At 61.9% G+C, this 461373-nt stretch carries 414 protein-coding genes, 4 tRNA genes, 1 pseudogene and 1 riboswitch (1 of these 420 cut by a window edge); of the genes and pseudogenes, 201 read left to right on the forward strand and 218 right to left on the reverse strand.

Annotation, left to right across the window (positions count from 1 at the left end):
* The 4 genes in view from ARUE_RS10625 to ARUE_RS10640 are tightly spaced (at most 30 nt apart) and all read left to right on the forward strand, a layout consistent with a single transcriptional unit that may run on beyond the window.
* A protein-coding gene (locus ARUE_RS10625) for an ABC transporter substrate-binding protein (protein ID WP_014921784.1) crosses the window boundary here: on the forward strand, positions 1-312 show its 3' portion. The gene continues 1278 nt to the left of window position 1, outside the view; the window shows 312 of its 1590 coding nt (coding positions 1279-1590); its start codon lies beyond the left edge, outside the window; the stop codon is at positions 310-312.
* Between the two features lie 30 nt (positions 313-342).
* On the forward strand, positions 343-1284 hold the full coding sequence (locus ARUE_RS10630) for an ABC transporter permease (protein ID WP_014921785.1): 942 nt from the start codon (positions 343-345) through the stop codon (positions 1282-1284).
* Positions 1268-2113: an ABC transporter permease gene (locus tag ARUE_RS10635; protein ID WP_014921786.1), complete on the forward strand. Its 846-nt coding sequence runs from the start codon at positions 1268-1270 to the stop codon at positions 2111-2113. The genes ARUE_RS10630 and ARUE_RS10635 overlap by 17 nt, the downstream gene beginning before the upstream one ends.
* Complete coding sequence (locus ARUE_RS10640) at positions 2106-3689, forward strand: ATP-binding cassette domain-containing protein (protein WP_014921787.1); 1584 nt, start codon at positions 2106-2108, stop codon at positions 3687-3689. The genes ARUE_RS10635 and ARUE_RS10640 overlap by 8 nt, the downstream gene beginning before the upstream one ends.
* Positions 3690-3728: 39 nt before the next feature.
* Here the strand turns inward: ARUE_RS10640 and ARUE_RS10645 are convergent, their stop codons facing one another.
* The 3 genes from ARUE_RS10645 to ARUE_RS10655 all read right to left on the reverse strand — a co-directional run bounded on the left by ARUE_RS10645 (position 3729) and on the right by ARUE_RS10655 (position 6392).
* Entirely contained in the window at positions 3729-4922 is a 1194-nt protein-coding gene (locus ARUE_RS10645; protein ID WP_014921788.1) for a fatty acid desaturase family protein, read from the reverse strand.
* A 63-nt stretch (positions 4923-4985) separates the two neighbouring features.
* Positions 4986-5699: a GAF and ANTAR domain-containing protein gene (locus ARUE_RS10650; RefSeq protein WP_014921789.1), complete on the reverse strand. Its 714-nt coding sequence runs from the start codon at positions 5697-5699 to the stop codon at positions 4986-4988.
* Between the two features lie 9 nt (positions 5700-5708).
* Positions 5709-6392, reverse strand: a complete 684-nt coding sequence (locus ARUE_RS10655; protein WP_014921790.1) for a GAF and ANTAR domain-containing protein — start codon at positions 6390-6392, stop codon at positions 5709-5711.
* 210 nt (positions 6393-6602) lie between these two features.
* Here ARUE_RS10655 and ARUE_RS10660 point away from each other — a divergent pair, with 210 nt between their 5' ends.
* The 8 genes from ARUE_RS10660 to ARUE_RS10695 all read left to right on the forward strand — a co-directional run bounded on the left by ARUE_RS10660 (position 6603) and on the right by ARUE_RS10695 (position 15615).
* Positions 6603-7007: a tautomerase family protein gene (locus ARUE_RS10660; protein WP_011774665.1), complete on the forward strand. Its 405-nt coding sequence runs from the start codon at positions 6603-6605 to the stop codon at positions 7005-7007.
* Positions 7008-7169: 162 nt separating this feature from the next.
* On the forward strand, positions 7170-8192 hold the full coding sequence (gene iolC / locus ARUE_RS10665; RefSeq protein ID WP_043470213.1) for a 5-dehydro-2-deoxygluconokinase: 1023 nt from the start codon (positions 7170-7172) through the stop codon (positions 8190-8192).
* A complete protein-coding gene (locus ARUE_RS10670) occupies positions 8189-9163 on the forward strand; it encodes a Cgl0159 family (beta/alpha)8-fold protein (protein WP_011774667.1) in 975 nt (324 codons plus the stop codon). Before iolC ends, ARUE_RS10670 begins: the two co-directional genes overlap by 4 nt.
* 6 nt (positions 9164-9169) lie before the next feature.
* The gene (iolD, locus tag ARUE_RS10675) at positions 9170-11116 is read left to right on the forward strand and encodes a 3D-(3,5/4)-trihydroxycyclohexane-1,2-dione acylhydrolase (decyclizing) (RefSeq protein WP_014921792.1); all 1947 of its coding nucleotides are present in this window, start codon (positions 9170-9172) and stop codon (positions 11114-11116) included.
* Positions 11117-11161: 45 nt separating this feature from the next.
* Positions 11162-12673, forward strand: a complete 1512-nt coding sequence (locus tag ARUE_RS10680; protein WP_014921793.1) for a CoA-acylating methylmalonate-semialdehyde dehydrogenase — start codon at positions 11162-11164, stop codon at positions 12671-12673.
* Between the two features lie 83 nt (positions 12674-12756).
* On the forward strand, positions 12757-13674 hold the full coding sequence (locus tag ARUE_RS10685) for a sugar phosphate isomerase/epimerase family protein (RefSeq protein ID WP_014921794.1): 918 nt from the start codon (positions 12757-12759) through the stop codon (positions 13672-13674).
* A 42-nt stretch (positions 13675-13716) separates the two neighbouring features.
* Positions 13717-14730 (forward strand): Gfo/Idh/MocA family protein, encoded by a 1014-nt coding sequence (locus tag ARUE_RS10690; RefSeq protein ID WP_011774671.1) that lies wholly within the window; start codon positions 13717-13719, stop codon positions 14728-14730.
* 12 nt (positions 14731-14742) lie between these two features.
* Positions 14743-15615: a sugar phosphate isomerase/epimerase family protein gene (locus ARUE_RS10695; RefSeq protein ID WP_014921795.1), complete on the forward strand. Its 873-nt coding sequence runs from the start codon at positions 14743-14745 to the stop codon at positions 15613-15615.
* A gap of 101 nt (positions 15616-15716) precedes the next feature.
* Here ARUE_RS10695 and ARUE_RS10700 read toward each other — a convergent pair whose 3' ends face one another.
* The 3 genes from ARUE_RS10700 to ARUE_RS10710 form a co-directional block, all read right to left on the reverse strand.
* Positions 15717-16739, reverse strand: a complete 1023-nt coding sequence (locus ARUE_RS10700) for a Gfo/Idh/MocA family oxidoreductase (protein ID WP_014921796.1) — start codon at positions 16737-16739, stop codon at positions 15717-15719.
* Between the two features lie 110 nt (positions 16740-16849).
* The gene (locus tag ARUE_RS10705) at positions 16850-17869 is read right to left on the reverse strand and encodes a sugar phosphate isomerase/epimerase family protein (RefSeq protein WP_014921797.1); all 1020 of its coding nucleotides are present in this window, start codon (positions 17867-17869) and stop codon (positions 16850-16852) included.
* On the reverse strand, positions 17866-19044 hold the full coding sequence (locus tag ARUE_RS10710) for a Gfo/Idh/MocA family protein (RefSeq protein WP_187329938.1): 1179 nt from the start codon (positions 19042-19044) through the stop codon (positions 17866-17868). The genes ARUE_RS10705 and ARUE_RS10710 overlap by 4 nt, the downstream gene beginning before the upstream one ends.
* 150 nt (positions 19045-19194) lie before the next feature.
* Here ARUE_RS10710 and ARUE_RS10715 point away from each other — a divergent pair, with 150 nt between their 5' ends.
* From ARUE_RS10715 to ARUE_RS10750, 8 genes are all read left to right on the forward strand, one after another.
* Positions 19195-20208 (forward strand): LacI family DNA-binding transcriptional regulator, encoded by a 1014-nt coding sequence (locus ARUE_RS10715; RefSeq protein WP_187329939.1) that lies wholly within the window; start codon positions 19195-19197, stop codon positions 20206-20208.
* A gap of 144 nt (positions 20209-20352) precedes the next feature.
* Entirely contained in the window at positions 20353-21348 is a 996-nt protein-coding gene (locus ARUE_RS10720) for a substrate-binding domain-containing protein (RefSeq protein WP_187329957.1), read from the forward strand.
* Between the two features lie 52 nt (positions 21349-21400).
* Positions 21401-22450 carry an ABC transporter permease gene (locus ARUE_RS10725; RefSeq protein WP_043470222.1) on the forward strand — a complete coding sequence of 350 codons (1050 nt, stop codon included), beginning with the start codon at positions 21401-21403 and terminating at the stop codon, positions 22448-22450.
* 11 nt (positions 22451-22461) lie between these two features.
* Complete coding sequence (locus ARUE_RS10730) at positions 22462-23385, forward strand: ATP-binding cassette domain-containing protein (protein WP_011774679.1); 924 nt, start codon at positions 22462-22464, stop codon at positions 23383-23385.
* A gap of 112 nt (positions 23386-23497) precedes the next feature.
* Positions 23498-24496: a Gfo/Idh/MocA family oxidoreductase gene (locus ARUE_RS10735; RefSeq protein WP_014921802.1), complete on the forward strand. Its 999-nt coding sequence runs from the start codon at positions 23498-23500 to the stop codon at positions 24494-24496.
* Positions 24493-25551, forward strand: a complete 1059-nt coding sequence (locus tag ARUE_RS10740; RefSeq protein ID WP_014921803.1) for a Gfo/Idh/MocA family protein — start codon at positions 24493-24495, stop codon at positions 25549-25551. The genes ARUE_RS10735 and ARUE_RS10740 overlap by 4 nt, the downstream gene beginning before the upstream one ends.
* A 33-nt stretch (positions 25552-25584) precedes the next feature.
* On the forward strand, positions 25585-26691 hold the full coding sequence (locus ARUE_RS10745) for a Gfo/Idh/MocA family oxidoreductase (RefSeq protein WP_014921804.1): 1107 nt from the start codon (positions 25585-25587) through the stop codon (positions 26689-26691).
* A gap of 23 nt (positions 26692-26714) precedes the next feature.
* On the forward strand, positions 26715-27749 hold the full coding sequence (locus tag ARUE_RS10750; protein ID WP_043470225.1) for a Gfo/Idh/MocA family oxidoreductase: 1035 nt from the start codon (positions 26715-26717) through the stop codon (positions 27747-27749).
* 81 nt (positions 27750-27830) lie between these two features.
* Here the strand turns inward: ARUE_RS10750 and iolB are convergent, their stop codons facing one another.
* Both iolB and ARUE_RS10760 read right to left on the reverse strand, forming a co-directional pair.
* The gene (gene iolB, locus ARUE_RS10755; RefSeq protein WP_014921806.1) at positions 27831-28724 is read right to left on the reverse strand and encodes a 5-deoxy-glucuronate isomerase; all 894 of its coding nucleotides are present in this window, start codon (positions 28722-28724) and stop codon (positions 27831-27833) included.
* Positions 28725-28743: 19 nt separating this feature from the next.
* The gene (locus tag ARUE_RS10760; protein ID WP_043470228.1) at positions 28744-29484 is read right to left on the reverse strand and encodes a GntR family transcriptional regulator; all 741 of its coding nucleotides are present in this window, start codon (positions 29482-29484) and stop codon (positions 28744-28746) included.
* A gap of 253 nt (positions 29485-29737) precedes the next feature.
* Here ARUE_RS10760 and ARUE_RS10765 point away from each other — a divergent pair, with 253 nt between their 5' ends.
* The 5 genes from ARUE_RS10765 to ARUE_RS10785 all read left to right on the forward strand — a co-directional run bounded on the left by ARUE_RS10765 (position 29738) and on the right by ARUE_RS10785 (position 36647).
* Complete coding sequence (locus tag ARUE_RS10765) at positions 29738-30163, forward strand: ChaB family protein (protein ID WP_043470231.1); 426 nt, start codon at positions 29738-29740, stop codon at positions 30161-30163.
* 151 nt (positions 30164-30314) lie between these two features.
* Positions 30315-31337, forward strand: coding sequence for a 3-oxoacyl-ACP synthase III (locus ARUE_RS10770; protein ID WP_011774687.1), 1023 nt, complete (start codon positions 30315-30317; stop codon positions 31335-31337).
* Positions 31331-34048 (forward strand): alpha/beta fold hydrolase, encoded by a 2718-nt coding sequence (locus tag ARUE_RS10775; protein ID WP_043470233.1) that lies wholly within the window; start codon positions 31331-31333, stop codon positions 34046-34048. Before ARUE_RS10770 ends, ARUE_RS10775 begins: the two co-directional genes overlap by 7 nt.
* Positions 34045-35034 (forward strand): NAD-dependent epimerase/dehydratase family protein, encoded by a 990-nt coding sequence (locus ARUE_RS10780; protein ID WP_014921810.1) that lies wholly within the window; start codon positions 34045-34047, stop codon positions 35032-35034. Before ARUE_RS10775 ends, ARUE_RS10780 begins: the two co-directional genes overlap by 4 nt.
* A 119-nt stretch (positions 35035-35153) precedes the next feature.
* A complete protein-coding gene (locus ARUE_RS10785) occupies positions 35154-36647 on the forward strand; it encodes an APC family permease (protein WP_014921811.1) in 1494 nt (497 codons plus the stop codon).
* Positions 36648-36653: 6 nt separating this feature from the next.
* Here the strand turns inward: ARUE_RS10785 and ARUE_RS10790 are convergent, their stop codons facing one another.
* Entirely contained in the window at positions 36654-37466 is an 813-nt protein-coding gene (locus ARUE_RS10790; RefSeq protein WP_014921812.1) for an MBL fold metallo-hydrolase, read from the reverse strand.
* 120 nt (positions 37467-37586) lie between these two features.
* On the opposite strand from ARUE_RS10790, the gene ARUE_RS10795 reads away from it, so the two are divergent.
* Positions 37587-37793, forward strand: a complete 207-nt coding sequence (locus tag ARUE_RS10795) for a hypervirulence associated TUDOR domain-containing protein (RefSeq protein WP_043470236.1) — start codon at positions 37587-37589, stop codon at positions 37791-37793.
* Between the two features lie 4 nt (positions 37794-37797).
* Positions 37798-38994 carry an NAD(P)/FAD-dependent oxidoreductase gene (locus ARUE_RS10800; RefSeq protein WP_014921814.1) on the forward strand — a complete coding sequence of 399 codons (1197 nt, stop codon included), beginning with the start codon at positions 37798-37800 and terminating at the stop codon, positions 38992-38994.
* A gap of 68 nt (positions 38995-39062) precedes the next feature.
* Here ARUE_RS10800 and ARUE_RS10805 read toward each other — a convergent pair whose 3' ends face one another.
* Together ARUE_RS10805 and ARUE_RS10810 are read right to left on the reverse strand one after the other, a co-directional pair.
* Complete coding sequence (locus tag ARUE_RS10805) at positions 39063-39266, reverse strand: cold-shock protein (protein ID WP_014921815.1); 204 nt, start codon at positions 39264-39266, stop codon at positions 39063-39065.
* Between the two features lie 212 nt (positions 39267-39478).
* Positions 39479-40876, reverse strand: coding sequence for a cation:proton antiporter (locus ARUE_RS10810; RefSeq protein ID WP_014921816.1), 1398 nt, complete (start codon positions 40874-40876; stop codon positions 39479-39481).
* A 1-nt stretch (position 40877) separates the two neighbouring features.
* Between ARUE_RS10810 and ARUE_RS10815 the strand changes: the two genes are divergently transcribed.
* Complete coding sequence (locus ARUE_RS10815; RefSeq protein WP_014921817.1) at positions 40878-41486, forward strand: dihydrofolate reductase family protein; 609 nt, start codon at positions 40878-40880, stop codon at positions 41484-41486.
* Between the two features lie 34 nt (positions 41487-41520).
* Here ARUE_RS10815 and ligD (ARUE_RS10820) read toward each other — a convergent pair whose 3' ends face one another.
* Positions 41521-42765 (reverse strand): non-homologous end-joining DNA ligase, encoded by a 1245-nt coding sequence (gene ligD / locus ARUE_RS10820; RefSeq protein ID WP_014921818.1) that lies wholly within the window; start codon positions 42763-42765, stop codon positions 41521-41523.
* A 422-nt stretch (positions 42766-43187) separates the two neighbouring features.
* On the opposite strand from ligD (ARUE_RS10820), the gene ARUE_RS10825 reads away from it, so the two are divergent.
* Positions 43188-43526 carry a DUF3846 domain-containing protein gene (locus ARUE_RS10825; RefSeq protein WP_502691374.1) on the forward strand — a complete coding sequence of 113 codons (339 nt, stop codon included), beginning with the start codon at positions 43188-43190 and terminating at the stop codon, positions 43524-43526.
* An 87-nt stretch (positions 43527-43613) separates the two neighbouring features.
* Positions 43614-45362 carry a pyruvate dehydrogenase gene (locus tag ARUE_RS10830; protein ID WP_014921820.1) on the forward strand — a complete coding sequence of 583 codons (1749 nt, stop codon included), beginning with the start codon at positions 43614-43616 and terminating at the stop codon, positions 45360-45362.
* 1 nt (position 45363) lies between these two features.
* On the opposite strand, the gene ARUE_RS10835 is transcribed toward ARUE_RS10830, so the two are convergent.
* Entirely contained in the window at positions 45364-47952 is a 2589-nt protein-coding gene (locus ARUE_RS10835) for an ATP-binding cassette domain-containing protein (protein ID WP_286139602.1), read from the reverse strand.
* Positions 47953-48108: 156 nt separating this feature from the next.
* Here ARUE_RS10835 and ARUE_RS10840 point away from each other — a divergent pair, with 156 nt between their 5' ends.
* Entirely contained in the window at positions 48109-48525 is a 417-nt protein-coding gene (locus tag ARUE_RS10840; protein WP_238324598.1) for a nuclear transport factor 2 family protein, read from the forward strand.
* Here ARUE_RS10840 and ARUE_RS10845 read toward each other — a convergent pair.
* Positions 48522-48926: a RidA family protein gene (locus ARUE_RS10845; RefSeq protein ID WP_011774702.1), complete on the reverse strand. Its 405-nt coding sequence runs from the start codon at positions 48924-48926 to the stop codon at positions 48522-48524. The two genes, ARUE_RS10840 and ARUE_RS10845, sit on opposite strands and share 4 nt — an antisense overlap.
* A 46-nt stretch (positions 48927-48972) precedes the next feature.
* A complete protein-coding gene (gene arfB / locus ARUE_RS10850) occupies positions 48973-49392 on the reverse strand; it encodes an alternative ribosome rescue aminoacyl-tRNA hydrolase ArfB (protein ID WP_011774703.1) in 420 nt (139 codons plus the stop codon).
* A gap of 103 nt (positions 49393-49495) precedes the next feature.
* Between arfB and ARUE_RS10855 the strand changes: the two genes are divergently transcribed.
* The 5 genes from ARUE_RS10855 to ARUE_RS10875 all read left to right on the forward strand — a co-directional run bounded on the left by ARUE_RS10855 (position 49496) and on the right by ARUE_RS10875 (position 54691).
* On the forward strand, positions 49496-50320 hold the full coding sequence (locus tag ARUE_RS10855) for an ABC transporter ATP-binding protein (protein WP_014921822.1): 825 nt from the start codon (positions 49496-49498) through the stop codon (positions 50318-50320).
* Positions 50321-50364: 44 nt separating this feature from the next.
* Entirely contained in the window at positions 50365-51345 is a 981-nt protein-coding gene (locus ARUE_RS10860; protein WP_014921823.1) for an ABC transporter substrate-binding protein, read from the forward strand.
* 9 nt (positions 51346-51354) lie between these two features.
* Positions 51355-53493, forward strand: coding sequence for an iron ABC transporter permease (locus tag ARUE_RS10865; RefSeq protein ID WP_014921824.1), 2139 nt, complete (start codon positions 51355-51357; stop codon positions 53491-53493).
* A gap of 103 nt (positions 53494-53596) precedes the next feature.
* Positions 53597-53992, forward strand: a complete 396-nt coding sequence (locus ARUE_RS10870; protein WP_014921825.1) for a hypothetical protein — start codon at positions 53597-53599, stop codon at positions 53990-53992.
* Between the two features lie 84 nt (positions 53993-54076).
* Entirely contained in the window at positions 54077-54691 is a 615-nt protein-coding gene (locus ARUE_RS10875; RefSeq protein WP_014921826.1) for a dihydrofolate reductase family protein, read from the forward strand.
* A gap of 25 nt (positions 54692-54716) precedes the next feature.
* Here ARUE_RS10875 and ARUE_RS10880 read toward each other — a convergent pair whose 3' ends face one another.
* Positions 54717-55136, reverse strand: coding sequence for a hypothetical protein (locus tag ARUE_RS10880; RefSeq protein WP_286139604.1), 420 nt, complete (start codon positions 55134-55136; stop codon positions 54717-54719).
* Positions 55137-55367: 231 nt separating this feature from the next.
* Here ARUE_RS10880 and ARUE_RS10885 point away from each other — a divergent pair, with 231 nt between their 5' ends.
* Together ARUE_RS10885 and ARUE_RS10890 are read left to right on the forward strand one after the other, a co-directional pair.
* Positions 55368-55799 carry a pyridoxamine 5'-phosphate oxidase family protein gene (locus ARUE_RS10885; protein WP_014921828.1) on the forward strand — a complete coding sequence of 144 codons (432 nt, stop codon included), beginning with the start codon at positions 55368-55370 and terminating at the stop codon, positions 55797-55799.
* Between the two features lie 57 nt (positions 55800-55856).
* Positions 55857-56213 (forward strand): TraR/DksA family transcriptional regulator, encoded by a 357-nt coding sequence (locus ARUE_RS10890; protein ID WP_014921829.1) that lies wholly within the window; start codon positions 55857-55859, stop codon positions 56211-56213.
* 17 nt (positions 56214-56230) lie between these two features.
* On the opposite strand, the gene ARUE_RS10895 is transcribed toward ARUE_RS10890, so the two are convergent.
* A complete protein-coding gene (locus ARUE_RS10895; protein ID WP_011774712.1) occupies positions 56231-56491 on the reverse strand; it encodes a hypothetical protein in 261 nt (86 codons plus the stop codon).
* Between the two features lie 82 nt (positions 56492-56573).
* On the opposite strand from ARUE_RS10895, the gene ARUE_RS10900 reads away from it, so the two are divergent.
* Entirely contained in the window at positions 56574-57167 is a 594-nt protein-coding gene (locus tag ARUE_RS10900; RefSeq protein ID WP_011774713.1) for a carboxymuconolactone decarboxylase family protein, read from the forward strand.
* Here ARUE_RS10900 and ARUE_RS10905 read toward each other — a convergent pair.
* The 8 genes from ARUE_RS10905 to ARUE_RS10940 form a co-directional block, all read right to left on the reverse strand.
* Entirely contained in the window at positions 57164-57715 is a 552-nt protein-coding gene (locus ARUE_RS10905; RefSeq protein WP_014921830.1) for a dihydrofolate reductase family protein, read from the reverse strand. The two genes, ARUE_RS10900 and ARUE_RS10905, sit on opposite strands and share 4 nt — an antisense overlap.
* Positions 57712-59019, reverse strand: a complete 1308-nt coding sequence (locus ARUE_RS10910) for an MFS transporter (protein ID WP_014921831.1) — start codon at positions 59017-59019, stop codon at positions 57712-57714. The genes ARUE_RS10905 and ARUE_RS10910 overlap by 4 nt, the downstream gene beginning before the upstream one ends.
* 71 nt (positions 59020-59090) lie before the next feature.
* Complete coding sequence (locus ARUE_RS10915) at positions 59091-60299, reverse strand: VWA domain-containing protein (RefSeq protein WP_286139605.1); 1209 nt, start codon at positions 60297-60299, stop codon at positions 59091-59093.
* Entirely contained in the window at positions 60296-62599 is a 2304-nt protein-coding gene (locus tag ARUE_RS10920) for a DUF5682 family protein (protein WP_014921833.1), read from the reverse strand. The genes ARUE_RS10915 and ARUE_RS10920 overlap by 4 nt, the downstream gene beginning before the upstream one ends.
* A gap of 3 nt (positions 62600-62602) precedes the next feature.
* Entirely contained in the window at positions 62603-63709 is a 1107-nt protein-coding gene (locus ARUE_RS10925) for an ATP-binding protein (RefSeq protein ID WP_011774718.1), read from the reverse strand.
* Positions 63706-65148 (reverse strand): DUF5691 domain-containing protein, encoded by a 1443-nt coding sequence (locus ARUE_RS10930; RefSeq protein ID WP_014921834.1) that lies wholly within the window; start codon positions 65146-65148, stop codon positions 63706-63708. Before ARUE_RS10930 ends, ARUE_RS10925 begins: the two co-directional genes overlap by 4 nt.
* Entirely contained in the window at positions 65145-66443 is a 1299-nt protein-coding gene (locus ARUE_RS10935; protein WP_014921835.1) for an SWIM zinc finger family protein, read from the reverse strand. The genes ARUE_RS10930 and ARUE_RS10935 overlap by 4 nt, the downstream gene beginning before the upstream one ends.
* Positions 66444-66550: 107 nt before the next feature.
* Positions 66551-68485: an FAD-binding monooxygenase gene (locus tag ARUE_RS10940; protein ID WP_014921836.1), complete on the reverse strand. Its 1935-nt coding sequence runs from the start codon at positions 68483-68485 to the stop codon at positions 66551-66553.
* A gap of 168 nt (positions 68486-68653) precedes the next feature.
* Between ARUE_RS10940 and ARUE_RS10945 the strand changes: the two genes are divergently transcribed.
* From ARUE_RS10945 to ARUE_RS10960, 4 genes are all read left to right on the forward strand, one after another.
* On the forward strand, positions 68654-69604 hold the full coding sequence (locus tag ARUE_RS10945) for a 5'-3' exonuclease (RefSeq protein ID WP_011774722.1): 951 nt from the start codon (positions 68654-68656) through the stop codon (positions 69602-69604).
* Positions 69605-69758: 154 nt separating this feature from the next.
* Positions 69759-70316 (forward strand): Clp protease N-terminal domain-containing protein, encoded by a 558-nt coding sequence (locus tag ARUE_RS10950; RefSeq protein WP_014921837.1) that lies wholly within the window; start codon positions 69759-69761, stop codon positions 70314-70316.
* A 175-nt stretch (positions 70317-70491) separates the two neighbouring features.
* Positions 70492-70911, forward strand: coding sequence for a YciI family protein (locus tag ARUE_RS10955; RefSeq protein ID WP_014921839.1), 420 nt, complete (start codon positions 70492-70494; stop codon positions 70909-70911).
* Between the two features lie 36 nt (positions 70912-70947).
* Positions 70948-72207 (forward strand): RNA polymerase sigma factor, encoded by a 1260-nt coding sequence (locus tag ARUE_RS10960; protein WP_014921840.1) that lies wholly within the window; start codon positions 70948-70950, stop codon positions 72205-72207.
* A gap of 329 nt (positions 72208-72536) precedes the next feature.
* Here ARUE_RS10960 and ARUE_RS10965 read toward each other — a convergent pair whose 3' ends face one another.
* The 3 genes from ARUE_RS10965 to ARUE_RS10975 all read right to left on the reverse strand — a co-directional run bounded on the left by ARUE_RS10965 (position 72537) and on the right by ARUE_RS10975 (position 76470).
* Positions 72537-74603 (reverse strand): HNH endonuclease signature motif containing protein, encoded by a 2067-nt coding sequence (locus ARUE_RS10965; RefSeq protein ID WP_014921841.1) that lies wholly within the window; start codon positions 74601-74603, stop codon positions 72537-72539.
* Between the two features lie 347 nt (positions 74604-74950).
* Positions 74951-75463 carry a hypothetical protein gene (locus ARUE_RS23765; protein WP_051024976.1) on the reverse strand — a complete coding sequence of 171 codons (513 nt, stop codon included), beginning with the start codon at positions 75461-75463 and terminating at the stop codon, positions 74951-74953.
* 89 nt (positions 75464-75552) lie between these two features.
* Entirely contained in the window at positions 75553-76470 is a 918-nt protein-coding gene (locus ARUE_RS10975) for a helix-turn-helix transcriptional regulator (RefSeq protein ID WP_011774728.1), read from the reverse strand.
* Between the two features lie 130 nt (positions 76471-76600).
* Between ARUE_RS10975 and ARUE_RS10980 the strand changes: the two genes are divergently transcribed.
* Complete coding sequence (locus ARUE_RS10980) at positions 76601-77644, forward strand: NAD(P)-dependent alcohol dehydrogenase (RefSeq protein WP_014921842.1); 1044 nt, start codon at positions 76601-76603, stop codon at positions 77642-77644.
* A complete protein-coding gene (gene hrpB / locus ARUE_RS10985) occupies positions 77580-80351 on the forward strand; it encodes an ATP-dependent helicase HrpB (RefSeq protein WP_014921843.1) in 2772 nt (923 codons plus the stop codon). Before ARUE_RS10980 ends, hrpB begins: the two co-directional genes overlap by 65 nt.
* Positions 80352-80379: 28 nt before the next feature.
* Here the strand turns inward: hrpB and ARUE_RS10990 are convergent, their stop codons facing one another.
* Both ARUE_RS10990 and ARUE_RS10995 read right to left on the reverse strand, forming a co-directional pair.
* Entirely contained in the window at positions 80380-82011 is a 1632-nt protein-coding gene (locus ARUE_RS10990; protein WP_014921844.1) for an amidohydrolase, read from the reverse strand.
* Positions 82001-83458: an APC family permease gene (locus ARUE_RS10995; protein ID WP_014921845.1), complete on the reverse strand. Its 1458-nt coding sequence runs from the start codon at positions 83456-83458 to the stop codon at positions 82001-82003. The genes ARUE_RS10990 and ARUE_RS10995 overlap by 11 nt, the downstream gene beginning before the upstream one ends.
* 159 nt (positions 83459-83617) lie before the next feature.
* Here ARUE_RS10995 and ARUE_RS11000 point away from each other — a divergent pair, with 159 nt between their 5' ends.
* The 3 genes from ARUE_RS11000 (at position 83618) to ARUE_RS11010 (ending at position 87266) form a co-directional block, all read left to right on the forward strand.
* Positions 83618-84235 (forward strand): TetR/AcrR family transcriptional regulator C-terminal domain-containing protein, encoded by a 618-nt coding sequence (locus ARUE_RS11000; RefSeq protein WP_014921846.1) that lies wholly within the window; start codon positions 83618-83620, stop codon positions 84233-84235.
* A gap of 31 nt (positions 84236-84266) precedes the next feature.
* Positions 84267-85001, forward strand: coding sequence for a M50 family metallopeptidase (locus ARUE_RS11005; protein ID WP_238324604.1), 735 nt, complete (start codon positions 84267-84269; stop codon positions 84999-85001).
* A 159-nt stretch (positions 85002-85160) separates the two neighbouring features.
* Positions 85161-87266, forward strand: coding sequence for an elongation factor G-like protein EF-G2 (locus ARUE_RS11010; RefSeq protein ID WP_081589137.1), 2106 nt, complete (start codon positions 85161-85163; stop codon positions 87264-87266).
* Between the two features lie 2 nt (positions 87267-87268).
* Here ARUE_RS11010 and ARUE_RS11015 read toward each other — a convergent pair whose 3' ends face one another.
* On the reverse strand, positions 87269-87934 hold the full coding sequence (locus ARUE_RS11015; RefSeq protein WP_043471310.1) for an alpha/beta hydrolase family protein: 666 nt from the start codon (positions 87932-87934) through the stop codon (positions 87269-87271).
* A 76-nt stretch (positions 87935-88010) separates the two neighbouring features.
* Between ARUE_RS11015 and ligD (ARUE_RS11020) the strand changes: the two genes are divergently transcribed.
* Both ligD (ARUE_RS11020) and ARUE_RS11025 read left to right on the forward strand, forming a co-directional pair.
* Positions 88011-89036, forward strand: coding sequence for a non-homologous end-joining DNA ligase (ligD, locus tag ARUE_RS11020; RefSeq protein ID WP_043470242.1), 1026 nt, complete (start codon positions 88011-88013; stop codon positions 89034-89036).
* 312 nt (positions 89037-89348) lie between these two features.
* Positions 89349-90269 (forward strand): serine hydrolase domain-containing protein, encoded by a 921-nt coding sequence (locus tag ARUE_RS11025; RefSeq protein WP_286139615.1) that lies wholly within the window; start codon positions 89349-89351, stop codon positions 90267-90269.
* Between the two features lie 25 nt (positions 90270-90294).
* On the opposite strand, the gene ARUE_RS11030 is transcribed toward ARUE_RS11025, so the two are convergent.
* From ARUE_RS11030 to ARUE_RS11050, 5 genes are all read right to left on the reverse strand, one after another.
* Complete coding sequence (locus ARUE_RS11030; protein ID WP_011774738.1) at positions 90295-90915, reverse strand: L-threonylcarbamoyladenylate synthase; 621 nt, start codon at positions 90913-90915, stop codon at positions 90295-90297.
* A gap of 20 nt (positions 90916-90935) precedes the next feature.
* A complete protein-coding gene (locus ARUE_RS11035; protein WP_011774739.1) occupies positions 90936-91796 on the reverse strand; it encodes an ABC transporter permease in 861 nt (286 codons plus the stop codon).
* Positions 91780-92784: an ABC transporter ATP-binding protein gene (locus ARUE_RS11040; RefSeq protein WP_014921851.1), complete on the reverse strand. Its 1005-nt coding sequence runs from the start codon at positions 92782-92784 to the stop codon at positions 91780-91782. The genes ARUE_RS11035 and ARUE_RS11040 overlap by 17 nt, the downstream gene beginning before the upstream one ends.
* Positions 92781-93893: a LolA family protein gene (locus ARUE_RS11045; RefSeq protein ID WP_014921852.1), complete on the reverse strand. Its 1113-nt coding sequence runs from the start codon at positions 93891-93893 to the stop codon at positions 92781-92783. The genes ARUE_RS11040 and ARUE_RS11045 overlap by 4 nt, the downstream gene beginning before the upstream one ends.
* A gap of 153 nt (positions 93894-94046) precedes the next feature.
* Positions 94047-94955 carry an N-acetylglucosamine kinase gene (locus ARUE_RS11050; protein WP_014921853.1) on the reverse strand — a complete coding sequence of 303 codons (909 nt, stop codon included), beginning with the start codon at positions 94953-94955 and terminating at the stop codon, positions 94047-94049.
* Between the two features lie 300 nt (positions 94956-95255).
* On the opposite strand from ARUE_RS11050, the gene ARUE_RS11060 reads away from it, so the two are divergent.
* Complete coding sequence (locus ARUE_RS11060; RefSeq protein WP_014921855.1) at positions 95256-95987, forward strand: GntR family transcriptional regulator; 732 nt, start codon at positions 95256-95258, stop codon at positions 95985-95987.
* Between the two features lie 173 nt (positions 95988-96160).
* On the opposite strand, the gene ARUE_RS11065 is transcribed toward ARUE_RS11060, so the two are convergent.
* Genes ARUE_RS11065 through kynA form a run of 3 tightly spaced genes read right to left on the reverse strand, consistent with a single transcriptional unit; the run spans position 96161 to position 99204 of the window.
* Positions 96161-97042, reverse strand: a complete 882-nt coding sequence (locus ARUE_RS11065) for a PaaX family transcriptional regulator (protein ID WP_014921856.1) — start codon at positions 97040-97042, stop codon at positions 96161-96163.
* 7 nt (positions 97043-97049) lie between these two features.
* Positions 97050-98288 (reverse strand): kynureninase, encoded by a 1239-nt coding sequence (locus tag ARUE_RS11070; protein ID WP_014921857.1) that lies wholly within the window; start codon positions 98286-98288, stop codon positions 97050-97052.
* A gap of 46 nt (positions 98289-98334) precedes the next feature.
* The gene (kynA, locus tag ARUE_RS11075) at positions 98335-99204 is read right to left on the reverse strand and encodes a tryptophan 2,3-dioxygenase (RefSeq protein WP_014921858.1); all 870 of its coding nucleotides are present in this window, start codon (positions 99202-99204) and stop codon (positions 98335-98337) included.
* A gap of 108 nt (positions 99205-99312) precedes the next feature.
* Here kynA and ARUE_RS11080 point away from each other — a divergent pair, with 108 nt between their 5' ends.
* The 5 genes from ARUE_RS11080 to ARUE_RS11100 all read left to right on the forward strand — a co-directional run bounded on the left by ARUE_RS11080 (position 99313) and on the right by ARUE_RS11100 (position 103290).
* The gene (locus tag ARUE_RS11080) at positions 99313-99831 is read left to right on the forward strand and encodes an HAD domain-containing protein (protein ID WP_014921859.1); all 519 of its coding nucleotides are present in this window, start codon (positions 99313-99315) and stop codon (positions 99829-99831) included.
* A gap of 181 nt (positions 99832-100012) precedes the next feature.
* The gene (locus tag ARUE_RS11085) at positions 100013-101221 is read left to right on the forward strand and encodes an inorganic phosphate transporter (protein ID WP_011774748.1); all 1209 of its coding nucleotides are present in this window, start codon (positions 100013-100015) and stop codon (positions 101219-101221) included.
* The gene (locus tag ARUE_RS11090; RefSeq protein WP_011774749.1) at positions 101218-101439 is read left to right on the forward strand and encodes a hypothetical protein; all 222 of its coding nucleotides are present in this window, start codon (positions 101218-101220) and stop codon (positions 101437-101439) included. The genes ARUE_RS11085 and ARUE_RS11090 overlap by 4 nt, the downstream gene beginning before the upstream one ends.
* Positions 101440-101535: 96 nt before the next feature.
* The gene (locus ARUE_RS11095; RefSeq protein WP_014921860.1) at positions 101536-102720 is read left to right on the forward strand and encodes a hypothetical protein; all 1185 of its coding nucleotides are present in this window, start codon (positions 101536-101538) and stop codon (positions 102718-102720) included.
* Positions 102721-102747: 27 nt separating this feature from the next.
* The gene (locus tag ARUE_RS11100) at positions 102748-103290 is read left to right on the forward strand and encodes a dihydrofolate reductase family protein (protein WP_011774751.1); all 543 of its coding nucleotides are present in this window, start codon (positions 102748-102750) and stop codon (positions 103288-103290) included.
* A 19-nt stretch (positions 103291-103309) separates the two neighbouring features.
* On the opposite strand, the gene ARUE_RS11105 is transcribed toward ARUE_RS11100, so the two are convergent.
* The gene (locus tag ARUE_RS11105) at positions 103310-103774 is read right to left on the reverse strand and encodes a hotdog fold thioesterase (RefSeq protein ID WP_081589172.1); all 465 of its coding nucleotides are present in this window, start codon (positions 103772-103774) and stop codon (positions 103310-103312) included.
* Between the two features lie 160 nt (positions 103775-103934).
* On the opposite strand from ARUE_RS11105, the gene polA reads away from it, so the two are divergent.
* From polA to rpsA, 4 genes are all read left to right on the forward strand, one after another.
* Positions 103935-106577 carry a DNA polymerase I gene (gene polA / locus ARUE_RS11110; protein ID WP_014921861.1) on the forward strand — a complete coding sequence of 881 codons (2643 nt, stop codon included), beginning with the start codon at positions 103935-103937 and terminating at the stop codon, positions 106575-106577.
* A gap of 84 nt (positions 106578-106661) precedes the next feature.
* The gene (locus ARUE_RS11115) at positions 106662-107975 is read left to right on the forward strand and encodes a GNAT family N-acetyltransferase (RefSeq protein ID WP_011774754.1); all 1314 of its coding nucleotides are present in this window, start codon (positions 106662-106664) and stop codon (positions 107973-107975) included.
* A 50-nt stretch (positions 107976-108025) separates the two neighbouring features.
* Entirely contained in the window at positions 108026-108979 is a 954-nt protein-coding gene (locus ARUE_RS11120; RefSeq protein ID WP_011774755.1) for a polysaccharide deacetylase family protein, read from the forward strand.
* A gap of 184 nt (positions 108980-109163) precedes the next feature.
* Entirely contained in the window at positions 109164-110639 is a 1476-nt protein-coding gene (gene rpsA / locus ARUE_RS11125; RefSeq protein ID WP_011774756.1) for a 30S ribosomal protein S1, read from the forward strand.
* Between the two features lie 95 nt (positions 110640-110734).
* On the opposite strand, the gene ARUE_RS11130 is transcribed toward rpsA, so the two are convergent.
* Positions 110735-111424: an IMPACT family protein gene (locus ARUE_RS11130; protein WP_011774757.1), complete on the reverse strand. Its 690-nt coding sequence runs from the start codon at positions 111422-111424 to the stop codon at positions 110735-110737.
* Between the two features lie 22 nt (positions 111425-111446).
* Here ARUE_RS11130 and coaE point away from each other — a divergent pair, with 22 nt between their 5' ends.
* From coaE to ARUE_RS11150, 4 genes are all read left to right on the forward strand, one after another.
* Positions 111447-112685 (forward strand): dephospho-CoA kinase, encoded by a 1239-nt coding sequence (gene coaE / locus ARUE_RS11135; protein WP_011774758.1) that lies wholly within the window; start codon positions 111447-111449, stop codon positions 112683-112685.
* Positions 112686-112714: 29 nt separating this feature from the next.
* Positions 112715-114814, forward strand: coding sequence for an excinuclease ABC subunit UvrB (gene uvrB, locus ARUE_RS11140; RefSeq protein WP_011774759.1), 2100 nt, complete (start codon positions 112715-112717; stop codon positions 114812-114814).
* 168 nt (positions 114815-114982) lie between these two features.
* Complete coding sequence (locus tag ARUE_RS11145; protein WP_011774760.1) at positions 114983-116008, forward strand: TerC family protein; 1026 nt, start codon at positions 114983-114985, stop codon at positions 116006-116008.
* 29 nt (positions 116009-116037) lie between these two features.
* Positions 116038-117390, forward strand: coding sequence for an MFS transporter (locus ARUE_RS11150; RefSeq protein WP_014921863.1), 1353 nt, complete (start codon positions 116038-116040; stop codon positions 117388-117390).
* Here ARUE_RS11150 and ARUE_RS11155 read toward each other — a convergent pair.
* Genes ARUE_RS11155 through ARUE_RS11175 form a run of 5 tightly spaced genes read right to left on the reverse strand, consistent with a single transcriptional unit; the run spans position 117387 to position 123200 of the window.
* The gene (locus ARUE_RS11155) at positions 117387-118730 is read right to left on the reverse strand and encodes an alpha/beta fold hydrolase (protein ID WP_014921864.1); all 1344 of its coding nucleotides are present in this window, start codon (positions 118728-118730) and stop codon (positions 117387-117389) included. The two genes, ARUE_RS11150 and ARUE_RS11155, sit on opposite strands and share 4 nt — an antisense overlap.
* Positions 118723-119235, reverse strand: coding sequence for a GNAT family N-acetyltransferase (locus tag ARUE_RS11160; RefSeq protein ID WP_014921865.1), 513 nt, complete (start codon positions 119233-119235; stop codon positions 118723-118725). The genes ARUE_RS11155 and ARUE_RS11160 overlap by 8 nt, the downstream gene beginning before the upstream one ends.
* A 32-nt stretch (positions 119236-119267) precedes the next feature.
* The gene (locus ARUE_RS24975; RefSeq protein ID WP_353580049.1) at positions 119268-120086 is read right to left on the reverse strand and encodes a CoA transferase; all 819 of its coding nucleotides are present in this window, start codon (positions 120084-120086) and stop codon (positions 119268-119270) included.
* A gap of 10 nt (positions 120087-120096) precedes the next feature.
* The gene (locus ARUE_RS24980; RefSeq protein ID WP_353580051.1) at positions 120097-120654 is read right to left on the reverse strand and encodes a hypothetical protein; all 558 of its coding nucleotides are present in this window, start codon (positions 120652-120654) and stop codon (positions 120097-120099) included.
* Between the two features lie 11 nt (positions 120655-120665).
* A complete protein-coding gene (locus tag ARUE_RS11175) occupies positions 120666-123200 on the reverse strand; it encodes a DEAD/DEAH box helicase (RefSeq protein WP_014921866.1) in 2535 nt (844 codons plus the stop codon).
* Positions 123201-123271: 71 nt separating this feature from the next.
* On the opposite strand from ARUE_RS11175, the gene ARUE_RS11180 reads away from it, so the two are divergent.
* The 16 genes from ARUE_RS11180 to ARUE_RS23770 all read left to right on the forward strand — a co-directional run bounded on the left by ARUE_RS11180 (position 123272) and on the right by ARUE_RS23770 (position 139257).
* Complete coding sequence (locus ARUE_RS11180) at positions 123272-124051, forward strand: trans-aconitate 2-methyltransferase (protein WP_043470253.1); 780 nt, start codon at positions 123272-123274, stop codon at positions 124049-124051.
* On the forward strand, positions 124048-124212 hold the full coding sequence (locus ARUE_RS24130; RefSeq protein ID WP_014921868.1) for a hypothetical protein: 165 nt from the start codon (positions 124048-124050) through the stop codon (positions 124210-124212). Before ARUE_RS11180 ends, ARUE_RS24130 begins: the two co-directional genes overlap by 4 nt.
* Positions 124209-124589 carry a GntR family transcriptional regulator gene (locus tag ARUE_RS11185; protein WP_011774767.1) on the forward strand — a complete coding sequence of 127 codons (381 nt, stop codon included), beginning with the start codon at positions 124209-124211 and terminating at the stop codon, positions 124587-124589. The genes ARUE_RS24130 and ARUE_RS11185 overlap by 4 nt, the downstream gene beginning before the upstream one ends.
* A 65-nt stretch (positions 124590-124654) precedes the next feature.
* Positions 124655-127582: an excinuclease ABC subunit UvrA gene (gene uvrA, locus ARUE_RS11190; RefSeq protein WP_011774768.1), complete on the forward strand. Its 2928-nt coding sequence runs from the start codon at positions 124655-124657 to the stop codon at positions 127580-127582.
* A 113-nt stretch (positions 127583-127695) separates the two neighbouring features.
* Positions 127696-128412, forward strand: coding sequence for an HAD hydrolase-like protein (locus ARUE_RS11195; RefSeq protein WP_011774769.1), 717 nt, complete (start codon positions 127696-127698; stop codon positions 128410-128412).
* Positions 128399-129067, forward strand: coding sequence for a lysophospholipid acyltransferase family protein (locus tag ARUE_RS11200; protein ID WP_011774770.1), 669 nt, complete (start codon positions 128399-128401; stop codon positions 129065-129067). The genes ARUE_RS11195 and ARUE_RS11200 overlap by 14 nt, the downstream gene beginning before the upstream one ends.
* 57 nt (positions 129068-129124) lie before the next feature.
* Positions 129125-131140 (forward strand): excinuclease ABC subunit UvrC, encoded by a 2016-nt coding sequence (gene uvrC / locus ARUE_RS11205; protein ID WP_014921870.1) that lies wholly within the window; start codon positions 129125-129127, stop codon positions 131138-131140.
* A 131-nt stretch (positions 131141-131271) separates the two neighbouring features.
* Positions 131272-132195, forward strand: a complete 924-nt coding sequence (gene rapZ / locus ARUE_RS11210; protein WP_011774772.1) for an RNase adapter RapZ — start codon at positions 131272-131274, stop codon at positions 132193-132195.
* Positions 132195-133211, forward strand: coding sequence for a gluconeogenesis factor YvcK family protein (locus ARUE_RS11215; RefSeq protein ID WP_011774773.1), 1017 nt, complete (start codon positions 132195-132197; stop codon positions 133209-133211). The genes rapZ and ARUE_RS11215 overlap by 1 nt, the downstream gene beginning before the upstream one ends.
* Before the next feature lie 9 nt (positions 133212-133220).
* A complete protein-coding gene (whiA, locus tag ARUE_RS11220; protein WP_011774774.1) occupies positions 133221-134201 on the forward strand; it encodes a DNA-binding protein WhiA in 981 nt (326 codons plus the stop codon).
* Between the two features lie 173 nt (positions 134202-134374).
* The gene (locus ARUE_RS11225; RefSeq protein ID WP_043470256.1) at positions 134375-134998 is read left to right on the forward strand and encodes a superoxide dismutase; all 624 of its coding nucleotides are present in this window, start codon (positions 134375-134377) and stop codon (positions 134996-134998) included.
* 271 nt (positions 134999-135269) lie between these two features.
* On the forward strand, positions 135270-136280 hold the full coding sequence (gene gap, locus ARUE_RS11230) for a type I glyceraldehyde-3-phosphate dehydrogenase (RefSeq protein ID WP_014921872.1): 1011 nt from the start codon (positions 135270-135272) through the stop codon (positions 136278-136280).
* Positions 136281-136289: 9 nt separating this feature from the next.
* Positions 136290-137516: a phosphoglycerate kinase gene (locus ARUE_RS11235; protein ID WP_011774777.1), complete on the forward strand. Its 1227-nt coding sequence runs from the start codon at positions 136290-136292 to the stop codon at positions 137514-137516.
* Positions 137517-137590: 74 nt separating this feature from the next.
* Positions 137591-138406, forward strand: a complete 816-nt coding sequence (gene tpiA, locus ARUE_RS11240) for a triose-phosphate isomerase (RefSeq protein ID WP_011774778.1) — start codon at positions 137591-137593, stop codon at positions 138404-138406.
* A 36-nt stretch (positions 138407-138442) separates the two neighbouring features.
* On the forward strand, positions 138443-138700 hold the full coding sequence (gene secG, locus ARUE_RS11245; RefSeq protein WP_011774779.1) for a preprotein translocase subunit SecG: 258 nt from the start codon (positions 138443-138445) through the stop codon (positions 138698-138700).
* Between the two features lie 161 nt (positions 138701-138861).
* Positions 138862-139257 (forward strand): RNA polymerase-binding protein RbpA, encoded by a 396-nt coding sequence (locus ARUE_RS23770; RefSeq protein ID WP_081589140.1) that lies wholly within the window; start codon positions 138862-138864, stop codon positions 139255-139257.
* Here the strand turns inward: ARUE_RS23770 and pgl are convergent.
* The 6 genes from pgl to tkt are packed head-to-tail and all read right to left on the reverse strand — an operon-like array spanning position 139210 to position 147443.
* Entirely contained in the window at positions 139210-140028 is an 819-nt protein-coding gene (gene pgl / locus ARUE_RS11250) for a 6-phosphogluconolactonase (protein ID WP_011774780.1), read from the reverse strand. The genes ARUE_RS23770 and pgl overlap by 48 nt on opposite strands.
* Positions 140018-140959, reverse strand: a complete 942-nt coding sequence (locus tag ARUE_RS11255; protein WP_011774781.1) for a glucose-6-phosphate dehydrogenase assembly protein OpcA — start codon at positions 140957-140959, stop codon at positions 140018-140020. Before ARUE_RS11255 ends, pgl begins: the two co-directional genes overlap by 11 nt.
* A complete protein-coding gene (gene zwf, locus ARUE_RS11260) occupies positions 140956-142512 on the reverse strand; it encodes a glucose-6-phosphate dehydrogenase (RefSeq protein WP_014921874.1) in 1557 nt (518 codons plus the stop codon). Before zwf ends, ARUE_RS11255 begins: the two co-directional genes overlap by 4 nt.
* 15 nt (positions 142513-142527) lie before the next feature.
* Positions 142528-144159 carry a phosphoglucose isomerase-related protein gene (locus ARUE_RS11265; RefSeq protein WP_011774783.1) on the reverse strand — a complete coding sequence of 544 codons (1632 nt, stop codon included), beginning with the start codon at positions 144157-144159 and terminating at the stop codon, positions 142528-142530.
* 6 nt (positions 144160-144165) lie between these two features.
* Positions 144166-145284 carry a transaldolase gene (gene tal, locus ARUE_RS11270; RefSeq protein WP_014921875.1) on the reverse strand — a complete coding sequence of 373 codons (1119 nt, stop codon included), beginning with the start codon at positions 145282-145284 and terminating at the stop codon, positions 144166-144168.
* Between the two features lie 32 nt (positions 145285-145316).
* Positions 145317-147443 (reverse strand): transketolase, encoded by a 2127-nt coding sequence (gene tkt, locus ARUE_RS11275; protein WP_238324302.1) that lies wholly within the window; start codon positions 147441-147443, stop codon positions 145317-145319.
* A gap of 428 nt (positions 147444-147871) precedes the next feature.
* Here tkt and ARUE_RS11280 point away from each other — a divergent pair, with 428 nt between their 5' ends.
* Positions 147872-148834 carry a heme o synthase gene (locus ARUE_RS11280; protein ID WP_014921876.1) on the forward strand — a complete coding sequence of 321 codons (963 nt, stop codon included), beginning with the start codon at positions 147872-147874 and terminating at the stop codon, positions 148832-148834.
* A 218-nt stretch (positions 148835-149052) separates the two neighbouring features.
* Here ARUE_RS11280 and ARUE_RS11285 read toward each other — a convergent pair whose 3' ends face one another.
* The 4 genes from ARUE_RS11285 to ARUE_RS11300 all read right to left on the reverse strand — a co-directional run bounded on the left by ARUE_RS11285 (position 149053) and on the right by ARUE_RS11300 (position 152401).
* Positions 149053-149601 (reverse strand): TOPRIM nucleotidyl transferase/hydrolase domain-containing protein, encoded by a 549-nt coding sequence (locus tag ARUE_RS11285; RefSeq protein ID WP_014921877.1) that lies wholly within the window; start codon positions 149599-149601, stop codon positions 149053-149055.
* An 82-nt stretch (positions 149602-149683) separates the two neighbouring features.
* Entirely contained in the window at positions 149684-150628 is a 945-nt protein-coding gene (locus tag ARUE_RS11290) for a COX15/CtaA family protein (RefSeq protein WP_014921878.1), read from the reverse strand.
* Between the two features lie 46 nt (positions 150629-150674).
* Complete coding sequence (locus tag ARUE_RS11295; protein ID WP_014921879.1) at positions 150675-151439, reverse strand: ABC transporter permease; 765 nt, start codon at positions 151437-151439, stop codon at positions 150675-150677.
* Positions 151436-152401: an ABC transporter ATP-binding protein gene (locus tag ARUE_RS11300; RefSeq protein WP_011774790.1), complete on the reverse strand. Its 966-nt coding sequence runs from the start codon at positions 152399-152401 to the stop codon at positions 151436-151438. The genes ARUE_RS11295 and ARUE_RS11300 overlap by 4 nt, the downstream gene beginning before the upstream one ends.
* A gap of 109 nt (positions 152402-152510) precedes the next feature.
* Here ARUE_RS11300 and ARUE_RS11305 point away from each other — a divergent pair, with 109 nt between their 5' ends.
* Genes ARUE_RS11305 through ARUE_RS11330 form a run of 6 tightly spaced genes read left to right on the forward strand, consistent with a single transcriptional unit; the run spans position 152511 to position 157664 of the window.
* Complete coding sequence (locus tag ARUE_RS11305) at positions 152511-153332, forward strand: helix-turn-helix transcriptional regulator (RefSeq protein WP_014921880.1); 822 nt, start codon at positions 152511-152513, stop codon at positions 153330-153332.
* Positions 153332-154795 carry a Fe-S cluster assembly protein SufB gene (sufB, locus tag ARUE_RS11310; RefSeq protein ID WP_011774792.1) on the forward strand — a complete coding sequence of 488 codons (1464 nt, stop codon included), beginning with the start codon at positions 153332-153334 and terminating at the stop codon, positions 154793-154795. The genes ARUE_RS11305 and sufB overlap by 1 nt, the downstream gene beginning before the upstream one ends.
* A gap of 2 nt (positions 154796-154797) precedes the next feature.
* On the forward strand, positions 154798-156111 hold the full coding sequence (gene sufD, locus ARUE_RS11315) for a Fe-S cluster assembly protein SufD (protein ID WP_014921881.1): 1314 nt from the start codon (positions 154798-154800) through the stop codon (positions 156109-156111).
* A 21-nt stretch (positions 156112-156132) separates the two neighbouring features.
* Positions 156133-156489, forward strand: coding sequence for a non-heme iron oxygenase ferredoxin subunit (locus ARUE_RS11320; protein ID WP_011774794.1), 357 nt, complete (start codon positions 156133-156135; stop codon positions 156487-156489).
* Between the two features lie 43 nt (positions 156490-156532).
* Positions 156533-157318 (forward strand): Fe-S cluster assembly ATPase SufC, encoded by a 786-nt coding sequence (gene sufC, locus ARUE_RS11325; RefSeq protein WP_014921882.1) that lies wholly within the window; start codon positions 156533-156535, stop codon positions 157316-157318.
* 13 nt (positions 157319-157331) lie between these two features.
* Positions 157332-157664, forward strand: coding sequence for a metal-sulfur cluster assembly factor (locus ARUE_RS11330; protein WP_011774796.1), 333 nt, complete (start codon positions 157332-157334; stop codon positions 157662-157664).
* Between the two features lie 115 nt (positions 157665-157779).
* Here ARUE_RS11330 and ypfJ read toward each other — a convergent pair whose 3' ends face one another.
* Positions 157780-158682, reverse strand: a complete 903-nt coding sequence (gene ypfJ, locus ARUE_RS11335) for a KPN_02809 family neutral zinc metallopeptidase (RefSeq protein ID WP_014921883.1) — start codon at positions 158680-158682, stop codon at positions 157780-157782.
* Positions 158683-158743: 61 nt separating this feature from the next.
* On the opposite strand from ypfJ, the gene ARUE_RS11340 reads away from it, so the two are divergent.
* Both ARUE_RS11340 and ARUE_RS11345 read left to right on the forward strand, forming a co-directional pair.
* The gene (locus ARUE_RS11340) at positions 158744-160135 is read left to right on the forward strand and encodes a class I adenylate-forming enzyme family protein (protein WP_014921884.1); all 1392 of its coding nucleotides are present in this window, start codon (positions 158744-158746) and stop codon (positions 160133-160135) included.
* Entirely contained in the window at positions 160107-161348 is a 1242-nt protein-coding gene (locus ARUE_RS11345; RefSeq protein WP_162486155.1) for a thiolase family protein, read from the forward strand. The genes ARUE_RS11340 and ARUE_RS11345 overlap by 29 nt, the downstream gene beginning before the upstream one ends.
* Here the strand turns inward: ARUE_RS11345 and ARUE_RS11350 are convergent.
* Genes ARUE_RS11350 through ARUE_RS11360 form a run of 3 tightly spaced genes read right to left on the reverse strand, consistent with a single transcriptional unit; the run spans position 161345 to position 163367 of the window.
* Complete coding sequence (locus ARUE_RS11350; RefSeq protein ID WP_011774800.1) at positions 161345-161974, reverse strand: energy-coupling factor transporter transmembrane component T family protein; 630 nt, start codon at positions 161972-161974, stop codon at positions 161345-161347. The two genes, ARUE_RS11345 and ARUE_RS11350, sit on opposite strands and share 4 nt — an antisense overlap.
* Positions 161971-162720 (reverse strand): energy-coupling factor ABC transporter ATP-binding protein, encoded by a 750-nt coding sequence (locus tag ARUE_RS11355; protein ID WP_014921886.1) that lies wholly within the window; start codon positions 162718-162720, stop codon positions 161971-161973. The genes ARUE_RS11350 and ARUE_RS11355 overlap by 4 nt, the downstream gene beginning before the upstream one ends.
* A gap of 17 nt (positions 162721-162737) precedes the next feature.
* On the reverse strand, positions 162738-163367 hold the full coding sequence (locus tag ARUE_RS11360) for a biotin transporter BioY (RefSeq protein WP_043470260.1): 630 nt from the start codon (positions 163365-163367) through the stop codon (positions 162738-162740).
* A gap of 275 nt (positions 163368-163642) precedes the next feature.
* Between ARUE_RS11360 and ARUE_RS11365 the strand changes: the two genes are divergently transcribed.
* Entirely contained in the window at positions 163643-165241 is a 1599-nt protein-coding gene (locus ARUE_RS11365; RefSeq protein WP_011774803.1) for an ABC-F family ATP-binding cassette domain-containing protein, read from the forward strand.
* 8 nt (positions 165242-165249) lie between these two features.
* On the opposite strand, the gene ARUE_RS11370 is transcribed toward ARUE_RS11365, so the two are convergent.
* From ARUE_RS11370 to ARUE_RS11385, 4 genes are read right to left on the reverse strand one after another with little or no spacing between them, the layout of a single operon-like run.
* Entirely contained in the window at positions 165250-165735 is a 486-nt protein-coding gene (locus ARUE_RS11370) for a YbaK/EbsC family protein (RefSeq protein WP_014921888.1), read from the reverse strand.
* Positions 165719-166585, reverse strand: coding sequence for an SURF1 family cytochrome oxidase biogenesis protein (locus tag ARUE_RS11375; RefSeq protein WP_011774805.1), 867 nt, complete (start codon positions 166583-166585; stop codon positions 165719-165721). The genes ARUE_RS11370 and ARUE_RS11375 overlap by 17 nt, the downstream gene beginning before the upstream one ends.
* Positions 166586-166861, reverse strand: coding sequence for a hypothetical protein (locus tag ARUE_RS11380; protein WP_014921889.1), 276 nt, complete (start codon positions 166859-166861; stop codon positions 166586-166588).
* A complete protein-coding gene (locus tag ARUE_RS11385; RefSeq protein WP_011774807.1) occupies positions 166858-167355 on the reverse strand; it encodes a DUF3099 domain-containing protein in 498 nt (165 codons plus the stop codon). Before ARUE_RS11385 ends, ARUE_RS11380 begins: the two co-directional genes overlap by 4 nt.
* Before the next feature lie 153 nt (positions 167356-167508).
* Here ARUE_RS11385 and fabG (ARUE_RS11390) point away from each other — a divergent pair, with 153 nt between their 5' ends.
* From fabG (ARUE_RS11390) to ARUE_RS11400, 3 genes are all read left to right on the forward strand, one after another.
* A complete protein-coding gene (gene fabG, locus ARUE_RS11390) occupies positions 167509-168234 on the forward strand; it encodes a 3-oxoacyl-ACP reductase FabG (RefSeq protein ID WP_043470263.1) in 726 nt (241 codons plus the stop codon).
* Positions 168235-168350: 116 nt separating this feature from the next.
* The gene (locus ARUE_RS11395) at positions 168351-169103 is read left to right on the forward strand and encodes an SDR family oxidoreductase (protein WP_014921891.1); all 753 of its coding nucleotides are present in this window, start codon (positions 168351-168353) and stop codon (positions 169101-169103) included.
* Between the two features lie 341 nt (positions 169104-169444).
* The gene (locus ARUE_RS11400; protein ID WP_011774810.1) at positions 169445-170947 is read left to right on the forward strand and encodes a sugar ABC transporter ATP-binding protein; all 1503 of its coding nucleotides are present in this window, start codon (positions 169445-169447) and stop codon (positions 170945-170947) included.
* An 80-nt stretch (positions 170948-171027) separates the two neighbouring features.
* On the opposite strand, the gene ARUE_RS11405 is transcribed toward ARUE_RS11400, so the two are convergent.
* Both ARUE_RS11405 and serB read right to left on the reverse strand, forming a co-directional pair.
* Positions 171028-171555: a hypothetical protein gene (locus ARUE_RS11405; RefSeq protein WP_238324304.1), complete on the reverse strand. Its 528-nt coding sequence runs from the start codon at positions 171553-171555 to the stop codon at positions 171028-171030.
* 360 nt (positions 171556-171915) lie between these two features.
* Positions 171916-172809 (reverse strand): phosphoserine phosphatase SerB, encoded by an 894-nt coding sequence (gene serB / locus ARUE_RS11410; RefSeq protein WP_014921893.1) that lies wholly within the window; start codon positions 172807-172809, stop codon positions 171916-171918.
* 110 nt (positions 172810-172919) lie between these two features.
* Between serB and ARUE_RS11415 the strand changes: the two genes are divergently transcribed.
* The 5 genes from ARUE_RS11415 to lplAB all read left to right on the forward strand — a co-directional run bounded on the left by ARUE_RS11415 (position 172920) and on the right by lplAB (position 176912).
* A complete protein-coding gene (locus ARUE_RS11415) occupies positions 172920-173705 on the forward strand; it encodes an ABC transporter ATP-binding protein (RefSeq protein WP_043471319.1) in 786 nt (261 codons plus the stop codon).
* A gap of 19 nt (positions 173706-173724) precedes the next feature.
* Positions 173725-174510: a sulfite exporter TauE/SafE family protein gene (locus ARUE_RS11420; protein ID WP_011774814.1), complete on the forward strand. Its 786-nt coding sequence runs from the start codon at positions 173725-173727 to the stop codon at positions 174508-174510.
* A gap of 7 nt (positions 174511-174517) precedes the next feature.
* Positions 174518-175327, forward strand: a complete 810-nt coding sequence (locus ARUE_RS11425) for a TrmH family RNA methyltransferase (protein WP_011774815.1) — start codon at positions 174518-174520, stop codon at positions 175325-175327.
* Between the two features lie 141 nt (positions 175328-175468).
* Complete coding sequence (locus tag ARUE_RS11430; RefSeq protein WP_017200906.1) at positions 175469-175726, forward strand: type B 50S ribosomal protein L31; 258 nt, start codon at positions 175469-175471, stop codon at positions 175724-175726.
* Between the two features lie 76 nt (positions 175727-175802).
* Entirely contained in the window at positions 175803-176912 is a 1110-nt protein-coding gene (gene lplAB / locus ARUE_RS11435; protein WP_187329959.1) for a lipoate-protein ligase LplAB, read from the forward strand.
* Between the two features lie 10 nt (positions 176913-176922).
* Here the strand turns inward: lplAB and pepN are convergent, their stop codons facing one another.
* Together pepN and ARUE_RS11445 are read right to left on the reverse strand one after the other, a co-directional pair.
* The gene (gene pepN, locus ARUE_RS11440) at positions 176923-179526 is read right to left on the reverse strand and encodes an aminopeptidase N (RefSeq protein ID WP_014921896.1); all 2604 of its coding nucleotides are present in this window, start codon (positions 179524-179526) and stop codon (positions 176923-176925) included.
* A 4-nt stretch (positions 179527-179530) separates the two neighbouring features.
* Positions 179531-180580, reverse strand: coding sequence for a YeiH family protein (locus ARUE_RS11445; RefSeq protein ID WP_011774819.1), 1050 nt, complete (start codon positions 180578-180580; stop codon positions 179531-179533).
* Positions 180581-180690: 110 nt separating this feature from the next.
* On the opposite strand from ARUE_RS11445, the gene ARUE_RS11450 reads away from it, so the two are divergent.
* From ARUE_RS11450 to ARUE_RS11460, 3 genes are read left to right on the forward strand one after another with little or no spacing between them, the layout of a single operon-like run.
* A complete protein-coding gene (locus tag ARUE_RS11450; protein ID WP_014921897.1) occupies positions 180691-182247 on the forward strand; it encodes a circularly permuted type 2 ATP-grasp protein in 1557 nt (518 codons plus the stop codon).
* A 55-nt stretch (positions 182248-182302) separates the two neighbouring features.
* Positions 182303-183229, forward strand: coding sequence for an alpha-E domain-containing protein (locus tag ARUE_RS11455; protein WP_014921898.1), 927 nt, complete (start codon positions 182303-182305; stop codon positions 183227-183229).
* On the forward strand, positions 183226-184077 hold the full coding sequence (locus ARUE_RS11460) for a transglutaminase family protein (protein WP_014921899.1): 852 nt from the start codon (positions 183226-183228) through the stop codon (positions 184075-184077). Before ARUE_RS11455 ends, ARUE_RS11460 begins: the two co-directional genes overlap by 4 nt.
* 72 nt (positions 184078-184149) lie before the next feature.
* Here the strand turns inward: ARUE_RS11460 and ARUE_RS11465 are convergent, their stop codons facing one another.
* Together ARUE_RS11465 and glgC are read right to left on the reverse strand one after the other, a co-directional pair.
* Positions 184150-185601, reverse strand: a complete 1452-nt coding sequence (locus ARUE_RS11465; protein ID WP_014921900.1) for an SDR family NAD(P)-dependent oxidoreductase — start codon at positions 185599-185601, stop codon at positions 184150-184152.
* A 64-nt stretch (positions 185602-185665) separates the two neighbouring features.
* Positions 185666-187078 carry a glucose-1-phosphate adenylyltransferase gene (gene glgC / locus ARUE_RS11470; protein WP_011774824.1) on the reverse strand — a complete coding sequence of 471 codons (1413 nt, stop codon included), beginning with the start codon at positions 187076-187078 and terminating at the stop codon, positions 185666-185668.
* Positions 187079-187171: 93 nt separating this feature from the next.
* Here glgC and glgA point away from each other — a divergent pair, with 93 nt between their 5' ends.
* Positions 187172-188368 carry a glycogen synthase gene (gene glgA / locus ARUE_RS11475; RefSeq protein WP_014921901.1) on the forward strand — a complete coding sequence of 399 codons (1197 nt, stop codon included), beginning with the start codon at positions 187172-187174 and terminating at the stop codon, positions 188366-188368.
* A gap of 143 nt (positions 188369-188511) precedes the next feature.
* Here glgA and ARUE_RS11480 read toward each other — a convergent pair whose 3' ends face one another.
* Both ARUE_RS11480 and ARUE_RS11485 read right to left on the reverse strand, forming a co-directional pair.
* The gene (locus tag ARUE_RS11480) at positions 188512-190617 is read right to left on the reverse strand and encodes an acyl-CoA dehydrogenase family protein (protein WP_014921902.1); all 2106 of its coding nucleotides are present in this window, start codon (positions 190615-190617) and stop codon (positions 188512-188514) included.
* A 46-nt stretch (positions 190618-190663) separates the two neighbouring features.
* The gene (locus tag ARUE_RS11485) at positions 190664-191452 is read right to left on the reverse strand and encodes a TetR/AcrR family transcriptional regulator (RefSeq protein WP_014921903.1); all 789 of its coding nucleotides are present in this window, start codon (positions 191450-191452) and stop codon (positions 190664-190666) included.
* Between ARUE_RS11485 and ARUE_RS11490 the strand changes: the two genes are divergently transcribed.
* Genes ARUE_RS11490 through ARUE_RS11500 form a run of 3 tightly spaced genes read left to right on the forward strand, consistent with a single transcriptional unit; the run spans position 191451 to position 195077 of the window.
* Positions 191451-192803, forward strand: coding sequence for an acetyl-CoA C-acetyltransferase (locus tag ARUE_RS11490; RefSeq protein WP_014921904.1), 1353 nt, complete (start codon positions 191451-191453; stop codon positions 192801-192803). The genes ARUE_RS11485 and ARUE_RS11490 overlap by 2 nt on opposite strands.
* Before the next feature lie 10 nt (positions 192804-192813).
* Positions 192814-194154: a 3-oxoacyl-ACP reductase gene (locus ARUE_RS11495; protein WP_014921905.1), complete on the forward strand. Its 1341-nt coding sequence runs from the start codon at positions 192814-192816 to the stop codon at positions 194152-194154.
* Positions 194151-195077, forward strand: coding sequence for a MaoC/PaaZ C-terminal domain-containing protein (locus ARUE_RS11500; protein ID WP_014921906.1), 927 nt, complete (start codon positions 194151-194153; stop codon positions 195075-195077). Before ARUE_RS11495 ends, ARUE_RS11500 begins: the two co-directional genes overlap by 4 nt.
* A 152-nt stretch (positions 195078-195229) precedes the next feature.
* Here the strand turns inward: ARUE_RS11500 and ARUE_RS11505 are convergent.
* Positions 195230-195312: transfer RNA gene (locus ARUE_RS11505), tRNA-Leu, on the reverse strand.
* Between the two features lie 269 nt (positions 195313-195581).
* On the opposite strand from ARUE_RS11505, the gene ARUE_RS11510 reads away from it, so the two are divergent.
* Both ARUE_RS11510 and ARUE_RS11515 read left to right on the forward strand, forming a co-directional pair.
* Positions 195582-196886: a M20/M25/M40 family metallo-hydrolase gene (locus ARUE_RS11510; protein WP_043470269.1), complete on the forward strand. Its 1305-nt coding sequence runs from the start codon at positions 195582-195584 to the stop codon at positions 196884-196886.
* A gap of 28 nt (positions 196887-196914) precedes the next feature.
* Entirely contained in the window at positions 196915-198072 is a 1158-nt protein-coding gene (locus ARUE_RS11515) for an acyl-CoA dehydrogenase family protein (RefSeq protein WP_011774831.1), read from the forward strand.
* Positions 198073-198082: 10 nt separating this feature from the next.
* Here the strand turns inward: ARUE_RS11515 and ARUE_RS11520 are convergent, their stop codons facing one another.
* Positions 198083-198316: a DUF5703 family protein gene (locus tag ARUE_RS11520; RefSeq protein ID WP_011774832.1), complete on the reverse strand. Its 234-nt coding sequence runs from the start codon at positions 198314-198316 to the stop codon at positions 198083-198085.
* A 39-nt stretch (positions 198317-198355) separates the two neighbouring features.
* Here ARUE_RS11520 and ARUE_RS11525 point away from each other — a divergent pair, with 39 nt between their 5' ends.
* The 14 genes from ARUE_RS11525 to ARUE_RS11590 all read left to right on the forward strand — a co-directional run bounded on the left by ARUE_RS11525 (position 198356) and on the right by ARUE_RS11590 (position 215432).
* Entirely contained in the window at positions 198356-198613 is a 258-nt protein-coding gene (locus ARUE_RS11525) for a hypothetical protein (protein WP_011774833.1), read from the forward strand.
* A 267-nt stretch (positions 198614-198880) separates the two neighbouring features.
* Positions 198881-200560, forward strand: coding sequence for a sugar transferase (locus tag ARUE_RS11530; RefSeq protein WP_011774835.1), 1680 nt, complete (start codon positions 198881-198883; stop codon positions 200558-200560).
* A 57-nt stretch (positions 200561-200617) separates the two neighbouring features.
* Entirely contained in the window at positions 200618-201727 is a 1110-nt protein-coding gene (locus ARUE_RS11535; protein ID WP_014921907.1) for a Gfo/Idh/MocA family protein, read from the forward strand.
* On the forward strand, positions 201724-202743 hold the full coding sequence (locus ARUE_RS11540; protein WP_014921908.1) for an NAD-dependent epimerase/dehydratase family protein: 1020 nt from the start codon (positions 201724-201726) through the stop codon (positions 202741-202743). Before ARUE_RS11535 ends, ARUE_RS11540 begins: the two co-directional genes overlap by 4 nt.
* Positions 202740-203903: a DegT/DnrJ/EryC1/StrS family aminotransferase gene (locus ARUE_RS11545; RefSeq protein ID WP_014921909.1), complete on the forward strand. Its 1164-nt coding sequence runs from the start codon at positions 202740-202742 to the stop codon at positions 203901-203903. Before ARUE_RS11540 ends, ARUE_RS11545 begins: the two co-directional genes overlap by 4 nt.
* Complete coding sequence (locus tag ARUE_RS11550) at positions 203900-204562, forward strand: acetyltransferase (protein ID WP_011774839.1); 663 nt, start codon at positions 203900-203902, stop codon at positions 204560-204562. The genes ARUE_RS11545 and ARUE_RS11550 overlap by 4 nt, the downstream gene beginning before the upstream one ends.
* Positions 204559-205749, forward strand: coding sequence for a glycosyltransferase family 4 protein (locus ARUE_RS11555; RefSeq protein WP_014921910.1), 1191 nt, complete (start codon positions 204559-204561; stop codon positions 205747-205749). Before ARUE_RS11550 ends, ARUE_RS11555 begins: the two co-directional genes overlap by 4 nt.
* 1 nt (position 205750) lies before the next feature.
* On the forward strand, positions 205751-208306 hold the full coding sequence (locus ARUE_RS11560; RefSeq protein ID WP_011774841.1) for an oligosaccharide flippase family protein: 2556 nt from the start codon (positions 205751-205753) through the stop codon (positions 208304-208306).
* Complete coding sequence (locus ARUE_RS11565) at positions 208299-209222, forward strand: DUF6492 family protein (protein WP_286139639.1); 924 nt, start codon at positions 208299-208301, stop codon at positions 209220-209222. Before ARUE_RS11560 ends, ARUE_RS11565 begins: the two co-directional genes overlap by 8 nt.
* Positions 209219-210466, forward strand: coding sequence for a rhamnosyltransferase WsaF family glycosyltransferase (locus ARUE_RS11570; protein WP_014921912.1), 1248 nt, complete (start codon positions 209219-209221; stop codon positions 210464-210466). The genes ARUE_RS11565 and ARUE_RS11570 overlap by 4 nt, the downstream gene beginning before the upstream one ends.
* Positions 210463-211911 (forward strand): O-antigen ligase family protein, encoded by a 1449-nt coding sequence (locus tag ARUE_RS11575; protein ID WP_014921913.1) that lies wholly within the window; start codon positions 210463-210465, stop codon positions 211909-211911. Before ARUE_RS11570 ends, ARUE_RS11575 begins: the two co-directional genes overlap by 4 nt.
* A complete protein-coding gene (locus ARUE_RS11580; RefSeq protein WP_011774845.1) occupies positions 211899-212777 on the forward strand; it encodes a hypothetical protein in 879 nt (292 codons plus the stop codon). The genes ARUE_RS11575 and ARUE_RS11580 overlap by 13 nt, the downstream gene beginning before the upstream one ends.
* 58 nt (positions 212778-212835) lie before the next feature.
* Entirely contained in the window at positions 212836-214101 is a 1266-nt protein-coding gene (gene epsE, locus ARUE_RS11585) for an exopolysaccharide biosynthesis GT4 family glycosyltransferase EpsE (RefSeq protein WP_014921914.1), read from the forward strand.
* Positions 214098-215432 carry a hypothetical protein gene (locus ARUE_RS11590; protein ID WP_014921915.1) on the forward strand — a complete coding sequence of 445 codons (1335 nt, stop codon included), beginning with the start codon at positions 214098-214100 and terminating at the stop codon, positions 215430-215432. Before epsE ends, ARUE_RS11590 begins: the two co-directional genes overlap by 4 nt.
* Here ARUE_RS11590 and ARUE_RS11595 read toward each other — a convergent pair whose 3' ends face one another.
* The 4 genes from ARUE_RS11595 to rfbB form a co-directional block, all read right to left on the reverse strand.
* The gene (locus ARUE_RS11595; RefSeq protein ID WP_014921916.1) at positions 215433-216269 is read right to left on the reverse strand and encodes a glycosyltransferase; all 837 of its coding nucleotides are present in this window, start codon (positions 216267-216269) and stop codon (positions 215433-215435) included.
* Positions 216266-218182, reverse strand: a complete 1917-nt coding sequence (locus ARUE_RS11600; protein ID WP_014921917.1) for a WecB/TagA/CpsF family glycosyltransferase — start codon at positions 218180-218182, stop codon at positions 216266-216268. Before ARUE_RS11600 ends, ARUE_RS11595 begins: the two co-directional genes overlap by 4 nt.
* Before the next feature lie 173 nt (positions 218183-218355).
* Positions 218356-219765 (reverse strand): sugar nucleotide-binding protein, encoded by a 1410-nt coding sequence (locus ARUE_RS11605; RefSeq protein ID WP_014921918.1) that lies wholly within the window; start codon positions 219763-219765, stop codon positions 218356-218358.
* A gap of 3 nt (positions 219766-219768) precedes the next feature.
* Complete coding sequence (rfbB, locus tag ARUE_RS11610; RefSeq protein WP_043471321.1) at positions 219769-220767, reverse strand: dTDP-glucose 4,6-dehydratase; 999 nt, start codon at positions 220765-220767, stop codon at positions 219769-219771.
* Between the two features lie 53 nt (positions 220768-220820).
* Here rfbB and rfbA point away from each other — a divergent pair, with 53 nt between their 5' ends.
* Positions 220821-221687 carry a glucose-1-phosphate thymidylyltransferase RfbA gene (gene rfbA / locus ARUE_RS11615; RefSeq protein WP_011774852.1) on the forward strand — a complete coding sequence of 289 codons (867 nt, stop codon included), beginning with the start codon at positions 220821-220823 and terminating at the stop codon, positions 221685-221687.
* A gap of 6 nt (positions 221688-221693) precedes the next feature.
* Here the strand turns inward: rfbA and ARUE_RS11620 are convergent, their stop codons facing one another.
* Positions 221694-222626 carry an aldo/keto reductase gene (locus tag ARUE_RS11620; protein ID WP_011774853.1) on the reverse strand — a complete coding sequence of 311 codons (933 nt, stop codon included), beginning with the start codon at positions 222624-222626 and terminating at the stop codon, positions 221694-221696.
* Between the two features lie 52 nt (positions 222627-222678).
* Between ARUE_RS11620 and ARUE_RS11625 the strand changes: the two genes are divergently transcribed.
* Both ARUE_RS11625 and mshC read left to right on the forward strand, forming a co-directional pair.
* The gene (locus tag ARUE_RS11625) at positions 222679-223512 is read left to right on the forward strand and encodes an undecaprenyl-diphosphate phosphatase (RefSeq protein WP_011774854.1); all 834 of its coding nucleotides are present in this window, start codon (positions 222679-222681) and stop codon (positions 223510-223512) included.
* Positions 223513-223527: 15 nt separating this feature from the next.
* Positions 223528-224805 (forward strand): cysteine--1-D-myo-inosityl 2-amino-2-deoxy-alpha-D-glucopyranoside ligase, encoded by a 1278-nt coding sequence (mshC, locus tag ARUE_RS11630; protein WP_014921920.1) that lies wholly within the window; start codon positions 223528-223530, stop codon positions 224803-224805.
* A 71-nt stretch (positions 224806-224876) separates the two neighbouring features.
* Here the strand turns inward: mshC and ARUE_RS11635 are convergent, their stop codons facing one another.
* Entirely contained in the window at positions 224877-225782 is a 906-nt protein-coding gene (locus ARUE_RS11635; protein WP_014921921.1) for a PAC2 family protein, read from the reverse strand.
* 30 nt (positions 225783-225812) lie between these two features.
* On the opposite strand from ARUE_RS11635, the gene ARUE_RS11640 reads away from it, so the two are divergent.
* The 18 genes from ARUE_RS11640 (at position 225813) to ARUE_RS11725 (ending at position 246866) form a co-directional block, all read left to right on the forward strand.
* Positions 225813-226625, forward strand: a complete 813-nt coding sequence (locus ARUE_RS11640) for an HAD family hydrolase (RefSeq protein ID WP_014921922.1) — start codon at positions 225813-225815, stop codon at positions 226623-226625.
* On the forward strand, positions 226626-227792 hold the full coding sequence (locus ARUE_RS11645; protein WP_014921923.1) for a site-2 protease family protein: 1167 nt from the start codon (positions 226626-226628) through the stop codon (positions 227790-227792).
* Between the two features lie 117 nt (positions 227793-227909).
* Positions 227910-228974, forward strand: a complete 1065-nt coding sequence (locus ARUE_RS11650; protein ID WP_043470271.1) for a tRNA (adenine-N1)-methyltransferase — start codon at positions 227910-227912, stop codon at positions 228972-228974.
* 97 nt (positions 228975-229071) lie between these two features.
* Positions 229072-230880, forward strand: coding sequence for a proteasome ATPase (gene arc, locus ARUE_RS11655; RefSeq protein WP_011774860.1), 1809 nt, complete (start codon positions 229072-229074; stop codon positions 230878-230880).
* A gap of 50 nt (positions 230881-230930) precedes the next feature.
* Positions 230931-232550 carry a depupylase/deamidase Dop gene (dop, locus tag ARUE_RS11660; RefSeq protein ID WP_051024978.1) on the forward strand — a complete coding sequence of 540 codons (1620 nt, stop codon included), beginning with the start codon at positions 230931-230933 and terminating at the stop codon, positions 232548-232550.
* A gap of 119 nt (positions 232551-232669) precedes the next feature.
* On the forward strand, positions 232670-232873 hold the full coding sequence (locus ARUE_RS11665; protein ID WP_043470273.1) for a ubiquitin-like protein Pup: 204 nt from the start codon (positions 232670-232672) through the stop codon (positions 232871-232873).
* An 82-nt stretch (positions 232874-232955) separates the two neighbouring features.
* Positions 232956-233765: a proteasome subunit beta gene (gene prcB / locus ARUE_RS11670; RefSeq protein ID WP_014921927.1), complete on the forward strand. Its 810-nt coding sequence runs from the start codon at positions 232956-232958 to the stop codon at positions 233763-233765.
* Between the two features lies 1 nt (position 233766).
* Positions 233767-234474 carry a proteasome subunit alpha gene (prcA, locus tag ARUE_RS11675; protein ID WP_014921928.1) on the forward strand — a complete coding sequence of 236 codons (708 nt, stop codon included), beginning with the start codon at positions 233767-233769 and terminating at the stop codon, positions 234472-234474.
* A gap of 1 nt (position 234475) precedes the next feature.
* Positions 234476-235840, forward strand: a complete 1365-nt coding sequence (gene pafA, locus ARUE_RS11680) for a Pup--protein ligase (protein WP_011774865.1) — start codon at positions 234476-234478, stop codon at positions 235838-235840.
* Positions 235841-235969: 129 nt separating this feature from the next.
* Complete coding sequence (locus ARUE_RS11685; protein ID WP_043470276.1) at positions 235970-236896, forward strand: FKBP-type peptidyl-prolyl cis-trans isomerase; 927 nt, start codon at positions 235970-235972, stop codon at positions 236894-236896.
* 73 nt (positions 236897-236969) lie between these two features.
* Positions 236970-237365: an FKBP-type peptidyl-prolyl cis-trans isomerase gene (locus ARUE_RS11690; protein ID WP_011774867.1), complete on the forward strand. Its 396-nt coding sequence runs from the start codon at positions 236970-236972 to the stop codon at positions 237363-237365.
* 95 nt (positions 237366-237460) lie between these two features.
* A complete protein-coding gene (locus ARUE_RS11695; protein WP_014921929.1) occupies positions 237461-239479 on the forward strand; it encodes a helix-turn-helix transcriptional regulator in 2019 nt (672 codons plus the stop codon).
* Positions 239480-239488: 9 nt separating this feature from the next.
* Positions 239489-239839, forward strand: a complete 351-nt coding sequence (locus ARUE_RS11700; RefSeq protein WP_011774869.1) for a hypothetical protein — start codon at positions 239489-239491, stop codon at positions 239837-239839.
* Between the two features lie 36 nt (positions 239840-239875).
* Positions 239876-240145 carry a Sec-independent protein translocase subunit TatA gene (tatA, locus tag ARUE_RS11705; protein WP_014921930.1) on the forward strand — a complete coding sequence of 90 codons (270 nt, stop codon included), beginning with the start codon at positions 239876-239878 and terminating at the stop codon, positions 240143-240145.
* Between the two features lie 6 nt (positions 240146-240151).
* On the forward strand, positions 240152-240988 hold the full coding sequence (gene tatC / locus ARUE_RS11710; protein ID WP_011774871.1) for a twin-arginine translocase subunit TatC: 837 nt from the start codon (positions 240152-240154) through the stop codon (positions 240986-240988).
* 24 nt (positions 240989-241012) lie between these two features.
* Positions 241013-243988 (forward strand): DEAD/DEAH box helicase, encoded by a 2976-nt coding sequence (locus ARUE_RS11715; protein WP_014921931.1) that lies wholly within the window; start codon positions 241013-241015, stop codon positions 243986-243988.
* Between the two features lie 49 nt (positions 243989-244037).
* A complete protein-coding gene (locus ARUE_RS11720) occupies positions 244038-245696 on the forward strand; it encodes an amidohydrolase (RefSeq protein ID WP_014921932.1) in 1659 nt (552 codons plus the stop codon).
* Positions 245697-246122: 426 nt separating this feature from the next.
* On the forward strand, positions 246123-246866 hold the full coding sequence (locus tag ARUE_RS11725) for a polyprenol monophosphomannose synthase (protein ID WP_011774874.1): 744 nt from the start codon (positions 246123-246125) through the stop codon (positions 246864-246866).
* 82 nt (positions 246867-246948) lie between these two features.
* On the opposite strand, the gene ARUE_RS11730 is transcribed toward ARUE_RS11725, so the two are convergent.
* From ARUE_RS11730 to ARUE_RS11745, 4 genes are all read right to left on the reverse strand, one after another.
* Positions 246949-247296: an RNA polymerase-binding protein RbpA gene (locus ARUE_RS11730; RefSeq protein WP_014921933.1), complete on the reverse strand. Its 348-nt coding sequence runs from the start codon at positions 247294-247296 to the stop codon at positions 246949-246951.
* 257 nt (positions 247297-247553) lie between these two features.
* Entirely contained in the window at positions 247554-248531 is a 978-nt protein-coding gene (locus ARUE_RS11735) for an SPFH domain-containing protein (RefSeq protein ID WP_011774876.1), read from the reverse strand.
* 92 nt (positions 248532-248623) lie between these two features.
* Complete coding sequence (locus tag ARUE_RS11740) at positions 248624-249085, reverse strand: NfeD family protein (protein ID WP_043471323.1); 462 nt, start codon at positions 249083-249085, stop codon at positions 248624-248626.
* 80 nt (positions 249086-249165) lie between these two features.
* Positions 249166-250008: a methyltransferase domain-containing protein gene (locus ARUE_RS11745; RefSeq protein WP_014921935.1), complete on the reverse strand. Its 843-nt coding sequence runs from the start codon at positions 250006-250008 to the stop codon at positions 249166-249168.
* Between the two features lie 69 nt (positions 250009-250077).
* Here ARUE_RS11745 and ARUE_RS11750 point away from each other — a divergent pair, with 69 nt between their 5' ends.
* A complete protein-coding gene (locus tag ARUE_RS11750; protein WP_014921936.1) occupies positions 250078-252093 on the forward strand; it encodes a S9 family peptidase in 2016 nt (671 codons plus the stop codon).
* Between the two features lie 21 nt (positions 252094-252114).
* On the opposite strand, the gene ARUE_RS11755 is transcribed toward ARUE_RS11750, so the two are convergent.
* Entirely contained in the window at positions 252115-252789 is a 675-nt protein-coding gene (locus ARUE_RS11755; RefSeq protein ID WP_014921937.1) for a peptide deformylase, read from the reverse strand.
* A gap of 53 nt (positions 252790-252842) precedes the next feature.
* Between ARUE_RS11755 and ARUE_RS11760 the strand changes: the two genes are divergently transcribed.
* Positions 252843-253250, forward strand: coding sequence for a nuclear transport factor 2 family protein (locus ARUE_RS11760; RefSeq protein WP_011774881.1), 408 nt, complete (start codon positions 252843-252845; stop codon positions 253248-253250).
* An 18-nt stretch (positions 253251-253268) separates the two neighbouring features.
* Here the strand turns inward: ARUE_RS11760 and ARUE_RS11765 are convergent, their stop codons facing one another.
* From ARUE_RS11765 to ARUE_RS11775, 3 genes are read right to left on the reverse strand one after another with little or no spacing between them, the layout of a single operon-like run.
* Positions 253269-254399, reverse strand: a complete 1131-nt coding sequence (locus ARUE_RS11765) for an FAD-dependent oxidoreductase (protein ID WP_014921938.1) — start codon at positions 254397-254399, stop codon at positions 253269-253271.
* Positions 254392-255129: a class I SAM-dependent methyltransferase gene (locus ARUE_RS11770; protein ID WP_011774883.1), complete on the reverse strand. Its 738-nt coding sequence runs from the start codon at positions 255127-255129 to the stop codon at positions 254392-254394. Before ARUE_RS11770 ends, ARUE_RS11765 begins: the two co-directional genes overlap by 8 nt.
* Positions 255126-256262 carry a type III polyketide synthase gene (locus ARUE_RS11775; RefSeq protein WP_011774884.1) on the reverse strand — a complete coding sequence of 379 codons (1137 nt, stop codon included), beginning with the start codon at positions 256260-256262 and terminating at the stop codon, positions 255126-255128. The genes ARUE_RS11770 and ARUE_RS11775 overlap by 4 nt, the downstream gene beginning before the upstream one ends.
* A gap of 131 nt (positions 256263-256393) precedes the next feature.
* On the opposite strand from ARUE_RS11775, the gene ARUE_RS11780 reads away from it, so the two are divergent.
* Entirely contained in the window at positions 256394-258787 is a 2394-nt protein-coding gene (locus ARUE_RS11780) for an ATP-binding cassette domain-containing protein (RefSeq protein ID WP_498602295.1), read from the forward strand.
* 368 nt (positions 258788-259155) lie between these two features.
* On the opposite strand, the gene ARUE_RS11785 is transcribed toward ARUE_RS11780, so the two are convergent.
* The 4 genes from ARUE_RS11785 to ARUE_RS11800 form a co-directional block, all read right to left on the reverse strand.
* Entirely contained in the window at positions 259156-259752 is a 597-nt protein-coding gene (locus ARUE_RS11785; protein ID WP_014921940.1) for a hypothetical protein, read from the reverse strand.
* 362 nt (positions 259753-260114) lie between these two features.
* On the reverse strand, positions 260115-260543 hold the full coding sequence (locus ARUE_RS11790) for a VOC family protein (RefSeq protein ID WP_014921941.1): 429 nt from the start codon (positions 260541-260543) through the stop codon (positions 260115-260117).
* Between the two features lie 91 nt (positions 260544-260634).
* Positions 260635-261090: a VOC family protein gene (locus tag ARUE_RS11795; RefSeq protein WP_014921942.1), complete on the reverse strand. Its 456-nt coding sequence runs from the start codon at positions 261088-261090 to the stop codon at positions 260635-260637.
* A 145-nt stretch (positions 261091-261235) separates the two neighbouring features.
* Positions 261236-261613 carry a VOC family protein gene (locus ARUE_RS11800; RefSeq protein WP_043470283.1) on the reverse strand — a complete coding sequence of 126 codons (378 nt, stop codon included), beginning with the start codon at positions 261611-261613 and terminating at the stop codon, positions 261236-261238.
* Positions 261614-261741: 128 nt separating this feature from the next.
* Between ARUE_RS11800 and ARUE_RS11805 the strand changes: the two genes are divergently transcribed.
* Together ARUE_RS11805 and ARUE_RS11810 are read left to right on the forward strand one after the other, a co-directional pair.
* Positions 261742-262131, forward strand: coding sequence for a DUF3054 domain-containing protein (locus ARUE_RS11805; RefSeq protein ID WP_011774889.1), 390 nt, complete (start codon positions 261742-261744; stop codon positions 262129-262131).
* Between the two features lie 73 nt (positions 262132-262204).
* Positions 262205-262483, forward strand: coding sequence for an Lrp/AsnC family transcriptional regulator (locus ARUE_RS11810; RefSeq protein WP_014921945.1), 279 nt, complete (start codon positions 262205-262207; stop codon positions 262481-262483).
* A gap of 18 nt (positions 262484-262501) precedes the next feature.
* On the opposite strand, the gene trpD is transcribed toward ARUE_RS11810, so the two are convergent.
* On the reverse strand, positions 262502-263560 hold the full coding sequence (gene trpD / locus ARUE_RS11815) for an anthranilate phosphoribosyltransferase (RefSeq protein ID WP_014921946.1): 1059 nt from the start codon (positions 263558-263560) through the stop codon (positions 262502-262504).
* Between the two features lie 148 nt (positions 263561-263708).
* Between trpD and ctaE the strand changes: the two genes are divergently transcribed.
* The 4 genes from ctaE (at position 263709) to qcrB (ending at position 268041) form a co-directional block, all read left to right on the forward strand.
* On the forward strand, positions 263709-264347 hold the full coding sequence (gene ctaE, locus ARUE_RS11820; protein ID WP_081589141.1) for an aa3-type cytochrome oxidase subunit III: 639 nt from the start codon (positions 263709-263711) through the stop codon (positions 264345-264347).
* An 88-nt stretch (positions 264348-264435) separates the two neighbouring features.
* Positions 264436-265224: a cytochrome bc1 complex diheme cytochrome c subunit gene (qcrC, locus tag ARUE_RS11825; RefSeq protein ID WP_011774893.1), complete on the forward strand. Its 789-nt coding sequence runs from the start codon at positions 264436-264438 to the stop codon at positions 265222-265224.
* A gap of 95 nt (positions 265225-265319) precedes the next feature.
* A complete protein-coding gene (gene qcrA, locus ARUE_RS11830; protein WP_043470287.1) occupies positions 265320-266390 on the forward strand; it encodes a cytochrome bc1 complex Rieske iron-sulfur subunit in 1071 nt (356 codons plus the stop codon).
* Positions 266368-268041 (forward strand): cytochrome bc1 complex cytochrome b subunit, encoded by a 1674-nt coding sequence (gene qcrB / locus ARUE_RS11835; RefSeq protein ID WP_014921947.1) that lies wholly within the window; start codon positions 266368-266370, stop codon positions 268039-268041. The genes qcrA and qcrB overlap by 23 nt, the downstream gene beginning before the upstream one ends.
* A 110-nt stretch (positions 268042-268151) precedes the next feature.
* Here the strand turns inward: qcrB and ARUE_RS11840 are convergent, their stop codons facing one another.
* Positions 268152-268940, reverse strand: coding sequence for a GntR family transcriptional regulator (locus tag ARUE_RS11840; protein WP_011774896.1), 789 nt, complete (start codon positions 268938-268940; stop codon positions 268152-268154).
* A gap of 156 nt (positions 268941-269096) precedes the next feature.
* Between ARUE_RS11840 and ARUE_RS11845 the strand changes: the two genes are divergently transcribed.
* A complete protein-coding gene (locus ARUE_RS11845; RefSeq protein ID WP_187329876.1) occupies positions 269097-269390 on the forward strand; it encodes an HPr family phosphocarrier protein in 294 nt (97 codons plus the stop codon).
* Between the two features lie 117 nt (positions 269391-269507).
* Here ARUE_RS11845 and ARUE_RS11850 read toward each other — a convergent pair whose 3' ends face one another.
* The 5 genes from ARUE_RS11850 to ARUE_RS11870 all read right to left on the reverse strand — a co-directional run bounded on the left by ARUE_RS11850 (position 269508) and on the right by ARUE_RS11870 (position 274687).
* Positions 269508-269909: a cytochrome c oxidase subunit 4 gene (locus ARUE_RS11850; RefSeq protein WP_011774898.1), complete on the reverse strand. Its 402-nt coding sequence runs from the start codon at positions 269907-269909 to the stop codon at positions 269508-269510.
* The gene (gene ctaD / locus ARUE_RS11855) at positions 269906-271630 is read right to left on the reverse strand and encodes an aa3-type cytochrome oxidase subunit I (protein ID WP_011774899.1); all 1725 of its coding nucleotides are present in this window, start codon (positions 271628-271630) and stop codon (positions 269906-269908) included. Before ctaD ends, ARUE_RS11850 begins: the two co-directional genes overlap by 4 nt.
* A gap of 10 nt (positions 271631-271640) precedes the next feature.
* The gene (gene ctaC / locus ARUE_RS11860; RefSeq protein WP_026005322.1) at positions 271641-272513 is read right to left on the reverse strand and encodes an aa3-type cytochrome oxidase subunit II; all 873 of its coding nucleotides are present in this window, start codon (positions 272511-272513) and stop codon (positions 271641-271643) included.
* 183 nt (positions 272514-272696) lie between these two features.
* Positions 272697-273089 (reverse strand): HesB/IscA family protein, encoded by a 393-nt coding sequence (locus ARUE_RS11865; protein WP_011774901.1) that lies wholly within the window; start codon positions 273087-273089, stop codon positions 272697-272699.
* Between the two features lie 164 nt (positions 273090-273253).
* Positions 273254-274687 carry a dipeptidase gene (locus ARUE_RS11870; protein WP_014921948.1) on the reverse strand — a complete coding sequence of 478 codons (1434 nt, stop codon included), beginning with the start codon at positions 274685-274687 and terminating at the stop codon, positions 273254-273256.
* Positions 274688-274821: 134 nt separating this feature from the next.
* On the opposite strand from ARUE_RS11870, the gene ARUE_RS11875 reads away from it, so the two are divergent.
* Positions 274822-275415 (forward strand): DUF3043 domain-containing protein, encoded by a 594-nt coding sequence (locus tag ARUE_RS11875; RefSeq protein ID WP_017197596.1) that lies wholly within the window; start codon positions 274822-274824, stop codon positions 275413-275415.
* 97 nt (positions 275416-275512) lie between these two features.
* Here ARUE_RS11875 and ARUE_RS11880 read toward each other — a convergent pair whose 3' ends face one another.
* Positions 275513-276592: a quinone-dependent dihydroorotate dehydrogenase gene (locus ARUE_RS11880; protein WP_014921949.1), complete on the reverse strand. Its 1080-nt coding sequence runs from the start codon at positions 276590-276592 to the stop codon at positions 275513-275515.
* A gap of 68 nt (positions 276593-276660) precedes the next feature.
* Between ARUE_RS11880 and ARUE_RS11885 the strand changes: the two genes are divergently transcribed.
* The 3 genes from ARUE_RS11885 to ARUE_RS11895 are packed head-to-tail and all read left to right on the forward strand — an operon-like array spanning position 276661 to position 280442.
* Positions 276661-278343, forward strand: a complete 1683-nt coding sequence (locus tag ARUE_RS11885; RefSeq protein ID WP_014921950.1) for an FAD-binding dehydrogenase — start codon at positions 276661-276663, stop codon at positions 278341-278343.
* Positions 278344-278352: 9 nt separating this feature from the next.
* Positions 278353-279372, forward strand: coding sequence for an alpha/beta hydrolase (locus ARUE_RS11890; protein ID WP_014921951.1), 1020 nt, complete (start codon positions 278353-278355; stop codon positions 279370-279372).
* Complete coding sequence (locus ARUE_RS11895) at positions 279369-280442, forward strand: alpha/beta hydrolase (RefSeq protein ID WP_011774907.1); 1074 nt, start codon at positions 279369-279371, stop codon at positions 280440-280442. Before ARUE_RS11890 ends, ARUE_RS11895 begins: the two co-directional genes overlap by 4 nt.
* Before the next feature lie 15 nt (positions 280443-280457).
* On the opposite strand, the gene ARUE_RS11900 is transcribed toward ARUE_RS11895, so the two are convergent.
* The 3 genes from ARUE_RS11900 to leuA form a co-directional block, all read right to left on the reverse strand.
* On the reverse strand, positions 280458-281282 hold the full coding sequence (locus tag ARUE_RS11900) for an isoprenyl transferase (RefSeq protein WP_014921952.1): 825 nt from the start codon (positions 281280-281282) through the stop codon (positions 280458-280460).
* Between the two features lie 2 nt (positions 281283-281284).
* Positions 281285-282037, reverse strand: a complete 753-nt coding sequence (recO, locus tag ARUE_RS11905) for a DNA repair protein RecO (protein ID WP_043470293.1) — start codon at positions 282035-282037, stop codon at positions 281285-281287.
* Positions 282038-282122: 85 nt separating this feature from the next.
* Entirely contained in the window at positions 282123-283862 is a 1740-nt protein-coding gene (leuA, locus tag ARUE_RS11910) for a 2-isopropylmalate synthase (RefSeq protein ID WP_011774910.1), read from the reverse strand.
* A gap of 249 nt (positions 283863-284111) precedes the next feature.
* Here leuA and ARUE_RS11915 point away from each other — a divergent pair, with 249 nt between their 5' ends.
* The gene (locus tag ARUE_RS11915; RefSeq protein ID WP_043470296.1) at positions 284112-286064 is read left to right on the forward strand and encodes a M13 family metallopeptidase; all 1953 of its coding nucleotides are present in this window, start codon (positions 284112-284114) and stop codon (positions 286062-286064) included.
* 72 nt (positions 286065-286136) lie between these two features.
* Here the strand turns inward: ARUE_RS11915 and ARUE_RS11920 are convergent, their stop codons facing one another.
* The 5 genes from ARUE_RS11920 to ARUE_RS11940 form a co-directional block, all read right to left on the reverse strand.
* Positions 286137-287699 carry an LCP family protein gene (locus tag ARUE_RS11920; protein WP_011774912.1) on the reverse strand — a complete coding sequence of 521 codons (1563 nt, stop codon included), beginning with the start codon at positions 287697-287699 and terminating at the stop codon, positions 286137-286139.
* A gap of 106 nt (positions 287700-287805) precedes the next feature.
* Complete coding sequence (gene era, locus ARUE_RS11925) at positions 287806-288768, reverse strand: GTPase Era (protein WP_017197589.1); 963 nt, start codon at positions 288766-288768, stop codon at positions 287806-287808.
* The gene (locus ARUE_RS11930) at positions 288752-290083 is read right to left on the reverse strand and encodes a hemolysin family protein (protein WP_011774914.1); all 1332 of its coding nucleotides are present in this window, start codon (positions 290081-290083) and stop codon (positions 288752-288754) included. Before ARUE_RS11930 ends, era begins: the two co-directional genes overlap by 17 nt.
* Positions 290080-290553 (reverse strand): rRNA maturation RNase YbeY, encoded by a 474-nt coding sequence (gene ybeY / locus ARUE_RS11935; protein ID WP_011774915.1) that lies wholly within the window; start codon positions 290551-290553, stop codon positions 290080-290082. Before ybeY ends, ARUE_RS11930 begins: the two co-directional genes overlap by 4 nt.
* A complete protein-coding gene (locus ARUE_RS11940; RefSeq protein WP_043470299.1) occupies positions 290550-291659 on the reverse strand; it encodes a PhoH family protein in 1110 nt (369 codons plus the stop codon). Before ARUE_RS11940 ends, ybeY begins: the two co-directional genes overlap by 4 nt.
* Positions 291660-292088: 429 nt before the next feature.
* Here ARUE_RS11940 and ARUE_RS11945 point away from each other — a divergent pair, with 429 nt between their 5' ends.
* Positions 292089-292961: a GerMN domain-containing protein gene (locus ARUE_RS11945; protein ID WP_043470302.1), complete on the forward strand. Its 873-nt coding sequence runs from the start codon at positions 292089-292091 to the stop codon at positions 292959-292961.
* Between the two features lie 12 nt (positions 292962-292973).
* On the opposite strand, the gene ARUE_RS11950 is transcribed toward ARUE_RS11945, so the two are convergent.
* Genes ARUE_RS11950 through hrcA form a run of 3 tightly spaced genes read right to left on the reverse strand, consistent with a single transcriptional unit; the run spans position 292974 to position 295929 of the window.
* Entirely contained in the window at positions 292974-293741 is a 768-nt protein-coding gene (locus ARUE_RS11950; protein ID WP_014921956.1) for a 16S rRNA (uracil(1498)-N(3))-methyltransferase, read from the reverse strand.
* A 2-nt stretch (positions 293742-293743) separates the two neighbouring features.
* Positions 293744-294871, reverse strand: coding sequence for a molecular chaperone DnaJ (gene dnaJ, locus ARUE_RS11955; RefSeq protein WP_011774919.1), 1128 nt, complete (start codon positions 294869-294871; stop codon positions 293744-293746).
* Positions 294872-294921: 50 nt separating this feature from the next.
* Positions 294922-295929 (reverse strand): heat-inducible transcriptional repressor HrcA, encoded by a 1008-nt coding sequence (gene hrcA, locus ARUE_RS11960; protein WP_014921957.1) that lies wholly within the window; start codon positions 295927-295929, stop codon positions 294922-294924.
* 191 nt (positions 295930-296120) lie between these two features.
* On the opposite strand from hrcA, the gene ARUE_RS11965 reads away from it, so the two are divergent.
* Together ARUE_RS11965 and ARUE_RS11970 are read left to right on the forward strand one after the other, a co-directional pair.
* Positions 296121-296972, forward strand: a complete 852-nt coding sequence (locus ARUE_RS11965) for a DUF3097 domain-containing protein (protein WP_014921958.1) — start codon at positions 296121-296123, stop codon at positions 296970-296972.
* Between the two features lie 122 nt (positions 296973-297094).
* Positions 297095-297508 (forward strand): DUF4870 domain-containing protein, encoded by a 414-nt coding sequence (locus ARUE_RS11970; RefSeq protein WP_026005318.1) that lies wholly within the window; start codon positions 297095-297097, stop codon positions 297506-297508.
* Positions 297509-297543: 35 nt separating this feature from the next.
* Here ARUE_RS11970 and hemW read toward each other — a convergent pair whose 3' ends face one another.
* Both hemW and lepA read right to left on the reverse strand, forming a co-directional pair.
* Positions 297544-298773, reverse strand: coding sequence for a radical SAM family heme chaperone HemW (hemW, locus tag ARUE_RS11975; protein ID WP_011774923.1), 1230 nt, complete (start codon positions 298771-298773; stop codon positions 297544-297546).
* Positions 298774-300627 (reverse strand): translation elongation factor 4, encoded by a 1854-nt coding sequence (gene lepA, locus ARUE_RS11980; protein ID WP_011774924.1) that lies wholly within the window; start codon positions 300625-300627, stop codon positions 298774-298776. It lies immediately after the preceding gene.
* Between the two features lie 158 nt (positions 300628-300785).
* Between lepA and ARUE_RS11985 the strand changes: the two genes are divergently transcribed.
* A complete protein-coding gene (locus ARUE_RS11985; RefSeq protein ID WP_011774925.1) occupies positions 300786-301334 on the forward strand; it encodes a type II toxin-antitoxin system PemK/MazF family toxin in 549 nt (182 codons plus the stop codon).
* A 184-nt stretch (positions 301335-301518) separates the two neighbouring features.
* Positions 301519-301779 carry a 30S ribosomal protein S20 gene (gene rpsT, locus ARUE_RS11990; RefSeq protein WP_011774926.1) on the forward strand — a complete coding sequence of 87 codons (261 nt, stop codon included), beginning with the start codon at positions 301519-301521 and terminating at the stop codon, positions 301777-301779.
* 108 nt (positions 301780-301887) lie between these two features.
* On the opposite strand, the gene holA is transcribed toward rpsT, so the two are convergent.
* From holA to ARUE_RS12030, 8 genes and pseudogenes are all read right to left on the reverse strand, one after another.
* Positions 301888-302904 carry a DNA polymerase III subunit delta gene (gene holA / locus ARUE_RS11995; RefSeq protein ID WP_043470307.1) on the reverse strand — a complete coding sequence of 339 codons (1017 nt, stop codon included), beginning with the start codon at positions 302902-302904 and terminating at the stop codon, positions 301888-301890.
* Positions 302823-304562 carry a ComEC/Rec2 family competence protein gene (locus ARUE_RS12000; RefSeq protein ID WP_043470310.1) on the reverse strand — a complete coding sequence of 580 codons (1740 nt, stop codon included), beginning with the start codon at positions 304560-304562 and terminating at the stop codon, positions 302823-302825. Before ARUE_RS12000 ends, holA begins: the two co-directional genes overlap by 82 nt.
* On the reverse strand, positions 304555-305010 hold the full coding sequence (locus ARUE_RS24695) for a helix-hairpin-helix domain-containing protein (RefSeq protein ID WP_286139663.1): 456 nt from the start codon (positions 305008-305010) through the stop codon (positions 304555-304557). Before ARUE_RS24695 ends, ARUE_RS12000 begins: the two co-directional genes overlap by 8 nt.
* Before the next feature lie 448 nt (positions 305011-305458).
* Positions 305459-306442, reverse strand: coding sequence for a DegV family protein (locus tag ARUE_RS12010; protein WP_498602253.1), 984 nt, complete (start codon positions 306440-306442; stop codon positions 305459-305461).
* A gap of 59 nt (positions 306443-306501) precedes the next feature.
* Entirely contained in the window at positions 306502-309030 is a 2529-nt protein-coding gene (gene leuS, locus ARUE_RS12015) for a leucine--tRNA ligase (RefSeq protein ID WP_014921963.1), read from the reverse strand.
* 361 nt (positions 309031-309391) lie between these two features.
* Positions 309392-310905 (reverse strand): annotated as a pseudogene (glpK, locus tag ARUE_RS12020) (glycerol kinase GlpK).
* Positions 310906-310980: 75 nt separating this feature from the next.
* Positions 310981-311733 carry an MIP/aquaporin family protein gene (locus tag ARUE_RS12025; protein WP_011774933.1) on the reverse strand — a complete coding sequence of 251 codons (753 nt, stop codon included), beginning with the start codon at positions 311731-311733 and terminating at the stop codon, positions 310981-310983.
* A 170-nt stretch (positions 311734-311903) separates the two neighbouring features.
* Entirely contained in the window at positions 311904-313685 is a 1782-nt protein-coding gene (locus tag ARUE_RS12030; protein WP_014921965.1) for a glycerol-3-phosphate dehydrogenase/oxidase, read from the reverse strand.
* A 122-nt stretch (positions 313686-313807) separates the two neighbouring features.
* Here ARUE_RS12030 and ARUE_RS12035 point away from each other — a divergent pair, with 122 nt between their 5' ends.
* Genes ARUE_RS12035 through ARUE_RS12050 form a run of 4 tightly spaced genes read left to right on the forward strand, consistent with a single transcriptional unit; the run spans position 313808 to position 317747 of the window.
* The gene (locus ARUE_RS12035; RefSeq protein ID WP_011774935.1) at positions 313808-314770 is read left to right on the forward strand and encodes a sugar-binding transcriptional regulator; all 963 of its coding nucleotides are present in this window, start codon (positions 313808-313810) and stop codon (positions 314768-314770) included.
* A 34-nt stretch (positions 314771-314804) separates the two neighbouring features.
* Entirely contained in the window at positions 314805-315701 is an 897-nt protein-coding gene (locus ARUE_RS12040) for an aldo/keto reductase (RefSeq protein ID WP_043470314.1), read from the forward strand.
* Between the two features lie 10 nt (positions 315702-315711).
* The gene (locus tag ARUE_RS12045) at positions 315712-316656 is read left to right on the forward strand and encodes an alpha/beta fold hydrolase (RefSeq protein WP_011774937.1); all 945 of its coding nucleotides are present in this window, start codon (positions 315712-315714) and stop codon (positions 316654-316656) included.
* Positions 316653-317747, forward strand: a complete 1095-nt coding sequence (locus tag ARUE_RS12050) for a glycosyltransferase family 4 protein (protein WP_014921967.1) — start codon at positions 316653-316655, stop codon at positions 317745-317747. The genes ARUE_RS12045 and ARUE_RS12050 overlap by 4 nt, the downstream gene beginning before the upstream one ends.
* A gap of 30 nt (positions 317748-317777) precedes the next feature.
* Here ARUE_RS12050 and ARUE_RS12055 read toward each other — a convergent pair whose 3' ends face one another.
* From ARUE_RS12055 to ARUE_RS12065, 3 genes are read right to left on the reverse strand one after another with little or no spacing between them, the layout of a single operon-like run.
* Positions 317778-319124 carry an MFS transporter gene (locus tag ARUE_RS12055; RefSeq protein WP_014921968.1) on the reverse strand — a complete coding sequence of 449 codons (1347 nt, stop codon included), beginning with the start codon at positions 319122-319124 and terminating at the stop codon, positions 317778-317780.
* Between the two features lie 14 nt (positions 319125-319138).
* The gene (locus tag ARUE_RS12060) at positions 319139-320140 is read right to left on the reverse strand and encodes a PDR/VanB family oxidoreductase (RefSeq protein ID WP_011774940.1); all 1002 of its coding nucleotides are present in this window, start codon (positions 320138-320140) and stop codon (positions 319139-319141) included.
* Positions 320141-320155: 15 nt separating this feature from the next.
* A complete protein-coding gene (locus ARUE_RS12065) occupies positions 320156-321259 on the reverse strand; it encodes an aromatic ring-hydroxylating oxygenase subunit alpha (protein WP_014921969.1) in 1104 nt (367 codons plus the stop codon).
* Between the two features lie 151 nt (positions 321260-321410).
* Here ARUE_RS12065 and ARUE_RS12070 point away from each other — a divergent pair, with 151 nt between their 5' ends.
* The gene (locus ARUE_RS12070; RefSeq protein ID WP_011774941.1) at positions 321411-322031 is read left to right on the forward strand and encodes a PadR family transcriptional regulator; all 621 of its coding nucleotides are present in this window, start codon (positions 321411-321413) and stop codon (positions 322029-322031) included.
* On the opposite strand, the gene ARUE_RS12075 is transcribed toward ARUE_RS12070, so the two are convergent.
* The 13 genes from ARUE_RS12075 to pyrR form a co-directional block, all read right to left on the reverse strand.
* A complete protein-coding gene (locus ARUE_RS12075) occupies positions 322028-324124 on the reverse strand; it encodes a primosomal protein N' (protein ID WP_014921970.1) in 2097 nt (698 codons plus the stop codon). The two genes, ARUE_RS12070 and ARUE_RS12075, sit on opposite strands and share 4 nt — an antisense overlap.
* A 159-nt stretch (positions 324125-324283) precedes the next feature.
* Positions 324284-325513, reverse strand: coding sequence for a methionine adenosyltransferase (gene metK, locus ARUE_RS12080; protein WP_014921971.1), 1230 nt, complete (start codon positions 325511-325513; stop codon positions 324284-324286).
* Between the two features lie 76 nt (positions 325514-325589).
* On the reverse strand, positions 325590-326846 hold the full coding sequence (gene coaBC, locus ARUE_RS12085; protein ID WP_011774944.1) for a bifunctional phosphopantothenoylcysteine decarboxylase/phosphopantothenate--cysteine ligase CoaBC: 1257 nt from the start codon (positions 326844-326846) through the stop codon (positions 325590-325592).
* 27 nt (positions 326847-326873) lie between these two features.
* Positions 326874-327134: a DNA-directed RNA polymerase subunit omega gene (gene rpoZ / locus ARUE_RS12090; RefSeq protein ID WP_011774945.1), complete on the reverse strand. Its 261-nt coding sequence runs from the start codon at positions 327132-327134 to the stop codon at positions 326874-326876.
* 39 nt (positions 327135-327173) lie between these two features.
* Entirely contained in the window at positions 327174-327746 is a 573-nt protein-coding gene (gene gmk / locus ARUE_RS12095) for a guanylate kinase (RefSeq protein ID WP_011774946.1), read from the reverse strand.
* Positions 327747-327767: 21 nt separating this feature from the next.
* On the reverse strand, positions 327768-328094 hold the full coding sequence (gene mihF, locus ARUE_RS12100) for an integration host factor, actinobacterial type (protein WP_014921972.1): 327 nt from the start codon (positions 328092-328094) through the stop codon (positions 327768-327770).
* A gap of 97 nt (positions 328095-328191) precedes the next feature.
* Positions 328192-329067, reverse strand: coding sequence for an orotidine-5'-phosphate decarboxylase (pyrF, locus tag ARUE_RS12105; RefSeq protein ID WP_011774948.1), 876 nt, complete (start codon positions 329065-329067; stop codon positions 328192-328194).
* Positions 329060-332368 (reverse strand): carbamoyl-phosphate synthase large subunit, encoded by a 3309-nt coding sequence (gene carB / locus ARUE_RS12110; RefSeq protein WP_011774949.1) that lies wholly within the window; start codon positions 332366-332368, stop codon positions 329060-329062. The genes pyrF and carB overlap by 8 nt, the downstream gene beginning before the upstream one ends.
* Entirely contained in the window at positions 332368-333615 is a 1248-nt protein-coding gene (carA, locus tag ARUE_RS12115) for a glutamine-hydrolyzing carbamoyl-phosphate synthase small subunit (protein ID WP_014921973.1), read from the reverse strand. The genes carB and carA overlap by 1 nt, the downstream gene beginning before the upstream one ends.
* A complete protein-coding gene (locus ARUE_RS12120; RefSeq protein WP_011774951.1) occupies positions 333596-334117 on the reverse strand; it encodes a PH-like domain-containing protein in 522 nt (173 codons plus the stop codon). Before ARUE_RS12120 ends, carA begins: the two co-directional genes overlap by 20 nt.
* Positions 334117-335442 carry a dihydroorotase gene (locus ARUE_RS12125; protein ID WP_011774952.1) on the reverse strand — a complete coding sequence of 442 codons (1326 nt, stop codon included), beginning with the start codon at positions 335440-335442 and terminating at the stop codon, positions 334117-334119. The genes ARUE_RS12120 and ARUE_RS12125 overlap by 1 nt, the downstream gene beginning before the upstream one ends.
* Positions 335442-336449 (reverse strand): aspartate carbamoyltransferase catalytic subunit, encoded by a 1008-nt coding sequence (locus ARUE_RS12130; RefSeq protein WP_011774953.1) that lies wholly within the window; start codon positions 336447-336449, stop codon positions 335442-335444. The genes ARUE_RS12125 and ARUE_RS12130 overlap by 1 nt, the downstream gene beginning before the upstream one ends.
* Complete coding sequence (gene pyrR / locus ARUE_RS12135; protein WP_014921974.1) at positions 336446-337030, reverse strand: bifunctional pyr operon transcriptional regulator/uracil phosphoribosyltransferase PyrR; 585 nt, start codon at positions 337028-337030, stop codon at positions 336446-336448. Before pyrR ends, ARUE_RS12130 begins: the two co-directional genes overlap by 4 nt.
* A 110-nt stretch (positions 337031-337140) precedes the next feature.
* Between pyrR and ARUE_RS12140 the strand changes: the two genes are divergently transcribed.
* Complete coding sequence (locus ARUE_RS12140) at positions 337141-338424, forward strand: PrsW family intramembrane metalloprotease (RefSeq protein WP_014921975.1); 1284 nt, start codon at positions 337141-337143, stop codon at positions 338422-338424.
* A gap of 112 nt (positions 338425-338536) precedes the next feature.
* On the opposite strand, the gene nusB is transcribed toward ARUE_RS12140, so the two are convergent.
* From nusB to ARUE_RS12210, 14 genes are all read right to left on the reverse strand, one after another.
* On the reverse strand, positions 338537-338947 hold the full coding sequence (gene nusB, locus ARUE_RS12145; protein WP_011774956.1) for a transcription antitermination factor NusB: 411 nt from the start codon (positions 338945-338947) through the stop codon (positions 338537-338539).
* Positions 338947-339510 (reverse strand): elongation factor P, encoded by a 564-nt coding sequence (gene efp / locus ARUE_RS12150; protein ID WP_011774957.1) that lies wholly within the window; start codon positions 339508-339510, stop codon positions 338947-338949. The genes nusB and efp overlap by 1 nt, the downstream gene beginning before the upstream one ends.
* A gap of 155 nt (positions 339511-339665) precedes the next feature.
* Positions 339666-340187, reverse strand: a complete 522-nt coding sequence (locus ARUE_RS12155; RefSeq protein ID WP_011774958.1) for a tetratricopeptide repeat protein — start codon at positions 340185-340187, stop codon at positions 339666-339668.
* Positions 340184-341275, reverse strand: coding sequence for a 3-dehydroquinate synthase (gene aroB / locus ARUE_RS12160; RefSeq protein WP_011774959.1), 1092 nt, complete (start codon positions 341273-341275; stop codon positions 340184-340186). Before aroB ends, ARUE_RS12155 begins: the two co-directional genes overlap by 4 nt.
* The gene (locus ARUE_RS12165; RefSeq protein WP_011774960.1) at positions 341272-341829 is read right to left on the reverse strand and encodes a shikimate kinase; all 558 of its coding nucleotides are present in this window, start codon (positions 341827-341829) and stop codon (positions 341272-341274) included. The genes aroB and ARUE_RS12165 overlap by 4 nt, the downstream gene beginning before the upstream one ends.
* Complete coding sequence (gene aroC, locus ARUE_RS12170) at positions 341829-343028, reverse strand: chorismate synthase (protein WP_014921976.1); 1200 nt, start codon at positions 343026-343028, stop codon at positions 341829-341831. Before aroC ends, ARUE_RS12165 begins: the two co-directional genes overlap by 1 nt.
* A 26-nt stretch (positions 343029-343054) precedes the next feature.
* Positions 343055-343909 carry a shikimate dehydrogenase gene (locus ARUE_RS12175; RefSeq protein ID WP_014921977.1) on the reverse strand — a complete coding sequence of 285 codons (855 nt, stop codon included), beginning with the start codon at positions 343907-343909 and terminating at the stop codon, positions 343055-343057.
* The gene (mltG, locus tag ARUE_RS12180) at positions 343906-345696 is read right to left on the reverse strand and encodes an endolytic transglycosylase MltG (RefSeq protein WP_014921978.1); all 1791 of its coding nucleotides are present in this window, start codon (positions 345694-345696) and stop codon (positions 343906-343908) included. The genes ARUE_RS12175 and mltG overlap by 4 nt, the downstream gene beginning before the upstream one ends.
* Positions 345693-346283 carry a Holliday junction resolvase RuvX gene (gene ruvX, locus ARUE_RS12185; protein WP_011774964.1) on the reverse strand — a complete coding sequence of 197 codons (591 nt, stop codon included), beginning with the start codon at positions 346281-346283 and terminating at the stop codon, positions 345693-345695. Before ruvX ends, mltG begins: the two co-directional genes overlap by 4 nt.
* Positions 346284-346285: 2 nt before the next feature.
* A complete protein-coding gene (gene alaS / locus ARUE_RS12190; RefSeq protein WP_043470321.1) occupies positions 346286-348964 on the reverse strand; it encodes an alanine--tRNA ligase in 2679 nt (892 codons plus the stop codon).
* Positions 348965-349079: 115 nt separating this feature from the next.
* Positions 349080-349310: a hypothetical protein gene (locus ARUE_RS12195; protein WP_011774966.1), complete on the reverse strand. Its 231-nt coding sequence runs from the start codon at positions 349308-349310 to the stop codon at positions 349080-349082.
* 68 nt (positions 349311-349378) lie between these two features.
* Positions 349379-349753 (reverse strand): DUF948 domain-containing protein, encoded by a 375-nt coding sequence (locus ARUE_RS12200; protein WP_011774967.1) that lies wholly within the window; start codon positions 349751-349753, stop codon positions 349379-349381.
* Positions 349754-349911: 158 nt separating this feature from the next.
* On the reverse strand, positions 349912-350532 hold the full coding sequence (rpsD, locus tag ARUE_RS12205; RefSeq protein ID WP_011774968.1) for a 30S ribosomal protein S4: 621 nt from the start codon (positions 350530-350532) through the stop codon (positions 349912-349914).
* Positions 350533-350736: 204 nt separating this feature from the next.
* Positions 350737-352230: a replication-associated recombination protein A gene (locus ARUE_RS12210; RefSeq protein ID WP_011774969.1), complete on the reverse strand. Its 1494-nt coding sequence runs from the start codon at positions 352228-352230 to the stop codon at positions 350737-350739.
* A 41-nt stretch (positions 352231-352271) separates the two neighbouring features.
* Here ARUE_RS12210 and ARUE_RS12215 point away from each other — a divergent pair, with 41 nt between their 5' ends.
* Complete coding sequence (locus tag ARUE_RS12215) at positions 352272-352871, forward strand: Vms1/Ankzf1 family peptidyl-tRNA hydrolase (RefSeq protein ID WP_011774970.1); 600 nt, start codon at positions 352272-352274, stop codon at positions 352869-352871.
* Here the strand turns inward: ARUE_RS12215 and ARUE_RS12220 are convergent.
* The 3 genes from ARUE_RS12220 to hisS form a co-directional block, all read right to left on the reverse strand.
* Positions 352868-353680: a GNAT family N-acetyltransferase gene (locus ARUE_RS12220; RefSeq protein ID WP_014921980.1), complete on the reverse strand. Its 813-nt coding sequence runs from the start codon at positions 353678-353680 to the stop codon at positions 352868-352870. The two genes, ARUE_RS12215 and ARUE_RS12220, sit on opposite strands and share 4 nt — an antisense overlap.
* Positions 353681-353775: 95 nt before the next feature.
* Complete coding sequence (gene aspS / locus ARUE_RS12225) at positions 353776-355569, reverse strand: aspartate--tRNA ligase (RefSeq protein ID WP_187329877.1); 1794 nt, start codon at positions 355567-355569, stop codon at positions 353776-353778.
* 110 nt (positions 355570-355679) lie between these two features.
* Positions 355680-357029 (reverse strand): histidine--tRNA ligase, encoded by a 1350-nt coding sequence (gene hisS, locus ARUE_RS12230; RefSeq protein ID WP_014921982.1) that lies wholly within the window; start codon positions 357027-357029, stop codon positions 355680-355682.
* A gap of 208 nt (positions 357030-357237) precedes the next feature.
* Here hisS and ARUE_RS12235 point away from each other — a divergent pair, with 208 nt between their 5' ends.
* From ARUE_RS12235 to ARUE_RS12245, 3 genes are all read left to right on the forward strand, one after another.
* Positions 357238-358032: a peptidylprolyl isomerase gene (locus ARUE_RS12235; protein ID WP_187329878.1), complete on the forward strand. Its 795-nt coding sequence runs from the start codon at positions 357238-357240 to the stop codon at positions 358030-358032.
* A 66-nt stretch (positions 358033-358098) separates the two neighbouring features.
* Positions 358099-359640, forward strand: coding sequence for a DUF349 domain-containing protein (locus ARUE_RS12240; RefSeq protein ID WP_011774975.1), 1542 nt, complete (start codon positions 358099-358101; stop codon positions 359638-359640).
* Between the two features lie 103 nt (positions 359641-359743).
* Complete coding sequence (locus ARUE_RS12245; RefSeq protein WP_014921984.1) at positions 359744-360322, forward strand: hypothetical protein; 579 nt, start codon at positions 359744-359746, stop codon at positions 360320-360322.
* A 65-nt stretch (positions 360323-360387) separates the two neighbouring features.
* Here the strand turns inward: ARUE_RS12245 and ARUE_RS12250 are convergent, their stop codons facing one another.
* The 9 genes from ARUE_RS12250 to pdxT form a co-directional block, all read right to left on the reverse strand.
* Entirely contained in the window at positions 360388-362781 is a 2394-nt protein-coding gene (locus tag ARUE_RS12250) for a RelA/SpoT family protein (RefSeq protein WP_014921985.1), read from the reverse strand.
* 162 nt (positions 362782-362943) lie between these two features.
* Positions 362944-363933: a protein translocase subunit SecF gene (secF, locus tag ARUE_RS12255; RefSeq protein WP_014921986.1), complete on the reverse strand. Its 990-nt coding sequence runs from the start codon at positions 363931-363933 to the stop codon at positions 362944-362946.
* The gene (gene secD, locus ARUE_RS12260) at positions 363933-365684 is read right to left on the reverse strand and encodes a protein translocase subunit SecD (protein ID WP_011774978.1); all 1752 of its coding nucleotides are present in this window, start codon (positions 365682-365684) and stop codon (positions 363933-363935) included. The genes secF and secD overlap by 1 nt, the downstream gene beginning before the upstream one ends.
* A gap of 114 nt (positions 365685-365798) precedes the next feature.
* Positions 365799-366182, reverse strand: a complete 384-nt coding sequence (gene yajC / locus ARUE_RS12265; protein ID WP_024816850.1) for a preprotein translocase subunit YajC — start codon at positions 366180-366182, stop codon at positions 365799-365801.
* Between the two features lie 143 nt (positions 366183-366325).
* On the reverse strand, positions 366326-367402 hold the full coding sequence (gene ruvB / locus ARUE_RS12270; protein ID WP_014921987.1) for a Holliday junction branch migration DNA helicase RuvB: 1077 nt from the start codon (positions 367400-367402) through the stop codon (positions 366326-366328).
* Entirely contained in the window at positions 367395-368039 is a 645-nt protein-coding gene (gene ruvA, locus ARUE_RS12275; protein WP_014921988.1) for a Holliday junction branch migration protein RuvA, read from the reverse strand. Before ruvA ends, ruvB begins: the two co-directional genes overlap by 8 nt.
* 102 nt (positions 368040-368141) lie before the next feature.
* Positions 368142-368711: a crossover junction endodeoxyribonuclease RuvC gene (gene ruvC, locus ARUE_RS12280; RefSeq protein WP_011774982.1), complete on the reverse strand. Its 570-nt coding sequence runs from the start codon at positions 368709-368711 to the stop codon at positions 368142-368144.
* Positions 368712-368757: 46 nt separating this feature from the next.
* Positions 368758-369513: a YebC/PmpR family DNA-binding transcriptional regulator gene (locus ARUE_RS12285; protein WP_011774983.1), complete on the reverse strand. Its 756-nt coding sequence runs from the start codon at positions 369511-369513 to the stop codon at positions 368758-368760.
* Positions 369514-369516: 3 nt separating this feature from the next.
* Positions 369517-370218 (reverse strand): pyridoxal 5'-phosphate synthase glutaminase subunit PdxT, encoded by a 702-nt coding sequence (pdxT, locus tag ARUE_RS12290; RefSeq protein ID WP_014921990.1) that lies wholly within the window; start codon positions 370216-370218, stop codon positions 369517-369519.
* A 102-nt stretch (positions 370219-370320) separates the two neighbouring features.
* On the opposite strand from pdxT, the gene ARUE_RS12295 reads away from it, so the two are divergent.
* Positions 370321-371652, forward strand: a complete 1332-nt coding sequence (locus ARUE_RS12295) for a Mur ligase family protein (protein ID WP_043470329.1) — start codon at positions 370321-370323, stop codon at positions 371650-371652.
* The gene (locus ARUE_RS12300) at positions 371649-372407 is read left to right on the forward strand and encodes a type 1 glutamine amidotransferase (RefSeq protein ID WP_011774986.1); all 759 of its coding nucleotides are present in this window, start codon (positions 371649-371651) and stop codon (positions 372405-372407) included. Before ARUE_RS12295 ends, ARUE_RS12300 begins: the two co-directional genes overlap by 4 nt.
* Before the next feature lie 3 nt (positions 372408-372410).
* On the opposite strand, the gene ARUE_RS12305 is transcribed toward ARUE_RS12300, so the two are convergent.
* Complete coding sequence (locus tag ARUE_RS12305) at positions 372411-373676, reverse strand: CapA family protein (protein ID WP_014921991.1); 1266 nt, start codon at positions 373674-373676, stop codon at positions 372411-372413.
* Between the two features lie 73 nt (positions 373677-373749).
* On the opposite strand from ARUE_RS12305, the gene ARUE_RS12310 reads away from it, so the two are divergent.
* Entirely contained in the window at positions 373750-375762 is a 2013-nt protein-coding gene (locus ARUE_RS12310; RefSeq protein ID WP_014921992.1) for a M3 family metallopeptidase, read from the forward strand.
* A 198-nt stretch (positions 375763-375960) separates the two neighbouring features.
* Here the strand turns inward: ARUE_RS12310 and pdxS are convergent, their stop codons facing one another.
* From pdxS to ARUE_RS12345, 7 genes are all read right to left on the reverse strand, one after another.
* Complete coding sequence (gene pdxS, locus ARUE_RS12315; protein WP_014921993.1) at positions 375961-376887, reverse strand: pyridoxal 5'-phosphate synthase lyase subunit PdxS; 927 nt, start codon at positions 376885-376887, stop codon at positions 375961-375963.
* A 255-nt stretch (positions 376888-377142) separates the two neighbouring features.
* On the reverse strand, positions 377143-377772 hold the full coding sequence (gene pgsA, locus ARUE_RS12320) for a phosphatidylinositol phosphate synthase (RefSeq protein WP_043470332.1): 630 nt from the start codon (positions 377770-377772) through the stop codon (positions 377143-377145).
* Positions 377762-378355 (reverse strand): HIT family protein, encoded by a 594-nt coding sequence (locus ARUE_RS12325; protein WP_011774990.1) that lies wholly within the window; start codon positions 378353-378355, stop codon positions 377762-377764. The genes pgsA and ARUE_RS12325 overlap by 11 nt, the downstream gene beginning before the upstream one ends.
* 19 nt (positions 378356-378374) lie before the next feature.
* Positions 378375-380384, reverse strand: a complete 2010-nt coding sequence (thrS, locus tag ARUE_RS12330; protein ID WP_011774991.1) for a threonine--tRNA ligase — start codon at positions 380382-380384, stop codon at positions 378375-378377.
* 151 nt (positions 380385-380535) lie between these two features.
* Positions 380536-384054: a DNA polymerase III subunit alpha gene (locus tag ARUE_RS12335; RefSeq protein WP_014921995.1), complete on the reverse strand. Its 3519-nt coding sequence runs from the start codon at positions 384052-384054 to the stop codon at positions 380536-380538.
* Positions 384055-384057: 3 nt separating this feature from the next.
* A complete protein-coding gene (locus ARUE_RS12340) occupies positions 384058-384402 on the reverse strand; it encodes a DUF6504 family protein (protein WP_014921996.1) in 345 nt (114 codons plus the stop codon).
* An 80-nt stretch (positions 384403-384482) separates the two neighbouring features.
* On the reverse strand, positions 384483-385544 hold the full coding sequence (locus ARUE_RS12345) for an FAD-dependent monooxygenase (RefSeq protein WP_014921997.1): 1062 nt from the start codon (positions 385542-385544) through the stop codon (positions 384483-384485).
* 52 nt (positions 385545-385596) lie between these two features.
* On the opposite strand from ARUE_RS12345, the gene ARUE_RS12350 reads away from it, so the two are divergent.
* Both ARUE_RS12350 and ARUE_RS12355 read left to right on the forward strand, forming a co-directional pair.
* A complete protein-coding gene (locus ARUE_RS12350) occupies positions 385597-386133 on the forward strand; it encodes a TetR/AcrR family transcriptional regulator (RefSeq protein WP_014921998.1) in 537 nt (178 codons plus the stop codon).
* A gap of 58 nt (positions 386134-386191) precedes the next feature.
* Entirely contained in the window at positions 386192-386581 is a 390-nt protein-coding gene (locus ARUE_RS12355; RefSeq protein WP_014921999.1) for a hypothetical protein, read from the forward strand.
* 3 nt (positions 386582-386584) lie between these two features.
* On the opposite strand, the gene ARUE_RS12360 is transcribed toward ARUE_RS12355, so the two are convergent.
* Positions 386585-387349 carry an SOS response-associated peptidase gene (locus tag ARUE_RS12360; protein ID WP_187329879.1) on the reverse strand — a complete coding sequence of 255 codons (765 nt, stop codon included), beginning with the start codon at positions 387347-387349 and terminating at the stop codon, positions 386585-386587.
* Positions 387350-387498: 149 nt separating this feature from the next.
* On the opposite strand from ARUE_RS12360, the gene ARUE_RS12365 reads away from it, so the two are divergent.
* The 3 genes from ARUE_RS12365 (at position 387499) to ARUE_RS12375 (ending at position 389616) form a co-directional block, all read left to right on the forward strand.
* On the forward strand, positions 387499-387756 hold the full coding sequence (locus ARUE_RS12365; RefSeq protein ID WP_014922000.1) for a mycoredoxin: 258 nt from the start codon (positions 387499-387501) through the stop codon (positions 387754-387756).
* A 139-nt stretch (positions 387757-387895) separates the two neighbouring features.
* Complete coding sequence (locus tag ARUE_RS12370; protein WP_043470339.1) at positions 387896-388981, forward strand: S-(hydroxymethyl)mycothiol dehydrogenase; 1086 nt, start codon at positions 387896-387898, stop codon at positions 388979-388981.
* Complete coding sequence (locus ARUE_RS12375; RefSeq protein WP_011774999.1) at positions 388978-389616, forward strand: MBL fold metallo-hydrolase; 639 nt, start codon at positions 388978-388980, stop codon at positions 389614-389616. Before ARUE_RS12370 ends, ARUE_RS12375 begins: the two co-directional genes overlap by 4 nt.
* Positions 389617-389643: 27 nt before the next feature.
* Here the strand turns inward: ARUE_RS12375 and ARUE_RS12380 are convergent, their stop codons facing one another.
* The 4 genes from ARUE_RS12380 to ARUE_RS12395 form a co-directional block, all read right to left on the reverse strand.
* Positions 389644-391971 (reverse strand): FdhF/YdeP family oxidoreductase, encoded by a 2328-nt coding sequence (locus ARUE_RS12380; protein WP_014922001.1) that lies wholly within the window; start codon positions 391969-391971, stop codon positions 389644-389646.
* A gap of 85 nt (positions 391972-392056) precedes the next feature.
* Positions 392057-392806, reverse strand: coding sequence for a lipoate--protein ligase family protein (locus ARUE_RS12385; protein WP_014922002.1), 750 nt, complete (start codon positions 392804-392806; stop codon positions 392057-392059).
* Complete coding sequence (locus ARUE_RS12390; protein WP_014922003.1) at positions 392806-393609, reverse strand: thioesterase family protein; 804 nt, start codon at positions 393607-393609, stop codon at positions 392806-392808. The genes ARUE_RS12385 and ARUE_RS12390 overlap by 1 nt, the downstream gene beginning before the upstream one ends.
* A 31-nt stretch (positions 393610-393640) precedes the next feature.
* Complete coding sequence (locus ARUE_RS12395; protein WP_011775003.1) at positions 393641-394129, reverse strand: DedA family protein; 489 nt, start codon at positions 394127-394129, stop codon at positions 393641-393643.
* A gap of 96 nt (positions 394130-394225) precedes the next feature.
* Between ARUE_RS12395 and ARUE_RS12400 the strand changes: the two genes are divergently transcribed.
* Complete coding sequence (locus ARUE_RS12400; protein ID WP_014922004.1) at positions 394226-395209, forward strand: hypothetical protein; 984 nt, start codon at positions 394226-394228, stop codon at positions 395207-395209.
* On the opposite strand, the gene ARUE_RS12405 is transcribed toward ARUE_RS12400, so the two are convergent.
* On the reverse strand, positions 395206-396708 hold the full coding sequence (locus ARUE_RS12405) for an FAD-dependent oxidoreductase (RefSeq protein ID WP_014922005.1): 1503 nt from the start codon (positions 396706-396708) through the stop codon (positions 395206-395208). The genes ARUE_RS12400 and ARUE_RS12405 overlap by 4 nt on opposite strands.
* 152 nt (positions 396709-396860) lie before the next feature.
* Positions 396861-397268 carry a DNA alkylation repair protein gene (locus ARUE_RS12410; RefSeq protein ID WP_014922006.1) on the reverse strand — a complete coding sequence of 136 codons (408 nt, stop codon included), beginning with the start codon at positions 397266-397268 and terminating at the stop codon, positions 396861-396863.
* A gap of 60 nt (positions 397269-397328) precedes the next feature.
* Here ARUE_RS12410 and ARUE_RS12415 point away from each other — a divergent pair, with 60 nt between their 5' ends.
* Positions 397329-398417 carry a PDDEXK nuclease domain-containing protein gene (locus ARUE_RS12415; RefSeq protein WP_043470341.1) on the forward strand — a complete coding sequence of 363 codons (1089 nt, stop codon included), beginning with the start codon at positions 397329-397331 and terminating at the stop codon, positions 398415-398417.
* Between the two features lie 5 nt (positions 398418-398422).
* Here the strand turns inward: ARUE_RS12415 and ARUE_RS12420 are convergent, their stop codons facing one another.
* Entirely contained in the window at positions 398423-399397 is a 975-nt protein-coding gene (locus ARUE_RS12420; protein ID WP_043470344.1) for a dienelactone hydrolase family protein, read from the reverse strand.
* Between the two features lie 1163 nt (positions 399398-400560).
* Here ARUE_RS12420 and ARUE_RS12425 point away from each other — a divergent pair.
* The 10 genes from ARUE_RS12425 to ARUE_RS24700 all read left to right on the forward strand — a co-directional run bounded on the left by ARUE_RS12425 (position 400561) and on the right by ARUE_RS24700 (position 410795).
* The gene (locus ARUE_RS12425; RefSeq protein ID WP_238324311.1) at positions 400561-401412 is read left to right on the forward strand and encodes an ABC transporter ATP-binding protein; all 852 of its coding nucleotides are present in this window, start codon (positions 400561-400563) and stop codon (positions 401410-401412) included.
* Positions 401409-402287: an ABC transporter permease gene (locus ARUE_RS12430; RefSeq protein ID WP_011775010.1), complete on the forward strand. Its 879-nt coding sequence runs from the start codon at positions 401409-401411 to the stop codon at positions 402285-402287. The genes ARUE_RS12425 and ARUE_RS12430 overlap by 4 nt, the downstream gene beginning before the upstream one ends.
* Positions 402288-402331: 44 nt before the next feature.
* The gene (locus ARUE_RS12435) at positions 402332-403201 is read left to right on the forward strand and encodes an ACP S-malonyltransferase (RefSeq protein ID WP_286140379.1); all 870 of its coding nucleotides are present in this window, start codon (positions 402332-402334) and stop codon (positions 403199-403201) included.
* Complete coding sequence (gene fabG, locus ARUE_RS12440) at positions 403182-403928, forward strand: 3-oxoacyl-ACP reductase FabG (protein ID WP_014922011.1); 747 nt, start codon at positions 403182-403184, stop codon at positions 403926-403928. The genes ARUE_RS12435 and fabG (ARUE_RS12440) overlap by 20 nt, the downstream gene beginning before the upstream one ends.
* 13 nt (positions 403929-403941) lie before the next feature.
* A complete protein-coding gene (locus ARUE_RS12445) occupies positions 403942-404235 on the forward strand; it encodes an acyl carrier protein (RefSeq protein WP_011775013.1) in 294 nt (97 codons plus the stop codon).
* A gap of 10 nt (positions 404236-404245) precedes the next feature.
* The gene (fabZ, locus tag ARUE_RS12450; RefSeq protein ID WP_014922012.1) at positions 404246-404698 is read left to right on the forward strand and encodes a 3-hydroxyacyl-ACP dehydratase FabZ; all 453 of its coding nucleotides are present in this window, start codon (positions 404246-404248) and stop codon (positions 404696-404698) included.
* Complete coding sequence (locus ARUE_RS12455; protein ID WP_014922013.1) at positions 404695-406854, forward strand: GNAT family N-acetyltransferase; 2160 nt, start codon at positions 404695-404697, stop codon at positions 406852-406854. Before fabZ ends, ARUE_RS12455 begins: the two co-directional genes overlap by 4 nt.
* A complete protein-coding gene (locus ARUE_RS12460; RefSeq protein WP_011775016.1) occupies positions 406851-407843 on the forward strand; it encodes an aminomethyltransferase family protein in 993 nt (330 codons plus the stop codon). The genes ARUE_RS12455 and ARUE_RS12460 overlap by 4 nt, the downstream gene beginning before the upstream one ends.
* 3 nt (positions 407844-407846) lie before the next feature.
* Positions 407847-410234, forward strand: a complete 2388-nt coding sequence (locus ARUE_RS12465; RefSeq protein ID WP_014922014.1) for a beta-ketoacyl-[acyl-carrier-protein] synthase family protein — start codon at positions 407847-407849, stop codon at positions 410232-410234.
* Positions 410235-410489: 255 nt separating this feature from the next.
* Positions 410490-410795 (forward strand): hypothetical protein, encoded by a 306-nt coding sequence (locus ARUE_RS24700; protein ID WP_238324312.1) that lies wholly within the window; start codon positions 410490-410492, stop codon positions 410793-410795.
* A 69-nt stretch (positions 410796-410864) separates the two neighbouring features.
* On the opposite strand, the gene nrdF is transcribed toward ARUE_RS24700, so the two are convergent.
* From nrdF to nrdH, 4 genes are all read right to left on the reverse strand, one after another.
* A complete protein-coding gene (nrdF, locus tag ARUE_RS12475) occupies positions 410865-411839 on the reverse strand; it encodes a class 1b ribonucleoside-diphosphate reductase subunit beta (protein WP_011775019.1) in 975 nt (324 codons plus the stop codon).
* Between the two features lie 122 nt (positions 411840-411961).
* Positions 411962-414103, reverse strand: a complete 2142-nt coding sequence (gene nrdE / locus ARUE_RS12480; RefSeq protein ID WP_014922016.1) for a class 1b ribonucleoside-diphosphate reductase subunit alpha — start codon at positions 414101-414103, stop codon at positions 411962-411964.
* A gap of 11 nt (positions 414104-414114) precedes the next feature.
* The gene (nrdI, locus tag ARUE_RS12485; protein WP_014922017.1) at positions 414115-414585 is read right to left on the reverse strand and encodes a class Ib ribonucleoside-diphosphate reductase assembly flavoprotein NrdI; all 471 of its coding nucleotides are present in this window, start codon (positions 414583-414585) and stop codon (positions 414115-414117) included.
* A gap of 63 nt (positions 414586-414648) precedes the next feature.
* Positions 414649-414891, reverse strand: coding sequence for a glutaredoxin-like protein NrdH (gene nrdH, locus ARUE_RS12490; RefSeq protein WP_011775022.1), 243 nt, complete (start codon positions 414889-414891; stop codon positions 414649-414651).
* Between the two features lie 394 nt (positions 414892-415285).
* Between nrdH and ARUE_RS12495 the strand changes: the two genes are divergently transcribed.
* Both ARUE_RS12495 and ARUE_RS12500 read left to right on the forward strand, forming a co-directional pair.
* Positions 415286-416251 (forward strand): LysR family transcriptional regulator, encoded by a 966-nt coding sequence (locus tag ARUE_RS12495; RefSeq protein WP_014922018.1) that lies wholly within the window; start codon positions 415286-415288, stop codon positions 416249-416251.
* Between the two features lie 50 nt (positions 416252-416301).
* Entirely contained in the window at positions 416302-416808 is a 507-nt protein-coding gene (locus tag ARUE_RS12500) for a DUF2004 domain-containing protein (RefSeq protein ID WP_011775024.1), read from the forward strand.
* A gap of 130 nt (positions 416809-416938) precedes the next feature.
* On the opposite strand, the gene ARUE_RS12505 is transcribed toward ARUE_RS12500, so the two are convergent.
* The 6 genes from ARUE_RS12505 to ARUE_RS12530 are packed head-to-tail and all read right to left on the reverse strand — an operon-like array spanning position 416939 to position 422026.
* Entirely contained in the window at positions 416939-417643 is a 705-nt protein-coding gene (locus ARUE_RS12505; protein WP_014922019.1) for a hypothetical protein, read from the reverse strand.
* A complete protein-coding gene (locus tag ARUE_RS12510; RefSeq protein WP_014922020.1) occupies positions 417640-418656 on the reverse strand; it encodes a vWA domain-containing protein in 1017 nt (338 codons plus the stop codon). The genes ARUE_RS12505 and ARUE_RS12510 overlap by 4 nt, the downstream gene beginning before the upstream one ends.
* On the reverse strand, positions 418638-419618 hold the full coding sequence (locus tag ARUE_RS12515) for a vWA domain-containing protein (RefSeq protein ID WP_043470349.1): 981 nt from the start codon (positions 419616-419618) through the stop codon (positions 418638-418640). Before ARUE_RS12515 ends, ARUE_RS12510 begins: the two co-directional genes overlap by 19 nt.
* The gene (locus tag ARUE_RS12520; protein ID WP_014922022.1) at positions 419609-420088 is read right to left on the reverse strand and encodes a hypothetical protein; all 480 of its coding nucleotides are present in this window, start codon (positions 420086-420088) and stop codon (positions 419609-419611) included. The genes ARUE_RS12515 and ARUE_RS12520 overlap by 10 nt, the downstream gene beginning before the upstream one ends.
* Entirely contained in the window at positions 420078-421007 is a 930-nt protein-coding gene (locus tag ARUE_RS12525; protein ID WP_014922023.1) for a DUF58 domain-containing protein, read from the reverse strand. Before ARUE_RS12525 ends, ARUE_RS12520 begins: the two co-directional genes overlap by 11 nt.
* A gap of 11 nt (positions 421008-421018) precedes the next feature.
* Entirely contained in the window at positions 421019-422026 is a 1008-nt protein-coding gene (locus ARUE_RS12530; RefSeq protein WP_014922024.1) for an AAA family ATPase, read from the reverse strand.
* Positions 422027-422111: 85 nt separating this feature from the next.
* Here ARUE_RS12530 and ARUE_RS12535 point away from each other — a divergent pair, with 85 nt between their 5' ends.
* Complete coding sequence (locus tag ARUE_RS12535) at positions 422112-422345, forward strand: hypothetical protein (protein ID WP_043470352.1); 234 nt, start codon at positions 422112-422114, stop codon at positions 422343-422345.
* A 51-nt stretch (positions 422346-422396) separates the two neighbouring features.
* Here ARUE_RS12535 and ARUE_RS12540 read toward each other — a convergent pair whose 3' ends face one another.
* The 5 genes from ARUE_RS12540 to ARUE_RS12560 form a co-directional block, all read right to left on the reverse strand.
* Positions 422397-423275, reverse strand: coding sequence for a carbohydrate ABC transporter permease (locus tag ARUE_RS12540; protein WP_011775031.1), 879 nt, complete (start codon positions 423273-423275; stop codon positions 422397-422399).
* Complete coding sequence (locus ARUE_RS12545; protein WP_014922025.1) at positions 423272-424141, reverse strand: carbohydrate ABC transporter permease; 870 nt, start codon at positions 424139-424141, stop codon at positions 423272-423274. Before ARUE_RS12545 ends, ARUE_RS12540 begins: the two co-directional genes overlap by 4 nt.
* Positions 424138-425526 (reverse strand): extracellular solute-binding protein, encoded by a 1389-nt coding sequence (locus ARUE_RS12550; protein WP_011775033.1) that lies wholly within the window; start codon positions 425524-425526, stop codon positions 424138-424140. The genes ARUE_RS12545 and ARUE_RS12550 overlap by 4 nt, the downstream gene beginning before the upstream one ends.
* 102 nt (positions 425527-425628) lie before the next feature.
* Positions 425629-426828: an ROK family transcriptional regulator gene (locus ARUE_RS12555; protein WP_043470355.1), complete on the reverse strand. Its 1200-nt coding sequence runs from the start codon at positions 426826-426828 to the stop codon at positions 425629-425631.
* Between the two features lie 222 nt (positions 426829-427050).
* On the reverse strand, positions 427051-428307 hold the full coding sequence (locus ARUE_RS12560; RefSeq protein ID WP_011775035.1) for a class I SAM-dependent methyltransferase: 1257 nt from the start codon (positions 428305-428307) through the stop codon (positions 427051-427053).
* 73 nt (positions 428308-428380) lie between these two features.
* Between ARUE_RS12560 and ARUE_RS12565 the strand changes: the two genes are divergently transcribed.
* Positions 428381-428764 carry a cupin domain-containing protein gene (locus ARUE_RS12565; RefSeq protein ID WP_011775036.1) on the forward strand — a complete coding sequence of 128 codons (384 nt, stop codon included), beginning with the start codon at positions 428381-428383 and terminating at the stop codon, positions 428762-428764.
* 60 nt (positions 428765-428824) lie between these two features.
* Here ARUE_RS12565 and ARUE_RS12570 read toward each other — a convergent pair.
* Positions 428825-428897, reverse strand: a tRNA-Ala gene (locus ARUE_RS12570).
* A gap of 363 nt (positions 428898-429260) precedes the next feature.
* Here ARUE_RS12570 and ARUE_RS12575 point away from each other — a divergent pair.
* Positions 429261-429851 carry a ScbR family autoregulator-binding transcription factor gene (locus ARUE_RS12575; protein ID WP_014922027.1) on the forward strand — a complete coding sequence of 197 codons (591 nt, stop codon included), beginning with the start codon at positions 429261-429263 and terminating at the stop codon, positions 429849-429851.
* An 89-nt stretch (positions 429852-429940) separates the two neighbouring features.
* Here ARUE_RS12575 and ARUE_RS12580 read toward each other — a convergent pair.
* From ARUE_RS12580 to ARUE_RS12635, 12 genes are all read right to left on the reverse strand, one after another.
* Positions 429941-430016, reverse strand: a tRNA-Ala gene (locus ARUE_RS12580).
* 116 nt (positions 430017-430132) lie between these two features.
* A complete protein-coding gene (gene rsfS, locus ARUE_RS12585; protein ID WP_011775037.1) occupies positions 430133-430537 on the reverse strand; it encodes a ribosome silencing factor in 405 nt (134 codons plus the stop codon).
* Positions 430538-430613: 76 nt separating this feature from the next.
* Positions 430614-431816, reverse strand: a complete 1203-nt coding sequence (locus ARUE_RS12590; protein ID WP_014922028.1) for a hypothetical protein — start codon at positions 431814-431816, stop codon at positions 430614-430616.
* A 7-nt stretch (positions 431817-431823) separates the two neighbouring features.
* Positions 431824-432444 (reverse strand): nicotinate-nucleotide adenylyltransferase, encoded by a 621-nt coding sequence (nadD, locus tag ARUE_RS12595; protein WP_011775039.1) that lies wholly within the window; start codon positions 432442-432444, stop codon positions 431824-431826.
* A gap of 55 nt (positions 432445-432499) precedes the next feature.
* Positions 432500-432739 carry a hypothetical protein gene (locus tag ARUE_RS12600; RefSeq protein WP_011775040.1) on the reverse strand — a complete coding sequence of 80 codons (240 nt, stop codon included), beginning with the start codon at positions 432737-432739 and terminating at the stop codon, positions 432500-432502.
* 83 nt (positions 432740-432822) lie between these two features.
* Positions 432823-434187 (reverse strand): glutamate-5-semialdehyde dehydrogenase, encoded by a 1365-nt coding sequence (locus tag ARUE_RS12605; RefSeq protein WP_011775041.1) that lies wholly within the window; start codon positions 434185-434187, stop codon positions 432823-432825.
* On the reverse strand, positions 434184-435365 hold the full coding sequence (proB, locus tag ARUE_RS12610) for a glutamate 5-kinase (RefSeq protein ID WP_014922030.1): 1182 nt from the start codon (positions 435363-435365) through the stop codon (positions 434184-434186). Before proB ends, ARUE_RS12605 begins: the two co-directional genes overlap by 4 nt.
* Positions 435355-436941 (reverse strand): GTPase ObgE, encoded by a 1587-nt coding sequence (obgE, locus tag ARUE_RS12615; protein WP_011775043.1) that lies wholly within the window; start codon positions 436939-436941, stop codon positions 435355-435357. Before obgE ends, proB begins: the two co-directional genes overlap by 11 nt.
* A gap of 155 nt (positions 436942-437096) precedes the next feature.
* Positions 437097-437360 carry a 50S ribosomal protein L27 gene (gene rpmA, locus ARUE_RS12620; RefSeq protein ID WP_003803426.1) on the reverse strand — a complete coding sequence of 88 codons (264 nt, stop codon included), beginning with the start codon at positions 437358-437360 and terminating at the stop codon, positions 437097-437099.
* 62 nt (positions 437361-437422) lie between these two features.
* Positions 437423-437731 carry a 50S ribosomal protein L21 gene (gene rplU, locus ARUE_RS12625; protein WP_024816904.1) on the reverse strand — a complete coding sequence of 103 codons (309 nt, stop codon included), beginning with the start codon at positions 437729-437731 and terminating at the stop codon, positions 437423-437425.
* Positions 437732-438107: 376 nt separating this feature from the next.
* Entirely contained in the window at positions 438108-439655 is a 1548-nt protein-coding gene (gene thiD / locus ARUE_RS12630; RefSeq protein WP_014922031.1) for a bifunctional hydroxymethylpyrimidine kinase/phosphomethylpyrimidine kinase, read from the reverse strand.
* A riboswitch (TPP riboswitch) is annotated at positions 439646-439744 on the reverse strand. It overlaps the preceding gene by 10 nt.
* A 162-nt stretch (positions 439745-439906) precedes the next feature.
* Positions 439907-443101, reverse strand: a complete 3195-nt coding sequence (locus tag ARUE_RS12635) for an Rne/Rng family ribonuclease (RefSeq protein WP_043470358.1) — start codon at positions 443099-443101, stop codon at positions 439907-439909.
* A 470-nt stretch (positions 443102-443571) separates the two neighbouring features.
* On the opposite strand from ARUE_RS12635, the gene ARUE_RS12640 reads away from it, so the two are divergent.
* Complete coding sequence (locus ARUE_RS12640) at positions 443572-444240, forward strand: vitamin K epoxide reductase family protein (protein WP_043470361.1); 669 nt, start codon at positions 443572-443574, stop codon at positions 444238-444240.
* Positions 444241-444320: 80 nt separating this feature from the next.
* Here the strand turns inward: ARUE_RS12640 and ndk are convergent, their stop codons facing one another.
* From ndk to ileS, 4 genes are read right to left on the reverse strand one after another with little or no spacing between them, the layout of a single operon-like run.
* On the reverse strand, positions 444321-444740 hold the full coding sequence (gene ndk / locus ARUE_RS12645) for a nucleoside-diphosphate kinase (RefSeq protein ID WP_014922034.1): 420 nt from the start codon (positions 444738-444740) through the stop codon (positions 444321-444323).
* 41 nt (positions 444741-444781) lie between these two features.
* Entirely contained in the window at positions 444782-445234 is a 453-nt protein-coding gene (locus tag ARUE_RS12650; protein WP_014922035.1) for a DUF4233 domain-containing protein, read from the reverse strand.
* Between the two features lies 1 nt (position 445235).
* The gene (locus tag ARUE_RS12655) at positions 445236-446597 is read right to left on the reverse strand and encodes a bifunctional folylpolyglutamate synthase/dihydrofolate synthase (protein ID WP_043471329.1); all 1362 of its coding nucleotides are present in this window, start codon (positions 446595-446597) and stop codon (positions 445236-445238) included.
* A 2-nt stretch (positions 446598-446599) separates the two neighbouring features.
* A complete protein-coding gene (gene ileS, locus ARUE_RS12660; protein WP_014922036.1) occupies positions 446600-449911 on the reverse strand; it encodes an isoleucine--tRNA ligase in 3312 nt (1103 codons plus the stop codon).
* Positions 449912-450264: 353 nt separating this feature from the next.
* Here ileS and ARUE_RS12665 point away from each other — a divergent pair, with 353 nt between their 5' ends.
* Entirely contained in the window at positions 450265-451299 is a 1035-nt protein-coding gene (locus tag ARUE_RS12665) for an endonuclease/exonuclease/phosphatase family protein (protein ID WP_014922037.1), read from the forward strand.
* 6 nt (positions 451300-451305) lie between these two features.
* Here ARUE_RS12665 and ARUE_RS12670 read toward each other — a convergent pair whose 3' ends face one another.
* Positions 451306-452097, reverse strand: a complete 792-nt coding sequence (locus ARUE_RS12670; protein WP_011775053.1) for an SDR family oxidoreductase — start codon at positions 452095-452097, stop codon at positions 451306-451308.
* A 72-nt stretch (positions 452098-452169) separates the two neighbouring features.
* Here ARUE_RS12670 and valS point away from each other — a divergent pair, with 72 nt between their 5' ends.
* Positions 452170-454791: a valine--tRNA ligase gene (gene valS / locus ARUE_RS12675; RefSeq protein WP_014922038.1), complete on the forward strand. Its 2622-nt coding sequence runs from the start codon at positions 452170-452172 to the stop codon at positions 454789-454791.
* Between the two features lie 342 nt (positions 454792-455133).
* Entirely contained in the window at positions 455134-456009 is an 876-nt protein-coding gene (locus ARUE_RS12680) for an Fpg/Nei family DNA glycosylase (RefSeq protein ID WP_043470365.1), read from the forward strand.
* A 10-nt stretch (positions 456010-456019) separates the two neighbouring features.
* Here ARUE_RS12680 and ARUE_RS12685 read toward each other — a convergent pair whose 3' ends face one another.
* The 6 genes from ARUE_RS12685 to ARUE_RS12710 all read right to left on the reverse strand — a co-directional run bounded on the left by ARUE_RS12685 (position 456020) and on the right by ARUE_RS12710 (position 461285).
* Entirely contained in the window at positions 456020-456664 is a 645-nt protein-coding gene (locus ARUE_RS12685) for a mycothiol-dependent nitroreductase Rv2466c family protein (protein ID WP_014922039.1), read from the reverse strand.
* Positions 456665-456756: 92 nt separating this feature from the next.
* Entirely contained in the window at positions 456757-458046 is a 1290-nt protein-coding gene (clpX, locus tag ARUE_RS12690; protein ID WP_026005788.1) for an ATP-dependent Clp protease ATP-binding subunit ClpX, read from the reverse strand.
* A gap of 182 nt (positions 458047-458228) precedes the next feature.
* On the reverse strand, positions 458229-458888 hold the full coding sequence (locus ARUE_RS12695) for an ATP-dependent Clp protease proteolytic subunit (RefSeq protein WP_011775058.1): 660 nt from the start codon (positions 458886-458888) through the stop codon (positions 458229-458231).
* A 39-nt stretch (positions 458889-458927) separates the two neighbouring features.
* A complete protein-coding gene (locus ARUE_RS12700; protein WP_014922040.1) occupies positions 458928-459539 on the reverse strand; it encodes an ATP-dependent Clp protease proteolytic subunit in 612 nt (203 codons plus the stop codon).
* A 219-nt stretch (positions 459540-459758) separates the two neighbouring features.
* Complete coding sequence (tig, locus tag ARUE_RS12705; RefSeq protein WP_011775060.1) at positions 459759-461141, reverse strand: trigger factor; 1383 nt, start codon at positions 461139-461141, stop codon at positions 459759-459761.
* Between the two features lie 69 nt (positions 461142-461210).
* Positions 461211-461285: transfer RNA gene (locus ARUE_RS12710), tRNA-Pro, on the reverse strand.
* Between the last annotated feature and the right edge of the window lie 88 nt (positions 461286-461373).

The raw sequence follows: 461373 nt of genomic DNA on the forward strand, positions 1-461373 counted from the left end.
CGGCTCATCGACATTGCCGATCCCATCGGATTCCTGACGGCAGACTATACGTGCAAGGGCACGTACAACCTCAGCCACTTCTGCGACGAAGAGTACGACTCGATCATCACCCAAGCAGCCCGCACCTCCAACAGTGAGGAACGCTACAAGCTGTATGCCAAAGCCGGTCAGCTCCTGAATGACCAGGCAGTCAACCTCTGGCTCGTCAATGAACAGGCCACCGATGCCATTCGCAGCAACGTCATGTCCTACGTCCAGGATCCGCTGTCCCGTTACGTCCTGACCGCACAAACGGCCAAGTCCGGCTCCTAGCAACGAACTGAGACCACCAGACAAACCCGCATGATCACTTTCCTTGCGAAGCGGACGGCGACCCTCGTGGCCGCCGTCCTGCTGTCGTCTTTCGCTGTCTTCCTGATTCCCTACGTCACCCCGGGCGATCCTGTCCGGAAGATCATCCGCTCCCGCGTCGCCGGGGACATAGTGGACGACGCCACCGTTCGGGCCTTGGGCGAGAGTCTGGGACTCAACGATCCTCTTCCCGTCCAGTACCTGCGCTGGCTGGGGGACTTCTTCACCGGGGATATGGGCTTGTCCCATATCAGCAGGACGCCGGTAGTTGACCAGGTACTACCCGCTTTGGGCATCACCCTGAGCCTGGTGTTCGTGGCCTTGGGCACCGCAGTGCTGGTGTCGCTGCCCTTGGGGATTGTTGCGGCGCTGAAACAAGGAAGTAAGACGGACAAGTTGATCACCACGGTCACGCAGTCCTTCATCGCCATGCCTGAATACTGGTTGGCCCCGCTGTTGGTGCTCGTGTTCGCCCTCAAGTTGTCCTTGCTGCCTTCCGCAGGGTGGAACACGGCATCGTCCATCGTCCTCCCTGCGGCAACACTGGCATTGCGGCCCATTAGCTTCTTCACGTCTGCCGTGCGGTCAGGAATGATCGATGCCCTCGAAGCCGAACACATTTCCGCCGCGCGAGCCCGGGGACTGAGCCACGTCCAGACAATCCTGCGGCACGTTGTGCCCAACGGCCTGGTCCCGTTGTCCACTCTGTTCGCGGTGTGGTTCGCGGGCCTGCTGGGGGGCTCGGTCATTGTGGAGGTGATCTTCGCCATTCCCGGCATGGGAAGGCTTCTCTACGACGCCGTTATCAACAGCGACATACCGTTGGCCCAGGGCGGCGTGGTGGTTGTAGTGGCACTGGCTGTCGCCATCACCACTCTCGCCGATTTCCTGCACCGGATCCTTAGCCCGAAGGTGAGTGGAGCCCTTGCGTAACCGTTCAGCGATCGACGCTGCCGCCGTCGTAATACTCGTTCTGATTGTCGCTGCCGTGGCCGCTGCGCCTTGGTTGGCGCCGTTTCCTCCGGACGATCAGAACCTCGCCGCACGACTTCAGCCACCCGGCGCTGCGCATTGGCTGGGAACGGACCACCTCGGGCGGGACACGCTGAGCCGCTTGCTCGACGGCGGTCGCTTCTCCCTGGTGGTTGCCGCACTGGCCACAGTGCTGACCGGAGTCATCGGTTTGGTTGTCGGTGTTCTTAGCGCCCGCCGCAAGGGCTGGCTGGATGAGTTTTTCACCCGCACCAACGACGTCCTGCTGGCACTTCCGGAGATGGTGGTGGCGCTTTTCATCGTCGCTGCCATGGGCACTGGCTTCACCTCGCTGCTGGTGGCACTGACCGTAACAGGCTGGACGCCATTTGCACGGCTTGCCCGAACGCTGGCCTATGACGTTTCGGCACGAGGTTTTGTTGAAGCGGCGCGGGTGGTGGGCTGTTCGCCGTGGTTCATTATTTTCCGCCACATCCTCCCGCATTTGGCCGCACCTATGGTGGGTCAGGCAACGCTGCGCTTCGGTCAGCTCCTGATCGCGGTCGGAGCACTGTCATACCTTGGACTCGGCGTTCAACCGCCGCAATCGGACTGGGGTTCCATGCTGGCAGCGGCGCAACCGTACGCAGAAAGAGCGCCGTGGGGGATTGTCGCCCCCGGACTCGCCGTTTTTGTGGTGGCCCTCTGCGTGACGCTGATCGGCCAACGCGCATCCCGCCGGGCCTCTGACCCTGTGGACGTCCTTGTGGAGGAGGGCCAGCATGCCTGAGCTGGTTGTTGAGGATCTGACAGTCCACGGCGAAGGCACAGGGCATCCGATCCTCGCCGGTGTCAGCTTGACGGTGAAGCCCGGCGAGTTTGTGGCGCTCGTGGGCGGCTCCGGTTCGGGGAAGACCATCACCGCACGGTCGGTCCTGCGGTTACTGCCTCAGCAGCTGAGGATTGAGTCTGGCTCCATCCGGCTCGGCTCGTTGGACATAACCCGAGCCTCGGAAACAGAGCTGAACCGCATCCGTGGCGGGCAGCTGGGGATGCTGTTCCAGCAGCCAAAAAAGATGTTCAATCCCAGCAAAACAATCGGCGCCCATCTCAGGGAACCACTTAAACTGCACTCCGGGCTACGCGGCCAGGCAGCAAAAGCCAAGGTGCTCGAATTGCTGGCCGACGTGGGCTTCGAGGATCCGCAGCGGGGTATGCGCTCATACCCGCACCAGCTTTCCGGTGGCATGGCGCAGCGGGCGATGACTGCCATGGCCTTGGCAGCCGAGCCCGGGATCCTTCTGGCCGACGAGCCGACGTCCGCCCTGGACAAGGTGCTGGAGCAACAAATCCTGGAGCTGCTGGACAGGCAACGGATCCAGCGCGGCCTCGGAATCCTCTACATCACACATAACCTAGCCTCGGTGGCCGCATTTGCGGACAGGGTGCTGGTGATGGATTCCGGCGTGATCGTTGAATCCGGCACCACCGAAGCGGTCCTGGGCAGTCCCAAGACCGCCTACACGCGCAAGCTCCTTGAAGCGTCCAACCTGGCGCCCACCGGAATCGCGGGTGCCCCCACCCGCCAGCGCAACGCCCTGACACTGAACACTGTGGTCAAGCATTTCGGATCCGGCAAACGCCGCGGGCGGCCCGCCTTGGACTCGATCTCGCTGAACGTACACCACGGCGAAATCCTTGGTGTCCTGGGTCAATCGGGATCGGGTAAGAGTACCCTCGCTCGTGCCATTGTTGGGCTGGAAGGCATCAGCAGCGGAAGCATCACCAGGACTCTCGACGCGGATGGTGCAGGCCCAACAGCTGTGCAGCTGGTGTTCCAGGAGCCCCACGATTCCTTCGACCCCCGCATGACCCTCCGGGCCAGCCTTGCGGCGCCGCTCAGGTCGCGGAATGATCTCACCGCAGTTGAACGGTCCCGTAAGCTCACGGCAGCGATGGAGGAAGTCGAGCTTGATCCCGATATTCTGGATCGGCGTCCGGGGCAATGCTCCGGAGGTCAGTTGCAGCGGATGACCATAGCCCGGGCGTTGCTGTTGGAACCCGAGGTCCTGATCTGTGACGAAGCGACGTCAGCTTTGGACGCGGTGACCCAGCGGACCATCCTTGAACTGTTGCAGCGCCTGCACAGGGACCGCGGGCTGACTTTGATGATCATCACCCATGACATGGACGTGGTGAGGCACATGTGCCAGCGGGTTGCGGTCCTGTACCAAGGGTGCCTTGTGGAGCTCACGGACACGGACAAGTTCTTTGCAGATCCGCAGCACCAGCACAGCCAAGATCTGGTTTCGGCGGCCATCCCGTGCCGGGGGCTGCACTTGAAAAAGATCAGGGCGGCGCTTTAGCAAGCAGCCAGGGTGGAACTCTCTCCCGGTTGGCTTCCCTTACGGCCGGTGTTGACCGGCGAGGGGGCAGGTGAACGGGTCTGCCGCCGCGAGGCCGACGGTGTTGAGGTAGCGGATCACGATGGAATAGGAGCGCAACAGTGAGGTCTCGGTGTAGGGGATGCCGGTGCGAACACAGTGGGCTTTGACCAGCTGGCTGGCTTCGCGAAGATGCCGGCGGGGCATGTCCGGAAATAGGTGGTGTTCAATCTGGTAGTTGAGCCCTCCCATGAGGAACGTTACGAACCCGCCACCGGTGATATTGCGGGAGGTGAGCACCTGCCGGGATAAGAAGTCGGCACGACTGTCTGCGGGCAGTATCGGCATGCCTTTGTGATTCGGCGCAAAGGTTCCGCCCATGTACAGCCCGAAGACGGCGACCTGAACCCCGATGAAGGCCACGGCGATGCCAGGGGACAACACCAGGAACAGCAGACCGATGTAGGTCCCGAAGCGCACCCCAAGCAGGCCAAGCTCGAGCCAGCGGAACTTCACGGGCCCGCGCTTCAGCAAGTACTTCAGCGAGTCGATGTGTAGCGTCCATCCGAGGAACAACAGCAGCGGGAAAAGGAGATACCCCTGCCGTTTCCCATATGCACGTGAGAATCGTCCACGGTTGGTTGGCACCTCGTTGTGGAAGACAATGGCGCCGGGGGCGATGTCCGGATCCCGGTTGACTACATTCGGCCGGGCATGATGCCTTGAGTGTTTGTCGGTCCAGTAGGCGTAGCTCATGCCCACCATCAGTGTGGCGATTAGCCGTGCAGCCCACTCGTTGGCGGCCCGGGAGGTGAATACCTGTTGGTGTGCTGCTTCGTGGCCGAACAAAGCGAACTGCGTGAACACAATACCGAGTGCGGCAGCGACCACAAGCTGGAGCCAAGAATCGCCCACAAAGAAGAACGCCACCAAGACACCCGCGCCGGCGAGGACCAGGAGTGTCAAGAGCAGGAGGTAATCTCGTCGGCACCGCTCAAGCAGTCCAGCTTCCTTGACTGACGTCAAAAGGCCTGCGTAGCTGCTGGTAACTTTGTTGATCCGGATTCCGGAACGTGCCTGTTGGGGTGGCGGCGTGAGCGTGGGCACCACTGGTGGGGGCTGGTCGATGAGCGACAAGATGTTGCCTCCTCGTATGCGCTGAACATGCGCTGCCGAGGTCTGGGGCAACAACACCAGCGTAGGCACGAAGGGCACCGCGAGTCCATAGGAAAAGGACTCTGCCAGGCAATCCCTTGCAGGCGGGCGCCCGGAAAAGCACTAGATCATCAAGGTGCGTTTGACGATGCTTTCGGCGACGTCGCGGAGATTTTGCCGGGAGGAGCGGGCGTGTGCGCGCAGCACGTTGAAGGCACTGTCCATGTCGAGGTTTTTGGTTTGCGCGATGACACCTTTGGCTTGCTCGATGAGCACTCGGGTGGTCAAGGCGCGCTGGAGCTGTTCGTTGAGGACGCCTGCTTCCCTGATGGTGCGTTCTTGGAGGAGGCTGATGGTCGCAACATCGGCCATGGCCTGGGCGATCGAGGCGTCTTCGGGTGTCAGGGCGCCGGGTTGCGAGCCGAACAGACCCATCGCGCCTATAACCCGCGTGTGGACACGCATGGGCACAGCGTGCACTGACCTGAAGCCCATGTCCAAGGCAATCCGCTGGAATGCCGGCCAGCGCTCTCCCAAAGCGCTGATGTCATCCACAGTGATAACCGAGCCGGTGTGGTAGCACTCCACGCACGGGCCGGCTCCGGCTTCGAGCTGCAGCAGTTCCACGAGTTGGCTTTGCTCGCTGGTGGAGGCAAGTAGTTGTAGGATCCCGTCGGCGTCGGAGAGCAGCAGGCCGGCTTGGGCTGCGTCGAGTAAATCAACGGCGTCCTCCACGAGGGTGTGCAATAGGTCCAGGACGTCGTAATCGGCAACGAGGGTGTCGGTAAGCTTCACGAACGTATCGCTGAGACGCTCGGCCCTGCTCTTCATGACCATCTCTGCATTTTACTGTGAATCGGTACCGGCGGCGCCCGTCGTCGGGGTGAAATCCAGCCGTCGGCTGACGACGTCTGAGGCAGTGTCCTGCAGCGAGCGTCCGCTGGCGAAGGCATGGCCGCGCAGCAACTGCAACGCTTCTGCAGCGGTGCTATCGGTCTGGACCAGCACCATACCGGTTGCCTGGTGGATTTCCCGCCGGGCCAGCGGGACGCCCGCCGAGTCGGATTCGCTGCCGGGCATCAATCCGCGCAGTAGAGTCCAGGCCGTTCGGCTGGCAAGCCGGGTGGCCCCGTTGACCTGGGCGGGGCTGAGGACGCGCGGCGCATTGCAGTAGAGTTCTGCCACGCCTAGGACCAGCCCACCGGCAAGCAACGGGAAAACAAGGAAGGCTTGCGCATTCGTCATGGCTGCAGCTTCGGCGAATGCGGGCCATGAGCGGACTCCTGGGGCACCGAGGTCAGGGATCATCACGGGCAGGTGCGTGCGGAATACATCCCACCGCGGTCCGTCCCCGAGATCGTACTGAAGCTCATCGAGCCGTGCAGCCGTAGCGTCCGAGGCACACATCAAGGTTTCGGCCGCAGAACCGCCGAAGACGGAAATGGCTGCACCATCAAGGGGAAGTTCCTGGAGGAAAGCGGCACAGAGATCGCCGTGGGTACCGTACCTCGCCGCCATCTGCTCAAACATGGTTCTTCAGAGCTCTTTTGTGATGGCTCGGCTGCACCAACGACCACCACTCGTTTGTTTTGCAAGACAGCCGCACAGTAGCTGCTTCCTCAACCATAGACCCGCGCAGTGCTGTGTACCGGTTGCCCCTGCCCGTCCGCGCGGCCGGGCGGTCTTGAGTTCCTAGGATTTGCTTTGTTAGTATGACAGGACAAACTTAGGAGAGTAGATATGCCGCTTATTCGTATCGACGTTAACCAGGGCCGCTCGCCAGAGGAGCTGGCCGCCCTTAGCCGCACGATCCACGATGCCATCCTCGCGGAGTATGGAATCCCGGAGCGGGACTACTTCCATATCCTCACCGAACACCCACAGGGTCAGATTGTCGCCCAGGATGCAGGTTTAGGTTTTGAGCGCAGTTCCGCCGTTGTCATGATCCAGATTTTCACTCAGGGTGGCCGCAGCCAAGAGGCCAAGAGCTCCCTTTTCGAAGCTATTGCAGGCCGACTCGCGGACGTGGGGATCGCGGGCGAGGACGTCTTTGTGGGCTACGTGGAGAACTCGCCAGGTGACTGGTCATTTGGTTTTGGGCGAAGCCAATATGTCACGGGAGAACTGGCCGTGCCCCGCAAGTAATTGCGCTCTGTGTCATGTTGTAAATATGTCAGTACAAACCTTTGACAGGACATTAAATCTGGTGCAAAGTAGTCATGTGGCCCCGCTCACTGAGGGGTGGCAAGGCATTGGGGCCCAGCGCTCAAAGGTTCAGAGTTCACAAGAGAAAGGTCAACGATCACCGTGACCCACGAACTGCTTACGATCGGGCGCATCAGCGTTGATATCTACCCGAATGACATCGGAGTGGACCTGGAGGACGTGACGTCCTTCGGCAAGTACCTGGGAGGTTCCCCTTCCAACGTGGCCGTCGCCGCTGCGCGCCACGGCCGCCGCACCGGTGTCATCACCCGCACCGGCGACGACGCCTTCGGGAAGTACCTGCACCGCGAACTTCACAAGTTCAACGTTGACGATTCGTTCGTTTCCCCGGTGGCTCAGTACCCCACGGCAGTGACGTTTTGCGCGATCAAGCCTGCAACGGACGAGTTCCCGCTCTACTTCTACGGCCGCTTCCCCACGGCGCCCGACCTGCAGATCAAAGCCGAAGAGCTGGACCTGGAGGCCATTGGGAACGCCGGTATTTTCTGGTCCACCGTCACCGGTCTGTGCCAGGAGCCCAGCCGCAGCGCGCACATCGCTGCCCATGAAGCCCGTCCCCGGACCGGCTTGAAGCCAGGCCAGTTCACCATCCTGGACCTGGATTACCGCCCTATGTTCTGGTCGTCCGAAGAAGAAGCCCGCACCGAGGTCGCCAAGATCCTCCCGCACGTCACTGTCGCGATCGGCAACGACAAGGAATGCGCTGTTGCCGTGGGTGAGGGAACGCCCGATGAGCAGGCAGACCGCTTGCTGGCCGCCGGCGCCGAAATCGCCGTCGTGAAGCTTGGCGCTGAAGGCGTGATGGCCAAGACCCGCACGGAACGCGTGGTCTCGGCGCCTGTCCCGGTGGAAACCGTCAATGGCCTGGGCGCCGGCGACTCCTTCGGCGGCGCTTTCTGTCACGGACTGCTGTCCGGTTGGCCGTTGTCCGAAGTCCTCGACTACGCCAACGCTTCGGGAGCGATCGTCGCCTCCCGCCTTTCCTGCGCGGACGCGATGCCGACGCCGGACGAGGTCACCTCGCTGCTCGCCGAACGCGGCCGCCCCATACCCGGCGCCACCCTTGCAGCCTCCTCCACACTTGCAGAAGGAGCAGTTCGTTGAGCCTCAATGATGACCCACGCCGTTACGAGCATTTGAGTCGAATCCGGTTGGAGGACCCTGAGGCCGTCGCCCGTGCCGCGGCCACGCGCCGCCGCCACCCGGGATTGAAACATGATGCCCAGAATTTCATTGTCGCCGCGGATCACCCGGCACGGGGCGCTTTGTCGGTGGGCACGCGGCCGATGGCGATGGCTGACCGCCGCGACCTTTTGGACCGCCTGCAGATCGCGTTGGCGAACCCAGCCGTTGATGGCATCCTGGCTTCGCCTGACATTATGGATGACCTCCTGTTGCTGGGAGCTTTGGAGGGCAAGCTCGTCTTCGGTTCAATGAACCGTGGCGGCTTGGCCGGTTTGGTCAATGAGTTCGATGACCGTTTCACCGGGCACACTGCAGCTGCGTTGGAGGCACTCGGCGCTGATGGCGGCAAGATGTTGACGCGCATCTGCCTAGGTGACCCGGACACCGTGGCCACTCTCGAAGCCACCGCCAAAGCCATTGATTCGCTGGCCGAGCGCAAGCTCATAGCCATGGTGGAACCATTCCTGTCGGTCCGTGACGCTCACGGCAAAGTCCGCAACGACCTCCGCGCTGACGCGGTGATCAAGTCCGTTGGCATCGCCGAGGGCCTTGGCTCTACCAGCGCCTACACCTGGATGAAACTGCCGGTGGTGGCTGAGATGGAACGCGTCATGGCGTCCACCACCATGCCTACCGTGCTGTTGGGTGGTGATCCTGACGGCAGTCCGGACGAGGTTTTCGCCAGCTGGCAGGCAGCCCTGGCCTTGCCCGGCGTTCGCGGCCTCACTGTCGGGCGGACCCTTTTGTACCCGCACGACGGCGATGTTGCAGGGGCCGTGGCGACGGCCGCCTCGCTGCTGAACAACAGCGGGCCCGTCCCGGCAATCGTCGAACCGGCTACCGCAGAGCGCCCATCGTCCAACCGCATCCCCGTGAAAGTATCGGAGTAAGAAACCATGGGAACAGCAACCCGTCGGATGACCGTGGCCCAAGCCGTGGTCGAGTTCCTTTCCAAGCAATACACGGTGGATTCCATCAATGGTGTGGAGTACCGTGAGCGGTTGATTCCGGGCACGTTCGGTATTTTCGGGCACGGCAATGTGGCTGGTGTGGGCCAGGCGTTGAAGCAGTACCAGGCTGCGGATCCTGCGATCATGCCGTATTACCAGGGCCGCAATGAGCAGGCCCAGGTGCATCAGGCTGTGGGCTATGCACGTCATACCCGCCGCCGCCAGACCTTCGCGATCAGCACCTCGATTGGCCCGGGTTCTTCGAACCTGCTGACAGGTGCCGCTTTGGCCACCACCAACCGCCTGCCCGTCCTGCTGCTGCCGAGTGACACGTTCGCCACACGCGCGGCGGACCCTGTACTCCAGCAGCTGGAACTCCCGTACGCCTACGACATCACGGTCAACGATGCTTTCCGTCCTCTGTCCAAGTTCTTCGACCGGGTTTCGCGTCCGGAGCAGTTGTTCTCCGCGTTCCACCACGGACTTCGTGTCTTGACGGACCCGGCTGAGACCGGCGCGGTGACCATTTCGCTGCCACAGGATGTCCAGGCTGAGGCCTTCGATGTCCCGGAAGAGTTCCTGACCGAGCGTGAATGGCGGATCCGCCGTCCCGAGGCCGAGGATGACGACATCCGCCGCGCCGTGGAGGCTATCCGCGCCGCGAAGCGCCCGCTGATCATTGCCGGCGGCGGCGTCCTCTACGCCTACGCCAACGACGAACTTGCCACGTTCGCTGAGCTGACGGGCATTCCGGTTGGCAACACACAGGCCGGCGTGGGCGTCCTGCCGTGGGACCACAAGCACTCCCTCGGTGCCATCGGTTCAACCGGCACGACGGCGGCCAACGCCATCGCAGCCGAAGCGGACCTCATCATCGGGATCGGTACGCGGTACGAGGACTTCACCACCGCGTCCCGTACGGCGTTCCAGAACCCGGACGTGAAGTTCGTGAACATCAACGTCGCCCCGATCGACGCGTACAAGCACGGAACCACGTTGCCGATCGTCGCTGACGCCCGCAAGGCCCTGGTAAAGCTGAACCAGGCCTTGGGTCGTTACCGGGTGGGTGCCGACCTGGAAGAGAAGGTCGCAGCGGAGAAGAAGCGCTGGAACACCATCGTGGACGAGGCCTTCGAGACCCGCTTCACGCCGTTGCCGGCCCAGAACGAGATCATCGGAGCCACCAACAAGGCAATGGATGACCAGGACGTCGTCATCTGCGCCGCCGGTTCGCTGCCCGGCGACCTGCACAAGATGTGGCGCGTACGCGACCCGTTCGGCTACCACGTGGAGTACGCGTACTCCTGCATGGGCTACGAAATCCCCGGAGGCTTGGGCGTCAAGCGTGCAGCGCTGGCCGAAGCCGCAGCAGGCGGACCGGATCGGGACGTAGTTGTCATGGTGGGGGACGGCTCCTACCTGATGATGCACACCGAACTGGTCACCGCCGTCGCCGAACGCATCAAGCTGATCGTGGTCCTCATCCAGAACCACGGCTATGCCTCCATCGGCTCGCTCTCCGAGTCCCTCGGTTCCCAGCGCTTCGGCACGCAGTACCGCGTCCTAAATAAGGAACAGCACAGCTTCGACGCCGGCGAGAACCTTCCCATCGACCTCGCCACCAACGCAGAATCCTTGGGCGCGAAGGTCATCCGGATCGAACCTGGCGAGAACGTCATTGATTCGCTGGGCGCCGCCATCAAGGAAGCCAAGGCCGCCCCGGAAACCGGACCGATCGTCATCCACGTCGAATCCGATCCGCTGCTGGACGCCCCGAGCTCCGAGTCCTGGTGGGACGTTCCCGTCTCACAGGTCTCAGACCTCGAATCCACCCAGCAGGCCTACAAGACGTACACCGACCACAAGAACCGCCAGCGCAAGCTGCTCGGCTAGTCACAGCCCCGCCCTAAAAGCCACAGACTAAAAGGAAGTCCGCACATGTCGACGACGACCACACTGACCACCATTCACCACTTCATCAACGGCGCCGAGACCACAGGCGAAGGGGACCGCACCCAGCCCGTGTTCAACCCGGCCACCGGTCAGGTTGCGGCTGAGCTGCGCCTGGCCAACGAGGCTGACCTGAACACCACCGTTTCCGCGGCCCGCAAGGCGGCGGATTCGTGGGGTGACATTTCCCTGGCCAAGCGCTCTGCGGTGTTGTTCAAGTTCCGTGAGCTCGTCGCCGCTCACGTGGACGAACTGGCTGAGTTGATTACCGCCGAGCACGGCAAGGTCCTTTCCGATGCGAAGGGTGAGATCGGCCGTGGCCTGGAGGTCATCGAGTTCGCTTGTGGCATTCCGCAGCTGCTCAAGGGCGACTACTCGGACCAGGTCTCCACCGGCATCGATGTTTTCTCCTTCCGCGAACCCTTGGGCGTTGTTGCGGGCATCACCCCGTTCAACTTCCCGGTCATGGTGCCGTTGTGGATGGCTCCGATGGCCATTGCCACCGGCAACGCGTTCATCCTCAAGCCCTCCGAACGTGACCCCTCCGCCCCGATGCTCCTGGCAAAGCTCTGGAAGCAGGCCGGCCTGCCCGACGGCGTGTTCCAGGTCCTCCACGGCGGCAAGGAAACCGTTGACGGCCTGCTGACCCACCCGGACGTGGACGGCATCTCCTTCGTCGGCTCCACCCCGATCGCCCAGTACGTCCACGAGACCGCCACCAAGCACGGCAAGCGCGTCCAGGCCCTGGGCGGTGCGAAGAACCACGCCATCGTGATGCCCGACGCCGACCTCGACAACGCCGCCGACCACCTCGCAGCTGCCGCGTTCGGCTCAGCGGGGGAGCGCTGCATGGCCATCTCCGTCGCCGTGGCGGTCGGAGATGCCGCTGACCTGATCGTGAAGAAGGTCGAAGAACGCGCCCTGGCCATCAAGGTCAAGAACGGCACCGAACCCGACGCCGACATGGGTCCGGTCATCACCCCGGCTTCCAAGGAACGCATCGTCAAAATCGTCACCGAGGCCGAAACCGCCGGCGCAGCAATGGTCGTTGACGGCCGCGACCTGGTGGTCCCCGGCCACGAAGAGGGCTTCTGGGTTGGCCCCACCGTGATCGACCACGTCAGCACCGAAATGACCGCCTACACCGAGGAAATCTTCGGACCTGTCCTGGTAGTGGTCCGCGTCGAAGACCTCGAGGCCGGCATAAAGCTGATCAACTCCAACCCCTACGGCAACGGCACCGCGATCTTCACCTCCTCCGGTGCGAACGCACGGAAGTTCCAGCGCTCGGTGACCGTGGGCATGGTGGGCATCAACGTCCCCCTTCCCGTCCCGGTGGCCTACCACTCCTTCGGCGGGTGGAAGAACTCCCTCTTCGGCGACAAGCACATCTACGGCCCCGAAGGCGTGTCCTTCTACACCCGCGGCAAGGTCATCACCTCCCGCTGGCCCGAACCCACCCACGCCTCCGGCGCCTCCTACAACTTCCCCTCCAACTAGAATCCCCACCGCCGCCCTCGCCTCGCAAGCTCGGCCAGGTAACCCTGGCGGCGTGGGCCCTGCTAGAGAAAGACACCGTTGTCATGACTGACGTCGAGAACAAGCTCATCATTGGTACCGCCCCGGACTCCTGGGGTGTGTGGTTCGCCGATGACCCCCAGCAAACTCCGTGGGAGCGTTTCCTGGATGAAGTTGCAGAGTCCGGCTACAAATGGATTGAACTGGGTCCGTACGGCTACCTGCCGAACGATCCCACGCGGTTGGCCGAGGAACTCAAGCAGCGCGACTTGAAGGTTACAGCCGGAACGGTCTTCACGGCCTTCCACCGGGGCGCCGAGCAGTACGACGAAGCCTGGGAGCCCGCCCGTAAAGTTGCCGAACTGACCGCGGCCATGGGCGGTGAACACATCGTGGTCATCCCCGCGATGTGGCGCGATGATGTCACCGGTGAGGCAGTGGAGAACGGTGAACTTTCCGACGAACAGTGGGCAGACCTCTTCGCCGGCCACAACCGCATGGGCAAGGTGCTCCTCGAAGACTTCGGTTTGCACCAGCAGTTCCACTCACACGCGGACTCCCATGTTGGTGCACAGAGCGACATCGAAACCCTGCTGGCTGCAACGGATCCGCAGTACATGAACCTCTGCCTGGATACGGGGCACGCTGAATACTGCGGGGCGTCCAGCCTGGAACTCATCAAAAACTACCCGGACCGCATTGGCTACTTGCACCTCAAACAGATCAACCCGGACATCCTTGCCGAGGTCAATGAGAAGAACATGACCTGGGCAGCTGCCAACCTGGCCGGCGTCATGACCGAACCGCCGAACGGCCTTCCGGACCTGCGCGCGGTCATCGAAGCCGTAGAGGGACTCAACAGGCCCATCTTCGGCATCGTGGAACAGGACATGTACCCGGTAGCGTTCGATGTTCCGATGCCCATCGCCAAGCGGACCCGCAATTACCTGCTTTCCTGCGGATCCCGCACCCGGATTCAGTAACGCCGTCCACTAGCAAACCAACTTTCACGAAGGACAGATACAGTGACAAAGACTCTCCGCGTTGCCGTCATCGGCGCAGGCCGCATGGGTGCGGACCACATCAAGCGCCTCAGCACGCGCATCCACGGCGCTGAAGTAGCCGCCGTCGTCGACGTTGACCTGGCCCGCGCGCAAGCCGCAATTGAAGGCATCGACCGCGCCGTTGCGCTTGCCAGTGCCGACGAAGCGCTCAACAACGGCGACGTGAATGCCGTCTTGATCGCCACCCCGGGCTTCCTCCATGAGGAAATCCTGTACAAGGCACTGGAGAAGGACTTCCCGATTCTTTGCGAGAAGCCGCTGACGCCGGACGCCGGGAGTGCCTGGAAGGTTGTCCAGGCTGAGCAGGCGCTGGGCCATAAGCGCATCCAGGTGGGCTTCATGCGCCGCTTCGATGCCGAATACTCGGCGTTGGGTGCGATTATCCGCAACAGCGAATTGGGGGAGCTGTTGATGTTGCACCACCAGCATCGCAACCCGAGCACGCCCGAGGGCTTCACCAACGAGATGCTGATCAACGACTCCGTAGTCCACGAATTCGACGCGATCCGTTTCTTCACCGGTGAAGAAATCACCTCCGTCCAGGTCCGGTTGGGCAAGCCCACCCGCAGTGCGCCCAGCGGCCAGCATGACCCCCAGCACGTGCTGCTGGAAACCGAGTCCGGTGTTCTGGCCGACGTCGAAATCTACGTCAACGCCAAGTTCGGCTACCAGGTGGCCACGCAAGCGTCTTTCGAAGAGGGCATTGTGAGCATCGGGAGTGACAACGGCCCGTACGTCCAGACCGCGGGCAAGTGGGGCGGCAACGTCACCCCCGGTTTTGAAGAGCGTTTCGGAGCGGCGTACGACGTCGAGGTGCAGGCTTGGGTGGACGCCGCCCTTCGCGGCGAAATCGGCGGTCCAACCGCTTGGGACGGTTACGCCACCGCAGCCTGCTGCGAGGCCGGGGTCGAGGCCCAGAAGTCGGGCGAGAAGGTCAAGGTCCAGCTGAACACCAAGCCGGATCTCTACAAGTAGGGGATAGCCGCCATGAAAATTGCACTGGATCCCACACCGTTCCACCACAGCCACACCCTGTTGGAGTTTCCCCGCGTTGCTGCAGATCTTGGCTACAAGTACCTGCAGATGACCCCGCATGCGGACCTCATCCCGTTCTTCAACCACCCCAAGGCCGATGACGAACTCGTGGGCAAACTTAAGGCAGCCTGCAAGGACGCCAGCGTCGAAATCGCCTCGGTCCTACCCGTCCTGCGCTGGTCGGGTCCGGACGAGGACGCCCGCGAGGCCGCAGTCCGGTATTGGAAGCGAGCCATCCAGATTGCCGTGGATCTCGGCGTCCAGACGATGAACACAGAGTTCAGCGGCCGTCCGGAGAAAGCCGAGGAGTCCGAGCGCGCGTTCTACCGCTCCATGGAGGAGCTGCTCCCGATCATCGAACGCGAGGGTCTGGACGTCCTGATTGATCCGCACCCGGACGACTTCGTGGAGGATGGCCTGGCCGCACTCCGCGTTATCAGGGGCGTCAACTCAACGAACATCGGCATGGTCTACGTCGCTTCACACAGCTTCCACATGGGCAACAAGCCGTTGGAGATCATGCGGGCCGCGGGGGACAAGCTTCGTCTGGTGCACGTCTCGGACACCATGAACCACCACGCCTCCCACGGCCTCCGCTACATCACCAACCCTCCCGGCAACGCCGTCCGCGTTCACCAGCACCTGAAGATCGGCGACGGCGACGTGAACTGGGACGAGTTCTTTGGGGGCTTGAAGGAGATCGGCTTCCTGGACAAGGAGAACACCGTGATGGTCTCTTCGGTTTTCGCCGAGGACGAGAACGCGGAAGACGTCTCCCGCTACCAGCTCAAGACGATGGTGGACTACGTCGCCCGCACAAAGTAAGGGCCGGTAGCAACCCCTCCTCTACTCCCGCGGTCACCACAAAGAAAACGCCCGACGCCGGCAGGCATCGGGCGTTTTCTGCGCCATGGAGCAGTGAAACTTCAGAGTGCGATCACAACATTTTCCAGCGCGCTGCGGCGTGCCGCGTCCAGGACTTCCAACGTACGGATGCCTTCGGACGCCGGCACAGGTTCAGGGCCGTCGCCGCGGACGGCCCGCGCGAACTCGGTGTAAAAGCCGGTGTAGTTTCCTTGCTCCGACGGAACGGTCCCGCGGCGGTCTTTGAGGGACAACGTACCCCAATGTTCGGCTGCATCGATTCCCCAGGTTTCGGGCTCGGATATCGGTCGGCGTCCCGCCAGGAGGGCGTCCGCCTGGACGTCCGAACCTGACGCGACGTAGCTTCCCCGGCTGCCATAAGCACGTAGTTCCCTGGTGGTGGAGTGGTTGAGTTTGCTGGCGGATACTGTGGAGACCGCTCCGGAAGTGTGGGTCATGGTGACGAAGAAACCGCAATCCGTACGCTCTCCAAACCGGTCCGTCCAATCGAGGGTGGCGTGGACGTGGCTCACCGGACCAAGGAGCCACAACATCTGGTCAACAAGGTGGCTGCCGAGGTCACGCAGCAACCCTCCGGCCGCACCGAGCTCCAAGCTGTCGGCGTTGTCCTGGTCCATGATCGAGTGAACCCGCCATATCTCGCCCAGCTCTCCTGATTCCAGGACCTTTGCAAGTGTCAGGATGTCTGCATCACGGCGACGATTGTGGAAAACGTTCAGGGTCACTCCTGCTCGCTCCGCAGCCTCCGCCAGCGAACGCGCCGACTCTGCGGTAGGGGCGAAGGGTTTGTCGGCCACAACATGGACGCCGGAGTTGATGGCGTCCATGACCAAGTCGTGCCGGGTGTGCGGCGGGGTGGTGATGGTGACGGCATCCACTCCGGCGGCGAACAATTCGCTGAGGCTCGCGTAGGTGGGCAGCCCCGGGAAGTCCGACTCCACTGAGGCTTTTGTTGCGTCCGAGCGGGCTACAATCCCCACCAGTTCGATGTCTTCAGCTGCTTCAATGAACGGTGCATGGAAGTACTTCCCGCCTGCTCCGTATCCAACTATGCCAAGACGCATTTTCTATCCTTCCATTTGTGATCCGGGAGGTAAAAAGATGGGGACGGCGCATGAGCGCCGTCCCCATCCAGGCCCGGCGGTTAACCCCTGGGGTTCCGGGCAATGAAGTCTCAGGCCGTTGGGTTCAAGGAGGCCGAGAGTGCTGCGTCGGCGTCGAGCAGGACCTTCGCGGCTACCTGGAGGCCTTCGATGCGGCCCAAGGAGACGTCTTCGTGTTCGATGTTGACCAGCATGTCCGGGTCCACTTCATGCAGCGCGCGAAGGAACTCTGTCCAGAACGCGGTGTCGTGTCCACGGCCGAGGGCCACAAAGTCCCACGCGGAGTTCTTGGGCCATTCGTTGGCCCACTCGTCCCCGCCAAGGTTTGTCCGGTTCTCATCCGGCGAGAGCCGGCGGAAGCTGTTGTCCAGCACTCCGTAGAGAGCCGCGTTCTCTGTGTTCACACGGACATCCTTGGCGGCGGCCTGCAATACCAGGGGACCGAGTTCCCGGACGACGGCAACCGGATCCATCTGCTGCCAGAAGAGGTGCGAGGCATCCAGTTCCACGCCAACATGCGTGGCGCCGGTGAGCTCGATGAGCTTGTGGACATCAGCGGTATTGAACACGATGTTCTGCGGGTGGAGTTCAAGGGCAACCTTGACGTCGTGATCGGCAGCGAGGCGGTCGGTTTCCTTCCAGAAGTCCGCAGCGACGCCCCATTGGTAGTCCAGCACGTCCAGTGCCGCTGAGTTCCAGGCGTTGACTACCCAGTTGACAGTGGTGGCCCCTGGTTCGCCCCCGGGCAGGCCTGACATGGTGACTACCCGGTTCTGTCCCAGTCGATGTGCCAGCCGGATGGAGCTCCGGATGTCTTCAGCATGCTTTTCGCCGATTTCACGTTTCGGGTGCAGGGGATTGCCATTGCAGTTCAGGCCAGCGATGGAAACGCCGGTCCCTTCGAAGAGCCCCAGGAAATCGTCGCGGGCAGCGTCGCTTTCCAGGACCTGGTCCATGGTGGGTACGTGGACGGCGGGGAGGAATCCACCGGTATTGATCTCTATGCCGGTCAGTCCAAGGTCAGCAATGACCTTCAGGGCATCGGGGAGCGGGCGGTCGTGCAGGATTGCGTTGTAGACACCGAGTTTCATAGCGTGATTTTCTTTCCGTTGTCAAGGGCCGACTCGGTGACGGCACTGAGCAGTTCCATATTGCGCACACCGTCGTCGAAGGTGGCGCAGCGCGGCAGTGACGTACTCTCGCTGAGGCCTGAAACTTCCTCGAGGAACGCCCGGGCCTGGTAACCGAAGGCGTCGTTCTGGCCGAAGCCGACCTCGGGAGCGTCCATGGCAAGGCCCCCGGAAATGTACGGGTGGCCCGGGCCGAGGATGACCTGACGGTAGCCGTTCTCGTTGCCTGAACCATCATTGAGGAACAGCTGGATTTCCGAGGGACGGCGCTGGTCGAACTTGGCCGCACCCTTTTCGCAGAAGACCTCGAACTGGAGGCTGTTGGCATGTCCTGCCGCGACGCGTGACACCTCGAAGCTGCCGGCACCGTTTACGAACTCCGCGTTGAATGCAGCGTAGTCATCGTTCTCGACGACTTCGAAAGTGTCGCTGACGGCCACGTGGTCGTGGCCCATGACGGCGCTGAGCGGCAACGGTCGTTTGTCGATCGCAGTGGTGAGTCGCCCACCGCTGATTGAGGTGATGTCACCGCAGAGGAATTCGGAGACGTACGTCAGGTGGCTTCCGACGTCGGCCAGCGCACCTGAGCCGGGGCCGCCTTTGTAGCGCCAGCTCATCGGAGCTTCGGGGCTGAAGCCGTAGTCGGTCCAGTAACGGCCGCTGAAGTGCAGGACATTTCCCAGGGTGCCGTTCTGGATGAGCTCCCGGATGTAGGCAATGCCCGGGGTTCGGCGGAAGGTGAAGCCGATGCGCGCGATAGAGCTTGCGTTGCGGGCAGCTTCGGCCATGGAACGGGCGTCTTCCAGCGAATCGCTCAACGGTTTCTCGCACAACACGTGCTTGCCGGCGGACAGTAAGCCTTCCACCACCTCGCGGTGCAGGGAGTTTGCGATGACCACGCTCACAACATCGATATCATCCGCTTCTGCGATGGCCTGCCATGAGGTGTCATTTCGCTCGTACCCAAAGCGACGGGCTGCCAGCGAGCCGAATTCGGCGTTCACGTCACCAATGGAGACCAGCCGGATCTGCGGGAGCACCGGGCTGTAGAGGGTAGACGCTGCCCGGTAGGCCGCTGCATGGGCTTTTCCGGCCATACCTGCGCCGATGACCGCGACGCCAAGGCTTTCAGCCATGATTTCTCCTTTGAAATACTGCCGCGGCGGGGACACTCGACGGCATTTTGTAGCGCTACAATTTTGTATGCTGAACTCGAGCCTAGCCATGTCCATATGTCCTGTCAATCATTCGTGCCAGGGTGACGCTCCCTCTTGGAAGCTGGTCCCATGAGCGCGAGTAAGCCGCAGGCCCGGCGCCCAACAATTTACGATGTCGCAAAGCTGGCCGGCGTCTCGCCGTCGTTGGTTTCACTGGTGCTTCAGAACCCCGGGAAGGTCAGCGACAAGCGCCGTGACGCGGTAAGAACCGCGATCACCGAGCTGGGATACCGTCCCAGCCGGGCGGCCACAACCCTCGCGAGCAGTCGGACCAAGAGCATCGGGCTCGTCATTGACGACTATCGGAACTTGTGGTTCGTCGATCTGCTGCGGGGCTTGGAGTCAGTCCTGGCAGAACATGGCTACCAGGTCACGCTCGCCGATTCCCGCCCCGGGGAGAACCGCATCAAGGAGGCCGCCGACGGGTTGCTTGCCATGCATGTGGACGGACTCGTGATCGCAGCGGAACCGGGCGCCACGGTGCTCAGCGGCACGGAAGTTCCCACCGTGGTGGCTGGGTGGCGGAACGGGGTGCCGGATGACGCTGATCTCATCACCAACGACGACGACGGTGGCGGTGCGATGGCAGCGGTCCACCTTCTGGACCTCGGCCACAGAAGGATCGGCCACCTTTCGGGTTCCGGTGGTGCCGCAGCCCACCGGCGGGCCGGCTTCGACGCGCGACTCCGGCAATCAGGTGTCAAACCATTGATTGTGGGGGAAGAGGGGGGTACCACGGAAGAAGACGGTTACGCATCCGCCTGCTGGCTCCTGGATCACCATCCGGACATTACTGCGATTTTCGCCGCCAACGACACCATGGCGCTTGGCGCCTTCGGTGCGATCAAGGCGCGCGGCCTGGTGGCGCCGTCGGATATCTCGGTCATGGGGTATGACAATTCAGCACTGGCGAAATCCCGATATCTCGAGCTGACGTCCGTGGATAACCGCAGCGATGTGGTGGGGATGGGCGTCGCACAGTCGCTGCTGGCGCGCATCCAAGGCTCCACTGTAGGAGCGCAGCGCAAGCTGATCCAACCCGCACTGGTGGTTCGGCGCACTACTGCGGCGCCCCGATCCTGAGCTTTGGCAAGGCTATTACGTACGAACATACTAATGTCAGGACAAACTATTGACATTCGTGAGGTAGGTCACCATGATCGAGGTAGGCGGTGCATCCGGGGCTGCAAAGTGGCAGTCCGGACTTGGGAATCAAAGGAGATTATGGTGACTGTATTTTCGTGGCGTAAGGCGGCGCTTGTTGCGGCGGTTGTGCCCTTGGTGGCTCTGAGCGCCTGTTCAAGCACTGGCGGCAGGGAGCCGGAGGCAGGCTCCGGCGGTGGAGGAGGTCAGGTGGCCTCCACCGAAAGGATGAAGATTGCGTTGATCGCCCACGCCCCTGCAGGTGACACCTTCTGGGACACGGTACGCAAGGGTGCCGAAGAAGCAGCAGCGAAGGACAATGTAGAGCTGCTGTACACCTCTGACCCGGAGGCCGGCCGGCAGGCGCAATTGATCGAGCAGGCCGTGGACCAGAAAGTGGATGGCATCGCCGTGACACTGGCTACGCCGGATGCGCTGAAAGACGCACTGAAGAAGGCAACGGACGCGGGCATCCCGATCGTCAGCTTCAATGCCGGCGAAGCAGCGTCGGCCCAGCTCGGAGCTTTCACGCACTTCGGGTCGAATGAAAAGTTGGCCGGCGAGGCCGTGGGCTCAAGGCTCGCAGAAGGTGGCTACAAGCACCCGGTTTGCGTGATCCAGGCCCAAGGACACGTGGGCCTCGAGGCCCGTTGCGCCGGTGTGAAGGCGAAAGTACCCGGTACGGAAATCCTGTACGTCAACGGGGCGGACATGACGTCGGTAGAGTCCACCGCCACCGCAAAGCTCCAGGCTTCGAAGGACGCTGATGTGATCATCGGCCTCGGCGCTCCTATCACCCTGACGCTCCTGAAGTCTGTGACCACCGCCGGCAGTTCGGCCAAGGTAGCCAGCTTCGACCTCAACAAGGAACTTGCCCAGAAGGTCTCCGATGGCAGCGTGCTGTTCACCGTGGACCAGCAGCCGTGGCTCCAGGGCTACGGTGCCGTGGATGCCCTGTGGCAGAACAAGCGGGGCGGATTCAAGGTTGGCGGCGGACAGTCGGTCCTCACTGGTCCGGCCGTCGTTGACCAGTCCAATGCCGCCGAAGTCCTGACGTTTGCTGAACAGGGTATCCGCTAACAGCCCGCTTGCCGGGTTGGTGGAAGCCAGCCCGGCAGCAAGGAGAAACATCATGACTATTACCCAAAACAAATTCACCAAAGCTGCGATTGATGAGCGGGTTGCCCGGCGCAGTCCATTGCAGAAGCTCCTTGGCCGGCCCGAGGTGGGTGCCCTGGTGGGCGCAATCGTTCTGTTTGTCTTCTTTGCGTTGGTATCGCCGACGTTCACCCAGCCCAACGCCCTGGCCACGGTGCTGTACGGAAGCTCCACCATTGGAATTATGGCGGTGGGAGTGTCACTGCTGATGATCGGCGGAGAGTTCGATCTCTCCACGGGCGTCGCTGTGATCTCGTCGGCGCTGACAGCTTCAATGTTCAGCTGGTACTTCAGCACGAACGTCTGGGTGGGTGTCATTCTGGCTTTGCTGGTGTCCCTGGCCATTGGTTTCATCAACGGCTGGATCCTGATGAAGACCAAGCTCCCCAGCTTCATTGTCACCTTGGCCACGTTCCTGATGCTGACCGGCCTGAACCTGGGTTTGACGCGATTGATCGGCGGCTCTGTTTCGTCTCCGTCCATCTCCACCATGGACGGCTTCGACACCGCCCGCGGTGTCTTCGCATCCTCGGTCACCATCGCTGGCATCGATGTCAAGATCACGGTGTTCATCTGGATTGCCCTCGTGGCAGTGGCAACGTGGGTCCTCATGCGGACCCGTGTGGGTAACTGGATCTTCGCAGTCGGGGGCGACGCAAACGCCGCCCGAGCGGTCGGAGTTCCGGTCAAAGCCACAAAGATCGGGCTGTTCATGGGTGTGGGCTTCTGCGGTTGGATCCTGGGCATGCACAACTTGTTTGCCTTCGACACTGTGCAGTCCGGCGAGGGCGTGGGCAATGAATTCCTGTACATCATCGCCGCAGTGATCGGTGGTTGCCTTTTGACGGGTGGTTACGGTTCAGCAGTGGGTGGCGCGATCGGCGCGTTCATCTTCGGCATGGCCAACAAGGGCATTGTGTACGCGCAGTGGAACCCCGACTGGTTCAAGTTCTTCCTGGGCCTGATGCTGCTGCTCGCCACCATCGTCAACCTCATCGTCAAGCGCCGCGCGGAACTCAAGTAAGGGGCCCGGAAATGAATGCCAAAGCGATCGACCAGGAAACGCTGCTCCAGAATGAGCGTGATCCCCTCACCCACACACCCGTACATCTCCTTTCCTTGGAAGGAGTGGGCAAGCACTACGGCAACATCATCGCGTTGAGTGACGTCACCATGGCCGTGGACAACGGCCGCGTTACCTGTGTGCTGGGCGACAACGGTGCGGGCAAGTCCACGCTGATCAAGATCATCGCCGGTCTCCACCAGCACGACGACGGCGTCTTGAACATCATGGGTGAGGAACGAAAGTTCGGTTCCCCCCGCGATGCCCTGGACGCCGGCATCGCCACGGTGTACCAGGACCTTGCGGTGGTACCGCTGATGCCGATCTGGCGGAACTTCTTCCTCGGATCCGAGCTCACCAAAGGCTTCGGCCCGTTCAAGTACATGGACGTCGAACAGATGAAGGCCATCACGCTCAAGGAACTGGCCGAGATGGGCATCGACCTGCGCGATGTAGAGCAACCCATCGGACAGCTTTCCGGCGGTGAACGCCAGTGCGTCGCGATTGCCCGCGCCGTGTACTTCGGGGCCAAGGTCCTCATTCTGGACGAACCCACGGCGGCCCTGGGCGTCAAGCAGTCAGGCGTGGTCCTGCGCTACATCCTCCAGGCTCGCGACCGCGGACTCGGCGTCATCTTCATCACCCACAACCCGCACCATGCCTTCCCCGTAGGCGATCGGTTCCTTCTGCTCAAGCGCGGCAAATCCATTGGTTACTACGACAAGAAGGACATCACACTGGACGAACTCACGGCCCAAATGGCTGGTGGTGCTGAGCTTGCTGAACTTGCCCATGAGCTGGAACAGCTGGGCGGCCATGGCGACGTCGTGAAAGAGGTCAAAGCCGAGGTCGCGGACGTTGACAGCGTGAACGCCGGCGGCCCGAAACACGCCTAGAAGCAGCACGCGGCGGTGTCCTCCGGAGATCTCTTCGAAAGACCCCGTCCGCTGTGCGTACGGCCCGCTTACCTCGTCAACAGAACGCACATCGTCAATAGAAGGGAACACCATGCCGATCCGGGTAGGTGTCATCGGCGCCGGAGTCATGGGCGCTGACCACATCAGGAACCTCTCCACCACCATCGGCGGCGCGGAAGTCACCTTCGTGGCAGATCTCGACGCCGGCCGGGCAGCGGCTGCTGCGCCACCGTCGGCACGCATCACCACGGACCCGACGGAATTGATCAACTCCAGTGACGTTGACGCGGTAGTTGTTGCCTCGCACGACTCCACACACGCGGGCCTGGTCCTGGAGTGCTTTGAGGCCATGACCCCGGTCCTGTGCGAAAAGCCCCTGGCGCCCACGCTCCTGGAAAGCCTCGAAGTGGTAGCGGCCGACGCCGACATTGTGGCGGCAACGGGCGCATCCCTGCTCTCCCTCGGCTTCATGCGGCGCTTCGACCCGGGCTATGTGGCACTTCGGCAGGCCGTGCAAGGCCGGGTGCAGGGCGAGCCCCTCATGGTCCACTGCGTCAGCCGGAATGCCGCGGCAGGACCCGGAACCACGTCAGAATCAGCCATCACCAACTCGGCCATACATGAGTTGGACATCATTCCCTGGCTTCTGGACTCTCCTGTCACGGAAGTGTCGTGGCAGGCCGGGAAGAAGACAAGCCGTGCCGAGCCGGGCCTGCAGGACCCGTCGTTCATGACCCTCCGCACTGCAGATGGAACCCTCACGACACTTGAGCTTTATCTCAATGCCCAGTATGGATACACCACTCGCTGCGAAGTGGTCTCTGAACAGGGCACCACGTCCCTGCAGGAGTCTTCACTGCTGGGCATTGAACAGGACGGAACCCGGCAGGCGGTGATCCCCGCGGACTGGCGCCCCCGCTTCGCCGACGCGTACCGGCTGCAGTTGCAGGCCTGGATTTCTGCACTCGCTGGTGGCGAAGCGCCATCCCTTGCAGGCGCACAGGACGGACTCAACGCATCGCTCGTTGCACAAGCCATGATCCAGTCGCTGCACAGCGACGGGACAACTACGAAAGTCAGCTACTCATGACCCTTCAAGCACTCCCTCACTCCCGCGTTCCGGGGTCCCGTGATGCTCCCACCCTCAGATGGGGCATCATGGGCCCGGGATGGATCGCCGAACGGTTCACCGAATCCATCCAGGCGCATACCGGGCAGGTGATAGCCGCCGTCGGATCCCGATCCGTGAACCGGTCCAAGGCCTTCGCGGAGGCGTACAACGTCCCCGCCGCCTACGGGAGCTACGAGGAACTCGCTGCTGCCCCGGACATAGACATCGTCTACGTGTGCACCCCCCACACCGGCCACCACGCAGCCGCGGTCCTGGCCATTGACGCCGGCAAGCACGTCCTGATCGAAAAGCCCATCGGCCTCAACGCGGATCAGGCGCGGGACATCGCCGCGCGGGCGGGGGCTGCCGGCGTTTTTGCCGCCGAAGCCATGTGGACGTTTTTCCTGCCGAAATTCGATGTGATCCGGCAGATCCTTGAGGCAGGAACGCTGGGCAGCATCACCACGGTGGTCGCAGAGTATGGCGAGCATTTTGATCCTTCGCACCGCATCTTCGATCCGCAATTGGCTGGTGGTCCGCTGCTTGACCTGGGTACGTACCCGCTTGCCCTGGTCACGGAAGTTTTGGGTAGTCCACACAAGCTGCATGCAATCGGCCAGCCGCACGAGTCGGGAGTGAACGCCCAGCTGTCCGCCGTGATGCAATTCGACGGCGGCGCGCAGGCGGTGGTCAATACCCACTTGCATAACTTCACTCCCACTGCCGCCACCATAGTTGGTTCCAAAGCCACGTTGACCATCGAGGGTTCCTTCACCATGCCCGGCGCCTTCGAGGTCAGGTTCCCTGACGGGACGCGGCTGCGCTACGACGAGCCGGCTGGCGGACACTTCGAAGGCCTGCACTTCGAGGCCGCGGCCGTGGCCCGGGCGGTTGCCGGAGGTAGCACGGAAGCCAGCCAGCGGACGCTGGCAGCCTCCATCCGCACACTGGAAGCAGCCGATGAGATCCGGCGCCAACTGGGCGTGGTGTTCCCCGGTGAAAGTGGCGTCCCGGGCATATCCGCCCGGCCCTGAAGACACAAAACCCACACTCCGAAAGGACGGCCCATGGCCTACCTCGCTCCACATTCTGTCCCCTTGCCGGCTCCTGTACGGATCGGCCTCATCGGATCCGGCTGGATGGGCGCGTTCCACGCCGAGAGCATTGCCCATCGTGTCCCGGGCGCGGTGCTGGCGGCTATCGCAGATCCCAACCTCGAATCTGCTGAGGCCCTCGCAGCATTGCTCGGCACGGCCCACATCACGGCAAACCCGGACGACATACTGGCCGATCCCACCATCCATGCCGTGATCATCGCCAGCCCCGCCCGCTTTCATGCCGGTCTGATCACCAAGGCCGCTGCAGCCGGAAAGCACGTTTTTTGCGAGAAACCCGCAGCCCAGGACCTTGCCGAACTCGATGCTGCCCTGACCGCCGTGGAGGCCGCCGGAGTTCATTTCCAGATTGGCTTCAACCGCCGGTATGCGGCGGACTTCCAAGCGGCAAAGCAGGATCTGGCCGCCGGGATTGTGGGTAGGCCGCAGCTCCTTCGCTCGCTGACGCGCGATCCAGGCAGCGGCAGCATCGCTCACGCAGCCAAGGTCCCGGCGTGGACAATCTTCCTGGAAACCCTCATCCACGACTTTGACACCCTGAACTGGTTCAACGAAGGGGCCGAGCCGGTGGAAATCCATGCCGTAGCCGATGCACTGGTGGAACCCGGTCTGCGGGACCAAGGGTTCCTGGATACCGCAGTGGTGACCGTGCGTTACAGCAACGGAGCCATCGCTGTGGCAGAAGCGAACTTCAGTGCCCTGTACGGTTACGACGTCCGGGGGGAAGTCTTTGGTTCCAAGGGGATGGTCCAGGCCGGTCGTGCGACGGAAACCGCAGCACGCCGCTATACGGCCGACGGACTGGGAGCAGACACCCCTCGGCTGAACGTGGAGCTCTTCCGGCAGGCCTACACGGATGAACTCGCCGATTTCACCGCGGTGGTGAGTTCACGGCGCGATGGTACGCCGCCGCCGTCGAGCGCTTTTACGCTCACACCCGGCGCGCCTGACGCCCGCAGAGCACTTGCCTGCGCGCTGGCGTGCATCGACTCCGTCAAACAGGGCAAGTCTGTGCGCGTGCCCCAGGTTGCGACACTGCAGCCCACGCAGATCCGCTAACGCATCTACCCACGAAGGAAATGATGAAAGAAGTCACTCTTGGCCTGGTTGGCGTGGGGCGCATCGGCGTCATGCACGCCAACAACATGGTGGCCCTCAATGAAACGCTCCGAGACAGGGGCGTCAACGTTCGCCTGAAGCTCACAGACGTGGCCACGGAACATGCCCGGTCGGTCGCTGCCGGAATGGGCGCGGACTTCGTGCCATCCGTGGCCGAACTGCTGTCCTCCGGTGTGGACGGTCTAGTCATTGCTACGGGTACGGCGACCCACCCGGAGCTGATCCGTGCCGGAGTGGACGCCGGAATCCCTGTCTTCTGCGAAAAGCCGGTGGCCATGAATGTTTCCGACGCGCTGCCGGTGCTGGATTACATCAGTGAGCACGACGGCGTGGTGCAAATCGGACACCAACGACGCTTCGATGCCGGTTATCTGGAAGCCAAGCGCGCGTACCAGGCCGGCGAGTTGGGTTGGATCCACTCGCTGCGCGCCGTCACGTGCGACATGACGCCGCCCCCCGTGGAGTTCCTGGCGACGTCCGGGGGCCTGTTCCGGGACTGCTCGGTTCATGATTTTGATATCCTGCGCTGGCTGACGGGACGCGAAATCGTGGAGGTCTATGCCAAGGGATCCAACAATGGCGATCCAGCCATTGGGGAAGTAGGCGACGTGGACACGGCATTGGCGCTCATTACTTTCGACGACGGCACGGTGGGAACGGTTTCTGCCAGCCGGTACAACGGGGCCGGCCACGATGTGCGGTTGGAGATCCAAGGCTCACGCAAGACGGTCATGGTGGGTTTGGACGAGAAGTCTGCTGTGGCTTCGGTCGAAGCTGCAGTCGCTTTCCCTGACGGTGACCCGCACCAGACCTTCGCAGAGCGCTTTGACCAGGCATACCGTTCCGAGATGGTCGCCTTCGTGGAATTGGTGCTGCAGGAGCGCGGGAATCCATGTACCCCAGAGGACGCAGTAGCAGCATCCCGAGTGGCAGATGCGGCCCAGGAATCGCTGGCTACCGGTGTTCCCGTGAGGGTTGCTCTCAAAGTGTCCAGCTGAGTCTCCCACACCGCAAAGTGCCCCTCTCCGAATCTCAGGGATTCCGGGAGGGGCACTTTTGTGTGTTCGGAAGTTGACGATCTAAGCGCTGAACGGCAGCCGGGGGTCGATGTTCTGCCCTTCCCAGCTTTGCCGTACCCAACCGTGGTGGGGGTCGTCGCTGATGAGCCATTCACGGACAGGACCCGGGCCTGCCATGACGTTGAGGTAGTACAGGTCGTAGCCCGGTGCGGCCATGGCCGGACCATGCCAACCATAGGGGACCAGGACGACGTCGCCGGTGCGCACCTCAGCGGACACGTCGATGGGGCGTTCGTCCGAGGCGTAGACCCGTTGATAGCCGATTGCGTCGGCGTCCGCCGGAGCGCCGGAACCTGCGGCCACTTGGGTCTCGAAGTAGTAGATCTCCTCGAGGTGGGTCTCCCCGTCTTTTTCCTCATCGTGTTTGTGAGGCGGATAGGAGGACCAATTCCCGGCCGGTGTAATGACCTCGCAGACGATGAAGCGGTCTGCCTCCAGTGCCGCCGGCGTGCCGAAATTGTGCACCTGACGCGAGCAATTGCCGGCGCCCCTCAATTCCACGGGTGTCTCAGCGGCCAGGACCAGCCGGGTGGGGTAGGAGGTGCGCGCCGGGGCGGTGGCGACGGCCACGCGGCCGCCGTCGGCCGAGCTGATGGTGACGGCTTTTCCGGTGCCCGAGTACAGGACGTCGCTGGGTCCGTGAAACACAGAGGACCGGCCCGCGAGGGGGTGGTTGACGCCATCGACGGTTACGGTAAAGGCGCCGTTGAGGGGCACCACAATGCGTTCTTCAGCAACGGCAGGAAGTTCGACGGCGGCGCCCGCCGCGACGGTGGCGACCTTGAGGCCGGTGTGTGCCCAGCCGTCGATGGCTATGGCGGAATCAGAAGTGCCGAGTGAGATGTCCCAAACGCCGTCGGTGGCGGAACCCAAGGGGTAAACCCAGTTGGTCATGGCAGGGGAGTCCTTTGTTTTAGCGCTGTACGAGTGTCATTTCGAAACTGTAGGAATCGGCGCGGTAGACGTGGTGGCCCGTCTCCACATGACGGCCGGTATCGTCCACAGCTGTGCGTTCCATGGTGACCAAAGCGGAATTCACTTCGGTCTCAAGGAGGGGTGCCTGGTAGTCATTGGCGATCATTGCGCCGATGCGTTGTGTGGCAAGACGGAAGTTGACGCCGCCGCGGCGCAGGATTGAGTAGAGGCCCTCTGCTGCAAGCATGGCTTCGTCCATGGTTGCGATGTCATCGCGCACCCAGTTCTCCATCAGGGCCAGTGGTTTGCCCCCCACTTTGCGGAGTCGGGTGAAGTGGTACACCTTGGAGCCGGCCGGGAGCTCGAGCGCCGCGAGGGTGGCGGGGTCGGCTTCCTCGTGGGAAAAGCTCAGCACGGTGGTGGTGGGCTTTTTGCCGTTGTTGGTGAGGTCGTCAAAGAGGCTGGAGAGCTCCAGGGGGCGGCGGACCTGACTGGATACCACTTGGGTTCCTACGCCGCGTTTCCGAACCAAGAGACCGGAACGGACCAGTTCATCCATGGCCTTACGCATGGTTGGCCTGGATAGGTTGAGCTGGGCCGCGAGGTCGATTTCGTTCTCGAGGCGGCTGCCGGGCTCCAGTACTCCGCTGTGGATGGCGGCCTCGATCCCCTGAACCACCTGGTGGTACAGGGGCACGGGAGAGGATCGGTCGATGTTAAGACCAAGTTTAGTAACCACTGGATACCCCGAATTCAGGCTCAAACCCTTGCCTCCCTGTCAGGACGATCCAGGTTTGTAGCCATTTGTTCTCTTGATAGGACATAGTTCTCTCTTGATGGTAGCAGCCAACTTTCGATGGTCAAACGGTCGAGCCACCGTGTTCGCTCCGGTTCTTGATCCAGGGCGCGGGTTCACCCCAGACTTGACGTGTTGACGCCCATCCGGAGCGCCGGGCGGAAACTGTGCCTTCCACGACAGGAGCTTGAGTGCCATGCCAAAGACTGGAAAGAACCATCACGCCCGCAAGGACGAGTTGCCGTCCACCTTGCAGCGCTCGGAGCAGAAGGCGCAGGACACCTTTGCCAAGACCTACGATTCGGCGATGGAGTCCTATGACAACGATTCGAGCCGGGCGGCCCGCACGGCCTTCGCGGCACTGAAGCACAGTTATGAGAAGGTGGGCGACCACTGGGAGGCCAAGGAGGAACGCGGACCTTCGGATGAGCACGCGGAGGAAGGGGCGGACTCCAGGAAGCCGACGGCCGGGGGAGTAGATGCCAATGCGTCCAAGGAGCACCTCTACCGGCGTGCGCGGGAACTGGAAATAAAGGGACGCTCAAGAATGGACAAGGACGAGCTGGTGAAAGCGCTTCAGAAGGCCAACGACGCCGCCACACGGAAGGCTCGGGCGGGCTGACGTCCCACAGTCCCGCTTCGGTCCCGAGACCGCTCCAAGGACGCCAAATATGCAGGAAGCGGTTTACACCGGCATAGTTAACGTCTTGGGGTTGCACTTTATGGGTACAGTCACCGCATGAAGGCAGGACAGAAACGAACAGGGGCTTAACTTGGCAGGGAATGCGACCTTCCGGCACAGCAACACCGCGCTGCTCTCGGTGAGCAGCGTCGAGGCTCCGAGGATAGTGAGCTCCACGGATTTCGACCGGAGATTGGCTTCGACCCTGCAGCGGCTGAAGTTTCCACCGCGATTGCTTGAACGTGTTGCAGGGATCACACACCGGCGCTGGTGGGCCGCCGGGACATCGTTCGATGACGCTGCCGTGGAAGCGGGCGCAAAAGCCTTGGCTGAAGCCGGAGTCGAAGCCTCGGAAGTCGGCTTGCTGATCAACACCTCGGTTACCAGGCGCAACCTGGAACCGTCCGTAGCGGTCAAGATACACCACGAACTTGGCCTGCCGTCCTCGGCCATGAACTTTGACCTGGCCAACGCCTGTCTTGGATTTGTGAACGGCTTGATCCTCGCAGCCAACATGATCGATTCGGGCCAGATCAGGTATGCGGTCATCGTTAACGGAGAGGACGCGCAAGGCACTCAGGAAGCCACGCTGGCGCGACTCCAAAGGCCTGAGACCACGCGTGAAGACTTTAATCGGGAATTTGCCACCCTGACCCTGGGATCCGGAGCTGCCGCGGCCGTTCTGGGCCCCCGTGATGAGTACCCCGGGGCGCACCGGCTTGTGGGTGGGGTCATGCGTGCCGGCACCGAGCATCACGAACTGTGTGTTGGTGGAATCGACGGCATGTCCACCGACACGAAAGGCTTGCTGGACGGCGGCCTGCAGCTTGTGGTGGACGCCTGGCATGAAGCCCAGCCTGAGTGGGACTGGGCCAGCATGGACCGCTACGTCACACATCAAGTCAGCAATGCCTATACCCAGGCGATCATCAATGCCATCGACCTGGACCCGGATAAGGTTCCCATCACTTTCCCGCACTGGGGCAATGTGGGTCCTGCATCGCTTCCCATGACGCTCGCAGCCCAGGCGCAGTCATTGACCTCGGGAGACCGGGTCCTGTGCATGGGCGTGGGCTCAGGCCTGAACGCTGGAATGGTGGAAATCGTTTGGTAGCCGCCAACTGGCCCGGAGTGGACCCGGAATGGTCCCGGACACTCCGGGTAAGGTCCACGTCGGAGGTGGACGCGCCGGGCGTACTTCGTCGCTGGCATGTGCTGGATAACGGCGCGCAACTCTCTCGCCGCGGCCTGACTCCGATCGGGACCTTGCTCTGCGTGCATGGCAACCCCACCTGGTCCTATCTGTGGCGGACGCTGGTGAGGGCGGGATCCGATCCGGCTCATCCATGGCGTGTTGTTGCTGTGGACCAGCTGGACATGGGCTACTCGGAGCGCACCGGGACATTCCGGCGCCTGGCTGATCGAATCAACGACCTCGGAGACCTCACGGATGCGTTGGGCCTGGAGGGGCCGGTTGTTACTGTGGGCCATGACTGGGGCGGCGTGATCAGTTCGGGCTGGGCGCTGGAGCACCCACAGCAGGTAACAGCTGTTGTGTTGACCAACACCGCCGTCCACCACCCTTCCGATTCGCCACTCCCGGCGGCCCTTCGGCTCGCCTTGCACCCTGCCGTGCACCGCTGGGGCACCACGACGTCGGACGCCTTCCTGCGTGTGACGCACTCGCTGGCGAACCCGCCGCTGCCGGCCGACGTCCGCCGGGCCTTCATGGCCCCCTATCGCGGAGCCGCCCGCCGAACCGGAGTGGGGAACTTTGTTGCGGACATCCCCGCAGACCCCTCCCATCCCAGTTTTCCTGCGCTGACACGCGTAGCGGAAGGTTTGCGTGGGCTAAAGGTTCCCGCCCTGATGCTCTGGGGTCCCACGGATCCAATATTTTCAGACCGGTACCTCAAAGATCTCATCGCCCGGCTACCTCACGCGGACGTGCATCGCTTCGAAGGTGCCGGACACCTCGTGGGAGAAGACCGGGACATTGCCACGCCCGTTTTTGACTGGCTTGCTGTGCACGGTGCCAAGATCGGTGGGGATGATTCCCCGGTGGCTGCGGCTCCTGCCAGCCGCCACCTGATCCAGGACACCGAAGAAGAGAAGCCGGCATTCAGACCCCTGTGGGACTCGCTCAGCGAACTGGCTGCGGGTCCGGCAAAGGAAGACATCGCTGTTGCGGAAATGGCGAGCGACGGAAGCGTGAGTCACTCGCTCAGCTGGCAACAGCTGGACCGGAACATCCTGGATATGGCGGAGGGCTTACGGGAATCCGGTGTGGGGCACGGTACTCGTGTGAGCCTGATGGTTCCGCCCGGAACCGACCTCACCGTTGCCCTTTACGCCTGCCTTAAGCTGGGGGCGGTTGTGGTCGTGGCCGACGCCGGACTGGGAACCAAAGGCATGAGCCGTGCGGTGAAGGGCGCTACTGCCGATTTCCTCATTGGCATCGACAAAGCACTCGCGGCTGCCTCGGTACTGGGCTGGCCGGGACAGCGCATTAGCGTGAAGGACCTCCCGGCTGCCCGCCGTCGGATCCTGGGGGTTGAGACCTCGCTTGCGGCCCTGGCAAGGAACGGCGCAACGATCAGGGACGCTCGCAGGCTCCGGAATGGGGACGAGCTGCCGATGGACAGCGTGGATCCGTCTGCGCCGGCCGCGGTCCTCTTCACGTCGGGCTCCACGGGCCCCGCAAAGGGCGTGCTGTACACGCACCGGCAGCTTGCGGCGATGCGTGACACAGTGGCCGCGACTTTCGGGATCCATTCCGGTTCCCGGCTCGTAGCGGGCTTCGCCCCCTTTGCCTTGCTGGGCCCGGCACTGGGAGCGGTTTCGGTGACGCCCGCAATGGATGTTACTGCGCCGCGCACCCTAACGGCCGGTGCCCTGGCGGACGCCGTCGCAGCCATCGAGGCCTCAGTGGTCTTTGCTTCGCCCGCGGCCTTGCGCAACGTCATAGACACCCGGGGTGACTTGAGCAGGACAGGGCTAATCGCTCTTGAAAACGTTGAGTTGCTCTTGTCCGCAGGCGCCCCCGTGCCCGAGCCGCTCCTGGCGCAGGTACAGCAGCTGATGCCCGGGGCGTCCCTCCATACGCCCTACGGAATGACGGAAGCGCTGCCGGTCACCGACATCAGCCTGGAAGACATCCGGGCCGCCGATGCTGACGCGGATGCCGGGACCATAGCCGGAGCCGGCAACGGGGTTTGCGTGGGGAAGCCTGTGCACGGAGCCCGCGTGGCGGTTATCCCGCTGGCGGCGAATGGAACCGCGCCCGGACCGAACCGTGTGACCGACGCCGGCGTCACCGGCGAGATCCTGATCAGCGCTCCTCACGTCAAGGAAGCCTATGACAGGCTCTGGTTGACTCAACGCGAGAGTGCCAGCCTGGCCGGATGGCACCGAACGGGGGACGTGGGCCACTTCGACGCCGCCGGCCGGCTTTGGGTGGAAGGACGCCTTTCTCATGTGGTGACGGCGCCGGGGGCTGTGGTGACGCCTGTCGGGGCCGAGCAATCCATCGAACGCCTGGACCGCGTGCGCATGGCCGCCATCACCGGCGTTGGACCCTCAGGAACCCAGGCGGTGGTTGCGGTGGTCGAGACCGTGCCTCCCGTCCCGAAGGCCGGCCCCGCTGACCCGCAACTCGCCGGGCACGTCCGACGAGCGGCCTCCCAGGCCGGCGTCGAGGTCAACGCAGTGCTCGTGGTCCCCACCCAGCCCACCGACATCAGGCACAACGCCAAGATCGACAGGACCCGGCTGGCCCGCTGGGCTTCGCAGGTGCTGGCCGGCGGCCGTCCAGGTAAGCCATGAGGGTCCTGGTCACCGGCGCCAGCGGGCTTCTGGGAGGAGAAGTGGCCCGGCAACTGGTCCATCAAGGCCATGACGTGGCTACATTTCAGCGCCGCCCGTCGGGCATCGACGGTGCGGAGGACTTCCGCGGGTCCTTGAACGACGATGGGGCGCTCCGCAGCGCAATTGACAGGGCGGAAGGCATCATCCACCTTGCTGCCAAAGTGTCCATCACGGGCCGCGCGGCCGAGTTTGACGGCGTGAATATTGAAGGAACGCGCCGGTTGCTCCAGATGGCCCGTATGGCGGGGGTCCGGGACGTTGTGTATGTCTCGTCACCATCTGTGGCGCACTCCGGTTCCGCGATTGTGGGATTGGGCGCGGAGCAGGCTGACCCACGCCATGCACACGGCGACTACGCCCGCACCAAGGCCGAGGCTGAGTTGTTGGCCCTCGCGGCGAACGGACCTGACATCCGGGTGGCAGCGGTGCGCCCCCACATTGTGTGGGGGCCCGGAGACACCCAGCTGGTTGAACGCGTTCTGGCCCGCGCAAGCCACCGTCGGCTGCCGTTGCTGGACGCCGGTGCCGCACTGATCGACACAACGTACGTGGACAACGCAGCGTCGGCCATCGTCGCCGCCCTGCACCGTATGGAACACGTCCATGGCAGAGCGGTGGTGGTGAGCAACGGTGAACCACGGCCGATCGGCGAGCTACTGGCGGGCATTTGCGATGCAGGTGGCGTGGCCCCGCCGTCGTGGTCTGTGCCGGGTGGCCTGGCAAGGGCAACTGGTGCGGTGGTTGAAAGGTTCTGGACCATGGCAGGGCGCAAAGAGGAGCCGCCAATGACCAGGTTCCTCGCTGAACAGCTCTCCACCGCCCACTGGTTCGACCAGCGCGTCACGCGTGAACTCCTCGACTGGACACCTGCTGTTTCGCTTGATGAAGGACTGGCCAGGCTGGCCGAGTACTACGGCTCCGGAACAACAGGCCCACTTGCCTAAAAGCCGTTTCGCCTTTTCACCGGATCAGTGTTGCCAAACCTGGACGTCAGGATCAAAGTGAGATAGATCAGATCACTTACACGATTCCGGGGATCGTGTAATGGCCGGGGGTCGACACCATGAGCACCAAGTCAGACAACGCCTTGGAAGCAACGCCCGAAGGTGAGGAACCACAGCTCAAACGCGTGCTGGGACCCAAACTGCTCCTCCTCTTTATTGTGGGAGACATTCTGGGGGCCGGCGTCTATGCGGTCACCGGGACCATGGCCGGGACGGTTGGTGGCATCGTCTGGTTGCCGTTCCTTCTCGCCTTCGTTGTGGCCACCCTCACCGCGTTTTCCTACCTCGAACTCGTCACGCAGTATCCCCAGGCAGCTGGCGCTGCGCTTTATACGCACAAGGCCTTTGGGATCCACTTCGTCACCTTCCTTGTGGCGTTCGCCGTTGTTTGCTCCGGCATCACCAGCGCCTCAACATCGGCGAATGTCCTTGCCCAGAACTTCTTTGGTGGCTTGGAGGTTAACGGCTGGATGGACGTACCCGACCGCGGCGTGATCACTGCGGTGGCGCTGGGCTTCATGTTGCTGCTGGCGGTGATCAACCTCCGCGGCGTGGGGGAGAGCGTGAAGTTCAACGTGGTGCTCACTGCGGTGGAGGTGATCGCGTTGTGTGTGGTGATCGGGGTGGGTTTCTTCGTGATGGCCCAGGGAACCGGCAATGTCCAGGAAGTTTTCGTCTTCACCGACTACCAGGACAAAGGGTTGTTCCTGGCTGTTACCGCCGCCACGTCCATCGCCTTTTTTGCCATGGTGGGCTTCGAGGACTCCGTCAACATGGTGGAGGAAACCAGGAATCCGGAGCGGATCTTCCCCCGCACCATGTTGACTGGCCTCGGCATCGCGGTGATCCTCTACATGCTGGTCGCAGTGTCTGTGGTCAGTGTGCTGACTCCCGGAGAGCTGGGCGAGATCAGGGAAGCCGAAGGTGCGGCGCTTCTTGAAGTGGTGCACAAAGGCTCACCGGATTTTCCCATCGACAGGATCTTTCCTTTCCTCGCCGTCTTCGCAGTGGCCAACACAGCGTTGATCAACATGTTGATGGCCAGCCGGCTGATTTACGGCATGGCCCGCCAGCACGTCCTGCCGCGCTCCTTGGGGCGGGTCTTGCCGGGGCGCCGGTCGCCATGGGCCGGAATCGCGTTCTCCACCGTCCTTGCCCTGGGACTGATCTGGTACGTCAGCAGCGACCCATCAAGCAACATCGTGGCCAACCTGTCCGGAACCACAGCGTTCCTCCTGCTGTGCGTGTTCACCTTGGTCAACGTGGCTTGCGTCGTCCTCCGCCGCAAGCGGGATCCCCACCGGAAGGTGTTCTTCACCTCGCCCGGTCAGCTGCCTTTGGTGGCGGCCGTCTTGTGTGCCTTCCTCGCAGGGCCATGGGTGGGCAGGAACCCCGTCCAGTACCAAGTGGCCGGCGGGCTGATGGCCATAGGCGTGGTGCTGTGGTTCATCACCTGGCTGATCACCAGGAAGAGCAACACCGGATCCGGAGAACCAGCCAGCGCGCAGGCGGACACGGATGGCCAGGGCCCGCCGGTGCCACCGCGGGAATGAGCCGGATCAGGTCAGATGGTCAAAGTCCCCCCGCGTCCAAGCGGCGTGCCGTTGAGCCGATCGGTGCAGGACGTCTTTCGCTCCGGAGTGGATGGCGTTGTTGAAATTGCCGTAGATCCGATCGAACTCAAGCTCTTCCAGCTGAGCGGCGATACGTAGCGCCACCGCGCCGGAGAGGGGCAGGCGATTCGGATAGCTGCGCATGAACGCTACCGTCCGACGATCAGGATTGGGAAATACGCTGTCTCCCGTCAACAGCACGCCTTTCCCGTTGGATCCCGCAGCCCAGTGCACCACCGCGCTGCCTGGGAAGTGCCCGCCAACCTGATGCAGGACCAACCCGTCAGCGATTGCTGCGGTGCCGGACCAGTAGTCAACGTTCGGGCCACTGCGCCCCAGCCATTGGCGATCAGCCTCGGCGACCAGGACCGGGACGTTTCCAAGACGGCGCGACCATTCCACCTGTACGCCAAACATGTGTGGATGGCTGGCGGCAATAGCTATTACAGAGCCATGGTCAAGGACCGATTCCACACCGCTGTCGTCGACATAACCCACTGGATCCCACAGCAGCGAGCCTGCGGGCGTTACCACGAGCTGGGCGGTCTGGCCGATCCCGACTTTTGGCTCCGTTCTGACCGCGAAGAGTCCGGGCTCGTTCTGTTCCAGCACCGTTTGCCGTCCAGTCCGGGCCAACTCGTCCAGAGTGAGCCATTGTTGTCCGTCCTCGGGCACGTACTGGCGTTCATCGGCGCAGATGGGGCATATGTCGGGCACAGGTTGGTCACGTTCGACGGCGCATGTTGCGCAGATCAGCATTGGGAGTCCTTTCCACAGCACTTCGTCTAAGGCTGTCCCGCCGGGTACCGCGAGATGATCACCATGCTTACTATTGTGGAGCAGCCGAAGTCGGAGAGGGACACCACACTAGGAGCGGACATGGCACTGAGCAAGGGAACACGCGTGGAGTGGAACACCCCGCAGGGCAAGACGCACGGAAAGATCGTGGAGAAGAAGACCAGCGACTTTGTACTGGACGGCAACAAGCACGTGGCCAGCGAAGACGAGCCGCAGTATGTGGTGGAGTCAGCGAAAACCGGTGCCAGGGCAGCGCACAAGGGCTCCGCATTGACCGAGAAGAGCTAGCGGAATGGCGCGCCAGCACGACGTCGTCATCATCGGCGGCGGCAATGGAGGCGTGTCGCTGGCTGCCCGTTTGCAGCGATACGGCGTCCAGGACATCGCCCTGATTGAACCAAAGGAGCACCATCTATACCAGCCCTTGTTCTCCCATATCGCCGGTGGCCGCGCGCGGGTCAAGGAAGCCGTCCGCAGCCAGGAATCCGTGACGCCAAAAGGCGTCGCATGGATCAAGGACAAAGCAGTAGGCGTGGAGGCGAAAGCCAACTCGGTGACGTTGGCGTCCGGTGCCACTGTGAGCTTCGGGCACCTGGTTGTATGCCCGGGGCTGCAGTACAACTGGGACGCGGTGCCGGGGCTGGGCGAGGCGGTGAACTCGCCGTACGGCTCCTCTCATTACGAGTTCGAGCTTGCGCCAAAACTGTGGACCCTCTTGAGCACCATGAAGTCCGGCACCGCCATCTTCACCATGCCGTCAGGGCCTGTTAAATGTGCCGGGGCCAGCCAAAAACCTATGTACTTGGCCTGTGACTACTGGAAGGAACACGGCGTCCTGGACAATATCCGGGTTGTCATGGTCCAGCCTTATCCCACAGTGTTCGGCATTCCCGAGGTTGACCGGGAGTTGGACCGCAAGATCGCCGAGTACGGAATCGAACTGCGGACAAACAGCGAGCTGGTGGCGGTGAACCCTGGCGGTCGCACGGCAACCATCCGAAACAACGCGGACAACACCTCAGAGGACCTCCTCTACGACGTCCTCAACGCCGTCCCGCCCCAGTCCGCGCCGGATTGGCTCAAAGCCACGGACTTGCCGGCAGCAGGGGACGAGTACGGCTTCGTGGAGGTGGACACGCAGACGTTGCGGCACTCCAGGTACCCAAATGTCTGGTCGCTGGGCGACGCTGCGGGAACCGCCAATTCGAAGGCCGGCGGTGCGCTGCGCAAGCAGACCAAGGTCCTGGCTAAAAATCTGATCTCGGCGCGCAAGGGCGAACCTCTGAGCCAAAAGTACAACGGATACTCCGTATGCCCTTTCACCGTTTCACGGAACACGGTGGTCTTTGCCGAGTTTGACCATCACTACAACCCCATGCCGACCATCCCGAAGGTACCCACATGGAAGGAAAGCCGGATTTCCTGGTGGGTGGACCGCGACATGTTCCCGCAGGTGTACTGGAACCTGATCCTCAAAGGCCGGGCCTAGCAGGCGCCAAGAGACCGGTCAGGCATTAGGCCGGACCGGTCTCTTGTGGTGAATCCAGTGTTGTGAACCTAGGCGGGCTGGATATTCTCCGCCTGCGGACCCTTAGGCCCCTGCGTGATGTCGAACTGGACCTTCTGGTTCTCCTCCAGCGAGCGGTAACCGCTCGACGTAATCGCTGAGTAGTGAGCAAACACGTCCGGGCCTCCATCGTCCGGGGCGATGAATCCGAAACCCTTTTCAGCGTTAAACCACTTGACTGTTCCTGTTGCCATGCCTTTATTTCCTTCACCCGGTCGCTGGTCGGTCCCGCTGGTCGGTTTGCCGTCCCTGCCACTCACGATATGAGCCTATGGGCCGCTTCGGCTGGGGGCAACACATTTGGCGGAGTCGCGTACGCGTAGGCAATAGGAGCGCACGACGGCGGGAGGCCGCCGTCGTGCGCTTGTTGCCTTTGCCGGGTCTGCTTCAGGGCAGCCGGGAAACGTCACGCTTTTGGCGTGCGTTGCTTGGGGTCTGCCGCTTCTGTGCGGCGCAGCAGGCGGAGTGCGAGCAACGGAAACAGGAGTACCGAGAGCATCCCCGCACCTATGAGGGCTGAGGAGATTCCGCTGGTGATGTATCCGTGCTCCCGGCCGATGGTTGTCACAGCCACGATGATGGGCAAAGCCGTGGCTCCGAACAGCAAAAGGGCCTGTTTGTCCGCCCGCGAGGAGCCCGGGGGCGTGGCGAGCAATGACGGCACGCCACGGATGAGCAGCAGCAGCGACAGGAACAGCGGGACCATGGCCAAGGTCAGGGGGCTGGAGGTCAGGGCGCCCAGGTCGAAATCGATGCCCGTATCGATGAAGAAGATGGGCACCAGGAAACCAAAGGCGACGGCGTCAATTTTGGTCTCGATGACTTTCCGGTCTGCAACAGGAGCGCGTGCGATGGTGACCTTCCAGAGGACGCCTGCGGCGAATGCACCCAGCAGCATATCGAGTCCCAGGACCATGCTGAGCACCACCAGCGAGCTGAGAATCAGCAGGATGGACCGCATGGCGAACTGGCTGCTGGTGTGCAACGTGGCAGTGACTTGGGCATGAAACAGCGTGTGCCGTGCTTGCGAGGCAAGGTAGATGGCCACGCCGGTTAGGAGGACGAACCCCAGAAGCACTCCTGATGCCACGCCGAGTTGCTTCCCGCTGAAGAACAATGAAATGGCTATGAGGGGACCAAATTCGCCGGCCGCGCCCAGGGCGGTCGCGGCGACACCGATCGGCGACTTGGAGGCACCGGCGTCCCGGAGGATCGGGAGCAACGCGCCCAAAGCGGTGGAGCACAAAGCAACACCGATGATCACGGCGGCTTCAGGTGAAGGCCCCAGGACAAAACCTGCCCCGATGCCGGCGGCCAAGGAGATGACCCACCCCGCAGAGGCACGGTAAATGGGACGGCCGCGGATTGCCGCGAAGTCAATCTCGTTGCCGGCAACGAAGAAGAGCATGGCAAGCCCGAAATCAGCCAACGTGTCCGTGAAGGGAGTGGACTGGACCCATCCCAGAACGCTTGGGCCGAACAGGATGCCAAGAACAATTTCAAAGACCACAATGGGCACTTTGACCCAACGATCCAAAAGCCGTGTAGCAACGGGTGCCAGCACAGCCAACACGGCGATGAGGACCAGTGACGCGGACAAGCCTTGCATCGGCAGTGCCTCCGGTACCTCGGCTGCTTCAAGGAAAAGTACTCCAAAGCTACCGCCACCAACCCTCGTGCGCCATAAGTCCGGCGCCCGAACTGCAGGTTCCGGGTTCCGCGGGAAACCCTGAAGCAGCATACTGATTCGAAGAAGACGCCACCGGCTCGCAGCATCCGCCGCGGTCCATGCGAAGGAGTGCATCGTGGGAATTCTTACCGCCAACCTGTTCATCACCCTTGACGGGGTCTACCAGGCACCCGGCGGCCCTGAGGAGGACAGGGGCGGGGGCTTCGAGTTTGGTGGCTGGCAGGCAGCATATTTTGACGATGAGACGGGCGAAGCCATTGGGGCAGGCATCGACCGCATGGATGCCCTGTTGCTGGGACGGAAAACCTACGACATATTCGCGGGATTTTGGCCTCAGCAGAAAGACCACATTGGCGAGACCTTCAATGCCCGGCCCAAGTTTGTGGTGTCTCGAACCCTGACTCGGCCTGAATGGGACGGGACCACGGCCTTGTCAGAGGTTTCTGAACTGGCCGAACTGAAGGAACAATTCGACGACATCCAAATGTTCGGCAGCGGCCACCTCATCCGCTCGCTGCTGGAGGCCGATCTCCTCGATCGACTGAACCTTTTCCTCTACCCGCTCACCTTCGGCTCGGGAAAGCGACTGTTTGACGACGGCTCCGGCGTCCCCGCTGCTTTCAGGTTCGCCCAACCACCCGTGGCGTTCCCGAAAGGTGCGGTCCTGCTGTCCTACGAGCGTTCCGGAGAGCCGATTACGGGCATCACCATCGGGCAAGGCTAGCCACTCACCGAAATGTCGCAGATCCTGGCCCTCTTCAGGATCCTGGCCGGCCTGGCCACTCCTTGCCCGCCCACGGGTCATAGTCTGCGATCAACTCCTCCTGAGCCGGTCGTCGGTCTTCCGGGATGTGTTGGAGATTCACCCGCACCCGGTACCAAAGCGAACTCGATCCCCGCATCCCGTCCACCAGGACGTCGGCGGGGTGCAGGAAGGAGACAACGCCTGCGTGCCGGGACTTCCACTCCTCAAGTGCTGCCCCGGCCTCGGGCTTGGTCTTGGTCCGGGCCACCTCGATGAGGGGCATCATTGGCACCCGGCGACCCGAGCCATCGCCTGCTCTGGGGGCTTTCTCGGCCGGGCCGAGCTCGGCAGCCAAGGCCAAGAGTCCATCGAGCGAACCGGGAGCTTCATCGATTCCTGCGTGAGGGTCGCCCAGATCCGAGAAACGCGCAGGTACTGTGCGGACCGTGAACTGCTCCGGCCGGGCGGAGCGCACCTCGTCCCACGTGAGCGGCGTCGAGACTCGGGCGTCGGGCCTGGAACGGACCGAGTACGCGGAAGCTACGGTGCGGTCCTTGGCGTTCTGGTTAAAGTCGACGAAGACGCTCTCACCCCGCTCCTCCTTCCACCATTTGGCCGTTGCCAGCCCCGGAGCACGGTTCTCCACTTCGCGGGCAAGGGTCTCCGCGGCGAGGCGCACATCCCGGTAAGACCACTGCGGCGTGATGCGAACCAGAATGTGAAGACCGCGGGAGCCACTCGTCTTTGGCCAGCCCACCAGCCCGACGTCGTCCAGCACTTCTTGTGCCACATACGCGGTGTCCACGATCCGGGACCAGTCGACGCCGGGCATCGGGTCCAGGTCCACCCGAAGTTCGTCCGGATGGTCGAGGTCCTCCGCGCGTACGGGGTGCGGGTTGAGATCCAGGCACCCCAGATTCACCACCCACGCGAGGCCTGCCGCATCGCGGATGACTGTTTCCTCGGCGGAGGTACCGGACGAGTAGTGGAGAGTTGCCGTGTCAATGAAGTCGGGGTGGTTTTCGGGCACGCGTTTCTGGAAGAACGGTTCAGCATCGATGCCCTTGGGGAAGCGTTTGAGCACCATGGGGCGGCCGCCCGCGCCGCGCAGCGCACCGTCCGCGACTGCGAGGTAGTAGTTCACAAGATCCAGCTTGGTCAGCCCGGGCTCGGGAAACACCACTTTGTCCGGGTTGGAGATGCGGACCTCGTTGCCGGCGATGTCGAGGATCTCAGCCGGGGACTTCGACGGGTTCATGCGGCCACGCTAGCAATGAACAGCCCTCCCAGCCAGAGTCGCGGCGGGGAAAAGCATGGAAAGCCCATTGGCGTGAAGCACTGAATTCCGCAACTGGCTTTAAAAATATAAGTGGGTATGGTGTTGTCATATCCAAAATACTGAAGGAGCCTAAAATGTCTGGGAAGTCACCCAACAGTGCCAAGTCGAAGAAGTCCGGAAAAACCATTCTGGAAAAGAGGGCCGAAAAGAGGGCAAAGGCTGAGGGCAATGAGAATCTCTTCTCGAAACCCAGAAAAAACCAGCGCTAGCGTCCGGAAGCGTCGGCCCGCTGAAGTCGTTCGGTGCATTCGCCCACGTAGTGCCGCCAGCCGGCACCATGTGTTGCGGAAAAGGAAAGCCGACAGTGTAAAGAAACGGAAATTCAAGCTATGCGTTATCTAATGAGCGCTCTCATTATCCCGGCACGCCTTCATGAGTGTATTCGCGTGGAGGAGATTGAGCCGGTTATGGAAGTTCACCAATCCCTGGTGGAAGGGAACGTTGAAGCAATAACGGGCCATGGATGGCACGTTCTTCTAAATGACGAAGCGATACACATTCCTTTGCCACCGAACCCTCGGGCTGAGGTCTTGATTCGTGAAGCAGGCACTCCTGTCGAAGACACCGTCTGCGGCACTGCGGTTTTCCTCGGTCACGGAACCAGCGGTGATGACCAAGATGTCCCGAGCCATCTGTTGAGCCTGGCGGAGCGCCTGTTCGAGACTCGGCTGGCAGCTTAAGCAGCAGCCGTTCCCAGCCGGGGCCGGGGCGGGCCGACTATATTGGCCCTGTCAGCCCACCACCACCACTGAGGGAGCCTGCACACTATGGCCAAGGAACTTGCCACCCAACTTATCGAACAACTCCAGGCTGCCGGTGTGCAGCGGATCTACGGAATCGTTGGCGACAGCCTTAATCCGATCGTGGATGCTGTCCGGCAAACAGGAGGGTCAAAGAAGGGCGGCATCGACTGGATCCATGTCCGCCACGAGGAAGCTGCCGCATTTGCTGCCGCTGCAGAGGCCCAATTGACGGGAAAGTTGGCTGTTTGCGCGGGCTCATGCGGGCCCGGCAATCTGCACCTGATCAATGGACTGTACGACGCCAACCGTACCGGGGCCCCGGTGCTCGCCATCGCTTCCCACATTCCCAGCAAGCAGATTGGCAGCGGCTTCTTCCAGGAAACCCATCCGGACCGCCTCTTCAACGAATGCTCGGTGTATTCGGAGATGATCAGTACCGCCGAGCAAGCGCCGCGGGTCATGCACAGCGCCATCCAGAGCGCGATTGCACTGAGGGGAGTGGCAGTCGTGACGCTTCCGGGCGACATTGCCGGGCTTGAGGCAACCGCGCCAACCCCGCTGCCGGCAACGTTCAGGCCCGCCACAGTGGTTCCGGATTCGGCCAGCGTCCGCGAACTGGCCGACGCCATTAACGACGCAGGTAAGGTGGCCATTTTCGCCGGCGCCGGCGTCGAAGGCGCCCATGACGAGTTGATCGCACTGGCAGAACGGGTCAACGCACCCATCGGCCACTCCCTGAGAGGGAAGGACTTCGTCCAATACGACAACCCCTTCGACATCGGCATGACCGGGCTCCTCGGCTATGGAGCGGCCGCCGAGGGCATCGAAGACGCAGACCTGTTGATCCTGCTCGGCACCGACTTTCCCTATGACCAGTTCCTGCCGGACACCCGGACGGCCCAGGTTGACCGTGCGGCACAGCGGCTGGGGAGGCGGACCGACGTCGACATTGCAGTCCATGGTGACGTACTGCCAACCTTGAGGTCCCTACTGCCGTTGGTGACGCCGAAGAAGAACCGACGGTTCCTTGACCAGATGCTGAAGAAGCATGACCGCCTGATGAACAAAGCCGTGGGCGCCTACACGCGGAAAGTGGAGAAGAAGCAGCCCATCCACCCCGAGTACGCCGCCTCCCTGCTGGACCAGGTGGCAGCCGAAGACGCCATCTTCACAGCCGATACCGGCATGTGCAACGTTTGGACTGCGCGCTACATCAACCCGTTGGGAACCCGTCGTCTTATTGGTTCCTACCTCCACGGTTCCATGGCCAACGCCCTTCCGCACGCCATCGGAGCGCAGGTGGCTTATCCGGGGCGACAAGTAGTGTCTGTATCCGGCGACGGCGGCCTGTCCATGTTGCTGGGGGAACTCATCACGGTGGCCGCGCACCAACTACCCGTGAATGTGGTGGTCTTCAACAACTCCACGCTGGGCATGGTGAAGCTCGAAATGCTGGTGGACGGGCTACCCGACTTCGGCGTGGACGTCCCTGACGCCAACTACGCTGCGGTGGCCAAGGCCCTGGGTTTCCATGCCGTTCGGGTCACGGATCCGGCGGACATCGAGGCAGCGTACCGGGCGGCATTCGCGCATCCCGGCCCGTCCTTGGTGGAGCTCATCACTGACCCCAACGCCCTGTCCATTCCGCCAAAGATTTCGGGTTCGCAGGTCATTGGATTCGCAACGGCCATGTCCAAAGTGGTCCTGAACCGCGGTGCCGGGGAGGCTGTCAGCATGGCACGAAGCAACCTGCGCAACATTCCCCGGCGGTAGGCTACCGCCCGCAGGCGGCGGCGAGGTACGGTGCTGTCCGGCTTGTTCGGGAACCCGCGACGACGGCCGGCGGGCCGGCGACGATGATCTCACCGCCGGCGTCGCCGCCGTCGGGACCCAGATCGATCACCCAGTCGGCCCCTGCCACGACGTCCATCTCATGTTCCACCACGATGACGGTGTTACCGGCATCCACCAGCCTGTGCAACTGGGCCATCAGGAGTTGGACGTCGGCAGGATGCAACCCTGTGGTGGGCTCGTCCAGCAGATAGAGGGTGTGGCCGCGCTGGACGCGCTGCAGTTCCGTGGCGAGTTTGATGCGTTGTGCTTCGCCGCCGGAAAGCTCCGTGGCAGGCTGGCCCAGGCGGAGGTAGCCCAAGCCCACTTCGCGAAGCGTTTGGAGGCTGCGGGCAACGCCGGGAAGATCAGCCAGGAACTCGGACGCTGCATTCACGGTCATGCCCAGGACGTCGGCAATGGTCCGTCCGCGGTAGGTGACCTCCAAGGTTTCGGGATTGAACCGAGAGCCGTTGCATTCGGGGCAGGGGCCGTAACTCCCCGGCAGGAACAGCAGTTCCACCGCAACAAACCCTTCTCCCTGACAGGCTTCGCAGCGGCCTCCGGCCACGTTGAAGGAGAACCGGCCAGCGCCGAAGCCCCGGGAACGGGCGCCTTCAGTGGCGGCAAACTCTTTCCGGACACCGTCGAAGAGCCCTGTGTAGGTGGCCAGGTTGGAGCGAGGGGTCCGGCCGATGGGCTTTTGGTCCACCTTGACCAGGCGATCGAGCTGGTGGAGCCCGGATACCAATCCCACAGCGGCTGGCGTGTGAGGAGTGTCTGTGCGTGCGATGTCCGGGTCGAGAGTTTCCGGATGCAGTTCGGCCCCCACCACCTCGGCCAGAACGTGGCTGACCAGAGTGGACTTGCCAGAGCCCGACACACCTGTCACGGCTGTCAGCACGCCCAGCGGGAACTCGGCCTGTAGCTCGCGAAGATTGTGTCTGTTGATGTTCTGGAGCTTGAGCCACTCTTTCGGGGGCCGGGGAGATGCAGGGCCCTTCCCGGCGGTGACCAAATCGTCGTCGTGCGTTTTCTCTGAACCAGCGGATCGCGAGCGGTTATCGGGGAACAGGAAGGGTCGCGTGATGGAATCCTGCACATCCGCCAGCCCGCCCACGGGACCGCTGTAGAGCACCTGTCCGCCGCCCTCACCCGCGTGCGGTCCAACATCCACCAACCAATCGGCAGCCCTGACGAAATCCATATTGTGTTCCACCACGAACACTGAGTTGCCGGACCGCTTCAGCTGGTCCAGCACCGCGAGGAGAGGCTCGGCATCGGCCGGGTGTAGTCCGGCAGATGGCTCATCAAGGACGTAGATGACGCCGAAAAGCCCTGAACGGAGCTGCGTGGCGATACGAAGCCTCTGCATCTCGCCGGGGGAGAGAGTAGGGGTGGGGCGCCCCAACGCGAGGTAACCCAAGCCCAGATCCAGGAGTACCGTGACCCTGCTCAGCAGGTCCCGGGTGATGGCGACGGCTACCTCGTTGCCTTCACCGGAGGTCTGGGTGCGCGAGGCGGTGCCGGCCGCAGTCAATTCCGTGGTGGGGCGGATGATGTTGGCAAGCTCGGTCATCGGCATCGCATTGAGTTCGGCTATCGTTTTGCCGGCGAACGTGACGGCGAGTGCTTCCGGCCGCAGCCCACTGCCACCGCACTGCGGGCACCGGCCCGTTTCCATGAATCGCAGCACCCTGTCACGCATGGTGGTGCTCTTGGAGTCGGCCAGAGTGTGGAGGACGTAGCTCTTGGCACTCCAAAACCGGCCCTTGTAAGGCTTGGCCACGCGATCCCGTTGGGGCGTCACTTCCACTACAGGCTGCTCGTCCGTGAAGAGGATCCAGTCGCGATCCTTCCTGGGCAGCTTTCGCCATGGTGTGTCCACGTCGTAGCCCAGGTGAGTGAGGATGTCGCGGAGATTCTTTCCTTGCCACGCTCCGGGCCATGCAGCGATCGCACCATCGCGGATACTGAGGGACGGATCGGGAACCAAGGATTCTTCGGTGACAGTGTGAGCGACACCCAGTCCATGGCACTCCGGGCAAGCACCGGCGGCTGTGTTGGGAGAGAAAGCGTCGGAGTCCAGCTGCCGGGCGCCTTCCGGATAGCTGCCCGCACGCGAGAAGAGCATCCGCAGCGAGTTGGACAGCGTCGTCAACGTGCCAACGCTGGAACGGGCGGTGGCTGTGCCCCGACGTTGTTGGAGTGCGACGGCGGGCGGCAGCCCGGTGATTGACTCCACCTTGGGGTTGTGGCCCTGTTGGATGAGGCGTCGGGCGTAGGGGGCCACGGATTCGAAGTAGCGGCGCTGGGCTTCGGCAAAAATGGTGCCGAACGCCAGGGACGATTTTCCGGAGCCCGAGACTCCGGTGAACGCGACGATTGCATCGCGGGGTACGTCCACGTCCACGTTGCAGAGGTTGTTCTCGCGGGCACCACGGACCCTGACGAAGCCATCCTCGGCCTCGGCAAACTGTGGTGTTGGCTGGTCGGAATCGGGCTGCCGGGCAATTGTCAGTTTACTGTCCATTGATACGACTCTATCGTTCCGGACCCGGCGCGCTCTACGACGAATCGGTGGACATGGGCGAGCATCTTCAGGCATTCATGAACCTGATCAAGAAGGCCTGATCCAAGAATGATAAAGCCGTGGTGTTATCCGGTCCCCGAGAGGACAATGCGGTTCATGGCTGAACAAATCCTCGGGGACCAGGGCGTTCAAGAACAAGGCGGCAATGAGAACGTGGTCAAGCGGTTAATCGACTGCATCAACGATCGCCGGATCGAGGTTATGGATGAGCTCTTCCATGACGACGCCGTGATGCACTGGCCTCAGTCCGGCGAGCTTGTTCGCGGCGCAGAGAACCGGCGGGGCATCTACAACGCCTTTCCGCAGCTCCCCACCATCACGCCGCGTCGCCTGCTCAGCGACGGCAATCTGGTGGTCGCTGAGGCACGGCTGGACTACGGTGGACCCACCTTTGAGACGGTCTTCATCTTTGAATTTCGCGACGGCAAGATCGCCAAGGAGACAGCATACTGGAGTGAGGCCTTTCCGGCTCCGGAATGGCGTTCGCAGTGGGTTGAGATCAGCAGTTCTTAGGGGCGCTCGACGGCGGCCACCGCACTGATCTCCACCAAGGCCCCTGGTACGCCTAGTCCCGCCACAAACGCTGCGGTCACCAAGGGCGGTTCGTCGGATGCGAGCTTGGCAGCAATGGCTCCGTACCCGGCTGAGAGGTCGGCGCCGTCGACGAAGAGTACGGTCCACTGAATGACATCTCCGAGTGTTGCTCCTACGGCCTCCAATGCTGTCTTGGCGTTGTCCAGGGCGCGTGCAGACTGAACAGCCGCATCGCCTTCCCCGATGAGTGCACCCTGTGCGTCCACGGCGTTCTGCCCGCCGACGTAAATGGTGGTGGCGCCGGGAGGAACAACGGCGACGTGGCTGAAGGCAGGACTGGTCACGAGCCCGTCCGGACGGATGCGTTGAATGGGTGACATGACTGTATGGTCTCACCAGCGGCCGTCAGCTAACAGGGGATGAAGCCTACTCCGCGGCTGGTCGGCGTCGTTGCTGCTTGGTCGCTGATCTGAGTTCTTTTGCTGCACGGTGGCGTCGGGCGGAACCGCGCGTCGGCTTGGAGGCGCGGCGGACGGTCTCCGGAACGAGGCCTGCCCTGATGAGTTCGGCGAGCTTGGCCACAGCGATGTCGCGATTCCGTAGTTGGGATCGCTCCTCCGACGCGGTCACGGTAATCACCCCAGCGACGAGCCGGCGTCCGAGGCGTGTGAGCAGCAACTGCCGCTGCTCATCTGTCAGACTCGCCGATCCGGCGACACTCCACATCAACTCCGCACGACTGTCGGTGGTATTCACGTGCTGACCGCCGGGTCCGGACGAACGGGAGAATCGCCAGCTGAGTTCCGCGGCGGGGATCGTCAGCGAGGGCGAGATTTCCAGGTCCATGAATCAAGCGTCGCACGTCATGGGCGCTCCCGCGGGCAGGTCCTGAGTGACATTTACTGACACGTTTCGGGAATTAGGTAAGGCTAAGCTAATCTTTCATTTTGTGATTGAACTGAGTGAACTCTCCGGGCTCGAGGCTACTGACCTGGTCCTCCGTTATGGGGACAAGGATGTGGTCCATGGAGCAGGACTTCGCCTTGAGCCGGGTCGTATCGTTGCGCTGGTGGGTCCGAATGGCAGCGGAAAGTCCACCCTGCTCCGCGCGCTTGCGCGATTGCACGAGGCATCTTCCGGAACCGTGAAGGTCAAGCCCGCCGACGGTGAGGCAACGGATGCGCTGATGATGAAGCGCAGCGACTTCGCCCGGCATGTGACACTGCTCTCCCAGAGCCGTCCCGTGCCGCACGGGCTGAGTGTCCGCGACGTCGTCGAGTTCGGACGCCATCCGTACCGGGGACGGTGGCGCGCGGCCGATCCTGAAGGTCCTGCCGCCGTCCACCGTGCCATGGAGCTGACTGGCGTAGCCGGGCTTGCTTCCCGGGGCGTCCACGAACTGTCGGGCGGACAACTGCAGCGTGTATGGCTGGCAAGCTGCCTGGCGCAAGACACCTCGGTTCTGCTGCTCGATGAACCAACCAACCACCTGGACCTCCGCTACAAAGTGGAGATTTTCGATCTGGTGTACGACCTCGCCCGCGTCCATGGAGTGGCAATCGGCGTTGTCCTGCACGACCTCGATGAGGCAGCCGCACTTGCCGATCACGTGGTGGTTCTGTCCGAGGGTCGCATAGCGGCCGCCGGACCCGCCCACGAGGCTCTCGATGCTGCGCTTCTCAGTGATGTCTATTCAATCCCCATCGTTACTCACACAGATCCGCTGACCGGCAGGCTGCGCACCCGCGCCGTCGGACGGCACAACGACAACTAAACCCCTGTAATACGTCATAACTCCCCAATACGAAAGGGACCACCGTGTCCATGAAAATCCACAAGGCCCTCGCGGCTACCGCTGCCTTGGCGGTCCTGCTCACCGGTTGCGGCACCACCGAAGGCCCCGCGAGCTCGGCGTCGAACAGCGCCGGCGCCGGTGAAGCCATCACTGTTACCGACGCCCGCGGCACCGAGGTTAAACTCGACGGCCCCGCCAAGCGCGTGGTCGGAACCGAATGGAACGTAGTGGAGAACCTGACCACCCTCGGCGTCATGCCGGTAGGCGTCGCGGACGTCAAGGGCTACAGCGCCTGGGTCACCGCCGGCAAGCTGGACAGCACTCCCACGGACATCGGAACGCGCAACGAGCCCAGCTTCGACACCATTGCTTCCCTCGACCCTGACCTGATCGTCGCCACCACCGACCTCGCCGAGCCAGTGATCAAGCAGCTCGAAGAGCTGGCTCCCGTCGTTGTGGTGAAGTCAGCCGATGGCAGCCGCCAAATCGCGCAGGCCGAGGACAACCTGAAGCTCGTCGCCAAGGCAACCGGCACCGAGACGAAAGCCGACGAGGCCATCGCGGCATTCGACGCAGCCGTGACAAAGGGCAAGGCCGAGCTTGAGAAGGCCGGCGTGGGCGGTTCCCGCGTGGCATTCGCCGACGGCTGGGTCGCAGACGGCAAGGTCTCCATCCGCCCCTTCACCAAGGGATCCCTGCTGGCAGACATCAACACCGAACTTGGCCTGGTGAACCCGTGGACCGTTGAAGGCGACCCTGCCTACGGCCTGGGTTCCACGGACGTGGAAGGCTTGACGGCCGTCAACGCCGATCACTTCGTGTACATAACCAACAGCGCGGACGGCGATTTCACTGAACAGCTGACCGACAACGCAGTATGGAAGTCGCTTCCGTTCGTGGCGGCCGGCAATGTGCACCGCCTTTCGGACGGTATCTGGATGTTCGGTGGCCCCGCTTCGATGACCCAGTACGTCGACGCAATCGTCGCCTCCCTCACCAAGTAGTCCCCACGCATGACCGACACTGTGAAAAGGCCCGCCATGACCGTTCCCGCGGCCGTGGCAGGTACTCCCGTGCCCCCGCCGGCGACTGGACCGGGTGCCCGCCGTCGTTCCGGACCAGCCCTGGTGGCTGGCACGGGGGTGGTACTCCTGGCATTGTTCTCGTTGATCCACCTCACACAAGGAACAGCCGACGTCGGCCCTCTCCAGTTGCTGGGGTTGCTTACCGGCAGCGGTTCGGACCAGGAAACCGCAGTGTTGGTCGCCTCGCGGGTACCGCGACTTTTCGCCGGCCTGCTGGTCGGCGCCGCCTTGGGGGTGGCCGGCGCGGCTTTGCAGTCGGCCACCCGCAACGTCCTTGCTTCCCCTGACACTCTGGCTGTGAACGCCGGCGCGCATTTCGCCATAGTGGCTGTGGCGGCGTTCGGCCTGTCCCTTCCGGCACTCTTGTCCGGTGGCATCGCGTTCATCGGCGGCCTCGCCGCGGCGGTGCTCGTCCTGGCGTTGTCAGGCGGAGGTGCCAATGGCAACGGCGGTCCTATCCGCCTGGTCCTCGCAGGCACAGCATTGGCGTTGGGGCTGCATTCTGCCACCAGCGCCTTCCTTCTCTTGTTCAGTCAGGAAACTACCGGCCTCTATGCCTGGGGGCAGGGCAGCCTCTCGCAGTCCCGCACCGATGAGCTGATCCAGTTCACCCCTGTAGTTCTCCTGGCCATAGCAGGGCTTTTCCTCCTCGCCCGCAGGATGGATCTCCTCGGACTGGGTGACGACGCGTCCCGGCTGGCAGGTGCAGGTCCGCGCCTTGCCCGGGTTGGCGCCGTCGTACTTGCCGTCGTCCTGTCCGCCGCAGCGGTGACCATCGCTGGTCCGATCGGATTTGTTGGGCTCTGTGCCCCGGCGATTGTGCGCCTCCTGGCCTCCCGCCTCCGCGGCCTGGGCCGGCATCGTGCTCTGCTGCCTATCTCGGGCCTGGCCGGTGCCGTGGTGGTCATCGGCGCTGATGTCCTGGTCCGAGGGCTTTTCGGTGCGCAGGCAGGCGTTGAAGTTCCCACCGGTGCTGTTACAACGGTCTTCGGCGCCGTCTTCCTGGTAATCCTGGCCATGCGGATGTCCGATGCCGGATTGAGCGTTGCCGGTGATGCCCTGGCGCGGCTTCGATCCCGCAGGTTCTTCCTCACCGTCTTGATCGGACTCCTGGTCCTGCTCACTGCTTTGCTGGTGGCCGGAGCATTGCTGGGTGATGCCAAACTCCTGCTCGGTGATCTCATCAATTGGCTCACCGGACAGTCGGGAAACCGTGTCAGCGCGGTTCTGGGTACCCGAATGCCGCGTGTTCTGGCGGCCGTTCTTGCCGGAGCTGCCTTGGCCCTCGCCGGCGCGCTGATCCAAGCAGTGTCCCGGAACTCGCTGGCCGAACCCGGCATCCTTGGCGTCTCCGGCGGTGGTGGCTTGGCCGCAATCATCGTCATCACCACCGTTCCGACGGCCGGTTCGTGGGTCATCACCGGATCAGCGCTCGGGGGAGCGGCCCTGTCTGCGCTTCTGGTCTTCGGGCTGGCCTTCAGCGGTGGGCTTCAACAGAACAAACTAGTTTTGATCGGCATCGGCATTTCCGCGGGGCTGGCAGCTGCCATCACAGTCCTCCTGGTGACAACGGACCCATTCAATCAGACCAAAGCCCTGACCTGGCTCTCCGGCTCCACCTATGGCCGCAACTTTGCCTCCGTCCTGCCCCCGTTGCTTGCCCTGGTGCTGGCGCTACCGGTTCTGGCGGGCATGCGGCGCGATCTTGACTTGATCGCCGTGGACGACGATTCGCCCCGGGTGCTTGGAATCAGGCTGTCCGGATCCCGGCTGATCCTGCTCTCCATCGCAGTGCTGCTGACTGCTGGGGCTGTCTCATCAGTTGGCGTCATTGCCTTCGTGGGCCTGGTTGCACCGCACGCGGCCCGCACACTGGTGGGTGCACGACACTCGCGTGTCCTGCCCGTGGCGGCGCTGATTGGCGCCTGCACGGTGGTCCTGGCGGATGTCATCGGCCGCACGGTCATAGCGCCGGCCCAGATTCCCGCCGGAATTATGACGGCACTGGTGGGCGCCCCGTATTTCGTTTACCTGCTCTGGCGTTCAAGAGTTGACCGGACGGTCTGACGCTCACACCTCCTGCGCTGACTTCACCTCCTGCGCGGTGTTCATGTTCTGCGCGATGTTCATGTCCTGCGCGGTGTTCACCTCCTACGCATAGGATCGACTCATGGCCGATTCCCTGGATTTCCTTGGCCCCATCCTGGAAATGATGACGTGGGTGGGGTTCGTTCCGGGCGTGCCTCTTCTGATCAGCGCCTGGGTCCTGGCCAAGCGTCGGTGTGTTTGGGGGACTGCGGCCGGAGAACAGTTCGCTGCCGGGGGATTTCTGGGCGTGCAATGGCTGGATCAGTCGAACGAGGAACAAAAGGTCCTGTTGGACATCCCTGCCCACGACGGCAGCATCGATTCCCGCTCAGTGGTGGTCCATTACGACCTCTGCCACCCCTCCCGATGTTCACTGCAGCCACCGCGTCACGACAACACTGTGTTGATTCTGGGCTGGATCCTCACTGGTGTCGGGATTCTCAGCACCCTTGGGGGATTCTTCCTCCTTCTCCTCTAGTGCGGACCTCTTGAACGCCCGAGCGCACCGGAGCTAGCATTTCCGCGCACCGTCAACGCGCACGGTTAAACCGAGGAGACTGCTATGAGTGAGACGACCGCAACCCTGATGGTGGACCTGATCATTTCCCTGGACGGCTACGCTTCCGCCGAAGGGTGGCCCGGCTGGTGGGGTTTGGAAGGTCCGGAATACTTGGCCTGGCTCGACGAAGAGGGAAAGAAGGACTTCACCACCCTCATGGGGGCCACCACGTATCGAGTGATGTCCAGCATGTCGGAGGAAGCGTCTGGGGACAGTTCAGGGTTCTCCGAGGAAGAGGGCGCCAGCTTGACCGGGCTGGCTGCCATGCCCAAAATCATCTTCTCCTCCACGCTGAAGGAGCCCCTGGTGTGGCCCAACTCGGAGCTTATTTCCGGTGACGCTGTGGAGGCCGTGCGGGAACTGAAGCGGACCCGATCAGGAACGTTCAGCACGCTGGGCAGCTTGAGCCTTTGCCGCTCCCTGCTGGCAGCCGGACTGGTGGACAGGTACCGTTTGGTCGTCTTTCCCGTGATAACCGGGAAGACAGGGCGTGAGCGCATTTACGACGGATACCCGGATGTCGCTCTGGACATGGTGGACAGCCGGACGTTTGACGGCCGGCTCCAGCTGCTTGAGTACGTTCCCCGCGTCATCGACGCCCCGCTGACCAGAGGATGACTTCCGCTGCTCCGGTAGTATCCGGTTAAGCGCGCTGCTTGGCGAAGAGGGGCTCCAAGCACTCTGCGTAGTGGGTCATCATTTCCGAGAATGTCAGCAGACGGCGTCCCGTCAAGTTGGCCGTGCCGGCGTCCTGCGGCTCCGGTGTCGTCACCACGCAAAGAAGAGGTTCTGTACTGCTCCCGCCCGAGGTGAGGACTGCGATTCCCCATGGATCCACGGGCTCGGTGACTGAGATGCCCGCATGGTCGAAGGTGTCGCGGAGCACGTACCGGGTAACCGTCCGCCACGACTGGAGAAACGGCGGCTGCAACTGCTCTATGAGGTCATCGTCAGTGGCGTCATAGGCCTCTGTGAGGGCGGCCGACAGTCCGTCCCACTCGTTGGCGTCCCGAACCATGAGGTGTGCGGTCCTCAGGCGATCAATGGTTTCAATCAACGTCATGGCAGTCCCCAAACTTCCCGTTGCTACGCCTGCCCCGAACCGGGCAAGCCTGACCGCCGTCGGCATGTCACATCAAGAGAACGGTTGGAGCGGCAGCATGATTCCCGGAGCAGTTTGCACCTTTGCTTCCGGCTGCTCCCGCACTCCTTGGGCGCCTAGTAAATCAGTAGTCTTACTAATAGGCTGGTCGCTTGGGGAAAGTCCCCGAGCTGAAGGGAAACGAGGCGAGGCATGACCGAAGAGCAGGGAATCAGCAAGGTTGTTGACATCATCAACGACTCCAGGATCGGAATGTTGACCACTATCAACGAATCGGGGGCCCTGGTCAGCCGGCCACTGGCCGTTCAGGAAGTCAAGGACGACGGCGACATGTGGTTCTTTACGGGACTGGGCACCTCGCAGGTTGCCCATGTGCGTCAAGAGCCGCGGGTCAATGTTTCATTCGGTAAAAACACCGAATGGGTTTCCATAGCCGGGACTGCCGAGGTTGTCACGGACCGGGAGAAGATCCGCGAAATGTGGAACCAGGTGGTGGAGGCATGGTTCCCCGACGGCCCGGACACCCCTGAAGTGTGTCTCCTGCGCGTTGACTCGGAATCCGCCGAGTACTGGACCAGCCCCGGCGGAACAGCCGCGACGGTACTCCAATGGGTTAAGTCGTAGGTCACGCATTCCCGGTTCAGCGTGGGCGAAAGCGGCACTGTAGAACTATGACCTGCCGTGGTTGATGTGGAGCGGTTTCGGCTTCTCCTTGAGGAGGAACGTGACCGCAAACTCTCCCTGCTGAAGTCGCTGCGAAGCGACATCAGTTCGGTAAGCCTTGCCCGGCAGGACTCCAATGTGGACGACGAGCACGACCCTGAGGGCAGCACCATAGCGTTCGAGCTCTCTCAGGCTTCCGCACTGCTGGAGCAGAGCCGGGTTGGCCTGGATCAGATCAACGCAGCCCTGGAGCGGATTGCCGCCGGGAACTATGGTCGATGCGAAATCTGTGCAGTAGCTATTCCGGAGGGACGGCTTGAGGCTCGGCCCTGGACGCCATTTTGCGTGGAGCACGCCTCGGGCAAGCCAAGATAGCCTGCGGAGAAGCTGAGCTAGGTGGACATTCCCGGCGAGACCGGCACGAAGTCAATGCCCTGCTGGACCTTCTTTTGGGGCCCCCGGTTGAACCCCTTGGCGTCCAGGTGATTGCCCGCCCTGTAGGCTGCGAGCGCTTCGTCGTAGATCTCGTTGAGCCGCCACCCGGTGAATACTTCCTGGCTTCCATCGGAAAAGACGACGGCCACGGAAACGCTGGCGGGAAAATGCCTGTTCATCCGGATAAAGCCTTGGGGGTCCTGCTGCAGGGAGATCACGTGCCAACCGCGCTTTCAGTAGTGGGTGCTCCCAGTCTTCCGTACTTGGGCTGCATTTACATCCAGGTGACGCAGGGCCACAATGGCCCCCATGTCCATTCTAAAAGTGCCGTCCGAATCCGGGGCCACCGGGCTGACGGCCGAAATCTATGAAGCCGATATCCGTTCCATGGGTTACGTTCCCAGCCACACCAAAGCCATGAGCCTGAACCCCGAGGCGCACCAGATCTGGGAGTCACTCACGCAAGCCATCAGTTCGTCTTTGGGCCTCCGGCGCTATGAGCTGGTGACCCTCGCCGCAGCCCAGGCGATTGGGTCGTCGCACTGCAGGTTGGCTCACGGCAAGAAGACCCTGACCATCATCGACGAGGAGCAACTGCGCGCCATCGCCCATGATTATCGCGAAGCCGGGCTGCCTCCCGAGGAAGTAGCCATGATGGACTATGCCGTGAAACTCAGCACTGATGCCGCCGCAATGAACGACGACGATACGCAGCGGCTTCGCGACGCAGGCTTCAGCGACCGCGAGATCGCGGATATCACCCTGGCGGCTGCGGCGCGGAACTACTTCAGCCGTGCGCTCCTTGCCCTGGCTGTGGAGTTGGATGTCCCTCCAGGGGTCAGTCCTGAACTGCAGGAGGCGCTGCTGGCGCCGCTGCCCGCCTCAGGTGACTAGCCGCCATCGGGAGCTTTTCCTTTGTTCTTCAACCGGTAATTGAGCAGCACGATTCCGGAGGGATAGTGCCGGCACTCCAGGAGTTCCAGTGTGGTCCACTGGCTGACCCGGCCGAAGAAGGGGACGCCGCCGCCCAGAACCACCGGGATGATGGACAAACCGAGTTCGTCAATCAAGCCCAGCTCGACGAACTCCGTGACCAACTCGCCTCCTCCGAAGAGACAAATGTCCTTGTCCTGGGGGATGGATTCCTTGATCCGGGTGACGAGCTCGCGCAGGTCTCCGGAGAACAGTTCCGTCCTGCCCTTGGTAGCTAGCGTTTGATCGTGCGTGACAACATACGTTGGGACCTTGGATCCTCCTCCAATCTTCGACACCTCGCGGAAAGTGTTGGCTCCGATGATGTAGGCGCCGGTCCTCCGCTCGGTCGATTCAAAACCGTAGTCTTCGTTTTTTCCCATGGAGTTGTTCAACCACGAGAGGTCGCCGCTTTCGGAGGCGATAAAGCCGTCCAGGCTTGCGGCCATTCCGCCGAACACGATGCTCATTGCCGGGGCTCCTGGTCGGCTTCGGTCTCGGACGTCGAGGCCCGGTCCGCCGTCGCGCCGTGCTTCCGGCTGGCCAGCAGGAAAGGCAATGCGATGAGCTCGATGACACCGGCCATGGCCAATGATGCCGGGTAGCCGTAGAGGTCGGCTCCCCGGCCCAGGGCGGGCTGGATGACGACGCCGCCGCTGGAACCCATCAGTGAATCGAAGCTCAGGACGGTGGCCCGTTGCTTGGACGGGATCATGTCGTTTACATAGGCCTGCCGGACGGGCGTGGCCGCAGAACCTACAACGGCCCACAGCGCGAGCAACACCAGCGCCACCCAGAAGATCCGAGTCAAGCCCAGGACCAGCAGAATCAGGCCGCCAACCAAGGCGCCGAGGATGAGCACGGACGTGCGTCTGTGGAACAACCTCCGGGCGTGGGGGGCGAGCCAGCCGCCCAGGATCTGCGATCCCGCCACGATCGCAGCGGCCAAGCCCGCTATTGAATAGGCCTCCGGGTCGCCGAACAGGTCCAAAAGGTACGGCTGCAGTGCGTAGAAGACGTAAATACCGACGCCGGCACTGAACGGCGCTGCCAACATCACGTACCGGACGGGCGGGTTCTTCAAACCGTTCTGGATCGACGCGGACAGCACCGCGCGGGTGGCGCGGAGGGGGTGGGTGGAACGCTCAGGCGTGAAGCCGACGTCGTGCATGAGTCCAAAGGCCACCGCGAACATGGCGAGCAGTACCAGCACGCGGAGGAGGAACGGCACGCCAAGGTTGGTGGCCTGGGCAATCACCCCGCCGGCCACTGAGCCCACCAGCATCGCTACGCCCTGAACCATTTGGCCGCGCCCCAGCACGGATTCCAGCCCTCCTTCGTAGCCGGAGAAGCGAAGGGCATCAACCAGCCATGCCTCAACGGCGCCGGAGAAGAACGTGAAGCCGAGGCCCAGGAGGACGGATACGACCGCCCACATCCAGAAGGGGGCGGAGATCTGCCACATCACGTAGTACAGGTAAGTGGATACGGCCAGTGTCACCGTGCCCAGCAGGAACGAGACACGCCGCCCCCACCCATCAGCAACCACCCCTGTGGGGATCTCGAAAAGAACCATTCCGGCTGTGAAGAAGGCGTTGGCGGCGAAAGCCTCCAGGTTGCTCAGGCCGGCATCCAGCAGGAACAGGGTGTTGATTCCCCAGATGAAAGACGCCGCGACGGTATTACCCAGCGTCAAGGTGAGGTAGACGCGCTGGATCTTGCGGGCGGCGTCATTCAGGGTGTCGCCGCCCCCGCCGTTGCGAGGAGGGACCACCAGCTAATTCTCGCCCTGTTGGTCTTCCGCCGCCAGATCCCCAAGGCCGCCAAGTCCCCAGGGATCTGCCGCTACGTTTCGTGACTTGTGGGGATGTCCTGGGAAGCTGCCCATTCGCTGACATCCCGGCGTTCAATGGCGGCAGCCATCATGTCCGGAAAGAGATCCGGCGTGCACGCGAATGCAGGCACACCGATGCCGGCCAGCGCTGCGGCATGGCTGGAATCGAAGGATGGATGGCCGCTGTCGCTCAAGGCCAGCAACGCAATCATGGTGGTGCCGCCGCCCACAATTGAGGCGGCACGACGCAGCATTTCCTCGGCTATGCCGCCTTCATAGAGGTCGCTGATCAGTACGAGGATGGTTTCGGTGGGTTTGGTGATTTGGTCCTGGCAGTAGGCCAGTGCTCGGTTGATATCGGTACCGCCGCCCAACTGCACGCCGAACAGCACGTCCACGGGATCATCCAGATCGTCGGTCAGATCCACAACTTCGGTATCAAAGACCACCAACTTGGTGCTCACGGACCGCAGTGAACTGAGGACTGCGCCGAAGACACTGGAGTACACCACGGATTCAGCCATGGACCCCGACTGGTCGATGCACAGGATGATCTCCCGCTGAATCTCGGAGCTGCGTCTGGCATGGCCATGGAGCCTCTCGGGCACTACCGTCCTGTACTCGGGTTGGTAATGCTTGAGGTTGGCGGCAATGGTCCTGTTCCAGTCGATATCCCGGTGCCGTGGCCGGCGGGTCCGAGCGGATCGGTTGAGTGCGCCGGAGACTGCTTGGATGGTCCTGGCACGTAGACGTTCTTCAAGTTCCTTGGTGACCTGCCGGATGACGGACCTTGCTGTCTCCCGGGAAGCCTCGGGGATCACCCGGCCCAGGCCCACGAGGGTACTCACCAATCCAATATCCGGTTGGACAGTGCGGAGCATCTCCGGTTCCAGGAGCAGCTGCCTCAGGCCTAGCCGGTCCATGGCATCGGCCTGCATCACTTGGACCACTGACGATGGGAAATATCCGCGAATATCACCGAGCCATCGGGCCACGCGCGGGCTGGACGAACCGAGCCCTCCACGTTGCTTGGACCCGTCACCGTAGAGCTCCTCCAGCGCCTGATCACGGCGAACGTCGTCGTCGGACAGCTGAACCGGCATGTCCTCCGCCGTCGTGATGCCATCAGCGTCGTGCCCGCCGAGGACCAGACGCCACCGGCTCAACCGGTCACGGTTGTCTCCGTTGGAAACATTGGCATCGGCAGAAACATCGCTCATGAAATTGCCTCCCATCCAAGGATCTTTGCCATCGCTCGTAGTGCCGGGCCGGCTGCGGCCAGGTCCGCGCTGGTGGACTCTGCGGTAAGGGCGGTGGACCCGACGCGGCTCAACTGCTCGCCAATTTCGCGCCGCTCGGGCCTGCTGAAGGCCGAGAATGTCCTGCGGACCAGGGGCAGAACGTCCTCGAACACGTCATCGTCCACGCCATCCACCCAGTCATCGACAATCTGCAGGAGCCGCCGATCGTGGATCAGCAGCGTCGCATCGCCGGACAGCAGCCCATCCAACCAGGCGGCGGCTTCCGGAGCGGGGGTGGCGATGGTCAGGCGTCGGCTAAGCCGTGCGGCGATGTCGTCTCCATCCACCAAGCCCGCATCCAGGAGGAGCCGTGTGGCCCTGCCGGCCACCGCGCCGTGGATCTGATCGGAATGGGCCACGGCGCCCAAAGCAGTGTGCCAATCGTCCATGGGCAGTTCCGGAAGCAAGGTAAGGCCGTCTTGAGCTGAGTCGATGGCGCGCCGCATAGCTCCCGCGGCGTCGTCATCGAGCCCGGCGCAAGCAGTAGGCAAAGCCACGCAGGACCGCACCACCGTGGTTTCCAGGATCTTCCGGACATCGCTCACGTCCACCCCGCGGACATTTCCGTATCTGCAGGTGCGGGCAAGAGGGGCGATGGTTTCCAAGAGAGGCGCGGCGTCCTGCTGCAGGGCGGTGCGTTCAGCCAGGGCAGATACGACTCCGGCAATACCGTCGGGCAGTTCGGCCAACAGACAGCTTTCCAACAGTTTGCTCAAAACAGGCAGGCTTTCGGCTGCCTGCGCCTGCTCGGAGACGAAGGCGCCGGCGGCGGAGGCAACGGTGGTGCCGTAGCGGCTTGCTTCTACCACTGAAACAGCCAGCTCAGGCTTCCATTCAAGGATCCAAGCCTCCTTGAACGTGCCGGTAGTCCGACCGGTGTCCGTTGGCTGACCCCAATCCACACCCAGCAGGGCCAGACGATGGAGGAGCACCGAACGCGCCAGCTGGTTCGGCTTGCGCAGGTCCAGGACCATGACCTCCTGCATCGCGCCGGGCTTCATGCGCAAGCTACGCTGGGTGGCGGCGAGGTCGGCGGCCAAGGGCAGGGTGGGTACGGTATCCGGTACTTTTCCGAGCTCGTGTCCGACGGTGAGCTCCCTGTGTACCAAAGCCAGTGGCAGGGGAGAACCATCGCAGAGAACAGTCTGCGCTGCATCGTCCAGTTCAGGTAGGCCAGGGCTGGGCCGTCCGCGAACGGCAGCCAAGGCAGCAGCCATCCTGCTGGCCTCCACCACGGAGGCCGTGGAAGCATCCAGGTTCTCTTTCCGCAGGGCGTGGGCTACCCGAACCAACCATGTAGTGGCAACGTCCCTCGTGGGGTCCTGGGCCATCCAATGTGCGAACAGGTGTTGATACCAGCCGGGCGCGGTGACGCCTGCACCGTATCCGCTGCCCAGGCTGAGCCGGCTCGAGGTCCAAGGGACCCAGGTGACGGCCACCTTGGTTTTGGGCAAGCCTGCGAGCACTTTGTTGTCGGCAGAAAGTGAAGGGAAACCGGCGGGCACCAGCGCCGGTGCGTGGTACGCGCCGCACACCACTGCGATGCGTTCATGCCCTTCGCGTATGGCGGCGCGCAAAAGGCGTCGCATGGCAGCTTCCCTGCGGTTGTTCTCCACCACGTCAGGATGGTCAGCGGGACGTTGGTCCAAGGCCCTGATTTCGGAGATCGCATCGATGAGGGCTTCGAACCGTTCAACAGGGTCTGCCTTCCGGTGCTCTACCGCGTCCTCCCACCAGCGTTCAGCATCGCTGTAACCGGCAGCTTCGGCCAGCATCCCGATGGCGTCTGGCCGGTAGGCCTGCTGCGGGACGGCGGGAGGTTCCAAGCCGTCGTCGGGAGTAGAAGCGGCAGGCTCTTCCTCCTCAGTAGCCGACAGGGCACGTTCCTCCGCGGCCCGCAGCGCAAACGTGTGCGCCGCGGGTAAATCGATGGCTCGCACCAACTTGCCCGTGGACAGGGCCCAACGAATCGCCACCCACTCGGGCGAGAAGCTGGCCATCGGGTAGAAGGAAGCTAAACGGGGCTCGCCCACCGCGTAGATCAGGCCGGCGACGGGCGGAACCATGTCCGGATCCGTGACCAGCGGGATGACTTGGTCCAGTTCCGGCGGCCCTTCCACCATCACCAGATCGGGCCGAAGGGTGGCCAAGGCCTCAGCGACGGAATGGGCAGAACCCGGACCGTGGTGCCGGATCCCCAGAATATGGACGTCTGTCATGTTTCAGTTGGACGATTCGAGGTCGCGGCAGGCCCGGTACAGGTCTTTCCATTCAGGCCGGTTCCGGACGACTGTCTCCAAGTATTCCTGCCAAATCACGCGGTCCTGCACCGGATCCTTGATCACTGCGCCCACCAAGCTGGCGGCCACGTCCTCCGCCCGTACGGTGCCATCGCCAAAGTGCGCTGCCAGGGAGAGCCCGTTGGTCATCACGGAGATGGCTTCTGCCGTGGATAGCGTGGCGGATGGCGATTTGATGGTGGTGCGTTGGTCCTGGGTCACGCCTGAACGCAGTTCGCGCATGACGGTAACCACTCGGCGGATCTCGGACAGTGCAGCCAAATCGGCTGGCAGCTCCAAGGACTCTCCCAGGCTGCGAACGCGTGTGGTCACGATTTCCACCTCTTGGTCGATGCTGTCAGGGAGCGGCAGGACCACGGTGTTGAAGCGGCGGCGAAGGGCGGACGAGAGGTCGTTGACGCCTTTGTCGCGGTTGTTCGCTGTGGCGATGACGTTGAAGCCCTTCCGCGCCTGAACTTCCTCATTGAGCTCAGGGATGGGCAGGGTCTTCTCGCTGAGGATGGTGATGAGGGAGTCCTGCACATCGGAGGGTATTCGAGTGAGCTCCTCTACCCGCACCAGGCTTCCTGTTTCCATGGCCCGCATGACAGGACCCGGAACCATGGCGGCGCGGGAGGGGCCATCGGCCAGCAAGCGGGCATAATTCCATCCATACCGCAGAGCCTCTTCGGGCGTGCCGGCAGTACCCTGCACCACCAACGTGGACGAGCCTGAGATGGCTGCCGCCAGATGCTCACCAAGCCACGTTTTGGCGGTTCCCGGGACACCCAGCAACAGCAGGGCGCGGTCTGTGGCCAGTGATGCCACGGCGATTTCCACCAGGCGTTCAGATCCGAGATACTTCGGGGTGATCCGCGCGCCATTGGCCAGGGTTCCTCCCAGGATGTACGTGGTGACAGCCCAGGGAGACAGCCGCCAGCTGGGGGGACGGGGGCGGTCGTCAACTGCAGCCAAAGCGCTGAGTTCATCGGCGTACGCATTCTCGGCGTGGGCGCGAAGGACCTCTGTTGCGTTCTGGGCATCGGTCATCGGAAAGCCTCCGTCAGGGATTGTCTGAATGATTGGTATTGGACTGCGTCGCGCAACACTCGGCGCCGGGCGACGTCGTCGTCTGTTCGTTCCAGAAGCTGCCGGCAACGTTGGTTGGCCTCAGGTGGAAGCGCGGTAGGCAAAACTGCGGCCAGGGATGCTGCCAACTGGCCCCCGTCCTTGCCGGAGATCACTGTGAGCACAGCTTCAGCCAAGGGCACGGACCACGGCTGCGGCAGGTCTTGCAGAAGCGGAGCCAGCGTCAAGGGGTCGTCGCCGCTTTCCCGGACATGCCGCTCCAGCCAATGTTCCCGTTCTTCGGCAGGCAGGCAGACCAGCAGTCTTCTGTCCGTCCTGACGGTGAGCAGCGCGCGCGCCCACTCGGTATCTTTGCGGGCGGCAGCGGTGGCGATCAATACGTCCAGGATGCGCGGTTCGCCCTGCACCAATGCAGCGGTGGCCGCCCGGTTCCGGCCCGAAACCGACGTCCATACATCCAGCGGGGCTCCACTGATGATGGCGTCCAACCGCGCCAGTCGGTCTGGTTCGCCCCTGCGCGGGTCGGCCGGAACCCCGTCGCGTAGTGCCGCCCCGTCAGGGTCCGGAGGGAGATCGATGTCCAGCCGTTTGTTCAAGAGCCCTTTGACGTGCAGCAGGGGTACCAGCCGGGCGGCCATGCGGGCCGCCCGGGCACTCCCCGGAAGCTGGTCCAGGAGCCGGAGTGCCACGTCGCGAACACTCTTGGCTTTGTCGTCCAAGGCCTGCTCCAGCAGTGCTTCGTCGTCATCATGCACGTTGCCGGCGAACAATGCCAGGTTGCCGGCGCGTTCCCTTGCGCTGAGAGACGTCCAGTGCGCCAGGAGTTGCTCGCGCGCAGCTGCCGGATCAAGGCCTCTTAGCCGCTCAAGCTCTACCGCGGCGTCGGCGCTCCCAAGTTCAGACCACTCTGCCGCAGCCTCCTGTGAAGATGGGCTCTTGAATTCCTTCAGCCAGCGGCCGCGGGTTCCAATGGCAGGTTCAAGGCGCCTGAAAACGGCGGATTTGGTCTCGGCCACAAGGAGCAACGCGGGCAGCAGGCGGTGGGGGACCCGCCGTCGTGTTTCTTCCGCGAACCGTAGCCAGTCCACTACCAGCTGGGTTCTCAGTTCGAGCCCCACGGGTGGCTGGGTCAGCAAGAGTTCCAGGAGCCGGGCGGCCTCGCCACTGGCTTGGGGCTCCGTGTCAGCCGGGGCCGGCGAAACAAGCCCGCTGCTTGGGGCTGCGGCTGCTGTCCGGGATGCACGGGTTGCGACGTCGGCCATGGCGGCTTGATCAAGCAGGGATTCCTCGCGGGGAAGGCCTTCAGGCGCACGAAATCCCAGTTCGTCGGGCGGCTTGGGTGCGTCGTGTCGTCCTGTCCCCACCAGCGCTGCTGTTCGGAGTTCAGCCAACCACATCATGGAGTTACCACCATTCCGTCGACGACGACGGTCAGCGGGCGAAAACGGCCGTCATCCAGTTCGCCGAAAATGTCCACAGCATGGCCACCGGTCAGTGCCAGCAGGGAGTCAAGGGGAGCATCCACCAGAGGAAGGGCGTGGCCTTTTGGATCATGCAACCACCCCCTCTCCTCGGGGTTGACGGTGACGCCGCCCAACAGCACGGGGTGCCGGGTCCGCCATGGTGAGCGCGCAACTGCAGCTGACTCCTGTTCGAGCGCTTGCATGATGCTGTTGCCGTTCCCGAGGCTTTTGACAACCCCCTGCGGGACGATGGCGCTGGTGAACATGGCACGCTGCGGTGCTGAGCCGGGGTAGCGGGCAACCGTGGCTTCAAGCTGTGCGCCCGCAAGTTGCGGCGCCGCCAGCCCCTGGCCTTGCGCGGCGAAGTCAAGGACCACCACCATGGTTCCGTCGGGGGCGCGAAGCCAGGTCCGTTGTTGCTGGAGGCGTCCGTCGTCGCTCCGATGGGCTCCAAGTACCAGCCACGGGCCCGCCAAGGACTCGGTATCCTGTACGTCGGCAGACGCCGTGGCCCATCCGAGGGCAGCCTTGACGTCAGCGAATTCTTCCGGCGAGAGTGTGTCCCGTGCTTTCCATGCTTTGGCCAGCGCCCACCAGCGGCCGGCGTGAAGGAGGAGATGGTCTGCCCAGTCCGTCCTGCCGTGGATTTGGGAAGCCATGTCCCGCACTTGGTCGGCCAAACCAGGAAGCTGCGAGTCCACCAAACGGGCAGCCACACCGTCCCACCACGAATAAGGCTGCTTGCGTGCAGCGGCAAGTCCTGTCCGGACAAGGTCCGTCAGCCAGCGCGAGAAGTCGTCTATCCCGGCGTCCATGAGGGCCAGCCTGGCGGCGAGACGTTTTGCCTGGGCTTCCGGATCTGCGGGTTGTTCGGCTTGTCGACGTTCTTTGGCCGAGGCACGATCAGCCCTTTGACCGGCCCATTCCTTTGCGAAATCGGCGGCGTCGGCACCGGCCTCGGCCGCCTCACCCCGGGACCAAAGAAGCAGCAAGGCCAGAGCATGCTTGCAGGGGAACTTCCGGCTGGGACACGAGCACCGGTAGGCGGGTGCGACGATGTCCACGCTCACTTGGTACGGCGTTTTTCCGCTGCCTTGGCACTTTCCCCAAACAAGGACATCGTTGCTGCCCGATTCAGACCACGGGCCGGGGTGTGCAAGTTTCCGTGCTGCTGCGAGCGAGGAAGAGTCCGGAGCGGCCTTCATCACTGTATCTTCGCTCCACCGCCCCATGAATCACATTCTGCCTGACCGCTCCGACACTATAGAACAACGTCACGGTGTGGCGCCGGAACAGCCGGGGAGTTGACGGTCGGCTCCCCGGCTGATTCCGGTTCTGTTCAGGCTTGGTTGCTGACCAAGCCCGGCTCTGCGGCGCCCGCTTCAGTACGTCCCGCAGACAACAGCGGCGCGAAGAATCCGCCAAGTTCCGCCGTGGCCGTCAGGGGCAGCACGTTGGCGACATACTGGTCAGGGCGGACGACAACAACGACGCCGTCGCGGCTGAGGCCTCGTGTATCGAAGATGTCAGCGTTCGGGTCGGCGCCGAAGACCTTCTCGAGGTACGTGAGCTTGAATGGTCCGACCGTCGGCTTGAAAGCTGCAGGTACTGCGTTGATATCGATGGTGGTGTGGTCTTGCTGGTAGATCACCTTCACATCGAACCAGGCGTCGCGGTCAGCGCTCGACGGCGTCGCGGCCAGCGGCGATTCCGGCGAGTTCGCGATCCACTCGGCGAAGTCCGCCACCGGACCAGCGGCGCCAGCCTGGGCGGCGTCAGCGAAAACGTAAATGCGCCAGCGCCCATCAGCTTTGGCGTGGTGACCCAGGTGCATGGGATTGGTGTCGCAGACGCGGACAACCGACGCGGACTTGAAGCGTTTACCCACCGGGAAGCCGGTGGCGAGTTCCTGGTGCTGTGCTTCGGCTACAAGCATCGATGGGGCGTATTGGGTCATGAAGCCGGCCGGGAATTCGGCGGTGCTGGTGTAAAAGGTCTCCAGTTCCGCGGGATCTTCGAACTCTTCGGGTTTCTTGGCCATCAACGTCGACCACTGCTTGTCGAAGTCGATGAGGTTCTTCGCCACTACCTGGCGTTCGGCCGAGTAGGTGTCCAGCAGGCTTTCCGGGCTGCGGCCTTCGAGGACGTGGCCGAGTTTCCAGCCGATGTTGAAGCCGTCTTGCATGGAGACGTTCATGCCTTGGCCGGCCTTGGCGGAGTGGGTGTGGCAGGCGTCGCCGGTGATGAACACCCGTGGGGTGCGCGTTCCGCGCTCCTCCGGCAGAACGTCGTCGAACCTGTCCGTGAGCCGGTGGCCTACCTCGTAGACGCTGTGCCAAGCAACGTTGCGGACGTCCAATGTGTACGGGTGGAGGATGTCGTTGGCCTTTTGGATGATCTGCTCAATGGTCGTCTTGCGCACAGCGCCTTTGTCATTGGGATTAACTTCGCCCAGGTCCACGTACATGCGGAACAGGTGGCCGCCCTCGCGGGGGATCAGCAGGATGCTGCCGCCCTCGCCGGACTGGATGGCGCACTTGGTGCGGATGTCAGGGAAGTCGGTGACGGCGAGGACGTCCATGACGCCCCACGCATGGTTGGCTTGGTCGCCGGCAAGGTGGCAGCCAATGGATTCGCGAACCTTGCTGCGGGCGCCGTCTGCTCCCACGACGTACTTGGCCCGGATGATCCGCTCGTGGCCTTCGTTGGGCCCGGACGTGTGGGCAAGCGTTACGGCCACAGGATATTCGCCCTCGCCGGTGACCTGGAGACCGTGGAACTCATAGCCGTAGTCCGGCGTCATGCGTGTGGGGGAGTTGGCCATGAACTCCGCGAAGTAGTCCAGGACGCGGGCCTGGTTGACGATCAGGTGCGGGAATTCGCTGATACCGGCCGGATCATCCACGGCGCGGGCGGCGCGGACGATGCGGGAGTGGTCAGCCGGGTCCGGCTTCCAGAAGGCCATCTCCGTGATGCGGTAGGCCTCGGCGGTGATGCGCTCCGCAAACCCGAAGGCTTGAAAGGTCTCCACGCTGCGTGCTTGGATGCCGTCTGCCTGGCCGATGGCCAAACGACCGGGACGTCGCTCAATAATGCGGGTGGTGACATCCGGAAACTGGGAAAGCTGTGCCGCGGTCAGCATCCCAGCAGGACCCGTGCCCACGATAAGGACGTCAACTTCGTCGGGAAGCTCGGCTGGGCGGTTGATTCCGACGCCGGCCGCAGGCTCGACTCGCGGGTCACCGGATACGTAACCGTGGTGGTGGAACTGCACGGGCTTTCCTCACTTCTTTGTGGGCAATGATCTAGGTTTGTTCGATAATAGAACAGCGTGTTCTATTATCGCTCCAATAATCGTAATGCGGCTCACACCCGCGTTCAAGTACCTCACGCGTCTTATGACAGAACCTGGTGTTCGCCTCCTTCGGATTGGCCTACGGGCATGTCAGGATCAGGTATGCCGCGACTGATGCTCCTGGACACTGCCTCCCTGTACTTCCGTGCCTTCTACGGTGTGCCCGATTCCATCCGCCGACCCGACGGAACACCCGTGAACGCAGTGCGGGGACTCATGGACATGATCGCCCGCCTCACCACCGACTACGAAGCCACGCACCTCGTCGCCTGCTGGGACAACGACTGGCGCCCTCAATGGCGCGTGGATCTGATCCCCAGCTACAAGTCCCACCGCGTCGCTGAAATCGTTCCAAACGGCCCGGACGTTGAGGTTGTCCCGGACCCCCTTGAAGCGCAGATACCCATGATCCGCCGTGTACTGGACCTTGCCGGGATCGCCGTGGTGGGCGTTGACGACCATGAGGCCGACGATGTCGTGGGGACCTATGCGAGCCAAGCGCACATCCCGACCGACGTGGTCACCGGCGACCGCGACCTTTTCCAGCTCGTCGACGATGACCGTGAGGTCCGTATCATCTACACCGCCCGGGGCATGAAAAACCTGGAAGTTGTCACGGACGTCGTAGTGGTGGGCAAATACCGTGTCCTGCCCCAGCAATATGCCGACTTCGCAACACTCCGGGGCGATGCCTCCGACGGGCTCCCCGGCGTTGCCGGCATAGGAGAAAAGACGGCAGCATCATTGCTTGGCGAGCACGGATCATTGGAAGGACTGCTTGAAGCGGCAGAAGACCCCGACGGCGGTCTGTCGGCTTCCATACGGGCGAAGCTGTCCGCGGCTGCTGACTACCTCAAGGTGGCACCCGCCGTCGTGAACGTTGTGCGCGACTTGAAGGTGCCGACGCTTGAACAAGCGGGTGCTGAACTGCGCCCGGTCACCGGCGACGCGCGCACCGAACTTGAGCAGCTGGCCTCTGACTGGAACCTGGGTGGATCAGTCAAGCGGCTGCTGGACGCGCTGGACCGGGTCCGCTAACGACACGTCCCACAGACTCGGCTTTACTTTCACAGCCTAATGACAGGTTCGAAACAGCCTGGGCTGTGGTGGGCCTCTCATGGTGTTAAGAGGACGGCACCATTGACCGTCCCTCAGACACCAGCCGTACGGACGGCTCATTGAGGAGAGGTACATGTCGAGAACCAAGAGAATCACCTTGACCGTCGCAGCAGGAGCGCTCGCATTGGGCGCCGGATTGGGCGCGACCAGCATCGCCACTGCTGCCACCACACCGTCGCCTAGCGCCACGTCATCCGCGGACGCCACCACGCCGTCAGATCGCGGCGGTAGGCCCGGCGGCCACGGACACGGCCGGGACGGCGGCCAGATCGCCGCGGAACTGGCCACCAAGCTGGGAGTGGACGAAGCCAAGGTCACCGAAGCCTTAAAGGCGTTCCGCGAGGCAAACAAACCCGCCACACCGCCCGCACAAGGAACGGAAGGAACCAAGCCGGACCGCACAGCACAGGATGCAGCCCTGGCGAAGTCTCTCGCCGAAGCCCTCGGTGTAGACGAAGCCAAGGTCACCACGGCACTGGAAGAAATCCGTGCCGCCGCCCAGGAAGAGCGTTCCGCTGCGCTGAAGACCAAGCTCGACAAAGCGGTAACGGACGGCAAGCTCACACAAGCCGAAGCTGACGCCGTGACCAAAGCTGTTGAAGCGGGGGTCATCGGAGGAGGCGGACGCTAACTGAACCAACTACGACGATGATCGGTTGATCAAGGATCCCCTGGAGCATTCCGGGGGATCCTTTCCGTCGCATCAAAAACTCTTCCAAGGTGTTGTCGATTTTTACTCGCACTGTTCGACCTATGGATGAGAAAGTCGAAAAGGCGGCTTTCCACGACACAGGAGATTGAGTGAAATGGCGAAATACATGTTGATCATGCGGGCAGACGACGCTTCCTACGCCAAATTCGAGAACATCGACTTCAACGAGATCCTCGAAGCCATGGGCAAATTCAACGACGAACTTATCCGTGCCGGAGTCCTCTTGGCCGCTGAAGGCCTTGACGATGCGAAAGATGGCGTCGTGGTGGACTTCACCGGTGAAACCCCGGTTGTCACCGACGGCCCCTACGGAGAGACAAAAGAACTGTTCGGCGGCTACTACATCCTGGACGTCGCATCCCAGCAGGAAGCCGTCGAATGGGCCAAGCGTGCGCCCATGACAGCCGGTACCAAGACCGAAATCCGCCGCGTCACCAGCATCGATGAGTTCCCGCAAGACAACGAATGGATCCAAAAGGAGCGCGCATGGCGCGAGCAGACCGGCCAGCTCTGATTCCCACCACGGAAACTCCGGACAACACCCACCCGCGTGAGCAGCAATGAGGCAAGGGCCGCCGTCGAAGCTGTGTGGCGGAGCGAATCCGCCCGCATCGTCGGCGCCCTTGCCCGCTACACCGGCGACTTCACATTGGCAGAGGACCTTGCGCAGGAAGCGCTCGCAAAAGCCCTCGTGTCCTGGTCGGTCAGCGGCATCCCCGCAGAGCCGGCAGGTTGGCTCCTGACGGCGGGCCGGCGTCGGGCGATCGATTCGTTCCGGCGACGTGCCGTGCGGGACGAAAAGTACGCCTTGCTGGCCCGCGGCCTGTCCGAGGAGGAACCGGGCGTGGACACTCTGTTCAACCCCGATTCGATCAACGATGACGTGCTCGCGCTGATGTTCATCTCCTGCCATCCGGTGTTGTCCAAGGAAGCGCGGATTGCCTTGGCGCTGCGGGTAGTGGGCGGCATGGGCACGGAGGAGATCGCCAAGGCGTTCCTGATGCCCGTTCCAACTATCCAAGCCCGCATCACACGGGCAAAGAAGACACTTGCTGCGGCCCACATCCCGTTCGCCGTGCCGGAGCCATCTGAAATTCCCGAGCGGCTGGGCTCGGTGCTGCAGGTTGTCTATCTGATTTTCACGGAAGGTTCCTTCGCTTCCGGAGGGGATTCGTGGATGCGGACAGAACTAGCCAGTGACGCACGCCGCCTCGCCCGTGTGTTGGTACGGCTGGCCCCCGAGCCCGAAGTGTTTGGCCTTTTGGCCCTGATGGAACTGACGGCCGCTCGCTTTCCTGCCAGGCTCGACGCCGCCGGACGGCCTGTCCTTCTTGAAGACCAGGACCGACGGCGATCGGATCAGTCCGCCATACGCCGGGGCAGGGCGGCACTTTCGACGGCGGTCTCTGCGGGCCGGGGGCTGGGCGCCTACGGGCTGCAGGCGTCCATCGCGGAATGCCATGCAGTGGCCCGGACTGCGGCAGAGACTGACTGGCAACGGATCGTCATTCTGTACGAGGCCCTCGGGCGGCTGTCTCCATCGCCCGTTATTGAACTCAATCGCGCCGTTGCCGTGGCCATGGCTTCAGGTCCCGCTGCCGGTCTGGACCTCGTGGACGCACTCAAGGGCAGGGGTGAGCTTGAAGGCTCCCACCTCCTGCCGACAGTTCGAGGTGAACTCCTCACCAGACTGGGTCGCCACACGGAGGCAAGGAATGCCCTGCTGGAAGCCCTGAACCTGTGCGGGAACGCCGCCGAACGGAGTGCACTGGAACGGAAGATCGCTGACCTTGCAGACCGGCTGAGCTGAAAGACAAACTGAACTGAAGGTCACGAAGAATGTGGCAAGGCGAGTGTCTGACAGAGTCGCCCACGTTAGGGCTGGGCCCGAGGACGGCCCAGATCCCAGTGCGGCCGTGACCAATGGCACGGTGGCCGGTAGCGAGGTGGCACGTAGGGCCCTGACCAAGGCGGCCGTGACGGGTTCCGCACTAACCCAGCCGTGGCTGCACTCCAGGACGGCGCTGCAAGTGGCGCTGTGACCTATAACGGGCGCGCTCCTGCAATGGCCGCACCTTTTTGGGGCCGCGCCTGAGACAGCGGTGACTCAACAGGTTTTCGGTCGCGAATGGCCAGGCCTCACTTCACCGCGTACCCACCACCACCACTCCTGGGCTGACTTGTTGATGTTTTGAGGGGTGTGTGGTGGTGGTTGCGTCGGGGTTTTTGGTGGGGGTCGATGGGGGGTGGGGGTATGAACCAGGGGATGCCTGTTGTCATGTCGATGCGCCATTGCTCCTTGTGGATGAGGTGGTGGTGGTGGCTGCAGAGCAGGGTGCCGTTGTTTGTGCCTGTGGTGCCGCCGTGGGACCAGTAGGTGGTGTGGTGGGCTTCGCACCAGGGTGCGGGCATGGTGCAGTCGGGGAAGGCGCAGCCTTGGTCGCGGGCGGTGATGGCTTTGCGGATGTGGGGTGGGAAGATCCGGGTGGTGCGGCCGATGTCCAGGACGCGGGAGTCGCTGCCGAGCAGGACGGGGACGATGTCGGCGTCGCAGGCGATTTTGCGGATGGTGTTCGGGTGGATCGGGCCCAGGAATGTGGTGGTCCCGGTGCTGAGCCGGTTCCCGGAGCCGGGCTGGGTGGGGCTGAGTTGGAGTTGGTTGAAGAGGTCGCGGCGGTCGATGGTGACGGTGACCTGGGGTCGGAGGCCGCCGTTCGACGGGAGTTTCCCGGTGCTCATCGCGACGCTGCACGCACCGACGAGGCCGTCGAGAAGTTTCTGGGCCCTCGAGCGCCGGTCCAAGTCGGGGCCGGCTAATCCAGGTCCTGTTCCATGCGCCGCTCGGCCGTCGGCGCCTGATCCGTCGGGGTCTGTTCCGTCTGTGGCTGCTCCGGCCGGGGCTCCCGTGCCAGGTTCGTCGTCCGGGCCGCCCTCGGCTGTGGTGGTGAGTCGGGGGTTGGTGGCGGCGTTCATGGCGGTGGTGAGGGTTTCGTATTGTTCTGCGGTGGCGAAGATTTCGAGGTGGTGGAGTCCGTGGCGGCGTCGGCGGCGGAGGAACGCGCCTTGGAGTTGCCGGAGTGCTTCTTCAGTGGGTTCGGGACCGTCCTGATCGATGAGGTCGGTCCAGCGTCGGGCCATCTTGGCCACGAAGTCGGGATCGGATTCGATGGCGGTGGTGGTGAGGGCGTGTTCCATGTCGGTGATGGTCCCGGGTTCTGCGAGGTGCCGGACTTTGTCCAGGGCGGTACTGATGATCGTCGCGGACCGGGAGGGCACCAAAGCCGATCCGATGGCGTCGGCGAGGATTTCACGCCGGGCGGGGACGTCCTGCCCGGTTATGCCGGCCTGGGGGAGGACCTCGGCGGCGAGGGCAAGCCTGCGCCGGGCCTCGCCGATGCCGATCCGCAACCGTGCCCGAAGGAACTCCGCCGCGTTCCGGTACCCGTCATCCAAGACACTGGCCCTGGCGGCGGAAGACCTACGTGCTGATTCGGTCCCCGCCACGAAACCATCTCCACCGGCGGAAGGTGTGGAACGTGCTTCACCAAAGGTCGCCCCAGCTGTGGCGGCGGTTCCCGTCCTACTCTGAGAAGTCGCGCTCTGGGAAGCTGCCGCAGTCTCGGGTCCTGGCACCGGCTCAGTCCACCCCGTCCGCCACTCCGGCGCTGCCGCCGACACCCCCGGCCGGGCTTGCTGAGCTTCCTTCCGGGTCCGTTCCACCGCCCGCGCAGCAACCAGCTGCAAGTACTCCACCGACCGGGAGATCTCCTCGACCCTGCCAGCAAAATCCGCGGCCTCAACAAACCCGAACAACCGCACCTCATCGGCCGCCACTGATCGCAACGCGTCCGCTGCGGCAGCACCTTCAAGGAGCGCCGCTTCCATAGCGTGCAAACCAGACAACGAGGACTCCGCGGGCAACTGTTCTGGCGGGGGTTCCTCGGGCCACGCGCGCGCCTCTTCGGGCACGGACTCTCCGGGCGTGGGCACCGACTCGAATCCAACAAGCGGCCCTGCGCAACGGGCTCTATCGGCAACGGTGGCTGCCGTCTCAGAGCCAGCGTACGCAATGTCCTTGTGCGCGGAGCCCTCGTACTCTGCCAGCCGGGCAGGCACAGCTAAAGAACGACGGGCGCGCTGGCGAAGCAACTCATAGGCGCGCGGCGACCCTGCCCGCCTTGCCACGACCTGCCCGATGATTCCCATACAAAAACCATGTCATGGGGGTCTGACATTTTTTGGTTGCCGGTGCTCAGCCCGCTGCGAGACGGCAAGAAGAGTCCAGATCGGTGGAGAAGTACTGGCGTTTGATGCCTAGAGTGTCGGAAGCAAATACGCCGGTTCAGGCCGATGGACGCCCTGATGCCTGTATCCCAGGGCTTCGGCGCTTCCGAGTAGGTCGGCCAGGTACCAGACAATGGCCAGCCACATTTCGGTTCCCTGCAGGGTTGGAAGGTGCTGGTTCCCACTCTCTGGTGCTGCGCTGAAGGCCATTCCCTCGCCGGAATGCCACCGACCCAGTGCGTGCTTCAGTTGAGTCCGTGCCCACGCGTTCATTTGCAGCGTCGGTGCTTCGTCTGCTTGGACGCGAGCCACAGGGGATGGACGACGTCCAGGACATTGCAGGCGTTCTGCCGGTAAGGGGCGAAATAGCGTGGGTCCGCGGAGTGCTCCAGAACTGTGTCAACGAGCCGCTCAACGTAGGGCACTGGCAATCCGAACTGGGCGAACGTGCCACGCGTCAAGCGGTAATAGCCGTTGACCATCTTGAGCCTGTTGTCATCCGTGGGTTTTCCCCAGATTCCTGCCGCGGGATTGACGTGGGTCAGCAACCAGCCGAACAGCGCGTCAAGGGAACCGGGGGAGTTCGGGTGCGCCCGGGCCAGGTTCCAGTACGCCGCGGTTCCCCAAGCATCCACCCACGCGCCGGACCCCCACGCTTCCTTCCGCCAGGGGAGGGCATCCAGTGAAGCTGTCAGCGCTGCCGGATCCGTGTCAGCGACGGCGTGAATCGGATGTAAGAACCGGGCACCGACCAGGTCCAGCGCGTACCCCACGGAGAGCACGTGGTAAGTCGAGGGGCCGGTACCGAAGGCAAGGTCGGCAAGCCCTATTCGCGTCCCTCAACCACGGTCAATAAGTGGTCAGCAAACGATCAACCTCGATCACTCCTGGATGACGTGTTGGATATGTCCCTGTAAGCTCCGGAATCCTCGGGAATGGTGAGGGCGGTCGCAGCCCAACTTGCGAGCAGTTGCAGGGCGTCCGCCGTGCCGGTGCCGGGCTCAGCGTTGTAAACCGTCAAGGTCAAACCGGCATCGGCGGACAGCTCGAGGGCTTCGTACAACAAATGCAGGTCGCCCACTATCCGGTGGCGGAAATGTTTCTTTCCGGTGTAGTGCTGGCGGACATTGTGCGACGCCCAACGGACCCGGAATTCCTCGCTGCGGGTGGACAGCTCACCCACCAGGTCACTTAGCCCCCGGTCGTAGGGATCCCTGCCGGCTTCGGTCCTCATGATGGCCACGGTGTCGTTGGCGGCGCGTTCCCAGTCCGTGTAGAAATCGTGGCTGCGAGGGTCGAGGAACAGGAATCGCGCATGGTTGGGTGGTCCGGCGGGACTGTCGTATATGTCGGCATATAAAGCCCGGCCCAGGGCGTTGGTTGCCAGTAGGTCCAAGCGACCGTTGCGAATGAAAGCGGGGGAGCCGCTAATCGCATCCAAAGTGAGTTGAACGCCAGGCCGGATGGCCTGCTTCCGGACTGGTCGACGCCGGGACTTGCCGCCGTCGCTTGCCGCCCGGGCGAGGTCGTAAAGATGGGCGCGTTCAGCGTCGTCAAGCTGCAGTGCACCGGCCAAGGACTCCAGCACGCTTTCAGAGACGCCGGAGAGGTTTCCGCGCTCCAAGCGGGTGTAATACTCCACACTCACTCCGGCGAGCATGGCCACCTCGCCGCGACGAAGTCCCGGGACACGCCGGTTTCCGCCGTAGGCCGCCAGTCCGGCCTGCTCGGGGGTAATTTTCGCCCGCCGAGTGGCAAGAAAGTCGCGTGTCTCAGTCCGATTGTCCATGCTTCCTACAGTATGACTTTTGAGCAGCTCAGGGAGTCCCTGTCATTACCCCTAACAACAGTGACTCCTTGCGTCCAGGGAAACAGGGTTAGATGGAGACATCCACCAACGTTCACCACGCAGGAGAAACATGCCTACCGCTAATGCTTACGCTGCCCCCTCGGCTACGGGCGACCTGACCCTGACCACCATCGAACGTCGTGAGGTCGGCCCCAACGACGTCCACATCGATATCAAGTTCGCCGGCATTTGCCACTCTGATATCCATACTGTCCGCGGTGATTGGGGCCCGCAGCAGTACCCGTTGGCCCCTGGCCACGAAATTGCAGGCATCGTCACCGAGGTTGGCTCGGACGTCACCAAACACAAGGTGGGCGACCGCGTGGGCGTCGGCTGCATGGTCAACTCCTGCAAGGAGTGCAAGAACTGCCTGGCCGGAGAAGAGCAGTATTGCCTCAAGGGAAACGTAGGGACCTATGGCTCCGTTGACCGCGACGACACCATCACCCAGGGTGGCTACTCCAGCCACGTGGTGGTGAACGAAGACTTCGTCGTCACCATCCCGGAAGGCCTGGACCTCGACGTCGCAGCGCCGCTGCTGTGCGCCGGCATCACCACCTACTCGCCGCTGCATCACTGGGGCGCCGGCCCCGGCAAGAAGGTTGCCGTCGTCGGTCTCGGCGGTCTCGGCCATATGGCCGTCAAGATCGCGCACGCCATGGGCGCTGAGGTCACAGTCCTTTCGCAGTCACTTAAGAAGATGGAAGACGGGCTCAAGCTGGGTGCGGACCACTACTACGCCACCAGCGATCCCACCACGTTCGAGCAGCTCGGCGGCACCTTCGACCTCATCGTCAACACGGTCAGTGCTTCCATCGACATCAGCGCGTACCTTCAGTTGCTGACACTCGATGGCACGTTGGTCAACGTTGGCGCACCGGCCGAACCACTGCCGGTTAACGTGTTCTCACTGATCACGGGTCGTCGCCGGTTCGCTGGTTCGGCCATTGGCGGCATCCGCGAAACGCAGGAAATGCTGAACTTCTGCGCAGAGCACGGCCTGGGCGCCGAGATCGAGGTCATCCCGGCCAGCAAGATCAACGACGCCTATGAGCGCGTCCTTGCCTCGGACGTCCGCTACCGCTTTGTCATCGACGTCTCCACTATCGGCTAGAGACGCAGCACCACCGAAACGGCCACGCTTCCTTCGAGGGGGTGTGGCCTTTTCCCTGTCACCCAACAGGGACAATGGTCTGGTGACTTTCAGACTGGACACCATAGGTACGGGGCTGGTGTTTGCTGATTCCCTCTCGAACCTGACCGCCGCCCTGGCAACTCAGGGCGGCGGCGGCGCGGCAGTGGTACAGGCGCCGCCCGGGACAGGTAAGACCACCCTCGTGCCTCCGCTGCTCGCCAACCTAGTGTCCGAACAGAGTCCAGGCCGGCCGCGCGTCGTCGTCACGCAGCCCCGCCGTGTAGCGGCCCGCTCAGCCGCGCGCCGCCTCGCGTCGCTGGACGGCAGTCAGCTGGGCCGCCGGGTTGGCTACACCGTCCGTGGGGAAAGCAAAGTCAGCCAGGACACGGTGGTTGAGTTCGTCACGCCAGGTATTCTCCTGCGGCGTCTCCTTGCCGACCCCGGTCTTGAGGACGTCAGCGCTGTGGTCCTGGATGAGGTCCACGAACGTGGACTCGAAACGGATCTCCTGGTGGGCATGCTTGCGGAGGTCCGGGAACTTCGCGGCGACATTACCGTGGTGGCGATGTCGGCAACCCTCGACGCCGCGCGTTTTGCCACACTGCTGGGGACAGGGCTCGACGGCGGCGACCCGGCTCCCGTCGTCGACTGCCCTTCCGCGCTGTATCCGCTGAAGGTCCAGTGGGTTCCTGCCCGCGAGCACCGCTTGGACGCTCGAGGCGTTTCCCGGCTTTTCCTCGACCACGTGGCCCACACGGCGGCGACAACCCACGCAGCAGCCTTGGCCCCGGACGCCGACGTAGACGCCTTGGTTTTCCTTCCGGGAGCCCGTGAAGTGTCCGACGTCGCCACTCGTCTTCGTGGTCTGGTGTCGGGGAACGTGGAGGTGCTGGAGTTGCACGGCCAGATCGGTCCGGAAGCCCAGGACCGCGCGGTATCCGGCCGTGAACCTGGCGGCCTGCCGCGCATCATCGTGTCTACTTCCTTGGCTGAATCGTCGCTCACGGTTCCCGGCGTGTGTGTGGTCATCGACTCGGGGCTTTCAAGGGAACCGCGCCGGGACGCCGGCCGCGGCATGTCCGGACTCGTGACCGTTTCCTGCTCCAGGGCCTCGGCTGATCAGCGTGCCGGCCGTGCAGCACGGCAGGGTCCGGGTACGGTGGTCCGCTGCTACGACCAGCAGGCCTATGCTGCAGCTCCGGCACATCAGACACCCGAAATCTCCGTTGCAGACCTCACCAGCGCTGCTTTGGTCCTTGCATGTTGGGGTGCGCCGGGCGGCGTAGACCTGAAACTTCCCGATGCACCGCCGGCTGCGGCCATGAACGATGCCGTGGAGGTCCTCCGGGAGCTGGGTGCCGTGACAGCGGAAGGAACAGTCACCGCCGTGGGCAAGACCTTGGCCCGGATCCCCGCCGACCCCCGGCTTGCCCGCGCCTTGCTGGACGGATCGGCGGTGGCGGGTCGACGCGCAGCGGCTGAAACAGTGGCCCTCGTTGCCGGCGGGCAGAGGGCACCGGGGGCGGACCTCAACAAGCTGCTGTCGGCCCTGCGCTCAGGTTCGGACCCGGGCGCGCGTCGTTTCGCGGAAGACGTCCAGCGGATGGAGACGTTGGTACGGAAGGAAGCTGCCGCCGTCGTGCGTCCCAAGGCGGCCGCCGATGTCACGGCAGGGGAAGCGACGGGCCTTGTGGTGGCGCTGGCTTTCCCGGACCGCGTGGCAAGGCGTGTTCCCGGCGACGGCTCCACCACGTACTTGTTATCGTCCGGAACGCGCGCCGGACTTCCCTCCGGTAGTTCACTGTCCGGGCATGACTGGCTTGCAGTTGCCGAGGTGTCCCGCGCGCAGGGGCGCGATGCCGCAGGAACGGGCGCCGTCATCCGTTCGGCCGCGCCGTTGTCGGCCGAATTGGCGGAAGCGGCCGCACCGGACCTCCTCACGGAGAAGGTGGAGGCGAAGTTCGATCAAGGCCGCGTGATGGCCAGGCTGGAGCGGCGCTTGGGTGCCATCGTGTTGTCCTCCACGCCTGTCCGCCCCACCGCCGAATCCGGCCGTCGTGCCGTGTCCGAGGCGCTGGAGAAGTCGGGATTGTCCCTGATCGGCTGGTCACCCGCAGCCGATGCCCTGCGGAGGCGTCTTGCCTTGCTGCACCGTGAACTCGGAAGCCCGTGGCCCGACGTCCGCGAAGCAGCCCTTCTGTCCAGGCTGGAGGATTGGCTGGGCCCGGAGCTCGAGGCGATGGCCACCGGCGCCGCCGTGAGTTCCATCAACCTTGTTGATCCTTTGAGGCGCCTGCTTCCGTGGCCGGACGCCGCGCGGCTCGAAGACCTCGTGCCGGAGCGTCTGGAGGTGCCGAGTGGCTCGCGTGTGCGCATCGACTATCCCGAGGTTTCGGATCGCAGCAGCGGGGATCACGACGACGGCCGTCCGGTGGTGGCGGTCAAGCTTCAGGAATGCTTCGGTTGGGACAGCACGCCGCGGCTCCTAGCTGGCAGGGTCCCTGTTCTGTTTCATTTGTTGTCCCCGGCAGGAAGGCCGTTGGCTGTCACGGACGATCTCGCGTCGTTCTGGTCCGGTCCCTACTCCCAGGTTCGGGCCGAGATGCGTGGGCGCTACCCCAGGCATCCCTGGCCCGAAGACCCGTGGACAGCGCAGGCTACGGCCAAGACCAAAAACCGCATGTAGCCGCGCTCTTGTGCTCGGGACGCGGCAGTTACGCGAGCCGCTCCAGGAGGAACTGGAGCTCGCCGTCCACGATCGTCCCCAGGACATTGCTGGCGGCGAACTCGTCCGGAGCCGTGGTCAGGGGATCGAGTTCGAACGCCGTGAAGTCTGCCCGCTTGCCCACCGTGATCGATCCCGAAACTTCCCACAGCCCCGCAGCTTTCGCCGCATGCGAGGTGTAACCCTCAAGGGCTTGGAGTGCCGTGAGGGCCTGGGATGGGGCGATGGGTTCCTGCTCCGGCGCTCCGGATCGGCGCCGCAGCTGTGCGTCCGCCATGATCGGAAGCGGCTCGTAGGGTGCGATCGGCCAGTCAGAGCCGATACCCAAGGTCACCCCGGCCTCGCGAAGGTCCCGGCACCGCCAGGCCCGGTCGGCGCGCTCATTCCCCAAGCGCATGGACCAGTTGTCACTGTGGTCCGCCAGGGAGTAGTGCGTGCAGTGGGTCGGCTGCATGCTGGCTACGACGCCCGTGCCCTTGAATCGGGCTACCAGCTCGTCCGGCACTGTTTCGATGTGCTCGATCCTGTGGACGGTCCGGCGCAGGACATCTGCCGGAACAACGGTGGCCAGGGACTCCAGAGCGTCCAACACATGTTCAACGCCGGCATCGCCGATTGCATGCGTCGCCGTCGGGATGCCCCGGGAGGCAAAGTAGCTGACAGCAGCGGAGTATTCTTCGGGTCGCGGCCAGAACGATGCCGTGGATTGACCGTAGAGGTCCGGTTCGTAGAGCCAGGCAGTCCCGTTGTCTACGGTTCCATCGACGAAGAGCTTGATGGCTTCAATGGACCACCTGCGGCCGCCCTTCCCCAAGGTTCGGGCCAGCGACTTCCAGTCGTTCTCATCGCTGCCCGGCATGCACCACGGAGCGGTTCGAAGCCGCAGCGGCAGCTCCCCATCGGCCTCCAGGGCCTGGAAGAGGGCCGACGATTCCTCGCTATGGTCCATGACATGGCCGCCGGTAAGCCCTGCGCGGGCGAAGTCCCTGAGGAGCGCGGCAAGCCTCGACTTGCGCTCCTCGAAGGTCTCCCGGGGAATGTGGCTTTGGATGAGTTCCATCGCCGCCGCCTCAACAAGGAAACCAGTGGGCCGTCCGTCGGCGTCGCACACCACCTCGGAGGCCTGGTCAAACTGGTACCGTCCATGGACACCGGCCACTTCAAGCGCCCGGCTGTTCACCAGCGCTGAGTGCCCGTCGAACAACCGGATCATGGCGGGCTTGCCGTTGCTGACGTCGTCCAGGACGCTGCGGTGCAGCGGCACCGTACCGAAAGCGTTCGGGTTCAGTCCCCAGCCACGCAACCAGCCGTCGTCGTGGCTTGCTTCTGTCAGCAGGAGTGACCGGACTTCATTCAGCGTCGAAGCCCCGGAGAGATCCACGCCGATAGTGAGGTCCAAACCGAACACGGGGTGGATATGGCAGTCCACCAGGCCCGGTGTCAGCGTTGCGCTGCCGAGGTCCACCATGCGGGTGCCGGCCTGGCGCCATGCTTGGGCGTCCTGACGGCTTCCGACGGCGGCAATCAACCCGCCGCTGACTGCGACGGTCTGGATGGGCTCGGCATGTCGGTTGTCCAGGGTGTGGATGGTGTCCGCAAGGACGATGAGGTCAGGAGTCATGGGTTTCAAAGCTTCCAATCCGGGCGAAGACGTCAGGGCGGGTGGTGCGCAGTCTGCGGGCAATCAGCAGGCCCGCAAGGAAAACAAGAGGGGCGACCAGGAGCAGGATGGTGTTGGTTAGAGCATCCGCAAAGGTGAGTAGTTCGATGTTGATGGCGATCAGTGCCACCACACCGAAGAGCAGGATGGCCGAGGCCACGCTCAGGGGAATGAGGAAACGGTTGGTGGCTGCGGCGCGGTTGCGTCGCAGGTAGATGAACGCTGCAACGGACACCAGACCCTGCAGGGCCACAATGCCAACGATGCCGGGGGTGTTGACCCAAATCAGCAGTTGCTTGTACGGGTCCGCGCCGGCGATGGCGCACATGATGATGACGACGGCGGCCAAGATAGTCTGGATCTGCCCGGCACGATGTGGGGACTTGTACTTGGGGTGGGTCCTGCCGAGGAAAGCGGGGAGCACGCCGTCCTTGGCCAGCATGTACACGTAGCGGTTGATGGCGTTGTGGAAGGCCAGTTGCGAGGCATAAACACTGGTCACGATCAGCACATACATGACCACCTCGGCCCAGGGGCCCACGTATTGGTTGATGGTGGCGAAGAACATCCCATCGGCCAGTTCGCCGGCAGCTGCAACCACGTTTCCGTCACCGTAGGCCTGGATGACGGTCCAGACAATGAAGGCATAGAACACGGACATGAAACCCACTGCGATGTAAGTTGCCCGGGGGACGGACTTGTCCGGATTACGCGCTTCACGGCGGTACAGCACGGTTGATTCGAAGCCCATGAAGGCAGCGAAACAGATAGCCAGGATGGCAAGGACTCCAGGGGTGAAGGCATGCTCCGGGGAGAACGAGGTGAAACTGATGCCTTCCGCACCGCCGCGGGCAAGGATGCCGACGCCCATGATTGCCAGGATGGCGGTCTCGGCAATAAGCAGGACGCCGAGTACCTTGGCGCCGACGTCGATGCCCCGGTATCCGAGAAACCAGACGGCCGCGATGGCCACCAGGGCAACGGCGGGCCATGGCACATCCATACCAAAGAGTGCGAGGAGCATGGCTTGTGTTTGGACGGCGAACAATCCATAGACGCCGATTTGCAGGCAGTTGTAGGACACGATCGCCAGGATGGCTGAGGCCAGGCCCACGGTTTTGCCCATGGCCAAGGTGATGTAGGTGTAGAAGCCACCGGCGGCTTTAACGTGTTTGGTCAGGGCCATGAAGGAGACAGCGAAGACCAGCAGGACTGCGCCGGCAATGACGTAGCCCATGGGGGCGCCTATGCCCCCAACTCCGATGGCCACGGGCGCCACGCCGGCCATCACGGTCAGGGGAGCTGCTGCGGAGATCACCAGGAAGGCGATACCGCCGGTGCCTATGGCATTTCGTTTGAGCCCATTCCCGGCATCAGCTGCCGGGGGTCGGGTTTCGAGGTCAGACATGGGGATCCTCTGGGGTGTTCGGGGAGGGAAGATTCTCGGGGAGCCATCAATAAAGCGAAAGGCTTTCGTTTATGGTAGATCCTTGTGACCCGCCGCACAACACTCCGACGCAAAGTTCTGGCTAGAGTCGTAACAACAACCTTGAATGGAGACACCCGTATGGCACGCCCGCTGGTCCCGCTGATATCCATCGACGCACTCGTCACCGCTGCCTTGGAGCTGGTGGACGAGGCAGGGGACTTCAGCCTGCCGAAACTGGCCAAACGGATCGGGGTCAGCCAGTCCTCCATCTACAACCACGTCAGCGGCCGGGAGGAGATCCTTGAGCTCATGCGTGGCCGGATCATCGCGGAAAGCCCGTACGTCTTGGAGGATGAGCAGGATTGGGAGGCTTCGCTTCGTGCCATCGTCCGGAGCTATCGTGATGCCTTCGCCCGCCATCCAAAACTCGCGCCGCTGCTGGTACTCCAGACGGTGCAGGATGACCAGGTCATGGCCCTGTACGAGAACCTGGCCGTGGCCCTCGAAACCGCGGGGTTCCGGGGCCGGGACGTGATGTCAGCGATTTCCACCATTGACAGTTTCGCGCTGGGCTTCGCTTTGGACTTGGCGGCACCGGACGTCGTCTGGGCACCACCCGCGCAGGGGTACCCCGCCCTCACCAATGCCTTGGCCCAGGCAGGACCCGCGGACGAGCGAGGCGAGGCAGCTTTCGAGTTCGGCCTGGAGATCCTCATCGCCGGACTGCACTCCCGTCTTCAGTCGACGGTGCTGTGAAGCAGACGGCAGAGGGGGCTTGGAAGGCGCAGTGAACCTCCTTCAAACCTGGTGGGACGCCGTGGTCCGCGGGTTCACCGACACCCACACCACCGCGGTGCCATTGCCAGCCCTGCTGGGCATACTCGCGTGCGCCGTCGTCTTGAGCATCCCGCGCGTCACGTGGCGCTGGTTCGGCCTCTACGTCACTTTTGTCCATGAGCTGGGCCACGCCTACGCCGCGCTCATGACGGGCCGTTTCGTCCATGGGCTCCGGATCGGACTCGACCATTCGGGCCGCCTTGTCAGTAGTGGCAGGAGCGCCTTCGGGGCAGCGTGGTCCGGATTCTGGGGCTACCCTGCACCCGCCGTGGTTGGTTTGTGCCTGATTGCCGCCTTCGCCGCCGGCCGCTCCGGCGCCGCTATGTCCATCGGGGCCTTGATCCTGCTGGTCTCGCTGATCTTCCTGAGGAACCTTACCGGGATCCTTGTAGCGGTGTTGAGCGCCACGATCGCCCAACTGCTGATCCTGTTCGCGACACCCACAACGGTCAACTACGTTGTGCTGGCTCTCGGAGTTGCCCTTTCCGTGGGCGGCGTCCGGGATTTGCTCAAGCTGGCCGGCGTGCACACCCGTCGCCGCGACCGGCTGGCGGCATCCGATGCCTTCATCCTCGGCCGCACCACGGGCGTACCCGCATTCGTTTGGCTGACCGGATTCACAACCGTGATCGCCGGATGCGCTGTAGCGTCGGCGTGGTTACTGTGGGGGATGCTCACCGTATAGGCCGTGGTGGATCCGCGGTCAGGGGTCCCGACGGCGATTGGCTGGCTTTCGTCCCCGCCAGCCCTTGCCCTGTGGTCGCTTCAGGGTGTCCAATCCTCTTTAACGTTCGAACTGGATGTGTTCGGACTCCGTGCCGGGATACAACACCAGGAGGTGCCCATGTCCGCGAAGGGCACGCGCGAAACGGCAAGAGGAACCGGACCTGGCACCGCGGAGGCCAGGCGCGGTGAGAACGGTGCTGCCCTGGCTGCAAGCGATCCAGCGAAGATCCGGAACGTGGCGCTCGTGGGACATTCGGGTGCAGGAAAATCGATGCTCGTGGAGTCGTTGCTCGCCGCAACCGGAGCCATCACCAGGATGGGCTCCATCAGCGAGGGCACCACGGTCAGTGATTCCGATCCTTCAGCCATCCATCAGCAAAGGTCAGTGACGTTGTCTGTCGCCCCGATTCTGGTGGGCGACGTAAAGGTCAACCTGATCGACACTCCCGGGTACACGGACTTCACCGGCGAACTGCGTGCAGGTTTGAGGGCCGCCGATGCGGCCCTTTTCGTTGTCTCGGCCATTGATGGCATTGACGGTGCCACCGTTGCTTTGTGGGGCGAGTGCGAGAAGATCCGGATGCCGCGTGCCGTGGTGGTCAGCAAACTGGACCATCCGCGCGCTGACTTCAGTGCCGCCGTCGTGCGTTGCCAGGAAGCGTTCGGCGAGTCGGTCCTCCCGCTGTACGTCCCGGCTGTTGGCAACGCCGGACTCATCGGTGTGCTCCATGGCGCCGCGGATGAGGACCAGACACCGGCTTCGGATGTCGAAGAAGCCAGGGGCCCGCTGATTGAGGGCATCATCGCGGAGAGCGAAGACGAAACCCTCATGGACCGGTACCTCGAGGGCGAAGAACTGCCTCTCGCGGACCTGATACAGGATCTTGAAACTGCTGTGGCACGGGCAAGCTTCTTTCCCGTCATGCCCACCTCGGCCGAAACCGGTTTGGGCCTTGCGGAACTTATGGCCCTGCTGACTGATGCCTTGCCATCGCCGTTGGAACGCATCAACCCCGCGGTCATGAAACTCGACGGTTCGTCACTGAAGCCTCTGGAGGGTGAGCCCACCGGGCGCCTTGCCGCGGAAGTTGTCCGAACCACTGTGGATCCCTTCCTTGGCCGTGTCTGCCTGGTCCGGGTCTTTTCGGGAACCCTCCGGGAGGATTCCTCGATCCATATCGGCGGCAGGGGATTGGCTGACAGGGGGCACGAGGATCATGACGCCGATGAACGCATCACGCATCTGTACTCGCCTGTTGGATCCAGCCTGAAGGCGGTTCCACAGTGCATTGCCGGTGACATCTGCGCCATCAGCAAGCTGGCCAGTGCCGAGACCGGGGACACGGTCTCAGACCGTGAGGCGCCGCTGCTGATCGAGACGTGGAACATGCCCGAGCCCCTGATGCCGGTAGCCATAGAGGGGGCATCCCGCAGTGATGAAGACGCGCTGGCCAAGAGCATCGGAAAGGTGGCGGCCGCCGATCCGACGCTGCGGTTGGAACGAAACCAGGACACGCACCAACTGATCCTGTGGTGCATGGGGGAGGCCCATGCAGAGGTGGTCCTGGACAGACTGCGTAGCCAGGGCGTCAAACTCCAGACCGTGGACGTGATCACTCCGCTCCGGGAAACCTTTGCCAGCAAGGCCGCCGGACACGGGCGGCATGTGAAGCAATCCGGTGGCCACGGGCAGTTCGCCATCTGCGACATCGAGGTGGAGCCCCTGGCCCGCGGCGGGGGCTTTGAATTCACCGACAGAATCGTTGGCGGTGCAATCCCCGGTACGTTTGTCACGTCAGTGGAAAAGGGTGTTCGCTCGCAAATGCTCAAGGGTGTGTCAGCGGGATTCCCCGTGGTGGACATCAAGGTGACGCTGGTGGGCGGAAAAACGCACAGCGTGGACTCGTCCGACGCAGCCTTCCAAGCTGCGGGTGCGTTGGCTCTCAGGGAAGCTGCCGCAACCGCCAAAATCCAACTGCTGGAACCCGTATCGTCCGTCGTCATCAGCGTTCCTGATGAATACGTGGGCGCCGTCATGAGCGATTTGTCCGGACGCCGGGGTCGCGTGACAGGCACAACCGCCGCAGACGGTGAGGGCACGGAAATCAGCGCCGAAGTCCCGGACCAAGAACTCCTGCGATACGCCATTGAACTCCGTGCCCTCACAGCAGGCACGGGGCGTTTCAGCCGGTCCTACCTTCGTCACGAACCCCTGCCGAAATAGGCCTAGGTGTTTGCCCGAAGGAAGGTTGCGACTTCCGGGGCGAGGGACGCCCCTACCTCGGCCGCACCACGCTTCACACCTTTGACAGCGAACGAATGGTCCCCGCCCTCGCTCCACTGAAGAGTCGCCGTCGGGCCTATTTTTTCCACCACACGCTCCAACAGTTCCGGCGTCGCGAACGTATCGCGGGTGCCTTGGAGAAAGAGCATCGGCACAGTGACGCCATAGAGGTGTTCGTCCCGGAGCTTCTCAGGCTTTCCGGGGGCGTGGAGTGGGTAGCCGAGGTACACGAGACCCCTTGCGGCCATCCCTTCAGCCACTGCCATGGAGGCCATGCGTCCACCGAACGATTTACCGGCAGCCCAGAGGGGCTCTCCTTGGCTTAGCTCCGCTGCTTTGTCCATCACTGCCCGCCAGGTAGCGATGGCCAGAGGAGGACGATCCGGGAAACGCCGGCCGGCCTCACGGTAGGGAAAGTTGAAGCGCAACGTGGCCACGCCTTCCTCGGCCATCGCCTCAGCGAAACCCTGCAGGAACGGGTGTTCCATTCCTGCTCCCGCGCCATGCGCCACCACCAGGGTGGCGGAGGGCTGCTTGGGCCGGATATGAAGGGCAGAGACTTCGGTTTCTCCCACAGCGACGTTCAAGGATGTTTCAGTGTTTGGCATGCATCCATCATTGCCCATCACGGCAAAACGCACTGGGGTGCTGACGCGCAGGGCATAAACGGGGTAGCTTGTGGCCATGGCGAGCGAAGCAACCACCGTTACTGTCCCTGGTCCCGACGGCCCGCGCGAGGTCAGGATCTCCAGTCCAAGCAGGGTGATGTGGCCCGAGGCGGGACTGACCAAACTGGATCTTGCCACGTACCTCATCGACGTCGGTGAGGCTTTTGTCGAGGCTAACGGGAACCGGCCCATCAGCCTCCAGCGTTACTCGGGCAACATTGAGGGTGAGATGTTCTTTTCCAAGAATCCGCCCAAGGGTGCCCCGGAGTACGTCCGTTCCGTGCCGGTGACCTACCCCAGCGCGCGTTCGCATCCCCAGTTGGTGATCGATGAGCCGGCGGCTGCAGTGTGGGCCGCGCAAATGAACACCGTGGTGTTCCACCCCTGGGCGTCCCGGGCCAACGATCCCGACAATCCCGACCAGCTCAGGATTGACCTTGATCCTCAACCCGGCACGGACTTCGATGACGCCATCCCTGCCGCCTTGGAACTTCGCACCGTGCTGGAAGAAGCCGGACTGACTGCGTTCATCAAGACCTCCGGAAACCGGGGGCTCCACGTCTACGCACCTATCCATCCGAAGCATGAATTCCTGGATGTCCGCCATGCCGTGATCGCCGCTGGACGCGAGTTGGAGCGGCGCATGCCGGAGAAGGTCACTACGGCCTGGTGGAAAGAGGAACGCGGTACGAGGATTTTCGTGGACTTCAACCAGGCCAACAGGGATCGAACCATTGCCGGGGCGTACAGCCCCCGCGCCGTCCCCACGGCCCAGGTGTCCTGCCCGTTGACGTGGGACGAACTGGAGAACGCCGATCCCGCGAAATACACCATCAAAACGGTCCCGGACCGCTTGGCAGAAGTAGGCGACCCCTGGGCGTCCATGCACGATCACCCGGGCGACATTGACGTGCTGTTGAAGTGGTGGGAGCGTGACGTCAAGAACGGTCAGGGGGAAATGCCATTCCCGCCGGAATTTCCCAAGATGCCGGGCGAGCCCATGCGCGTGCAGCCGAGCCGGGCACGCAAGCCCGAAGAGTAGGCCGGAGAAACTGAACCGGGAGAGCGTGTGCCGCGACCACCAGCTGAAAGGATCCAGAGGATTCCCCGGGCGTGCAGCTTGTTCCTCAGCGGTTTGTTCCTGAGCTGTTTGTTTCTGAGCGGGTGCACCGAAACCCCGGAGCCACGTCCGCTCCCGCCCACCACCGCTGCAGCGCTCCCGTCAACGCTCACGCCAACGGCTCAACCGCCGACGACAGGCCCTCCTCCCGGTCCAACCCCCGCGCCTGCTCCGGCGCCCTCGAACAGTGTTGTATTCACCCCAGCGTTCCAGGAGCTCCGTGCCACCCTTGAGTTGTTCTCGCGGGAGAAGCTGGATGAAGGGGCATCAGCCGTCCTCATCAAGGCAAAGGTCGGCCAGCAGGAATGGACGCTCGCAGAAGGAGTGCTCACCCGGGAGGGACGGGTTGCTGTCCAACCGGGTCACCGTTTCCATGTGGGGGAGCAGTTCCGGACGCTACTGGCTGTGTCAGTCATGAAACTCGTGGAAGAGGGCCGGCTGGGTTTGGACGACCCCCTGGCTGCCTACCTTCCCGGGTCAGTCTCGGCGGGCACAGCCGTGACCATACGCCAGCTCCTTGGCGACGTCGCGGACTTGCCTGCCGGCCTGGCTGCCTCAGAGCGCGCGCCTGGCGCTCCGGGACCCGATGCGTTGCTCGGCCTGGTGGTGGAGCAGCTTAGAGGCGTGCCGCTGGGTACCGTCCTGCGAACGGATGTCCTGACACCCTTGAACCTTCGTTCCACGGAGCTGCTGGATGCTAATTCAGCAATCCCGGATGATCTCGTCCACGGATACGTCCAGCTGGAGGGAGAAACCATGGACGTTACCCGCACCGGGCTCCAGGACGGGATCGCCAACGGAGGTCTGGTGTCCACTGTGGAGGATATCTCGGCGTTCCACACTGCGCTGCTGAGGGGTGAGTTGGTGCAGCCGGCGAGCCTTATCGCCATGAAGGGGACAGTGTTTGACGACTATGGCCTTGGCCTGGATCACTGGGATGACCGCTGCACCAACGGCTCCTACTACGGCCATGCCGGCGACGTTCCAGGGTATGGAAGCATTGCCATGAGCAGCGCCGACGGCAACCGCCAACTATCCATTTTCATGGCCTACCCGCCTCAGGCGGTGTCCACACAGCCGTCAGCCTTGGCACTTGAAATGACGGGCGTCGCCCAGGTTGCCCTGAATGCGGGATGCCGCTTCCAATTCCGGTGAACAGTCAAAAATAGTTCGGTGACGCTTATTCGAAGCGCGAAGGATCGCCGGTTCCGTACCGCACAACCTCGGCCACTCCGCTGGAGAAGTCGATCACGGTGGTGGGTTCCGAGCCGGTGTCTCCGGCATCGATGACGCCGTCCACTTGGTTATCCAAACGCTCCTTGATTTCCCAGCCCTGAGTCAACGGTTCTTCCTCATCCGGCAGCAGGAGCGTGCTGGAGAGCAAAGGCTCGCCCAGCTCGGCCAACAGCGCCTGGACCACACGGTGGTCAGGAATGCGCACGCCCACGGTTTTCTTTTTGGGGTGCAGAAGCCTTTTGGGAACTTCCTTGGTGGCCGGGAGGATGAAAGTGTAGCTGCCAGGGGTAACTGCTTTGATGCTCCTGAAGATGTCGTTGTCCAACATGACGAACTGACCCATCTGGGCGAAGTCCTTGCACACCAGCGTGAAATGGTGTTTGTCGTCCAGCTGCCTGATGGTCCTGATGCGGTCCAAAGCTTCCCTGTTTCCGATCTGGGCGCCCAGCGCGTAGCAGGAGTCAGTAGGGTAGGCGATCAAACCGCCGCCCTGGAGCATGTTCACCACTTGGCCGATGGCGCGTGGTTGGGGATCTTCCGGGTGCACGTCAAAGAATCTGGCCATGGAAAGAGCCTACGACAAAGCTATGACAAGACGTCCTTGTTGGAGAATTTTGCGTATGCCAGCGCGCCGCAAACCGCGATATAACCGGTTTGGAGGAGCGCATTCTCACCGAAGGAAGTCCACGAGATCGGCTGTCGCAGCAGATCCGCGAAACCCAGCCAGTGGTGGCTGAACAGCCACGGATGCAGCCACTCGAGCTGGGGCAGATTGTCGAGCACCTGCGATACCACGGAGAGCACGATGGTTGCAGCCATGGCCCCCACCGGAACGTCAGTGAAGGTTGAGATCAGCAGGCCGATCGCGGACAGGCCGAGCAGGGACACCGTAATGTAGGCGGCGATCAGCAGGGATCTCAACACCGACTCGCCAACGCTGATGGTGTTCCCGGACAGCAACGTCACCGGACCCACAGGAAAAAGTACGACGCCGGCCAAGGCGCCCGAGGCTGCTACGGTGGCTGTCGCAGCGAAACAGAAGGCAACGGCCCCGGCGTACTTCACCAGCAGCAAGCGAATGCGCCCGGCGGGAGCAAGGAGCAGGTACCGCAAGGTTCCCAGGTTCGCCTCCCCGGCGATCGTATCCCCGGCCACCACTCCGACAGTGAGTGGCAGGAACAAAGGAACACACACCACCAGGGCAGTGACCGCGACGAAGAGGCCGTTCTGGGTGATGCGGTCCAGAAACAAAGGCCCCCGGCCGGGAGTTGCAGGCCGGGCCGACAACTTGACTGCCACGGCAATCAGAATGGGCACCGCAGCGAGGGCGAGCAGCATGGCCCACGTGCGGAGCCTGCGGAACAGCACGGACAACTCGGAGCCCAATAGCGCCCATCCAACTCCAGCACGCTGAGGTGGTGCAGCAGTTTCAGCCGACAACGTCAAAACCCTCCCCGGTCAAGGACACGAAACGCTCTTCCAGGCTTGCGTTCTCCACGGTGAAGCCGCGGACCCGGACGCCGTCAGCAACCAATGCGGCCACGATCGCCTCGGGTTCATGTCCGTTGATGCCGGTACCCACCACCGCCGCGTTACCCCACGGGCTGCCGGTGCCTGGTGCTTCGCCGGGAACCAGGCCAAGGCGCGTCAACACACGGGACGCCAGTTCGACGTCGGGCGTTTGCACCACAACGTGTGCCTGCCCGGCAGACCGGAGCTCCTCCAGCGGCCCTTGGGCCACAAGTCGACCGGCGCTCATCACGCCCACATGGGTACACATCTGCTCCACCTCGGCGAGCAGGTGGCTGGAGACGAATACAGTGGTCCCGCCCGCAGCGAGGGAGCGAACCAGGCTGCGGACTTCACGGGTACCTTGGGGATCCAGGCCGTTGGTTGGTTCGTCGAGGACCAGCAACTCCCGCGGCCGGAGCATGGCGTTGGCCAGTCCGAGGCGCTGCTTCATGCCCAACGAGTAGGCACGGACCTTCTTGCGGGCTGCATGGCTGAGCCCTACGCGTTCAAGGGCGTCCTGAACGCGCTGCCGCCTGGTGGAAGACGACGCATGACGGTCGGCGGCATCCAGGCGCATCAAGTTACCCGTGCCTGAGAGGAAAGGATAGAAGCCGGGGCCCTCCACTAACGCCCCGACATCAGGGAGTACAGAAGCCAAAGCCAGTGGCATCTCCCGGCCAAGAACGCGGATGTCTCCGCTGTCCGCCGAAGCCAAGCCCAGCAGCAATCGGATGGTGGTGGTCTTCCCCGATCCATTCGGACCCAGGAATCCGAACACGGAGCCGCGGGGAACCGCCAGGTCAATTCCGTCGACGGCGGACCGGTGACCGAAGCGCTTCACCAACGCGCGCGTTTCTATGGCGAGATCAGACGAGCGGACGGGAGTCGCACCATGAGCGGCGGCTGTCCGGGGTTCGTTCACTGGGCGGCAGCGGCTGACTGAAGCCGTTCCAAAGGAACCATACCCGCATAGACGCGGCCGTCATCGAGAATCAGCACGCTCAGCAGCGACGTCGTCAACGCCCGGCCACCGTCAACAGGCTGCAAGGTTTGGGAGAGCTCGGGATTGGACGTGAACTCTGCGGGGGCAGAACCAGCGGGCAACGCGACCACGGAATCCCAACCCATACCCGTGACTGTGGCCCCCCGCGCCGGCGCATCGGGGGAGGGCGCATCGGGGGCAGGCGCATCGGCGGGGGGCTTCACCGGCAGTACCTTCTCATTAGCCGGCAGTACCTTCTCAGTGACCGTTGCTCCCGGTGGCGGGGTGAAGTCAAACAACGCAGTATCCGGCGTGGACAGGTCCAGCTGGGTGTATTCCAGTGAATACGCTGGTTCGGACTGGCCTTTGGCCCGCACCTCGACACCCAGCGGCAGACCGGTTTCGGAGTCGACGTCGATGGTCACCGAATCAACCAGGGTTTCAGTACTGCGGGGGTTAAGAGTCAAAGAGTAAGCGCTGCGGCCAGCCACCGTTGAGGCCTCAGCAACGGTCACCTCCGTGCTGGCATCAATGGCTGCAATGAAACGGCTGGCCATGGCCTCCGGCGTCGGCATGTCCGGACGGGTCGGCTTGGCGGGAAGGGACTTCAGTTCCGCCAGGGACGGAACCGGCACGGTCAGATGCGTGGCGCTGTTGTCCCTTGAGTTGTAGAACCAGGCGTCTCCGCCGTTGACTACCACGTCACGCTCGGCCATCTGGTCCAGGATTTGTACCCGCGCCCGCAGGGGCCCGTCTACATACACCCTGGCCGTGTGGGAGCCCGTCAGGAACTCAAGGGCAGAGGCGGCGCCCGAAGTGATGCCCGGACCTGATGCGGGGACTTCCGGAAGCCCCAACTCCGCGGTCTGCTCCACCGTGCCGGACAACGCCCGCACCTCGGTGCGCGCCACCATGGCCAGAATCTCTTCAGCGGTCTTTAGCGGAAGAGAAACGGCAGCGCCGGCTTGCACCGAACCGAAGAGGACAGCCATTGCCAAGGCAAGGGGAATGAAGAGAGCTGGCAGCCACCGCTGCCTGGCCCGCGCCACTGCTACCAACCACCGCTCGTGAGAGGCATGAATCCAGACTACTCCGGTTGGGTGCGGCGATCACCTGCCCGTATCGGTCCTGAATAAGCCGGCCCAGTCCTGCATTAGCCGGCCCAGTCCTGCATTAGCCGGCCCAGTCCTGCATAAGCCGGCTCAGTCCTGAATCAGGCGACGGGCCAATTCCACCGCTCCATGGACCGGAGGCTGCGCCAGGATGCGGATCGTGGACGGATCCTCCAAGGAAACCTTGCGGGCCACCGCCCCGGCGAGTTGGCTCTGATTCACCAACAATGCACCAGCCATGACCAACGGCAGGTCCAGTCCCAGCTCGCCCATGACCTGCCGGGCAAGCGTGGCCAGCGAATGCGCGGCCTCCGCCTGGATGCGCAATGCCGCGGGATCGCCCTCCGCGGCCAGGTCCAGGACAAGCGGAGCCAAACCGGCCCAATGGTCGGGTTCGGGTTTGGCGTAGAAGGCGTCCATGAGCTGCAAAGCGTCCACGCTCGCCGTCGCTGCCATCACTGCCTTGACCAGGGTGCCGGGTTCCAGCCCGGCATAGTACTCCCGGAGCGCCTCACGGACGGCATCCCGCACCACCGAGTAACCGCCGCCCTCGTCGCCCAGCAGGTACCCGTAGCCTCCGCTGCGGGCCTCCCGTCCGTCACGGCTCCGGCCCCACGCCACCGAGCCGGTGCCCGCAACCAAGACGGCTCCGGCGTCGAGACCTGATGCTGCCAGCACAATGCGGGTGTCATGGACAACGTCGATCCTGGCACCGGGAAAATGCTCCGTGAGCAAGGCGGACAGGACTGCCCGGCTTGCCGGGGTATCCGCTCCGGCGGCTCCTGCACAAACGGCCTCGATTCCGCCGCCCACACTCGCCGCGATCCGGCGCAGCACGGCGTCGGCACCTTGGTGCCCCACGGAGGACAGGTTTGCGCTGGCTTCGGTAATTTCGACGCCGGAGCCTCCTTGGGAGCCCGCATCGCCTCGCGCTGCATCGGAGCGGACGGCGTGCGTCTTGGAGCCACCGATGTGAAGGCCCAGAACGGCGGGCGTCACAGGATTCCCGCCGGTTCAGTGGTCTTTTGCGATGACGCGTGTGTGGTCTCAACTTCAGGCCACTCGCGGCCGTTTCGCCGGAACTGCTGTGTTTTCTCCAACTGGCGTCCCTTCGTTTCGGATGCGAACCTTCGGATAAACATAAACCCGAGGATAGCCAGTACTCCGAACACTGCGTGCAGGATCGGCATCTTTGTCCTTGGTTGTGTGGAAAAGTATGGTCTTCGGGAGTGTTTCCGAGATTGGTTTAGACCAACGTGACAAGATTGGCATAGACCAATGATGTTGTCTAGAAGTAGGATGTCCAATATGTCCAGTGATGTCGCGCATGCAACCCCCAAGTACTACGTCCTCAAGACCGAGGTACTCCGGCTGATGGCGGGTCTTCAGCCAGGCACGCTCATTCCTACCGAGCGTGCCCTGGCCGAAAAGTACGGGACATCCAGGACCACCGTCAGGCAGGCCATCAGCGAGCTGGTGGCTGAGGGGAAACTGGGCCGCATCCAAGGTCACGGCACCTTCGTAGCACCGCCAAAGGTGACGCACGTCCGGCAGCTGACCTCATTTTCTGATGACGCCCGTACCCAAGGCATGCGGCCGGACTCCACCCTGGTTGCCCTCAACGTGGTTGGTTCCGATGCTGAGATTGCCGCCCGCTTAGGGCTCGATCAAGGCGAGCCGGTGACCCGGCTTGAGCGCATCCGTTTGATAGAGGGAGAACCGCTGGCGCATGAGGTCGCCTGGCTTCCCGGCAAGCTGCCGCGGTTCAAGTCCAACCTGGCCAAGGCGGGGTCGCTCTATGCCGTCCTGGCTGACGTCTACGGGGTCCATATAGCCGACGTTGAGGACACGGTGGAGACAGCACTGGCCGGTCCGGAGGATGTCAGGCTGCTGGGAATCGAGATGGGAGCCCCGCTGTTGGTGGTCCACCGCCTGGCCCGGGATGCGGCGGGGGCGCCGGTGGAATGGACTCGCAGCGCATTTCGCGGTGACAGGTTCCGGTTCGTGTCGCGCGTAAAGGCAGGGAGCTAAAGTGGACAACTCATCCTCGGGCGGGTCGGTCATCTACCCCGTGGCCGACTCGGCGGGCGCGTTCGGGAACGTCCCGCAGGTCTTCGCAGCGGCAGTTGGGCTTCAAAACACCCATCGAAGATCTTGGGGAGCCGTATTGGTGGGGCGTCGCAGCCAGAAACGGGGTACAGCCATCAGGAGACGGCCACCCCGGCAGTTTCCTGAAGAACGCTCCGGACAAACTGCCCGCTCGGTTCCGCGTACGCCGCAACTATCCGACTGAACAAGGCTGTACCTTGGGCCCCGGGCCAGTCCGAGGGCAGGAAAGCCGACGGCAACCCGGGGTCGAGGTACGGGATGATCCGCCACCGGTCGATGCACTGGACGTACGCAGCAAAGGCCTCCGGGGAAGGCTCCACCGCTTCACCGCTGCTCGCTGGAATGTCGGCGCCGTTTCCGCTGACCCAGGTGTGCTCGCGGATAAAGTCCCTGTGCAGTTCGGCCACCGCGTCCAAGTCCCACCACTTGGACGCCGCATCCTGAAGGCTGCCGCCCACAAGCGGAGTCTCCGTCACGAAAATGGTGGCCATGGACCGCAGATCGAGATCGGCAAGAATTTCTTCCACCTCAACCCGCAGCGAATCAGGGCAGATCCACAGTCCGGCAGCCACCGTACCGCAACCGATCCAGTGGAGCCTGCGCCGTAATTGATGCCGCTTCTCGCGCTCTGTCTCCGGAATGGAAAAGGAGATCAGGCACCAAGGGTCCGACGCTGACATGCTCCGGGGGTTGTAGATCCGGCGGTCGCCGCGGGCCAGCATAGTCGCCGCGCCCTCGGTGAGCGTGAAGCCGGGGACGCCGTCCCGGGCCTCTTGCAACACCACGTCTTTCTTGCGGAGCCGCCCCAAGGCCGTCCGGGTTACTGTCCCGGACGTGCCTAAGGCTTCCATGAGAGTCACGATGTCCTTGGCGGACATCCACCCCCCGGCGTCACGCAGATAGAGGCCGATGACGGTGCGCAGCAGCGACGTTGTGCTCCCGGGACGGGAGTCCATATCGTCAAGGACGGCACTCATTTCCGGCTCACAGGAGTTCCAAGAGGGCGTCGCGGATGGCTGCGACTCCCACCTCAACCTCGGCAAAGCTTGTGCTCAGCGGTGAAAGGCCAATGCGCAAGCCGTGGGGTGGACGGAAGTCGGGGATGACACCCTTTTCCCACAGCTTGGCCGTGACATCGGCAAAGAGCGTGTGGTCCACCGTAATGTGCGAGCCACGCTGGGCGGGATTGCGAGGACTCACGATTTCGGCACCAAGCGGCACCAGGAGCTCCTCGGAAAGCGCGATTGCATATTCGGTCAGCTTGATCGACTTCTCGCGGACGGCGTCCATTCCCACCGTGGCGATCAGTTCCACCATGTCTTTGAGGGGCTGCATGGCCAGCACCGGAGGCGTTCCCGTGATGAACCTGCGCATGCCCTGTGCGGGTTTGTACGACTCCGTCATTCCGAATGGGTTGTCTGCACCCATCCAACCCCAGATGGGCTGCTGCAAACAGTCCTGCTGCGAGGCGTTGACGTAGGCGAAGGCGGGCGATCCGGGTCCGCCGTTGAGGTACTTGTAGGTGCACCCGACGGCAAGGTCAACACCCCATTCGTCCAGCTGCAAAGGAACGGAGCCAACCGAGTGGCAGAGGTCCCAGAGCATGAGGGCTCCGGCTTGGTGCACCTTGGCGGTAATTCCCTTGGCATCGGCCAGGAACCCGGAGCGGTAGGCCACATGGCTCAGGACAACGACGGCGGTCCGCTCACCCAACAGCCCGTCCAGGTCTTCCGCGCACACGCCGCTGGCAGGGTTCGCAGCAATCCATTTGATGTTCGCCCCGCGCTCCTTGGCGATGCCCTCAATGATGAACCGGTCAGTGGGGAAGTTGTCGCGGTCGATGATGATTTCGTCGCGACCCGGCTGGGCATCCACTGCGGCGCGGATCATTTTGTACAGCATCACCGAAGTGGAGTCACCCACTGTGGTCTGTCCCGGCGCAGCACCCAAGGCCACTTCGCCGATGCGGTCGCCCACCACGGTGGGCTCGTCCATCCATTGCTCGTCCCAGCCACGGATGAGGCGGCTGCCCCAGGCATCGTGAACGAAAGACGCCAGATTCGCGGAGGTGACCTTCAGCGGGCGTCCGAGGGAGTTGCCGTCCAGATATGAGACGAGCTGATCGGCGTCGGGCGTGTAGAAGGCATCACGCTGGGCGGCGAGGGGATCAGCGGCGTCCAATTCGGCCGACGTTGGCCGTTGGGTTTGCTGTGCTGTGGTCATGGTTGCTCCTGCGGAAGTATTGGGCGGCAGCGGCCCGGTGATGTTGTTAGTTGCCGATCTCGGTGCGAACGGCGTAGAGCTCCGGGAAGAACGTGAGGTCCAAGGCGCGCTTCAGGAAGTCCACGCCGGACGATCCGCCGGTACCTACCTTGAAGCCGATGGTGCGCTGGACTGTCCGGAGGTGGCGGAAGCGCCAGGCCTGGAAGTTGTCCTCAATGTCCACCAGGTCCTCGCAGGCTTCATAGAGGCCCCACGGGGTATCGTCCGATTCGTAGATCTTCTGGAAGATGGGAACCAGGTCTTTGCGGAACGTCCACGGCTCGCTCGTGTCCCGGTCCAGAATGTCGGCAGGAATGTCATAACCGGCGCGGGCCAGAACCCTAAGGAAGGCGTCGTACAACGTGGGCTCCTCCAGAAGCGTGCTGAGCAACGCGTGAGCCTCCGGTTCGCTCTCGAAGACGCGCAGCATTGCACGGTTCTTGTTGCCGAGCAGGAATTCAACGCCGCGGTACTGGTAGGACTGGAAGCCGGATGAGCTCCCCAGGAAACCACGGAACTGCGCGTACTCGCGGGGTGTGAGCGTTCCTAGTACGGACCATTGCTCAGTCATGGTGCGTTGGATGGCCTTGACCCTGGCGATGCACTTGAGTGCCTTGCCAAGGTTGTCCGCGTCGAAAAGCCGGCGGGCTTCCAGCAGCTCATGCAGGACAAGCTTCAGCCAAAGCTCGCTGGTCTGGTGCTGGATGATGAACAGCAGTTCATCGTGGTGTTCGGGTTCGCTGAGGGGGTGCTGGGAGCTGAGCAGACGGTCAAGGTCCAGGTACCCGCCGTAGGACATCGCATGCCGGAAATCGGTGCGGACGGTGTCCTCGATGTCACGAACACTTAGGGCGGAATGGACTGTGGGCTTTTCCATGATTTGAGACTATCACTTCCATGACGAACGTCAAGAGTTTGATTTTTCAGGCTGCGCCAAGCTGTTGTCCCGTAGGCTAAGCCACAGTCGTGGGAAAAGGGGAGTGTCATGGATTCCAGCCAAGGCGCTGTCGCGCCGGTGTCTGTTTACCTGGACGTCGACGGCGTGGTGAACCCCTTCAGCCCTCTGGGCACCACCGACTGGGGTGGCGAATGGGCCCTCGCCGATGCCGGGATCCTGGATGTCGCCTTTGCGCCGGAAGCCATAGCCGAACTGAATGAGTTAGCGGCCCATCCTGCTGCACGTTTTGTCTGGCTTACTACCTGGGAACGCCTGGCCCCTGAGTTCTTGTGCCCCGCGATCGGGCTGAACGGACACGATTGGCCCGTGCTTTCCAGCCAAGGTTGGGACGAGGGCCCGGAATGGTGGAAGCTGGTGGCCCTTCAACGGGATCTGGCCGCTGTCGGCAGCGAACGAATCGTCTGGCTCGACGATCAGCTCAGCCAAGAGTCAGATGCCCGATCCTGGGCCGAGTACCAGCAGGATCGTGTGCTTTGCATCTCACCGGATCCCCGCAAAGGTCTGTCCCGTCGCGACCTCGCTGCTGTGAGGGCGTATTTAGGCTGAACCGGAACCCGCGCACGTTTGTCCGCTCACCGGTTGGCACGTAGGATTCTTAAGGTTTCAAGCCCGCCAGAGTGAATCCCGCAAGCCACTTCAGTTGAACAATGGCTGAACTATGCTGTGGATGGCAGGTATGGGGAAGTGAAACTGCTGAACGTCGTCGACTCTGCAGATTGGGCAACAGGTGGATATCACCTTCATGGTCGCGCTGGTAATAGCGTTGGCCCTATTCTTTGACTTCACCAACGGGTTCCACGACACTGCCAATGCGATGGCTACGCCTATCGCTACGGGGGCGATCAAGCCCAAAACGGCCGTCGCCCTGGCTGCCGTGCTCAACCTCGTCGGCGCGTTCCTCTCCACGGAAGTGGCAAAGACCATCTCCGGCGGACTGATCCGCGAAGGCTCGGACGGCATCCACATCACCCCGGACATTATCTTCGCCGGACTCATGGGGGCCGTTCTCTGGAACATGATCACCTGGCTCAAAGGCCTGCCGTCGAGTTCCTCGCACGCCCTCTTCGGCGGCCTCATCGGAGCAGCAGTGGTGGGCATCGGCTTCCACTCCATCAACTTCGAGACCGTGCTGCAGAAGGTGATCCTGCCCGCCATCTTCGCGCCGCTCATCGCAGGCCTTGTAGCGTACATCTGTACCCGCCTGGCCTATGCCCTTACCTCCCGGCACGATCCCGAAACCGGTGACAAGCTCACGCAGAAACGCGGCGGCTTCCGCACCGGACAGATTTTCACCTCCAGCCTGGTGGCCCTCGCGCACGGAACCAACGACGCCCAGAAGACCATGGGCATCATCACCCTGGTCCTCATCGCAGGAGGTACGCAGGCTCCGGGCAGCGGTCCGCAGTTCTGGGTTATCGCTGCCTGTGCTTTCGCCATCGCTATCGGCACCTACGCCGGTGGCTGGCGCATCATCCGCACCATGGGCTCGGGCCTCACTGAAGTCAAGCCGGCCCAGGGATTCTCCGCCGAAACCAGCACGGCCTCGGCCATCCTGGCCTCATCCCACTTGGGCTTCGCCCTTTCCACCACACAGGTTGCCTCGGGCTCTGTCATCGGTTCAGGACTCGGCCGCAAGGGAACCTCTGTCCGCTGGGGCACCGCCGGCAAGATTGCCCTCGGTTGGTTGTTCACCCTCCCGGCCTCTGCCATCGTGGGAGCACTGACGGCCCTCCTGGTCAGCATCGGCGTTGTCGGCGTCGTCATCGCCGCCGTGGTGGGAACCGCGGCAGTCCTGTTCATGTTCGTGGTGTCACGCAAGTCCCATGTGGGCCACCACAACGCCGTCGAGGTCGAAGAAGCCGGCCACGCGGTGCGCTTCCGCAAGAAGAAAAAGTCCCGAAAGACCACCACCCCCAGCGAGGATGTGCAGCGATGAAATGGTTGGAATTGCTGCAGGTGGCCGGAGTCACTCTCTTGGCCGCAGTCACTTTGGTGGTGCTGTATTCCCTGGGCGTACGCCTCACGGCCATCGCCGGTGACGCCCAACAGAAATCGCCGGCTTTGGTGCGTTCACTGGCCTATATCTGCTTTGGTTTCTGCGCGCTGGGCGTCCTGTTCGGCATCTACCTGATCGTGCCCTACTTCGGAAAGTAGCTGCCTTTCTGGTCGTCAGCTCTGTTCGGGAGAATAATCAGCACTGTAGTTATGCACATAGCTGCGTGATTGAGAACCGCCAAAGGTGGGGCTGTCATGAAGAGCCGATCCCGGGAGCATCTCATCGGACTGGTGCTGTGCCCTGTCCTGATGCTGGGACTTTCGGCATGCCTTCCGCCTTCAACTGACGGTCTCTCGCCTGGCTCGAACCCCGCTTCGCCCCCTGCGGCCCCCGAGGCAAATGCCAGCGCATCCCCGAACACCACCACAGCAAATAGCACCTCATCAAACAGCGCGTCCCAGAACACCCCGGCACAGGACACCTCGGCGTCGGCCCCCACAACACAGGAGGCCTCGACGCAAACGCAACCCGCCGGCGTCGACCCCACCGGAAGTTCCAGCATCTCCCAACAACCCGGGGAAAGCACGGGTCCCGTGGCAGCTCCCCAGGAGCCCACCGTGGTGAGCTGGCTACCCACTGGACCCATCGGGTCCGGCGATCCTGTCCCGGGCCAGCGGTACCTCCTGCTCCAGCAACTCCAGTGCGATGCCTTGGCCGAGCACGTGGAAGGCGCATCGGATGCCGCGCTCTGGCTGGCGGGCGCCGCCGTCTGCCGCGCCCTTCAGACCGGAAGCCAAGAGGACTGGCAGCGGGCGTCCATCGCCGTAGCCACCACTCCACGGGTGTCCCAAAGGCAGTGCCTTGAATTCAGGGTGGCTGCCACGTTGACTTCTGTGGTGGCGCAGCACCGCCGCAGTCCCGGCAGTGTTTTCACGGCGGATCCGGCACCGGGAGAAGCGTGCCCCCGGCAATTGCTCGGGCTGACCGTAGTGGACGAGGACTTGCGACCCCTCATCGGCAGGCCCCGCGCCTCGGGTCCCAGGACAGGCGGCACCATTGTGCGCTTGGACGGCTACTACGTACGGGTAGGAGCTGTCCTGTTCGACGGCGTCCCTGCAGCCCCGGACATTGTGGCCGGGGGAGGGGACTACCAGGCGCTGTACCTGCGAATGCCGCCCGCCGATGGCAGGGACACCCTCCGGATTTCCATCACGGACACGGTGGAGGTGGCCGGGACGGTGACATTCTTCTACGACGGTCCCGCCGTTTCCAGCAGCACCCCTCATCCATCGGAAGCCGCGGGCACGCCACCGGATAGTGAGCCGGCCAATGAGCCGGCCAACGGGCCGCCAAGTGAACCGCCCAACAACGGTCTCTCTCGACGGACAGGGCAAGACGCGCCCTCCCTGGGCAAGCGGACCCGTCCGTCCACTGACTAGTCCGGGGTCATGTCCTAGTCTGGGGCCATGTCGATTTTCCAGTACTACGTAGCTTCAACTGTTGATGGCTTCATCGCATCACCGGATGACGACCTTGGCTGGCTCCTGCAGTTCGACCGAGTCGAGGGCGTGAACGAAAGCATCGAGTCCTTCATGGCCGGTGTCGGCTGCATCGCCATGGGGGGCGAAACCTACCGATGGCTTATGGAACATGAACCTGGGAAGTGGCCGTATCCGGGCACCCCATGCTGGGTCTTCACCCACCACGAGTACTCCGCACCGGCCGGCTCGGATATCACTTTCGTCCGCGGTGACGTTCGTGAGTTCGCACCGGACCTGCTCAAGGACGCTGGAGACAAGAACGTTTGGCTCGTGGGTGGGGGCGACCTCGTGGCCCAATTCGCTAATGCCGGTCTGCTGCACGAGATGATTGTCACCATCATTCCCGTGGTGCTGGGCGCAGGAAAGCGGCTGTTGCCGCTCAACGGCCCGACGGCGCCGCTCGAGTTGGTTTCGTCCAAGATCCTTGGCGGGGCGGCGGCCGAACTGCACTACCGGCTTCCCCGGTAGTCACGTCAACTGGCTGGAGTCAGTGGCGATTGTCCCGGATCATATTGGTGATCCGGGCTGTTGAGAGCCTTCGCCCTTTGTCATCCGTAATGACAATCTCGTGGGTGGCCAGGGTGCCGCCCAGGTGGATGGCCGTGCAGGTGCCCGTTACGGTGCCGCTGGCGACGGATCGGTGATGGGTTGCGCCGACTTCAATGCCCACGGCGTGGCGTCCCTTGCCGGCGTGCAGCGAAGCAGCAAACGATCCCAGTGTCTCCGCCAGGACAACGTGCGCCCCGCCGTGCAGGATGCCCGCAACCTGGGTGTTTCCCTCCACGGGCATGGTGGCAACACTGCGTTCGGCGCCCAGTTCCGTGAAGCGGATGCCAAGTTTCACTACAAGGGCACCAACGCCGTGTGCTGAGAGCCAATCGTGGAATTCCTGCGGCACACCTGCCTCGTTGAGCTCGTCGACAAACCTGTTCGGCGTGAAATTGTCCATCATGCCAACTAGGCTGGCACCTGTGAGTGAAACAACCAAACCGGACCAGGTTCCAACGGCCCAAGCTGCTGCCATCGCTACAGCACCCACCCCCTCTGCCACAGCATCCACCAGCATCACGGGGGAGGGCCGGCCAAGGTTGCTGGTCCTGGACGGCCACTCCATGGCGTTCCGGGCTTTCTACGCCCTCCCCGCAGAGAATTTCTCCACAGCCAGGGGGCAATACACCAACGCCGTCCACGGCTTCACGTCAATGCTGATCAACCTGATCAAGGACCAGAAGCCCACCCACGTCGCCGTAGCCTTCGATGTCTCCGATGACACCACGTTCCGTAAGGCGGAATACAGCGAATACAAGGGCGGCCGTAACGCCACGCCAGCGGAATTCGCCGGCCAAATCGGTCTCATAGCCAAGGTCATGGAAGCTTGGGGCATCCGGACCATTGCCATGCCCGGATACGAAGCCGATGACGTCCTGGCCACGCTGGCAGCACAAGGTGACGCTGCAGGCTTTGAGGTGCTGCTTGTTTCCGGTGACAGGGACGCGTTCCAACTCATCAATGACAACGTCTTTGTGCTGTACCCCAAGCAAGGTGTCAGCAACATCCCGAAGATGGACGCAGCGGCCATCGAGGAGAAGTACTTCGTCAAGCCCGGTCTGTACTCGGACCTCGCCGCGCTGGTGGGGGAGACTGCGGACAACCTTCCCGGAGTTCCGGGAGTTGGCCCCAAGACCGCTGCCAAGTGGATCAACCTCTATGGAGGGCTCGAGGGCATCCTGGAAAACCTTGATTCGATCGGCGGAAAGGTGGGTGGCGCACTCAAGGAGAACCTTGAAAACGTCAAGCGAAACCGCCGGCTGAATCAACTCCTGACCGATCTTGACTTGCCTATCACTCTGGCGGATCTACACGAGCCCCGCCCGGACCGCCAAGCGATCGAGGAGCTCTTTGAAGAGCTTGAATTCCGTACCCTACGCACCAGGCTTTTCGATCTCTACGGCGACGACACCGCTGGGGCCGCGCCGGAGACCATCGAGGCACCTGAGTTCGCCAAGCTCACGGATGCTGCAGGACTCGAAGCATTCTTCGCCGCAGGATCCGGTGTCCGCTCAGCCCTCGCCGTGCAGCTGGTACCCGGACGCATCGGGGATGACGCGAGTGCGCTGGCTGTTGTCAGGAACAACGGAGCTGCCTTCATAGAGCTGGCAGGCCTGGACGCGGCTGCAGAATCTGTCCTGGCCCGCTGGCTGCAGGATCCCGAGGAAGCCAAGGTCCTTCACGAATTCAAGTCGGCGCTCAAGGCCCTTCACAACCGTGGCTTGGGACTGGAAGGCGTGGTGGATGACACCTCCATCTCCGGCTACCTGATCCAGCCGGACCGCCGCAGCTACGACCTTGCTGAGCTGGCCCAAGTGCACCTGAAGATCTCCCTTGCCGCTGCTGCGGCCCAGTCCGGACAGTTGGAATTGGACCTTTCCGGTGACACCGACGAAGTTGCCGCAACAGCGCTCGTCCAGCATGCCGCCGTCGTGCACGCCTTGAGCAAGCACTTCGAAAAGGAACTTGCCGAGATCAAGGCCGATGCCCTGTTGACCACGCTGGAACTTCCGGTGGCACGCGTGCTGGCACAGATGGAACTGACCGGCATTTTTGTGTCCACGGACCGAATGGACGAGCAACTGGCTGACCTCACCAAGGTGATCGAGAATGCTCAGGAACAGGCTTTTGCGGCTATCGGGCATGAGGTCAACCTCGGGTCCCCCAAGCAGTTGCAAACGGTGCTGTTCGACGAACTAGGCCTCCCGAAGACCAAAAAGATCAAGTCCGGCTACACCACGGACGCTGCGTCGTTGAAGGGGCTGTTGGAGAAGACCGGCCACGAGTTCCTGGTACAACTCATGGCGCACCGCGAGTCGTCCAAACTGGCCCAGATGGTGGAGACCCTCAAAAAGTCCGTGGCGGATGATGCGCGCATCCACACTACGTACGCCCAGAACATTGCAGCCACGGGCCGCATCTCGTCCAACAACCCCAACCTGCAGAACATCCCGGTCCGCAGCGAAGAGGGTCGTCGGGTTCGCAGCATCTTCATGGTCAGCGAGGGCTATGAATGCTTACTATCGGCCGACTATTCGCAGATCGAGATGCGCATCATGGCCCACCTTTCAGGGGACCAGGCATTGATTCAGGCCTACAAAGACGGGGAGGACCTGCACCGCTTCGTCGGTGCGCGGATCTTCAATGTTGAACCGGCCGAAGTCACCAGTGCCATGCGCTCAAAAGTGAAGGCGATGTCCTATGGCCTGGCTTACGGTCTGACGTCATTCGGCTTGTCAAAGCAGCTGGAGATCTCCGTGGACGAGGCTCGCACGCTGATGAAGGACTACTACGACCGCTTCGGTGCCGTACGCGCCTACCTTGACGGCGTCAGGGACCAAGCCAGGGTAGACGGTTACACAGCCACCATCGAAGGGCGCCGCCGCTACCTGCCGGACCTGACCAGCACCAACCGTCAAGCCCGGGAAGCAGCCGAGCGCATCGCACTGAACTCACCCATCCAGGGTTCGGCCGCGGACATCATCAAGCGCGCCATGCTGGGCGTCTCGGCTGAGCTTGCCAGCCAAGGACTCAAGTCCCGCATGCTGCTGCAGGTCCACGACGAACTTGTCCTGGAGGTTGCCCCGGGAGAACGCGAAGCCGTGGAAAAGCTGGTGATCGAACAGATGGGCTCAGCTGCTGAGTTGTCAGTCCCGCTTGATGTCCAGATTGGCGTCGGTTCCAGCTGGTACGAGGCCGGACACTAATCCGGGCAGAGCATTCACAGGAACGCCGGAGGGCGCGCCGCCGAGATGGTGGCGCGCCCTCCGGCGTCTGGCTAGGCTCGAGGCGTGGCTGATCCCATTGACAACAACTCCGGAAAATACACTGTCCAACGTTTCCCTGCCGTAGCCGATCCGGCTGACCCCGGCTACAGCCGCTGCACCACTTGGGTACAGGCCGTCTCCCACGGCTTCCACCAACAGCGGCGCGACGACGAATACCTGGCCAAGACCCTGACGGCCTATCAAACCGACAAGCGCGAACTGACAGGCGTCTATGTCAACGGCAGCGTGCCTGATCACTCGCTCGGCGCCGACGTTCCGGTGGCAACGTACGCCACCATGCGCAAGGCCTTGAACATTGGCTTCGGCCGCCAGTTGGAAGCCCACCTGGTCACCGCCGTCACAGTCCGCGGTACGCACCGGCGGAACGGGATCCTTCGCGGCATGATCACCGCCGATCTGGAAGCTGCCAAGGATGACGGCCTTGCCATGGCCGCCCTCACAGCGTCCGAGGCCTCCATTTATGGCCGCTTCGGCTTCGGCGTGGCAACTTTTGAACGAAGCATCAAGGTTGATACAGGCCCACGCTTCCGGCTGAGGGGTCTGCCGCAAGGCACTGTGGAAGTCGCCGATCCGTCTGTGCTCCTGGACGTGGCCCCACAGGTCTTTGAACGTCTCCAGCGGCTCTCGCCGGGTTCCATTGACCGGCAGGAGTACTACCGGCTGGTCGCTTCCGGTTCCATCGGCCATGACGGCAAGCCAGACACCTCCGTCCGTTGCGCCCTGCACTATGACCTTTCCGGATCCTTGGATGGCTACGTTTCCTACCGCTTCAAAGGCTGGGACCACAAGCCATACACCATGGAGATCGTGGATCTTGTGGCGGCAAGCAACGCGGCCTACCTTGACCTGTGGCGCTTCCTGGGCAGCATCGACCTCATTGACGAGGTGACGTGGGTTGAAGCGCCTGTCGATGACCCCCTTGCGTGGGCACTGGAGGATCCGAGGTGCATTGAGGCCTCTGAAATCCGCGACATGCTGTGGCTCAGGATCCTGGATACACCAGCCGCCTTGCAAGCCCGCAGCTTCCCCGTTGCCGGCAGGCTGGTGCTGGAGGTGACGGATTCTTTGGGTTTGGCGGGTGGCACCTGGGTTCTGGAGTCCGACGGCGGTGCTGCCGCCGTCGTGAAGGAAGCGGCCGGAGAGACGCCCGACCTCAGCCTCGACGCAGCGGACCTTGGCTCCATCTACCTAGGTGCGGTGTCGCCGGTGACCTTGGCCGCGGCCGGTCGGATCCAGGAGAAGACCCCGGGCGCAGCCTTACTGGCCCAGCAACTCTTTGCAGTCGAACGATCTGCGCACTGCCTCACCCACTTCTAGACGGCATCAGATAGCCACAATCACATAGTCACAACCAGATAGGGACATCCATGGGGGATTCCAAGCGGCGGCCGTTGGCCGGCCGGCGATCAGTGCTGCTTGGAATGGCAGGGCTCGCTTCTGCTGCCTTGGCGGCGTGTGCGGACGGAGGCAGTGCCATCCCACGGGCGGCCTCAAACGCAACTCCTTCAGGGGCCCCGCGTACGGGTCCGGCCATAGCCCCACCTTCCATAGCTGCCAGGTCCAGCGAACAGGCCGCTGCTGCCCTTGCTCCTGCCGCAACGGCCACACCGAAGGCCAGGCCGGACAAGCAGCAGATCGTGGCGGAATTCGCCGGCAGGCATCCCAAGGAATGGGGGCTGCACGTAACGGGAGTCGTGAACAAGTCACAGTCCCACAAGGTGGCACTGACCTTTGATGCGTGCGGCGGACCGGGCGGTACGGCCTGCGACCACAAACTCCTGCAAACCCTTCGGAAGCTCAGTGTTCCCGCAACGCTGTTTATCAACAGTCGCTGGATCCACGCCAACCCCTCTCTGTCCGCAGAACTGGCCGCTGACCCCCTGTTCGAACTCGCCAACCACGGCACCGCCCACCTGCCGTTGTCAGTGAATGGCAAGTCCGCTTATGGAATCCACGGCACCGCCAGCGTTGCCGCGGCCTACGACGAACTCATGGGCAACCAGGCGATCCTGCAGGAGATCGGCGGTAAGGTTCCGCAGTTTTTCCGCCCAGGGACTGCGTTCTACGACGACGTCGCGGTAGAAGTAACGCGAAGGCTCGGTATGATTCCGGTCAACTTCACGGTCAACGGCGACGGCGGAGCCACATATTCTGCAGCCACCGTCGCGGCGGAGGTGGGGCGGGTGGTGCCGGGTGACATCGTCATTTCACACTTCAATAGACCGGCTGCAGGCACTGCGGACGGCTATGCGCGTGCCTTGCCGCGCCTGCTGGACCACGGCGTCTCGTTTGCCCGTCTTGGAGACGTTCTGACGCTGTAACACTCCTTTTGACCCTGCTTTGCCAATGCGACTAGAATAAACGGGCGTGTACTACGTGCATGCATCCATTTTGTATTAATCCACAAATCAGGATGACCCGGTATTTTGCCGTGTTCTGCCGTCCGGACCCGGGCGGCAGCGGTTTGCCTGACCGACTATCTATCCACAACGGAGCCCCTACTACATGACCATCACCTCCACCGAGAAGCCCGGTACCCCCGTAGTCGCCATTAACGACATCGGTACCGCTGAGGACTTCCTCGCAGCTGTCGACGCCACCATCAAGTACTTCAACGACGGAGACCTCGTCGAAGGTACCGTCGTCAAGGTCGACCGCGACGAAGTTCTGCTCGACATCGGTTACAAGACCGAAGGTGTCATCCCTTCCCGCGAGCTTTCCATCAAGCACGATGTTGATCCCGGTGACGTCGTCGCCGTTGGCGATCAGGTCGAAGCTTTGGTTCTCACCAAGGAAGACAAAGAAGGCCGTCTGATCCTCTCCAAGAAGCGTGCTCAGTACGAGCGTGCCTGGGGCGACATCGAGAAGGTCAAGGAAGAAGACGGTGTCGTTACCGGTACCGTCATCGAGGTTGTCAAGGGTGGCCTCATCCTGGACATCGGCCTGCGTGGCTTCCTGCCCGCATCGCTCGTGGAGATGCGTCGTGTCCGCGACCTCGCTCCGTACATCGGTCAGCAGATCGAAGCCAAGATCATCGAGCTGGACAAGAACCGCAACAACGTTGTGTTGTCCCGCCGTGCATGGCTCGAGCAGACCCAGTCCGAGGTTCGCTCCACGTTCCTCAACAAGCTGGAAAAGGGCCAGGTTCGTCCGGGCGTCGTTTCCTCCATCGTCAACTTCGGTGCATTCGTGGACCTGGGCGGCGTAGACGGCCTCGTTCACGTTTCCGAGCTGTCCTGGAAGCACATCGACCACCCGTCCGAGGTTGTCGAGGTTGGCCAGGAAGTCACCGTCGAGGTCCTCGAAGTGGATCTGGACCGCGAGCGTGTCTCCCTGTCGCTCAAGGCTACGCAGGAAGATCCGTGGCAGACCTTCGCCCGCACCCACGCCCTCGGCCAGGTTGTTCCGGGTAAGGTCACCAAGCTGGTTCCGTTCGGTGCGTTCGTTCGCGTCGAAGACGGCATCGAAGGCCTCGTGCACATCTCCGAGCTGGCAGTCCGCCACGTTGAGCTCGCCGAGCAGGTTGTCTCCGTTGGCGACGAACTGTTCGTCAAGGTCATCGACATCGACCTCGAGCGTCGTCGTATCTCCCTCTCCCTCAAGCAGGCTAACGAGGGCGTTGACGCTGACAGCACCGAGTTCGATCCCGCTCTGTACGGCATGGCCGCTGAGTACGACGAAGAGGGCAACTACAAGTACCCTGAGGGCTTCGACCCCGAGTCGAACGAATGGCTCGAAGGCTACGAGACCCAGCGCGCCGCTTGGGAGCAGCAGTACGCTGACGCCCAGACCCGCTGGGAAGCTCACAAGAAGCAGGTTGCCCAGCACGCTGCTGACGACGCTGCTGCTGCAACGTCCGGTGAGAGCGATTCCGGCACCACGAGCTACTCCTCGGAGCCGGCTGCTGCTGAGTCCAACGCTGGTACCCTGGCGTCCGACGAAGCACTCGCCGCACTGCGTGAGAAGCTGACCGGCAACTAATTCCGCCTCCCTCACGGGATGTGCTGAATAGCCAAAGAAGGACCCCTGCCTCCGGGCAGGGGTCCTTCTTGCTTAAGCCGGAACGGGGCGATCGATTAGCAGGGAACGTCCACCCACTCGGTTCCCTGGAGCCGTAGCTCCAAGTTCCCGGACGTCAACGAAGCCAAGCGGGCGTGGGCCTCGGAGATGGCCGCATCATCATCAGGCAAGGCCACCCGAAGTATGGTGTGGCGGGGTTCGTATCCAGTTTCGGCCATCACATAACCGGCGCTGCGCAGGTCATTTTCCAGGCGTCCTGCGTCAGCGTGGGGACTATTTATGGCGCACAGCCGCAGGCGTCGTCGCTGGACGAGCGGAGCGAGGTCCAAAGCAGTGGAGACCGACTCGGAGTACGCACGGACCAGCCCGCCCGCACCCAGCAGGATTCCTCCGAAATAGCGCACGACGACGACGCTGATGTCGCTGAGGTCAGTCACCGTTGCTGCCGTCTCACGTTTGATGAGGGCCTCCAGCATGGGGATGCCCGCAGTACCGGAAGGTTCGCCGTCGTCACTGGAGCGTTGAATCATGCGATCCGGACCAATGACGAAGGCGGAACAGTGATGGCGGGCGTCGTGAAATTCACGCCGCAGGTCTGTGACCAGTGAGCGGGCGGTTTCCTCATCAGGTGAACGTCGAAGAACTGTGATGAAACGGGACCGCCGGATCTCCAGTTCGTGACGGTGATCCGGACCCGCCGCGAGTGTTGTATACCTTGTCGCGCGGCTGTCTTCCTCATTGTCCACCGCTTCAGTCTAGTGTTGGAGGGTGCTGAAGATCGGGCTGACGGGCGGCATCGCCTCGGGGAAATCACTGGTGGCTTCCAGGTTGCAGGAACTGGGTGCGATCCTGGTGGACGCAGATGTCATTGCGCGGGAGGTGGTGGAGCCCGGGACACCTGGCTTGGAGCAGGTTGTTGGGGCCTTCGGTCCTGGCATCCTCGACGCCAGTGGCAGGCTTGATCGGCCCAAGCTCGGTTCCATTGTGTTTCAGGACCCTTCTCAACGCGAAGTTCTCAACAGCATCATCCATCCGTTGGTCCGTGAGGTTGCTGCGTCGATCGTGGCCAGTGCGGGCCCTGGTGACATCGTGGTCCAGGACATTCCGCTTCTTGTCGAAACAAGGCAGGGCAGCAACTTTCACTTGGTAGTGGTGGTGGATGCTCCCGATGAAGTTCGCGTTCAACGCATGGTGGGCTTCCGGCGGATGTCCAAGGAGGACGCGCTGGCCCGTATGGCGTCGCAGGCTACGCGTGCAGAGCGCATGGCCGCTGCCGACGTTGTCCTGGACAACTCCGGAACTCGGCAAGAGTTGCTCGACGCGGTGGATGATTTGTGGGCGCGCCGCTTGATGCCTTTCGCGGAGAACCTCCGCCGAGGCACCAGGGCCCGCCGCGCAGTTTGCCCTGTCATTGGTGCTTCGAAGGGGGAGTGGGCAGCTCAGGCTGAGCGGCTCGCCGAACGAATTCTCGCCGTCGCGCCCCGGGACATTCTTGCGGTGGACCACATAGGTTCCTCGTCGGTGCCCGGGCTGGTGGCAAAAGACGTCATTGACCTCCAAGTCGCTGTCGCAGATCTTGAAACGGCGGATCGGATCTCGCCCCTCCTCGCCGCTTCCGGGTTTCCCGCAGTACCCCAAGCCGATCAAGACACGCCAATGCCCTCGCACCCGAAACCAGCAGAGTGGCAACAACGATTCCACGCCAACGCGGATCCGGGCCGGCCGGTGAACCTGCACGTCCGGGTGGCCGGCTCACCCGAATGGCGTTATGCGCTGCTGTTCCGCGACTGGTTACGGGCAGAACCGTCTGCCGCGGAACTGTATCAAGCACACGAGCACGAACTGGCGGCCTCGCACACGGGGGACCAAGGCGCTGCTGCCTACGCCGACGCCAAGGAGCCGTGGTTGACCGAGGTTGCCTGGCCGCTCATGGATGAGTGGGCCAACCGCACAGGCTGGATGCCGCCGTCGTATATCTCTTCTGCTGAAGGCAAACGCGGACAGTAGCTGTCCTGGGGCGGGGGTAGATTGGTTTCATGAGCCTTGCCCAGGAAATCAACCGTGTCGTCGCGCCTTTCGAAGTGATCAGCGAGTTCAAGCCCGCCGGTGATCAGCCGACAGCCATTGCAGAGCTGACAGAACGAATCAACAATGGCGAAAAGGACGTCGTCCTTCTCGGCGCCACGGGTACGGGTAAGAGCGCCACCACGGCGTGGCTCATCGAACAGGTCCAGCGCCCCACCCTGGTGATGGTCCAGAACAAGACCCTCGCCGCACAGCTGGCCAATGAATTCCGGGAACTGCTGCCCAACAACGCGGTGGAATACTTCGTTTCCTACTACGACTACTACCAGCCGGAGGCCTACGTAGCGCAGACGGACACCTTCATCGAGAAAGACTCCTCCATTAATGAGGAAGTCGAAAGGCTCCGGCACTCGGCCACCAACGCCCTCCTGACCCGCCGCGACGTGATCGTGGTGGCCACGGTGTCTTGCATTTACGGCCTGGGTACGCCGGAAGAGTACATCGCCGGCATGGTCACGCTCCGCAAGGGCGCGGAAATGAACCGCGACCATCTTCTTCGGAAATTCGTCTCCATGCAGTACGCCCGGAATGACATGGACTTCCACCGCGGCACGTTCCGCGTGCGCGGCGACACCGTGGAGATCATTCCGATGTACGAGGAACTCGCCATCCGGATCGAATTCTTCGGTGATGAGATCGAGAACATCCAGACACTCCACCCCCTGACCGGAGAGGTTCTGCGGGACGAGGAAGAGATGTACGTTTTCCCGGCCTCGCACTATGTGGCCGGGCCTGAACGGATGGCCCGTGCCATCAAGCGGATCGAGGATGAACTCGCTGACCGCCTCAAGGTCCTCGAAGGCCAGAACAAGCTCGTGGAAGCCCAGCGGCTTCGCATGCGCACTACGTACGACCTCGAAATGATGCAGCAGATGGGTTTCTGCAACGGCATTGAGAACTACTCCGTCCACATTGACGGCCGTAACCCCGGAACGGCTCCGCACTGCCTCATCGACTACTTCCCTGATGACTTCCTGCTCGTGGTTGACGAATCTCACGTCACCATTCCACAGATCGGTGCCATGTACGAAGGCGATATGTCCCGCAAGCGGAACCTCGTGGACTTCGGATTCCGCCTTCCGTCGGCCATGGACAATCGGCCCCTGAAGTGGGATGAATTCCTGGAACGCATCGGCCAGACTGTGTATCTGTCCGCAACCCCGGGTAAGTACGAGCTAGGCAAAGCCGATGGCTATGTCCAGCAGATCATCCGTCCCACCGGACTCATTGACCCGGAGGTGGTGGTCAAGCCCACCAAGGGACAAATCGACGACCTCCTCGGTGAGATCAGGACCCGTACGGAAAAGAACGAACGCGTTCTGGTCACCACGTTGACCAAGCGCATGGCCGAGGACCTCACCGACTACCTGGTGGGTCATGGCGTCAAAGTGGAGTACTTGCACTCCGACGTCGACACCCTGCGGCGAGTGGAATTGCTCCGGGAGCTCCGGATGGGCGTCTTCGACGTCCTGGTGGGCATCAACCTGCTCCGCGAAGGTTTGGATCTTCCCGAGGTTTCCCTCGTCAGCATTCTGGACGCGGACAAGGAAGGCTTCCTGCGGTCCTCCACCTCCTTGATCCAGACCATCGGCCGTGCTGCCCGTAACGTTTCGGGCCAGGTACATATGTACGCAGACAGGATCACCGACTCCATGGCCCACGCCATTGAGGAGACCAACCGCCGCCGTGCCATCCAGGTGCAGTACAACACCGACCACGGCATAGACCCCCAGCCTCTGCGCAAGAAGATTGCCGACATAACCGATCAGCTGGCAAAGGAAGACGCAGACACCCAGGAACTGCTCAACAACAACCGGCTGGCCAAGGGTGGCAAACGTGGCAAATCAGCCGCCAAGGGCGCCGCCACTGTTCGGCAGGATGGCCTTGCCGCAGCTCCGGCCGAAGATCTTGTAGGTCTCATTGAGCAGCTGACAGAACAGATGCATGGGGCGGCCGCTGAGCTGCAGTTCGAAGTCGCAGCCCGGATCCGCGATGAAGTCAAGGAGTTGAAGCGCGAATTACGCCAGATGCAGTCCGCCGGGCACGCCTAAGGTAAGGTTGAGGTCACGTAGGGGAGTATCCCAAGCGCTACGTCCGTCAGCACGCAAGGCACAGATGCCTCGCCGGATCTAGCGGGCCGCCAACATCTGCATTCACCGCACCCTGGCAGGCCGGAGAGACTTACACCGCTTTCCCGTACCCTGCGAAAGGCACCTTTAATGCAGCTTCCCGTCTGGTTCGAGATCGGCTCTTTTGTCGCCCTCGGAATCATCCTGCTGATCGACCTCCTGTTGGTCGTCAAGCGTCCCCATGAACCTTCCATGAAGGAAGCCGGCCTGTGGGTCGGCTTCTACGTTGCACTCGCCCTGCTGTTTGCAGTGGCCATGTTCATCTTCGCCGGCCCGGAATACGGCGGGCAATTCGTCGCCGGCTGGGTCACTGAGTACAGCCTCAGTATCGATAACCTCTTTGTCTTCATCATCATCATGGCGCGCTTCTCGGTGCCCCGTAAGTACCAGCAGGAAGTGCTAATGGTGGGCATCATCATCGCGCTGATCCTCCGCGGTATCTTCATTGCCCTGGGCGCAGTGGTCATCGAGCAGTTCAGCTGGGTCTTCTACATCTTCGGCGCCTTCCTCCTCTGGACTGCTTGGAAGCAGGCCCGGGACTCCGGTGAGGACGAGGAAGACACTGAGAACCCGCTGATTGCCCGGATCCGCAAGGTCCTCCCGATGTCCGAGAAGTTTGATGGCAACAAGATCCGCACCGTGGTGGACGGCAAGAAGGTCTTTACCCCCATGCTGATCGTTTTCATCACCATCGGCCTCACTGACCTCCTGTTCGCCGTGGACTCCATCCCGGCGATCTTCGGCCTGACCCAAAGCGCCTTCATCGTCTTCACCGCGAACATCTTCGCCTTGATGGGCCTGCGTCAGCTGTACTTCCTCCTCGGCGGACTCATGACACGCCTGGTGTACCTGAAGCACGCCCTGTCCGTAATTCTGGCCTTCATCGGCGTCAAGCTTGTCCTGCACGCCATGCACGTCAATGAGCTTCCGTTCATCAACGGCGGCCACCACATCGAGTGGGCTCCTGAGATCCCCACCTATGTTTCGCTGGCGGTCATCGTGGGCACCATCATCGTTGCTGTCGTAGCAAGCCTGTTGAGCCCTGCAGCACGCCAGGCGAAGCTGGATGCACGCTTGGAAGAAGATGCACGCAAGAGCATGAGCGAAGCAGAGTAACTGACCTCCAAAAGTTGTAGTCTCGTGAAGTGACTACCACTTCAACTACGGCGCTGGACCCACAACGGGTTCAGCGCCGTACTGTTTTCCTGCTCAGTTCCGCACAGCTGCTCAGCGGCGTTGGCAATGGGGCCACACTTTCCATCGGCTCCCTGCTGGCCGTGGACCTATCAGGATCCGAAGCATGGGCGGGATCCATCACCACCGTCCTGACACTCGCTGCCGCAGTTGCAGCACTGCCGCTGGCCAGATTGGCTGAGGCACGCGGCCGGCGCGTAGGTCTTGTCACCGGGTTGGTAGCTGCGATGGTGGGTGCGCTGCTCATCATCGCGTCAGTCATGAGCCAGTCGTTCGTGCTTCTTTTGCTGGGCGCAGCCTTCCTTGGCCTTGGGACCGCCGCGAACCTGCAGGCACGGTTCGCCGCCGTCGACCTCGCTGAACCGGAGCACCGTGGTCGATCATTGTCCACCGTGGTCTGGGCCATCACCATCGGAGCTGTGGCAGGGCCCAACCTGATCCAGCCCGGAGCCGCAGTGGGTGAGGCACTTGGCCTGCCGCCCATCGCCGGCCCCTTCGTCTTCTCCGCTGTGGGACTGTTCCTGGCAGCCGGCCTGTTGTTCGCAGGCTTGAGGCCGGATCCGCTGCTGATGTCCCGTCGACTGGCCGCTCAGGCTGAGGCTGGTGACGAGCCAGGGGCGCAGCCTGTCCGGGGAACCATCCGGTCCGGTCTTCGCGCAGTCCGTTCATCACCGCAGGCGATGCTCGCACTGGCGGCAGTGGTCGCTGCCCACGGAGTCATGGTGGCTGTCATGTCAATGACACCGCTGCATCTTCAACAGCTTGTGGGTGGATCCCATGAAGGACACCATGGAGGAACCACCGACAGCACGGATGCGCTGGTGGTCATCGGGCTCACGATTTCCCTCCACATCGCTGGAATGTTCGCCCTATCGCCCCTGTGGGGTTGGCTGACAGACAAGGCCGGCCGCTTTCAGACCATTGCCATGGGCCACGGGCTTTTGCTGGTTGCGGTGTTCATCGCCGGCTTCGGCCAACATGAACCTGCGTTGGTGACGGTAGGGCTCATTCTCCTGGGCCTGGGATGGTCGGCGGCAACCATTGCCGGATCAACGCTGTTGGCCGAGAGCCTCGCACCTGAGCAACGCGTCACCGTGCAGGGCGTCTCGGACACCCTGATGGGTGCCGCCGGAGCGGTCGGCGGTGCAACCTCCGGCCTCTTGCTTGCCTGGATTGGCTATCAAGGCCTCAACATCGCTTCCAGCGTTCTCGCCGCAGCTGTGCTTGCCCTGACGGTCATTATGGCAGCCGGCCGGCGGACACCGGCTTCGATGGGCGGCCAGCCGGATGGCACGTCTGCTTAGCGGGTGGCGCGCACCATGCCGAAGAGTCTCCCAAAGATGCCCTCACCGTCTTCGCCGATGCCGTCATGGTGGAAGTCCGAGGTGACCCAGGTTTGAAGTCCGCGCACCGCAGCAGCGGTTTCAAGGGAAAGATCATGATCCACGTAGATGTCGTCCTTGTATACGGCGGCAGCAACGGGGACTGTGTTGGACGCCAACCGGGTGGGGTCGTATAACGGTTTCCAATCTTTCCGGGCGGCAAGTTGTTCGGCCACATCGCGCAAGGGAACGAGTGCCGGATCCTGTTCGAAGTACCAGGGGTAGACCATTTCCCCCGTGAGCAGAGGCTCTTCCGCCTCAGGCTTGAACTCCGGGTAGTCCTCAAGAACACGCCAAGCGGCCCAGTTGGTTGCCTCGCCCTGACCATAGATTGATTCGTGCAGGACGGCGTAGAGCGGATTGGCTGCCCGGCTCACGAGCCCCCGTACTTGTTCCAGGAACGTTTCTGACAATCGCTCGCCCGAAGGCGTGTCGATAAAAGCATCCTCCAACAGGTAGTGCAAAGCATCCACCCTGGTGTTGCCGCCCAGGAAGGATCCCACCATTTGGAAACGCTCCGGCGTCAACCGTTCGCCACTGGCCATGAGTTCAGTGTGCTGCTCCAGATGACGGGCAATTCGCGTGACCTTTTCCCGGTCCTCCGGGTACCACGAGAAATACTCCGCATTCCTCGCGGCAACTCGACGGAATGTTGCCTGATACACGCGGTCCGCTGCACCGTGGAGGGGTGCCAAGCCACCGGTGATGAGCACTTCCCGCAGCCCCTCCGGGGCGAATGACAGGTACGTCAAAGCACAGAACCCACCGAAGCTTTGGCCCAGTACTGACCACGGGCCGGATCCCAGGACAGCCCGGATGTGCTCGGCGTCGGCCACGATGGAATCGGCACGGAAGTGGGTCAGGTATTCTGCTTGCGCCGCGGCGTCGCCCTGGAGCTCAAGCGACTGCCGTTCAATCGGCGCGGACAATCCGGTGCCCCGTTGGTCCAGCATCAGGATGCGGAAATCCTTTGCCGCAGCCTTCATCCAGCCGGACAGCGAGGTGACACGGTTGCCTCTGCCACCGGGTCCACCCTGGAGGAACAGCAGCCACGGCAGCTTGGAGGCCTCGACCGCCGAATGGTCGGTGGAGGAGTATTCCCGGGCAAAGATGGTGATCGTCTCGCCGGGGACTTCCGCCTGATGCACCAAGGGAACCGTGAAGTAATGCTCCACTGTCCGGAGTCCACGGAATTCGTGGCGGGCTTGGATGCGGTGCTCGCCGGCGGAGGGCCGCTGGTTAGCCATTGACCAGTCAGCCATGGGTAAGAGCCTCCTTCGCCGCACCGACGTTCGTCCCGTAGGCCTGGAGCGCGTCGCCTGTCAGCCTGAACGTTGACCATTCCTCCATGGGGAACGCACCAAGGTTCTTGTAGAAGTTGATGGAGGGTTCATTCCAGTTCAGGACGCTCCACTCCACCCGGGCGTAACCACGTTCGACGGCGGTGGCGGCCAGATACTGCAAGAGCGCCTTGCCGTGTCCCTCGCCACGGGCATCCGGAACCACGTAGAGGTCCTCAAGGTAGATGCCGTGGACGCCTTCCCATGTGGAGTAGTTCAGGAACCAGAGCGCGAAACCCTGAACTGTGCCTGCGCTGTTTTCCGCAATGGTGGCGTATACCCGCGGATTCTCGCCAAAGAGTACTTCGGCGAGCATGGCCGGGGTGTTCTTAACGGCGTCCGGTTCCTTTTCGTAGATCGCAAGGTCGTGGATCATACGAAGGATGGCAGGGACGTCTTCAATGGTGGCGGGGCGGATTACACTCATGCATTCGAGCTTACTAGGGGCTCGCTGGCTTCCTACCGCCAGGCGAGCGTGGACGTTCCGTAAGGCACAGGTGGCTGCCGGTAACTGAGCGGGACGCCCTCGACCAGAAGGGGCGGCCCCACAAACGTGAGCTGGCCGTAGGGGCTGTCTGCTCCGAGGAGGTTCGGCTCCCGCAGTGAGCTCACGGGGATGCCCTGATAGCCGGAAGGCACGGCGAACAGCTCCTCGGCCGTCCGTGCCAAGGAGAGACTCGCAGATCCACCGGCTCCGGTCCTTGATCGCTCCGCCAGTAAAGCCAGCACCGCCGCCGCGAGCCCGTAACCTGTGGCGTGGTCCAAGGCCTGTACCGGGAGCGCCCCGGGTTTCCACCCGTCGTCGTGCTTCTGTCCATACCGCTCCGCTATCCCGCAGGCTGCCTGAACCAGGCTGTCAAAGCCTCGCCTGCCCGTCCATGGCCCGCTGCTGCCCCAAGCGGTCAGTGTGACCACCACAAGGTCCGGCCTCGCAGCCAGCAGGGCATCCGGAGCTAAACCGAATTTGTCCAAGCCGCCGGCCCGGTACCCGGTGATCACCACATCCGCTGAAGCCACAAGAGCGTGAACAGCTGCCAGGTCGTCGGACTTCCTGAGATCCGCTTCGGCGCTGCGTTTGTCGAACCCGGCGTCGATGAATGCATCGCTCAGTTCCGGAAGGAGGGGCGGGTCGATGCGCAGAACGTCCGCGCCCAGCGCACCCAATAGGCGCGTTGACGTAGGTCCGGCGATGACCCGCGTCAGGTCGAGCACTTTAAGCCCGTCCAACGGCCGGAGTGGGTCCGCAGACGGCGTCCATGACGGGGCCTTCGAATCCAAGGACCCAATATTAGAGGGGGTCAGGCTGATCCAAGGGCCGGAGCTTGCCGCAGAGTGCATGGGTGGAGACCCATGCCTCGCGGCTCCGGACAGCGGCAGCCGCTCCCTTATGTGCCACGATTGCAGTCTCGGCCTCCAAGGAGGTCATAGACAGCAACGCGTTGTCCACGTCCTGCGGGACGGTGGCCGAGAGCGCTTCCATCAACCGGGCCGCATGATGGGGATAGTTGGCGTGAAGGCGGATCCAGCCGTCCGCAGTGCGCCGGAACCCGGATGCGGGTGCGAAGCCTTGGGCCGTCCGGCCCGCAATCCGGAGGTGGCCCAGCGAATCGAAGGATGCTGCCGTCAGCCCTGAGTCAACCGAGTATCTCCCGGGAGAACCTGTCAGTGCGTTGAGCGCTGTGGCGGCGCTTTGAACCGAACCGAGCGCCAAACCCTCGACGTCCAGGCCGCCACCCCACCACCGACGTGAACCGCTGCAGGCCGCCGGCTGTTCTTTGCGCAGGGCTTCCACCTCGCGCAGGCCGGCGGTCAGATCCGGGACGGATTCCATGGCACCGGGTTTCATTGCACGTGGACCTAGAGCCTGTTGACGTCTGTCACCCGGACCACGGCGGTGCCGGTCTCATCGGACGCCGCCAAGTCGATGTCGGCAGAGATTCCCCAGTCGTGGTTGCCCGCGGGATCGTCGAAGATTTGGCGGACCTTCCACGTCCCCGTTTCCTCATTGATGATGAGCAAACCGGGACCCCTCGCGTCAGGGCCCGTGCCAATGTCGTCATGTTCGTCGAAGTAATCGTCCAGGACCTCTTCCCACCTCTCCGCATCCCAGCCGGCATCGGCGTCGAGTTCGCCCAACGCGGCGGAGTCCTCGTCGGCAAAAAGCTCAACCCTGCGGAACATCTCGTTCCGAACCATTACCCGGAAGGCTCGAACGTTGGCGGTCAACAGCGGCGGCGGGGGCGGGGGAGCGTCATGGGGTGTGGGGGCGAGCCCGGACGTCAGCTCCTCCCACTCATCCAGCAGGCTGGAATCCACTTGGCGTACCAGCTCACCCAACCAGGCGATGAGATCTTCAAGGTCCTCACGGAGCGAATCCTGGGGAACCGTCTGCCTCAGCGCGCGGAAGCCGTCCGCCAGATAGCGCAGGACGATGCCCTCCGAGCGGGCCAAGCCATAGAACTGCACAAACTCGCCGAAGTTCATGGCACGCTCGTACATGTCCCGGATAATCGATTTCGGAGCAAGCTCGAAGTCGCCCACCCAGGGGGCTGCCTTGCGATAGACCTCAAAGGCCTCACCAAGAATCTCTGCCAGCGGCATGGGGTAGGTAACTTCGTCCAGCATGGCCATGCGCTGGTCATACTCAATGCCGTCAGCCTTCATGGCCGCAACTGCCTCGCCCCGGGCCTTCTTCTGCTGAGCGGAGAGGATCTGCCGCGGTTTCTCCAGGGTTGACTCAATGACAGAGACAACATCCAATGCGTAGGAGGGAGACTCCGGATCAAGCAGCTCCAGGGCAGCAAGTGCGAAGGGGGAGAGCGGCTGGTTGAGGGCAAAGTTGGCTTGCAGATGGACAGTCAGCCGGACTGAGCGTCCCTCAGCCTCTTGTTCCTCCTCCGGGATGCGTTCCACTACACCCGCGGCAAGAAGTTCCCGGTAGATCCCCAAGGCCTTCTTCATCAGCTTGAGTTGCGCCGGACGGCTCTCATGGTTCTCACTAAGCAGGCGCCGGGTTGCCTGGAAGGGGTCGCCCGGGCGTTCCATGAGGTTCAGCAGCATCGCATGGGTAACGGTGAAGCTGGACGTCAAGGGCTCGGGCACAGACTCGACGAGTCGCTTGAACGTGGGTTCGCCCCAGGACACGAATCCTTCCGGAGGCTTTTTCTTCACCACTTGGCGCAGTTTCTTCTGGTCATCGCCGAACTTGGCTGTGGCCTTGGCCATGGCTTTCGTATTTTCAACCACGTGGTCCGGAGCCTGAACCACCACTGTGCCTGCGGTGTCGTAGCCTGCGCGGCCCGCACGGCCGGCAATCTGGTGGAACTCACGGGAGTTAAGAGACCTGGTGCGTACGCCGTCGTACTTGCTCAGAGCCGTCAACAGCACTGTCCGGATGGGCACGTTGATGCCCACCCCCAAAGTATCGGTTCCGCAGATCACTTTGAGGAGGCCGGCTTGGGCGAGCTGTTCCACGAGTCGGCGGTACTTCGGCAGCATACCGGCGTGGTGGACGCCAATGCCGTGACGGACCAGCCTGTTAAGGGTCTTTCCGAAGCCGGCGGCGAACCTGAATCCCGCGATCAACTCGGCGATGCGGTCCTTCTCTGCCCGGCTGCACATGTTGATGCTCATCAGGTTCTGGGCACGCTCAATGGCTTCCGCCTGGCTGAAGTGAACCACGTACACGGGAACCTGCTTGGTTGAGAGCAGTTCTTCCAGCGTCTCGTGAACAGGGGTCAGGTGGTAGTAGTGGTGCAGCGGAATGGGTCGTTCCGCTGAACTTACAGTCGTGGTAGTCCGGCCCGTCAGCTCAGTCAGACCGGTTTCGAACCGCGAGACGTCGCCCAACGTGGCCGACATCAGGAGGAACTGCGCTTGGGGCAGTTCCAGCAGCGGTACTTGCCACGCCCAACCGCGCTGCGGGTCGGAGTAGAAGTGGAACTCGTCCATGATCACGGAGCCCAGCTCTGCCGCCGAGCCTTCGCGGAGGGCGATGTTGGCCAGGATTTCCGCCGTGCAGCAGATGATGGGTGCATCCTGGTTCACGCCGGAATCACCGGTGATCATGCCGACGTTTTCAGCGCCGAAGATCTCGCAGAGTGCAAAGAACTTTTCGGACACCAGTGCCTTGATGGGAGCCGTGTAATAGCTCCGCTGGCCCCGAGACATAGCCTCGAAGTGCGCCGCGATGGCTACCAGGGACTTTCCGGAACCGGTAGGAGTAGCCAGGATGACGTTCGCGCCGGAGGCGAGCTCCATGATCGCTTCGTCCTGCGCCGGGTACAGCTGCAGCCCGCGGCTCTCAGTCCACTCCACGAACCGTGTGTAGATTTCGTCCGGGTCCAAAGGACCGGTGGCGGTGGAACCGGGGAGCTGCTCAAGAAGTTTCATTGGTTTCCAGCTTAGTGCCCGGACGGTTTAGGCTCGGCCCAGCAGGCATGCCCGATCCGAGGAGGCTTATCGTGAAGTGGGACCCGTCCAAGTATGTGGAATTCGGCAACCATCGGGACCGGCCGTTCCATGACCTCGTGGCGAGGGTCCGGGCCCACGATCCACAGAAGGTTGTTGATCTCGGCTGCGGCCCCGGGAACCTGACCGCAACGCTGGCCGACCGCTGGCCGGAGGCACTCGTGGTGGGTCTGGACTCATCGGAGGAAATGCTCCTCAAAGCGGAGCCCCTCAGACAACGGTCCAATCGCTTGGCCTTCAAGCAGGGTGACATCGCGGAGTGGGTTCCGGATGCTGATACGGACGTCGTGGTGACGAATGCCGCTCTCCAATGGGTTCCCGGTCATCAGGAGATGCTGGCCGGCTGGCTTCGCGCCCTCAAACCGGGCGCGTGGTTTGCCATGCAGGTGCCGGGAAACTTTACGTCCCCGTCCCACACGCTCATGCGGCAACTGGCAGAGTCGGGAACGTGGTCCACACGGCTGGGCGGCGTGCTTCGGCACGATGGCGCAGTGGGCAGTCCTGCGGACTACTTGGGAATCATGCTCGACGCCGGATGCGCGGCGGACGCTTGGGAGACCACCTACCAGCAGGTGCTGCCGGGGGAGGACCCCGTCCTGGAGTGGGTCCGCGGTACGGGCCTGCGTCCGGTGCTGGCGGCCCTGTCTGCGCAGGAGGCAGCTGACTCCGAGGCAGAGTACTCAGCCCTGCTGCGCGAGGCCTACCCCCCGACGAGCCACGGAACGGTCTTCCCGTTCCGTCGCATTTTTGCTGTCGCCCAAAAGGCCGCATGAACCGGCAAGACGCTTCGCCCCTGCGCAGCACGCTCGGTTCCATGCAACGTCACGGCTTGTCCCTTGCCGACGTCGCTGGTCTAATTCTCGGCATGGACCAAGGACGCTTCGAACAGCAGATGCCCCAAGTGGAACCGGCACCAGGCCGGAGTTCCTCGTGACTCCCACAGGCGATTTTCCGGGCAGCTGGCGCCCCAACACCAGCAGTGCCGTTGCGCTCTTTGATCAATTGAGATTGCGGATCATCGAACTCGTGGATGCCGGAGTCCTTGCCGTTGGCGCCAAGCTTCCTCCTGTTCGCAACCTGGCCGGGGTGCTGGACGTCGCTCCGCACACGGTTGCGCGTGCTTACAAGGAATTGGAAGCGGCAGGGGTAGTGGCAACACGGGGCCGCAACGGCACCGTGGTCTGCGCACGGGATGATCGTTGGGGAGCGCTGGCCGGCGTCGCGGCACAATACGCCGCCGCCGCGAAGGCCCAGGGGGCTTCATTCGCCGAGGCAGTGCAGCTTCTTGCTGCGGCTTATGACGCCGACTGATACCGATCAGTAGCATGTGAGGCACGACATGGAAATTCGAAGAAGTTTTCGATTAGCATTGGTAGGTGCCCAAAGCCTTAGCTGAAGATACCGCCATGGATGCCTCTAAAGGCGTCTCCGTCCTTCCCGTTGCCAAACCCGCCAAGCCGGATCTTTCCCGCTTGGTGGTCAAGGGTGCCCGGGAACACAACTTGCGAAACGTGGATCTCGATCTCCCCCGTGACGCCATGATCGTGTTCACGGGACTCTCCGGTTCCGGCAAGTCATCCTTGGCTTTCGACACTATCTTTGCGGAGGGCCAGCGTCGGTATGTGGAGTCATTGTCCGCGTACGCGCGCCAGTTCCTTGGCCAGGTGGACAAGCCTGATGTCGATTTCATCGAGGGCCTGTCTCCGGCAGTGTCTATCGACCAGAAGTCCACCAGCAAGAATCCGCGTTCCACGGTTGGCACCATCACCGAAATTTACGACTATATGCGTTTGCTGTGGGCGCGCGTTGGCCGTCCGCACTGTCCCGTATGTGGCGAGCCCATCGCCCGGCAGACGCCGCAACAGATTGTGGATCAGCTCCTGGAACTGGATCCGGGCACGCGATTCCAGGTCCTGGCTCCTGTTGTTCGAGGGCGCAAGGGTGAATTTGTTGACCTCTTCAAGGAACTGACCGCGAAGGGTTATTCCCGCGCCCGTGTAGACGGCGAACTGGTTCAGCTGAGCGATCCTCCCAAGCTGGGCAAACAGTTCAAGCACACCATCGAGGTTGTGGTGGACCGTTTGGTGGTCAAGGAGGAGATCAGCCAGCGGCTCACCGATTCCGTGGAGACGGCTCTTGGCCTTGCAGAAGGCCGGGTGTTGGTGGAGTTCGTGGACCTCGATGCTGAGGATCCCGAGCGTATCCGCGCCTTCTCGGAGAACCTGGCGTGCCCCAACGAGCACCCTTTGGCCATCGACGAAATTGAACCCCGCTCGTTCTCGTTCAACAACCCCTTCGGCGCCTGCTCCGCTTGTAGCGGCATTGGCACCCGGCTGGAAGTGGATGAAGAGCTGATCGTTCCCAATCCGGAGCTCTCCCTGGGTGAGGGCGCCATTGCCCCTTGGGCCCTCGGCACAGCGACGACGGAGTACTGGAACAGGCTCCTCGAAGGCCTGGCGCACGAGCTGGGCTTCTCCATGAAGACATCATGGGAGAAGCTGCCCAAGGACGTCCGCAATACCGTGCTTCATGGCAAGGACCACAAGGTTGTTGTCCAGTACAAGAACCGTTTTGGTCGTGAGCGTAAGTACAGCACCGGCTTTGAAGGTGCCATTCAGTACGTCCACCGTAAGCACGGGGAAACGGATTCCGACTGGGCCCGCGACCGGTACGAAGAGTACATGCGTCAGATTCCCTGCCCTGAGTGCAACGGTGCGCGCCTCAACCCGGCGTCGTTGTCCGTGCTCATCAACGGGAAGTCCATCGCCGAGGTTGCTGCCCTTCCGATGCGTGAGTGCGCCGAGTTCCTGGGCAGCCTTACCCTGACCAACAGGGAAGCCCAGATTGCCAACCAGGTGTTGAAGGAAATCCAGGCCCGCCTGACCTTCCTCCTGGACGTCGGCTTGGAGTACCTCAACCTTGAGCGCCCCTCCGGGACCTTGTCCGGCGGCGAGGCACAACGCATCCGATTGGCCACCCAAATCGGTTCCGGCCTGGTGGGCGTCTTGTACGTTTTGGATGAGCCATCCATTGGCTTGCACCAACGAGACAACCGGCGGCTGATCGAGACGCTCACACGCCTCCGGGACCTTGGCAACACCCTGATCGTGGTGGAGCATGACGAAGACACCATCCACGAAGCCGACTGGGTGGTAGACATCGGACCTGGCGCCGGCGAACACGGAGGCCAGGTGGTGCACTCCGGAACCTACAAGGAACTCCTGGAGAACACCGATTCGCTGACGGGTGACTACCTCTCCGGACGCCGGAAGATTGATGTCCCCGCCAAGCGCCGCAAGTACGACAAAAAGCGTGAACTCAAGGTTGTGGGCGCCAGGGAGAACAACCTCGACAACGTGGACGCCACGTTCCCCCTGGGACTCTTTACCGCCGTGACCGGCGTTAGTGGTTCCGGCAAGTCCACGTTGGTGAACGAGATCCTCTACAAGGTGCTCGCTAACAAACTCAACGGCGCCAAGCAGGTTGCAGGACGTCACCGCACGGTGGCCGGACTTGAGCACCTGGACAAGGTGGTCCACGTAGATCAAAGCCCCATCGGCCGTACACCCCGATCCAACCCGGCCACCTACACCGGCGTCTTTGACAACATTCGGAAACTCTTCGCTGAGACAACCGAAGCCAAGGTACGTGGATACCAGCCCGGACGGTTCTCGTTCAACGTCAAGGGCGGGCGCTGCGAAGCCTGTTCAGGCGACGGTACGTTGAAGATCGAGATGAACTTCCTGCCGGATGTCTATGTTCCTTGCGAGGTGTGCCACGGCGCCAGGTACAACCGGGAGACCCTTGAAGTTCATTACAAGGGCAAGACCATTGCCGACGTCCTCAACATGCCCATCGAGGAAGGCGCGGAGTTCTTCGCTGCTTTCACTCCGATCGCACGGCATCTGAACACCCTGGTGGATGTCGGCCTTGGCTACGTCAGGCTTGGCCAGCCGGCAACCACTCTGTCCGGCGGCGAGGCCCAGCGTGTGAAGCTGGCTGCCGAGCTCCAGAAGCGTTCCAACGGTCGCAGCATCTATGTCCTGGATGAACCCACCACGGGCCTGCACTTTGAAGACATCCGCAAGCTGCTCATGGTTCTTCAGGGCTTGGTGGACAAGGGCAATACGGTGATCACCATTGAGCACAACCTGGACGTCATTAAATCCGCGGACTGGATTGTAGACCTCGGCCCCAATGGCGGTTCAGGCGGCGGAAAGATCGTGGCCACGGGAACGCCTGAGCAGGTGGCAAAATCCACCGACAGCCACACAGCGACCTTCTTGGCTGAGATTCTGAGTTAGTTACTTACGGGACGGCCTGGAGGCCGTCAGAGGAATATCTCCGAGACCTTGGAAGTATTCCCGTAGCGGCATGCGAGTTTCAGGCATGCCGCTACTCGTGAGAAACTAACCCGGTGACTCAAACAACGGTGCCCGTAATATTCGATCTGGACGGCACCCTTGTCGATCCTGCCGGTGGTATCACGGGAGGCATCTCTGCGGCCCTCCGGGAAATGGACCTTCCTGTTCCGGAACAAGCAGTGCTGAATTCCATGGTGGGTCCTAAACTCAGCGATTCCCTTCTGCATTTGGCCGACGTCCCGGGCGAATTAGTGGATGAAACCATTGAGCGATACCGGCGTCACTACAAAGAAACCGGCATTGGCCAGAGCAAGCTGTACCCAGGCGTCTTCGACCTCCTTGAGTATTTCGCGGAGACCGGCCGGCCTGTCGCGGTAGCCACCCAGAAGCCGCAGTCAATTGCACGGCTAGTGCTTGAGCACCACAAAATTGCAGACTTCTTCGTCTCCATCCGAGGTGCTGCGGACGACGAATCCCTCAAAGCAAATACGGCGTCCGGCAAAGTTGAGATCGTGGGCGCGGCCTTGAAGGATCTTCACTCCCAGCCGGCCGTCATGGTGGGGGACAGGCATCAAGACGTCGCGGGTGCTTTGGCCAACGGATTGGATTGCATCGGGGTCAGTTGGGGTTTCGCCCCGGACGGTGAACTTGAGGAAGCCGGAGCAGTCGCCGTAGTAAGCACTGCCCTGGAGCTTCGCAGCAAAATTGAAGAACTTGACGCTGTCCGCGCGGCAGCCCTGAGCGAGGTACAAAACGATGGCAGTCTTTGATGCGATCCGCTGGACAACCCGTGGCCTGATTTCCTCCACGTGCCGTCCAACGGTCATTGGACTGGAGAACGTTCCCAAGGATGGGCCATTCATCGTAGCGCCGAATCACCTGTCCTTCCTGGACAGTGTCATTGTCCAGGCACTCATGCCCCGGCCTGTTGCCTTTTTTGCCAAGGCTGAATACTTCACCACCAAGGGCGTCAAAGGCGCCGTGATGAAGTCGTTCTTCGAGGCAGTAGGTTCCATTCCCGTTGAGCGCGGTGAACAGGCGGCCAGCGTGCAGGCGCTCAAAACATTGCTGGACATCTTGGAATCCGGGAAGGGCATCGGCATTTACCCTGAAGGCACCCGGTCCCGAGACGGCATTCTCTACCGTGGCAGGACCGGCGTGGGGTGGCTCGCCTTGACCACAGGTGCCCCGGTAATCCCGGTCGGTCTGATCGGGACCGAGAAGTTGCAGCCTGCGGACAAGAATGCGGTTCGCCCGCAGCACTTCACCATGAAGGTGGGAGAACCTCTCTACTTCGACAAGACGGGCCCGGACCATTCGCTGCCGGCCCGCCGCGAAGTCACGGATAAAATCATGGATGCCATTGCGTTGCTCAGCGGGCAGGAACGGTCCACGAGCTACAACCAAAGCAAATCGGTCGACTAAGGCCTGGCAACCCGGCTCCTGGCAAAGACTGTCGCTCCCGTTCACTAGACTGGAACAGTGGCAGATCCAGCAAGTTACCGGCCCCAAACGGGTGAAATTCCCACTACGCCGGGCGTCTATCGTTTCCGCGACCCCCACGGTCGAGTCATCTATGTGGGCAAGGCAAAGAACCTCCGCTCCAGGCTGAATTCTTACTTCGCCAACCCCTCAGGGCTTCTCCCCAAGACCCATGCAATGGTCCACGCGGCCAGCAGTGTTGAGTGGACCGTGGTGGGTAGTGAGCTGGAATCGCTGCAGCTGGAATACACGTGGATCAAGGAATTCAAGCCACGGTTCAACGTGGTGTTCAGGGACGACAAGACCTACCCCTATCTGGCTGTCACCATGGGGGAGAAGTACCCCAGGGTGCAGGTCATGCGTGGTGAAAGAAGGAAGGGCACCAGGTACTTCGGCCCCTACACAGCCGGTGCCATCAGGGAAACCATGGATACGCTCTTGCGGGTTTTCCCTGTCCGGAGTTGCAGCGCGGGCGTCTTCAAGCGGGCTGAGTCCAGCGGCCGGCCCTGCCTTCTGGGATATATCGACAAATGCTCGGCACCCTGTGTGGGACGGGTCACCCCTGATGAGCACCGCGGCCTCGCTGAGGACTTCTGCTCCTTCATGGGCGGCGAAGCCAAACGTTTTATCAGCCGCTTGGAAAAAGACATGGCTGCCGCCGTTGCCGAACTGGACTACGAGCGCGCGGCGGGGCTGAGGGACGACATCATTGCCCTCCGCAAGGTCTTTGAACGGAACGCAGTGGTGCTCGCGGAGGACACGGACGCTGACGTCTTCGCTCTCCACGAGGACGAACTCGAAGCGTCCGTTCAGGTGTTCCACGTGCGCGGCGGCCGTGTCCGTGGGCAGCGCGGCTGGGTGGTGGAAAAGGTGGAGGATGCCACCACTCCCGAACTCATCGAACACTTGCTGCAGCAGGTCTACGGCGAGGACAGTGAAGTCCAAGGCCGCATTCCCCGGGAAGTCCTGGTTCCCGAGAACCCCAGCAACCATGCTGAATTGATGGAATGGCTTGGCGGCTTGCGTGGCGCCAGGGTGGACATCCGTGTCCCTCAGCGCGGCGACAAGGCCGCCCTGATGTCCACTGTGCGCGAGAATGCCGAGCAAGCCCTGAAGCTGCACAAGACCCGGCGCGCAGGAGACATTACGGTCCGCTCGCTTGCCCTTCAGGAACTTCAGGAGGCCCTGGAGATCCCGGTTCCGCTCCTGCGGATCGAGTGCTTCGATATCTCCCATGTCCAAGGCACCAACGTGGTGGCTTCCATGGTGGTGGTGGAAGACGGACTGCCCAAAAAGTCCGACTACCGGAAATTCTCCATTACGGGTGCGGCAGCAACGGACGATACTGCGGCCATGCACGACGTCCTGACCCGTCGGTTCAGGCACTACCTGACGGATAAGGCTGCACAGGTCCCCATCGTTTCCGGCGAGATCGTCAACCCGACGCGTGCAGGCGCCAAGAGCGGCACTGAGCTGCCGCCGTCGGACCTTGACGTACCAGCGCCGAAGGCCAAGTTTGCCTACCCGCCCAACTTGGTTGTGGTGGATGGTGGGCAGCCGCAGGTCAATGCTGCGGCCCGTGCCCTTGCTGAGTTGGGTATTGATGATGTTTACGTGGTGGGTCTCGCCAAGCGGCTCGAGGAAGTTTGGCTGCCTGACAGTGACTTCCCCGTCATCCTGCCCCGAACATCGCAGGGGTTGTATCTCCTGCAACGGATCCGTGACGAAGCCCACCGCTTTGCCATTACTTTCCACCGGCAGAAGCGCGGCAAGGCGATGACAGTTTCCGTCCTGGACGGCGTACCGGGCCTGGGCGAGGCAAAACGCAAGGCTTTGGTAGCCCATTTTGGCTCGCTCAAGAAGATCAAGGCCGCGTCCGTGGAGGAACTCACCTCTGCCAAGGGCATCGGGCCCGCGCTGGCCGCTGCCGTGGTACAGCACCTTGGGTCCACCGAAGACGCAGGTGAAAGGGCGCCGGCGGTTAACATGACCACCGGCGAAATCCTCGAATCTTAGCTAGGGTAAGAACCTGGCCGGTCGGCGCACCATTGATGCCGGACGCCTGAAACGGGCCATATGCGACCTCCTTCCCAGGCGGCTGCCACGAGCTTTTCGAATGACCACTTCCGACGAAACGGGGACAACTGATGGATGAGGCTACGGCAAAGTCCGGCACGGAGCAGGACGGCCTGACGCCCGTCAAGCCACCTGAAGCGGAATTGTTGGTGGTAACCGGCATGTCGGGCGCCGGACGCAGCACCGCCTCCGATGCTTTGGAGGACCACGGCTGGTACGTCGTGGACAACCTTCCTCCGCAAATGCTGGGCACTTTGGCCGAAATTGTGTCACATGCCCCGAAGTCGATTCCCAAACTTGCCGTAGTGGTGGACGTTCGCAGCAAGGACCTCTTCACTGACATCCAGACGGCTTTGGGGGCGCTGAGCGCGAGCGGCATCACCTTCCGGGTACTCTTCCTGGACGCCAACGACGACGTCCTGGTCCGGCGCTTCGAGCAGGGGCGCCGCCCGCATCCGCTGCAGGGCGGGGGAAGGATCCTCGACGGCATCGGCATCGAGCGTGAGGTCCTCCGTGAACTGCGCGAACACGCCGACGTCGTTCTGGACACCTCCGAGTTCAACGTCCACGGCTTGGCTACGGCCATCACGGAACTGTTCAGCGATACCGGGCCGGTGACACTTCGCTTGAACGTCATGAGCTTTGGCTTCAAATACGGGCTGCCCGTGGACGCGAATTTCGTGGCCGACGCCCGCTTCATCCCCAACCCGCACTGGGTTCCCCAATTGCGGCCGCATACGGGCTTGGATGAGGATGTCAGCGATTACGTCCTGGGCGCGGAGGGTGTTCAGGAGTTCGTGGACCGCTATGTGCGGGCTTTGGAGCCTGTCCTGGACGGTTACCGCCAGGAGAACAAGCACTACGCCACGCTGGCAGTTGGATGCACAGGCGGCAAGCACCGTTCGGTGGCAGTCGCCATGGAACTTTCGAAGCGCCTGGCGCAGTACCCGCGCGTCACCGTGACCACCACCCACCGCGACCTGGGACGCGAGTAGTGGGGGTTCTGACGGGCCCGCTGCCACTTATTCCGCCCAAGGGCGTCCCCGGCAGCCAGCAGAAGAAGAGCCCCTCCGTGGTGGCCTTGGGCGGCGGTCATGGCCTCGCGGCGTCTCTGTCTGCCTTGCGTCTGCTCACCTCGGAGCTGACGGCAATCGTCACAGTGGCGGACGACGGCGGCAGTTCCGGGCGTCTCCGCGATGAGTACGGCGTCCTCCCGCCCGGAGACCTGCGGATGGCCCTGAGCGCCCTGTGTGATGACACCGACTGGGGCCGGACCTGGCGCGATGTCATGCAGCACCGCTTTGAAGCGGGTTCGGCGAAGGGCGGCTCGCTGGACAACCACGCCATGGGCAACCTGCTCATCGTTACACTGTGGGAGCTTTTGGGGGACACCGTTGCCGGCCTGAAGTGGGCCGGAGCACTGCTGGGTGCCCGCGGACAAGTACTGCCGATGTCCAGCGTTCCCCTCACCATTGAGGGCAAGGCGCGCATGGAGTTGCCCGATGGTGGCCACGAACTGAGGACGGTTCGGGGGCAGGCGAAGTGTGCCGTGGCGGGAAAGCTGGAAGAAGTCAGGCTCCTGCCCGAATCCGCTCCTGCCTGCACCGAAGCACTCACCGCGATTGAGCTTGCTGATTGGGTCATCCTGGGCCCCGGCTCTTGGTATACCTCGGTTTTGCCGCATTTGCTGTTGCCCGAGCTTCGTCGGGCCTTGGGCGATACCGCTGCCAAACGCTGTCTCACCATGAACCTGGACGTTGAAACCAAAGAAACCTCGGGCATGACCGCAGCGGATCACTTGGATGTCCTGCGCCGCTATGCGCCTGAGTTCACGGTGGACGTCGTCCTGGCGGATCCCGCGGCCGTGCAGGATCGCAAGGCCTTTGAGAAGGCGGCCGCGATGATCGGCGCCGAAGTGGTGTTGGGTAGAGTAGGGGCGTCGAGGCGCCGCCCCGTCCATGATCCACTGCTGCTGGCAGCGGCGTACCACGATATTTTCGGGAACAGTTAGGAATACGCGATGGCACTTACTGCGTCGGTCAAGGACGAACTGTCCCGGCTGGACATCAAGAAATCTTCCGTCCGCAAAGCGGAGGTTTCGGCAATGCTGCGTTTCGCAGGCGGCTTGCACATTATTTCGGGGCGGATCGTCATCGAGGCTGAAGTTGACCTCGCCTCCACCGCCCGTCGTCTCCGGGCAGCGATCGCTGAAGTCTACGGGCATCAGAGCGAAATCATCGTTGTTTCCGGCGGAGGATTGCGCCGGGGGAGCCGCTACGTGGTCCGCGTAGTGCGCGACGGCGAGGCACTTGCCCGCCAAACGGGCTTGTTGGATGGCCGTGGACGTCCTGTCCGGGGCCTTCCCTCCGCAGTGGTCAACGGTTCAGCGGCCGATGCTGAGGCCGTGTGGCGGGGCGCTTTCCTTGCCCATGGCTCACTCACTGAACCAGGGCGATCGTCGTCACTCGAAGTGACGTGCCCGGGCCCTGAGTCCGCGTTGGCGCTAGTCGGTGCTGCCCGCCGGCTTGGGATTCAGGCCAAAGCACGTGAAGTTCGCGGCGTGGACCGTGTGGTCATCCGTGACGGCGACACTATTGCTACCCTCCTGACACGCATGGGCGCCCATGACGCCCTGATGGTCTGGGAAGAACGGCGCATGCGAAAGGAAGTCCGGGCAACGGCCAACAGGCTTGCCAACTTTGATGACGCCAATCTGCGTCGCTCGGCCCAGGCGGCAGTAGCAGCGGGCGCCAGGGTGGACCGTGCGTTGGAGATCCTTGGCGACGACGTTCCGGACCATCTCAAGTACGCCGGGGAGCTTCGCGTGGCCCACAAGCAGGCAAGCCTGGATGAACTCGGCCGCCTTGCCGATCCACCCATGACCAAGGACGCCATAGCTGGCCGTATTCGCCGGCTCCTGGCCATGGCAGACAAACGCGCCCTGGATTTGGGCATTCCGGGCACTGAGGCAAATGTGACTCCGGAAATGATGGACGAGTAGAGCACACCCATAGAATCGAAAAGTGTGAAGGAAATACTGCGAGGCCACCGCCGGTTGTTCCCGGTGGAGGCATGAACAGTCTTCTTCACCAAGGATTTCCGGCCGGCCCGCTGGCCGGATGACATAACGAGAGTTACCAACCCGGACGTGAGTCCATTACATTGGAGGATTTCGTGACAGAGTACGTTCTGCCCGAGCTCGGCTACGACTACGCAGCACTCGAGCCGCACATTTCGGCAAAGATCATGGAGCTGCACCACAGCAAGCACCATGCGGCATACGTTGCAGGCGCCAACAACGCCCTCGCCCAGCTGGCCGAAGCGCGCGAGAAGAATGATTTCGCCAACATCAACCGCCTCTCCAAGGACCTCGCGTTCCACACCGGTGGGCACATCAACCACTCCGTGTTCTGGAACAACATCTCCCCGGACGGCGGCGACAAGCCCGAAGGCGAACTGGCTGCTGCCATTGACGACGCTTTCGGCTCCTTCGATGCTTTCCGTGCCCAGTTCAGCGCGGCTGCACTGGGCCTGCAGGGTTCCGGCTGGGCCTTCCTGGCATACGAGCCCATCGGTGGAAACCTGCTCATCGAGCAGCTCTACGATCAGCAGGGCAACGTGGCAGTGGGCACCACCCCGCTGCTGATGCTGGACATGTGGGAGCACGCCTTCTACCTGGACTACGTCAACGTCAAGGCTGACTACGTCAAGGCCTTCTGGAACATCGTCAACTGGGCCGACGTCGCCAAGCGCTTCGAAGCTGCCCGCGCCAACGCCACGGGCCTCATCGTCCTCTAGTTGGTGAGTCCCGGTTCACGCGAATGTAACAAAAGTCACTTTTGGCGTGAATTGGGGCCAAATGCTGGAAAGCCTGCCTCCGCAGTTGCGGGGGCAGGCTTAGTTAAACGTAAGATGGATCACGGAAGGCGGTTAGCCTTCAGCAACGTGGCTGGTCGCCCTCCGATCTGATAATCACCTCTGCCCAAAGACGTGCGGGGTCTGTTAGTTGGAAATATTTGATCCGACTCACTAGGCGTGCTTGCAAGAGCACCAAGGAGATTGACACATAGTGACCACCCGTATTGGTATCAACGGCTTCGGCCGCATCGGCCGTAACTACTTCCGCGCAGCACTGGCCCAAGGCGCAGACCTTGAGATCGTGGCAGTGAACGACCTCACCAGCCCCGAGACTCTCGCCCACCTCCTGAAGTACGACTCCGTCGGTGGCCGCCTCACGCAGTCCGTGGAGGTTGTTGATGGCAACCTGGTAGTCGATGGCAAGTCCATCACCGTTCTGGCCGAGCGCGATCCCGCCAACCTCCCTTGGGGCGAGCTGGGCGTAGACATCGTCATCGAGTCAACCGGTTTCTTCACCAAGGCAGCAGCCGCGCAGAAGCACATCGATGCCGGCGCCAAGAAGGTCCTCATTTCGGCACCCGCCAGCGACGAAGACATCACCATCGTTATGGGCGTCAACCAGGATCTCTACGATCCCGCAACGCACAACATCATCTCCAACGCATCCTGCACCACCAACTGCCTCGGCCCGCTGGCCAAGGTTGTCAATGACGCTTTCGGCATCGAGCGTGGCCTGATGACCACGGTCCACGCCTACACCGCAGACCAGAACCTGCAGGACGGCCCGCACGGCGATCTCCGCCGCGCCCGTGCTGCCGCCATCAACATGGTTCCCACCTCAACCGGTGCAGCCAAGGCTATCGGCCTGGTCCTGCCGGAACTGAAGGGCAAGCTGGACGGTTACGCCATTCGCGTTCCCGTCCCCACGGGTTCCGCCACGGACCTCACGGTCACCGTTTCCCGCGAAGTCACGGTTGAGGAAGTCAACGCTGCCGTCAAGGCTGCCGCTGAGTCCGAGCAGTTCGCCGGAATCCTCAGCTACACGGATGCCCCTATCGTGTCCTCGGACATCGTCGGAGACCCCGCGTCCTCCATCTTCGATTCCGGCCTCACCAAGGTCATCGGCAACCAGGTCAAGGTTGTTTCCTGGTATGACAACGAGTGGGGTTACTCCAACCGCCTCGTAGACCTCACGGAGCTTGTCGCATCCAAGCTGGGCTAGGGTAGACACATGACATCTCACACCCTCAACGAGCTCATCGCTGAAGGTGTCCGCGGGCGGTACATTTTGGTCAGAAGTGACCTGAATGTGCCGCTCGACGGCTCTGCAGTGACCGATGACGGCCGCATCAAGGCCTCCCTACCGGTCCTCAAGAAGCTCTCGGACGCCGGTGCCCGTGTGCTCGTAACCGCACACCTCGGACGCCCCAAGGGCGCCCCCGAGGACAAGTACTCGCTCAAGCCCGCTGCGGCCCGCTTGGCGGAGCTCGCGGACTTCAAGGTCCAGTTGGCCAACGACACGGTGGGGGACTCCGCGAAGGAGCTCGCGGCCGGTCTCCAGGACGGCGAAGTACTCGTCTTGGAAAACGTTCGCTTCGATGCCCGCGAAACCAGTAAGGACGACGCCGAGCGCGGCGCCTTCGCTGATGAGCTGGTTGCCCTGACGGGGACCAACGGCGCGTATGTTGACGACGCCTTTGGCGCGGTGCACCGCAAGCACGCCAGCGTCTTCGATGTCGCAACCCGGTTGCCGTCATACCTGGGCGATCTTGTGCACACCGAAGTAGAGGTTCTCCGGAAGCTCACAACGGATACGCAACGTCCCTACGTTGTGGTTCTTGGTGGCTCCAAGGTTTCTGACAAGTTGGCAGTCATTGACAACCTGTTGGGCAAGGCTGACACCATCCTTGTTGGCGGCGGCATGCTGTTTACCTTCCTGGCAGCAGCCGGGCATAAGGTGGCGGGCAGCCTCCTCGAGGAAGACCAGATTCCGGTGGTCCAGGACTACCTCAAGCGCGCATCCGATGCCGGAACGTCGTTCGTGATCCCAACCGATGTTGTGGTCGCCAGCCGTTTCGCTGCGGATGCTGAACACGAGGTCGTTAAGGCAGACGCCATAGAGGACAGCACCTTTGGTGCTTCCGGCATCGGCCTGGACATCGGCCCGGAATCCGCAGCGGCATTCGCGGCCCAGATCGAGGGGGCCAAAACCGTGTTCTGGAACGGCCCCATGGGCGTCTTCGAATTCGAAGCCTTCTCCAGCGGCACGCGCGCCATTGCGCAGGCACTTACGGATACGGTTGCGTTCACCGTGGTTGGTGGTGGCGATTCCGCCGCAGCCGTCCGCACCCTCGGCTTCGAGGATTCGCAGTTCGGCCACATTTCCACCGGTGGCGGTGCCAGCTTGGAATACCTTGAAGGCAAGGAACTTCCCGGTCTGAGCGTCCTGGACCGCTAAGCATCAACCGACCGGCAGGGCGCTACCGCGTCCTGCCGGTCGTTCCATATCTCAACGCATTTTTTGGAGTTCATGTGACTACCTCTGCTAACGGCAACTTCATCCGCAAGCCCTTCATCGCCGGCAACTGGAAGATGAACATGGACCACGTCCAGGGCATCACCTTGCTGCAGAAGCTCGCGTGGACACTGTCAGACGCCAAGCACGACTACAACCGTGCGGAGGTTGCAGTATTCCCTCCGTTCACCGACCTCCGCGGTGTCCAGACACTCGTACAGGGTGATGAACTGGAAATTGTCTACGGTGGCCAGGATCTGTCCCAGTTCGACTCCGGCGCTTACACGGGTGATATCTCCGGTCAGTTCCTCAGCAAGTTGGGCTGTGCCTACGTATTGGTGGGCCACAGTGAGCGCCGCACTATCCACAACGAGTCTGACGAGGTTTTGAACGCCAAGGTCAAGGCCGCCTTCCGCCATGGACTTACTCCCGTACTGTGCGTAGGTGAGGGCCTTGAAGTCCGTCAGGCCGGCACACACGTTGAACACACCTTGGCCCAGCTGCGTGCCGGTGTGGAAGGCCTCACGGCTGAGCAAGCTGCTGAACTCGTTGTGGCTTACGAACCCGTCTGGGCCATCGGTACCGGCGAAGTTGCTGGCCCGGAAGACGCACAGGAAATGTGCGCTGCAATCCGCGCCGAGCTTGCCGAACTCTTCGATGAGACTGTCGCAGGGAAGACGCGCCTCCTTTATGGCGGCTCCGTCAAGGCCAATAATGCTGCCGCCATCATGGCCGAAAGCGACGTTGACGGATTGCTCGTGGGTGGCGCCAGCCTGGACCCCGCCGAGTTTGCTAACATTGTCAGGTTCGAGAGCCACCTCGTCACGGACTAGTCCGGCTCCCGTTTTCCGCTTCTTCGAAAGGCCGTCGTGGACGTTCTTCAAGTCATTCTGCAGATCCTGCTGGGCATCACCAGCCTTCTGCTGACGCTGCTCATCCTCTTGCACAAGGGACGTGGCGGCGGTTTGTCCGACATGTTCGGTGGCGGAATGAGCTCCGGATTGAGTTCATCCGGCGTAGCTGAGCGCAACCTGAACCGCTTCACCATCATTCTCGGAATCACGTGGGGTGTTGTGATCATCGGTTTGGGCCTGATCATGCGATTCAGCTCGGGTGGCGACTCCTAGTCATTGCCAAAAGGGAGGCTCCTGGACAGGAGCCTCCCTTTTTCTTGCCCCCGGGCACCCAACCCTAGTGCCGTCGTCGAGCCCCTCGCATTAGACTGTCCCTGTTGGCCGTAAGGCCACAGGCCGTGACGGCCGACCACCGAGTCGCTAGGGGTTCGAAAATGGTTCATGGCACGTCTGGTTATCGGGGCACTCGCGTAGGCGTAACCCAGGGCTCAGAGCCGCGGCAACAAAGCGACCACGGATCCGGCGAACAGTTGCCGCGTATTCGTGTTCCCTATTGGTGCGCCAAGGGACACGAAACGCGGCTTGTTTTCCTTAAGCTGCCGGACGAGCAGATTCCCAGGACGTGGGACTGCCCCAAATGTGGTTCGCCCGCTACGCGGGATCCCGGCCATCCGGCCCCGGAAAGACCTGACGATGAGATCTTCAAATCGCACTTGGATTACGTTAAAGAACGACGCTCCAGCCAGGATGCCGAAGTGGTCCTGGCTGGAGCGCTGGATCGGTTACGCGCCCGCGGGGTCCTTCCGGACCAACTGCTGGGGGACGCGTGACGCCGCATTCTCGTCGATAAGCCATAGGGTCCTCGCCCGCCCCACAGGACCCGCTGCGGGGACCTGGACGGGGTTGGCGCCTGCGAGGGCCAAGCCCACAGCTCCTGCCTTGTCCTCGCCGGCAACAACCATCCAGATTTCCTGTGCGGTGTTGATTGCAGGAAGCGTCAATGAAATGCGCGACGACGGTGGCTTGGGTGAGTTCTCGACGCCCACCACGGGACGGGACTTCTCGCGGATGCCGGCTTGCTCGGGGAAAAGCGATGCCACATGCGCATCGGGTCCCACGCCCAGGAGCAGGATGTCGAACCGGGGCAGAGTCCCGGGCTGCTCGGGCCTGTCATCAGACGTGTCTGCTGCGTGCTCGGCCTCTGCAGCTGCCTTGAGCTCTTCAGCGTAGGCAGCTGCTGCCTCGTCCGCCGTAGCGTACTGATCGGCGGAGCCGGGCTCGTGAACCCGGGCAGGATCTACCGCCAAGTGGGAAAGCAAAGCCTGGTGTGCTTGGCGGGTGTTCCTGTCGTCGCTGTCAGCGGCAACAAATCGCTCATCACCCCACCAGAAGTTGACCCTTGACCAGTCGACAGCGGGCGCCGCGGCAGAGTCTGCGACGGCCTTCAGGGTCCCAATGCCAACGGTTCCGCCGGTCAGGACTACTGTGGCCTCGCCATGCTTGTCCTGGACATCCACAAGCTTGGTGATGAGACGTGCCGCAATGGCGGCCATCAACACCTTTGAATCGGGGTGGATGCTTACTCTTGGCTCAGCGTGCACTGGTCTGGACTCTCCTCTGGCTGGTTAGTGGCAGTCCCATCGTAATCACTTCTCCGAAGACTTCGTCCGGATCGAGCCTGCGGAGTTCCTCGGCGAGGCAATCCTTGAGGCTTCTGCGGGGGAGCGTGATACGCTGCGCCGGCTGTCCGGGCTGTGTCAGCTCGGCCACGGACAGGCCGGGACGGAAGAGCTGCACGTCGCCACTGGCGCGGGTGAGGCGCACACGGCGGATGCCGGTTCCTGCCGGATCGGCAACGATCGTGACGGGAGCCTGCAGGGCCAAGCTCAGCCATGCGGCGAGGAGCAGCGTGCTGGGGGAGTCCGAGGCACCTTCCACGGCGACGGCTGATACCGGGTCACCATCAACCTGGTCGAACACGGCTGCGAGCTGCATGCGCCAATTGGTCAGGCGGGTCCAGGCGAGGTCGGTGTCGCCGGCTTTGTACGTGGCCCGGATGTTTTCCAGGGCGAGCCGGGGATCGGGTTCGTTGGCGGAATCCGTGATGCGTCGGTGGGCGATGCGGCCGATCGATGTCTCGCAGGCACTTTCCGGTGCACCGTGCGGCCACCACGCCACGATCGGTGCGTCCGGGAGCAGCAGCGCAGCGACCAATGATTCGCTCTCGTGCGCCATGTGCCCGTGGCCGCGCAGGACGATGACCTCCGAAGCTCCGGCGTCGCCACCCACGCGGATCTGCGCGTCGAGGCGGTCCGGGCCTTCTACGCCTGCGTCTGCCAGGACAATGATCCGGCACGGGTGTTCCCGGCTGGCTTCATTGGCTGCCTCGATGGCTTCCTCTTCCTGCCCGGACTTGGTCACGACCACCAGGGTGAGGACACGACCCAAGGCGATGACGCCGCCTTGTTCGCGCAGCGACATGATCTTCTTGGAGATCTTGGAGGTGGTGGTATTGGGAAGATCTACGATCATGGCCTTCTCCAGGTTCGTCCGTCGCGAGCCAGCAGGGCGTCGGCCGAGGCCGGGCCCCAGCTGCCGGGTGCGTAGGGTTGCGGTTGTTCGTCCAGGCCGGCCCAGTATTCCTCGAACGGGTCAAGGATCTTCCAGGACAATTCCACTTCCTGGTGGCGCGGGAAGAGCGGCGGTTCGCCCAGGAGCACGTCCAGGATGAGGCGTTCGTAGGCTTCGGGGCTGGACTCGGTAAAGGAGTGGCCGTAGCCGAAGTCCATGGTGACGTCGCGGACTTCCATCTGCGTGCCGGGAACCTTGGAACCGAACCGGATGGTGGCGCCTTCGTCGGGCTGGACACGGATCACTACGGCGTTCTGGCCGAAGTCGTCCTCGCCGTGATCGCGGAAGAGCAGGTTTGGTGCGCGTTTGAAGACCACTGCGATTTCAGTGACGCGGCGGCCGAGGCGTTTGCCGGCGCGCAGGTAAAACGGCACACCGTTCCAGCGGCGGGTGTTGATGTCTACCCGGATCGCAGCGAACGTCTCGGTCTTCGAATCGGCAGGAATACCGTCCTCATCCAGGTATCCGAGGACTTCTTCGCCGCCCTGCCAACCACCGGTGAACTGACCGCGGGCCGAATGGGTGGAGAGGTCCTCTGGCAGCTTGACCGCTGCGAGGACCTTTTCCTTCTCCGCCCGCAGATCGTCGGCGTTGAAGGAGATGGGTTCTTCCATCGCCGTCAACGCCAGCAACTGCAGCAGGTGGTTCTGGATGACGTCGCGGGCCGCGCCCACGCCGTCGTAGTACCCTGCGCGGCCACCTGTTCCGATGTCCTCGGCCATGGTGATCTGCACGTGGTCCACGTAGTTGGCGTTCCAGAGCGGTTCGAACAACTGGTTCGCGAAACGCAGCGCCAGGATGTTCTGTACCGTCTCCTTGCCCAGGTAGTGGTCGATCCTGAACACGGCATCGGCCGGGAACACCGATTCCACGATGTCGTTCAGCTGCCGGGCAGACTCGAGGTCGTGCCCGAACGGCTTCTCGATGACCACTCGGCGCCACTGACCGGGCTTGGCCTGCGCCAGGCCGTGCTTGGACAGCTGACGACACACCTGCTCGAAGGCCTTGGGCGGGATGGACAGGTAGAAGCCGTGATTGCCGCGGGTGCCACGGGTCTCATCCAGCTCATCCAACACATCACCGAGGCGCTCGAAAGCGTCGTCGTCGTCGAACTCGCCCTGGACAAAGCGGATACCGGAAGCAAGCTGCTCCCACACGGCTTCATCGAACTTGGTCCGGGCGTGGGCCTTGACGTTTTCCTTGACCTCGGCCGCGAAGTCGGCGTTGTCCCAGTCGCGGCGGCCGAAACCCACCAGCGCGAAGCTGGGCGGAAGGAGGCCACGGTTGGCGAGGTCATAGACCGCCGGCATGAGCTTTTTACGGGCGAGGTCGCCGGTGACTCCGAAGAACACCAACGACGACGGCCCGGCAATGCGGTTCAGGCGCCGATCCCGCGGATCCCGCAAGGGGTTCCGGAGACCGGCGGCTTTCCTGCCGTTTTCAGTTTCTGGCATGTTTGGTTCTGTGCCTTAGCTTTCGAGTGCGCTGGCTTGGGTGGTCAGCGCAGCGACGACTTCCTGGAGTTGGGCGACGCCCGCAGCGCGCTCAGTGAGGTGCAGACGCAACACCGGCCGTCCATGGCCTTCCAGTACCTGGGCATCACCTGAGGCCTGTGCGGCAATGAGCTGGCCGAAGGTGAAGGGGCGCTCCGGGATGTCGAGGTCGGTGGAGGATGCCGCAGTGATCTGAAGGAACACACCGATTGCCGGTCCACCCTTGTGGAACTGACCCGTGGAATGAAGGAAACGGGGTCCCCAACCGAAAGTCACCGGACGTCCGCTGACAGCTGCGAGTTCGTCGCGGATTCCTTCGAGCGGTGCGTAGGAAATACGGTCAAAGTAGGCCTGAACGCTCAAGTAACCATCCGCGCCGAGCTGGGCCAGAAGTGCCTGAACAGCTTCCGAAACAGTGGACGCAGAACCAAGCCAGTCTCCGCCGCGAACCTCCACAGCACCGTCGGTGAAGACAGCGGGGGTGGGCTCCGGTCGTGCATCCAGCAAGCCGCGCGCAGCCACCTTCGCGGCTTCGACGTCGGGCTGGTCGTAAGGGTTGATGCCCAGAAGGCGACCAGCCACCGCTGTGGCGAATTCCCAGACGAACATCTGCGAAGGCAGGCCACCGGCAATGGCGACCTCGTTTTCGCGAAGTTCGACGTCGGCATCCGCGCCTACCAGCCGAACCACCAGGACGTCGTCGGCGCCGTTGGTGGCCTCGGGGGAATCCGGTCCGGCGACCACCGGCAGAACGCCAGTGCCAAGCTTGCCCGTGGATTCGGCGATGAGCTGCTCGGCCCAGTCGGCGAAACCAACAATGCCCGAGCCGTCTTCGGCAATGACGATCTTGTTGCGCAGCGGGCTGGTACCACCCAAGGCGATGCCCAAGGCAAGGCCAATGTTATCGGCTGAGTCCTCGTTAAGGATCTCCGCCGCCTCTTCTGCCTCGTCCAGGAATGCCTGAATATCGACACCCGCCAAGCCACTCGGGACCAGACCAAAAGCGGTCAGTGCGGAGAAGCGTCCACCCACGTTGGGATCGGCGTTGAACACCGCACGGTAGCCGGCCTCGCGGGACGCCTTGTCCAAAGGCGAACCCGGATCCGTGACAATGATGATCCGGCTCTTGGCATCTATTCCAGCGTCGTTGAACGCCTTCTCAAAGACGCGTCGCTGGGAGTCGGTTTCAACAGTGGAGCCCGACTTGGAGGAAACAACAATAGCCGTCTCCTCCAACCGATCAGCCAAAGCAGCACTGACCTGCTCAGGATCAGTGCTGTCCAGCACAGTCAGCTCGACGCCGGCAGTACCGGCAATGACCTCAGGAGCCAACGAAGACCCACCCATGCCACACAGGACAATGCGTGAGACACCGTCTGCACGGAGGGCATCACGAAGTTCCAGAATGTCCCCGACCAGAGCCTGGGACACGGTGGCAGCCTCCACCCAGCCCAGACGGATCGCAGACTCGGACTCCGCATCAGGACCCCACAACGTGTGGTCCTTCGCGAAAATCCGGGTCGCGATCTTGTCCTCGACCAGGCTGTCAATGTGCTGGGCGATGGCTTCTTGCGCGGCACCGCTGGCGTCGTAGCTGATTGTGCTCATGATGGGTTAGGAAGCCTTCCGTGCGGTGACCAGTGCGCCTTCGACGTCGGCGAGGAGTTCCTTCCAGGAGCCCACGAACTTCTCGAGGCCTTCGGTCTCGAGGAGGGTGACGACGTCGTTGTAGGAAACACCGAGAGCTTCCAGGGCGTTGAGGGTCTCGTTCGCTTCGTCATAGGTGCCGGTAATGGTGTCACCGGTGACTACGCCGTGATCGAAGGTTGCATCGAGCGTCTTCTCCGGCATGGTGTTGACCACGCCGGCCGCAACGAGTTCCGTCACGTAGAGGGTGTCCGGGTAAGCCGGATCCTTCACACCGGTGGAGGCCCACAGCGGACGCTGAGGAAGCGCGCCGGCCTCGGCCAGCACTGCCCAGCGCTCGGTGGAGAACAGCTCTTCGTAGACCTGGTAGGCCAGGCGAGCGTTGGCCACGCCGGCCTTGCCCTTAAGTGCCTTGGCTTCATCGGTGCCGATGGCGTCGAGGCGCTTGTCGATTTCGGAATCAACGCGGGAAACGAAGAAGGAGGCCACGGAGTGGATCTTGGAGAGGTCGTGGCCGTTCTCCTTGGCCTGCTCAAGGCCGGACTGGAAGGCATTGATGACCGCGCGGTAGCGCTCCAGGGAGAAGATCAGGGTCACGTTGACGCTGATGCCCTCGGCCAGTGTTGCCGTGATGGCTTCAAGGCCTTCCAGGGTTGCCGGGATCTTGATGTGGACGTTGTCCTTGTTGACCTTCGCGTAGAGGTGCTTGGCCTCGGCGATGGTGCCGGCGGTGTCCCAGGCGAGGCGGGGATCAACCTCGATGGAGACGCGGCCGTCCACACCGTTGGTGGCGGCGGCGATCGGCGCGAAGAGATCGCAGGCGTCAGCGACGTCCGTGGTGGTGATTTCGAAGATGGTCTCTTCAACGCTGGCGCCGGCGGCAGCCTGTGCCGCGATAGTGGCGTCGTAGTCCGTGCCGGAGGTGATGGCGGCGTGGAAGATGGACGGGTTGGTGGTCACACCAACAACGTTCTTTTCGTCGATGAGCTTCTGCAGGGTGCCAGTGTCCAGGCGGGTGCGGGAGAGGTCATCGAGCCAGATGGAAACGCCGGCATCAGAGAGCTGCTGCGTGGGAGTGCTAGACATGTTTTTTTCTCCTGTGAGAGGGGAGCAGACTGTTATGCGTTGACGTCTGCGAGGGAGTCTTTGGCTGCGGCTGCAACGGCTTCGGCGGTGATGCCGAATTCGTTGAAGAGCCGCTTGTAGTCGGCCGAGGCACCGAAGTGCTCCAGGGAGATGGAGCGGCCGGCGTCGCCGACGAATTCGCGCCAGCCCAGTGCAAGGCCGGCTTCAACAGAAACGCGGGCCGTCACGGAAGCGGGGAGCACCGATTCGCGGTAGGCCTCGTCCTGCTTGTTGAACCACTCAACGCAGGGCATGGAGACGACGCGCGCTGCGATACCTTCGGCCTGGAGGGCTTCGCGGGCCTGGACTGCCAGCTGGACTTCCGAGCCTGTGCCGATCAGGATGACCTGGGCGTCAACGGTTTCGCCGTCCTTGGAGGCTTCAGCCAGAACGTAACCGCCCTTGGCCACACCTGCGGTGGAACCGAAGGTGTCACCAGTGGCTTCACCTTCGCCGCGGGCGTAGGTGGGGATGTTCTGGCGGGTCAGGACAATGCCGGCCGGGTTCTCGTGGTTCTCCAGCATGGCCTTCCAGGCTGCCGAGACCTCGTTCGCGTCACCGGGGCGGACGACGTCCAGGCCCGGGATGGCACGCAGGGACGCGAGCTGCTCCACCGGCTGGTGGGTGGGGCCGTCTTCGCCCAGGCCGATGGAGTCGTGCGTCCATACGTACAGGGACGGGACACCCATCAGCGCGCCGAGTCGGATGGCCGGGCGCTGGTAGTCGCTGAAGATCAAGAACGTGCCGGAGAACGCGCGGGTGCGGCCGTGCAGGGAGATACCGTTCACGATCGAGGCGGCAGCGTGCTCGCGGATACCGAAGTGCAGCACGCGTCCGTACGGGTTGCCCTTCCAGGCGTCCGTGGAGCGCGAGGTCGGGATGAACGACGGCGAGCCTTCGATGGTGGTGTTGTTGGACTCCGCGAGGTCAGCCGAACCGCCCCAGAGCTCCGGAAGGACCGGGCCGATGGCGTTCAGGACCTTGCCCGAGGCCGCACGGGTGGAAACATCCTTGCCGGCTTCAAACACGGGAAGGGCAGCGTCGATGCCCACAGGAAGCTTCTTGGCTTCAACACGCTCCAGCAGGGCAGCAGCATCCGGGTTGGCGGACTGCCATGCTTCGAACGAGGTCTGCCAGGCAGCGCGTGACTCGGCACCGCGGTCCAGGACCTTGCGGGCGTGCGCCAGAACTTCCTCGTCAACGTCGAAGGACTTGGCAGGATCGAAACCGAGCACGGTCTTCAGTGCTGCGACTTCTTCTGCGCCCAGGGCGGAGCCGTGGATCTTGCCGGTGTTCTGCTTCTTCGGGGCCGGGTAGCCGATGATGGTGCGCAGTGAGATGATGGACGGCTTGTTCGTCTCAGCCTTGGCTGCCTGCAGCGCGGAGTACAGCTCCTGCACGTCTTCGACGTAGTCGCCGGTCTTGGTCCAGTCCACGCGCTGGGTGTGCCAGCCGTAGGCCTCGTAACGCTTGAGGACATCTTCGGTGAAGGCGATGTCGGTGTCGTCTTCGATGGAGATGTGGTTCTCGTCGTAGATCACCACGAGGTTGCCCAGTTCCTGGTGCCCGGCAAGCGAGGACGCCTCGGAAGTCACGCCTTCCTGAAGGTCGCCGTCGGAGGCGATAACCCAGATGGTGTGGTCGAACGGCGACTCGCCGGCGGGAGCGTCGGCGTCGAACAGGCCGCGCTGGCGACGCTGGGAGTAGGCGAAACCAACAGCGGAAGCCAGGCCCTGACCCAGCGGGCCGGTGGTGATTTCCACACCGGCGGTGTGCTTGTACTCCGGGTGGCCCGGGGTCAGCGAACCCCAGGTGCGCAGCGCTTCGAGGTCCTTCAGTTCCAGGCCGTAACCGGAGAGGAACAGCTGGATGTAAAGGGTCAGCGAGGTGTGACCGGGGGACAGGACAAACCGGTCACGGCCGATCCAGTCCGGGTTCTTCGGGTCATGACGCATCAGCTTCTGGAACAGCAGGTACGCTGCCGGAGCCAAGCTCATCGCCGTACCAGGGTGGCCGTTGCCGACCTTCTCCACGGCATCAGCGGCCAACACGCGAACGGTGTCAACAGCCTTCTTGTCCAGATCGGTCCATGACAGTTCTTGCTCTTCCAAATGTGGCACGAAAACCGAGCCCCTCTCTGTGCTGACGGCAGGCTTACGGACACGGCACGCAGGAAGCACAGGATGGCGCCCGCTGCAATGTGTCTACCAGCCGTTCACCATTGAAACGTTGATCTCTCATCCAGACGCACGGATATCCGAGAATACGGTTTCCCGGATCGTCAACGTGTGCTGATCTGCTCAACAGCTTAGCCCTAAACGTGTCGCGGAACTCAGGGAATCCCACTAACTGGACAGAAATTCCCTTATATGAATCACGATGGCCCGCCTTGGCAGTGAAGATTCGGAAACATTGACGTATTTTGCGGACATCGGGCCACTTCCGGCCACGGTATGATATTTGGAGGCCACCAGCGGTTCATGCGCCCGTGTTTGCTTTCGACAACAGGGACGGCAGCCGCTGCGAGAACCCCAGAGCATAGAACAGAGTGACTGCCGCCGTGAGCACAACTGATACGCCCCTTAACGCGTCCCCGGCCCGGGGAAGCATCGGTATTTCCCGTAAGTTCAAGGCGTATCTGGCTCTGACCAAACCCCGTGTCATCGAGCTGCTCCTGGTCAGCACACTGCCCACCATGATCTTCGCGCAGCGCGGTTTTCCCTCCATCGGACTGATCCTGGCAACCCTCGTTGGCGGTGCCTTCGCAGCCGGCAGCGCCGGCGTGTTCAACTGCTACATCGACCGTGACATCGACAAATTGATGCACAGGACCGAGAAACGGCCGTTGGTGACCGGTGAAGTGACACCACGCGAGGCCCTGATCTTCGCGTGGATTCTTGGCGCCGCCTCCATTGCGATCCTGTGGTTCGGTGCCAACCCTCTTTCTGCTTGGCTTGGCCTCGGCGCCATCGTCTTCTATGTGGTCATCTACACGATGATCTTGAAGCGCCGCACCGCCCAGAACATCGTGTGGGGCGGCGCTGCGGGATGCTTCCCGGTGCTCATCGCATGGGCAGCTGTCACCAACACTGTAGAGTGGCCCGCCATCGTCCTGTTCATGGTCATCTTCCTCTGGACGCCCCCACACTACTGGCCGCTCTCCATGCGTTACGGAGAGGACTACCGCAACGCGAAGGTGCCCATGCTCGGCGCAATCGCCGGCGCGAAAGTGGTTTCGGTGCAGGTTGTCCTCTACGCCTGGGCCATGGTTGCCTGCTCCTTGCTGATGGTCCCCGTAGGCGGTGCCGGCTGGGTCTACACCATCGCGGCTGTTGCTGCGGGCGCATGGTTCCTCTACGAGAGCCACGCACTGTACAAGCGCGCACAGGGTGGCGACGTCTCCAACAAGGGCGCCATGAAGGTCTTCCACGGCTCCATCAGCTACCTGACGCTACTCTTCATCGCGTTGGCCGTTGACCCCTTCGTCGGCTCGGCGATCGTCGGCAGCTAGCCCCGGTTCCTCAAGTCTTCACGCAAAAGCGCGACGTCGGCACTCACTCCGGGTGCCGACGTCGCGCTTTTCGTTGCCCCCAACCCTCTCTCACATCCCTCGGGCTTGAGCCCAACCCTCTCTCACATCCCTCGGGCTTGAGCCCAACCCTCTCTCACATCCCTCGGGCTTGAGCCCAACCCTCTCTCACATCCCTCGGGCTTGAGCCCAACCCTCTCTCACATATCGAATGATGCAACCAGGCGAGCGAGAGGGGGAGGCGCCTGTCCGTGCGGTAGCGCGGCGACCAGCAGGGGAGCGTATCGAATCTTGTTGCCGCTGCGTCCGCCGAAAAACCGGCGCAATTGCATCGTTATGGGTTGGTCCCGCAATGAAGGCTGGCGTTGAAGGAGCTCGAACGACGCGAGCTCGCCCTGGTCTTCGATGACGCTAAGCACGGCTTCAATGCCAAGGCAACGGATGAGTTCATCCTCCAGATCAGCATCACAGACCTGGAACCCGAGCTCCTCCAATGGGCCGACCCCCAGACCTGCCCTGCTGAGGGCGCGGGCAACTCCCGGAGACTCTGCTGAGTCGCAGAGGCCCAGCAACCTGTGACCGGCGCCTTTCGGACCGTAGAGCTCGAGGAAGTGGACTATGCTCGTGGCGCCGCCCATCGGCACCACCGAGATTCTTCGCGCGCCGATGTCATATCCACTGAGGGCGGCCAGTGCCTCGACCGCCAGGCGGTCACTTTCACCCTCTACCAGTACTGTCGTCGACTCCATGGGGACAGTATGCCGGACGCTATGCCGGCCAATCCGGCTGGACCCCAAACCCAAGTACTGTCAGGGAGCATCGGTGGTGGAGCTAGTTGGCGGGGCTGTGCTTCGCTACATCAGCGGCGTTGGTGGCCGCACTCATCAACACGGCAGCACCGAACATGTGCGCGCCGACCAAGAGAGCCGGAATTCCGTTGTAGTACTGCGTGAAGCCGATGACCGCCTGCAGCAATGTAACGCCGAGCAGAAGGTATGCGGCCGTGCGGAACGGGCCCCCAATCTTGTGACGGACCACCAAGTACACCGCGAACAGTGTTCCTGCCGTGATGAGGTAGGCCGGTACGGCGTGGATATGCGAGAAGAGATCCCAGTCCAGGTCATTCCGCGGAGCGTCTGCATCTCCTGCGTGGGGCCCGGCGCCAGTGACCACAACACCCAGCATCACCGAAAGTGCCGAGAAAGCAGCGACAGCCATCATCAGGGGGCGTGCGATGGAGGGGAGCGCCGGAAGGGTGCGGTTCATGAAGCGGCCGGTCCGCCCATAGGCCCGGTTGACCAGCAGTGTGGCAAAGACCACCAGGGCCATGGAGACAAGGAAGTGCAGCCCGACAACCCACGGGTTGAGGCCGGACAGAACGGTAATACCGCCAATGATGGCCTGGGCCGGGATGCTTGCAAGGAGCCCCAGGGCAAGGATGAAGAGGTCGCGACGTTCCTTGCGGAGGTTCCACAAGTACACGAGCATGAGCGCGGCAACGGCCGCGAGGGCGAATGTGAGCAGGCGGTTGCCGAATTCAATGAACCCGTGGATGCCCATCTCCGGTGTATTGACCAGGGAGTCGTTGGTGCAACGGGGCCACGTGGGGCAACCCAGCCCCGAGGCGGTGAGGCGGACGGCACCACCGGTCACCACAAGAACCGTCTGCCCAATGAGGGACAGCAGGGCCAACCGGCGTACGGCCTTGTTAACCTCGGTGGGCAACTTGGACGTGAATCGCTGGATGGTTTTCGGGAGGCGCGATGCCGTGCTCACAGTTTTCTCAACTCTCAGTTCTGAATGTTGGTGGATACCAGGTTGCTTAGTTCCACTTAAACCAGCGGATGGCTGCAGCGCCGGCCAGCACTGTCCACAGCAGGAGGATCACAACGGCAGGGAACGGGACGGCCCCCGCCAGGAAGGCGTCCCGGAGTGCTTGGCCCAGCGCACCGGAAGGAAGGAATTGGACGATGCCCTGCAGCAAAGAGGGCAGTCGTTCGGCCGGTACCACTATGCCGCCCAACGCTCCGAGGAGAATCCACAGCAGGTTGGTGATCGCAAGGGTAGCTTCGGGCCGTACCGTTCCAGCCACGAGCAAGCCCAATGCGGTGAAGGCAGCAGCACCGAGAACCAGCAGACCGAGCCCCGGAAGCCAGGCCTCCGGCCGCGGCTGCCATCCCAGCAGACCGGCAACGGCCCCTACTACCAGCACTTGGAGGAACAGAACCACCAGCACGGCGAGGATCTTGCCCGCGATGAGCCCGCCCCTGCCAAGGGGAGTGGTGGAAAGAAAGCGGAGAACTCCGTATCGGCGATCAAAACCGGTAGCGATGCCCTGACCGGTGAAAGCCGTGGACATCGCGCACAGTGCGAGAATTCCCGGGGTCGCAACGTCCACACGGGAGCCACCAAGGCCATCCAGCATCGGGGTGACCACCAAGCCAACGAGCGCCATCAGAGGCAGCACGATGGCGAGAATGAGTTGCTCACCATTGCGGAGCATGGTGATGGTCTCGTAGCGCCCCTGCTGCATGATCCGGCGCGGCAAGGATGCCGGCCCGGCGTTGGGGGAGAGAAGCTTGCTCATCGGAGTTCCCTTCCGGAAATGTCCAGGAACACGTCCTCCAGGCTGCGGGCTTCCAATCGCAATGAGGCAGGCATGATGTTCCGTTCAGCCCACCAGGCGGTGAGGGCCGCAAGGTCCTTCGGCGTGAGTTCACCAGTGATGGTGTAGCTGCCCGACCGGGTCTCGGTGACCTGGAGGCCCGCACCAAGCACGTTGGCAAAGTTCAGCCCGGCCGGAGCATCAAAGTACAGTGTCCGGTCCGAAACAGCGGATTCGGCGGAATGGTCATGTCGAAGCAGTTCGGCGACTGTTCCTTCTACAACGTTATGACCGCCGTCGATGATGTAAACATAATCCGCCAGGCGTTCGGCATCATCCATGAGGTGAGTCGTCAGGACGATTCCCATGCCTGCGTCCCGAAGTTCCGCGATGAGATCGAAGACCATCTGGCGTGACTGTGGGTCAAGCCCCGCGCTGGGTTCGTCCAGGAACAGGATCTCCGGGTTTCCTACCAAGGCTGCCGCCAGTGCCAGCCGCTGCTTTTGGCCACCCGAAAGACGCCGCACGCTGGTCCTGCTGAACTGGTTGATGCCCAGCCGCTCCACCAGGGCGTCAACGTCCATGGGCTTTTGGTACATGCCGGCAATGTGCCGCAACAAAGGTATGGGACGGGCCGACGGCGGGAGGCCGCCGTCCTGGAGCATCACACCTACGCGGGACCTCAAGCCCGCTCCTGCCGTGTCCGGGTCCTCGCCAAGGAGGGAGATTTTTCCGTCCGTTCGCTTCTGCAGGCCTTGGGCGCATTCCAGAGTGGTGGTTTTACCTGCGCCGTTAGCCCCCAGCAGGGCGGTTACTTGGCCGCGTTCGGCCACGAGGGACAGCCCGCTGACCACCCTGAGCATTTTGCCGTCAAGGGAGGCCAGGGGGCCTACGTCCTTAATGAGTCCATCTATAGTGAGGACAGGGGAATCGGGGGATCGCACCAGAGTATTCTACGGGAAGTAGTACGGTCACACTTGGCGGGCGGCGCAGGTCAGTCTTGCCTTACTGGATGCATGAAACAAATTACGACATGATTGTGTTGTGTATTCCATGAGCAGTCCAACTTCCATGCCCTCAACACGGCATGCTGCAGCGGCAGAGGCATTCGTTGCCTCGCCTGCGCTGCCGGACGCGGATGACCGCACACGGGACCGCGTCTTGAGCGCCGTCCTGGAGAACGGCCCGGTAAGTGCCGCGGAACTGGGCGACCTTCTAGGATTTACGCCGGCTGCGGTGCGGCGGCACCTTGACCACCTGGAACGCACCGGCGTCATCGAAGTCAAGCGTGTGGCCAAAGCCGGTTCCGGCGCAGGCCGTCCGGCCCGACGATATGTCCTTAGCTCGCAGGGGCAGTCCAAGCTAGGCGACGATTACCTGAATATTGCCAGTTCGGCACTCAGGCGCCTTCAGGAGCTTGCCGGCGAGGACGCAGTCCGTGAGTATGCCGAAGAACGCTTCTCGGACATGGAGCGCCGCTACGCCCCCGAGGTGGAAGCCGCCGGTAGTGACATCACGGCGCGCGCAATGGCGTTGTCGAAGGCCCTCAGCCGTGATGGCTTTGTTGCCTCGGCCCATTCCATTGAAGCCAAGGCCCCTCTGCCGGCCGCGTTGTCCAGCGTTCAGCTGTGCCAGGGCCACTGCCCGATTCAGCGGCTCGCCGCAGAGTTTCCCGTGTTCTGCGACACCGAGACCAAGGTCTTCTCGCGTTTGGTGGGCGTAGATGTCCGGCGCCTTTCCACCCTCGCGCAGGGCGGACACGTCTGCACCACCCACATACCTACCGGGCGCCCGGCTGCCACGGCATCCCCAGATGTCGCAGTGCAGCCCGGGAACCCGTATCAGGAATCAAACAACCAGCAAGAAAGGCCGTGATGACGGACCAAATAGCAGAGAAAGCGGTAGCTGACGGCACTGTGATCTCGGAGATTCTGGAGAAGAATCCCGAACTGCACGGTATCGGAAACTACGAGTACGGCTGGGCCGACAAGAACGACGTAGGCGCCAACGCCCGTCGTGGCCTCAACGAGGAGGTCGTCCGTGACATCTCCTCGAAGAAGAACGAGCCCGAATGGATGCTCGATCTGCGGCTCAAAGGCCTGAAGTACTTCGACCGCAAGCCCATGCCTACCTGGGGTGCAGACCTCTCCGGCATCGACTTCGACAACATCAAATACTTCGTTCGCTCCACTGAGAAGCAAGCGGCAACATGGGAAGACCTTCCGGAGGATATCCGGAACACCTATGAGAAGCTGGGCATTCCCGAAGCTGAGCGCAGCCGCCTTGTCTCGGGCGTCGCTGCCCAGTACGAGTCCGAGGTTGTCTACCACCAGATCCGTGAGGACCTGGAAGCCCAGGGTGTCATCTTCCTGGACACTGACACCGCCCTGCGCGAGCACCCGGAGATCTTCCAGGAGTACTTCGGCACCATCATCCCGGTGGGCGACAACAAGTTCGCTTCGTTGAACACGGCCGTATGGTCCGGCGGATCGTTCGTGTACGTGCCCAAGGGCGTTCACGTGGACATCCCGCTGCAGGCCTACTTCCGCATCAACACGGAGAACATGGGCCAGTTCGAGCGCACGCTGATCATCGCTGATGAGGACTCTTACGTCCACTACATCGAAGGCTGCACGGCTCCGATCTACACCTCGGATTCCCTGCACTCGGCCGTCGTGGAGATCATCGTGAAGAAGGGCGCCCGCGTCCGCTACACCACCATCCAGAACTGGTCCACCAACGTGTACAACCTGGTGACCAAGCGCGCCATCTGCGAGGAGGGCGCCACCATGGAGTGGATCGATGGCAACATCGGATCCAAGGTGACCATGAAGTACCCGGCCGTCTACCTCGTTGGTGAGCACGCCAAGGGTGAGACGCTGTCCATCGCTTTCGCCGGCGAGGGCCAGCACCAGGACACGGGCTCCAAGATGGTGCACATCGCGCCGAATACCAAGAGTTCCATCATTTCCAAGTCCGTGGCCCGCGGCGGCGGACGTGCTGCTTACCGCGGCCTCGTCCAAGTCCGCGAAGGCGCCAAGCACTCGGCCAACACGGTCCGTTGCGATGCCCTCCTGGTGGACACCATTTCCCGTTCGGACACGTACCCGTACATCGACATCCGCGAGGATGACGTTGTCATGGGCCACGAGGCCACCGTTTCACGCGTCAGCGAAGAGCAGCTCTTCTATCTGATGTCCCGCGGCATGCCTGAAGACGAGGCCATGGCCATGATCGTGCGCGGCTTCATCGAGCCGATCGCCCGTGAATTGCCCATGGAATACGCTCTTGAGCTGAACCGCCTGATTGAACTGCAGATGGAAGGGTCCGTCGGTTAACAATGACTGATATCACTACTGAAAAGGCGCGCATCGGCGCGCCCTCGGCCCAGCCGTTTATCAACGGCTTCACCGAGGAAGGCGAGAACCTTTCGCCCGTCAACACCGGAACGAACACCAGCACGACGTCGGAGCAGCCTTCCGCTGGTCCGCTCGCCGGCGCTTCGGCCAAGAGCCACTCGCACGGTGGCGGGGTCGGCATCCCGGACAGTTCCCGCGCCGGCCGCCTCACCTCATACAAGTTGGCAGACTTCAAGCCGCTGAACGGCCTCGAGGAAGACTGGCGCTTCACTCCGCTGAAGCGCCTCCGCGGCCTCCACACCGAGGTCCTCAGCGGCGCAGCTCCGGCTGTCAGCGTTACTGCACCGGCCGGCGTTGTTGTTGAAACCGTTGGACGCGATGACAAGCGCATCGGCAAGGCTGCCATTCCGGAGGACCTCGTGTCCGCCAACGCTTGGGAGAACTTCGCCGAAGCTACAGTCGTCACCGTGCCCGCCGAACTGCAGGCCGACAGTGAAGTTTCGGTCCTGATCACCGGCGCCGGAGAGGCTCCTTCTGCCCAGCACATCGTGATTGTGGCGGAGCGTTTCTCCAAGGCTGTGGTGGTTCTGGACCACCAAGGCAGCGCGGTTGTCTCCGAGAATGTGGAGATCATCGTTGAAGACGGCGCCGAGCTGACCGTCGTCTCGCTGCAGGAATGGGCCGACAACGCCGTTCACGCGTCATCGCAGCAGGCAAAGATCGGCCGCGACGCCAAGTTCAAGCACATCGTTGTCAGCCTTGGCGGCGACCTTGTACGTGTCACCCCGTCCACGCGCTTCACTGCCCCCGGCGCCGACGTCGAAATGTTCGGTCTGTACTTCGCCGATGCCGGTCAGCACCTTGAGCAGCGTCTCTTCGTTGACCATGCAGTGGCCAACTGCAAGTCCCGCGTCCTCTACAAGGGTGCTCTTCAGGGACGCAATGCCCACAGCGTCTGGGTTGGCGACGTCCTGATCCGTAAGGAAGCTGAAGGCACGGACACCTATGAGGCCAACCGCAACCTGGTCCTCACGGACGGTGCCCGCGCTGACTCGGTTCCCAACCTTGAAATCGAAACCGGTTTGATCGAGGGTGCAGGCCACGCCAGCGCCACCGGCCGCTTTGATGACGAGCACCTGTTCTACCTCATGGCCCGCGGCATCCCGGAAAAGGTTGCCCGCCGTCTGGTGGTCCGGGGCTTCCTTAACGAGATCATCCAGCAGATCAAGGTCCCGGCAATCGAAGAGCGCCTGACCGCAGCTGTTGAGCGCGAACTCGCCGCGACCGACAACTAAGACAGGCCAGGCAGAGCAACAATGAGTGAAGAAACCAAGGGCGAACTGGTATGCAACGCCAATGACATCCAGGTCAAGCAGGCGCTGCGTGTCCTGATCGACGACTACCCCGTAGCCATCGTCAAGGACTCGATGGGCGATATCCACGCCATCGCCGATACCTGCTCGCACGCGGACATCTCGTTGTCCGAGGGTGAGGTTGAAGGCTGCGCAATCGAGTGCTGGGGACACGGTTCCCAGTTCGACCTCCGCAGCGGACAGCCCCTCCAGCTGCCTGCTTACGACCCCGTGCCCGTATTTGCCGTCACCATCGATGGCGACGACGTTTACGTGGACGTGACCAACGTTGTGAACGGCGCCTCGGTAGATAACTACTGAGCGCCCAGTACCGCCAGACTTACGAACGGAAAGAAAGAAGAGCATGTCAACTCTTGAAATCAAGGACCTGCACGTCAGCATCGAGACGGAGCAGGGCACCAAGGAGATCCTGAAGGGCGTCAGCCTCACCATCAAGACCGGTGAAACGCACGCCATCATGGGCCCCAACGGCTCGGGCAAGTCCACCCTTGCCTCCACCATCGCCGGTCACCCGCGCTACAACGTCACCAGCGGCACCATTACGCTGGACGGCGAAGACGTTCTTGAGATGAGCGTCGACGAGCGCGCACGTGCAGGCGTCTTCCTGGCCATGCAGTACCCGGTAGAGGTTCCCGGCGTCACCATGACCAACTTCCTGCGCACCGCCAAGACCGCGATCGACGGCGAAGCACCGGCCCTGCGTACGTGGACCAAGGACGTCAAGGCTGCCATGCAGCAGCTCCGTATCGACGCCGACTTCGCACAGCGCAACGTCAACGAAGGCTTCTCCGGTGGTGAGAAGAAGCGCGTTGAGATCCTTCAGCTCGAACTCTTCAAGCCGAAGTTCGCCATCCTTGACGAGACCGACTCCGGCCTGGACGTCGACGCTTTGAAGGTTGTCTCCGAGGGCGTCAACCGCGCCCACGAAGAGGGCAACATGGGCACTCTGCTCATCACCCACTACACCCGCATTCTGCGCTACATCAAGCCGGACTTCGTCCACGTGTTCGTTGACGGCAAGGTTGTTGAAGAAGGCGGACCCGAGCTCGCAGACCGTCTTGAAGACGAGGGCTACGACCGCTACGCCCCAGGCGCCGGCGTTGCCGTTGCTCCTGCTGTGCAGGCCTAGTTAGGATCGTTCCATGACCGAAATCAACACGGCGCGAACCAGCCTCGAGGACGTCGAGGAAGCGCTCAAGGACGTCATCGACCCGGAACTCGGGGTCAATGTGGTGGATCTGGGCCTTCTTTACGGACTCAAGTACTCCGATGAGGACGGCGCGCTTCTGATCGATATGACACTGACCACGGCGGCCTGCCCGCTGACGGACGTGCTTGAAGAGCAGGTGGGCAAGTCCCTCGACGGCGTGGTTGATGATTGGCGCCTGAACTGGGTGTGGATGCCGCCTTGGGGTCCCGAGCGGATCACCGACGACGGCAAGGACCAGATGCGGGCCCTCGGCTTCAACATCTGATCAGCAGTTTTTCGCTCGCTACCAGCGGGCACAAGGAAGGGTTCCGGGCCATTGGCCCGGAACCCTTCTTCGTCTTACCTTCCAGCCCTGTTCTTCCAGCCCTGGCCTTCCAGCTCTAGGGCGCTGCAACTCCGAAGGTGTCGCACTTGTTGATGTCACCTGTGGTGTAGCCCTGATAGAACCACTTCTGCCGCTGTTCACTGGATCCGTGCGTCCACGATTCCGGGGACACGCGCCCCGTAGCCGCCTCCTGGATGCGGTCATCGCCGACGGCGGACGCGGCCGAGAGCGCGTCCTGCAGGTCTTGTTGGGTCAGGGGATCAAGGAAAGGCTTGCCGCTGGCATCCGTCTGTGTCGTAGCGTGGCGAACCCACAGACCGGCAAAGCAGTCGGCTTGGAGTTCCACCCGGACTGCTCCCGACTGCGGACCCTGGGGGTCCTGCTGTGCTTGGTCCAAGGTGCCCAGGATGTTTTGGACATGGTGTCCGAATTCGTGGGCTACTACGTACTCCTGTGCCAGTGGTCCTCCCGACGAGCCGAAGCGGGTGACCAGGTCATCGAAGAACCCGGGGTCAAAGTAGGCGGTGGTGTCCGCAGGGCAGTAGAACGGTCCCACGGCACTCGTGGCTGAACCGCAACCCGTGGTGGTGGCTTGGCTGAAAATGACGGTATTTGGCCGTGGATACTGCACGTTGTAGTCCGCAAGGTAGTCAGGCCAGAACGCATTAAGGCTGTTCACGGTGCCCGTGATCCGGCAATCCAGCCGCTTGTCCGCATCAGCGCCGGTCTGGCACTCCTGGACACCTCCGGCACCACCGCCACTTTCGACGGCGGGTGGCTGGCTACCGCTGCCCGTCAGGTCCCCGAGGATGTTGGGATTGATACCGAAGAGTGCCAGCAGCAGCACCACTATGCCCCCTCCGATGCCTCCGCCGATCTTGGTGCCGCGGCCCATGCCACTGCCACGTCGGTCTTCCACTTGCGAGGGGTCCAGCTGCGCGCCGTCATTGAAACTCATACAGTCAGAATAGACGTCACTATTGGTGCCCGGTGCCGGACACTGCAGTAAAATTGCGTGGATGCCTTTCCTGGACAAACTTCAGCTCTGGGCCGAGGAGCGCCCGCACGACGCCGCCGTCGTTGTGGGCAGCAGCCGGCTCACCTGGGCGGGACTCCGCGACGCTGCAGCAGGGCTGCTCGGTGATGCGACTGCCACAACTGTCCTTGCCGAGCCCAACTCCGTTCGCTTTGTGGAGCGGTACACTGCTGCGGTGGCGGGGGAGCGGCGCTGTGCCGTACTGGACCCCGAATGGCCGTCGCCAATGATCGAAGAAGTCTCGTCGCGGATCATCGAGGCCATCACGCCGGTTGAGACCGGGCTGGTGGATGGAGATCCGTCGAGTACCTTCCTGATCGGGCTTACCTCGGGCACCACCTCTGTCCCCAAAGCCTTCACCAGGTCCCGCCGTTCCTGGCAAGTGTCCTTCGAAGCTTCGATCGAGTTTTTTGGCCTCTCGCAGGACGACCGGACCCTTGCGCCGGGCCCTTTGTCAGCCAGCCTGAACTTGTATGCACTCTCGGAGTGTCTGTACGCCGGAGCTGCATTCCACACCCTTGAATCGTTCGACGTCGGCGACGCCCATGCTGCCATCAGTCACGATGGCATCACCCGCCTGGTCCTGGCACCCACTGCGTTGAGGTTGCTCAGCGAGCGGGGTCTCGCAGGGGACGTTGATGCTTCCGGCATTCGCAGCATTATTTGCGCAGGTTCCAAGTTGGATGCCCGGACGTTGGAAGCGGCCCGGCGTTGGGCGCCCCGCGCCGCCATCTACGAGTATTACGGGGCTTCGGAGTTAAGCTTTGTTTCCGGCACCCGTTTGGCCGCTGGTGAACCCTTGGACTCCGGTGGTACCGGAATCGGCTTGCCGTTCCCGGGCGTGGAGCTGAGTATCCTCGATGATGCCGGCAGCCCCCTCCCGGACGGTGAGCACGGAAATATCAGCGTTCGCAGCGGAATGGTCAGCAACGGCTACCTTTGGGGCGACGATGGACAAGCCTTGCGGTGCCTTGACGGTTGGTACACCGTGGGGGACCAGGGCTTCCTGGACAACGGCACTCTTCACATCCTTGGCCGCCGCTCGGACATGATCATCACCTCGGGAAAGAACGTTTACCCGCACGAGGTAGAGCTTGCCGTCGCATCCGTGCCGGGTGTGGATGTTGCGGTTGCAGCGGGTGCGCCCGACGATATCCGCGGCCAAAAGGTGATCGCCGGCGTCGTACCTGTGTACGGTGCGGTCACTGCCACCCAGCTCCGCACAGGGCTGGATGGTCTGCTGGCACGGGACAAGTGGCCGTTGCAGTACTACTTGTTGGCGGAGCTTCCCATGACCGACCGTGGCAAGGTCAGTAGAAAAGTCCTGCTGGACTGGATCAAGAACCATGACCCCCGGGCACAACTCCTTGGGTAGCGGAAGCCCCGTGGCCAGCGTCGAGGAGCTGCAACGCGAGTCCGACGAATCGCGGCAACCGGTTATCATCGCCGCGCTCCGCTCTCCGATCTGTCGTGCCAACGGGCAGCTGAAGCATCTCCGTGCGCCGGATCTCCTGGCACCCGTGTTGGGTTCCCTCCTGGAGACAGCGGGCGTGGACCCCACGGACGTGGACGATGTCATCATCGGGAACGCCGTGGGCGGAGGCGGTAACGTGGCCAGATTCGCTGCACTCCAGGCAGGGATGCCCATCACAGTGCCCGCCCTCACCGTTGACCGGCAATGCGGCTCGGGTCTTGACGCCATTGCACTGGCGTCACGCCTGGTTGCAGCCGGCGGTGACCCTCTGTATCTGGCCGGTGGGGTGGAAAGCATCAGTACCGCTCCGGCCCGGGCCAACAGAACCGACGACGACGAACTCGACTTCTACTCCAGGGCCAGTTTTGTGCCGCCACAGTTCGGCGACCCTGACATGGGTGTTGCTGCGGAGAACGTGGCCCGCGAGTTTGGCGTGACACGGCAAAGACAAGACGAGTACGCGCTCCGGAGCCATCGCCGTGCGGTCGACGCCGCGACGGCGGGCACATTTGCGGATGAGATCGTTCCGCTCAAGAACAACGAAAAACTGGTGGATTCCGACGACGGCCCCAGGGCTTCCCTGCGGGCGCCGCTGATGGCCAGGTTCCCTGCTGCGTTCGTGGCCGGGGGAACGGTCACGGCAGCGAACTCATGCTTCGACGCAGACGCCGCGTCCGCCGTCGTCATCACGTCGCTCAAGCGGGCCCGCTCCATGGGTGCGACGGACGGGCTGCTGGTGCTGGGATGCGACACCGCCGGCGTTGATCCCACACTCCTTGGCATCGGAGCCGCCCATGCCGCCGAACGGCTCCTTGACCGTCACGCGATGGCCGCGGGAGACATTGATCTGATTGAGTTCAACGAGGCCTTCGCCTCCCAGGCCATCGCTTGCCTGGATCACTTGGGTGTGGATCCTGGCAGTGCCAACCTGGATGGCGGCGCACTGGCCCTGGGTCACGGCTACGGCGCCTCAGGGGCGGTCCTGGTGACGCGGCTGATGGCCCAGGCGCGCAGCCGATATGCCTCCCAAGGACAGAGCCCCATGGCGTTGGCAATGATCAGCATTGCAGGCGGCATGGGAACCGCAGCGCTCCTGCAGTACGCCAGGCTCTAGTCCCTCAGGTCCGGTTCGCCCAACCCGCGGGCTGCCAGAGCGTCACCCGTTTGCCGGGCATACGCCACGGTGGTGATGAACACGGGCAGAACCAGCGCTCGGGGATTGCGTTCAAGCCCTCGGGCCCGCGCTGAGTCCCGGACGTCCGAGAAAGCGCCCGCTATGTAGGGGATGCTCCTCAGCATCACCGCGATGGTCAAGGCGAAGCGCTCCGGGTCGGCACCGAAGCGCCGGAACGGTTTTGCGAGGGCCACCACGCCATCCAACAGGTCCTGTACGGGAGTGGTTGCGGTCAGCACTGAGGCAGCCACCACGCAGACCAGGACGTTCAGGACGATGCGCCCTGCGGTGGGGGCCCCGAGTTGCCACCATTGGAAGAGTCCGATGACCAAGAGGATGGGCGTCACCATCCACACTGCACGCAGGAGGCGGCGGAACCCGGCGCCCGTGAGCAGGAACAGGCCGCACATGATGGCGAAGATCACAAGGGATACGGCCCAGTCCACAATGAGGAAGGATGCCGTTCCGCAAGCCGCCACCACCAGGAATTTCAGCCACAGGGGAGTGCGGTGGATGATCGAGTTCCCTCGCACGTAGTTGGCGATCAGGAAGCCATGCCCCCTCATCTCGGCACATCACCTAAGCGGGCGCCATGCCCGACGTCGTCCAAGGCAGCCGCGCACAGTGCACGGTAACGGGCGACGCCGTCGGCAGCACCGCCGTCGAACACGATGCGTCCGGACTCCACCACCAACACCCGGTCCATATCGAGCGCGAGGTCCAGATCGTGCGTGGACATGATCACCTGCTGGTCCAGTCCGGCGATGGTTCGCCGCAGGAGTTCGCGGTTCCTCAGATCAAGGAGGGTGGACGGCTCGTCGAGAACCAAGACTGTGGGGTCGACGGCAAGGACTGCGGCCAACGCCAACAACTGCCGTTCACCACCGGAGAGTTCGTAGATGCTTTGATCGGCCAGATGAAGCAGGCCGAAGCGATCCAGCACTGCTTCTGCCCGCGCGGCCCGCTCCTTGGAGTTCTTGACGGAACGGCGTAACGAGAGCTCAACGTCTTCCCGCCCGGTAGGCATCACCAACTGTGACAGGGGATCGGTAAAGACGAAACCCACATTGCCGCGGACGCGGCGTACATCGGAAACAGAGTCGACGCCGTGGACCACAACCGTGCCAGCGCTTGGAACAACCAGGCCGTTCAGGAGCCGTAGCAGCGTGGATTTCCCGGATCCGTTGGCTCCGATCACCGCGATCCGGCGCTCGGTCAGTTCCAGGGAAAAGTCGTGCAGCAGGGTCTTGGGCACGTCGCTGCCATCAACCGCGACGTGCACCGAGACCCTGCTGAAACAGATGGAGTTCATGTACTGATTGTTCCCGCTTACTTGACCCGGCGCACCAGGACGTCCGGGAAGGCCTTATGAATCGCCACGGCGATGATCACGGCCAGGACGTTCTTGATGATGTCACCGGGGACGAAAGGGAGGTCGGCGAGGACGGCCTTGGGAAAGTCCAACTTCGCATTGACCATCATGCCCAGGACGCCAAGTGCGTGGATAACCACGATGCTGCTTACCATGGCCGCTGCGAAGAGCCACAAGGCACGGAACTTAACCGTCCTGCGGATGACCACCGCCGCAAGATAGCCGGTTGCCGCTGCCGCCAGTGGAAACGCGATGATGTAACCAGCGGATGGAGTGGCAAGGATACCCAAGCCACTGCGGCCACCACTGAAGATCGGCAGCCCGGCGAAGCCAAGCAACACATAGAGGCCGACGGCGGCGAAACCGCGCCCGGCGCCCAACACCAGTCCGCTGAGCATCACGGTCAGGGTCACCAACGTGATGGGAACGCCAAGGGCGCCTACCGGAATACCGGGGACGATCGCGGAGGCTGCCACGAGGGCAGCGAAAACCGCGATGAGGCCCAGATCGGTGGCGGTCCAGCGTTTGCGGGACGTGGTGGTGCGCTGCCCAGTGGCAGAGGCAGCGGCAGAATCGGTCTGGCTCATGACGGTCCTAACGGGTGTGATGCGATGCGATGAAAATGTTTGTTTCCCCTCTTGTCGAGGGTACGGAGGGATCGAATGCCGGATTTTGGAGCCTTTCCACAATGCTGAGCGGGAATTCTTTGGCCGTTGGCACAGTTTTCCTCTCCGTAGGCCGATGTCAGCCCTCGGCCGGGGTACCGGTAGACTTGAACAGGCTGTTCTCACGGCCGCCCCCGCCGCACTTATCGGACCCACCGGTCCCCGCGAGCGTTCCCCATTGAAAGGCATCACCCGAATTGATTACCGTCCAGGACCTCGAACTCCGCGCTGGCGCACGCCTGCTCATGGACCAGGTCAACTTCAGGGTGGACAAAGGGGACAAGATTGGACTCGTCGGACGTAACGGTGCCGGCAAGACCACCCTCACCCGGGTCCTCGCCGGCGAGGGGCTTCCCGCAGGCGGAAAAGTCACCCGCAGCGGTGAGATTGGTTACCTTCCGCAGGACCCGCGGACACCGGACATGGAACAGCTCGCCCGCGACCGCATCCTTTCCGCTCGCGGCTTGGACGTCGTGGTGGGCAAGCTCAAGAAAGCCCACGAGGATATGGCAAGCGATGATGCAGCCGTCCAGCGCAAGGCCATGAACCGCTATGACCGCCTGGAGGCTGAGTTCCTTTCGGGTGGCGGCTACGCTGCCGAAGCTGAAGCCGCTGCGATCTCCTCCAACCTCGCGCTGCCGGACAGGCTCCTCAACCAGCCGCTGAAAACACTATCGGGTGGCCAGCGGCGCCGTGTGGAGTTGGCGCGCATCCTGTACTCCGATGCGGAGACCTTGCTCCTCGACGAGCCCACCAACCACCTTGACGCCGACTCCATCACTTGGCTGCGGGACTTCCTTAAGAACCACCAGGGTGGATTGATCGTGATCAGTCACGACACCGACCTGCTCGAAGCAACGGTGAACAAGGTCTTCCTCCTGGACGCCAACCGTGCCCAGATCGACTTTTACAACATGGACTGGAAGCGCTACTTGCTCCAGCGTGAAACGGACGAGCGCGCCCGGAAGCGTGAACGCGCCAATGCTGAAAAGAAGGCGCAGGTCCTGATCGATCAGGCCAACAAGATGCGTGCCAAGGCAACCAAGGCCGTGGCTGCCCAGAACATGGCCAAGCGCGCTGAGAGGCTCTTGAGCGGTTTGGAGGCCGTACGCGAAAACGACCGCGTGGCAGCTCTGCGGTTCCCGGATCCGTCTCCTTGCGGCAAGACCCCCTTGACGGCGGAGGGATTGAGCAAGTCTTACGGTTCGTTGGAGATTTTCACGGACGTGGACCTTGCTATCGACCGCGGCTCCAAAGTGGTCATTCTTGGACTCAACGGTGCCGGCAAGACCACTCTTCTGCGCATGCTGGCTGGTGTCGACAAGCCGGACACCGGCGACATCATCCCCGGACACGGCCTCAAGGTGGGCTACTACGCCCAGGAGCATGAGACGCTCGACGTCGACCGCACGGTCCTGGAAAACATGCGGTCTTCAGCTCCGGACATGAAGGATGCCGAAGTCCGAGGCATCCTGGGCTCGTTCCTCTTCTCCGGTGACGACGTTGACAAGCCCGCAGGCGTTCTCTCCGGCGGTGAGAAGACCCGGTTGGCCCTGGCTACAATTGTGGCCTCCAGCGCCAACGTGCTGCTCCTCGATGAGCCCACCAACAACCTGGACCCTGCAAGCCGCGCCGAAATCCTGGGCGCACTGAAGAACTACAGTGGCGCCGTCGTCATGGTCAGCCACGACGAAGGTGCTGTGTCAGCGTTGAACCCGGAGCGCGTTGTGTTGCTCCCGGACGGCGTTGAAGACCACTGGAACGAAGACTACCTGGACCTCATCACGCTGGCGTAGGGCCTGGGCTAGCGGACCTGGAGAGGTTCCGCGGCGGTGATTCGTGCCAGTTCTTCGTAGCTGATGGAGAACATTGAGTTGTGATCTCCTGCGCCGGCCCAGAGGACCGGGTGCGCTTGGAGTGAGATGTCCAGAAGCGTCCTGATCTTCCGGGGGTGGCCCACCGGCGCAACTCCGCCTATTTCCTGGCCAGTGTGTTGCAGCACGAATTCCGGCCTGGCACGGCGGATCTTTCCGATGCCCAGCTGATCGGCCACCATCGTCGTGTCCACCTTCGCCGCACCGCTGGCGAGGATAAGCAGGGGCTCGCCGTCGAAATCGAAAATCAGGCTGTTGGTGATCGCCGCTATATCGCAGCCAAGGGCCGATGCTGCCGCAGCCGCTGTGGGCACCTTTTCCTTGAAAATCCGGACCGTGTCCTCTGCACCAGCCGCTATCAAAGCAGACCGGACGTTCAGGACGGGATCATGAAACAGTTCAGTAGCCTTGTGCATCCAGAATGGCGTCTTCCTCTTCTTCGGACGTGGGCCGTTTGTTTTTGCGGGGAGCAGGCGTGCGCTTCTTGGGCGTGCCACCGGCGGCAAGGATGTGCTCGTCCTCTTCCTCTTCTGCGTCGATGGCCGCGTTCCGGGCCTGTTGCCGCGCTGCGTATCCGAACCCGATAAACATCAAGACGCCAAAGGCGAACCACTGCAGGGAGTAGGAGAGATGCGTGCCCTCTTCCGTGGCTGGCTTAGGGAAGGGCGTGGGCATGGGTTGCACCGCAGGAGTCTCGCTTGCCAATTGCCCATAGGCTCCCGTGGCTATGCCGTAGGGGAGTTCAGTGGCAAAACTGGCCAGGTCAATGGAGGCGAGCTGACCGTCCACGGCGCCGCGGTCCAGCTTGGGCTCTGCCGGCTTGAGGCGGGCGACCACGGTCACCTCACCTGTGGGAGGCGCGGGAACGACGTCGGGACGGCCAGGTGTGTCGTTGCCGATCGGCAGCCAGCCGCGGTCAATCACCACGGCTTCGCCTGTAGTCAGCCGGAAAGGAACTACGACGTCGTAACCTGGCTGGCCGTTCAGCGGCCGGTTTCGCACAACCCGCTGACCATCGAGGTCGTAGCTGCCACGCATCTCAACCTGGGTCCATTCCCTTTCAGGATCCAGATCCTGAAACTGGTCCTTGATCTCCGCGAAGGGGATAGGGGTGGCCGAGTAGTTGCTCACCACACGATTGATTTCCGCCAGCGTTTCAGCCCTGCGGTCCATCTGCCAACGGCCCAGAAAAACGCAGGCCGTGGCGAAGATAACAGCCAGCACGAAATACCCCAGCCACTTGCTGGAGAAAAGGAAACGGTACATTCAGCCGGCCTCATTCGATGTTGCTTCACTCGCCGTGAACGGCACGGTTTCTTTCCACAGGCCGCGCGTCTGCAGGTAGTCCTCCAGCCAGTCCCGGTGGTCTCCGCACGAAAGCCATACCTTGCGGCGATCCGGCGTGTGGATCCGGGGATTGTTCCACAGGAGTTGCCACTCAGCGCCGGCACGGCATCCCTTGCGGGAGCACAACGCAGGAACCGTGGCGCGTTCGGCCTCCTGGCCGGCCGCCCCTAAGCCGCCAAGATTAAAGATATTCATGAAGCCGCCCGTTCGTCGCCGGGATGTCCGGCCTCGCTTGCACGGCCCGCTGCGGGGCCCGCTTGATTGCTTGGTGGTTCTTCATCCACCAGTTCACCTTGGAGCACTGTTGGTGCGTCTGCAGGAGTTTCTTCCGGCTCTGAGGAACGTTCTATTTCCGGGACGGCCACGTAGTCCAGCAAGGACTCGCTATGGTCCTCGGCTTTGTCGTTGCCGTTGGCGATGACCACAGCGATCCATGGCAGGAACACTGCGCCTGCGATGGCGATGATCTTGAACCAGCCGTCCACCACGAAAATCAGGATGATGCAGACCATGCGGATGCCCATGGCCACCGCGTACTTGATCATGCGATCACGCATGTCTTCGGAGTGTGCCGCAGCGGCATCTGTGATGCTGTGGACTTCGGGGTCGCTGGAAACAGCGTCCGGTTCCCCGGGCACTTGCTGCAGGGGACTGTTTTCTCGTGTCACAACTGAATCATCACGCTCCAAAGGCCTCTTCCAATTCTCTCACCAAGGCTGTACCCGCCCAAACCGCGCTGGTTTCCGGTTACCCGCGGGTTGCAACGAGCTGCGGATAGGATCGACACAGGAAAATCCCCCTTCATTGCGGCATACGAATGCCGCGGAACCTGGAGCGAAAGCATGTCTGAAGCAGCATCCACCGGCCGCAGCGTCCTCATTACCGGCGGCAACCGGGGCATCGGCCTCGCCATTGCAGAATCGTTCCTTGCCAACGGTGACAAGGTTGCCGTCACCTACCGCAGTGAAACAGATCTGCCTGAGGGCATCCTGGGCGTCAAGGCCGACGTCACGGACGAGGCATCGATTGACGCTGCGTTCAAGGTTGTTGAAGAGGCGCATGGGCCAGTGGAAGTGCTGGTAGCCAACGCAGGCATCACCAAGGACACGCTGCTGTTGCGGATGAGCGAGAACGATTTCACCTCAGTTCTGGACACCAACCTGACCGGCGCCTTCCGGGTCATCAAGCGGGCCTCCAAGGGCATGATCCGGCTGCGCAAGGGTCGCGTGGTCCTCATATCATCAGTCTCGGGTCTTTACGGCGCCCCCGGCCAAATCAACTACTCCGCTTCCAAGGCCGGAATGGTGGGCATCGCACGGTCACTGACCCGCGAACTCGGCAGCCGCGGTATCACTGCCAACGTAGTTGCTCCGGGTTTCATCAACACGGACATGACCGCAGAACTGCCGGAGGAAACTCAGAAGTCCTACTTGGCCAATGTTCCTGCGGGACGCTTCGCCGAGGCTTCGGAAGTCGCAGACGTTGTTCGCTGGGTTGCCAGTGACGAGGCAGCGTACATCTCCGGCGCCGTGATCCCGGTTGATGGCGGACTGGGGATGGGCCACTAGGCCACTAGGCTGCACAGCAGATTTTGTCCGGGACCAACAACGGATTTCTTTCCTGCCGCTGGCATGATGGAAGTCGAGCCCACGGAATTTGGATGAAGTGAACAAAAGGAGCACGAATGGGAATGCTGGATAACAAGACCGCCATCGTCACGGGATCTTCCCGCGGAATCGGCGCCGAAGTTGCCAAGATCCTCGCAGGTGAGGGTGCCGCCGTCGTGGTTAACTATCGCCAGAAGGCGCCTCGCGCCAACAAGGTAGTAACCGAAATCCAGGCAGCAGGCGGGCGCGCCGCTGCCGTAGGCGCGGACCTGACAACCGATGAAGGTGTTCACGCGCTGGCAAGCACCGCCATGGAGGAGTTCGGGTCCCTGGACGTACTGGTACTCAATGCCTCCGGTGGCATGGAGTCGGGCATGGAAGAAGGGTACGCACTCAAACTGAACCGCGATGCCCAGATCAACATGCTCAATGCAGCCGTTCCCCTCATGCCCGAGGGTTCGCGCGTGGTCTTCGTCACCAGCCACCAGGCGCACTTCGTCGAAACCGTACCCACCATGCCCGAGTACGAGCCCGTGGCAAAGAGCAAGCGTGCCGGCGAGGACGCCCTGCGTGCGCTCCTGCCGAACCTTGCCGACAAGGGCATCTCCCTGGTTGTTGTATCCGGCGACATGATCGAGGGCACCGTGACGGCGACCTTGCTCGATCGCTCCAACCCGGGAGCCATCGAAGCTCGCCGCGCAGAAGCCGGCAAGCTGTACTCCGTGGAGGAATTCGCGGCCGAGGTCGCCAAGATGGTGACCGCGGACGTCGAATCCGGCCACACCGAATACGTGGGCGGCTCCGACTACTTCGGCAAAACCGCCGAGTAGCGCGCACAGCAAACCAGCAGCGGTCCGGGACATACGTCCTGGACCGCTTCTCTTTAACCGGCTTTCCAGCGTTAACCAGCCTTCCGGAGCAGAGGATGACAATCCAATAAAACATTCGGATTTTTGCGTCACGAATTGGTGGTTATTGTCTTGCGTTTTTAGCTTTGCATTAACGGACCTCTTCTGATTGACTTTCCACAGCGCCCTCGTCCCAATCAGCAATCGAATTGCATAAACACGGACGGCGGGATTACGCCCAATCACCCAGCTCAGGCAGCAGGTGGAAACTTCACGGGGTGACTCCAGTGGCGGCTATTGTCCCTTTGCTTTAGGAGCTTTCTTTGGACCTGTTATTGCGCGCCGATGATATCCACGCCTCGTACGATCATCGGCGCATCCTTAAAGGCGTCGGACTTTCGGTACAACGCGGCGAGATACTGGGGTTGATTGGAACCAACGGTGCGGGAAAAACCACCCTTATGGGCGTACTGGCCGGATCTCATAAGCACGATGCCGGATTGATGACGCTGGCCGGAGAAAAGTATGGGCCGGACTCTATGGAGGAAGCGCAGGCCTGCGGCGTCGGGCTCATCCCGCAGAACTTCCGCATCGACCCTCAACTAAGCATTGCGGAGGCCATCTTTCGTGGCACTTTCCAAGCAGGCAAGCCCCATCACGAACTTCGTAACCAGGCATCCGAACTGATCCGGGACATCGGCATCAGCTTGGATCCCGACACGAAGGTCGGAACGCTGATTCGCGCTGAGCAAGCCCTTGTGGAAGTCCTGAGGATGGTTGCCGAGGAAGCCCAGTTGGTCATCATGGACGAGGTTGCCGCCTCGCTGCCGGACCATGATGTAGCTGTACTGCATCAGGTCTTGCGAATGCTGGTCCGGCAGGGACGGGCCATCATCTACATCACGCATCGTCTGGATGAGGTCAGGTCCATTGCGCACCGCATAGCCGTCCTGAGGGAAGGCAGGGTGCACAAAATACTGGAAGCCAGCAGTACTGACATCGATGAACTGGCATTCCTGCTGCTTCAACAAGAACTGGAAGGCAACGCCAGGCCCACTGACCCGGCTGGAGGTGACGAGGCCCTCCGGGTGGTGAACCTCAGCATGGAGGACCGGGTTCGGGAGGTCACCTTCAATGTGGCCAAGGGCGAGATTTTTGGCTTGGCTGGAACACATAGATCGGGCGTCTACGAGTTGGTCGAAGCGCTTGCGGGCGTCCGCCCCAGCACATCGGGCCACATCCATTTGCACGGTGAACCCGTCCAGATTCGAGGGGTCCAAGATGCCTTGCGCCTGAAAATCGGCTACTTGTCCGATGCTGCAGACAATGGTGAGGCAACCGGCAGCATTATGGACGGCCTTCAGGCAAGCGCTAACGGGGGTGCCGCAAATCTACAGGATGAGGTTACCCAGCTTCGTGGAGTAGTTGAAGTTATTCGACGCATGCGCATCAGCACGACGAACATCCATGGCGACATCAGCACCTTGTCGGGGGGCGACCGCCAGAAAGTCCAGCTCGCGCAGTGGATGGCCACAGGCTGTGATGTGCTGATCCTTAGCCATCCAAGCCGTGGCATTGACATCGGCGCCAAAGACGCGGTTTACAAGATGCTCAACGAGCTCAGTCAGACAGGGGTAGCCATTATTCTCCTGTCGTCCGACTTATCCGAACTGGTCAGCTGGTGCCACCGCATCGGCGTGATGCGCGACGGCGAACTTGTCACTATCGAGGCCAATGCCAACACCAATGAGGACGTATTGGTCCACCATATGTTGGGCGTGAAGTTTGAAACCGGCGGAAGCGAGGCCCGTCGCGTGAGAAATTAACGCGCTTCTGATTGCTGAAGTGCAAAGGGGACGGTGGCACAGAAGCACACCGTCCCCTTTGCTTTGCCCTCAGGGGTTTGTCAGATGGTGATGTCCTTGGCGAGGTTCTTGAGCTTGTGCCTGGCCAGCGCCAGATTGGCGTACGTGCGATCGAGTACCAGATAGACGAAGAGGCCTCTGGAACCGCTTGAGTTCAGAACGTTGATGAGGTGGTACTGCGTGCCCAACGTAATAAGAATGTCGTCAATGTCGCTGTCAATGCTGAGATCGGCCATGGTGCGCAGCTTGGCGCTCACTACATTTGAGTTGCCCGCGGCAGCAACGCCCAGGTCGAAGCCCGGGTTTCCGCCTTGGGCCAAGGCCATGCCGCTGGAATAGTCCACCACGGCCGCACCGGTGGCCCCTTCAATGGCCAGTAGTTGCTTGATGGCCTCATCGAGTGTGCTCATATCGGGTTGTTCCTGTTCTGTTGTGTAACCGGAGGTATCCGTGCAGTCGGCAGTTCGGATTGCATCCACTCCGTAGAGATTCGCGTGGAAAATCTCATGGAGGGGCGTAAAGGGCTCGTCTTGCGGGGCGTGGTCATATCCAGCCGATTCGAATCTCACGATGCGTTTCCGCCATTTCCACCCTCGTTCCGAACGGCTCATTTTATGCCCCCGCATTTCCATCATCCCGACCTACCGCCTGCTATGCGGAGTTACTTATAGGACTCTTCACTTTACACAAAAAGTATCAGTTCGATGCAACAGGATTTACGCACCCCCGGCAAATACGCACGTGGTCGGTAATTAGTATCAGTTCGATAAATTACCGCAAATTCTTCGTCACGAAATTGGTTTTGTTGTTTCGCCACAGCCACCATGGCTCGGGTGGGGCATGCGGTCATGCAGAAGCACCGGTGGAAAAATTCCACCGGTGCTTCGGTCATGCGATCGTGAGGCGGCGTCGCGCGGGCGACGCCTGAATCAGACGTTGGCGATATGCCGCACGGCGTCCAGATACGGGATGGTAATAACAGCGTCGGCTACTGCGCGCACGGCCGGTTTGGCGTTGAAGGCAATTCCTATGCCGGCAGCACCGAGCATGTCCAGGTCATTGGCACCGTCGCCCACCGCAATGGTGTGCTCAAGGCCGATGCCTTCCTCAGCCGCCCATTCACGCAAGTACTTTTCCTTCGCGGCCCGATCGATGACCGCGCCAAGTACCTTACCGGTCAAGGCGCCGTCGATGATCTCGAGCTCGTTGGCAATCCAATAGTCCAGGCCGAGTTGCTCGGCGATGGGACCCAGGATCTGGTTAAAGCCGCCGGACACCACCGCCACCACGTGGCCGGCCTCCTTGAACGCGGCTACCAATTCTGCCGCTCCAAGACTTAGGCGCACCTCTTGGCGAACAGAATCGACGACGCCGGCTGGCAGGCCGGCGAGGACGGCAACGCGTGCGTGCAGGCTCTGGGCGAAGTCCAACTCTCCGCGCATGGCAGCCTCCGTGACGGCGGCGACTTCCTCGCGCTTGCCGGCGTGCGCCGCCAACAGCTCGATGACCTCTTGCTGGATCAGGGTTGAATCCACATCCATGATCAGAAGCTTCCGGGGGGCCTGGCGCAGGGCCTCCGGAACAATGGCTGTGTCCACCCCTGCCTTCGCGGCTTCCGCCACGAGCCGCCGCACGGTCAAGAGATCCGCATCCGTGTCAGCGCCGACGATGAGTTCGGCCGTATGCACAGCGAAGCGCTCGTCACCGCCGTGTGATTCCGATGACACCGAGGCACCGGCGTCGGCTAGTACCTTGAGCAGGTTTTCCAGTGATTCGGGGGACAAATTCACGCCGTAGCTGACTGCAGCCAAGTTCGAAGTCATGGCCTCAATCCTACTGAGGCTGCCGCGGGCACCCGAATTCGTTTCGGCTGGTAAAGCAGGAGAAACCCCGGTTATCAGTCATGTGCATTTTTGTCCTAGTGTCTACTGCTATGAGTGATGTTCTGGAATTGGCTTCCGTCAGCGTTGTCCGAGGCAAGAAGACCCTGCTGGACAAGGTCGATTGGCAAGTCAACGAAGGCGAACGCTGGGTCATCCTGGGGCCGAACGGCGCCGGTAAGACCACCCTTCTCCAGATTGCTGCCGCCCGCATGCACCCAAGCAGCGGCAGGGCAGGGATCCTTGACGAGACAATGGGGCGTGTTGACGTCTTTGAACTCCGCCCACGCATCGGCCTTTCATCGGCGGCACTCGCTACACAGATTCCTGAACACGAGAACGTCCTGAACGTCGTTGTCACCGCAGCCTACGGCGTCACCGGACGCTGGCGCGAGGGATATGAACGCGACGACGAACGCCGCGCCTTCGGTCTGCTGAACGACTGGGGGATGGGTCCCTTGTTGAACCGCACCTTTGCCACCCTGTCCGAGGGCGAGCGCAAACGCGTCCAGATCGCCCGTGCGCTCATGACCGACCCTGAATTGCTGCTCCTGGACGAGCCGGCAGCAGGCCTTGACCTCGGCGGACGCGAAGAACTGGTGCACAAGCTTGGCGAGCTCGCCAGCGACGAAGCAGCACCGGCGATGGTCCTTGTCACCCATCACCTTGAGGAAGTGCCGCCGGGATTCACTCACGCCATGCTGCTCCGCGAAGGCGGAGTGGTCGCTGCCGGCCCCATCAAGGAAGTCCTCACCGACGAGCACCTCAGCAACACCTTCGGCCTGGCCTTGGATGTTTCGGAAAACGCCGGCCGTTACACGGCTACTGCCCGGCGCTAGAGGGGTTCTGTAACTTACTGTGGAGATTCTTAGCAGCATTCTGGTCTTTTTCGCGGGCTTGTGGGCCGGCACCATCAATGCCGTAGTCGGCTCCGGCACGCTTGTGACATTCCCCGTGCTGATAGCACTGGGAGTGACACCGGTTGTCGCGTCCATGAGCAACGCCATGGGCCTGGTGGCTGGAACGGCCGCGGGAGCGTGGGGCTATCGGCGAGAGCTGGCGGGCCGGGGAAGGCAGTTGATGAAGCTGCTTCCGGCCTCCCTGCTGGGCGGCATCACCGGCGCATGGCTCTTGCTGCATTTGCCGGAAAAGGTCTTCCATTATGTGGCCCCCGTCCTTTTGGTGCTGGCCCTTCTGATGGTGCTGTTCCAGCCCAAGCTGCAGGCGTGGATTCGTAGCCGGGAACAGAATCCAGAGCATGCCATCCGGGACCGAAGCCACGGGATCCTCCTGGTGGTTCTTGTTTACTTGGCCGGCGTCTACGGCGGCTATTTCGTTGCCGCGCAGGGCATTCTCCTGGTCGGTATCCTTGGGGTGTTCCTTACGGGCACCATGCAAAACGCCAACGCCATGAAGAACATCCTGGTGCTCGGTGTGAACATGGTGGCGGCCATCTCTTACCTGATCTTCGCCTTCGACCGCATCAACTGGCTCGTTGTCCTGCTCATCGCCGTAAGCTCCACCATCGGCGGACTTGTGGGTGCCAAAGTGGGCCGGAAGTTGTCGCCCCGGGTTCTCAGGGCGGTCATCTTCACCCTCGGCATCGTGGCCCTCGGCTTCATGATCGCCAATCTGCTGAAATAATCGCCCGGTGACCTTTCACTACCTTGAGTCCGCAGCTGATCCACGAGTCACGGACTACACCACGCTCACTGACGTACACCTCCGGAAACTTCGCGAGCCGCGGGAAGGCATGTACATCGCCGAATCCTCCAAAGTCCTCCGGAGGGCACTGGCGGCAGGCCACCAGCCACGTTCCTTTTTCCTGGCAGAGAAGTGGCTCGAGGACTTGGACGACGTCTTCAAAGCCCACCCTGATGTTCCGGTCTACATCGGCAAGGCATCCTTGCTGGAGGAAATCACCGGATTCCATCTGCACCGCGGTGCCATGGCTGCCATGCACCGGCCGGCTCCGGTTCCGTTGGCGACCCTCCTGGCGAACGCGCAGCGAATCGCCGTCCTGGAGGACATCGTGGACCACACCAACGTGGGGGCCATCTTCCGTTCCGCCGCCGCACTCGGAGTAGATGCTGTGCTGGTCTCCCCGCGTTGCGGGGACCCGCTCTATAGGCGAAGTGTCCGGGTCAGCATGGGCACTGTTTTCCAGGTTCCCTGGGCGCGGCTGGAAAGCTGGCCGGACCACCTCGCTCAGCTGAAAGAGCAGGGGTTCACAGTGGCGGCTATGGAGCTGACCGATAACGCAGTGGACCTGGACGATCTTGCGGCAAGGAAGATCCCCAAACTGGCCCTGGTGCTTGGAACCGAAGGTGCTGGCATGAGCGAGGAGACGTTGGCCGCCGTCGACCTCGCGGTCAAGATTCCCATGCGTGCCGGCGTCGATTCGCTCAACGTCGCAGCCGCCTCGGCAGTGGCGTTTTGGGAACTCCGTCCGCGCGATTGATTGCAGTTCGTACGGGGTGGCCGTTTCCGCTATGATTGGTTGTTGGCCCAGCCGCTGGAATGTTCACATTGCAGCCAAGGTCCACCTCCATTCATACCTGGCAGCTGGCAAAATCCAGTTGCGCGAACAAAAGGTCCCATTATGAAGTCTGATATCCACCCGAAGTACGAAGCTGTTGTTTTCAACGACCTGGCTTCCGGTACGCAGTTCCTGACCAAGTCCACCGTGTCTTCTTCGAAGACCATCGAGTGGGAAGACGGAAACACCTACCCGGTTATCGACGTCGAAATCTCTTCGGAGTCCCACCCGTTCTACACGGGCAAGCAGCGCATCATGGACTCCGCTGGCCGCGTCGAGCGCTTCAACGCTCGCTTCAAGGGCTTCGGCGGCAAGAAGTAACCACTTCACCCCAAGGCTTTTCAAAGCCCGCATTGCCGGATTTCCGGCAATGCGGGCTTTTGCGTTTTCCGGCAAGATGGACAGCATGACTTCCCACCCGGATCACGAATCGCCCATCCACGACGACGGCACGCGCCTTCACGGTGAATATAAGGTACCGGGCGGCAAACTGGTAGTGGTGGACCTTGAGGTGGACGACGGACGATTTTCCAAGGTCTCGCTGAGCGGCGACTTTTTCCTGGAGCCCGATGAAGCCCTTGAGGACATCAATCGCGCACTGACCGGGCTCCCGGACAACTCAACAGCGGCCGACATTGCCGCAGCCGTTGCTGCCGGCTTGCCTGAAGGTGCAGTCATGTTCGGGTTCTCCGCTGAGGCGGTGGCTGTCACAGTCCGGCGCGCACTTTCCAAGGCCACCGGGTGGGCAGACCACCAGTGGGAGGTCATCCCGCCCTCGGTTCTGCCCACACAGGTCAATGTTGCGCTGGACGAGGTCCTCACGGAGGAAGTGGGAGCAGGGCGGCGCAATCCCACCTTGCGGTTCTGGGACTGGGAAGAACCGTCCGTTGTCATCGGCAGCTTCCAGTCGGTACGGAACGAGGTGGATCCGGACGGCGTTTCCCGGCACGGCATCACGGTGGTGCGCCGCATCAGTGGTGGCGGTGCCATGTTCATGGAAGCCGGCAATTGCATCACTTATTCGCTCTACCTGCCGCAGACGCTGGTGGATGGGATCAGCTTCGCTGACTCATACGCATTCCTGGATGCCTGGGTCATGGCCGCACTGGAGAAACTGGGCATTACCGCCTTCTACGTCCCCCTGAATGACATTGCCACCGATCAGGGCAAGATCGGAGGGGCAGCACAGAAGCGGCTCGCCAACGGCGGCATGCTCCATCACGTCACCATGAGCTACGACATCGACGCCGACAAGATGGTGGACGTCCTGCGCATCGGCAAGGAGAAACTCTCCGACAAGGGAACCCGGAGTGCCAAGAAGCGCGTGGACCCTTTGCGGCGCCAGACAGGACTAGCGCGGTCGGTGATCCTTCAGGCCATGCAGGACGTCTTCACCGCACGCTACGGTGCTGTGGAAACCCGGCTCACCCAAAGCGAACTCGACGAAGCCAGGCAGCGCGTGGACGCTAAGTTCGGCACTGACGAATGGTTGAACCGGGTTCCCTAGATCCGTGCGGTCAGCCTGTAGCCTGGGCCGTCAAGGCGCGCAAGAGGTGGCTCCGTTGCTCGATGATAATGCGACGCAAGGCACGGGGTGCGTCAGCGTGGTCACGAAGCCACTGGTCCGCACGCACCAGCACCGGATGTCGAGCAGGCTGTGTGCTTTCGGACAGGTTCTGGGCTACCGGGAAGAGGCCACGAACAATCCTGCCCGCGATTTCAATGCTGCGTTCGGACCACACGCGCTCAAGGCACTCGAAATAAGGCTCCACGTAGCGTTCCAGAAGGTCTCCGGGAGCAGTAGCGAAGCCCGCTATTGTGGCGCTGAGGAGCTCGTTGGAAAGGCCTGTGCTGTTGACTGCGGAGTCCCAGGCAGCTGCCTTGACTGCTGCGTCCGGCCGGGCTGCGGAGGCCAGGGCATGGCCTTCCCTGCCCGATGCTGTCGTATCCGTGTCAAGCTCCCTGTCCAGCTCGGCCAGGCTTGCTTGCCCATGGGCTGCCAACGCCTGCCACAAGCTCCATCGCAGTTCAGCGTCGACGGCCAAACCCGCCACTACGATGCTTCCCTCCAGGATTCCCCGCACCAGGGTTAGCTGGCTGTCTCCATGCCTGGAAACGTCGGCCAAGGTCCTGGCCCAGGCAAGTTGAGGGTCAGAGCCGGGAGCAGCAGCCATCAACTGGTCACCGGCCACGGCCAGGAAGTCCTTTCGCACACCTTCGCGCGTCGCTGCCGGGACGTAACGTTCGATGGCGCTGGCGGCGTTGCCCAGCACGTTGAGCAGGACACCTATGCCCGCTTCCGTAGGCGCGAACTGCTCGACGGCGGACACGTAACGTGCCGCCGGGGTAACGCCATCCCGGGCCGAATCCCAGAGCGCGGTCCAGCAGAGAGCGCGCGCCATGGGATCCGAAATCTTGTGGAGCGATGTCCGGACTGTGTGTTCGGACTCAGGGTCCAGCCGGACTTTGACGTAGCTCAGGTCGTCATCATTGACCAGGAGCAGCGCGGGCCGACGCTTTCCATTCAACGCAGTCACCAGGGTGCTCGGACCGGCGACGTCCACGTCAATGCTTTCAGTCCTCACCAGGGCACCGGTGGAGTCGGCGTCATACAAGCCCAACCGCATACGGTGCGGACGGAGTTCCTGGTGGCCCGTCAGGGGATCGATGGCCTCCTGCTGGAGTGTCACGGCGCCGAGGACCCCGCCGTCCTCCACGAGCTCGGCGGCAACCGTGGAGATACCGGAAGTCTGCAGCCATTGGCGTGCCCAGTCCGAAAGGTCCCTGCCGGAGGCAGCGCTGAGCGCTTGGAGGAGGTCCTCCAGGGACGTATTGCCGAACTCGTGATCCCGAAAATATTGACGTGACCCCGCGATGAACGCATCAAAACCAACGTAGGCTACCAGTTGCTTCAGAACCGACGCGCCCTTGGCATACGTAATGCCGTCAAAATTCTGTTTAGCCGCCTCAAGGTCCGGGATATCCGCCACGATCGGGTGCGTGGTGGGCAGTTGGTCCTGCACATAAGCCCAGGCTTTCCGCTTGCTGGCGAAATTCACCCAGGCTGTGTCCCAATCCGTAGCCCGGTCCACTCCGAGCGTCCCCATGTAATCGGCGAACGACTCTTTGAGCCAGAGGTCATCCCACCAATTCATGGTGACGAGGTCGCCAAACCACATGTGGGCCATCTCGTGCATCAGGGTGTTGGCGCGGGCCTGGTACTGGGCATCGGTGGCGCGGGAAGCGTAGACGTACTTTTCCGTGAACGTCACCAGCCCGGGGTTCTCCATGGCCCCGAGGTTGTATTCGGGCACAAAGGCTTGATCGTACTTGCCCCAGGGATAGGGGTAGGCGAAGAGGTCGTTGAAAAACGCCAGCCCGTTCTTCGTCAGCCCGAACAACTGATCGGTATCAAAGGAGTCCGCCAAGGAGGCGCGGCAGAAAAGTGCCAGCGGCACGTCAAGGCGGGTGCCGTCGTCGAGCGTTGCTCCCCAGTGATCCGTGGCCTTGAAGTAGGGACCGGCGAGCACGGTGGTGATGTACGTGGACATTCGTTTGGTGGTGGCGAAATCCCACCGCGAAGCAGCAGGGTCGCCCGCCACCGGCGTACGCGTCTCCTCAACTCCGTTGGACGCGACTTCCCAGCCGGCAGGCGCCAGCACGTGGAAAGTAAATTCGGCTTTCAGGTCCGGTTGTTCGAAGTTGGCAAAGACGCGGCGACTGTCCGCGGGTTCATACTGCGTGTAGAGGTAGCACTGGCCATCGGCGGGATCCACAAAGCGGTGCATGCCCTCGCCGGAGCGGCTGTAGAGTGCCACCCCGGTCACAGTCACAGTGTTGTCGGTGGCGAGACCTTCCAGGATGATCCTGTCGTGGTCCACCACAGAGCCAACGTCAAGCGTCCGGCCGTTCAACACCACTGACTCGACGCCGCCGCTGATGAAATCCAGGAAGGTGGCGGAGCCGGGTTCGGCCGAGAAGGTGATGGTGCTGGTACTCGGGTATCCGGCGACGGCGGGATCTGCCGCATCGCGGACATCGAGGGTGACGTCGTAGCTGTGGGTGGTGATCAGGGCTGAACGGGTAGCGGCTTCATCGCGCGACAGATTGTGATTCGACACACAGCTATCTAATCATGATCCACGCAGCCCCCAGGCCCAACGATGCGATGAGCAGCCAAGAGCCCAACGCCACCAAAATTGCGCGCCCTCCCGTGTGAATCAGCGTGCGGACCCTCACCGCGGACCCCAGCCCGAACAGCGCCGTTGCCAGGAGGATGTCCTGGACAGCCGCCGCGATTTCCAGTCCCACCGGCGGCACCCAGCCCAAGGACCGGACTGCAACCATGGACAGGAAGCCGACGACGAACAGCGGCACGATGGGCGGGAAACGGCCATCGATGCTCTTGGCCGCGTCGCCCTTCCCGTTGCTGCGCTCCCGCACGTGGAGAATCCGCTGGTGCACCCCGGCGGCTGCCGCAACGGGCGCCAGCAGGACCACACGGGTCAATTTCACGACGACGGCAATCGCCAGCGCCGATGTACCTGCGGTTTGTGCTGTGGCCACCACTTGGCCGACGTCATGCACGGACGCGCCGGTCCATGCCCCGAACTGTTCGGGATTGAGGTTGAGGGGGTGCATCAGCAGGGGCAGTACACCGATGGCAAGGGTGCCACACAGTGTCACGAGTGCCACCGGGAGCACTGTGTCTTGATGCTTGATGCGGCGCACAGCTGCCATCGCGCCGATTGCGGAGGCTCCGCAGATGGAAAAGCCCGTGGCGATGAGGAGGGCAGCTTCTCCCGGAAGACGCAGCAAACGCGCCAGTCCGTAGGTTCCCGCAAAGCTCAGCAGGACCACGCCTGCGATCAGGAGGAGGGACAGCCACCCCAGGCCGATGACGTCGCCGATGCTGACTTTGAGGCCCAAAAGCACGATTCCGGCACGCATGAGGTGCTTTCCGGCGAAGTCCAGGCCTGGTCGGGCGCGTCCCGCAGTCAAGACCGCCGTGCCCGGTATATTTGCTGAGAGCAAGCCCAAAGCAACTGCGAGTGTCATGGCCGGGACCGCCGGGAAAACGGTGTGGATGGCGAAGGCAAGACCCGTTGCGGCGATGCTCAGGACCAACCCGGGCCCCAGCCGGGAAAACTGGGGCGCAAGAGTGTTGAAGGGCATGCCTCAACCCTGCCGGATGGGGGCACGGAAGGCGAACCGGGAGCACCCGGAAACGGCGACACAATCAGCGCGAAATGCGCCCGACCCAAAAAGGTGATTACCTGAATCCCATGTCTGACCTATTCCAGGATTACTCCGAGGCCGCCGCACGCAGTGGCGCCTACGACGAGATGTTTGCCCAGGGCCACGTTGCCAGAAGATCCTATGGTCAGGTTTCCGGGGCTCTCCGCGAGCTTTCCCTGGCGGATGTCACCGCCCGTGCCGACTCGATGGCACGAACCTTCCTGGACCGTGGCGTGACGTTCGACTACGCGGGGGAGGAACGCCCCTTTCCCTTGGACATTGTTCCGCGTGTCATTCCCGCCGATGAGTGGAATGTGTTGGAGCGCGGCGTGGCCCAGCGCGTCAAGGCTCTCGAAGCATTTCTGAACGACGTCTACGGGCGGATGGCAGTAGTCACAGATGGCGTGATTCCCCGGCAGCTTGTGACAACCAGCGCACACTTCCACCGTGCCGTGCACGGTTTCGAGCCATCAGGCGGGGTTCGCGTCCATGTGTCGGGCATTGACGTGGTTCGCGACGCTGCAGGAACCTTCCGAGTGCTCGAGGACAACGTCCGCGTACCTTCGGGGGTCAGCTACGTCCTGGAGAACCGGCGGGCCATGGCCAAGGGTTTGCCCGAGGCTTTTGGCCAGCAGCACATCCGGCCTGTGGAGGAGTACCCCCGGAGGCTCCTGTCCGCACTGCGCAAAACCGCTCCCGCCGGCGTGGACGATCCCACCGTGGTTGTCCTGACCCCGGGCGTCTTCAACAGTGCGTACTTCGAGCACACCCTCCTTGCAGGGCTGATGGGCGTGGAGCTCGTTGAAGGCCGTGACCTCATTTGCCGTGGCAACCGCGTTTACATGCGGACCACTGCCGGTGAGCAGCGCGTGGATGTGATCTACAAGCGCATCGATGACGACTTCCTGGATCCACTGCAGTTCCGCTCGGATTCCATGCTCGGTTGCCCGGGACTGGTCAACGCCGCCCGAGCCGGGGGAGTGACCATCGCCAACGCTGTGGGCAACGGAGTAGCCGATGACAAGCTCGTGTACAGTTACGTGCCTGACCTGATCCGGTACTACCTTCACGAAGAGCCGATCATCGCCAACGTCGACACTTTCCGGCTTGAGGAAAAGGAAGCCAGGGAGCATGTTCTGGACCGCCTCGACGAACTGGTGGTCAAGCCCGTGGACGGCTCAGGCGGCAAAGGACTGGTCATTGGGCCGGACGCCACGAAGGACGAACTCGACGCCCTGCGCAAGCGCGTCATTGCAGATCCCCGCGGATGGATCGCACAGCCAGTTCTCCAGCTCTCTACGGTGCCGACGCTCTCCGGAGACAAGTTCGGCCCCCGCCATGTGGACCTGCGGCCATTTGCAGTCAACGACGGCGACGACGTCTGGGTCCTGCCCGGAGGCCTCACCCGGGTGGCACTCAAGGAAGGGTCTTTGATAGTGAACTCCAGCCAGGGCGGCGGTTCCAAGGACACCTGGGTTTTGGCCGACTCTCCGCAGCTGCCGGCCGAGATCATTCCCCGCCAATCCGTTACTGTCCGTGAGCAGGTATCCGTGTGGCCCGTGGAGAGCAACTGGCGGGACCGCCAAACGGAGCAGCAGCAGTGAACGCACTCCACCAACACTTGAACTTCGATTTGCACCACGCGAAGGAGGCAGTTCCATGCTGAGCCGCATTGCTGAGTCACTCTTCTGGATCGGACGCTACGTAGAGCGTGCCGACGGTACTTCCAGGATTTTGGATGTCCACCTTGAGCGCCTGAACCACCTGCCCCTTGAGGAACAGCGAAGCGTCGCCCGGGAGCTCCTTGCCGTGATGGGTGCCAAACCCCAGAGCGAGGACTTCGGCCTCCCGGAACTCCTGCACGCGTTGGCCTATGACAAGCACAGCGCATCGTCCATCGCAGGTTCACTCGGGGCAGCCCGCGAGAATGCGCGGCGGGCCCGCGAAACCGTGTCCCAGTCCCTCTGGGAAAGCCTCAACACCACCTATTACGGCCTCAACCAACACCGCAAGGACGTTGTGGGAACCTACCGTTTCTGCAATTGGGTCTTGGAGCGGACCGCCATGGTTCGCGGTCTCGCGGACACCACGGTCAGCCATGATGAGAGCTGGTTGTTCATGGTGCTCGGCCGCTCCTTGGAACGGGCCGATATGACTGCCCGCATGTTGTCGACGCGCGATGTTCAGTCCGCTGGAATGTCCTGGGTCAACATGCTGCGGTGCGCAGGAGCTTATGAGTCCTTCATCCGAACCCGAAGGGCAGCGTTCGGAGACCAGCACGCGGCGGAATTCCTGCTGCTGGACCGGTTGTTCCCGCGGTCGATTGTCTATGCCTTGCGCGATGCCGATGAATGCCTCGCCAAGCTGGATCCATCAGCGCAGCGCGTGGGATTCATCAACGATGCCCGGCGAATTGTTGGCCAGGCCCGGACATTCCTGGAATTCCACCGCACAGACGATCTCATGTCCGAACTGCCTGAACACATGGAACGTGTGCAGAAGGCCGTAACGCAGGCGTCTGACGCAATTTCCCGTAAGTACTTCAATCAGGCTGATGAACACGCCTGGGTGGGAGAAGTTTCATGACCCGGCTGAGCATCATTCACAAGACTGCCTACAAGTACAACCGCCGCGTGACCCTGTCCTATAACGAGGCCCGGATGACTCCGCTGACTGATGGCCAGCAGGTGGTCCTGGAGTCCTCACTGAAGGTTTCACCTAACCAGGCCTCGGTCAGTACCTACCGTGATTATTGGGGTACGCGGGTCACAGCTTTTGATATGCAGATGCCGCATGAGAGCCTCGAAGTCCTCGCGACAGCCACCGTTGAAGTGCACCGCACCGAGCGGGTGGCAACCGAGGATGACATCGTGGGGTGGGATGTCATAGCTTCGGAGAAGGTCCAGGACGAGTTCAGTGACTGGTTGCCGCAGTCCCGGCTCAGCGGGCCCGGTGAGGAAGTCCTCGAAATCGTCCCGGATGTTGTCAAGGGGAAGAACCCCCATGAGGCAGCGCTGGCAGTATTCGCGTGGATGGCCGGCGAGATGACCTACATGAAGGGCACTACGGGGGTCACCACCAATGCCGAACAGGCGTGGTCCCAGCGCCAAGGCGTGTGTCAGGATCTCGCGCACCTGGCAATCGGCGCCCTACGCTGCAGTGGCATCCCTGCGCGCTACGTTTCCGGCTACATTCATCCCCGGTCCTCGGCGGTCCTCGGCGAAACTGTCGCTGGCCAATCACATGCCTGGCTGGAGTGGTGGGATGGCGAATGGCGCAGCTGGGACCCCACCAACCACAAGCCTGCCGGTGATTACCACGTCACAGTTGCCCGAGGCCGCGACTATCGCGATGTTCCCCCGCTGAAGGGCATCCTGTCAGGTGGCGGTGGTTCAGGGCTCGCCGTCTCAGTGGAGATCACCCGACTCGCTTAGGTTTTTTTGTACAGATAAGGCCCTTAAGAGTCGCTCTTAAGGGCCTTATCCGTACTCAAACCTGGCGTCTTTCTACCAAGGTGACGGCTTGTAGTCCTTGAGGAAGACGCCGTACTGATCTTCACCCTTTTCACCCATCACGATGGGGTCGTACACACGTGCGGCGCCGTCCACCAGGTCCAATGGAGCATGGAATCCCTCTTCCATGAGCCGGACCTTTGTGTAGTGCGGCCGCTCGTCAGTGATCCATCCGGTGTCCACTGCGGTCATGAGGATGCCATCGGAATCCAGCATTTCCTGTGCGCTGGTCCGGGTCATCATGTTCAGCGCAGCCTTGGCCATGTTGGTGTGGGGGTGGCCTGGGCCCTTGTAGGCGCGGGAGAACTGCCCCTCCATGGCCGAGACATTAACGATGTACTTCCTGTGGGCTGTGGACCGCTTCATGGCATCGCGTAGACGGCTGACCAACAGGAAGGGTGCTGTGACGTTGCACAACTGGACCTCGAGCATCTCCAAGGGATCCACCTCGTCCACCACCTGGGTCCAGCTGTTGATGGAGGCGAGGTCCGGTACCAGGCCACCGGCGTCGATGGCCGTTCCCGATTCAATTCGTTCCAGTGATGCCGATCCGGTGGAGAGTGCCAGAGACGTGATCGCGTCGCCCGCCAAGACCGGATGTTCGGTGACGCTGCTGGCGAGGGCCAGCGGGTGCTTGTCATGGGCATGCCCGAAGGTCACCAGCTCCGGGCCGCCGTTGGCAGCGTCAAGGGCTGCAGGCAACGGCTCTTCCTCAGCGTCCACCAAGGGCTTGTAGGCGTTGCCGGAACGCCGCACCGTCTGTGCGGCGTTGTTAATGATGATGTCCAGCGGGCCGGCCTCGTTGAGCGAGTCCGTCAATGCCATGACTTGTGCCGGATCGCGGAGGTCTATGCCAACGATCCGGAGCCGGTGAAGCCACTCGCTGCTGTCTTCCATGGCAGCGAACCGACGCGCGGCGTCCTTCGGGAAGCGAGTGGTGATGGTGGTGTGGGCACCATCACGGAGAAGCCGCAGTGCGATGTACATGCCGATCTTGGCGCGTCCACCGGTCAACAAGGCCCTGCGTCCCGTGAGATCGGTGCGGGCATCGCGCTTGCTGTGGCTGAAAGCCGCGCACTCAGGACAGAGCTGGTGATAAAAAGCGTCAACCTGGGTGTAGTGCTTTTTGCAGATATAGCAGGGACGCGAGCGGATGAGATGACCCGCGATCTCGCCGGTGGCAGAGGGTGCCAGCTTGTTGCCGCGGGTTTCGTCGTCAATGCGGTCCGGCGCGGCGGTAGCCGTCATGGCGATGACGGCGCGGTCAGCCTCTGCGATGGAATCGCGTTTGGTGACACGACGGTGGCGTTTGACGGCCTTGAACATCTTGCCGGTGGCACGGCGGACTGCAACATAGTCCGGGTGCTCTTCGTCGTAGACGTGGATCGTGGTCAGAACCTTGAGGCAGGCCTGGATCTCTTCAGGCGTCAGATCGGTGGAGCTCATTGACCTGATTTTACAGCCTTGGGAGCCAGTGGCCTGCCTCGGGTTCTGTGTACGGTACTACCGGCTAATGCGCGGCACCCTGCGCCGCGGCGTCCGCCACTCGTGACTGGATGCCTGCAGCTACCTTTTCAGCGGAGTCGCGGATATCGGGATCATCATGGGTGGCTGCCTTGACAGCTTCCGGCAGCCCCCGGCGGTGTTGAGCGGACAGCGCGAGCTCTGCCTCACCGGGCTCGGGGACAACCTGGCCCTTCGCCAGCACGGTAATGCCTGACTCCGTGACCTTATATCCCCGGGCCTTATCCAAGGCCGGGTCCAAGCCGATGGCCGCACCGGCAGGGACCTTGACGTTCTTGTCCAGAATCGCCCGCTTGATCACGGCACCTTCGCCGACGCGGACTTTGTCCATCAGCACAGAGTCCTGGACCCTGCTGCCGGCCGCCACGTAGGCGTCGTTGGAGAGGACTGATCCCTCCACAATGCCACCAGAAACCACAACGCCGCTGGCAACAATGGAATCGAGGGCCGTTCCCACTGTGTTGTTCTCGCCTCGAACAAACTTTGCAGGCGGCGAGATGCTCTGGCGCGTGTATATCGGCCACTCGGAGTTATAGAGGTTGAAGATCGGCACGGGGGAGATGAGGTCCATGTGTGCGTCGTAGAACGAGTCGATGGTGCCGACGTCGCGCCAGTAGGTCCGGTCGCGTTCGGTGGCACCGGGAATGTCATTGAGCGTGAAGTCATACACGCCCGCTTCGCCTTGGTCCACGAAGTAGGGGATGATGTCACCGCCCATGTCGTGCTTGGTATCAAGGCGTTCCGCGTCCACATGCAGCGCTTCAACAAGGGCATCAGCATTGAAGACGTAGTTGCCCATGGATGCCAGGAACTGCGTGGGGTCGGCAGCCAGCCCGGGGGTGCTGGCCGGCTTCTCCACGAAGGCGGCAATCTTCTGGGGATCGTTCTGGTCTACCTCGATCACGCCGAACTGGTTGGCCATGTTCAGCGGCTGCCGCACTGCAGCGACTGTTGCTTTGGCGCCACTGGCAATGTGCTGCTCCACCATTTGGGAGAAGTCCATGCGGTACACGTGGTCAGCGCCGACCACTACCACGATGTCCGGGGCGTCGTCATGGATGAGGTTCAGCGATTGATAGATGGCGTTGGCACTGCCAAGGAACCAGCTCTTGCCCACACGTTGCTGCGCAGGAACAGAAGCAACGTAGCGGCCCAGCTGCGTGGACATACGCCACGTTTCCGAGATGTGCCGGTCAAGGCTGTGCGATTTGTACTGCGTCAGAACGACGATTTTCAAATATCCCGAATTAACGAGATTGGATAGTGCAAAGTCAATTAGCCTGTAGCCGCCTGCGAACGGAACCGCGGGCTTGGCCCGATCCGCCGTCAGCGGCATGAGTCGGTTGCCTTCTCCGCCTGCCAATACGATTGCCAGAACTTTCTTCAACGCCATGGTCACAGCTCCCCGTACGTCTTCGTATCCCCCAAAAGTCCGATTTTCCGGACTCTTTCACACTAGAACACATACGCCGGAACGACTACGTTGGTTAGCGTGCGAATAGACATTGTGACTAAAGAATTCCCTCCGGAAATTTATGGCGGTGCCGGTGTCCACGTTGCCGAGCTCAGCCGGGTGCTGGCAAAGCACGTTGACCTTCACGTTCGGGCGTTCGGCGCGCCGCGTGATGCCGACTATCACGGGGCTACCGTGGCGTCCTACGCCACGCCCGAAGACCTCGGCGAAGCCAACGCTGCCCTCCAGACCCTCGGCGTGGACTTGAGGATCGTTCCGGACATTGCGGGAGCGGACCTTGTCCACTCGCACACCTGGTACGCCAACATGGCCGGCCACCTCGCGTCGCTGCTGCACGGCATTCCGCACGTGCTCAGCGCCCACAGCCTGGAGCCACTGCGCCCGTGGAAGGCGGAGCAGCTCGGAGGCGGCTATGCGCTGTCCTCCTGGGTGGAGAAGACGGCGTATGAGGCGGCCGCCGCCATCATTGCTGTGTCCGATGGCATGCGTCAGGACATCCTCCGCAGCTACCCCAACGTGGATCCGGACAAGGTCCGGGTTGTCCACAACGGCATCGACGTTTCCCTGTGGGAACGTGATGAAGAGGATGACGCAATCCGGGCACTGGGCATTGATCCTGCCAAGCCCAGCGTGGTCTTCGTGGGCCGCAACACCCGCCAGAAGGGTGTGCCGTACCTGCTCCGAGCCGCGTCAAGCCTGCCTGACGATGTCCAGTTGGTCCTGTGCCTCGGGGCCGCTGACACTCCCGAGCTCGCCGCCGAAACTGCGCGCCTCATCGAGGAGTTGCAGGCCAAGCGCGAAGGCGTCGTCCTCATTGAGCGGATGCTGCCCCGGAAGGAGCTGATCCAAGTCCTCAGCCACGCCACGGCCTTCGCCTGCCCTTCGATTTATGAGCCCCTGGGCATCGTGAACCTGGAAGCCATGGCCTGCGGTGCCGCAGTGGTGGCCAGTGCCACCGGCGGCATTCCGGAGGTGGTTCAGCATGGCGAAACCGGACTCCTGGTCGAATTGGAACAGGTTACCGACGGAACCGGAACGCCTTTGGATCCGGAGAAGTTCGTCAGCGACTTCGCTGCGGCCCTGAATGAAGTAGTAGCCGATCCTGCCCGCGCCCGCGAGATGGGAATTGCAGGGCGACGCCGGGCGGAGGAACACTTCTCCTGGGAGTCCATTACGGAAACCACGCTGGAGGTCTACCGCTCAGTCCTGCGGTAAGGCAGGACTGAAGCGTCCCGGCACCACGTCAAACCACGACGGCGCCGTCCCCTTTGGTGGGGACGGCGCCGTCGTGCTTTAACAAAGTTCCGCAAGCTTGAACAAAGTTCCGCAACTGTTCACCGTTTGGTGAGGAAGTACCGCTAACGCGACTTGCGGGCCTTCAGGGCAAGGAGCGTTTTCTCGTCTGCAGGGCCGCTTCCGCTGGCCCGCTGCTCGCTGAAGTGCTCGCGGGCTTCATCCTGCCTGACGGCTTCTGCACCGCTCGCTATGGAAGCACGCAGATGCTCGGGACCGTAGCCGAAAGCATCCACGAGGTCCACGGCGTGCGGGCGGATCTTGACCAGCAAGCGGTTGATGTACGTACCCACGGTCCGGCCCCGCTGCATCGAAAGACGCCCGTTCATGAGGTACCAGGACAGGTGCTTCTCGATCAGGGACAGCCCGAAGAGGTCGCGCAGCCACGTCAGGACCCGCTTGGTCCCTTCATCAGAGACGTGGCCCAGAGCCTCAGTGAAGGCTTCCCACTGGAGGAGTTCGGCGTGCGCCTGGGCCGCTTCGATGAGTTCGTGTTGGTGCTGGTTGAAGAGGGCTGCAGCCTGGTGCTGGGGGAGCTTGTTGGCGCCCTTCAGTGCCGCACCGACTTCTGCCACCATCGACTGCACGCGGTCTGCGAGGAGGGTCCGCTGGCCTTCCTCATCCCGCAACGCCAAAGCAGCCTTTTGGACTGAACCGGTATCGGCCACGAACTGGGCCACCTGCCTTAGACCCGTACGGTGCAGAGCCACCCCGGCCGCCTGGTCCACAACGTAGCGGGCCAGTACGCCAAAGTCCGCGCTGCGGAATTCCTTGGCGTAATCGGCCAAGAGACGCTTGGCCACCAGTTGGAGCAGGACAGTGTTATCGCCTTCGAAGGTTACATAGACGTCCAGGTCCGCTCGCAAGGAAGCAAAGCGGTTCTCGATCAGGAAGCCTGCGCCGCCGCATGCCTCCCGGCATTCCTGCAATGTGTCCAGGGCATGCCAGGTGCTGAGCGGTTTGAGCGCGGCGGCCAGGGTTTCCAGGTCCTGGCGGTCGGCATCGGTGTCGTGGGCGCCGGAGAAGACGTCGTCGAACTTCTGCAACAACTGTTCGTGCGCGAAACTGGCGGCGTACGTGGTGGCGAGCCGGGTGAACAGGCGGCGCTGGTGCCGCTGGTAGTCCAGCAGGACCTCTTCATCGGTGCTGGACGACGCGTTGAATTGCCGGCGCTCGGTGGCATACTGAATGGCGGTCTTGAGGGCAACCTTGCTGGCAGCCACAGCGGCTCCATCCAGGGAAACACGGCCTTGAACCAAGGTGCCGAGCATCGTGAAGAAGCGGCGTCCCGGGCTTTCAATGGTGGAGGAGTAAGTACCGTCCACAGCGACGTCACCGTAGCGGTTCAGGAGGTTGGTGCGGGGGATGCGTACATTCGCAAAGTGCAACCGGCCGTTGTCAATGCCGTTCAGTCCACCCTTGATGCCGTCATCTTCACCGCCGATGCCCGGGAGGAACTCCTTGGTGGCTGGATCGCGGAGTTCCACGTAGAAAGCGTGGACACCGTGATTCACGTTCTTGGTGATCAGTTGGGCAAACACCACAGCGGCCAGGCCATCGTTGGCTGCATTGCCGATGTAGTCCTTCCATGCCGCCCGGAACGGCGTATTGATCACGAATTCCTGGCTGGCTTCGTCGTAGGTAGCCGTGGTGGCAATGCTGGCGACATCCGAGCCGTGGCCCGTCTCGGTCATGGCGAAGCAGCCTGGAATCTCAAGGCTCATGATGCCGGGGAGCCACTTGTCCTGATGTTCCACGGTGCCGAGGTGCATCACTGCAGAGCCGAAGAGGCCCCACTGGACGCCAGCCTTGATCTGCAGCGACGGGTCGGCGGTGACGATCTCTTCGAAGCCGGCGATGTTGCCGCCGTGGTCGTCGGAGCCGCCCAGCCGGGTGGGGAAGGCGCGATGGACGGTGTTGTTGTCCACCAGGAACTTCAGCTGCTCGAACACTCGGGCACGGTGCTCGGTGTGGTGCAGGCCCTCGATTTTCTGGACCGCCGGGTTGCCTGCCACCGCGCGGGCCTGGTGCCGGATGTGGGCCCACTTGCCCAGGAGCTGCTCTCCCAGGGCAGCGACATCCACCACAGGCTCGGCAGCGCTGGGCGTGGCTGCGTCGTCGCGGCCTGAGGGCTGGTTGGCCGATGAGGCCCGGTCCACTACTTCAGTCATGTTGTTTCCTTCTTTGGTTCCGACAACTGATGAGTCATTTCTTGCGTCAGGTGGTGGTCTTGAGTTCCGGGGCGATGCCCAGGCACAACCAATCAGTGATCTGCCCGGCCATGGTTGCTTGGTCGGGTTTGGTGCTGCTGGCGGGGCTTCCCAGCCACATTTCGCCCGCGTTCCTGACCAGTCCGATGGCGGCAGTGGGCCAATACACGATGACGGATTCTTTCTCTTCGCCGAGGTGCTCCCGCATGGGAGTCGCGATCATGTCCGTGATTTGCTCGAAGAAGTTGCCCAACGCGCCTGAGGCCGCGATGGCGTCTTGGGCCGAAGCCTCCCCGGGAGTGAGACGGGTGATGAAGGCGTAGACGTTGGGGCTGGACTCGGCCATCTGCAGGTACGCGGAAACCATGGCGAACAACCCCTCGCGGGGTGTCTGGGCCAGTTGGGCGGCTTCCTGCATGCGACGCTGCATTTGACCCAGTACAACCTCGCCCATTGCTTGCTGAAGCCCGGCTTTGTCCCCGAAGTAGCGGTAGAAGACCGATTTCGACGTTCCGGCTGCTCCGGCGATGTCCTCCATCGAGGCGTCACTTCCCAGCCGGTGAACTGCCTTGCGGGCGGTTTTGATCAGTTCCCGCCGGCGCTCTTCACGGTGGGACTGCCACCGTGCCGCTCGCCCGTCAACGACGGCTTCGGACTCCATGGCCCCGGGGACTTCGAGGACAACCTCGGGGGAGCCGGCGGGGCTGGTGGATTCTTCGTGGCGACTGTTCACGATACCCAGCGTATCAGGTACGCTGGGTATCAGTAACTGGCATCGATCGAAGGAGATAAGCATGGCTGCAGCAGACGTGACCACGGACGGGCCCTTGGAACCGGCTTCCACCCCTCAAGCAACGCGCTCGGCGGTCATCGTGGGCGGCAACCGCATTCCGTTCGCCCGCACTGGCGGGGCATATGTTAAGTCCTCCAACCAGGACATGCTCACCGCTGCACTGGAAGGGCTCATTGCCAGGTTCGGTCTCCAAGATGAACGCATTGGGGAGGTGGCAGCCGGGGCAGTGCTCAAGCACTCAAGGGACTTCAACCTCACCCGGGAAGCCGTCCTCGGCTCTGCCTTGTCACCCGAAACCCCCGCATACGACCTCCAACAAGCCTGTGCAACCGGCCTGGAGACCGTTCTTGGGTTGTCCAACAAGATCAAGTTAGGGCAGATCGATTCAGGGATTGCCGGTGGGGTGGACTCGGCATCGGATGCCCCGATCGCTGTCAGTGAAGGCCTGCGCGAAATCCTGCTGGACCTGAACCGGGCCAAGACCCCCATGCAGAAGCTGAAGATCATCGGCCGGATCCGCCCCAAGGACCTGGCGCCGGATGCCCCCAACACCGGAGAGCCCCGCACAGGGCTGTCGATGGGCGAGCACCAAGCCCTCACTACTGCCCAGTGGAAAATCTCCCGGGAAGCGCAGGATGAATTGGCTTTCAACAGCCATCGCAACCTCGCTGCCGCCTATGAGCGAGGCTTCTTCGATGACCTCATCACTCCGTACCGCGGCCTTAACCGCGACTCCAACCTGCGCGCAGACACCACACTGGAGAAGCTCTCCACGCTGAAGCCCGTGTTCGGCAAGAACCTGGGTGCCGAGGCGACCATGACCGCGGGAAACTCGACGCCCCTCACCGATGGAGCCTCCGCGGTCCTGTTGGCAACAGAAGAATGGGCCGACTCACACGGCCTGCCCAAGCTCGCAACCGTCCTGGATGGCGAGGCGGCCGCCGTCGACTTCGTTCACGGTAAGGACGGCCTCCTCATGGCGCCTGTTTTCGCAGTCCCGCGCCTGCTGGCCCGCCAAGGATTGACCTTTGAGGACATCGACTTCTTCGAAATCCACGAGGCCTTCGCGGGGACCGTTCTCAGCACCCTGGCGGCGTGGGAAGACGAGGAGTTCGGCCGGACGCGGCTGGGCCTTGACGGAGCGCTGGGCAAAGTGGACCGTGCCAAGCTCAACGTCAACGGATCATCGTTGGCTGCCGGCCATCCATTCGCAGCAACAGGTGGGAGGATCGTGGCCTCACTTGCAAAAATGCTCCATGAGAAGGGTGCCGTCAACGGCCGCCCCGCACGGGGCCTGATTTCCGTGTGCGCCGCAGGTGGTCAGGGTGTTGTTGCCATTCTGGAAGCAGCGTAGGGGGAGCGAGATGACAGATAAATACACACAGCTCGTAAGTCAGGGACTGGGGAAGGACGTAGCCAAGAAGCTCGGCCTGCCGCAGCCCGTTGTGCTTCGACGCCACCAACCCGGCGATCCGCTCATCACGGGCCCGGTCCTGGTCAGCGGAGACAGCGCAGGGGCGGATGACATCGCCACCTCCCTGCTCGGCTGGGGCTTGGACGTCCGGCGCAACGCGCTGCCCAAGGAAAAGTTGGGTGCCATCATCCTGGTGCTCGACGCCGTCCAGCATCCCGAAGACCTGGGCAAACCCGTACTTACCGCCGGCGCCTCCTTGCGGGACCTTTCGCCGAACGCCCGGGTTGTCACCATCTCGAGGACATCGCAGTCGGCCCAGTCGCCGGCATCCGCTGCTGCGCGGCAGGGGGTTGACGGGCTGCTGCGGTCCTTGGCCAAGGAGCTGCGGTCGGGAGCCACGGCAAACGGCATTCTCTTGGATGACCATCTGGCGACCACCAGCCCTTCGGCCCTGGGGGCGTTGCGGTTCTTCCTTTCGGGCCGCTCCGCATATGTGGATGGGCAGTTCCTGACCATCCGCTCAACGTCGGGCAGCTTGCCAAACGACGCCGACAAACCCCTCTCCGGCAAGGTGGCAGTGGTCACCGGCGCAGCACGGGGAATCGGAGCCGCCATCGCCCGGACCCTGCACCGAGACGGGGCCAAGATCGTGGCCGTGGACATCCCCGCGGCTGGAGACCACCTGGCAGCTGTTGCCAACGAGGTCCGCGGGACAGCCCTTCAGCTGGATATCAGTCGGGATGACGCCGGCCATCGCATCATCGAGCACGCCGTGGAACGCCATGGGCGACTCGATATCGTAGTCCACAACGCCGGAATCACCCGCGACAGGCTCTTGGCCAACATGGACGAGGGCCGTTGGCAGTCTGTCATCGCCGTCAACATCGCAGCCCAGCTGAGAATCAACGAGGCCCTTTTGGCGTCGGAGTATTTCAGGGATTCGCCGCGAATCGTTTCGGTCGCGTCCACCAGCGGCATCGCCGGCAACAGGGGGCAGACCAACTACGGCGCGTCCAAGGGGGGCGTCATCGGAATGGTCAGGTCCACCGCCCCGCTGATGGAGTCTTTTGGCGGGACGATCAACGCAGTTGCCCCGGGCTTTATCGAAACCGAAATGACCGCCAAAATGCCCTTCGCCATCCGCGAGGCAGCACGCAGGCTCAACTCTCTCAAGCAAGGCGGGCAGCCCCAGGACGTGGCGGAAGCCATTGCCTTCCTTTCCAGCGATGCTGCCGGTGGAATTTCCGGAGAAGTACTTCGCGTCTGTGGACAACAACTGGTGGGAGCATGAACCATCCCCAGCCCGTTATCCTCGGTGAGCTGCCATCGCTGTCCAAGCTGTACGTCAACGCGGCCACAACGGCAGCCCGTAGGCGGGTCCTCGGGGCCAGCACAGGAAAGACGAAGTTGCCGGCTGTCAGCCACGAGGTGAGGGGGGTCCGGGCCGACGTCGGCAACCTGACCGCGTACCAGCACCTGGTAGGGGAGACGGCAAGCGATATTCTCCCGGCAGGATATGTCCACGCTTTAGCCTTTCCTGTTTCCATGAGTGTCATGAACCGCGACGACTTCCCGTTGCCGCTCCTGGGCATGATCCACCTAAGGAACCACGTAGAGCAGCGGATGCCGATCCACTTCTCCGACTCTTTGGATATCCGGTCCTGGGCGGAGAACCTCTCCGCCCACAGGGCGGGAACAATGCTGGACCTGGTGGCGGAGGTCCACGCCGGCTCCAGCGGAGACCTGCTGTGGCGAGGCGTCTCCACCTACCTTGCCAAGGGCGTCTTCCTGCCGGGCATCGACAAGCCGGGCAGCGCCAACGGAGCATCGGGAGCCTCGGACTTCTCACCCCCGGACCCCACTGCCCTGTGGCAGCTTGGCCTGGACATCGGGCGCAGCTACGCCACCGTTTCGGGTGACTTCAATCCGATCCACTTAAGTGTCCTATCGGCCAAAGCACTGGGGCTGCGAGGATCCATTGCGCACGGCATGTACTTGGCCTCGCGTGCGCTGGCTGACGTTGGTGCCGTCAAGGCGGATTCCTTCATCTGGGACGTGGCCTTTGAGGCTCCAGTGTTCCTGCCAACGCGGGTTGCCTTGGACATCACCACGGTCCAGTCGGCTTCTGGACGCTGGGAACGATCGGACTACGTTGCGTGGAATCCCCGCAGCGGCAGGCGGCACTTCATTGGCAGCGTTTCGGCCTTGCTCTGAAGTCCGGGAAATGGGACGGCGGCGGTCACTCACAAGGTGACTGCCGCCGTCGTCATTAATTCCATAGTGATCAAGGTCGCATCGCAACTTGCCCGGGAAAGCCGGGAAAACAAACAAGGCCCGAAATCCGTAGATTTCAGGCCTTGTGATTGTGCGCGGAGGGGGACTTGAACCCCCACCCCCTTTCGAGGACTAGCACCTCAAGCTAGCGCGTCTGCCATTCCGCCACCCGCGCAGGTGGTGTTCAGAAGTTCATTTTGCACCTTGCGGCGCTTCACTTTCCTCCGAAGCAGCGAGAAAAACTCTAACACGGTTTCAGGGCGCTGAAAAATCGGCGCGGATCCAGGGCTCCTCTGCAGGCGCGTCCCAAGACCCACGGCGAAACGAATACCTGACTGAGCCCGCTGCTGGTGAGTAGGCTGAGGGAACACGGGACGGAAACGCTGGGAAAACCACAGCGTGCGTCACCGGAACCTGCAGCCCAGCAACGCAAGGAGAGTTTCCATGTCTGTCATCCGCCCCGAAGACGAAGTCGTCCGGATCTGCCAGGAGCTCATCCGCATCGACTCCTCCAACTTCGGAGACGACTCGGGGCCGGGGGAGCGTGCGGCAGCTGAGTACACAGCCGGGCTGATCACCGAGGTTGGACTTGAAGCTGAGATCTTCGAGTCAGCCCCGGGCCGCGCCAACGTGGTAACCCGCATGGCAGGAGAAGACCCGTCGGCGGACGCCCTGGTAGTGCACGGGCACCTTGATGTTGTCCCGGCCCTCAAAGACCAATGGAGCGTGGACCCGTTCAGCGGCGAGTTGAAGGACGGCCTGGTCTGGGGTCGCGGCGCCGTGGACATGAAAGACATGGACGCCATGATCCTTTCAGTCATGCGGAACTTTGCCAGGACAGGACGCAAGCCCAAGCGCGACATCATTTTCGCTTTCTTCGCAGATGAAGAGGCCGGCGGCACCTACGGCGCCAGGTACGCGGTAGAGCACCGACGCGAACTTTTTGATGGCGCCACAGAGGCCATTTCCGAGGTAGGTGGGTTCTCTGCCACGATCGGCGGACAGCGGACCTACCTGCTGCAAACTGCGGAAAAGGGCCTCTCGTGGCTGCGCCTCGTAGCCCATGGCCGGGCAGGACACGGCTCCCAGATCAACACCGACAACGCTGTTACCCGGCTTGCCCGTGCTGTGACCCGCATCGGCGAACACAAGTGGCCTGTGGAGCTGACGCCCACCACCCGACAGTTCCTGGACGGCGTCACCGAACTCACCGGAGTCGAGTTCGACGCCGACAACCCGGACATCCTGCTGAAGGAACTTGGTACCGTGGCCCGGTTCGTCGGTGCCACCCTTCAGAACACTTCCAATCCCACGTTCCTGCGTTCCGGATACAAGCACAACGTCATCCCTGAGTCTGCCGAGGCGTTCGTGGATTGCCGCACACTGCCCGGACAGCAGGAGCTGGTGTTCGAGACCATCAAGGAACTCGCCGGGGACGGCATCGAGATCAGCTACGTCAACAAGGATGTTTCCTTGGAGGTGCCGTTTGCAGGGAACCTGGTGGACTCCATGATTGATGCGCTGCACTCCGAAGACCCGGGCGCCAAGGTCCTTCCCTACACGCTCTCCGGTGGCACAGACAACAAATCACTGAGCAAGATCGGCATCACCGGCTACGGGTTCGCTCCTCTGATGCTGCCCGACGAACTCGACTTCACCGGGATGTTCCACGGTGTTGATGAGCGCGTGCCGGCCGAATCCCTCCAGTTCGGTGCCCGCGTCCTGAACACGCTGCTGACTAACTACTAACGGCAATCACCGGAAGAAGCTCCACGCCATGACTCCCGAAGAAATCCTGCCCGACGAACTGCTCGAACGGCTCCGTGGCCGCGCAGCAGGATACGACCAGAACAACCAGTTCTTCCACGAAGACTTGGAAGACCTGGCGGCCGCCGGTTACCTGAAGCTGTTCGTACCGGAGGCCGACGGCGGCGCCGGACTCGGTCTCGAAGCAGTAGCCGCGCTGCAGCAGCGTCTCGCCACGGCTGCACCGGCCACAGCGCTGGCCGTGAACATGCACCTGGTGTGGACCGGCGTCGCGCAGGTCATGGCGGCCAGGGGAGACGACTCGCTGGACTTCGTACTCAAGGAAGCCGGACAGGGTGAGGTCTTTGCTTTCGGCATCTCCGAGGCCGGCAACGATTCCATGCTGTTCGATTCCGGCACGGTTGCAGAGCTGCTGCCCGATGGAGGCTACCGGTTCACCGGCCGGAAGATCTTCACCAGCCTCTCGCGCGGCTGGACCCGGCTGGGCACTTTTGGCAAGGATATCGATGCCAGGGACGGAGAGGGTGAGCTCGTCTTTGGATTCCTCCGCCGCGATGAGCCGGGCCACGAAACACTGAGCGACTGGGACACCTTGGGTATGCGTGCCAGTGCATCCAACACCACCCTCTTGCACGGGGCAGTGATTCCCCCGGACCGCATCTTCCGCAAACTGCCCGTGGGACCCAACAAGGACCTGCTGATCTTCGCGATCTTCGCCTGTTTCGAAACGTTGCTCGCCGCTGTGTACACCGGCGTAGCCGAGCGAGCGTTCACTCTGGGCGTGGAAAATGTGAAGCGTCGTGTGTCAGCCAAGTACGGTGGCCGCAGCTATGCGCAGGATCCGGATATCCGCTGGAAAGTGGCAGACGCCGCGTTGGCGATGGATGGGATCTATCCGCAGATATCCGCCGTTGCGCGAGACGTCGACAACCTGGTGGATCACGGGGCGCTTTGGTTTCCAAAGCTTGTGGGGATCAAGTCCCGCGCCACAGAAAATGCACGCCACGTAGTGGATCTGGCCATCCGGGTTACTGGTGGATCCAGTTACTTCCGCGGCTCCGAAATGGAGCGCCTGTACCGGGATGTGCTTGCCGGTATCTTCCATCCGTCAAATGATGAATCCGCGCATAACACCGTGGCCAACGCGTGGTTGGGGCCCTTGGAGTAGCGGCGGACGCTTAGACGGTTCGCTGCACGGAATAGACTTTACGGCGCAGCCAAAAGCGCCGGCCGCCTCCGAGATAGAGCACGCTGCGCTCGAGTTCCCACTTGCCGTATTCGGAATGCTCGGCAAGCCGGCGCCGGGCGTCCGGCAGCGAATCGTCAGGTCCCACCGTCAGAACGAGGTATTCGTACTGACGTGCGTAGTCTCGTTGGCGCTCAACGGAGCTGCCCGGAAATTGTTCTCTCATCCCTCTCCATTTTCGTCCTTTTCCAGCTAACGTGAAGTCATGAGCATCGATCCGCGTGTCGCGCTTCAATCACTGACCGCCGCCCTGGAAGAACATCTCGCTGCCGCATCCGCGCGCAGGGGCGAAGGTGACCCCAACGTCGAAGCGTCATTTTTCGCCGTCGCTGACGCCTTCGAGGTTTATGAAGACGCACTCTACGAGGCCTATTCCGAGGTTACTCCGCTTCAAGTTTTTGACGACGAAGATGAGGAAGACGACGAGGTTCTGGACGAAGACCTGGAAATCGTAGAGGACTAAATACCCTGATGACCGGCCACCCACTGGGTGGCCGGTTTTTTGTGGCTTCCTGGCGCGTTCTTGTGCCGTTTCCAGCCCGGATTTCCGGCCTTTTCCACCTCGTCGCCGAGCCCGAAAACACGTAGTGTGGTCGCCGCCGGCTAGGTACTCGCACGTAGATGCAATGGGTAATCCTGCGCAAACTTGAGTACAGACTACTGGTGCGCCTCCTGACCGCCGCCGCTTCACTGATAAGTAGGCAATGGCAGGTCTGCAAAGAAGGCTGACATGGTGAAAGTTCCAGTCTTGCGTATAGGCAAGGTAGCGGCACCCACGGGTGCGGACCATGCCCTGGCGGGGTCAGCCTTTCCCGCAAAAAATGCCATCGCCGACGTCAATCCGCCGGCGTCTCCCTGGATTGACAAGTCCGTTGCTGCACAACGGACTGAAAAGGCGGGACTGGCGGCACCGAGGTCCGAGGTCACCCTGGACTTCGTGCCGCCAGTCACCCGCAGGACCCCGCGGATCACTTTCCCTCGCCGGGGCCGCTCCGACTGGACGCACTCGCTGACCAACAGCCTTCGCATGTCGGATACGGCCCTCGTTGCTGCGGCTGTGTTCGCGGGCTTTGCGCTCAACACCAATGGCCTGTCCTTGGCAGCGGAAAGCCCTGCGTTCACGCACCATCTGATGACGGGATTGATTCTTGGCCTGGTCTGGTTGGGTGCACTGGAGGTCTACCGCACCCGGGATCCCAAAGTTCTCGGCGTAGGACCCGAGGAGTACAAGCGCGTCCTGTCGGCCAGTTTTCGCGTATTTGGCTTCCTGGGCATCGTTGCCGTGGTTTTCCGGCTCGATGCCGTCAGTTCATTCGTGCTTGTCTCCCTGCCCCTTGGCCTGGTGGCGCTCACCGGCAGCAGGTGGAGCTTCCGCCGGTGGCTGAGTCACGAAAAGTCCCGTGGGCGCTGCCTCTCCCGCGCGATCGTTGTGGGTGAACCCCAGGACGTCAGATACGTCATCAAACAGATCAACCGAAAGTCCGGCGCCGCGTACGACATCCTCGGAGCATGTCTTCCAGGTGCCCGGCGTGGTGCGGTGCTGAAGGTGGACCACCTCCGCGTCCCTGTCCTGTCGTCGATCTACGGCATCGCCCACACAGTCCGGCAAACAGGGGCAAACGCAGTAATTGTGGCCGGCCCCGTTCCCGGAGGAAACCAATTCATTCAAGAGCTGGGGTGGCAGCTGGAGGAAAATGCCGCGGAGCTGGTCCTCGCAGCCACCCTGACCAACGTTGCCGGCCCGCGCATCCACTGGCGGCCCGTCGAGGGACTTCCCCTGATGCACGTGGACATCCCGCATTACTCCGGGGGCAAGCACACGCTCAAGCGCTTGATGGACATTACGGTCTCGGCGTCGGCATTGCTGATCCTGTCACCGATCCTGCTGCTCCTCGCCGCCATAGTCCACCATGACAGCCCCGGCCCCGTACTTTTCCGGCAGGAGCGGGTTGGCAGGAGGGGCACCACCTTCCACATGCTGAAGTTCCGTTCCATGGTGGTGGACGCCGAATCGCGTTTGGAAGAACTCAATACCCGGGATGAGGGCGCAGGTGTGCTCTTCAAGATCCGCGGCGACCCCCGCATCACCCGTTGCGGCCGGTGGATGCGAAAGTACTCCCTCGATGAATTGCCCCAGTTCTGGAATGTCCTGGTGGGCAACATGAGCCTGGTGGGGCCACGGCCACCCCTGGCCCGGGAAGTCAGTGGATACGAACGCCACACGCATCGTCGGCTGCTCATCAAGCCCGGTATCACCGGCTTGTGGCAAATCAACGGGCGGTCCGACCTTCCATGGGATGAGGCCGTGCGGCTGGACCTCTACTACGTCGAGAACTGGTCCATAGCGGGAGACCTGATCATCATGTGGCGGACCTTCAGGGCAATGATTCAACCCTCCGGAGCCTACTAACCAGTACCTGCAACAAACCAAGCAAATCGCGCTGTCAACATAGAAGCAGAGTGGGAAATGAGCATACGAACCATTCCATCAGGACAACTGAACGGCCACGGACTACAAGCCAAGCTCCGAATCGCGGTGGTCGGGGCAGGGTATTGGGGGCCCAATCTGGCCCGGAACCTCAAGGCCAGCCCGGACTGGGATCTCGTGGCCATCTGCGACCTCGACGTCGAACGCGGCCTGAAGCTCGCAGAGACGGTCGGTGGGGTGGCCGTCGTCGAATCCTTGGACGAGCTGTTGGATACCTACAACCTGGACGCCATAGCCGTAGCGACGCCGGCGCATACCCACCATGGAGTGGTGATGACGGCCCTGCGCGCAGGTAAACACGTCCTGGTGGAAAAGCCGTTGGCCGACAGCCGGGCCAAGGGCTTGGAGATGGTGGACGAAGCAAAAGCCAGGGGATTGGTCCTTATGGCAGACCACACGTATTGCTTCACTCCGGCGGTCCTCAAGATCCAGGAACTGGTGTCCAGCGGCGCCCTGGGCGATATCTTGTACGTGGATTCCGTCCGCATCAATCTGGGGCTCGTCCAACCGGACGTCAACGTCTTCTGGGACCTGGCCCCGCATGACCTCTCCATCCTGGACTTCGTCCTGCCCGGCGGCCTGCATCCCACGGAAATTTCAGCTCACGGCGCGGATCCCCTGGGAACGGGCAGGGACTGCGTTGGACACCTCACCTTCGGTCTGCCCAATGACGCCATGGTCCATATTCATGTGAACTGGCTCAGCCCCACCAAAATCAGGCAAATGATCATCGGAGGGTCAAAGAGGACCCTGGTGTGGGACGACCTCAACCCCCAGCAACGCCTCAGCGTCTACGACCGCGGGGTCAGCCTGGAGCACCAACCCAGATCTGCCGCAGACAAACGGACCTCGGCCATCTCCTACCGCCTCGGCGACACGTGGTCCCCGGCGCTGCAGGAAAGGGAACCCTTGGGCCAGGTGGTCAGTGAACTTGCCTCGTCCATCCGCAACCGCACAACGCCACGGACCAGCGGTGAATCCGGGCTCCGCGTCTTGTCCGTGCTCGAAGCCGTCACCAAAAGCCTTGGTACAGACGGACAATCAACAATCGTCGCCGGGAATGAAGTCTCCCTCCAGGTTGCACGATGAAAGAGCTTCCAGGGGCGCGTGTCCTGGTCACCGGAGGCGCCGGCACCATTGGATCGACGCTGGTTGACCAACTGCTCGACGCCGGTGCGGAACACATAGACGTGCTGGACAACCTCGTCCGCGGCCGACGCGCAAACCTGAACGAAGCCCTCTCCAGTGGGAGGGTGCAGCTGATCGAAGGCGACCTCCGTGACCGCGACCTCGTCCACGACCTCACCAAGGGCAAGGACCTTCTCTTCCACCAAGCCGCCATCCGCATCACCCAATGCGCGGAAGAACCACGGCTGGCCCTCGAAGTACTGGTGGATGGGACCTTCAACGTCTACGAGGCCGCCGCTGCACACAAAGTGGACAAGCTCATCTCAGCGTCAAGTGCCTCCGTTTACGGCATGGCGGAGGAATTTCCCACCAAAGAAAGCCACCACCACCACAACAACGACACCTTCTACGGTGCTGCAAAGTCCTTCAACGAAGGAATGGCACGGAGCTTCCGAGCCATGTCAGGCCTGGACTACATCCTGCTGAGGTACTTCAACGTTTACGGACCCCGCATGGACGTCCACGGCCTCTACACCGAGGTACTGGTCCGCTGGATGGAACGGATTGTCGACGGCCAGCCCCCGCTGATTTTCGGCAGCGGGCACCAAACCATGGACTTCATCCATACCGCGGATGTCGCCAGGGCGAATGTCCTTGCTGCCGTCAGCAACGTACGCGAGGGCGTCTTCAACGTGGCCAGTGGTACCGAGACCAGCCTGGCGGAACTCGCACAGACACTGCTGAAAGTCATGGACTCACCACTTCGACTGGAACATGGCCCGGAACGTGCCGTCAACGGAGTTGCCCGAAGACTTGCAGACATCACGGCAGCACGCGAAGCCCTGGGCTTCGAGGCGGCCATTGGCTTGGAAGACGGGTTGCGCTCGCTGGTTTCGTGGTGGCGTCCGCTTCGGGCCGAGATCGCTGAAGCCCGCACCATTAGTCGTCCAACAGCTCCGGCAGTGGGTGCGCGATGACCATCTCCGAAACCCGATTGGCCCGCATTGATGTCATGAAGCCGTGGCTTGGCGAAGAAGAGACCCAAGCCGTTGCTGAAGTGATCGCATCAGGTTGGGTTGCACAGGGCCCCAAGGTGCGGCAATTCGAAGACGCCTTCGCAGCCGAGCAACAAGCCGACTTTGCCATTGCAACGTCGAGCTGCACCTCGGCACTGCACCTGGCGCTCGCCGTCGCTGGAGTTGGACCAGGGGATGACGTGGTGGTGCCGTCATTCTCCTTCATTGCCACCGCCAACGCGGCAACATACGTGGGCGCGCGGCCGGTCTTCGCCGACGTCGACATGCATACAGGCTGCGTTACTGCAGCAACCATCAAGGCCGCCCTGACACCCGCCACCACAGCGGTGATCGCCGTTGACCAAGGCGGAGTCCCAGTTGACCTGGAACCCATCCGGGCACTCTGCGATCCTCTCGGAATCATCGTGGTGGAAGACGCTGCGTGCGCTATCGGCTCCAGATACCGCGGACGACCTGTAGGTTCCAACGCCGAGCTGGCCGCATGGTCCTTCCATCCGCGCAAGATCCTCACCACGGGAGAGGGCGGGATGATAACCACTCCTCGCCAGGATTACGGTGACAGGGCACGACGGCTTCGCGAACACGCCATGAGCGTTTCAGCCGCCGACCGCCACGCCAGCCTGCTCGCCCCCGCTGAGGAGTACCTCGAAGTCGGGTTCAACTACCGCATGACCGACCTTCAGGCCGCCGTCGGACTTGTCCAACTCGGCCGTCTCCAAGCAGTTGTCCAACGGCGGCGTCAGCTCGCCGCTACCTACGCCAACGCCTTCGCCGGCGTCGAAGGCCTCCGGCTGGTCAGCGACCCCCATTACGGCATCAGCAACTTCCAATCGTGCTGGTTGGAGATCGGCCCGGCGTTCCCGCTGGGACGGGAGGCGTTATTGACCCGTTTGGCCGGAGACGGCATCTCTGCCCGCCGCGGAATCATGGCGGCGCACAGGCAGCCCGCGTATTCCGGTGCGGACACCGGCTCGGCTGAGCTGGGCGTTACTGAATGGTTGTCGGATCACACCCTCATCCTGCCGCTCTACCACGAACTGTCACTGCAGGACCAAGTCCGGGTCATCGACTCCGTGCTGCGCGCGGCGGGACAGCCATGAGCGAACTACTCCTCATTGCTGCAAGCGGCCTCGCCCGGGAGGTGCTTGCCATGGTCCGCAGCAGCGGGCCCTTCGACGTCATTGGGATCCTCGACGACGACGAAGACAAACTTGGGCGCGTAGTAGATGGGGCCCATGTGCTGGGCCCCATCCGCGACGCCTTGAAATTCCCCCATGCGATGCTCCTGGTCTGCATCGGCTCAGGAAGTGGGCGGGAGGGCGTCGTAATGCGGCTACGAACACTCGGACTCGACGATGACCGCTACGCGACAGCGATCGATCCATCTGTGAACGTTCCCGAGGGCTGCTTGATTGGCCGCGGAAGCATCATCCTGGCCCACGTCAGCATGACGGCATCCGTCACTATCGGCAGCCATGTCGTCGCGATGCCGGGAGTAACCTTCACCCACGATGACCTCATCGGCGACTACGTCACGTTGGCCTCCGGCGTGTCACTGGGCGGCAACGTCCACATCGGCCGGGCAGCCTACATAGGAATGAATGCCAGTGTCCGCGAGCGCCTGACCATCGGTGCGAAAGCAACGATCGGAATGGGCGCTGCCGTCCTCAGCGACGTCCCGGAAGACGAGACGTGGGCCGGTGTCCCTGCCCGGGTGATCAGGCGGGGCAACTCTCCGGCGCTGGAGGGGGCCCAGTGAGGCTCCTGATTTACCCTCACGAGTTGGCCATGGGAGGCAGCCAGATCAATGCCATTGAACTGGCGGCAGCGGTCCGTGATTTCGGCCATGAAGTGGTGGTATTCGCAACACCTGGAGTTCTGCTTGACAGGGTTGCGGAACTGGGACTCGAGTTCCTCGAAGCTCCCGCCAGGAGGCACAGTGTGGACGCGGAAACAGTCCGCCGCCTGATCGGCGCAGTGGACCAGCGTGGCATCAACCTCATCCACAGCTACGAGTGGGCTCCGTCTTTGGATGCGTTCTTCGGGCCAGCATTGTTGCGCGGTACCCCACTGGTGATGACTGTGCTCTCCATGGACGTTCCGGGCTTTCTGCCCAGAAATGTTCCGCTGATTGTGGGAACAAAAGGCTTGGCCGATGAGCAATCCACGGTCCGGCCGCTGGTACACCTTATGGAACCACCCGTGGACACTGACTTCAACGCGTCCCGCGGGATGCTTCCGGCACGGCGGCAGCTGGGGATCGAGGATCACGAACGGGTCATTGCCGTGGTTGGCCGGCTCACCACTGACCTTGGCAAAGTGCAAGGCGTCCTTGCGGCTATCAGCGTTGTGGACAGGATTGCAGAGGACCGTCCGGCCATGCTTCTGGTCGCTGGTGATGGCCCTGGCCTTCGAGAGGTCCGCTCGTCAGCATCGGCGGTTAACCTCCGGCACGGAAGAGTGGTTATCCGTGTCGAAGGGTTGGTCCCTGATCCGCGGATGATCTATGACGCCGCTGACGTAGTTCTCGGCATGGGCAGCTCTGCGCTGCGTGGGATGTCATTTAGCAAGCCTGTAGTTGTGCAGGGCGCCGACGGGTTTTGGAGTCTCTGCACTCCGGGCAACACGGCGCGTTTCCTGCAGGACGGCTTTTATGGGCGCGGGATCCAAGAAGACCTCGAGAGCACCCTGTCCAGGCTCCTGACCGACGACGACTTGCGGATCGCACTGGGCGCCTACGGCCGGACGCTGGTAGAAGAGAACTTCAGTTTGGGTGTAGCGGCCCGTCGGCTGCTGGCTGTTTACGAACATGGAGAGCGCCGTAGCCGAAGTATGCAGGCAGAGCGCATCGGCGACTATCTGCGCACAAGCGTCGAGGTGGCAAAGTTCCGTGCGTCCATGAGGCGGCAAGCCTTAGCACGGCAAAAGCAACAACGGGGTCCGTGACATGACGCAGACTCAACCTGAACTCGGACTGCAAGTCAGGCATGGACTGGCCTGGAGCAGTATCAGCAACATTGTCCTGCGTCTGGGGAGCCTGGCTGTGGGCATAGCACTTGCCCGTCTCCTCAGCCCGGAACAGTTTGGTGTGTTCGCCGTGGCGCTCACCGTACAGACGGTCCTGATGACCATGGCAGACCTGGGCATGAGCGCGGATCTCATCAGGTCCGAGGATCCGGAACGGAAAGCACCAACAATCGCAACATTGGGCGTAGTAGCTGGGACAACGCTTGCAGCCGCTATGGCCTTTTCAGCTCAGGGCACAGCTGAACTCCTCGGCAGCCCTTCGGCTGGTCCTGTCATCGCCGTCATGTCTTTCTCACTTTTCCTCGCCGGCGTGGGCGTGGTGCCATACGCAACCTTGCAACGCGAATTTGCCCAGCGGAAACTTTTCATCGTCGCGCTGGTCGATTTCACCGTAGGAACGGCCCTGGTCCTCCTCCTGATCATTGTGGGTTGGGGTGTTATGGCGCTCGCGGCCGGTCGCCTGATCTCCCAAGCCGTGTCCCTGCTGGTGCAATTCAGGCTGGCCCGAACGCCCTTCCGTTTGGGTTTCGACAAATCCATCGCTCCGGCAGTGATTGCGTTCGGCCTTCCTGTGGCAGGCGCGAACCTTTTGTCATGGGCGCTTTTGAACGTGGACAATGTGGCCATTTCGCGGCTGGCGGGTCCGGTGGCGTTGGGCTATTACTTTCTGGCCTTCAATATTTCGACGTGGCCAATGAGTGCATTGGGCCAAGTGGTGCGTTCCGTTGCGCTCCCGGCCTTCGCCCGGATTTCCGGCACCATGCGGAAGGGGAGCTTTGGGATATTGCTCGGACCCGTGTGGGCCGTCGCTTTGCTGGCCGGAATCATGCTCGCCCTGCTAGCCGCCCAGCTCATAGAATTCGTGTACGGGGCACGTTGGCTGCCAGCGGCCAGCGTACTCGTTTGGCTCGGGTTGTTCAGTTCCTTACGCGTTGGATTCGACCTTGCCGCCTCGTACCTACTTGCAAACGGTGCGGCCCGGGCAACCCTTTTCGTCCAAGTCGCCTGGATCGCCGCACTCATTCCAGCGCTGACTTTCGGCGTCATCATTGGCGGGATTGCCGGAGCAGCGGCGGCCCACTTGATGGTGGCGTTCGTCGTCGTCGGCCCTGCTTATGCCTTCGCTCTTCACCGGAACGGGGCGGACATACGTGCGGCGTTTCGCAGCCTGTGGCCCCCGTGTCTCGCGGCAATACCTGCTGCAGCGGCAGCCATGGCGGCCGCTATGCCGTTCGACGGTCCAGTGGAGGGGCTCCTGGCCGGGGGCACCGCCGGCGCAGGAACCTACGCGTTGCTGCTGTGGCGTTGGGTCCTCCGCCGTCTCGGTGAGGTGCGGAGCATGCTCGGCAACGATGACAACGGTCCGGTGAGCGGAAGCCCCACTCCCGGTCCACTCTTGGTGAAGACTAAAGTCAGTCAGCCAGCAAGCTTTGCTCCTGCACAAGCCGACACGGTCACTGTGGTCATCACGTGCTACAACTATGGCCGATTCCTCCGGCAGGCGGTTGAGAGCGCCCTCACCCAGAACGATGTGACAGCGGATGTCATCGTGGTTGATGACGCATCCACGGACAACAGCCATGATGTAGCCCTGGAACTGGCGGCGATGTCCCACAGGGTCAAAGTACTGCGCCACCAGAGTAATCGCGGACCCGTGATTTCGTTCAATGATGGCGCCGCAGGTGCACAGGGCGAGTTCATGGTCCGGCTCGACGCTGATGACATTTTGACACCCGGTTCCCTGCGACGCGCCGTCGACGTTGCGCGCGCCTATCCTTCAGTTGGACTCGTCTACGGACATCCCTTGCACTTTGAGGCCAAAGAGCTTCCAGCTCCACGGCTATCTGCAAAGGCATGGACAGTGTGGCCGGGGCGGGAATGGCTCCGGGAGAGGTGCCGGAGCGGAGTAAACGTCATTACTTCGCCTGAAGCTTTGATGCGACGATCCGTCCTCCAAACCATCGGATACCAGGCACACCTCAAGCACACGCACGACATGGAGATGTGGCTCAGGATCGCCGCCTTTGCCGATGTCGCCTACGTACATGGAGCCGACCAGGCCTGGCACCGTGAACACGCGGACAGCCTGTCGGCCACAGGGATTGATGAACTGGAGGACCTCAAGGCACGTCGGGACGCCTTCGATGTCCTGTTCTCCGGTCCTGCAGCCAAGATTCCCGAGGCCCCGGAGTTCAAAGCCAAAGCCCGGCGTGCCCTGGCGAACGATGCACTGACCCGGGCTTGCCACGAATACGACCGGGGGAGTGGCGCGGCGCCCAAGTCCGAGGCCTTCGCAGCACTCGCCGCTGAACTCGTGGATAACCCCACAGAACTTGAGGCTTGGAACAGTTACGCCAGAAGACGTGCGCTGGGGCCGGCCCTGGCTGGCCAACCTTTGTGGTCCGGACCTCCGAGGCTGGCCCGCAGAATCCGACACACATTGCAGATACGGAGGTGGCATAACAGTGGTGTCTAATAACCTCCGAACCGACCCAGTCAGCGAGACGCTCGCCGTAGTCACGCCCAGCTACGGCCCCGATCTGGAACTCTGCAAGGACCTGAACCGCTCGGTTTTGACAATGACTGCCGCGGATGTGGTCCACCACATCATTGTGCCGCGGAACGACCTGACCGAGTTCCAAAGCCTCGCCGGACCACGCACAGTGGTTCACGATGCCAGGGAATACCTGCCACTTTCATTCCTCAAACTCCCGTGGCTCAACATGTGGGTCAACGTCGCACGGCCATGGCCGCCGGTTCGTGGGTGGATATGCCAGCAAATCATCAAACTTGCCGTCGTGGCGACACTCGACGCACGGGGAGTGTTGCTCATGGATTCAGACAGCGTCCTGGTCCGACCCACCACCCTGGACGCCTTTAGCGTGGACGGCGAAGTTTGCATGTATCGAAAACCAGGAGGGGTCGACCATACGCTGCCGGGTCACCGACTGTGGCACGATTCGGCTCGAAGGCTGCTCGGAATACAGCCGCCCTCCGACGGCGACCTCACCGACTACATTTGCTGGCCTTGCCTGTGGGAACCACACATTGTGCGGCAGATGCTGCTGCACATCGAAAACACAGCCGGCTCGGCTTGGAGCACAGCCGTGGCGAGCCAGCTGCGATTGTCCGAAATGATGCTCTATGGGATCTTCGTAGACGAAGTCCTGGGCGGGAAACGGGCAACCTCAACAACGATGAAGGGGACAGTCCACTCCGCAGAACAAGCGCTGAACGGGGCAGAGCTACAGCAGTTGCTCAGTTCAGGACCACACGACGCCCTCGCAGTCATGCTGTCGGCCAAGGCCGGCATTCCGTTGGAAACAAGGCGGCGTGCACTCAAGGAGTTCACAGACCACATCAGCGAGACGGGCAGGACGGCACAGCCATGAACGCCAGCCAATCAACCGCAGCCCACATCCTGTCCCGGCTCAGGCGCGACGGCTGGTCCTCGCTGGGAAGGCAGGCTCTCAGGAAAGGAGCACGCGCAGCGCTCGAAAGATGGAGCCTCGCCGAACCGGATTTCCCCCTGCGCGATGAAGACATCACCGACCCGGCAGGGCTTGTGCATCCACACGATGCCCCCCTCAGGATGGGTCCCCTGACAATTGGATGGGTATGCACCCCACCCGGCCCCGGTTCTGGAGGCCACACGACGTTCTTCCGTATGGTCCGTGCGCTGGAGGATCGAGGGCATCATTGCATCCTCTTCCTCTATGACCGAAACGACGACGACGTATCCCGGCATGAAGCGGTCATCCGGCGACACTGGCCCCTGATGCGCGCGGAAATTCGCAGCGCGACGCAGGGCATGGACGGTATCGATGCCGTCGTGGCGAGTTCATGGTCATCGGCGCACGTCATTGCAGCCCGATCCCATCACAGCGTCCATCGTTTCTACTTCGTCCAGGATTACGAACCCTATTTCTACCCGCGCGGCGCCCTCTACTCACTGGCCGAGGACAGCTATCGATTTGGGTTCACCATCATAGCGCTGGGCGACATGATCGGCAGTGTCCTGAAGGCCGAACTGGGTCAACTGCCGGAGACCACGGTTCCATTCGGCTGCGACACGGACATCTATCACTTAATCCGAAACCCGCATGGGCGATCCGTACGCAGTGGGGTGGTCTTCTACGCCAAGAAGTCGGTAGACCGCCGGGGATACCTCATCGGCAAGATGGCCCTCGAAGAATTCCATTCACTGCGGCCGGATCAGGAAATCCATGTCTACGGGGACGAGACTTCCGGTTGGAACATTCCCGTCACGAATCACGGGAATCTCTCGCCGCAGCAACTCAACGAGCTGTACAACCAGACCATAGCCGGCCTGGCAATCTCCTTCACCAACATCTCGCTGGTGCCCGGCGAGCTCTTAGCGGCCGGGAACGTCCCCGTTCTCAATGATTCCCTTTTCTCCTCTCAGGAATTGACAGATCCCGACGTCGTCTGGGTACCGGTATCACCCCACCGGCTTGCCGCGGCGCTCGCAGGGGTAGTCAGCGCCTCTGACATTAAGGAGCGCGCACAGCGAATCGCACAGCGGCCGCGCCCGGACTGGTCGCAGTCCCAAGCAGCGTTCGCCGGAATTGTGGAGTCGCGCTGCACTAGGCACCAGCGGTGGGAATTGACATGAAGCGCAGAAACCGCGAGTTCAATGTCCTTCCGCCCAGGCCGGAGGTCCAGCTGGTGGATTTGGACCTCACCCCGGGTCCTGGCAGACGCGTTGGTTTGCTGCTGAGGATTGCGGCATTCGGGATCTTCTTCTTCCCATCCAACATGGTGGTGAAGCCGTTGGGCGCCATCGGGACAGTGCCCCTGCTTCTGGCCCTTCTAGTTCTGGCGGTGTGGCTGTGTTCCGTACTATTCGGCTTACAGAACCCTCTGAGCCCGCGTCACCCGGGACGCATCGGGCTGGTCCTGCTGTGGGTCGGAACCTGCGCCTCCTACGCAGCTTTGTATTCGGGTTATACGGGGGGTAGTTCCGTAACTGCGCGGGCGGCCGCCGACCGCTGGCTCATCTTGCTCCTTGCGAGCGCCGGCATCATTCTCGTCACAGCCGAGGCTGTGCGGACACTCAACGATGCATTGTCCCTGTCCCGGGCAATACTCACCGGAGCATTCTTCTGCTGCGTCGTGGCTGTACTTCAATTCTTCTTCAGGTTCAATCCCATGGAATGGGTGCAGGCCGCAATGCCAGGGTTCACGGACAACGGAGGAAACACGCCTTTCCAGATGCGCGGCTTCATGATGCGGGTCTCGGGCAGTACTTTTCATTCCATTGAACTGGCCGTGGTTGCTTCCATGCTTTTGCCGCTCTCCATATGGAGAGGAATCTATGACAAGAGTGGACGCAAGTGGCTCCATTGGTTGGGAACGTCCCTCTTGGTCTTTGCCATAGCATCCACGGTATCCCGGTCCGGCATCCTTGGATTGGTCACCGGGCTTCTCGTCTTCATACCCTTTCTGCCACGAATCGCCCGGCGGTGGGCTTTGGTGGCAACACCCGCCGTCATAGCCGTGCTTTTTCTGGGCGTACCGGGGCTGGTCGGCACCTTGACAGCCTCGTTTACGGCGGGCGAAGACGACCCTTCCATCACTACGCGAACCAACAACTATCCGAGGGTGGCCGCCATGGTCGCCGAGCACCCCTACTTTGGAGTTGGTCCCGGGAATTACATGCCCACAAACGCCATCTACATCCTGGACAACCAGTATCTGAACTCTTTAGTCACGATCGGCGTCGTCGGACTGATCGGGCTAATTGCTTACCTGGTCATACCCGGCATTTCAAGTCTGCTGGCCGCCCGGGCATCCCGGATTCCGGCCCTACGGTGCTTTACCGGCGCTGTTTCCGCGGCGGGTGTCATCGCGGCCGTCTGCTCCCTCACCTTTGATTCAATGTCGTTCCCCGTCTTTGCCTTGATGTACCCCTTCATCGTGGGGTTGGCAGGAGGGTCATGGATCATGGTTCGACGTGAACTGGAACTCCGAAAAGAAGTGCCATCGATAATTGGCAATAGCCCGGTGCCGGCGGGACCTGCACCCAAGACTCCCAAGGGGGAGACATGGATCCAATAGCAGTTCTCAAGACCCTGTGGCACCACAAAGTCTTTGTCCTGCCAGTGCTGTTCCTGACCGCATTCGCAGCCGTCTACATGTACTCTTACGCGCCCAGATCATATGAGGCCCTGACGACCTACGCGATTGTGAATCCAAAAATCCCGTCATCCCAGGAAATAGAAAAGGACCCTGCCCTAGGTACCCTCAATACCGATAATCCCTATCTGCGTTCGGCCGATTCATCATTGATAACCCAAGTCATCACCACCCGGCTGAATGACGCTTCAACCAGCGAAGCGCTGGACAAGGCCGGCCTGGCTACCGACTACAAGGTGGAGCGTCCGTCAGCGGCGTTCCTAGTGGAGATCAGTGCCGTTTCAGATAGCGAAGACATCGCGTTGGATACTGTGCGTGCCCTTGGAACACGATTGGAACAGGAACTCCAAACAATCCAGACGGTCAATGGCGCTTCTGACCGGTACCTGTTCACCTCCTTGGTGGTCGCTGTGCCGGATAAGGCAACTGAACAGTTCTCAAGCCGTCTGAGATCGCTCATAGTGGTGGTGGTTGCGGGCCTGGTCCTCACGTTGGGGGCGGTATCAGTGGCACGATCGGTGGAATCGGCACGCGAACGGGCCAGAACAGAACGCACATCATCCGTTCCGACCAGGAAGGGCCGTAAAAAGCGCACGGGTGAAGCAGTGAACCCGGAGGGTGAACGCGCCGCGCCCTCCCATGCGGACACCCTCTCCGAACTGGAAACCCTGGTGGAGTTGGGTGTGCCCTCACCGAAGGAAGAGCTGCTCCGGCAACGTAACGCCGTTCAGGGCATCCTGAATGCCGATGCTGACCATAGGGCTCCCAACAAGAGAACGACTGTCTGACCAGCACCGCTACTGAACATGGCAACCAACGAACGACCGAGGCGCAGAAAGGTGGGACATGGTTCGTTTCGGCTACTTCGTGCCTGAGTTCCCAGGACAAACACACGGCTTCTTTTGGCGTGAGCTTCGGGCACTCAAGCAGTTGGGACTTGAGCCGGAACCGGTCTCAACCCGGCGGCCGCGGCAATTGGCTCTCCTGCCGGAGTGGGCACGCAATGAAGTGGCGGCCACCCACTATTTGACACCGCCCAGCATCAAAACCTTCATGGGCGGGGGCACAAGAGCTTTTCGCGCGGTGGCCGGCGGCCGCCTGGGCGCCATCGTCCGCAGCGCGGCCAGTCCCTACGAGTCTTCCCGTGACCTTGATAGCCCGCGGCTGGGCTACGCAGTTGCACGCGCCGCGGCTCTGCTCTGGGCTGGCGGGGAACTTGCCCGACACGCGGAGACACGTCAGTGGGACCACGTCCATGTGCACTCATGTGCAGACGCCGCACAAGTAGCTCTCTTCGCACATGCCATTTCCGGTATACCCTACAGCCTGACCCTGCACGGCCCTCTGAGCGACTACGGGCCCAACCAGCTCCGCAAATGGCAAAACGCCGAGTTCTCGGTGGTCATCACGGCACGGCTGCTGGCCGAAGTCAGGGAAGCCTTGGACGGCCATCTGCCCGGAGAAATCCGGGTAGCGCCCATGGGCGTGGACTTGGACACCTTTAAACGTGTGGCACCTTATAAACCTTGGTCAGGCCAGGGCCAAGCCAGGATTTTCTGTTGCGCACGGTTGAATCGAAGCAAAGGCCATGCGGATCTGCTCAAAGCAATCACCATAGTTATGAGTTCCGGCTTTGATGTGCACCTGACATTGGCCGGTGAGGACGAGCTCGGTGGTACTGGTTACCGACAGGAGCTTGAACGTCTTGTCCGCGAGCTTGGATTGGAACGCAACGTGCGTTTTTTGGGTGCGGTCCCGGAACACAAAGTCCGGGAAGAACTTGCCGCAGCGCATCTTTTCGCCTTGGCGAGTCACTCAGAACCGCTCGGAGTCGCCATCATGGAAGCCATGGCCATGGGAGTGCCCGTCGTAGTGACATCCGCGGGAGGTGTCCGGGAACTGGTAGTGGGGGGTGAGAGCGGAATTCTGGTGGAACCCCACAACCCCGGCCGGCTCGCGGAGGTAATTTTCGAACTCCTCCAGCATCCCGACAAAGCCTTATCAATCGCTGAACAAGGGCGTTCCAGGATTGAACAGGCTTTCGATGTCAGAACCAGCGCGCTCGTACTGGCTGAACTGATGGAATCGAAAATCCGGAGAGGCAGAACATGAAGCCGCAAACAGCATGGGTCCTGGGTGCCGTTGCCATTGCGAGCATTGTCCTCGCAGTTGCCGCGGCTGGCGGCGGTGCCCCACCTTCTCCATCCGCGACCAGCGCATCCAGCGCCTCGCCGACACAGAATGTCACCGCGGCGCCGATAGCCCTTCGCCAAGTAGACGGCGGACAGGCCTACTACGCCCAGTTCAGAGCCGGCCTTCCCGCTGTGGATTCGTTCTTTCCCATCGGTGTGTGGCTGGAAAGTGTCCTTGACAAGGGAAACGTGTCCATGGACTCCGATGCCGGCATCAACACATACGTGGAGCTCACTGCCAACTCGAACGTTCAATTGATCCGGGACTCCGGTATGTTCGCACTGCCTTCCTTCCCGCATGAAGCCGCTGCCGGCTACACGCTCAGCGACGAAGTGGACATGTGGGCGGGCCCGGGCGACGCTCAGTGGACAGGCAACTACCCTGGCGAGGGACCCGTCTGCTCACCGGACGGAACACCGTGCGGCTACACGATCCAAAGGGACCGCCGTGCCTTGGCCCCCAAAGAAGCCATGCTCTACGCCAACTACGGCAAAGGCGTTACGTTCTGGGAATCCGACACGGTAGCGGCAAAGTTTGTCAGAGGCCTCCAAGACGTGGTGTCTGCAGATAACTACTGGTTCACGGATCCCAATATCTGCGGAAAAGGCGAGGGCGGAGCAATCGTGGACTACACCCGGGATCTGAACCCCGACGAGTGCAGGCTCGCAGCAAACTATGGCTGGACCATAGACCGGCTGCGTGCGCTCCAGGACCCATCTGCAATGATCCCCGTCTGGGCCTTCATCGAGAACGGTCATCCATCAGGTGATGTAGAGGGGACTAAAACCATTACTGGCCCAGAGCTGCGGGCCGCAGTTTGGAGCAGCCTCATCCACGGCGCCCGCGGAATCATCTACTTCAACCACAACTTCGGCGGACCCTGCGTAACCCAACACGTCATCAGAGACTGCGGCAAAGACATCGTTCCCACGCTAACGAACGTCAACAAGCAGATCACAGCCCTGGCACCGGTCCTGAACGCGCCATTCCTGGACAACGCGGTCACAACAACCGGCCCTGTAGACCAAGCCACGAAACTCCACAACGGCAAGGTCTACGTATTCGCAGGAGCGAACAACAACACAGCCGGAGCGGCAACCTTCACCGTGAAATGCGGCGGCAGCACCGCCGTCGTGATCGACGAAGACCGAACCATCCCCATCGTGGACGGAACCTTCACAGATACATTCGCAGACGGCAACGCCGTCCACCTCTACCGCATCGAAGGCGGCGGCACCTGCGGCTTCTGACTACCGACTACTCTCGTCCCGCTCCCAAGCGGGCACCACTTTGCGGGAGAACAGGGGACGACGGCGGCCCGCACCGGCGAATACGACGTAAACGGCGGCATCAAACGCCGTCAGCGGCCCCCTCACCGAGGCGAGCAACTCACGTAGAGTCCGAGCAGCAGACGCACCACCTGATACTCGATCCTGCTCCCCGTTCCCCCGATATGTCCGCCTGAGGACAGACAACAAAGCGGTGCACGTCCGTGGCGTCCTGACCACCACAGGCTCGGTGGGCAGCACTGCCTTCTCTTCATCAGAAAACAACCGGTCTACGTAGTAGTCATCACCTGTTAGCGCAGGGAAAGTCCCCAGCCGCTCATGTCCTGAATAGCTCAGGGCATACGCACCTGCACCCCAGAGCCCCTGGGCGTTTCCCGGTATCCGACACCGGGCGCGGTAGTAGGCCCGGACCAGCCACGAGGCACCCGCAGTGTCATAGCGGAACGCAGGACGTGCGGCCAGCACTGTGTTGCTCTCCAGCGCCCCAAAGACCGCACGAAGCGCTGGGGCGCTGACCTCGATATCGGCGTCCAAGTAGAGGCGGGGCCAACGCTGCGTTGCTTGGTCACCAGCATTCAACGCAGCAGTCTTGGATGCCTCGGCCACATGAAGGACGCGGACACCCTCACACCGGGACGCAACGGCCTCAGTGCCGTCCATGCACCCATTACAAGCCACCACGACATCAACAGTGCCCCACTCGATAACCTCCCTCAACGCCTCAAGCGTCCGGCTTATAACGTTGGCCTCGTTATGGGCCGGGATAATGACAGCACCCTGGGGATGGGACCCGGTCATGGCATAGCTGCGGTCGTGGTCCGCGTAGCGTGGGGCAAGGCCTCCCAACGCCGCTGACTAAGGACCGCCAACGCTGCATCCCGGTGTCCGGGTTTGTTCAAACGGGCAACCTCCGCGGCCAGGACCGCACCCCGGAAAGCCAGCGCACGGCCGCGCCCAAGATACTTGTCTGCATAGCGGACCCGATTAACCGACATCAACGCAGTCAATTGGGGTGACGTGCCCGACCCCCCACGTTCGTGCCACATCCGGGCTGCAGGCTCAAACCAGATGGAGAAACCCGCGTCCCTCACCCGGTGGCAATAATCCGTTTCTTCCGAATACAGAAAAAACTGCTCATCCCACGCACCCACCGCATCAGCCGCCTCGGCACTGATCAGGAGAGCCGCACCCGTAGCCCAGTCAACACAATGCCCGTGCAAGTAACTCTCCGGGTCAAAGTCCATCTCAGACAACCATCCCGGTCTGGCCTTCACATGACTGCCCAACGCCGCGTCACCAAGCGCTCGCAGAACGCCCGGCTCGCGGCGCAACGACGGGTAGATACTTCCGTCATCGTCCAACAGGACTGGAACAACCATGCCGGCCCCCAGCTCTTTCATCCGCCTAAGCATGGCGGCCACTGCTCCAGGTTCTACGCGGAGGTCCGGGTTGAGGACTAGGTAGCTGCCAGCCTGGCCGGCCACGGACAACGCGGTGTTGATACCGCCGGCATACCCGAGGTTTCCACCCGTGCGAACTGCTGTGACGTCGGGATGGTGCGACAGTTCAAGGAGGGTGCTCTCATCGGGAGAGTTATCTGCCACCACCACCTTGATCGACTGATCCGTAGTTTCCTTCCGCAGGCTGGCGAGCAGCGGCCCGACATCGTCGGCATTGTTGTAGGTGACCACAATTACGGCGACGTCGGCCTTCTCGGTAACAGACACGAAAGGTCCCGGAGCCCGGCTGGGCACGGGTTCCGGGACGGCGTATGCGGTGGTGGAAAGCAAAGTTCTGGGCTCGATGTCGGAACTGCTCCACATCCGCAACTTCACGTACGCCTCCGGCCCCTCCACCAAATAGCGGCGTGCCAACCGGCGTGGCTCCAGCATCAGGCGCCATGCCCATTCGAGGCTGTGCGAACTGGCCCATGAGGGAGCACGCCGGACGTTCCCCGCCAGGAAATCCACCACGGCACCAAACGCCAGCAGGACCTTGGCGCCTGTCAGGTGGCCGTACTCGGCTATCCACAGTTCCTGTCGGGGTTTTCCCAAACCAACCACCAGGACGTCGGGGGCTGCCGCCCGTATCTCCTGGGCGAGCTTGCGGGAGGCTGCGGCATCCCCCAGCGTGGACCTGGCAGGAGCCCACCAACCAACTACGTTCAGCTCAGGCCTCTCCGTTGCAAACTTCCCCGCGATCAGTTTCTGGGTCTCTTCTGAACCTCCCAGGAACCCCAGGCGCAAGCCCCGTGCCGCTGCGCCTGTCAGGAGGGGGTGAATGAGGTCGCTGCCGGCAAGCCGGGGCCACGTCCTCGACGTCAGGCGCCGCGCCTCGGTGGCCAGGGGTGCGCCGTCGATCAGGGTCAACCATTCGACAGGTGCGGGCGGGTCCAAGGTGCCCATCCAGCGGCTTCCGGTTCCGAAGTGCCGGACATGATCCAAATTTGCGGAGCAAACGCCCAGGGGTGGCGCATCGGGGGAGCCAGCACGATCCAAAATTTCCCGAATCGCGCCGTCAGCTTCCATGAGCCTGACCGGGACCCCGCCCAGGTTCACCCAAGGAGCCCCCGCCACCGGCTCTGCGGAACCGGCCACACTTTGGTGCCGCTGATGACGCGGGCTTCCGGCTGTGACACCACGTCGCGGGTAAAGGTGGGGGACTACCCTGTGGAGCAGATCTCCAGTGGGCAGGATTTTCGGTAGCAGCATTCTCGGCTCCAACTCAAGGCATTACCATGTGGCCGACGACCCGAGGCTGCTGCACTGCCTGGATCGTCGGTGGCGGACCTGTGCCGCCGTGTCAACATGTTCATTTGAGTTGTCTCCCGGCCTCCTGCAAGAGGCTGCCGTACGGCTACTTTAGGACGTTTCGCAGGACTCCGCTAGAGCTGCAGGCTCCTGAGGAACTCAGCGAGGCGCTGAGTTGCCGCCGGGGGATCAAAGCCGGTGGCACGGATCTTGGATAAGTCCAGGACGCTGCTGCGGGGGCGCGGCGCAGTTCCCGGCCCCATGTAGTCCGCGGTGCTGATGGGCGTCACCCGTTCCGGGTCCGCTCCACTCAACCTGTACACGTCCCGCGCAACTCCGGCCCAGGACTGCCGCTCCCCGCCATTACTGAGGTTGTAAGTTCCGTAAGGGGCTTGATGATCAAGCAGGTGCCGAATTCCCGCAGCGATGTCTTTTGCGAAGCTCAACCGCCCCCATTGGTCATCCACTACCGATGGCGAGGCGCCCTTGGCCGCCAACGATGCCATGGTTCGAACAAAGTTTCTCCCCTCGCCCACAACCCAACTTGTCCTGACGATGTAGTGCTTCTGCACTGCCGCTACCGCCGCGTCACCTGCGGCCTTACTCTGACCGTAGACTCCCAGGGGAGTGGGCACCTCATCTTCGAAGTGGACCTCTGCTGTGCCGTCGAAAACGTAGTCACTGGATACATGGACCAATGTCAGTGAATGCTCGACGGCGGCACGCGCCAGGCGGGAAACAGCAGTTGCGTTGATGTTCCAGGCAGCTGCGCGACCTTCCGGAGTTTCGGCGGCATCCACCGCCGTGAACGCGGCGGCGTTGATAACCGCGGAGTAAGAGCGCCAGTTGACGGCGCGGTAGGAGGCCTCAGAGGTGATGTCGAATTGCGCGCGGCCAGCGAACTCCACCGTGGCGTCCCCTTCGAAGGCATGCCGGAGTGCTGTGCCTAACTGGCCCTCAGCTCCAAGGACCAGCGTGCGGCGCCCCGGCATGGGAACAACGTCCGCGAGGCGCGGATGCTTCTTGTCCTGTGGAGACAGAATGGCGCTCTTCAAGGGAATCGGCCAGGGCACGGCGACGTGTTCGTCGGCAAGGTTGAGGAAGGTGTAGTCCCTCTGCGCCTCCGCGCTCCAATGGTCGTTGACCAAGTACGTATAGGCGGTGTCGTCTTCCAGAGTCTGGAAGGCGTTGCCTACGCCCCGCGGGACAAACACGGCGTCGTGGGCAGTCAGTTCAGCGCAGAACGAGGTCCCGAACGTTGGACCTTCGCGGAGGTCTACCCAGGCGCCGAAGATGCGGCCGGAGGCCAAGGACACGAACTTGTCCCATGGCTCGGCATGAAACCCACGAATCGTTCCGCGTGCTGCGTTGAAGGAGATATTGTTTTGCACCGGCCCGAAGTCCGGGAGGCCTATGTCCCGCATCTTGGCCCGGTGCCAGTTCTCCTTGAACCAGCCTCGTTCATCACCATGAACTGCCAGTTCAAACAGCAGCAAGCCTGGAATGGGCGTGGTCCTCGAGTGCAGTTGCTCTCCCGGTTTCACGCCTTAATGTCCTTGGCCTGCGTATTTGGACTCTGTGGCTGCCTTTTGCGGCCGCCACCAGTGTTCGTTGTCCCTGTACCACTGAACCGTGTCCGCCAGTCCGGCGTCGAAGTCCGAATATCGGGGGGCCCAACCAAGCTCGCGTCGAAGTTTGCTTGAATCGATGGCGTAACGGAGGTCATGACCGGGCCGGTCGGTCACCAGATCATAAGCATCGCGGGGTTGTCCGGCGAGCGAGAGCAACATCTCAACCACCTCGCGGTTGGACCGTTCACCGTCGGCGCCTATCAAGTAGGTTTCTCCCACGCGGCCGCGCTCCAATATTGCCAAGACTGCGGAGGAATGGTCCTCCACATGGATCCAGTCACGAACGTTCCGCCCTTTGCCGTAAAGGCGTGGACGGTCACCGTCAAGGATGTTGGTGATCTGCCGCGGAATGAACTTTTCCACGTGCTGATAGGGGCCGTAGTTGTTGGAGCAATTACTGATGGTCGCCCGGAGGCCGAACGAGCGCACCCATGCGCGGACCAACATGTCCGATCCCGCTTTAGTAGCTGAGTATGGACTGGTGGGACGGTAGACGGACTCTTCAGTAAAGCGGTGAGGATCGTCCAAGGCCAGATCTCCGTACACTTCATCAGTGGAAATGTGATGGAAACGGATGTCATGCCTGCGCGCCGACTCTATGAGAGTGAAAGTTCCCAGCAGGTTGGTGTCAAGGAACGGACGGGGCTCCGCAAGGGAGTTGTCGTTATGCGATTCAGCTGCGAAATGGACAACTGCGTCTACGGAAGAGGTTAGTGAGTCCACCATGGCGGCATCGCATATGTCACCTTCGAAGAAAGCGAACCTGCTTGACGGCAGTCCTGAAAGCGATTCAATGTTGCCGGCATAGGTCAGTTTGTCCAGGACCGTGACATGGAGGCGGGTGTGCTCCATGATGTAGTGAACGAAATTGCATCCGATGAATCCGGCCCCGCCGGTGACAAGGATTCTCTGCATGGCCATAGCGTAACCGCCGAATACGGTGCTGCGCAGCGGGAGAGGACAGTTAGATGCGCGGAATTATTCTTGCTGGCGGTACGGGTTCCCGGCTTCATCCCATAACGCTCGGAATTAGCAAGCAGTTGGTTCCAGTCTTCGACAAACCCATGATTTACTACCCGCTTTGTACGCTGATGCTGGCCGGCATCCGCGACATACTGATCATCACAACGCCAACGGATGGCCCTCAATTCGAGAATTTATTGGGAAATGGCTCCCAATTCGGGATCAACCTCAGCTACGCCCGGCAACCAACGCCCGACGGGCTTGCTCAGGCGTTCATCCTGGGGGAGGAGCACATCGGAAGCGGCAAAGTGGCCCTTATCCTGGGCGATAACATCTTCAACGGCCCCGGCATGGGCAACCAGCTCCGGCACTATGCCGATGTGGACGGCGGTGCAATCTTTGGCTACTGGGTCAAGGACCCGTCTGCCTACGGCGTGGTCGAGTTCGACGACCATGGCATGGCCGTCTCCATCGAAGAAAAACCCACCGTTCCCAAAAGCAACTATGCCGTTCCGGGGCTCTACTTTTATGACAACAACGTGGTTGCCATGGCCAAGGACCTGAAGCCATCCCCGCGCGGGGAACTGGAGATCACGGACATCAACAGGACGTATATGGAGCTCGGCCGGTTGCATGTGCAGAAATTTCCCCGTGGAACCGCATGGCTGGACACCGGTACATTCAGCGACCTGAATGACGCGTCAAACTATGTCCGTACCACCGAGAACCGGCAGGGTTTGAAGATTGGTGCTCCCGAGGAGGTGGCTTGGCGAATGGGGTATCTGACCGATGACGAGCTCCGCCAGCAGGCCGCCAAGCTCGCCAAGAGCGGCTACGGGCGATACCTGTTGGACATCCTGGATCGCGAATAGGCTGGACTACGCTGCAGAAACGTCCTCGAGAGCGCGCGCAATCTCAGCCGGCAGCGCCGTCAATTGAGCGTCCAGGAGTTCCTTGAGCTGAACAGCGTTTCTGGGCCCTACCACTGCGGTGGAGACGCCGGGCCTGGAGAGCAGCCAGCTCAGCGATACGTCCATTGGTGTCCTCCCCAGCCCGCGCGCTGCCATGGCCACAGCTTCCACCACGCGGGATGGCCGCGACTCGAGGTACGGCTCTACGTAGCCAGCAAGGCGAGTCTGGGCGGCACGCGAATCAGCAGGAATTTGTCCACGGTATTTGCCGCTCAGCACACCACGGCCCAAAGGCGCCCATGCCATCAGCCCCAGTCCTGCGTCTTCCACGGCAGGGATGAGTTCGTCCTCGGCTTTGCGCTGAACGAGCGAGTATTCGGACTGGTTGGCCACCAGAGTGAAGCCGGCCACTGCCGCTGCCTTGGCCGTCTGCCAGCCGTTGTAATTGGAGATACCCACGTAGCGTGCACGCCCGCTTCGCTGGGCTAACTCCAATGCTGAAAGGGTTTCGTCCAAGGGCACGTTCGGATCCCACTCGTGGGCGAACCAAATATCGATGTAGTCGGTGCCGAGCCTGGCGAGGCTGGCATCAAGGGCGGACAACATCGCGCCGCGGGAAGCATTGATACTGCGCCTGGAGTCCGACGACGACACGCCGGCTTTCGTGGAAATCACAATTTCCGATCGGGCCACCACATCGCCCAGCATGGACCCCAACATGGCTTCTGCCCGGCCTTGGGCGTAAGACGCTGCCGTGTCCACAACAGTGCCGCCGGCGGCAACGAATTCATGGAGCAGTTCGGCAGCGTCCTGCTCGTCGGTCTCCTGGGCCCAGGACATGGTTCCAAGGGACAATGAGGACACACGGAATCCACTGTTTCCGACATAACGCTGCTGCATAGCAGTTAGCTTACGGGGAGTTAGAGGACTTCATGACGTAGGGTCTATTCACGTGAACTGGATAGAAGCAGCCTTGCTGGGCCTGGTGCAGGGCCTCACCGAATTCCTCCCGATTTCCTCGAGCGCACACCTGCGGATTGTCGGATCATTCCTTCCGAATGCCGCAGACCCCGGTGCTGCCTTTACGGCCATAACGCAGCTGGGAACTGAAACCGCCGTGATTGTCTACTTCTGGCGTGACATAGTACGGATCGTCCAAGCATGGTTCGGCTCCCTCACAGGCAAGGTGGAGCGCAACAATCCGGATGCCCGCATGGGTTGGCTGGTCATCCTGGGCAGCCTGCCGATCATCGTCCTGGGCCTGTTGTTCCAGGACCAGATCGAGTCGGTGCTGCGCAGTATGTGGATCGTCGCCACCATGCTGATCGTCTTCGGCATGATCCTTGCTGTTGCCGACGCCGTTGGCAGGCAGGAGAGGGATCTCACGCAGCTGAGCTACAAGCACGGCATCCTCTACGGCTTTGCACAGGCCATGGCCTTGATCCCGGGCGTTTCCCGCTCCGGCGGCACCATCACCGCCGGCCTGCTCATGGGGTACACACGTGAAGCAGCCGCCCGGTACTCCTTCCTCTTGGCCATACCGGCCGTGTTCGGCAGTGGCCTCTACCAGCTCTACAAGACAGTTTCCAACGAGGGACTCGCTGGTCCCTATGGCCTCCCGGAGACTGCGCTGGCCACAGTCATCGCTTTCGTGGTGGGTTACGTCATCATTGGCTGGTTCCTGAAGTTTGTCTCCACCCGCAGTTACCGGCTGTTCGTTTGGTACCGGATTCTCCTTGGCTTGGCCTTGTATGTCCTGCTCGGTTTCAATGTGATCAGCGCCTAGCACTAAGGTTGAGTAGTGAAATCGTGGACCTCCCGCCCTGTTCCTGAGCTGCCCGGCAGCATGCCGCAACTACGTCTGTACGACACAGCCCTTGGCCGTGTGGTGGACGTCGAAAGACAGCCGGAACAGTCGATGTATGTCTGCGGCATCACGCCGTATGACGCCACCCACATGGGACACGCAGCCAGTTACGTGGCTTTCGACCTCCTGAACCGCGCCTGGCGCGATGCCGGCGTCCGGGTGTCCTACGTCCAGAACGTCACGGACATCGATGATCCGCTCTTGGAGCGGGCCACGGCCACTGGCGTGGACTGGCGCGAATTGGCGCAGAGCCAGATTGACTTGTTCCAGACAGACATGGACGCTTTGAATGTCCTCGCTCCGAACCATTACATCGGTGCGGTGGAGGCCATCCCGGACATCGTTCCCGCCATCGAGCAGCTCATTGCAGACGGCGTGGCCTATCGCGTTTCCGGCTCCGAAGGAGAACCTGACGGCGATGTCTACTACGACGTCGAGACGGCAGGCAAGCGCTCGGATGCCACTGACGCTTGGACGCTGGGCGACGTCTCCGGCCTCGGCGAAAAGGAGATGCTGGAGCTTTTCGCTGAACGGGGCGGCGACCCCACCAGGGCCGGGAAGCGCCATGCCCTCGATCCTTTGCTCTGGCGCGTCGCCCGTGACGGCGAGCCGAGTTGGCCAGGTTCCACCCTCGGCGATGGCCGGCCTGGCTGGCACATCGAATGTACCGTGATCGCTCAGAAGTACCTTCCCGCTCCCTTCACCGTTCAGGGCGGTGGCTCGGACCTGGTGTTCCCGCACCACGAAATGGGCGCCGGCCACGCCTATTCACTGTCCGGAGTCCCGCTGGCGCGCCACTATTCACACGCCGGCATGGTGGGGTTGGACGGCGAAAAGATGAGCAAGTCCAAGGGCAACCTGGTTCTTGTCTCAAAGCTTCGCGCTGCCGGTGAGGAACCTGCGGCAATCCGCCTTGCAATCCTTGCCCACCACTACCGCTCTGACTGGTCGTGGACCGATGCGGAGTTCGCCGAAGCCAAGGACCGGCTCAAGCAGTGGCGTGCGGCACTGGATCATGCCCCGGCCGGATCCGCCGCGGCCCTCATATCAGCCATGCGCGATGAACTTGCCAATGACCTCAACGCTCCAGGTGCCATAGCCGCCGTCGACCATTGGGCCGCGGAAGCTATTCGCTCCGGCTCGGACAAGTCCGAGCAGGACACCGCGCTTGTCACGGATGCCATCGACGCTTTGCTTGGGGTTGAACTCTAGGCCACAAAAGAAAACGCCAACGGCCCTGACTTCGTGTCAGGGCCGTTGCTGGTTTCGGCGGCATTAATCCGTCAAGGACGTTCTTTGCCGCGACGTTTCAAATACCGCTCAAACTCGCGGGCGATGGACTCGCCGGACGCCTCCGGTAGATCGGCGGTGTCCTTCGCTTCTTCCAGTTGCCGCACATAGGCAGCAATCTCAGGGTCTTCCGTTGCAAGCTCGTCCACGCCGCGCTCCCAGGCTTCAGATTCTTCAGCCAATGCCTGGCTATCCAAGGGAACCTGCAGCAGGTCCTCGATCCTGTGCAGGATCGCCAGCTGCGCCGTTGGGGGAGGGGGCTGGGCAACGTAATGCGGAACTGCTGCCCACAGGGAGACCGTCGGCAGCCCTGCCAGCATCGCGAACTCTGCGAGCACACCCACAATTCCCACTGGTCCCTCGTACTGGGAAGCTTCCAGGTTGAGGCGCTCCCGCAGGGAACTGTCCTCGGTGGTGGTGCTCACCGGAATTGGACGGCTGTGGGGAACGTCGGCGAGGAGCGCACCCACCAAAATCACGGAGTCCACTTTGAGCGCTTCAGCATGGACCAGCAGTTCGGTGGTGTAGGCCCGCCAGCGATATGAGGGCTCAGTGCCCAGAACCAGAACCACATCCACGTTGCTGTCCGGAACTTCAGCTTTGTAAATCCGCGTTGACGGCCATTTCACCTTTCGGGCGCCTGAGGATGTACGCCGCACGGTTGGCCGCGTGAACTGGAAGTCGTAATACTCCTCGGCGTCCACAGTGGCAACCTTCTTGCCGTCCCAGAGCTTGTTCAAGTAGTGCAGCGCATCGCTGGCAGCCTCACCGGCGTCATTCCAGCCCTCAAACGCCGCGAGCATTACGGTGACGCGCTGGCCGTCCGCGGGTTCCTTGAGGAAACGCTCGGGCTCCGCGGTCATGTCCTGTCCTTCGGGGGTCCCGTCCACACTGTTCATCCACTCACCCTACGTCCAAGACCCTTATGGATGCATGGCATTCCGCGCCGAAGCGTGTCCGCGATTCGCCCACAGCGCAACGCGGGGACAGCCGCCCGCCAGGTTCCACGTAGACTGGAAACCATGCATTCGTTACCCAGCCAGCCCCTCCTCAAAGCCGTGCTCTGGGATATGGATGGCACACTCGTGGACACCGAGCCCTACTGGATCGCGGCCGAGCGTGCGCTGGTGGAATCCTACGGCGGCACGTGGTCCCAGCAGCAGGCCATGCAATTGGTGGGCCAGGCTTTGCTTCACTCGGCAGCCGTTCTGCAGGCCGCCGGCGTCAGGCTTGAGGCCCGTGAAATCGTGGACACCCTGAGCACACAGGTCATCGAACAGGTCCGAAAAGAAGTCCCGTGGCGGCCAGGCGCCCGGGAACTGCTGGATGAACTCCACCAGGCAGGCATCCGCTGCGCCCTCGTGACCATGTCCGAGGGCCCCTTGGCCGGCGTCGTGGTGGAAAGCCTCGCCAAGCCCTACTTCGAGTTCATGGTGACGGGCGATACTGTCACCAACGGAAAACCGCACCCCGAGGCCTACCTCACGGCGGTGGAACGGCTCAGGCTGGACGACCCGTCCGTCACCGTTGACAACTGCGTCGCTTTGGAGGATTCCATCCCAGGTGCAACTGCCGCTATCGCGTCGGGTGTGGTCACAGTGGGAATTCCCCATCAGGTTCCCCTCCCGGAAGACCCCCGGATGATCACGTGGCCCACGTTGGTTGGCCGCACCGCACCCGATCTACAGCAGCTCGTGGCTGACCGTTTCGCCGCAGCAAACCTGCTTGAAGGGGCCAACTAGGTGAGCAGCCCATCCACACAGCATCACACGCAAAACAAAAAGCGGGACGGCATCCCCCTCGGAAGAATCGCGGGCATTCCGGTTTACCTGGCTTACTCGTGGTTTGTCATCGCAGCTTTTACGGTGATCGTCTACGGCCCGGTCCTGATGGACTACATGCCCTATCTGAACAACTGGGCATACTTCGTAGCGCTGTGCATTGCCCTGCTGCTCGCCCTCTCTGTCCTGATCCATGAACTTGCACACGCGCTCAGCGCAAAAGCCTTCAAGTGGCCCACCGAAAAAATCGTGCTCAATCTTTGGGGCGGACACACACAATTCGAGAACTTCACGGCTTCGCCGGGACGTTCGGTTGTTGTCGCCCTGGCTGGACCCGCTTCCAACTTCCTGGTGGCCGGGGTGATGTGGGCTGTGATGTCCACCGACCTGCTCAGCGGCGTGTCCGCAACCTTGGGCGACATTCTGATGCGAGCCAACCTCTTGATCGGCATCTTCAACATTCTTCCCGGAATGCCACTCGATGGTGGTCGCTTAGTGGAGTCGGCCGTCTGGAAGGCGACCGGCAGTCAGGACAAGGGCACTATCGCTGCCGGCTGGTCCGGCCGGATCATCGTCGTCGTGCTGGTCATCTTGTTTATCGGCGTCCCCTTGATCAGCGGCGCGTGGCCGGACCTCACCTTCATTGTGATAACCGTGCTGGTGTGCGGCTTCCTCTGGATGGGCGCCTCAAGCTCCATCCACCACGCAAAGCTCCGCAGCCGTCTCTACTTGGTAAGTGCCGCCGGCCTCGCTGAGCCGGCACTAGGCGTGCCGAACTCGGCAACAGTGGCTGACGTCCTGGACATTTCACCCACCGGAAGTCCCGCCGTCGTGATTTGCGGCCCCGACGGCAAACCGCAGGGAGTTGTGGATTTCAGCGCAACACTCGCGGTGCCCGCCGCTGCCTCTACGACGACGCCCGTCACCGCTGTGTCGCACGCCCTGGCTGCAGGGGCTTACGTTCCGGAATGGTCGAAGGGGCAGGAATTGATCCAGTACTTGGCCCGACTCGAAGGCGGCGAATACGCTGTGGTGGACCACAACGGCATCGTCACCGGGCTGCTCCGGCAGCAGGCGGTAGTGACGGCCATAACAGGTAAGGAAGCACGCAGGAGCGGGCGCGCCTGACTGCGTTGCCGGTAGAGTTACATGCCGGCGGTTATACAAAAGAGACCCATTGATTTTTTGGCGCCCACCAGCCGGTCACACATCGCGGCCCAGCCGTACAGGAGCGAGGAACACCACATGAGCAGCGAAACCGCCGCCCCCGCAGCAAGCGCAGGCACTGACGAGTCGGCCACCGGCTCGGCCGTACAGCCGACAGGCGCTGCACGACGCCGCGGGCCTTTCCGCGTGGGCGAGCGGGTCCAGCTCACGGACGAGCGCGGGCGAATGAACACCATCACCTTGGAAGTGGGCGGCGCTTTCCATACGCACCGCGGCTTCTTGAACCACGATGAAATCATCGGCAAGGTGGATGGGTCCGTGGTTAGCAACAACGTCGGCCAGCAGTACCAGACGTTGCGGCCCCTGCTCTCTGACTTCGTGCTGTCCATGCCCCGCGGTGCGGCGGTGGTTTATCCCAAGGATGCCGGCCAGATTGTCACCATGGCTGACATCTTCCCCGGTGCACGTGTTGTGGAAGCGGGAGTTGGCTCAGGCGCCCTGTCCATTTCCCTTCTGCGCGCAGTCGGCGACGGCGGTTACCTCCACTCGTTCGAGCGTCGCGAAGAGTTCGCGGACATCGCACGGGGAAACGTGGAGACCATCTTCGGGGGCCCGCACCCCGCTTGGCAGATCTCCCTGGGTGACTTCCAGGAAGAGGTCGTCAAGGCCGAGGCCCCGGGGTCCGTGGACCGGGTTGTGCTGGACATGCTGGCTCCATGGGAATGCCTGGATGCCGTTGCCACCGTGCTGGCTCCCGGCGGCGTCTGGATCAACTACGTAGCAACCGTCACCCAGCTGTCCCGCACCGCCGAGGCAATCCGCGCTGATGGCCGCTTCACAGAGCCGGATGCTTGGGAATCGATGGTTCGAGGCTGGCACCTCGAAGGCCTCGCAGTCCGTCCGGATCACCGCATGGTCGCCCACACCGGATTCCTGCTTGTCACACGCCGCCTGGCCGATGGCGTCACCGGAATCTCCGTGAAGCGCCGCCCGTCCAAGACTGAATTCAGCGAAGAGGACCTTAACGCGTGGACCCCCGCAGCAGTGGGGGAGCGCGCCGTGTCTGACAAGAAACTGCGCCGTGCAGCACGCGACGCAATCGCCGGGACCAACGTCCAGGATGAGCCCTCAGTCACAAACTGACAAAGGTCACAATAGGGTTCGCATTCCGAATGTCACCCAGCACCCTGAGCGTTTCGGGACTAAGGTCTTGTTAAGCGCAGGAAGGGGCTGATGAATCGTGGATACGTCAAACAACGACCTTGGACGGCCGACGCCGGAAGAAGCAAACGACGCAGCGGAGAATACGGCAAGCCGGAGGCTTGGCGCTGTTCAGCCGCCGGAGACCTCGAGTGAACTGACTGTTGCCGAGCGGCAGATCAATATCCTTCGGGACAAGCTTCGCCACATCGACCGCCAGTTGGCAGCCGCAACCCAGAACAACAGCAAACTTGTCAGCATGCTGGAAACGGCGAAGGCCGAAATTCTTCGCTTGAAGGGCGCCTTGGAGCAGGAGGGTCAACCTCCTTACAGCTTCGGTACCGTGGTGCAGATCAACCCACGGAAACAGCCGGCCGCCGGCAGTTCGGGGCAGGCAGCCACCGAAGAGTCCGTGGACATTTTTAATGCGGGCCGCAAGATGCGTGTGGGCGTCAGCCCCCTGGTGAACCTCAACCAGCTCGCTGTCGGACAGGAAGTCCTGCTTAACGAGGCACTGCTGGTAGTGGCCGGACTCGGCTACGAACGCGCCGGCGAGCTCGTCACGCTCAAGGAAATGTTGGGCAGGGACCGGGCGCTGGTGGTCGGCCGCGCCGATGAAGAGCGCGTCGTCAGGCTATCGGGAGCGCTCCAGAGCGTTCACCTGAAAGTGGGCGATGCGTTGTCGCTTGATTCCCGGACAGGTTACGCCCTGGAGAAGGTCCCGCGCGCTGAGGTGGAGAACCTCGTCCTTGAAGAAGTTCCGGACATCACTTACCAGGATATCGGTGGCCTGGGCCCGCAAATCGAACAGATCCGGGACGCCGTGGAGCTGCCGTTCCTGCATCCGGACCTGTACCGTGAGCATGGCCTGAAGGCCCCAAAGGGCATTTTGCTGTACGGCCCTCCGGGCTGCGGCAAGACCCTCATCGCCAAAGCAGTAGCGAATTCCCTCGCTGCCCGGGCGGCGGAACGGGCTGGCAATACCGATCTGAAGAGCTACTTCCTGAACATCAAGGGCCCTGAGCTCCTGGACAAGTATGTGGGTGAGACTGAGCGCCACATCCGGCTGATCTTCTCCCGCGCGCGTGAAAAGGCGTCCGATGGCAGCCCCGTGGTTGTCTTCTTCGACGAAATGGACTCGTTGTTCCGCACACGCGGTACCGGCGTATCGTCCGACGTCGAAACCACCATCGTGCCGCAATTGCTCAGTGAGATCGACGGCGTGGAGCGCTTGGACAACGTGATCGTCATTGGCGCCTCAAACCGTGAGGACATGATCGATCCCGCCATCCTTCGTCCAGGTCGCCTCGACGTGAAGGTCAAGATCCAGCGTCCCGACGCTGAAGCTGCGGCCGACATCTTCGCCAAGTACATCACCACTGACCTGCCGTTCCACGCCCAGGATTTGGCTGAGTATGGCGGCGACGTGCAGGCCACTGTGGATGCCATGGTCCAGCGCACGGTGGAGGCCATGTACTCCACTGAGAAGTCCAACGAGTACCTCGAGGTCACCTACGCCAATGGCGATACCGAGATGCTGTACTTCAAGGACTTCAACTCCGGTGCCGTGGTCCAGAACGTGGTGGATCGCGCCAAGAAGTATGCCATCAAGGATTTGCTGACCAATCAACAGAAGGGTCTTCGAATCGATCACCTGCTTCGGGCCGTTGTGGATGAGTTCCGTGAGCATGAGGACATGCCCAACACCACCAACCCGGATGACTGGGCACGGATTTCGGGTAAGAAGGGCGAGAGGATCACCTACATCCGCACGATCGTTCAGGGCAAGGCCGGTCAGGAACCGGGCAAGTCCATCGAAACCACCGCGAATACGGGCCAGTACCTGTGACAGCAAGACCCGAGGGAACACCGGCAGAGAAACTTCCCGCAGGCGGCGCCATGCGTGTCATGGGCTCCGAAACTGAATACGGAATCCATGCGCCATCAGCGCCGGGAGCCAACGCCACCATGATGTCCGCCAGGATCATTCAGGCTTATGCCACGGTTACCCGGCAACGGGCGGCCGGCGGGGCTGAGACGCGGTGGGACTACACGGACGAGGAACCTTTGCACGATGCCCGCGGTTGGACCGTGGACAGGGCGGTGGCGGATCCCAGCCAGCTGACGGACCAGCCGCCAGTGCTCGACGCCGAAGCGGTCGCCCTGGCTTATGGTCGCCAGGAGTTGGAACTGGATGGCGCAGACGAGTCCGGCTCCCTCCTGATGAACATGGTCCTCGGCAATGGTGCGCGCCTTTACGTGGACCACGCGCACCCTGAGTATTCCAGCCCGGAGGTCACCAACCCACGCGATGCCGTGGCATGGGATGCCGCCGGTGACCTGGTTGCCTTGGCCACCGTCCGGAAGGTCGCCTCCGATCCCTCACTTCCTCCGATCAACCTGTACAAGAACAACACCGACAACAAGTCCGTGTCCTACGGCTCGCATGAGAACTACCTCATGCCGCGTTCTGTGCCCTTCGGAGACATCATTCGTGGGCTCACGCCGTTCTTCGTCTCCCGTCAGGTCATCTGTGGCGCGGGCCGGGTGGGGCTGGGGCAGGACAGCTCAACGCCCGGCTACCAGATCAGCCAGCGGGCAGATTTCTTTGAAGCCGAGGTGGGGCTGGAGACAACCATCCGCCGCCCCATCATCAATACGAGGGACGAGCCCCATGCGACAGCGGACAAGTACCGACGCCTCCACGTGATCATTGGGGACGCCAACCTCAGCCAGGCCTCAAATTTCCTCAAGTTCGGTACCACCGCCATGGTCCTGAGCCTCATTGAGGCAGGACAGGCTCCGAAGATTGAGGTTCACGAGCCCGTCCAGGCGCTCCAAGCCATCAGCCACGACACCACGATGGCTGTGACCGCAAGGCTCCTCGACGGAAGACGCGTGACCGCCCTCGATCTCCAGTGGATGTATTACGAGGCAGCCGCCAAACTGGCCCAGGAGACAGGGGTGGCGGATTCGGTCACTGGAGATGGCCACACCCATCTGGTCCTGTCGCAGTGGGAGGCCACGTTGACAACCCTGGGCACTGATCCTGATGCCGCTGCCTCGTCGGTTGAATGGGTGGCCAAGAAATCGCTTCTGGAAGGTTACCGCCACCGGGACGGACTGGCGTGGGACGACGCCCGGCTCGGCTTGGTGGACCTTCAGTGGTCGGATATCCGGCCGGAGAAAGGCCTTTACTACAGGCTGCTCTCCAGGGACCGGATGACGCGCATAGTCGACGACGGCGACATCACCCGGGCGGTCGCCGAACCGCCGTCGGATACCCGCGCTTACTTCCGCGGCCGGTGCGTTTCGAAGTTCGGAAAGGACGTTGTCGGCGCCAGTTGGGACTCGGTGATCTTCGATGTTCCCGGGCTGGGGAAACTGCAGCGGGTACCCACGCGCGAACCCCTGCGGGGAACCCAGGCACTCACCGGCGCCCTTTTCGACCGGCATGAGGACGCCGGCACTTTCCTGTCCGAATTGATGGGCCGGAACCCGCCTCCGGCGAGGAGCTGAAGAGTGGCAGCCACAGGGAGATTCGTGCCCCCGCAAAGCCACGCGCAGCAGCCCGCAGCGTGGCACTATGGCAGTAGGAAGTCTCCGTCAACAGGGGACTGACAGTAGGGAGAAAGAAAATGGCAGCACAGGAGCAGCAACAACCACAGTCCCGGGGAACCGAGACCGAAGTGGATGTACCGGAGGCACCCCCGGCAGCACCCGAGGCACAGGCCTCGGAGGCGACGCAGGGAGTGGATGACCTTCTTGACGAAATCGACGGCGTTCTGGAATCCAACGCTGAAGAATTCGTCAGGGCGTTTGTCCAAAAGGGCGGCCAGTAACAGGACCCACCCCCGCAGGTACTGCCCGGTAGGCGTGAGGCCACCGGGCATCGGAACGCAGCAGAGTCGAAGGAGTGCAGCAATGCAGGACCCATCAACCGGCCCCCTGGCCACCCAGGCAACGTCTTCTTTCACGGAGCATCTTCAACGTTCGCGTCCCGAACTCCTACCGTTCAATCAATTGTTACCCGCCGGCACAGTGCCGTCGTCGCCGCATGCCACCACCATCGTGGCCTTGACCTACGCCGGTGGTGTGTTGATGGCCGGGGATCGCCGGGCCACCATGGGCAACATCATCGCCAGCCGTCACATCGAGAAGGTGTTTCCTGCCGACGAGTACTCCGTGCTGGGCATAGCAGGCACCGCCGGCTTGGCAATCGACATCACACGGCTTTTCCAAGTTGAACTGGAGCATTACGAAAAGATCGAGGGCACGCTGCTCAGCCTCGTGGGCAAGGCCAACCGCCTGGGTGCGATGATCCGCGGAAACCTGCCCATGGCAATGCAGGGGATGGCGGTCATTCCGTTGTTCGCTGGCTTCGACCAGGTGGCGGGCGTAGGCCGCTTGTTCTCGTACGACGTCACAGGCGGCCGCTATGAAGAACAGGAGCATCACTCCGTTGGCTCCGGTTCGGTGTTTGCACGGGGAGCGCTGAAGAAACTGTGGAAGCCGAACTTGTCTGAAGAGGACGCCATATCCGTGGCCGTTGAGGCGCTCTACGATGCTGCCGACGACGACTCCGCCACCGGTGGCCCCGACCCCGTCCGGCAACTATGGCCGGTGGTCTACACGGTCAACCGCTCCGGCAACCGACGTGTCCCTGAGAGGGACCTGGCTGCGATCGCCGGCGCAATCGTTGAATCGCGTGCCGTCGCCGGACGGGAGGCCTGACATGACACAGCAGTTTTATGTCTCTCCCGAACAGTTGATGAAGGACCGTGCGGACTTCGCACGCAAGGGCATCGCACGCGGGCGCTCTGTGGTGGTCATCAGCTGCGCCGATGGCATCGCATTGATCGCGGAGAACCCTTCGCCGTCGTTGCACAAAATCGGTGAAATCTACGACAAAATCGCCTTCGCCGCAGTGGGCAAGTACAACGAATTTGAGAGCCTCAGACAAGCAGGCGTCCGCTACGCAGATGTTCGCGGCTACTCCTACGATCGCGAGGACGTGACGGCCCGGGGCCTGGCCAGCGTTTATGCTCAAAGCCTCGGAGCTGTATTCACGGCCGAGCAGAAGCCGTTCGAGGTGGAATTGGCAGTGGCCGAAGTCGGCGTCACGCAGGAACAGGACCACCTGTACCGCCTCACCTTCGATGGATCAATCGCCGATGAGAACGGCTTCGTGGTCATGGGCGGACTTGCTGACCAAATTTCCGACGTCGTCAACGGGGCTTGGGAGCCGGAGCTCAACTTGGCGGGGGCCATGCAATTGGCACTTCGTGCCCTCGCCACCAACAAGGAAGTTGAAGAATTGCCCGCTGCCGCCGTGGAAGCCGCCGTTCTTTACCGCGATTCGGAAAGCAACCGCGGATCCCGCAGGGCGTTCCGACGGCTGCTTCCGGAAGACATGACCCGGTTGCTCACAGAGGAGAGCTGAGATGGATAAGCGGATATTTGGCATTGAAACGGAATTTGGAATTTCCTATTCCAGCCCCGATTCCCGCCCTTTGGCACCCGAAGAAGTGGCACGCTACCTCTTTCGCAAAGTGGTCAGTTGGGGCAGGTCATCCAATGTCTTCCTGACCAATGGCTCCAGGCTGTACTTGGATGTGGGCTCCCACCCTGAGTACGCCACCGCAGAGTGCGATGACCTTGCACAGCTCATTGCCCATGACAGGGCGGGCGAACTGATCCTGGACGACCTCGTGGATGAGGCCCAGGCAAGGCTGGCCGCGGAGGGGTTCAATGGCACGGTTTATCTCTTCAAGAACAACACCGATTCAGCTGGTAACTCCTATGGCAGCCACGAGAATTACCTCATACCGCGGCGTGGAGAGTTCTCCCGCCTTGCCGAGATCCTGATCCCCTTCCTGGTCACCCGGCAACTGATCGCGGGTGCCGGCAAGGTCTTGAAGACCCCGCACGGTGCCACGTTCGCGTTTTCTCAACGGGCCGACCACATCTGGGAGGGCGTCTCCTCTGCGACCACCCGGTCCAGGCCCATCATCAACACCCGCGATGAACCGCACGCGGACGCAGAGTTCTACCGCCGCCTCCACGTGATCGTGGGGGACTCCAACATGTCCGAAACTTCCGCGCTGCTCAAGGTCGGCACGGTGGACCTCATCCTGCGCATGATCGAGGCCGGCGTCATCATGCGGGACATGCGCATGGAGAACCCCATCCGAAGCATCCGCGAAATTTCCCACGACCTGACGGGCCGCGCATTGGTACGGTTGGCCAACGGACGGCAGCTCACCGCACTTGACATCCAGCGCGAGTATCTCAACAAAGTCACCGATTTCGTGGCCACAAACGGTGCCCACAACGCCCACGTTCCGCTCATCCTGGACTTGTGGCAGCGGACCCTGGATGCCATTGAGAGCGGCGACACCAGCACCATCGACACCGAAGTTGATTGGGCCATCAAGAAGAAGCTCATGGATGGCTACATGCGCCGCCATGACCTCAGTCTTGATTCACCACGCATTGCCCAACTGGACCTCACCTACCATGACATCTCGCGGCAACGTGGCATCTTCTTCCTCTTGCAGGCGCGCGGCCAAGCACGCAGGCTGGTCACTGAAACCGACGTTAAGGATGCTGTGGATGCCCCGCCACAGACAACGCGCGCAAAACTGCGGGGAGACTTTGTGCGCAGGGCACAGGAGCTTGGCCGCGACTACACAGTTGACTGGGTACACCTGAAACTCAACGACCGCGCACACCAAACCATCCTCTGCAAGGATCCGTTCCGGAGCGTTGACGAACGGGTGGATGCCCTCCTGGACTCCATGGGCTGACGGGCCTTATAAGCTGGCTCCCAGCTTCACGGGCTATTCTGGATAGTGGTCTCTTCCCGAGATACACCTTGCTTGGATGCGCTACGCGTCTTTCCGAGTGTCCCTTTGCCCCGACGAAAGTGTCTTTTTGTGCGTCGACTCCTAGCAATTCTACTTCCCGCCCTGCTGCTCATCACCGCGTGCGGAGGCGGAAGCACTCCGGCCGCTGAGCCCACCAGCCAGTCAGCAGGCGAAGTCGCCAAGCTCGACTCCGTGAAAGTTACGGATAACGGCAATGACAAAGCGCCCGGCATTGAATTCTCCAAGCCCCTCGCCGTGACCGAACCCACCGTCAAGGTTGTCAACGAAGGTGACGGTGAACCCGTCAAGGCTGGACAGACGGCGGAGCTGGCGTATCTCGCATTGGATGGCACTGACGGCAAGACCCTGGAAGATGCGTACGCGGCCGAGCCCCAGCAACTTGAGCTTACGGACCAGCTCAAATCCGAAAACGCGCTGATCTACAACGCCTTTGTCGGCGCCAAGGTCGGTTCGCATGTTGCCTTTGCTGTGCCCGGCACTGCCACTGGTGCTGCCGCAGCATCCACCCAGCTGATCGTCTTCAAACTGGTTGCCGCCAAGGATGCAGCCCCGGTGCTGGAAAAGCCTGAAGGTGAAACTGTTACGCCTCCCGCGGGACTCCCCACCGTGAAGGAAAACGACAAGGGCATCCCGGAGATCTCGGTTGAGGGAATCGCAGCTCCCACTCAGCTGATCGCCCAGGACCTTATCAAGGGATCCGGCGCGGCAGTCAAGGCCACCGACACGCTTACCGTCAACTACGTGGGCGTCAACCTTTCCGACGGCAAGAAGTTCGATTCCAGCTTTGATCGCGGCGAGCCTACAAGCTTCCCGCTCTCCGGCGTCATCAAGGGCTGGACCCAGGGCCTGGAAGGCAAGACCGTAGGTTCCCGCGTCCTCCTGGTCATCCCCCAGGACCTCGCGTATGGCGAGGCAGGTCAGGGCGAAGCCAAGGGCCACCTGGTGTTCGTCGTGGACATCCTGGGCGTCAAGTAACGCCAGCAGGATAGGCAGGCACTCGCTTAGGCTGGTTCCTGACATATTTTCTTTTCTCACCTAAGGAGCAACCATGTCATTTGGTCAGCGTGACTTCGACCGCACCAAGCCCGAAATCGACTTCCCCGAAGGCGACGTCCCCACGGACCTTGTCATCACGGATCTCATTGAAGGCACCGGCACCGAGGCCAAGGCCGGGGACACCGTGTCCACCCACTACGTCGGCGTTGCCTGGTCCACGGGCGAAGAATTCGACGCTTCCTGGGGCCGCGGCGCTCCGCTCGACTTCCGCGTAGGCGTCGGCCAAGTCATCCAGGGCTGGGATCAGGGTCTGCTCGGCATGAAGGTCGGCGGCCGCCGTCGCCTGGAAATCCCCTCGGAGCTGGCTTACGGCTCACGCGGCGCCGGTGGAGCAATCAAGCCCAACGAGGCCTTGATTTTCGTGGTTGACCTCGTAGCCGTCCGCTAGGACTTTGGCTTTTCGCAAGGCGCGTTACCTTCCGGTTTTGCCGGTCGGTGACGCGCCTTGCTGCTTTCCCGCAGGTTTTTAGTAACGTAGCAAGCGTGTCCGCATCCCGCACTGAACGCCTGTTGAATCTCCTCCTTGCTTTGCTCAATACCAAAGTGGGCCTCCCACGTGCCGTGCTGCGCGAAAAGGTTTACCACGATTCGGCGGAGAACGATGTCGCCTTTGGACGGATGTTCGAGCGCGACAAAGTTGATCTGAAGCACTTTGGCTTCGAGATCGAGACCTTGACGGATCCGCAAAACTTCGGCGCCGACGACCCCGCCTCCACCCGATACCGCATTGGCAAGGACTCCAACCGGCTGCCCGATGTGAGTTTGACGCCTGCAGAGAGCACCGTGCTGCTGCTCGCTGCACAGTTGTGGGAACGCGCAGCGCTGGGAACCGCAGCCGCCAACGCCGTCCGCAAGCTGCAGGCAGCCGGAGGCTTCACGGATGTGGACCTCCCAGCAGGGGTCCAGCCCCGGATCAAACCCGCCGGACAAGCTTTCGACGACGTCGTTGCAGCCATGCACGGCAAGCACCCGGTCCGCTTCGGCTACCTCGCGGTCAGTACCGGGCGCGAAGAAGTCCGCGAAGTGGAGCCTTGGGGACTGGGCAGTCGCTTCGGCCAGTGGTACCTCGTGGGCTTGGACCGGGGGAGGGACGCCAAGAGGCTCTTCAGGCTTTCCCGGATGACCACAGCAGTGAGCGTGGACACCTCGGGCAGTTTCCTTCCGCCGGAGGGTTTCAACGCCCGGGCTGAGCTGGACGCCCTCAACGAGCTTCCCGTTCAGCGGGCCACCCTGGTCGTCGAAAAGGACAGGTTGCTTGCCCTCCGCAAAAGGGCTGCTTTCATCCAAACGGACCCTGATGAACGCAGCCGGGACCGCATATCTGTGGATTTCCGGGATCCTGAGCAACTAGCAGAAGAGTTGGCATCCTACGGCCCTCACGTCAAGGTGACCGGACCCGCGGAACTGCGCTCCGCCGTCGTACGCCGCCTCCAAGCAGCCGCAAACTTTGATGACGTTTCCCTGATACCCGTTGAGTTTCCGGAAGCGGGACGCGCGCCCCGGGCACGCAAGCGCACGTCCGAAGACCAATTGTCCAGGATGCTGCAGCTGGTGCCGTTTCTGGTCCACCATCAAGGACTGCATATCCAGCAGGTGGCTGATCATTTTGGCATCAGCCGCAAGGCGTTGATTGACGACCTGAAGATCCTGATCTGTTCCGGCCTGCCCGAGGGATATCCGGATGACCTGCTGGACATCCAGTGGGAGAACGATCACGTGTATATCTCCGAGCACCTGGATTTGAATCGTCCCGTGCGTTTCAGCGAGGACGAAGCGGCCGCACTACTGACCGGCCTGGCCATGCTGGGCGATCTGCCGGCGCTGGCAGGCCTGACAGAAGATGAGTCCGGCAGCGCCTTGGAATCCGTCACCATCAAGCTGACGGGTGCTGCCGGGCAGGCAGCACGATTGGCCGGTTCCGTGTCCGGCCAATCGGTGGCGCCTGAACAGTCACAGGCTTTCGCTGCCATAACCAGAGCCATCAGGGAAGGTCAGCAATTGAGGCTCAGGTACTTCTCGTTGCAACGGGACGAAGTAACCGAGCGTGACGTGGACCCCCTGCGGCTCTACTCGCTGGACAATACGTGGTACTTCGAGGCCTACTGCCACAGCAAGGCCGGCATCAGGAACTTCCGGCTGGACAGGGTGGAAACCTTGGAGAGCAATGGTCGGCCCGTGTCCGGCGCTGCGACTGCAGAGCAGGATTTTCCGGCCAGGTTGTTCACTCCTGGAGACGACGACGTGCTGGTGATCCTCCAGCTGACGCGACAGGGTGCCGGACTGGCTGACGACTACTACGCCGAACGCACGGCCCAACTGCCCGACGGCGGATTGCTCGCCGAAGTGAGGTTTGGCAATCCGGAGTGGCTGCCGATGTTTGTTTCGCAGCATGGGGGATCCGTTCGAATCCTCGAACCCGGGACCTTGCGGCAGGAAAGCCGTGCGTGGGTTGACGCGGCCCTGGTGCAGTACGACTCACCTTCGGGCACCAAGGCTGGCTAGACTCCTCAAATGCCTTGGTGGTTCTGGATCCTGTTGTGGATCGCGCTTATAGCCCTTTCGTTGCTCCTTCACCTGACACTGGGCTATCGCTTGTACCGAAAATTCATGTCAACTGTTCATGAACTGGCTGCTGCGGGTAAACGATTCAGCAATCTCTCACCTGTCGTGGAAACCTCCGACGTTGACGGCGCGAATCCCCGGCCAGAACCGGGATCCGCAATTTTTGCCTCCCCGGACCAGATGCGTCATGATTACCTGACGGCCAAAGCCTTCCGCCAGGAAGTTCGCCGTCAACGGCGCGTCAAGCGCAAAGCCGAGCGCGGTCAGCCGCAATCCCTGCACGACATTGAAATCAGATAGACGTAGGATGTATCCAAAAGGAAAGGACCTCCCCACATGAGGCTCGAAGGCTGGCATCTCATCATTATCATCGTCCTGGCTCTGGTGCTCTTTGCAGCGCCGAAGCTGCCGTCCATGGCGCGCAGCATTGGGCAGTCGATGCGTATTTTCAAGTCTGAAGTCCGGGAAATGAAGAAGGATGGTTCTTCCGAGGCGAAGGACTCCCAGGACGCTTCCGACGCCGTAGAAGGCAAGGTAATAGGCCACCCGGACGTCAAGACCAAGAACAACGGCGAGACTGACGTACCGCCCTCCACCCGCGTCTAAAGAGAAGTGGTAGAAACGAAGGGGCGCAAGGCCAACCCCGAAGCCCGGATGGCGCTCCTGGACCACCTCAAGGAGCTGCGAAACCGGCTCTTCAAGGCTGCAATCGGCGTCATTCTGGGAACAGTGGTGGGCTTCATCGTCTACCAGCCCCTCCTGGAAGCACTGATCAAGCCGATCAAGGACCTCAATGAAAAAGAGGGACGCGCTGCCACGCTGAACTTTGATGGCGTCGCGAGTTCGTTCGACCTCATGGTTCAGGTATCGGTCTTTCTCGGTGTGATCCTGGCAAGCCCTGTCTGGATCTACCAACTTTGGGCCTTCATAGTGCCTGGGCTCCACAAGAAGGAGCGGCGCCTCGCACTGTCCTTCGTGGCAGCAGCGGTCCCGCTGTTCATCGGCGGTGTCCTGCTTGCCTGGCTGGTGCTGCCCAATGCCGTTCGCGTGCTGACCGACTTCACTCCGGTGGGCGGGTCAAACTTCATCAGCGCTGAAATCTACTTGGCCTTTGTCCTCCGGCTCCTTCTGGCCTTTGGTATCGCATTCCTGGTGCCCGTGGTGCTGGTTGGATTGAACCTCGCGGGAATAGTCAAGGGCAAACAGCTCATCAAAAGTTGGCGAATCACCATCTTCCTGGTGTGCTTGTTCGCTGCGATGGCAGCTCCGGGCGCTGACGCCATGAGCATGTTCTACCTCGCGGCGCCCATGCTGCTCCTGTTCTTCGCGGCCATCGGCGTCTGCGTCCTGAATGACCGGCGCCGTGAGCGCCGTGCCATCAAGCGGGCAGCTGAGACCGAGGCCACTGCAGACATCGCAACCCCGGCCACGGATCTGGAGAATCTCTAGACCTTGGGCCACTAGGCTTGATGCATGTCCTCCACTTCCGGGTCTTCATCACCATCAGACCGTTATCAGGCGGCAGCCCAGCGGGCAGCTGAGTCGAAAACTTACTTGGGCGCGTTCGCCCGTACCTTGGACTTTGACCTGGACGACTTCCAACGTGAGGCGTGCAGGTCGCTCCAGGAAGGCCGCGGCGTTCTGGTGGCGGCCCCCACCGGCGCTGGTAAGACGATCGTTGGCGAATTCGCGATCTACCTGGCCTTGGAACGGGGACTTAAGGCCTTTTACACCACGCCCATCAAGGCCCTGAGCAACCAGAAGTACTCGGAACTGGCGGCAAAATACGGACCCGCGAACGTTGGCTTGCTGACAGGTGACACCACCATCAACGGAGAAGCTTCCGTAGTGGTCATGACCACCGAAGTTCTTCGAAACATGCTTTACGCCGATTCTGAAACCCTTGGCGACCTGGGGTTTGTGGTGATGGACGAAGTTCATTACCTGGCAGATCGATTCCGCGGCGCCGTCTGGGAAGAAGTCATCATCCACTTGCCCAGCGAAGTGCAGGTTGCCTCGCTGAGTGCCACAGTTTCCAATGCGGAAGAGTTCGGCGCCTGGCTGGATACGGTCAGGGGCGATACGGACGTCATCGTCTCCGAACACCGTCCTGTACCCCTTTGGCAGCACGTCATGGTGGGCCGGGAAATTGTGGATCTCTTTGCCGGCGACACGACCTTCGACGAGATTGCGCCCCAGGCACCTGGTGCACGGGAAACCGAAGTGCCGGATCTTTCCGAAGCGGACGAGGTACTGACCGAGCCGGCCCCTACTGATCGACGACGTCCCGCAGCCAAGCGCATGTCCGCAAACACAGTCCGCCAGGCAGTCACCGGCCCCGAGTTCGAAGTGAACCCGGACCTCTTGGCCATGGCGCGCTCAGAGAGCCGGATGAACATGAATGGCCGATTTGGCCATGGTGGCCGGAGTCGTCGGCGCCAGGACCGGTACCGCGATGAGCGGCAGCAATCCGAGCAGCGCAGTCCGGTGCGGAAGGCCAGCCGCCCCCAGGTCATTGAGAGCCTCAGGCGCCAGGATCTTCTGCCCGCCATTACCTTCATTTTCTCCAGGGCAGGTTGTGACGCTGCCGTAGCGCAGTGCGCGGCATCGGGACTTTGGCTGACCACCGAACGTGAACAGCAGATCATTGCCCAGCGGGTGGACGAGGCGAGCCACGAGATTCCCGCTGACGACCTCGACGTCCTCGGATTCTGGGGCTGGCGCGACGGCCTTGTCAGGGGCTTCGCGGCCCACCACGCAGGCATGCTTCCAACGTTCAAGGAAGTAGTGGAGAAGCTCTTTGCCGACGGCTTGGTCAAGGCAGTCTTCGCCACCGAAACACTGGCCCTTGGTGTCAACATGCCTGCACGCTGCGTGGTGCTGGAAAAGCTGGAAAAGTTCAACGGCGAAGCTCACGTCAACATCACTGCGGGGGAGTACACCCAGCTCACAGGCCGCGCGGGACGTCGAGGCATTGATGTCGAAGGCCATGCCGTTGTGCTGTGGCAGCCGGGTACTGATCCGGCCGCCGTAGCCGGACTCGCCTCCCGGCGCACGTACCCCCTGAACTCCAGCTTCAGGCCTACGTACAACATGAGCATCAATCTGATTGCCCAGTTCGGACGGGTCCGGGCACGCGAAATCCTAGAGTCCTCCTTTGCCCAGTTCCAGGCTGACCGCTCAGTGGTGGGCCTTGCACGGCAGGTGCGTGGGCGTGAAGAGTCGCTGGCGGGCTACGCCAAGTCCATGGAGTGCCACCTGGGCGACTTCACCGAGTACGCAAAGCTCCGGCGTGAACTCAGTGATGCCGAGAATTTCGCTGCCCGCGACCACCATCGCGCCCGGAAATCCCATGTTGCTGATTCCCTCACACGCTTGATCCCCGGCGACGTCATCAGCATCTACAGCGGCCGACTTGCCGGTCATGCCGTTGTGCTGGAGGTGGACCCCAATGCCCGGGAACCACGCCCCTCCGTGCTCACCTCTGACAACCAGCTGCGACGCATCGGTGTCCATGACCTCGATGGTCCCGTGTCACCGATAACACGTATCCGCATTCCGAAATCCTTCAATGCCAAGGTTCCCAAAGCCCGCAGGGACCTCGCTTCCTCCATGCGGCACGCCATCAGCGAGGACGCTCCCCAAAGCCGCCGTAACAGCAGGCACGAAGACTTCGGGCTCGGCGCCCGCCTGCCGGATCAAGAGAAGAAAATCGCAGATCTTCGCCGGGCACTGCGTGCTCATCCATGCCATGGGTGCAGCGAACGCGAAGACCATGCACGGTGGTCGGAGCGCTGGTGGAAACTGCGCAGGGAGACCGACGGCCTGGTCCGGCAGATCCAAGGCAGAACCAACACCATTGCCAAGACGTTCGACCGCGTCTGCGATGTTCTTTCGGTTTACGGTTACCTGGAAACCAGCGACGCCGGACATGTCACCATCAGCACCGATGGGCAACGGCTGCGCCGGATCTATGGAGAGAAGGACCTGCTCATCTCCCAGACTGTTCGGCGGGGCGCCATCAACGACCTCGATGCCGCCGAACTGGCTTCGTTTGCCAGCACCTTGGTTTACCAGGCCAAACGGGAAGACCGCGGGCTGCGGCCCAAGATGCCTAGCGTCTCACTGGAATCGGCCATAGACATCGTCATCCGTGAATGGTCGCAGCTGGAAGACACCGAGGAACGCAACAGGCTGCCTTTGACGGGCGAACCGGAACTCGGACTGATGTGGCCCATGTACAAGTGGGCCAAGGGGCGCCACCTTCAGGACGTGCTCAGCGGAACGGACCTCGCGGCCGGAGACTTTGTGCGCTGGGCGAAGCAAGTGGTGGACCTCCTTGACCAGCTGGCCAAGATCCCGCAACTGGACCCGCGTTTGGCCCGCATCTGCCGTGAATCCATTGACTTGGTCCGCCGCGGCGTGGTGGCTTACTCCACGGTGGCTTAGCGCGTCCCTTCCCTGATTGACAGTTTTCAACGCTCGAGGAGCACAACGCATGAACCAGCCAGGCGTGCCAGCCGGCCAAGACCACAACACCAAGTACCGCAAGGTCACGATGTATCGCAACGGTTCGATCTATACCGCAGCCGACCCCTTTGCCACCGCCATGGTGGTGGACGGCGACACCGTAGCCTGGGTGGGCTCCGAGCAGGCAGCCACCTCCATCGCTGACTCATCCATGGACATCATCGATCTCCGGGGTGCCCTCCTTGCGCCCGGATTCGTGGACTCACATGCACACCTGACGGAGACAGGCCTTGCCCTGTCCGGTCTGAAGCTCGCAGCGGTGCGTTCGGCCAAGGAACTGCTCGACGCCGTTGCCTCCGCCGGCGGTACGGGCACAGTCCTGGGCCACGGTTGGGATGAAACCGCGTGGGAAAATCCTGTGCTCCCTACCCTTGAAGAGCTCGAAAGGGCATCCGGTGGACGGCACGTCTATCTTTCACGCATCGACGTCCACTCAGCCCTTGTGTCCTCCTCGCTGGCCGCGGCCGCAGGGTTGAATGGCCTCGACGGGTTCTCCGGAGTCGCACGCGTGGTGCGGGCAGCACACACCGCATCCCGGTTGACGGCGCGGATGTTCCCGGAGTCCGAAAGGCGCGGGTACCAGGAGCAGGCCCTGCAGGAGGCCGCGTCCCATGGATATGTAGCCATGGCCGAGATGTCCGCACCACACATTTGCGGATCCGAAGACCTGAGGATGGCCGCCTCGTGGAACCGCCACGGAGACAAGCCCGAGGTGCTCCCTTATTGGGGCGAGCTGGCGACGTCGGAGGAGCACGCCCAGGCCATACTGGACGCCTTGGGTACCGAGGTTCTGGGTCTGGCCGGTGACCTCAACATGGACGGTTCCATCGGTTCCCGCACGGCGGCCCTCCTGGACGACTACGCCGACGCACCGGGCCACCGCGGGAGTTTGTACCTTTCAGTGGACGATGCCACCAAGCACCTGATATCCACGTCCCTTCTGGGGGTCCAGGCAGGCTTCCACGTCATAGGTGACGCCGGACTGGGCGCAGTACTGGACGCACTGGATGCAGCAGCCGACGAAGTGGGGGAGCAGCGCATCCGGGCAGCCGGCCACCGCCTTGAGCACGTGGAGATGGCAGACCAGTCCGCCATCGATCGGCTGGCCAAGTACTCCGTGTCGGTCAGCGTTCAGCCTGGTTTCGACGCCGCATGGGGTGCCTCAGGCGGCCTCTACGAGCAGCGTTTGGGTGGCCGCAGCCAAACGATGAACCCCTTTGCATCCTTCTACGCAAGCGGCGTGCCTATCGCTTTCGGCAGCGACAGCCCAGTCACGCCTCTCCGCCCGTGGTCGAGCGTACGAGCCTGCCTGGAGCACAGCAACCCGGAGCAAAGAATTTCGGCTCGTGCCGCGTTCTTGGGCCACACACGTGCGGGGTGGCGGGCCACCAAGCACCGGAACCCCCTGATGGGCCAGCTGGTGCCGGGGGCACCTGCGAGTTTCGCCGTCTGGGAAGTGGACGAACTGATGGTCCAGGTGGCTGATAGCCGAGTACAGTCATGGAGCACGGACCCCCGGGCGCGGACGCCCCTTCTGCCTGCTCTGGACACCGGCAGCGATCCCCGTTGCCTGCAGACGGTCCGCGAGGGACATGAGCTGTTCGCCCACGAATCGCTCAGGGTGTAAAGCAGGAATTTCCATCGGCACAGTGCCGCCTGATCTGCGACGACAGACGAAACCGCAGGTCATTGGCCGGTTGACACCCTAAGGTGAGTCCGTAGCATTGAGGCTCAACGGACAATCAACGCAGAGGCTGTGGCCGTAGCGTGGTGGTCCGGTCGTGGCCGGAGCGCATTCATGGTGGCGGCAGATGAGTGGGCAGGTCCACAGCGACCCGGAAAACAGTGCGTTTGCGGTTTCGTCCTCCGACGCCACTGGTCCCGGGCTTGTGGACCTGCCCGCCAGCGCCCCGCCACTGCCTGCGACCATGTGTCCGGCGCCACAGCCGCCAAATGAGTCCTTGCCGTCGTCCTATAATGGAGAGTTGCGCCAGAACGCCAGCCGTAAGGCTGCTCCGGCACACTGACCGCTCCATCAAGGAAAGGCCTCTTCTTGCGTGTCCTGACGATCATTCCCACCTACAACGAGCTGGAATCGCTCCCCGTGACATTGGGTCGACTGCGCGCAGCAGTGCCCGATTCCGATGTCCTGGTGGTCGACGACAACAGCCCTGACGGCACGGGAAAGCTTGCCGACGACTTCGCCGCAAAGGACAGCCAGGTGCATGTACTGCATCGCAAGGGCAAGGAAGGCCTGGGAGCCGCGTACATCGCCGGCTTCAAGTGGGGACTGGCCGCAGGCTATGACGTCCTGGTGGAAATGGACGCTGACGGTTCACATAAGCCGGAGCAGTTGCCGCTTCTCCTGGACGCCGTCAAGGACGGGGCAGACCTTGCAATGGGCTCACGATGGGTTCCCGGCGGGAGTGTGGTTAACTGGCCGCTCTACCGCCAGGCCATCTCCCGTATCGGCAGCACCTATGCCCGCATTATGCTGGGCGTCAAGATCAAGGACGTCACCGGCGGCTACCGTGCTTTCCGACGCAGCACTCTGGAAGCACTCAACTTGGACGAGGTCGAGTCGGTTGGCTACGGCTTCCAGGTTGACCTCGCGTGGCGCGTTGCCAAGCTTGGCCTCCGCATCGAGGAGCGCCCCATCACGTTCGTTGAACGCGAACTCGGGGCATCGAAGATGAGCGGCAACATTGTGGTGGAAGCCATGATCAACGTCACCAAATGGGGACTCGCGGCACGTTGGGCAAAGCTCACCCGCAAGTCGCCTGCCGTAGCCAAGTAGCTCGTTACCTTTATCAAGCAGAAAGGCCGGGTCCGGTTCCCAAAGGGAAACCGGACCCGGCCTTTCTTGTGTCCATGGCCGACTAAGCGGAGCGGCGCTCTCCACGGCGCTCACGCAGGATGTTCAGACGATCCTCGAGGATCTGCTCCAGCTCGGGGAGGCTGCGGCGTTCCAGGAGCATGTCCCAGTGGGTGCGGACAGCTTTCTCGTTTGCATCCACAGGACGCTCGCCATCAACCAGCAGCGCTTCCTTGCCGGTCTTGGAAACCCAAACGGGGGGAATTTCGGCCTCGGAGGAGAAGGTCACGAAGACCTGCTCGCCGTCCTCGCAACGGTACTCGACCCGCTGGCGCGGTGCCGGTTCAACGCCGGATTCTGTTTCCATGCCCTGGGCGCCAAGACGCATACCCCGCAGGCTGCGATCGCTCATGATTACTCCCTCTGTCTGTTCGCGGAGCAGGAACCCCGCGCTAGCCGTAAGCCGTTTTCACGATCCTTACGGACTACTTCTGCACACCTTGCATCACTAATTGCAACGCCTGGCCAAGCTTTAATGTTCCATCCACGCTGAACCAGCCGGACAAATATCCCATTATACGCGGATCATCGCCCACTACTCAAAAAGGCGGACAAACAACGAGCGGCCAGCCGGAATGGCTGACCGCTCGGAGACCCTGCAATGCTGGTTTACTCAGCCGGCCGCGGTTGCTGCGCTGTCCCCGCCGGCTCGGAGGTCTTGGTCTGTTCATTTCCACCGAAGAGGCCAGCGGGGGAGTCCCCGTTGTTCCCTCCAAGGGCACCGCCGATGCCTTTGAGTGCCTCTCCGACTTCACTCGGAATGATCCAAAGCTTGTTCGAGCTTCCCTCAGCGATCTTAGGAAGTGTCTGCAAGTACTGGTACGCAAGGAGCTTCTGGTCCGGGTTGCCCTTGTGAATGGCGTCGAAGACCTTCTGGATGGCCTGGGCTTCACCGTCAGCCCTCAGGATGGCCGCCTTCGCGTCACCTTCAGCCGCGAGGATGGCAGCTTGGCGCTGGCCTTCTGCGGTGAGGATCTGCGACTGCTTGGTGCCTTCGGCGGTCAGGATGGCTGCACGGCGATCACGCTCTGCGCGCATCTGCTTTTCCATCGAGTCCTGGATGGAGTGGGGCGGATCAATCGCCTTCAACTCGACGCGGGACACGCGGATGCCCCAGCGACCCGTTGCTTCGTCCAGGACACCACGCAGTTGACCATTGATCTGGTCGCGGGATGTGAGTGCTTCTTCGAGGTTAAGCCCGCCCACCACGTTACGAAGCGTGGTAGTGGTCAACTGTTCCACGGCCTGGATGTAGTTGGCGATCTCGTAGGTTGCTGCCCTGGGATCGGTGACTTGGAAGTACACAACGGTGTCAATCGAGACCACCAGGTTGTCCTCGGTGATGACCGGCTGAGGCGGGAACGAAACTACCTGTTCACGCAGGTCGAGCAACGGCAGCAGCCGGTCGACGAACGGGATCAGGATGGTCAGCCCCGGGTTGAGCGTCCGCTGGTACTTGCCGAGGCGTTCAACGACGCCGGCACGGGCTTGCGGGATGATCCTTACCGAGCGGACCAACACGATGATGACAAAAATGACGAGAACAATCAGCACAATTGCTGCTGCTGTTCCTCCTAAGCCGTCCATACATCTCCTTCATTCCCCAATTGCGTGGTTTGATGCGGCGTGGCCCTGGCAGGCTGCCCGGGCCGGCAACCGCTGAAATTCAAGGGCGCGCCTTAGCGCGGGCTGTTCTCGGCAGGCGAGGCGACTACCGCCGTCGCGCCGTCGATCCTGGTGACCTGAACCGTCGAACCGGCGTCGAGAACACCGGCCGTGCTGCGGGCGCTCCATACGTCGCCGCCGATCTTGACCAGTCCACTGGTTCCACTCACGGCTTCGATGACGAGAGCGGACTGACCGATGAGCCGGTCGATATTGCTGCGCTGTTCGGCTGGTCCCTTATGCAGGTGCTTCATGGCGACAGGACGGACAAAGACGATCATTAGGAGGGAGACCACGGAGAAGATCACGATTTGGAGCCAGAAATCGGCCCCCGCGAAGTCGGCGATCAGTCCGGCAAGGGCACCGCCACCGAGCATGATGAAGAAGAGGTCGAGGGTAAGCATCTCCACCACCGCGAACGCGAGGAAGACCGTGAGCCAGAGGGCCCACCAATTCTCGCCGAGCCATTCAAACATCATTTCCCCCTTGGTCCCGGATCCCGCGAGCGGGATCACAGTCACTGTTCCTCCATCCTAGCCCGCCGTACCGTCCCACGTCAGGACACGGTAAATTCGCTGATTCGGAACTTCGCGCTGGTGGCCACGGAGCCTTCCACCGCGGTCAATTCCGCCAATTGTCCGCGCTGAAGGTGATGCCCGGCTGGACCCATGTAGGCGAGGTCAGCTACCTCCGGTCCGCTGAGCGTCAGGGGGAGATCGAGGCTCTGGCTGGCGCCTGAGAGGAAATGGTGCCGCATGGAGTCCATCAGCCGCTCCTCTTTGCCTTCTTCAATGCCGAGCATGCCTGTCCGGGCTGCGATTTCGGCGAGATGGCCCGGCCTGGGCGTCACAACGATCAGCGAGCCTCCGGGCCGGAGCACCCGGGCGAACTCGGCGGGGTTACGCGGGGCAAAGACCACCGTCACCACATCCGCAGTGTTGTCCGCCATGGGCAGCGGACGCCAAATGTCCCATACAAGGTTTGCGGCCTGCGGATTGAGCCGGGCGGCGCGCCTGAGGGCGAATTTGGAAATATCCACACCGATTCCGGCCACCTTGGAGCGGCCAAGGACAGCCTGGAGGTAGTGGCCCGTGCCGGTACCGGCGTCGAGAACCAGCGCGTCGGGACGTCGGAGTGATCCTGCGGCTGCTTGGGCGACGGCCTGGGCAAGGCCGGAGTAGTGTCCGGCCTCCAGAAACCTGTATCGGGCTGCCACCATGTCCGCCGAATCTGCTTCGAAGACCGTGCCTTTGCCCGTCAGCAGGTTGAAGTAACCCTGTTTGGCTGCGTCGAACAGGTGCCCGGCCTCGCAGGCGAGAGTTCGCTGCCGGCCTTCCCTGAGCTGGAACGTCCCTTGGCAAACAGGACAGCGGAGGGCAGCAACGGCGTCGGACAACATGGCTTCAATCCTACGGCGGGACGGAGTGTCAGGTGCCGGGTGCAGAGCAGCCGGGCTAGGCTCACCAACGTGAAACCCGAGCAATTGCACCTGCTGAACTCAGTGTCCGCCCCGGCAATCCACCCCGATGGAACCAAGGCGGTGGTATCCGTCACGAGGCCTGACTTTGACGCCGACAGCTATGTGGGCCAGTTGTGGAATGTTCCCCTGGACACCACCAAGTTTCCTCGACGCATCACGCGCGGCTTCAGGGACAGTTCGCCGGCGTTCTCACCCGATGGACTTGTCCTGGCCTTCCTTCGGAGTGACCCGAACGGCAAACCGCAACTGTACGTAGTGGAGGCAGCCGGCGGTGAACCGCAGCGCATCACGGACCAGCACGCCGGTGTAGGTGGTTTCGTGTGGGCGCCCGATTCGCACCGGATTGCCTTCGAGGCCCGGGTGCCGGAGCAGGGGCGCTACGGAACGGTCGACGGCGTCGGTTCCGGCGCCGAGGACGCCCGGCTTATCGCTGTCAACCAGTACAAGCAGAACGGCGTCGGTTATACCTCCGATCAGCGTCAGCAACTTTTCGTCGTTGAGGTCCCGGAGTTGGGCGGTGAACCTGCTGTTGCTCCGCGGGGGAGGGCCGCCCACGAACAGCCCACCAGGACGGCGACGGGGATTCCAACTGCCAAGCAGGTCACGTACGGTGACTCGGACCACGAGTCGCCGTGCTTTTCAGCTGACGGCACCCACCTTTACTTCATTGCCGCCCTCCATGAAGGACACGACGACGACCTCGTCACCGCTGTCTATCGGGTCGCCGCCGACGGCGGTCAGCCGACCGCCGTCGAACCTTTCAAGCAAAAGCTGCAGACTGTCACGGCCGTGCGTGCCTCCACAGACGGCCGGTGGTTGTTTTACGTGGCCCAGGACCTGGGTGACACCGGCAAGGACTTCGTGGCTCGAAATGCTGTTCTGTACGTCATGCCTATCGCCGGGGGAGAAGCGGCGGCCCTGACGGACGTTGAACATTTGGACGTATCGGGACCTCTGGAACCCAGCGGGCCGGCCAGCGTCCTGGTGCTGAACACAGCGCTGGGAAGTGTCGAACTGCTGGACGTCACGGCGGAGGGCGGGATCACCCCACTGGTCCATGGCAACCGTGTAGTTGTCGGGGCAACAGTGGCCGCCAACGGCGAAATTGCCGTGAGTTTCTCAGATGCCTCAACGGTGGGAGATGTCGCGTCACTGGAACGAGGAGAGATCCGCCTTCTCACGGACTTCTCAGCCGCCTTGCGCAACAACTCCCGTGTAACGGAACCCTTGGACTTCGAAGCCGAATCCACCGATGGACAACCCGTTCACGGTTGGGTGGTGCTGCCTGATGGCCCTGGCCCACATCCCGTCCTGCTCACCATCCATGGAGGCCCCTTCTCCCAATACACGGGCGCTTTCTTCGACGAAGCGCAGGTATACGCAGCTGCCGGGTACGCAGTTGTCATGTGCAATCCACGCGGGTCCTCCGGTTACGGACAAGCCCACGGGCGTGCCATCAAGGAACGCATGGGCACAGTGGATATGCAGGATGTGCTCGCGTTCCTGGACTCAGCGTTGGCTTCGTTTGCCGTCCTGGATGAAACACGGGTGGGGATCATGGGCGGTTCGTATGGCGGCTATCTGACCGCGTGGACCATCGCCCACGATCACAGGTTCAAGGGTGCGATTGTAGAGCGCGGTTTCCTGGACCCTGTCAGCTTTGCGGGTTCCGCTGACATTGGCTGGTTCTTCGGGACCGAGTACACCGGAGGAACCCCGGAACAGATGGCGGCCCAAAGTCCCATGGCTGTAGTCTCCCGCGTCGATACACCTACTCTGGTGATTCACAGCGAAAATGATCTGCGCTGCCCCATGGAACAGGGTCAGCGCTACTACGCGCAGCTGAAGGCCCAAGGCGTGGAGACGTCATTGCTCATCTTCCCGGGGGAAGATCACGAGTTGTCACGGTCCGGGACGCCTCATCACCGCAGGCAGCGCTTTGATCACATCCTCCGATGGTGGGCAAAGTACCTTCCCACGGACGTGAACCGCAAGGAGGGCTAGCCATACAGTCCGGATTCCGCCTCAGGGAAGGAATCCAAGGGCCCGTCGTGCCTCATCAATGTTCGGCGCGAACCAGCGGGCGGAGTGCTCAGCATTACTGGACAATGAGCGCAGTTCGGCCCGGTCCAGGTACAGGATGCCCCGAAGGTGGTCTGTTTCGTGCTGCACGATACGCGCCTGCCACCCAGAGAACCACTCTTCCACGGGCTCGCCTGCTGGATTGGTGTAGCGCAGCTCCACGTTCCGGTGACGCGTCACTACCGCTTGGTATCCGCTGACGGAGAGGCACCCTTCAAAAAATGAGGCAGTTTCTGTTCCGAGGGGGCGGTACTGCGGGTTAACGATGGCGAAGAACTCCAATGGTTCCCTGTGACGCACCGCCGCCGACTCCGGGTCCACCTCATATTTGTCCTCCAGAACGGCCAGCTGCAAGGGGATTCCCAGCTGGGGAGCAGCCAATCCGACACCCGGGGCGTCGTGCATGACTTCCTTCATGCGCTCCAGGAAGGCCGCCAACTCGGCATCGTCAATTTGGCCGTCGTAGGGGGCCGCCAGCTGGCGCAACACGGGGTGCCCGGCCTGCACGATGGACGGAAGCGCTTCTGCATCAAGCAACCTGCGGACCGCGTCCCGTATCTGGGTTGGGTTATAGTCCGTGGCGGGGCTCGTGGCCTCAGGGTGAGGTTGGTGGGTCATACAGTGAGCCTAACGCGATGAAGGCAATCCCGACGGTGGGCTAGGCTCGACGAATGATCGATTCCACCCCTCTGGATTGTGTACTCGGGTTTGTTCGAACGGTTGAAGCCGGCGGCGGAGCTGCTGAACTGCGGCCCTTCCTGGCCGACGATTTCATACTCACTGAGTGGCCGCATGCCTTGTCCAAGACGGGCTCCACGCGGAACCTGGCCGAGACCTTGTCTGGCGCCGACCACAGCAAGGACATTGTCTCCGATCAGCGCTTTGACGTGGTCCGCACTACGAGCCAGGAAAACCGAGTGGTGCTTGAAATGAACTGGTCGGCCACTTTGCTGCTTGACCTTCCGCACTGGGACCGCGGCGATACCATTCGCGCCAGGAGCACTGCCGTTTTCGAGCTGCGTGATGGGCTGATCATCAGCCAGGACACGTACGACTGTTACTACACGACGCCGGAATAGCCAGCGCCCCGGAAATACCTAACGCATGGTGAAGCGGCGCTCCACCAGTTCTGAAATTGCCGGTATAGCCAGGGCGCTTGCGAAAAGCGTGTTCCTTGCCGACATGGCGGGAGGCGGGAGCGGTCTGCCCAGGGCCATGTTGAGGCCGGCCTGACGTGAAGCGCGAAGCGCCGCTTTCCTGCGTGACTTCTCGAAATTTGCCACATCGCGTCCTACGTCGGCACCCCGAAAGGATGCATCAATGATGGGGGCCAGAGCTGCAGCATCCAACCAGCCAAGGTTCATGCCCTGCCCGCCGATGGGGCTGATCTCGTGAGCGGCATCCCCCAGCAACACCACCCTGCCGTGAACCATGCGCTGAGCCAGCCGCGAACGTACTTCGAAAGCGCTCAACATCGAATTGCCGGCTGTGTCCAGTACCTCACCGGTCCTGGCCGTGACCAGGTGGGCCAGCCCCGCCGCCGTCGGGTTCTTGTGCGGTGCGCCCAGCCTGACGACCCATCTGCGGATGCCTACTGGCAGAGGAAATGACTCCACGATTCCTTCGGGTTCCAGGTACAACACGGCGTCGGCGCCATGCCCCGTGTCATCCGGGAAATCGCCCATGATGTAGCAGTCCGGATAGCTGCGGAACGGCAAGGCCGGCAAGTAGTGCGGACGGATGGTTGAGTGCGCTCCGTCTGCGGCTATTACCAAGCGTGCATCTGCCTCCAGGCTCCCGGAAGGTGAAACCCCGCGAACGTGTAAGGTTTCGCCGCCGTGGTTGATCTCCTGGACATCGACACCCCGGACGATGGCGCCGGCATCCAGATCCCGTACCGCCAGCTCCAGAACTTCCTCGGTGAACGTCTGCGGGACGGCAAGGATGAAGGGAAACGCAGCGTCGCCGTCGAACGCGAGCTCCGCCACCCGTCGTCTCCGGCTGTAAGCCACGCCGCGCTGGATGTGGACTCCGGCAGCCATGAGTTCCTCGGCAACTCCAGCCCGCGCCAGCTCGGCCAAGGCCGGGGGGTGGATTCCGATCGCGCGGGAACGGTTGCTCCTGCCCCTTCGACGCTCCAAAATGCGGACCTGATATCCCCGTTGAAGCAGCAGGACGCCCATGAACAGGCCCACAGGGCCGGCCCCCACAATCACAACGTCAGGCACGGTTCTCCCCGCGGTGTTCGGTAAGGGCCTGGGGAAGGGCATGGACAAGGAGATGATGCCACGGTCCGTTTGGTTCCACGGTCCATGGGGCCGGGACTGCTGCTTTCAGTTCCGCCGCGGTGTAACTGCGCCTGATGGACGTCAAACCATCCCCGCAGATGTACGAGCCCACGCCCAAAGGCCAAAATCCTGCCAGGAACAAGAAGTATGCGATATTGCTGCGATTGAGGTCGTTATGGAGGCAAAGTCCCCGGCTCAACAACTCCGAATCGTGGAGGACCGCCGCAAGTTGCGCGGGATCGAGGTGGTGGAGGATGTGGTTGGAGATGACGACGTCAAACGTCCGGCCTTCCGCGACGAGCTCTGAGCTGTGCGCCTGACGGTAGCTGACCCCCTCCATACGAGGGGCTTGGGATGCAAAGGCGAAGGCTCTCTCATCCGGGTCGACCGCTGTCACTGTGAGCCTGAAGCCATCCCGTCGGGCCCACTTCGCGAGGCTCCGTGCCACATCTCCGCTGCCGCATCCGATGTCCAGCAGTGACACCGCACGATTGGCTGCCAACAGCGGCCGAAGTCGTCGACGATACGTCCGGTGCCACCCCGAAAGCAGCCTGTTCACCACCGGGAAGCGGGCGTAAGTCCTGTTGAGGCGCCTGGGGTCGCAGTCTTCCCTGTCCATCTCCTCGACGGCGTGCAAATCCCTCTCTTGTAGGGATCCCCAGGGACTCACAGCGCAGGCGAGACCAGCGTAAAGAGTCCCGTTTCAACTGTCAGGCCCGGGCCGAACGCCATGGAACAGATCCTTTCCTCACGTTCGCTGACCGACCGTTCAAGCATGTACTTCAGGACGAACAGCACAGTAGCGCTGCTCATGTTCCCGTATTCCCTCAGCGTTTCCCGCGCGGGAACCAACTGTTCCTGGGTGAGTTCCAACTTGGACTCCACCTTGTCCAGGATGCTACGGCCGCCGGGATGGATGGCCCAGTGGGTAATGTCCCGGTAGGGGAGGCCGGCCAAGGAAGGCTCCCTGGCAAGCAGCGGCGCAAGGGCACCAGTGATGTGTTCCTCAATAATGTGCGGGACGTACGAGCCCAGCACCATCTCGAACCCTTCGTCACCGATGTTCCAGGCCATGGCTTCCTCGCCCACAGGTGTCAGCACGGTTTCAAAGTGGTCCAGGCGGATGGCCGGTTCCGGCCCCTGCAGCTCACGCGCGGTCACGACGGCGGCCGCCGCGCCATCACCGAAAATCGCCGACCCCATGATCGTGTCGGGATCGTTCGAGGTCCTCACATGCAGGGAGCAGAGTTCAACACAGATCACCAGGACAACCGCGGCGGGGTCAGCGACGCAGAACTGCTTGGCCGCCTTGAGGGCGGGGAAGGCTGCGTAACAGCCCATGAAGCCAAGATGGTACCGCTGCACTGCAGGGTTGAGCCCCAAGGCCCTGACCACCTTGTAGTCCGGACCAGGGTTGAAGAACCCTGTGCAGGACACGGTGATGACGTGCGTGATGTCATCGAGGTCGATCCCGGGCGCCTGGGCCACTGCGGCCTTGCCGGCCTCCACGAACAATTTGGTGGCTTCAGTTGCAAAGATCTCGTTGCGCACTTTAGTGCTGGGGCTCAGGACCCGGTTGGTTTCGGGGTCGAAAAACTGCGGATTCTCGGCACGTGCATCAAGGCTGAGCTCCGCTACCGCGGTGTACCGGGTGTCAATTGCCGCAGAGTCGAAACAGGTACTGACCAGTCGGGTACCCAGCCGCGTTAGGCCTGGCTGTGATGCGAAGACGTCACGGGCTTGCTGCTGTACGAGGATGGTTTGCGGAACTGCGGTTTCAAGGGACCTCATGTATACCGGCATGCTTCATTCTTAGCGAGTAAAGCTGGGAAGACAATGGCAGAATCGATCGTACTGACCGAGGTTGGTCAGTAAAAACCAGGCGACGCCGACGGGGGACTGTTGGACCGCGCCGCCTAACAGATGGAGAAATGATGACTATTGCTGCGAGTACCGACAAGCAATCTCCTGCATGGCACGCGGCCGATACCCACGATCTGATCCGGGTTCAAGGCGCACGCGAAAACAACCTGAAGGACGTCAGTGTTGAGATCCCGAAGCGCCGACTGACGGTCTTCACGGGTGTTTCCGGTTCCGGGAAGAGTTCGCTGGTCTTCGCCACCATCGCTGCAGAGTCGCAGCGCATGATCAACGAGACCTACAGTGCTTTTGTCCAGGGCTTCATGCCGTCCCTGGCCCGGCCAGATGTGGACGTGCTCGAAGGACTGACGACGGCCATCATCGTGGACCAGGAACGCATGGGCTCCAACCCGCGCTCTACCGTGGGCACCGCCACCGACGCCAACGCCATGTTGCGTATCCTGTTCAGCCGGCTTGGCCAGCCACACATTGGTTCGCCCAACGCCTATTCCTTCAACGTGCCCACGGTGAAGGCCAGCGGCGCCATCACCGTGGAACGTGGCGAAGGCAAAACGAAGACCGAGAAAGCGACCTTTAACCGGCTGGGTGGCATGTGCTCCCGCTGTGAGGGCATGGGTTCGGTCAACGACTTCGATCTCACGGCTCTCTACGACGAGACCAAATCCCTGAGCGAAGGCGCCCTGACCATTCCGGGATACACCATGGATGGCTGGTATGGGCGCATCTTCAGTGGCTCAGGGTTCTTCAATATGGACAAGCCCATCTCCAAGTTCACCAAGAAGGAACTGCACGATCTCCTCTACCGTGAACCCACCAAGATCAAGGTGGAGGGCATCAACCTCACGTACGAGGGCGTGATCCCCAAGATCCAGAAGTCGATGCTCAGCAAGGACGTCGATGCTTTGCAGCCGCACATTCGTGCCTTCGTGGAACGGGCCATTACCTTCACCACGTGCCCGGAGTGCGAAGGCACCAGGCTGAGCCCCGAGGCGAGGTCTTCCAAAATTAGAGGCAAGAGCATCGCGGATGTCTGCACCATGCAGATCAGCGACCTCGCAGGCTGGGTTCGCGAGCTTGATGAACCCTCCGTAGCTCCTTTGCTCAAGGGCCTCCAGCACCTTCTCGATTCTTTCGCCGGCATCGGATTGGGTTACCTGTCCCTTGACCGGCCGGCCGGCACGTTGTCCGGGGGAGAGGCCCAGCGGACCAAGATGATCCGGCATCTGGGGTCGTCCCTCACGGACATCACCTATGTCTTTGACGAACCAACCATTGGGCTGCACCCCCACGACATCGAGCGCATGAACCAGCTGCTGCTGCAGCTTCGCGACAAGGGCAACACAGTGCTGGTGGTGGAACACAAGCCGGAAACCATCGCGATCGCGGACCACGTCATCGATCTGGGTCCTGGCGCCGGCACCGGAGGCGGCACCGTGTGCTTCGAGGGTGACCTTGAGGGATTGCGGGGGAGCGACACAATCACGGGTCGCCATCTGGACGATCGCGCATCCATCAAAGACAGCGTGCGATCTGCCTCCGGCCACTTGGAAATCCGTGGTGCCTCCACAAACAACCTCAAAAACGTCGACGTCGACATTCCCCTTGGCGTTCTTTGCGTCCTCACCGGGGTGGCCGGCTCGGGCAAGAGTTCACTGATTCATGGTTCCGTAGCCAAGCGGGACGGTGTCCTGGTGATCGATCAGGGTGCCATTCGGGGATCCCGCAGAAGCAACCCCGCCACGTACACGGGACTCCTGGAACCCATCCGTAAGGCGTTCGCCAAGGCCAACGGCGTCAAGCCTGCGCTCTTCAGCTCGAACTCCGAGGGCGCGTGCCCCACGTGCAATGGAGCGGGTGTCATTTACACGGATCTCGGTGTCATGGCCACTGTCGAGTCGCCCTGTGAAGAATGCGAGGGAAAGCGCTTTCAGGCCTCTGTTCTAGAGTATCGACTGGGGGGTCGCAATATTGCAGAGGTGCTTGCAATGTCTGTAGATGAGGCTGAGGTTTTCTTCAGCGAAGGCGAGGCGCGGACCCCGGCTGCCCACAAGATTCTCGATCGTCTTGCCGATGTTGGACTGGGCTACCTGACGCTTGGGCAGCCGCTGACCACCTTGTCCGGCGGTGAGCGCCAGCGGCTCAAGCTGGCGACGCAGATGTCCGAAAAGGGAGAAATTTACATTCTCGACGAGCCGACCACCGGCCTGCACCTGGCCGATGTCCAAAATCTGCTGGGCATGCTGGATCGTCTGGTTGCAACCGGAAAGTCGGTGATTGTCATCGAACACCACCAAGCCGTCATGGCACATGCCGACTGGATCATCGACCTCGGACCAGGCGCCGGACACGACGGCGGCAAGATCGTTTTCGCCGGAACGCCGGCTGAGCTTGCGGCCGGGCAGTCGACGCTGACGGGCAAGCACCTGGCTGCGTACGTCTCGAAGTAACGTCCTTGGTGTGGTCGTTTCGATGGCGCTCGAAGCGACCACATCAGCCGCTCTCCAGATCCTCTCCATAACGCCGATAATCTACATTATGTAAAGTAGAACTGTGATTATTGCGTCTGATGTGTGATCACCCCTCCTCTGCCCGTCGGACCCTTCACCCGCTGGCATCACCTGCGACGCAACAGGATAGTCTCTACAGACGGGCCGCTAATTCAACACAATTAGTCAAAGAATTCGACGGAATTTTCAGAACTAAAAATATCGACCATCCTGCCAACTTTGAGTAGCCAGCCACATTCGCGGGTTGCAACACAAACAGGGTGGGTGTTCCCTCAAAGAGACACCCACCCTGCCTTTATGGATAATGTCTAATCGGAGGGCGTGGCGCCAGAACGTCGGCGTGCAATCACTACCGAGGCGGCGCCCGCTGCCAGCACGCCTGCTCCAGCCAGCCCCCAAACAATGAGGCCGGGATCAGTAGCCAACTTCTCCGGCCCTACTGCCGCACGAGCGTCCGTGACGCTGGAGACAGCAACGAAGTCGGAATCATGGTTGCCACCCCCCTTACCGTTGCCGTTGTTTCCGCGTCCGTGGTTGCCGTTGTTTACAGCCACCCGTGCAGAGCGAGTAACTCCGGACTCTGAACCAACGGCTGTAATCATGAAGCTTCCGGCGTCTTCGAAGGTGACGCTCGTAGTAATGGCGCCTTCACCGTTGGCGATAACGCTGAAGTTCGCTGGAGCGCTCCCCTGTGGTCCACCCCTCTTCTCGAAAGTGATGTTGACGGTTTCGCCTGGGAGGTATCCGCCGGCGGCGAAGGTGATGGTTTCACCGCGGTCAATCGTGCCGTCCGAGACGGTTCCTTGCTCATTGCCTGGCGCCGGGTAGGTGCTGGCTACGGCTGGTGCAATACCAGCGAACATGACGGTTCCCGCAACCATAAGAGTTGTGATGGTCTTTTTCATTTGTTTCCCTTGAGATCAATGAGTAAATCTACGTAAATGACGGCGTAACCGCTACGTAAATAACTTGTGGAACCCCCATATGCAATAGCAAGCGAAACGTTATCACGCAGATGTTGCCGCGACAAGGCGGGATTGAATGATTACAAAGCCCTAACCAAGCGTTTAGTTGACACAACTATCTCACTTTCTTCATTTCTCATACAGTATTTGTGACAAAATCAACGGGCTCTGTGACAAGCAGGCGAGCTCCAGCCGTGTGCTCAATCGGGCCGGGAACCAAAAAGGATGCCCACCCGGTAATCCGGATAGGCATCCCTGTTGTTGTCCTAAGCCGCCGGACTTCCGGCCGGCAACGAGCAGAGTTATTGAGCCTGCTGCGCTCCTGCAATGTTGACCAGCCAGCCGATACCGAACTTATCCACGCACATTCCGAAAGTGTCACCCCAGGGCGCCATCTCAAGCGGCACGGTGACCGTGCCGCCATCCACCAGCTTGTCCCAATACCCGCGAAGTTCCGCCTCGTCCGATGAGTCTCCGCTCAAGGAGACCGAAATGTTGTCACCGGGGTTGTACGCCATGCCGTTTGGGGTATCCGCGGCCATCAGCGTCAATCCGCTCGGAGATTCCAGCATGGCATGCATGACCTTGTTCGCCTCGGCTGGATCTTCGCTGGCCTGATAGTCGCCGAAAGTGCTGATGTCCAGTTCACCGCCAAAGACGGATTCGTAAAAAGTGACTGCATCCCGGGCGTTGTCCCGAAACGAGATGTAGGGGTTGAGGCGGGTTGTCATTGGTCAGTTCTCCTCGTTTGTAGTGGTGATGGTCACACATCGGTGTGCGGCAATGTTAACAGCGCCAACACGCGCCTGTCCCCCATTGCTTTCAGTCGCCGTCGTACGCCTTTTGGAGGATATTGATGTCGAGTTTCCGCATCTTCAACATGGCCTCCATAGCGCGCTGAGCACCTGCGGGATCGGGACCGCTCAACAGTCCCGACATGGCCGTGGGAACGATCTGCCACGACAATCCGAACTTGTCCTTAAGCCATCCGCACTGGCTCTCCTCTCCCCCGACCAGAAGCGCGCCCCAGTACCTGTCAACCTCCTCTTGGGAGTCGCAGTTCACAACCAGCGAGACCGCCTCATTGAACGTGAAAGCCGGTCCCCCATTGAGCCCCAAGAACTCCCTGCCCTCGATCTCGAACTCAACAGTCAGGGTGGTTCCATCGGGCCCGGGCGTCGTTTGCCCCATGGACGAATGATCGAACGTCGATGTGTAGAACTCGGCCGCTTCGCTCGCTTGCCCGTCAAACCATAAACAGGTGGAAATCTTCTGCATGTGCCGCTCCTCCCAGGTCGCCGGGAACTGCTTTGTCCCCCGTCAGGCTAGTACCGTGTGATCGCCCACACAACGCCCGACGGCGAGTCCAAGGGACCACTCATGCGGCACCTGGCGCCGAGGTACTGAAGCACTTATCTTCTGCTCAGTCCCCCGCCGTGCGGATCCGGCTCACCAGACCCACGGTGTTGGCCTCGCTATCCTCAATGAACGCCATCCATTCTTCCGAACCGGCCGGACCCAGAGTGCCGTCCTCGTGCGCATAAATAATGTGCGGATCGGCGATGATACGGACTCCACGGCGCCGAAGTGCTGCCACTGTTCCGTCAAGATCTGCCACTTCGAGGTACAGCAGCGACGACGGTGCACCTTTCTCCAGGAGGAGGCGGACTCCACCCACATCAAAGAACAGGAGACCTGGGGGATCAAAGAGGGCGCTCGGCTCGGCGTCCAAGAGTGCAGCGTAGAAGGCAGCTGCCCTTTGAAGGTCGTCGGCGTGCTGGGCCACCTGAACAAATCGCATGGTCTCCTCCTGGTTGGGCTGACACATGGGCACTTGCGCTCATGGTGGCGGCCCAAGGGGCGATACGCAAGAGCTGCGGCACGGGCGCCAACTTCGCGCCGGAGGGACACCCCGATAGTGTCATGAGTATGTCTTCCCCATCACGACTCTGGATCCCCGCAGCCATTGCCGACCTTTTGCTGGTTCTTGTCTTCGCCGCCATCGGCCGGGACGCGCACGCCCGCGGAGACATTATTTCGGGAGCTTTTGCCACAGCGTGGCCATTCTTGGCCGGAGCAGCCATCGCTTGGGCGGTAACGCGTGCATGGCGCTCACCCTTGGGCATGTGGCCATCCGGGGTGTGCATATGGATCGGCGCAGTAGTGGTGGGCATGTTGTTGAGGGCAGCCACAGGCCAAGTCGTGGTGCTGCCGTTCGTGCTGGTGGCTTTGATCACCCTCGGCGTCTTCCTTCTGGGATACCGGCTTCTCGCGGCGATGCTTTTGCGGGCATCGCGCAAACGGCAACGCCGGGTGTGATCAAGCCCCTGCCGAAAGGAATGCACTAGGCTGGAAAACGTCCGCAACGATGCATTTTCCGGAAAGGCCCCACGTGATCACCGCTTTCGTCCTGATCAAGACCGATGCCTCGCGCATACCGGAGACCGCCGAACAAATCTCGGCTATCCAGGGCATCAGCGAGGTCTATTCCGTCACGGGCGAGTGGGATCTTATCGCGGTTGCCCGGGTCAGCAAGCACGACGAGCTCGCAGATGTGATCGCCGATCGCCTGTCCAAGGTTGCTTCAGTGGTTCACACCACTACTCACATAGCCTTCAGGGCATATTCACAGCATGACCTGGACGCAGCCTTCGCTCTCGGATTCGAGTAACAGCAGGACTGCCGGTCATCAGCTTTGGCTGAGGGCCGTCCACTTGGCGAGTACTTCGGCGGCTTTGCCGGAGTCAACGGATTCTGCTGCCCGGGCGAATGCGGTGCGCATCCGCTGCTCAAGGCTTCCTTCGGCATGGAGATCGATGCACACCAAGCCAGCCGCGGCATTCAGAAGAACTGCGTCACGCACCGGACCGGTCTTACCATCGAGGATCTCTCGAACCACGGCCGCATTAGCGGCAGCGTCGCCTCCGCGAAGGTCTGCAACTGTCGACGGGCGGATTCCGAGATCGGCCGGCGTAAACACCTGCTCCTTGACTGTTCCGTTCCTGAATTCCCAGACGGTCGATGGCCCGGTAGGGGTCAGCTCGTCCAGACCATCGTCACCCCGGAAGACCAGGCCCCGGCTGCCGCGGCGGGCCAGCACCCCGGCCACCAACGGCGCCATGCGAGCGTTGGCTACGCCCACGGCCGAGGCCTGAACATGTGCAGGGTTGGTCATCGGTCCCAGGAAATTGAACGCAGTGGGTACAGCCAGTTCACGGCGAGGAACAGCTGTGTGGCGGAACGATGGGTGGAAGACCTGGGCAAAACAAAATGTGATTCCTGCCTCTTCGGCGTTCCGGGCCACCTGCTCGATCGAAAGATCCAAGCGGACACCCAAAGCCTCCAGAACATCGGCCGAACCCGAAGCGGAAGAAGCAGCCCTGTTGCCGTGCTTCACAACCTTGGCCCCGGCGCCGGCAGCCACGAGCGCGGCCATGGTGGAGATATTCACGGTGTTCAGCCGGTCTCCCCCAGTTCCTACGATGTCCAGCTTCTCACCGGAGATATCGATCGGATTGGCGTGCTGAACCATGGCCTCAACCAGGCCGGCCAGTTCTTCCACCGTTTCCCCCTTGGCGCGGAGTGCCACCAGGAAGCCGGCGATCTGCGCCGGAGTCGCTTCTCCGGCCATGATGGTGTTCATGGCCCACTCTGTGTTGCCCACTGCAAGGTCGTCGCCGTTGATCAGTGCAGAGATGAGGCCTGGCCAGGTATTGCTGGCTGCAGGTGCCGATGCCGGAGAAGTCACTCCCTGATGCTATCGAGCCAGCCACGCCGATGACCAATGTGAACCCGACCGGGAACTTTTCCGCGCGAATTCGCGTCTTTGTAGAAAAAGTCTCCCGAATCGGTGGTTTGCATTGGGAACTCTGGACTTTTACAGACATAATGTCCTTGTGACATCTGCGACCCATGCCCCCAGTACCCCGGCGCACCCGACGCTGAACCGCCCCAACTTGGTTTCTGTTGGAACCGTAGTTTGGCTGTCCAGTGAGTTGATGTTCTTCGCCGGCCTCTTTGCCATGTACTTCACCCTGCGCTCCACATCCGGAACGATGTGGGCCGAGGAGACGGCCAAGCTCAACTTCCCGTTTGCGCTCGTCAACACCATCGTCCTTGTGGCAAGTTCCTTTACTTGCCAGATGGGCGTCTTTGCCGCCGAGCGGCTCGAGCCGCGCCGTACCGGTGGGCTCCTGCAGTTCACGCGTTGGGGCATGACCGAATGGTTCTCCCTCACGTTCGTCATGGGTGCCTTCTTCGTAGCCGGCCAGACCATGGAATACGCGATGCTCGTCTCCGAGCATGTATCCCTGTCGTCCAACGCTTACGGCTCGGCCTTCTACATGACCACAGGCTTCCACGGCCTTCACGTCATTGGCGGCCTGATCGCGTTCCTGTTCATCATCGGCCGCGCGTTTGCAGCCAAGAAGTTCGGACACTTTGAAGCGACGTCGGCGATCGTCACCTCGTACTACTGGCACTTCGTTGACGTTGTGTGGATCGGCCTCTTCCTGGTCATCTACGTCCTCAAGTAAGCCCGGCTTTGACTCTTTTTCTACAAGAGGCAGAATTTCAAGAAGCGGCTCACGGAGCCGACGCAGGATCGAATAAAGGAACCACCACGTGAAGGCACTCTCGCAGAAGCGACGTCACCCACTGGCAGCCATTGCGCTGTTGCTGATGGGCCTCCTCCTCACTGGTGGGCTGTACGCCGTTGCCACAACTGTCAACCAGGCCAAGGCCAGCACCACAAGCTTCAGCGCAAGTGACGTAGAAGAAGGCGGCAAGCTCTTTGCCGCCAACTGCGCCACCTGCCACGGCATGGGTGCCAGCGGAACCCAGGACGGCCCCTCGCTGGTCGGCGTGGGTGCTGCTGCAGTTGACTTCCAGGTTGGCACCGGCCGTATGCCCATGCAGATGAGCGGCCCGCAGGCCCAGCAGAAGCCCGCCCAGTTCAATGCGGAACAGACTAAGCAGCTCTCTGCTTACGTTGCATCCCTCGGCGCAGGTCCGGCCATCCCCGAGGAACACCTCCTCGACGGAAAGGGAGACGCAGCCAACGGTGGCGAACTCTTCCGTGTCAACTGCGCCATGTGCCACAATGCCGCCGCGGCCGGTGGCGCCCTGACCCGCGGCAAGTTTGCCCCCGCGTTGGCAGGTGTGAGCCCTGAGCACATTTACGAGGCCATGGTTACCGGTCCGCAGAACATGCCCGTCTTCAGTGACTCGAACGTCACCCCTGAGGACAAGCGCGACATCATCACCTTCCTGAAGACCATCGAAGCCAACGGATCCCCCGGTGGCGCGGACCTTGGCTCGCTTGGCCCGGTATCTGAAGGCCTGTTCGTTTGGGTTGCCGGCTTGGGTGTCATCATCGCATTCACGATCTGGTTGACGTCCCGCACGTCTTAGTCCGGACAGGACAAAACTTCTGCTGCAGGTCAGCAGTTTGAAACTGAAAATAACTCGGCCCCGGCCGAGACAACGAGAGAAGGATGAGGCGAATTATGGGCAACCATAGTGACGGCAGTCCGAACCACTCGGGCACCGTAGCTACGGCTGGTCAGAATGAGGTGGAGAAGTTCCAGGATCCTGGGCTCCCTCCGCATCGTTTGCGCCTGGCTGACACGGACCCGGTAGCCGCAAAGCGCGCCGAGCGTCAGGTAGCCATTCTGTTTGGCACCTCTGTAATCGGTACGCTGGTGTTCCTGGTGGCATACTTTGCCATTGACTTGGGCGAAGATACCTCCATTGCGACCATCCGCACCCAGAACCTCCTTCTGGGGCTCGGTACGGCCTTTGCAATGCTGGGAATCGGCACCGGAATCGTGCACTGGGCCAAAGCCCTGATGCCCGATCACGAAGTGTCTGAAGAGCGCCACGCTATCCGTACTGAAGAAGATCGCCAGGCAGCAGTCCGCATCGTCGACGACATCGTGGACGAGACCGGCATCAAGCGCCGCCCGCTGATCCGCAACACCCTTCTTGGTGCCGTTGCACTTGCTCCTCTGCCTGCCCTTGCCATCTTCGGCGATTTGGGCCCGCGGCCGGACAACGCTTTGGCACATACGATGTGGGCGCCCGAGGGCGACAAGCTCAAGCGACTGACCCGCGACCCTGATGGCACCCCCATCAAGGCTTCGGACGTCACCATCGGTTCTGCCTTCCATGTCATCCCCGAAGGCCTCAATGAGCTCCACGAAGGCAAGCTGAACGAAAAGGCCAAAGCCGTCGTTCTCCTGATGCGCCTGGACCCGGACTCCTTGAACCCCTCGGAGGGACGCGAAAACTGGAGCTACAACGGCATTGTTGCTTACTCCAAGATCTGCACGCACGTCGGTTGCCCGGTTGCTCTTTACGAGCAGCAGACGCACCACCTCCTGTGCCCCTGCCACCAGTCCACGTTTGACCTCACGCAGGAATGCAAGGTCATCTTCGGACCGGCAAGCCGTCCGCTCCCCCAGCTGCCCATCGCAGTTGACGCAGAGGGCTACCTCGTCGCCACCAGCGACTTCAGAGAACCTGTAGGACCGAGTTACTGGGAGCGTGACGAGCATGAGCGCCTCATCAACAGCTGAAGCCCCCTTCGTTCCGAAGACCAAGGTTGGTAGTTTCACCAACTTCGTGGACGAGCGTGTTGGCGGCTCCGGCATCCTGCGCGAGTTCGGCCGGAAGGTCTTCCCCGACCACTGGTCGTTCATGTTCGGTGAGGTGGCGCTGTACTCCTTCGTCATCTTGCTGATGTCAGGTACCTTCCTGACCTTCTTCTTCGATCCGTCAATGGCGGAAACCCACTACCAGGGTTCCTACACACCGCTATACAACGTCGAAATGTCTGTTGCCTACAGCTCTTCGCTGAACATCTCGTTCGACGTCCGCGGCGGTCTGTTCATGCGTCAGGTTCACCACTGGGCAGCTCTGCTGTTCGTGGCGTCACTGGGTGTGCATATGCTGCGCGTCTTCTTCACGGGCGCTTTCCGCAAGCCCCGCGAAATGAACTGGGTTGTGGGCGGCGTGCTGCTCATCCTGGCAATGGCTGCCGGCTTCACGGGCTACTCACTCCCCGATGACCTGCTGTCCGGCAACGGCCTGCGCATCATTGACGGTGTTATCAAGTCCATTCCGGTCATCGGAACGTACACGTCGTTCTTCCTCTTCGGTGGAGAGTTCCCGGGTACGGCTATCATCGGCCGTTTGTACGTGCTGCATATCCTCCTGGTTCCGGCGCTGATCCTCCTGATGATTGTCATCCACCTCTTCATGGTGGTCGTGCACAAGCACACCCAGTACCCCGGTCCCGGCCGCAATGACGGCAACGTCGTCGGCTACCCCCTCGGCCCGGTATACGCTGCCAAGGCCGGTGGATTCTTCTTCATCGTCTTCGGTGTCCTCGCCCTCATGGCGGCAGCCTTCACGATCAACCCGATCTGGAACTACGGCCCTTACGACCCCTCCCCGGTTTCGGCCGGTACCCAGCCTGACTGGTACATCGGGTTCGTCGACGGCGCCTTGCGCCTCATGCCGGGTGTCATCAACGACTTCCATTTCGAATGGGTCATCTTTGGACGCACCCTGACGCTGAATGTTCTGCTTCCGGCACTCGTGCCCGCGGGAATCATCTTCACCGTGCTGTTCATGTACCCCTGGATCGAACGCTGGGTCACCAAGGACAACCGCGAACACCATGTTCTGGACCGTCCGCGCAACGCCCCGACCCGCACCGCGATCGGCGTTGCAGGCTTCACCTGGTACTGCGTGATGTGGGCAGCCGCTGGTTCCGACCTCATCGCAACGCACTTCCACGTGTCGTTGAACGATGTGACGTACTGGCTCCGGACGCTGTTCTTCATCGGCCCGGTTATCGCCTTCATCGTGACCAAGCGCATTGCACTGGCCCTCCAGCGCAAGGACCGCGAAATTGCACTTCATGGCCGTGAGACAGGACGCATTGTCCGACTCCCCCATGGTGAGTTCATTGAGGTTCACGCCCCGCTGGATGAGTACAAGCGTTACAAGCTCGTCGGGTTCGAATCACCTGCTCCCATCCCGGCCCAGCCGAACGAACACGGAGTCGTCACCCGCAAGGAGAAGCGCCGCGCGGCACTTTCCCGCTGGTTCTTCGAAGACCGTGTTGCCCCGGCGACACCGGCGGAACTCGAAGCAGCGCACGCTCATGGCCACCACGAGGCCATCGCAGCTGGTGAAGACCAGAAGAGCCTGAGCCACTAGCGCTTAGCTCTCAAACATAAGGGGAAGGGCCCGGTCCGCATGGACCGGGCCCTTTTCTTATGTCTTTTGTCCTACCCCACGAACATCCAGGGCTACGGGTAGCACATTGGTTATTGGGTGCGGTACCCCGACGAGTAGTTTCGGGTGGGACGAATGCCGGGGCGTTGCAAGGGAACCCAAAGTTTATAGCGGTCAGCCCTGTAGTACGAGACCGAGTAGTCCACCATTGCCCGGGCAACGAAGGCGTGACGCTGGATCTTGAGCAGCGGGGCGCCGACATCGACGTTGAGAAGTCTGGCAGTGGACGGAGACGCCGCAGTGGCCTCGATCATGTCCTCACCCCACTCCATGACCAGGCCAAAGCGTTCGCTCAGGACGTTGTAGAGCGAGGTTGGAGGCGCCTCATCGAGCAAGCCTGGCACCCGGTGTGCTGGAATGAAGTTCTCATCCACGCTCATGGGTTCGTTGTCAGCCAACAGAAGCCGCCTGAAACGCACCAGCGGTGTGCCTTCTTCGAGTTGCAGCTCCCTTGCAAGGAATGCACTGGCAGCGATTTGTTCGAAGCTTAGAACCTTAGCGGCGGGCACCATACCTCGGCGCTGCATCTCCTCGCTGTAGGAGGTCAACTTCACCTGTAGATCCAGCTTTGGCTTCCTGACGAAGGTGCCCAGCCCCACCACGCGCTCTATGACTTCTTCGCCAACCAAAGCATCAATGGCCTGACGAACAGTCATCCTGGCCAGTCCGAACCGTTCCGATAGATCCCGTTCAGAGGGCAGCGCAGAACCGGGCGGGCAGGACTGGGCAATAAACGTCCGTAAAATCTCGCGTAGCTGAACGTAGATGGGTGTGCCGCTGGCGCGGTCGATCTCGCCGGCAATGCTTGCTGCTTCAGCCACGGCAGTCTTCCAGCAATTGAGTCATGCTTCAAGGATAATTCAGCCGGCCGGAGGTCTAGACCAGTGAGGCTGAATGTGGAACGGGTCCGGCCCCTGCGGCTACGCTGGTATGGATCATTTTTCAGGCGGGCGATCCGTCGTACCAAAGGAGCTGGGTTGCCGGAGCAGAAAACCTTCGTCGCCGCAGAAATCGGGCTGCACGCTCGGGCGGCCGCAGTATTTGTCCGAGCCGTCACCGAAACAGGACTGCCGATCACTATCCGCAAGCAGGACGGCCTGCCCGTGGACGCCCGCTCGCTTTTGGAGGTCATGACAGAGGACTTTGAACAGGGGTGCGAAGTTTTCCTCGCAGTAGCTCCAGAGGCACTCAGCGCCGGTCACACTCTTCCCGAGGTCGAGAATGCCCTCGTCGCTCTCTCGGCTGTCCTGGAGGGCACACAAGCCCGCTGACAGCCCCTCAGCTCCATCAGACCACCTGCGGCGTCGCCAGAGGGTCGGAATCGGAAACAGTACTTAAAGACGAAGGGCCCCACCAAGAGGTGGGGCCCTTCGTTGTACTACAGCTACTTAGTGGGCGTGATCGCCACGGCTGTACTCGAAGACCCAGCCAACCAAGGCAATCAACGCAAGACCGCCAGCAACGTAGGTTACCCAGAAGCCGATGGCGAGGCCGAGGAATCCACCGGCACAAGCCAAACCGAGAACCAGCGGCCACCAGCTCCAAGGGCTGAAGTGCCCCTGCTCGCCGGCGCCTTCGTGGATCTCTGCGTCGGGGCGGTCTTCGGGACGCAAGCCAATTCGCTTACCCGTGAACCCGAGGTAGGCACCAATCATGCCGGCAAGTCCACCGACCAGGAGGATGCCCAGGACACCAACCCATTCAGACCATTCCGTCAGGAAACCATAGGCGATGGCTACGGGGACGAAGAAGAAGACACCGGCTCCGAAGAGCCACGATTCAATTTTCATTTGCTGACGTCCCTTTGGTCGGCGTTACCCAAGACAGCTGCTGCGGGTGACGGGGCCTCGGCGGTGTGAACCTGCGCCAACTCCGGGTGGTGAAGGTCCAGAGCCGGGCGCTCGGAGCGAATACGGGGCAAGGAGGTGAAGTTGTGGCGCGGCGGCGGGCAGGAAGTTGCCCATTCCAGCGAAGCACCGAAGCCCCACGGGTCGTCCACTTCCACCTTCTTGTTGCTGCGCCAGGTGATGTAGACGTTCCAGAAGAACGGCAGGAGCGAAGCGCCAAGGACGAAGGAGGAAATGGTGGAGAACTGGTTCATCCACGTGAAGTTATCCTGCGGCATGTAGTCGGCGTAACGACGCGGCATACCCTCAACGCCCAACCAGTGCTGGATCAGGAACGTGCCGTGGAAGCCGAGGAACAGCAGCCAGAAGTGGATCTTGCCGAGACGCTCGTTGAGCATCTTGCCGGTCCACTTGGGCCACCAGAAGTAGAACCCTGCGAACATGGCGAACACGACCGTACCGAACACCACGTAGTGGAAGTGGGCTACAACGAAGTACGAGTCCGATACGTGGAAGTCCAACGGCGGCGAGGCCAGGATGATGCCTGTGAGGCCACCGAAGAGGAACGTCACCAGGAAGCCGATGCTCCAGAGCATGGGCGTCTCAAAAGTGATGGAACCCTGCCATAGGGTGCCGATCCAGTTGAAGAACTTCACGCCAGTGGGAACTGCGATGAGCATGGTCATGAAGGCGAAGAACGGCAGCAGCACTGAACCGGTCACATACATGTGGTGGGCCCACACAGTAACGGACAAGGCGGCGATGGCGATCGTTGCGTAGACAAGACCCTTGTAGCCGAAGATCGGCTTGCGGCTGAAAACCGGGAAGATCTCCGAAACAATGCCGAAGAACGGCAGGGCGATGATGTACACCTCGGGGTGACCGAAGAACCAGAACAGGTGCTGCCAAAGGACTGCACCGCCGTTTTCGGGGTCGAAGATGTGGGCACCGAAGCGGCGATCCGCACCGAGTGCGAACAGTGCTGCAGCAAGCGGCGGGAAGGCCATCAGGACCAGGATCGCGGTAACCAGCGTGTTCCAGGTGAAGATGGGCATGCGCCACATGGTCATGCCCGGGGCGCGCATGCAGATGATGGTGGTGATGAAGTTGACGGCACCAAGGATTGTGCCGAAGCCGGAGAGGGCAAGGCCGAAGACCCAAAGGTCACCACCGACGCCGGGACTGAACGTCGTGTTCGACAATGGCGCGTAGGCGAACCAACCAAAGGAGGCAGCACCCTGGGGGGTGATGAATCCGGAAACAGCGATGGTTGAACCAAAGAGGAAGAACCAGAAAGCCAGGGCATTCAGTCGCGGGAATGCAACGTCGGGCGCGCCGATCTGCAGCGGCATGATCACGTTGGCGAAGCCAGCGAACAGAGGCGTAGCGAACATCAGGAGCATCACGGTGCCGTGCATGGTGAACATTTGGTTGTACTGCTCTTTGGTCTGCAGGATCTGCATACCGGGTTCGAACAGTTCAGCACGAATCAGCAGCGCCATGACGCCACCGAGGCAGAAGAACACGAATGACGCAATCAGGTACATGTACCCGATGGTCTTGTGGTCCGTGGAGGTAATCCAGTTGACGACGATGCGTCCCTTGGATTTAGGAACTACGGGAGCTTCTAGGACCCCCGGTGCGGATTGAGTGTACGTAGCCACGTCGCTCCCCTTACTTGGTTTCGTTCAGGTTCGGGTTGCGGTCATATTCCGCACCGAGCAGGCCCGTGTTGCCATCCTGGCGAAGCTTGTCCATGTGGGCCTGGAACTCAGACTCGGAGACAACCTTGACGCGGAAGAGCATTTCGGAGTGGTATTCACCGCAGAGCTCTGCACACTTGCCATCGAAGGTGCCCTCCTTGGTGGGGGTGAACCTGATGTAGTTCGTCTTACCCGGGATCATGTCGCGCTTCTGGAGGAAGGCAGGAACCCAGAATGAGTGGATGACGTCGCGGGAGTTCAGCTCCAGGTCCACGGACTTGCCAACGGGCAAGTACAGGGTGGGGAGGAGTTCCTTGTCGACCTCATTGCCGGTCAGGTGGGCCTGAACGCCGGCCTCGTGGAGGTCTTCATTGATGACCTCGCCCTTTTTGTAGTTGAAGTCCCAAGCCCACTGCTTGCCGCGGACGTCAACAACGACGTCGGCGGGCTGCGAGCGGTCATCGATCGCGCGCTGGTCCTGGTCGGTGAAGTAGAAGAACACCAGCACCATGAACAGCGGGATGGTCAAGTAGAAGACCTCGAGCGGCAGGTTGTAGCTGAGCTGCTTCGGGAAACCCGTGGTGCCCTTGCGGCGGCGGTAAGCAATGATGCACCAGACCAAGAGGCCCCACGTGATAATACCGACTGCCAAGGCGGCGATCCATGAGTTGACCCAGAGGTCCATGATCCGGTCAGTGTGGTTGGTCGTGCCGCGCTCTGTTGGCAGCCAACCCTTCTCTACCTCTGGTGAACATCCGGTCAAAACCAACGCGCCGGCTAGTGCCAAGCCAGTGATCGATGTGATCTTTATGCGTCGGCTGCCGGTTCGGTTCTGCGAACTCACAGACGGCCCTTCCTCTTGTTGCTGTCTCCCGGCAGGCCGAAGGCTCACCGGGCACACTAAAAGTTTTACTACCCGATGTAGAGCTTACCGCTATCACGCGGTTTTCGCGCACATGTCAGCGCCGTGGCTCCGAACGGTTTTAAAGCCGGGCGAAGGGGCGCCGACATGCGGCGATGGCTCACATCAGTGGAATGAATCGCCGCAGGCGCAAGACCCGCCGGCGTTCGGGTTGTCGATGGTGAAGCCCTGCTTCGAAATAGTGTCCTCGAAGTCGATGCTTGCACCGCTGAGGTAAGGAACGCTCATCTTGTCCACGACGACCTCAACGCCGTCGTAGTCGCGCACGGCATCTCCGTCAAGCAGGCGCTCATCGAAGTAGAGCTGGTAGATCAGGCCCGAGCATCCTCCAGGCTGGACTGCAACGCGCAGCCGAAGGTCTGTGCGCCCTTCCTGCTCGAGGAGGCTGCGGACCTTGCCTGCGGCGACGTCGGTCAGATTGACCTCGTGCGTGGCCAGTTCGTCGTCGTTGGTGACGAGCTGTGCTCCGGTGCTGTTTTCGTTGGTTGCAGTGCTCATTGGCCTACCTTCTTATGAAGCTCCTGGCGGCGGCGCCGGAACGCTGCCTGCCCTTACCCAATTACGTACGGGTTATAGCTAATGCTACGTCGCGCAGACGCTTAGCTATAACTCCTGACGTAACCACAGACAGCATTTCGTTGTTCCCGGCGCGCCGCAGGAGTTTACTCCTGCAGACCCTCGGCGTTGAGGCGGGCCAGCATCAGAGCCTCGGCCAACACGGCATGCCGGAAGTCTCCGATGTGCAACGATTCGTTGGCACTGTGCGCGCGGGAGTCGGGGTCCTCCACGCCGGTCACCAGGATCTGGACATCCGGATACATCTCCAAAAGATCGGCGATGAACGGAATGGAGCCACCGATACCCATTTCCACGGGCTTTACACCCCACGACTCTCCCAGCGCCCACAGTGCCACGCGCGCTGCGGCAGAAGACGTGTCGGTGGAGAAGGCATTGCCCCTCTCCCCCGGCGTGAACGTCACCTTGGCACCAAATGGCGCATGGGATTCAAGGTGCTGCTTCAGGGAGTCCATCGCGGCTTCGGGGTCCTGACCGGGCGCCAACCGCATGCTGAACTTTGCGCGGGCCGCCGGGATAAGGGTGTTGGAGGCAACATCGACGGCCGGTACGTCCATGCCGATGATGGACAATGCCGGTTTGGTCCACAGGCGCGAGGCGATGGTTCCGCTGCCGGCGAGCCTCACGCCGTCGAGCACTGATGCATCGGCGCGGTAATCCGCTTCGGCGAGGTCCACAGCCACCTCGTCCCGGCCCACCAGGCCCGCCACCGCCACGTTGCCATCGTCGTCGTGAAGCGTCGCAATGAGTCGAGACAAGAGAGTAGGGGCATCGAGGACCGGACCGCCAAACATGCCCGAATGGACCGCGTGCTCCAAGACGCGTACTTCGAAGGTGCCGTCCACCAGGCCGCGAAGGCTGGTGGTCAAGGCGGGAATGCCCACCTTCCAGTTGCTGGAGTCGGCAACAACGATCACGTCTGCCCGGAGAAGCTCCTGGTGCTCCTCAAGGAACGTCCGAAACGTCGGCGATCCCGCTTCTTCCTCACCTTCGAAGAAGAAGGTCACGCCGAGACCGAAGTCCTCGCCCAGGACCTTTGTCACGGCACTGTATGCGGCAAGGTGCGCCATGACCCCTGCTTTGTCGTCTGCAGCACCGCGGCCATACAACCGGCCGTCCCGTTCCTCGGCGACAAACGGTTCCGAATTCCAAAGGCTCCGGTCCCCCGGTGGCTGGACGTCGTGGTGCGCGTAGAGCAGAATGGTCGGCTTGCCTTCGGCGGCGGGTCGGCGCGCGACGACGGCAGGACCACCGGGCGTACCGTCGTCCTTGTTACACCGAAGGATCCGGACGTCCTCCATGCCTGCTTCCTTAACCAGGGCCGCAACGGCGTCGGCGCTTCGATCCAGTTCCGTTGGGTCGAAACTCGGCCACGCAATGCCCGGAATGCCAACCAATTCTTGCAGGGACGCGAGTGTGCTTTGGAAGGAGTCGTTGACCGCCGTGGCCAGTGCCTCGACCGGAGTGGAGCCGGACTGCCGTTGCTTGTTCTGCGGGATCTCCGCATGTGCTGAAGTCATGGGCCACACTTTACCGCCGGGGATTCACCCGCCGCAGCAGGCTTAGCCCGGAGCCGGAGGGGTTCACGGGGGCTAGGGACTCCAGCAACCGGACACGTAACGTGCGCCACCTTCTTCAGGGGTATTCTGTATGGGTGTTCGGACGCAAAAAGGAAGAGCCCAGCGCTCAATCAGTAGTAGATCAGGCCTACGCCACCGCACCGGAGTCCGGTGCGGGAAAAGGCGCCCCAACGCCTAAGCGGAAGGACCAGGAAGCGGCCCGCAAGCGCCCCTTGGTTCCCAACGACCGTAAAGCCTCCAAGGCAGCGGAAAGGGTAGCCATTCAGGACCAGCGGCAGAAAATGCGGCAGGCTCTGGATACGGGTGACGAGAGGTTCCTCCCCCTTCGCGACAAAGGCCCACAGAAGCGGTACACGCGCGATTACGTCGACGCACGCTTCAGCTTGGGCGAGTACCTCATGTTCGGCGCCTTGCTGTTCGTGGTGATCTCCCTGATCATCCCTCCCACCAGCGCCGGCATCAGCTATGTCCTTATTGGATTCTGGATTATGTTCCTCGCGGTCTTCGTGGATGTCTTCATCCTGTCGCGAAAGCTCCGCAAGCGTCTTACCGAGAAGTTCGGCGAAGTGGAACGTGGCTCCATTTGGTACGGCTGCATGCGTGCCCTCCAGTTCCGCAAACTCCGTCTTCCCAAACCCCAGGTGAAGCGTGGTCAGTATCCCGCCTAGGCGGCACAAACCTTCGCAAGTAAAGAAGACCCCGGGCCAGCGGTCCGGGGTCTTCTTTGTGCGGCGACTTGCCTGAAACTTGCCTGCAAGGCAGGTATCAGTGGGCTGCCCGCCGACGAAGTTTCACGAGGCCCTTATTGATGCGCGAAGCCCAAAACGGGCCTTCGTAGAGGAAAGCTGTGTAGCCCTGCACCAGCGTTGCCCCCGCGTCCAAGCGGTCCTGAACATCCTGCGGGGTCTCCACGCCGCCTACCGCGATGAGTACGAGCTGATCCCCCACCGCGTCCTTGAGCCGGCGCAACACTTCCAGGGAGCGCTCCTTGAGGGGTGCTCCCGACAAGCCGCCCGCTCCGAGCGACTCCACCTTTGCGGCGTCCGAGACGAGTCCATCGCGGGAAATCGTGGTGTTGGTGGCAATGATCCCATCAAGCTTGAGGTCCAGCGCAAGCCGTGCGACGTCGTCGATATCGTCATCGGACAGATCGGGCGCAATCTTGACCAGCAGGGGAACATGCCGGCCGGCGGCTTCGTCGGCAGCGTCGCCAACGGCCCGCAGGAGCGGTCGCAACGTCTCCACGTTCTGCAGCAAGCGCAGCCCCGGAGTATTGGGAGAGCTCACGTTGACCACCAGGTAATCGGCTGCCGGTGCCAGGCTACGGGCACTGACCAAGTAGTCCTCGGTAGCGTCGTCCAGATCAACCAGTTTGGTCTTGCCGATGTTCACCCCAATAATCGGCCGGACGTTCGGGTGCAGCCGCTGCAAAGCAGCCCGTGCTGACTTGAGTCTCGGCGCGACTGCGGCGGCGCCGTCGTTGTTGAATCCCATGCGGTTGATCACCGCTTTGTCCTCAATCAAGCGGAACAGGCGGGGCTTTTCATTGCCTGGCTGCGCCTGGCCAGTGATGGTCCCCACTTCCACATGTCCGAAGCCAAGCTCTGACAAGGCTTCGATGCCGTGGCCCTCCTTGTCGAAGCCTGCCGCCAGGCCGAACGGCGACGGGAAGGTGAGCCCCAGCGCCTCCGTGCGGAGGGAAGCATCAGGAGCCGTGATCCTGGCGAGAATCCGGCCGGCACCGGTACGGTGGGCAGTCCGGATCCCTTGGAAGCCGATCTTGTGGGCCTTCTCGGCATCCATCCAGGAGAAGGCCAACTTGAAGAATGTGGGGTAAACACGCATGCTCCTAGTTTTCCCGCTTACTGACAACTCACCAAACCCGTGACCCACCCTGCCGCTAGCATGTAGGAATGCCTCTGGAAAATCGTGACGCAGATCATGGAATCCGAAGGGTCGCTGCCGACATCGTGATTATCGGCGCCGGGTTGTCCGGACTCGTCGCCGCAGCCACCGCCTACGCCGCCGGCAAGACGGTGGCTGTTTTGGACCAGGAACCTGAGGCCTCCGTCGGCGGCCAGGCGCACTGGTCCTTCGGGGGCCTCTTCATGGTCAATACGCCGGAACAACGGCGCTTGGGGGTGAAGGACAGCGCCGCGCTGGCCATGTCCGACTGGCTTGCCTCAGCCTCTTTTGATCGCTCCGAGGACCGTGCTGCCCGGGAGTGGGCCGAAGCCTATGTCCACTTCGCCTCGGGCGAGAAGCGGGCCTGGTTACGGAGTCTGGGCGTCGGCATCTTTCCGCTGGTGCAATGGGCCGAACGCGGCGGTTACGGGCCGCAGGGGCACGGAAACACTGTTCCCCGCTTCCACGTCACGTGGGGAACCGGGCCTGCGATTGTTGAACCGTTCCTCGCCAAGGTGTTGGAGGGCGTCGCTGCCGGCAAGGTCAGCCTGCACTTCAGGCACCGGGCCTTGTCTCTGACGACGACGGCGGGCAGGGTCACCGGCGTTTCCGGTGAGGTACTGGAACCCTCGACGGCGGTCAGAGGCCAAGCGTCCGGGCGCGTCGCCGTCGGGAGCTTTGAAGCAACGGCGGATGCCGTGGTGGTGACGACTGGCGGCATCGGTGGCAATCACGCCACGGTGCGCCAACAATGGCCCGGGAACTCTGCTCCCGATTACATGCTCAGCGGAGTGCCGGCCTCCGTTGACGGCGAATTCCTGTCCGCCGCCATCTCCGCTGGAGGTGCCGTGGTCAACGGCGACCGAATGTGGCACTACCCCGAAGGCATCCACAACTACGATCCGGTGTGGCCCAACCATGGAATCCGTATCCTGCCCGGACCTTCCTCCTTATGGCTGGACGCCGAAGGACGTCAGTTGCCGGCTCCGCTGTTCCCCGGCTTTGACTCGCTGGGAGCGCTTAGGCACATAGTCCGGACAGGACATGGATATTCATGGTTTGTCCTCAACCGCACCATCGCGCTTAAGGAGCTGGCCCTCTCCGGGTCCGAACAGAACCCGGATCTCACGGGTAAGGATGTCCGGCTGCTCGCATCACGGTTGCGTCCTACGAGCGACACGCCCATTCAACGTTTCTTGGACAAGGGCATTGACTTTCTCCAGGCTTCGTCCCCTTCAGAGCTCGCTTCGCGCATGAACCACCTCGCAGGAAGCTCCTTGATCAACGCCGCGGAGCTCGAGTCACTGATCCACGCGCGGGACGGCCAGGTGGCCAGCGGCTTGGGCAAGGACCCACAACTGTCCGCCATCAGGGCAGCGCGTCGATTTGCGACGGACAAGCTTATGCGGGTGGCTCCGCCCCACCGCCTGACGGACCCGACGCATGGTCCCCTGATTGCCATCCGGCTGTCCGTGCTGACGCGGAAAAGCCTGGGCGGTCTCATAACGGATTTACGCTCAAGGGTGTTGGACAAGGAAGGAAGGGCCATCCCGGGCCTCTATGCGGCTGGCGAGGCGGCGGGATTCGGTGGAGGGGGTATCCACGGGTACCGGGCGCTGGAAGGAACATTCCTGGGCGGTTGCCTCTTCACCGGAAGGGCAGCGGGCCGCGACGCCGCCGCCAGTGTCTAAGCTAAAGCCATGGAGTGGACGGCTGACATCCTGGGAACCGACTTCCAATCCTGCGGCCTTGACGCCACAGGGCCGGATGGCGTGATCCGGCATGCCACCTTGATCCGGCACAGAGTTCAGGCAGCCCATGCCAATGACAGCCAGTCACCGCCGCAGCGCTCCGGTGCCGTACTTTTCCTGCACGGCTGGAGTGACTACTTCTTCAATGTAGAGCTGGCCGGCTTCTGGGCAGACCAGGGATACGATTTTTACGCCTTGGACATGCACAATCACGGCCGGAGCCTTCAAGCCGATATGCCCGGCGGCTACGTGGCGAACCTGAATGACTATGATGCCGAAATTGAAAAGGCCATCGACATCATTCATCGGGATCGCGCTGGCTCCCCGGCGGGAAGCCTGACGCTGATGGGCCACTCAACCGGCGGGTTGGTGGCAGCACTGTGGGCCAGCCGCCACCCGGAAGCCGTCCAGTACCTGATTCTCGACAGTCCGTGGCTGGAGATGCACGGCAGTTCACTGGTGCGGCGCGCTGCGCAAGCCATGGTGTCACCCATCGCAAAGATCCGCCCGGAGACCGTCTTGAGGTTGCCGGAGCGTGGCTTTTACTTCCGGAGCATCAGCAGTACCGCCGAAGGGGAATGGGCCCTGGACGAGAACTTTAGGCCTCCGCTCGCTTTCCCTGTCCGGGCGGGCTGGCTGAGCGCTGTGTTCGCAGGTCATTCTCAGGTGGCCCGCGGCTTGAAACTGGAGATGCCGGTCCTTGTATTGACATCCAGCACCAGCGCCAATGGCATGGTGTGGCAGGAATCGATGCGCCGTTCGGATGCCGTGCTGGACGTCAGCGTCATCGCCTTGCGGGCAATGGCTCTGGGCCGGACAGTCACTTTGGAACGCATCGACGGCGCCCTCCACGACGTCTTTCTTTCGGCCCCCGCCGTACGAAAGGACGCCTATGCGCGCCTTGCCCGGTGGGTCAACGGATTCATGGACAACAACAGGCCCGAGCACCAGTCGGAAGGGGATACATGACCACCACGGACGAGTCGGTTTCACTGTGGCAGCCCGACGTCCTCGGCCACGGTTACGAGTGCATGGATCTGCCATTGAAAGCTGATGAAGAAGGGCCGGTCAAAGCGACTCTCGTCAGGCATGCACCGCCGGTGGTCCATCCGTCCCCGCATGGCGTCCTCGATTTCCTGACGTCTTTCACCAAGCGCAAACGCCGCCCCGCCCCGGCAGATCCCGGCGGAGCGCCGAGGGTGGTTCTCTACTTGCACGGTTGGGCGGATTACTTCCTGCAGACCGAGTTGGCCGAGTACCTGACGGCGTCGGGCTTTCACTTCTATGCCCTGGACCTGCGGAAATTCGGCCGCAGTCTGCTGCCGGGACAGACGCCCGGCTACACGTCCGATCTTGGTGTCTACGACGAAGACCTCGCCGCTGCCATTCGTGAGGTCGAACGGGACGTAGCCGCAAGGACCAGTAATGCCACACCGCCCACCATTCACATGCTCGCCCATTCCTTGGGCGGCCTGATCGCGGCTCTGTGGGCCGACCGCAATCCCGGCCGCGTGGGAACCTTGGTCCTGAATTCGCCGTGGTTGGAACTCCAGGGAAGCAGCCTGGTCCGCAGCATCGCCATGCACTTGGTGGAACCCTTTGCCCGGACCGACCCAAAGCGTCCCTTCAGGTTCCCGGAAATGCCCGCGTATTGGGAAAGCGTCAGCAACGAGGCCCATGGGGAATGGATTCTGGATCCGACGTGGCGTCCGCGTGCTTCGTTTCCCATCCGGGCCGGATGGACAAAGGCAGTTTTGGCTGGACATGCCGCGGTGGAACGCAAGCTCAACATCGACGCACCCGTGTTGGTTCTTCTGTCCGGGAGGACCAGGATTCAAGCCGAATGGACTGCGGACCTCATGCGTGCCGACGCCGTCATTGATGTCGAGGAAACGTCGCGGCGGGCGCTTGGCCTTGCCCGGCGGACTGCCGTGTTCCGCTATCCCGGCGCCCTGCACGACGTGTTTCTCTCACGGCGCACGGTCCGGCAACAGGCCTACCGTGACGTCGCCGTCTGGCTGGCAGCCTATCCGTACTGAGTTAACAGGTACGTGCTAATTGACTGCGGGTGCCGCGTCCACGGCCCCGCCGTAACGCCGGTCGCGTTTCGCATAAATCTCGACGGCGTCCCAAAGGGTCCGCCGGTCCACGTCCGGCCACAATGTGTCCATGAAGACGAACTCAGCGTACGCCGACTGCCACAGCAGGAAATTGGAGAGCCGCTGCTCCCCCGAACTGCGCAGAAACAGATCCACATCAGGAAGGTCTGGTTCGTCCAGGTACCTTTGAATGGTCTTCTCGGACACCGACCCTGGCTTCAACCTGCCAGCGGCGACGTCGTGCGCGATGGCGGAAACGGCGTCGGCAATTTCTGCCCGGCCACCGTAATTAACACACATGGTCAACGTGCAGGTGTCGTTGGCGCGGGTGTAGTCCTCTGCCTCCTCCAGCTCTTTGATCACCGATCCCCACAGGCGTGGCCTGCGGCCAGCCCAGCGGATACGGACACCCCACTCATCCAGCTGGTTGCGCTGGCGACGTAGTACATCCTTGTTAAATCCCATGAGGAATCGAACTTCTTCCGGTGACCGTCGCCAGTTCTCGGTGGAGAACGCATACACGCTGACGTACTTGATTCCGAGTTCGATCGCCCCCGCCATAACGTCCAAGAGCGCAGGCTCACCAGCCTTATGCCCCTCTATGCGCGGTAGGCCGCGCTGATTGGCCCACCGCCCGTTGCCGTCCATGACTATGGCCACGTGCTGAGGGATGAGCTCACTGGGAATATTGGGCGGCACAGCCCCGGAAGGGTGTCCGTAGGGCGCAACCACGGGGGCCGTTCTTGCCGCTGTTGACTTATTCTTCTTTCCAAGTACCACTGTCAGCTTCGCTCCACGTGTTTGAGTGATTTCAGGGCCCGTTCAAGGTGCCACTGGAGGTAACTGGCTACCAGGCCGGCAGCCTCCCGCCTGTGCCGCGGATCCGAAGCGTCGGCGACGCTCCAGTTACCAGTGAGCAAGGCACCGAGCAATACCACGGTCTCCGGAGCCGGAGCCGGCGAGCCCGGGGGCCTGCAGTCGCTGCACACCATCCCGCCTATGGGGGCGGCAAATGCCGTATGAGGACCGGGACGGCCACAACGGGCACATTCGGTAAAGCTGGGTGCCCAGCCACCTGTGGCCAAGGCCCGCAAAAGATAAGAATCAAGAATGAGTTCGGGCGGATGGTCCGAACGGCTGAGGGCCGCCAAGGCACCAACCAGAAGATTGTATTGTGCGGTCCCCGACTCGGTGTCGGCATCCGTAAGTTTCTCGGCAGTCTCCGTCATGGCTGCAGCCACAGTGAACCGCCCGTAGTCGGCTGCGATGCTGCTTCCGTACGCGCCCTTCGCCACGGCCTGGGTGACAATGTCCAAGGTACGGCCGGAGACCAGTTGCAGGTCAGCCACCATAAAAGGCTCAAGACGCGCCCCGAAGCGGCTGCTGGTCCGGCGAACACCCTTGGCAACTGCACGAACCTGCCCATGGTGCTTGGTCAGCAGAGTAATGATTCGATCCGCCTCGCCCAGCTTGTGGGTACGAAGCACCACGGCATCGTCCCGATAGGACCGTGCTGCAAACGACGGATTGGCCACAACTAATCTTCGCACTAAGCCTGGGCCCGGCAGTGACCGCCGGACCGTGTGGTGACGGTATTTCCCGTCACCACACGGCACGTGCTCAAGCCTGGGCGTCCCGGACGGCCCGGTTTACTGCCGAAATCAGGGCCTTGAGGGAGGACGTGGTGGTGCTGGGGTCGATTCCGACACCCCACAAAACGCGCTCTCCGACAGCACATTCAACGTATGCCGCCGCGCTGGCACTGCCACCTTCAGACAGGGCGTGCTCGCTGTAATCGAGCACCCGCACGTCAACGCCGTCGTGGTGGAGTATGTCCAGCAGGGCTGCAATGGGACCATTGCCGTGGCCGGTGCGGCGGACTTCGACGCCGTCGATCCGCAGGTTTGCGTTCATGGTCATGGCGCCGGATTCGTCGGTCTCAGTACTCACGCTGCCCAGACCATAACGACCCCACTGGGCCTGCTCTTCGTCGGAAGGCAGATACTCATCCTGGAAGATCTGCCACAGCTGGGCGCCACTGACCTCTCCGCCCACAGCATCGGTACGGCGCTGGATGACTCCGGAGAACTCAATCTGGGCGCGACGGGGAAGGTCCAGGTTGTGCTCGTTCTTCAGCAAGTAGGCCACGCCACCCTTGCCGGACTGCGAGTTGACCCGGATGACGGCCTCATAGCTGCGACCGAGGTCCTTGGGATCGATGGGCAGGTACGGTACCTGCCATGTGAAGTCGTCAACCGACTTCCCGGCAGCAGCAGCGTCCTTCTCCAGAGCCTCGAAGCCCTTCTTGATGGCGTCCTGGTGTGAACCGGAAAAAGCGGTAAAGACGAGGTCGCCGCCGTAGGGGGAACGCTCCGGAACCGGCAACTGGTTGCAGTACTCCACAGTGCGGCGGATCTCATCGATGTCAGAGAAATCGATCATCGGGTCCACACCCTGCACGAACATGTTCAGGCCGAGCGTTACCAAGTCCACATTGCCCGTGCGTTCGCCGTTGCCGAACAAGCAGCCTTCTATGCGATCGGCGCCTGCCAGGTAACCGAGCTCAGCAGCAGCTACGCCCGTGCCGCGGTCGTTATGCGGGTGGAGGGAGATGATGATGCCCTCGCGTGGGTGGAGGTTCCGGTGCATCCACTCGATGGAGTCTGCATAGACGTTGGGGGTTGCCATTTCCACTGTCGCCGGCAGGTTGATGATGACCTGTTTGTCGGCCGAAGCCTCAAAGACGTCAGCAATGGCGTTGCACACGCGGGCAGCGTACTCGAGCTCGGTTCCGGTGAATGACTCCGGCGAGTATTCATAGGTAATGTGCGTGTCCGTCAGTGTCTCTTCATACTTCTTGCACAAACGCGCACCCTGCAGTGCGATATCCAGAATGCCGTCTTCGTCCTGATTGAAGACAACGCGACGCTGCAATACAGACGTGGAGTTATACAGGTGCACAATGGCCTGCTTGGCGCCAACCAACGACTCATAGGTCCGTTCGATCAGATGCTCACGAGCCTGAGTCAACACCTGGATGCTGACGTCGTCCGGAATATGGCCGCCCTCGATGAGTTGGCGAACAAAGTCGAAGTCGGTTTGCGACGCTGAAGGGAACCCGACCTCGATTTCCTTGTAGCCCATCTTGACGAGCAACTGGAACATCTTCAGCTTGCGTGCCGGGCTCATGGGATCGATCAATGCCTGGTTGCCATCGCGCAGATCAACTGCGCACCAGCGCGGAGCTTTGGTGATGACTTTATCCGGCCAGGTGCGGTCCGGAACCTCGACGGTGATCTGGTCCTGGAACGGCAGGTAGCGGTGAATCGGCATACCGGAGGGCTTTTGTGCATTACGCATGACGTGTGGCCTTTTCTCTAAGAACTAAGTGAAAGCTTAGCCGGACACAACGGAACTCCGCGGCGAGGATGGCCCAGCTTCAGATAGCTTTCAGGCCTCGCCGCGGCAGCTAAGAAGAAGCATCGCCGTACGCACAAATTCACAGTAACACGGTGCGTATGATGACAGTGCAACACCTCATGCAACGTCCACTATGCAGACGCCGCGACGGTGGAAACGCCGACTGCAGTGTCCACTCAAGGAGCCACAGTGCCACAGTCGGGGATCTCTCTTTCCAATATCGATCACAGCGTCCGGCCCCAGGACGACCTTTATCAGCATGTCAACGGCGCTTGGCTCAACAGCACAACGATCCCCGACGACAGGCCGCTTGAAGGCACCTTCACGGCTTTGCGGGATGGCGCCGAGTTGGCCGTCAAGGCGATTATCGAAGAAGCAGCCGCCAAGGGTGAGTCAGCAACCGGCGTCGAACAGAAGGTTGGCGGACTGTACGCCAGTTTCATGGACGAAGATGCGGCTGAGGCAAAGGGCCTGGAACCCGTGCGAGGCCGCCTCGATCAGGTTCGGGCGGTGGGCTCGGCACAGGAACTGGCCGCCCTCATCGGCCGGTTGTTCCGGTCGGACGTCTCCGGCCTTTTCTCCATCTACCCCGCTCCGGACGCCGGCAATCCGGAACGTATCCTCCTGTATATCGGACAGGGTGGCCTAGGTTTGCCGGACGAGTCCTACTACCGCGAGGAAAAATTCGCAGCCATCGTGGCCGCCTACGGTGACTACATTGCAAAGTTGTTCAATCTCGCGGGTATCCCCGATGCGGAAGCTGCTTCACAGCGCATCGTCGCCCTTGAAACCGCCTTGGCATCCCACCACTGGGACAACGTCACTCTGCGGGATCCCCAAAAGACCTACAACCTCAAGACCGCAGAGGAAGCCGAAGCACTGTTCCCCCTGCTCAACACGTGGTTCCAGGCGGCAAGGGTAGAACAAGCCAAGCGGGATGAAATTGTGGTGAGTACTCCGGACTTCTTTGCAGGGGCTGCAGCCCTGCTGGAATCCGAGCCACTGGAAACGTGGAAGGAATGGCTGACACTCAGGGTTCTCAGCTCGGCCGCGCCATACCTGTCTTCCGTTTTTGTTTCCACGAACTTTGACTTCTACGGCACCACCCTCAGCGGTACCCCGCAGAACAAAGAGCGCTGGAAGCGCGGGGTGGCCGTCGTCGAGGCGGCCCTTGGCGAAGCAGTCGGCCAGATCTATGTTGATCGGCACTTCCCTGCCGGCCACAAAGCAAGGATGGAGACGCTGGTCTCCAACCTGATCGAAGCCTACCGGGAGAGTATTTCTTCCCTGGGATGGATGGGCGAGGACACCAAAAAAGAGGCGCTGAAGAAGCTGGACGCATTCCGTCCAAAGATAGGTTTTCCCGACAAGTGGATCGATTACTCTGCCGTCGAGATTGACCCGACAGACCTCCTCGGTAACGTGGAACGTGCCCATGACGCCGATGTGGACCGGCACTTGGATGAAATAGGGAAGCCCGTTGACCTGACAAAGTGGCTCATGACACCCCAGACTGTCAACGCCTACTACCATCCAATGCTCAATGAGATCGTCTTCCCCGCAGCTATCCTTCAGCCCCCCTTCTTCAACGCGGACGCGGATGACGCTGTCAACTATGGCGGCATCGGCGCGGTGATCGGTCACGAAATCGGCCACGGTTTCGACGACCAAGGGTCACAGTTCGACGGGAGCGGAGCGCTTCGCAATTGGTGGACGGAGGACGACCGTACAGCCTTTGAATCCCTGACGGCGAAATTGGTTGCCCAGTACGACGCTTTGTCCCCCTACGCGGCACCGGACCATAAGGTCAACGGCAAACTGACCCTGGGTGAGAACATCGGCGACCTCGGTGGCCTGACGATTGCCTACAAGGCCTATCTCCTGAGCCTGAACGGAGCCGAGCCCGAAGTCATCGACGGATTCACAGGATTCCAGCGGTTCTTCATGTCGTGGGCTGCCGGTTGGCGCCAAGTGATCCGCACCGAGGAAGCGATCCGGAGACTGGCCACCGATCCCCACTCCCCCAACGAATTCCGTACCAACGCCATAGCCCGCAACCTCGACGCCTTCCATGCAGCGTTCGCAGTGACTAAGGCCGATGGCATGTGGATGGAGCCAGGGGAACGCGTCAGCATCTGGTAAACCCGCACAACGCAACGGCCGGCCAGTTCGATAACTGGCCGGCCGTTGCTGTGTGCGGCTAAAGCAGGGAACTTACTGCTGATCGATGTACAGGGGATTCACCTGTTGGCAAACAGCATCGTTGGCCGTTTGATTGACCACATCGGACGGAACAGAGGCTGCACCGTACGCCGTTCCGCTGCTGAAGTCTGTACCCACGTAGAGCTGCACGCCCGCTACGCCCGGAGCTTCCTGGACCTGCGCGGCCGGGATGCCGAAAAGTGTAGCGACGTCGGCAGCCACGTCCGCGAAGCCCGGTCCATAGTAAAGCACCGTCTGATCCACGGGATTAGCCAAGTAGGAGACCGTCTGGGCGAAACCGTTCCCTGTGAGTACGGTCATGAGCTCCTGAGCCCTGGTAGCAACGCCACTGCCGTTGGCAACGGCCACCGGCTGAATCGCTTTGTCGTACGCAGGTGCGGGAGGCGTGGTAGCCGTTGGCTGTGGGGCCGGGCTTTCGCTCGGTGCAGGAGGAGCCGTCGCACCCGGCGTTGTGAGGTCGAGGTCAGCACGAAGCGCAGCGAAAAGCTGCGATGCCTGGGGCTCGATGAGTTCCAACCTGTTAATGTCAGCCGCGGCGGCCTGAGTGGGCACCGCTACGAACGCCACCTTGGAAACATCGATGTCCTTGAGCCGCCCGCCAATGGTCAGCAGCGAAGGAACAGACGCCAGGCCCTCGTCCACAGTCAGGTTCTGCGTGACCACATCCGCGATCTGCAACAGCCTTTGCGGGTTACCCAGTGTTCCCTCATCCTTGAGCTTCCTGGTGAGGGATGAGAGGAACGCTTGCTGCCCCTTGATGCGGCCAAGGTCGCCTCCGTCACCGAAAGCATGCCTGGTCCGGAGGAACGCCAAAGCTTGTTCGCCTTCAACCAAGGAATCACCCTTGGCGAGGCGGAGCCGGGAATCCGGGTCAAACACCGGGTCACTGACGCAAACATTGACACCGCCCACAGCATGTGAGAGTTCCTTGACCGCGTTGAAGTCAGCCATCATGAAGTGGTCGATTTCCAAACCGGTCAACTGGTTCACGGTATCCACCGCGCAACCAATACCGGCCTCTGCCATGGCTTCATTGATCATCACGCCGCTGCGGGCAGGGAAGGTCTGGTTATTGGTACGGTCGGTGCATTGGGGCACGTCAACAAGAAGGTCGCGCGGGAAACTCAAGACATTGACGCGTTTATTGTCCGCGGAGATGTCCAGCAGCATCATGACATCGGAGTGGCCATAGCCGGTGGAGTCCTCAGTGCTACCGTATTCGGCGTTCTTGCCGTCACGGGTATCGGAGCCAAGGATCAGGATCTGCAGGCGATCCGTCTTATCGTCCACCAGCGGGTCACCGGCGTTGCGGGTTTCCCCGGCACTCAAGGGCGCCTTGGTGATATTGGTCTGCAGGCGGATAAACCAGAAAGCCGCAAAGGCAACGCCTGCCACCAGCGCAACGGAGACCACGCCGGTAACAATTTTCAACCAAAGCGGCAGGCCTTTGGGCGCGTTCATATGGCGAGGGGTACCGTCGGCATCCTCTCCATGGCGCGCCCCGGTGGGGCCAGCGGTGCCGGTGCCCTGCGGGCGGGCGTCACGACGTCGCACTATTCGGTTTACCTTTCATCAAACAGCTGGATCCCCGCAATCATAGTTGCCGTTTCTGGGAAGTTCCTTATCGGGCCCGTAGCCACGCCGGATCCAGTAACGCCAACTAGAACCCGAGTTTGACCAATTGCTTGGGATCGCGCTGCCAGTCTTTGGCTACTTTAACGTGGAGATCGAGGTAGATCCGGGTGCCGAGCAGCGTCTCGATACCCTTTCGGGCGTTGGTTCCCACCTCACGCAAACGGCTTCCGCCCTTGCCGATGATGATGGCCTTCTGGGAAGGCCGCTCAACATAAAGGTTCACGCGAACATCCAACAGCGGGTTGTCCTCGGTCCGGCCCTCACGGGGAACGATTTCCTCCACCACCACTGCGAGTGAGTGCGGAAGTTCATCGCGGACGCCCTCAAGTGCCGCTTCGCGAATCAGCTCTGCGATCATGACGGCCTCAGGCTCGTCCGTCAGCTCGCCGTCAGGATACAGCGGCGGTGAGGACGGCATGTGGCTGATCAGGACATCTGCAACAGTGGAGACCTGAAAACCATCGGCGGCAGAAACAGGCACGATGTCAGCCCAGCCCTGCTCACCAAGAACATCGCGGCCCAACGCGGCGACTGCAAGCAATTGCTCCGTCAACGCCTGACGATCCACAAGGTCGGTTTTGGTCACAAGTGCCACGATGGGCTTGCGTCCGACGGCGGCAAGCTGAGCGGCGATGTATTTGTCGCCGGGGCCGATTTTTTCGTTTGCCGGCAGGCAGAAACCGATGGCATCGACTTCCGCCAGGGTGTCTGCAACAAGTTCATTGAGACGCTTTCCCAGCAGGGTACGCGGGCGGTGAAGGCCCGGAGTGTCCACAAGGATCAATTGGGCGTCGTCGCGGTGGACAATACCGCGAATGGTGTGCCGTGTAGTTTGCGGTTTGGCCGAAGTGATGGCCACTTTCTGGCCAACCAACGCGTTGGTCAGCGTCGATTTCCCCGCATTGGGCCGGCCGACAAGCACCGAGAAGCCAGCGTGGAAGCCACCGAAATCGGCATCGGCATCGAATTTCTTATTTTGCTTGCTCACGTGGAACTCCCTGTTGCGTTGAGTCGGCGTCATCGAGAAGGTCTTCAAAGTCAGTGTCTTCCTTTGGCATGGCTGCCGCAATGATGTGGCTGACCCTGTTACGGCGACCCTCCAGCCTATCTGCCCGGAGCGATATTCCGTTCACTTCAACGGAGCTCCCAACAATGGGAACCTGGCCAAGGGCTTTTGCAAGAAGACCGCCGACCGTATCCACCTCGTCGTCGTCCAGATCGATGTCGAAGAGTTCGCCCAGGTCATCGATGCTCATGCGGGCGCTCACGCGGTACGTGCCATCGCCGAGATCAACCGCCTCCTCGGCGGCGGCGTCGTATTCATCCACAATCTCGCCAACGATCTCTTCAATGAGGTCCTCAAGGGTGACCAGCCCGGCGGTGCCGCCGTACTCGTCGATGACGATCGCCACATGCGTGGACTCTTTTTGAAGTTCCCTCAAGAGGTCGCTCACAGGCTTGGATTCCGGGACATAACGGACGTCGCGTGCGAGCGAGTCAACGTCGTGGGCTTGTAATCCGGGTTCGCTGCGATGCATGGCCGCAGCCACATCCTTGAGGTAAAGAATTCCACGGATCTGGTCCGTGTTCTCACCAATGACCGGGATCCTTGAGTAGCCGGACCGCAGGAAAAGGCCCATTGCCGTTTCGAGGTCCGAGCCCGTACCGATACTGACAATGTCCGTGCGGGGAACCATCACCGAACGCACCAAGGTGTCACCGAAATCGAAGACCGAATGAATGAGCTCAGCCTCGTTGTCTTCGATCATGTCCGATTCCGCGGCACGATCCACGAATTCTCGGAACTCCTCTTCGCTGACGAAAGCGTCATCCCCGCTCGGGGCACCTGGTGCAACTGCCTGCCCCAAGGCCACCAACCAGCCAGGGATGGGTCCCAAAATCCAGCACAGGAACCTGATCAGCGGTGCAGTGAAGCGAACGACGGGGCCGGAGTGCGCCCGGCCCAACTGCCTGGGTGAAACACCCACCAGCACGAAGCCGATGACCGCCATGATTCCCGTGGCTGCGAGCCCGGCGAGCCACACGTTGTCCAGCAGACTATGCAGGACAACCGCAACGGCAACTGCCGCCGCCATTTCGAACCACACGCGCCAAAAACGCAGGGCCCGCATGTGCGCGATCGGGTTCTTGAGAATTCCCCCCAGCGCCTTACCCTTGCTCCGCACTATTGATTGTTCGGCCTCATGCCGGGGCAGGAAGTTGAACGCAGCCTCGGCTGCGGTCAGCAGTGCAACGAAGCTGAGAAAAACCAGCGCCATGCCGACCAGGATGATCGAGGTCACTGCATGGTCTCCATGGGGGCATCCTTGCCCAGGAATTCAGACAGCAGTTCCCGCTGCAAACCGAACATCTCTTCCTTTTCCTCCGGCTCCGCATGGTCAAAACCAAGCAGGTGGAGGATGCCATGGGTTGTCAGGAGCAGCATTTCGTCCTGCGTGGGGTGCCCGGCGTTGCGCGCCTGTACCTCGGCCACCTGAGGGCAAATAGCGATGTCGCCCAGCATGCCTTGCGGCGTGGGCTTCTCCGGAGTGCCCGGCGTCAGTTCGTCCATGGGCACGGACAAAACATCCGTAGCCCCGGGCTCGTCCATCAGTTCGATGTGCAGCTTTTCCATTGCCGGTTCATCGACAAGGAGAATGGACAGCTCTGCTTGGGGGTGGATGTACAGACGCTCAAAGATGAAGCGTGACAACGTCACCAGCTGGGCTTCGTCCACCACCACACCGGACTCGTTGTTTACTTCAATGCTCATTTGCGTACTCCACGGTTGTACTGTGCACCAGGTTTGTCTTGTGCACCAGGTTTGTACTGGGCGTCGGTGCGGTGTGCGTCGTCCCATGTGCTGTAGGCGGAGACGATGTCAGCAACCAAGCGGTGCCGGACGACGTCAGCGGCCTCCAGAATGGAGAAGTTGACGTCATCGATTCCCTTCAGGATTTCCCTGACAATCCGCAACCCGGAGGTTGAACCGGAAGGCAGGTCTATCTGCGTGACATCGCCCGTGACCACCATTTTTGATCCGAAACCTAGGCGGGTCAGGAACATCTTCATCTGCTCCGGAGTGGTGTTTTGCGCTTCATCGAGAATGATGAATGCGTCGTTCAGCGTCCGTCCACGCATGTAGGCCAGGGGTGCGACCTCGATGGTCCCCGCAGCCATCAAGCGCGGGATGGACTCGGGATCCATCATGTCGTGCAATGCGTCATACAGCGGGCGAAGATACGGGTCGATCTTGTCGCTCAGCGTTCCGGGAAGGAAGCCCAGACGTTCCCCCGCTTCCACCGCAGGCCGGGTGAGGATGATCCGACTGACTTCCTTTGTCTGCAGCGCCTGGACTGCCTTGGCCATTGCCAGGTATGTCTTTCCGGTACCTGCGGGACCGATTCCGAAAATCACGGTGTTGTCGTCAATGGCGTCGACGTAGTTCTTCTGGTTCAGCGTCTTGGGCCGTATGGTCTTGCCCCTGCTGGACAGAATATTGTGCGTCAAGACATCAGCCGGGTTCTGTACGGACTGGACCCTCAACAAGGACACGAGCTGCTGAAGGATGTCCGGAGTGACCACGGTCCCCTTCGCCACGAGCCCACGGACTTCCTCCAAGAGACGCATGATGCGTGGAATGACGGTGGAAGGCCCCGTCATGGAGAGCTCATTGCCGCGGACATGGAAGTTGACGTCCTGGAACTGTTCCTCGATGTATCGCAAGGCTTCGTCGTGGCTGCCCAACGAGTGAACCATCTGGTCGGAGTTGTCGAACGTGACAACTTCCGTGCGCGTACCCGGTAGTGTGTGCGGGAACTCGGTGGGCGGCTGGTTGCCGTTTCCGGTCCTGAGCCGCCCGTTCAAAGATTCACTCATAGTGCTGGCCTCAAGGCCTTTTCTCCTCCGGTTGGTTCGTAATAACGCCATCGATTCGACATTCGTGGCCGCTTAAAGGCGCCAGCCCGGATGCCGGAATGTCTTCAATCCTACGCCAGCCCGGCCTGCGATGAACCTCAACCGACGGCAACATCCGGGCCGGGGCCGTCATGTCAGACATATTGTCTCAACTCGGCATCAAGCGGGTATCAATCATGTTTCAGTTGGCCCCGGTCCGCCCAATCCCGGCCGGCCGCCGTCGACGATGTGCCAAGCTGGCATAGCGGGTGGCAGCAGCACCCTGCGGCCCGGCTTCTGCGGCTGGGGCCGCCAAGAGACATACGGCAAGGCAGGAAACCCATCACAAAGCCAGTAAGCATAGGGAACGGCGCGCGCAGAGGGACGAAGTCCGTCATCGCCGCGCCGGCGATGCTTGCTGTCCTGTTGCTGACCGGTTGCATCGCCAATGGCGGCGGTAGCCAAGCAATCACGAGTTCACCGCCTGTTACTGTCCAGGATGCCCCGGCCAGCCATGCCCCGCTGGAGACCACGCAGGCTTCCACCAAAATCCCGGTCTACTGGATTGGCCGCAGCAAGGAAGAGGTTTACCTCTACCGCGAGTTCAGGGACATTTCCAGCGATGGAAACCCCGTGACTACAGCGCTCCGGATCATGATGGCTGAGAAACCCCTGGACCACGACTTCTTCACGCCTTGGCAGGACCCGGGAAGCCTCGCCACGTCCATCTCGGGCAAGAACGTGATTACCGTGGATATTTCGCGGGACGCCTTTAATTCAAACCTCGACGCCGGAATGGCACATCGCGCCGTTCAGCAGTTGGTCTATACAGCTACGGCAGCAGCCTCGTCCTCGGGACTTATCAACTCCGGCCAGCAGATCCAAGTAGTCATTTTGGTTGACGGGCACAAGGACTACATGGCGTTCGGGCAGGTGCAGCTCGGCCAACCCATGGAGCGGAACGCATCTTTGGTGGCACCGCTGTGGATTATCGATCCGCAGGAGGAAACATCCTTGCCCGCGGGTGTAGTCAAATTCAATGGCCGCAGCACCGACAGCTCAAGGCCCGTCAGCTGGCAGATCCTCCAAGACGACGGCAAGGGCGAAAAGACCAGCCTGCTCACAGGCCAGACCAAGGCAACCGGTGAGCCGGGACAATATGGTCTTTTCACTTTCAGCGCCACGCTGAAGACCGGAAAGTATGAGCTGCGGGTTTCACAAGTCGATGAAGCGGGCGCAACCATCGAAACGAGCACCGATACCCGCTTGTTCAACGTCGGTTAGTCTGCGGGCTGACTACCAGCGGCCCAGAACGTCGCTGGCAAGAACGACGGCGGCTGGTCCCGCCGTCGACGACCGCAAGACATGGTGACCCAAGAGGGCCGTCACCGCGCCCGAGTCGCTGAGCCGAGTTACTTCGCGCGGTGAGATTCCGCCCTCAGGTCCCACGATCAAGAGAACTTCGCGCGGCTCACCTTCGTTAGGTAACGCCGCCAACTCTTCAAGGACAGTCCTCAGGGGGTTCTTGGCGTCTTCATGCAGGATGATGGCCATGTCAGCGTCCGCTACGGCCTTGGCCAAAGCAACGGTATCCACAATGGACCGCACCTCGGGAATCCAGGCACGCCGCGCCTGCTTGGCCGCGGCTGTGACCACCGACTGCCACTTCGCATGTGCTTTGGCGGCCCTCTCACCCTTCCACCGCACGATTGCACGCTCGGACTGCCAGGGGATAACAGCATCTATGCCGAGTTCCGTGGCAGTCTCGATGGCGAGTTCGTCGCGGTCGCCTTTAGCCAGGGCCTGGACCAGCACCAGCCGGACCTCCGGTTGCTCCTCGAACAGCACTTCGGAGGCCTTAACCGTCAAGGTGCTGGATCCGGCGTCGACCACTGTCCCTGTCAGCCGCACGCCGGCACCATCTGCAATATCCACGGGCTCGCCTGTGGTCAGGCGCTTAACCGTGACAGCATGCCGGGCCTCTGCACCCTCGAGGACGAAGGTGGAACCAGGGACTACCTGACCGAGGGAACCCGCCGGCGTGAAGAAAACAGGATTGCTCACCGCTACAGGTTACCGAGCTTGTCCCGCAGCTTTGCGAACATACCGCCGCTGGCCACAAGCTTTCCTTCCGTAAACTGCTCGCCACGCAGCTTGGCCAGCTGCTGCAAGAGTTCTTCCTGGGCGGGGTCGAGCTTGCTGGGCGTCTCCACATGCAGGTGCACCTTGAGGTCGCCACGGCCGTAGCCCCGGAGGTGCGTGACACCCAGGCCGCGGAGGGTAATGACTTCTCCCGATTGCGTGCCGGCCTTCACATCAATGTCCTGTGCGCCGTCGAAAGTGTCCAGCTGCAGCTCGGTTCCCAGCGCGGCCGCCGTCATGGGCACGCTGAGCGTGGCGTGAAGGTCGTCGCCTTCACGCATGAACATGGCGTCGTTGTTAACCCGGATCTCTACATAGAGGTCACCTGCAGGACCACCTGCGGGCCCCGCTTCGCCCTGTCCGGACAGCTGGATGCGCGTACCGGTTGCGACGCCTGCCGGGACCTTGATGGTGAGGGAACGGCGGCTGCGGATACGGCCCTGCCCGTTGCACTCGTTGCAGGGATCCTTGATGACGGTGCCGAAGCCTTCGCAGGAACCGCAGGGGGCGGTGGTCATGACTTGGCCGAGGATGGATCGGACAGCCCGCTGAACCTGGCCACTGCCACCGCAAATGTCGCAGCGCTCCGGATGGGTGCCCGGGCGGCAGCAGCTGCCATCACAGGTGGGGCAGACAACGGCGGTGTCCACTTCAAGCTTCTTGTTGACGCCGAACACGGCGTCCTTCAGGTCGATGCGGACGCTGATGAGCGCGTCCTGGCCGCGACGGACACGGGAGGCCGGTCCACCGTGGCCACCGCCTCCACCAAAGAAGGTGTCGAAGATGTCCTGGAACGCGAAACCCTGGCCGGAATAGCCGCCACCGAAACCGTTGTCGGTGCCGTTCTCATTGCCCGTGGCGTCGTAGACCCGGCGTTTCTGGGGGTCTGACAACACTTCGTAAGCGTGGGTCACGGCCTTGAACTGTTCCGCGACATCCTCACCGGGGTTTACGTCGGGGTGCAGTTTCCGCGCCAACTTGCGGTACGCCTTTTTGATCTCTTCCCCGGTGGCTTCCGGCGAGACTCCCAAAACGTCATAGTGGCTGCTCAAAGTCGGTATCTCTTCCTTGTTGTACTGCGGATGTTTCCTCGGACCGGTGTTCAGCCGCCGAGAATGCGGGAAAGGTAACGGGCCACGGCACGAACGGCTGCCATGGTGGTGGGATAGTCCATGCGTGTGGGACCGAGAATCCCCACCTTGGCGCCGGAGCCGTAGCCCGTAGCCACGACGGATGCCTCAGCCAAGCCGTCGTACGGATTCTCGCGTCCAATGCTCACAGTGACTCCGCGGGGGTCATCCCCCATATCGGACAACAACCGGAGCATGACAACTTGTTCCTCGAGTGCTTCCAGCACGGGACCGATGCTCAGGGGGAAATCCACGTTGGAGCGCGCAAGGTTGGCCGTTCCTGCCATCAGGATGCGCTCTTCTCGGCTGGTGTCACTGAGCGATTGGAGCCCCTGGGCCAACGTCTGCGCCAGGCTGCGGAGCTCCGGCGGGCACAGGGCAACTACCGATGGGAGCACCTGCGGCAAGAGAGCCAGTTGCGTGGCGGCAATGCTGCCGAGGAAGCGGGACCTCAGGAGCATCAAGGCTTCGTTGCTTACGTCCGAGCCGGCGTCGATGACCTTCTGCCCTACGCTGCCGGTGTCCGCGATGAGGACCACGAGCACCTGCTTTGGGCCCAACAGGACGAACTCCACGTGACGGACCAGTGCGCGGTTGGAATGCGGATACTGCACGACGGCCACCTGATTGGTCAGCTGCGACAGGAGCCTTACGGTGCGCTCCAGGATGTCGTCAACCTCATCGGGGCCCTCTAGTAACGAATGGATGGCCCTGCGTTCGGCGGCCGAGAGCGGCTTTACCTGCGAAATGCGGTCGACGAACAGGCGGTAGCCCTTGTCCGTAGGGATTCTCCCTGCACTGGTGTGGGGTGCCGCGATGAGGCCTTCCTCTTCCAAGACAGCCATGTCGTTCCTGATGGTGGCACTGGAAACGCCAAGATGGTGCCGCTCCACGAGGGCCTTCGAACCGACAGGTTCCCTGGAATGCACGTAATCCTCAACGATGGCACGCAGCACCTCAAGCTTGCGCGGCTCACTCATTGCTCCACCTCCTGACGACTGCCATGGTCCCTGGGACCGGTCAACGCGGGATCTCAATCGGACCACCACACTTAGCACTCAACATGCCCAAGTGCTAACAAGTCTAGTATGAGCCACCCCGTTGCTAGCATTGAAACCTGCCGCGGCCGGCTTCGGCCCGCACCATAAACCAGCACAAAGGTAGGAATCCCTTGGCTTTCGACAATTGGGGACCGCAGGATCTGTCCGCTCCAGCCAAAAAGCAGCTGCCGGAAGTAGCCGTCCAGCGGGGAATGGTCCTCGAGGACGTCCAGTCCGGCTGGGTGGGCGAAGTCACCCGCGTTGAGAAATCGGGCGGAATGCATGTGGTCTCCCTTGAGGACCGGCGCGGAAAGACCAAATCTTTCCAGCTCGGATACGGGTTCCTGTTGGAGGGCCAGGCCATACGGCTTATGCCTCCTGCTGCCCGCCCTGCCGCCTCTGCCGCCCCTTCCACCCGGACAGCCTCCGGATCCGTGAGGGTACAGGGCCAACGTGCCCAGGTGGCCAAGGCGAGCCGCGTCTGGGTGGAAGGAAAGCACGACGCCGAACTCGTCGAGAAGGTCTGGGGTGACGATCTCCGCGTGGAAGGCATCGTCGTGGAGCCATTGCATGGCGTAGACGACCTGAAGTCGGCCATCGCTGCCTTCAACCCCGGGCCGGGTCGCCGACTCGGCATCTTGGTGGACCACCTTGTCCCCGGCTCCAAAGAGTCGCGCATCGCCGCCGATGCCATGACGGTACCGGGGGCTGCAGGAAACGTTTTGATTGTCGGCCACCCCTACGTGGACGTCTGGCAGGCCATCCGGCCAAAGGTCCTGGGCATTGAGGCATGGCCGGAAGTCCCCCGCGGGATCGACTGGAAGACGGGAATCCTCAGCGCGTTCGGCTGGCCCCACGAGACTGCCGAGGACATAGGCTTGGGCTGGCAACGTCTCCTTGGTGCAGTACGCACGTATGCCGACCTCGAGGCATCGCTGCTGGGACGCGTTGAGGAAGTCATCGATTTCCTGACAGTTCCCTGAGGCAACGTCCACGAAGGAACATCAACCACCGTGTCAAAGGGGCGTTGGTCCCGGGAAGCACGTTGGGGCCGGTATTCTGGGACAGCAACACCGCAGCATCTTTACAGCAAAGGGAAGACACCGTGGCAGATAACGCTCCTGAAGAACCGGGCAGCGCCGCAGGCCGGCCCCAGTACCATGGCGCGCCTGCCAACGCACTACCGTTGACGGCCAGCGAGGACAGGCAGTGGGCTACGCTGGCCCACTTCGGCGGCATCCTGGGATGCCTGCCGTCCCTTCTGATCTACTTGATTTTCCGGGATCGCGGGCCGTTCACCGCGCAGGAATCAAAAGAAGCCCTGAACTTCACGCTGCCTCCCACCATCGCTGCAGTGCTGGCCAACATCCTGGTGCTGCTGCCCGTGGTGGGCAACATCTTCGCCGTCATCGCCACGGCTATCTGGGTGGCACTGACGTGCTTCTCCGTCTCGGCGGGAATCCGGGTCAACCACGGGCAGCCTCACCGTTACAAGGTCAACCTGCGCTGGATTAAGTAGCCCGCCCTCCCCCTCCAGAGGGAAGGGCGCAGAGGTTAGTCGGGAAGAATCCTTCGGACTACGGCGTCAGCCAAGAGCCGACCCTTCAGGGTCAAGACCAAGCGACCCTTGAATGCCTGCACCGGGTCAACCAGTTCGTCGGCAATCAGCCCGGCCATCGCATGCCGTCCGATCGCGTCCAGGGCGTCCACGGACAACCCTGTTCCAAGCCGCGCTTCAAGCATGATGCGCTCAACTTCCCGGGTTTCGACGTCGAGGGTTTCCCGTCCGGCAGCCGGTGAGGTTCCGCTCCCGAGCCGTGAGGCATACGCCGTGGGGTGCTTGACGTTCCACCATCGGACACCACCCACGTGGGAGTGGGCTCCGGGGCCGATGCCCCACCAGTCATCTCCGCGCCAATAGGCAAGATTATGCCGGCAAGCCTGTTCCGGCGTCCGGGACCAATTGCTGACCTCGTACCAGTTCAAGCCCGCTTCAGAGATCATCTTGTCGGCCAACTCGTACTTGGAGGCGTGGTCGTCATCGTCAATACCGGGTACTTCGCCGCGACGTATCTGGGCCGCAAGTTTGGTGCCGTCCTCCACAATCAACGCGTAGGCACTGATGTGATCTGGTTGGTACGAGAGCGCAGTTTCGAGTGACAGCTGCCAGTCGGCCATGGACTCTCCGGGCGTGCCGTAAATGAGGTCAAGGCTAACTGCCAGGCCGGCTTCGCGCGCCCACTGCACAACGAGTGGCACACGGCTGGGCGTATGGGTGCGGTCCAGTACCTTCAGAACGTGCGGAACCGCGGATTGCATGCCGAAGGAGACCCTGGTGAATCCGGCATCAGCCAACACTCTGAGGGATTCAGGTGTCACCGAATCTGGATTTGCCTCGGTTGTCACCTCGGCGCCGGGCTCCAGGCCCCAATGGCCGACGGCGGCACGCAGGATCCGCGCCAGGTCTTCCGCCGGGAGGAGCGTTGGGGTACCACCGCCAAAGAAGACAGTGCTGAGGGGACGTCGAGGCAAACCGGAGGCGTCAAGTGCCAGAGAGGCGAAGTCCAGCTCGGATACGGCCGTGGAAGCGTAGGCGTCCTGCGATGCACCGCCACCGAGTTCGGTTGCAGTGTAGGTGTTGAAATCGCAATAGCCACACCGCACGGCACAGAACGGTATGTGGACATAGAGCCCGAACTTGCGGTGCTCGACGCCGGCCAACACCTGCGGAGGCAATATGCCATCCGCAGGTGCCGGGTCGCCCAAAGGTAGGACGCTGGGCATCTACTTCTTGGCCTTGTCCTTGGACTCGTCAGTGGTCAGGGCTGCAATGAATGCCTCTTGGGGCACCTCCACGCGGCCCACCATCTTCATGCGCTTCTTGCCCTCCTTCTGCTTCTCGAGCAGCTTGCGCTTACGGGTGATGTCACCGCCGTAGCACTTGGCAAGAACGTCCTTACGGATGGCCCGGATGCTCTCACGGGCAATGATGCGGGATCCGATAGCGGCCTGGATGGGTACCTCGAATTGCTGCCTCGGAATAAGCTCACGGAGCTTCCCCGTCATCATCACACCGTAGGCGTAGGCCTTGTCACGGTGGGTGATGGCGCTGAAAGCATCCACTTGCTCACCCTGCAGCAGGATGTCCACCTTGACCAGGTCCGCCACCTGCTCGCCATCGGCCTTCCAGTCCAGCGATGCGTAGCCGCGGGTCTTGGACTTCAGGAGGTCGAAGAAGTCGAACACAATCTCAGCCAGCGGGATCCAATAGCGAAGCTCCACGCGGTCTTCGGACAGGTAGTCCATCCCGCGCATCTGGCCACGGCGACTCTGGCACAGTTCCATGATGGAACCCACGAACTCGTTGGGCGCCAGGATGGTTGCGGACACCATTGGTTCACGGACCTCGGAGATCTTGCCCGTGGGGTACTCGCTGGGGTTGGTGACGTGGATGACCTTCTTGTCCTCAAGGGTCACCTCGTACTCCACGTTGGGAGCAGTTGAGATGAGGTCGAGGTTGTACTCGCGTTCGAGGCGCTCACGCGTGATTTCGAGGTGCAGCAAGCCGAGGAACCCTACGCGGAAGCCGAAGCCCAGCGCTGCAGACGTCTCGGGCTCGTAAACCAGCGCGGCGTCGTTGAGCATCAGCTTTTCGAGGGCATCGCGGAGGACAGGGTAATCTGTGCCGTCCAGCGGGTAGAGACCGGAGAAGACCATCGGCTTGGCGTCGGCGTAGCCGCTGAGCGACTCCGAGGCCGGCTTGGCCAGGTTAGTGACAGTATCGCCAACCTTGGACTGGCGGACGTCCTTCACACCTGTGATCAGGTACCCCACCTCGCCGACGCCCAGGCCCTTGGACGGTGTGGGCTCCGGGGAGCTGACACCAATCTCCAAGAGCTCGTGCGTTGCCCGGGTGGACATCATCTGAATGCGTTCGCGCGGGTGAAGCATGCCGTCCACCACGCGGACGTAGGTGACCACGCCGCGGTAGGTGTCATAAACAGAGTCGAAAATCATGGCGCGGGCAGGAGCGTTGGGATCACCAACGGGCGCTGGAAGGTCGCGGACAATCTTGTCCAGCAACGCCTCCACGCCTACGCCGGTCTTGCCGGAAACCTTGAGGACATCCTCGGGGTCGCCACCAATGAGGTTGGCCAGTTCCGCCGCATACTTCTCGGGCTGCGCGGCCGGAAGGTCGATCTTGTTCAGCACAGGAATGATGGTGAGGTTGTTTTCCATCGCCAAGTACAAGTTCGCGAGGGTTTGAGCCTCAATGCCCTGGGCCGCATCCACCAACAGCACTGCGCCTTCACAAGCTGCCAAGGAACGGGAAACTTCGTAGGTGAAGTCGACGTGGCCGGGAGTATCGATCATGTTCAGCGCGTAGCTGTTGCCATCGAGTTCCCACGGCATGCGAACAGCCTGGGACTTGATGGTGATGCCGCGCTCACGTTCGATATCCATACGGTCCAGATACTGGGCCTTCATGTCGCGTTGCTTAACGACGCCGGTGTACTGCAGCATGCGGTCGGCCAAGGTGGACTTACCGTGGTCAATGTGGGCAATGATGCAGAAGTTCCGGATGATGGCCGGATCTGTTGCGGCGGGCACCGGTGCGGTGCGGGCCATGGGAGACACGCAGGATCCTTACTGTCGACACTCACACGGCAATTCCGCGACTGGGCATAGGCCAGCCGGAAAACGCCGCGCATCTGATCCTCTAGTCTCCCATGAACCGGCGCTTCGCCGTACATTGCCTGCCGGGCGTCCGCAGTGGACGGTTGTAGCGTTGTCACATGGCTTTCGACTTGCGCCCCTTGGGCAAACTTCTCCTGCGATCATTCAAGGCGCTGGGAGGCAGCCGCACCAACGCCGGCACCCCCTTGGGCGCCCCCTCGAGCGCTCCGGGCAATCAATCCCGGCGGACCGCCGTCGGGCACCCGCCCGGCTCCTACCCCGGCGACTTCCGCGGGGCCGTCAAAGTGAACTACTCCCCCAAGCCTGACGGCCAACCGGATCCCGGGGAGATCGTATGGAGTTGGGTCCCATACGAAGAGGATCACTCACGCGGTAAGGACCGGCCCGTCCTTCTTATTGGACGGGACGGCGGCTGGCTCCTGGGGCTGATGCTGACATCCAAAGACCACGACAACGGGAACAGGGCGGATGACTACGTTGATATTGGAGCGGGTTCCTGGGATCGACAGGGCCGGGCGAGTGAGATCAACGTAGGCCGCATCATCCGCCTGGATCCCGAGGCAATCCGGCGCGAAGGCGCAATCTTGGGGAAAACACCGTTTATGGAGGTCTCCCGGGCCGTGCGCGCCAGGCACGGTGGGAACTGAACCGCCTGCAACTAAAACGACGAGTCGTGGGTGAGCCATACTTTCTGCTATCCTTTATAGCTGTGTGTCCGTGCAGGTCGACGGCCATACATGGTTGGCTGCCATAGGCATCCCCACGCCGCTCAGTCGATGGCCAACCTGAAAACCCTCTAGACCATTTCCGCATTAAAAAGAGAGTTCATACGTGGCTAATATCAAGTCCCAGAAGAAGCGCATCCTCACCAACGAGAAGGCTCGCCTGCGTAACAACGCTGTCAAGTCCGAGCTGAAGACGGCCATCCGCGCCGTCAACACCGCCGTTGAGTCTGCTGACAAGGATGCTGCTGGAACTGCACTTGTTGCTGCCAGCCGCAAGCTGGACAAGGCTGTCAGCAAGGGCGTTATTCACAAGAACAACGCTGCAAACCGCAAGTCGGCGATCTCCAAGAAGGTCAACGCACTCTAAGGTTTTTCCAGTTCGACTGAGCTGATCAAAAGGCCGGCGCCCCATGGGCGCCGGCCTTTGGGTTTAAGCAGGCCAGTCAGCACCGACGCGCACAAGCGGCGGCCGACATCAGCGGCGACTGGCCGAGGTGGCGATGACCGTGACCGCGTGCTCAACCGCGTAGACAGGGTCCCGCGACTCGCCCTTCACTTGGGCATCGGCTTCTGCAATGACTTGGATGGAGCGGATCAGGCCTTCCGGGGTCCAGCGGCGGACATCACGCTGGGCCTGTTCCACAAGCCACGGCTGCATACCCAGGTTTTTGGCGATGGTGGCGGGTGAACCGTTGGCACCCGCAACTTTGGCCAAGGTCCTCAGCTTGGCAGCCAGTGCTGCAACCAGGGGAACGGGATCAACGCCGGTGGCCAAGGCGTGGCGCAGGGTGGACAGTGCAACCGGTCCGTTGCCGGCCATGGCAGCATCGGCCACCTTGAAAGCCGTAGCTTCAACTCGGCCGCCGTAGTAGCGCTCAACAGTCTCGGCTGTGACGGCTGTGGTGGCGTCGGCAATCAACTGGCTGCAGGCAGCAGCAAGCTCGGAAAGATTGGCGCCCACCGCATTCACCAAGGCCTGGACAGCCTCGCCCTCAATGCGTCGTCCGCCGGCCCTGAACTCGGAGACGACAAACGCGGTCTTGTCAGAGTCTTTCTTCAGGGGTTGGCAATCGATGACGGGCCATCCGGCGGACTTGACGGCGTCGAGCAGCTTCTTGCCCCGGACTCCCCCGGCATGGCGAAGGACGAGGACAACGTCTGGGTCCGGATGCTGAAGGTAGGCCAATCCGTCGGACAGGAAGGCGTCATTCATGGCCTCGAGACCCTCGACCTCGATGAGCTTGCCCTCGCCGAAGAGAGACGGGGTAACGGTCATCGCCAACGACCCGGCCTCGTAGGCACCCGCGTTCAACCGGCTGAGCTCAACATCCGGTGTAGCGGTTCGCACGTGGCTACGGATGCCGTCCATGGCGCGGATACCAAGATACTCTTCCGGGCCCATGATCAGGACTACGGCGGCCGGCGCCGCATCACGCCAGCTGACGGTGTTCGCCGCGACGCTCTTGGCCCGGGTGTTTTGGGCAGCAGCCACTGGTAGTTCCTTCCGGACGTTTCTTTGCAGGCTTCAAGTCTGCCATGTTTGGTGATGACCCCGCGCTCAAGAAGCAACACGATGATGTGGTGCACGCCCAGGACACGGCCCCACACCCCTGCCGGGTGCAGCAACATCCAAACGATCGGGATGCTCAAAAGTGACATGGTAGCCATGGCCACCACTCCAGCCGGGCCTTCGGCCCACGGCAGGGCCGCCCCGGGCATATGGGCGAAGAACCTCGCCATACCCGCCACGGCACCTGCACATGTTCCCGCAACGGCGATAGGTACCACTGCCAACCAAGGAAGGGTCGCAGCCAGTGGAACGGCGATCGTCCCAAGGATAGTCACCGGAGCCACCAAAGGACCGGCCACCACGTTCGCGATGAGTGCGTAAGGAGTGCACTGTGGTTGAAGGGCCACAATCACCGGGCCGCACAGCAACTGGGCCGACAACGGTACGGCCAACCCGGCAGCCAACCACCGTGGCACGCTGGAAGGCATCCACGACGCAACGCGCGTGGCCAGCAGCACGATACCCAGCGTTGCCAGAACGGACAGGAGGAACCCGACATTTGCCGCCATGCTCGGATCGAGCAGCAAAAGAACGATGGTGGCAAGGCAGAGGAAAGTGAGGGACCTGCCCCGCAGGCCACCGATGAGGGCAGCCAGCCCCACGGTCCCCATGACAGCAGCACGTAAAACACTCGGGTCCGGCCCCACCATGACAACAAAAGCCATAAGACCGCACGCCGCCAAAACTCCGGCAACCGGGCGGGTGAGCCTCAGGCATCTCGCCAGCAAAATGAAGCTTCCCAGCACCAGGCTGCAGTTTGCACCACTAACTGCGGTGAGATGTGTCATTCCGGTGGTCTTCATATCCGCCTCAAGACTTTCCAGCAGGGCGGTGGTGTCCCCCGTGACCATTCCCGGCATCAGACCGGCCGCGTCCGGAGGCAACCAACTCGACGCTGCCACAAACTGTCGACGTACCTCACCGGCGGACCGTCGGACATCAAAAGCCGACGTCATGATGATGGGAGCGGAGGACGCGGACAGGAGAGCTGCCTGTGTTTGTCCTTCCCGCACAGCCTTGAGTGTTCCTGAAGTTCTAATGCTTTGCCCGGGCCGCACGTCTTGCCAGCCAGTTCCTCCAACAACCATCACGTCTGCGGAACCACGAATGACAGTTCCGTTGGATGTGAGCTCAAGCGACGTCGCAGTCACCGACCATCTGTTTCCACCGGATTGGCTCGGCGTGGGGACCTCCGCAGGCATTCCTGTGACCAGCAGTTGAATGAAGACACCGCCTCCCCTTGCCACCGCCTCAGACAATGGTCCGGTCTCCCGTGTGTTGGCCACAACAGCACAATGAACAGCTACTGCTGCACCCAGGACACAGGCGAGGGCTAAGGTGGCAGCCATCGTTCCGGCACGAACCGATGCCGCTCCGCGACGCCGCGCCCCAACCAGGAGCAGTCCCCCGACCACGGCCAGTACTCCTGCCACAGGGGCGGACCACGCTGCGTCGATGAAGGCTCCGGCAAGTGCAACGGACCACGTGACCAGCACGGCAGGAACAAGCCGCAGATCCGTGCGCTTCGATGCCGTCGCGCCCCCAGCGGGTTCAACCGTTCCTGCCACCGGATCAGCCACCCTGCACCGTCACAAGATCCTTGAGAGACTCCATGAGCTTAGGACCGATGCCATCAACGGCGTCAAGTTCCTCCACGGATGCAAATGGGCCGTGCTCTTTCCGCCAGTCAATAATGCCTTGCGCAGTCACCGGCCCCACTCGGGGCAGCGTCCCCAGTTCCTCCAGTGAGGCAGTGTTGATGTTGACCTTGGCACCTCCGGCCGCAGGGCCGGCCGTTGCACCGGGGCTACCGGAACCGCCAGCTAGTGGCGATGGCGGAGGCTGCGGGACCTCCCCTACTTTCGGAACATGAATCTTGACCCCATCACTTAGCACCTCAGCAAGGTTGAGCCCGTTGAGTTCGGCGTTGGACGCAGCACCCCCGGCCGCATCTATCGCCTGGAAAACCCGGCTGCCCTCCGGTAAAGCCACCACGCCGGGCTTCTGCACGGCACCGGCAACGTGCACAAGAAGGCTCCTCCCAGCCTCCCTGGCCTCTGGATGCTGGGACTCTGACGGACTTGGTAGCCCGGGGCCCGCTGACATCGACGGTGTGAGGGGTTCAGAAATTGGATGCCCCACGGCCGATTGCCACAAGTGCCAGGCAATAATGCCAGCTCCTACAACGGCCAGCAGGGCGGCAACCCGCCAAGGGGTTCGCCAACGAGTCCGCGCAGGACGGGTCTCGGATTTTCGATATGAGTGATCAGTCGTCGGATCCGCCTCGACGGGCAGCTGTAAGAGCGGAGGTGTCTGGGGGTTCGCCCCGAGACGAGAGGCAAAACGCTGCCGGACTGCCTGCGCTGCGGCATCTGGGGACGTATCCCGGTTCCGGCGTGGCATGAAACGAGCCTATGGCCGCCGCTGCCCGCCCGACGGGGACGAGGTGCTCTATGTGGATAAGACGAGCGAAGGGTCAGTCTGTTGGCGTGCTGCTCTCCCCCACGATGACTGCAAGAACACCTAAACCTGCATGTGCTGCCAACACAGCCGGCAGTGCGCTGATTTGAGGTGCCGGGCAATCCGGGCACTTCTCGCTAAGACGGGCGGCCAAGGCTTCTGCCTCCAACTGATTGCCAAAGTGGTGAACCGCCAATCGCTGCTGCCCGGCCGGGCGGGATGCCACGTCTGCTGCAACGATCTCCTCCAAACGGGCAACGGCGCGCACAGCGGAACGGACCTTTTCCAGCGGTACGATCCTGCCGCCGTCGACCGCCAGGATGGGTTTGATGGCCAGGACAGTACCGAACAGGGATGCTGCCGCGCCGATGCGCCCGCCCCGCCTCAATTGTTCGAGGCTGGGCACGTAGAAGTAGACCTTGGTCCGCTCCATGCGCTTCTCGGCGAAGCCGCGGACTTCTGCCGCTCCTTGGCCATCGGCTGCTGCCACCACTGCACTTTGGACTCCCATGCCTTGCGCCATCCCCACGGTGCGCGAGTCCACGACTTCAACCGGGATGGTGACGCGTGCGGCAGCCAACCTTGCGGCATCGGCGGTTCCGGAGAGTTCGGAGGAAATGTGGATGGACACCACAGCCTCAAATCCGTGGCGCTGCGCAGCGAGGTACGCCTGTTCAAACTGGCCAGGCGATGGCCGTGAAGTTTTCACCGAAGCGCCTGAGGCAAGAGCCAAAGACAGGGTCTGCGTGATGTCGTCTTCGCCTTCGCCGTAAATTTCGTTGCCCACCATGACTGGCATCGGAACAACCGCCAATCGGCCGTCCGCGGTGAAAGCAGACACCCAGTCCGACGGCAGGGCCGCGGCGGAATCGGTGACGACCGCAGTTTTGACGACGGCGGCCAGCGGCACGTCAGCGACAGGAACCGGTGCCGCGGGCTGCCGGAGGCGCGCCACTCTTTCCTTGAGCCATATCCATGCGGGTGGTTCTCGCTCAGGCACGCAACCTCCAAAGATGATGGCTGGCCGCCGGCAGAATGCCGGCGGCCGCACTATCCCTGCTAGGCAGGAACGATGTTCACCAGTTTAGGTGCCCGCACGATGACTGTACGGATGCCGCGGCCGTCCAAGGCACGCTGGACGTTCTCCGAGGCCAGGGCGAGCTCACGCAGCGCGTCCTCGGTGATGTCCGGCGAAACGTCCAGACGGTCGCGAACCTTGCCCTGCACCTGGACCACAGCGGTCACGGTGTCCTGTACCAGCAGTGCATCGTCGTGCTTCGGCCAGCCTGCATTCGCAACGGAAGCCGGGTGACCGAGCGTGTTCCACAAGTCCTCAGCCGTGTAGGGCGCAAAGAGGCTCAGGATCACGGCTACGGCTTCCACCGCTTCACGAACAGCCGGATCTGCGGCGCCTGCCCCCGAATCGATGGTTTTGCGCGTGGCATTGACCAACTCCATCAGGCGGGCAACCACGACGTTGAACTTGTTGTTGTCCAGCAGTTCAGCGGCATCGGCGATGGTCTTGTGGGTCACGGTGCGCAGGGCACGGTCACCAGTGGCCGGATCAACGCCCGGTTCGCTGCTGACGTCCTGGCCCAGGCGCCAGGCGCGGGCCAGGAATTTGGCCGAACCGGACGGCGAAACGTCCGCCCAGTCGACGTCGTCCTCAGGTGGGGAGGCGAAGACCATGGTGAGGCGAACGGCGTCGACGCCGAACTTGTCCAACTGCTCGCCCAAATCCACGCCATTGCCGAGGGACTTGCTCATGGCCTTGCCGCCGTTGAGCACCTGGCCCTGGTTGAGGAGTGCGGAGAACGGTTCGTTGGCTTCGATCAGGCCGATGTCCTTGATGACCTTGGTGAAGAAACGTGCGTAGAGCAGGTGAAGGATGGCGTGCTCCACTCCGCCCACGTACTGCCCCACCGGCATCCAGTTGTTGATCTTTTCGGGATCGAACGGGCCTTCGGTGTAGTCCGGGGAAACGAAGCGCAGGAAGTACCAGGACGAATCCACGAAGGTATCCATGGTGTCGGTGTCCCGCTGCGCGGCGCGTCCACAGTTAGGGCACTCGACGTTGACCCATTCGACTGCGGCGGCCAGCGGGGAGGTCCCCTTCGGCGACAACGCCTCACCGCGAAGGTCGTCCGGCAACCTGACGGGTAGCTGGTCATCGGGGACGGGCACTTCGCCACATTCACCGCAGTGAATGATGGGGATGGGGGTACCCCAGAAGCGCTGGCGGCTCAGCAGCCAGTCCCGCAACCGGAAGTTGACGAACTTCTCGCCGGTTCCCAGTTTCTCGAGGATCTCGATCGCTGCGGGAATGCCTTCGGACTTGGACAGCCCGTCCAGCTCGCCGGAGTTTTTGAGCGTGCCTTCTCCCGCGGTGGCGACACCCGTCTCGGCCGGGTCTTCGTCACCGGTGTCCAGGACCGCACGGACAGGGAGACCGAAGGTCCTGGCGAAGTCGAGGTCCCGCTGGTCGTGTGCCGGGACGGCCATGATGGCGCCGGTGCCGTAGTCGGCCAGAACGTAGTCAGCAGCCCAGACGGGGAGCTTTTCGCCGTTGAGCGGGTTGATGGCGTAGCGGCCGGTGAAGACGCCGGTTTTCTCGCGTTCGGTGGACTGGCGTTCGATTTCGGAGAGCGCCTTGACCTTCTCGCGGTAGGCCATGAGTTCATCGTGCTGTTCCGGGGTAACCAGGTCCAGCGCCAAATGCGCGTCGGCTGCGACAACGAAGAACGTTGCACCGTAGAGGGTGTCCGGACGGGTGGTGAATACGGTGACTTCGCGCTCGGCACGGTCCGCGGTGGCTTCAATGACGAACCGCACGTGGGCGCCTTCGGAGCGGCCGATCCAGTTGCGTTGCATGGCCAGAACGCGCTCGGGCCAGTGACCTTGGAGCTGGTCCATGTCTTCCAGCAGGCGGTCGGCGTAGTCAGTGATCTTGAAGTACCACTGGTTCAGGGACTTCTTGGTGACAGGCGTGCCGCAGCGTTCGCAGGCACCGTTAACTACCTGCTCGTTCGCGAGCACGGTGAGGTCCTTAGGGCACCAGTTGACGGGCGAATCCTTGCGGTAGGCCAGGCCACGCTCGTAGAAGCGCTTGAACAGCCACTGCGTCCACCGGTAGTACTCGGGATCCGAGGTGTGGAGGCGGCGGGACCAGTCGGCAGAGATTGCGTAGCGCTTGAACGACGCTGCCTGCGTATCGATGTTCGCGTAGGTCCACTCGCTGGGGTGGGCATTGCGTTTGATCGCAGCGTTCTCAGCGGGGAGGCCGAAAGAGTCCCAGCCGATGGGGTGCAGAACGTCGAAGCCCTTCTGACGCAGGTAACGCGCTACGACGTCACCCATCGCGAACGCTTCGGCGTGGCCCATGTGCAGATCGCCGGAGGGGTAAGGGAACATGTCCAGCACGTAGCGGCGTTCCCGGGAACCGTCGTCGGCGGGAGTGAAGACCTTAAGGTCTTCCCAGACCTGCGGCCACTTGGCTTCCATCGCAGCGAAGCTGTAGACGCCTTCTTCAGGCGCTTCGGCTGCGGCTGTTTGTGCTGTCCCGGTCTCTGTCTCCGGCTTAACGCTCACTGCTGCCCTCTTCTGTTCTTCGATGGCGGTTTTCCCTCCTGCTGCGGTCCCGGATACCCCCGGACACACAAAAGCCCCTCAACAATGGAGGGGCGGCCGCACGGCTAGTGAAAGCCGAGCGGCTAGCTAAGCAGAAGGATCGCACGCATAGATCTACAATAGCGCACGATCAACGTTCCACTCACCGGCAAATCATGGTTGGCGGCGCGGCGCACAGCGTCGAAAAAGGGGCCGATGACTCCCCGCCATGGTGTGGTGGCACCCGCGGTGGGCCCCCAGCTGCGAGGGCCCCACCGCGAGCTTGTGAGCGGCGGGAGCAGCTGGGGACGGGCGGGCGGGAGTCATCGGCCCCTTTTTTGAACTACTTCACGTCTTCGTCGACCCAGTCCATGGACTTTGTCACGGCCTTCTTCCAGAGTCGAAGCTGACGCTCCTGCTCCTCTGCCGGGAGCTGGGGCTCCCAGCGCTTGTCCTCGTTCCAGTTGGCGCTGAGCTCGCCCAGGTCTTTCCAGAATCCCACGGCCAGGCCGGCTGCATAGGCTGCACCGAGGGCCGTGGTTTCCACAACCTTCGGGCGGACTACAGGTACGCCCAGGATGTCTGCCTGGAACTGCATGAGTGCCTCGTTGGCGACCATGCCGCCGTCGACCTTCAGCTCGGTGAGCGGAACACCCGAGTCTGCGTTGACGGCGTCGAGTACCTCGCGGGTCTGGAAGGCGGTAGCTTCCAGTGCCGCGCGGGCGATGTGGCCCTTGTTGGCGAAACGCGTGAGGCCCACGATGGCACCGCGTGCGTCTGCCCGCCAGTAGGGGGCGAACAGGCCTGAGAAGGCGGGGACGATGTAGACGCCACCGTTGTCCTTAACACCCGCGGCCAGTTCCTCCACCTCAGGGGCCGAGCTGATCATGCCGAGGTTGTCGCGGAGCCACTGGATCAGGGACCCGGTGACGGCGATGGAGCCTTCAAGGGCGTAGTGCGGCTTGGCGTCGCCCAGCTTGTATCCGAGGGTGGTGAGGAGTCCGTTCTTGGAGTGAACGATTTCCTCGCCGGTGTTGAAGATCAGGAAACAGCCGGTTCCGTAGGTGTTTTTGGCTTCGCCGGGCTGGAACGCGGCCTGGCCGAAGGTTGCCGCCTGCTGGTCACCGAGGATGCCGGCAACAGGCGTTTCCCGGAGCAGCTGTGACGTGTGGACATGGCCGTAGACCTCGGAGGAGGACTTGATGGCGGGCATCATGGAGGCCGGTACGCCGAAGATGTCCAGGATTTCCTGGTCCCACTGCAGGGTCTCGAGGTCCATGAACAGGGTGCGGGATGCGTTGGTGACGTCGGTGACGTGCACGCCGCCGTCAACGCCGCCGGTCAGGTTCCACAGAACCCAGGCGTCGGTGTTTCCGAACAGGAGGTCGCCGGCTTCTGCGCGTTCGCGGGCGCCGTCAACGTTATCCAGGATCCATTTGATCTTGGTGCCGGAGAAGTAGGTGGCCAGGGGCAGGCCGACCTTCTGTTTGAAGCGCTCCGGTCCACCGTCCTGGGCCAGCTCATCGACGATTGACTGGGTGCGGGTGTCTTGCCAAACGATGGCGTTGTAGACGGCCTCGCCGGTGTTCTTGTCCCAGACGACAGCTGTTTCGCGCTGGTTGGTGATTCCGACGGCGGCAATGTCGTGCCGTGTCAGGTTGGCCTTCGACAGGGCCGAGCCGATGACCTCAGGGTGTTGTTCCAGATCTCGGCGGGGTTGTGCTCCACCCATCCTGCCTGCGGGAAGATCTGCTCGTGTTCCATCTGGCCGGTAGACACGATGTTGCCCGCGTGATCGAAAACAATGGCGCGCGAGCTGGTGGTGCCTTGGTCGATGGCGATGACGTATTGATTCATGGTGACGTCCTTGTCTTGGTTGTTTGCTAATCAGTGGTTATCTACAGCGTGCGGATAAGTGAGGTGCGTTCGGGATTAGCCGGCGAGTGCAGGCATGATGTCAGGGACCCAGAGGGCCACGAGGCCGGCAAGTGCTCCGCCAACAAGCGGTCCTACAACGGGAATCCATGAGTAGGCCCAGTCACTGGTGCCCTTGCCCTTGATGGGGAGGACGGCGTGCGCGATGCGGGGGCCAAGGTCACGTGCAGGGTTGATGGCATAGCCGGTGGGGCCACCGAGGGAAACGCCGATACCAACAACAAGCAGTGCGACAGCCAGCGGGCCGAGACCCGAGGGGGTGCCGCCAAAGGTCAGGATGACGAAGACCAGGACGAAGGTGCCGATGATTTCAGTGATCAGGTTCCACGGGGTGGAGCGGATGGCCGGTCCGGTGGAGAAGGTGCCCAGCTTGTTGGCTGCCAGGGGCTCCTCATCGAAGTGCTGCTTGTAAGCGAGCCAGCAGACAACGGCACCCAGGAACGCGCCCAGGAGTTCAGCGCCGAAGTACGTCAGGGTGGAGGCGAAGTCCACCGGCACACCGGGTGCGTACTCTGGCTTGCCGTTGACCAGCAGGCCTAGAGTGACGGCCGGGTTAAGGTGCGCACCGGACTTTGCTGCCACGAAGACGCCCGCGAAGACCGCAATACCCCAGCCCCACGTCACCATCAAGAATCCACCGTTGTTGCCCTTGGTGCCTTTGAGCGCAACGTTTGCCACGACACCGCAACCCAGCAGGGTCAGCATCATGGTTCCGAATACTTCGGAAAGGAAAACAATTCCAAGAGACATCTTTGACTCCTCATTTTTCTGTTGTCAGCCTCCTCGCGGGTGAAGAGGCTGTTGGGACGGTTCAGTTGTCTCCGGAACCGTCCCGGTGTGGTGGTCCCCTGGCGGGCCCACCTACCCCATTCCGTCCCTACCGCACGCTGGGACGGTCAAGCTGTTTCCGCTGCTTGGTGTCAGGCTACGAGACTGTGCACGTCAACCTTGTGGAACCGTTGCAGTACCTCTTGGGCGTGGCGGATCTCCGCTTCACGGGCAGCGGCGTCCCAACCGAGCGGCTCGGCCAACGCTGCGGCGATCTCGTTGAGCAATTCGCCGGTGACCAGCCCACGGAACGCGAGTGACGTCCTGCGAATGAGGACATCCACCAGGTGCCCGATTTGCTCGTGCTCGGCCATGAAAGCCAGCTCCCGAACGCTCAGTTCGCGCGTGGAACGCAGCGGCGTGTCATGTCCCGCGTTCAGGTAGTCAATGACGGCGTCTGCCCGGGTTCCGTACCGGGTCAGCAGCACGGCTACGCGGTCAGCGTCCAGGCCCGGGCCCATGTGCTTCTTGATCCATTCCTGCTCGCCCTGTTCTGAGGCAGGGAAGCCGGAGCCGCCGCCGATGGCGAGTTTCGCCGTCGAGACTTTGCGTTCCATGCCCAGTTCGCGAAGGACGTCATTGCTCATGTGTTCGGCCAGGGCGCGGAACGTGGTCCACTTGCCGCCTACCAAGCTGAGTACGACGGCGGCCTTACCGCCTGGTGTTGGGACGGCGTCGCCGCCGGTGCGGACGCTGCGTTCGATGCGGTAATCGCGTGAGACGAATCCCGGCTGCGTTTCGTCGTGGCGCGGCAGGGGCCGAACTCCGGCGAAACTGTAGACGATCTGCTCCCGCTCCACCTTGATGGTGGGGAACACGTGGCCGACGAGGTCGAAGAAGTAGTCGATCTCTTCATCCGTGCACACTGCGTCTTCGGACATATCAGCGTCCACATCCGTGGTGCCGACCAGTACGCGGTCCCCCATGGGGTAGATCAGGACGATGCGGCCATCGGTGTGCTCGAAGAAGATCTCCCGGCCGTTGCACGCGGCGAGCAGTTCCGGGTGGTCAAGGACGATGTGCGATCCTTTGGTGCCGCCCATGAACTTGCTGACGGCGCCCATGGCCTGGTTGGTGAGGTCTACCCAGGCGCCGGTGGTGTTGACGATGACGTCGGCCTGGAAGTCGAATTCCTTGCCGGTCAGTTCATCGCGGAGCCGCACTCCGTCCGAACCCATGGAGACAAGCGAGACGTAGTTGCTGGCGCGGGCGCTTCCTCCTGGGAGTCCCCCACCTCGGCCTGCCTTCTCGCCATCCTGGAGGACGTCGAGGGTGAGGCGCTCGGGGTTGTGAACCGAAGCGTCAAAGTACGTGGCCGCGTACTTGATGCCGGAGTGCAGCTTGGGGAGCTCGGCCAAGGCCTTTGTCCGGCCGCGGAACTGGTGGCGGGGTACGCTGCCGCCGTCGCGGGAGAAGAAGTCGTACATGCTCAGGCCAACCTTGATGAGGAACGCGCCGCGCTCCTTGGGCTTGCCCTGTTTGTGGGTGAGGAAGCGCATGGGTGCGGACAGGATGCCGGAGAACGTGCTGAAGATCGGGATGGTGGTCTGCAGCGGCTTCACGTAGTGCGGCGCAATCCGCAGCAGACGGTTGCGCTCAACCACGGATTCCTGGACCAGGCGGAACTCGCCGTTTTCGAGGTAGCGGATGCCGCCGTGGATCATGTGGGACGAGGCGCCACTTGCACCTTGGCAGTAGTCACCGCGTTCAACAAGCGCTACGTCGACGCCTTGAAGGGCGAGATCGCGGAACGTTCCCACACCATTGATGCCACCGCCGATGATGAGTACCTTGGCCGAAGGCCGCTCCTGCAACGCAACGACGGAGTCGCGCTGTGTGTGCTGTGAGGTACCGGAAATCCTGTTGTGTCCCAAAACTGCTCCCTTGGGCTTGGTTCGTGCGCCGCGCCACTCGCTGCTGCACCGTTCACCACTAATCTTGCGAAGGTGGAAAATGGAGTCAAGCTATTTGCACAAACGTGCAGTAAGGAAATGAGATGGCACGATCACGTCACTCGGATGCGCTCCGGGCTGCACAGATGTACTACCTGCAAGACCTGACCATGGATGCCATTGCCCGGGAGCTGAGGACATCCAGGTCCACGGTGTCCAGGCTGTTGTCTTCGGCGAGGGAAACAGGCTTGGTTCAGGTTCAGATTCGAAGCCCTTTTGATACCGGCCCTGAGCTGGAAAGCCAGATCCGGAACCAGTACGGCGTGGACGTCCACGTGGTTCCGGTGCTGGACACGCTCAACGAAGCAGAGACCCTGGACCGCGTAGCCATGCAGGCTGCACGAACAATAGGCCCTCTGGTGGACTCGAATGCCATCATCGGTGTGGCCTGGGGCGCGACGCTGAGCGCCGTCAGCCGGCACCTCACCCGAAAGATGACCCACGACAGCATCGTGGTCCAGCTCAATGGCGCTGGAAACATGCAAACCACCGGCATTACCTATGCCAGTGACATCATGCGGCGCTTCGGCAGTGCGTACGGGGCCCGCGTGGAACAGTTCCCTGTTCCGGCGTTTTTTGATCACGCCTCCACCAAGACAGCCATGTGGAATGAGCGCAGCGTTCAGCGCATCCTGGACTTGCAAGCCCGCATGAGCATCGCAATCTTCGGCGTCGGGTCTGTGGATTCGGATTACCCGAGCCATGTCTATGCCGGTGGTTACCTCGATGAACACGACCTCACCATGTTGGCCGCCGACGATGTGGTGGGCGACGTAGCCACGGTCTTCTTCAGGAGCGATGGATCCTCTGATGGCATCACCTTGAATGAGAGGTCGACCGGGCCCAGCCATGAACAATTGCGGCAAGTCAGGCGCCGTATCTGCGTGGTCTCCGGCGCATCCAAGATCAACGGCCTCCAAGGAGCCTTGGCTGCGGGGCTGGCGACGGACCTCATTCTGGACGAAGCCTCAGCCCGACGCCTGGTGAGTTTCAATGGTCATTCCTGAAGCAATCGTGCAAGGAATGGGTAGAGTCGTTGCTATGAGATCCCCATCCAAGCTGACATCAAACAGGCTGGCATTGAATAACGGCGTACAGATGGAACGCATGGGATACGGGCTCTACAAAGTTCCCGCCAAAGACGCAGAAGCTTTGGTGTCCACGGCTTTGGGTGAGGGCTACCGGCGATTTGATACTGCAGCGATGTACGGCAACGAGGTAGGGGTGGGCCGCGCCCTCGGCGGCGCTATCGGCGATGCCGCGGAAGCCAACAGGGGTACCGGCGGCTCTGGAGAGTCGGTGCACTCACTTGCACGTGAGGACCTCTTCGTCACCACCAAGGTCTGGAACGACGATCACGGCTACGATGCCACGCTCCGCGCATTCGATACGTCCATTTCAAACCTTGGCCTCGACTACGTGGACCTTTACCTCATTCATTGGCCGTGTGCCGGCCGTGGCCTTTTTGCGGAAAGCTACAAAGCCATGGAGACCCTCTACCGTGAAGGCAAGGTGAGGGCGATCGGTGTTTCCAATTTCCAGCCCGGACACCTTGAAGAACTCATGCAGAAGGCCGAAGTTGTCCCCGCGGTAAACCAGATCGAGTTGCACCCTTGGTTGCAGCAAACCAGGCTGCGGACCCTGCATGAACAGTTGGGGATCGCCACAGAGGCTTGGAGCCCCCTCGGCCGTGGACAGGTCCTGGCTGACCCTGCCATTGTGTCGCTCGCCGAGAAGTATGGAAGGACCCCGGCCCAGATCATTCTGCGCTGGCATCTTCAGCTGGGGAACCTGGTCATCCCCAAGGCGAGTTCGGCGGGACGGATCAAGGAAAACTACGCCGTCTTTGATTTTGAACTGGACGCCGCGGACATGGACGGCATAGCCACTCTCGAACGCCACCATCGGACCGGGTCCCACCCGGACAACGTAAACTAGGAACAAACGAATGGACAACGTGGACACCACGCACTCCCCACGAGGTGCGCAGGCCCCCAGCGAATTCTTCAGCAAATCCTTGCAGGGGCGGACCCATGCCTCGGACGTTGAGGTGGACGGCAGCAACGTAGCGTACTGGACTTACGAACCGGTCATGGTCACTCCAATGACACGCACCATCCTGGTGATCCATGGCTTCCGGGGAGACCACCACGGGCTGCTGCGCGTGGCCGATCAACTTCCGGAGATGCGGATCATCATGCCGGACCTGCCCGCCTTCGGGAGTTCGGAGCCCTTCGTCGACGATGAGCACAGCGTTGAACGCTATGGAACGTTCATCTCCGGTTTCATGGCCGCCCTCGACTTGGATGACAAGACTGTCCTGCTGGGCCACTCCTTCGGCTCAATCGTGGCCAGCCACTTCACCGCCGCGAATCCGGGAACCGTCTTTCCGCTGATCCTGATCAACCCCATTGCTGCGCCCGCATTGGAGGGCCCCAAAGGCATCATGACCAAGCTTGCGGTGCTGTATTACCAGGCGTCCGCCAAGCTTCCCCGCCCTCTGGGACTGGCCGTCCTTCGCAATCGGCTGATCGTTCGCATCATGAGCATCACCATGGCCAAAACCAAGGATAAGGGCCTGCGCAGTTTCATCCACGGCCAGCATGACGCCTACTTCAGTGCCTTCGCGGACCGGAAGAGCCTGCTCGAATCGTTCAAGGCTTCCGTCTCAGGCAATGTGGCCGAGGTCGCCGAACAACTTACTCTCCCCGTGCTGTTGGTCGCCGGCGAGAAGGATGAAATAGCCACTCTCCCCAACCAGTACAAACTCATGAAACGACTACCTGACGCAAAGCTGGAAGTGATTCCCGGCGTCGGGCATTTAATCCACTATGAGACGCCGGTTCCGGCGGCAGCAGCAATCCGCACCTTCCTGGAGGAACATCCCGCGTGAAAATTGTCATCGACGCCCGCTTTACCCGAACGGACCACCACGATGGCATCAGCCGCTACGGTTCCAGCCTCATAGCCGCAACGTCCAAAATCGCCGACGTCACCATGCTGATCAGCGACAAGCGCCAACTGGCCCTGCTGCCCGACGTTCCGTATGTCATGGTCAACAGCCCCTTGTCTCCCTTGGAGCTGTTCGTCGCCCGCAAGGTCAACCCCCTGGGTGCTGACGTGGTGGTGTGTCCCATGCAGACCATGGGCACCGTGGGCCGCCGATACGGGCTGGTACTGACCCTGCACGACCTCATTTACTACGAACACCCGACTCCCCCGGGCTTCCTGCCTGCCCCCGTGCGCCTGTTGTGGCGCCTCTACCACAAGGCGTTCTGGCCACAGCGATTCCTGCTTAACCGGGCGGACATCGTGGCTACCATCAGCCGCACCACCGAGGCCCTCATAGCCAAGTACAAGCTGACAAAGCGTCCCGTGCGCATTGTGGGCAACGCACCCCAACCGGGCCAGACAGCGCGCGACCCCGAGGCAGGCGCGGACAAGTCCCTGCTCTACATGGGTTCGTTCATGCCGTACAAGAACGTGGAAACCATGATCCGGGGTATGTCCGGCCTGCACGACTACACCCTTCACCTGCTCAGCAGGATCACTCCGCAGCGCAAAGAAGAACTGGAGGCGATGGTTCCTGAGGGAGCCAAGGTCCTTTTCCACAACGGTGTTACTGATGCCGAATACGACGAACTCCTCCTCAGGGCCACCGCGTTGATCAGCCTGTCACGAGCCGAAGGGTACGGTTTGCCGTTGGTGGAGGCGATGGCCTTGGGCACCCCCGTTATCGCAAGCGATATTCCGATTTTCCGTGAAGTGGGTGGGGACGCCGTCAGCTACGTCCACCCCGAATCGCCGACGGAATTCGCGGCCGCTGTGACGGCCCTTGCCGACGACGCACTTTGGCAGCAACGCTCCCGCCGGTCCGCGGAGCGCGCGGCAGAATTCAACTGGGACGAGTCTGCGCGGCAGCTCGTGGCTGCGGCGGAAGAAGTCGTGGCCCGGCGCGCACGCAAGACCCGGGAACGCGCTTAGCGCACTCCCAGGTCCCGGGGCGGCAGCCTGTCATCCAGTAGTCGCTCTTGACGCAGGCTGGTTGGTTACGGAGGATGCAATCTCTTCGTAGGGCCGCAGTCGGAACAGGGCGACGGCCGCGAGGAGGACCACCACGGCCACTCCGATGTAGAGCTGGTGGGGGTTCCATCCGTTGTCAAGCAGCGCGCCGACCGCAATGGGAGCGAGGATGGCACCGGCCCGGCCAATACCAATCCCCCAGCCCACACCCGTGGTGCGGACACCAGGCTCGTAGGTCATGGGAGCCACGGTGTAGAGGCCAGCGATGCAACCGTTGACGAGCATCCCGACGACCACGCCGGACGAGAACGCCAGCAGCGGCAGGGGGCTTGTGGTGATGAACAGGACGAGGGTCACGGCCGAGAGCACCGTGAAGACCATGAGGGTCAACCGCGCGTCCCACCGGGTGGTGAGCACGCCGAAGAGCAGCGAACCGAAGGTTCCGCCCATGGTGAGCATGAGTCCCCCGATGATGCCCTGCTGCTCCGTCATCCCTGATTCCACGAGCAGCCGGGGCGTCCATGAGTTGGCGAAGTAGAAGCCGAACATGATGACGAAGAAGGAGATCCAAAGCAGGATGCTGGCCGTGCGGTACCGCGGGCTCAGGAGCACGGCCACGCTGCCCTGCTGCTTACCGGCACTCACAGGGGCAGGACCGGGATTGACGTCACCCTCGAGACCCAGACGGCCGGCGATGCGCTGGAGCTTCCCGGCCGCGCCCGCCGGTCGCCGGGTGCGGAGGTAGTCGACGGACTCTGGCATGAGGACAACCACCAGAGCGATCGCCAACAGAGTCAGCAGGCCACCAACGAGGAACACGGAGCGCCACCCGAAGGCGGGGATGAGCTGGGTCGCTCCCATGCCACCGAGCGTGGCACCTACTCCATAGCCCGCGGTGAAGATGCTGACGGCCATACCGCGACGGCGGGCATTGGCGAACTCACTCGTGATCACAGTCGCAGAGGCGAGGATGCCGCCCACACCCAGTCCTGTGGCGACGCGCCACAGGCCGAGCTCGAGCGCGGAGTTCGCTGTTGTGGACAGCAACAGTCCGACCGCGTTGATCGCCAGTGCGACGATGAGGATCTTGCGCCGGCCGTAGCGGTCCGCGAAGGGCCCGAGGACGAGCGAACCCACGGCCATACCGATGAGGCCCGCGCTGAGCAGCCACCCAAGCTGGGAACCGGAGAGTCCGAACTCCTTGGTCACGGATGTGGCTGTAAAGGCCATGGCCAGCACGTCGTAGCCGTCGAGGGCGTTGAGGAAGGTGGTCACGGCGATGATGAGCCACTGGTAGGACGACATCTTGGATGCGTCGATCTGGTGTCTGATATCCATGGTACTGATGCCTCTCAGGGAACGTCGATGGTGAGGATGGTGGGACGGGGCGTCAGGACTGTGCCCGGTTCGGCAGCGACCACCCGCGAGACGCAGCAACACATTTTGGTGTTGGGTTCCTTCTGGCGGTCCGAGTAGAAAACGTCGCGGTGGTCGATCCGTCCGGCGAGCTCAAGGACCTTGACCTGGCACAGGCCGCACTCGCCCTTGCGGCAGTCCGACATCATGTCCACACCATCGCGCTCGAGGGCCTCCAGCACGGACTCATCGGAGCCGACATGTGTCTCTACCCCCAGCCGCGGTATCCGCACGGTGAATGGTTCTGCCTCGTACCAGCCGCTGTTGCCGAAAGTCTCGTAGCGCAGGTTCGTGGGCTCGAGCTCCCGCTCGGTCCATGCACGGCGGACAGCGTCCATGAGCCGAATGGGCCCGCACATGTAAAACTCTGCGTCCTCGGGGGCTGAGCCCACGAGGGCCCGGACGTCAAGGGGAACCCCCTCCGCGTCGATGTGCGCCTCGAAGCGGTCTCCGTGCATGGCAGCGAGGTCATCCAGGTAGGCCATCGCATCCCGGGAGCGGGCCACATAGACGAGGCGGTAGTCGGCGCCGAGGCGGCGCAGCAACGCGGCCATCCCGGCGATTGCGGTGATGCCGATGCCCCCGGCAAGCAAGACGTAGGAGGGGGCTCCGATCCGCAGCGGGAAGTTCTGCAACGGCTGGGTGATCTCCAGGCGCTGCCCGGGCTGGAGAGAGTGCATGAACACGGATCCGCCGCGGGAGGTGGGGGTCCGGAAGACGCTGAGGGCGAGGTGCGTGCCATCGTCGGCGGCATTGACCACGGAGTATGAGCGGACGTGCTGCTCGCCTTCGATGGTCGTGCGGACATCCACGTGCTCGCCGGGACGAATGGCGCAGGGACGCTCCGGACGCAGGACGATGCGGCGGATGTTCTCGGCCACGTCGGATACGGCGTCGACGACGGCCTGCTGCCACAGGATGTGATGGGAATCGGCCACGGTTTTCTCCCCTGCTCAGCTGCCCGGCAGGGCGGCGAGGCGGCTCTCGGCTTCGAGCGCACGCTCCAGGAGCCGGCGCACCCACATCCCGCCCATGTCGATGTTGAGGTTGTAGAACTCGTAGTCGGGGTTGGCGTCGATGGCCGCCTGCTGCGCAAGGAGCATGGCCTCGTCTTCGCCGAAGACCCCGTGCACGCCGTTGCGCAGCTGTGTGGTGATGAGCTGGCTCTCCAACCGGTAGTTGCGCATGAACGCCCAGAAGTAGTGGCAGGAACGTTCGGTCTCCGGCGTGATGGTGTTCATGACGTAGCCGTTCACCCCGCGGGAGCGGTCGCCCTCGGGGGCTCCGGTCCCGGCCTCGGCGACCCCGACGTCGATGCAGATGGTGGAGGGGAAGTAGTAATGGATGATCTGCCAGCGGTCCACCTTTCCCTCGAAGTCCGGGAACTTGTCCCGCATGTTCTTCAGCCAAAACGGTGGCGCGTCAATGTTGCGCATCCAGCGGGTGACAGTGACGGATGTCTCGTCGTGGGTCACCTCGAACTCGGACTCGGACAGTTCCTCTTGCCCGATCGAGGAGCTGTGCACGAACTCCTCGTGGGTGAGGTCCATGAGGTTGTCGAGGACCAGCTGGTAGTTGCATGGGGCGTGGATGGTCTCGCCGTCTCCCGCCCACTCGGGGCTGTCCAACTGGTGCATGTCCGGCAACAGGCCCGGGTCGGCCTTCGTAGGATCACCGAGCCAAACCCACACATAGCGGTACCGCTCGACCACAGGGAAAGAGGGCACCGTGGCTGAGGGATTGAGGGTTTCCTGCGCAGGCATCGAGGTGCAGCGGCCAGCAGCGTTGTAACGCAGCCCGTGGTACGGGCACTGGATCTCGTCACGGCCCACGAGTTTCCCCTGGGACAGCGGGGCAAGACGGTGCCAGCAAGCGTCGGCCAATGCGACGGCGCGGCCGTCTCCTGTTCGGTAGAGGGCCAGAGGGCGGCCGGCGATGGTGCGGGCCAGAATCCCTTTGGCGGAAATCTCATGATCCCACCCCGCCACGAACCATGCGTTGAGCGGAGAGGGCAGGAGCTTGGCGGTGGATGTGGTCTTTGTTGCAGAGACAGTCATGAAGCGGTCCTCATCTTTGAGCGGGCCGGAGAGAAAAAATAACTATCAACATAGTTATTTGGTGACGTGAGACACATACTATCTATCTCGATAGTGGTTTGCAAAGCTCTTCTGGGGCTAAGCTGTAATTGCCGTCCTGAAAGGAGCGCCTGTGACCCTTCGCTCAGCTCTGCTGGCACTGCTGTCCTCAGGTCCGCTGACAGGCTACGACTTGGTCAAGCAGTTCAGCTCCTCCGTGGGCCACGTCTGGCACGCCCCCGACTCCCAGATCTACCCGGAGCTGCGAAGGATGCACGCCGAGGGCCTACTCTCCAGCAGGCCTGTGCCGTGGGGCACCCGCGGAGCGACGAAAACGGAGTATGCCCTTGCGCCGGCAGGCGAGGCGGCTCTGATCGAGTGGCAGAATCAGCCGCTCACCTACGTCCGGGACCGGGACCCTGCGCGCCTCAGGGCCGCTTACTTCGAGTGGGCCCCGTCCGGCGTGGCGGCTGCGCAGCTGCGAGCTCACATCGCCCATTACGACGAACAACGCCTCCAAACTCTGTACATGATCCAAGCTCTCGAGCAGCGCACCCATCCCACGCTTGCCCGGCGCCTCGCCCTGTACTCCGAAGAGGAACGAGAGCATATTGTCCGCTTCAAGGTCTTCGCCTATGAAGGTCAGCTTGCCCATGCCGAGCAGGAAATCGCGTGGGCGAAGCGCGGCCTGCAGATACTTGAAGATATAGAGAACCCCGGAACGTCTGATCCAGTGAATGAACCAGGGACCTAGAGGACGTCTACGCCGTCCAAGCGCAACTGAACGGGTCCTGAGGTACGCTTAGCGGCATTTGCTACCTTCACGGCCCGCATGGCACGGGTGGCGGTCGCAGCGTCAGCGTAGGGAATGAAGTAGAGGGTCCTGACCTCCGAATCGCTCTCTTCGGCTGACGACTGGGCTCCTCCAAACAGGTGCACCGGCGCAGGTCCGGCTTTGCGAAGTTTCGGTGCCGACGCCAACTCGGCGTTGGCTTCCAGCGCGTCACTGAAATGCACGACGTCGGCCCTTGCGCCTGTCACGGAAGCTACCCTGACTGCGGGTGGCAGCTGCAGTTCCTTCCGAAGCGCCAGTTCGCGCGATGCGTAGCCGGAAGCATCCCACCGCAACAGTGCTCCCGTCGCCGCGGTGTCATCCGCAGTAATCACCACGAGCCCACCTTGGCTGGCTGGCTTCACGAGGGAGGCGGCATTGAACCACCGGCGAACAGTGTCCTCCCCCGCCCGCAGATTCTCCCGCCGGAGCAGCGAGTTGCCGTCCAACAGCAGGGCAGCCGCGTAACCGTTTGGGGCAACAGGCTCGGCACCCACCGTAGCGACTATCAGTGCGGGTGCATCCGGGACTGTTGCCTTGATGTGTTCGCCGGAGGACGTCACGACGGCCTTGCCGGGGAAGGCCCGTCCTAATTCCTCGGCAGTACGCATGACTCCAGCCGCTCCACGGCGCAGCTTTGTCCCACTGCAGTGGGTGCAACGCCATTGAGGAGCGGGGGTGGAGCACCACCGGCATGCCGGCATCGCGGAACTGCTGGACACGGCCAAGGGGCCCCGGCAGGCGTTGCAGCGCGCTAGTTCCCGGCACGTCTCGCACACCAAGGACGGGGCGTATCCCGCGCGGGCTACCTGGACCAGAACCGGGCCGCGCTCCAGGCCCTCCTTTGCCGCACGCCACGCCGCGCCAGGCAAACGCGCAATGCGCGCCAACGGATCGCGCTCTTGCTCGAAACTGTCCGCCGTGTTGAGAACCCGGGGCACCGTAGAGCGGACATGTGTGCGCGGAGCTTCAATGGGCACTGCCCACCGCATTTCAACGAGGCGTTGAAGTTCAGTGCTGCGGCTATGGGACGCCATGAGGCAGGCGGCATGCTCCTGCTCGGCGCGGAGCAGAAGGACCTCCCTGGTGTGTGCATAAGGAGCCCGTTGCTCGATGTGGAGGTCGTCGCCGTCGTCCCAGCACACCACCAAGCCAAGGTCGCGGACGGGAGCATACGCCGCCGAACGTGTGCCGATGGCGACCCCCGCCGCACCGGTCAATAGTCGCAGGAAATTCCGGTAGCGAGGCGTTTGCCCATCATCCGCGGTGAGCCGGGCGACGTCCGAAGACGGCAGGACGTTGGCAAGCGCCGCCTCCAACTGCTCAAGATCCCGGTAATCCGGCACTACCACCACGGCTCCCCGGCCTGAGGAACGGACCGTGGCAACGGCTGACGCCACGAGGGCGGGCCAACCACCAGGACCGAACCCTTGTAGGGCCGTCAGGACAGCCTTGGGCGAACCACCACTGGCTAGGTGCTGCAGGTACGGCGCTCCGTTGGAGTACGCCGCCCACGCACGGGCATCCGTGAACGGTTTCAGGTCCGCTGCGTCGGCGTCGAGATCTCCGGCCAAAAATTCCTTCTCCACCTTGGCCACACGGGGAGGCACAGCCGTCCGGAGAACATCGCTGAGCGTACCGGCGTACCGGGCAGCGACCGCGCCGGCCAACTCGGAGATAGCAGGGGTCAGGACAGCCAGCGGGGACACGACTTTATTCAGGACCGTCAGCGGATGGGCTGCATCCGAGTCCACACGCCGCTCGACGATATAACCATTGAGCTCCTGGCCGTTGAACTTCACCTTTACACGAACACCGGGAACCGCAGTTTCGGACAGCTCCGCGGGAACGCTGTAGTCAAAGGGCCTGTCCAAGTGCGGCACGGAAGACTCCAGGACGACGCGCGCAACGGGATTCACAGCTGCCAACGGAGGTCCGTTGACAGGAACCCGGTCCGGGAAACCTTGCAGCAGCGAGGGTTGAAGCAACGATGGCTGGGCCTCGTGTCCTGCCATACTTCACCTCCACCTCATCGCGCGGAAAACCACTGAGCACCATCAACACAGATGCCCGCAGCGGGATTGACCCGCTACGGGCATCTCTCTGTCTCCAGCCAACCACGAAGCACCGACAAAACAACATCAGCGATCAGGACCGGCCTGACGAAACAGCAATCAGGCGTTGAAGTATTCCTTCAGGTCAGCCACCCGGTCCAAGCGCTCCCATGTGAAGTCGGGTTCATCACGGCCGAAGTGACCGTGAGCCGCCGTCTTGGTGTAAATGGGTCGCTTGAGGTCCAGTGCGTCGATGATGGCACGCGGACGGAGGTCGAACAATTCGTCGATGGCTTCACTGATGCGGGCAGGGTCAACAGTCTCCGTGCCGAAGGTCTCAACGTAGGTTCCAACAGGGCGTGCCTGGCCGATGGCGTAGGCAATCTGAATCTCAGCACGTTTGGCCAGTCCGGCGGCCACCACATTCTTGGCAACCCAGCGCATGGCGTACGCCGCTGAGCGGTCTACCTTGGACGGATCCTTGCCGGAGAAGGCGCCACCGCCGTGGCGTGAGAATCCACCGTACGTGTCCACGATGATCTTGCGGCCGGTCAGGCCCGCGTCGCCCACGGGTCCTCCGATGACGAAGGCGCCGGCCGGGTTCAAGATGTTTGCAGTCCGGGCGATATCCAGGTTGGACGCCGACAGAACAGGATCGATCACGTAGCTGGCCAAGTCCGCACGAAGCTGCTCCAGGCTCGCTTCTTCTGCGTGCTGGCTGGAGATGACTACCGTTTCAACGGAAACCGGCCGGTCGCCGTCGTATCCTACGGTGACCTGGGTCTTGCCATCCGGGCGCAGGTAAGCCAACTCGCCGTTCTTGCGGACTTCGGTCAGACGCTCGGAAAGTCGGTGGGCCAGCCAGATGGGCGTGGGCATGTAAGACGCCGTCTCATCGCTGGCGTAGCCGAACATGATGCCCTGATCGCCCGCGCCCTGGAGGTCGTAGTCGTCCTCCTGACGGCCTTCGCGGGCCTCGAGGGAGTTGAAGACGCCACCTGCGATGTCGTTGGACTGCTGGCCGATGGACACGGACACACCACAGCGGGCGCCGTCGAAGCCGTTGGCCGACGAGTCGTACCCAATACCCAGTATGGTCTCGCGGACAATCTGCGGAATTTCAACATAAGCGTCTGTGGTGACCTCACCCGCTACGTGCACCAGGCCTGTAGTGGCCATGGTTTCGACGGCCACACGGGACTCAGGATCAGCAGCCAGGAGCGCATCAAGGATGGCATCGCTGATTTGGTCGCAGATCTTGTCCGGGTGCCCTTCAGTGACCGACTCGGAGGTGAAGAGCCGGAGCTTGGACGGGGTGCCATGGTGTTCATGGTGCAGCGGTAAAGTCACTCGACCACCTTACTGGGTTGCGGGACGACGATATCTGCCGTGTGTCCCTTTGCTAAGAATTCGGGTGTGTGCTCAGTTACAAAGCCGGGAAGACCCGCGCAAGTTCGGCGCCCACCCGATCAATCACCGCGGCAGCGACATCGGCTTTGGTGCCGGCGGCCGACTGCGGCTCCGCTCCGTGACCGGACAGGATCACCACGGAATTGTCATCCTGGCCGAAGACGCGGCCAATACCCACCTGATTAACCACTAGGAGGTCGCAGCCCTTGCGTTTGAGTTTGGCCGTGGCATGCTCCAGGACGTCGCCCTGGGCGTCGCCTGTTTCGGCCGCGAAACCCACTATCAACTGCTGACCACCCTCGGCGTTGCGGCGTTCAACCAGCTCATGCAGAATGTCCGGGTTCCGGATCAACCGCACAACGGGCGCGTCCTCGCCGTCGACCTTCTTGATCTTGGTGTCCGACACCTCTGCCGGACGGAAGTCCGCCACGGCGGCGGCCATAATCACGACGTCGGAGTCCACCGCCGCTTTCAGCGCCGCCTCCCGCAGTTCCAAGGCTGATTCAACGCGGACAAGCTCGACGCCGGCAGGCGGATCGACGTCCATGTGCGCGGCGAGGAATCTGACAGTTGCCCCGGCAGCCAAGGCTGCAGCAGCCAGTGCCGCACCCTGCTTTCCAGAGGACCTGTTTCCCAGGAAGCGGACAGGGTCAAGCGCTTCCCTTGTCCCGCCGGCGGAAATGGTGACGGTACGGCCTGCCAGGGAGGCGTGCGCGGCAGGCGCTGCCTTCCCTTCGCCCTCCACGGAAGCCTCGGCCAAAGCCATAGCCGCAGCAAAGATCGCTTCCGGGTCCGGCAAGCGGCCGGGGCCTGAGTCAGCACCCGTGAGTCGACCGGAGGCAGGCTCGAGCACCGTCACACCTCGGCTGCGCAGCGTCTCCACGTTGGCCTGGGTTGCGGCGTGCTGCCACATTTCCGTGTGCATCGCAGGAGCGAAGAGCACTGGACCGTGGGCCATCAGCAGCGTGTTGGTGAGGAGGTCGCCCGCCTGTCCGGTTGCTGCTTTGGCCAAGAGGTCGGCCGTGGCTGGAGCAACCACGATCAGGTCTGCATCATGCCCCAAGCGGACGTGGTTGACCTTCTCAACGTCGTCAAAGACGCTGTTGCTCACAGGGTTGCCGGACAGGGCTTCCCACGTGGCCACTCCGACGAACCGGGTAGCAGCTTCTGTGGGAATGACCGTTACCTTGTGGCCGGCTTCAGTAAAAAGCCGGAGGAGCGATGCAACCTTGTAGGCTGCAATCCCTCCCCCGACTCCGAGGACTATGCGCACGTGACCTCCGTCAACAGGCAGTCTTTGTTATTCGGTGGGCTCGATCGGCGTGGAAACCAGAAGGCCTTCGTTGATCTCGCGGAGTGCGATGGACAGCGACTTCTCGTTCAGCTTGGTGTCAACAAGCGGGCCGACGTACTCGAACAGGCCCTCGTGCAGCTGTGCGTAGTAGGCGTTGATCTGGCGGGCGCGCTTGGCGCCGAAGATGACCAGGCCGTACTTGGAATCAGCAGCCTCAAGCAGCGAATCGATCGGCGGGTTGATGATGCCTTCAAGGTTCGTGGACACGAATTCTCCAAATTTTAGCGGGCCAACAAATGCAAGCGCTTAGCGCTGGTGCGGGGTAAGCCCCATGAGTGAAACAAGCTCGTCCGCTGCCCGGCGAACGTCGTCATTGATGACGGTGTGGTCAAACTCCGGTTCAGCAGCAAGTTCCAGTTTAGCGGTTTCCAGCCTGCGCTGCTGTTCCTCGGGAGTTTCAGTACCGCGGCCCACCAAGCGGCGGACCATTTCGTCCCAGCTGGGCGGTGCCAGGAACACGAAATTCGCGTCCGGGACGGCAGCCTTGACTTGTCGTGCGCCCTGGAGGTCGATCTCCAGCAGCACTGACTTGCCGTCGGCGATGGCCGCGTCCACCGTGCTGCGAAGCGTTCCATAGCGGTTCTGGCCGTGCACCACGGCCCACTCCAGAAGTTCACCCTCAGCTACCAGGGAGTCGAACTCCTCCGCGGACTTGAAGAAGTAGTGAACGCCATCCTTTTCGCCCGGACGCGCGGCCCGGGTGGTTGCCGAGACTGAGAGCCAAACCTCCGGATAGTTGTCCCTGATGTAGGTGGATACGGTTCCCTTGCCAACGGCAGTGGGGCCTGCAAGGACAGTCAGTCCGGGTTTCTTGCTCACGGATTCCTTCGGGGAGATGCGTCAAACGCTTTGCTGGGTATCCATAAAATCTACCAGCGCCCGGGCCTGATGAATTCCCAGTCCCCGGATGCGCCTGGATCCTGCAATGCCAATCTCCGCCATGATCCCCGCAGCCCTGACGGGCCCGATGCCCGGCAACGCCTCCAGCAATTCCACCACCCGCATGCGGGCTATCGCTTCATCCGTTGAACCGGAAGAGATCAGCTCCGCAACACTCACCTCTCCGCGCTTGAGCCGTTCCTTGGCAGCGGCACGCACGGCCCGCGCCTTGGCAGCCTTTTCAAGCGCAGCGGAGCGCTCCTGCGGTGTCAGCTCTTTAAGGCCCACTGCCAAACCCCTGTCAGATCGCAATTGTGATCCAGATCACGCGGACTGATCCTGAACCTACCGGCAGGGGCCCGGTTGCGCAATGAGGGTGGGCAACTTACTCGGAGCGAAGCCCGTCCAGCGTCTCTGCTGTTGCGGCACGCAGGCTCGCCAAAGACGGACCAGCGGCCAGGATCCCCCTGCTGGAGGTCGCCAGGACTGAGGGATAGGCATGGCCGAAAGTCGCCCGAAGATCAGCAGGAGTAGCGCCCTGCGCGCCGAGTCCGGGGGCGAGGATCGCGCCGCGGACAGGAGCCAAGTTGATGTCCAGGTCCTCAAGCGCGGAACCGATAGTAGCGCCAACAACCAAACCGACGGAACCTAGAACGCCCTGATACCGCTGGTTCTCCGCTGCAGCAGCGGCAACCATCCGGCGCGCCACGGAGTCGCCTCCGCCAACGTGCTGGACAGACTTTCCTTCAGGATTCGATGTCAGTGCAAGCACGAACACTCCCCTGCCATACTGCGCAGCAAGATCCAAAGCCGGCCGCAGCGACTCAAAGCCAAGGTACGGGCTCAGGGTCACCGAGTCCGCAGCCAAGGACGAACCATCCCGCAGCCAAGCATCCGCATAAGCCGCCATGGTGGAGCCGATGTCCCCGCGCTTGGCATCGGCGATACTGAGCACGCCTGCCTCAGCGCATGCGGCCAGAGTGCGCTCCAGGGCCGCCATGCCGGCGGAGCCATGACGCTCATAGAGCGCCACCTGCGGCTTGACCGCGGCAGCGAGGGAAGCCACGGCCTCCACGACTGTCAACGAAAAGCGCTCCAGCCCCGCGGCGTCGTCGGTCAATCCCCAATCAGCCAAAAGCTGCGGGTGGGGGTCGATTCCGACGCAGAGCGGGCCGCGCGCGGCCATGGCGGCAGCCAGCCGGGAGCCAAAAGACTCCCGGACCGGCTGCTGCTCTTGCTGGGGTGAAGCAGACTCAGGCATTGGCTGCTTCCATTGCCGCCGACAGGTTGGCTGCGTGCTCCTGCAGGCTGGTCACCGACCATTCGTAGGTGCGCAGTGCCTCAATGGCCTGCACTGCGGCGTTGAACTCGGCAACGGTGGTGATGCAGGGAATGCCGATCGACGTTGCCGCGGCACGGAGCTCGTATCCGTCGCTGCGGGCTTCGCCACCGGAGGGCGTGTTGAAGACCATGTCGATCTCGCCGGCTATGACCAGATCCGCGATGGTGCCTTCGCCCTCGGCGCTGCTGCCCTCTGCCACCTTGCGGACCGGAGTCGCCTGGATGCCATTGCGGCGCAGGACGTCAGCAGTGCCACCGGTGGAAACAATCTCGAAGCCCAGGTCCGAGAGTCGCTTGACGCCCATGATCACGGAGCGCTTGTCACGGTTGGCCACGGAGACGAAGATCTTGCCCTCGGTAGGCAAGGCGTTGTTCGCAGCGGCCTGGCTCTTGGCGAACGCGGTGTCGAAGTGCTTGTCGATGCCCATGACTTCACCGGTGGAGCGCATTTCCGGGCCGAGCAGGGAGTCGACAACCTTGCCTTCAGGAGTACGGAAGCGGCTGAACGGAAGGACCGCTTCCTTGACGGCAACCGGGGCGTCCAAAGGCAGGGTGGAACCGTCGCCGGTTTCCGGCAGCATCTTGTAAGCGCCGCGGAGTTGGTTGATGGTCACGCCAGTACCAATGAGGGCAGCAGCCTTGGCCATCTGCACGCCCGTTGCCTTGGAGACGAACGGAACGGTGCGGGAAGCGCGCGGATTGGCTTCAAGGACGTACAGGACATCCGAGGCCAGCGCGAACTGGATGTTGATAAGTCCGCGGACGCCTACACCTTCGGCAATGGCACGGGTTGCCGTGCGCACACGCTCGATCACGTTGTTGCCAAGAGTAATCGGAGGAAGCACGCATGCGGAATCACCGGAGTGGATGCCCGCTTCTTCGATGTGTTCCATAATGCCGCCGAGGTACATGTCGGTGCCGTCGAAGAGTGCGTCGACGTCAATTTCGACCGCATCTTCAAGGAAGCGGTCAATCAGCACCGGGTGGTCCGGGGTGATTTCGGTGGCGTTGGCGATGTAGCGGGAGAGGTTGGCTTCGTCATAGACGATCTCCATGCCGCGGCCGCCCAGGACGTAGGACGGACGGACCAGCACCGGGTAGCCGATTTCGTCGGCGATCTTCTTGGCGTCCTCGAAGGAAACGGCGGTGCCGTTCTTCGGGGAGGTCAGGCCGGCTTCATCCAGGACGCGGGCAAAGGCTCCACGGTGCTCTGCGAGGTCGATCGCTTCCGGCGAGGTGCCCAGGATCGGAACACCCGCGTCGGCGAGCTGCTGGGCCAGCTTCAGCGGGGTCTGGCCGCCGAGCTGTACGAAGACGCCCATAACGCCACCGGTGCGCTCCTCTGCGGCAATGACCTCAAGGACGTCCTCAAGGGTCAGCGGCTCGAAGTAGAGACGCGTGGAGACGTCGTAGTCCGTGGAGACGGTCTCGGGGTTGCAGTTGACCATGACCGTCTCATAGCCGGCCTTGCGCAGCGCCATGGAGGCGTGGACGCAGGAGTAGTCGAACTCGATTCCCTGGCCAATGCGGTTGGGGCCCGAGCCCAGGATGATGACGGAGGGCTTGGCGTGCAGGCCTACTTCGTCTTCCTCGTCATAGGACGAGTAGTGGTACGGGGTGTAGGCGGCGAACTCTGCTGCACAGGTGTCAACCGTCTTGTAGACCGGACGAATGCCCAGCGCCTGGCGGACGCCCCGGACCACGGCCTCGTTGTTGTGCGTCAAAGCACCGATCTGCTCGTCGGAGAAGCCGTGGCGCTTGGCGTTGCGCAGCATTTCCTCCGTGAGGACGCCGGCCTTGCGGATCTCCTGCGCGGTCTCATTCAAGAGCTGCAGCTGATCCAGGAACCAGGGGTCGATCTTTGTGGCTTCGAAGAGGTCTTCCACCGTGGCGCCGCCCAAGAGCGCGCGCTGCACCTGGTGCAGGCGGTCCGTGGTGGGGCGCTTGGCCTTCTCAATGAGCTCGGCAACCTCGTACTCCGGCACGGAGCTGAAGTCCAGCTGCGAGCCCTTCTGCTCCAGTGAGCGAAGCGCCTTCTGCAGGGCCTCGGTGAAGTTACGACCCATGGCCATGGCTTCACCAACAGACTTCATGGTGGTGGTCAGCGTGTTGTCGGCTGCCGGGAACTTCTCGAACGCGAAACGCGGAACCTTGACCACTACGTAGTCCAACGTGGGCTCGAAGGAGGCCGGCGTCTTCTGGGTGATGTCGTTCGGGATCTCGTCCAAGGTGTAGCCAAGGGACAGCTTGGTGGCGATCTTGGCGATGGCAAAGCCGGTTGCCTTGGAGGCCAGGGCGGAGGAACGGGATACGCGGGGGTTCATCTCGATGACCACCACACGACCCGTGGCGGGATCGATGGCGAACTGGATGTTGCAACCACCGGTGTCCACGCCCACTTCGCGAATGACGGCGATGGAGACGTCGCGCAGCTTCTGGTACTCGCGGTCCGTGAGGGTCAGCGCCGGGGCGACCGTGATGGAGTCACCGGTGTGGACACCTACGGGGTCGAAGTTCTCGATGGAGCACACAACAACGACGTTGTCGTTCTTGTCGCGCATCATCTCGAGCTCGTATTCCTTCCAGCCGAGGATGCTCTCTTCGAGCAGGACCTCGGTGGTGGGGCTGTACTGGAGGCCTTGGCCGACGATGCGGCGGAGGTCGTCCTCGTTGTAAGCCAGCCCGGAGCCCAGGCCACCCATGGTGAAGGACGGACGGACCACCATGGGGTAGCCCAGGTCCTCGGCAGCAGCGAAGGCCTCTTCCATGGTGTGGATGATGTGGCTGCGTGCGGACTCTGCGCCACAACGCTCCACGACGCCCTTGAACTTCTCGCGGTCTTCGCCGAGCTCAATGGCCGCAATATTCGCGCCGATGAGTTCCACGTTGTACTTCTCCAGCACACCGTTCTTGTCCAGCGCGATGGCCGTGTTCAACGCAGTCTGGCCACCCAAGGTGGGCAGGATGGCGTCTGGGCGCTCCTTGGCGATGATCTTCTCCACCACCTCAGGAGTGATGGGCTCCACATACGTGGCATCGGCGAACTCCGGGTCCGTCATGATGGTGGCCGGGTTGGAGTTCACCAGGATGACCCGCAGGCCCTCCTCCTTGAGGACGCGAAGCGCCTGGGTACCGGAGTAGTCGAACTCAGCCGCCTGGCCGATGACAATGGGGCCGGAACCGATGACAAGGACGCTCTTGAGATCTGTACGCTTGGGCATTACTTCTTGTCCTCAGTCTTGGAGTCGGTGGAGTTGGCGCCTGTGGCCTTGGACTTGGTGTCGGCCATGAGGTCGATGAAGCGGTCAAAGAGGTACGCAGCATCGTGCGGTCCGGCCGCGGCTTCGGGGTGGTACTGGACCGAGAACGCCGGGATGTCGAGGCAGGCGAGTCCTTCAACGACGTCGTCGTTCAACGAAACGTGGCTTACTTCCACGCGGCCGAAGCGCTCTTCCGGCGCCACGGTGGAACCGTTCAGCGGTGCGTCAACGGCGAAACCGTGGTTTTGCGAGGTGATTTCCACCTTGCCGGTGCGGCGGTCCATGACGGGCTGGTTGATGCCGCGGTGGCCGTAACGGAGCTTGTAGGTGCCGAAACCCAGGGCACGGCCGAGGATCTGGTTACCGAAGCAGATGCCGAAGTATGGGAGCTTCTCATCAAGCACCGAGCGCAGAAGCGAGACCTGGTGGTCAGCTGTAGCGGGGTCGCCAGGTCCGTTGGACATGAAGAAGCCGTCCGGGTTGACCGCGTTGACGTCCTCAAGGGTGGACGTTGCAGGCAGGACGTGCACGCGCACGCCGCGCTCGGCGAAGCGGACCGGCGTCATGGCCTTGATGCCCAGGTCAACCGCCGCGATGGAGAAGCGCGGCTCACCTTCCCAGCCGTGGTCCTTGGGTTCCACAACGTAGGCCTCATCAATGGAGACTTCCTCAGCCAGCGCTGCGCCTTCCATGGGCGCACTGGCAAGGACAGCGTCCAGGAGTTCCTTGTCGCTGGCCTGTGCGGCCTCGCCGGAGAAAATGCCGGCGCGCATGGTTTTGTGCTCGCGGAGGTGGCGGGTGATGGCGCGAGTGTCTACGCCCTGGATGCCAACGATTCCCTGGTCCACCAGTTCATCATCGAGGCTGCGTTCGGAGCGCCAGTTTGAGGGGCGGCGGGCGGCGTCGCGCACAACATATCCGGCTACCCAGATGCGGCGGGATTCAGCGTCTTCGCTGTTGACGCCTGTGTTGCCGATGTGAGGCGCGGTCTGGACCACAAGCTGGCGGGCGTAGGAGGGATCAGTGATGGTCTCCTGGTACCCGGTCATGCCGGTGGCGAAGACGGCCTCACCGAGAGCCGTTCCCTGGGCTCCGTAGCTGCGGCCGCGGAACATGCGGCCGTCTTCGAGCACGAGTACTGCTGCTGAGGGGGCGGGTGTGGTGGCTGCTTTACTATCCGTCACTTTATTACTTTCCACTATCGGCATCTGCCTGAGGGGCTGCGGAGATCAATTCTTGGAGGGCTTCGAGGAGGAGCTGCTTGTCGGCTGCGTGCCTGGAACGGAATCCGGTGTCGAGTTCCCGGGAGCCAAGCTTCCAGTTGATGACCAGGAGTCCGTCCTTTTCGACGAACTTCCCGGCCATTCCGTTGGCTTCGCGGCTGTCCACCAGGGCTGAGCGCGGGATGAACACCGGGGCGGCGCCTGAACGGTCGAACAACGCACCTTCAGCATGGATGCTCAGTTCCGCGTTGGTCCGGATACCCAGGCCCTGGACTGCTATCCGGTCCAGCCAGTCGCCCGCCGTGGTGGTGGCAACGTACTGGCCGTCCGAGACAACGGTGGCCGGCGTCAGCTGCTCCGGCACCTCGGGGAGGCGTTCGACGTCGGCTTGTCGCCTTAGCCGGTTCCGCCACCCCAGCCAGATCATCGCCAAAACGATGACGATCAGCGGCACCGTGATGAGCACGGTCAGTGTTTGGTTGTCCATCAGTTGCTGCTGACTGCCGGGTACCTGTACGGCGTGTTGAGCTGGCCATCAAGCACCGTGGGGTGGCCCTTGAAGAAGGTCGCCACCACGGATCCAGGCAGCTCTTTGCCCTTGAACGGTGAATTGCGGCCCATGGTTGCCATTTTATGGGGGTCAACGGTCCAACGCGCAGCCGGGTCCACCAGAATGACGTTGGCCGGCTCGCCAACCTCCAACGGACGGCCCTGATCGGCGACGCGACCGATGACTGCGGGCGTGAAGGACGTGACCCTTGCAAAGTCGGCCCACGTCATGAGGCCGGTTTCGATCATGGTCTCCTGGACCACGGACAGGGCAGTTTCAAGACCGGTCATGCCCATGGCTGCCTGCGCCCACTCGCATTCCTTATGCTCGCTGGGGTGCGGGGCGTGGTCGGTTCCCACCACGTCGATGGTGCCATCGGCCAAACCCTCGCGGAGCGCCTGAACATCGGCGTCGGTGCGCAGCGGGGGGTTGACCTTGTACACGGGGTCGTAGCTGCGGACCAGTTCATCGGTGAGGAGCAGGTGGTGCGGGGTGACCTCGGCAGTAACGTTGATCCCTCGCGCTTTCGCCCAGCGCACGATCTCCACGGAACCTGCAGTGGAGACATGGCATACGTGGAGGCGGGAACCAACATGCTGTGCAAGCAGAACGTCGCGGGCGATGATGCTTTCCTCTGCAACAGCCGGCCAGCCGGTGAGTCCGAGCACCGCAGACACAGTGCCTTCATTCATTTGAGCACCGGCGGTAAGGCGCGGCTCCTGCGCATGCTGGGCCACCACGCCGTCGAACGCTTTGACGTATTCCAGGGCACGGCGCATGAGGACGGGATCGTGGACGCAGATGCCGTCGTCGGAGAACATCCGGACCTGCGCACGGGAGTCCGCCATGGCACCCAACTCGGCGAGCTGCTCGCCGGCCAAGCCCACCGTCACTGCACCGACGGGGCGCACGTCAACCCAGCCGGACGCCCGGCCCAGGCTGTGAACCTGCTCCACGACACCTGCAGTGTCTGCCACCGGGTTGCTGTTGGCCATGGCGTGGACCGCGGTGAAGCCACCAAGTGCAGCGGCCCGGGTACCGGTTTCCACCGTTTCGGCGTCTTCGCGGCCGGGTTCACGCAAGTGGGTGTGAACGTCCACCATGCCGGGCAGGGCGACGAGGCCCTGGGCGTCGATGACTGTTGCGTCGTCAGCTGACAGGTCCTTGCCGCGTGCTTCGATAACGCCGTCACGAATCAAGAGGTCTTCAGCTTCGCCGCCGAGGATGGCGGCCCCACGAATCAGGTAGGTGTTCTCGGCCATCAGTTGGTCTCCTTGCTGGACTGGCTTACGTTCGGGGCGGCTTCGCGGGAGTCCCCGGAGAGCAGCAGGTAAAGGGCGGCCATGCGGACCGAGACACCGTTCCGCACCTGCGCGAGCACGGTGGAACGCGGTGAATCTGCGGCCGCAGAAGATATCTCCAATCCCCGGTTCATGGGGCCTGGATGCATGATGATGGTGTCCTTCATGCCGAGGTCGTCCAGCATCCGGAGCCTAGCGTCATCGAAACCCCAGCGGCGCGAGTACTCGCGGGTTGAGGGGAAGAAGGACGCGTTCATGCGCTCACCCTGGACACGCAGCATCATCATGGCGTCGATGCCTGCTTCCAACGTCTCGTCCAGGTTGTAGCTGACTTTGCAAGGCCAGTGCTCGACGCCGATGGGCAGCAGAGTAGGCGGCGCCACCAAGGTGACCTCGGCGCCAAGGGTCTTCAGCAACCAAACGTTGGACCGGGCGACACGGGAGTGCAAGACATCCCCGGCGATCGCTACGCGCATGCCCTTCAGATCTGCTCCCGTGGACTCAGTACCGTTGACCTGCGACCAATGGCGGCGCATGGTGAACGCATCCAACAGTGCCTGGGTAGGGTGCTCATGGGTACCGTCGCCGGCGTTAATGACAGCTGCGTCTATCCAGTCGGTGGCGGCGAGCCTGTGCGGCGCGCCGGAAGCCCAGTGGCGGATAACGACGGCGTCCGCGCCCATGGCTGCGAGTGTCTGCGCGGTGTCCTTAAGGGACTCCCCCTTGGAAACCGACGATCCTTTGGCGGCGAAGTTGATAACATCCGCTGACAGGCGTTTGGCTGCCGCCTCAAAGGAGATACGGGTACGGGTGGAGTCTTCGAAGAAAAGATTAACCACGGTGCGGCCGCGGAGTGCCGGGAGTTTCTTTACTTCACGCTCGCCGACGGCGGACATTTCCTCCGCCGTGTCCAAAACACGAACGGCGTCGAAGAGACTGAGGTTTTCGGTGGAAAGGAGGTGCTTCACTTGCCAGCCTCAATTACTACCTCGTTGACGGGCACGCCGTCCACGGAGTCGATCTCCTCGAGGTGGACCCGGACTTTCTCGGATGAGGAAGTGGGCAGGTTCTTGCCCACGTGGTCTGCCCGGATGGGAAGCTCGCGGTGGCCCCGGTCCACCAGCACAGCCAAGCGGACGATCCGTGGGCGCCCAAGGTCAACCAAAGCGTCCAACGCGGCGCGAATGGTCCGACCGGAATAAAGAACGTCGTCGATCAGGACAACAACCTTGTTGTCGATCCCGGACAACGGGAGCCGTGTGTGGCGTGGGGGCCGCGTGGGCTGATGGGAGAGGTCGTCACGGAACATGGTGACATCCAGCTGGCCAACCATCGTCTCGGCGTTCACCGTGGGGTCGGCGGCTGCAATTTTGTTGGCAAGCCGCACTGCCAAAGGATAGCCGCGGCTGGGAATGCCCAACAGGACAAGGTCCTGGGAGCCTTTATTGGCTTCGAGGATCTCGTGGGCGATACGAGTGAGCGCACGATCAATGTCCGCCTGATTGAGAACAACCCGCGACGGCACGTGCGCTGAAGTGACTTCAGTCATCGCTCGTCTCCCCTTTCCCCGCCTCACGGGACGGAATTAAAAAAGGAATATTTGCTTTTCAAAGCTACCACAGCGCCTCTTTCCCATCTCAACGGGGACGCCAGTGAGGCGTGAGTTTAAGCTCACACTCCGTACTGTGGAATAGGCTCTTGCCCATGACCATGAACCACCACGGCCAGCCCTGTCCGCGGCCATACCTGGAACCTGGTGCCAACCCCACCTGGATCGGCCGCGTGCAGCCGGGGAACTATCAACCCGCCCCGGGTAATCCAACGTCACTACCCCAGCAAACCTGGGCCGCACCGCCAACACCCCCGGGACGCCGGTCCTGGGGGATGCTCCCCCTGCTCATTGCGGGAACTGTGCTGGTTCTGGGCAGTCTGTTGTTGGTAGTGCCGTTTCTGCTGGGCAACACCGGCATCACCGGTTTCGTGATCGGATTCATTGCCTCCCTGATTCCGCTGTCAGTGGTGCTGCTGACGGTGCGCCTGATCGACCGCTGGGAGCCCGAGCCGAAACGACTCCTCTGGTTCGCCTTTACGTGGGGTGCGGCCGTCTCCATTGCCGGTACGTTGCTGATCCAGCCGCTCTTCGCACTTGCCGCACCAACCTCCAGCGAAGAAGCTTTCACCTACTTCATGGCCACGGTGCAGGCCCCCATCGTGGAAGAGTTCACCAAATCGCTGGGGCTGCTGGTCCTGATTTTGGCAGCACGCAAGTACTTTGACGGACCTGTTGACGGTGTCGTGTTCGCCTTCACCATCGCCGCCGGCTTCGCCTTCACGGAGAACATCCTCTACTTTGGTCGCGAAATAGCCTCGTCCGCCGATCCCGGAACTGACTTGGTCCGCATCTTCATCCTCCGCGGGGTCATGTCCCCGTTCGCCCACGCGGTGTTCACGGGAACAACCGGACTGATTATGGGCTTCGCCGCCCGGAAATGGCACTCAGGGTACGCGGTCCTTGCGTTCTTCGTCGGCTTGCTGCCCGCGATGTTCCTGCACAACCGTTGGAACAGCATGGGACAGAACTTCCTGGTGGAGTACTTTGTGGTCCAGGTGCCGATCTTCCTGGTCGCCGCCGCAGGCATCATTCTTCTCCGTGTCGCCGAAGGAAAGCTCACCCGCCAACGGCTCCTCGAGTACGCCCGGGCAGGTTGGTTCACTCCAGCTGAAGTGGAGATGCTGGCCACGTCACGAGGCCGCCGACAGGCCGTTCGCTGGGCGTCCTCGCGCGGGCGTGGTCACCAGATGAAGTCATTCATCAAAGGTGCCACTGCACTGGCGTTTACCCGGCAACGGATACTGAGTGGCCGCGACGTCCACATCCACCAGCACGATGAGCTTGAGCATCTGCGCAGGATCCCCACCCTCCGGGCGGCGGTGCTTCAGTGACGCAAGAGGCCGTCCTCCAGTAACGCAAGAAGGACCCGCATCCTGTGGATGCGGGTCCTTTCTTGTCTTATCGCGGTTTGTCTTACCGCGCATAGCTCATCGCTGTGAATGCCTACGCGAGGAGAGAAGGTTTGAGCTTCTGCAAACGGCCAAGAAGCCCGTTGATGAAGGCCGGCGACTCGTCCGTGGACATCGTCTTGGCGAGGGCCACGGCTTCGCTGACAGCTACTCCGTCCGGAACTTCGTCATTGTAGAGAAGTTCCCAGGCGCCAATGCGAAGGATGATGCGGTCTACCGACGGCATTCGTTCCAACGTCCAGCCTTGAGCGTAGGTCTGCAGGAACTCATCGATGGTCGCCTGCATGGAAACGACACCTTCCACGATTTCCACCGTGTACGGGTTGATGACAAGATCGGTCTTCTCCCGACGCGCTGTCATCGCGTCGAAAGCCGAAACAGAGCGCTGCTCTGCCTCGAAAAGTACTTCAAGCGCCCTGCTACGGGCTTTACCGCGTGCGCTCACTAGTCGTTGACCCGGCCCAAGTAGCTGCCATCGCGGGTGTCTACCTTGACCTTGGTGCCCTGCTCAACGAACAGGGGAACCTGGATTTCGTAGCCCGTCTCCACAGTTGCGGGCTTGGTGCCCGCCGAGGAGCGGTCGCCCTGAAGGCCCGGTTCCGTGTAGGTGATTTCAAGGACGACGCTCGGGGGCAATTCGATGTACAGCGGCGTGCCCTCGTGGATGGCAATATTGACCATCTGGTTCTCGAGCATGAAGTTGGTAGCGTCGCCTACAGTAGCGCCGGACACAGTGATCTGGTCGTAGTCCTGGGTGTCCATGAAGACGAAATCTTCGCCGTCCTGGTACAGGTACTGGTAGTCACGGCGGTCAACCGTTGCGGTTTCAATCTTCAGGCCGGCGTTGAAGGTCTTATCGACCACCTTGCCGGACATGACGTTGCGCATTTTGGTGCGAACGAACGCTCCGCCCTTGCCCGGCTTGACGTGCTGGAACTCAATGATGTTCCAGAGCTGGCCCTCGAGCTTCAGTACGGTCCCGTTCTTGATGTCGTTTGTGGTTGCCACTCGTATCCTCTGGTTTCTCTCACTGGTTCAAGCTGCCAGTTTGTCTATGCCAAGCAGGCATGCCAAACGGCCCGCCAGCGCGTATTTATCAAAAATCCAAGAACCATTCTACCGGCAAATACACCTAAGACTTGCGGGCGCGGTTTCCCGGGGCGTCAGGAAGCCAGTTCCAGGACATTCCGCGCCCTTTGCAGGGCTACGGCGGAGGAGTAGATCAGCGCGGCATCAGCAGCCATGGCTACGCGCAGATCCAGGGCCTTGGCGAATTCCTCGGATGCGGCAAGCGCGTTCCCGCTGACGAAATATGCCCGGCCCAGATATTGGTGCACGATAGCTTCCTTCGAGCTGCCTTGGACATCCTGCAAGAGATGCCTGAACAACTGCACAGCACGGTCCAGCCGGTTGGTTGCGCGGTGGACTTCAGCTTCAAAAATCCTCAACCGGAACGACTCCGGATCCTTGTAGCGCGCTTCGGCCAACAGCTCCGCTGCCTCGTTCGGCTGGTTATCCAGCAGGAGAGCCATGATGCGATCCGCGGGGTCTTCCGAGGCCGCAAGGGCGGACTCCATGACTTCCTCATTGACAACCACGGGAAGCAAAGTATCCGGGTTCATCCGGACTCCGGGGAAGCCGGCTGTGGGCCAATCACTGACGCCTTCGCGCAGAGTGACAGTCATGATGCGATCTCCTGGTATGCGGCAAACAGGAGTGACGTGTCAGGGACTTCCAGGATGCCCGGCTTGGCTACGCCGTCGAGGACCACGAACCGGAGAAGATCGCCGCGGGACTTCTTGTCCCGGCGCATTCCGTCCAGAAGACCCTGCCAGCGGTCCCTGCGGTACGTGATGGGCAAACCGAGGCTCTCCAGGATGGTGCGGTGGCGGTCTGCATCGGCATCGGACAAACGCCCCACGCTGCGGGACAACTCGGCAGCGAACATCATTCCCACGGAAACGGCGGCACCGTGACGCCATGAGTATCGTTCAACGAGCTCGATGGCGTGGCCAAGCGTGTGACCGTAGTTCAGGATTTCGCGGAGGCCGGATTCCTTGAGGTCCTGGGAAACGACATCGGCCTTAACCGAAATCGCGCGTTCAATGAGCTCGCGGACAACATCCGATCCCGGGTCCATCACAGCGTCGGTGTTCTTCTCGACGAGGTCGAGGATCGCGGGATCAGCGATGAAGCCGCATTTGATGACCTCGGCCATCCCGGAAATGAGCTCGTTCTTCGGCAACGTCTGGAGTGTGTCCAGGTCGGCCAGGACAGCGGCTGGCGGATGGAAGGAGCCCACGAGGTTCTTGCCTTCGGCCGTGTTGATTCCGGTCTTGCCTCCCACGGAAGCATCCACCATGCCCAGCAAACTCGTGGGCATGTGGATTACTTTGACCCCACGAAGCCAGGTGGCTGCCACGAAGCCGGCGAGGTCCGTGACTGCGCCTCCACCTACTGCCACGATGGCATCGGAGCGTGTGAAATCATTCTGGCCCAGCACTTGCCAGCAAAAAGCGGCCACCTGGATGTGTTTGCCTTCTTCGGCATCCGGGATTTCGGCCGTGAGGGCCGTGAATCCCGCAGCTTCAAGCTCGTCCCGGACGGTATCGCCGGTCAGCCGGAGGGCCCTCGGGTGGATCACCAGTACTCGCCGTACACGCTCGCCGAGCTTGGCAGGCAGCGTGTCCAACAGGCCGCGGCCCACCACGACGTCGTAGTTCTCATTAACGGACTGGCCGGTCACCTTGATGACAGTTGCTTCGTTGCTCACTTTTCAACTTCCTCTTTCAAGGCTGCATGCTGGAGCAGCCGCTCCTCCAATAGGAGGCCGATTTCCGCCACGGACCCGGAACGGACATCCATGACTATGTCCGCGAGACGCTCATAGACCGGGCGCCTGGTGGCAAACAAAGCTTCCCAGCGGGTCATGGCGTCGCCCTGCAGCAGGGGTCTGCCTGTGTTCCGCGCAATCCTGTCTGCGACTGTTTCCGCGTCACACTCCAGATAGACCACGGTGCACTCCCCCAGCAGTTGCTGGGTCCCGGAGTCAAGCACCGCACCTCCGCCCAGGGAAATAATGGCGGGCTCGACCTTGGCCGACTCGATGGCCTTGGCCACAGTCCGCGCTTCAATCTGGCGGAAGGCGTGTTCTCCCCTGCCGGCGAAAATATCTGCGATGCTGCCGTGGGCAGCAACCACCACTGCGTCGGTGTCCACGAACGGGAGATGGAGTTGCTGGGCCAGTTGCTGGCCGATCGCCGATTTTCCAACGGCCATGGGGCCTACGAGGACAACGGGGCGGCCATCCGGGATAGCGCGGCCCACTACCGGCCGACCGAGTCCAGGGTGGCCGGGATGCTCTCGAGGTAGCTCTGCAGGTTCCGCTGGGTCTCCGGCACGGAGTCGCCACCAAATTTCTCCGCAACAGCTTCTGCGAGAACCAGTGCCACCATGGCTTCGGCAACAACGCCGGCGGCGGGAACCGCGCAGACATCCGAACGCTGGTGGTGGGCCTTGGCAGGCTCACCGGTACTCACGTCGATGGTGCGCAGTGCACGCGGAACGGTTGCGATCGGCTTCATGGCTGCCCGAACGCGAAGAACCTCACCGATGCTCATACCACCTTCGATTCCACCGGCGCGGTTGGTCTGACGAACGATTTTGCCGTTTTCGTCCTTAAGGATTTCGTCATGTGCAGCAGAACCGCGACGGGCGGCCGTGAGGAAGCCGTCGCCGACCTCTACTCCCTTAATAGCCTGAATACCCATGAGTGCGGCCGCGAGGCGGGAGTCGAGGCGACGATCCCAGTGGACGTAGCTGCCAAGTCCCGGGGGAAGCCCGTATGCCAAGACCTCCACTACGCCACCAAGGGTTTCGCCTTCCTTGTGGGCGGCATCCACCTCGGCCACCATCGCATTCGACGTCTCACGGTCGAAGCAGCGCAAGGGATCTGCGTCAAGCGCTATGACGTCCTTCGGCAACGGCAGGGGCCGTCCTTCAGGAACGGTCACGCTGGCGATGGAAACAGTGTGGCTGACCAGCTCGATGCCCAATTGCTTCAGGAACTGGGCAGCAACGGTACCTAGTGCCACGCGTGTGGCGGTCTCGCGTGCGCTAGCACGCTCGAGGACCGGACGGGCTTCGTCGAACCCATACTTCTGCATTCCCGTGAAGTCGGCGTGCCCGGGACGCGGACGAGTCAGAGGTGCATTGCGGGCTTGGTCGGCGAGGACTTCAGGGTCCACGGGATCAGCAGACATGATCTGCTCCCACTTGGGCCACTCGGTGTTACCAACCTGGATGGCTACTGGGCCACCCTGAGTGAGTCCGTGGCGGACGCCACCCATGATGGTGACCTCGTCCTGCTCGAACTTCATGCGGGCACCACGGCCATAGCCCAGGCGGCGACGCGCCAACGCGTCACGAATCTGCCCGCTGGTGAGTTCAACACCGGCAGGCACGCCTTCAACAATTCCGATCAGGGCCGGACCATGGGATTCACCGGCAGTCAACCAACGCAACATATAACCAATCCTGCCATGTAAGGCTTCTAGAACACTCGCCGGGGAAGCCCGACTGAGTCGCACATCACATCTATGACGGCGGCATCCACGTCACAGCCGCTGAAGCGCCTGATCTGCTCGGCCGCCTGATACATCAGCATCTCCAGGCCAGGGACTACCGCTCCCCCGTGGCCTTGCCACACTTCCGCCAAGCGGCTGGGCCAAGGATCGTAGGCGACATCCAGCAGGACGCCGCCCCCGGTTCGCGGCAAAGCTGCAAGCTCCTCAGCCAACGGATCAGCGGCACGCGGCGGAAATGTGGAGATCACCAGATTCATTCCGGCCACAGCGGACGCTGCTTCGGTCAACGGCCGGACGGCGAGGGAAAGTCCGACGGCGGCCGCTGCGGCTTGCGCATCACCGGCACGTCCGGCGTCGCGAACGAAAACATCGACGTGACGGGCACCGAGTTCCTTTACAGCTGCGACGGCCGCAGCCGATGTCCCGCCGCCACCAAGGATGGCTGCGTGGGGTGCTGCAACCACGCCCGCGTAGCGGACCGCCTCGACGATGCCGGCCACATCAGTGTTGTAACCCACCCGGCGCACCTGTGCGCCATCACGCTCGAAAACAACAGTGTTGATGACGCCCAAGTGGGCGCCGGCTCCGCGAACTTCGTCCACTTGGCTGATCATGGCCGATTTCAGCGGCATGGTCACCGAGAGGCCGCACCAGGTGTCATCACCGCGAAGTGACTCCATGAACCCTGGGAGCCTTTCAACAGTGACGTCAATCGCCGAGTATTCGATGTCCACGCCCAACGTGGCATAGGCAGCAGAGTGCAGGGCCGGAGACTTCGAATGTGAGATCGGATGCCCCAGAACTGCGGCACGACGACTCACACACACCGTCCTGCGTTAGCCTGGCACCACGCATTGTACTGCTCAACGTAGGTGTTGTGCTCGGCCAGTGTCTTGGAGAACCGGGTCTCCTTGGTGTCCAGGTTGATGGTCACCCAGTAGAGGTATTCGTTCGGCGTCGGCTTTGCTGCAGCATCAATGGCAGTCTTACCTGGAGAACCGATGGGTCCCACCGGCAGCCCAACGTTGGCGTAGGTGTTGTACGCGTTGGACTTGTCCGCCTTTTCTTCCTCAGTGAGGTGGAAGGACTTCTTCCCCAGCCCGTACGTCACAGTGGCGTCGGACTGGATGAGGCCGCTGGTCTCAACGTTGTTGGGTTTGAGCCTGTTGTAAATGGCGCCGGCCACGTTTCCGTAGTCTGCCTGGCCGCCTTCAGCCTGGACGATGCTGGCAATGGTTACAGTGTCGTACTGCTTGGCCGGGTCCGTTACTCCCTGGGCTTTGAGTTCATCAAGGGTAGTGTTCACCAGCTTCTGGATGATGTCCTTGGCGGATGTACCGAGTTCAAAGCGGTACTCCCCCGGCGCCAGGAAGCCCTCCAGGTTCTTGGCCTTGGCAGGCACTCCGAATTGACCCGGCGCTTGGTTGAGGGCATTGAGCTGTTGCATGGGTATGCCCGAGCCCTTGGAGATGGCCTCCAGCGATTCGTTGATACGCAGACCTGCGCTCAGGGCGAAGTACATGACCTTGGATGCGTCCTTGTTCACCAGCACAGCCACGGCGTCGGAGTTCTTCATCTCCGTACGGAACGTGAAGTCCCCGGGAGAGAGCTCCCCGCCCTCGCTCAGGAATGCCTCAACAAAAGCGTCGGAGTCGGCAACCACGCGCTTTTGCACGAGGTCGTTTGCCACGGCTTTGGGACCGGATCCCTCAGGAACAGTAATGGTGACCGAGCCCGTTCCCGGGCCCGGAAAGTCGGTAACCCTGTCCATGCCCAGCAAGGGCTTCAGGAACTGCGCACCTATGGCGATGGCGGCAACGAAGACACCCAGCGTGATCAGAAGGGCCAATACACGACGACGGCGGCGGGCCTTCTTCGCGGCGGCCTTGGACGCTGGACTGGCTACAGGGGCAATGAGGTCATGGTGGTGGTCATCATGGAGATGAACGTCACCGTGAAGTTCTTCATGGATGCCGGGCTCGTAGTGGGCATCGTAAGCCGCGTACTCGTGGTCGTCGGCGTGAGCCTCGGGGTGTCCTACTAAAACAGCTTCGTGTTCGATGTCACCGTGCAGGGCGTGATCGTGCAGGTGGTGATCACGCTGGGCGGGATCGTCCTGAACATGACCGTCCTGAACCTCACCGCGAGCAAGCTCGTCATACTCATGGTCTTCGTGGAAGTCTGCTTCGTCTTGGTGGACTTCCTGGTGGTGTCCTTCCGGCCCACCATGCGCCTCAGCCGCGTGAGTTGTGGCGTCGGCCGCCTCTTCGAGAGGTGCCTCTGGCTGCGGGGCGGCCACGTGCTGGGTTTCGGCCGCGGCTGCCGCGGCTGCCGGGGGTGCAACGGGAGTTGGCGGCGCCACGGGAGTTGGGGGCGCCACAGGAGTCGGGGGCGTCACCGGGGTGGGTTGAACAGCCGGGACGGGTCGCGGCAGTTCCGGCTCAACGTCTGCTGAGGGAGCCGCCTCTCCGGGAGTCGCTTCGGGAACGGGCACCACATTGTGGTTCTGCGTGGCGAGGAATCGTTCACGCGCCCGCAGCTCTTTGCGGGTCAGCGACATACCGCCGCCGGCGGTACCGCTGGAGGGGTCGTTGTTGACCGGGCTCACAGTTGCAGTCCCCTCTTAGAAGAATCGGTTTCAAGGCCGGAGGCAGCCCGCAGTGTTGGGGCACTGCTGGGTTTTTCGGACTGCACCGGTGCCTGCACTCGGCGGCCAACGTCCGTTCCTCTGGCTTTTTGCATGTCGATTGCGTGCTGCAGTATTCCAGCAGCGGCAACCTGATCAACCACTTTACGGTGGTTCTTGCTGCTCATGCCAGCTTGGTGCAGGTTGCGGTGTGCCGTAACAGTTGAAAGTCGCTCATCCACGAGGTTTACGGGAACGTCCAAACCGACACGCAGAAGCTCGCTTACAAGGAGGTCCGCATAGTCCATGGCCATTTGCGCAGACGCGCGCTCCTCGCCTTTCATGGTGCGGGGAAGACCCACGAAAATCTGGACCGCCGGCAAATCCGCGGCGTGCTTGACCAGTACGCGCACATCGGAGTTCTTCTTGCTGTCCCGCCCGATAGTCTTCAACGGCGTCGCCAAAATCCCGTCGGGATCACAGACGGCCAGGCCTACCCGGACGGTACCGACGTCTACCCCCAGCTTTATACCGTGGGGGTAGACGCCACTGTGAGTACTGGAAGCCACCGTCAGCGCTTGGCTATCGCATCCACCACCGCTGTGAGGGCCTCGGAGACCTTCCCAGCGTCGGTGCCGCCGCCTTGGGCGACGTCGTCCTTGCCGCCACCGCCGCCGCCGAGGATGCCCGCCGCCAAGCGGACCAGCGCGCCGGCCTTGACGCCCGCTTCGCGAGCGGCCTCGTTGGTGGCGATCAGAATGACAGGTCGGTCATTGCTGACACCCGCAACAGCAACAGTGGAGGCTTCAGAGCCCAAGCGATTACGCAGGTCGAGGGCAAGGTTACGCAGATCGTCAGCCCCACCCACCTGACCGGCATCGTGGGCGACAACCCGAACACCAGCAGCATCCTTCGCTGTACCCACCAAGTTGGCAGCAGCTGCAGCAAGCTGCTCCTTGCGGAGGCGGTCAAGTTCCTTCTCCGTGGCCTTGAGCTTGTTCAAAGTGCTGGAGATGCGGTCAGCAAGTTGTCCGGAAGGAACCTTCAAAAGCTCCGTAAGCTCGGAAACCAGGGCGCGCTCTGCTGCCAGGTGACGGAATGCGTCCAAGCCAACAAAGGCTTCAACGCGGCGGTTTCCTGAGCCAACGGACTGTTCGCCCAGCAGGGAAAGGCTGCCGATCAGGGAGGTGTTGGAAACGTGGGTGCCACCGCACAACTCGCGGGACCACGCGCCATCGATCTCCACTACGCGAACTTCGCTGCCGTAGTTTTCACCGAACAAAGCCATGGCGCCCAGCGCCTTGGCTTCAGCGAGCCCCATCACCTTGGTGTCCACCCGGAAGTTGTTCCGGATGGCGATGTTGGAGACCTCTTCGATTTCGGACCTCGTGGCTGTGCTCAAACCCTCGCCCCAGGCGAAGTCGAAGCGAAGGTATCCGGCCTTGTTGTACGAACCGCGCTGGGTAGCTTCCGGGCCGAGGATCTGGTGCAACGCGGCATGCACAATGTGCGTGCCGGTGTGGGCCTGCTCGGCAGCATGGCGACGTTCACGGTCGACGGCGGCACGCACCAGCGCGTCGGAGCCGATCTCACCTTCGCGGACGATTGCCTTGTGAACGCTGAGGCCCTTGATGGGGCGCTGAACGTCCAAGACCTCGACAACGAAGCCGTCACCGGTAATGAGGCCGGTGTCAGCTGACTGACCGCCTGCTTCTGCGTAGAACGGGGTTTCGTTGAGGACCAGCTCAATCTCGTCGCCGGTGGAGGCATGCGCTACCGCACGGCCACCGCTGACGATGCCGCGGACCTTTGCCTCGCCCTCCAACTCGTCGTATCCGGTGAAGACGGTCTCGCCCTTGCCGAGGAGCTCCTGGTAGGCGCTGAGGTCAGCGTGGCCACCCTTCTTGCCCTTGGCATCAGCCTGGGCACGCTGGCGCTGCTCGAGCATGAGCGCACGGAAGCCCGCTTCGTCCACCTGCAGGCCAGCTTCTTCTGCCATCTCCAGGGTCAGGTCAATCGGGAAGCCGTAGGTATCGTGCAAAGCAAAGGCATCCGCGCCGGACAGCGGAACGCCGGCCGCCTTGGACTCCGCTACCGCGTCCTCCAGGCGGGCCGTACCGGAAGCAATAGTGCGCAGGAATGCTTTTTCTTCGGCGTAAGCAATACGGCTGATCCGTGCGAAGTCAGTCTCCACTACCGGGTAAACGCCCTTCATGGCGTCACGGGAGGCGGGAAGCAGGTCCGGCAGGCAAGCCTTTTCGACGCCGAGCAGGCGCATTGCCCGAACGGCGCGCCGAATAAGTCGACGCAGCACGTAGCCACGGCCCTCATTGGACGGTGCTACGCCATCAGCGATGAGCATCAAAGCAGAGCGAATATGGTCGCCGACGACGCGCATGCGGACATCGTCCGTGTGGTGCGGGTCTTCCGGCGATTCAGCCGAGGTGTACTCGCGGCCGGACAATTCAGCGGCTTTGTCGATCACCGGGCGTACCTGATCGGTCTCGTACATGTTTTCGACGCCCTGGAGGATCATCGCGAGACGTTCCATGCCCAGGCCGGTGTCGATGTTCTTCTGCGGCAGTTCACCCACGATGTCGAAGTCCACCTTGGAGCGGACGTTCTCGATCTGGTACTGCATGAACACGAGGTTCCAGATTTCGATGTACCGGGTCTCGTCGGCCAGGGGGCCGCCTTCGATTCCGTAAGCAGGGCCGCGGTCGTAGTAGATCTCCGAGCAGGGTCCGGCGGGTCCGGGCTGGCCAGTGGACCAGTAGTTGTCGGCCTTGCCCATGCGTTGGATGCGCTCTGCCGGAATTCCGGTGTTCTTGAGCCACAGCTCCTTGGCTTCGTCGTCCTCTTCGTAGACAGTCACCCAAAGACGTTCGGCCGGAAGCCCGTAGCCGCCGTCGTCAACACTGGTGGTGAGCAGCTCGAAAGCGAACTTGATGGCGTCTTCCTTGAAGTAGTCGCCAAAGGAGAAGTTGCCGCACATCTGGAAGAACGTGCCGTGGCGTGCGGTCTTCCCGACTTCCTCTATGTCACCGGTGCGGATGCACTTCTGGACGCTCGTTGCACGGCTGTAGGGAGGCTCTTCGCGCGCGGTCAAATAGGGAATGAACGGCACCATTCCGGCCACAGTGAAGAGAAGCGACGGGTCGCTGGAAACGAGCGACGCGGAGGGAACGGCGGTGTGGCCCTTGTTGACAAAAAAGTCCACCCAGCGCTTGGTGATCTCCTGCGACTTCATTAGCTGATTACTTACCCTTCTCAATTCACTGCACACGATGTGCGCGGTTCCGGCTGGTGCCGTTCCGCAGCTTTCCATTCTGCCCTGTTGAGGGCGTGGGGGCGAACCGCTCCCCCTAGCGCCGAACGGCTCCGGCGTCGTCGATTCCCAATGCTGCCCGCAAATCTTCCTCGCGTTGGTGCATCCCCGTCCGCACGGCGTCGGCAAAGTCAAACAGTCCATCCGCCATCCGGCCGACAGCGCGGTTCAGGCCCTCCGGCCCAAGGTTGGCTTGGGCCTCGGTGATTTTACGGAAGGCAATGACGCCAATGGCGACGCCTATGCCCATCCACACAATTCTCTTCATGAGGTTTGGTCTCCCTGTAGTTCAGCGACTGTGTAGTTCAGCGACTGTGTAGTTCAGCTGCTGCGTAATCAGCGGCTGCGGCGGCCGGATGAAGGGGCGCGGCGTCCAGCGAAAGCCGAACGGACGCCATAGCTGAAGGCAGCCACCTTGATCAGCGGCGAACCAACCGTGGCTGCAACGAGCGACGACAACGCGGAGATGTTGGCCGATGCATCGGAGACGTTGGAGGCGATGCCGTCAACCTTCTTCAGTTGCTGGTTGGTGGTGGTGACCGTTGCGGTCACTTCATCCATCAGGGGCGTGGCGCCGTCGCTGATGGAACGGATGGAGGTCCGCACCTCGTCAAAAACGCCGCCAAGCTTCAAGATGGGCACGGCCAAAAGCAGGACGAGGAGCGCGAAGACTCCTGCTGCGATGAGGCCGGCGATGTCGCCACCAGACATAGAACTCTTCTCCTTGGATCGTTTCGCTGCCTCGCACCAGCCGGTTCACGGCTTCGGTCAAGGCCTCCCCAAGTACCTTACCTACTTTGGCCCGGTACCTTACATACAAAGAAGCCCGCGGCTTGTGCCACGGGCTTCTTTGTATGCGCTGCTTGAATTTAGCGAGCGTAGAATTCGACGACGAGCTGCTCTTCGCAGATCACGGGGACCTCGGAGCGCTTCGGGCGACGAACCAGGCGAGCCTGGAGGGCGTCAATCTTGACGTCCAGGTATGCCGGCACGTTATTGAGCACGTGTGCGCCAGCGGCTGCCACCTGGAACGGGGGCATAACCTCGGAGCGGCTGTGAACGTGGATGAGCTGGCCTTCGCCAACGCGGAAGGACGGGCGGTCCACGCGGATGCCGTCAACCATGATGTGGCGGTGCACAACCAGCTGGCGTGCCTGTGCGATGGTGCGGGCGAAACCTGCACGGAGCACGAGGGCGTCCAGACGCATTTCGAGCAGCTCAACCAGGTTTTCACCGGTGAGGCCCTTGGTGCGGCGGGCTTCTTCGAAGGCGCGGGTCATCTGGGCTTCGCGGATGCCGTACTGGGCGCGCAGACGCTGCTTTTCGCGCAGACGTACGGCGTAGTCGGAGTCCTGCTTCTTGCGGGCACGGCCATGCTCGCCGGGGCCGTACGGACGGCGCTCCATGTACTTGGCGGCCTTGGGGGTCAGAGCAATGCCGAGTGCACGCGAAAGGCGTGCGGTACGGCGAGCACGAGTGTTGTTAGCCACTTGTGTCCTTCCAATTACTGCGGTGTGTCAGTGTTACTGGCCTCCATCAGGGAGAGCATCGGCCAACCGCTGCCTCTTGCTACTAGCCCGGGCGCACAGCACTATTGAAGAAATCTCAAAGGGATTGTGCGTCGGGCCATGCCAGACAAGCAATTATCCTACCACGGGCAGGGCGGCCGCCCGCAGTTGGGTTGATCCGGCCGGCTACTCCCCCCGGACGATCTTGCGGAGCCGTTCCAGCCTGGCGGCAATATCCCGTTCAGCTCCGTTGTTGGTGGGCTCGTAGTAGTCCTTACCTACCAGATCATCCGGCGGATACTGCTGGGTTGCCACTCCATGCGGCTCGTCGTGTGCGTACTTGTAGCTCTTGCCATGGCCCAATTGCTTTGCACCCGGGTAATGGGCGTCGCGTAAATGCATGGGAATGCCGCCGCCGAATCCGGCACGGACATCGGCCACCGCTTTGTTCAAACCCATGTAGGCGGCGTTGGACTTGGGGGCAGTGGCCAAATGGACCACGGCTTCGGCCAGCACGATGCGGCCCTCCGGCATGCCAATCAACTGCACTGCCTGCGCCGCTGCCACGGCGGTTTGCAACGCCGTGGGGTCAGCCATGCCGATGTCTTCGGCTGCGGAGATCACGATGCGCCGCGCAACGAACCTCGGGTCCTCCCCGGCTTCAAGCATCCGTGCCAAATAGTGCAGGGCAGCGTCCACGTCCGAGCCCCGGATGGACTTGATGAACGCACTGGCCACATCATAGTGCTGGTCGCCGGCGCGGTCGTAGCGGACGGCCGCCGCATCCAACGCACGTTCCGTGTGGCGGAGTTCCACCATGACCGGCGCGTCGGGCGGGCCGTCGTTCGCGAGTCCGGGTTCGGCGTCGGCGGTTTCGCCTTCCTCTTCAGGCCCCGTCGCGGTGTCGGGAACATCGACGGCGGTGGAGTCACCGAACGCGACACCGGCGGCCGCCTCCAATGCTGTCAGCGCCCGTCGGGCATCGCCTCCGGATAGCCGGACCAGGTGGTCCAGTGCCTCCGGGCTGAGCTCCACGCGGCCGGCGAGGCCACGGGCGTCGACCACAGCTCGTTGCAGCAAACCCGAAATGTCGTCATCCGTGAGCGGCTTCAGCGTGAGGAGCAGCGAACGGGACAGGAGCGGCGAGACTACGGAGAATGACGGGTTTTCCGTGGTGGCCGCCACCAACACCACCCAGCGGTTCTCGACGCCGGGCAGCAGTGCATCCTGTTGGGCCTTGTTGAAGCGATGGATCTCGTCAAGGAAAAGGACAGTGGTCTTCTTGTACAGGTCGCGGGCAGTCAAAGCCTCGTCCATGACCCGACGAACATCCTTGACGCCGGCGGTGATGGCGGACAGCTCAACGAACTTCCGTCCGGGTCCGCGAGCGATCACATGCGCCAGCGTCGTTTTCCCTGTTCCCGGCGGACCCCAAAGGATCACCGAGCTGGGACCCGCCGGACCGGCAGCATCGGCACCGGCTGCCAGCTGCCGAAGCGGCGAACCTTGCCCCAGCAGATGCTGCTGCCCTACTACCTCGTCCAGCGACCGGGGGCGCATCCTGACCGCCAGCGGACTACGCTGGGAAGCCATCCAGTGAGCATCGGAGGGACCCCCTGAAGCAGGCAGATCCTCCGACTCGTCGTCGTCAACTGCACCCGCACCAAAGAGATCTTCCACATGGATAGGCTACTCATAGTTCCAGCAAAGGAGACATTGACGTGGATCGCCAAGCATCTGCCCCGCACCAGCGCTCAGGCAGCCGGACCGCTTTGGTGCCCGCGACCCGGTTGCAGGGATGGGTGGACCGCTTTGCGGCGAGCCATGGTGCCGTTGTCGAAGACTTCGACGGGGATGGGCTGCTCCTGCGCGCAGCCGATGGGGCGACTGCCCTGTTGAAAGCCCCATGGCCGTCGGACGGACGTCCGGGCCGGGGAGGGACTGAACTGGACCGCCTGATATCGCTTGCTCACCAGGAGCGGGGGCTGGGCCTGCTGCTGGTTCGCAGGGGAGGCTACGCCATAGCGGCCGCCAGCGGATCCGCGATCCTCGCTTCGAAGAGTGGCAACCGCTTCGTCGACGCCAAGGCCACGGCAGAACATGCCTCACGGATCTTCAACGAACACCGCATCGAGTACATCGTCCCGGGTGGCGACCGTGCCTTGGTGGATCAGGTCCTTGCCCATTCACTGCTCAAAGCGATATCAGGACGTACTCGCCTCGCTTTCCTGGATATCCAAGAGCCCAGGACTGCTGTGTTGGCGAAGGCGGCTACCGACGCCTGCTCCGTGCGAATTACAGTGACCGATCCACCCGCTTAGCAGCCGCTGGACGCCCGCCGCAACGGCGCCTGCCGGTACAAGTAGCTTCCGTAGTCAGTGAACCCGGCCTGTGAGTAGAGTGACTGCGCACCGCGATTGGCCTCAGTAACCAGCAGCCAGAAACCCTGCAGATTCCGTTCGGCTCCGGCATTCAACAACGCGTCCAGCACCTTGGTCCCGAATCCGCGCCTGCGGTGCCCAGCCGACGTCGCCATACTGTAGATACCTCCCCAACCGTCCACCAAGGCGAGACGTCCGACGGCGGCCGGGACGCCGTCGTCGTCCCTCACCGTTGCGTACAGCGCCGGGCAGGCGAGGAGAATCTTGTGAGCGACCGACAGTTCGGCGTCCCCGCCACGGCCGTCGACGGACCACCACATGCGAAGCCATTCGTCGGAGGGCTCATCAGATATGTCAACGTGTCGGCCCGAAGTGCCCACCGGCAGCTCATCCACACCGCGGACCATGATCCTTGTTTCGGATTGCCTCGTGAAACGTTGGGTATCCAGGACGGCGTTAAGAGCGGCGCTGCGGGAGTCACCGAACACTTGGAAGATCAAGGGCAGACGACGAAGGCGGTACCACTCCGCTGCTGCACGAATGGACCGGGACATGTCCGGATTTCCCATCGACCCGCCATCCAGGTTCCTTGGCCACACGGAATTTGCCCTCTGCGTCACTCCCTCCGAAGCGCGGAGGACCCACCCACCCGTATTTCCGGGGTCAAGGTCTTCAAGGTCAAGGTCTTCGCGCTCAAGCGCAGGCCAGGCCCTGTCCATGAGCGATTCCAGGAATGCTTGATCCAGCATTCTGCTGCACCTTTCGTTGGCGGGAGTGGTTGGCCGGAGTCCGCGGCGGGAACGCCAAAGGCCCCCCACCGTGGTGGAGAGCCTTTGGCTACCGCTTACTCGGACTTCGTGTCCGGCTTGGCTGCGGGCTTGGACTCCGGTTTGAAGTCGACGCCCGCTTCCTTGCGCTGCTGCGGTGTGATCGGTGCCGGCGCAGCAGTCAGGGGGTCGTAGCCGTTGCCCGACTTCGGGAAAGCAATGACGTCGCGGATGGACTCGACGCCCGCGAGCAAAGCAACCACACGGTCCCAGCCCAAGGCCATTCCACCGTGCGGAGGTGCGCCGTACTTGAAGCCTTCCAGGAGGAAGCCAAACTTGGTTTCAGCGTCTTCCTTGTCCAGGCCCATGAGCTGGAAGACGCGCTCCTGCACTTCGCGCTCATGGATACGGATGGAACCGCCGCCGATCTCGTTGCCGTTGCAAACGATGTCGTAGGCGTAGGAGAGCGCGGACTCCGGGTCCTTATCAAAGGTGTCCAGGAACTCAGGCTTGGGCGAGGTAAAGGCGTGGTGCACAGCTGTCCACTGTCCTGCGCCCACTGCAACATCACCGGAGGCGACAGCCGCGGCGGCGGGCTCGAACATGGGAGCGTCCACGATCCAGACGAAAGCCCAGTCCTTCGGATCGATCAGCCCTGTGCGGTGCCCGATTTCAACGCGGGCAGCACCGAGCAGGGCGCGGGCTGCGGACTTCTCGCCGGCGGCGAAGAAGATGCAATCGCCGGGCTTGGCGCCAACGGCGTCCGCCAGACCTTCGCGCTCGGCATCGGTAAGGTTCTTGGCTACCGGGCCAGCCAATTCGCCGTCTTCCTTGAAGAGGACGTAGGCGAGACCCTTGTGACCGCGCTGCTTGGCAAATTCCTGCCAACCGTCCAAGGTGCGCCGCGGCTGGGAAGCACCACCGGGCATCACCACGGCGCCGACATACGGCGCCTTGAAGACACCGAAGTTGGTGTCCTTGAAGAACTCGGTGAGCTCGGTCAGTTCAACGCCGAAACGCAGATCTGGCTTGTCCGAGCCGTACTTGGCCATGGCATCCAGGTACGTCATGCGGCGGATCGGCGTGGGAATCTCCACGTCGATCAACTGCCACAATGCCTTGACGATTGCCTCGCCGAGTTCGATGACGTCGTCCTGGTCCACGAAGCTGGCTTCGATGTCCAGCTGCGTGAATTCCGGCTGGCGGTCCGCGCGGAAGTCCTCGTCGCGGTAGCAGCGGGCAATTTGGTAGTACTTTTCAAAGCCGCCCACCTGGAGCAGCTGCTTGAAAAGCTGCGGCGACTGCGGCAGCGCATACCAGGAACCCGGAGCAAGACGTGCCGGGACAACGAAGTCACGGGCGCCTTCCGGCGTCGACCGCGTCAGCGTGGGGGTCTCGATTTCCACGTAGCCACGCTGGTGCAGAAGTTCGCGTGCCACACGGTTTGCCTCCGAGCGCAGACGCATGTTGCGCGCGGGACCAGGGCGGCGGAGGTCCAGGTAACGGTGCTTGAGCCGGGCTTCCTCGCCAACTTCCACGTGCTCGTCGATCTGGAACGGCAGGGGTTCGGAGGTGTTGAGAATGACCACCTTGTCCGCCATGACCTCGATCTCACCCGTAGCCAACGCCGGGTTCTCATTGCCTTCAGGACGCTTGTTGACAGTACCTGTCACCTGCAGGACGTACTCGTTCCGCAGGCCGTGGAAGACCTCTTCCTCACGGACAACCACCTGGGCTACACCGGACGCATCACGCAGGTCAACGAATGCAACGCCACCGTGATCACGGCGGCGCCCCACCCAGCCGGCCAGGGTAACGGTTTGTCCAATGTGCTCGGAGCGAAGTGATCCGAGGTCATGTGTGCGCAGCACAGCATTCCTTTCAGCATGAAATATAGAGGGATCGTTGCAAGGACGATCCCGTCCGAGTTTACCCGTCCCGGCCACGGCTCCCGCCACGAGGACGGAACAATCCTTGGGTCCTAGCCGGCGGTGGTGATGCGGACGTACAAATCCTCTTCATCGGGCGTCCAGCTGGCGGGGTCGGCGTCAATCTGTTCGCCTGAGCGGATGTCCTTGACCTGATGCTTGCCGTCGTCATCGGTGAACCACACGAAAGGAATGCCGCGACGGTCCGCGAACTTGATCTGCTTACCGAACTTCTCGGCCTTGGCAGCAACTTCCGTGGCAATCCCCCTGCCCCGCAACTGGGCTGCAATGTCCTGCGCCGCTGACCAGCTGTCATCCGAGTTCAGGGCCACCAGCACAGCCGTGGGCACGGAACGCGACGCTTTAACAAGTTCCTGGCTGAGGATACGGGAGACAAGGCGCGTCACCCCGATGGAAAGGCCGACGCCGGGGAACCTACGGTTGCCCTTGCTCGCCAGTGCGTCGTAGCGGCCGCCTGAGCAAATGGAACCCAGCTGCTCGTGGCCCACAAGCACCGTCTCCACAACAGTTCCCGTGTAGTAGTCCAGACCGCGGGCGATGCTCAGGTCCGCAACGACCTTACCGGGAGCGCGCTGAACTGCAGCCTGAATGACCTGCTCAAGTTCGTTCAGGCCCTCGTCGAGGAGATCGTCCTTCACTCCGAGCGCGCGGACGTGATCCACGAATGAGGTGTCTTCCGTACGGATCGTGGCCAGTTCAAGGGCTAGACCGGCTTGTTCGTCAGTGGCACCGAGCTCACTCTTCAAAAGCTCGGCCACCTTCGCGGCGCCGATCTTTTCCAGTTTGTCGATGCTGCGCAGTACCCCTGCCGTGTCCGTCAGGCCGATGCCGCGGTAGAAGCCTTCAGCCAGCTTGCGGTTGTTGATCCGGAGCCGGAAATCCGGGATCGGCAGGGCGCTGAGGGCCTCAGCAATGACCAACGCGATTTCGACGTCGTAACGGAACGGAAGTTCGCCGTCGCCCACAATATCGATGTCAGCCTGGGTGAACTCACGCGCACGGCCTTCCTGCGGCCGCTCGCCACGCCAGACTTTCTGGATCTGGTACCGGCGGAAGGGAAAGGCCAGGTAACCGGCGTTTTCCACCACGTAGCGGGCGAAGGGAACGGTCAGGTCGAAGTGGAGGGCCAGGGCGTTGGGATCGGCCTTGTCCGATTTCGCAGCCTCGCCTTCATCATCCTGGAGCCTGCTCAGGCCATAGACCTCTTTGTCGATCTCGCCTTTGCGGAGCAACTGGCCCACTGTTTCAACCGCCCGGGTCTCTATGGAAGAAAAGCCGTGCAGTTCAAACGTCTTCCGGAGCGTATCCAGCACATGGAGCTCCACCAACCGCTCCTGGGGAAGCCACTCGGGGAATCCGGACAGGGAGGCGGTACGTGCCATGGTGGAAAAGTCTCCTCGAAGAAAGCTGACGCTCTGGCATCGCACCGCAGCTTTAAACACCCTTTCGGCGTTTACAGGGCGGGCGTCCAGCCGGTCATGCATAAACTATGTGCGGCAGCCAGTTTATGCTTTCCGCGCGTGCACATCTAATGCAGCATGCCCGGTTCCTGTCGGCAGCCATCGAAAGTGGACACAATCAGGAGGACTCTTGGCAACAAGATCGCGGGATGACCGCGAAGCGAAACGGCGCATCAGGCAGATGGAAGCCAAGCGTGCCCTGCGGCAGGAACAGGGCAAGCGACGCAAACGTGATAACACCCTTGCCGTGAGTGCAGCTGCCGTGGCAGTTGTCCTGGCCGTCGTACTGCAGCTGACGGTCTTCAGTTCCAACCCCACCGAGGCGGAGGTCGCCGCCGCTGAGGCAGGGCTCAGTTCGCCTTCCGCCTCTCCGGCAGCTTCCAACAGCGCCGACGTACCCAGCCCGGACCCGGCCGCTGGAAAAACCTTCACAGGCGAGCTCGCATTGAACAGCGGCGTTGTGGGCGTGGAACTGAACGGGACCGCGGCACCGCAGGCCGCCGCCGTGCTCAAGTCCCTCAGCGACGCAAGCTATTACAACGGTGCGTTCTGCCATCGATTGACCACGTCAGAGACTTTCGGACTTCTCCAATGCGGCGCCAAGTCCGAAGACGGCGCAGACGACCCCGATTACAGGTGGGGGCCGCTGGAAAATACGCCTGCGGACAACAAGTACCCCGCCGGGACGATTGCGGTGGCCCGCACAGGGAACAATGCCTACGGCAACGGCCACCAGTTCTTCATCGTCTACAAGGACACCACCATTCCGGCGGATACCGCCGGCGGATACACCGTGGTGGGCAAGGTGACCAGCGGGCTGGACGTCGTCACCAAGATCGCCGCAGCAGGCCTTAAACCCGGCGATAATGCCAGCGACGGCGCCCCTGTGGCACCTGTCACGATAGACTCGTTTTCTCTGAAGTAACCAGCTCCAGGCCCGGCCTGCGGTGCATTACCTGAGCAGTTCCCTCCAAGCGAAAGACTTTTAGCGGTGACAGACAGTCAGAAATCCGACGAAACAGCAGTAGTGGCCAACGAAGAAGCAGTCGAGGCAACCGGCACCAACGGTACCGAGGCACCAGCTCCCGTAGAGGCTGCTCCGGCCAATGAAACAGCTCCGGCTGCCGAGGAAACAACGGAGGAAGCGCCGGCCACGGAGCCCGCAACACCGCCCGCTCCCCGGCCCACGCCGTCCGCAGCACCCTCACCCGCAGCCTTCGCGGCCCGCCCCAAGGCTCCCGCCGCCGTCGTTCCTGCTGCCCCGGCGGTGTCCGCTGCCTCGCTCGCCGAGGCGGCCAAGTGGGGACGCGCTGAAGGTGACGGCCACGTCTTCCTGACGCTTGACGGCGAAGAGATCGCTGTTGGTCAGTACCCGGGCGTCAGCACCGACGAGGCCCTTGGCTACTTCGCGCGCAAGTTCGACGACGTCATCGCTCAGGTGGTTCTCCTGGAACACCGTGTGGAATCCAAGGCTCCTGCCACGGACATGCAGAAGACAGTAACTCACCTGCGTGAGCAGCTCGCTGAGCGCAACATGGTGGGTGACATCCGTGCTGCTGAGGCTCGCTTGGACGCCCTGTCAGCGCAGATCGTTGAACTGGAAAAGTCCGAGAAAGCTGCCCATGACGCGATTCGCGCCAACGAACTCGCGGCCCGCGAAGCAATAGTTGCCGAAGCTGAGACCATTGCCGGCCAAGACCCCGCGCAGATCCAGTGGAAAACCTCAAGCGCACGCATGAACGAGTTGTTTGAAACGTGGAAGGCCGCGCAGAAGAGCGGGGTCAGGCTCGGCCGCAGTAACGAAGACGCCCTGTGGAAGCGCTTCCGTTCAGCGCGGACGGTATTCGATCGTCACCGCCGTGCTTACTTCTCGCAGCTGGACAGCAACAACTCCGCTGCAAAGTCCGCCAAGGAGGCCTTGATTGCGGAGGCCGAGGCTCTTTCCACGTCTACCGACTGGGGATTCGCTGCCGGCGAGTACCGCAGGCTGATGGACCAGTGGAAGACCACTCCGCGTGCAAGCCGCAAGGATGATGACGCTCTCTGGGGCCGGTTCCGCGCCGCTCAGGACGTCTTCTTCAGCAACCGCCAGGCCGCCAACGACCAGATCGACCAGGAATACACTGCGAACCTGGCCGTCAAGGAACAGCTGGTGGCTGAGGCGCAGGCGCTCCTCCCCATCAACGATCTCAATGCCGCCAAGAAAGCCCTCCAGTCCATCAGGGACCGTTGGGAAGATGCCGGCAAGGTTCCCCGCGCGGACATGGGCCGGATTGAAGCCGGCCTTCGCAAGGTGGAAGACGCGGTCCGTGAAGCTGAGGAAGAGAAGTGGCGCCGGAGCAATCCGGAAACCAAGGCCCGCACCAACAGCGCGTTGTCACAACTCGAATCCGCTATTGCAGGCCTCAAAGAAGATCTGGAGAAGGCCGAGAAGGCAGGCGACCAGCGCCGCATCAAGGCCGCCCGCGAAGCTCTGGAAGCACGTCAGGCATGGCTTGACCAGATCCAGCGCTCCGCCAGTGACCTCGCGTAGAGGATTCTGAGCTTAGGGACTATCCTGCAGGCTCCGTTCCGGTTATCCACATAACCGGAACGGAGCCTGTACTCGTAGGGCAGCCGCGCGGAATGATCAATGAATGGTCCCCACTGTAAACGCCCCGCACTTGCTGGAGCCTGTCATATCCGAGCTCTACTCCCCCAGCCGCATCTTCACTTGGAACGAACTGCAGAGCATGGCGTTCGATGGCATCCTGCTGCCCCTGTACGGCAAGAGTTACGCCTCCCCGGGCGTAGCTGTCACCCACCGCCTGAGGGCCCGCGCAGCGGCCCTGACCGTCCCGGAACGAATCCGAACCAAAGTGGTCGCGGGACGGCTCACAGCAGCGTGGATCTACGGTTGCGCGAATCCACCAGACCACCTGTCACTGCTGGTTGATGTAAAACATCGCATCTCCAGTTTGCGGGGAACCACGGCCTGCAGTCTCCATGAGGTCCGTCTGGGTCAAATGGACGTCGTCAGCCTCGGAGGAATGCTGGTGAGCAGCCCACTCCGAACCGCGGCCGACATCGCCCTCCACGTCGAAGCCGATCGCGCTCTGCCGGCGTTGAGGCGTCTTCTGGACCGCGAAGAGCTTGGCATCCGGCTCCGTCTGCTGACTCTGGCTGTTGAGGCGGCCCCCCGAGTCCCCCATAAAAACGTGCCTTGGCAACCTTAGCGAGACTGGCCCGATAGTGCCCCGGCCGGCCCAGCCGGGACACGGCCAGCCCAGCCGAAGCCGGGCTAGCTGCGGCGGCGGTTACCAGTAGTGCGATAAACGTCAAAGACACCGTCAATGCGTCGTACAGCGTTCAAGACGTGGTGCAGGTACTTCGGATCTCCCATCTCAAAGGCAAACTTCGAGATCGCCACCCTGTCGCTCGAGGTGTGAACCGACGCGGCGAGGATGTTCACGTGGTTCTCGGACAAGATGCGGGTCACATCGGACAGAAGAGACTTCCGGTCCAACGCTTCAACCTGAATCTCCACCAGGAAAACACTCGACTGGGTGGGTGCCCATTCAACTTCGACGATTCTGTCCGGCTGGTCGCGCAGACCGGAAACATTCGTGCAGTCAGTCCGGTGGACTGAAACTCCTGAACCACGCGTGACGAAGCCCAGGATGGGGTCCGGGGGCACCGGCGTGCAACAGCGGGCCAGCTTCACCCACACATCGCCCACGCCTCGCACGATGACGCCTGAGTCCGAGAACTTCGACTTCGCAACCTGAGTGGGAATACTAACTTCGTCGAGGTCTTCGTCCGGCGTTTCATGGCCGCCCAAATGCTCAACGAGCTTTTCCATGACGGACTGAGCTGACGTGTGCCCGTCACCCACACCTGCGTAAAGCCCGGAGATGTCTACATAGTGGAAGTCCTCGGCCACAGCGGACAGAGCATCGTGCGTCATCAAGCGCTGCAGAGGCAGGTTCTGCTTCCGCATGGCGCGGGTCAGCATGTCCTTGCCACGCTCAATGGCTTCCTCGCGGCGTTCCTTGGTGAACCATTGGCGGATCTTATTGCGAGCACGTGCCGACTTGACGAAGTGCTGCCAATCCTGGCTGGGACCGGCGCCTTCCGCCTTAGACGTGAAGATCTCCACCCAGTCGCCATGATTGAGTTCGCTGTTAAGCGGAACCAACTTGCCGTTGACTCGGGCACCGATGGTTCGGTGGCCAACCTCCGTGTGCACGGCATACGCGAAGTCCACAGGTGTTGATCCTGCTGGAAGGGCCATGACTTCACCCTTGGGGGTGAAAACGAAAACTTCCCGGGCATTAATCTCATATCGAAGCGAATCCAGGAACTCTCCGGGATCGGAGGTCTCCTGCTGCCAGTCCACCAGCGACCGCAGCCAGCCCATGTCGCCGTCGCGCGGGCTGCCCGGTCCTTGCGCGGTCCGGTTGGGCTGGTCTTTGTACTTCCAGTGCGCTGCCACGCCATACTCTGCCCGACGATGCATCTCGTGGGTACGGATCTGGATCTCCACGGGCTTGCCGCCGGGCCCAATCACGGTGGTGTGCAGTGATTGGTACATGTTGAACTTGGGCATGGCGATGTAATCCTTGAACCGTCCCGGAAGGGGGTTCCACCGCGAATGCAGCGTCCCGAGGGCCGCGTAACAGTCACGCACAGAATCCACCAGGACGCGCACACCCATGAGGTCGTTGATGTCGTCGAAGTCCTTATCCCGGACGATCATCTTCTGGTAAATCGAGTAGTAGTGCTTCGGACGGCCCGTGATGGTCGCCTTGATGCGTGCCGTCCGCAAGTCATCCGCTATCTGGTTACGGATGACGCTGAGGCTCTTTTCCCGCTCCGGCGTCCGGTCTCCCACCATGCGTACGATTTCCTCATACACCTTGGGGTACAGCGCAGCGAAGGAAAGATCTTCCAATTCCCACTTGATGGTATTCATGCCCAGGCGATGGGCCAGGGGTGCGAAGATCTCCAGTGTTTCGCGGGCCTTGCGCGATGACGACTCCGCGGAAACGAATCGCCAGGTGCGTGCATTGTGGAGACGGTCCGCCAGCTTGATCATCAGGACACGGATGTCCTTGGCCATCGCGACGACCATCTTGCGGACGGTTTCCGACTGGGCAGCCTCACCAAAACTGACTTTATCCAGCTTGGTGACGCCGTCCACCAACATGGCAACTTCAGGGCCGAAGTCGCGCGTCAGGTCAGCCAGCGTGTACGGGGTGTCCTCCACGGTGTCGTGAAGCAACGCTGCCGCCAGGGTTGTCCCGGTCATGCCGAGCTCAGCCAGGATGGTGGCCACGGCCACCGGGTGGGTGATGTACGGATCACCGCTCTTGCGCTTTTGTCCCTGGTGGCTCTGCTCCGCCACCGCGAAAGCGCGTTGGATCAGATCGAAGTCCTCTTTGGGATTGTTCGCCCGGACGGTCCGCAGCAGGGGTTCCAGGATGGGCGAGTAGGGGGCGATGCCCCGTCCGGTCAGGCGGGCCAGGCGTGAACGTGTGCGTTCCCGCCGTCCCGGGAAGGTGGGACGCACGCCGGGAGAATCAACCGGCACCGCAGCTGCAGTCCGTCCCGGCACACTCGTTGCCGGAACTGCCACAGCCTTGCGGCCGTCATCCCCGCCCGCCGGTGGTGCCGACGTCGCACGTTCTTCCACAGAAGTACCCCTCACAACCGATTTAATTCTCCCAGTCTATTCCCGCAGGTGAATGCTTCTGCAACCGGGCAGCACATGACAATGACTCAAGCAAGTCAAGAAGCCGGCCTCCGCACTGATGCGGAGGCCGGCTTCCGGCGAAACAACGGGGTTGAACAGGCCCTAGACTGTGGCTTCAGTCCTGCGGTGCGCAACCTTTTTGGCTTGCTTCACGAGTTCCGGCTCACCTTGGCGCAGCCACGCGTACAGAGGCGCCGCAATGAAGATCGTGGCAGCCGTACCAATGATGATGCCCACGAACAACGCCAGGGAAAGGTCCCGCAGCGTGCCAGCGCCCAGGAGGCCTGCACCGATAAACAGGATTGCTGCTACCGGGAGGACGGCCACCATCATGGTGTTGATGGAGCGGACCAGAGTTTGGTTGATCGCCAGGTTGACTTCTTCACCGAACGTGCGGCGGGTGGACGTGGTGATATCCGCCGTGTTTTCACGAATCTTGTCGAACACCACCACGGTGTCGTACAGCGAGTAGCTGAGGACCGTCAGGAATCCGATAATCGCCGACGGCGTGACTTCGAAGTCACTGAGGGCGTAGATGCCCGCTGTAATAAACATGGTGACCAGCATGCCCACCAACGCCGACAACGACATCTTCCAGGTCCTGAAGTACAGGGCCATCAAGACAGCCGCCAAACCAACGAACACCACCAAGCCGATGAGCGCCTGTCGGGTGACATCCTGGCCCCAGGTGGGACCCACGAAGTTGGAGGTCACTTCGTTTTCCGTGACTCCGTAGGCGCTGGTGAGGCCGTCCTTGATGCGGTTCGTCTCGTCGTCGGTCAACTGGTCCGTCTGGATCCGCATGGTGTTGCCGGCAACGTTCGCGACGCGCGGAATGGCGCCGGGAACGACGTCGTGCACGGCCTTTTCGCCGAGGCTCGCGTCGGTGGTGCTCACGTTGGAAACGGTGAACTCCGAGCCGCCACGGAACTCAATGCCAAGGTTGAAACCACCCTTGGCCACCGGGATGAGGATAGAGAGGGCTACGGCGACGGCCGCAATGATGAACCAAATCTTCTTCGAATTTACGAAGTTGTATGAGCGCTTGCCCGTGTAGAGCTCATGGCCGAAGGTTGCGAAGCTCGTCGTCATTACTTCTCCTCCTTGGTGCCGTTGGAAGTACCAGTGAGCTGGCCCTTCTCGGCAAGGCGCCTCTCGGCGATGGTCATGCGTCGTTCGGCTTCGGCTGCGGCACCGGTGTTGCGTGCGCGAACCACGGCAGGCTTTTCCTCAGGCGTACGGAGGCGCCCCGCCCCCCGGTACAGGGGAACTGCGCCCAAACGGTCAGGGGAAAGCCCGGAGAACCTGTGACCTTCGCCGAAGAACTTAGTGCGCGCCAGGAGCTGCAGCGTGGGGTGCGTAAACATGAACACCACAATGAGGTCGGCAACTGCCGTCAAGCCGAGCGTGAACGCGAAGCCACGGACGTTGCCCACAGCCACGAAGTAGAGGACAACTGCGGCCAAGAGATTGACCGCCTTGGAAGCCAGCACCGTTCGCTTGGCGCGCTTCCATCCATTCTCCACCGCGGAAACGAGTCCACGGCCCTCGCGCAGCTCATCCCTGATGCGTTCGAAGTAGACAATGAAAGAGTCCGCAGTCTGGCCAATGGCCACGATCAGACCTGCTACGCCTGCCAGGGAGAGACGATAGTTTTCCGTCCATCCAAGGATGGCGATGGCCAGATAGGTCAAGACACCCGCCACCACAAGGGAAGCGATGGTGACAAGACCCAAGGCACGGTACTGGAACAGCGAGTACACAACTACCAGCAACAAACCGATCATGCCTGCGAGCAGACCAAGGCGAAGCTGGTCGCCACCCAGGGTGGCAGAGATCTGCTCCTGCGATTGGATCTCGAAGCTGATGGGCAAGGCGCCGTAGCGCAACTGGTCAGACAGGGCCTTGGCGGAAGCCTGGGTGAAGTTGCCCGTGATCTGCGGCTTTCCATCGGTGATGACAGCAAGGGCGCGCGGCGCCGAAATTACTTTGTCGTCAAGGACGATCGCGAACTGGGACTTGGGATCATCAGAACCCTGCAATTGTGCTGCAGCATAGAACTGGTTGAGCCGCTCTGTGACTGCCTTGAACTTCGCCGTTGCATCCGCGTTGAAGACGATGTTCACACCCCAGGAATTGGTCACGGAGCCCTGTGCGCCCTGGACCTGGGAGAAGGTGGAATCACTGATGTCCTGGCCCCTGACTTCCACCGGACCAAGGATGTACTTGATCGCGGGAGTCTGGGCGGTGGCTGCCTCGCAGGTTACCAACGGCTTGGCAGGATCCGAACGCTCGCGCTTCTCCGGGGAGGGATTCACGCAGTCCAGCGCCTCGAATTCCTTGACGATATCCGCCGTTACCCAGTTGATGTCGCTGGCGTTGGCCGGCTCCGCGGTGGGCTTGGGCAGCTGGTCATCCGGAGTGCGCTGCTCGGCCGGGACAGCCGCCGGGTCACCGTAGGTGATCACCGGCCGGAAGTTCATGTCGGCAGAAGCCTGAATCAGGTCGCGGGTTTCCTTGGAAGGTGTTCCCGGAAGGCTGACCACCACGTTGCGGCCCGACTGGGTGCTGATTTCGGCTTCGGCAACACCCGAGCCGTCAACTCGCTGCCGGATGATGGCAACTGCCTGGTTGAGCTGCTCTTCATTGATCTCGCTGGAACCCTCCACCCTGGGGGCCAGGATCATCTGGGTTCCGCCTTCAAGGTCCAGAGCAAGCTTGGGAGCCCAACTGGCATTGCCAGTTACTACTCCACCAGCCAGGACAGCTGTTAGTACAACGAAAATTGCTCCAAGCCAGGTCAGCACCCTGCGGGCTGAGTTTTTGGGGCCGGTCCGTGCCATTATCGATCTTCCTGTTATCGCCGGACAGCCGCCGGCCGACGCTTGTGAGCGTCTGCCGGCGGCTCTCCGCTGCCGTAGAAGTTGCCTTGCGCGGTGTCGCCGCGACTAACGGTGCTAGTTGTCCTTCTTGTCCTCTTTGTTGAGGCGCGCGATGGTTTCTTCCGGGGTCTCGACGGCGGCAGGAGCTTCAGTCTGCGCGGCGGTCAGGGAAGAAGCGTCGTCCGGAACAACCGGCGCTTCTTCGGGGGTGGTTTCGACCACCTTGGTGACTGCCTGGCGGTGAACCGTAGCCTGGTTGCCCGGCGAAAGCTCGATGACAACCTTGTTCTCAGCTTCGTCGATGGACACGATGCGGCCAAAGAGACCGAAGCTGGTCATGACGTCGACACCCGGAGCGAACTTGGACTGCATTTCAGCCTGCTGCTGCTGGGTCTTCTTGTTGCGGCGGAACATCATGAAGACAAAGAGTCCAAGCATGACGAACAGCAATATGGTCATTGGATCCACAGGGAAGTTCCGTTCTGTACTTACGTTTTGGTTCACGGCAACGTCCCTGGCAGATCCCCGTAGCGGGCATGGATCAAGGACTCGAACGTGCCGAGCGTCATACCAGTCTAGTGGGAAAAGCTGAACACAGCGTGTTAACCGACAGTATCTACGCTTTCGGCGTGGTTTTCGTCCTCACCGAACAGGGCAAGCGTCTCTTGGCCGAAGACTCCTGCCGGGACTGCATAGCCCAGGTGCGTCCAAGCGGACGCCATGGCGATGCGACCCCGCGGCGTTCTTCCCAAAAGTCCCTCGCGGACCAAGAAAGGCTCAGCTACGGTCTCCACCGTTTCGGGTTCCTCACCCACGGCAATGGCCAAGGTGGACAAGCCGACGGGACCACCGTTGAACTTGGTAATCAGGGCTTCCAGAACGGACCGGTCCAGCCTGTCCAAGCCCCGCTCGTCTACTTCGTACATATCCAAGGCTGCTGACGCCGAACGGGCGTCGATTTGCTCAATGCCGTGAACGAGGGCCCAGTCGCGAACCCGGCGGAGGAGCCTGTTGGCTATGCGGGGTGTTCCCCGGGAACGGCCCGCAATCTCCGTAAAGCCTGCAGAGTTCACCTTCAGGTCCAGGAGCCCTGCCGAGCGCCGGAGGACAAGCTCGAGTTCGGCCACCGAATAGAACTCAAGGTGCCCGGTGAAACCGAATCGGTCCCTCAGAGGCCCCGGAAGAAGACCTGCGCGGGTGGTGGCGCCCACCAGGGTGAAGGGCGGCAGCTCCAAGGGAATGGCAGTTGCGCCCGCTCCCTTGCCCACCACGATGTCCACACGGAAGTCCTCCATGGCCATGTACAGCATTTCTTCTGCGGGCCTGGACATGCGGTGGATTTCGTCAAGGAACAGGACCTCGCCCTCCGAGAGCGAGGAAAGGATGGCTGCGAGATCTCCGGCGTGCTGGATGGCAGGTCCGCTGCTGATACGCAGTGGTGCGTTCATTTCGGTCGCGATGATCATGGCAAGCGTGGTCTTGCCGAGTCCTGGAGGCCCGGACATCAACACGTGGTCGGCGCTGCGGCCTCGCATCTTTGAGGCCTCAAGCACCAAAGCAAGCTGCTTGCGGACCCGGTGCTGTCCCACAAAATCGTGCAGGTTCTTGGGACGGAGAGCGGCCTCGATGACCCGCTCTTCCGGTTCTTCTCCCCCGCTGACGAGTGATGGCTCAGCCACGGCTGCCTACGCGGTTTCCTGCGCGCGCCCCGTCCTGGCCAAGCCAGCGCAGCGTAGCGCGAAGTATCTGGGCCACGTTTCCGGCGTCCACGAGTTCCGGCGAATCAGCCATGGCTTTGTCGATGCTGCCGTTGGCGTCCTTCTCTGACCATCCCAAGCTGGTCATGGCGGCGACTACCTGAGGCTTCCATTCGGCGTTCGGGGCTGCGGCGGGAGCAGTGCCGGTGCTGGTTCCGTGCGGGACCAACTTCCCGGCCAGTTCCAGGACGATACGGCCGGCCACCTTCGGACCAATACCCGGCACCTTGGTGAATGTCTTGCTGTCGCCGGTGTGTGCAGCAACCCGGATAGCTTCGGGTTCATGCACGGCAAGAACGGCGAGGGCAAGCCGCGGGCCAACCCCGCTGACGCTGAGGAGGACGTCGAAGACTTCGCGTTCGTCGTCGTCCGCGAAACCGAACAACGTGAGGGAGTCTTCCCGGACGATCATGGAGGTGAAGAGTTTGGCTTCACTTCCGGTCTTGAGGTGGCTCAAGGTCTGCGGTGTGGCATAGACACTCATACCCGCACCGTTGAGGTCGATAACAGCGGTGGACAAACCAACGTGGGCTACGGTTCCACGGAGAAAACTGATCAAGACCCGGCTCCTGAAATACTGCCTGCTCCGTCGCCGTAATATTGCGGCCAAAGCGGACTATCCGAACATATTTACGAATACCCTAGCAAGAGCAGCCGACAATCACCGTTTGCGGCGCGCTTTTGCTTCGGCGTCGGCCCAGGCCTTCTGCGCCGGCGTCAGGGAACTGTTGCCGGATGCGGCGCCCATTCCGCTGCCTGCACGCCAGGCGTGCGTTAGTGCCAATGCGAGGGCGTCCGCCGCGTCAGCGGGCTTGGGTGGAGCATCCAGGCGCAAAATCTTGGTCACCAGCTTGGTTACGGCATCCTTGTTGGCCGTGCCGCTGCCGGTTACCGCGGCTTTGACCTCCGACGGTGTGTGCAACGCGACGGGGATGCCACGGCGTGCGGCCGCAGCGATGACGACGCCTGAGGCTTGGGCCACACCCATTACCGTGCTCACGTTCATCTGCGAAAAAACGCGTTCGACGGCGACGACATCCGGCTCGTGACGGTCGAGCCACTCATCAATTGCCTGGGCGATGACCAGCAATCGTTTGTCCAGCGTGAGTTCCGCCGACGTGCCAACCACACCCACGGCCACCATGGTGGCCCTGCGGTTTTTCTCGATGTCCACAACACCGATGCCGCAACGGGTAAGGCCCGGATCGACTCCCAATACGCGAAGAGTCAATTCCGGGCCTTCCTGTTAGCTGTCAAAGTAACTGCGCTGCACCCGACTACTCGGAGTCGAGGGCAGCCTGCACTTCCTCGCTGAGGTCCGCGTTGCTGTAGACGTTCTGGACATCGTCCAGGTCTTCCAGCGCATCCACGAGCTTCATGAACTTCTTGGCACCGTCAACGTCCAGGTCCACCTGCATGGACGGAACGAATTCGGCTTCATCGGTTTCGTAGTCGATACCCGCTTCTTTCAGGGCGTCGCGGATGGCCTGAAGATCGGAGGGCTCGGAGTGAATCTCCCAGTTTTCGCCGCTGTCCTTGACTTCCTCGGCTCCAGCCTCCAGGACCGCCATCAGAATGTCGTCTTCGCTGAGGCCGTTCTTGGGCAGCACCACAACGCCCTTCCGGGCGAAGAGGTAGCTCACGGAACCGGGATCGGCGATGGTGCCACCGTTGCGGGAGATTGCCAGGCGTACCTCGGAAGCAGCACGGTTCTTGTTGTCGGTCAAACATTCAATCAACAAAGCCGAGCCCTGCGGACCGCGGGCCTCGTACATGATTTCGGTGTAGTCCACCACTTCGCCGGTGAGGCCTGCCCCACGCTTGATGGCACGGTCGATGTTGTCATTGGGAACCGAGGTTTTCTTGGCCTTGGTGACGGCGAGTTCCAGGCCTGGGTTGCCGGCGAGGTCCGGGCCACCCATGCGGGCAGCAACTTCGATGTTCTTGATCAGTTTCGCGAACGACTTTGCACGCCTGCCGTCAATGATGGCTTTCTTGTGCTTGGTGGTCGCCCATTTGGAGTGGCCTGACATGCTTTACGCTTCTCCTCTGATCATTCGAATAAAGAGTTCATGCACGCGTTTCTCTCCCGTCACTTCCGGATGGAAGGAGGTGGCCAGCAATTGGCCGGAACGCACTGCAACAATTCTAGCCACTCCATGCAAAGTAGCCGTGTGGCTGGCGTGGTCGGGGTCAACCTGGGCAAGGACTTCGACGCCTGGACCTACGCGTTCCACCCAGGGGCCGCGGATGAATACTGCGTGAACGGGATCCACACCGGACTCCCCCGCACTGAAATCCAACCCCTTGAAATCGAGGTCGGTTTCGAAGGACTCGCGTTGGCGTCCAAAGGCATTTCGGCGGACAGTAATATCCAATCCGCCAAAAGTCTGCTGGGGATTTCCGTCCAGGTCCGTAGCCGGGTCCGCAATTTCATCGGCCAACAGGATCATGCCGGCGCAGGAGCCGTAGACGGGAAGTCCCTCCGCGATGCGCTTTTGAAGGGGGTCACGGACTTCGAAGATCCGGGAGAGTTTGTCAATGGTGGTGGATTCGCCGCCTGGAATAATCAGGCCGTCGATGTCGTCGAGCTCTGACGGGCGGCGGATACCCACGCCGGTGGCACCAGCGGCCTCCACAGCGTGGATATGCTCGCGGAAGTCGCCCTGGAGAGCCAGCACGCCGATCCGGAGTCCTGAACCCACGCGTGACGAAGCGTCGGAAAGGGGGTTGGTCATTCGACCATCATAGTGGCCCAAGCCTTCCGTTACGCCGTTTGCGGCCACCAGGCATTACCGGCAGTCAGGGTTCCATGCCCTGACTGGGATATATTACAGAGCATGCTTTCCTTCAGCGTCCCCCTCGGCAAGCTGGTCCGCACACTGTCCCGGCTCCGGGGTGGAGGCTCAGCTTTCCCCGGCTTGGTAGTCGAGAAAATCGACCCCGGCTTCATGCAGCGAACGCTGGCGTCGCTCCCCCTTGGCGTAGCCGTGGTCAGCGGCACCAACGGTAAAACCACTACCACCAAGATGGTGGTTGAACTCCTTGAGAGCCAAGGCTTGAAGGTCTTCACCAACCGCAGCGGCAGCAACTTCACCCGGGGCGTAGCCGCCTCACTCTTAGGCGACGTGGATTGGCGTGGACGCCTCGACGCGGACATCGCCATTCTGGAACTTGACGAGGCCCACGCCGTGCACTTCGTCAATAAAGTGGAGCCCCGCTTCAGCCTCCTGTTGAATGTCCTGCGCGACCAATTGGACCGCTTCGGTGAAATCGACAAGACCGCCCGTTTGCTGGAGCACATCGCCTCCAAGACCACTGACACGGTGGTCCTCAACCGGGAGGACCCCCGTGTCGCCCGGATTGCCAACGCCCTCAACACCTTGGACGCCGTACACCACCCCGAGATCAGGTACTTCGGTCTCGACGAATCGTTGCGCAGCACTTTTCCCAACGACGACGAGATGCGCACCACGGCGATCGGCCCTTCCCCGTCAGGAACCTCGGTTGCCGCAGAAACCGGTGACGACGTAGACCTGCCGGCTGCCGACGTCGTACTTCGCCGGGTAGGTGCCCAGGACGCTGACTTTGAGTTCGACGGCGAAACCGTCACCACAACCATGAAACTGCGCGGCGTCTACAACATCTTCAATGCTGCGGCGGCATTGTCGCTGGCGCGGGCCATCCTGGGAACCGGCCCCGTTGACACGCCCAAACTCGTGAAATCTTTGGGAGAAGTTGCTCCCGCGTTCGGCCGCGGTGAAAGCCTCACGGTGGATGGACAGCCCTTGGAGCTGGTTCTCGTGAAGAACCCCAGCGGGTTCCGTCTCGGACTGAAGTCCTTCCCTGCCGGTGGGTACGCCACCATGATTGCCATCAACGACAACTACGCCGACGGCAGGGACATGTCCTGGCTTTGGGACGTTGAGTTCGATTCCCTGCGGGAAGACGGCGTTGAGGTCCTCACCGGTGTCCGCGCCTACGATATGGCGCTGCGCCTCCAGTACGACGACGTGCACTTCGGAGTCGTGGAACCTGACATCACCGCAGCTCTTCGGGCTTTCATAGACGGCTCGCGGGGCAAGCCCAAACGCATCTTCTGCACGTACACCTCCATGCTCGCCATTCGCCGTGAACTGGCCAAAATCACCATAGTTGAGGTGGTCTCATGACCTCGGAAGCACAACCCACGCCTGACTCACAGCCCAGCAAGGGCACCATCCGCGTTCTCCAGCTCTACCCGCGGGAAATGAACATCTACGGTGACTGGGGCAACGCCCTGGTCCTTAAGCAACGGATTAAGTGGCATGGCTACACCCCGGAGTTGCTTGAGTACAACGTGGGCGACGACTTCCCCGACGACGTGGACATCATTGTGGGCGGCGGCGGGCAGGACAGCGGCCAATTGGTCATCCAGGACGACCTCCAGGCGCGCGCCGGACAGCTGAAGCAGCTCGCCGACGAAGGTGCCCCCATGCTGGTGATTTGTGGGCTGTATCAACTTTTCGGCAAGTTCTTCAAGACCAGCACAGGGCCCGTCATTCCCGGTATTGGCATCCTTGACGTCGAAACCCACGGAACCGACGAGCGACTCATCGGCAACGTGACCATGAAGTCTGCCGAATTTGGCGACATCCTGGGCTACGAGAACCACAGCGGGCAAACTACCCTGGGTCCCGGCGTCGAGCCTCTCGGCACTGTCACCAAGGGCGCGGGCAACAACAGCAAAGACGGGCATGAGGGCGCCCGCTACAACAACGTTGTAGCGAGCTACCTTCACGGTTCATTGCTGCCGAAGAACCCGGCCATTGCGGACTTCCTGATCCGCACGGCGGCCGAACGTAAATTCGGTACTTTCGTGCCTGGAAGGCCCGACGACGGTTACGCGCGCCTTGCGCGGGAACACGCCGCCCGCCGGCCGAGGTAGAAGTTACTTTTCCTTGGTGATCAGTAGTTCGTGTGCGCCTGCAGTTGCTGCGCCCATGGACTCAACCACCGCTTTGGTTCGCTGGTAGGTCTCAGCGTCGGCCGCAGGTGTAGCGCAGACTCCCTGGGGTGCGTCGCTGGCTACCGAGCACCAGCGATAGGGATCGCGAACGATGACTGATGGAGCCCAGGCGAGATCCGAAGCAGCCCAAGTACCTGCAGCGTTTTGGCTGAACTGTGCCCTGACGAGCAGCCCTTCGTTATTGGCGACGTACCACGGTGACAATTCAGTGACGCCGTTGCCCAGCCCATACACGATCCACGTGCCTTTGTAATTCTCGATAGGCAGCACCGAGTGGGTGTGGTGTCCGTAGATCATGGTGAACTGTCCGCTGTCCACCAACGCGTGAGCAACCTCCTGCTGCTGGGCATTGGCTTCGCTGGCGTACTCGTCCCCGGCATGCATGACGCCAAGGACAATGTCAGCCCCAAGTGCCTTCGCCTGGGTCGCCTTCGCGATCATGGCCGCCGGGTCCAGCTCGTCCACCAGCCACGGGTATTCCGGGATTTGCCCATTGTGGCCATACGTTCCAATGATGACGGCCACCTTGGCTGCGTCCGTTTGGAGCATCAGTATTTCCTTGGACTCCGCTTCCGTGCGGTAGGACCCCGTGTGCTTCAGGCCCGCTGCATCCAAAGCATCCAGTGTCCGGAGCAAACCTTCGGTCCCGCGGTCAATGGTGTGGTTGCTCGCTGTAGTGCAGGCCTGGTAGCCGACGTCCTTGGAAGCAGTGATGATTTGCGGCGGCACGTTGAAGGACGGGTAGGCAGAGAACGGCCCTTCCGGAGAAGCAACGGGCGTTTCTTGGTGGCAAATGGCGAGGTCGCTGTTGCGAATGTAGCGACGCTGTCCTTCAAGAAGTGGGACGAATGTGTAGCCGGGAAGACCTGCCGCCGCGGCGTCAGCTCTAGCTTGTTGCCAGAGCTGGGTGTGAACCAGCATGTCGCCTGTCACCGTGATGGAGGTGCAGCGTAATTCCGGGCAAGCGGGCCCCCTGCCCGGAGTCGGGTTTGGCGCAGGTGTACGCGTTGGAGCCGGGGTTTCCGTTACCGGGGCCGAAGCGGCGCTGCTGCGGTTCGAGTTTTCAGTTTCGGAAATGACACCGCAGGCGTTCAAGGACAGGGTGAGCGCCATCGCGCCCAGCACGAGTGCCGCCTTCTGAGGACGGTACCAGGCCGCGGAAAATGTGATTTTGCCCATGACTTTCATCCTACGGCGGAAGCCCGGAGGAACAGGGCGTGCCGCTCTTGAGGACACGATTCTTACGTGAAAGAGTCGCTTCATGACCAATCCACTCTTGAGTTCCAGCCCGCTGCCTTACGGGCTTCCGCCCTTCGCCGGCATTTCAGCAGAGCACTACGCCGAGGCCGTAGAGGTGGGCTTGGCTTCGCATCTCCAGGAAATTTCGCGGATCGCGGACAACCCGGAGCCCGCCACCTTGGAGAACACAGCCTTGGCCATGGAGCGGTCCGGACTTCTCCTCAACAGGGCTGCGGCAGCGTTCTTCACTCTCGTTTCCGCGGATGCTTCAGAGGCCATCAAAGCGCTTGAGACAAAGTTGTCACCCAAGTTCTCAGCACATCAGGATGCTGTCTATATGAACCGCGCGCTCTTCGAGCGGTTTGCCGCCATAGAAACCATCGGCCTGGATGCGGAAGCCTCCCGATTGGTGGAGGAGTACCTCAAGGAGTTCCGACAGTCCGGAATTCAGCTCGATGACGCCGGGCAGCACCGCTTGCGTGAAGTCAACGCGGAGCTGTCCCGCTTGGGCACCGAGTTTGGCCAGCGCGTCAAGGAAGGCATGAAGTCCGCCGCCCTGCTCCTTGACGACGCCGAAGATCTGACCGGGCTGCAGCCCGAAATGGTTTCCGCCGCTGCAGAAGCTGCAAAGCTTGCCGGGCATGATGGCAAGTACCTACTGACGCTGATCCTACCCAGCAACCAACCCGCCTTGGCGTCACTGGAGAACCGAACCATCCGCCGTCGCCTGTATGAAGCGTCCCTGGCTCGCGGCGCCGATGGCGGCACCTTGGATGTCCGCGACCTGGTGAAAGCTACTGCACGTTTGCGGGCCGAGAAAGCCACACTTTTGGGGTTTGCCAACTTCGCTGAGCTGGTAGTGGACCAGCAGACTGCGCCAGGTTTCAGCGAAGTACAGGCGATGCTGGGCCGGCTCGCTCGGGCTGCCCTGAGCAACGCTGAGTCGGAAGCACAAGCCTTGGCCGAATCCGCCGGCCACCAACTTGAGCCGTGGGATTGGGCGTACTACTCAGCCCGGGTCCGCCAGGAGAAGTTCGAGGTGGACGAGCAAGCACTCCGGCCTTACTTCAGCCTTGAAACCGTACTCAACGACGGGGTCTTCCATGCGGCGACCAAGCTGTACGGGGTTACCTTCAGTGAGCGGGAAGACCTTGAAGGCTATCACCCGGATGTCCGTGTCTGGGAAGTCCGTGATCAAGACGGCAGCGGCCTCGGCCTCTTCTTGGGCGACTACTACACCCGGGAGTCAAAGCGCGGAGGTGCCTGGATGAATTCCCTCGTGGAACAGTCCAGCCTGCTGGGAACCCAGTCCGTGGTCATCAACAACCTCAACATCACCAAGCCGGCTCCCGGCGAGCCTACATTGCTGTCCTTGGACGAGGTCCGTACCGTTTTCCACGAATTCGGCCACGCGTTGCACGGGCTCTTTTCCGATGTCACCTATCCACGGTTCTCCGGAACGTCCGTACCGCGCGACTTCGTGGAATATCCGTCCCAGGTCAACGAAATGTGGATCATGTGGCCCGAGGTCCTGGCCAACTATGCACGCCATTACTCCACGGGGGAGGCACTCCCCCAGGACACCGTGGACAAACTCAATGAGTCATTGTTGTGGGGAGAAGGGTTCGCAACTACCGAATATCTCGGGGCGGCGCTCCTTGACGTGGCGTGGCACGTGCTGTCCGAGTCCGAAGTCCCGGAGGACGTTCTCGCGTTCGAAGCCAAGGCGCTGGCTGATGCGGCAATCACGCACCCGCTGATCCCGCCGAGGTACCGCACGGGGTATTTCCAACACATCTTCGCCGGTTCGGGTTACGCAGCGGGCTACTACTCCTATATCTGGAGCGAGGTGCTGGACGCCGACACTGTGGAATGGTTCAAGGAAAACGGCGGCCTTACCCGCTCCAACGGGGACCGGTTCAGATCCGAGCTGCTATCGAGGGGTAACAGCCGCGATCCGCTGGAATCCTTCCGCTCATTCCGAGGCCATGACGCCGAGCTGGAACCCCTGCTAAAGCGCCGCGGCCTCAACTAAACACAACGACGCCGGACGCTCACCTCATAAGGCGACCGTCCGGCGTCGTTCATAACCTCAAGCACCTCAAGCTGAGGGCAGGGGCGATCCGGCAGTGTGCGTAAAAGGGGCCCCGCGCCCTGAGCAGCTACTTAGCTGCCAACGGGGCGCGGGGAATAGCACGCAGAGGATTGCCGCTGTCCGAGACTTAAGTGCGGCTTACCAGCCGCGCTCTGCGAGGCGGTGGGGCTGCGGGATATCGTCGACGTTGATGCCCACCATGGCTTCGCCCAGGCCGCGAGAGACCTTGGCGATGACATCGGGATCATCGTGGAACGTGGTGGCCTTCACGACGGCGGCGGCGCGCTCTGCGGGGTTGCCGGACTTGAAGATACCGGAGCCAACGAATACACCGTCGGCGCCGAGCTGCATCATCATGGCAGCATCAGCCGGGGTGGCGATGCCACCGGCGGTGAACAGGACCACGGGGAGCTTGCCGGTGGCGGCAACTTCCTTGACCAGCTCGTACGGGGCCTGCAGCTCTTTGGCCGCAACGTACAGCTCGTCCTCGGGCAGGGCAGCGAGCTTGGCGATCTCCGAACGGATCTTGCGCATATGGCCCGTGGCGTTGGAAACATCGCCGGTACCGGCTTCGCCCTTGGAACGGATCATCGCCGCGCCTTCGTTGATACGGCGCAAAGCCTCACCGAGGTTGGTGGCACCACAGACGAACGGGACGGTGAAGTTCCACTTGTCGATGTGGTTGATGTAGTCCGCCGGGGTCAGGACCTCGGACTCGTCGATGTAGTCAACACCGAGGGACTGCAGGACCTGGGCTTCGACGAAGTGGCCGATGCGGGCCTTGGCCATGACCGGGATGGACACGGCGGCGATGATCGCATCGATCATGTCGGGATCGGACATGCGGGACACGCCGCCCTGGGCGCGGATATCGGCCGGGACACGCTCGAGTGCCATGACAGCCACGGCACCGGCATCCTCGGCGATGCGGGCCTGCTCGACGTTAACGACGTCCATGATGACGCCGCCCTTGAGCATCTCCGCCATGCCCCGCTTAACGCGGTTGCTGCCCGTGACGCTGTTCGCGGACGAACCGGCTTCGTTGCTTACATCTGGTGTAGACACAAAAACCCCTATGGGTAGATAAACGACCGTTTTGCCGGAGGCGCGCGCAGCCACACGACCGCAATCAGCGCACACCGGGTTTCAGGTCAAGGTGACCAAGTACTAGTAATAGTAGTCGCACCTTGCATGGTGGCAGTACATTCATTACTGCCTCGAAGGGCAATAAAGCGGGCTCTGGTAGGACAGGTGCACAACCGGAGAGGAACGATTTTGGTTTGCCAACCAGTTCCCCCGGCAAGCGTTGACCCACGGCGTTTATGCTGCAGCAGTTCCATCGGCTTCGGCCATGGCCTGTCGGCGAACGGCGGTCATCCGTTGGACGATCGTCACCACACTTGCCAAGGCAAGGAGGATCAGGGTCCCGAACAATACAACCGGCGGCAGACCCAATCCCGTGAGCCCCGTGACGAGCAGCACGGACGCCAAGCGCTCTGCACGCTCTGCGATCCCGACGCTCGCTTGGTAGCCCAAGGACTCCGCTTTGGCCCGGGCGTAGGAAACAACCATTCCAAGAACCAGGCAGATGACTGCTGCAGAACCTATCGCCGGATCCTCACCTCCGGTGAAAAACCAGATAGTCAGGCCGGCAAATATCGCACCATCGGCAAGCCGGTCCAAAGTGGAATCCAGGAAATTGCCCCAGCCGCCGCTGCGCCCCTGAAGCCTCGCCATGATTCCGTCTACGACATCTGAAAATGCGAAGAAGGCGACCACAACCGAACCCCACCACAAAAAGCCCAACGGGTAGAGGACGAGTCCGCCCAATATCACGCCTGCGGTCCCTGCAATGGTCACGGCGTCAGGAGACACACCGATCCTCAGCAGCCATCGCGCTAGAGGAGTAAAGAGTGAAGTGAAAAAGCCGCGCGCATGCCTATTGAGCATTCGACTCCCCCGGCCAGGCTTCGGCCACAAGCTTGCGGACCTCATCGAGTGTCTGCGTGATGGCCTTGGTCTGGGCGATGATCGGGAAGAAGTTTCCATCCCCGCCCCAGCGCGGAACCACGTGCTGATGGAGATGCGCTGCAATACCGGCACCACCGGTCACGCCCTGGTTCATGCCCAGATTAAAGCCGCTCGGATTGGAAACTTTCCGCAGCACCCGCATTGCCGTCTGGGTGAGATCGGCGAACTCGGCCGTTTCCTCCACTGTGATGTCCGTGTAGTCGGGAACGTGCCGGTAGGGGCAGATCAACAAATGACCTGGGTTGTACGGGAACAGGTTAAGGACCACATAGCAGGTCCGTCCCCGATAGACGATGAGGGATTCCTCATCTGAGCGTGTGGGTCCTACACAGAACGGGCAGTCGTCCTTGTTCTTGAATTGATCCTGCCCGCCCTTGATGTAGGCCATACGGTGCGGAGTCCACAGGCGCTGAAACGCGTCCGGTACGCCTGCCAATCCGAAGTCATCGGTGACGTCGGCATCGCTCGGAAGGTCAGCTGCCGCGCCTGTGTTCTCCTGCACCGTCTCTGTGTCCGTTCCGTCAGCTCTCGCGGTTCTTGACGGCGTCAACGATCCTGCGGACCGCCTCGGCCACGGGCACTCCATTGTCCTGGCTGCCGTCCCGGAAACGGAACGACACCGCACCTGCTTCCGCATCCTCGCCGCCGGCAATCAGGACGAACGGGATCTTGTCCTTGCTGGCTGTGCGGATCTTCTTGGGGAACCTGTCCGAGGAGATATCCACCTCGGCACGGATTCCGGCAGCCTTGAGCTGGCCGACGACGTCGAACATGTAGTCGTTGAACGTCTCGGCGACGGGGATGCCCACTACCTGTACAGGAGCGAGCCATGCAGGGAATGCCCCGGCGTAGTGCTCGGTGAGAACACCCATGAAGCGTTCCACGGAACCGAAAAGGGCCCGGTGGATCATGACGGGGCGTTGGCGCGTGCCGTCGGCAGCCTGGTATTCCAATTCGAAACGCTCGGGCAGGTTGAAGTCCAGCTGAATGGTGGACATTTGCCAGGTCCTGCCCAGAGCATCTTTTGCCTGAACGGAGATCTTGGGGCCGTAAAATGCTGCTCCACCCGGGTCCGGTACCAAGTGCAGACCAGAAGCCTCTGCGACCTCGGACAAAGTGCGTGTAGCTTCCTCCCAGGCGGCATCGTCACCAACGAACTTCTCTTCGTTCTTGGTGGAGAGCTCCAAGTAGAAGTCGTCCAGGCCGTAGTCCTTGAGCAGGCCAAGGACGAAGTTCAGGGTGGTGGTGAGCTCGTCCTTCATCTGCTCGCGGGTGCAGTAGATGTGGGCGTCATCCTGTGTCATGCCACGGACACGGGTCAGCCCGTGCACAACCCCGGACTTCTCGTAGCGGTACACCGAACCGAATTCAAAAAGGCGCAGCGGAAGTTCGCGGTAAGATCGGCCCCGGGAGCGGAAGATCAGGTTGTGCATGGGGCAGTTCATCGGCTTCAGGTAGTAATCCTGCGCAGGCTTCCGCACGCTGCCGTCTTCGTTGAATTCGGCGTCCACCTGCATCGCCGGGAACATGCCGTCCTTGTACCAGTCAAGGTGGCCTGAAACCTCGTAGAGGTGTCCCTTGGTGATGTGCGGGGTGTAGACGAACTCATAACCGGCGTCCACATGGCGTTGACGGGAGTAATCTTCCATTGCCTTGCGGATGATGCCGCCCTTGGGGTGGAACACAGGGAGGCCGGAGCCCAGCTCATCCGGGAAGGAGAAGAGGTCCAGTTCGACGCCGAGCTTGCGGTGATCGCGGCGCTCAGCTTCAGCTATGCGTTCCTGATATGCCTTGAGGGCTTCCTTGGTGGGCCACGCGGTGCCGTAAATGCGCTGCAACTGCTGGTTGTTCTGGTTGCCGAGCCAATATGCCGCAGATGAACGGGTCAACGCGAAAGCGTTGGAGATGATTTTGGTGTTCTGCAGGTGCGGTCCGCGGCAAAGATCGCACCAGATGCTCTCGCCGCTCTTGCGATCCACATTGTCGTAGATCGTGATGTCGCCCGCGCCGACCTCGACATTGACGCCTTCAGCCGCGTCGCTTGCGTCGTTCTTCTTGCCCAACAGCTCCAGCTTGTAGGGCTCGTTGGCCATCGCTTCGCGGGCTTCTTCTTCGGTGACTACACGGCGAACGAACTTCTGGTTCTGGTTGATGATCTTTTGCATCATCTTTTCCAGCGTGCGCAGGTCTTCCGGGGTGAACGGATCAGCGACGTCGAAGTCGAAGTAGAAGCCGTCAGTGATGTACGGGCCGATGCCGAGCTTGGCCTCGGGGCGCAACTGCTGGACGGCCTGCGCCATGACGTGCGCTGTGGAGTGGCGGAGAACGTTGAGTCCATCAGGGGAATCGATGGTGACGCCCTCGACGTCTGCACCCTCGGTGAGGACTTGGTCAAGGTCCTTGAGTACACCATTGACACGGGCTACAACGACGTCGCGGCGCTCGAAGAAGAGTTCCGCGCCGGTAGTCCCTTCCGTCACCTTGGTCTCTTCGCCATCGACGATGAGGGTGATCTGTTGGGCATCTGACACGGGTGTCTCCTATTCATAGTTAAGGCTTCATAGCTTGTGGCGTACGGGGACCACAGCCAGCCACCGTCAATCGTATCCGCTTCAGCGAAGGCGGCCAAAGCAGCGCGCCGGGGCCGGATTCGGCTGCCCGAGGAAGGATTCTGCTGCGCGTTCAGCTTCCCAGGCCAGTGATGGCGAGGTTCCTGGAGATGCCATGAAGGGGCCCGTGGTGGGTGTATTCATCCGGTAGACCAACTTCGGCAGGCAAGAGTTCGGAATATGGCAATGCTTCGGGCCGGCTGAGGTCCCATGCCTTGCTGGCACTCAGACTGATTCCCTTGGGACCGGTCCTTCTGGTGGTTCCACGAATCAACAGCATGCGGGTACCAAACAAGAGGGGCCCCGATTCTTCCTGGGCTTCATGGAAGAAGACAGAGTCAACACAACCTGTGCCGTCATCGATGCTGATGAAGACAACGCGCCGCCCGCCCCGCATGGGCGGGGTTTGTGTCGCTATCCGGACCCCCGCCACCAGGACTTCGGTCCCATTGCGCAGGCTGAGGAGTTTGTCAGCCGTAGTGACTCCCAACTTCTCCAACAGTGGCCGGTGGCTTTCCATCAAGTGCTCGCTGACATCCACAGCCATGAGATCGAGTTCCGCCCTGACGTTGTCCACCATTGTGGGCGCAGGCAGTTCCGGAGCCAGGTTCCGCAGTTCCACATCGCCCAAGGCAAACGCCAGTTGTCCCTCAATGACATCGGTGGCTTTTTTGGAAGGGTTGCTTTGGAGTGCTTGCAAGTGTTGTACGAGGTCGGCCCGGTTCGCTTTTCCACCGGAGTCTTTGTGCAAGGCATCAAAGGCGCCAAGTTGGGCCAGTCTTTTAATGTTTGGTTTACTCACCCTCGCCCGCGCCCGGAGGTCTGCCAGGGAATCGTACGGTTGCCCGGCCACGATCCGCTTCAGTTCTGCGCCTGATAGCCCATAGATCCCAGTGAGGCTCAAGCGGATTCCGAGCTTTCCATGATTGGTGCCTTGCTGGATTTTCTCCACCCGGTATTCAGCCTGGCTCCTGTTGATATCCAAAGGCAGGATGGGAATGCCTAGCCGGCGGGCTTCAGCAACGAGCAGTCGCTTGGGATACATCCCGGGATCGTGTTCCCACAGCCCGGCGAGGAAGGCCTCGGGGTGATGGGCCTTGAGCCAGGCAGACTGATATGTGGGCACAGCAAAGGCAGCACCGTGGGCTTTGCAAAAACCAAAACTGCCGAAGGCTTTCAGGGTTCCCCAGACCTTGTCCACCACTTCGGGACTGTATTTCTTGATCGCTTCCTTTCGGAAGTACTTCTCCACTCCCGGTTCCTGCACTTCGTCGCCCAGGGCCCGACGAAACTCGTCGGCCCTGTCCAAACCGCAATCGGTCATGACGTGGAAGGTCTTCAGGATCTGCTCATGGAAAACAGTCACCCCGTGTGTTTCCTGCAGGACTGGCTTGAGGTCCTGGTGGGGATATATCTCAGGAGCAAAGCCGTGCCGGTGTTCCAGGAAGGGTCGCACCATGTCGGATTTCATGGGTCCGGGCCTGAAAAGCGAGATGTCGATGATGAGGTCGTTGAATTCCCGGGGAGCCATCTTTCCAATGAGTTCCCGTTGTCCCGGCGATTCGATCTGGAAGCAACCAAGCGTGTGGGTACTGCGTATCAGCTCATAGGTGGGTTCGTCGTCGAAAGGTACGGCATTGAGGTCGATCCTGCCGTCAGGGGCAATGTAGTCAGGACCATCCCCGCCCGGCTCGATTGGATGCCTGCCTGCTGCCACCACTTCAGCTTTGGAAGGATGCAGCCGAATCACTTCCCGAACCGCAAAGGCCATGGCACTCTGCATGCGCACTCCCAGGACATCGAGTTTGAGCATGCCCATGGGATCCATGTCATGTTTGTCGAATTGACTCATGGGCAGGCCCAAGCCACTGGGCTGGACGGGTGTTCGATCCAGCAGTGTGGCATCTCCCAGAATCACTCCACAAGGATGCATGGAGATGTGCCGGGGAAGGCGATCCAGCCTTTCGGTAAGGTCAACCAACAGGTCCAGCTGTTGGTTCTCCTCCAAGGCTCCCCTTTCCACCCGCCCGGCAAAATCACGCAGCTCGGGCTTCTCAACCAAGGCCTCACGGAATTTGCGTGCAGAGAATCTCCACAGTTGCTTGGCGATCTCACCGACTTCATCGTCCGGCATCCCCAAGGCCATGCCGGCATCACGAACTGCACCACGTGCCCTGTAGCCGTTTTGCATGCTCATCAGGGTGACCCGTTCGGCCCCAAAGCGGTCAAAGATCTTTCGGTAGACGTTGTGCCTTTCAGCACTTTCCACATCAATATCAATGTCTGGAAGGGTGGACCGCCGGCCGGATAGGAAGCGTTCAAAGATGAGGTCATGGCGGATCGGATCAACCTGGCTGATATCGATCAAGTAGTTGACCAGGCTTGAGGCACCGGATCCCCTCGCGGCAACCCGGACCCCCATATCCAGGATCATCCGTGAAACTTCTGCCACGGTAAGGAAGTAGGAGGCAAAGCCAAGCCTGCCGATGATCCCGAGTTCGTGCTCCAACCGCGAGCGCAGGTGTTTTTCAGCATCTCCGTTGATGCCCGGGAACCTTCTGGTGATTCCGGCTTCGCAGCGTTGGGTGAGTTCAAGCATGGGGTCTGCGTCGATGCCGATGATGGAGGCCTCGGGGACTACGGGTTTTTTCCATCCCATATCGAGGACAGGATTGATGCGGCATTTGTCTGCGAGCGCTTCGGTGTTTGCGAGGAGTTTGGTGAGGTCGGCTTTTCCTTGGCCTGCGGCGTTCATGATTTCTTTACCGAGTTGGAGCATTTGCTGCGGTGTCTTCAGCCAGCCCTGCCCGGTTGGTTGGAGCATCCCGGTTGGTTGCAGCGGGGGTGCTGTTGAGAGTTCCGGGAGGGATTTGAGGGTGCGTGCGGAGTCGAGGACGTCTGCGGTGGCGGCGCCGTCCTGGGCGCAGTAGCGGACTGCGTTGCTGAGGATTGCGGGGATGTTGTATTCGAGGGCGAGTTTGAGCATGCGCACTGCGTGGGCTGTGCTGAGCGGCTCTCCCGGGGCGCTGAGGTGGGATACAACTTCGGCGACCATGGTGCCGGGGGGCATGGCGTCGATCCACTGTTTGAAGAGGGTTCTGGGCCTGAGGTATTTGCGGCCCCCCATGGCAAGGCCGACGTCGGAGTCGGGTCCTATCAGCACTGTCAGGACTGGTTTGAGGGTTTTGGGGTCAAGGGTTCTTGAGGCGAGTTCTCCCCGTGTGACTGCAGCAGGGACTGCTCCCCCGGCTTTTCCTGAGGTGCGTGCATGGGCGTCGGATATGAGGCGGCAGAGTGCCCTGTACCCGGCGCCGTTGTTGTTGCCGTGGGCGAGTACGACGACGCGGCCCCCGACTTGGGTGCGGTGGTCGCCGTCGTCGTCGAATACTGCCAGGTCCACCCCTACGACGGGGTCAATGCTTGCGTCCATGCATGCTTTGAGGTGTTTGATGGTGCCGTATAGGCCGTCCCTGTCTGTGCAGGCGAGCGCAGTGGCTCCGTTTGCTGCAGCTGTTTGGGCAAGTTCATCGGGCCAGGAGACGCCGTAGTGTGCGCTGAAGGCTGTGGAGACGTGCAGGTGGGTAAAGCTCAAGGTTCACGCTGCTTCTTCGGGTTCTTCGGCGCGTGCTGGTGCGGCGTCGTGGATGCGCAGGAGTCTCCAGCGTCCGCTGCCCACGTGCCGGACGAGGTCAAGGGTGATGGAATGGTTGGTTTCGGCGTCGGCTGCGGTGGGTAGGAGCTGTACACGCCAGATTTCGTGGTCGACCAATCCGGCGCCGGTCCCCAGTGGTGCGCGGTTCTCTTCAAGCCACCATTGGCGCCTTTCGTACCATCGGACCGGTTCATTGGTGACTGTGTACCGGGTGCCTTTCCAGCGGACTTCCTGTGGCTGGCCTGTGTCGGTGCAGATGACTCCGACAGACTCGCTGAACAGCCCCATATCCACACCTCTTTACGCCGGAAACCTTATTCGAAAGTATGTTCGAATAAATCCAGTTTACGCCGACGCCCCCACAAAACCTACTTCGAAGTTCCGGTCCTTTCCCGGGTTCGCGCTACGCTCTTGCCCACCTGCTTCAGCAGAGCGTCGCGCCATGGTTGTGCGCCCTGTGCGAGTGCCACGCTCCCCATGAGGGAAGAAGCCAGCCTGAGAAGTTGTGTTCGCATAACCCGCTTCCTGCCAAAGGCGGCGAGCGCTTCCTCCGTGGGCAGTTCATTCAGCAGGCCCCCCAGGGTCACCGCGTCGATGAGCGCTTCGCAGGCGCCCCTGCCCAGGTTGGGGGTCATTGCGTGAGCGGCATCCCCTACCAGCACGACGTTCCTACGTGCGTAGCGGCCGAGGGCCGGGGTGGTCCAGATGCGTTGCGCAAGCGATGTTTCGGGGCTGGCCAGGGCGAGGAGTTCCTTCACTGCGGGTGCGTGGTTGGCATAGCGGTCCCGGGTCACTTCAAGCGCCTCTGCGACGTCCACCTTGTCCGGGCCCAGGTCTGAGCGGAAGGAGGCGTACCAGTTGGTTCCACCTCCGGCAGGTGCCAGGCCGAAAATCTGACCGCGCCCCCAGTATTCACCTACGTCTTGAGGGGATGGGATTCCTGGAACGACGCCCCTGACGGCAAGGAACGGCGTTGGCCTGGCCGTACTTCGCCGGCCCCAAAAGTCCCGCCGAACAATGCTGTTGACTCCGTCGGCACCCACGGTCAACCCGGAATGGCCCGGCAGGCGATCCACTCTCCGCGCTACCCGGCGCACGGTAGCTGGTACCGCCGTGTCCAGCAGTCTCAGCAGTTCGGGGCGGGACACTCCTACCAGCCCTTCACCTTCCATGGACAGCAGGGCCTCTCCCGAGGGACGGCGAAGTGCGCCGGCTTTGATAATGGCTCCGCGACTCCGCACGGCCCCGAGTATCCCCAACTCAGCCAACGCCTGCTGGGCTTCCGGCCACATGGCCAAGGTAGTTCCAACGGACGGGAGTTCGGTCCGCTGCTCATACACGGTGACGTCGAACCGGCCGGGGTCGAGTCGTCCTGCGAGCGCCAACCCGGCGATTCCTCCACCAATGATGTCCACTTTTTCCATGGCCACACTGTACTACTACATTTGTAGTAGTGATAGGGGTTGAAGCTAGACTTTCGCCATGCCGGACCGCCGAACAGAACTTGCCGACGCTGCCCTTGCCGTGGTTGCTGCCAAAGGCCTCAAGGGACTCACCCACCGGGCCGTAGACGCCCACGCAGGCGTCGCCGTCGGAACCACCTCGAACTATTTCCGCAACCGGGCAGCACTGATGGGGGCCGCCGTCGACCGTGTTGAAGAACGGGACCGCCTCCTGCTCCAGCGCGGTGGAACGGAAATCCCGACGTCGGTAGCCGCCTTGGCGGAGCAGATCGCCGGAGCGGTCATGGGACTCGCGCATGAGAACGCCGAACTGACCCGAGCCAGGTTCGCCTTTGCCCTCGACCAGCCCGATGTTGTGGCAGCCGGGCATGAGCGGCTGGTATCGGCGTTGGCGCAACTGCTTGAAGCCATGGGCATAACTGAAGCAAGAGCCCGGGCCGAAGCAGTGTCCGACTACGGCGACGGCCTGGCCATGCACCTGCTGACCGCCCGCAAAGGCCAGGACATTGACGGCGCCACCGTAGCCAGAAGCCTCCGGCGCCTCCTGGAGGGATAAGGGTGAGGATGACACCCAAGGGGTGGACGGCAGCCGGTCCACAGAGCAGGATTGTGGAATGAGCACCAATGACGCACTCCTGAAGCAGGTCAACATCTCCGCCGAAGACGACAACCTCGTGGCACGGTTCGAAATCGATGGCAACATACCAGGCTCCGGCGCTTACGTCGTGGGCCTTGTTGCTGCAAGCGAGGACTATTCCTCACAGCGCAGGCTCGGCATCGAGTTCATGAACGGCGAGGCGATCTCGTTCTATTCCTTCAACCACTCCCTCAGTGCCGAGGAAAACTACGACATCAAGGGCGTGGAGCACTCCGGCAACGTCATCACGGGGAACTTCCCGATGTCTGCCATCCACGGGCTCAGCAAAGGCCACGTCATGACAGGCTTCAGCGAAGCCGACGGCCGGGAATTCCAATCCGGCGTGCCGGTTACCGAAGCCCTCTGACTCCTAGAAGAGACCTTCCACCGGTTCAATAAGTTCCGGCGAGTTGTTACGGACATTTCCGACGGCGGCCCCTACCGCGTCCAGCGTCCAACCGGCCGCCGCGTCGTGTGCCCTGGAACGGACCATGTCCACCAAGCCTTGGGCGTCCTTCTCCCTAGGATCCAACCACGCTTCCATCGTCTCAGTGCTCATGGGCAACGGAACCCGGTCATGGAGTGACGTAAGTTCGTCAAACACTGAGGCACTGCGCCTTGTTCGCGCCTCATCTGCTGTTGGGGTGTCGGCAGTCAGAATGGACATGGACAGCAACCAACGGCCCGGATCATCAGGGGATGCTGACTGGTCCCGCCACCACTCGTACAAGCCCGCGAAGACCAAACCCTGGCCGTCCCCCGGGTGCACATAGTACGGTTGCTTGTTCTTGCCCTCGCCCTTCTTCCATTCGTAGTAGCCATCCGCCGGAACCGCACAACGCCTGGCCACAGCGGCTTTCTTGAAGGACGGCTTCTCCAGCAACGTTTCACTGCGCGCGTTGATGAGCCTGGCACCACCTTTGGGGTCCTTGGCCCATGAGGGCACCAAACCCCACTTGGCTACGTGGAGCTGGCGTTTCACGTCCTCATCGATGAGCCTCTCCAACACGATGGGAACGGCATCCGTCGGGGCCACATTCCACGATTTTTCAAGGGCAATCTCGTTCTCAAGCTCAGCGTCGAAATCGGCGAGCAGGTCTCCCACCGCACGGGCCATCACATAACGTCCACACATGGCAACAGTCTGCCCTCTCCTCCAAGAACGCACCAGCGCACCATGTGACGTAACCCGGCTTCGCGGCCGAACGGGAATTATTCCGACGCGGGTTACCGTTGATAGCAACGAACCATCCCGCGCAAACGACCAACACTGAGGAGAGCTCTGTGGACTTCACTCCCGACTCCGGCACCATCACCATGTTCTCGACCACCTGGTGCGGCTACTGCAACCGCCTTAAGAAGCAGCTGGACGCCAAGGGCATCGGCTACACCGAGATCAACATCGAAGAAGTGGATGGCACCGCCGAACTCGTCGAGCAGCTCAACGGAGGCAACCGCACCGTCCCCACCGTGCTCTTCCCTGACGGAACTGCGGCCACCAACCCCTCAGCCGCCGAGGTCGAGAACCGCTTGGCCGCATAGCCTCCCACACTGCCGCTGTTGGGCCCGCACGGAACAATCCACGCACTGTCTGCCACCTGTGATAGACAGAATGGGAATCCGTAGCGGGCCCTGCTTCATTAAGGGGCCTGCTCTCCTAGAGCCCGAAGGGAACATCTCCATGGTCCACGCAGTCAAAGGTGTCGTCGTCCGCTCCAAAGGCGCACCCGCAACCCTAGAAACCATCCTGGTTCCCGAACCCGGACCCGGCGAAGCCCTGGTGGACATTCTCACCAGCGGCGTATGCCACACCGACCTCCACTACAAACTCGGCGGAATCAGCGACGACTTCCCGTTCCTGCTCGGCCACGAAGCCACCGGCGTCGTCAGCGCAGTCGGCCCTGACGTTACCGACGTCGCCCCCGGCGACCGCGTCGTCCTCAACTGGCGCGCAGTGTGCGGCAACTGTCGCGCCTGCAACCGCGGCCAAGCCCAGTACTGCTTCAACACCCACAACGCCACCCAAAAAATGACGCTCGAAGACGGCACGGAACTGTCACCTGCCCTTGGAATCGGCGCGTTCATCGAAAAGACCCTGGTGGCCGCGGGGCAATGCACCAAGGTAGACCCCGATGCCGATGCCGCCGCCGTCGGACTGCTCGGCTGCGGCGTCATGGCAGGTTTGGGAGCCGCGCTCAACACCGGCGGGGTCAAACGAGGAGACTCTGTTGCCGTCATCGGCTGTGGCGGCGTGGGCGTAGCAGCCATCGCCGGTGCCGCGCTCGCCGGCGCCACCACCATCATCGCCGTCGACATCGACGCAAAGAAGCTCGAGCGCGCCAAAGAACTCGGCGCGACACACACCGTGGATTCATCCGCTGGCGACCCCGTCGAAGAAATCCGGGCCCTGACAGGCGGCTTCGGCGCAGACGTGGTGATTGACGCCGTCGGACGTCCCGAAACATACAAGCAGGCCTTCTACGCCCGCGACCTCGCAGGAACCGTTGTCCTGGTGGGCGTACCCACCCCGGAGATGACCCTGGAACTGCCACTGCTGGACGTCTTCGGCCGCGGGGGTTCCCTCAAGTCCTCCTGGTACGGCGACTGCCTGCCCTCCCGTGACTTCCCCATGCTGGTGGACCTCTACAAACAGGGCAAGCTGGACCTGGACGCGTTCGTGACGGAGCGCATCACCATCAACCAGGTAGAAGATGCCTTCGACAAAATGCACCAGGGCGCCGTCCTGCGATCGGTGGTAGAGCTGTGAGCACCGGCAACATCACCATCGACCGCGTCGTCACCTCAGGGACATTCTCCCTCGACGGCGGAACCTGGGACGTGGACAACAACGTCTGGATCATCGGCGACGACTCCGAATGCATCGTCATCGACCCCGCCCACAACCCCGAAGCCATTCGCGAGGCAGTTGGCGGCCGTACGGTCAAAGCCATCTTGCTAACCCACGGCCATGACGACCACATCAGTTCCGCGGGCGCGTTTTGCGAGCTCGTCAAAGCTCCCATCCATCTGCACCAGGACGACTGGATGCTGTGGCGGGCAGTGTTCCCCGAAATCGACCCCGATGTGGCAATCGTTGACGGAGACGAGTTCACCGTTGCCGACGCAACACTGAAAGCGATCCACACTCCCGGTCACTCACCAGGGTCCGTCTCATTCCACTTGCCCAGCAAAGAAACACTGTTCAGCGGGGACACGCTCTTCCAGGGCGGACCCGGCGCGACGGGCCGCTCGTACAGCGACTTCCCCACCATCATCGAGTCCATCAGGACCAAGCTCCTCCCACTGCCTGAGGAAACCGTGGTCCTCACCGGACACGGTGATTCAACCACCATCAGCGCAGAGAAGCCGCATCTGGATGAATGGATTGCACGGGGCCACTAAGTACCCATCGCAGCCAGGTCCGCGGCATCACCCGCGATGGCCGGCTGCCGTTTCGTACACCGGGGCGGCAGCCGGCTCAAGCCGGATCATGACAGACTTCGAGGCCGGAGTGTTGCTCTCCTCGGCCGTAGAATCCAACGGCACAAGGACGTTCGCCTCCGGGTAGTACGCAGCGGCGCAGCCCCGTGCACTGGGATAGGAGACCAAACGCAACTGGGGCAAGACACGGTCCACACCGTCGTCGGCCTCGCTGTGAACGTCCACGTAACCGCCGTCCTCGAAACCCAACTCGGCCAGGTCCGATGGATTCACCAGGAGGACCATGCGGCCTTTCTTTATGCCCCGGTAGCGATCATTCAAGGTGTACGTGGTGGTGTTGAACTGATCATGTGACCGGATCGTCTGGAGAAGCAGGCGGCCCCGCGGAATCACAATGGTTTCAAGCTCGTTGACGGAGAACATGGCCTTGCCCGTTGCTGTGGGGAATGTCCTGCTGTCCCTTGGCCCGTGAGGCAAGACGAAGCCATCCTCCTCGCGGATGCGGGCATTGAAATCCTCAAACCCCGGCACGACGCGGGATATGTGATCCCGGATGGCGTCATAGTTGCGTCCCAGCCCGGCCCAGTCAACCGGCACTTTATCGCCCAGGACAGCTTGGGCCATGCGGCTGACGATGGCCACTTCGGACAAGACGTTCGGGGCTATGGGTTCCAGCGGACCCATTGAGCGATGCACCGCACAAACGGTGTCCTCCACGGTGACAAACTGCTTTACGCCGCCCTGTCTGTCGATCTCCGTCCGCCCCAACGTTGGCAGGATCAGGGCCTGCTCACCAACCACCACATGAGACCGGTTCAGTTTCGTTGAGATTTGGACTGATAATCGGGTTTTCCTTAATGCCGCTTCAGCCACCGTGGTGTCTGAAATCGCGTGCACCAAGTTGCCGCCCAACGCGATCAGGACTTTGATCCCGCCATCCCGCATGCCCTTGATGCTGTCCACAGCGTCGACGCCAGGATTCCGTGGCGGATCAAATCCGAACTCCCGCTGGATTGCCTCCAGGAACCGTGGCGGCATCTTCTCCCAAATGCCCATGGTCCGGTCACCTTGAACGTTGCTGTGTCCACGGATGGGGCACGGCCCTGCACCGGGTTTGCCGATGTTGCCGCGCAACAGAAGCAGGTTGATGATCTCCTTGATGGTGGGGACAGCTTTCTTATGCTGCGTGATGCCCATGGCCCACGTGATGATGACTTTTTCAGCGCGGAGGTACCTGGCGGCCAAATCATCGATGTCCGCGCTGGTGAGCCCTGTCGCGGTAAGGACATCGCGTTCGTTCAGCGTGGCCAGATGGGCCGCGAACCCGACGAAGCCTTGGCAATGCTCATCAATGAACGTGCGGTCCAGCACTGTTCCGGGGGCAGCCCTCTCGGCGTCCAGGACACGCTTGGACAGAGCCTGCAACAGTGCCATGTCCCCGGCAAGGCGGATCTGCAGGTACTGGTCCGCCAGGTCGGTGCCTTTGCCCACCAAACCACGGGGACGTTGTGGGTTCCGAAAATTAATCAGCCCGGCTTCAGGCAAGGGATTCACGGCCACGATCCCGGCGCCTGCTTCCTTCGCTTCCTCCAGGGCTGTGAGCATCCGGGGATGGCACGTTCCCGGGTTCTGACCCATGATGATGATCAGGTCAGCCTGGGCAAAGTCCGCATAGGTGATGGCTGACTTTCCGACTCCGACGGTCGCTCCCATGGCGACACCCGTGGATTCGTGGCACATGTTGGAACAGTCGGGAAGGTTATTGGTTCCGTACGCCCGCACGAAAAGTTGATAAAGGAACGCGGCCTCGTTGCTTGTTCTTCCGCTCGTATAGAACGTCGCGTGGTCCGGGTTCTCAAGACCGTTCAGCTCGCGGGCCACTACTTCGAATGCCCGGTCCCAACTGACAGGAACATAATGATCGGACCCTGCAGCCTTAAAGACCGGCTCCACCAACCTGCCTTGCTGACCAAGCCAATACTCAGACTTGGACTCCAAGGCACTCAAGGTGTTTTCGGCCCAGAACTGCGTGGGAATTTTGAGTGGTTCAGCTTCCCAGCCGATGGCCTTGGCACCGTTCTCGCAAAATTCAGCCGCTTTACGTTCCGGCGGGTCAGGCCAGGCGCAACTCATGCAATCGAAACCGTCTTTTTGATTGACGGCCCGCAGTGTCTTCCATGCCCGGGAGGGGCCCATGTCAGCCATGGCATGCGGAAGTGTTTCGCTCAGACTTGGCAATCCCGCGGCGGATCTCTTGGGCGCGCTGACGCTGATGTCTACGTCAGAGTCCTCAATAGGGCGCTTTCTCCGGCTCATTGTTCTACCGCGATCCGCGTGCTCGGGATACCTGTCTACCTCAGACTAAACCCGGGCACCTACACGCTCAACGGAGCTGTGGCGACTAGCCCAGCAGAGTCCGGAAGTCGCCGTCGACGATGTCTGCGTAGCCACGGTAAGCCTCAATCACGGCATCCTCCACAGTAGTGACATCCAGATGCGGCAGCAGGTCATTCGCGGCACCGGCAGTCGCGGTGTCCCACTCGAGACCGAGCGCGGCATAACTCGCCGTCAGGACGTCGCGGATGGGCTTGGAGTCCTCCACCACGATCACTGAGCTGAAAAGCCACCCTCCGGAGACCACACGCTGGGCCGTGCCGATGAGCTTTATGCTGTGGGCAGGGAAATCGGGGTCTTCGCCGTGGACACTGAACTCCCCCGGGCAGTACTCCCCTGGAATTTCGCCTACTGCGGCGTGGACGCCGACGCTGCGAAGCGCGCCGGCCAGGAGCTCACCAAATTCCGCGAAACGGGCTTTGGCGCGTACTATCGCGTCCGGGTGCGGCTCAATATGATCGATCACCAAGGTTCCTTGGTGATATGCCGCGGCGCGGCCCCCGGCCTTCCGGATGAGTGGCTCGAAACCGAGCTCCCGGCACGCTTCCTCGGCTGCGTGAAAACCAGGCAAATTCGCGTCGCGTTGACCGAAAGCAACCGTAGGCTGGGGACGGTACAGGCGCAGACACGGGCCGAGATTTCCGTTGCGGGCACGCTGGAGAAGCTCCAGAGCGAAATCAAGGTCTCCCGCCGCGCCCATGGTTTCTTTCTGGCGGTAAACCGTTAGCCAGCGCGGCCCTGCTTCCGAGTCGCTCATCAACTCTTCCTCAACGTCAGGATCTGTTCAGCCCGGCCGAAGGGTCCGTGGACATCATGAAGCACGGTGGATGTCAGGCCTATGCCGTCGGCTCCGAAGGAGACCTTATTGTCCAGCCCCAACCATTCACCCGACGGAGCGCGATACATGTGGATCTGAAGATCGACGTTAGGAAAAATGTAGCTGTTTTCACCCGGGGGAACGCGGGCCGCTATGCCGTTCGCGGTATCCACCAAGCCCATCAGGCGGGCAAGCTCAGTGCTGTCGTCCTGGTCGGTCAGCGGGTGGGACGTCCGTATCCACACCTTCCCTGATCCGGGGCGGTGTCCCTCCGCGAGTCGCATCTCCAAGGAGCGAATGTAACCCCCGGGCCACACACTTGCGCCATCCCACGGCTTGCATTCGTCCGGGGCCGGCATGGGCTCGTCTTCCACTGCGGATACGGCGCTGGTGTCACTGGTGACCATGCGCCAGGCGGCAGCACGGATGGCCACACGGCCTCCCGCTGAAAGCTCTGCCTGGATAAGTTCAATGGTTCGTCCCGGCCTGAGTGTCGAGGTGGTGACCTGGAAATCCCCGCCGGGAATCAGCCCGAGGATTTCGTAGCTGATCCGCGCCAGGCGGACATCGTTCCGTGGTTCATGGCGGACCAGGGCATCGGCGATGATGCCCGAGGCTGGAGCCATGTGTTGTTCGTGGGGATTCCACGCGCCTTGGGCGTGGATGGTGGACCGGTAGCGGCCCTCGCCCAGGGATTCGTAGTAAAAATCGCCGTCTGCCAGTTCCGGTAATGCAGTAGTCAACCCAGGCCTTTCGCCGATCCAGCTGTAGAACTCAGACCACTGTATCCGCTGATTTGGCCTTCGCCCGACGCCGTTGGAACACGACAACCCAGACAACGACGGCCACCAGGGCCGCGACTCCCACCGCAGCCCCGATCGGTGATGCCGCTGCTACCGCCAACCACGCCTCCAGAGCAGCCAGACCAATGGTGGCGTAGAGCAATGCCCAGATGACAGAACCCGCCACCGCCGCGGGCAAGTAACGTCGGAGCGGCATGCGGGCAGCACCGGCCGCAAGGTTGATGGCCGTTTGGAGGCCAATGGTCAGGAAGGCGAGAACGACGGCGTACGGTCCCCAGCGCTGAATCAAGGCCTGGGCCCGGGCTGCTTTGGGTCGTTCCAAAGAACCACCGAAGCGGGTGTGCGCGAATCCGGCAACGGCTCCCCGCCCGATCCAGTAGGTGACATTGACGCGGATCATGACAATCGCGAAGAGCGCCGCGAGTGCGACGCCGAAAGGCAAACTCATGATCTGATCCACTCGACTTAGGCTACCCTAAGCATCACGCCGGTGAAGACTCGGTCCCCTCGACGGCCATGGCGAACCCCGAGCCAGTGGAAACCCTAGGATAAGTCCATGGACCTCCGCGACGCCGCCCAGGAGCTGTACGCCGTAACACCTCGTGATTTCACGGCAGAACGAGCCGCGCAGGTTCGCAAAGCGAAGGATGCCGGCCACAAAGACCTGGCCAAAGAGATCGGCAGCCTGCCCAAGCCGGCCGCCGGTGCATGGGCCATCAACATGCTGGCCGTTCACAAGCCCGAGGTGATTGACGGCGTCGTACGCTTTGGCGTTTCGCTTCGGACCGCCCAAGAGCAGGGCGACGCGGCAGCGTTCCGTGAACTCGGGCAGCAACGCCAAGGCCAACTGACAACCGCCGTGAATGCAGCCAAGGACCTCGCTTCCGAAATGGGAGCTCCAATCAGTGCAGCCGCGGCGGCCGACGTTGAGCAGACACTCAGGGCAGCCATGGCCGACGCCGGGGCCGCTGCCGCCGTAGGAACGGGCAGGCTGGTGCGGGGGCTCAGTGGCAGCGGCTTCGAGGCAGTGGACCTTACAGCTGCCATCGCTGCGGCAGGTCCTGAGGACGAGGCGGGCCCCGAAGAAACGGCGAACTCAAGCGAAAAGGCCGCCCAACCAACGCCTGGGAGGACCACAAAGAAGGCGTCCTCTGCAACGGCCCGGGAATCGTCCCCGCCGAAAACGAAGACACGCAAGGATGAAGCCACGTCCCTGGCGGACCGACGCGCAGCCAAGCAACAGGCCGCACTGAAAGAGGCCCGCAGCGAATTCGAGGCAGCCGAGCAAGCGGCCAAGGAAGCAGACGAAGCAGCGTCCAAAGCGTGGGGCGCCGTCAAAGAACTGGCCGACCGCCGAACAAACCTCACATCAGAGATCGAGGAAGCAAAGAAGCATCTGGCCGCCCTTGAAGCCGAACTCATCGGTATTACCCGTGACGTGGAGTCCGCCGAATCGGCCAAGAAGCTCGCGGTCAGGGCAGCCACACAGGAGCGCCGCGCCGCGGACCAAGCCCAACGGCGCGTCGATCGGCTCAGCTAATCCTTCTTCTTGACCGGCGACTTTTGCAGGTGATGCGTCGCGGGTCCTTCAAGGTACTTTCCCTCCGGCGTGAAACGCGAACCGTGCAAGGGACAGTCCCACGACTTTTCGGCGTCGTTCCAGCTCACAATTCCACCCAGGTGCGCGCAGCTCGCCGAAACCATGCAGACGTTGCCGTCCACAGTGGACACTGCCGCTGGTTCACCCTTATACAGCCCCACCACGCCGGCTCCTTCTGCGGGACGGGTCTGATCTGTGATTTCAGGGTTTGCCTTGATTCTCACCCTGTCCTCGACCATCCGTTTGGTGGTACCCGCGTTGAGGCGAACAGCCTGGAGCGCGCCCAAGGGCGAAGTAACCCGGTGATGAATGACGCTCGCCCAGTCGGACTGGCCGCCCAGGATATCCGAGGTGACGGACAGGGCGGCCGCCACGCCGTTGCTCATCCCCCACTTGTTGTAGCCCGTGCCGAAGAAGATCCGTCCGTGGCCGCGGGGAAGCTTGCCGAAGAACGGCATCAGGTTGGTGGCCTGGTAGTCCTGCGCTGACCACGTGTGGGTGACCTCTGCTCCGGGGTAATGCTGGGTTGCCCATCCGAGCAGGTCATCGAGGTGCGACTTCGGCGAGGTTGCGCGGCCGGCCGTATGCCCGTAACCGCCCACCAAGAGCAGCTCGCCGTCCGTGGTGGGATGGGTCCGCTGGGAGCGGGTAGGCGCGTCAATGGACAGGTACATGCCTTGCGGAATGCTGCCCGGAACGCGCAGGGCCGCCGCATACGAACGGTTGGGTTCCAACTTGGCGAAGTACAGCCCACGGTCTAAAATCGGTGTTCCCGTGGCAAGCACTACGGTGTCTGCCGTGAACGTGCCTTTGCGGGTGGAGACCTCCAAGGGCTGCTCAGAGCCCACATTCTGAACCTGCACCCCCTCCACAATCAGCCCGCCGTGTTCCCGGATATCGCTGGCCAGGGTCTCAAGGACATCCATGGGGTGGATCTGCGCTTGGTCTTCCAGCTCCAGCGCCTCCACTACCGGGAACGGCAATCCGGGATCACGGCTGAAATGGACATCCAAACCCGCGTCCCGCGAAACTGCGGCCTCTTTCCGGAGCCGCTGGCCGCCGTCGTCGGTGGTTGCGAAGGTGACCGCGGTCCTGCGCTGAAAGGGGACGCCTTGCTGCTCCATGTACTGCGTGAGCCAGGCTTGTCCCGTCTTGTTGGCTTCCACGTAGGCCTGCACCACCTTAAGGGGATACTGGCCGCGCAAGGCCGAAAGCGCTCCACCTTGGAGGAGGCTGAGCTTCCCGGTGGTGTTGCCGGTGGTCACCGCACCGAGAGTCCGTGCTTCAAAGACCACCACGCGCTGCCCGGACCGGGACAAGAGCAACGCTGCCACCATTCCGGTGAGGCCGGCGCCCACCACAATCGTGTCAAAGTGCTTCTCATCGGGGATTGCGTCGGGCGTGAAATGAGATGTGCGGTCCAACCATAGCGACTTCATCGAACAATCTGCCTCTCAATTCACTGGCATGTGTTGAGGGAAACGCTAGGCGGGTCGCTGGTGCTTATCAAGGGGTGTCGGTGCTTGTCGCCAGCGCCGCTGCATACCGAAGTTCGGGGTCAGGATCGTCAGCCCAGCGCTCCAGGACGCGTTCAGCGCGTTCCTTCGCGAGCCCCGCCAGTTGCGCCATGAGCGGGCGAACGACATCTTTGGCGAGCGGGTCTACCAGCTCCCGGGGTGCCGGCCTGCCTCATGAAGCCTTCAATACGGGTGAGGTCAGTGTTAAGCAGGACGCTTACTTTGCTCTGCAGCAGAACCACCGCCGCAAGCCGCCGTTCAAAGATCGGCTCGGCCCACAGCTCCGAGCTCAAGGCAGTAACGTCGTCGTGGTCCAGATTCTTGTACCGCTTCAGTGCGTCCCGCACCGTTCCCCGCACGGCCCCCACCGATGCCCCGTACACCTTCAGGCTCCCGCCCAGGCGCTCACTGGCCTCCGCAGCTTTCTCCCACGTGGATTCCATCTGCAAGGTGTGGTCCACGAATTCACCGGCTTCACTCACCCGTCTATTTTGTCAGTGACTCCCCCTAGCGTGATGACAACAGCAACCGACAGGAGCAACATGCCGTCCCAAGAGCTCGCCACCGAGGCCTCATTTCCTGGCGTCCCCGCTGCTTCGTCCATGCCCGACTGGTATCCCACCTTGCTCAACACGGTGGCTCAGGAGGTCCGCGTCGGCAGGACCCGGGCGCTGGCAGCCGCAAACAGCGAGCTGTTGAATTCCTACTGGAGCATCGGCCGGCAGCTCGCCGACCGTGAATCCGAGCAAGGTTGGGGCGCCAAAGTAGTCACCCGATTGTCCGCCGACATCCGGACACGGTTCCCGGAAGCGAAGGGTTTCTCCCCCAGAAACCTGAGGTACATGAAGAGCTTCGCCCAAGCATGGCCGGACTTCCCCATGTTGCAAGCGCCGCTTGCAACATTGCCTTGGTACCACCAGATCGCACTGCTGGAAAAGCTCGACGACGCCGCCACGCGACTTTGGTACGCCGCGGCGGCTGCCCAGCACGGATGGTCGCGCAACGTGCTGACGCACCAGATTTCAACGCGCTTGCACGAGCGATCAGGGCAGGCCATCACCAACTTTGCCGCCACAATGGTCGCTGCGGATTCGGACCTCGCGCAGCAGGCAACCAAGGACCCCTACGTCTTTGACTTTCTGTCCATGAGTGATCGGCACACAGAACGGGACCTGGAGTTGCAGCTGGTGAAGCATGTGGAGAAATTCCTGTTGGAGCTGGGCCAAGGTTTCGCCTTTGTTGGTGAGCAAGTGCGGTTGGAGATTGCGGGGGACGAGTTCTTCGCGGACCTGCTCTTCTACCACCTGAAATTGCGCTGCTACATGGTGATTGAGCTCAAGGCCGTCAAGTTCGAGCCTGGATTCCTCGGGCAACTTGGCATGTACATGGCCGCCGTGGACGATCTCATGGCCCACCCTGACGACAAACCCACCATCGGCCTGCTGTTGTGCAAGGAGAAGAACAGCGTGGTAGCGGAGTATGCACTGCGCGGGTTTAACGCTCCCGTGGGCATCGCGGAGTGGAAAACTTCCCTTGCCGACTCCTTGCCCGATGAGCTGGTGGCGAGCCTGCCGAGTATCGAGACCTTGGAAGCGGAGTTGGCAAGTGAGGCTGCGCGGCTACAGGGCTAAGGGGTTTAGACGTTGTCCTTGAACCACGTCAGGGTGTCGTTCCACGCTGCTGTTGCCTGGGCCTCCACGTAGCGCTCACCTGTGTCGTTGTGGAACGCGTGGTCCACGCCCGGGTACACCTTGAGCTGGTGCTTGACCGTTGAAGCGTCCAATGCTTCCTGAAGTTGGGGCATCGCTCCGGTGATGCGTGCGTCGTTTTCGGCATACACACCAAATACTGCCGGCTTGATTCCGGACACCTTGGCCAAGTCCGGTGCGGGACCGTAAAAGGCCGAGGTTGCTTTGAGTCCCGGGATTTCCGTGGAAGCCTGCCATGTGATCCCACCGCCGAAGCAGAAGCCAACCATCGCGATCCGGCCTTCTTCGACGAATTCCTGGCCGTTGAGGTACTCGAAGGCGGCTTTGAAATCGTCCACGTGCCTTTGGGCGCCTGCCTGCGTAAGAGCGCCAGGGACAGCGTCCGGATCCATATTCGTTGTGCCGCCTTCCCTGCTCAGCAGATCCAGTGCCAGCGCCACGTACCCTTCCTTGGCGAAGCGCCGGGCGACGTCCTGGATGTGCGGTGTGAGCCCTCGGTTTTCGTGGCAGACCAGGGCTCCGGGGCCCCTCTGGCTTTCCTCAGGCCGGGCAAGGTAACCGCTGATTTCCGTCCCCCCGGAGTCGAACTTCACTGTGGCAGTAACCAGACCCGCCGCGCCTTCTGGAACGGACAAAGGACTCTTGGCATTGGGAACCGCCGTGGTGGCCGTCCCCGGAGATGCTGCAGCAGAAGTGGTCGAGGGTATGGGCATCGGATCGGTGGTCCGTGGCACTTCGTCAGGAGTACAGCCCACCAAAGTCATGGCTGCCGCAGCCGCGGTCATACTGCCCATGATGAACGCCACCCGTCTGGTGAATGTCTTGTGCGACATATCCCCCGACCGGTAGTCATCGTAGAACTCTTCAATCAAGTACTTTTCGAACTTACCCAGCTGAGTCACGGTCAACCTCCCGAAGATGGCACTTATGCTCCCCTCAAATGAAGACGCGGACAAGGGTGAGACGGTTCAGAGCCACGAGCCCCCCGGTTGAAACCGCCTAACGAAGAGTTGGCGCTTGTCACGGAGATGCCCCGTCACGAAAATCCCCTATATGAGCTGTGTTTACCTTCCCCACGTCCCGGCATCTGCTGTTCATGCAACGGCCACCATTTAGTAGCCCGAAAGTATCGAAACAAACCACGCCAGGAACGGAATAGGGCTTGATGAGACGTCCTGTTGACAGAGGATCATGCAGCAGATCGATTGCGGAACCGTTCCTGGAGCCGGTTTTCACCTCATAAGGCGCATCTTAAGGCTGCGATTATGACGTCTTCGGTCCCGTCCATTGCACCGCATGACCGAGCACTTTCAGAGCCCTTCCAACCCGCGCCCGATCGGCCTTAGTCGTGGACGCATATTCTCAGCAGCTAACCGTATGAAATGGTGAATCCTAATTGCAAAGTCCTGCTTCTAAATATTTTCACTGATTGTCATGCAATTGACTGATTGGAGCCTACGCTTCTCAGTAATTTGATTGAGATCTCGCCTCACACCGCAACCAGAAATTAATTGGATGGCACCACTGCATGGCATCCGTAAGCGCTGAGCCAATGATGACCCGCGCAGGCACGGTGACCATCTCCCTGCATAGGCCGCTTGATGCGCGCCTGGAACCTGCCACACGGAGGGTTTCCCCAACCGAATACAGCAGCAGATGACATCCGCTAATGCACAAACATGTCGATAACACAGAATTGGTCTTTTCCGTGTCATTTTCTGGAAATCCGCAGTTGGAAGATGCAACGCGAGCGGAGTGCCTGTGGAACTACGCGCCCTTAGCTCATTTGCACTAAACAACTAGTTCCGGCTCTATGACCCGCGCGCAAGGCAGCGGACTGGAGGCGCTCACGAACCGCGGATGACTCGATCCGATAGCCACAATGCTCCGGTTTGCAGGGTGCGAATCCATCGGGTACGTTGTGGTTACTTTGTCGAATGGGGACGACATTTGTTGCCCCGCAGACCTGTTTCAAGGCACACAGGTGGGGCTATGCGTGACCAGTAACGTCATTAAAATCAGAGACCTTAACAAGAGATACGGCTCGTTACATGCCGTTCAGGATTTGTCGCTGGAAGTAGAGCGCGCATCAATTTTCGCTTTCCTGGGAACCAACGGTGCCGGCAAATCCACAACCATCGGTTGCATCACCACCACTCTCGGATTCGACAGCGGAAGCATTCAGGTCGCTGGTCTCACGGTCGGTAAGAACGACGACGAGATCCGACGGAAAATTGGCGTCGTTTTCCAGCAGTCGCTGCTCGATCCGACACTCTCGGTCCGGCAAAACCTCGACATCCGAGCAGGTTTCTATGGGCTCTCGAGGTCCGAACGAACTCAGCGCATCGGTGAACTCGCCAGCCTCATCGGCCTCGAATCATTCCTTGAGAAGCCCTACTACGGGCGCCTATCCGGCGGCCAGAAGCGCCGGGCTGACATCGCCCGGGCTCTCATCCACCGGCCTGAGATCCTTTTCCTTGACGAGCCGACAGCCGGCTTGGACCCGCAGAGCCGGGAGCAAGTCTGGCAGACCATTCACAAGCTTCGCGACGACGACGGTCTGACCGTTTTCCTCACGACCCACTACATGGAAGAAACCGAGGTGGCGGACCAGGTCTCCATCATCGACTCCGGAAAGCTGGTCGCCCAGGGCACACCGTCGCAGTTGCGTGAACAACACAGCAACAGCATCCTGACCGTCACCACGGATGACCACGCATTCCTCACGGAGTACTGCAAGACCGCCGATCTGAACTGGACACTCGATAACGATGTCTATCGAGTTGAAGTAGACAACTCGAAGCAGGCCCGGCACCTGCTCAATGTGGGCGCAGAACGAGTCCACGACTTCGAGTTCCGCCACGGACGCATGGATGACGTATTCCTTGCCCTGACATCCAAGAGGAGCGAACCGTGAACAGCGTCATGATTCTCAGTGGCCGTAACCTGATGATCTTCTTCCGCGACAGAGCCGGCGTGTTCTTCTCCCTGCTCTCCGCGCTGATTCTCATCGCCCTTTACGCCCTGTTCCTCGGCAACCTGCAAGTAGACAACCTGCAGGCAAAATTCCCTGATGCAAGCAGCGCGGAAATCAACGCATTCGTCAATGCGTGGGTCTTTGCGGGCATCACTATGATTACCACGCTCACCACCGGGCTGGCCGCCCTCAACGTCTTCGTTGACGATGCGTCAACGGGCCGTTTCCGAGACTTCCTCGTCTCCCCCATCAGGCGGACGAACATGATCCTCGGATACTTGATCGCCAGCTTCGTCATCTCCGTGATCATGACGGCGATAGTGATCCTCGTGGGTCAGCTGTACATCCTCTTCCGCGGTGAACCGTTGATGACCTGGGCCCAGCTCGGACAGTGCGCCGCCGTGGTCCTGGTGTCATCTGCTGCGTTTGCGGCGCTGTCCAGCTTCGTGGTCACCTTCATCAAGTCCAGCACCGCCTTCTCAGCTTTGAGCACGATCGTGGGAACCATTATCGGATTCCTTGCCGGCGCTTACATCCCGGCCGGAACCCTGCCTTCCGGGGTGGTTAATGTTCTGAACTCACTCCCCTTCGCGCAATCAGCCATGTTGATCAGGCAGCCGTACACATCGCAGGCACTTGAAGCGCTGACAGACAACCAGGACCAGGCCGTTGACGCAGTCCAGACTTTTTACGGCATCACAGCTTCGGTCGGGGATCTCGCCGTGACGAACACGCTGGCGATCTCTGTTCTGCTTGGAATGGTTGCCGTCTTCATCGCTCTGGGTTCCTGGCGAATCGGTCGGCGCATACGGTGACCGGCAACGAGGACCCGTGGGGAGGCCTCGAGTCTACCGTCGCAATGTTTCCGGGCCAAGGCAGCCAACGCCCGGGAATGGGCAGGACCCTGACAAGGAACTACGCGGAGGCCGACGAAGTCTTTGATGAATGCTCCGATGCGCTCGGTCTGGATGTCCGGGAGCTCGCCTGGGATTCGTCACCGGAGCAACTGGGGAAGACCGAGAACACCCAAGTGGCGCTCGTCGCAGCCAGCATCGCCGCTTGGAGGGTGTGGACCCAAGTGGGCGGCAACCTGGCCCACGCCGTAGCCGGACACAGCATCGGGGCGCTCTCAGCGGCCATTGCCGGTGGATACATACCATTGGCGGACGGCATCAAACTGGCCAGGCGGCGTGGTCATTTGATGGCTTCGGCACCGGGGCAGGGTTCGATGTTGGCAGTCGCTGTCCGTGGAGAAGACCAACGACATGGGCTCATCACCTCCGCGGCTACGTTCGGTCTGGACGTAGCCGCAGTCAACGGCGAACGTCAGGTAGTTCTCTCCGGTCCCGTCGATGACATTGAGGACGCCCGGAAACACTTCGGCGCCAAATCAACCCAGCTCAACGTCAGCCACGCTTTCCACTCCCGCCTGATGGAACCGGTGATGGCCGAATGGCAGGAACTACTGAGCCGCGCGCCCTTCCGTGCTGGAGACATACCCATGCTGGGCTGCACCTCACCCGGCCGGCTGGACACCGCCATGGAAGTCTCCAACGAACTCTACGTCGGCATCAGGCAAACGGTCCGGTGGGACCAGGTCCTTGAAGCTGCGGACAGCTTCGGGACCTGGGTTTACCTGGGCACAGCCAAATCACTTTCCCGTCTCAGACGGAACCAAACTCAAACAGTTCAGATCGTGGAGGACACGTATGTTGGACGTCGAACATAGCCCCATCACATTGGTGGTGGGCGCATCCCGAGGCATCGGCAAAGCCTGTGCCCTGGAACTTGCCGCATCCGGTCACGACATCGTGATCTTTTACCGGCAAGACGACGAGGGCGCTGCAAGAACAGTTGAAGCCATACAGGAATTGGGACGTAAGGCCCTGGCCGTCCGTGTCGACGTGTCGGTCGAAGCCGACGTCCGGGCGGCCTTCCGTGCGGTTCTCAAGGACTTCGGACGCATCCGCTCCGTTGTTTACAGTTCCGGGATCACCGCCGACGGTCTCCTGGCAACGATGTCATTGAACAACTGGGACCGCGTCATCAGCACAAACCTGACCGGCGCATTCCTTGTCTGCCGTGAGAGCGTCAAGGCGTTGAGGAAAACAGGCGGCTCAATCGTGCTGATCAGCTCCACGTCGGGTATCAGCGGACAGCCCGGTCAAGCCAACTACAGCGCCACCAAAGGCGGAATCAACGCCCTGACCCAATCCATGGCCAAGGAAATGGCTTCCTTCGGCATCAGGGTCAACGCTGTGGCACCCGGATTCACGAATACCGACATGCTCAAACAGATGGATGCCAAAGCACGCCGCGAATACACGCAGCACATCCCGCTGCAACGAATCGGCGAACCCCACGAGATCGCTGCGGCAGTGGCATTTCTCATAGGACACCAAAGCTCGTACATCACCGGCCAGGTCCTCGCAGTCGACGGCGGCCTGACCTCCTGAAGGAGAACTCCCAATGAACGACATTCACGAAGCCACTCTGTCCTCCGCGCGGAAGAGGACCGAACTCAACGCCCGCCTGAAAAACCTCCTGTCCGAAGGTTTGGAACTACCCATTACTGGTGACCAGATCGAAGACGACCAACCGCTCTTTGGGCGAGGACTCGAACTCGACAGTCTGGACACCCTCGAAATCGTGAGCTTGGTTGAAGAAGAGTTTGGTGTCTACATCACCGACGAAGACCGGACAGTTTTCGGGTCAATCAACAAGATTGCCGATTTCATCGCTGCCAACAGCGACGACGACTAGGGGCGGGGCAATGTCCACCACCCTGCAGGCCGGTGACATCCTGTCCCGGCTCCCGCACCGCCACCCCATGGTTCTCTTGGACAGGGTTGAAGATCTCAACTACGGCAAGTCCGCCACCGGAATCAAGAACATCACGATCTCGGACCCGGTCTTCCAAGGCCACTTCCCCAACAACCCCGTCTACCCTGGCGTCTTCATGATTGAAGCGTCGGCGCAACTTTGCGGGCTCCTGCTGGGCTCCCCCGCAGGGGAAGACGGCCCCGTCCTTGGCTACCTGGCGTCCGTACGCAAATTCAAGTTCGTCACCCCGGTCCATCCAGGTGACGTGCTGAACATCCAAGCCCGGGCCGGCGTAAGCCACGCCAATCTTGCGGATTTCAGCGTCGACATTAAAGTCAGTGGCAAGATCGTGGCCTCCGGGTCGCTGGCGCTGGCCCGGATAGACCCGGACCCATCAACGTGAAACCGATAGTAAGGCTCTACGACCCGGAACGGGACGCGGCACGAGTCGCGGAGCTATACAACCGAAACAACTACGGAACCATCCGTAGCGGCTCGCCACTTACCGGCGACGACGTCAATGCGGTGCTGCAGGAACGCTGCGCAGCATTATTCATGGTGGGGGAAGACCGCGGAAACATCGTGGGCACCATTGGCTATCTGAAGGTATCGGGCAGGCGGGTCGCCGGCGACGACGAACTCTTTTCCGGAATGTTCCTCATCGACCCGGGCTACCGGATGGGTTTCCTGGCCGGCGAGCTGTTCATGCAGTCTTTTATCAAGCTGGTCGAACGCGGTGTCCGGACCCTCCGCCTTGAAGTGGATCCAGCCAACCAAAAAGCTTTCCCGCTCTACGGACGGGTCGGCTTCAGGACAGCAGGCATCGTCAGTCCTGACGAGGACGGCTACATAGAACTCATCAGCTTCCTTCCCGGCGTCGTGTCAGATCTGCTTCGAACATCATTTGCCGACGCCTCCCCGCAGGACATGTTTTCGAAGTACTCCTGGCGCAGCATGGGCTCAGCCCGCGGCAAAGACCTCATGGACGGCGTCTCTGTCCAGGACGGCGCCACACTGCTGACGTACACCTTCCCCGTGAAGAAGGACATCATTGACGTCCAGGTCGATATGTCGTCGGGAGCCATCGTCCACGCGCGACACAACGGCCACCTCTTCGACTGGCCGGAAACCCCCCAACGTTCCGCTCCAAACCGCCCCGAGAGTCCTTCGCTCGGCTCCCGGCGGCTGGGCGAGTTCACTATCTCACTCGACTCGGGAGGGACGTTGACAATTGACCACCCACGGCATCCGGGCCCGGTTCTGACGGATCACTTCCCCGTCGGAGAGGATGGGGCACCTTACTGGCGCCGGCCCGCCGCCCTGAACGTCACCTGCCAAGAACTCCCCGACGGCTGGAGGACCTGGCTGGGGCCTATCACCCGTGAGATCCGCCTGCTCGGCGACAAGGTCAGCGTCGTAGTGAACCATCAAAGTGAGCAGAGGGTAACGGCCTTTCCATGGGTGAACCTGCGCTCGGGCGAGTTCCACCTCACCACGGAAGGCCGCCAAAGCACTTTAGGTGGACCGATCGTCCGAGGACTCTGGCCGCCTGACCGGACAGACTTCGAAGCCGCCGAAAGCGTCTTCGACGATCAAAGCTACGGCGCATCAGCCCTCTGGACAGACACGGCCTCCGGGATTGCTTTGGCCGCCACCTGGCACTCGGAAGGGAAGTTGCGCGTCGAAGGTGCGCACCTTCCGGCGGCTTCCTCCGAGGCCGGTTCCATCCTGTACGACGTGGACTTGTTCGACGGTGCGGAGGCCTTACCGGTGCCTGACAATGTGGAACTTCCCCCGTCATTAACGCCTGTATTTCACGCCGTCCCCTCCGGACCCGACCAGGGCTGGAACCCAATCACCTGGGCTGCTGCGGAAACGTCGCGTACCGACGTGCTCGAGGCCGTGGGGAGCAACGGGTCGTTGCTCGTCTCGCCCGACCAAGGGATCGTTTCGTGGACTGCCGGCCAAACGAAGGTCCTTGCGGCGCCGTTTCCGAAACTAAGAGCCCTTGGGCCCTTGACGGCGTGGAACTCCGGTCTGTGGGTCACGGGCCAAGGAGCGCGCGAAGATCCGGAGCAAGGCATCGAATGGGGAAGCGGGGGCCGAGCACCACACCTCATCGGCAGCCCAGCAGATTGTTCCGGATGGGAAATCCAGCAGCGAGGAAACGATCTGACAGCGCTCCGCATCGTCGTTGACGGCGTCAAAGGTGCTGAACAGGTCACGCACGTCACACCGAACGCCCAAATACAGGCCAAGAACCGGGCGCCCATACTTTTTCAAACCGATACCAACACCGACCTCTGGTGGGCGGCGGCCCGGGACCGTTTTCCGTTGCGGGCGTCAGTGCGGAGAGCGGCTATCGGCCTGGGTGGAACCACGTGGCTTGTCGTCGAAAACGATCAAGGCACTCATCCCGAAATTCTGATCAGGTCCACAGGCGAATACCTTCTGCTGTCCCTCCTCGCCAGGGCCGGGGACACCACCACCACATCATGGCTTCTTTCCGTTCAGGAAATGGGAAGCCCCACCACGAACATCAAGGAGAATCCGTCATGACAGCTATCACTGACTACGAGGCAATTCGTTCCACCGCCGCCGTCTACCCCACCGGTGAGTTTGTTCTCGAAATCGCCGGAGAGCAGCGGGCGGAACTCGTTTCCTTCCTGCTCGCCAAGCGCACCGAATTCGCCCAACCCGGGAGCGTCGTCGAATCCTTGGTGCTCAGGGAAGACGCTTCAGTTGCGGGCCACGTTGCGGCCTACGTCGAAGAGGAACGCGTCCTGCTGATCGCAGACCAGCCCATCGACGTCGACATCACCATCATTGCCAAGCAACGCGGCCTGGAGTCCGTCCGCGTCACCGACCTGTCCGACTCCACGGCTGTCGTAGCCGTGGAAGGACCCGTGGCATGGAAAATTGTCCAAAACTTCGCCGACGAAGAAATCGCGGGCGTCCTCCTTGGCGAAAGCTGCACGGCGACGTTACCGGTTTCAGCGCAGCCAGCCACCATTATCCGTACCGGCACCACCGCCGAATACGGCTACCTGGTTCTCGCCCCGAACACGGACCGTGGCACGTTGCTGGAGTTCCTGTTGACCACCGCCACGGAGTTCGGGGGCCAACGCGTCGGCACCGAAGCACTACAGCGTGCCCAGGCCGAGGTCAGTCACCCTCTCTACCCGGAACAATTCGACGGTTTGACGGTCCGAGAAGCGGCCGCCCTCTGGATGCTCTCAGCGGACCGTGACGACGAATTCCTCGGCAGCGACCAGCTCAATAAGGAGACTGCCGTACGCTCACTGGTCGCCGTGAACGCCGTAACCTCAATTCCCGCAGCAGGAACGAGCGTTACCTCCGGGGATACCGAAGTCGGCCGAATCCACCACGTGCTTCCCTCCGCCGGGCAACCTCAAGGGTTCGCCCTTGCCCTCCTGAATGCCCCCTTCAACGTGCCGGGCCTGGAGCTGCTAGCGGACGGAGTCACCTTGACCACAATCTCCCGTCCCTCAGTTGATCCGGTCTCCTGGACCGAACCGATCGGTTAAGCCATGAAAATAGTTGTTACCGGATTCGGCCTCAGGGCGGCAGTGGGCTCGAACGCAGAACAAAGCTGGGAATCCATTTCCAACGGAAAGTCAGGGATCGTCCGAACGACCGTAGTTCCCACCGAGGGCCTGGTCAGTTCAATGGGCGGCCAGGTCGAATCCGAAATGGAAACAGAGCCGCCGTCGTCCCGGACCACTTACGTTGACCGCTGCCATAGGCTGGCTTCAGCCGCTGCAACCGAGGCACTGACCCATGCCGGGGCCAACCAGGCCCCTGTTGACCGGACCAGAATTGCTTTGTCATTGGGTACGTCCTTGGGCGGGGCGCGAAGCGGGGAAGAGTTTCATCGCCAGTGGATCCAGGACGGCTTGCGTAAAGCCAACACGGGCCTGCTGCGCCAGTATCCTCTCCACAGCGTTGCGGACCATCTGGCCTCCGAATTCCAGTTGTTCGGACCACGCAGTGTCCAGTCCAACGCGTGCGCTGCCGGTGCTGTCGCCATCGCCTACGGGATCGAGCTCCTCGAATCGGATGCCGCTGACATGGTTCTCGCCGGCGGCGTTGACCCTCTCGCGCTGTTGTCCTTCGGTGGTTTCTCCAGCCTGAAGGCACTCGATCCCCTTCACTGCGCACCGTATACCCGCAGTTCGGGACTCAACCTGGGTGAAGGAGCCGGCTTCCTCGTCCTTGAGAGCGAGGCTTCAGCTGTGGGCCGGGGCGCTGCGATCTACGCCGAAATCGCCGGGTATGGGCTCAGTGCCGACGCCTACCACGCCACAGCACCGGATCCCATGGGTCGCGGTGCCCTGCGGGCAATGCATGCAGCCCTGCACATGGCCGGGAATACGGTGGAAGATGTGGACTATGTCAACGGTCACGGAACCGGGACGGCGGCCAACGACAGCGTTGAAGCCAAAGCCATAACCCATCTCCGCGAAGGTGCTGCTCCCCCGGCCAGCTCCACGAAGTCCATGATCGGGCACACCCTTGGTGCTGCCGGAGCCATCGAAGCCGTGACATCCGTGCTCGCTATCCAAAACCAGGAGATGCCACCCACCGTCACACCCGACGGTTTGCGCTCACCTACAGGGCTGGACATTGTGGCTGAAACGGCACAGAGGGCGCGATTGAAAACCGTGCTGTCCAACTCCTTTGCGTTCGGCGGCAACAATGCTTCACTCGCCATCCGGGAATACACTAAGGACGCTTCCCCGCGCGCCCCTAAGACCGTTCGGCCAGTGGTGATCACCGGCATTGGCGCCCTGGCCGGGGATGCGGTTACTACTGAGGAAGTGAAGACTGCCCTTTTCGAGGGCCGGCCCGTTTACGGTGACGGCACCGTCGAGGTGGACGGCTTCGGTTCCTTCCCGTTTGGCGATATTCCGGCCGACAAACTCAAGAAAGGGATTGACCCGAAGTACCTGCGTCACATGGACACCTTGGGACGGAGGTCGGCGCTGGCCGTCAGCCAGCTCTTGAAGCAGCGCGGTCTTTCACGCGCTGAGTCGACCAGCACCGGGCTGTTGTTCGCTACGGGCACGGGACCGATCTCCACCGTTGAGGCTTTCGAGCGTGAGCTCCTGACCACGGGCAGCGGTAACGCCTTGCTGTTCCCGAACACGGTCATGAACGCCGCTCCCGGGCATGTCGCTTTGCTGAACAAACTGCAAGGACCCACGGCCACCATTTGTGCCGGCAACACAGGGGCCATCACTGCGCTACACTTCGCCCAGAACCTCATCTCGAACGGCGTTGTGGACCGGATGATCGTCCTCGCCGCGGACGAAGCCCCTCACGCGATGCTCGCCGCCTACGCTCCGATCCCCGGTTACCTTGCACGTTCTGCCTGCCTCCCCTATTCGAACACGGGTCGAATCATCTCCGGCGCAGCCGTAGCCATCCTCTTGGAAAGCGAAGACAGCGTTGACCCCGGGAGAGTGCTTGGCCGCATCGAACACTTTGGCATGACCGGTGACGGAAGCGGCCCCAGTCGTCTTCGCCGCGGGTCCGAGGCCTGGGTGCGATCCTTCCGGCTGGCCCTCGGCAGCAATCCTCCTGAAACAGTTGACGCGGTGGTGGCCGCAGCGTGCGGGAGGGATGCAGTGGATTCATTGGAAGTAGAGGCGTTGGCGGCCATGGGTCTGGGCGGTCGACCTGTCTCAACACCCAAGGCCATCTTCGGCGATGCGGGCGCCTCAGGAGGCCTGTTGGGTGTGGCACAAGCAGTGTGGATGAGCCAGGAGAAGTTCATCCCGGGCACCGCCGGCGTCGTTGCGTCCAGCCCTGAAGGACTGGTACCACCCAGCGGCAAGGCCGGAGAGGTCAACCGGACGCTGGTTTCCACTTGTGAGGCCGGAGGTAGCTTCCAGTCCGTCACCATCGCGACCTGACCAGTGGTGGATGTTTGGATTCGTTGGACAGGCCGATCACCTACGGACGACTTTGGGCGGTACAGGTCCCGCTCCGGCGCCCGCTTTCTCGCTGAGGCGGCGAAGTCGACCCGATGCCCGGATGATGTGTCGCTACCCTGCCACGTCATCCGGGCTATGGACGAGCGTTGGTTCTGCGCCGACTGCAAGTCAGGCTGGTCGGTTTCGCACACACAGAACGTTGTTGTCGCGGCACGGGCAAGAAGTTGGGTTGGCGTGGATGTGGAAACGCCCAAGAGGCGGAACGCAGCCTTCAGATGGCTGGGCCGCGTCACCGGGGTACCCACTATCGGCATCGAGCAATGGACCCAGGCTGAAGCCCTGTGGAAAGCAATGGGCAACGCTGCACGGCGCCCTGCAACCGGCGAACTCCAGCTCAGCCCTCACTGGGCCTATGGCTGGCAAAGATCGGCAGACCTCGCTTGGCACATCCACACAGCCACCTTTCAAGGAGCTGTGTGGAGCCTTGCCGCCAAGGACAGGGAACCGGTGACTCTGCACTCAGACCCTGTTGTTGATTAAGCACCGTTAAATGGTGCTGCCCCCGACGCAGGACGGCGGAGGCAGCATGCAATTCACAAGGAGGAGGACTTAGAACTCCCAGTCCTCATCTTCCGTGTTGACAGCCTTGCCAATCACGTAAGAGGAGCCCGAGCCGGAGAAGAAGTCGTGGTTCTCGTCAGCATTCGGGGACAGGGCCGACAGGATGGCCGGGTTCACATCGGTGACGGAAGCCGGGAACATGGCCTCGTAGCCGAGGTTCATGAGGGCCTTGTTGGCGTTGTAGTGCAGGAACTTCTTGACGTCTTCGGCCAGGCCGACGCCGTCGTAGAGGTCGTGCGTGTACTGGACTTCGTTTTCGTACAGCTCGAAGAGAAGCTCGAACGTGTAGTCCTTGATTTCCTGCTTGCGGGCCTCGGAAACCTTCTCCAAGCCCTTCTGGAACTTGTAGCCGATGTAATAACCGTGCACGGCCTCATCACGGATGATGAGGCGGATGAGGTCGGCCGTGTTGGTCAGCTTGGCGCGCGAGGACCAGTACATGGGCAGGTAGAAGCCGGAGTAGAACAGGAAGCTCTCCAGCAGTGTGGAGGCCACCTTGCGCTTCAGGGGATCGTCGCCCTGGTAGTAGTCCATGACGATCTGGGCCTTCTTTTGCAGGTTCTCGTTTTCGAGGGACCAGCGGAAAGCGTCGTCAATCTCCTTGGTGGAGCACAGGGTGGAGAAGATGGACGAATAGGACTTCGCGTGCACCGACTCCATGAAGGCGATGTTGGTGTACACAGCTTCTTCGTGCGGGGTGATGGCGTCCGGAATCAGCGAAACAGCGCCCACCGTGCCTTGGATCGTGTCCAAGAGAGTGAGCCCGGTGAACACGCGCATGGTGAGTTGCTGCTCATCCGGCGTCAGCGTGTGCCACGACTGGACGTCGTTGGACAGCGGCACCTTTTCCGGGAGCCAGAAATTGTTGACCAGGCGGTTCCAGACTTCCACGTCCTTGTCGTCCTGGATCTTGTTCCAGTTGATGGCCTCGACGTGTGTCAGCAGCTTGACCTTTTCGGTCATTTCATCCCCTTTAAGCGATGGTTTTCTTGAGATAAGCCTACGACGGCGGGTGGAAACCCGCCGTCGTACTCTTTAGTTATGAGGGTAGCCAAGGCCACCGTTAATCAACCTATAGAGGTTGATCACAACATGCAGCTAACGCAACCCTCCACCTCAGTGCCCTCCAGCGCGAGCTGACGGAGACGGATGTAGTAGAGGGTCTTGATGCCCTTGCGCCATGCGTAGATCTGCGCCTTGTTGATGTCACGCGTGGTGGCGGTGTCCTTGAAGAACAGCGTCAGGGACAGGCCCTGGTCCACGTGCTGCGTGGCAGCGGCGTAGGTGTCGATGATCTTCTCGTAGCCGATTTCGTAGGCATCCTGGTAGTACTCCAGGTTGTCGTTGGTCAGGTACGGAGCCGGGTAGTAGACGCGGCCGATCTTGCCTTCCTTGCGGATTTCGATCTTGGCGGCCACCGGGTGGATCGAGGACGTGGAGTTGTTGATGTAGCTGATGGAACCGGTGGGCGGCACGGCCTGGAGGTTCTGGTTGTAGATACCGTGCTCCATGACGGAAGCCTTCAACTCGCGCCAGTCATCCTGGGTGGGGATGTGGTGGCCAGCGAAGAGCTCGCGGACGCGCTCCGTTTCCGGAACCCATTCCTGCTCGGTGTACTTATCGAAGAACTCACCGCTTGCGTAGGTGGACTTCTCGAAGCCGCCGAACTTCTGGCCGGTCTCGATAGCGAGTCGGTTGGAAGCGCGCAGAGCGTGGAACAGCACCGTGTAGAAGTAAATGTTGGTGAAATCCAGGCCCTCTTCGGAACCGTAGTGGACGTGCTCGCGGGCCAGGTAACCGTGCAGGTTCATCTGTCCGAGGCCGATCGCGTGGCTCTGGGCGTTGCCTTGAGCGATGGACGGAACCGAGTTGATGTAGGACATATCCGAAACAGCGCTGAGGGCACGGATGGACGTCTCGATCGAGAGACCGAAGTCCGGCGAGTCCATGGTCTTGGCGATGTTCATGGAACCGAGGTTGCAGGAGATGTCCTTGCCCACGGTCTCGTAGCTCAGGTCCTCGGCGTAGATGGACGGCGAGGAAACCTGCAGGATCTCCGAGCACAGGTTGCTCATGGTGATCTTGCCGTCGATCGGGTTGGCCCGGTTCACGGTGTCCTCGAACATGATGTACGGGTAGCCGGACTCGAACTGGATCTCCGCGAGGGTCTGGAAGAACTCACGGGCGCTGATCTTGGTCTTCTTGATCCGGGAATCGTCAACCATCTCGTAGTACTTCTCGGTCACCGAAATATCGGAGAACGGAACACCGTAGACCTTCTCGACGTCATACGGGGAGAAGAGGTACATGTCCTCGTTCTTCTTGGCGAGTTCGAACGTGATGTCCGGAACCACAACGCCCAAGGAGAGCGTCTTGATGCGGATCTTCTCGTCTGCGTTCTCACGCTTGGTGTCCAGGAAGCGGTGGATGTCCGGGTGGTGGGCGTGCAGGTACACGGCACCTGCACCCTGGCGGGCACCGAGCTGGTTGGCGTAGGAGAAGCTGTCTTCGAGGAGCTTCATCACGGGGATGACTCCGGAGGACTGGTTTTCGATCTGCTTGATCGGGGCGCCGTGCTCACGGATGTTGGTGAGCGAAAGCGCTACGCCGCCGCCACGCTTGGAGAGCTGGAGCGCGGAGTTGATGGCGCGGGCGATCGACTCCATGTTGTCTTCGATGCGGAGCAGGAAGCAGGAGACGAGCTCGCCACGCTGCGCCTTGCCCGCATTGAGGAACGTGGGGGTTGCCGGCTGGAAGCGGCCGTCGATGATTTCATCGACGAGGCGGTTGGCCAGGTCTTCGTCGCCGCGTGCCAGGTGCAGGGCAACCATGCAGACGCGGTCTTCGTAGCGCTCCAGGAAACGCTTGCCGTCAAAAGTCTTCAGCGTGTAGGACGTGTAGAACTTGAAGGCGCCGAGGAAGGTCTCGAAGCGGAACTTCTTCTTGTACGCGCGATTGAAGAGATCACGGATGAAGTTCATCGTGTACTGGTCGAGGGTTTCGCGCTCGTAGTACTGGTTCTTCACCAAGTAGTCGAGCTTCTCTTCCAGGTCATGGAAGAACACCGTGTTGTTGTTCACGTGCTGCAGGAAGTACTGGTGCGCAGCTTCACGGTCCGCTTCGAACTGGATCTCGCCGTTGGGGCCATACAGGTTCAGCATGGCGTTGAGCTCGTGATAACCCAAGCCCTTGAAAGCCTCAGGCAGCGGCTTCTTGACCGTGTCCACAGCGCCCCCGGTTACTTCTGTTTCTGCGACAGTTGTGTCCAAAACTTTTCCAGCCCTTCGTTGACCCGCTGAACGTCTTCCGGCGTCCCCATGAGTTCAAATTTGTAAAGATGCGGCACTTTGCACTTCACGGAGATGATGTCTCCCGCTGCGCAATAGTTGTCCGCGAAATTGGTGTTCCCAGCTCCGATAACACCGCGGATCAGTTCCCTGTTCCGCGGATCGTTCAGAAATCTGATGACCTGCTTCGGCACGGAACCCTCGCCGTTCGTACCGCCGTACGTGGGCAGTACAAGGACGAAGGGTTCAAGGGCCTGAAGCGGAGCATCCTGGGCATATAGCGGGATACGTGCCGCATCCCTGCCCAGTTTCCGGACGAATCGTTTGGTGTTCTCGGAAGTCGAGGAAAAGTAGATGAGGTGACTCCTCGTGGTCACAGCTTCCGCAGCATCGCGTACGGTTGCCGCTGCCAGCGGTGCCATGGGAGTCACCTCGACTACATAGGAATTCTTAGTGTGCTGTGGTGGCGAAGTTTGAATGGAAACTTAGGCCACGGAGGAAACAGCCTGGGCCAGTTCCTCGATCTTGTCCGGGCGGAAACCAGACCAGTGGTCCTGCTCGGTCACGACAACCGGAGCCTGCATGTAGCCCAAGGCCTTCAGGCGCTCGAGGGCCTCGGCATCCTGGGAGATGTCGACACTCTGGTAGGCAATACCCTTCTTGTCGAGTGCCCGGTAGGTTGCGTTGCACTGAACACAGGCCGGCTTCGTGTAAACCGTAACGGTCATGATCCCTGTCCCCTTAGTTGAAGTCTGTCGCTCTTCGTATCTGGCGGGCTCAACCGGAACTAGTTTCTGAATCCGATACCGGCCCGCGGGCTGCTGTGGCAGCCAACACGCTTATTTAGTCTTGTGCTGGTTTCCCGCTCAATCCGTAAATCGATACTACATGTAGTGCAAGCGCCTCGCCGGAACCCCAAGATGATGTATTACAAGTATGTCATTCAATCCACCGCTCGTCCACAGGCAAGGGCTCTCAAAATGTCCGTGATTCCGCCGAATTGAGAGATGTCATCCACACCCTGTGGACTACTTAGCCACATTTAATCTCCAGCGTGTCGCCCGGATACGGCGTGTCGTGACACTTTGAAAATGTGGCGTGGCGAACAGCTAAAATCGGCTGATGGTCAACCTTCTCCATCTCCGCACCTTGATGGAGGTCACCCGGCTGGGTTCCTTCGCCGCCGCTGCCGCCCAACTCGGTTACACAGCTTCGGCAGTATCCCAACAGATGGCAGCGCTGGAACGCGATACCGGCGTCGAACTCTTTCAACGGTCAGCCCGCAGCGTCATCCCGACGGAGGCCGCGGTCACCATGACCAGGCACGCATCGAAGGTGCTGACGGACGTTGAGGCCCTCATGGCGGCGGCCTCGAGGACCAACGACTCCCCCGCACAGGAACTGAGACTGGGCATTTTCCCCAGCCTAGCCACCTATGTGCTGCCGGACATCCTGCGGAATGAGCGATGGAGCGGGCTGGGCATTGAGCTGCGCGTCTCCGTGGCTGAGCCGGCGCAAACCATCCAAGGCCTGCGCAGCGGCGGCGAACTGGATGTGGCGCTGGTCTACCAGGTGGGGCAATCCGGTTTGGCCTGGCCGCACTCACTGGAACGCCAGTGGATTGGCGACGACGACTTCCGGGTGGTGCTGCCGGCATCATGGAAAATCCGTGAGGATGCCGAGATCGAGGCGGCACACCTCTCCGACATGCCATGGATCGTCCACCACCCGGGCACCAGCGATGCCCTGGTGATCGAACGACTGTTCGCCAGCTGCAACCTGCACCCCCGCGTGGTGGCCTACAGCGATGACTTCCACGCGAGCCTGGAGATGACCGCGGCCGGGCTTGGCGCCTCGCTGGTACCGGAACTGGCGCTCCGGAACCGGCCACCCGGCGTCGTGGTCCTTGACGTACCGGACATCCGGCTGGCGCGGAACATCTTCGCGCTGCTCATCAATGAAAAGCGCACAGCCCAAGTGCAGTTGTTCACACAATTGCTTGCCGACACCCTCAGGGACATCTCGGGAAAGAGTGGTCTTCACCCCCTGAAACCCACTCCTGTCAAGGGTCGCAAGCTCCAGAGGTGAATTGGCGCCAAGTGCTGGAACCCGCCGGTTGATGGGGTTAGATTGATCACATGGGCAAGGTAGCGAGCAAACATTTTGGGGAGATCGAGCTCAACCACGGGCGTGAACATTGCTTCGTCGCGAGACACGAACTTGGCGGTAATCAGCTGGAGCTGGACCTCAACGTCACGGCGCACGACCACTTCGATGAGGCGGCCATGCGAAAGGTGGATTACAGGTTGCGCTTCCTACCGGAACTCGTGGACCAGGTCAGGGAGATGATCGCCGACGAGCTCGATCAGGACGGCACCAACCCTCAACAGTTCCTGCACTTCCACAGTTCACAGCTCAAGGAAGAGCAACTCGAATCGGTGTTCGGTGTCAGTGACAAGGGCCAGCTCACCAACGATGTTTTCCTGAAAGCCCTGAAACTAGGCCATGTGGCCATCTACCCTGGCCAGCCGGAGCGCTACTTCGTGCTGGACTTCACGCTCGGCTCACACTTCACGGACGAGCTGCTGGTGGTGGCCGCTGATGAAGACGGCGTGGTGGACGACGAAATCCTGTGGGAGTCCTAAAGGGTTTTAAGGCGTACGACGGCGGCCGGTCACCTTCAGGTAGTCGTCGTGGCTCCATCAGGACGCAGCCGCGGCTGTTACGCCTGGAATGATGTGTCAGTTGATTTGCGAATATTCTTCGCCTGAAGCTTCACCATGGCCTGTCCACACCCGGGGATGTGTCCGGCCCCCGTAGGTACTCGCCACGTTCTTGACCCTCCGAACGCTCACGGTGGGCCTGTTGCGCGTTCTCTTCGAGCTGCTGGAGTTGTTCCTGCTTCGGGGCCGGCGATGTTTCCTGGTTGGGAGTGGATGGATCATCAGTTCGCGACTCGTCCGCGGCGATCTTGCCAGCGAGCCTGTCCGCGGCGGAGTGGAGCTTGCTGCCCTCTCCGGCGGCGTTCGCCGGACCTTCCGTGTGGCACGCCGGCGGCGCGGCCTTTGCTGCAGCCAAGGCTTCCTTGAAAAGCCGGGCTGCGGCGTCCCGATCACTGGCGGTATCCCCCAGCTTCTCGATGCTCAGCACCAGGTTGACGCGCACTTTGCATTCATCGGTCCCCGCCCCGGCTTGCAAGGCCGAGGCAAAGTCCTCCCGCGCAGCAGCAAAGTGGCCCGCCACAACGTGCGCATCCCCTGAGGCGAATAGTGCTTTGTGTGGCTCCAGGACGTTCGCCAACTTCAGCCACGACGCCGCACTGGCCACGCCCTCCGGCTCACCAGAAGTGAAAGACTCCTCGGCAGAGGCGCCCAGCACACCAACGCTTAGCAACTTCGCCGCAACTGCGAGCGCCAGGAGTGCGGGTGGTGCTGACCAGAGCGCAAGCCGGTTTCGCCGCCGTCGTGCGTTGCCGTTCATGTGGTTGGTTCCTTCCGCGCGGCTGACCGAAGCGATTGCAGGGCGGTGAAGTGCCGCAACGGTTCGTGGATTGCCATGAGGAAAGCGGCCGAGGCAAGCAGCCAGTAAAGTTCTACGCGGCCCGGGGCGTCGTGCGTCATGACGGTCATGGCGCCGGGGCGGGCTTGGCCGAGCATGTCGGATGGCGGCTCGTTGCCTGTTCTGTGGGCGTAGGGGACGTGGAGTTGCTCGGCGATGGCACTCAATTGCCCTTCGTCGATTCGCGAGATTGCGTCCTGTGGGTTGTCAGTGGTTTTGTCCTTTACATATCCGGCGTCGGGGTCCGCGGATTCCTTCATGCGGCCGCCCTCGCCGGTTCCGTACCCGAGCACCGCTCCCCCGGCCACGTTGCCGGTGTCCATGGGAGCCGGTGCCTCGGCGCTGGTGTTCTCACCGTCGCCGGCGTAGAAGACCAGTGCCGGGCGCCCTGGATGTTGCTGGTTGGCGGCAGCGAGCCTTTCGTTCAGGAGTTTCGCCGCTCCGGTCACGCTGCTTCCCTTGGCATACCTGCTGTTTTGGGGTTGCAAGGTGGTCATGCCCGTTTGGAGAGCTGTTGCGTCCCGTGTGAGCGGCATACGGACGCTGGCTTTGCTGTCGAAGGTGATGAGGGAGAACTTGGCTCCGGCGAGTTCCTTGGCGATGGCCATGACGTCCTGTTTGACCCCGGCGAGCCGGGGGCCGGTTCCGTTGTAGTCTTCTGCGCCCATGCTTGTGCTGGTGTCCACGACGAAGAACACGTCCAGATCTGCGGTTGCGGTTTCGGCTTGGCCACCGGCCCAGCCGGGACGCAAAGCGGCAAGCAACAGAAGTACGACGGCGGCACACCGCAGAGCTTCCGGCCTCCAGGTTCGCCTTGGCTGGCTTCGCTCACGACTGACGAGTGTCCATGAAGTGAAGCCCAGCACGGCGACGAAGGCCAGGGCCAGCAAGGGCCAGGGGATGATGGGGGCGAAGGTCATGGTTCCAGCCGCCATCCGAGCAACAGCATGCCCGATCCGGCGAGCAAAGCAATCCCCAGTGACCAGGCCGGGGCATCGGCCACCACTGCCTGGGGTGCTGCAAGGTAGCTTGTGGCCTCGCTTTCCTGCACTTTCCGGACGATGCCCGGCACGGCATCGGGGCTATCCAAGGTGAAGTAGCTGCCCCCTGTTCGTTCAGCCGCTGCCCTGAGCTGCACTCCGGGCTGGTCTGGTTGCTCGCCGTAGTCCATGTCGCCGGGGTTGAGGGCGTACACCTTCACGCTTTTACCGGTGGCCAAGGCGGTGGCCTCGTCCAAAGTGAAAATCGGTTCCCCGGAGAGGAAGTTGTCAGTTGCCAGCACCACTGACCTCGAGCGCTTGGCATCCCCTGTGTCGGTGTCGGGGAAGCTCTGTATGCAGGATGCCAGTCCGTCGCCGATGAGCGAGGAGCCTTCCCCGTTCCAGGTGCCGTCGAAGAAGGACCCGGCACCGCTGTCCAGGGCCTCCTTGGCGCGGGTGAGTTGTTCGGCGGCGTACTGGTAGTCGTCGGTGAGCGGGAAGAGTTGCACACTGCTGCTGTCGAAGATGACCATGCCGATTCGTTCGCCGTCGAACTCCTTGGCGAGGCCCTGGAACACTGAAGCTAGTGCAGCATCCGTGCTGGTCATGGAGCCCGAAACATCCAGGCAGAGCACGATGTCCCTGTTCCTGATTTCCGGCTGCTCCACGGTCCGTTGCGTGGGCCTTGCGGCTGCCGTGGCGGTGGCGGCGAGGAACACTGCGCCCAACACCACCGCTAGCGCCAGGCGTGTACGGTGCCGGCGTAAGGCCTGTTGGTATTGGGGGAGGTCAGTGAGCCGCTCGCCGTGCGCGATGGGTCTGGTCCTTGCCGGACCACGACGGCGGCGGTACAGCCAGGCTGTGACCGCCACCGCTGCTGCGGCCAGGGGAAGAATCCACCAGTGGCTCAGTTCCATGACGAGACCACCTGACGTGCGGCCTCTGCGGATTGCCTGACTGAATGGACTGGTGTGGCGGCGAATTCGTTGGGGTAGATGCCGGCTATCCCTGCCGCCAACTCCCTGAGGTGGTGGTGTTGGAGGTCCTCGAGGGTCATGGAGGTAACTGGCAGGCCCGTGGCCGCGCCGACGAACTCCCGCACGAGGAAGCTGAGTCTTTGGTGGGCGTCGCGCTCGGGTAGGCGGCCGGCGTCGGCGTCTACGGTGGTGGCGTTGATTGCCGTCAGACAGGTGGTCCGGAGCGTCTCGAGGTCCTGAGCGCTCCTTACCTGACGGAGTGGAGCCTTGCTGTGGTCCGGGGTCTTCTTTCGGACAGGGCGGAGGATCCAGGCGTACCAGGCTCCGATGAGGAGTACGAGCATGAGTCCAAGCCACAGCCACTGAGGTTGGTACTGCAAGGGAGCATAGAAGCCGTTTTCATCCTGCACGAGTACCGCCCTTGGACGAGGACCGTGAAGTGAAGGACCCTGAGCGGTGCTTTTCGAGGAGCGCGAAGACAGCAGTGAGCACATCGGCGCTGCCGGTTGCGTGTTCCTCGGCAATTCCCAGCCGGTGGAAGACATTCCGCCGCAGCTGTCCGCGTTCCAGCATTGCCGCAGCATAGGCCGCACGTACCTTGGCGTCCACGGCCAGGGGCATAGGAATTGTTTGTCCTGTGCCTACGTCAATGCTGTCTTGCAGCCGGCTCCCGGGCTCAGCAGCGAGTTCGGCGTCACGGACGGTCAGCCACAGGACCTCGTGCCGGGCACGCAGCCTGCGCATCAGGCTCTCTGTGCGGGCATCGGGCAGGAACTCGTCCGCAACGGCAACAATGAGCAAACGTCCCTTCAGATACCTCAGAACATAGTCCAGTTGCTCCGCAATTCCACTGGCTGGACCGTCCAAAGCAGCGCTCGCATCCACTTCACGGAGCAGCCGCTCCAGATGTTCCTCACCACTGCGCGGCGGAACGTATTTGGACGCCTCGGCGTTACCGTGCAGGAGGCCGACGTCGTCACCGTGCCGGGAAGCCAAGTACCCCAGGACTCCGGCAGCATGAACAGCGATGTCCTTCTTGGACTCCCCGGACAATGCTTGGGCGGCCATGTTCCTTCCGGTATCCACCAGTAACAGGACTGTGTGGCGGCGAACGGCCACATAGCGTTTCACCAGCGGCGATCCGTGCCGTGCCGTCGCTTTCCAGTCGATGTCACGGACCTCATCGCCGGGCACATATGCGCGGAGTTCATCGAAGTCCAGGCTGCGGCCTTTGAAGACCGATCCGTATTCGCCGTCAAGAAGGGTCAGTGTCCTGCGGTGGGCGAAGATGAACATCTTCGACTTGACGCGGCGGAGGAGGCTGGGCACGTGCCGCTCCGCTATGGGGTCTGGACGGACGACAACACGGCATCGATCACGGTTTCCACGGAAATCTCCTCAACCACAGCATCGAATCCCAGAATGATCCGGTGACGAAGGATCCGATGAGCGAGGCTCTTGACGTCTTCAGGAATGACGTGGTCGCGCCCCTTGAGCAGCGCCATGGCGCGGGCTGCCTGGCTGAAGGCGATGCTCGCCCGCGGGCTGGCGCCAAATTCGACGACGTGGGCCAGCCGGGGCTCCAGATACTGTGAAGCGTTGCGGGTGACATAGGAAAGTCCGACGATGTAGCGCACGATAGCCGGATCGATGTAGACCCGCCTCACCAGTTCCTGAACCTCCACTACGGCGTCAAGGGAAGCGGCTGCCGGAGGCCTCTGCTCCGCGCTGAACACGCCGGCGTCAATCCGCCGGATGACCTCCGCTTCCTCCGCTGGACTCGGATAGTCCAGGACGTCCTTAAGCATGAACCGGTCCATCTGCGCTTCAGGAAGACGATACGTCCCTTCTTGCTCGATGGGGTTCTGCGTAGCGAGCACCAGGAAAGGCTTAGGCAGGGGGTAGGACTCTCCACCAATGGACGTCTGCCGCTCCTGCATCGCTTCCAGCATTGCGCTCTGGGTCTTGGCACTGGACCTGTTGATCTCATCCAGCAGCACAATGTTGGCATGGACCGGGCCCAACTGCGTGACAAAGGTACCCTTGACGGCGTCGAAGATCTGCGTGCCGGCGATGTCGCTGGGCAGCAGGTCCGGCGTGCACTGGATCCGGCGGAACTCTGCACTGACCGACTCCGCTATGGCTTGGGCCGCGGTGGTCTTAGCCAGCCCCGGCACACTTTCCAACAGGACATGGCCACCCGTCAACAGGCCGATAACCAAGGTCTCACGCAGCCTGGCCTGGCCCACCACCTTGTTTTCGAAGCTGCGGACGATGCTGCCTATAAGCTGCTGGGCACGGGCCATGTCCGGCGCATCGATTCCGGCCATGGCTGTGGTCTGTTGCACTCGTGGTCCCCTCGCTGGCGTTGATGTGAAACGGCCACTCCATCCAAGCCTTCCCGGAACGGGTTCGCAATGGGGACCCCTCCCCATGTGGACTTCCGAGGTCTATCCTTTTGCCATGCATCAGCTACCAGCCGCCTATCAGAATTACCTCGCCTCCCAGGACCAGCACGTCATCGACGCCGTACGGCCGGTTCTCCTCCAGTCCGCAGCGGACCAACGACACGGAGTACGCATTACCTTCAACAGGGGCCCGACCGGCCACCAAGCCCACCTGGACGAATCCATACCCTACGGCGAAATCATCGAAGACATCGACTGACGCAGACGACAAACCTGACATGGAGCGGGGCCGGCCTTTCATGGGCTCCAGCTAGCCTTTCATGGCTCCGGACAAGGCAAACGAATTCCCCATGCCACGGGAAACCAGCGCGTAGAGCACCAGCACGGGGACCGAATACAGGATGGAGAACGCGGCCAACTGGCCATAAGCGATAGCTCCGTGCTGGCCGAAGAAGCTGAAGATGGACACCGCGGCCGGTTGTTTGCCGGTGGACAGCAACAGGATAAAGGGGACGAAGAAGTTCCCCCACGCCTGGATGAAAACGAAGATGAACACCACGCCCAGCCCCTGCCTCATCAGTGGGAGCACGATGCGTCGCAGCGCCGCCATCGTGGAGGCTCCATCCACCCACGCCGCTTCCTCCAACTCAAGAGGAACCGAATCCATGAAGTTCTTGGTCATCCAGATGGCCATGGGCAAAGTAGTTGTTGCCATGAAGAAAATGGTGGCAGCCATGGAATCCAAGAACTGCAGCTGAACAAACAGGCCATAGACAGGCACCATGATGGCCGTCACCGGCAACGACGTCCCAAACAGGACCGTGTACATGAAGGGCTTGTTGAACCGTGATTGATACCTGGACAACGGGTATGCGGCAAGCACAGCAGCAAGAACATTCACCACAGCCGTCCCCGCCGACAACATCAAGCTGTTTGCCAAAGGTTGAAACAACAGCTCAGGAGTCATCACGGCACGGAAATTGTCCATCGACGGCGTTGACGGCACCTTAGTCTGGTAACCGGCTTCAGGATCGACGGCGGCCAAGAGCAGCCAGAGCAAAGGTGCAACAAAGCTCATCCCAATCACAGCAAGGGCTATGTTCGCCCCCAGCCTGGCCCTGGACCTGGAGCTGCCACCCGCCGTCGTGCTTTCCGTCCCCAGCGGCGCCCGCAGTCGGCTGGTGGTCATGGGCGCTCCTCCCGCAGGAGCCGGACGTACACCGCACCGAAGACCATGCCCAGGAGGATCAGAACGGACGCCACAGCCGTGCCGTAGCCGATGTCACCAAATTTGAACGCCTCTTGGTAGGCCAGCACCGGCAACGTGGTGCTGGCGTTGGCGGGTCCGCCTGCCGTCATGACCCAGATGAGGGTAAACACCGCCAGTGTCTGGAGCGTGATCAGCATCAGGTTCGTGGCGATGCTGCTCCGGATCAGCGGCAGTGTAATGAAGGCAAGCCGCTGCCACCCTCGGGCCCCATCCACAAGTGCTGCCTCAGAAATATCGCGGGGAACGTCTGCCAGCGCTGCCCGGTACACCAGCATGGAGAAGGCTGTCCCGCGCCACGTATTGGCCAGGACAATCGCCACCAGCGGAAAGGAATACAGCCAGTCCGGGCCCTGACCACCCACGATTCCCAGCATCTGGTTCAGGGTCCCGTCCCGGTTGAAATAGGCATAGGCGGCGAAGGCGGCCACGATTTCAGGCAGCACCCACGCCGCGACCACTGCCGTACCCACCAACGACGAAACTACCGTCCGCGACCGTGTCATCAGCAGTGCGATCAGCAGGCCCAACACGTTCTGGCCCAGCACGGCCGACGCGGCGACGAACACCACCGTGAGCCAAGCCGCTAACGGAAAGGAGCCGTCACCGAACATCCGCGCATAATTGTCAATGCCAACCCATTCCGGGTTCCTGGCAGCTTTACCGGATAACGAGGCATCGGTGAAGGACGCGTAAAAGGACCACACCACCGGGGCCAGCAGGAACAACAGCAGCAGGAGAATGGACGGGACTAACGGAAGGAGCCGCAGGTAGCGGCGGATCGTCATTTCTCCAGGACCTTGTCCTCACCGACGAGCTTACGGACGGTGGCATCATATTCGGCAGCGGCATCCTCGGGGCTCTGCTTGCCCGTGATCACGGACTCCGTGGCGACCTGGACGGCGGAAGAGATCCTGGGGTAGTCAGCGGTGGCCGGGCGGTAATGCGTCACCTTCACCAAGTCCGAAACATCCTTCACAAACGGATTCGCCGCCAGATACTGGGGCTCCGAGGCCACATCCGTACGGACGGCAATCTGAGAGTTGTTGATGTCGTAGGCCAGCGCGTTCTTTTTGTTCAGCGCCGTAGTGAGGAACTGGAAGGCAAGCTCGGGATTCTTGCTCTTCGCCCCCACGGCCAGTGTCCATCCGCCGGACATGCTCACGCCCCCGGGCGCCTGCCCCTTCTGCGTGGGGAACATGGCTACAGCCATGTCCTGCTCATAACCTGCCCACTCATACGCGCCACCTTTTTGCCAGAACGACGGCGTATAGGACCCTTCCACGGTGGCTGCCAGTTTTCCTTGGGGGAACCATTCGCCAAAGACCTTCTTCCAGACGTTCGCGTCCAAGGCTTCGGCTGGACTGACGGCCAGCTTTTCGTCATAGAGGGTCTTCAGGAACGCCAGTGAGTCGGTGAAACCCAGCGAGCCGACCACCCACTTCTTCTCCTTCTCGTCATACAAGGTGCTGTCCGTACCGTAGAGCAGCTCGTAGAAACTCTGCATCACCGTGCCCTCGCCGGTCCCCTTGCCTGCGTACATGTTGAAAGGGATGACGCTGGGGTCGGACGCTTTGATGGCCCGGGCGGTGGTGAGGATATCGTCCCAGGTCTTCGGCTGCCACGGCACGGGCACCCCGGCCTTCTGGAATACGGCCTTGTTGTACCAAATGGCCCGGGTGTCGGTGCCCAGCGGGACCGCATAGATGCCGCCGTCATCCGCTCGGCCCGCCGCCTTGGCCGCTTCGTTGAACGCAGACCAGTCCTCCCACTTCTCAAGGTAACTGTCCAACCTGAGGAGGTAACCGGCGTCGACGTCTGAACGCACCTTGAAAGTGTCCTCATAGAAGACGTCCGGCGCCGTGTCAGCGGAACGCTGGGCCAGCGAGAGCTTGGTCCCGTAATCGTCGTCGTTGGCCTGGATGGGCTGGAGGTCCACCGTCACCCCGGAGTTCGCGGCTTCAAATTCCTTCTTGGCGTCCTGCATGACGGCATCAAGCGCCGTGAAGGAATCGGTTTTCTGATAAACGATCTTCAGGGTGTTGCTCTCCGCAGCCTCAGGCGTTGGCGAACAGGACGTCGCTGCCACAAGGACGGCGGCGAAAAAAGCAATGGCGGCGGAAAACTTCACTGGGACATACTTCACTGGCACATTTTTCACTGGGCGGCGCATGGTGCTCCATTCAGTCGAACGTGGCTACAGCCCCCATACTTCACCGTGAACGGACATGCGACGTGGCCGAGCCTTATGGTTATTCAGTTATCCTGCGTCGAACTAGCCTTCCAACAGGAGCCTTTGTGCGCGCGGTGCCAGCATGTGCTCCAAAACCAAGCAAGCAGCACCGATGGCGCCAACGTCTTCACCCACACCGGTCCCCACAACCTCAAGGCCGTGGATCATGCGGGCGGCGTTGTTCTTGTCCAGCAAATCCGGAACGCGATCCAGGAAGTACGGGGACATGCGCCCCCAGAATGGACCGCCGAAGACGACCCGCTCCACGTCCAGGGTGTTGGTCACGATGGAAACGGCACGTGCCACCAGTGTGGCGGACTTATCCAGAACGGCAATGGCCTTGGAATCACCCGCATCAGCTTTGTCGCACAACTCGGCATAGCGTTCCTGGACCTCAGGACCGTCCGCCCCTTCCCGGTGCCCTTCAAGCACACCGGCGGCTACGGCCTCGGCCACCAGCACCTGCGGGATGCAGGAAGACTTGACGCAGCCATGCAATCCGCAATCACACTGCGGGCCGTTGGGGTCCACCACAATGTGGCCGATTTCGCCGGCATTGCCCGAAGTCCCCCGGACTACTTCGTCATTGAGCACAATGCCGCAGCCGATGCCGGTTCCCATGTACATGAACACGAAGCTGCCGGCCCCACTGGCGCCACCAGCCCACGTTTCGGCCACCGCCGCGCTCGTGACGTCTTTATCTACCAGCGTTTCCATGCCGGTGGCCTCGGCCAGGGCCTCGCGGATGCGCACGCGGTTCCATCGCGTCAGGAGCGGCGGCTCCACCACGGAGCCTTCGTCGAGGTCGATCGGGCCGGGGACAGCAACGCCGAGTCCGGCGATCTTTGAAGAATCGACGCCTGACTCTTCGATGAGGACATTGATCTGTTCGGCGATGCTGGTGATCACGCCGGCCGGGTCACCGCCCGGAGTAGCCATGCGCGAATGCCTGACGACGTCGCCCAACAGGTCAAGAACAACAAAAGTGATGACGGCCGGATCCAGATGCACGCCCACCGCGTACATGCCTGCGGGGTTCAGGCGCAGGATGGTCCTGGGCTTGCCCGGACCCGAGCCTTCCTTGCCGGCCTCCACAATCAGCTGCTGATCCAGGAGGCGGCGGGAAATATTGGAAATCGTCTGCGGGGAAAGACCCACAATCTGAGCCAACTCAACTCGGCTGAGTCCGCCCGACGACCGCCGGATCGCCTCCAGAATGACGGTCAGATTGAAGTCCCCCATGCGGGGAAGGTTAGTTCCGCGCCTTGGTGTCGGCTGCCGGATCTCAGTCACTGATGCCCCTCGTCATTGGGATTAACGTAGTTAAAGTCGGTCTTTGTCTGAATCGTACGATACCTCCGCCGCTACGGATACGAGCACACGCTGACACCGGCATCAGGGCTTGGTAACGATGACACTGAATTGTATGCGACCACCATTCGGGCAGCCGCTTGATGACGCTGCCTAGGCCTTCCGGCTGCGCGTTACCGTAAATTTCGGGTTCCGGCCTTCCTCCACCGTCGGCCCGATAAGCCGTTCAAGCGCGGGCCGATACTGCAGGTGGCTGTTGTAGACGGTCCACAGCTCTCCTCCAGGGGCAAGGACACGGGCGGCGGCCTGGAACATCTTCAGCGCAGCGCCGGCGTGCACACTGGCACCCAGATGGAACGGCGGGTTAAGAAGGATGAGGTCAGCGCTGTCCGGCTCCAGCGTGGACATGGCATCATCGTGGATCACTTCCACCCGCTCCCCCAGCCCGTTTGCGGCCCCCGTGGCCCTGGCTGAAGCAACGGCCGCCGCGGACTGGTCGGTGGCGATCACCCGGGCATCCGTGTGGCGAAGTGCATACATCGTGGCGAGAATCCCTGTTCCGCAGCCGAGGTCCACGGCGTACCGGGATGCTGGCATGCGGTCCAAAAACGTCAGCAAGTAGCGTGTGCCTATGTCCAGGCGGGCCCCGGAGAAAGCAGCCCCATGCGCGCACACAGTGATTCCCAGTTCCGGCACGGACTCCACCACCGGGAACGGGCGCTCGTCAGGCGTTGTCTTGGGGTCCCGTGCCATCAGGACCCGGGACTTTTGCCGGGCAAGTTGCGGCTGCACTGATGAGAAGAACCGTCCCAGGACCTCGTTCATGCCAAGAGACATGTGCTTAACGCGACCTCCGGCGAGCAGGACCGCATGCGGCGGCGCAAACCTGGCAACGGCGTCGGCGATTTCCTCCAACTCAGCCAGAGATTTAGGCAACTGCAAAAGCACCACACCGGCGCCGTCCAGCAAATCCCGGTCCAGCTCATGCTCGGTGAAACGTCCGTCCAAGCCGGCAGATACGGCATTGCGTTTCAGCGCGAGCCTTCCGGTGAAAAGGTCCTGGCTAACCCTGACATGCCCGACGCCGAGCCCAGCCAAGGCGCCCAAGGTCAGGGCGCCGTAGCGGTCACCAATGACCACCACCTTGGCGTCGGGGCCAACCAGATCCGCCGCTGTCTCCAGAAGCAGCCTGTCTGTGGCATCGAAGGCCTGCAGATTGTCCGCTTCGACGTCAGGAAGCCTGCTCAACGTACCCAAGAGCGCTTCAACATCCATTGCCGTCACGATGCGGTTCTCGCTTTCATGCTCAACTGTCTCGACTTTAAGGTGGCTTGGGAGGAACCTAGTGCTTGCACGACGCAAACACCTGTCAATCCTTCGGTTGGCGACGAACACCGAGGCGGCAGGCACAGGTCACGGCGACCCCTGGAGCCAGGCACCGGGATCCACTCATCATCGGGCTCCCCTTCCTCTGTGAGAAACCATGAGTGTCAATGTTGTCACGAACCTTGAAGTAAAGTCCCACAACTCCCCCGACGAAACGAGGCGCCCCGACAAAACCGTCCTGGACCTCGTCACCGTGGGAGACTACACGATCGGCCGTATGACCTTTGAACCGGGCTGGACCTGGGCCGACTGCATCAAACCAGTGGTTGGCACCGACTCCTGCGAATTGAGCCATGTAGGATTCTGCGTCTCCGGAAGCCTGGAGGTAGAAACCAATGACGGCGGCAAGATCAGCATTTCAGCCGGCGATTCCTACACCATTCCCCCGGGCCACAACGCCCACGTGGTAGGCGATCAACCGTTCCAAGGAGTCGAGTTCGTCAGCGGCGCTGAATTCGCACGTCCTCCTGAGAAGGCCTGACTGACCAACAATGGACAAACAGAAAGACCCCGCTCAATGAGCGGGGTCTTTCTTCCGGAGTGGAGCTGAGGGGACTCGAACCCCTGACCCCCTGCATGCCATGCAGGTGCGCTACCAGCTGCGCCACAGCCCCGAATTTGTTGACTACAAGCGGTTTGATTTCTCTTCCCGTCGAAGCAACTCGTCAATACTAACCACAATCCCACGAGATGCGAAATCGTCGGAACATGAGCTGCATCACAACGCCCTGCGACGATCCGCAGCCGAGGTGCGTTGGATTACTCCACCGCACCTCCCCCCAAAACCGGCTGCGCTGAAGCCACCCAACAAAGAGGCGCGACTCCCCCTGAAGTCTAGAATTTGTTTCGGGCAAAACCAAACCGTTCAGTCGGTTTCAGCCCGGCTAGGTCTTCAGGCTGCCGATGATAGCGTGGTGGAGTCTCGACGGCGGCACGATCCTCCGTCCCTGCCTGACCCGAGAGGCCCCCCACCACCCATGCAGCAACGTGCGAAAGACACCCGGCTTTCCGTCATAGAAGGTGCTGCCCGGGTCTTCGCGGAAATAGGCTACGGAAACGCCAGCCTGACTGACATCACCAAACGAGCAGGCGTGACAAAAGGTGCGCTCTACTTCCATTTCACGTCAAAACGGGACCTGGCCCTGGCCGTCATCGAGGAGCAGCACGCAATCGTCCTGGCGGCGGGATCGGACATAGCTGCCTCAGGCGCCCCCGCTCTGGACAAGCTCATAGGACTCTGCAGGATGTTCGGGCAGCAGTTGCTGGATGAACCCGTGGTCCAAGGAGGAATTCGGCTCACCTTTGAAGCCTCCGCTTTCGACGCAGACGTCTCAGGTCCCTACCACGACTGGATCACCACGGCCGAGCAACTGCTGCGGCAAGCCGCAACCGACGGCACCGTTCGTTCCGACCTGGACGCGGCGGCCTTCGCCAGGTATCTGGTTGCGTCCTTCACGGGCGTTCAAATGGTCTCGGACGTTCTGACATCACGTGAAGACGTGCTGCTGAGGATCGAACAGATGTGGGAGTTCATGCTGCCGGCGTTACGCCCGGACTCAATCAACTAGCCAGAGCCTGCGGGGTGCGCCGGGGTTTGTTCCTGCACGAAAAAGGTCCTGCCGGCTCCATGGAATTCATGAAGCAGGCAGGACCTTGATGGTGGAGCTGAGGGGACTCGAACCCCTGACCCCCTGCATGCCATGCAGGTGCGCTACCAGCTGCGCCACAGCCCCGTATTCTTGCTGCTTCGCGTTCAGCTTTTCGATCATCCGCGCCGAAGCAACTCAAATATCTTAGAACAGCATTTCCGAAAATTCCAAATCGGACATATTTCGGTTTCCGGCAGTTCCTAGCGCTCGGAATCCTCTGCGGAAACAGCCTTGGCGGAAGCGTCGTCCCCCAGTTCAAGGTCCACCACGGGGCAGTCCTTCCACAGGCGCTCCAAGGCATAAAAGACCCGGTCTTCAGAGTGCTGGACGTGGATAACGATGTCAGCGTAGTCCAAGAGAACCCAACGGCCTTCCGAGCGGCCCTCGCGGCGTACAGGACGAAGGTCCTGCTTCATCAGCTCTTCCTCGATACCGTCAACGATGGCGTTTACCTGACGCTCGGTGGGAGCGGAGGCAATCAGGAAGACGTCAGTGAGCGCCAAACGCTCGCTGACGTCCAGGGCGACAATGTCTTCAGCAAGCTTGTCTGCCGCGGCACGCGCAGCGTGACGGGCGAGGGTGATGGATTGTTCATGTGCAGACACGGGTACTCCTTGTTGTGGCCAGTGGCCTATGTTTGGCGTTTGCCATTGTTCAGCGAAAACTAACTGTTCAGCGGAATTAGCTGCTGGTGATCATGATGATGCCGACAATAAGTACAACGATGCCCAACGCCAGGACACCGAACTGCAGCAACCTGTTGCGTTGCGCTCGGGCCAGGCCGGCGGTGTTGGCGTCCAGAGGTTCAAGGCCGTACGCCGCACTGGCGGAAACCGGAGGCCGCTGCGATTCTTCGCTTGCCTCCGCCGCCGCAACAGGACGCTTCCCGGCCGACTTCGCAACCGCTTCAGCACGGGCAAGAACCCCGGCGCGGCCACGCGACCCCGGTTTCTTGACCTGAACTTGTTCGGAGTCGAGCTTGGGCCCCGCCGAAGTGATCAACGGTACAAACGTGGTACTGGGGCGCTTCATGACGGGGCGTTCAACCCCCGGCATCTTGACGAACTCCAGTGGAGTCACCATCGCGAGGTTGTTGGCGGTGGACGGGCCTGCCGTAGCGGCCGGTGACTTGCCGTCCACCTTTGAATCCGAGGTTCCTTTGGCAGATTCCGCCTGAGTCTTCTCCGCGAGCTTCTGCTTGGCGGCGGCACGCTTGCTCAACACGGCAGCACGTTCCGCAAGGGCGATCTGCTGCGCAAGAACCTCAGGGTCTACAGCGGACGGGTCCTGCTCGGCAATGTGTTCCAGCTTGGCCGACTGGTTCTCCGCCTGCGCGGCAATCAACTGCCGGACTGCAAGTGCCTGCTCCACGGACATTTCGGATTCCGCAGGAGAATGGCCGATTCCCGCATTTTCCTTCGTGGGCACGGAAGCGACAGGGGCATTCTCACGGGAGCCCTTGTTGGCGGGCGCCGGCTTGGAACCCGCAGCCTCCTCACGAGCTGTGTCCTTGGTGGCCGCAGGAACAATGGGATTCATGGAAGTGGCGACTTCAGCCTGAAGTTGCTGGAGGCGCAGCTGGCGACGTGTGGGCGGTCCCCCGCCGGCGAGCTGCTCCTCCTTGTCGGCCAGTTCCTTGATAGTGCGCAGTGCCGCACGATCGCGGGCGCGGATTTGGGAGGACCGTTCCTGGGCTGCCGGCCCTACGGCGTCCACCGGAACATCGGCGGCGCGACGATTGCGGCCGTTAGGGCGGTCTGCGTCAGGAAGGTTTTCTACGTCGTCAGGCGCGGACGTATCCGCCTGCTGGGCCTCGGGGTGCTCTTCCCGGGCACGACGAAGCTCACGCCTGCTGCGGATGGGTCGCTGGTCCTGGCTGCTCATTCAAAACTCATTCAGTACGTGCTTGGTCGTCTGATCCGGACAGTGCGGGTGTCAGATCCGCTGCGTTGGCAGGAGCGGCGTACAGTCCATACTTGGCGATGTACTGCACCACTCCGTCAGGTACGAGGTACCAGACGGGATTTCCGGCACCCACCCGGGTCCTGCAATCCGTGGAGGAGATGGCCATGGCAGGGACTTCCAACAGGCTGACATCGTCCCTGCCCATATCGTGCAGTTCATGTCCGGGACGCGTGACGCCGACGAAGTGGGCCAAAGACCACAACTCGTCTACGTCCTTCCATGAAAGGATCTGCGCCAAGGCATCTGCGCCCGTGATGAAGAAAAGATCGGCGTCAGGCCGCTCTGCACGGAGATCGCGGAGGGTGTCAATGGTGAACGTCGGCCCCGGACGATCAACGTCCACCCGGCTCACCGTGAACCTGGGGTTGGATGCCGTGGCGATGACCGTCATCAGGTAGCGGTGCTCAGGCCTGCTGACCAGCTTGTGCGACTTCTGCCAAGGCTGGCCGGTTGGAACGAAAACCACTTCGTCAAGGCCGAACTTGGCTGCGACTTCACTGGCAGCCACAAGGTGGCCGTGATGAATGGGATCAAATGTTCCACCCATCACGCCCAGCCGGAGCCTGCGCCCCGTCTCCCCACGCGGTGTTGCGGCGATAATGTTAGTGGCCTTGGCCGTGCGTGTGCTTGTTCGGGTGCTGGCGGTGCGGATCGGAGTGCTCTTCAACGGCCTCGTGACGGTTGCCAAGGTTGGTGTAGGAGAGGGTGACGAACAAGAGAACCAGCATGAGGGCGAACATCACGACGCCGAAGACCCACGGCTCGGCCCACAACGGAGCGAGTTCCTCGTGGCCGCCTTCCGTTTGGGCGGCAATGGACGTGGCGATCTGCTGAAACAGCATCTTCTCCCCTAGTTGGTGGTCAAAGGATTTTCGACGGCGGGACTCCCCGCCGTTCCGGACTTCTGTTCTATGTTACCGCGTTGCTAGCCGCGGATCTGGCCCTCACCCTGGACGATCCACTTGGTGGTGGTCAACTCCGTGAGGCCCATGGGACCCCGGGCGTGCAACTTCTGGGTGGAAATGCCCACTTCGGCTCCGAGGCCTAGCTCGCCTCCGTCAGTGAACCTGGTGGAGGCATTGACGATGACGGCAGCAGAATCGATGTCGGCGATGAACTTCTCGGCGTTGGCCAGGTTGTTGGTAAGGATCGCTTCCGTGTGGCCCGTGGTCCATGTACGGATGTGGTCCACTGCCTCATCCAGGCTGTCCACCATGGCGACGGCGAGATCGAGATCCATGTACTCGGTGGCCCAATCGTCATCGTCAGCGGGAACGGTTTCCACGTCCTTGCCCAAAGCAGCAGCGATCCGATCATCAACGTGGAGGGTGACTCCGGCCGAACGCAGTGCTTTGGCAACGGCAGGCAGCACCGTAGCACCGGAATGCACCAGCAGTGTCTCTACGGTGTTGCAGACACTGGGCCTCTGAGTTTTGGCGTTGAGAAGGATCTCCACGGCCATCTCTTCACCCGCGGACTCATCGATGAAGATATGGACATTTCCTTCGCCGGTTTCAATGACAGGCACGGAAGAGTTGGTCACAACTGTCTGGATGAGATCGCGTCCACCGCGGGGAATGAGGACATCCACACGGCCACGGGCGCGCATCAGGACGTTTGCTCCTTCGCGGCCGTACTGATCCACTGTCTGCACGGCGTCCGCAGGCAAACCAACGGAATCGAGCGCCTCGCGGAGAATCCGCACCAGTGCCTCATTGGTGTGGGCCGCAGCGGATCCGCCACGCAGGATCACAGCGTTGCCGCTCTTGAGCGCCAGGCCGGCGATGTCCACCGTGACGTTCGGGCGTGCCTCATAAATCGCGGCCACAACGCCCATGGGAACGTTCACCTGGCGCAAGCGGAGTCCATTGGGCAGCGTCTGTCCACGGACCACGTTGCCCACGGGATCGGGCAAGCCGGCCAGGTTCTCCAAAGCTGCAACCAAGCCGTCGATGCGGGCGGCAGTCAGCGTCAAACGGTCCAGGAGCGCCGCTGAGGTGCCGTTGGCCCGGCCCACCGCAACATCCTTGGCATTGGCTTCCAATACGTGTTTCCGGTTCTCCACCAAGGCAGCTCCGATGGCACGCAGCGCGCGGTCTTTCCATGCGCGGTTTGCCTGTCCCATGCGGCGGGCAGCCTTACGGGAGCGGTCCGCTATGGCGTGAACGGCAGCCTGGACATCTTCCGGTGACACCGGGGCGCCGCCTGCCGCAGGGTTCTCCGGCGTCTGGCCGGAGGTACCGGAAACGTCGGAGATCACAGGGGCGTCAGGGGTCAGCGCTTCAGTCATGCTCCAAGTTTAGATGAGCGCGACGCCCTCAGGAGCACCAGATCGTCAACATGAACAACTTCGCGGTCGTAACCGCGGCCCATGGCCTGGCCCAGCTCCTGGGTGGTGCGTCCCAGCATTCGCGGGAGTTCCTCGGAAGAGTAGTTCACCAAACCGCGCGCCACCACCGTTCCGTCGTGGGCAACCATCTCAATGGGGTCGCCGGCTTCGAAATCACCACTGATGTCCGAAATGCCCGCGGGAAGGAGTGACCTGTGCCGGTCGCGCACTGCTTTCACTGCGCCGTCGTCGAGCATTAAACGGCCATGGACGGTCGCCAGGTGCGCCAGCCAGAGGAGACGAACCGGCTTGCGATTGCCGTTCACGGCGAACCACGTTCCCACGTCCTGGCCCGCCAAGGCCGCGGCGGCATTGGCCGTTGACGTGACCAAAGCGTGGATACCCGAGCCGGCAGCAATGGACGCCGCTTCCACTTTGGTCATCATGCCGCCCGTTCCGACGCCGGCCTTGCCTGCCTTGCCAATGGTCACGTCTTCCAGGTCCTGCGGACCGCGGACCAAAGGAATTCGTTGGGCGCCTTGGGACGGCGGGCCGTCGTAGAGGGCATCGACGTCGGACAGCAGCACGAGCGCGTCGGCACGAACCAAGTGTGCCACCAAGGCAGCGAGGCGATCATTGTCGCCAAAGCGGATCTCGTGCGTGGCCACGGTGTCGTTCTCGTTGACTACGGGCACCACGCCGAGATTAAGCAGCCTGTCCAACGCCCGGAAGGCGTTGGTGTGTTGCGTCCGGCGCATGAGGTCATCGGCGGTCAGCAGCACTTGGCTGACTGTCACGCCGTGTGCATTGAAAGCCTGCGTGTAGCGGGCCATCAGCAATCCCTGCCCAACGCTCGCCGCTGCCTGCTGGGTGGCCAGGTCCTTGGGTCGCTTGGCGAGACCCAAGGGGGCAAGCCCGGCAGCGATGGCGCCCGAGGACACCAGGATGATCTCCGTACCAGCATTGCGCTTTTCAGCGAGGGCATTGACCAGCCCGGTGAGGGACTTCTCGGAGATGCCACCCTTGATGCTGGTCAGCGAGGATGACCCCACTTTGACCACAATCCGCTTGGCGGTGGCCAGAGCTTGACGCTCGAGTCCCTCAGCGGTGTCCAGGGCGTCGACGGTCTTAGTCGTCATCACCGGAATCCAGGTGGCTTTCCTTCACTGCCTGGGCTCGGCGACCACTGACAGACTCAGTCCAGATGCCTGCCTTGCGTTCAGCTTCAAGCTCGGCACGCGCGGCGGCCTTGGCTTCGCGTCGTTCGATCTGCTCGTCGCGCTTCTGTGAACGCGTGGGGCGGTCGCCAATGTCCGCAACGCGGATGTCGGTCCCGCGAGGCGTCGCGAGGAGTTCGGCGCCGGCCATCATGGTGGGCTCCCAGTCGAACACCACGCCATCGTCTTCACCGATGACCACGGTGTCGCCGGGCTTGGCGCCAACCTTGAACAGTTCAGTTTCCACACCAAGCTTGGCAAGGCGGTCGGCAAGGTAGCCGATGGCTTCCTCGTTGGTGAAGTCAGTCTGCTTGACCCAGCGCACGGGCTTTTCGCCCAAGACGCGGAACAGCGGCTCGAGGTTCTTCTCCTCGCGGCGGATCTTGAAGCCGGACTCGTTGACGGCGCGCGGACGCAGGACGGGAGGTGCCACCTTGGGAGGCGCGGCCTGAACGGCGTTACGTGCTGCCTGGACGATCTCAGCCATGGCAAAGCCGAGCTGACGCAAACCTTCGTGGCTTGTTGCCGATACTTCAAATACACGGTATCCGCGGGCTTCGAGGTCCGGACGGACGAACTCGGCCATATCCTTGCCGTCGGGAAGATCCACCTTGTTGAGGACTACCAACTTGGGGCGTTCATTCAACGGCACTACTTCACCGTCAACACCGGCGTAGCTCATGTCCACGGCGTACTTCTCCAGTTCCGCCTCAATGATGGCGAGGTCGGAGAGAGGATCGCGGTCTGATTCAAGGGTTCCGCAATCAAGGACGTGAACCAGCGCAGCGCAGCGCTCTACGTGCCGCAGGAAGTTGTGGCCCAGGCCCTTGCCTTCGCTGGCGCCTTCGATCAGGCCGGGGACATCGGCAATGGTGAAGCGGACGTCGCCGGCCTGCACCACGCCAAGGTTGGGAATGAGCGTGGTGAAGGGGTAGTCGGCAATCTTGGGCCGGGCAGCAGACATGGCTGCGATGAGGCTGGACTTACCGGCGGACGGGAAACCAACCAATGCGATGTCTGCGATGGACTTCAGTTCCAGGACGATGTCACTGGATTCACCTTCGATGCCCAGCAGGGCAAAGCCCGGAGCCCGACGCTTCTGCGATGAGAGGGATGCGTTGCCGAGGCCGCCCTGACCGCCTGCGGCTGCAATGTACTCAGTACCCTCGCCAACGAGGTCAGCCAGGACTTCGCCGTCCTTGGTCTTGACCACGGTGCCATCAGGCACGGGAAGAATCAGGGTCTCGCCGTTCTTGCCGCCGCGCCAGTCGCCCATGCCGGGGCCGCCGTTGGTGGCGTGGCGGTGGGGAGCGTGATGGTAATCAAGCAGCGTGGTGGTCTGGGCGGACACGCGAAGGATGACATCGCCGCCGTTGCCGCCGTTGCCGCCGTCGGGGCCGCCGAGCGGCTTGAACTTTTCCCGCTTTACGGAGACACAGCCGTGGCCGCCGGTTCCGCCGGATACGTGCAGGACTACCCGGTCTACAAAGCTCGCCACGTGGATCTCCTCAGTTGCTGTCTTACAGCGTTTGTTGCTGTTGCCAGCGCTGTTGCAAAAACCAGTGCGCCTGAGGCGCCCTAGTCGATTGTAATGCGGTTAAAAGAACGGTGGAGCGGGCCGTTTGGCCCGCTCCACCGGTTCAGAACTTGTTGTTACTCTGCAGCTGCAGCAGCAACGATGTTCACTACGCGACGGCCGCGGCGAGTACCAAACTCAACCGCACCGGCCTGAAGAGCGAACAGGGTGTCGTCGCCACCGCGACCTACGCCTGCACCGGGGTGGAAGTGGGTTCCACGCTGGCGAACGATGATTTCGCCGGCGGAAACTACCTGACCACCGAAGCGCTTGACGCCCAGGTACTGTGCGTTGGAGTCACGACCGTTGCGAGTGGAACTCGCGCCTTTTTTGTGTGCCATGTGAAATGCCTGCCTCTAAATTTCTGGGGAAACTGAAAAACCTGAACAGCGGGTAACGGAAGTTACGCGATGCTGGTGATCTTGATCTTGGTCAGTTCCTGACGGTGACCCTGACGCTTCCGGTAGCCGGTCTTGTTCTTGAACTTCTGGATGACGATCTTCGGACCACGGAGGTCCTCGAGGATCTCAGCCGTGACCTTGACGTTGGCCAGTTCCGCAGCTGCGGAGGTGACCTTCTCGCCGTCAACCAGGAGCAATGCGGGCAGCTCAAGCGTGCTACCGGCTCCACCGGGGACGCGGTTCAGCGTTACGTAGTCTCCAACGGAAACTTTTTCTTGGCGGCCGCCTGCGCGGACAATCGCGTACACCACTTGGGTACTCACTTCTCTCGACGTTTATTACAAAATTTGCGTGCGGAACCTTCAACCGGAATCAGGCCTGGTTCGCGCTGTGCCTCAACGCCGTGGACTTCTGATCGAAGTCCGCGAGTCATCCCATGAACAATTCCAAGGGGCATAACCCAAGTGTTGGCGTAAGCACCGAAGATCAAGATTACGCTAGTTTGACCTTCAGCTGCAAATGAGGCCGGGTCCGGAGGCTACCTCGTGACTTGCGTCACGAGTTGTAACGGACTCTCCCGGCACCGTGCCCATACAGCCTACAGGTTTTCGGCGAGATTAACCCGATTCAGGCAGCGACGCGCTGACGTGTCTCCGCAGTTGCCCGCAAATGCACCGTGGTAGCGGGCTAGCCGCGGCCGATGGAAGGCTGCGCAAACAACCGCGGAGCATCAAAAAACGCCGTCTCATAACGGCAGGACTGGATGAAAGCGTCCATCATGGCGGCCCGCTCCATCTCCGAACCCGCAATGGCCGCAGCATCCGTGAAATTGATCGCTTTCCGGGTTGCGGCAGCGAAGTCCTCGTCGGCGTAGGTCTTCAGCCACTCGGCATAGGCGTGATCTGCGGGGGCTCCGGCGTCTACATACGATGCATGAAGCTGCCGACCCACCTCCGCGTACAACCAGTAACAGGGCAGGATCGCCGCGAGCACCACCGCGTAGCTGCCGGAAGCCGACGTTGCCAGTAGATGATCCACATAGGACTTGGTGACCGGGCCGGTGGCCGTGGAGGCCTCCCTGGTGCTCAGCCAGTTCCTGTGCAGCTCCGATTCAACTTCCAGGCACTGCTGTGATGCCTTGGCCCAGAACAACTGCTCTTCCTCCGTGGGGGCCAGGGCCCCCGCACGCGCCAACACCCTGGAGTACCCATTGAGGTAGATCGCATCTTGGGCGAGGTAGTAGTTGAAGTCACGTTCCGGGAGTTCGCCCGATTGAAGTCCTTGAATGAACGGAAGCCCGTAAATGGATTCGAGCTCTGGACCGGCTTCCTTCCACAAGGTCGCAGCGAAGGCGCCCGGCTTGGATGCCTGCTGGAGGTGGTGGAAGTGATGCACGGGCCCGTTCCCCTGCCCCACCTCGAGGGCCTCAGAGGTTGTCAAAGCCCCCAGTAACCAAGACTTCGCTTCCTGCAGTGAAACTTCCCAGTCACCCGTGCGTGCCTGGACTGTAGCCAAGGCGGACGACAAGGAGCACCCGGTTCCGTGGCTGTTCCGCGTTTCGACCCGGGGACCTGTTATCTCGATCACGTCCCGTGACAGCATCCCACTGGTGTTCACCAGTGCATCAGGACATACCGGACCCGGCAGGTGGCCACCCTTGACCAGGACCGTGTTTCCGTACTCCGCTGCCAGCCGTTTGCCTTGGTCCAGCGCCGATTCCCATTCTGTTGCCTCCGGCTCCCCCAGCAACATGGCAAGTTCCGGAAGGTTCGGGGTGATCAGGTCGGCCAGAGGCAGCAGCGAACGCAAAGCCTTCTCCGCTGACTCGCGCAGGAGCCGGTCGCCACTGGTGGCCACCATCACCGGGTCCAGGACCACGACGGCGGGACGCACCTCTTCGATCCAGCCGCGGACCTCGTCTATGACGGTCGCATCGCCGAGCATTCCGATCTTGACGGCATCAATGGTGATGTCGCTGCTGATGGCGTCCAGTTGCTGTCGGAGGAACTGCGCGGGAGGAACATGGACGGCGATGACCCCCATGGTGTTTTGTGCGGTGAGAGCCGTGATGGCAGCCATTCCGTAACCGCCGAGTGCTGCGATGCTCTTCAGGTCCGCCTGAATTCCCGCGCCGCCGGAAGGGTCCGAGCCGGCAATACTCAGTACGCGTGGGGTTGCCCGGCCCGGGTTGGGAGCGTCGAGTGGGTACACAGCTGAATATGGTGATGCAGTCATGAGGACATCCCTTCGCCGGTGCTAACCGGACAGGTTCAACGGGTCTGGATCTCAGCCTGGCCCAACGCCCGGCACCCCGTGTCAGTCCCCAAGCCTAGCCGGGAAGCGACGTGGCGCGGGAACCGGACCACGTCGCGACCGGGATGTGACCACGGATGCATGGAATGCGTGGCCTGCGCGGACAAGAAAGGCCCTGCACAGCCCGCCGTTGGCAGATTGTGCAGGGCCCTCTCAGCTGGTGCTGTCCGGATTTAGAGCTCGGAGGCAGGAACTCCAACTCCGAGGATGATGGGCTCGTCGGTTGATGCCTTCTCGGCTTGTTCCGCGGGCACCTTGGCCTCATGGGCCGAGCCTCGGGGGGCCGAGGCCGTCACCTCATGGTGCTCGACGCTGGTTTCATTGGCCGCGCCTTGGGCCCGGCTGGCACTCCGGTTGCGGCGGCCACGACGACTACTCGAAGCCTGAACAGCCTCGGGAGCTTTTTCGGCACGGGCCGGCACATCAGCCTTCGGGGCATCAGCAGGCTCCGGCACGACCACCGGCGCGGCTTCTTCCGTAGGTGCCGGAGCAGCGCCGAGGTGCGAGAACGCCTCGGCCAGGAGGTCCAGGCTCATGGCAGGCTTGGCGGCCTGCGGTTCCTCGTGGTGCTCAACGAACGGCAGTGCTACTTCTTCGCCGCCGAAACGCAGGACCGGAGTAGACCTTGCTTCCTGGACTGCTGCTTCCCTTTTTTCTGCTTCGCGGGCAGTTGCTCCGGCCTCGCCGCTGGCGGCGGTACCGGATGCGGGGCTGGCGGCCGGCTCGTGGCCCGCCGCCCTTGCCTGCTCCTCTGCGCGGTGAACTTCGTCGTCGTGCAGGTGGGCGGCGTGCGCTGCAGCGGCAATCGTCGCCAGGGCAGCCCGGGTTGCCTCAGCCTTGGCTTGCCGGGCGGGATCCTGTGCTTCGACCGGAGCCGAAGGTGCGGCCGGGGCGGACGTCGTCGTATGGACCTGCGCGGGGGCTTCGGCGATGGCCTGTCCCCCACCCTTGCCGCGGCGGCGCTTGCGTTCCGTCCGCGCTGCAGGCTGCTGTGCCTCGGCGTGCGGGCGGTGGTGCTCGGCGGCAACCACGTTGGCGCGGCGGTGTTCAACGGGCTCGTCGTGGGTGACAACGCCCCTGCCGGCGCAATGCTCGCACTGCTCACCGAAGACCTCAAGGAGGCCGGTACCCATACGCTTGCGTGTCATCTGGACCAAGCCCAGCGACGTCACTTCGGCCACCTGGTGCTTGGTACGGTCGCGGCCAAGGCACTCGACCATGCGTCGCAGGACGAGATCGCGGTTGGATTCCAGGACCATGTCGATGAAGTCGATGACGATAATGCCGCCGATGTCGCGCAGACGGAGCTGGCGAACCACTTCCTCAGCCGCTTCAAGGTTGTTCTTGGTCACCGTTTCTTCGAGGTTTCCGCCGCTGCCGGTGAACTTACCGGTGTTGACGTCCACCACGGTCATGGCCTCGGTGCGGTCGATGACCAACGAACCACCGGACGGCAGGAAGACCTTACGCTCCAGCGCCTTGTGGATCTGCTCGTCGATGCGCCAGGCAGCGAAAATGTCCTGGTCCTTGGTCCACTTTTCAAGGCGGCCCACCAGATCAGGGGCAACGTACGTGACGTAGGCCTCGATGGTGTCCCAGGCGTCGTCACCGGAGACGATCAGCTTGGAGAAGTCCTCATTGAAGACGTCACGGACCACCTTGATGGTGAGGTCGGGTTCGCCGTAAAGCAGTTCAGGGGCCAGGACCTTGGTGGACGAGGCCTGTCCTTCGATGCCTTCCCACTGGGCGCGCAGACGGTTGATGTCGTGCGTCAGCTCTTCCTCCGACGCCCCCTCAGCGGCTGTGCGGACAATGACACCGGCGTTTTCCGGCAAGCGGTCCTTCAGGATGCGCTTGAGGCGGTTGCGTTCGACGTCGGGAAGCTTGCGGGAGATGCCGGTCATGGAACCACCGGGTACGTAGACCAAGTAGCGGCCCGGCAAGGAGATCTGGCTGGTGAGCCGGGCCCCCTTGTGCCCCACGGGGTCTTTGGTCACCTGGACCAGGACGGAGTCGCCGGACTTCAGGGCGTTCTCGATCCGGCGTGGCTGGCCTTCAAGATTGACTGCGTCCCAGTTGACTTCACCGGCGTACAGGACCGCGTTGCGGCCACGTCCGATGTCCACGAAGGCAGCTTCCATGGAAGGCAGAACATTCTGGACCTTGCCCAGGTAAACGTTGCCGATCAGGGAATCCTGCTGGGTCTTGGAGACGAAGTGCTCAGCCAGAACACCGTCTTCCAGGACGCCGATCTGAATTCTGTCGTCGCGCTGGCGGACGATCATCTGGCGGTCCACCGACTCGCGGCGGGCAAGGAACTCGGCCTCGGTGATGACCTGGCGGCGGCGTCCGGTTTCGCGGGATTCGCGGCGACGCTGCTTTTTGGCCTCAAGCCTGGTGGAACCTTTGACGCCGGTAACGCGGTTGGACGGGGCTGTTTCCGTGATGGGGCGCGGTGCGCGGACACGGGTGACGGTGTTGGGCGGATCATCGTCCGAGCCGCCGGTCAGTTCAAGATCCTGGTCTCCGCGGCGGCGGCGACGCCGGCGACGCGACGTGACGCCTTCTTCAAGGGCTTCGGCTGCCGGAGCTTCTTCGTCTTCGGACTCGGTGCCGTCCTCGGCCTCGTTCTCATCGCGTTCTGTTCCGCGGCGTCCACGACGGCCACGGCTCCTGCGACGACGACGGCTACCGGCGTCCTCCAGCTCGCCCTCAGCGGCGGCTTCGCTTTCTTCTTCTTCGGGCTCCTCGGCCTTCTCCTCCACCGGTGCAACGCGGGGAACAGTGGTGAGGTCCGGGGCCTGGAAGATCATGGAAGTGATGGAAACCGGCTCCATGAACAGCGAGGTGGACGCAGCAGGAGCGGCGTCTTGGGCAGCTGCCTCTTCGGACGCTGCCTCTTCGGATGCGGACTCCTCGGATGCTACATCGGCGGCAGGTGCCTCCGGCTGGGAGCCCTTTTCCGGCGTCGTGCTTTCCTCTACGGCTTCCGCAGCTGCGGGCGCCTCGACTGCCTCAGCCTTGGGCTTGGTAGTACGACGACGGCGGACCGGCTTTTCGGGGGCAGGCTCAGCAATCGCTTCGGGCGCGGCTTCCGCGGCGGCTTCGGGCGCGGCAGTGGTGTCGTCCCCCAAACCGGGCAAAGGCTCTGCAGGCTCTGCCTTCTTGCGGGAACGGGTGCGGCGCACCGGCGCCTTGGTGGCCTCAGGGGCCGCTTCCGGCGCGGGCGTGTCAGCCGCAGGCGCCTCTACGTCAGCAGCAACCTTCGGCGCTGCCTTGCGCCGGGTCCTAGTGGCTTTCTTGGGCGCTTCCGCAGTTTCCGCGGGAGCTGCCTCGTCATTAACGGCTACAACCTGGTCATTATCCATATGTGGCAACACTCCTGCCCCAGCGACGCCGCCACATCCGGCGCCCAGTGGAGCAAATATTGTCAAAACCCGCAGGCGTTGACAGAAGTCGGCAGTATGCCTTCCGGTTCGCACCATCATTGGGGTGCGGCAGCCCTGGAAGGCCGGCGGCTCTATTCTGAAACCCGTTGTTCTGCTGCCACAACCAGGTGCCGTCCATTGTCATGGCGGGCCTACCGAGGATCACGTGATCCGGGCATGCCCAGCTCATACTGGCGGTCTTGGGAACAAAGTCACCGGACCGAAATTCGAATGTGGATCGACTTCCGGCCATGTTCATTCTCTCACACCCCCGCACATTCGCAGGGAAGGCCGCTGTGTCGTGGAGCTCGCGCGCAAGCTGGGGCCGGCGCCCAGCCTTCGGAGTTACAATCCTCCCAAGAGCCCTTCCCGGCTTGCCGGGCCGATCGTTGAAAAGGACCACATCCGCGATGCCAAGCACCGCCAGGGAAAACCTGGCCAAACAAGCCGCAAGCCCTATGGAGGACGTGTCCACGCAGCCGGACTCCCTCCCCAGTACGGTGCGTGACAAGCCTTTCGCGTGGTTGCTGCTGATCACTGGAGTGGTTGGCTGGTTGGCGTCCGGCGCCCTCGTTCTGGAGAAACTTGAGGTGCTCAAGGACCCCAATCATGTGACAGTGTGCGATGTAAATCCGTTTATCTCGTGCGGCGAAGTGATGCAGACACCGCAAAGTTCCGTGTTCGGGTTCCCCAACATGTTCATCGGCATCGTTGCCTTCGCGGTCATCATCACTACAGCCATGGGTATCCTCGCGGGAGCCAAGTATTCACGGGGTTACTGGCTGGGCCTCCAAACCGGTGTGACCCTCGGCTTTGCCTTCGTTGTATGGCTGTGGTCGCAGGCCCTCTACGTCATCCACGTGCTGTGCCCGTTCTGCATGGTGGTGTGGGCGGCCATGATCCCGTTGTTTGTCTGGGTGACCATCCGCAACATCACCAGCGGGGTCATCAAATCGCCACCCGCACTGGTCAAGCTTCTGTCCGGGTCGGGCTGGATCATCGTGGCGCTGCTGTACGTGGCCGTGATCACCACGATCTTCTTCTCCTTCATGCACCTCTTCGTGCCGTCGACAGCGTAGAACCACCACTCGCGAGATAACAGTTAAGGCCAATGTTCACGAAGAACATTGGCCTTAATTGTTATCTCGGTGGGGTTTGCTTAGCCCTCGAACCAGATCTTGATTTCACGTTCGGCAGAGTCGACGGAATCCGAGCCGTGCACGAGGTTCTGCTGCACTGCCAAGCCCCAGTCGCGGCCGAAGTCGCCGCGGATGGTGCCCGGTGCCGCCGTCGTCGGATCCGTGGTTCCGGCCAGCGAGCGGAAGCCTTCGATCACGCGGTGGCCTTCGAAGACGGCCGCAATGACCGGCCCGCTGAGCATGAACTCAACCAGAGGCTCGTAGAACGGCTTGCCCACGTGTTCCTCGTAGTGCTGCTCCAGCAGCTCGCGGGTGGCGTTGACCTTCTTCAGCTCAGCCAGGGTGTAGCCCTTGGCTTCGATCCGGGCGAGGATGCTCCCACCCAGGTTGCGGGCTACGCCGTCGGGCTTGACCAGGACAAGGGTCCGTTCAATGCTCACAGATGCTCCAATGCGGTTGTTCGGTGGTTTTCCCAGCCAGTTTACGGGGTTTGCGGGCCGGCTTGGTCCCCGTGAGCCGCGTTCCATTCCGCCTGCTCGCGGTCGCGTTGGGCTACCTCGCGGTCAATCCGTATTCCTGCCCTGATCCCGTACCACCAGCAGATGGCAAACAGAATGCCCACAATGAACATGGTGGGCTCGGCGAAGCCCGTCAGGATCAGAACCAGCTGCAGCCCCCAGCCAACTGCGATGCCCCACGGCTTGGAAAGTACGGCGCACGCCAGAACAAGCACAACGCTCAGGGCAATGCCCACTCCCAGGATGATGCCGGGGTCAACTTCCCCGCGCCTCAGGCCGAAGACTGCCAGCGTGCCGAAAAACGCGACGAACGCTTCCAGCAGGAGCACGGTGGAAGCGAACATCACTTTGGTGGACCGGCGCTTTTTAGGCATGCCCGGGCGCCATTCGCGCTGCGCTTTAGTCATTTTCGCCATGCTAGGCACTTGCCTTTCCGAGCAGGATCCGGGCCTCGGCCACCACCGTGATGGAACCCGTCACCAGGACACCGCCAGCGAGGTCGTCGTTGGATTCGGCACGTTCGATAGCCCATTCCAGGGCATCGTCCAGCTTCTCGGCGATGTGAACATTGTCCTCGCCGAAACCGAGGTCGACAGCGAGCTCGGCCAATTCCGCTGCAGGAACGGCGCGGGCGGAGTTGGATTGCGTAAAGCAAAATTCCTCGGCGAGGCCCCCCAGTGATTCCTTGAGCGTCTTCAGGATTTCCTCGGCATCCTTTTCCCGCAGAACGCCAACCACAACCACCAGCTTGCTGAAACTGAAGGCCTCCTGGATCGCTTCTGACGAGACGCGAATGCCGTCGGGGTTATGCGCAGCGTCCACCACGACGGTGGGGGCAGTCCGCACAACTTCGAGTCGGCCAGGTGACGTCACGGTGCCAAAGGCTTCCTTGAGTACCTCGGCGTCGAGTTCTTTCTCTCCTCCGCCGAAGAATGCTTCCAAGGCCGCAACGGCTACAGCCGCGTTTTCAGCCTGATGGGCGCCATGCAGCGGCAGCAGGAGGTCTTCGTAGCGGCCAGCGAGTCCCTGAATGGTCAGGACCTGACCACCCACAGCAACGCTGCGGGACTCGACACCAAATTCAACGCCCTCGAAGCGGAACGGCACGTCCACTTCGCGGGCTTTCTCCAACAGGACCTGCGCAGCGTCCACTGGCTGAGCGGCACTCACCAGGAAGCCACCTGGCTTGATGATGCCGGACTTCTCGTAAGCGATGTCCTCGGTGGTGTCGCCCAGAAGATCCGTGTGATCCAAGGAAATCGGAGTGATGACTGAGACTTGGCCGTCGCCGACGTTCGTGGCATCGGTGATGCCCCCAAGGCCAACTTCCATGACGGCGACATCAACAGGCTGATCGGCGAACACCGCGAAGCCCAGGATGGTCAGGCATTCGAAGTAGGTCAGCCGCGGCTGGTTATCGGCAACAAGCTCGCTGTCCACGATTTCCAGGTAAGGGCGGATCTCGTCCCAGATGCGCACGAACGTAGCGTCCGGCACCGGCTCGCCGTCAATGCTGATGCGCTCAGTTACCTTGGACAGGTGCGGGCTGGTGTAGCGGCCTGTACTCAGCCCGTGGGCACGAAGTCCGGCTTCGATCATGCGGGCCGTGGACGTTTTGCCGTTGGTGCCGGTGATGTGGATGATCGGATAAGCCTTGTTCGGCTCCCCCAGCACGTCCATGGCGCGGAACAACGGAGCAAGACGCGGTTCCATCTTGTTCTCCGGAGCGCGGCCCAAAAGTTCGGCGTAGACGCTTTCAACTGAGAATTCGTCAGTCATGATCATGCACCTGCCTTTGCGACCGTGACCTGCGGTTCGTCGACACTGGCCAACAGGACCTCCAGTTCCAGCGTCAACGTTTCGGTCTTGACGAGCTCCGAGTTGGCTTCCAAGGCATCCACCACATCCTGTGCGGCTTCCACGGAGGTCCGGATACGGTCGCTCACGTTGAGTCCGGCGTCCTTGCGGGCTTGCTGGATGGCGCGGACCATGTCACGGGCCAGCCCCTCGGCCGCAAGTTCGGCAGTAACCTCGGTATTCAGGACGACGAAACCGCCACCTGGGAGAACAGCGACTGCGGAACTGCCGCCGTCGGCCGTTTCTGCCACGACAGTCTCCAGCGTGTATTCCTGGGGCTCGAGCTCCAAGCCGCCTGCCACCACAACTCCGGCGTCGTTGACTGACCAGTCGCCGGACTTGGATCCCTTGATTGCTTGCTGCACGTTTTTGCCGAGGCGCGGGCCAGCGGCACGGGCGTTCACCACAAGCTTCTGCTCGATGCCGAACTCCTCTGGCGAAGCCGTGGCGGCGTCCAGCAAGCGGACCGAACGCAGGTTCAGTTCATCAGCGACGACGGCGGCAAAGCCTTCCAGCGCGTCTGCACCCGGTGCCACCACCGTCAGTTCCTGCAACGGCAGGCGGACCCGCAGGTTCGCGGCCTTGCGCAAGCTGGAGCCGGTGGAGCAGATCTGCTGGACGCGGTCCATGGCTTCGACCAGTCCGGGGTTGGACGGGAACAGCGAAGCGTCAGGCCAGTCAGCCAGGTGAACGGAACGGCCACCCGTCAGTCCGCGCCAGATCTCTTCCGTCACCAGTGGCAGCAACGAAGCTGATACACGGCACACCGCTTCGAGGGCTGTGTAGAGCGCGTCAAAAGCGTCCACATTCTCGTCGAAGAAACGCTGGCGGCTGCGGCGGACGTACCAGTTGGTGAGCATATCCAGGTAGCTGCGCAGTTCATCGCAGGCACCGGAGATGTCGTAGCTGTCCAGGCTGGTGGTCACGTTTCGGACCAGGTCCCCCGTGTTCGCCAGAAGGTACTGGTCCAAGGTGTCGGCGTAACCGTCGTAGCGCAGCTTCGCCTCGTAGCCGGAAGCTGTCCCGTCCACTGCGTTAGCGGCGTTGGTGTACAGCGTGAAGAAGCTGTACACGTTCCACAACGGCAGGATGACCTGGCGCACGCCGTCGCGGATGCCCTGTTCGGTAACCACAAGGTTGCCGCCGCGCAGGATGGGGCTGGACATGAGGAACCAGCGCATGGCGTCGGAACCGTCGCGGTCCAGGACCTCTGAAACATCCGGGTAGTTGCGCAGGCTCTTGGACATTTTCTGCCCATCGGAGCCCAGCACGATGCCGTGGCTGATGACGTTGCGGAACGCCGGACGGTCGAACAGCGCCGTGGACAGGATGTGGAGCATGTAGAACCATCCACGGGTCTGGCCGATGTACTCCACGATGAAGTCCGCGGGGTTGTGGGTGTCGAACCATTCCTCGTTCTGGAACGGGTAGTGCACCTGTCCATACGGCATCGATCCGGAGTCGAACCAGACGTCCAGGACGTCCTCGACTCGGCGCATGGTGGACTTACCTGTGGGGTCGTCCGGGTTGGGACGGGTCAGTTCGTCGATGAACGGGCGGTGCAGGTCCACCTGGCCTTCGTTGTTGACCGGCAGGCGACCGAAGTCGGCTTCCATCTCGGCGAGCGATCCGTACACGTCAGTGCGCGGGTACTCGGGGTCGTCGGACTGCCACACCGGGATCGGCGAACCCCAGTAGCGGTTACGGCTGATGGACCAGTCGCGGGCGTTGTCCAGCCACTTGCCGAACTGGCCGTCCTTGACGTTGCCCGGGATCCAGTTGATCTCCTGGTTCAGCTCGGACATACGGTCCTTGAACTTGGTGACCTCCACGTACCAGGAGGACACGGCACGGTAGATCAGCGGGTTCCGGCAACGCCAGCAGTGCGGGTAGCTGTGCTCGTAGCTGGCCTGGCGGACAAGGCGGCCATCGGCGCGCAGCACCTGGGTGATGGGCTTGTTCGCTTCGAAGACCTGCAAGCCGACGATCGAGGCGAGCTCACCGTGTGCGAACAGCGGCAGGAACTTGGCGCCTTCATCGACGGACAGGACCACGGGGATGCCGGCGTCTTCACAGACCTTCTGGTCATCCTCGCCATAGGCCGGAGCCTGGTGGACGATGCCCGTACCGTCAGTGGTGGTGACGTAGTCGGCTACCAGGAAGCGCCAGGCATTCTGCGTGCCGTACTTCTCAGTGTCGGCAAAGTCGTTCCACAGCGGTTCGTATTCAAGGCCTGCCAAGTCGGCGCCTGTGTGCGTGGACACAACAGCGGCTGTTGCGGCAGCGGCGTCGTCGTACCCCAGATCCTTGGCGTATGACCCCACAAGGTCAGTGGCCAGCAGGAAGCTGCCGGTGACGGGCGCTTCAGCGGAAGCAGCCTTGACACCGTTGGGGCCCGCGGGCAGGACAGCGTAGGAGATGTCAGGCCCGACGGCGAGCGCCAGGTTGGTGGGCAACGTCCAGGGCGTGGTGGTCCAGGCGAGCGCCTGCACACCTTCCAAAGCCTTGGAGAGTTCGGACTCCCCTGCCTTGACGGGGAACGTTACCGTGACCGTCTGGTCCTGGCGGTTCTTGTAGACGTCATCGTCCATGCGAAGTTCGTGGTTGGACAGGGGTGTCTCGTCCTTCCAGCAGTACGGAAGGACGCGGTAACCGTTGTAGGTCAGGCCCTTCTCATGCAGTTGCTTGAAGGCCCAGAGGACCGATTCCATGTATTCGACGTTGAGGGTCTTGTAGTCGTTCTCGAAGTCCACCCAGCGGGCCTGGCGCGTGACGTAGGCCTTCCACTCGTTGGCGTACTTCATCACGGAGGCGCGGCAGGCGTCGTTGAATTTGTCGATGCCCATGGCTTCGATCTGGGTCTTGTCCGTCATGCCCAGCTGCTTCATGGCTTCGAGCTCAGCAGGAAGGCCGTGCGTGTCCCAGCCGAAGCGGCGCTCTACACGCTTGCCGCGCTGGGTTTGGTAGCGGCCCACGAGGTCCTTGGCGTAGCCGGTGAGCAGGTGGCCGTAGTGAGGGAGGCCGTTGGCGAAGGGAGGGCCGTCATAGAAGACGAACTCGTTGCTGCCGGCTGCCCCGCCGGGAAGGTCGCTGTCGCGCTGGTCGATGCTGGCTTGGAAGGTGCCGTCTTCATCCCAGTATTTGAGGATGCGCTCTTCGATTTCCGGGAACTTCACGGAAGCGGACACGCCAGGTGTGCCGGACGAAGACGCTGAGGCCTTGGGGTAGTGGGTCATCTCATATCCTGTGATAGCTGGTTGACTGTCAGGATGCGAGGACGGCTTCGGCGTTGATCTGCATCACCACCGGTACCGCGGTACCACCTCACTTACCGGAACCTTGGCCTCCCCGGGTAAGGAAGGACTGCCGGTGCCGGCCTCTCATTACTGCTGTAACGGGCTTACCCGTCCGGTTCTACCGGGCGCTTGCCACTTTGCAGGTGGTCAGTGCCGTTCTTCCGGAAGCTCACCGGTGATGGCCGGGTCAAAGCTGGTCCTCCAAGTCTAGCGGCAGCTGAGGGCCCGGCTCTACTTGCGGTTCATCCTTTGGGTGGAGTCCGTCGCACGTGGCGGTGCATAGACTCGAGCCCATGACACACCCCGCACCTTCCATGATGGAAACCCGCCGTGCGCCGCGCAGTGCTTCAGTTGTGTGTTCGGTATTGGCGTTGCTTGCGGTGCTGCCCGTGGCCGGGGTGTCCATGTTCCGGGCGATCCCTGCGGAATGGCCCTTGGTGGTGGTGCAGTTGTTGTCCTTCACCCCGTGGATGGTGCTTCCTACTGCGTTTGCCTTGATGCTGGCTGTGGTGGGGCGGCGGCGTTGGGTCATCATCGCGACGTCGGCCCTGTTGGCTGTCCAGTTGTTCTGGCTGTTTCCGATTGACGCCGGAAAGCCGGAGGCACTGCCTGCCGGTACACCAACCGTGGCGCTGAAGGTGATGAGCCTCAACTCTGAGTACGGGGAGGCCGACGCCGCGGCAATCGTGAAGTTGGTCCGGGACAACGGCGTCCAGCTCCTGGCCATTCAGGAACATACGCAGGGACTGGAGGATCGCCTGGAATACGAGGGCTTGGATCGGATGCTGCCGAACCGGGTCAGCGAACCACATGACGATGCCTCCGGTGGCGCCGTATATTCGGTGTTCCCGCTCGAGCCCAACGGGCTCCTGCCTGATACGCCCTTCCGGAATGATGTCACCCGCGTATTCGTCTCGGACCCGGGTTCCGGGTCCAAGGCCACGCTGAACCTCACCAACGTTCACGCCCTCCCGCCGGTGGATGAGCGGATTGACCAGTGGCGGAGCGACCTCGTCAAGATCGCCCGCCAGGCGTCAAGCCCGGGGAATCACCTGCTGATGGGTGACTACAACTCCACCTATGATCACTCCGAGTTACGGGCGTTGCTCGCTGATGGCCCGCAAGGCACCAAGCTCGTGGACGTCGGGACGGCCTCCGGTGCACGGTTCTCTCCCACGTGGCCCATGGAGGGACCCCCGCTTCCGGGCATCGTGATCGACCATATGGTCACCTCATCCCGCATCAGCAGCAGCGGCTATGCCGTCCACCGGGTACCCGGTTCGGACCATGCGGCGATCATGGCCACGCTCGCAGTCCCGGCCGGCTGACGGGCCTTAGCCCTCTTTGCGAATCAGCTTGTGGTTGGCTGCCTGGGCCACAGGGCGGACAACAATCTGGTCAAGGTTGATGTGATGAGGCAGCGAAACGGAGTACGCCACCACGCCGGCCACGTCCTCTGCGGTCAGCGGCTTCTCCACCCCGGCGTAGACCTTGGCCGCGGCGTCTTTGTCGCCGAGCCGGTTGAGCGCGAACTCCTCTGTCTGCACCAGCCCCGGGGCAACCTCAATGACCCGGACATTGTTGCCCACCTCTTCGAGGCGAAGCGCGTTGGTCATGGCGTGCTGGGCGAACTTGGCAGCGTTGTAGCCTGCGCCGCCCTCGTAGGCGGACAGTCCGGCTGTAGAGGTGAGGTTAAGAACAGTTCCTTCGCCGTTTTCCCGCAGCATCGGCAGGAAGGCCCGGGTGATCTTCATGGTGCCCAGGACGTTGACCTGGTACATCCAATCCCAATCTTCCGTGTCAGCGTTGGCGATGGTGTCCGCACCCCGTGCACCGCCGGCGATGTTGATGAGGGTGTCAGCACCTCCGGCCTTGGTGACGGCCGCGAGCAAGGCCGAGACGTCGTCGTCGAGCGTGATGTCAGCCGGGAACGGCACCGCACCGGTTTCGGCGCCCAAGGCGCCGAGCCTGTCCGCCCGGCGAGCAACGGCGAAGACCTTCCATCCGGCGGAAACCAGCGCCTTCACTGTGGCCTCGCCGATCCCAGTGCTTGCACCGGTGACGACTGCCGTCTTGTTGTTTCCTGCATTCTGTCCGGAAGGCGTGTTGTGCGCTGCCAAAGTCATGGCACTACCTTATCCGGGGCGCAGCTCCTCCAACGGGCGGGCTGTAACGCCAGGCCATGAAACAATTGATCCATGGCTGAATCAACGCAGGGTACAGACACGCCCGCCACCGCCCCCATCAACGTTCCCGACAAGCCGGCCCTGGAGGGCCTTGAGGCTGCCCTGACGCAGCGCTGGCTGAGTGAAGGAACCTACAAGTTCAACCCGGACACCACCCGGGAGCAGGTCTACTCGATCGACACTCCCCCGCCCACGGCATCCGGCTCGCTCCACGTGGGCCACATGTTCTCCTTCACCCAGACTGACGTCCAGGCCCGCTACATGCGCATGACCGGCAAGAACGTCTTCTACCCCATGGGCTGGGACGACAATGGACTGCCCACCGAGCGCCGCGTCCAGAACTACTACGGTGTGCGTTGCGATCCCGCCATCCCCTACAAGGCCGACTACACGCCACCGGCACAACCGGCCAAGAACCAGCGCGATTTCGACGTCGTTTCGCGCCAGAACTTCATCGAACTGTGTGAAGAACTCGCCGTTGAGGACGAAAAGGTCTTCGAGAACCTGTTCCAGACCCTTGGTCTGTCGGTGGACTGGGACCTCACTTACCGCACCATTGACGACACTTCGCGTGCGGTGTCCCAGCGCGCCTTCCTCGCGAACCTCTCGGCCGGTGACGCCTACATGGCCGAAGCACCCACACTCTGGGATGTAACGTTCCGCACCGCCGTTGCCCAGGCCGAGCTAGAGGACCGGGAAGTTGCCGGCGCCTACTACCGCTACCCCTTCTTCACCGAAGACGGCGACAAGATCTTCATCGAGACCACCCGCCCCGAACTTCTGGCTGCCTGCGCGGCCCTGGTGGCAAACCCCGACGACGAGCGGTACCAGCCGCTCTTCGGCAAAACCGTGAAGTCGCCCCTGTTCGACGTCGAGCTCGAGGTCAAAGCGCACCCCCTCGCCAAAGCGGACAAGGGCTCCGGCATCGCCATGGTCTGTACCTTCGGTGACCTGACCGACGTCACCTGGTGGCGCGAGCTGCAGCTGCCCACGCGCGCCATCATGGGCCGCGATGGCCGCATCATTGCAGACACCCCTGAATGGATCACCACCGACGCCGGCAAGGAAGCCTACGCTGCGATCGCCGGCAAGACCGCTTTCTCCGCCAAGGAAGCAGTGGTTGAACTGCTCAAAGCAGCGGACCTGCTGGACGGCGAACCCAAGAAGATCACCCACCCGGTGAACTTCTTCGAGAAGGGTGACAAGCCCCTTGAGGTTGTTACCTCCCGTCAGTGGTACATCCGTAATGGTGGCCGCGATGAGGAACGCCGCGAACGCCTGATCGGCCGTGGCCAGGAAATTACCTTCCACCCGGCCTTCATGCGTTCACGTTACGAGAACTGGATCGCCGGCCTGAACGGTGACTGGCTCGTATCCCGCCAGCGCTTCTTCGGCGTGCCCATCCCCGTCTGGTACCCGCTGGACGCCCAGGGCAACCCGGACTACGACAACCCCATCCTGCCTTCGGACGAGATGCTTCCCGTAGATCCTGCCGCGGACGCTGCGCCCGGTTTCGAGGAATCCCAGCGTGACCAGGCCAATGGCTTCACAGGTGACGCCGATGTACTTGACACCTGGGCTACGTCCTCCCTGACCCCGCAGATTGTGGGCGGCTGGAGCCGTGACGAGGACCTGTTCTCCAAGGTCTACCCCTTCGACCTCCGTCCGCAGGGACACGACATCATCCGCACCTGGCTCTTCTCCTCCGCCGTCCGCGCGGATGCCCTGCAGAAGAACGCTCCGTGGAAGCACGCGGCCATCTCCGGCTGGATCCTTGACCCGGACCGGAAGAAAATGTCCAAATCCAAGGGCAACGTTGTTGTGCCCACGGATGTTTTGAACGAGTACGGTTCGGACGCCGTGCGCTACTGGGCAGCGTCAGCAAAGCTCGGTGCAGACACGGCCTACGAGATCGCCCAGATGAAGATCGGCCGCCGCCTCGCCATTAAATTGCTGAACGCTTCGAAGTTCGTGCTGAACCTCGGCGCCACCGAGAACTCAGTGGTGACCTCCGACCTTTCGGTGCTCACCAATCCTTTGGACCGTGCACTGTTGGCGCAGCTTTCCGACGTCGTGGCCCAATCCACCAAGGCCTTCGAGAACTACGACTACGCCCGCGCACTCCAGATCACTGAGTCGTTCTTCTGGCAGTTCACGGACGACTACGTGGAGCTCATCAAGGACCGTGCCTACGGTGCCGCCGGCGAAGCCGAGCAGGCATCCGTACTTGCCGCGCTGGCGACAACGCTGGACTCCCTCCTGCGCCTGTTCGCACCGTTCCTGCCCTTCGCCACCGAAGAGGTCTGGGGCTGGTGGCGCACCGGATCAGTTCACCGTGCTGAGTGGCCGGCAGCCTTGGAGATCACCGATGGTGACACCACCATGCTCGGCACCGTGGGCGTAGCACTCAGCGGCATCCGCAAGGCAAAGTCCGAGGCCAAGGTGAAGCAGCGTACCGAGGTGCTCTCGGCATCCATTACTGCTTCGGAAGTGCTGGTAGCCCAGTTGAAGGCCGGCCTGGGTGACTTGAAGGCAGCCGCGAACGCGCAGGAGATCACTCTTCAGTCCGGCGAAGGCGAACTGACGGTCAGCGATGTTGTCCTGGCACCTGCCGAGGAGCAGCCCGCGTCGTAGCCAGAGTCCTCCCAGTCAGGGATTTTGGGCAAAGGGGAAGCCCCATCAGCGTTTTGCCGTTGGTGGGGCTTCGACTTTTCGGCTGTCTGGTGATGTCTTGACAGTCTGGCGGAATCCTTGGAATTTCAGGTCTTCCTACCTCATCACTGGTAAGTTGCTTCCAACTTTGCCAAAGGCTGCGTTGGTTGCAATCACTGAATCTTTGGTTTCCGTGTCCCTCTTCTTTCGAAGTGGGTAAGAACTATTGTTGTCCCGCCGAGGACGATGCACAAGGGCTTTGAAAGAACTACAAACCTGTAGTTCTCCTGCGGTGGAAGAGCATCCTGTGGCAGAGTATTGACCATGCCGGAACTCCCCGAAGTGCACGGCCTGTGCATGTACTTGGACACCCAACTCCACGGAGCTGTGCTGACCGAGGTCCGAATCAACTCCTTCTCTGCACTCAAGACGGCGGATCCCCCCTACACAGCCCTTGAAGGCCGGACCATTCTTGGTGCCAAGCGCATCGGAAAATTCGTGTGCATCGACGCTGACGGCCTGTTCTTCGTGTTCCATCTGGCCAAGGCCGGGTGGGTCAGGTATACCGAACACCCGTCCTCAGCCGGTTTGCGCATGGGCAAGAGCAACATCTCAGCACGGCTCCTGCTCCACCGGCCTGCCGACGACGCCCATATCGGCGTGGATCTGACGGAAGCGGGAACCAAGAAAAGCCTCGCCATCTACGTAGTGAAGGATCCTCAGGACGTTCCGGGAATAGCCACGCTGGGACCGGAGCCCCTCAGCCCCGATTTTGACCTGGACGCGCTGGCAGGAATCCTCGGATCGAGCTCACAGCAGATCAAGGGCCTGCTGCGCAGCCAGAGCGTGATCGCTGGCATCGGCAACGCTTACAGCGACGAGATTCTCCACGCCGCCAGGATTTCCCCCTTTGCCACCGCCAAGTCTTTGGACCAGGCGACGGTGGCCAGGCTATATGCGGCCATGCAGGAGGTTCTGGTGGGTGCCGTCAACGCGGCAGCCGGCAAGCCGTCCAGCGAGCTTAAGGACACCAAGCGCAGCAATTTCCGGGTGCATGCCAGGACCGGCCAGCCTTGTCCGGTGTGTGGAGATACCGTCCGTGAGGTGTCCTTTGCGGACACCTCACTTCAGTATTGCCCTACATGCCAGACCAACGGGAAGATCCTCGCCGACCGAAGAACCTCAAGGTTCCTGAAGTAGAAGCTAACCGCTAGTTGAATTCAGGGCTTTCAGTTCGGCTGCGCTTCAGCTCGAAGAAGTGGGGGTAAGCAGCCAAAGTCACCGTGGCGTCCCAGAGCTTTCCTGCTTCTTCACCCCGGGGAATCCGGGTAAGGACAGGACCGAAGAACGCCGTGCCGTTAACGGCTACCACGGGAGTTCCAACATCCTGGCCCACCAATGAGATGCCTTCCTCGTGGCTTGCGCGCAATTGGGCATCGTATTCATCGGAGTCCGCGAAGCGTGCCAAGTCAGCGGGAAGTCCTGTTTCGGCGAGGGCCTTCTGGATCACCGAAGCGCGGTCCTTGTTACCCTCGTGGTGGATCTGCTCCCCCATGGCGTCATACAAGGGCTTGACGTAGCTGCTGCCGTGGAGCTCCTGGGCGGCAATGATGACCCGAACGGGACCCCAGCTGTCGTCCATCATGGCCCGGTAATTTTCGGGGAGGTCGCGGCCCTCATTGAGTACTGAAAGGCTCATGACGTGCCATTCGGTCTCGATGCCGCGCACCTGCTCCACCTCACCGATCCAGCGGGACGTGATCCACGCGAAGGGGCATACGGGGTCGAACCAGAAGTCAGCCTTGTTGACGTTCTCTTCGGACGCAAGCTGTTCTGGCGCAGTCTGTTCGGGCACAGGGAACTCCTCTGAGGGGTGTGTAATGGCACGACGTCGGCCCCTTGAGAACTACATCCTGGGAACCACGTCTCGTTTAGGCCAACAGGAGGTTAAGCCGACTTATTCCGGCGCTTCGCGACGACGTCGTGGGCGATCATGGTGGGCTGAGCCTTCTTGGCGACCACGTCTGCCGTGATCACCACGGTTGCGATGTCGTCCCTGCTGGGAAGATCGAACATGACAGGCAGCAGCACGTCTTCCATGATGGCCCGGAGGCCACGAGCACCTGTGCCACGCTCAAGCGCCTGGTCCGCTATGGCATCCAAGGCGTCGTCATCGAATTGCAGCTCCACGCCGTCCAACTGGAACATCTTCTGGTATTGCTTCACCAGGGCGTTCTTTGGCGTGGAGAGAATTTGGATCAGTGCCGGCCGGTCCAGGCTGGACACGGTGGTGATTACAGGCAGACGCCCAATGAATTCCGGAATGAGGCCGAACTTGAGCAGATCTTCCGGCATAACTTCGCCATAGGTATCCACGTTGTCCCGGGCCTCGTTGAGCGGTGCACCGAATCCGATGCCCTTGCGCCCGGATCGCGAACCAATGATGTCTTCCAGCCCGGCAAAGGCACCGGCCACAATGAAGAGGACGTTGGTGGTGTCGATCTGGATGAACTCCTGATGCGGATGCTTCCTGCCGCCCTGAGGGGGAACGGAAGCCACAGTGCCCTCAAGAATCTTCAGGAGAGCCTGCTGTACACCTTCGCCGGATACGTCTCGGGTGATCGACGGGTTCTCGCTCTTCCGGGAGATCTTGTCGATTTCGTCGATGTAGATGATGCCTTGCTCGGCCTTCTTGACGTCGTAGTCAGCAGCCTGGATGAGCTTGAGCAGGATGTTCTCTACGTCCTCGCCAACGTAGCCGGCTTCCGTCAACGCAGTGGCATCAGCAACGGCGAACGGCACGTTGAGGCGACGGGCCAGTGTCTGGGCCAGGTAGGTCTTACCGCAGCCTGTTGGGCCGATCAGGAGGATGTTTGATTTAGCGATCTCCACGTCCTCGTGGTGGGAGCCTTCGCCGAGGCTTCCGGCCTTTGGGGCATGGCCGGCCTGAATGCGCTTGTAGTGGTTATAGACCGCTACTGCCAGCGAGCGTTTGGCGGGCTCCTGGCCGATGACGTATTCCTGCAGGAAGTCGAAGATCTCACGCGGCTTGGGCAGTTCGAAGCTACCGAGATCGGAAACTTCAGCAAGTTCCTCTTCGATGATCTCGTTGCAAAGCTCGATGCACTCATCGCAGATGTAGACACCGGGCCCGGCAATCAGCTTGCGTACCTGCTTCTGGCTCTTTCCGCAGAACGAACACTTCAGCAGATCCGTGCTCTCGCCAATCCGAGCCATGTGGGAATCCCTTCGTTGCATGCGGGTAATGCGGCTCCGCGCCGTACTCAAGTGTGCGGCCACGCCGCGGTTGGCACCACCGTGACAACATCCACTCTAGGTCACAATGGGCTGCTTGGGTGGAAACAGAACGCCGGTGCGGTCCATATTTCGTGAACCGCACCGGCGTCGTAATCCGTGCGCTACCGGGCGATTGCCTGGGGCTTGATCTTACGGGAGTCCAGAACCTGGTCGATAAGACCGTAGCTCAGGGCGTCCGCAGCGGTCAGGATCTTGTCTCGCTCGATGTCGTTGTTGACCTGCTCGGACGTACGGCCCGAGTGGTGCGCCAACGTGTCCTCAAGCCAGGTGCGCATGCGCATGACTTCTGCGGCCTGGATCTCGAGGTCCGAAGCCTGGCCGCCTTGGCCACCCGAGAGAGCCGGCTGGTGGATCAGCACGCGGGCGTTCGGCAGGGCCAGACGCTTGCCGGGCGTACCAGCGGCGAGCAGCACGGCAGCCGCGCTGGCCGCCTGCCCCAGGCACACCGTCTGGATCTCCGGACGGATGTACTGCATGGTGTCGTAGATGGCCGTCATTGCAGTGAATGAGCCACCCGGAGAGTTGATGTACAGGGTGATGTCCCGGTCCGGGTCAGTCGATTCCAAGACCAGCAGCTGGGCCATGATGTCGTCAGCGGACGCGTCGTCAACCTGGACGCCAAGGAAGATGATGCGGTCCTCGAACAGCTTGGTGTACGGGTCCTGGCGCTTGAAGCCGTAGGGCGTGCGCTCCTCGAACTGGGGCAGGACGTAACGGCTGGACGGGAGATTACCGGCAGACCATCCGAAGTTGTAGTTCATGTTCTTTACTCCTGGGGTTTCAGTGGTTCTTTGTGCCGGTTAGTTTTCGGAGTTCGACTGGTTGGCCGTTCCGCCGCCGCCTGCAACAGAACCGGCGTGCGCCGAGATCTTGTCGAAGAAGCCGTATTCCAGGGCTTCAGTGGCCGTGAACCACTTGTCGCGGTCGTTGTCCTTGAGGATGGTTTCCACGGACTGCCCGGTCTGCTCCGCAGTGAGCTCAGCCATGACCTTCTTCATGTGCAGGATGAGTTCCGCCTGGATCTTGATGTCCGAGGCCGTGCCGCCGATGCCGCCCGAGGGCTGGTGCATCAGGATGCGGGCGTTGGGTGTGGCGTAACGCTTTCCCTTGGTTCCGGAGGAAAGGAGGAACTGACCCATGGACGCTGCAAGACCGGTTGCCACGGTGACCACATCGTTCGGGATGAACTGCATGGTGTCGTAGATAGCCATGCCGGCCGTCACGGAACCACCCGGGGAGTTGATGTACAGGTAGATGTCCTTCTCCGGGTCCTCGGCCGAGAGGAGGAGGAGCTGCGAGCAGATGGCGTTGGCGTTCTCGTCACGGACTTCAGAGCCGAGCCAGATGATGCGCTCTTTCAGCAGGCGGTTGTAGATGTAGTTGTCCTGGGCTGCGGGATCGACAGTTGCCATCCGGGGAGCCTCTGATTGCTGTGACATAAGTACTTACCTCTCGCTGGTGCCAGTGACCTCACTGAACTTCACTACTTGGACACTAACCGTTTTCACGGGCGATTTGTTCGCCGAAATCGCACTGTTCGCTGACGGCGCACGTCTGCGTTCAACGTCGAAGTTCAGCCTTAAAGCAAACCGGCCCCGGATCAGAGATCCGGGGCCGGTTGAAGTCGTGAACTAGAACTTCACTGCTGCGGGGTCGTCGCTTGCGACAACGTCAGCTTCTTCGTTCGCTTCACCAGCTGCAGCCTCTTCGGCTGCTGCTTCGCCTGCGGGGCGGACGAAGTCGGTGAGGTCAACCTTGTTGCCCTCGGAGTCGACTACCTCTGCCTGACCCAGCACAACGGCCAGGGCCTTGCGGCGGCGAACCTCGGAAACCATCATGGGAACCTGGCCGCTCTGATCAATGATCTGTGCGAACTGGTTGGGGTCCATGCCGTACTGGCTTGCGGTGGTGACGATGTAGTCGATCAGCTCGTTCTGGCTGACGTCTACTTCTTCCTTGTCCGCAATGGCGTCGAGGATGATCTCGTTCTGGAAGGCGCGCTCGGTGTTGGCCTTGACCTCGGCGCGGTGCTCCTCGGTGTCGTGGTCACCTTCGCCGTGTGCGTTCTCCGGGTTGAAGTGAGCTTCGATCTGCTCTTCAACCACGGAGTCCGGAACCGGAACCTCAACCAGCTCAACGAGCTTGTCAAGAACCTTGTCGCGAGCTTCAACGCCCTGCTCGACGACCTTGGAGTCGGCAGCCTGCTTGGCGAGATCCTCACGGAGTTCGGCAAGGGTGTCGAACTCGGAGGCGAGCTGAGCAAAGTCGTCGTTCGCTTCGGGGAGCTCGCGCTCCTTGACAGCCTTGACAACAACCTTCACCTGCGCGGATTCGCCGGCATGGTCGCCGCCAACCAGTGTGGTCTCGAAGATTGCTTCTTCGTCGGCAGAGAGGCCGGTCACGGCTTCGTCGAGGCCTTCGAGCATGGTGCCGGCGCCGACCTGGTAAGAAAGGCCGGCAGCGGAATCGATGTCTTCGCCATCGATGGTGGCGGTGATGTCGATGGTCAGGAAGTCATCGTTCTTGGCAGGACGTTCAACGGACTTCAGCGTGCCGAAACGGCCGCGCAGTTCGTCCAGGGACTTGTCCACGTCAGCTTCGGAGGACTCAGCAGCGGCAACCTCAACCTTGATGCCGGCGTAGTCGGGCAGCTCGATCTCAGGGCGGACATCGATCTCAACCTGGAACTTGAGCTCGCCATCGGTTGCGGACGGGTCCGGAACCTCGGTGATTTCAACCTCGGGACGGCTCAGGGGGCGTACGCCGGTTTCCTGAACTGCAGCCTGGTACCAGCCGTTGAGGCCATCGTTGATGGCGGTCTCCAGAACGTAGCCACGGCCAACGCGCTGGTCGATCAGCTTGGAGGGAACTTTGCCCTTGCGGAATCCGGGAACCTGGATCTGCGAAGCAACGGTCTTGTACGCGGCATCGATGCTCGGCTTCAGTTCCTCAAAGGGAACCTCAACGTTGAGCTTGACCCGCGTTGCGGTGAGGTTCTCGACAGCGCTCTTCACAGTCTAAGTACTCCTGAATTTGTGGGTATGGGGTTCTGTCGTGTCCCTGAAGCGGACACAAACACAGAGTCGGGGTGACAGGATTTGAACCTGCGACTTCCTGCTCCCAAAGCAGGCGCTCTAGCCAAGCTGAGCTACACCCCGAATGCACAGGACAGTCTACGGGGAAGTAAGCCAAGAATGCACATTTGACACTGCCGCCGGAATTAGGTTTAGTTGTACCCGGCTTCAA

It is taken from the genome of Arthrobacter sp. Rue61a, assembly GCF_000294695.2.
Lineage (GTDB): Bacteria > Actinomycetota > Actinomycetes > Actinomycetales > Micrococcaceae > Arthrobacter > Arthrobacter aurescens_A.

Coding starts and splice junctions, on each gene's coding strand:
- ARUE_RS10630 (WP_014921785.1), top strand. CDS start 343: ATGATCACTTTCCTTGCGAAGCGGACGGCGACCCTCGTGGCCGCCGTC.
- ARUE_RS10640 (WP_014921787.1), top strand. CDS start 2,106: ATGCCTGAGCTGGTTGTTGAGGATCTGACAGTCCACGGCGAAGGCACA.
- ARUE_RS10650 (WP_014921789.1), bottom strand. CDS start 5,699: ATGGTCATGAAGAGCAGGGCCGAGCGTCTCAGCGATACGTTCGTGAAG.
- ARUE_RS10655 (WP_014921790.1), bottom strand. CDS start 6,392: ATGTTTGAGCAGATGGCGGCGAGGTACGGTACCCACGGCGATCTCTGT.
- ARUE_RS10660 (WP_011774665.1), top strand. CDS start 6,603: ATGCCGCTTATTCGTATCGACGTTAACCAGGGCCGCTCGCCAGAGGAG.
- iolD (WP_014921792.1), top strand. CDS start 9,170: ATGGGAACAGCAACCCGTCGGATGACCGTGGCCCAAGCCGTGGTCGAG.
- ARUE_RS10680 (WP_014921793.1), top strand. CDS start 11,162: ATGTCGACGACGACCACACTGACCACCATTCACCACTTCATCAACGGC.
- ARUE_RS10685 (WP_014921794.1), top strand. CDS start 12,757: ATGACTGACGTCGAGAACAAGCTCATCATTGGTACCGCCCCGGACTCC.
- ARUE_RS10695 (WP_014921795.1), top strand. CDS start 14,743: ATGAAAATTGCACTGGATCCCACACCGTTCCACCACAGCCACACCCTG.
- ARUE_RS10700 (WP_014921796.1), bottom strand. CDS start 16,739: ATGCGTCTTGGCATAGTTGGATACGGAGCAGGCGGGAAGTACTTCCAT.
- ARUE_RS10705 (WP_014921797.1), bottom strand. CDS start 17,869: ATGAAACTCGGTGTCTACAACGCAATCCTGCACGACCGCCCGCTCCCC.
- ARUE_RS10710 (WP_187329938.1), bottom strand. CDS start 19,044: ATGGCTGAAAGCCTTGGCGTCGCGGTCATCGGCGCAGGTATGGCCGGA.
- ARUE_RS10715 (WP_187329939.1), top strand. CDS start 19,195: ATGAGCGCGAGTAAGCCGCAGGCCCGGCGCCCAACAATTTACGATGTC.
- ARUE_RS10725 (WP_043470222.1), top strand. CDS start 21,401: ATGACTATTACCCAAAACAAATTCACCAAAGCTGCGATTGATGAGCGG.
- ARUE_RS10730 (WP_011774679.1), top strand. CDS start 22,462: ATGAATGCCAAAGCGATCGACCAGGAAACGCTGCTCCAGAATGAGCGT.
- ARUE_RS10735 (WP_014921802.1), top strand. CDS start 23,498: ATGCCGATCCGGGTAGGTGTCATCGGCGCCGGAGTCATGGGCGCTGAC.
- ARUE_RS10740 (WP_014921803.1), top strand. CDS start 24,493: ATGACCCTTCAAGCACTCCCTCACTCCCGCGTTCCGGGGTCCCGTGAT.
- ARUE_RS10745 (WP_014921804.1), top strand. CDS start 25,585: ATGGCCTACCTCGCTCCACATTCTGTCCCCTTGCCGGCTCCTGTACGG.
- ARUE_RS10750 (WP_043470225.1), top strand. CDS start 26,715: ATGAAAGAAGTCACTCTTGGCCTGGTTGGCGTGGGGCGCATCGGCGTC.
- iolB (WP_014921806.1), bottom strand. CDS start 28,724: ATGACCAACTGGGTTTACCCCTTGGGTTCCGCCACCGACGGCGTTTGG.
- ARUE_RS10765 (WP_043470231.1), top strand. CDS start 29,738: ATGCCAAAGACTGGAAAGAACCATCACGCCCGCAAGGACGAGTTGCCG.
- ARUE_RS10780 (WP_014921810.1), top strand. CDS start 34,045: ATGAGGGTCCTGGTCACCGGCGCCAGCGGGCTTCTGGGAGGAGAAGTG.
- ARUE_RS10785 (WP_014921811.1), top strand. CDS start 35,154: ATGAGCACCAAGTCAGACAACGCCTTGGAAGCAACGCCCGAAGGTGAG.
- ARUE_RS10790 (WP_014921812.1), bottom strand. CDS start 37,466: ATGCTGATCTGCGCAACATGCGCCGTCGAACGTGACCAACCTGTGCCC.
- ARUE_RS10795 (WP_043470236.1), top strand. CDS start 37,587: ATGGCACTGAGCAAGGGAACACGCGTGGAGTGGAACACCCCGCAGGGC.
- ARUE_RS10800 (WP_014921814.1), top strand. CDS start 37,798: ATGGCGCGCCAGCACGACGTCGTCATCATCGGCGGCGGCAATGGAGGC.
- ARUE_RS10805 (WP_014921815.1), bottom strand. CDS start 39,266: ATGGCAACAGGAACAGTCAAGTGGTTTAACGCTGAAAAGGGTTTCGGA.
- ARUE_RS10810 (WP_014921816.1), bottom strand. CDS start 40,876: ATGCACTCCTTCGCATGGACCGCGGCGGATGCTGCGAGCCGGTGGCGT.
- ligD (WP_014921818.1), bottom strand. CDS start 42,765: ATGAACCCGTCGAAGTCCCCGGCTGAGATCCTCGACATCGCCGGCAAC.
- ARUE_RS10825 (WP_502691374.1), top strand. CDS start 43,188: ATGAGCGCTCTCATTATCCCGGCACGCCTTCATGAGTGTATTCGCGTG.
- ARUE_RS10830 (WP_014921820.1), top strand. CDS start 43,614: ATGGCCAAGGAACTTGCCACCCAACTTATCGAACAACTCCAGGCTGCC.
- ARUE_RS10835 (WP_286139602.1), bottom strand. CDS start 47,952: ATGGACAGTAAACTGACAATTGCCCGGCAGCCCGATTCCGACCAGCCA.
- ARUE_RS10840 (WP_238324598.1), top strand. CDS start 48,109: ATGGCTGAACAAATCCTCGGGGACCAGGGCGTTCAAGAACAAGGCGGC.
- ARUE_RS10845 (WP_011774702.1), bottom strand. CDS start 48,926: ATGTCACCCATTCAACGCATCCGTCCGGACGGGCTCGTGACCAGTCCT.
- arfB (WP_011774703.1), bottom strand. CDS start 49,392: ATGGACCTGGAAATCTCGCCCTCGCTGACGATCCCCGCCGCGGAACTC.
- ARUE_RS10865 (WP_014921824.1), top strand. CDS start 51,355: ATGACCGACACTGTGAAAAGGCCCGCCATGACCGTTCCCGCGGCCGTG.
- ARUE_RS10870 (WP_014921825.1), top strand. CDS start 53,597: ATGGCCGATTCCCTGGATTTCCTTGGCCCCATCCTGGAAATGATGACG.
- ARUE_RS10875 (WP_014921826.1), top strand. CDS start 54,077: ATGAGTGAGACGACCGCAACCCTGATGGTGGACCTGATCATTTCCCTG.
- ARUE_RS10880 (WP_286139604.1), bottom strand. CDS start 55,136: ATGACGTTGATTGAAACCATTGATCGCCTGAGGACCGCACACCTCATG.
- ARUE_RS10885 (WP_014921828.1), top strand. CDS start 55,368: ATGACCGAAGAGCAGGGAATCAGCAAGGTTGTTGACATCATCAACGAC.
- ARUE_RS10900 (WP_011774713.1), top strand. CDS start 56,574: ATGGCCCCCATGTCCATTCTAAAAGTGCCGTCCGAATCCGGGGCCACC.
- ARUE_RS10905 (WP_014921830.1), bottom strand. CDS start 57,715: ATGAGCATCGTGTTCGGCGGAATGGCCGCAAGCCTGGACGGCTTTATC.
- ARUE_RS10915 (WP_286139605.1), bottom strand. CDS start 60,299: ATGAGCGATGTTTCTGCCGATGCCAATGTTTCCAACGGAGACAACCGT.
- ARUE_RS10920 (WP_014921833.1), bottom strand. CDS start 62,599: ATGACAGACGTCCATATTCTGGGGATCCGGCACCACGGTCCGGGTTCT.
- ARUE_RS10925 (WP_011774718.1), bottom strand. CDS start 63,709: ATGACCGATGCCCAGAACGCAACAGAGGTCCTTCGCGCCCACGCCGAG.
- ARUE_RS10930 (WP_014921834.1), bottom strand. CDS start 65,148: ATGATGTGGTTGGCTGAACTCCGAACAGCAGCGCTGGTGGGGACAGGA.
- ARUE_RS10935 (WP_014921835.1), bottom strand. CDS start 66,443: ATGGGGCGGTGGAGCGAAGATACAGTGATGAAGGCCGCTCCGGACTCT.
- ARUE_RS10945 (WP_011774722.1), top strand. CDS start 68,654: ATGTCAGGATCAGGTATGCCGCGACTGATGCTCCTGGACACTGCCTCC.
- ARUE_RS10950 (WP_014921837.1), top strand. CDS start 69,759: ATGTCGAGAACCAAGAGAATCACCTTGACCGTCGCAGCAGGAGCGCTC.
- ARUE_RS10955 (WP_014921839.1), top strand. CDS start 70,492: ATGGCGAAATACATGTTGATCATGCGGGCAGACGACGCTTCCTACGCC.
- ARUE_RS10965 (WP_014921841.1), bottom strand. CDS start 74,603: ATGGGAATCATCGGGCAGGTCGTGGCAAGGCGGGCAGGGTCGCCGCGC.
- ARUE_RS10975 (WP_011774728.1), bottom strand. CDS start 76,470: ATGGACAATCGGACTGAGACACGCGACTTTCTTGCCACTCGGCGGGCG.
- ARUE_RS10980 (WP_014921842.1), top strand. CDS start 76,601: ATGCCTACCGCTAATGCTTACGCTGCCCCCTCGGCTACGGGCGACCTG.
- hrpB (WP_014921843.1), top strand. CDS start 77,580: ATGAGCGCGTCCTTGCCTCGGACGTCCGCTACCGCTTTGTCATCGACG.
- ARUE_RS10990 (WP_014921844.1), bottom strand. CDS start 82,011: ATGACTCCTGACCTCATCGTCCTTGCGGACACCATCCACACCCTGGAC.
- ARUE_RS10995 (WP_014921845.1), bottom strand. CDS start 83,458: ATGTCTGACCTCGAAACCCGACCCCCGGCAGCTGATGCCGGGAATGGG.
- ARUE_RS11000 (WP_014921846.1), top strand. CDS start 83,618: ATGGCACGCCCGCTGGTCCCGCTGATATCCATCGACGCACTCGTCACC.
- ARUE_RS11010 (WP_081589137.1), top strand. CDS start 85,161: ATGTCCGCGAAGGGCACGCGCGAAACGGCAAGAGGAACCGGACCTGGC.
- ARUE_RS11015 (WP_043471310.1), bottom strand. CDS start 87,934: ATGCCAAACACTGAAACATCCTTGAACGTCGCTGTGGGAGAAACCGAA.
- ligD (WP_043470242.1), top strand. CDS start 88,011: ATGGCGAGCGAAGCAACCACCGTTACTGTCCCTGGTCCCGACGGCCCG.
- ARUE_RS11030 (WP_011774738.1), bottom strand. CDS start 90,915: ATGGCCAGATTCTTTGACGTGCACCCGGAAGATCCCCAACCACGCGCC.
- ARUE_RS11060 (WP_014921855.1), top strand. CDS start 95,256: ATGTCCAATATGTCCAGTGATGTCGCGCATGCAACCCCCAAGTACTAC.
- ARUE_RS11065 (WP_014921856.1), bottom strand. CDS start 97,042: ATGAGTGCCGTCCTTGACGATATGGACTCCCGTCCCGGGAGCACAACG.
- ARUE_RS11070 (WP_014921857.1), bottom strand. CDS start 98,288: ATGACCACAGCACAGCAAACCCAACGGCCAACGTCGGCCGAATTGGAC.
- kynA (WP_014921858.1), bottom strand. CDS start 99,204: ATGGAAAAGCCCACAGTCCATTCCGCCCTAAGTGTTCGTGACATCGAG.
- ARUE_RS11080 (WP_014921859.1), top strand. CDS start 99,313: ATGGATTCCAGCCAAGGCGCTGTCGCGCCGGTGTCTGTTTACCTGGAC.
- ARUE_RS11090 (WP_011774749.1), top strand. CDS start 101,218: ATGAAATGGTTGGAATTGCTGCAGGTGGCCGGAGTCACTCTCTTGGCC.
- ARUE_RS11095 (WP_014921860.1), top strand. CDS start 101,536: ATGAAGAGCCGATCCCGGGAGCATCTCATCGGACTGGTGCTGTGCCCT.
- ARUE_RS11100 (WP_011774751.1), top strand. CDS start 102,748: ATGTCGATTTTCCAGTACTACGTAGCTTCAACTGTTGATGGCTTCATC.
- ARUE_RS11105 (WP_081589172.1), bottom strand. CDS start 103,774: ATGATGGACAATTTCACGCCGAACAGGTTTGTCGACGAGCTCAACGAG.
- polA (WP_014921861.1), top strand. CDS start 103,935: ATGGCGTTCCGGGCTTTCTACGCCCTCCCCGCAGAGAATTTCTCCACA.
- ARUE_RS11120 (WP_011774755.1), top strand. CDS start 108,026: ATGGGGGATTCCAAGCGGCGGCCGTTGGCCGGCCGGCGATCAGTGCTG.
- rpsA (WP_011774756.1), top strand. CDS start 109,164: ATGACCATCACCTCCACCGAGAAGCCCGGTACCCCCGTAGTCGCCATT.
- uvrB (WP_011774759.1), top strand. CDS start 112,715: ATGAGCCTTGCCCAGGAAATCAACCGTGTCGTCGCGCCTTTCGAAGTG.
- ARUE_RS11145 (WP_011774760.1), top strand. CDS start 114,983: ATGCAGCTTCCCGTCTGGTTCGAGATCGGCTCTTTTGTCGCCCTCGGA.
- ARUE_RS11155 (WP_014921864.1), bottom strand. CDS start 118,730: ATGGCTGACTGGTCAATGGCTAACCAGCGGCCCTCCGCCGGCGAGCAC.
- ARUE_RS11160 (WP_014921865.1), bottom strand. CDS start 119,235: ATGAGTGTAATCCGCCCCGCCACCATTGAAGACGTCCCTGCCATCCTT.
- ARUE_RS24980 (WP_353580051.1), bottom strand. CDS start 120,654: ATGAAACCCGGTGCCATGGAATCCGTCCCGGATCTGACCGCCGGCCTG.
- ARUE_RS11175 (WP_014921866.1), bottom strand. CDS start 123,200: ATGAAACTTCTTGAGCAGCTCCCCGGTTCCACCGCCACCGGTCCTTTG.
- ARUE_RS24130 (WP_014921868.1), top strand. CDS start 124,048: ATGAACCGGCAAGACGCTTCGCCCCTGCGCAGCACGCTCGGTTCCATG.
- ARUE_RS11200 (WP_011774770.1), top strand. CDS start 128,399: ATGGCAGTCTTTGATGCGATCCGCTGGACAACCCGTGGCCTGATTTCC.
- rapZ (WP_011774772.1), top strand. CDS start 131,272: ATGGATGAGGCTACGGCAAAGTCCGGCACGGAGCAGGACGGCCTGACG.
- whiA (WP_011774774.1), top strand. CDS start 133,221: ATGGCACTTACTGCGTCGGTCAAGGACGAACTGTCCCGGCTGGACATC.
- ARUE_RS11235 (WP_011774777.1), top strand. CDS start 136,290: ATGACATCTCACACCCTCAACGAGCTCATCGCTGAAGGTGTCCGCGGG.
- ARUE_RS23770 (WP_081589140.1), top strand. CDS start 138,862: ATGGTTCATGGCACGTCTGGTTATCGGGGCACTCGCGTAGGCGTAACC.
- ARUE_RS11255 (WP_011774781.1), bottom strand. CDS start 140,959: ATGATCGTAGATCTTCCCAATACCACCACCTCCAAGATCTCCAAGAAG.
- zwf (WP_014921874.1), bottom strand. CDS start 142,512: ATGCCAGAAACTGAAAACGGCAGGAAAGCCGCCGGTCTCCGGAACCCC.
- ARUE_RS11265 (WP_011774783.1), bottom strand. CDS start 144,159: ATGAGCACAATCAGCTACGACGCCAGCGGTGCCGCGCAAGAAGCCATC.
- tal (WP_014921875.1), bottom strand. CDS start 145,284: ATGTCTAGCACTCCCACGCAGCAGCTCTCTGATGCCGGCGTTTCCATC.
- ARUE_RS11285 (WP_014921877.1), bottom strand. CDS start 149,601: ATGGAGTCGACGACAGTACTGGTAGAGGGTGAAAGTGACCGCCTGGCG.
- ARUE_RS11295 (WP_014921879.1), bottom strand. CDS start 151,439: ATGAGCAAGCTTCTCTCCCCCAACGCCGGGCCGGCATCCTTGCCGCGC.
- ARUE_RS11305 (WP_014921880.1), top strand. CDS start 152,511: ATGAGCAGTCCAACTTCCATGCCCTCAACACGGCATGCTGCAGCGGCA.
- sufB (WP_011774792.1), top strand. CDS start 153,332: ATGACGGACCAAATAGCAGAGAAAGCGGTAGCTGACGGCACTGTGATC.
- sufD (WP_014921881.1), top strand. CDS start 154,798: ATGACTGATATCACTACTGAAAAGGCGCGCATCGGCGCGCCCTCGGCC.
- ARUE_RS11320 (WP_011774794.1), top strand. CDS start 156,133: ATGAGTGAAGAAACCAAGGGCGAACTGGTATGCAACGCCAATGACATC.
- sufC (WP_014921882.1), top strand. CDS start 156,533: ATGTCAACTCTTGAAATCAAGGACCTGCACGTCAGCATCGAGACGGAG.
- ARUE_RS11330 (WP_011774796.1), top strand. CDS start 157,332: ATGACCGAAATCAACACGGCGCGAACCAGCCTCGAGGACGTCGAGGAA.
- ypfJ (WP_014921883.1), bottom strand. CDS start 158,682: ATGAGTTTCAATGACGGCGCGCAGCTGGACCCCTCGCAAGTGGAAGAC.
- ARUE_RS11340 (WP_014921884.1), top strand. CDS start 158,744: ATGCCTTTCCTGGACAAACTTCAGCTCTGGGCCGAGGAGCGCCCGCAC.
- ARUE_RS11345 (WP_162486155.1), top strand. CDS start 160,107: ATGACCCCCGGGCACAACTCCTTGGGTAGCGGAAGCCCCGTGGCCAGC.
- ARUE_RS11350 (WP_011774800.1), bottom strand. CDS start 161,974: ATGAGGGGGCATGGCTTCCTGATCGCCAACTACGTGCGAGGGAACTCG.
- ARUE_RS11355 (WP_014921886.1), bottom strand. CDS start 162,720: ATGAACTCCATCTGTTTCAGCAGGGTCTCGGTGCACGTCGCGGTTGAT.
- ARUE_RS11360 (WP_043470260.1), bottom strand. CDS start 163,367: ATGAGCCAGACCGATTCTGCCGCTGCCTCTGCCACTGGGCAGCGCACC.
- ARUE_RS11370 (WP_014921888.1), bottom strand. CDS start 165,735: ATGCACAAGGCTACTGAACTGTTTCATGATCCCGTCCTGAACGTCCGG.
- ARUE_RS11375 (WP_011774805.1), bottom strand. CDS start 166,585: ATGTACCGTTTCCTTTTCTCCAGCAAGTGGCTGGGGTATTTCGTGCTG.
- ARUE_RS11380 (WP_014921889.1), bottom strand. CDS start 166,861: ATGAATATCTTTAATCTTGGCGGCTTAGGGGCGGCCGGCCAGGAGGCC.
- fabG (WP_043470263.1), top strand. CDS start 167,509: ATGTCTGAAGCAGCATCCACCGGCCGCAGCGTCCTCATTACCGGCGGC.
- ARUE_RS11395 (WP_014921891.1), top strand. CDS start 168,351: ATGGGAATGCTGGATAACAAGACCGCCATCGTCACGGGATCTTCCCGC.
- serB (WP_014921893.1), bottom strand. CDS start 172,809: ATGACTTCGAACTTGGCTGCAGTCAGCTACGGCGTGAATTTGTCCCCC.
- ARUE_RS11415 (WP_043471319.1), top strand. CDS start 172,920: ATGAGTGATGTTCTGGAATTGGCTTCCGTCAGCGTTGTCCGAGGCAAG.
- ARUE_RS11430 (WP_017200906.1), top strand. CDS start 175,469: ATGAAGTCTGATATCCACCCGAAGTACGAAGCTGTTGTTTTCAACGAC.
- lplAB (WP_187329959.1), top strand. CDS start 175,803: ATGGACAGCATGACTTCCCACCCGGATCACGAATCGCCCATCCACGAC.
- ARUE_RS11445 (WP_011774819.1), bottom strand. CDS start 180,580: ATGCCCTTCAACACTCTTGCGCCCCAGTTTTCCCGGCTGGGGCCCGGG.
- ARUE_RS11450 (WP_014921897.1), top strand. CDS start 180,691: ATGTCTGACCTATTCCAGGATTACTCCGAGGCCGCCGCACGCAGTGGC.
- ARUE_RS11455 (WP_014921898.1), top strand. CDS start 182,303: ATGCTGAGCCGCATTGCTGAGTCACTCTTCTGGATCGGACGCTACGTA.
- ARUE_RS11460 (WP_014921899.1), top strand. CDS start 183,226: ATGACCCGGCTGAGCATCATTCACAAGACTGCCTACAAGTACAACCGC.
- ARUE_RS11465 (WP_014921900.1), bottom strand. CDS start 185,601: ATGAGCTCCACCGATCTGACGCCTGAAGAGATCCAGGCCTGCCTCAAG.
- ARUE_RS11480 (WP_014921902.1), bottom strand. CDS start 190,617: ATGACTGAAGTAGTGGACCGGGCCTCATCGGCCAACCAGCCCTCAGGC.
- ARUE_RS11490 (WP_014921904.1), top strand. CDS start 191,451: ATGGCTGCAGCAGACGTGACCACGGACGGGCCCTTGGAACCGGCTTCC.
- ARUE_RS11485 (WP_014921903.1), bottom strand. CDS start 191,452: ATGCTTATCTCCTTCGATCGATGCCAGTTACTGATACCCAGCGTACCT.
- ARUE_RS11495 (WP_014921905.1), top strand. CDS start 192,814: ATGACAGATAAATACACACAGCTCGTAAGTCAGGGACTGGGGAAGGAC.
- ARUE_RS11500 (WP_014921906.1), top strand. CDS start 194,151: ATGAACCATCCCCAGCCCGTTATCCTCGGTGAGCTGCCATCGCTGTCC.
- ARUE_RS11510 (WP_043470269.1), top strand. CDS start 195,582: ATGTCTGTCATCCGCCCCGAAGACGAAGTCGTCCGGATCTGCCAGGAG.
- ARUE_RS11515 (WP_011774831.1), top strand. CDS start 196,915: ATGACTCCCGAAGAAATCCTGCCCGACGAACTGCTCGAACGGCTCCGT.
- ARUE_RS11520 (WP_011774832.1), bottom strand. CDS start 198,316: ATGAGAGAACAATTTCCGGGCAGCTCCGTTGAGCGCCAACGAGACTAC.
- ARUE_RS11525 (WP_011774833.1), top strand. CDS start 198,356: ATGAGCATCGATCCGCGTGTCGCGCTTCAATCACTGACCGCCGCCCTG.
- ARUE_RS11530 (WP_011774835.1), top strand. CDS start 198,881: ATGGTGAAAGTTCCAGTCTTGCGTATAGGCAAGGTAGCGGCACCCACG.
- ARUE_RS11535 (WP_014921907.1), top strand. CDS start 200,618: ATGAGCATACGAACCATTCCATCAGGACAACTGAACGGCCACGGACTA.
- ARUE_RS11540 (WP_014921908.1), top strand. CDS start 201,724: ATGAAAGAGCTTCCAGGGGCGCGTGTCCTGGTCACCGGAGGCGCCGGC.
- ARUE_RS11545 (WP_014921909.1), top strand. CDS start 202,740: ATGACCATCTCCGAAACCCGATTGGCCCGCATTGATGTCATGAAGCCG.
- ARUE_RS11550 (WP_011774839.1), top strand. CDS start 203,900: ATGAGCGAACTACTCCTCATTGCTGCAAGCGGCCTCGCCCGGGAGGTG.
- ARUE_RS11560 (WP_011774841.1), top strand. CDS start 205,751: ATGACGCAGACTCAACCTGAACTCGGACTGCAAGTCAGGCATGGACTG.
- ARUE_RS11570 (WP_014921912.1), top strand. CDS start 209,219: ATGAACGCCAGCCAATCAACCGCAGCCCACATCCTGTCCCGGCTCAGG.
- ARUE_RS11575 (WP_014921913.1), top strand. CDS start 210,463: ATGAAGCGCAGAAACCGCGAGTTCAATGTCCTTCCGCCCAGGCCGGAG.
- ARUE_RS11580 (WP_011774845.1), top strand. CDS start 211,899: ATGGATCCAATAGCAGTTCTCAAGACCCTGTGGCACCACAAAGTCTTT.
- epsE (WP_014921914.1), top strand. CDS start 212,836: ATGGTTCGTTTCGGCTACTTCGTGCCTGAGTTCCCAGGACAAACACAC.
- ARUE_RS11590 (WP_014921915.1), top strand. CDS start 214,098: ATGAAGCCGCAAACAGCATGGGTCCTGGGTGCCGTTGCCATTGCGAGC.
- ARUE_RS11595 (WP_014921916.1), bottom strand. CDS start 216,269: ATGACCGGGTCCCATCCCCAGGGTGCTGTCATTATCCCGGCCCATAAC.
- ARUE_RS11600 (WP_014921917.1), bottom strand. CDS start 218,182: ATGCTGCTACCGAAAATCCTGCCCACTGGAGATCTGCTCCACAGGGTA.
- rfbB (WP_043471321.1), bottom strand. CDS start 220,767: ATGCAGAGAATCCTTGTCACCGGCGGGGCCGGATTCATCGGATGCAAT.
- rfbA (WP_011774852.1), top strand. CDS start 220,821: ATGCGCGGAATTATTCTTGCTGGCGGTACGGGTTCCCGGCTTCATCCC.
- ARUE_RS11620 (WP_011774853.1), bottom strand. CDS start 222,626: ATGCAGCAGCGTTATGTCGGAAACAGTGGATTCCGTGTGTCCTCATTG.
- ARUE_RS11635 (WP_014921921.1), bottom strand. CDS start 225,782: ATGAACAGTGTGGACGGGACCCCCGAAGGACAGGACATGACCGCGGAG.
- ARUE_RS11640 (WP_014921922.1), top strand. CDS start 225,813: ATGCATGGCATTCCGCGCCGAAGCGTGTCCGCGATTCGCCCACAGCGC.
- ARUE_RS11650 (WP_043470271.1), top strand. CDS start 227,910: ATGAGCAGCGAAACCGCCGCCCCCGCAGCAAGCGCAGGCACTGACGAG.
- dop (WP_051024978.1), top strand. CDS start 230,931: ATGCGTGTCATGGGCTCCGAAACTGAATACGGAATCCATGCGCCATCA.
- ARUE_RS11665 (WP_043470273.1), top strand. CDS start 232,670: ATGGCAGCACAGGAGCAGCAACAACCACAGTCCCGGGGAACCGAGACC.
- prcB (WP_014921927.1), top strand. CDS start 232,956: ATGCAGGACCCATCAACCGGCCCCCTGGCCACCCAGGCAACGTCTTCT.
- prcA (WP_014921928.1), top strand. CDS start 233,767: ATGACACAGCAGTTTTATGTCTCTCCCGAACAGTTGATGAAGGACCGT.
- pafA (WP_011774865.1), top strand. CDS start 234,476: ATGGATAAGCGGATATTTGGCATTGAAACGGAATTTGGAATTTCCTAT.
- ARUE_RS11690 (WP_011774867.1), top strand. CDS start 236,970: ATGTCATTTGGTCAGCGTGACTTCGACCGCACCAAGCCCGAAATCGAC.
- ARUE_RS11700 (WP_011774869.1), top strand. CDS start 239,489: ATGCCTTGGTGGTTCTGGATCCTGTTGTGGATCGCGCTTATAGCCCTT.
- tatA (WP_014921930.1), top strand. CDS start 239,876: ATGAGGCTCGAAGGCTGGCATCTCATCATTATCATCGTCCTGGCTCTG.
- ARUE_RS11715 (WP_014921931.1), top strand. CDS start 241,013: ATGTCCTCCACTTCCGGGTCTTCATCACCATCAGACCGTTATCAGGCG.
- ARUE_RS11720 (WP_014921932.1), top strand. CDS start 244,038: ATGAACCAGCCAGGCGTGCCAGCCGGCCAAGACCACAACACCAAGTAC.
- ARUE_RS11730 (WP_014921933.1), bottom strand. CDS start 247,296: ATGAGCGATCGCAGCCTGCGGGGTATGCGTCTTGGCGCCCAGGGCATG.
- ARUE_RS11735 (WP_011774876.1), bottom strand. CDS start 248,531: ATGGACGGCTTAGGAGGAACAGCAGCAGCAATTGTGCTGATTGTTCTC.
- ARUE_RS11740 (WP_043471323.1), bottom strand. CDS start 249,085: ATGTTTGAATGGCTCGGCGAGAATTGGTGGGCCCTCTGGCTCACGGTC.
- ARUE_RS11745 (WP_014921935.1), bottom strand. CDS start 250,008: ATGTTGTCCGACGCCGTTGCTGCCCTCCGCTGTCCTGTTTGCCAAGGG.
- ARUE_RS11755 (WP_014921937.1), bottom strand. CDS start 252,789: ATGACCCACCAACCTCACCCTGAGGCCACGAGCCCCGCCACGGACTAT.
- ARUE_RS11760 (WP_011774881.1), top strand. CDS start 252,843: ATGATCGATTCCACCCCTCTGGATTGTGTACTCGGGTTTGTTCGAACG.
- ARUE_RS11775 (WP_011774884.1), bottom strand. CDS start 256,262: ATGCCGGTATACATGAGGTCCCTTGAAACCGCAGTTCCGCAAACCATC.
- ARUE_RS11780 (WP_498602295.1), top strand. CDS start 256,394: ATGACTATTGCTGCGAGTACCGACAAGCAATCTCCTGCATGGCACGCG.
- ARUE_RS11785 (WP_014921940.1), bottom strand. CDS start 259,752: ATGAAAAAGACCATCACAACTCTTATGGTTGCGGGAACCGTCATGTTC.
- ARUE_RS11790 (WP_014921941.1), bottom strand. CDS start 260,543: ATGACAACCCGCCTCAACCCCTACATCTCGTTTCGGGACAACGCCCGG.
- ARUE_RS11795 (WP_014921942.1), bottom strand. CDS start 261,090: ATGCAGAAGATTTCCACCTGTTTATGGTTTGACGGGCAAGCGAGCGAA.
- ARUE_RS11800 (WP_043470283.1), bottom strand. CDS start 261,613: ATGCGATTTGTTCAGGTGGCCCAGCACGCCGACGACCTTCAAAGGGCA.
- ARUE_RS11805 (WP_011774889.1), top strand. CDS start 261,742: ATGTCTTCCCCATCACGACTCTGGATCCCCGCAGCCATTGCCGACCTT.
- qcrA (WP_043470287.1), top strand. CDS start 265,320: ATGGGCAACCATAGTGACGGCAGTCCGAACCACTCGGGCACCGTAGCT.
- qcrB (WP_014921947.1), top strand. CDS start 266,368: ATGAGCGCCTCATCAACAGCTGAAGCCCCCTTCGTTCCGAAGACCAAG.
- ARUE_RS11850 (WP_011774898.1), bottom strand. CDS start 269,909: ATGAAAATTGAATCGTGGCTCTTCGGAGCCGGTGTCTTCTTCTTCGTC.
- ARUE_RS11865 (WP_011774901.1), bottom strand. CDS start 273,089: ATGAGCACTGCAACCAACGAAAACAGCACCGGAGCACAGCTCGTCACC.
- ARUE_RS11870 (WP_014921948.1), bottom strand. CDS start 274,687: ATGACTTCAGCACATGCGGAGATCCCGCAGAACAAGCAACGGCAGTCC.
- ARUE_RS11880 (WP_014921949.1), bottom strand. CDS start 276,592: ATGCGTGTTTACCCCACATTCTTCAAGTTGGCCTTCTCCTGGATGGAT.
- ARUE_RS11885 (WP_014921950.1), top strand. CDS start 276,661: ATGCCTCTGGAAAATCGTGACGCAGATCATGGAATCCGAAGGGTCGCT.
- ARUE_RS11890 (WP_014921951.1), top strand. CDS start 278,353: ATGGAGTGGACGGCTGACATCCTGGGAACCGACTTCCAATCCTGCGGC.
- ARUE_RS11895 (WP_011774907.1), top strand. CDS start 279,369: ATGACCACCACGGACGAGTCGGTTTCACTGTGGCAGCCCGACGTCCTC.
- leuA (WP_011774910.1), bottom strand. CDS start 283,862: ATGCGTAATGCACAAAAGCCCTCCGGTATGCCGATTCACCGCTACCTG.
- ybeY (WP_011774915.1), bottom strand. CDS start 290,553: ATGAGCATTGAAGTAAACAACGAGTCCGGTGTGGTGGTGGACGAAGCC.
- ARUE_RS11940 (WP_043470299.1), bottom strand. CDS start 291,659: ATGAGTGAATCTTTGAACGGGCGGCTCAGGACCGGAAACGGCAACCAG.
- ARUE_RS11945 (WP_043470302.1), top strand. CDS start 292,089: ATGCTTGCTGTCCTGTTGCTGACCGGTTGCATCGCCAATGGCGGCGGT.
- hrcA (WP_014921957.1), bottom strand. CDS start 295,929: ATGAGTGAGCCGCGCAAGCTTGAGGTGCTGCGTGCCATCGTTGAGGAT.
- hemW (WP_011774923.1), bottom strand. CDS start 298,773: ATGCCCAGCGTCCTACCTTTGGGCGACCCGGCACCTGCGGATGGCATA.
- ARUE_RS11985 (WP_011774925.1), top strand. CDS start 300,786: ATGGCTTTCGACTTGCGCCCCTTGGGCAAACTTCTCCTGCGATCATTC.
- ARUE_RS12025 (WP_011774933.1), bottom strand. CDS start 311,733: ATGTCTCTTGGAATTGTTTTCCTTTCCGAAGTATTCGGAACCATGATG.
- ARUE_RS12035 (WP_011774935.1), top strand. CDS start 313,808: ATGGCACGATCACGTCACTCGGATGCGCTCCGGGCTGCACAGATGTAC.
- ARUE_RS12040 (WP_043470314.1), top strand. CDS start 314,805: ATGAGATCCCCATCCAAGCTGACATCAAACAGGCTGGCATTGAATAAC.
- ARUE_RS12045 (WP_011774937.1), top strand. CDS start 315,712: ATGGACAACGTGGACACCACGCACTCCCCACGAGGTGCGCAGGCCCCC.
- ARUE_RS12055 (WP_014921968.1), bottom strand. CDS start 319,124: ATGGATATCAGACACCAGATCGACGCATCCAAGATGTCGTCCTACCAG.
- ARUE_RS12065 (WP_014921969.1), bottom strand. CDS start 321,259: ATGACTGTCTCTGCAACAAAGACCACATCCACCGCCAAGCTCCTGCCC.
- ARUE_RS12075 (WP_014921970.1), bottom strand. CDS start 324,124: ATGGCAGGACACGAGGCCCAGCCATCGTTGCTTCAACCCTCGCTGCTG.
- pyrF (WP_011774948.1), bottom strand. CDS start 329,067: ATGCCTGAGTCTGCTTCACCCCAGCAAGAGCAGCAGCCGGTCCGGGAG.
- carB (WP_011774949.1), bottom strand. CDS start 332,368: ATGCCCAAGCGTACAGATCTCAAGAGCGTCCTTGTCATCGGTTCCGGC.
- carA (WP_014921973.1), bottom strand. CDS start 333,615: ATGCCGATAGTGGAAAGTAATAAAGTGACGGATAGTAAAGCAGCCACC.
- ARUE_RS12120 (WP_011774951.1), bottom strand. CDS start 334,117: ATGGACAACCAAACACTGACCGTGCTCATCACGGTGCCGCTGATCGTC.
- ARUE_RS12125 (WP_011774952.1), bottom strand. CDS start 335,442: ATGGCCGAGAACACCTACCTGATTCGTGGGGCCGCCATCCTCGGCGGC.
- pyrR (WP_014921974.1), bottom strand. CDS start 337,030: ATGACTGAAGTCACTTCAGCGCACGTGCCGTCGCGGGTTGTTCTCAAT.
- ARUE_RS12155 (WP_011774958.1), bottom strand. CDS start 340,187: ATGACTGTCACTCTGCGCGAAGGCGTCAGTGATTGGCCCACAGCCGGC.
- aroC (WP_014921976.1), bottom strand. CDS start 343,028: ATGTTGCGTTGGTTGACTGCCGGTGAATCCCATGGTCCGGCCCTGATC.
- alaS (WP_043470321.1), bottom strand. CDS start 348,964: ATGAAGTCGCAGGAGATCACCAAGCGCTGGGTGGACTTTTTTGTCAAC.
- ARUE_RS12195 (WP_011774966.1), bottom strand. CDS start 349,310: ATGAAGAGAATTGTGTGGATGGGCATAGGCGTCGCCATTGGCGTCATT.
- ARUE_RS12200 (WP_011774967.1), bottom strand. CDS start 349,753: ATGTCTGGTGGCGACATCGCCGGCCTCATCGCAGCAGGAGTCTTCGCG.
- ARUE_RS12220 (WP_014921980.1), bottom strand. CDS start 353,680: ATGCTGGATCAAGCATTCCTGGAATCGCTCATGGACAGGGCCTGGCCT.
- hisS (WP_014921982.1), bottom strand. CDS start 357,029: ATGGCACGTACCGCCTCCCTGTCCGGATTCCCCGAGTGGCTTCCCCAG.
- ARUE_RS12245 (WP_014921984.1), top strand. CDS start 359,744: ATGGTCCCCACTGTAAACGCCCCGCACTTGCTGGAGCCTGTCATATCC.
- secF (WP_014921986.1), bottom strand. CDS start 363,933: ATGACGACGAGCTTCGCAACCTTCGGCCATGAGCTCTACACGGGCAAG.
- secD (WP_011774978.1), bottom strand. CDS start 365,684: ATGGCACGGACCGGCCCCAAAAACTCAGCCCGCAGGGTGCTGACCTGG.
- yajC (WP_024816850.1), bottom strand. CDS start 366,182: ATGACCATATTGCTGTTCGTCATGCTTGGACTCTTTGTCTTCATGATG.
- ARUE_RS12285 (WP_011774983.1), bottom strand. CDS start 369,513: ATGTCAGGCCACTCCAAATGGGCGACCACCAAGCACAAGAAAGCCATC.
- pdxT (WP_014921990.1), bottom strand. CDS start 370,218: ATGACCAACCCCCTTTCCGACGCTTCGTCACGCGTGGGTTCAGGACTC.
- ARUE_RS12295 (WP_043470329.1), top strand. CDS start 370,321: ATGCTTTCCTTCAGCGTCCCCCTCGGCAAGCTGGTCCGCACACTGTCC.
- ARUE_RS12300 (WP_011774986.1), top strand. CDS start 371,649: ATGACCTCGGAAGCACAACCCACGCCTGACTCACAGCCCAGCAAGGGC.
- ARUE_RS12305 (WP_014921991.1), bottom strand. CDS start 373,676: ATGAAAGTCATGGGCAAAATCACATTTTCCGCGGCCTGGTACCGTCCT.
- ARUE_RS12310 (WP_014921992.1), top strand. CDS start 373,750: ATGACCAATCCACTCTTGAGTTCCAGCCCGCTGCCTTACGGGCTTCCG.
- pgsA (WP_043470332.1), bottom strand. CDS start 377,772: ATGCTCAATAGGCATGCGCGCGGCTTTTTCACTTCACTCTTTACTCCT.
- ARUE_RS12340 (WP_014921996.1), bottom strand. CDS start 384,402: ATGGGGCTGTTCAGCGAGTCTGTCGGAGTCATCTGCACCGACACAGGC.
- ARUE_RS12350 (WP_014921998.1), top strand. CDS start 385,597: ATGCCGGACCGCCGAACAGAACTTGCCGACGCTGCCCTTGCCGTGGTT.
- ARUE_RS12355 (WP_014921999.1), top strand. CDS start 386,192: ATGAGCACCAATGACGCACTCCTGAAGCAGGTCAACATCTCCGCCGAA.
- ARUE_RS12360 (WP_187329879.1), bottom strand. CDS start 387,349: ATGTGTGGACGTTATGTGATGGCCCGTGCGGTGGGAGACCTGCTCGCC.
- ARUE_RS12370 (WP_043470339.1), top strand. CDS start 387,896: ATGGTCCACGCAGTCAAAGGTGTCGTCGTCCGCTCCAAAGGCGCACCC.
- ARUE_RS12380 (WP_014922001.1), bottom strand. CDS start 391,971: ATGAGCCGGAGAAAGCGCCCTATTGAGGACTCTGACGTAGACATCAGC.
- ARUE_RS12385 (WP_014922002.1), bottom strand. CDS start 392,806: ATGAGCGACTCGGAAGCAGGGCCGCGCTGGCTAACGGTTTACCGCCAG.
- ARUE_RS12400 (WP_014922004.1), top strand. CDS start 394,226: ATGGACCTCCGCGACGCCGCCCAGGAGCTGTACGCCGTAACACCTCGT.
- ARUE_RS12405 (WP_014922005.1), bottom strand. CDS start 396,708: ATGAAGTCGCTATGGTTGGACCGCACATCTCATTTCACGCCCGACGCA.
- ARUE_RS12415 (WP_043470341.1), top strand. CDS start 397,329: ATGCCGTCCCAAGAGCTCGCCACCGAGGCCTCATTTCCTGGCGTCCCC.
- ARUE_RS12435 (WP_286140379.1), top strand. CDS start 402,332: ATGTTTCCGGGCCAAGGCAGCCAACGCCCGGGAATGGGCAGGACCCTG.
- fabG (WP_014922011.1), top strand. CDS start 403,182: ATGTTGGACGTCGAACATAGCCCCATCACATTGGTGGTGGGCGCATCC.
- ARUE_RS12445 (WP_011775013.1), top strand. CDS start 403,942: ATGAACGACATTCACGAAGCCACTCTGTCCTCCGCGCGGAAGAGGACC.
- fabZ (WP_014922012.1), top strand. CDS start 404,246: ATGTCCACCACCCTGCAGGCCGGTGACATCCTGTCCCGGCTCCCGCAC.
- ARUE_RS12460 (WP_011775016.1), top strand. CDS start 406,851: ATGACAGCTATCACTGACTACGAGGCAATTCGTTCCACCGCCGCCGTC.
- ARUE_RS12465 (WP_014922014.1), top strand. CDS start 407,847: ATGAAAATAGTTGTTACCGGATTCGGCCTCAGGGCGGCAGTGGGCTCG.
- nrdF (WP_011775019.1), bottom strand. CDS start 411,839: ATGACCGAAAAGGTCAAGCTGCTGACACACGTCGAGGCCATCAACTGG.
- nrdI (WP_014922017.1), bottom strand. CDS start 414,585: ATGGCACCGCTGGCAGCGGCAACCGTACGCGATGCTGCGGAAGCTGTG.
- nrdH (WP_011775022.1), bottom strand. CDS start 414,891: ATGACCGTTACGGTTTACACGAAGCCGGCCTGTGTTCAGTGCAACGCA.
- ARUE_RS12495 (WP_014922018.1), top strand. CDS start 415,286: ATGGTCAACCTTCTCCATCTCCGCACCTTGATGGAGGTCACCCGGCTG.
- ARUE_RS12500 (WP_011775024.1), top strand. CDS start 416,302: ATGGGCAAGGTAGCGAGCAAACATTTTGGGGAGATCGAGCTCAACCAC.
- ARUE_RS12505 (WP_014922019.1), bottom strand. CDS start 417,643: ATGAACGGCAACGCACGACGGCGGCGAAACCGGCTTGCGCTCTGGTCA.
- ARUE_RS12510 (WP_014922020.1), bottom strand. CDS start 418,656: ATGGCGGCTGGAACCATGACCTTCGCCCCCATCATCCCCTGGCCCTTG.
- ARUE_RS12515 (WP_043470349.1), bottom strand. CDS start 419,618: ATGGAACTGAGCCACTGGTGGATTCTTCCCCTGGCCGCAGCAGCGGTG.
- ARUE_RS12535 (WP_043470352.1), top strand. CDS start 422,112: ATGTGGACTTCCGAGGTCTATCCTTTTGCCATGCATCAGCTACCAGCC.
- ARUE_RS12540 (WP_011775031.1), bottom strand. CDS start 423,275: ATGACCACCAGCCGACTGCGGGCGCCGCTGGGGACGGAAAGCACGACG.
- ARUE_RS12545 (WP_014922025.1), bottom strand. CDS start 424,141: ATGACGATCCGCCGCTACCTGCGGCTCCTTCCGTTAGTCCCGTCCATT.
- ARUE_RS12550 (WP_011775033.1), bottom strand. CDS start 425,526: ATGCGCCGCCCAGTGAAAAATGTGCCAGTGAAGTATGTCCCAGTGAAG.
- ARUE_RS12555 (WP_043470355.1), bottom strand. CDS start 426,828: ATGGGGGACTTCAATCTGACCGTCATTCTGGAGGCGATCCGGCGGTCG.
- ARUE_RS12565 (WP_011775036.1), top strand. CDS start 428,381: ATGAGTGTCAATGTTGTCACGAACCTTGAAGTAAAGTCCCACAACTCC.
- ARUE_RS12575 (WP_014922027.1), top strand. CDS start 429,261: ATGCAGCAACGTGCGAAAGACACCCGGCTTTCCGTCATAGAAGGTGCT.
- ARUE_RS12590 (WP_014922028.1), bottom strand. CDS start 431,816: ATGAGCAGCCAGGACCAGCGACCCATCCGCAGCAGGCGTGAGCTTCGT.
- nadD (WP_011775039.1), bottom strand. CDS start 432,444: ATGGGTGGAACATTTGATCCCATTCATCACGGCCACCTTGTGGCTGCC.
- ARUE_RS12600 (WP_011775040.1), bottom strand. CDS start 432,739: ATGCTGTTTCAGCAGATCGCCACGTCCATTGCCGCCCAAACGGAAGGC.
- ARUE_RS12605 (WP_011775041.1), bottom strand. CDS start 434,187: ATGACTGAAGCGCTGACCCCTGACGCCCCTGTGATCTCCGACGTTTCC.
- proB (WP_014922030.1), bottom strand. CDS start 435,365: ATGACGACTAAGACCGTCGACGCCCTGGACACCGCTGAGGGACTCGAG.
- rpmA (WP_003803426.1), bottom strand. CDS start 437,360: ATGGCACACAAAAAAGGCGCGAGTTCCACTCGCAACGGTCGTGACTCC.
- thiD (WP_014922031.1), bottom strand. CDS start 439,655: ATGACTGCATCACCATATTCAGCTGTGTACCCACTCGACGCTCCCAAC.
- ARUE_RS12635 (WP_043470358.1), bottom strand. CDS start 443,101: ATGGATAATGACCAGGTTGTAGCCGTTAATGACGAGGCAGCTCCCGCG.
- ARUE_RS12640 (WP_043470361.1), top strand. CDS start 443,572: ATGCCAAGCACCGCCAGGGAAAACCTGGCCAAACAAGCCGCAAGCCCT.
- ARUE_RS12650 (WP_014922035.1), bottom strand. CDS start 445,234: ATGGCGAAAATGACTAAAGCGCAGCGCGAATGGCGCCCGGGCATGCCT.
- ARUE_RS12655 (WP_043471329.1), bottom strand. CDS start 446,597: ATGACTGACGAATTCTCAGTTGAAAGCGTCTACGCCGAACTTTTGGGC.
- ileS (WP_014922036.1), bottom strand. CDS start 449,911: ATGACCCACTACCCCAAGGCCTCAGCGTCTTCGTCCGGCACACCTGGC.
- ARUE_RS12665 (WP_014922037.1), top strand. CDS start 450,265: ATGACACACCCCGCACCTTCCATGATGGAAACCCGCCGTGCGCCGCGC.
- ARUE_RS12670 (WP_011775053.1), bottom strand. CDS start 452,097: ATGACTTTGGCAGCGCACAACACGCCTTCCGGACAGAATGCAGGAAAC.
- valS (WP_014922038.1), top strand. CDS start 452,170: ATGGCTGAATCAACGCAGGGTACAGACACGCCCGCCACCGCCCCCATC.
- ARUE_RS12680 (WP_043470365.1), top strand. CDS start 455,134: ATGCCGGAACTCCCCGAAGTGCACGGCCTGTGCATGTACTTGGACACC.
- clpX (WP_026005788.1), bottom strand. CDS start 458,046: ATGGCTCGGATTGGCGAGAGCACGGATCTGCTGAAGTGTTCGTTCTGC.
- ARUE_RS12695 (WP_011775058.1), bottom strand. CDS start 458,888: ATGAACTACAACTTCGGATGGTCTGCCGGTAATCTCCCGTCCAGCCGT.
- ARUE_RS12700 (WP_014922040.1), bottom strand. CDS start 459,539: ATGGCAACTGTCGATCCCGCAGCCCAGGACAACTACATCTACAACCGC.